The sequence below is a fragment of the Rhizobium sp. BK602 genome (assembly GCF_014195095.1).
Taxonomy (GTDB): Bacteria; Pseudomonadota; Alphaproteobacteria; order Rhizobiales; family Rhizobiaceae; genus Rhizobium.
The window spans coordinates 167951-616599 of sequence record NZ_JACIBC010000001.1; the positions used below are offsets into that span (position 1 = coordinate 167951).

439 protein-coding genes, 2 tRNA genes, 2 other RNA genes and 2 riboswitches (2 of these 445 running past the window's edge) are annotated in these 448649 nt (G+C 61.3%); of the genes, 261 read left to right on the forward strand and 182 right to left on the reverse strand.

Translation table 11 applies throughout. From position 1 onward, the window contains the following. The 6 genes from FHX11_RS00805 to lgt all read right to left on the reverse strand — a co-directional run. Positions 1-289 carry the start of a ribose-phosphate pyrophosphokinase gene (locus FHX11_RS00805; RefSeq protein WP_184354090.1) on the reverse strand. Its footprint begins 644 nt before the window's first position, so 289 of the gene's 933 nt are visible here — the first part of the coding sequence; the start codon lies at positions 287-289; its stop codon lies beyond the left edge, outside the window. 105 nt (positions 290-394) lie between these two features. After that, the gene (locus FHX11_RS00810) at positions 395-1261 is read right to left on the reverse strand and encodes a hypothetical protein (protein ID WP_184354092.1); all 867 of its coding nucleotides are present in this window, start codon (positions 1259-1261) and stop codon (positions 395-397) included. 56 nt (positions 1262-1317) lie between these two features. Beyond that, complete coding sequence (locus FHX11_RS00815) at positions 1318-2469, reverse strand: Xaa-Pro peptidase family protein (protein ID WP_184354094.1); 1152 nt, start codon at positions 2467-2469, stop codon at positions 1318-1320. Position 2470: 1 nt separating this feature from the next. After that, positions 2471-3253, reverse strand: a complete 783-nt coding sequence (pgeF, locus tag FHX11_RS00820) for a peptidoglycan editing factor PgeF (RefSeq protein WP_246780863.1) — start codon at positions 3251-3253, stop codon at positions 2471-2473. Between the two features lie 132 nt (positions 3254-3385). Further along, complete coding sequence (locus FHX11_RS00825; protein WP_184354097.1) at positions 3386-4483, reverse strand: class I SAM-dependent methyltransferase; 1098 nt, start codon at positions 4481-4483, stop codon at positions 3386-3388. A gap of 79 nt (positions 4484-4562) precedes the next feature. Next, positions 4563-5450 (reverse strand): prolipoprotein diacylglyceryl transferase, encoded by an 888-nt coding sequence (gene lgt, locus FHX11_RS00830; RefSeq protein WP_184354099.1) that lies wholly within the window; start codon positions 5448-5450, stop codon positions 4563-4565. 256 nt (positions 5451-5706) lie between these two features. Here lgt and FHX11_RS00835 point away from each other — a divergent pair, with 256 nt between their 5' ends. The 4 genes from FHX11_RS00835 to FHX11_RS00850 all read left to right on the forward strand — a co-directional run bounded on the left by FHX11_RS00835 (position 5707) and on the right by FHX11_RS00850 (position 8062). After that, on the forward strand, positions 5707-5967 hold the full coding sequence (locus tag FHX11_RS00835; RefSeq protein WP_184354101.1) for an accessory factor UbiK family protein: 261 nt from the start codon (positions 5707-5709) through the stop codon (positions 5965-5967). 391 nt (positions 5968-6358) lie between these two features. Further along, positions 6359-6859, forward strand: a complete 501-nt coding sequence (locus tag FHX11_RS00840; protein ID WP_184354103.1) for a YbjN domain-containing protein — start codon at positions 6359-6361, stop codon at positions 6857-6859. Between the two features lies 1 nt (position 6860). Then, on the forward strand, positions 6861-7697 hold the full coding sequence (proC, locus tag FHX11_RS00845; RefSeq protein ID WP_184354105.1) for a pyrroline-5-carboxylate reductase: 837 nt from the start codon (positions 6861-6863) through the stop codon (positions 7695-7697). A gap of 23 nt (positions 7698-7720) precedes the next feature. Then, positions 7721-8062, forward strand: coding sequence for a tRNA-binding protein (locus tag FHX11_RS00850; protein WP_184355739.1), 342 nt, complete (start codon positions 7721-7723; stop codon positions 8060-8062). Positions 8063-8097: 35 nt separating this feature from the next. Here the strand turns inward: FHX11_RS00850 and FHX11_RS00855 are convergent, their stop codons facing one another. From FHX11_RS00855 to FHX11_RS00880, 6 genes are all read right to left on the reverse strand, one after another. Further along, the gene (locus FHX11_RS00855; RefSeq protein WP_184354107.1) at positions 8098-8679 is read right to left on the reverse strand and encodes a DUF1349 domain-containing protein; all 582 of its coding nucleotides are present in this window, start codon (positions 8677-8679) and stop codon (positions 8098-8100) included. A 13-nt stretch (positions 8680-8692) separates the two neighbouring features. After that, positions 8693-10072, reverse strand: coding sequence for an ATP-binding protein (locus tag FHX11_RS00860; protein WP_184354109.1), 1380 nt, complete (start codon positions 10070-10072; stop codon positions 8693-8695). A gap of 25 nt (positions 10073-10097) precedes the next feature. Next, a complete protein-coding gene (locus FHX11_RS00865) occupies positions 10098-10799 on the reverse strand; it encodes a response regulator (RefSeq protein WP_184354111.1) in 702 nt (233 codons plus the stop codon). 88 nt (positions 10800-10887) lie between these two features. After that, positions 10888-11364, reverse strand: coding sequence for a MarR family transcriptional regulator (locus FHX11_RS00870; protein ID WP_184354113.1), 477 nt, complete (start codon positions 11362-11364; stop codon positions 10888-10890). A 497-nt stretch (positions 11365-11861) separates the two neighbouring features. After that, entirely contained in the window at positions 11862-12122 is a 261-nt protein-coding gene (locus FHX11_RS00875) for a hypothetical protein (RefSeq protein ID WP_184354115.1), read from the reverse strand. A 246-nt stretch (positions 12123-12368) separates the two neighbouring features. Continuing rightward, complete coding sequence (locus tag FHX11_RS00880; RefSeq protein WP_184354117.1) at positions 12369-13007, reverse strand: DUF1236 domain-containing protein; 639 nt, start codon at positions 13005-13007, stop codon at positions 12369-12371. Between the two features lie 281 nt (positions 13008-13288). Between FHX11_RS00880 and FHX11_RS00885 the strand changes: the two genes are divergently transcribed. Continuing rightward, a complete protein-coding gene (locus tag FHX11_RS00885; protein WP_184354119.1) occupies positions 13289-13933 on the forward strand; it encodes an MBL fold metallo-hydrolase in 645 nt (214 codons plus the stop codon). A gap of 59 nt (positions 13934-13992) precedes the next feature. Here FHX11_RS00885 and FHX11_RS00890 read toward each other — a convergent pair whose 3' ends face one another. From FHX11_RS00890 to FHX11_RS00915, 6 genes are all read right to left on the reverse strand, one after another. Then, a complete protein-coding gene (locus FHX11_RS00890; protein ID WP_184354121.1) occupies positions 13993-14418 on the reverse strand; it encodes a BA14K family protein in 426 nt (141 codons plus the stop codon). Positions 14419-14564: 146 nt separating this feature from the next. Beyond that, the gene (locus tag FHX11_RS00895; RefSeq protein WP_004116423.1) at positions 14565-14780 is read right to left on the reverse strand and encodes a cold-shock protein; all 216 of its coding nucleotides are present in this window, start codon (positions 14778-14780) and stop codon (positions 14565-14567) included. Between the two features lie 496 nt (positions 14781-15276). After that, positions 15277-16167, reverse strand: coding sequence for a DMT family transporter (locus FHX11_RS00900; RefSeq protein WP_184354123.1), 891 nt, complete (start codon positions 16165-16167; stop codon positions 15277-15279). Positions 16168-16266: 99 nt separating this feature from the next. Continuing rightward, on the reverse strand, positions 16267-17412 hold the full coding sequence (locus FHX11_RS00905; RefSeq protein ID WP_184354126.1) for a PQQ-dependent sugar dehydrogenase: 1146 nt from the start codon (positions 17410-17412) through the stop codon (positions 16267-16269). Positions 17413-17523: 111 nt separating this feature from the next. Beyond that, positions 17524-18165 carry a class GN sortase gene (locus FHX11_RS00910; RefSeq protein WP_184354127.1) on the reverse strand — a complete coding sequence of 214 codons (642 nt, stop codon included), beginning with the start codon at positions 18163-18165 and terminating at the stop codon, positions 17524-17526. 1 nt (position 18166) lies between these two features. Next, a complete protein-coding gene (locus FHX11_RS00915; RefSeq protein WP_184354130.1) occupies positions 18167-20551 on the reverse strand; it encodes a marine proteobacterial sortase target protein in 2385 nt (794 codons plus the stop codon). Positions 20552-21009: 458 nt separating this feature from the next. Here FHX11_RS00915 and FHX11_RS00920 point away from each other — a divergent pair, with 458 nt between their 5' ends. From FHX11_RS00920 to FHX11_RS00930, 3 genes are all read left to right on the forward strand, one after another. Continuing rightward, complete coding sequence (locus FHX11_RS00920; protein ID WP_184354132.1) at positions 21010-22212, forward strand: pyridoxal phosphate-dependent aminotransferase; 1203 nt, start codon at positions 21010-21012, stop codon at positions 22210-22212. An 85-nt stretch (positions 22213-22297) separates the two neighbouring features. After that, complete coding sequence (locus FHX11_RS00925; RefSeq protein ID WP_184354134.1) at positions 22298-22564, forward strand: type II toxin-antitoxin system prevent-host-death family antitoxin; 267 nt, start codon at positions 22298-22300, stop codon at positions 22562-22564. After that, positions 22561-22947 (forward strand): type II toxin-antitoxin system VapC family toxin, encoded by a 387-nt coding sequence (locus tag FHX11_RS00930; protein ID WP_184354136.1) that lies wholly within the window; start codon positions 22561-22563, stop codon positions 22945-22947. Before FHX11_RS00925 ends, FHX11_RS00930 begins: the two co-directional genes overlap by 4 nt. Positions 22948-23016: 69 nt before the next feature. Here the strand turns inward: FHX11_RS00930 and FHX11_RS00935 are convergent, their stop codons facing one another. Beyond that, entirely contained in the window at positions 23017-24114 is a 1098-nt protein-coding gene (locus FHX11_RS00935; RefSeq protein ID WP_184354138.1) for a calcium:proton antiporter, read from the reverse strand. Positions 24115-24344: 230 nt separating this feature from the next. Here FHX11_RS00935 and FHX11_RS00940 point away from each other — a divergent pair, with 230 nt between their 5' ends. Beyond that, complete coding sequence (locus FHX11_RS00940; protein WP_184354141.1) at positions 24345-24626, forward strand: DUF2188 domain-containing protein; 282 nt, start codon at positions 24345-24347, stop codon at positions 24624-24626. 99 nt (positions 24627-24725) lie between these two features. On the opposite strand, the gene FHX11_RS00945 is transcribed toward FHX11_RS00940, so the two are convergent. Then, positions 24726-25613 carry a LysR family transcriptional regulator gene (locus FHX11_RS00945; protein WP_184355741.1) on the reverse strand — a complete coding sequence of 296 codons (888 nt, stop codon included), beginning with the start codon at positions 25611-25613 and terminating at the stop codon, positions 24726-24728. A gap of 94 nt (positions 25614-25707) precedes the next feature. Between FHX11_RS00945 and FHX11_RS00950 the strand changes: the two genes are divergently transcribed. Beyond that, a complete protein-coding gene (locus tag FHX11_RS00950; RefSeq protein ID WP_184354143.1) occupies positions 25708-26682 on the forward strand; it encodes an SDR family oxidoreductase in 975 nt (324 codons plus the stop codon). A gap of 9 nt (positions 26683-26691) precedes the next feature. Here FHX11_RS00950 and FHX11_RS00955 read toward each other — a convergent pair whose 3' ends face one another. The 5 genes from FHX11_RS00955 to trxB all read right to left on the reverse strand — a co-directional run bounded on the left by FHX11_RS00955 (position 26692) and on the right by trxB (position 31847). Then, the gene (locus FHX11_RS00955) at positions 26692-27495 is read right to left on the reverse strand and encodes an aminoglycoside phosphotransferase family protein (protein WP_184355743.1); all 804 of its coding nucleotides are present in this window, start codon (positions 27493-27495) and stop codon (positions 26692-26694) included. A gap of 375 nt (positions 27496-27870) precedes the next feature. Further along, positions 27871-28983, reverse strand: a complete 1113-nt coding sequence (locus FHX11_RS00960) for an alkene reductase (protein ID WP_184354145.1) — start codon at positions 28981-28983, stop codon at positions 27871-27873. A 108-nt stretch (positions 28984-29091) separates the two neighbouring features. Next, positions 29092-29385: a metalloregulator ArsR/SmtB family transcription factor gene (locus FHX11_RS00965; protein ID WP_184354146.1), complete on the reverse strand. Its 294-nt coding sequence runs from the start codon at positions 29383-29385 to the stop codon at positions 29092-29094. A 567-nt stretch (positions 29386-29952) separates the two neighbouring features. Then, entirely contained in the window at positions 29953-30849 is an 897-nt protein-coding gene (locus FHX11_RS00970; RefSeq protein ID WP_184354148.1) for a LysR family transcriptional regulator VtlR, read from the reverse strand. A gap of 23 nt (positions 30850-30872) precedes the next feature. Beyond that, entirely contained in the window at positions 30873-31847 is a 975-nt protein-coding gene (gene trxB / locus FHX11_RS00975) for a thioredoxin-disulfide reductase (RefSeq protein WP_184354150.1), read from the reverse strand. Positions 31848-32087: 240 nt separating this feature from the next. Here trxB and FHX11_RS00980 point away from each other — a divergent pair, with 240 nt between their 5' ends. From FHX11_RS00980 to FHX11_RS00990, 3 genes are read left to right on the forward strand one after another with little or no spacing between them, the layout of a single operon-like run. Then, complete coding sequence (locus tag FHX11_RS00980) at positions 32088-32555, forward strand: Lrp/AsnC family transcriptional regulator (RefSeq protein ID WP_028751628.1); 468 nt, start codon at positions 32088-32090, stop codon at positions 32553-32555. Between the two features lie 4 nt (positions 32556-32559). After that, positions 32560-33468, forward strand: a complete 909-nt coding sequence (locus FHX11_RS00985) for a glycosyl transferase (protein ID WP_184354152.1) — start codon at positions 32560-32562, stop codon at positions 33466-33468. Between the two features lie 18 nt (positions 33469-33486). After that, complete coding sequence (locus FHX11_RS00990; protein ID WP_184354154.1) at positions 33487-34401, forward strand: glycosyltransferase family 92 protein; 915 nt, start codon at positions 33487-33489, stop codon at positions 34399-34401. Positions 34402-34410: 9 nt separating this feature from the next. On the opposite strand, the gene FHX11_RS00995 is transcribed toward FHX11_RS00990, so the two are convergent. The 3 genes from FHX11_RS00995 to carB all read right to left on the reverse strand — a co-directional run bounded on the left by FHX11_RS00995 (position 34411) and on the right by carB (position 39691). Then, positions 34411-35481 carry a glycosyltransferase family 4 protein gene (locus FHX11_RS00995; RefSeq protein WP_184354156.1) on the reverse strand — a complete coding sequence of 357 codons (1071 nt, stop codon included), beginning with the start codon at positions 35479-35481 and terminating at the stop codon, positions 34411-34413. A gap of 6 nt (positions 35482-35487) precedes the next feature. Further along, positions 35488-35964, reverse strand: a complete 477-nt coding sequence (gene greA, locus FHX11_RS01000; RefSeq protein WP_107108622.1) for a transcription elongation factor GreA — start codon at positions 35962-35964, stop codon at positions 35488-35490. Positions 35965-36205: 241 nt separating this feature from the next. Further along, positions 36206-39691, reverse strand: a complete 3486-nt coding sequence (gene carB, locus FHX11_RS01005; RefSeq protein WP_184354158.1) for a carbamoyl-phosphate synthase large subunit — start codon at positions 39689-39691, stop codon at positions 36206-36208. 399 nt (positions 39692-40090) lie between these two features. On the opposite strand from carB, the gene FHX11_RS01010 reads away from it, so the two are divergent. Further along, entirely contained in the window at positions 40091-41020 is a 930-nt protein-coding gene (locus FHX11_RS01010) for a neutral zinc metallopeptidase (protein ID WP_184354160.1), read from the forward strand. Positions 41021-41063: 43 nt separating this feature from the next. Here FHX11_RS01010 and FHX11_RS01015 read toward each other — a convergent pair whose 3' ends face one another. Continuing rightward, complete coding sequence (locus FHX11_RS01015; protein ID WP_184354162.1) at positions 41064-42059, reverse strand: aldo/keto reductase; 996 nt, start codon at positions 42057-42059, stop codon at positions 41064-41066. Between the two features lie 127 nt (positions 42060-42186). On the opposite strand from FHX11_RS01015, the gene FHX11_RS01020 reads away from it, so the two are divergent. From FHX11_RS01020 to FHX11_RS01035, 4 genes are all read left to right on the forward strand, one after another. After that, entirely contained in the window at positions 42187-43098 is a 912-nt protein-coding gene (locus FHX11_RS01020; protein ID WP_184354164.1) for a LysR family transcriptional regulator, read from the forward strand. 161 nt (positions 43099-43259) lie between these two features. Continuing rightward, entirely contained in the window at positions 43260-44516 is a 1257-nt protein-coding gene (locus FHX11_RS01025; protein WP_184354166.1) for a TCR/Tet family MFS transporter, read from the forward strand. A 149-nt stretch (positions 44517-44665) separates the two neighbouring features. Next, positions 44666-46063, forward strand: coding sequence for an MATE family efflux transporter (locus FHX11_RS01030; RefSeq protein WP_184354168.1), 1398 nt, complete (start codon positions 44666-44668; stop codon positions 46061-46063). A 99-nt stretch (positions 46064-46162) separates the two neighbouring features. Continuing rightward, on the forward strand, positions 46163-46735 hold the full coding sequence (locus FHX11_RS01035) for an EVE domain-containing protein (RefSeq protein ID WP_184354170.1): 573 nt from the start codon (positions 46163-46165) through the stop codon (positions 46733-46735). 93 nt (positions 46736-46828) lie between these two features. On the opposite strand, the gene carA is transcribed toward FHX11_RS01035, so the two are convergent. After that, positions 46829-48037, reverse strand: a complete 1209-nt coding sequence (gene carA / locus FHX11_RS01040; protein ID WP_184354172.1) for a glutamine-hydrolyzing carbamoyl-phosphate synthase small subunit — start codon at positions 48035-48037, stop codon at positions 46829-46831. A 309-nt stretch (positions 48038-48346) separates the two neighbouring features. On the opposite strand from carA, the gene FHX11_RS01045 reads away from it, so the two are divergent. Continuing rightward, entirely contained in the window at positions 48347-48799 is a 453-nt protein-coding gene (locus tag FHX11_RS01045) for a GatB/YqeY domain-containing protein (RefSeq protein ID WP_184354174.1), read from the forward strand. Between the two features lie 201 nt (positions 48800-49000). Here the strand turns inward: FHX11_RS01045 and FHX11_RS01050 are convergent, their stop codons facing one another. Continuing rightward, complete coding sequence (locus FHX11_RS01050; RefSeq protein ID WP_184354176.1) at positions 49001-49243, reverse strand: hypothetical protein; 243 nt, start codon at positions 49241-49243, stop codon at positions 49001-49003. A gap of 578 nt (positions 49244-49821) precedes the next feature. On the opposite strand from FHX11_RS01050, the gene dnaG reads away from it, so the two are divergent. Next, complete coding sequence (dnaG, locus tag FHX11_RS01055) at positions 49822-51813, forward strand: DNA primase (protein WP_184354178.1); 1992 nt, start codon at positions 49822-49824, stop codon at positions 51811-51813. Positions 51814-51819: 6 nt separating this feature from the next. Beyond that, positions 51820-53697 (forward strand): DNA helicase RecQ, encoded by a 1878-nt coding sequence (gene recQ / locus FHX11_RS01060; RefSeq protein ID WP_184354180.1) that lies wholly within the window; start codon positions 51820-51822, stop codon positions 53695-53697. Between the two features lie 18 nt (positions 53698-53715). Here recQ and FHX11_RS01065 read toward each other — a convergent pair whose 3' ends face one another. Beyond that, complete coding sequence (locus FHX11_RS01065; protein WP_184354182.1) at positions 53716-54486, reverse strand: SDR family oxidoreductase; 771 nt, start codon at positions 54484-54486, stop codon at positions 53716-53718. A gap of 262 nt (positions 54487-54748) precedes the next feature. Between FHX11_RS01065 and FHX11_RS01070 the strand changes: the two genes are divergently transcribed. The 10 genes from FHX11_RS01070 (at position 54749) to FHX11_RS01115 (ending at position 67475) form a co-directional block, all read left to right on the forward strand. Further along, positions 54749-55936 (forward strand): glycine C-acetyltransferase, encoded by a 1188-nt coding sequence (locus tag FHX11_RS01070; protein WP_184354184.1) that lies wholly within the window; start codon positions 54749-54751, stop codon positions 55934-55936. Positions 55937-55957: 21 nt separating this feature from the next. After that, complete coding sequence (tdh, locus tag FHX11_RS01075) at positions 55958-56995, forward strand: L-threonine 3-dehydrogenase (RefSeq protein WP_184354187.1); 1038 nt, start codon at positions 55958-55960, stop codon at positions 56993-56995. Positions 56996-57440: 445 nt separating this feature from the next. Beyond that, entirely contained in the window at positions 57441-59501 is a 2061-nt protein-coding gene (rpoD, locus tag FHX11_RS01080) for an RNA polymerase sigma factor RpoD (RefSeq protein ID WP_184354189.1), read from the forward strand. 90 nt (positions 59502-59591) lie between these two features. Continuing rightward, entirely contained in the window at positions 59592-60395 is an 804-nt protein-coding gene (locus FHX11_RS01085; protein ID WP_184355745.1) for an APH(3') family aminoglycoside O-phosphotransferase, read from the forward strand. A 237-nt stretch (positions 60396-60632) separates the two neighbouring features. Further along, positions 60633-62045, forward strand: coding sequence for a DUF930 domain-containing protein (locus FHX11_RS01090; RefSeq protein WP_184354191.1), 1413 nt, complete (start codon positions 60633-60635; stop codon positions 62043-62045). A 134-nt stretch (positions 62046-62179) separates the two neighbouring features. After that, a complete protein-coding gene (locus FHX11_RS01095) occupies positions 62180-63160 on the forward strand; it encodes a DMT family transporter (RefSeq protein WP_184354193.1) in 981 nt (326 codons plus the stop codon). Between the two features lie 102 nt (positions 63161-63262). Beyond that, a complete protein-coding gene (locus tag FHX11_RS01100) occupies positions 63263-64072 on the forward strand; it encodes an AraC family transcriptional regulator (RefSeq protein ID WP_184354195.1) in 810 nt (269 codons plus the stop codon). 81 nt (positions 64073-64153) lie between these two features. Continuing rightward, positions 64154-64852 carry a phenylalanine--tRNA ligase beta subunit-related protein gene (locus FHX11_RS01105; RefSeq protein ID WP_184354197.1) on the forward strand — a complete coding sequence of 233 codons (699 nt, stop codon included), beginning with the start codon at positions 64154-64156 and terminating at the stop codon, positions 64850-64852. 144 nt (positions 64853-64996) lie between these two features. After that, a complete protein-coding gene (locus FHX11_RS01110) occupies positions 64997-66226 on the forward strand; it encodes an MFS transporter (RefSeq protein ID WP_184354199.1) in 1230 nt (409 codons plus the stop codon). Between the two features lie 331 nt (positions 66227-66557). Further along, a complete protein-coding gene (locus FHX11_RS01115; protein WP_246780864.1) occupies positions 66558-67475 on the forward strand; it encodes a LysR substrate-binding domain-containing protein in 918 nt (305 codons plus the stop codon). Positions 67476-67481: 6 nt separating this feature from the next. Here the strand turns inward: FHX11_RS01115 and FHX11_RS01120 are convergent, their stop codons facing one another. Further along, on the reverse strand, positions 67482-67874 hold the full coding sequence (locus tag FHX11_RS01120; protein WP_184354202.1) for a GNAT family N-acetyltransferase: 393 nt from the start codon (positions 67872-67874) through the stop codon (positions 67482-67484). Between the two features lie 149 nt (positions 67875-68023). On the opposite strand from FHX11_RS01120, the gene FHX11_RS01125 reads away from it, so the two are divergent. The 4 genes from FHX11_RS01125 (at position 68024) to FHX11_RS01140 (ending at position 69997) form a co-directional block, all read left to right on the forward strand. Continuing rightward, a complete protein-coding gene (locus FHX11_RS01125; RefSeq protein ID WP_184354204.1) occupies positions 68024-68377 on the forward strand; it encodes a DUF1428 family protein in 354 nt (117 codons plus the stop codon). Between the two features lie 85 nt (positions 68378-68462). Beyond that, positions 68463-68894, forward strand: coding sequence for a secondary thiamine-phosphate synthase enzyme YjbQ (locus tag FHX11_RS01130; RefSeq protein WP_184354206.1), 432 nt, complete (start codon positions 68463-68465; stop codon positions 68892-68894). Positions 68895-69069: 175 nt separating this feature from the next. Continuing rightward, positions 69070-69375, forward strand: a complete 306-nt coding sequence (locus FHX11_RS01135; RefSeq protein WP_184354208.1) for a hypothetical protein — start codon at positions 69070-69072, stop codon at positions 69373-69375. A 280-nt stretch (positions 69376-69655) separates the two neighbouring features. After that, entirely contained in the window at positions 69656-69997 is a 342-nt protein-coding gene (locus FHX11_RS01140) for a hypothetical protein (RefSeq protein WP_184354210.1), read from the forward strand. Between the two features lie 218 nt (positions 69998-70215). On the opposite strand, the gene FHX11_RS01145 is transcribed toward FHX11_RS01140, so the two are convergent. Next, the gene (locus FHX11_RS01145) at positions 70216-70956 is read right to left on the reverse strand and encodes an SIMPL domain-containing protein (RefSeq protein WP_184354212.1); all 741 of its coding nucleotides are present in this window, start codon (positions 70954-70956) and stop codon (positions 70216-70218) included. 164 nt (positions 70957-71120) lie between these two features. On the opposite strand from FHX11_RS01145, the gene FHX11_RS01150 reads away from it, so the two are divergent. Both FHX11_RS01150 and FHX11_RS01155 read left to right on the forward strand, forming a co-directional pair. Beyond that, a tRNA-Ile gene (locus FHX11_RS01150) sits at positions 71121-71196 on the forward strand. A 113-nt stretch (positions 71197-71309) separates the two neighbouring features. After that, positions 71310-71780 carry an MEKHLA domain-containing protein gene (locus FHX11_RS01155; RefSeq protein ID WP_184354214.1) on the forward strand — a complete coding sequence of 157 codons (471 nt, stop codon included), beginning with the start codon at positions 71310-71312 and terminating at the stop codon, positions 71778-71780. A 218-nt stretch (positions 71781-71998) separates the two neighbouring features. Here the strand turns inward: FHX11_RS01155 and FHX11_RS01160 are convergent, their stop codons facing one another. From FHX11_RS01160 to FHX11_RS01170, 3 genes are all read right to left on the reverse strand, one after another. Then, positions 71999-72379 (reverse strand): hypothetical protein, encoded by a 381-nt coding sequence (locus FHX11_RS01160; RefSeq protein ID WP_184354216.1) that lies wholly within the window; start codon positions 72377-72379, stop codon positions 71999-72001. Between the two features lie 476 nt (positions 72380-72855). After that, entirely contained in the window at positions 72856-73644 is a 789-nt protein-coding gene (locus FHX11_RS01165; RefSeq protein WP_184354218.1) for a LexA family transcriptional regulator, read from the reverse strand. Then, the gene (locus FHX11_RS01170) at positions 73617-73934 is read right to left on the reverse strand and encodes a hypothetical protein (RefSeq protein WP_184355841.1); all 318 of its coding nucleotides are present in this window, start codon (positions 73932-73934) and stop codon (positions 73617-73619) included. The genes FHX11_RS01165 and FHX11_RS01170 overlap by 28 nt, the downstream gene beginning before the upstream one ends. A gap of 65 nt (positions 73935-73999) precedes the next feature. Here FHX11_RS01170 and FHX11_RS01175 point away from each other — a divergent pair, with 65 nt between their 5' ends. From FHX11_RS01175 to FHX11_RS01190, 4 genes are all read left to right on the forward strand, one after another. Next, positions 74000-74194 (forward strand): hypothetical protein, encoded by a 195-nt coding sequence (locus tag FHX11_RS01175; protein ID WP_184354220.1) that lies wholly within the window; start codon positions 74000-74002, stop codon positions 74192-74194. A 133-nt stretch (positions 74195-74327) separates the two neighbouring features. Continuing rightward, positions 74328-74618 carry a hypothetical protein gene (locus tag FHX11_RS01180; protein ID WP_184354222.1) on the forward strand — a complete coding sequence of 97 codons (291 nt, stop codon included), beginning with the start codon at positions 74328-74330 and terminating at the stop codon, positions 74616-74618. A 58-nt stretch (positions 74619-74676) separates the two neighbouring features. Continuing rightward, complete coding sequence (locus tag FHX11_RS01185; protein ID WP_184354224.1) at positions 74677-75093, forward strand: hypothetical protein; 417 nt, start codon at positions 74677-74679, stop codon at positions 75091-75093. Beyond that, the gene (locus FHX11_RS01190; RefSeq protein WP_184354226.1) at positions 75068-75733 is read left to right on the forward strand and encodes a DUF6362 family protein; all 666 of its coding nucleotides are present in this window, start codon (positions 75068-75070) and stop codon (positions 75731-75733) included. Before FHX11_RS01185 ends, FHX11_RS01190 begins: the two co-directional genes overlap by 26 nt. Positions 75734-75769: 36 nt before the next feature. Here the strand turns inward: FHX11_RS01190 and FHX11_RS01195 are convergent, their stop codons facing one another. Beyond that, a complete protein-coding gene (locus FHX11_RS01195) occupies positions 75770-76471 on the reverse strand; it encodes a 50S ribosomal protein L11 methyltransferase (RefSeq protein WP_184355747.1) in 702 nt (233 codons plus the stop codon). Positions 76472-77037: 566 nt separating this feature from the next. Between FHX11_RS01195 and FHX11_RS01200 the strand changes: the two genes are divergently transcribed. From FHX11_RS01200 to FHX11_RS29875, 14 genes are all read left to right on the forward strand, one after another. Continuing rightward, complete coding sequence (locus tag FHX11_RS01200; RefSeq protein ID WP_184354228.1) at positions 77038-77385, forward strand: hypothetical protein; 348 nt, start codon at positions 77038-77040, stop codon at positions 77383-77385. After that, a complete protein-coding gene (gene terL, locus FHX11_RS01205) occupies positions 77342-78826 on the forward strand; it encodes a phage terminase large subunit (RefSeq protein WP_184354230.1) in 1485 nt (494 codons plus the stop codon). Before FHX11_RS01200 ends, terL begins: the two co-directional genes overlap by 44 nt. Positions 78827-78872: 46 nt before the next feature. Further along, the gene (locus FHX11_RS01210) at positions 78873-80237 is read left to right on the forward strand and encodes a phage portal protein (RefSeq protein ID WP_184354232.1); all 1365 of its coding nucleotides are present in this window, start codon (positions 78873-78875) and stop codon (positions 80235-80237) included. A 51-nt stretch (positions 80238-80288) separates the two neighbouring features. Then, a complete protein-coding gene (locus tag FHX11_RS01215; protein WP_184354234.1) occupies positions 80289-81425 on the forward strand; it encodes a DUF2213 domain-containing protein in 1137 nt (378 codons plus the stop codon). A gap of 27 nt (positions 81426-81452) precedes the next feature. Further along, entirely contained in the window at positions 81453-81923 is a 471-nt protein-coding gene (locus tag FHX11_RS01220; RefSeq protein ID WP_184354236.1) for a DUF2190 family protein, read from the forward strand. Between the two features lie 3 nt (positions 81924-81926). Continuing rightward, a complete protein-coding gene (locus tag FHX11_RS01225) occupies positions 81927-82898 on the forward strand; it encodes a DUF2184 domain-containing protein (protein ID WP_184354239.1) in 972 nt (323 codons plus the stop codon). A 70-nt stretch (positions 82899-82968) separates the two neighbouring features. Then, complete coding sequence (locus FHX11_RS01230; protein WP_184354241.1) at positions 82969-83466, forward strand: DnaT-like ssDNA-binding protein; 498 nt, start codon at positions 82969-82971, stop codon at positions 83464-83466. Continuing rightward, positions 83466-83822 (forward strand): hypothetical protein, encoded by a 357-nt coding sequence (locus FHX11_RS01235; protein ID WP_184354243.1) that lies wholly within the window; start codon positions 83466-83468, stop codon positions 83820-83822. The genes FHX11_RS01230 and FHX11_RS01235 overlap by 1 nt, the downstream gene beginning before the upstream one ends. Further along, the gene (locus FHX11_RS01240) at positions 83798-84043 is read left to right on the forward strand and encodes a hypothetical protein (protein ID WP_246780865.1); all 246 of its coding nucleotides are present in this window, start codon (positions 83798-83800) and stop codon (positions 84041-84043) included. The genes FHX11_RS01235 and FHX11_RS01240 overlap by 25 nt, the downstream gene beginning before the upstream one ends. 11 nt (positions 84044-84054) lie before the next feature. Next, entirely contained in the window at positions 84055-84441 is a 387-nt protein-coding gene (locus tag FHX11_RS01245; protein WP_184354245.1) for an HK97 gp10 family phage protein, read from the forward strand. Positions 84442-84477: 36 nt separating this feature from the next. Beyond that, complete coding sequence (locus FHX11_RS01250; protein WP_184354247.1) at positions 84478-84909, forward strand: phage tail terminator-like protein; 432 nt, start codon at positions 84478-84480, stop codon at positions 84907-84909. A 3-nt stretch (positions 84910-84912) separates the two neighbouring features. Continuing rightward, positions 84913-85398, forward strand: coding sequence for a hypothetical protein (locus tag FHX11_RS01255; RefSeq protein WP_184354249.1), 486 nt, complete (start codon positions 84913-84915; stop codon positions 85396-85398). Positions 85399-85481: 83 nt separating this feature from the next. Then, complete coding sequence (locus FHX11_RS01260) at positions 85482-85883, forward strand: hypothetical protein (protein ID WP_184354251.1); 402 nt, start codon at positions 85482-85484, stop codon at positions 85881-85883. A gap of 23 nt (positions 85884-85906) precedes the next feature. Then, a complete protein-coding gene (locus FHX11_RS29875; protein WP_184354253.1) occupies positions 85907-86212 on the forward strand; it encodes a hypothetical protein in 306 nt (101 codons plus the stop codon). Here the strand turns inward: FHX11_RS29875 and FHX11_RS01270 are convergent. The 4 genes from FHX11_RS01270 to FHX11_RS01285 form a co-directional block, all read right to left on the reverse strand. Continuing rightward, positions 86155-86550 (reverse strand): transposase, encoded by a 396-nt coding sequence (locus tag FHX11_RS01270; protein WP_348649682.1) that lies wholly within the window; start codon positions 86548-86550, stop codon positions 86155-86157. The two genes, FHX11_RS29875 and FHX11_RS01270, sit on opposite strands and share 58 nt — an antisense overlap. 99 nt (positions 86551-86649) lie before the next feature. Next, positions 86650-87045, reverse strand: coding sequence for a hypothetical protein (locus FHX11_RS01275; protein WP_184354255.1), 396 nt, complete (start codon positions 87043-87045; stop codon positions 86650-86652). A 17-nt stretch (positions 87046-87062) separates the two neighbouring features. Then, complete coding sequence (locus FHX11_RS01280) at positions 87063-87479, reverse strand: hypothetical protein (protein WP_184354257.1); 417 nt, start codon at positions 87477-87479, stop codon at positions 87063-87065. A gap of 156 nt (positions 87480-87635) precedes the next feature. Beyond that, entirely contained in the window at positions 87636-88022 is a 387-nt protein-coding gene (locus FHX11_RS01285; protein ID WP_184354258.1) for a hypothetical protein, read from the reverse strand. A gap of 200 nt (positions 88023-88222) precedes the next feature. Between FHX11_RS01285 and FHX11_RS01290 the strand changes: the two genes are divergently transcribed. From FHX11_RS01290 to FHX11_RS01345, 12 genes are all read left to right on the forward strand, one after another. Further along, positions 88223-90601: a hypothetical protein gene (locus FHX11_RS01290; RefSeq protein WP_184354260.1), complete on the forward strand. Its 2379-nt coding sequence runs from the start codon at positions 88223-88225 to the stop codon at positions 90599-90601. Continuing rightward, entirely contained in the window at positions 90601-91245 is a 645-nt protein-coding gene (locus FHX11_RS01295) for a hypothetical protein (RefSeq protein ID WP_184354262.1), read from the forward strand. Before FHX11_RS01290 ends, FHX11_RS01295 begins: the two co-directional genes overlap by 1 nt. Before the next feature lie 3 nt (positions 91246-91248). Further along, positions 91249-91872, forward strand: a complete 624-nt coding sequence (locus FHX11_RS01300; protein WP_184354264.1) for a hypothetical protein — start codon at positions 91249-91251, stop codon at positions 91870-91872. Beyond that, the gene (locus FHX11_RS01305; RefSeq protein ID WP_184354265.1) at positions 91869-92294 is read left to right on the forward strand and encodes a hypothetical protein; all 426 of its coding nucleotides are present in this window, start codon (positions 91869-91871) and stop codon (positions 92292-92294) included. Before FHX11_RS01300 ends, FHX11_RS01305 begins: the two co-directional genes overlap by 4 nt. A gap of 150 nt (positions 92295-92444) precedes the next feature. Next, the gene (locus FHX11_RS01310) at positions 92445-97712 is read left to right on the forward strand and encodes a phage tail protein (RefSeq protein ID WP_246780866.1); all 5268 of its coding nucleotides are present in this window, start codon (positions 92445-92447) and stop codon (positions 97710-97712) included. Positions 97713-97721: 9 nt separating this feature from the next. Beyond that, positions 97722-98375, forward strand: coding sequence for a DUF4376 domain-containing protein (locus FHX11_RS01315; RefSeq protein WP_184354268.1), 654 nt, complete (start codon positions 97722-97724; stop codon positions 98373-98375). Positions 98376-98386: 11 nt separating this feature from the next. Continuing rightward, on the forward strand, positions 98387-98611 hold the full coding sequence (locus tag FHX11_RS01320) for a hypothetical protein (RefSeq protein WP_184354270.1): 225 nt from the start codon (positions 98387-98389) through the stop codon (positions 98609-98611). A 59-nt stretch (positions 98612-98670) separates the two neighbouring features. After that, positions 98671-99303, forward strand: coding sequence for a hypothetical protein (locus FHX11_RS01325; protein WP_184354271.1), 633 nt, complete (start codon positions 98671-98673; stop codon positions 99301-99303). A 248-nt stretch (positions 99304-99551) separates the two neighbouring features. Beyond that, positions 99552-99803, forward strand: coding sequence for a hypothetical protein (locus FHX11_RS01330; RefSeq protein ID WP_184354273.1), 252 nt, complete (start codon positions 99552-99554; stop codon positions 99801-99803). 72 nt (positions 99804-99875) lie between these two features. After that, the gene (locus tag FHX11_RS01335) at positions 99876-100205 is read left to right on the forward strand and encodes a hypothetical protein (RefSeq protein ID WP_184354275.1); all 330 of its coding nucleotides are present in this window, start codon (positions 99876-99878) and stop codon (positions 100203-100205) included. A 248-nt stretch (positions 100206-100453) separates the two neighbouring features. Next, positions 100454-101539, forward strand: a complete 1086-nt coding sequence (locus tag FHX11_RS01340; RefSeq protein ID WP_184354277.1) for a nitronate monooxygenase family protein — start codon at positions 100454-100456, stop codon at positions 101537-101539. Positions 101540-101616: 77 nt separating this feature from the next. Next, entirely contained in the window at positions 101617-102477 is an 861-nt protein-coding gene (locus FHX11_RS01345) for a TIM barrel protein (protein WP_184354279.1), read from the forward strand. A gap of 38 nt (positions 102478-102515) precedes the next feature. On the opposite strand, the gene FHX11_RS01350 is transcribed toward FHX11_RS01345, so the two are convergent. The 4 genes from FHX11_RS01350 to FHX11_RS01360 form a co-directional block, all read right to left on the reverse strand. Beyond that, positions 102516-102722 (reverse strand): hypothetical protein, encoded by a 207-nt coding sequence (locus tag FHX11_RS01350; RefSeq protein WP_184354281.1) that lies wholly within the window; start codon positions 102720-102722, stop codon positions 102516-102518. 156 nt (positions 102723-102878) lie between these two features. After that, the gene (locus FHX11_RS30025) at positions 102879-103001 is read right to left on the reverse strand and encodes a hypothetical protein (protein WP_281411577.1); all 123 of its coding nucleotides are present in this window, start codon (positions 102999-103001) and stop codon (positions 102879-102881) included. A gap of 20 nt (positions 103002-103021) precedes the next feature. Then, positions 103022-103318 carry a hypothetical protein gene (locus FHX11_RS01355; protein WP_184354283.1) on the reverse strand — a complete coding sequence of 99 codons (297 nt, stop codon included), beginning with the start codon at positions 103316-103318 and terminating at the stop codon, positions 103022-103024. A gap of 134 nt (positions 103319-103452) precedes the next feature. After that, entirely contained in the window at positions 103453-104424 is a 972-nt protein-coding gene (locus FHX11_RS01360) for a polysaccharide lyase (protein ID WP_184354291.1), read from the reverse strand. A 319-nt stretch (positions 104425-104743) separates the two neighbouring features. Between FHX11_RS01360 and FHX11_RS01365 the strand changes: the two genes are divergently transcribed. Continuing rightward, positions 104744-105907 (forward strand): polysaccharide biosynthesis protein GumK, encoded by a 1164-nt coding sequence (locus tag FHX11_RS01365; protein WP_246780867.1) that lies wholly within the window; start codon positions 104744-104746, stop codon positions 105905-105907. 4 nt (positions 105908-105911) lie between these two features. Here FHX11_RS01365 and FHX11_RS01370 read toward each other — a convergent pair whose 3' ends face one another. Further along, complete coding sequence (locus tag FHX11_RS01370) at positions 105912-107420, reverse strand: oligosaccharide flippase family protein (RefSeq protein WP_184354293.1); 1509 nt, start codon at positions 107418-107420, stop codon at positions 105912-105914. 189 nt (positions 107421-107609) lie between these two features. Between FHX11_RS01370 and FHX11_RS01375 the strand changes: the two genes are divergently transcribed. Next, positions 107610-108452 carry an ATP-grasp fold amidoligase family protein gene (locus FHX11_RS01375; protein WP_246780868.1) on the forward strand — a complete coding sequence of 281 codons (843 nt, stop codon included), beginning with the start codon at positions 107610-107612 and terminating at the stop codon, positions 108450-108452. A 57-nt stretch (positions 108453-108509) separates the two neighbouring features. Then, positions 108510-108998 (forward strand): heme-degrading domain-containing protein, encoded by a 489-nt coding sequence (locus FHX11_RS01380; protein ID WP_184354297.1) that lies wholly within the window; start codon positions 108510-108512, stop codon positions 108996-108998. Positions 108999-109043: 45 nt separating this feature from the next. On the opposite strand, the gene FHX11_RS01385 is transcribed toward FHX11_RS01380, so the two are convergent. After that, positions 109044-110300 carry an AGE family epimerase/isomerase gene (locus FHX11_RS01385; protein ID WP_184354299.1) on the reverse strand — a complete coding sequence of 419 codons (1257 nt, stop codon included), beginning with the start codon at positions 110298-110300 and terminating at the stop codon, positions 109044-109046. Between the two features lie 269 nt (positions 110301-110569). On the opposite strand from FHX11_RS01385, the gene metH reads away from it, so the two are divergent. Next, positions 110570-114346 (forward strand): methionine synthase, encoded by a 3777-nt coding sequence (gene metH / locus FHX11_RS01390; protein ID WP_184354308.1) that lies wholly within the window; start codon positions 110570-110572, stop codon positions 114344-114346. Between the two features lie 113 nt (positions 114347-114459). On the opposite strand, the gene FHX11_RS01395 is transcribed toward metH, so the two are convergent. Together FHX11_RS01395 and FHX11_RS01400 are read right to left on the reverse strand one after the other, a co-directional pair. Beyond that, positions 114460-115224, reverse strand: coding sequence for a GntR family transcriptional regulator (locus tag FHX11_RS01395; protein ID WP_184354310.1), 765 nt, complete (start codon positions 115222-115224; stop codon positions 114460-114462). Beyond that, positions 115221-116105, reverse strand: coding sequence for an N-acetylglucosamine kinase (locus FHX11_RS01400; protein ID WP_184354312.1), 885 nt, complete (start codon positions 116103-116105; stop codon positions 115221-115223). The genes FHX11_RS01395 and FHX11_RS01400 overlap by 4 nt, the downstream gene beginning before the upstream one ends. A gap of 540 nt (positions 116106-116645) precedes the next feature. Here FHX11_RS01400 and FHX11_RS01405 point away from each other — a divergent pair. The 6 genes from FHX11_RS01405 (at position 116646) to phnF (ending at position 122876) form a co-directional block, all read left to right on the forward strand. After that, positions 116646-117905 carry an ABC transporter substrate-binding protein gene (locus FHX11_RS01405; RefSeq protein WP_184354314.1) on the forward strand — a complete coding sequence of 420 codons (1260 nt, stop codon included), beginning with the start codon at positions 116646-116648 and terminating at the stop codon, positions 117903-117905. 204 nt (positions 117906-118109) lie between these two features. Continuing rightward, positions 118110-119063 carry a sugar ABC transporter permease gene (locus FHX11_RS01410; RefSeq protein ID WP_184354316.1) on the forward strand — a complete coding sequence of 318 codons (954 nt, stop codon included), beginning with the start codon at positions 118110-118112 and terminating at the stop codon, positions 119061-119063. A 12-nt stretch (positions 119064-119075) separates the two neighbouring features. Next, complete coding sequence (locus FHX11_RS01415; RefSeq protein WP_184354318.1) at positions 119076-119915, forward strand: carbohydrate ABC transporter permease; 840 nt, start codon at positions 119076-119078, stop codon at positions 119913-119915. Next, positions 119912-120976, forward strand: coding sequence for a Gfo/Idh/MocA family oxidoreductase (locus FHX11_RS01420; protein WP_184354320.1), 1065 nt, complete (start codon positions 119912-119914; stop codon positions 120974-120976). The genes FHX11_RS01415 and FHX11_RS01420 overlap by 4 nt, the downstream gene beginning before the upstream one ends. Positions 120977-120988: 12 nt before the next feature. Beyond that, on the forward strand, positions 120989-121993 hold the full coding sequence (locus FHX11_RS01425; RefSeq protein ID WP_184354322.1) for an ABC transporter ATP-binding protein: 1005 nt from the start codon (positions 120989-120991) through the stop codon (positions 121991-121993). A 154-nt stretch (positions 121994-122147) separates the two neighbouring features. Continuing rightward, a complete protein-coding gene (gene phnF, locus FHX11_RS01430; protein ID WP_184354324.1) occupies positions 122148-122876 on the forward strand; it encodes a phosphonate metabolism transcriptional regulator PhnF in 729 nt (242 codons plus the stop codon). 4 nt (positions 122877-122880) lie between these two features. Here the strand turns inward: phnF and FHX11_RS01435 are convergent, their stop codons facing one another. The 7 genes from FHX11_RS01435 to FHX11_RS01465 form a co-directional block, all read right to left on the reverse strand. Then, complete coding sequence (locus FHX11_RS01435) at positions 122881-123231, reverse strand: VOC family protein (RefSeq protein WP_184354326.1); 351 nt, start codon at positions 123229-123231, stop codon at positions 122881-122883. Positions 123232-123288: 57 nt separating this feature from the next. Continuing rightward, complete coding sequence (locus tag FHX11_RS01440; RefSeq protein ID WP_184354328.1) at positions 123289-123765, reverse strand: 6,7-dimethyl-8-ribityllumazine synthase; 477 nt, start codon at positions 123763-123765, stop codon at positions 123289-123291. Between the two features lie 87 nt (positions 123766-123852). Continuing rightward, positions 123853-123999: riboswitch (FMN riboswitch) on the reverse strand. 83 nt (positions 124000-124082) lie between these two features. Further along, positions 124083-125144 carry an ABC transporter ATP-binding protein gene (locus FHX11_RS01445; RefSeq protein WP_184354330.1) on the reverse strand — a complete coding sequence of 354 codons (1062 nt, stop codon included), beginning with the start codon at positions 125142-125144 and terminating at the stop codon, positions 124083-124085. Between the two features lie 11 nt (positions 125145-125155). After that, entirely contained in the window at positions 125156-125944 is a 789-nt protein-coding gene (locus FHX11_RS01450; RefSeq protein ID WP_184354332.1) for an ABC transporter permease, read from the reverse strand. Then, on the reverse strand, positions 125941-126834 hold the full coding sequence (locus FHX11_RS01455) for an ABC transporter permease subunit (protein WP_184354334.1): 894 nt from the start codon (positions 126832-126834) through the stop codon (positions 125941-125943). Before FHX11_RS01455 ends, FHX11_RS01450 begins: the two co-directional genes overlap by 4 nt. A 72-nt stretch (positions 126835-126906) precedes the next feature. Beyond that, a complete protein-coding gene (locus FHX11_RS01460) occupies positions 126907-128010 on the reverse strand; it encodes an ABC transporter substrate-binding protein (protein WP_184354336.1) in 1104 nt (367 codons plus the stop codon). Positions 128011-128198: 188 nt separating this feature from the next. Beyond that, complete coding sequence (locus FHX11_RS01465) at positions 128199-129071, reverse strand: MurR/RpiR family transcriptional regulator (RefSeq protein WP_184354338.1); 873 nt, start codon at positions 129069-129071, stop codon at positions 128199-128201. Between the two features lie 180 nt (positions 129072-129251). Between FHX11_RS01465 and FHX11_RS01470 the strand changes: the two genes are divergently transcribed. From FHX11_RS01470 to FHX11_RS01495, 6 genes are all read left to right on the forward strand, one after another. Beyond that, positions 129252-130019: an N-formylglutamate amidohydrolase gene (locus tag FHX11_RS01470; RefSeq protein ID WP_184354340.1), complete on the forward strand. Its 768-nt coding sequence runs from the start codon at positions 129252-129254 to the stop codon at positions 130017-130019. A 124-nt stretch (positions 130020-130143) separates the two neighbouring features. Further along, complete coding sequence (locus FHX11_RS01475) at positions 130144-131715, forward strand: amino acid permease (RefSeq protein ID WP_184354342.1); 1572 nt, start codon at positions 130144-130146, stop codon at positions 131713-131715. 143 nt (positions 131716-131858) lie between these two features. Continuing rightward, positions 131859-133229 carry a glutamine synthetase family protein gene (locus FHX11_RS01480; RefSeq protein ID WP_184354344.1) on the forward strand — a complete coding sequence of 457 codons (1371 nt, stop codon included), beginning with the start codon at positions 131859-131861 and terminating at the stop codon, positions 133227-133229. Positions 133230-133388: 159 nt separating this feature from the next. Continuing rightward, positions 133389-134774 carry an aldehyde dehydrogenase family protein gene (locus FHX11_RS01485; RefSeq protein ID WP_184354346.1) on the forward strand — a complete coding sequence of 462 codons (1386 nt, stop codon included), beginning with the start codon at positions 133389-133391 and terminating at the stop codon, positions 134772-134774. Then, positions 134771-135919, forward strand: coding sequence for an iron-containing alcohol dehydrogenase (locus FHX11_RS01490; protein ID WP_184354348.1), 1149 nt, complete (start codon positions 134771-134773; stop codon positions 135917-135919). The genes FHX11_RS01485 and FHX11_RS01490 overlap by 4 nt, the downstream gene beginning before the upstream one ends. Positions 135920-136044: 125 nt before the next feature. Continuing rightward, on the forward strand, positions 136045-136407 hold the full coding sequence (locus tag FHX11_RS01495; protein WP_184354350.1) for a hypothetical protein: 363 nt from the start codon (positions 136045-136047) through the stop codon (positions 136405-136407). A gap of 104 nt (positions 136408-136511) precedes the next feature. Here the strand turns inward: FHX11_RS01495 and FHX11_RS01500 are convergent, their stop codons facing one another. After that, the gene (locus FHX11_RS01500) at positions 136512-137963 is read right to left on the reverse strand and encodes a L,D-transpeptidase (protein ID WP_184354352.1); all 1452 of its coding nucleotides are present in this window, start codon (positions 137961-137963) and stop codon (positions 136512-136514) included. Between the two features lie 229 nt (positions 137964-138192). On the opposite strand from FHX11_RS01500, the gene FHX11_RS01505 reads away from it, so the two are divergent. The 3 genes from FHX11_RS01505 (at position 138193) to FHX11_RS01515 (ending at position 139884) form a co-directional block, all read left to right on the forward strand. After that, positions 138193-139032, forward strand: coding sequence for a DUF4432 family protein (locus FHX11_RS01505; RefSeq protein WP_184354354.1), 840 nt, complete (start codon positions 138193-138195; stop codon positions 139030-139032). Between the two features lie 73 nt (positions 139033-139105). Beyond that, on the forward strand, positions 139106-139444 hold the full coding sequence (locus tag FHX11_RS01510) for a TIGR01244 family sulfur transferase (protein ID WP_184354356.1): 339 nt from the start codon (positions 139106-139108) through the stop codon (positions 139442-139444). 95 nt (positions 139445-139539) lie between these two features. Further along, a complete protein-coding gene (locus tag FHX11_RS01515) occupies positions 139540-139884 on the forward strand; it encodes a RidA family protein (protein ID WP_184354358.1) in 345 nt (114 codons plus the stop codon). A gap of 39 nt (positions 139885-139923) precedes the next feature. Here FHX11_RS01515 and FHX11_RS01520 read toward each other — a convergent pair whose 3' ends face one another. From FHX11_RS01520 to FHX11_RS01535, 4 genes are read right to left on the reverse strand one after another with little or no spacing between them, the layout of a single operon-like run. Beyond that, positions 139924-141582, reverse strand: coding sequence for a thiamine pyrophosphate-binding protein (locus tag FHX11_RS01520; protein ID WP_184354360.1), 1659 nt, complete (start codon positions 141580-141582; stop codon positions 139924-139926). After that, on the reverse strand, positions 141579-142781 hold the full coding sequence (locus FHX11_RS01525) for a CaiB/BaiF CoA-transferase family protein (protein ID WP_184354362.1): 1203 nt from the start codon (positions 142779-142781) through the stop codon (positions 141579-141581). Before FHX11_RS01525 ends, FHX11_RS01520 begins: the two co-directional genes overlap by 4 nt. An 18-nt stretch (positions 142782-142799) precedes the next feature. Then, entirely contained in the window at positions 142800-143759 is a 960-nt protein-coding gene (locus FHX11_RS01530) for a DMT family transporter (protein ID WP_184354364.1), read from the reverse strand. A gap of 18 nt (positions 143760-143777) precedes the next feature. Further along, positions 143778-144710: an alpha/beta hydrolase gene (locus FHX11_RS01535; protein WP_184354366.1), complete on the reverse strand. Its 933-nt coding sequence runs from the start codon at positions 144708-144710 to the stop codon at positions 143778-143780. A 165-nt stretch (positions 144711-144875) separates the two neighbouring features. Between FHX11_RS01535 and FHX11_RS01540 the strand changes: the two genes are divergently transcribed. From FHX11_RS01540 to metF, 4 genes are all read left to right on the forward strand, one after another. Next, complete coding sequence (locus FHX11_RS01540) at positions 144876-145622, forward strand: ribonuclease (RefSeq protein ID WP_184355750.1); 747 nt, start codon at positions 144876-144878, stop codon at positions 145620-145622. 126 nt (positions 145623-145748) lie between these two features. Next, entirely contained in the window at positions 145749-147398 is a 1650-nt protein-coding gene (gene ettA, locus FHX11_RS01545) for an energy-dependent translational throttle protein EttA (RefSeq protein WP_184354368.1), read from the forward strand. A 224-nt stretch (positions 147399-147622) separates the two neighbouring features. Then, entirely contained in the window at positions 147623-148648 is a 1026-nt protein-coding gene (locus tag FHX11_RS01550; RefSeq protein WP_184354370.1) for a metalloregulator ArsR/SmtB family transcription factor, read from the forward strand. Position 148649: 1 nt separating this feature from the next. Then, entirely contained in the window at positions 148650-149552 is a 903-nt protein-coding gene (metF, locus tag FHX11_RS01555) for a methylenetetrahydrofolate reductase [NAD(P)H] (RefSeq protein ID WP_184354372.1), read from the forward strand. A gap of 452 nt (positions 149553-150004) precedes the next feature. Here metF and FHX11_RS01560 read toward each other — a convergent pair whose 3' ends face one another. The 5 genes from FHX11_RS01560 to FHX11_RS01580 all read right to left on the reverse strand — a co-directional run bounded on the left by FHX11_RS01560 (position 150005) and on the right by FHX11_RS01580 (position 155346). Further along, positions 150005-150934: a DMT family transporter gene (locus FHX11_RS01560; RefSeq protein ID WP_184354374.1), complete on the reverse strand. Its 930-nt coding sequence runs from the start codon at positions 150932-150934 to the stop codon at positions 150005-150007. Between the two features lie 162 nt (positions 150935-151096). Then, the gene (locus tag FHX11_RS01565; RefSeq protein ID WP_184354376.1) at positions 151097-152341 is read right to left on the reverse strand and encodes a lytic murein transglycosylase; all 1245 of its coding nucleotides are present in this window, start codon (positions 152339-152341) and stop codon (positions 151097-151099) included. A 79-nt stretch (positions 152342-152420) separates the two neighbouring features. Next, the gene (locus FHX11_RS01570; RefSeq protein ID WP_184354378.1) at positions 152421-153212 is read right to left on the reverse strand and encodes a GH25 family lysozyme; all 792 of its coding nucleotides are present in this window, start codon (positions 153210-153212) and stop codon (positions 152421-152423) included. Positions 153213-153427: 215 nt separating this feature from the next. Continuing rightward, complete coding sequence (locus FHX11_RS01575; protein ID WP_184355751.1) at positions 153428-154048, reverse strand: class I SAM-dependent methyltransferase; 621 nt, start codon at positions 154046-154048, stop codon at positions 153428-153430. 50 nt (positions 154049-154098) lie between these two features. Beyond that, positions 154099-155346: a DUF3419 family protein gene (locus FHX11_RS01580; RefSeq protein WP_184354380.1), complete on the reverse strand. Its 1248-nt coding sequence runs from the start codon at positions 155344-155346 to the stop codon at positions 154099-154101. A gap of 190 nt (positions 155347-155536) precedes the next feature. Here FHX11_RS01580 and FHX11_RS01585 point away from each other — a divergent pair, with 190 nt between their 5' ends. Continuing rightward, on the forward strand, positions 155537-156925 hold the full coding sequence (locus FHX11_RS01585) for a serine hydrolase (RefSeq protein WP_184354382.1): 1389 nt from the start codon (positions 155537-155539) through the stop codon (positions 156923-156925). A gap of 37 nt (positions 156926-156962) precedes the next feature. Here the strand turns inward: FHX11_RS01585 and FHX11_RS01590 are convergent, their stop codons facing one another. The 3 genes from FHX11_RS01590 to FHX11_RS01600 form a co-directional block, all read right to left on the reverse strand. Beyond that, on the reverse strand, positions 156963-158108 hold the full coding sequence (locus FHX11_RS01590) for a transglycosylase SLT domain-containing protein (protein ID WP_184354384.1): 1146 nt from the start codon (positions 158106-158108) through the stop codon (positions 156963-156965). A gap of 115 nt (positions 158109-158223) precedes the next feature. Next, positions 158224-158859: a LysE family translocator gene (locus tag FHX11_RS01595; protein ID WP_184354386.1), complete on the reverse strand. Its 636-nt coding sequence runs from the start codon at positions 158857-158859 to the stop codon at positions 158224-158226. 59 nt (positions 158860-158918) lie between these two features. Beyond that, on the reverse strand, positions 158919-160130 hold the full coding sequence (locus FHX11_RS01600; RefSeq protein ID WP_184354388.1) for a pyrophosphate--fructose-6-phosphate 1-phosphotransferase: 1212 nt from the start codon (positions 160128-160130) through the stop codon (positions 158919-158921). Positions 160131-160179: 49 nt separating this feature from the next. On the opposite strand from FHX11_RS01600, the gene FHX11_RS01605 reads away from it, so the two are divergent. From FHX11_RS01605 to murB, 18 genes are all read left to right on the forward strand, one after another. Beyond that, positions 160180-160356, forward strand: coding sequence for a hypothetical protein (locus tag FHX11_RS01605; RefSeq protein ID WP_184354390.1), 177 nt, complete (start codon positions 160180-160182; stop codon positions 160354-160356). A 95-nt stretch (positions 160357-160451) separates the two neighbouring features. Further along, positions 160452-161156: a DnaJ family molecular chaperone gene (locus FHX11_RS01610; protein WP_184354392.1), complete on the forward strand. Its 705-nt coding sequence runs from the start codon at positions 160452-160454 to the stop codon at positions 161154-161156. After that, positions 161153-161914 (forward strand): N-acetylmuramoyl-L-alanine amidase, encoded by a 762-nt coding sequence (locus FHX11_RS01615; RefSeq protein ID WP_184354394.1) that lies wholly within the window; start codon positions 161153-161155, stop codon positions 161912-161914. Before FHX11_RS01610 ends, FHX11_RS01615 begins: the two co-directional genes overlap by 4 nt. Positions 161915-162181: 267 nt before the next feature. Then, entirely contained in the window at positions 162182-162739 is a 558-nt protein-coding gene (locus FHX11_RS01620) for a transglycosylase SLT domain-containing protein (protein WP_184354396.1), read from the forward strand. An 82-nt stretch (positions 162740-162821) separates the two neighbouring features. Next, positions 162822-164015 carry an FAD-binding oxidoreductase gene (locus tag FHX11_RS01625; protein ID WP_184354398.1) on the forward strand — a complete coding sequence of 398 codons (1194 nt, stop codon included), beginning with the start codon at positions 162822-162824 and terminating at the stop codon, positions 164013-164015. 67 nt (positions 164016-164082) lie between these two features. After that, positions 164083-164482, forward strand: an RNA gene (gene rnpB, locus FHX11_RS01630) — RNase P RNA component class A. A gap of 428 nt (positions 164483-164910) precedes the next feature. After that, positions 164911-165351, forward strand: a complete 441-nt coding sequence (gene mraZ / locus FHX11_RS01635; RefSeq protein ID WP_184355752.1) for a division/cell wall cluster transcriptional repressor MraZ — start codon at positions 164911-164913, stop codon at positions 165349-165351. Positions 165352-165365: 14 nt separating this feature from the next. Beyond that, on the forward strand, positions 165366-166391 hold the full coding sequence (gene rsmH / locus FHX11_RS01640) for a 16S rRNA (cytosine(1402)-N(4))-methyltransferase RsmH (RefSeq protein ID WP_184354400.1): 1026 nt from the start codon (positions 165366-165368) through the stop codon (positions 166389-166391). 1 nt (position 166392) lies between these two features. Next, positions 166393-166941, forward strand: coding sequence for a hypothetical protein (locus FHX11_RS01645; RefSeq protein ID WP_184354402.1), 549 nt, complete (start codon positions 166393-166395; stop codon positions 166939-166941). Beyond that, entirely contained in the window at positions 166941-168689 is a 1749-nt protein-coding gene (locus tag FHX11_RS01650) for a penicillin-binding protein 2 (RefSeq protein ID WP_184354404.1), read from the forward strand. The genes FHX11_RS01645 and FHX11_RS01650 overlap by 1 nt, the downstream gene beginning before the upstream one ends. Positions 168690-168756: 67 nt before the next feature. Next, the gene (locus FHX11_RS01655; RefSeq protein ID WP_184354405.1) at positions 168757-170220 is read left to right on the forward strand and encodes a UDP-N-acetylmuramoyl-L-alanyl-D-glutamate--2,6-diaminopimelate ligase; all 1464 of its coding nucleotides are present in this window, start codon (positions 168757-168759) and stop codon (positions 170218-170220) included. Continuing rightward, positions 170217-171677 (forward strand): UDP-N-acetylmuramoylalanyl-D-glutamyl-2,6-diaminopimelate--D-alanyl-D-alanine ligase, encoded by a 1461-nt coding sequence (locus FHX11_RS01660; RefSeq protein ID WP_184354407.1) that lies wholly within the window; start codon positions 170217-170219, stop codon positions 171675-171677. Before FHX11_RS01655 ends, FHX11_RS01660 begins: the two co-directional genes overlap by 4 nt. An 11-nt stretch (positions 171678-171688) precedes the next feature. Next, a complete protein-coding gene (mraY, locus tag FHX11_RS01665; protein WP_184354409.1) occupies positions 171689-172810 on the forward strand; it encodes a phospho-N-acetylmuramoyl-pentapeptide-transferase in 1122 nt (373 codons plus the stop codon). 7 nt (positions 172811-172817) lie between these two features. Then, on the forward strand, positions 172818-174230 hold the full coding sequence (gene murD, locus FHX11_RS01670; RefSeq protein ID WP_184354411.1) for a UDP-N-acetylmuramoyl-L-alanine--D-glutamate ligase: 1413 nt from the start codon (positions 172818-172820) through the stop codon (positions 174228-174230). A gap of 1 nt (position 174231) precedes the next feature. After that, a complete protein-coding gene (ftsW, locus tag FHX11_RS01675) occupies positions 174232-175386 on the forward strand; it encodes a putative lipid II flippase FtsW (protein WP_184354413.1) in 1155 nt (384 codons plus the stop codon). Between the two features lie 178 nt (positions 175387-175564). Next, entirely contained in the window at positions 175565-176689 is a 1125-nt protein-coding gene (gene murG / locus FHX11_RS01680; protein WP_184354415.1) for an undecaprenyldiphospho-muramoylpentapeptide beta-N-acetylglucosaminyltransferase, read from the forward strand. Then, positions 176686-178101 carry a UDP-N-acetylmuramate--L-alanine ligase gene (gene murC / locus FHX11_RS01685; RefSeq protein ID WP_184354417.1) on the forward strand — a complete coding sequence of 472 codons (1416 nt, stop codon included), beginning with the start codon at positions 176686-176688 and terminating at the stop codon, positions 178099-178101. The genes murG and murC overlap by 4 nt, the downstream gene beginning before the upstream one ends. Further along, positions 178098-179072 (forward strand): UDP-N-acetylmuramate dehydrogenase, encoded by a 975-nt coding sequence (gene murB / locus FHX11_RS01690; RefSeq protein WP_184354419.1) that lies wholly within the window; start codon positions 178098-178100, stop codon positions 179070-179072. Before murC ends, murB begins: the two co-directional genes overlap by 4 nt. A gap of 90 nt (positions 179073-179162) precedes the next feature. On the opposite strand, the gene FHX11_RS01695 is transcribed toward murB, so the two are convergent. Beyond that, entirely contained in the window at positions 179163-180494 is a 1332-nt protein-coding gene (locus FHX11_RS01695; protein ID WP_184354421.1) for an MFS transporter, read from the reverse strand. Positions 180495-180756: 262 nt separating this feature from the next. On the opposite strand from FHX11_RS01695, the gene aqpZ reads away from it, so the two are divergent. From aqpZ to ligA, 9 genes are all read left to right on the forward strand, one after another. Further along, complete coding sequence (aqpZ, locus tag FHX11_RS01700) at positions 180757-181443, forward strand: aquaporin Z (protein WP_184354423.1); 687 nt, start codon at positions 180757-180759, stop codon at positions 181441-181443. A 300-nt stretch (positions 181444-181743) separates the two neighbouring features. Further along, entirely contained in the window at positions 181744-182670 is a 927-nt protein-coding gene (locus tag FHX11_RS01705) for a D-alanine--D-alanine ligase (protein ID WP_184354425.1), read from the forward strand. Positions 182671-182753: 83 nt separating this feature from the next. Further along, the gene (locus FHX11_RS01710) at positions 182754-183590 is read left to right on the forward strand and encodes a cell division protein FtsQ/DivIB (RefSeq protein ID WP_184355754.1); all 837 of its coding nucleotides are present in this window, start codon (positions 182754-182756) and stop codon (positions 183588-183590) included. Beyond that, a complete protein-coding gene (gene ftsA / locus FHX11_RS01715) occupies positions 183587-184918 on the forward strand; it encodes a cell division protein FtsA (protein WP_184354427.1) in 1332 nt (443 codons plus the stop codon). Before FHX11_RS01710 ends, ftsA begins: the two co-directional genes overlap by 4 nt. Before the next feature lie 110 nt (positions 184919-185028). Next, the gene (ftsZ, locus tag FHX11_RS01720; protein WP_184354429.1) at positions 185029-186792 is read left to right on the forward strand and encodes a cell division protein FtsZ; all 1764 of its coding nucleotides are present in this window, start codon (positions 185029-185031) and stop codon (positions 186790-186792) included. Between the two features lie 332 nt (positions 186793-187124). Further along, the gene (gene lpxC / locus FHX11_RS01725; protein ID WP_184354431.1) at positions 187125-188081 is read left to right on the forward strand and encodes a UDP-3-O-acyl-N-acetylglucosamine deacetylase; all 957 of its coding nucleotides are present in this window, start codon (positions 187125-187127) and stop codon (positions 188079-188081) included. Between the two features lie 288 nt (positions 188082-188369). Continuing rightward, positions 188370-189239, forward strand: a complete 870-nt coding sequence (locus FHX11_RS01730; RefSeq protein ID WP_184354433.1) for an outer membrane protein assembly factor BamD — start codon at positions 188370-188372, stop codon at positions 189237-189239. A 12-nt stretch (positions 189240-189251) separates the two neighbouring features. Beyond that, positions 189252-190925 (forward strand): DNA repair protein RecN, encoded by a 1674-nt coding sequence (gene recN / locus FHX11_RS01735; protein WP_184354435.1) that lies wholly within the window; start codon positions 189252-189254, stop codon positions 190923-190925. An 80-nt stretch (positions 190926-191005) separates the two neighbouring features. Beyond that, positions 191006-193159 (forward strand): NAD-dependent DNA ligase LigA, encoded by a 2154-nt coding sequence (gene ligA, locus FHX11_RS01740; RefSeq protein WP_184354437.1) that lies wholly within the window; start codon positions 191006-191008, stop codon positions 193157-193159. 40 nt (positions 193160-193199) lie between these two features. Here ligA and FHX11_RS01745 read toward each other — a convergent pair whose 3' ends face one another. Further along, a complete protein-coding gene (locus FHX11_RS01745) occupies positions 193200-193739 on the reverse strand; it encodes a GNAT family N-acetyltransferase (RefSeq protein WP_184354439.1) in 540 nt (179 codons plus the stop codon). Between the two features lie 358 nt (positions 193740-194097). On the opposite strand from FHX11_RS01745, the gene FHX11_RS01750 reads away from it, so the two are divergent. Beyond that, positions 194098-194589 (forward strand): CreA family protein, encoded by a 492-nt coding sequence (locus tag FHX11_RS01750; protein WP_184354441.1) that lies wholly within the window; start codon positions 194098-194100, stop codon positions 194587-194589. Between the two features lie 265 nt (positions 194590-194854). Here FHX11_RS01750 and FHX11_RS01755 read toward each other — a convergent pair whose 3' ends face one another. Next, entirely contained in the window at positions 194855-195319 is a 465-nt protein-coding gene (locus FHX11_RS01755; RefSeq protein WP_184354443.1) for a chemotaxis protein CheW, read from the reverse strand. A 376-nt stretch (positions 195320-195695) separates the two neighbouring features. Here FHX11_RS01755 and FHX11_RS01760 point away from each other — a divergent pair, with 376 nt between their 5' ends. Genes FHX11_RS01760 through FHX11_RS01770 form a run of 3 tightly spaced genes read left to right on the forward strand, consistent with a single transcriptional unit; the run spans position 195696 to position 198352 of the window. After that, positions 195696-196298: an SCO family protein gene (locus tag FHX11_RS01760; protein WP_184354445.1), complete on the forward strand. Its 603-nt coding sequence runs from the start codon at positions 195696-195698 to the stop codon at positions 196296-196298. A 7-nt stretch (positions 196299-196305) separates the two neighbouring features. Continuing rightward, positions 196306-197454, forward strand: coding sequence for an NAD(P)/FAD-dependent oxidoreductase (locus tag FHX11_RS01765; RefSeq protein WP_184354447.1), 1149 nt, complete (start codon positions 196306-196308; stop codon positions 197452-197454). Between the two features lie 19 nt (positions 197455-197473). Next, positions 197474-198352 carry a 50S ribosomal protein L11 methyltransferase gene (locus FHX11_RS01770; RefSeq protein ID WP_184354449.1) on the forward strand — a complete coding sequence of 293 codons (879 nt, stop codon included), beginning with the start codon at positions 197474-197476 and terminating at the stop codon, positions 198350-198352. 227 nt (positions 198353-198579) lie between these two features. Here FHX11_RS01770 and FHX11_RS01775 read toward each other — a convergent pair whose 3' ends face one another. Continuing rightward, the gene (locus tag FHX11_RS01775; RefSeq protein WP_184354451.1) at positions 198580-198720 is read right to left on the reverse strand and encodes a hypothetical protein; all 141 of its coding nucleotides are present in this window, start codon (positions 198718-198720) and stop codon (positions 198580-198582) included. 342 nt (positions 198721-199062) lie between these two features. Between FHX11_RS01775 and FHX11_RS01780 the strand changes: the two genes are divergently transcribed. Beyond that, positions 199063-200898, forward strand: coding sequence for an aminopeptidase P family protein (locus FHX11_RS01780; protein WP_184354453.1), 1836 nt, complete (start codon positions 199063-199065; stop codon positions 200896-200898). 60 nt (positions 200899-200958) lie between these two features. Here the strand turns inward: FHX11_RS01780 and FHX11_RS01785 are convergent, their stop codons facing one another. Both FHX11_RS01785 and FHX11_RS01790 read right to left on the reverse strand, forming a co-directional pair. Continuing rightward, positions 200959-201270 carry an AzlD family protein gene (locus tag FHX11_RS01785; RefSeq protein ID WP_184354455.1) on the reverse strand — a complete coding sequence of 104 codons (312 nt, stop codon included), beginning with the start codon at positions 201268-201270 and terminating at the stop codon, positions 200959-200961. A gap of 2 nt (positions 201271-201272) precedes the next feature. Beyond that, positions 201273-201995: an AzlC family ABC transporter permease gene (locus tag FHX11_RS01790; protein ID WP_184354457.1), complete on the reverse strand. Its 723-nt coding sequence runs from the start codon at positions 201993-201995 to the stop codon at positions 201273-201275. 237 nt (positions 201996-202232) lie between these two features. On the opposite strand from FHX11_RS01790, the gene FHX11_RS01795 reads away from it, so the two are divergent. Further along, on the forward strand, positions 202233-202484 hold the full coding sequence (locus FHX11_RS01795) for a DUF2164 domain-containing protein (protein WP_184354458.1): 252 nt from the start codon (positions 202233-202235) through the stop codon (positions 202482-202484). Positions 202485-202489: 5 nt separating this feature from the next. Here FHX11_RS01795 and panB read toward each other — a convergent pair whose 3' ends face one another. Together panB and panC are read right to left on the reverse strand one after the other, a co-directional pair. Further along, positions 202490-203311 (reverse strand): 3-methyl-2-oxobutanoate hydroxymethyltransferase, encoded by an 822-nt coding sequence (gene panB, locus FHX11_RS01800; RefSeq protein ID WP_184354461.1) that lies wholly within the window; start codon positions 203309-203311, stop codon positions 202490-202492. Between the two features lies 1 nt (position 203312). Then, the gene (gene panC, locus FHX11_RS01805; protein WP_184354463.1) at positions 203313-204188 is read right to left on the reverse strand and encodes a pantoate--beta-alanine ligase; all 876 of its coding nucleotides are present in this window, start codon (positions 204186-204188) and stop codon (positions 203313-203315) included. A 210-nt stretch (positions 204189-204398) separates the two neighbouring features. Here panC and FHX11_RS01810 point away from each other — a divergent pair, with 210 nt between their 5' ends. Next, a complete protein-coding gene (locus tag FHX11_RS01810) occupies positions 204399-205784 on the forward strand; it encodes a hypothetical protein (protein ID WP_348649683.1) in 1386 nt (461 codons plus the stop codon). 60 nt (positions 205785-205844) lie between these two features. Here FHX11_RS01810 and FHX11_RS01815 read toward each other — a convergent pair whose 3' ends face one another. From FHX11_RS01815 to FHX11_RS01825, 3 genes are all read right to left on the reverse strand, one after another. After that, positions 205845-206930, reverse strand: coding sequence for a glycosyltransferase family 1 protein (locus tag FHX11_RS01815; protein WP_184354467.1), 1086 nt, complete (start codon positions 206928-206930; stop codon positions 205845-205847). 79 nt (positions 206931-207009) lie between these two features. After that, entirely contained in the window at positions 207010-207633 is a 624-nt protein-coding gene (gene pncA, locus FHX11_RS01820; RefSeq protein WP_184354469.1) for a bifunctional nicotinamidase/pyrazinamidase, read from the reverse strand. Positions 207634-207744: 111 nt separating this feature from the next. Beyond that, entirely contained in the window at positions 207745-209028 is a 1284-nt protein-coding gene (locus FHX11_RS01825; RefSeq protein ID WP_210292301.1) for a sugar MFS transporter, read from the reverse strand. Between the two features lie 411 nt (positions 209029-209439). On the opposite strand from FHX11_RS01825, the gene FHX11_RS01830 reads away from it, so the two are divergent. Continuing rightward, positions 209440-209928 carry a hypothetical protein gene (locus FHX11_RS01830; RefSeq protein ID WP_184354471.1) on the forward strand — a complete coding sequence of 163 codons (489 nt, stop codon included), beginning with the start codon at positions 209440-209442 and terminating at the stop codon, positions 209926-209928. Between the two features lie 94 nt (positions 209929-210022). Here FHX11_RS01830 and FHX11_RS01835 read toward each other — a convergent pair whose 3' ends face one another. Then, positions 210023-211654, reverse strand: a complete 1632-nt coding sequence (locus FHX11_RS01835; RefSeq protein WP_184354473.1) for a DUF6119 family protein — start codon at positions 211652-211654, stop codon at positions 210023-210025. A gap of 135 nt (positions 211655-211789) precedes the next feature. After that, on the reverse strand, positions 211790-214255 hold the full coding sequence (locus FHX11_RS01840) for a UvrD-helicase domain-containing protein (protein ID WP_184354475.1): 2466 nt from the start codon (positions 214253-214255) through the stop codon (positions 211790-211792). Positions 214256-214603: 348 nt separating this feature from the next. On the opposite strand from FHX11_RS01840, the gene FHX11_RS01845 reads away from it, so the two are divergent. The 4 genes from FHX11_RS01845 to FHX11_RS01860 all read left to right on the forward strand — a co-directional run bounded on the left by FHX11_RS01845 (position 214604) and on the right by FHX11_RS01860 (position 221047). Continuing rightward, positions 214604-215761 (forward strand): efflux RND transporter periplasmic adaptor subunit, encoded by a 1158-nt coding sequence (locus FHX11_RS01845; RefSeq protein ID WP_184354478.1) that lies wholly within the window; start codon positions 214604-214606, stop codon positions 215759-215761. Between the two features lie 26 nt (positions 215762-215787). Next, positions 215788-218916, forward strand: coding sequence for an efflux RND transporter permease subunit (locus FHX11_RS01850; protein ID WP_184355758.1), 3129 nt, complete (start codon positions 215788-215790; stop codon positions 218914-218916). A 245-nt stretch (positions 218917-219161) separates the two neighbouring features. Beyond that, positions 219162-220175: a flagellin gene (locus FHX11_RS01855; protein WP_184354479.1), complete on the forward strand. Its 1014-nt coding sequence runs from the start codon at positions 219162-219164 to the stop codon at positions 220173-220175. 203 nt (positions 220176-220378) lie between these two features. After that, complete coding sequence (locus FHX11_RS01860; RefSeq protein ID WP_184354481.1) at positions 220379-221047, forward strand: OmpA family protein; 669 nt, start codon at positions 220379-220381, stop codon at positions 221045-221047. 68 nt (positions 221048-221115) lie between these two features. Here FHX11_RS01860 and FHX11_RS01865 read toward each other — a convergent pair whose 3' ends face one another. Next, complete coding sequence (locus tag FHX11_RS01865) at positions 221116-221523, reverse strand: DUF2000 family protein (protein ID WP_184354483.1); 408 nt, start codon at positions 221521-221523, stop codon at positions 221116-221118. A 35-nt stretch (positions 221524-221558) separates the two neighbouring features. Between FHX11_RS01865 and FHX11_RS01870 the strand changes: the two genes are divergently transcribed. Next, positions 221559-222443 carry an AraC family transcriptional regulator gene (locus FHX11_RS01870; RefSeq protein WP_184354485.1) on the forward strand — a complete coding sequence of 295 codons (885 nt, stop codon included), beginning with the start codon at positions 221559-221561 and terminating at the stop codon, positions 222441-222443. A 19-nt stretch (positions 222444-222462) separates the two neighbouring features. Here the strand turns inward: FHX11_RS01870 and FHX11_RS01875 are convergent, their stop codons facing one another. The 4 genes from FHX11_RS01875 to FHX11_RS01890 are packed head-to-tail and all read right to left on the reverse strand — an operon-like array spanning position 222463 to position 225324. Continuing rightward, entirely contained in the window at positions 222463-223188 is a 726-nt protein-coding gene (locus FHX11_RS01875) for an amino acid ABC transporter ATP-binding protein (protein WP_184354487.1), read from the reverse strand. Then, positions 223166-223825: an amino acid ABC transporter permease gene (locus tag FHX11_RS01880; protein WP_184354489.1), complete on the reverse strand. Its 660-nt coding sequence runs from the start codon at positions 223823-223825 to the stop codon at positions 223166-223168. Before FHX11_RS01880 ends, FHX11_RS01875 begins: the two co-directional genes overlap by 23 nt. After that, positions 223822-224493 (reverse strand): amino acid ABC transporter permease, encoded by a 672-nt coding sequence (locus FHX11_RS01885; protein WP_184354491.1) that lies wholly within the window; start codon positions 224491-224493, stop codon positions 223822-223824. The genes FHX11_RS01880 and FHX11_RS01885 overlap by 4 nt, the downstream gene beginning before the upstream one ends. A gap of 57 nt (positions 224494-224550) precedes the next feature. After that, positions 224551-225324, reverse strand: a complete 774-nt coding sequence (locus FHX11_RS01890; RefSeq protein ID WP_246780890.1) for a transporter substrate-binding domain-containing protein — start codon at positions 225322-225324, stop codon at positions 224551-224553. 334 nt (positions 225325-225658) lie between these two features. Between FHX11_RS01890 and FHX11_RS01895 the strand changes: the two genes are divergently transcribed. Both FHX11_RS01895 and FHX11_RS01900 read left to right on the forward strand, forming a co-directional pair. After that, positions 225659-227071, forward strand: a complete 1413-nt coding sequence (locus FHX11_RS01895; protein ID WP_184354495.1) for an FAD-linked oxidase C-terminal domain-containing protein — start codon at positions 225659-225661, stop codon at positions 227069-227071. A 234-nt stretch (positions 227072-227305) separates the two neighbouring features. Continuing rightward, complete coding sequence (locus tag FHX11_RS01900; protein ID WP_184354497.1) at positions 227306-231037, forward strand: AsmA family protein; 3732 nt, start codon at positions 227306-227308, stop codon at positions 231035-231037. Positions 231038-231112: 75 nt separating this feature from the next. Here the strand turns inward: FHX11_RS01900 and FHX11_RS01905 are convergent, their stop codons facing one another. From FHX11_RS01905 to ssrA, 4 genes are all read right to left on the reverse strand, one after another. After that, positions 231113-231325 carry a ribbon-helix-helix domain-containing protein gene (locus tag FHX11_RS01905; RefSeq protein WP_184354499.1) on the reverse strand — a complete coding sequence of 71 codons (213 nt, stop codon included), beginning with the start codon at positions 231323-231325 and terminating at the stop codon, positions 231113-231115. Between the two features lie 109 nt (positions 231326-231434). Then, a complete protein-coding gene (locus FHX11_RS01910) occupies positions 231435-231629 on the reverse strand; it encodes a DUF4169 family protein (RefSeq protein ID WP_184354501.1) in 195 nt (64 codons plus the stop codon). A gap of 51 nt (positions 231630-231680) precedes the next feature. Next, positions 231681-232190, reverse strand: a complete 510-nt coding sequence (locus FHX11_RS01915; RefSeq protein WP_184355760.1) for an SspB family protein — start codon at positions 232188-232190, stop codon at positions 231681-231683. A gap of 119 nt (positions 232191-232309) precedes the next feature. Continuing rightward, positions 232310-232680, reverse strand: a transfer-messenger RNA (tmRNA) gene (ssrA, locus tag FHX11_RS01920). Between the two features lie 183 nt (positions 232681-232863). On the opposite strand from ssrA, the gene FHX11_RS01925 reads away from it, so the two are divergent. Both FHX11_RS01925 and yghX read left to right on the forward strand, forming a co-directional pair. Then, the gene (locus tag FHX11_RS01925) at positions 232864-233787 is read left to right on the forward strand and encodes a thymidylate synthase (protein ID WP_184354503.1); all 924 of its coding nucleotides are present in this window, start codon (positions 232864-232866) and stop codon (positions 233785-233787) included. Positions 233788-233874: 87 nt separating this feature from the next. After that, a complete protein-coding gene (gene yghX, locus FHX11_RS01930) occupies positions 233875-234762 on the forward strand; it encodes a YghX family hydrolase (RefSeq protein ID WP_184354505.1) in 888 nt (295 codons plus the stop codon). A gap of 30 nt (positions 234763-234792) precedes the next feature. On the opposite strand, the gene FHX11_RS01935 is transcribed toward yghX, so the two are convergent. Both FHX11_RS01935 and FHX11_RS01940 read right to left on the reverse strand, forming a co-directional pair. Next, complete coding sequence (locus FHX11_RS01935; protein ID WP_184354507.1) at positions 234793-235245, reverse strand: DMT family transporter; 453 nt, start codon at positions 235243-235245, stop codon at positions 234793-234795. 10 nt (positions 235246-235255) lie between these two features. Further along, positions 235256-235783, reverse strand: coding sequence for a GNAT family N-acetyltransferase (locus tag FHX11_RS01940; protein ID WP_184354509.1), 528 nt, complete (start codon positions 235781-235783; stop codon positions 235256-235258). 315 nt (positions 235784-236098) lie between these two features. Between FHX11_RS01940 and FHX11_RS01945 the strand changes: the two genes are divergently transcribed. Further along, positions 236099-236665 (forward strand): XRE family transcriptional regulator, encoded by a 567-nt coding sequence (locus FHX11_RS01945; RefSeq protein WP_184355762.1) that lies wholly within the window; start codon positions 236099-236101, stop codon positions 236663-236665. 28 nt (positions 236666-236693) lie between these two features. Here the strand turns inward: FHX11_RS01945 and FHX11_RS01950 are convergent, their stop codons facing one another. From FHX11_RS01950 to FHX11_RS01980, 7 genes are all read right to left on the reverse strand, one after another. After that, the gene (locus FHX11_RS01950; protein ID WP_184354511.1) at positions 236694-237905 is read right to left on the reverse strand and encodes a LysR family transcriptional regulator; all 1212 of its coding nucleotides are present in this window, start codon (positions 237903-237905) and stop codon (positions 236694-236696) included. Continuing rightward, positions 237902-238786 (reverse strand): NAD(P)-dependent oxidoreductase, encoded by an 885-nt coding sequence (locus tag FHX11_RS01955; protein ID WP_184354513.1) that lies wholly within the window; start codon positions 238784-238786, stop codon positions 237902-237904. The genes FHX11_RS01950 and FHX11_RS01955 overlap by 4 nt, the downstream gene beginning before the upstream one ends. A gap of 103 nt (positions 238787-238889) precedes the next feature. Beyond that, entirely contained in the window at positions 238890-240056 is a 1167-nt protein-coding gene (locus tag FHX11_RS01960) for an ABC transporter substrate-binding protein (protein WP_184354515.1), read from the reverse strand. A gap of 75 nt (positions 240057-240131) precedes the next feature. Continuing rightward, positions 240132-240872, reverse strand: a complete 741-nt coding sequence (locus FHX11_RS01965) for an ABC transporter ATP-binding protein (protein WP_184354517.1) — start codon at positions 240870-240872, stop codon at positions 240132-240134. Then, on the reverse strand, positions 240865-241620 hold the full coding sequence (locus FHX11_RS01970; protein WP_184354519.1) for an ABC transporter ATP-binding protein: 756 nt from the start codon (positions 241618-241620) through the stop codon (positions 240865-240867). Before FHX11_RS01970 ends, FHX11_RS01965 begins: the two co-directional genes overlap by 8 nt. Beyond that, the gene (locus FHX11_RS01975) at positions 241617-242666 is read right to left on the reverse strand and encodes a branched-chain amino acid ABC transporter permease (RefSeq protein WP_184354521.1); all 1050 of its coding nucleotides are present in this window, start codon (positions 242664-242666) and stop codon (positions 241617-241619) included. Before FHX11_RS01975 ends, FHX11_RS01970 begins: the two co-directional genes overlap by 4 nt. Next, positions 242666-243520: a branched-chain amino acid ABC transporter permease gene (locus FHX11_RS01980; protein ID WP_184354523.1), complete on the reverse strand. Its 855-nt coding sequence runs from the start codon at positions 243518-243520 to the stop codon at positions 242666-242668. The genes FHX11_RS01975 and FHX11_RS01980 overlap by 1 nt, the downstream gene beginning before the upstream one ends. A gap of 295 nt (positions 243521-243815) precedes the next feature. On the opposite strand from FHX11_RS01980, the gene FHX11_RS01985 reads away from it, so the two are divergent. The 9 genes from FHX11_RS01985 to FHX11_RS02025 all read left to right on the forward strand — a co-directional run bounded on the left by FHX11_RS01985 (position 243816) and on the right by FHX11_RS02025 (position 253030). Next, complete coding sequence (locus FHX11_RS01985) at positions 243816-244550, forward strand: PIG-L deacetylase family protein (protein WP_184354525.1); 735 nt, start codon at positions 243816-243818, stop codon at positions 244548-244550. A gap of 23 nt (positions 244551-244573) precedes the next feature. Beyond that, positions 244574-245536, forward strand: coding sequence for a VOC family protein (locus tag FHX11_RS01990; protein ID WP_184354527.1), 963 nt, complete (start codon positions 244574-244576; stop codon positions 245534-245536). 2 nt (positions 245537-245538) lie between these two features. After that, positions 245539-246210, forward strand: coding sequence for a 4-carboxy-4-hydroxy-2-oxoadipate aldolase/oxaloacetate decarboxylase (locus FHX11_RS01995; RefSeq protein ID WP_184355764.1), 672 nt, complete (start codon positions 245539-245541; stop codon positions 246208-246210). After that, positions 246203-247258: a 4-oxalomesaconate tautomerase gene (locus tag FHX11_RS02000; RefSeq protein ID WP_184354529.1), complete on the forward strand. Its 1056-nt coding sequence runs from the start codon at positions 246203-246205 to the stop codon at positions 247256-247258. Before FHX11_RS01995 ends, FHX11_RS02000 begins: the two co-directional genes overlap by 8 nt. A gap of 104 nt (positions 247259-247362) precedes the next feature. Beyond that, positions 247363-248199, forward strand: coding sequence for an NAD(P)-dependent oxidoreductase (locus tag FHX11_RS02005; protein ID WP_184354532.1), 837 nt, complete (start codon positions 247363-247365; stop codon positions 248197-248199). 102 nt (positions 248200-248301) lie between these two features. Then, positions 248302-248832 (forward strand): dihydrofolate reductase, encoded by a 531-nt coding sequence (locus FHX11_RS02010; RefSeq protein WP_184354534.1) that lies wholly within the window; start codon positions 248302-248304, stop codon positions 248830-248832. A gap of 176 nt (positions 248833-249008) precedes the next feature. Beyond that, positions 249009-250133 carry an FtsH protease activity modulator HflK gene (gene hflK / locus FHX11_RS02015; protein ID WP_184354536.1) on the forward strand — a complete coding sequence of 375 codons (1125 nt, stop codon included), beginning with the start codon at positions 249009-249011 and terminating at the stop codon, positions 250131-250133. Further along, positions 250133-251053, forward strand: a complete 921-nt coding sequence (locus FHX11_RS02020; RefSeq protein ID WP_184354538.1) for a protease modulator HflC — start codon at positions 250133-250135, stop codon at positions 251051-251053. Before hflK ends, FHX11_RS02020 begins: the two co-directional genes overlap by 1 nt. Positions 251054-251251: 198 nt before the next feature. Then, positions 251252-253030: a DegQ family serine endoprotease gene (locus FHX11_RS02025; protein WP_184354540.1), complete on the forward strand. Its 1779-nt coding sequence runs from the start codon at positions 251252-251254 to the stop codon at positions 253028-253030. 9 nt (positions 253031-253039) lie between these two features. On the opposite strand, the gene FHX11_RS02030 is transcribed toward FHX11_RS02025, so the two are convergent. The 4 genes from FHX11_RS02030 to serB all read right to left on the reverse strand — a co-directional run bounded on the left by FHX11_RS02030 (position 253040) and on the right by serB (position 255254). After that, positions 253040-253609 (reverse strand): GNAT family N-acetyltransferase, encoded by a 570-nt coding sequence (locus FHX11_RS02030; protein ID WP_184354542.1) that lies wholly within the window; start codon positions 253607-253609, stop codon positions 253040-253042. A 41-nt stretch (positions 253610-253650) separates the two neighbouring features. Beyond that, the gene (locus FHX11_RS02035) at positions 253651-253959 is read right to left on the reverse strand and encodes a helix-turn-helix transcriptional regulator (RefSeq protein ID WP_184354544.1); all 309 of its coding nucleotides are present in this window, start codon (positions 253957-253959) and stop codon (positions 253651-253653) included. Further along, positions 253959-254114 (reverse strand): type II toxin-antitoxin system RelE/ParE family toxin, encoded by a 156-nt coding sequence (locus tag FHX11_RS29880; protein ID WP_281411578.1) that lies wholly within the window; start codon positions 254112-254114, stop codon positions 253959-253961. The genes FHX11_RS02035 and FHX11_RS29880 overlap by 1 nt, the downstream gene beginning before the upstream one ends. A 249-nt stretch (positions 254115-254363) precedes the next feature. Then, positions 254364-255254 carry a phosphoserine phosphatase SerB gene (gene serB, locus FHX11_RS02045; RefSeq protein ID WP_184354546.1) on the reverse strand — a complete coding sequence of 297 codons (891 nt, stop codon included), beginning with the start codon at positions 255252-255254 and terminating at the stop codon, positions 254364-254366. Here serB and miaA point away from each other — a divergent pair. After that, positions 255253-256149, forward strand: a complete 897-nt coding sequence (gene miaA / locus FHX11_RS02050) for a tRNA (adenosine(37)-N6)-dimethylallyltransferase MiaA (protein WP_184354548.1) — start codon at positions 255253-255255, stop codon at positions 256147-256149. The genes serB and miaA overlap by 2 nt on opposite strands. Here miaA and FHX11_RS02055 read toward each other — a convergent pair. Continuing rightward, positions 256146-258179: an ATP-binding protein gene (locus tag FHX11_RS02055; RefSeq protein ID WP_184354550.1), complete on the reverse strand. Its 2034-nt coding sequence runs from the start codon at positions 258177-258179 to the stop codon at positions 256146-256148. The genes miaA and FHX11_RS02055 overlap by 4 nt on opposite strands. Before the next feature lie 328 nt (positions 258180-258507). On the opposite strand from FHX11_RS02055, the gene FHX11_RS02060 reads away from it, so the two are divergent. From FHX11_RS02060 to FHX11_RS02080, 5 genes are all read left to right on the forward strand, one after another. Beyond that, positions 258508-260301 (forward strand): acetolactate synthase 3 large subunit, encoded by a 1794-nt coding sequence (locus FHX11_RS02060; RefSeq protein WP_184354552.1) that lies wholly within the window; start codon positions 258508-258510, stop codon positions 260299-260301. A 57-nt stretch (positions 260302-260358) separates the two neighbouring features. After that, positions 260359-260673 carry an AbrB/MazE/SpoVT family DNA-binding domain-containing protein gene (locus FHX11_RS02065; protein ID WP_184354554.1) on the forward strand — a complete coding sequence of 105 codons (315 nt, stop codon included), beginning with the start codon at positions 260359-260361 and terminating at the stop codon, positions 260671-260673. Then, complete coding sequence (locus FHX11_RS02070) at positions 260654-261055, forward strand: type II toxin-antitoxin system VapC family toxin (RefSeq protein ID WP_184354556.1); 402 nt, start codon at positions 260654-260656, stop codon at positions 261053-261055. The genes FHX11_RS02065 and FHX11_RS02070 overlap by 20 nt, the downstream gene beginning before the upstream one ends. 31 nt (positions 261056-261086) lie before the next feature. After that, positions 261087-261659, forward strand: coding sequence for an acetolactate synthase small subunit (ilvN, locus tag FHX11_RS02075; protein WP_184354565.1), 573 nt, complete (start codon positions 261087-261089; stop codon positions 261657-261659). 160 nt (positions 261660-261819) lie between these two features. After that, the gene (locus FHX11_RS02080; RefSeq protein WP_184355766.1) at positions 261820-262794 is read left to right on the forward strand and encodes a capsular biosynthesis protein; all 975 of its coding nucleotides are present in this window, start codon (positions 261820-261822) and stop codon (positions 262792-262794) included. 12 nt (positions 262795-262806) lie between these two features. On the opposite strand, the gene FHX11_RS02085 is transcribed toward FHX11_RS02080, so the two are convergent. Next, the gene (locus FHX11_RS02085; protein WP_184354566.1) at positions 262807-263652 is read right to left on the reverse strand and encodes an aldo/keto reductase; all 846 of its coding nucleotides are present in this window, start codon (positions 263650-263652) and stop codon (positions 262807-262809) included. A 201-nt stretch (positions 263653-263853) separates the two neighbouring features. Between FHX11_RS02085 and FHX11_RS02090 the strand changes: the two genes are divergently transcribed. Beyond that, positions 263854-264447 (forward strand): LysE family translocator, encoded by a 594-nt coding sequence (locus FHX11_RS02090; protein WP_184354568.1) that lies wholly within the window; start codon positions 263854-263856, stop codon positions 264445-264447. On the opposite strand, the gene FHX11_RS02095 is transcribed toward FHX11_RS02090, so the two are convergent. Next, positions 264439-264915: a DUF2269 domain-containing protein gene (locus tag FHX11_RS02095; protein WP_184355768.1), complete on the reverse strand. Its 477-nt coding sequence runs from the start codon at positions 264913-264915 to the stop codon at positions 264439-264441. The genes FHX11_RS02090 and FHX11_RS02095 overlap by 9 nt on opposite strands. Positions 264916-264917: 2 nt before the next feature. Further along, entirely contained in the window at positions 264918-266207 is a 1290-nt protein-coding gene (locus FHX11_RS02100; protein WP_184354570.1) for an SDR family oxidoreductase, read from the reverse strand. Between the two features lie 137 nt (positions 266208-266344). On the opposite strand from FHX11_RS02100, the gene nthA reads away from it, so the two are divergent. The 5 genes from nthA to FHX11_RS02125 all read left to right on the forward strand — a co-directional run bounded on the left by nthA (position 266345) and on the right by FHX11_RS02125 (position 270055). Then, positions 266345-266974 carry a nitrile hydratase subunit alpha gene (gene nthA, locus FHX11_RS02105; protein WP_184355770.1) on the forward strand — a complete coding sequence of 210 codons (630 nt, stop codon included), beginning with the start codon at positions 266345-266347 and terminating at the stop codon, positions 266972-266974. Next, positions 266971-267630, forward strand: coding sequence for a nitrile hydratase subunit beta (nthB, locus tag FHX11_RS02110; RefSeq protein ID WP_184354572.1), 660 nt, complete (start codon positions 266971-266973; stop codon positions 267628-267630). Before nthA ends, nthB begins: the two co-directional genes overlap by 4 nt. Then, positions 267617-267988 carry a nitrile hydratase accessory protein gene (locus FHX11_RS02115; protein WP_184354574.1) on the forward strand — a complete coding sequence of 124 codons (372 nt, stop codon included), beginning with the start codon at positions 267617-267619 and terminating at the stop codon, positions 267986-267988. The genes nthB and FHX11_RS02115 overlap by 14 nt, the downstream gene beginning before the upstream one ends. Before the next feature lie 48 nt (positions 267989-268036). Beyond that, entirely contained in the window at positions 268037-269164 is a 1128-nt protein-coding gene (locus FHX11_RS02120; RefSeq protein ID WP_184354575.1) for an ATP-dependent RecD-like DNA helicase, read from the forward strand. 138 nt (positions 269165-269302) lie between these two features. Next, entirely contained in the window at positions 269303-270055 is a 753-nt protein-coding gene (locus tag FHX11_RS02125; protein ID WP_184354576.1) for a pyridoxine 5'-phosphate synthase, read from the forward strand. Between the two features lie 250 nt (positions 270056-270305). Here the strand turns inward: FHX11_RS02125 and FHX11_RS02130 are convergent, their stop codons facing one another. Further along, positions 270306-271193, reverse strand: a complete 888-nt coding sequence (locus tag FHX11_RS02130; RefSeq protein ID WP_184354578.1) for an SDR family oxidoreductase — start codon at positions 271191-271193, stop codon at positions 270306-270308. Positions 271194-271330: 137 nt separating this feature from the next. Here FHX11_RS02130 and FHX11_RS02135 point away from each other — a divergent pair, with 137 nt between their 5' ends. Continuing rightward, on the forward strand, positions 271331-271747 hold the full coding sequence (locus FHX11_RS02135) for a helix-turn-helix domain-containing protein (protein WP_184354579.1): 417 nt from the start codon (positions 271331-271333) through the stop codon (positions 271745-271747). 10 nt (positions 271748-271757) lie between these two features. Beyond that, positions 271758-273005: an NAD(P)/FAD-dependent oxidoreductase gene (locus tag FHX11_RS02140; RefSeq protein WP_184354581.1), complete on the forward strand. Its 1248-nt coding sequence runs from the start codon at positions 271758-271760 to the stop codon at positions 273003-273005. Here FHX11_RS02140 and FHX11_RS02145 read toward each other — a convergent pair whose 3' ends face one another. The 4 genes from FHX11_RS02145 to FHX11_RS02160 form a co-directional block, all read right to left on the reverse strand. After that, a complete protein-coding gene (locus FHX11_RS02145; protein ID WP_184354583.1) occupies positions 273006-274220 on the reverse strand; it encodes an MFS transporter in 1215 nt (404 codons plus the stop codon). Between the two features lie 55 nt (positions 274221-274275). Next, complete coding sequence (locus FHX11_RS02150; protein ID WP_184354585.1) at positions 274276-274893, reverse strand: TetR/AcrR family transcriptional regulator; 618 nt, start codon at positions 274891-274893, stop codon at positions 274276-274278. A gap of 293 nt (positions 274894-275186) precedes the next feature. After that, the gene (locus tag FHX11_RS02155; RefSeq protein ID WP_184354587.1) at positions 275187-276122 is read right to left on the reverse strand and encodes a bifunctional helix-turn-helix transcriptional regulator/GNAT family N-acetyltransferase; all 936 of its coding nucleotides are present in this window, start codon (positions 276120-276122) and stop codon (positions 275187-275189) included. Between the two features lie 74 nt (positions 276123-276196). After that, positions 276197-276916 (reverse strand): aspartate/glutamate racemase family protein, encoded by a 720-nt coding sequence (locus FHX11_RS02160; protein WP_184354589.1) that lies wholly within the window; start codon positions 276914-276916, stop codon positions 276197-276199. Positions 276917-277076: 160 nt separating this feature from the next. Between FHX11_RS02160 and FHX11_RS02165 the strand changes: the two genes are divergently transcribed. From FHX11_RS02165 to FHX11_RS02175, 3 genes are all read left to right on the forward strand, one after another. Further along, positions 277077-277541 (forward strand): Lrp/AsnC family transcriptional regulator, encoded by a 465-nt coding sequence (locus FHX11_RS02165; RefSeq protein ID WP_184354591.1) that lies wholly within the window; start codon positions 277077-277079, stop codon positions 277539-277541. Positions 277542-277633: 92 nt separating this feature from the next. Next, positions 277634-278185, forward strand: coding sequence for a PH domain-containing protein (locus tag FHX11_RS02170; RefSeq protein WP_184354593.1), 552 nt, complete (start codon positions 277634-277636; stop codon positions 278183-278185). A gap of 120 nt (positions 278186-278305) precedes the next feature. Beyond that, positions 278306-279568 (forward strand): NAD(P)/FAD-dependent oxidoreductase, encoded by a 1263-nt coding sequence (locus FHX11_RS02175; protein WP_184355772.1) that lies wholly within the window; start codon positions 278306-278308, stop codon positions 279566-279568. 54 nt (positions 279569-279622) lie between these two features. Here FHX11_RS02175 and FHX11_RS02180 read toward each other — a convergent pair whose 3' ends face one another. Next, positions 279623-280666 carry an NAD(P)-dependent alcohol dehydrogenase gene (locus FHX11_RS02180; protein ID WP_184354595.1) on the reverse strand — a complete coding sequence of 348 codons (1044 nt, stop codon included), beginning with the start codon at positions 280664-280666 and terminating at the stop codon, positions 279623-279625. 204 nt (positions 280667-280870) lie between these two features. Here FHX11_RS02180 and FHX11_RS02185 point away from each other — a divergent pair, with 204 nt between their 5' ends. The 3 genes from FHX11_RS02185 to ilvC all read left to right on the forward strand — a co-directional run bounded on the left by FHX11_RS02185 (position 280871) and on the right by ilvC (position 283615). Next, complete coding sequence (locus FHX11_RS02185) at positions 280871-281779, forward strand: AraC family transcriptional regulator (RefSeq protein ID WP_184354597.1); 909 nt, start codon at positions 280871-280873, stop codon at positions 281777-281779. 115 nt (positions 281780-281894) lie between these two features. Next, the gene (locus tag FHX11_RS02190; protein WP_184354599.1) at positions 281895-282545 is read left to right on the forward strand and encodes a TetR/AcrR family transcriptional regulator C-terminal domain-containing protein; all 651 of its coding nucleotides are present in this window, start codon (positions 281895-281897) and stop codon (positions 282543-282545) included. A gap of 50 nt (positions 282546-282595) precedes the next feature. Continuing rightward, positions 282596-283615: a ketol-acid reductoisomerase gene (gene ilvC, locus FHX11_RS02195; RefSeq protein ID WP_184354601.1), complete on the forward strand. Its 1020-nt coding sequence runs from the start codon at positions 282596-282598 to the stop codon at positions 283613-283615. A gap of 53 nt (positions 283616-283668) precedes the next feature. Here the strand turns inward: ilvC and FHX11_RS02200 are convergent, their stop codons facing one another. Genes FHX11_RS02200 through FHX11_RS02210 form a run of 3 tightly spaced genes read right to left on the reverse strand, consistent with a single transcriptional unit; the run spans position 283669 to position 284847 of the window. Continuing rightward, the gene (locus FHX11_RS02200) at positions 283669-284256 is read right to left on the reverse strand and encodes a class I SAM-dependent methyltransferase (RefSeq protein ID WP_184354603.1); all 588 of its coding nucleotides are present in this window, start codon (positions 284254-284256) and stop codon (positions 283669-283671) included. Position 284257: 1 nt separating this feature from the next. After that, a complete protein-coding gene (locus FHX11_RS02205) occupies positions 284258-284638 on the reverse strand; it encodes a type II toxin-antitoxin system VapC family toxin (protein WP_184354605.1) in 381 nt (126 codons plus the stop codon). Next, complete coding sequence (locus tag FHX11_RS02210) at positions 284638-284847, reverse strand: AbrB/MazE/SpoVT family DNA-binding domain-containing protein (RefSeq protein WP_184354607.1); 210 nt, start codon at positions 284845-284847, stop codon at positions 284638-284640. Before FHX11_RS02210 ends, FHX11_RS02205 begins: the two co-directional genes overlap by 1 nt. A gap of 231 nt (positions 284848-285078) precedes the next feature. Here FHX11_RS02210 and FHX11_RS02215 point away from each other — a divergent pair, with 231 nt between their 5' ends. Next, entirely contained in the window at positions 285079-286308 is a 1230-nt protein-coding gene (locus tag FHX11_RS02215; RefSeq protein ID WP_184354609.1) for a PLP-dependent aminotransferase family protein, read from the forward strand. Between the two features lie 21 nt (positions 286309-286329). Here the strand turns inward: FHX11_RS02215 and FHX11_RS02220 are convergent, their stop codons facing one another. Then, positions 286330-287388 carry an aldo/keto reductase gene (locus FHX11_RS02220; protein ID WP_184354611.1) on the reverse strand — a complete coding sequence of 353 codons (1059 nt, stop codon included), beginning with the start codon at positions 287386-287388 and terminating at the stop codon, positions 286330-286332. Positions 287389-287559: 171 nt separating this feature from the next. Between FHX11_RS02220 and FHX11_RS02225 the strand changes: the two genes are divergently transcribed. The 8 genes from FHX11_RS02225 to FHX11_RS02260 all read left to right on the forward strand — a co-directional run bounded on the left by FHX11_RS02225 (position 287560) and on the right by FHX11_RS02260 (position 295459). Further along, entirely contained in the window at positions 287560-288540 is a 981-nt protein-coding gene (locus tag FHX11_RS02225; protein ID WP_184354613.1) for an ABC transporter substrate-binding protein, read from the forward strand. A 17-nt stretch (positions 288541-288557) separates the two neighbouring features. Next, complete coding sequence (locus FHX11_RS02230; protein WP_184354615.1) at positions 288558-290252, forward strand: iron ABC transporter permease; 1695 nt, start codon at positions 288558-288560, stop codon at positions 290250-290252. Further along, positions 290240-291271, forward strand: a complete 1032-nt coding sequence (locus FHX11_RS02235; protein ID WP_184354617.1) for an ABC transporter ATP-binding protein — start codon at positions 290240-290242, stop codon at positions 291269-291271. Before FHX11_RS02230 ends, FHX11_RS02235 begins: the two co-directional genes overlap by 13 nt. A gap of 85 nt (positions 291272-291356) precedes the next feature. Continuing rightward, positions 291357-292352, forward strand: coding sequence for an isopenicillin N synthase family oxygenase (locus FHX11_RS02240; RefSeq protein WP_184354619.1), 996 nt, complete (start codon positions 291357-291359; stop codon positions 292350-292352). Positions 292353-292399: 47 nt separating this feature from the next. Then, on the forward strand, positions 292400-293512 hold the full coding sequence (locus FHX11_RS02245) for an endonuclease/exonuclease/phosphatase family protein (RefSeq protein WP_184354621.1): 1113 nt from the start codon (positions 292400-292402) through the stop codon (positions 293510-293512). Further along, a complete protein-coding gene (locus FHX11_RS02250) occupies positions 293509-294255 on the forward strand; it encodes an NUDIX hydrolase (RefSeq protein WP_184354623.1) in 747 nt (248 codons plus the stop codon). The genes FHX11_RS02245 and FHX11_RS02250 overlap by 4 nt, the downstream gene beginning before the upstream one ends. 85 nt (positions 294256-294340) lie before the next feature. After that, a complete protein-coding gene (locus tag FHX11_RS02255) occupies positions 294341-295258 on the forward strand; it encodes a PhzF family phenazine biosynthesis protein (protein WP_184354624.1) in 918 nt (305 codons plus the stop codon). Positions 295259-295383: 125 nt separating this feature from the next. Then, positions 295384-295459: transfer RNA gene (locus tag FHX11_RS02260), tRNA-Lys, on the forward strand. A gap of 90 nt (positions 295460-295549) precedes the next feature. On the opposite strand, the gene FHX11_RS02265 is transcribed toward FHX11_RS02260, so the two are convergent. Both FHX11_RS02265 and FHX11_RS02270 read right to left on the reverse strand, forming a co-directional pair. Next, positions 295550-295903: a HepT-like ribonuclease domain-containing protein gene (locus FHX11_RS02265; protein WP_184354626.1), complete on the reverse strand. Its 354-nt coding sequence runs from the start codon at positions 295901-295903 to the stop codon at positions 295550-295552. Then, entirely contained in the window at positions 295903-296199 is a 297-nt protein-coding gene (locus tag FHX11_RS02270) for a nucleotidyltransferase domain-containing protein (protein ID WP_184354628.1), read from the reverse strand. The genes FHX11_RS02265 and FHX11_RS02270 overlap by 1 nt, the downstream gene beginning before the upstream one ends. 586 nt (positions 296200-296785) lie before the next feature. Between FHX11_RS02270 and FHX11_RS02275 the strand changes: the two genes are divergently transcribed. Continuing rightward, on the forward strand, positions 296786-298249 hold the full coding sequence (locus FHX11_RS02275; RefSeq protein ID WP_184354630.1) for an FAD/NAD(P)-binding protein: 1464 nt from the start codon (positions 296786-296788) through the stop codon (positions 298247-298249). A gap of 204 nt (positions 298250-298453) precedes the next feature. Then, the gene (locus tag FHX11_RS02280) at positions 298454-298924 is read left to right on the forward strand and encodes an Rrf2 family transcriptional regulator (RefSeq protein WP_184354632.1); all 471 of its coding nucleotides are present in this window, start codon (positions 298454-298456) and stop codon (positions 298922-298924) included. 68 nt (positions 298925-298992) lie between these two features. Here FHX11_RS02280 and FHX11_RS02285 read toward each other — a convergent pair whose 3' ends face one another. Next, positions 298993-300201, reverse strand: a complete 1209-nt coding sequence (locus tag FHX11_RS02285) for an SfnB family sulfur acquisition oxidoreductase (protein WP_184354634.1) — start codon at positions 300199-300201, stop codon at positions 298993-298995. Positions 300202-300394: 193 nt separating this feature from the next. On the opposite strand from FHX11_RS02285, the gene FHX11_RS02290 reads away from it, so the two are divergent. From FHX11_RS02290 to FHX11_RS02315, 6 genes are all read left to right on the forward strand, one after another. Beyond that, the gene (locus FHX11_RS02290) at positions 300395-300991 is read left to right on the forward strand and encodes an alpha/beta hydrolase (RefSeq protein WP_184354636.1); all 597 of its coding nucleotides are present in this window, start codon (positions 300395-300397) and stop codon (positions 300989-300991) included. A gap of 357 nt (positions 300992-301348) precedes the next feature. Next, positions 301349-302764 carry an FAD/NAD(P)-binding protein gene (locus FHX11_RS02295; RefSeq protein WP_184354638.1) on the forward strand — a complete coding sequence of 472 codons (1416 nt, stop codon included), beginning with the start codon at positions 301349-301351 and terminating at the stop codon, positions 302762-302764. A gap of 93 nt (positions 302765-302857) precedes the next feature. Beyond that, positions 302858-303418 carry a DUF924 family protein gene (locus tag FHX11_RS02300; protein WP_184354640.1) on the forward strand — a complete coding sequence of 187 codons (561 nt, stop codon included), beginning with the start codon at positions 302858-302860 and terminating at the stop codon, positions 303416-303418. Between the two features lie 238 nt (positions 303419-303656). Continuing rightward, positions 303657-306191: a mechanosensitive ion channel family protein gene (locus FHX11_RS02305; protein WP_184355774.1), complete on the forward strand. Its 2535-nt coding sequence runs from the start codon at positions 303657-303659 to the stop codon at positions 306189-306191. Positions 306192-306452: 261 nt separating this feature from the next. Further along, complete coding sequence (locus tag FHX11_RS02310; RefSeq protein WP_184354642.1) at positions 306453-307283, forward strand: response regulator; 831 nt, start codon at positions 306453-306455, stop codon at positions 307281-307283. 199 nt (positions 307284-307482) lie between these two features. Then, complete coding sequence (locus tag FHX11_RS02315; protein WP_184354644.1) at positions 307483-308814, forward strand: diguanylate cyclase; 1332 nt, start codon at positions 307483-307485, stop codon at positions 308812-308814. 138 nt (positions 308815-308952) lie between these two features. Here FHX11_RS02315 and FHX11_RS02320 read toward each other — a convergent pair whose 3' ends face one another. The 3 genes from FHX11_RS02320 to FHX11_RS02330 form a co-directional block, all read right to left on the reverse strand. After that, on the reverse strand, positions 308953-309972 hold the full coding sequence (locus tag FHX11_RS02320; RefSeq protein ID WP_184354646.1) for a GlxA family transcriptional regulator: 1020 nt from the start codon (positions 309970-309972) through the stop codon (positions 308953-308955). A 302-nt stretch (positions 309973-310274) separates the two neighbouring features. Continuing rightward, positions 310275-310481, reverse strand: a complete 207-nt coding sequence (locus tag FHX11_RS02325) for a hypothetical protein (protein ID WP_184354648.1) — start codon at positions 310479-310481, stop codon at positions 310275-310277. 74 nt (positions 310482-310555) lie between these two features. Further along, on the reverse strand, positions 310556-310801 hold the full coding sequence (locus FHX11_RS02330) for a hypothetical protein (protein ID WP_184354650.1): 246 nt from the start codon (positions 310799-310801) through the stop codon (positions 310556-310558). A 77-nt stretch (positions 310802-310878) separates the two neighbouring features. Here FHX11_RS02330 and FHX11_RS02335 point away from each other — a divergent pair, with 77 nt between their 5' ends. Together FHX11_RS02335 and FHX11_RS02340 are read left to right on the forward strand one after the other, a co-directional pair. Continuing rightward, entirely contained in the window at positions 310879-311817 is a 939-nt protein-coding gene (locus FHX11_RS02335; RefSeq protein WP_184354652.1) for a LysR family transcriptional regulator, read from the forward strand. A 64-nt stretch (positions 311818-311881) separates the two neighbouring features. Next, positions 311882-312343 (forward strand): cupin domain-containing protein, encoded by a 462-nt coding sequence (locus FHX11_RS02340; protein ID WP_184354654.1) that lies wholly within the window; start codon positions 311882-311884, stop codon positions 312341-312343. A gap of 15 nt (positions 312344-312358) precedes the next feature. Here FHX11_RS02340 and FHX11_RS02345 read toward each other — a convergent pair whose 3' ends face one another. The 6 genes from FHX11_RS02345 to FHX11_RS02370 all read right to left on the reverse strand — a co-directional run bounded on the left by FHX11_RS02345 (position 312359) and on the right by FHX11_RS02370 (position 318491). Continuing rightward, positions 312359-314392, reverse strand: coding sequence for an ASKHA domain-containing protein (locus FHX11_RS02345; RefSeq protein WP_184354656.1), 2034 nt, complete (start codon positions 314390-314392; stop codon positions 312359-312361). A 167-nt stretch (positions 314393-314559) separates the two neighbouring features. Next, a complete protein-coding gene (locus FHX11_RS02350) occupies positions 314560-315525 on the reverse strand; it encodes a methyltetrahydrofolate cobalamin methyltransferase (protein ID WP_184354657.1) in 966 nt (321 codons plus the stop codon). Positions 315526-315629: 104 nt separating this feature from the next. Next, the gene (locus tag FHX11_RS02355) at positions 315630-316736 is read right to left on the reverse strand and encodes a methylenetetrahydrofolate reductase (protein ID WP_184354659.1); all 1107 of its coding nucleotides are present in this window, start codon (positions 316734-316736) and stop codon (positions 315630-315632) included. 3 nt (positions 316737-316739) lie between these two features. Continuing rightward, positions 316740-317318: a methylenetetrahydrofolate reductase C-terminal domain-containing protein gene (locus FHX11_RS02360; protein ID WP_184354661.1), complete on the reverse strand. Its 579-nt coding sequence runs from the start codon at positions 317316-317318 to the stop codon at positions 316740-316742. Then, positions 317311-317613 carry a virulence factor gene (locus FHX11_RS02365; protein ID WP_184354663.1) on the reverse strand — a complete coding sequence of 101 codons (303 nt, stop codon included), beginning with the start codon at positions 317611-317613 and terminating at the stop codon, positions 317311-317313. The genes FHX11_RS02360 and FHX11_RS02365 overlap by 8 nt, the downstream gene beginning before the upstream one ends. Positions 317614-317852: 239 nt before the next feature. Then, positions 317853-318491 (reverse strand): DUF1638 domain-containing protein, encoded by a 639-nt coding sequence (locus FHX11_RS02370; protein WP_184354665.1) that lies wholly within the window; start codon positions 318489-318491, stop codon positions 317853-317855. Between the two features lie 20 nt (positions 318492-318511). Between FHX11_RS02370 and FHX11_RS02375 the strand changes: the two genes are divergently transcribed. Further along, entirely contained in the window at positions 318512-318673 is a 162-nt protein-coding gene (locus tag FHX11_RS02375; protein WP_184354667.1) for an entericidin, read from the forward strand. A gap of 63 nt (positions 318674-318736) precedes the next feature. Here the strand turns inward: FHX11_RS02375 and FHX11_RS02380 are convergent, their stop codons facing one another. After that, positions 318737-319438, reverse strand: coding sequence for a B12-binding domain-containing protein (locus FHX11_RS02380; RefSeq protein ID WP_184354669.1), 702 nt, complete (start codon positions 319436-319438; stop codon positions 318737-318739). 259 nt (positions 319439-319697) lie between these two features. Between FHX11_RS02380 and FHX11_RS02385 the strand changes: the two genes are divergently transcribed. The 5 genes from FHX11_RS02385 (at position 319698) to FHX11_RS02405 (ending at position 326373) form a co-directional block, all read left to right on the forward strand. After that, a complete protein-coding gene (locus FHX11_RS02385) occupies positions 319698-321278 on the forward strand; it encodes a trimethylamine methyltransferase family protein (protein WP_184354671.1) in 1581 nt (526 codons plus the stop codon). Between the two features lie 101 nt (positions 321279-321379). Further along, the gene (locus FHX11_RS02390) at positions 321380-322072 is read left to right on the forward strand and encodes a 4Fe-4S dicluster domain-containing protein (protein WP_184354673.1); all 693 of its coding nucleotides are present in this window, start codon (positions 321380-321382) and stop codon (positions 322070-322072) included. 69 nt (positions 322073-322141) lie between these two features. After that, positions 322142-322882 carry a phosphodiester glycosidase family protein gene (locus FHX11_RS02395; protein WP_184354675.1) on the forward strand — a complete coding sequence of 247 codons (741 nt, stop codon included), beginning with the start codon at positions 322142-322144 and terminating at the stop codon, positions 322880-322882. A gap of 61 nt (positions 322883-322943) precedes the next feature. Next, a complete protein-coding gene (locus FHX11_RS02400; RefSeq protein WP_246780870.1) occupies positions 322944-324458 on the forward strand; it encodes a glycosyltransferase family A protein in 1515 nt (504 codons plus the stop codon). A 61-nt stretch (positions 324459-324519) separates the two neighbouring features. Beyond that, positions 324520-326373 carry an FkbM family methyltransferase gene (locus FHX11_RS02405; protein WP_184354678.1) on the forward strand — a complete coding sequence of 618 codons (1854 nt, stop codon included), beginning with the start codon at positions 324520-324522 and terminating at the stop codon, positions 326371-326373. 177 nt (positions 326374-326550) lie between these two features. On the opposite strand, the gene bmt is transcribed toward FHX11_RS02405, so the two are convergent. Continuing rightward, positions 326551-327564, reverse strand: coding sequence for a betaine--homocysteine S-methyltransferase (gene bmt / locus FHX11_RS02410; protein ID WP_184354680.1), 1014 nt, complete (start codon positions 327562-327564; stop codon positions 326551-326553). Between the two features lie 572 nt (positions 327565-328136). Further along, complete coding sequence (locus FHX11_RS02415) at positions 328137-328280, reverse strand: hypothetical protein (RefSeq protein WP_184354682.1); 144 nt, start codon at positions 328278-328280, stop codon at positions 328137-328139. A gap of 236 nt (positions 328281-328516) precedes the next feature. Here FHX11_RS02415 and FHX11_RS02420 point away from each other — a divergent pair, with 236 nt between their 5' ends. Then, a complete protein-coding gene (locus FHX11_RS02420; RefSeq protein ID WP_184354685.1) occupies positions 328517-329971 on the forward strand; it encodes a cobyric acid synthase in 1455 nt (484 codons plus the stop codon). Here FHX11_RS02420 and FHX11_RS02425 read toward each other — a convergent pair. Continuing rightward, positions 329968-331764, reverse strand: coding sequence for a chloride channel protein (locus tag FHX11_RS02425; protein ID WP_184354687.1), 1797 nt, complete (start codon positions 331762-331764; stop codon positions 329968-329970). The genes FHX11_RS02420 and FHX11_RS02425 overlap by 4 nt on opposite strands. 177 nt (positions 331765-331941) lie before the next feature. After that, a riboswitch (cobalamin riboswitch) is annotated at positions 331942-332341 on the forward strand. 140 nt (positions 332342-332481) lie between these two features. Here FHX11_RS02425 and cobU point away from each other — a divergent pair. From cobU to cobO, 6 genes are read left to right on the forward strand one after another with little or no spacing between them, the layout of a single operon-like run. Beyond that, entirely contained in the window at positions 332482-333006 is a 525-nt protein-coding gene (gene cobU, locus FHX11_RS02430; RefSeq protein WP_184354689.1) for a bifunctional adenosylcobinamide kinase/adenosylcobinamide-phosphate guanylyltransferase, read from the forward strand. 5 nt (positions 333007-333011) lie between these two features. Next, positions 333012-334061, forward strand: a complete 1050-nt coding sequence (gene cobW / locus FHX11_RS02435; RefSeq protein ID WP_184354691.1) for a cobalamin biosynthesis protein CobW — start codon at positions 333012-333014, stop codon at positions 334059-334061. A gap of 52 nt (positions 334062-334113) precedes the next feature. Further along, positions 334114-334395 (forward strand): type II toxin-antitoxin system RelE/ParE family toxin, encoded by a 282-nt coding sequence (locus FHX11_RS02440; RefSeq protein WP_184355778.1) that lies wholly within the window; start codon positions 334114-334116, stop codon positions 334393-334395. An 11-nt stretch (positions 334396-334406) separates the two neighbouring features. Then, positions 334407-334706, forward strand: coding sequence for a HigA family addiction module antitoxin (locus FHX11_RS02445; RefSeq protein WP_184355780.1), 300 nt, complete (start codon positions 334407-334409; stop codon positions 334704-334706). Between the two features lie 23 nt (positions 334707-334729). Further along, the gene (gene cobN, locus FHX11_RS02450; RefSeq protein WP_184354693.1) at positions 334730-338497 is read left to right on the forward strand and encodes a cobaltochelatase subunit CobN; all 3768 of its coding nucleotides are present in this window, start codon (positions 334730-334732) and stop codon (positions 338495-338497) included. 58 nt (positions 338498-338555) lie between these two features. Beyond that, positions 338556-339200, forward strand: coding sequence for a cob(I)yrinic acid a,c-diamide adenosyltransferase (gene cobO / locus FHX11_RS02455; RefSeq protein ID WP_184354695.1), 645 nt, complete (start codon positions 338556-338558; stop codon positions 339198-339200). A 64-nt stretch (positions 339201-339264) separates the two neighbouring features. On the opposite strand, the gene FHX11_RS02460 is transcribed toward cobO, so the two are convergent. The 3 genes from FHX11_RS02460 to FHX11_RS02470 all read right to left on the reverse strand — a co-directional run bounded on the left by FHX11_RS02460 (position 339265) and on the right by FHX11_RS02470 (position 340694). After that, a complete protein-coding gene (locus tag FHX11_RS02460; RefSeq protein ID WP_184354697.1) occupies positions 339265-339564 on the reverse strand; it encodes a type II toxin-antitoxin system RelE/ParE family toxin in 300 nt (99 codons plus the stop codon). Then, a complete protein-coding gene (locus FHX11_RS02465) occupies positions 339561-339809 on the reverse strand; it encodes a type II toxin-antitoxin system ParD family antitoxin (protein ID WP_184354699.1) in 249 nt (82 codons plus the stop codon). Before FHX11_RS02465 ends, FHX11_RS02460 begins: the two co-directional genes overlap by 4 nt. 99 nt (positions 339810-339908) lie before the next feature. After that, positions 339909-340694 (reverse strand): TSUP family transporter, encoded by a 786-nt coding sequence (locus tag FHX11_RS02470; RefSeq protein WP_184354701.1) that lies wholly within the window; start codon positions 340692-340694, stop codon positions 339909-339911. A 155-nt stretch (positions 340695-340849) separates the two neighbouring features. Here FHX11_RS02470 and FHX11_RS02475 point away from each other — a divergent pair, with 155 nt between their 5' ends. The 14 genes from FHX11_RS02475 (at position 340850) to FHX11_RS02540 (ending at position 354087) form a co-directional block, all read left to right on the forward strand. Continuing rightward, positions 340850-341254: a cobalamin biosynthesis protein gene (locus tag FHX11_RS02475; RefSeq protein WP_184354703.1), complete on the forward strand. Its 405-nt coding sequence runs from the start codon at positions 340850-340852 to the stop codon at positions 341252-341254. A 163-nt stretch (positions 341255-341417) separates the two neighbouring features. Beyond that, a complete protein-coding gene (locus FHX11_RS02480; protein WP_184354705.1) occupies positions 341418-342377 on the forward strand; it encodes a nucleoside hydrolase in 960 nt (319 codons plus the stop codon). 306 nt (positions 342378-342683) lie between these two features. Further along, the gene (gene cobA / locus FHX11_RS02485) at positions 342684-343532 is read left to right on the forward strand and encodes a uroporphyrinogen-III C-methyltransferase (RefSeq protein WP_184354707.1); all 849 of its coding nucleotides are present in this window, start codon (positions 342684-342686) and stop codon (positions 343530-343532) included. After that, entirely contained in the window at positions 343529-344836 is a 1308-nt protein-coding gene (locus FHX11_RS02490) for a cobyrinate a,c-diamide synthase (RefSeq protein WP_184354709.1), read from the forward strand. Before cobA ends, FHX11_RS02490 begins: the two co-directional genes overlap by 4 nt. Then, a complete protein-coding gene (gene cobD / locus FHX11_RS02495; protein ID WP_184354711.1) occupies positions 344833-345831 on the forward strand; it encodes a threonine-phosphate decarboxylase CobD in 999 nt (332 codons plus the stop codon). Before FHX11_RS02490 ends, cobD begins: the two co-directional genes overlap by 4 nt. Further along, positions 345828-346808, forward strand: a complete 981-nt coding sequence (gene cbiB, locus FHX11_RS02500) for an adenosylcobinamide-phosphate synthase CbiB (RefSeq protein ID WP_184354713.1) — start codon at positions 345828-345830, stop codon at positions 346806-346808. The genes cobD and cbiB overlap by 4 nt, the downstream gene beginning before the upstream one ends. Before the next feature lie 122 nt (positions 346809-346930). Beyond that, positions 346931-347359 (forward strand): L,D-transpeptidase, encoded by a 429-nt coding sequence (locus FHX11_RS02505; protein WP_184354715.1) that lies wholly within the window; start codon positions 346931-346933, stop codon positions 347357-347359. Between the two features lie 212 nt (positions 347360-347571). Then, a complete protein-coding gene (locus FHX11_RS02510) occupies positions 347572-347856 on the forward strand; it encodes an acyl carrier protein (protein ID WP_003495848.1) in 285 nt (94 codons plus the stop codon). Between the two features lie 121 nt (positions 347857-347977). Continuing rightward, on the forward strand, positions 347978-348451 hold the full coding sequence (locus FHX11_RS02515; protein ID WP_184354716.1) for a 3-hydroxyacyl-ACP dehydratase FabZ family protein: 474 nt from the start codon (positions 347978-347980) through the stop codon (positions 348449-348451). Positions 348452-348555: 104 nt separating this feature from the next. Then, positions 348556-349761 carry a beta-ketoacyl-ACP synthase gene (locus FHX11_RS02520; protein WP_184354718.1) on the forward strand — a complete coding sequence of 402 codons (1206 nt, stop codon included), beginning with the start codon at positions 348556-348558 and terminating at the stop codon, positions 349759-349761. Positions 349762-349773: 12 nt separating this feature from the next. Continuing rightward, complete coding sequence (locus tag FHX11_RS02525; protein ID WP_184354720.1) at positions 349774-351060, forward strand: beta-ketoacyl-ACP synthase; 1287 nt, start codon at positions 349774-349776, stop codon at positions 351058-351060. 55 nt (positions 351061-351115) lie between these two features. Further along, positions 351116-352144 carry a zinc-binding dehydrogenase gene (locus FHX11_RS02530; RefSeq protein ID WP_092716154.1) on the forward strand — a complete coding sequence of 343 codons (1029 nt, stop codon included), beginning with the start codon at positions 351116-351118 and terminating at the stop codon, positions 352142-352144. A gap of 5 nt (positions 352145-352149) precedes the next feature. Next, positions 352150-353082 carry a lipid A biosynthesis lauroyl acyltransferase gene (locus FHX11_RS02535; protein WP_184354722.1) on the forward strand — a complete coding sequence of 311 codons (933 nt, stop codon included), beginning with the start codon at positions 352150-352152 and terminating at the stop codon, positions 353080-353082. A gap of 270 nt (positions 353083-353352) precedes the next feature. Then, positions 353353-354087, forward strand: coding sequence for a PAS domain-containing protein (locus FHX11_RS02540; protein WP_184354724.1), 735 nt, complete (start codon positions 353353-353355; stop codon positions 354085-354087). Here FHX11_RS02540 and FHX11_RS02545 read toward each other — a convergent pair whose 3' ends face one another. The 3 genes from FHX11_RS02545 to FHX11_RS02555 form a co-directional block, all read right to left on the reverse strand. Beyond that, positions 354088-354288, reverse strand: a complete 201-nt coding sequence (locus FHX11_RS02545) for a hypothetical protein (protein WP_184354726.1) — start codon at positions 354286-354288, stop codon at positions 354088-354090. Further along, complete coding sequence (zigA, locus tag FHX11_RS02550; RefSeq protein WP_184354728.1) at positions 354285-355490, reverse strand: zinc metallochaperone GTPase ZigA; 1206 nt, start codon at positions 355488-355490, stop codon at positions 354285-354287. Before zigA ends, FHX11_RS02545 begins: the two co-directional genes overlap by 4 nt. 92 nt (positions 355491-355582) lie before the next feature. Beyond that, positions 355583-356548 carry a zinc ABC transporter substrate-binding protein gene (locus FHX11_RS02555; RefSeq protein WP_184354730.1) on the reverse strand — a complete coding sequence of 322 codons (966 nt, stop codon included), beginning with the start codon at positions 356546-356548 and terminating at the stop codon, positions 355583-355585. Between the two features lie 99 nt (positions 356549-356647). On the opposite strand from FHX11_RS02555, the gene FHX11_RS02560 reads away from it, so the two are divergent. Genes FHX11_RS02560 through FHX11_RS02570 form a run of 3 tightly spaced genes read left to right on the forward strand, consistent with a single transcriptional unit; the run spans position 356648 to position 358759 of the window. Continuing rightward, entirely contained in the window at positions 356648-357544 is an 897-nt protein-coding gene (locus FHX11_RS02560; RefSeq protein WP_184354732.1) for a metal ABC transporter ATP-binding protein, read from the forward strand. Next, positions 357537-358364, forward strand: coding sequence for a zinc ABC transporter permease subunit ZnuB (gene znuB / locus FHX11_RS02565; RefSeq protein ID WP_184354734.1), 828 nt, complete (start codon positions 357537-357539; stop codon positions 358362-358364). The genes FHX11_RS02560 and znuB overlap by 8 nt, the downstream gene beginning before the upstream one ends. Further along, positions 358361-358759, forward strand: a complete 399-nt coding sequence (locus tag FHX11_RS02570) for a Fur family transcriptional regulator (RefSeq protein ID WP_184354736.1) — start codon at positions 358361-358363, stop codon at positions 358757-358759. Before znuB ends, FHX11_RS02570 begins: the two co-directional genes overlap by 4 nt. On the opposite strand, the gene FHX11_RS02575 is transcribed toward FHX11_RS02570, so the two are convergent. Beyond that, positions 358756-359286 carry a gamma carbonic anhydrase family protein gene (locus FHX11_RS02575; RefSeq protein WP_184354738.1) on the reverse strand — a complete coding sequence of 177 codons (531 nt, stop codon included), beginning with the start codon at positions 359284-359286 and terminating at the stop codon, positions 358756-358758. The genes FHX11_RS02570 and FHX11_RS02575 overlap by 4 nt on opposite strands. A gap of 15 nt (positions 359287-359301) precedes the next feature. Next, positions 359302-359997 (reverse strand): fumarylacetoacetate hydrolase family protein, encoded by a 696-nt coding sequence (locus tag FHX11_RS02580; protein ID WP_184354740.1) that lies wholly within the window; start codon positions 359995-359997, stop codon positions 359302-359304. A gap of 337 nt (positions 359998-360334) precedes the next feature. Here FHX11_RS02580 and FHX11_RS02585 point away from each other — a divergent pair, with 337 nt between their 5' ends. From FHX11_RS02585 to dusA, 4 genes are all read left to right on the forward strand, one after another. Beyond that, on the forward strand, positions 360335-360874 hold the full coding sequence (locus FHX11_RS02585) for a hypothetical protein (RefSeq protein WP_184354742.1): 540 nt from the start codon (positions 360335-360337) through the stop codon (positions 360872-360874). Positions 360875-360936: 62 nt separating this feature from the next. Next, a complete protein-coding gene (locus tag FHX11_RS02590) occupies positions 360937-362136 on the forward strand; it encodes a YcaO-like family protein (RefSeq protein ID WP_184354744.1) in 1200 nt (399 codons plus the stop codon). Next, positions 362133-362843, forward strand: coding sequence for a TfuA-like protein (locus FHX11_RS02595; protein WP_184354746.1), 711 nt, complete (start codon positions 362133-362135; stop codon positions 362841-362843). The genes FHX11_RS02590 and FHX11_RS02595 overlap by 4 nt, the downstream gene beginning before the upstream one ends. Positions 362844-363024: 181 nt before the next feature. Next, on the forward strand, positions 363025-364029 hold the full coding sequence (dusA, locus tag FHX11_RS02600; RefSeq protein ID WP_184354748.1) for a tRNA dihydrouridine(20/20a) synthase DusA: 1005 nt from the start codon (positions 363025-363027) through the stop codon (positions 364027-364029). Positions 364030-364225: 196 nt separating this feature from the next. On the opposite strand, the gene FHX11_RS02605 is transcribed toward dusA, so the two are convergent. Then, on the reverse strand, positions 364226-364438 hold the full coding sequence (locus FHX11_RS02605) for a cold-shock protein (protein ID WP_184354750.1): 213 nt from the start codon (positions 364436-364438) through the stop codon (positions 364226-364228). A gap of 410 nt (positions 364439-364848) precedes the next feature. On the opposite strand from FHX11_RS02605, the gene FHX11_RS02610 reads away from it, so the two are divergent. From FHX11_RS02610 to FHX11_RS02620, 3 genes are read left to right on the forward strand one after another with little or no spacing between them, the layout of a single operon-like run. Then, positions 364849-365304: a hypothetical protein gene (locus FHX11_RS02610; RefSeq protein WP_184354752.1), complete on the forward strand. Its 456-nt coding sequence runs from the start codon at positions 364849-364851 to the stop codon at positions 365302-365304. After that, the gene (locus tag FHX11_RS02615) at positions 365301-365798 is read left to right on the forward strand and encodes an ImmA/IrrE family metallo-endopeptidase (RefSeq protein WP_184354754.1); all 498 of its coding nucleotides are present in this window, start codon (positions 365301-365303) and stop codon (positions 365796-365798) included. The genes FHX11_RS02610 and FHX11_RS02615 overlap by 4 nt, the downstream gene beginning before the upstream one ends. Before the next feature lie 15 nt (positions 365799-365813). Beyond that, positions 365814-366905 (forward strand): hypothetical protein, encoded by a 1092-nt coding sequence (locus FHX11_RS02620; protein ID WP_184354756.1) that lies wholly within the window; start codon positions 365814-365816, stop codon positions 366903-366905. On the opposite strand, the gene FHX11_RS02625 is transcribed toward FHX11_RS02620, so the two are convergent. Beyond that, the gene (locus tag FHX11_RS02625; RefSeq protein WP_184354758.1) at positions 366865-367530 is read right to left on the reverse strand and encodes a sce7726 family protein; all 666 of its coding nucleotides are present in this window, start codon (positions 367528-367530) and stop codon (positions 366865-366867) included. The two genes, FHX11_RS02620 and FHX11_RS02625, sit on opposite strands and share 41 nt — an antisense overlap. Positions 367531-367607: 77 nt before the next feature. Then, positions 367608-370421 carry an excinuclease ABC subunit UvrB gene (gene uvrB, locus FHX11_RS02630; RefSeq protein ID WP_184354760.1) on the reverse strand — a complete coding sequence of 938 codons (2814 nt, stop codon included), beginning with the start codon at positions 370419-370421 and terminating at the stop codon, positions 367608-367610. Positions 370422-370705: 284 nt separating this feature from the next. Between uvrB and FHX11_RS02635 the strand changes: the two genes are divergently transcribed. Further along, positions 370706-371956, forward strand: a complete 1251-nt coding sequence (locus tag FHX11_RS02635) for an MFS transporter (protein WP_184355782.1) — start codon at positions 370706-370708, stop codon at positions 371954-371956. A 50-nt stretch (positions 371957-372006) separates the two neighbouring features. On the opposite strand, the gene FHX11_RS02640 is transcribed toward FHX11_RS02635, so the two are convergent. Together FHX11_RS02640 and FHX11_RS02645 are read right to left on the reverse strand one after the other, a co-directional pair. After that, positions 372007-372519 (reverse strand): hypothetical protein, encoded by a 513-nt coding sequence (locus tag FHX11_RS02640; RefSeq protein ID WP_348649684.1) that lies wholly within the window; start codon positions 372517-372519, stop codon positions 372007-372009. Positions 372520-372621: 102 nt separating this feature from the next. Beyond that, entirely contained in the window at positions 372622-373461 is an 840-nt protein-coding gene (locus FHX11_RS02645) for an RDD family protein (protein ID WP_184354761.1), read from the reverse strand. A 189-nt stretch (positions 373462-373650) separates the two neighbouring features. Here FHX11_RS02645 and FHX11_RS02650 point away from each other — a divergent pair, with 189 nt between their 5' ends. After that, positions 373651-374004, forward strand: coding sequence for a DMT family protein (locus FHX11_RS02650; RefSeq protein ID WP_184354763.1), 354 nt, complete (start codon positions 373651-373653; stop codon positions 374002-374004). A gap of 112 nt (positions 374005-374116) precedes the next feature. Next, positions 374117-375052 carry a phytanoyl-CoA dioxygenase family protein gene (locus FHX11_RS02655; RefSeq protein ID WP_184354765.1) on the forward strand — a complete coding sequence of 312 codons (936 nt, stop codon included), beginning with the start codon at positions 374117-374119 and terminating at the stop codon, positions 375050-375052. Positions 375053-375067: 15 nt separating this feature from the next. Here FHX11_RS02655 and FHX11_RS02660 read toward each other — a convergent pair whose 3' ends face one another. The 4 genes from FHX11_RS02660 to FHX11_RS02675 all read right to left on the reverse strand — a co-directional run bounded on the left by FHX11_RS02660 (position 375068) and on the right by FHX11_RS02675 (position 378015). Next, positions 375068-375469 (reverse strand): tetratricopeptide repeat protein, encoded by a 402-nt coding sequence (locus tag FHX11_RS02660; RefSeq protein WP_184354767.1) that lies wholly within the window; start codon positions 375467-375469, stop codon positions 375068-375070. An 81-nt stretch (positions 375470-375550) separates the two neighbouring features. Further along, entirely contained in the window at positions 375551-376732 is a 1182-nt protein-coding gene (locus FHX11_RS02665) for an SEL1-like repeat protein (protein ID WP_184354769.1), read from the reverse strand. Between the two features lie 298 nt (positions 376733-377030). Next, the gene (locus tag FHX11_RS02670) at positions 377031-377621 is read right to left on the reverse strand and encodes a hypothetical protein (RefSeq protein ID WP_184354771.1); all 591 of its coding nucleotides are present in this window, start codon (positions 377619-377621) and stop codon (positions 377031-377033) included. Between the two features lie 4 nt (positions 377622-377625). Further along, entirely contained in the window at positions 377626-378015 is a 390-nt protein-coding gene (locus FHX11_RS02675) for an acyl-CoA thioesterase (protein ID WP_184354773.1), read from the reverse strand. 251 nt (positions 378016-378266) lie between these two features. On the opposite strand from FHX11_RS02675, the gene FHX11_RS02680 reads away from it, so the two are divergent. The 6 genes from FHX11_RS02680 to FHX11_RS02705 all read left to right on the forward strand — a co-directional run bounded on the left by FHX11_RS02680 (position 378267) and on the right by FHX11_RS02705 (position 383866). After that, the gene (locus FHX11_RS02680; RefSeq protein ID WP_184354775.1) at positions 378267-379520 is read left to right on the forward strand and encodes an extensin family protein; all 1254 of its coding nucleotides are present in this window, start codon (positions 378267-378269) and stop codon (positions 379518-379520) included. A gap of 68 nt (positions 379521-379588) precedes the next feature. After that, a complete protein-coding gene (locus FHX11_RS02685) occupies positions 379589-379843 on the forward strand; it encodes a hypothetical protein (protein ID WP_184354777.1) in 255 nt (84 codons plus the stop codon). Positions 379844-380218: 375 nt separating this feature from the next. Beyond that, positions 380219-381145, forward strand: coding sequence for an ABC transporter ATP-binding protein (locus tag FHX11_RS02690; RefSeq protein WP_184354779.1), 927 nt, complete (start codon positions 380219-380221; stop codon positions 381143-381145). Beyond that, entirely contained in the window at positions 381142-381903 is a 762-nt protein-coding gene (locus tag FHX11_RS02695) for an ABC transporter permease (RefSeq protein WP_184354781.1), read from the forward strand. The genes FHX11_RS02690 and FHX11_RS02695 overlap by 4 nt, the downstream gene beginning before the upstream one ends. A 108-nt stretch (positions 381904-382011) precedes the next feature. Continuing rightward, complete coding sequence (locus tag FHX11_RS02700; RefSeq protein ID WP_246780873.1) at positions 382012-383340, forward strand: Mur ligase family protein; 1329 nt, start codon at positions 382012-382014, stop codon at positions 383338-383340. A 1-nt stretch (position 383341) separates the two neighbouring features. Further along, on the forward strand, positions 383342-383866 hold the full coding sequence (locus tag FHX11_RS02705) for a GNAT family N-acetyltransferase (RefSeq protein WP_184354783.1): 525 nt from the start codon (positions 383342-383344) through the stop codon (positions 383864-383866). A gap of 15 nt (positions 383867-383881) precedes the next feature. On the opposite strand, the gene FHX11_RS02710 is transcribed toward FHX11_RS02705, so the two are convergent. The 4 genes from FHX11_RS02710 to FHX11_RS02725 all read right to left on the reverse strand — a co-directional run bounded on the left by FHX11_RS02710 (position 383882) and on the right by FHX11_RS02725 (position 386706). Beyond that, the gene (locus FHX11_RS02710) at positions 383882-384787 is read right to left on the reverse strand and encodes an EamA family transporter (protein WP_184354785.1); all 906 of its coding nucleotides are present in this window, start codon (positions 384785-384787) and stop codon (positions 383882-383884) included. 197 nt (positions 384788-384984) lie between these two features. Beyond that, positions 384985-385686: a TIGR02281 family clan AA aspartic protease gene (locus tag FHX11_RS02715; protein WP_184354787.1), complete on the reverse strand. Its 702-nt coding sequence runs from the start codon at positions 385684-385686 to the stop codon at positions 384985-384987. Beyond that, complete coding sequence (locus tag FHX11_RS02720; RefSeq protein WP_184354789.1) at positions 385683-385904, reverse strand: DUF1289 domain-containing protein; 222 nt, start codon at positions 385902-385904, stop codon at positions 385683-385685. Before FHX11_RS02720 ends, FHX11_RS02715 begins: the two co-directional genes overlap by 4 nt. A 19-nt stretch (positions 385905-385923) precedes the next feature. Beyond that, complete coding sequence (locus tag FHX11_RS02725; protein ID WP_184354791.1) at positions 385924-386706, reverse strand: adenosylcobinamide-GDP ribazoletransferase; 783 nt, start codon at positions 386704-386706, stop codon at positions 385924-385926. Positions 386707-387010: 304 nt separating this feature from the next. Between FHX11_RS02725 and cobT the strand changes: the two genes are divergently transcribed. Beyond that, positions 387011-388027, forward strand: a complete 1017-nt coding sequence (gene cobT, locus FHX11_RS02730) for a nicotinate-nucleotide--dimethylbenzimidazole phosphoribosyltransferase (protein WP_184354794.1) — start codon at positions 387011-387013, stop codon at positions 388025-388027. A gap of 39 nt (positions 388028-388066) precedes the next feature. Here the strand turns inward: cobT and FHX11_RS02735 are convergent, their stop codons facing one another. After that, positions 388067-388963, reverse strand: coding sequence for a LysR substrate-binding domain-containing protein (locus FHX11_RS02735; protein ID WP_184354796.1), 897 nt, complete (start codon positions 388961-388963; stop codon positions 388067-388069). 163 nt (positions 388964-389126) lie between these two features. Between FHX11_RS02735 and FHX11_RS02740 the strand changes: the two genes are divergently transcribed. Both FHX11_RS02740 and FHX11_RS02745 read left to right on the forward strand, forming a co-directional pair. After that, positions 389127-390050: a DMT family transporter gene (locus tag FHX11_RS02740; protein ID WP_184355786.1), complete on the forward strand. Its 924-nt coding sequence runs from the start codon at positions 389127-389129 to the stop codon at positions 390048-390050. A gap of 198 nt (positions 390051-390248) precedes the next feature. Next, entirely contained in the window at positions 390249-390641 is a 393-nt protein-coding gene (locus FHX11_RS02745; RefSeq protein WP_184354798.1) for a diacylglycerol kinase, read from the forward strand. A gap of 16 nt (positions 390642-390657) precedes the next feature. On the opposite strand, the gene FHX11_RS02750 is transcribed toward FHX11_RS02745, so the two are convergent. Continuing rightward, positions 390658-392187 carry a HAMP domain-containing sensor histidine kinase gene (locus FHX11_RS02750; RefSeq protein ID WP_184354800.1) on the reverse strand — a complete coding sequence of 510 codons (1530 nt, stop codon included), beginning with the start codon at positions 392185-392187 and terminating at the stop codon, positions 390658-390660. Positions 392188-392309: 122 nt separating this feature from the next. Here FHX11_RS02750 and FHX11_RS02755 point away from each other — a divergent pair, with 122 nt between their 5' ends. The 3 genes from FHX11_RS02755 to FHX11_RS02765 all read left to right on the forward strand — a co-directional run bounded on the left by FHX11_RS02755 (position 392310) and on the right by FHX11_RS02765 (position 394069). Beyond that, a complete protein-coding gene (locus FHX11_RS02755; RefSeq protein ID WP_184354802.1) occupies positions 392310-392882 on the forward strand; it encodes a thermonuclease family protein in 573 nt (190 codons plus the stop codon). After that, the gene (locus tag FHX11_RS02760) at positions 392879-393514 is read left to right on the forward strand and encodes a uracil-DNA glycosylase family protein (RefSeq protein WP_184354804.1); all 636 of its coding nucleotides are present in this window, start codon (positions 392879-392881) and stop codon (positions 393512-393514) included. The genes FHX11_RS02755 and FHX11_RS02760 overlap by 4 nt, the downstream gene beginning before the upstream one ends. A 66-nt stretch (positions 393515-393580) precedes the next feature. Further along, complete coding sequence (locus tag FHX11_RS02765) at positions 393581-394069, forward strand: Lrp/AsnC family transcriptional regulator (protein WP_069613098.1); 489 nt, start codon at positions 393581-393583, stop codon at positions 394067-394069. Between the two features lie 129 nt (positions 394070-394198). Here the strand turns inward: FHX11_RS02765 and FHX11_RS02770 are convergent, their stop codons facing one another. The 3 genes from FHX11_RS02770 to FHX11_RS02780 all read right to left on the reverse strand — a co-directional run bounded on the left by FHX11_RS02770 (position 394199) and on the right by FHX11_RS02780 (position 396723). Beyond that, positions 394199-394744 carry a YbhB/YbcL family Raf kinase inhibitor-like protein gene (locus FHX11_RS02770; protein WP_184354806.1) on the reverse strand — a complete coding sequence of 182 codons (546 nt, stop codon included), beginning with the start codon at positions 394742-394744 and terminating at the stop codon, positions 394199-394201. Positions 394745-394795: 51 nt separating this feature from the next. After that, complete coding sequence (locus FHX11_RS30115; RefSeq protein ID WP_184354808.1) at positions 394796-395686, reverse strand: AraC family transcriptional regulator; 891 nt, start codon at positions 395684-395686, stop codon at positions 394796-394798. A gap of 164 nt (positions 395687-395850) precedes the next feature. Beyond that, positions 395851-396723 (reverse strand): NAD(P)-dependent oxidoreductase, encoded by an 873-nt coding sequence (locus tag FHX11_RS02780; RefSeq protein WP_184354810.1) that lies wholly within the window; start codon positions 396721-396723, stop codon positions 395851-395853. A gap of 271 nt (positions 396724-396994) precedes the next feature. Between FHX11_RS02780 and FHX11_RS02785 the strand changes: the two genes are divergently transcribed. The 4 genes from FHX11_RS02785 to FHX11_RS02800 all read left to right on the forward strand — a co-directional run bounded on the left by FHX11_RS02785 (position 396995) and on the right by FHX11_RS02800 (position 401017). Then, positions 396995-397963 carry an aliphatic sulfonate ABC transporter substrate-binding protein gene (locus FHX11_RS02785; protein ID WP_184354812.1) on the forward strand — a complete coding sequence of 323 codons (969 nt, stop codon included), beginning with the start codon at positions 396995-396997 and terminating at the stop codon, positions 397961-397963. Between the two features lie 203 nt (positions 397964-398166). Continuing rightward, the gene (gene ssuD, locus FHX11_RS02790; protein WP_184354814.1) at positions 398167-399342 is read left to right on the forward strand and encodes an FMNH2-dependent alkanesulfonate monooxygenase; all 1176 of its coding nucleotides are present in this window, start codon (positions 398167-398169) and stop codon (positions 399340-399342) included. A 24-nt stretch (positions 399343-399366) separates the two neighbouring features. Then, on the forward strand, positions 399367-400203 hold the full coding sequence (gene ssuC, locus FHX11_RS02795) for an aliphatic sulfonate ABC transporter permease SsuC (RefSeq protein WP_184354816.1): 837 nt from the start codon (positions 399367-399369) through the stop codon (positions 400201-400203). Positions 400204-400213: 10 nt separating this feature from the next. Beyond that, positions 400214-401017 carry an ATP-binding cassette domain-containing protein gene (locus FHX11_RS02800; protein ID WP_184354821.1) on the forward strand — a complete coding sequence of 268 codons (804 nt, stop codon included), beginning with the start codon at positions 400214-400216 and terminating at the stop codon, positions 401015-401017. Between the two features lie 51 nt (positions 401018-401068). On the opposite strand, the gene FHX11_RS02805 is transcribed toward FHX11_RS02800, so the two are convergent. Together FHX11_RS02805 and FHX11_RS02810 are read right to left on the reverse strand one after the other, a co-directional pair. After that, complete coding sequence (locus tag FHX11_RS02805) at positions 401069-401761, reverse strand: glutathione S-transferase family protein (protein WP_184354823.1); 693 nt, start codon at positions 401759-401761, stop codon at positions 401069-401071. A gap of 130 nt (positions 401762-401891) precedes the next feature. Beyond that, complete coding sequence (locus FHX11_RS02810) at positions 401892-402716, reverse strand: class I SAM-dependent methyltransferase (RefSeq protein ID WP_184354825.1); 825 nt, start codon at positions 402714-402716, stop codon at positions 401892-401894. A 210-nt stretch (positions 402717-402926) separates the two neighbouring features. Between FHX11_RS02810 and FHX11_RS02815 the strand changes: the two genes are divergently transcribed. After that, on the forward strand, positions 402927-403589 hold the full coding sequence (locus FHX11_RS02815) for a DUF2270 domain-containing protein (RefSeq protein WP_246780895.1): 663 nt from the start codon (positions 402927-402929) through the stop codon (positions 403587-403589). 18 nt (positions 403590-403607) lie between these two features. Here the strand turns inward: FHX11_RS02815 and FHX11_RS02820 are convergent, their stop codons facing one another. The 4 genes from FHX11_RS02820 to FHX11_RS02835 all read right to left on the reverse strand — a co-directional run bounded on the left by FHX11_RS02820 (position 403608) and on the right by FHX11_RS02835 (position 406599). Then, entirely contained in the window at positions 403608-403874 is a 267-nt protein-coding gene (locus tag FHX11_RS02820) for an aspartate-semialdehyde dehydrogenase (protein WP_184354830.1), read from the reverse strand. Between the two features lie 197 nt (positions 403875-404071). Then, complete coding sequence (locus FHX11_RS02825; protein WP_184354832.1) at positions 404072-404902, reverse strand: ABC transporter permease; 831 nt, start codon at positions 404900-404902, stop codon at positions 404072-404074. Then, positions 404899-405702 carry an ABC transporter permease gene (locus FHX11_RS02830; RefSeq protein WP_184354833.1) on the reverse strand — a complete coding sequence of 268 codons (804 nt, stop codon included), beginning with the start codon at positions 405700-405702 and terminating at the stop codon, positions 404899-404901. The genes FHX11_RS02825 and FHX11_RS02830 overlap by 4 nt, the downstream gene beginning before the upstream one ends. Positions 405703-405816: 114 nt before the next feature. Next, positions 405817-406599 carry a lysine/arginine/ornithine ABC transporter substrate-binding protein gene (locus tag FHX11_RS02835; protein ID WP_184354835.1) on the reverse strand — a complete coding sequence of 261 codons (783 nt, stop codon included), beginning with the start codon at positions 406597-406599 and terminating at the stop codon, positions 405817-405819. Between FHX11_RS02835 and FHX11_RS02840 the strand changes: the two genes are divergently transcribed. Beyond that, a complete protein-coding gene (locus tag FHX11_RS02840; RefSeq protein ID WP_184354837.1) occupies positions 406592-406813 on the forward strand; it encodes a hypothetical protein in 222 nt (73 codons plus the stop codon). The two genes, FHX11_RS02835 and FHX11_RS02840, sit on opposite strands and share 8 nt — an antisense overlap. Positions 406814-406970: 157 nt before the next feature. Further along, entirely contained in the window at positions 406971-409448 is a 2478-nt protein-coding gene (locus FHX11_RS02845; RefSeq protein ID WP_184354839.1) for an OmpA family protein, read from the forward strand. Positions 409449-409499: 51 nt separating this feature from the next. Here FHX11_RS02845 and mobB read toward each other — a convergent pair whose 3' ends face one another. The 3 genes from mobB to FHX11_RS02860 are packed head-to-tail and all read right to left on the reverse strand — an operon-like array spanning position 409500 to position 411599. Continuing rightward, complete coding sequence (mobB, locus tag FHX11_RS02850) at positions 409500-410030, reverse strand: molybdopterin-guanine dinucleotide biosynthesis protein B (protein ID WP_184354841.1); 531 nt, start codon at positions 410028-410030, stop codon at positions 409500-409502. Continuing rightward, positions 410027-410677, reverse strand: coding sequence for a molybdenum cofactor guanylyltransferase MobA (gene mobA, locus FHX11_RS02855; protein ID WP_184354843.1), 651 nt, complete (start codon positions 410675-410677; stop codon positions 410027-410029). Before mobA ends, mobB begins: the two co-directional genes overlap by 4 nt. Positions 410678-410687: 10 nt before the next feature. Next, positions 410688-411599 (reverse strand): DMT family transporter, encoded by a 912-nt coding sequence (locus tag FHX11_RS02860; RefSeq protein WP_184354845.1) that lies wholly within the window; start codon positions 411597-411599, stop codon positions 410688-410690. Positions 411600-411929: 330 nt separating this feature from the next. Here FHX11_RS02860 and FHX11_RS02865 point away from each other — a divergent pair, with 330 nt between their 5' ends. Further along, positions 411930-414479, forward strand: a complete 2550-nt coding sequence (locus FHX11_RS02865; RefSeq protein WP_184354847.1) for a methyl-accepting chemotaxis protein — start codon at positions 411930-411932, stop codon at positions 414477-414479. 68 nt (positions 414480-414547) lie between these two features. Here the strand turns inward: FHX11_RS02865 and FHX11_RS02870 are convergent, their stop codons facing one another. Further along, positions 414548-415255 carry a YafY family protein gene (locus FHX11_RS02870; protein ID WP_184354849.1) on the reverse strand — a complete coding sequence of 236 codons (708 nt, stop codon included), beginning with the start codon at positions 415253-415255 and terminating at the stop codon, positions 414548-414550. A gap of 100 nt (positions 415256-415355) precedes the next feature. On the opposite strand from FHX11_RS02870, the gene FHX11_RS02875 reads away from it, so the two are divergent. Further along, a complete protein-coding gene (locus FHX11_RS02875) occupies positions 415356-415754 on the forward strand; it encodes a VOC family protein (RefSeq protein ID WP_184354851.1) in 399 nt (132 codons plus the stop codon). A 146-nt stretch (positions 415755-415900) separates the two neighbouring features. On the opposite strand, the gene moaA is transcribed toward FHX11_RS02875, so the two are convergent. Continuing rightward, complete coding sequence (moaA, locus tag FHX11_RS02880; protein ID WP_184354853.1) at positions 415901-416950, reverse strand: GTP 3',8-cyclase MoaA; 1050 nt, start codon at positions 416948-416950, stop codon at positions 415901-415903. 134 nt (positions 416951-417084) lie between these two features. Between moaA and FHX11_RS02885 the strand changes: the two genes are divergently transcribed. Then, positions 417085-417459, forward strand: a complete 375-nt coding sequence (locus FHX11_RS02885) for a DUF971 domain-containing protein (protein WP_184354855.1) — start codon at positions 417085-417087, stop codon at positions 417457-417459. A 24-nt stretch (positions 417460-417483) separates the two neighbouring features. Beyond that, entirely contained in the window at positions 417484-418683 is a 1200-nt protein-coding gene (locus FHX11_RS02890) for a low temperature requirement protein A (protein WP_184354857.1), read from the forward strand. Here FHX11_RS02890 and FHX11_RS02895 read toward each other — a convergent pair. Continuing rightward, positions 418677-419162 (reverse strand): MarR family transcriptional regulator, encoded by a 486-nt coding sequence (locus tag FHX11_RS02895; protein WP_184354859.1) that lies wholly within the window; start codon positions 419160-419162, stop codon positions 418677-418679. The two genes, FHX11_RS02890 and FHX11_RS02895, sit on opposite strands and share 7 nt — an antisense overlap. 47 nt (positions 419163-419209) lie before the next feature. Between FHX11_RS02895 and FHX11_RS02900 the strand changes: the two genes are divergently transcribed. Together FHX11_RS02900 and FHX11_RS02905 are read left to right on the forward strand one after the other, a co-directional pair. Beyond that, positions 419210-420184: an alpha/beta fold hydrolase gene (locus tag FHX11_RS02900; protein ID WP_184354861.1), complete on the forward strand. Its 975-nt coding sequence runs from the start codon at positions 419210-419212 to the stop codon at positions 420182-420184. A 59-nt stretch (positions 420185-420243) separates the two neighbouring features. Next, positions 420244-420852 (forward strand): pyridoxamine 5'-phosphate oxidase family protein, encoded by a 609-nt coding sequence (locus FHX11_RS02905; RefSeq protein WP_184354863.1) that lies wholly within the window; start codon positions 420244-420246, stop codon positions 420850-420852. 45 nt (positions 420853-420897) lie between these two features. Here the strand turns inward: FHX11_RS02905 and FHX11_RS02910 are convergent, their stop codons facing one another. The 3 genes from FHX11_RS02910 to fumC form a co-directional block, all read right to left on the reverse strand. Next, complete coding sequence (locus tag FHX11_RS02910) at positions 420898-421965, reverse strand: GGDEF domain-containing protein (RefSeq protein ID WP_184354865.1); 1068 nt, start codon at positions 421963-421965, stop codon at positions 420898-420900. A 194-nt stretch (positions 421966-422159) separates the two neighbouring features. Beyond that, positions 422160-423767, reverse strand: coding sequence for a fumarate hydratase (locus FHX11_RS02915; RefSeq protein WP_184354867.1), 1608 nt, complete (start codon positions 423765-423767; stop codon positions 422160-422162). Between the two features lie 358 nt (positions 423768-424125). Beyond that, on the reverse strand, positions 424126-425517 hold the full coding sequence (fumC, locus tag FHX11_RS02920; protein ID WP_184354868.1) for a class II fumarate hydratase: 1392 nt from the start codon (positions 425515-425517) through the stop codon (positions 424126-424128). Positions 425518-425927: 410 nt separating this feature from the next. On the opposite strand from fumC, the gene FHX11_RS02925 reads away from it, so the two are divergent. Further along, positions 425928-427829 carry a L,D-transpeptidase family protein gene (locus FHX11_RS02925; RefSeq protein WP_184354870.1) on the forward strand — a complete coding sequence of 634 codons (1902 nt, stop codon included), beginning with the start codon at positions 425928-425930 and terminating at the stop codon, positions 427827-427829. A 91-nt stretch (positions 427830-427920) separates the two neighbouring features. Here FHX11_RS02925 and FHX11_RS02930 read toward each other — a convergent pair whose 3' ends face one another. Continuing rightward, a complete protein-coding gene (locus FHX11_RS02930; RefSeq protein ID WP_184354872.1) occupies positions 427921-429096 on the reverse strand; it encodes a TIGR02281 family clan AA aspartic protease in 1176 nt (391 codons plus the stop codon). 177 nt (positions 429097-429273) lie between these two features. Further along, on the reverse strand, positions 429274-429948 hold the full coding sequence (gene gph / locus FHX11_RS02935) for a phosphoglycolate phosphatase (protein ID WP_184354874.1): 675 nt from the start codon (positions 429946-429948) through the stop codon (positions 429274-429276). Positions 429949-430144: 196 nt separating this feature from the next. On the opposite strand from gph, the gene rpiA reads away from it, so the two are divergent. The 5 genes from rpiA (at position 430145) to FHX11_RS02960 (ending at position 435097) form a co-directional block, all read left to right on the forward strand. Further along, positions 430145-430846 carry a ribose-5-phosphate isomerase RpiA gene (gene rpiA / locus FHX11_RS02940; protein ID WP_184354876.1) on the forward strand — a complete coding sequence of 234 codons (702 nt, stop codon included), beginning with the start codon at positions 430145-430147 and terminating at the stop codon, positions 430844-430846. A 13-nt stretch (positions 430847-430859) separates the two neighbouring features. Then, positions 430860-431426 (forward strand): DUF2059 domain-containing protein, encoded by a 567-nt coding sequence (locus tag FHX11_RS02945; RefSeq protein WP_184354878.1) that lies wholly within the window; start codon positions 430860-430862, stop codon positions 431424-431426. A 182-nt stretch (positions 431427-431608) separates the two neighbouring features. Then, positions 431609-433000 carry a glutathione-disulfide reductase gene (gene gor, locus FHX11_RS02950; RefSeq protein WP_184354880.1) on the forward strand — a complete coding sequence of 464 codons (1392 nt, stop codon included), beginning with the start codon at positions 431609-431611 and terminating at the stop codon, positions 432998-433000. A gap of 149 nt (positions 433001-433149) precedes the next feature. Beyond that, entirely contained in the window at positions 433150-434523 is a 1374-nt protein-coding gene (locus tag FHX11_RS02955; RefSeq protein WP_184354882.1) for a 3-deoxy-7-phosphoheptulonate synthase class II, read from the forward strand. A gap of 148 nt (positions 434524-434671) precedes the next feature. Further along, positions 434672-435097, forward strand: a complete 426-nt coding sequence (locus FHX11_RS02960; RefSeq protein WP_184354884.1) for a GFA family protein — start codon at positions 434672-434674, stop codon at positions 435095-435097. Between the two features lie 4 nt (positions 435098-435101). Here the strand turns inward: FHX11_RS02960 and FHX11_RS02965 are convergent, their stop codons facing one another. Both FHX11_RS02965 and FHX11_RS02970 read right to left on the reverse strand, forming a co-directional pair. After that, positions 435102-435641, reverse strand: a complete 540-nt coding sequence (locus FHX11_RS02965) for a DUF1003 domain-containing protein (RefSeq protein WP_184354886.1) — start codon at positions 435639-435641, stop codon at positions 435102-435104. An 83-nt stretch (positions 435642-435724) separates the two neighbouring features. Beyond that, positions 435725-437653 (reverse strand): LTA synthase family protein, encoded by a 1929-nt coding sequence (locus FHX11_RS02970; protein WP_184354888.1) that lies wholly within the window; start codon positions 437651-437653, stop codon positions 435725-435727. A 190-nt stretch (positions 437654-437843) separates the two neighbouring features. Here FHX11_RS02970 and FHX11_RS02975 point away from each other — a divergent pair, with 190 nt between their 5' ends. From FHX11_RS02975 to FHX11_RS02985, 3 genes are all read left to right on the forward strand, one after another. Beyond that, positions 437844-439523 (forward strand): NAD+ synthase, encoded by a 1680-nt coding sequence (locus FHX11_RS02975; RefSeq protein ID WP_184354890.1) that lies wholly within the window; start codon positions 437844-437846, stop codon positions 439521-439523. Between the two features lie 30 nt (positions 439524-439553). Then, a complete protein-coding gene (locus FHX11_RS02980) occupies positions 439554-440381 on the forward strand; it encodes a PD40 domain-containing protein (RefSeq protein ID WP_184354892.1) in 828 nt (275 codons plus the stop codon). A 165-nt stretch (positions 440382-440546) separates the two neighbouring features. Next, positions 440547-442325, forward strand: coding sequence for an ankyrin repeat domain-containing protein (locus tag FHX11_RS02985; protein ID WP_184354894.1), 1779 nt, complete (start codon positions 440547-440549; stop codon positions 442323-442325). On the opposite strand, the gene FHX11_RS02990 is transcribed toward FHX11_RS02985, so the two are convergent. Further along, on the reverse strand, positions 442285-443187 hold the full coding sequence (locus tag FHX11_RS02990; RefSeq protein WP_246780874.1) for a hypothetical protein: 903 nt from the start codon (positions 443185-443187) through the stop codon (positions 442285-442287). The two genes, FHX11_RS02985 and FHX11_RS02990, sit on opposite strands and share 41 nt — an antisense overlap. A gap of 26 nt (positions 443188-443213) precedes the next feature. Continuing rightward, on the reverse strand, positions 443214-445526 hold the full coding sequence (locus FHX11_RS02995) for an NADP-dependent malic enzyme (RefSeq protein WP_184354896.1): 2313 nt from the start codon (positions 445524-445526) through the stop codon (positions 443214-443216). Positions 445527-445746: 220 nt separating this feature from the next. Here FHX11_RS02995 and FHX11_RS03000 point away from each other — a divergent pair, with 220 nt between their 5' ends. The 3 genes from FHX11_RS03000 to FHX11_RS03010 all read left to right on the forward strand — a co-directional run. Next, positions 445747-446502, forward strand: a complete 756-nt coding sequence (locus FHX11_RS03000; protein WP_184354898.1) for a glycerophosphodiester phosphodiesterase family protein — start codon at positions 445747-445749, stop codon at positions 446500-446502. A gap of 113 nt (positions 446503-446615) precedes the next feature. Then, on the forward strand, positions 446616-447422 hold the full coding sequence (locus FHX11_RS03005) for a UDP-2,3-diacylglucosamine diphosphatase (protein ID WP_184354900.1): 807 nt from the start codon (positions 446616-446618) through the stop codon (positions 447420-447422). Between the two features lie 168 nt (positions 447423-447590). Next, positions 447591-448649, forward strand: partial view of an MFS transporter gene (locus FHX11_RS03010; RefSeq protein ID WP_184354902.1) — the 5' portion only. The gene runs 162 nt beyond the window's last position; only the first 1059 of its 1221 coding nucleotides appear in the window; the start codon lies at positions 447591-447593; its stop codon lies beyond the right edge, outside the window.

Sequence of the window (448649 nt, forward strand, 5' to 3'; positions counted from 1 at the left end):
GTCGATCCTGGCGAGCGTAGCCGAAATAGGGAAGAACCGCCGTGATGCGCCGCGCCGAGGAGCGGCGCATGGCGTCGATCATGATCAACAGTTCCATGAGATGGTCATTGGTCGGAAACGACGTCGACTGAACGACGAATACGTCTTCGCCGCGTACGTTTTCCTGGATTTCCACAAAGATTTCCTGGTCCGCGAAACGCCGGACGCTGGCCTTGCCCAAGGGAACACCAAGATAATTGCAGATCGCTTCGGCAAGATGCCTGTTCGAATTCCCTGCGAAAACCTTCATTTTGGCCCGCCTATTACCAATCTGATAGCCGCGCTTTTAACCGCCTCGCTTCCGAATGCAAGGGGGAGACGCACGATAGTTCTTATATTTCTGAAAAGCTTGTGGCTATCCACCGCGAGAATCGCGCCAGGAATTGAATTCCGACATGGTCTTGCTGGCGATTTTCTGCATGACGGCCGGCGGGACGGCGGCCCAGGGATCGCCACGCTTCAGCGGTGCGCTTTCGGCACCCTGAATGCGATGCAGGCGGGCGCCGCTATTGTCGAGGACGTCCCAGACATAGGTGACGGAGATTTGCGGTCCGTCCTCGAAGGCGGAGAGATAGCCCTTGAGAATGTAGCTGGCGCTGGAATCGCCCGAACCCTTGATCGTCAGGCCGAGAGAACGGGCTTCGGCGCCGAGCTGGCGTGAAAGCGGCGTGACGGCTTCGACCGGGGCGCCAATGATCGGCAGGAAGCGGACGCTGTTGCCGCCGGTCGCGGCGGGGGAAAGCGATGCCTGCTGTTGATCGGGCTGCGGCTCCTCGCTCTGCTGGGTCATCTGCGGTTGCGGCTGCGAATCTTCGGCCAGACGGCGGTCGATTTCGCGCTGTTCGTCGGCCTGGGAGATCGGATTGTTGTCCGGCGGGATGGCAGCGGTCTGCGAGCCATCGAGCGGGCGCGACGCGTAAGGATTGGAGCCGCCGTTTCTGAGGGCGGCCGCCTGATCGTCCAGCGAGCCGCCGCCGGCGCTTTGCGGCTGATAGCCCTGTTGCTGATAGGTTTGCTGCTGGTAGCTATAGCTGTTCTGCGAGGTCTGGAAGCTCCGCTCCTGCCGCGAGTTGGCGGCCATGCGCTCGACATCGCGCTGGGTGACGGGGCTGGAACCGGCGTCACCGATGCTTTCGGGCGGCGTCAGGGCGTCTGTCGTGTTGCAGGCGGCGAGCGCAAGGCATAAGCCGACGGGAATCAACGCTGTCCTGACCAGTCCCATGCGCACGATCCTTTTCCTTCGAGGGCCTCCCCGTTCAGGATCGCTATTTTACGCCGCTAACGGTTAAGAAATTCGAGCGGATGCCGCGACAGGGCTCTCGGGGCCTGCGAGGTCGTCAGATAGGTCTGGCCGAGGGTCATTGCCGTCCCCGTATCGGAATCCATGATGATCATGTGCACGAAGAGCGACATGTCCTCGCCGATCTCCTGGGGATTGCCGGCATGGAACATCTGATGCTCCATCCAGGACGGGGCGAAGCGGGCGCCGAGCGAATAGCCGCAGGCATTCAGCCGGTGGCGGGCAAGGCCGCGCTCGTCCATGATCTTCGCATGCATGTCGAAGACGTCGCCGAAGGTGTGGCCGGGTGTCAGCACGGTCTCGACCGCCTGGATGGTTTCGAGGCAGGCGCTGAAGAGCTCGCGGTGGCGGTGGCTCGGATCGCCGATGACGACGGTGCGCATCATGGCGGCGTGGTAGTGGGCATAGGTACCGGCCCATTCGAGCGTAAGCTGGTCGGCTGCATCCAGCTTGCGGCGGCCGGATTTATAGCGGCAGAGCAGGGCCTCCGGGCCGGAGCCGATGATGAAACCATTGGCGGGATAATCGCCGCCGCCGGAGAAGATCGTGCCCTGCATCGCGGCGAGAATTTCGGCCTCGTCGGCGCCGGGTCCGATCAGGGCCAGAGCTGCGTCCAGCGCGTCGTCGGCAAGGGCGGCGGCGCGTTCGATATAGGCGATTTCGGCCGGACTCTTGATGAGGCGCAGGCCACCGACGAGATAGGATGCATCGACGATCTGGCCGAAGGTCGCGATCTGGTTGTCTAGCAGGCGGGCGGCGCGGCCGGTCATGCCGTGCGTATCGTACTCGACGCCGATGCGGGCGCCGAGCAGGTCGAGCTCGACCAGCAATTCCTTGAGGTCGAGCGCCGGATCGGCATTGGTGCGGTCGACCCAGACGCGGATGTCGGAAATGATCGAGGTCAGCTGCGCCTGGCGGAGGTCGGCCGAGCGGGTCAAAAGAACCATCGTGCCATCAGACTTGACCACCAGCGTCTGAAAGAAGCAGTAGCCGAAGGTGTCGTAACCCGTCAGCCAATACATGCTTTCCTGCGCGAACAGCAGCATCGCATCGAGTTTGTCTTCCTGCATTTTCGCAAGAAGGCGGGCCAGGCGGGCGTCGAATTCGCTGCGGTCAAAATGCAGGGCCATGTCAGGAGCTCTCCTCGATGGCGATGGCGGAAATCTGCCGGCCGTAATCGGCCTCCTTCGCATGCGTGGTGCGACGATAGGAGAAGAAGCGATCGGCATCGGGGTAGGTGCAGATATCGAGGCTTTCCGCGCTCACGCCCGCCTTGCGCAGACGGCCGATCGTCAGCGCCGGCAGGTCGAACATCGCGTGGCCTGGCCGTTCGGATGGGATGAAATATCGGGCGTAACCGGGATCGTAGGAGGTGAAACGGTCGACGAATTCGGGGCCGACTTCATAGCTTGCCTGGCTGATCGAGGGACCGAGGCAGGCGGTGATCGTCTCGCGCCTGGCGCCCAGCGCGACCATGGCTTCGATGGTGTTTTCCAGCACGCCGGTCAACGCGCCCTTCCAGCCGGCATGGGCGGCACCGATCACCCGGTTGTCGCGGTCGGCAAATAGAATCGGTCCGCAATCGGCGGCCAGCACGCCAAGCACGATCCCCGGCGTCGCCGTCACCATGGCGTCGGCCTGCGGCCGAGTGCCGTCATAGGTGGAATCGACGGTGACGACATCCGGCGAATGGATCTGATGCACCGTTGCAAGCCGTTCCAGCGGCAGGTCGAACCAGCCAGCGACACGACGGCGGTTTTCCTCGACATGGCCCCGGTCGTCATTCGATCCGAGACCGACATTCAGACCGCGATAGAGTCCCTGCGAAACGCCGCCTTCGCGGGTGAAATAGCCATGGCGGATGCCGGCGCTCTTGGCGGCGCTCAGCAGCGTGCTTTCGATCGGAGTCGGCAATGCTGCGTCCCTTGATGTCGTTTTTGGCGTGGAGCGTGATGAGTAACGCGTCTGTGGCGAAGCGGTTCGATTTGGTGGGGATGTTGGCCCAGCCATGCGCGCTCTGTCAATCCGCCGGCGTCCGTCCCTTGCTCAGCGCGCCGGGCGGAAGGGCATGAGATCGACCGCGGGGCTCGAGACCGCGAGCACCTTGAAAAGCTCTCCCATCTTGCCTTCGCCGGCGCCGGCAAGCCGTTCGACGGCGGTGCGAATTCCCTCCTGCGTGGTGGCATCGCGGTCGCGGCCGAGGCTCGCGGCGCGCTCCAGCAGGCCGAGGCCGAGCAGAAAATCGCCCTGATGGCAGCATCCGTTGATATGCAGGCCGGAGGCGAGCGCCGTTTCGGCCAGATGCTGGAAATCGACATGGCTGGTGAGGTCGGCCTCGCCGGGGTGATCGAGCGGCGGGTCGTATTCATGCATGCGCACGGCCTGCAATGTATCGCCGAAGCCGGTCGCCATATGTCCATAGTCGATGGCGAGCGCGGTGCCGCCATCGGCGGAGAGCCGGTCGCAGATCGTCGTCATCACCGCTTGCCGGGCAGGGGCAATCTCGAAGATCGTGCCGACCGGCGGCAGCGGCCCTTTGGGAAGCAGCTCCGGATCGAGGCTCGCGACGCCGGCGGCGAAGGTCAGCTCATCATCGGCGTCCAGTCCGACCATGCGCTCGCGGAAGCCGTTGGCGGTGCGGACGAATTGGCGGATGGGAATGGCGTCGAAGAGTTCGTTGGCGGCGAGCAGGGTAAAACCCGCCGGCACGTCGCCGAAATCCGAATGCCAGGAGATATTGTCGCCATGCTCGGCCAGCGTCTGGCGTTGAAAGCCCTGCAAGCGCTCGCTGGTTTCGACCAGATGCACGCTCATGCCGGCATGGAGGGCTGGCGCCAGCTTGGCGATGACGCGCAGCATGTCGGCCATCATCGTACCCCGTCCGGGACCGATTTCCACCAGGCGGACATCGGCGGGCGTCCCATGGCGCTGCCAAGCATGCACCATGAAGATGCCGATCATCTCGCCGAAGAGCTGGCTGATTTCGGGGGCGGTGACGAAATCACCGAGACGACCGAAGGGCTCGCGGGTCTTGTAGTAGCCATGCTGGGGATCGGCGAGGCAGAGCGAAAAATAATCGGTGATGCTGACCGGTCCGTTGTTGCGGATGATGGCTTTGATTTTTTCGCCGAGCGCGGTCGTCATTATTTGGTCTCGCTAATGCATGGTTCCGAAAAAGTATAAGGCGGTTTTCGGAATGACCATACGATATTTCATCCAGAGCTCAGGCCGTCGCGCCGGCAGCGGCATGGCGGGCGCGAAGCACGGCCCAGAGGCCGATCGCCACCATTGGCAGGGAGAGCACCATGCCCATGGTTAGCCAGTTCGTGCCGAGGAGATAGCCGAGCTGGCTGTCAGGCTGGCGGAAGAATTCGACAAAAATACGTGAGAGCGCGTAGCCGATGATGAAAACGCCGCTGACGGTGCCGGGCTTCTTCAGCGCCAGCGCCCAGCGGGTGAGGGCGAACAGGACGAGGAACAGCACGATGCCTTCTAGGCCGGCCTCATAGAACTGGCTCGGATGGCGGGGATCGAGGCCGGCAGGGCAGATGCCCTGGTTGGCGGCGGCTAGATGCGGGCTGCAGAACACCATGGCCCAGGGAACGTCGCTCACGCGGCCCCAAAGCTCGCCATTGACGAAATTGGCGATACGGCCGAAGAACAGGCCGATGGGCGCGACCGCGGCGACGATGTCGAACATGCTCCACATCGGAATCTTGTTGCGCCTGGCAAAGAAAGTCATGGCGATGGTCGTGCCGACCAGCCCGCCATGGAAGGACATGCCGCCCTTGTTGATCTGTATGGCCCGGATCGGATCGGCGATCACTTTGTCGAGATCGTAGAACAGGATGTAGCCGATGCGGCCGCCGAGGACGATGCCGATGGCGACCCAGAGAATGAAATCGTCCAGATGGACGCGCGTCATCGGCGCGGTGTCGTTCAGCCAGAGCTTGCCGTTGTCGACCAGACGGCGGGCATAGAGCCAGCCGAGCAGGATGCCCGCGACATAGGCGAGGCCGTACCAATGGATGGGCCACGGGCCGAGCCAAAAGGCGACCGGATCGATATCGGGGAAGGGCAGGATGGCGGCGAGGTTGGCGGAGGTCAGCAAGATTGTCGGGTCCGTTAGAGCATGAGTCCCAAAAAGCGGGTGAGGTTTCGGGATCGGAGCATGCTAGTCCAATGTGCGCGGAACATGGCGGTCGCTATCGAAACGGTCAAGTCGATATTCTCACGTCGCTCCTCGCGCGCCGGCTTGTCCCGGCCTATCTCAATTTGCTTGCATCGGCCCCTGGGAAATCCTACCTCATCCCTATCTGGCCCTTTATGATGCCGTCCCATGGGCCGACGGCCGCAAGGAGATCATTATGAGCACTGGACCGAACCGTATCATGGACGAATTCGCCAAGTTGATGACCGATGCCGCCGGTGCTGCCCAGGGCGTGCGGCGCGAGATCGAAACGGCCTTCAATGCCCATGCTGAGCGCTGGCTGAACAGCCTCGACATCGTCAAGCGCGAGGAATTCGAGGCCGTTCGCGAGATGGCGATCAAAGCGCGCGACGAGAACGAGGCGCTGCTGGCCAGAATCGAGGCGCTCGAAGCGCGTCTTTCCGCGAAAAGCAAGTAAGCGCGATTAATTTTGCTAGAAATCGGTGCGGCAGGGCCCTGCCGCGCACTTTTCCTCTAAAATTTTCGGTGGTTTTTCCACTTGTGGACACTGGCAAAAAAGCCAATCGCCAGAGTCATTTATGACTCCCTTCTGAATAGACGCCGGAAGAGCTTTCCACAGCACCCTTCTCCAAAATCTCCCTTGAGGGGCTGGCATGCCGGGCATGCCGTTATACACTGATTTTAAATGATGATTCGAAACGGACTTGGTAAGCTCCGGGCAGGGTGGATGCGTTAGTCTGGCAGCCGTTCAACATCATCCCGAAGATGTTTCCGGAGTAAAACTGTTTGCGTTCTTTCAGTGTTCGAGCACGGGAAAGCTGCATTCGTTCCGGTCAAGAAGGTGCTGCATGAGCCTTATGGAAATGGAAGTCGAACGACAGTCGAATCCGGTCGATATGATCGAATTCGTGGCCGCCAACAACGACTGGTCGTTCGAGCGGTCGGGCGAAGACGAAATCGCCATGACCGTCGAGGGGAAGTGGACGGATTATCATGTCTCCTTCTCCTGGATGGAGGAATTCGAGGCGCTGCACATAGCTTGCGCCTTCGACATCAAGGTTCCGGATATCCGCGTCAACGAGGTCATCAAGCTCCTGTCCTGCATCAACGGGCAGGTGCTGATGGGGCATTTCGACCTGTGGCGGCAGGAGGATATCGTGATCTTCCGGCAGTCGCTGCTGCTGTCGGGCGGCGCCGAGCCGACCAACCGGCAGGTGGAAGTGCTGCTCTCCAACGCCCTTGACACCTGCGAGGCTTACTATCAGGCTTTCCAATTCGTGGTGTGGTCCGGCCTCGACGCCAATCGCGCCATGGAGGCCGTGCTGTTCGAAACCGTGGGCGAATGCTGATATGACCGCCGCATCCTCAAGCCTTCTCGCATCGTCCGGTGCCATCATCCTGATCGGCGCCGGCAATATGGGCGGCGCGCTGCTGACGGGCTGGCTGAAGAACGGCGTGCCGGGTTCTTGTGTGATCGTGGTCGATCCGCAGCCTTCCGAGGCCATGTCGAAGCTGATCGGCGATGCCGGTGCCAGGCATGTGACGAGCGTGCCGGCCGATATCAAGGCCGGCGTCCTCTTCATCGCCGTCAAGCCGCAGGTTCTGGATGCGGTGCTGCCGCCGTTCAAGCAGGTGGTCGGCGCGGATACGGTGGTGGTATCGATCGCGGCGGGCAAGACGCTGGCATCCCTTGAGGCACATCTTGGGAAGGCGGCGATGGTGCGCGCCATGCCGAATACGCCGGCCATGGTCGGCCGTGGCGTCACCGGTGCCTTCGCCAATGCCGAGGTCGGCGAGCGCCAGCGGCAACTGGTGAACGATCTTCTGAAAGTGTCCGGCCCTGTCGAATGGGTGCCGGAAGAGGCCGATATCGATTCCGTGACGGCGGTGTCCGGCAGCGGGCCGGCCTATGTCTTTTATCTCGTCGAGTGCATGGCGGAGGCGGGGCGAAAGCTCGGTCTGCAGGCGGACCTCGCCATGCGGCTCGCACGGGAAACTGTCGCGGGGGCTGGTGAATTGTTGCATCAGTCCCCCGATGACGCTTCGCGCTTGCGCCAGAACGTGACCTCTCCCGGTGGAACGACAGCGGCGGCCCTTGCCGTCCTGATGGCGCAAGACGGCATGCAGCCGCTGTTCGATGAGGCGCTGGAAGCAGCGCGCAAGCGCGCGCAGGAACTGGCGGGCTGATTTCAGGATAAAAGGACATGCCCATGGCGGAAGAGATCACCTATGGCGATTTCGAGCGGGTGGATATCCGTGTCGGCACGATCATCGAGGCTGAAGCCTTTCCGGAAGCGCGCAAGCCGGCCTACAAATTGAAGATCGATTTCGGGCCGGAGATCGGCATCAAGCGTTCCTCGGCGCAGATCACCGTGCACTATACGCTGGAGAGCCTGATCGGCCGGCAGATCCTCGCCGTCGTCAACTTCCCGCCGCGCCAGATCGGCCCCGTCCGCTCCGAAGTGCTGACCCTCGGCTTCGAGGACGAGAATGGCGCGATCGTGCTGGCGGCGGTGACGCAGCCGGTGCCGAACGGCAGGAAAATGATGTGATCCTGGCCTTTTCCCGTTGGGGAGAAGGTCATCCGTCAATGGATATCCCGCGACAGCGGATCACTCAGTCTGAAATCCAGAAACTCCGCTTCAAAACCCTCGCGCTGCGGCGAGCAGAAGACGGGACCGACCGAGACGTCCTCCAAGGCCGGATCGAACCAGGCGAGCCGGGCCATGCGCCACTCGCTCATCTTATCGGTGCGGTACTGGATGAACAGCGCATCGCCGTTGCGAGTCACCCGCACGGAGATGGCGTCGAAATCGTGATCGAGGCGAAAGGCGGACCAATCGGAATTGCCGTTGGTGACGACGACGCTGAAATGTTTGGCGCCGTCGGTAAACTCGATCCCGCATTTCATCCAGCGCGTGGCGTCATGGCGGACCATCAGGCCGGCCTGGTCGTAGAGCTCGCGATACTGTCCGACAAAGGTGATCTCGGCGGTGAAGTCGCCGCGGCGCGCCTGGCCGAGGAAGTGGCCGTCGTCGTGATGGAAGCCGTAATAGGTTGCCTGCCAGAAATCGGTCTTGTCGCCGGAGCGGACGGACAGGCGGCCGTGGTTCATTTCCCAGACTGGCGGGGGATTGAGCCAATGCATGTCGTTGATATCGATCGGCATACGGCGCCTCTCCTCAGGCGGGAATGCGGATGGTGGCGCGCAGGCCGCCGAGTGGGCTGTCGCCGAGCGTGACATTGCCGCCATGGCTGCGGGCGATATCACGGGCGATGGCAAGGCCGAGGCCGGTGCCGGACTTGTCGAGATTGCGCGCCTCGTCCAGTCGGAAGAATGGCTTGAACACGTCCTCGCGGGCATTGGCGGGAATGCCGGGACCGTCATCGTCGAAAATGAGGGTCAGCCATTTCGCGCTGTGCTTGGCTTCGACATGCAGCGTCCTGGCATAGCGGCGGGCATTCGAGGCGAGGTTCGTCACCAGTCGCGTGAAGGCGTTCGGGCGGACGGAGATTTCGTCGTCGCCATCGATGGAATAGGTCATGGTCTGGCCGTGCAGCGAGAAATCCTGCTCGACCTTGTCGAGTATATCGCTCAGCCGCAGCTGGCCGACATCCTCTTCCGCCTCGCCGCGGGCGAAGGCCATATAGCCTTCGAGCATGCTCTGCATGTCCTCGACATCCTCGTTGAGGCCGATGAGATCCGGATTGTCGCCGACAAGGGCGAGCTGCAGCTTGAAGCGGGTGAGCACGGTGCGCAGATCGTGACTAACGCCGGAAAGCATGGCGGTGCGCTGCTCGATCTGCCGCTCGATGCGCTCGCGCATCAGGATGAAGGCAAGGCCGGCGCGGCGGACTTCATCGGCACCGCGTGGCGAATAATTCTCCAGCCGCTGGCCCTTGCCGAAGCTTTCGGCCGCCTGCGCCAGCGCCAGGATCGGCCGGATCTGGCCGCGCAGGAACAGCACGGCGATACCGATCAGCACCAGCGACGTGCCGACCATCCAGAGAATGAAGATATGCGTGTTGGACGCATAGGTCTGGCTGCGCTTGGCGAAGACGCGCAGCACCTTGTCCGGCAGCTTGATGCGGATTTCGACCAGGCTGGAATTGCCGACCGTATCGACCCAGTAGGGCAGGTTGATCTGTTCGCGGAGTTCGTCGCTCAGGATGCCATCCAGAATGGAGAAGAACGGTTTCTCCCGCGGCGGCGGCAGTTCTCCGCCCGACTCGATGGAAATGCTGAGGTCGAGCTTCTGCCGCGCCATCTGGGTGACTTCGGAATAATCCGGGTCCTGCGGATAGGTCTGGATGATCTCGATGATGGCGGCGATGTCGCGCACGGTGGCCATCGACAGGCGCTGCGTCACCATCTGCCAGTGACGTTCCATGAAAACGATGGTGACGACACCCTGCAGGATGATCATCGGCAGGATGAAGATCAGCAGCGATCGGGCATAGAGACCGGTCGGCAGCCGCCGGCGCAGCCAGCGCGACAGCGGGCGCAGGCCGTTCGAGGGCGTATGCTCCTGATCGCGCCTGATCGAGTCAAATGTCACCATCGCCGCGAACCCCAGGGAACTGACATCAATCTATGCTCAGGCGGTAGCCGATGCCGCGCACCGTCTGCAGCCAGATCGGATTGGCCGGGTCGTCCTCGATCTTGCGGCGCAGGCGGTTGATCTGCACGTCGATGGTGCGTTCGCCGACCTCGGCGTCGCTGCCGATTAGCTCATGGCGGGGAATGGTGTCGCCGGCGCGCTTGGCGAAGAGCAGCATGATCTCCTGTTCGCGGTCGGTCAGGCGGATGAGCTCCGAGGCCCGCTTCAGCTCCTTGCGGGTCAGCGAGAAAGTATAGGGGCCGAACATCACCTGTTCGATCTTCGGCGCATCGGCCGGTGTGTTGCGCCGGAGGATATTGCTGATGCGCAGCACAAGCTCGCGCGGATCGAAAGGCTTCGGCAGATAGTCGTCGGCACCCGCTTCCAGCCCCGCGATGCGTGCGTCGGCCTCGGCAAGGGCGGTCAGCATGATGATCGGGATGTTCTTGATGGCGCGCAGGCTCGATGTCAGCGATATGCCGGATTCGCCCGGCATCATCACATCCATGATGATCAGGTCGAAATCGAGACCCTCGAGCTTGCGGCGGGCCTCGGCGCCATCGGCGGCGGCCGTCACCCGGAAACCTTTTTCCATCAGATAGCGGTTGAGCAAGGCGCGGATGCGGGTATCGTCATCCACGACCAGGAGGTGAGCGGCATCGTCCGAAATTATTGTCTTTGTCGTCATTCAATCCGTCTCGTTCTTGTTCCGTCTATCCGATCGAGATGATCCCGTGCCAAATCCGTATGGGCATTTTCCGATACGAAATCACATCTCAGTCCTGCATTCCCCTCAGGAACCGTTTGACGCTTTCGCGCGTCGCCTCGGAGGCACCTTCGAATGCCCGTTCAATACGGCGCGATTGCGGCTCGGCCAGCGCCAGGGCCAGATCGCGGCCGGCCTGGGTCGGATAAAGCTTGCGCTGTCGACGATCCTCGGGCCCGGCCACCTGACGAATATAACCTGAATCGATCAATTGTTTGAGAACCCTGGCCAAACTCTGCTTGGTGATCTTCAATGTTTCCAAAAGGTCCGCAACCGTCATGCCGGGTTCGCGGTTAACGAAATGGACGACGCGGTGATGCGCGCGCCCGAAGCCGCTCTTGTCCAGGATCTGGTCCGGATCGGAGACGAAGTCGCGATAGGCAAAGAAAAGCAGCTCGATGATCTCGAAATCGATGATCCCGACATTCCCCATCGGCGTTGCCAGCAAGTCCGGTTTCGCCGCTTTATGGTTCATCTGTCGTGTCACCTTGGCATTTCCTTTCCTATTTTGGGCCAGTGGGAAACCCGTGCCGAGAATATGTCAGCCTCATTGACATATCCTGTGTCGTGACAAGTTTCCATCGATCCTGAATGGCCCCACGGATCGCCATCATCTGCAAATTAGGCCGGGCCTGGCGAAACTCCAGCGTGTTTCGAATTTTCCCCCCTGTTTTGTGGAGGAGGCGAAACAGCGACAATAAGCGACAATCGCAGCGTTGGGTATGATGGATTGGGTCTGCTTCATTGGTGGTCGAGCGACAGGGATATCGAATACCGGTGGCAAGCAAAGCTGCCCGGCGCCAGGTTGACGCCTGCGTCGTGGCGAGCACGCCACGAAAGCTCATGGTATCGTCCATCAGCAAAAGCGATGAACGCTTACGAAGGAACGTCCATCGGTTGTCATGTCCAGGAAGCAGTTTCCGGAATGAGCGACAAGGCCGGATGCGGACGGCACATCCGGCCTTGTCGGTCCATTGTCCTGTCTTACTTGCGGCCGAGCACCGCGCCGACGATGGCCGAGAGCACGCCGCCGGCGACCAGCGAGGAAAGGCCCTGCGCAATATAGCCGGTGAGAGCTTCGCTGCCGATCAGGTTGAGGAGGAGGCCGCCGCCGAGACCGCCGATCGCGCCGGCGATCGTTCTGGCGACAAGATTGATCCCTTCCTGCTTCAGGACGGCGCTGGCTCCGTTACCGCCGATAGCGCCAGCAACCAGCTGCGTGATGATAGGCCCCAAACTTTCCATGATTACCCTTCTCCCGTTGTTCCGGAAGCCATTTCCGGATGCCGTCGCGCCGCGTCCCGGATCAAGCCTCGGGAGTGGCGGTAATCCTCAGTCATATAAGAATTACATCATGCACCGGTCGGTGGAAATAGAAAGGCAACTCCAACGGGAGATTTCTTCGATAAATCAGGGGAAAAGCTGCCTGAGCGGGCAGGCGGCCACCCGGCCGCTTGCGATTTTGACCTATTGCTGCCGTTGAGGCGCGAATCACTGGTAGACATAGACGATGCGACGGGTCTCCGGATCGACCAGGACCGGCTGCCTATTCACCTCGACGTAGCTGTATCGATAGTCCGGTATGCGATGAACCGTCACACTCTGCGGAAGCGTGGCGCCGATCACGACATTGCCCCGCAGCCGAACGGTTTCGGCCGGGTTCTCGGCAATATAGGTCTGGACCTCGCTTGGCGGCGTGATCGCCACGACATTGCCGTTGTCCTGATCGACGGGGCCGATCAATTCGTCATCCGGGCCGGGCTGCGCCGTCTGGACGCTTCCGGTTTGTACGGGGTCGGTCTGCTGATAGGAGATCACGGGTATGCCGAGATCATCCCGGTGCTGTTCCACGACCAGCATATTGCCGTTCTGCTCGACATTCAGATATTGCGCGTAGACCCAGCCGCGCATGCCGTTGACGTCGACGCGGCACCAGCGGCTGCCTTCGATGCAGCCATCCAGGGTAGCTTCGGAGCCGCGGGTCGCCATGCCGATGGTCGGATATTCCTGGCCGGGGCCGGAGCGAACTTCCATGTCCGTGGCGGTGGTCGCGGACATTTCGGCCTGCGCCAATCCGGCGCTGCCGACGAGAACGAGGCTGGCCAGCAGCAGGTTTTTCTTCAAGGGCATAGGCTTTCTCCTTTGCAATGGGAGCTTGAATGTCAAACGCCCCGAATGCTTGAGTGTTCCGCTGGTGGCCGTGACCGCCCATGTGCCGTTGGAGGGAAATCTCGTAACAGGCTGTTTTATTGTCTCTTTTAGAAAAATTTGTGGAGTTTGGTCCGATCCGGACGATCGTCCGAATTGGCGACAAGCGTTCGCCGGCGGCGCCATTTTCCGGGCGAGGGGCTGTTTTACCGGGTGTTTGTGATTATACCGGCAGCACGGATATCAAACAGACGAGGCGCTTCATGGGCATGCTCCAGGCCGGCATCATTCCGGTGACACCTTTCGAACAGAACTGCACCATCCTGTTCGACCCGGAGACGAAGGAAGGAGTGGTGGTCGATCCTGGCGGCGATGTCGATATCATCCTGCAGACCGTGCGCGAGAACGGGATCACCCTGAAGGCGATCTGGCTGACGCATGGTCATATCGATCATGCCGGCGGCGCCGACGAATTGCGCGCCGCACTGGGGCTGGAGGTGATCGGGCCGCATGAGGATGATTTGCCGCTGCTGCAGGACATCGAAGGCAAGGCCAAGATGTTCGGCATAGAGGGCGTGCGCAACGTCGTGCCGGATCGCTTCCTGAAGGATGGCGACAAGGTTTCCTTCGGCGATCATGAATTCGAGGTTTTCCATTGCCCCGGTCATGCGCCGGGTCACGTCATCTATTTTAATAAGGCGCAGAAATTCGCGCATGTGGGCGACGTGCTGTTTCAGGGTTCGATCGGCCGTACCGATCTGCCGGGCGGCAATCATCAGCAATTGCTGGATTCGATCCGCGACAAGGTGTTCCCGCTGGGTGACGATGTCGGCTTCATCTGTGGGCATGGTCCGGGCGGCCAGATCGGCGAGGAGCGCCGGACAAACCCGTTCCTGCGCGGTCTCTGAAAACACAAAAAGCGCCGCGATTTCGCGGCGCTTTTTCATGATGTCAATCCGTTCGGCGATCAGTCGGCCGTGCAGAAGTGGCGCATGCCGTCATAGCCGACATAGGTGCCGCTGCGGCCGTCGAAGCTTCTGTAGCGATCGTAGCAGTAGCGCATCCACTGCGACGACCAGGGGCGCAGGCCGGCGGACGGCGGTGCATAATAGCTGACATCGCGCTCGACATAGACGCGGCGCGGCGGCGCGCGATAATAATAGGCCGGGGGCGGTGCATAGTCGGGATCGACATAGACCGGCTCTGGTTCGACATAGCGCGGCTGGTTGGCGATGGCGGAGCCGACGATCAGGCCGGTTGCGAGCCCTGCGGCGCCGAGCGCCCAGCCATCGCGGCGATGCCAGCGATCGTCGGCTGAAGCTGTGGAGATGGAGGTCAGCGTCAGAGCTGCCGCCATGGTGGACATCAGGAGGGTTTTGCCGAGCGCGTTCATTGGTCTATCCTCTGAGGGAATCGGGAAGATCATGTTCCCGATCTTGCGTTAGGGGTAGACTAGACACGGCAAGCTGAATGCAGACTGAATGACAAAACCCGGCATCTCTGCCGGGCCTCAACTCGAAAGATAGCCTCTAAGTGCTCTCAGCCGGCAATCTGCAGATTGACGGCCTTCGGTCCCTTGCCGCGGCGATCCGGTTCCGTGTCGAAGCTTACCTTCTGGTTTTCCGACAATCCTGCCAGACCAGAAGCCTGTACTGCGGAAATATGCACAAAGATGTCCGCGCCACCCTTGTCCGGTTTGATAAAACCGAAGCCCTTATCGGTATTGAAAAACTTTACAGTGCCAGTCTCGGCCATGCGTCAGGTCCTTTTCTCTCTGCCCACCATCCACAAGGGCAGCATTACGTGTATTGCCCTTGCGGGCGCTTGCAGGCAGTTGTCGCAATTTAAAGGAAAAGGTCCCTATACCTCGGCGTGGTCATGAAGTGATATCCGCGTATCGTTCCCCAACCAGGCTGACCGGAATATTAGCGTTCCCGGCGCGCAATTTCTTAGGACTTCCCATGCTCTAAAAATGCCCGAACACCGTTGAGAGTGCTGTGTTTATTGGGAATTGGCAAGCAAAAGTTTTCTAACGTCCAAAAAGGGGCTTATTGCCGTAATGCAACCCTGCTAAAGCGATTCGCAAATTTTCCCTCGCGGCCACGAATTTCTAAGGTTTTTGTATCGTTTGCGATATAAATTTGACGAGATTTTCCCAAATAGGATCTGAAAAATCCGTTTTTTCGAGCATTCGAAAAAATTTCAGCGATCGCCGTCTGAAACAGCCATAGCGAGTAATTTTACCGGTTTTTTACGCGGTGACGCTGCGCCGGCGCGTCAGTTCGGGCACCAGCTCCACAGCGAGCATGGCGGTGAACATCAGAGTGCAGCCGATATAGCCAAGCGGTCCCATGGTTTCACCGAGTAGCAACGCCCCGAGAGATGCACCGAACAGAGCCTCTGACGAGAGGAAGATCGCGGCTTGCGGCGCGGTCGTATAGCGCTGGCCGATCACCTGCAGCGCAAAGGCGAGGCCGGAGGAGAATATGCCGACATAGAGGATCTCGCCGAGCGCCGCGCGGATAGCGGCGATGCTGATCGGCTCGAAAATTACCGCGACGGCCAGAGTCAGAATGGCGGTAACCGCAAATTGCGTGGCGGAAATGCCGAGCGGCCGGCCGGTTTCACCGACCGACGCGCCGGCGAGCGTAATTTGAGCCGCCCAGAAGAGGGCGCAGACGACCGTCAGCATGTCGCCGATCGTCAAGTGCGCCAGCGAGCCGCCGGACAGAAGGTAGATGCCGCTCAGCGCCATCAGCGCCGCGGGCCAGATCACCCAATGCGGCTGGCGACGAAAGAAGACGACGGCGATCAGCGGTACGAAGACGACATAGAGGCCGGTGATGAAGCTCGAATTGGTGACGGTCGTCGTCAGGAGCCCGATCTGCTGCGTCGCCGCGCCGCCGAAGAGCGCCAGGCCGATGAGCAGAAAGGAGAGCCGGTTACGACGCGTCAGAGGCCTTTCGACCTTGCGGTTTTCCATCCAGACGAAGGGCAGGACGACGATGGTGGCGACGGTAAAGCGCAGGCCGATGAACCAGAATGGTGCGATCGCCTTCATCGCCGTCGATTGCGCGACGAAGCCGCCGCCCCAGATGGCGGCAGCCAGCAACAATACCAAATTCGCCTGTATGCGAGTCATCTGCATCCTGCGGGTGGGGGAGAAAAGGAGGGCGACCGTTAGCAGCTGCCTTTTGCCGGGGCAAGGGCGAAACCTGCTGTGAGGCGCCCGATCCCGCCGCTATCGCGTCGCCCTGGAGACCCGCAGCAAGGCACCATTGTCCTCGTCGGTGGTGATCAGCAGCGCGCCGTCCGGGGCGACGACGATATCGCGCAATCGGCCGAATTCGTCTTCGAACAGGCGCTCGCGTTCGACCACCTTGCCGCTGCCGTCGCGCTCGAGGCGCGAGAGCAGCTGGAATTTCAGCGCCGTGACCAGGAAGTCACCGTTCCACTCCGGAAACATCTTGCCGCGATAGATGGCGATGGCGCCGGGCGCGATCGAGGGGTCCCAGTAGAAGATCGGTTGTTCCATCCCCTTCTTCTCGGTGCCGATGCCGATCTTGGTGCCGGAGTAGTTGCGTCCATAGGAGATGACCGGCCAGCCATAATTCTTGCCGGCTTCCGGCGTGTTGATCTCGTCGCCGCCTCTGGCACCGTGTTCCGCCGTATAGAGCTTGCCATCGGCGGTGTCGAAGGCGATGCCCTGGGGATTGCGGTGCCCCTTGGACCAGATCTCGGGCAGGGCTTTGCCGCCGTCCTTGAACGGATTATCGGTGGGAATGCCGCCGTCGGCCTTGATATGGATGATCGAGCCGGCATCGTCCTCAAAATCCTGGGCGCGATCCTGTTCGCCGCGATCGCCGAGGCTGACGAACAGGCTGCCGTCCCCGGCAAAGGCGATACGTGCGCCATATTGGATATTGCCGCGCGACAGCCTGTTCATCAGAAAGATGCGCTTCACCTCGCTCAGGCGCGTCTCGTCGGGCGACAGGATGGCGCGGAAGACGGCGGTGCCGCTGCCGCCATCTCCTGAAACGGAGGCGGTGAAGAAGATGGTGCGGTTGCTGGCGAATTTCGGATCGAGAGCGACATCCAGCAACCCACCCTGGCCACGGGCATGCACCTCCGGCACGCCGGCGATGGGCTCTGATACCTTGCCGTCGCGGATGATGCGCATGCTTCCCGGCCGCTCCGTGACGAGATAGGCGCCATCCGGCAGTGCCTCGACGGACCAGAGATGATCGAGGCCGGTTGCGATCGTTTCCACCCTGACCGTGACCTTCTGTGTGTTGACGGTCTTGTCCTCGGCGGCCAAGGCGGCGTTTGCGGTCAGCACGGCAGCAGCAACAAGGGCAGCGGCAAATCTCGCTTCGTGAAGGCGCATCGATCCAATTCCTCCCTGGCGTGGTTGCCCCTGCAACGTGGGGTGGATGGATCGCGGTTCAAGGCGGGCCAGGGCGTCGATAACGTCTTTGTGTCCGCAGGCAGGGTCTGCTTACCCCTTGGACCCCGGCTCGACCCGCTCCGCGTCGAGGATATAGCGCAGCGGCCCGCGCGTGGCGGCGTCGAAAGGCCAGCAAGTGGCAAGCGCCAGGTGATGGCCGGGCGCGGCCGGGTCGATGCCGTTTTGATCCCATCGCGCGACGCGGCCGTGGCCGGCGCGGAAGGTGACCACCTTGCCGTCGCGGCGCGTGACCTCGATCAGATCGCCGGGCCTGACGTCCTTCAGCCAGCGAAAATGCGTGTCGCGATGAGCGGCGATGACGGCGGTGCCCTCGTCGCCTGGCTCAGGCGTATCGGTCAGCCAGCCCGGCCCGAAGGCCAACGCTTCACCGCTGGCGCCGGTGAGCACGATTGCTGCGGCACGGATCCGTGGCGCGCGCACCTCGGCCTCAGTGGTGAAGTCTGCCCAGGGCCAGGGTTTTGCATCTTCGCCGCGCAATTCGGCGGCGAAGGCGCGTTTCAGGAGGATTTGCGACAGCTCGGCCTTGGCCTTGATGTAGAGCCCATTGCCGAGAAAGCTCAGACCCACGAGGGCAAGGGCCGCAATGCAGGCGAAGACGAGCTTTTCGAGACGGCTGAGCCCGTTCTCCCCGAAGGGAGAAGGGGAAAGCGTGGTGCGTTCCCCTTCCGTCATGTCACGACCGCCCGAAGAAGCGGCGGCGCAGCTGCATCAGCCCGGCGGAGATTGACGCGAGCGCGATGAGGAGCAGGCCGATCATGATGTTGCGCTCGGCCGGCGTTGCGGTTTGCGGCAGGTTGACGTTGGAGGTCGCCTGGCGGGCGATCATCCCGGCGGTGGCCGGCGTCGGCGCGGCTGCTATCTGGCTTGCCAGCTCGACGCGCGCCCGCAGGTCCGGTGCGGATGTTCCGCCGGCTTCGTCACTATCGACGTCGTCGGGGCTGACGGGATCGACGGAGGCCTTGTGCTGGCCATTGGGTGCAATGACCGGGCTTTCGCCTTCGCCGAAGACCTTGCCGAAGTCCCAGCCGGCCGGCAGGTTCAGCGGCAATTTGGCCGAGCCAAGGGGCTGGTCGTCCGGACGCGAAGGCGTCACGTCGACGGCAACCAGGCTGGTGACCCGCGAGACGAGATGATGGGCAAGCGCCACCGCCTCGACCTGCTTGTCCAGCACGGCCCTATCCTGGATCTCGTAGGCGCGGGCTTCGATGTCGTCGATCTTGCGGCGGGCCCAGAGCTGCGAAATGCCCTTGCCGTCGGCGGCATTGGCGATATCCATCTCGACGCGCCAAGGCTGGTCGCCGGTCTTGCCGACGATCTGCAATTTGCCGACTGGTTGCGCGTCCGCAAGCTGCGCCGTCAGCACGACCGGCTCGCCGGCATAGAGGTCGGGCATCGGGTTCGGCGTGATATTCTCGGCCTTGGCGTCGGCGAAGGTCGCGGCGATGTCGGTCATGGCCGGATTTTCGAGCTTGTTGAATAGTTCGCCCATCCGCTCGGCCACCTGATCCTGCGAACCGATGGCGGTATAGGTGCCGCGGCCGACTTCCGCCGCCTTGGTCATGAAATAGGTATTGGGCGCCGACCCGATGCCGACGGTGAAGACGCGGGCGTCGGCGCGGTTCTGGCTGATCTCCTGAAAGAGCTGCTGTTCGTTGCCGATCGCGCCGTCCGTCAGGAAGACGACCTGCCGCAGGGCGCCATCGGCGACCGGCCCCTGATTGCGCAAGGCATCCGACAGGGCAGGTAGCATTTCCGTGCCACCATCGGCGGTCAGTCCCCTGACATAGGCGATGGCCTTTTCGCGATTGTCGGGCGTGGCGGTGACCAGGTTCCCGAAATAGTCGGTCATCGTGTCGTCGAAGCGGATGACGTTGAACCGGTCCTCGGGCTGCAGTTTGGAGATGGCGAGCGCCAGGCTGGTACGGGCCTGCTCGATAGAGGGGCCGGACATGGAGCCGGAATTGTCGATGACGAAGACCACCTCGCGTTTCGGCTGCTTGGCCGCCGCATCCGGCGCGGTCGGCGGCGTAACGAAGGCGAGGAGATAGGTCTTGCCGTCCTTGGTCTCGCGGAACAGGCCGGCGCTCGGCGTCTTGCCGGGAGCAGCCTTCCAGGTCAGCTCGAAATCGCGGTCGGCGGGAGCGGCCTCGCCCTTCAAGGAGATCGTGCGATCCTGCGGGCCGTTTTCGGCGATATTGATCTCATGAAAGGCGGACTTCACCTCGCCGAGCGGGAAGCCGGCCTTGAGATGGACCGTCAGCGCGACCGGATTGATCTTGGCGTTTGCGCGCGGATCGAGGACCGGCGCTTCGATCTTCTGGCGGTTGGGCACCGGGTCCTGCGGCACGGCGAAACCGGTGCCGTTGTTGAACTCGACGCTCTGGACGATCGGCTGCGGATTATAGCGCGGCGCGACGACCGTGGGGAAGCGAAGCGAGAATTCGCCCGATGATTGATGGACGGCCTGCTGATATTCGATCTGCACGACAATGGTTTCGCCGGGGCCGATATTGGCCACCTGGTTGGTGAAGATGTTCGGGCGCTGCTGCTCAAGCAGGGCGGTTTTCTTGCCCTGGGCCTTGGCGTCCTCATAGATCTGCCGCGCTTCCTCGCGCGGCTTGATCTGGCCTTCGATGAAGCGGTCGCCGATCTGTATCCGCAAGGTGTCGACCGCCGCGCTTTCCGGCAGCGGGAAGACATAGGTGCCTTCGACCCAGCCCTTGCTCGGGTTCTGGAAACGCTGCGTGACCTTGACGCGCGAGACGGGGCCGGTGACGTCGATCTCGACATCGGTCTTCAGGCGCGGTGCCTCGACATAATAGCCGGGCTCCTTGGATGGGAAGAGCAGCGAGCCGCTATTGACGTCGTTCGGACGGATGAGGCTGGCGAGCTGCTGACCGGATCGATCCGGCGGGGCCGCCGTCTCGGCGCGTGCCACCGTAACCAGGCTGAAGAGCATGGCCGTCAGGGCGGCCAGGGCTGTCATTGCGATGGAGAAGGAAGAAAAGAGATTGCGCGCTTTCAGGCGCGTGGTTGCGCATTCGTCATCCAGAAACATGATTACCCCCTACGTTACTGGCTGCGATTACACGATAAGAGTGTGGGAAGCGGGCCGCTTCAGGACCGAATTGCGGCGCCGTAAAGCATTTGTTAAGGTTAATTTGTGGCGGCGGAGGCGTCAGGCGATCCATCTGATTTTTTGGAGGAAATCGGCGCGACTTCAGAGATTGAATCAGGTCGTTGATGCAATGAATCAACTTTCGTGCAGAGCGTTCCGTGTCTGCCCGCCGTTTCGATGCCCCTTTCAGCCGGAGCGTGTAGAATGTCTTCGTCCTGGAAAATGGCGGGCGTATGGCGACCCAACGAAAACGTGTGGCGTGCAGTCTACGGCGCGCGAAATAACGTCGCCATGACGCCTTTGTGCTTGAAACGGCGGCCTACATTCGACATAGAGCTTAGCGCAGAAATCTGGTCCACAGGCTTTCTGCCCAGTTCAACCGATTAGGACCGATCATCATGGCCTTTCTTGCCGACGCTCTTTCCCGTGTTAAGCCTTCTGCCACCATCGCCGTTTCCCAGAAAGCGCGCGAGCTGAAAGCTAAAGGACGCGACGTGATCGGCCTCGGCGCCGGCGAGCCGGATTTCGATACGCCCGACAATATCAAGAAGGCCGCCATCGACGCGATCAACCGCGGCGAGACGAAGTACACGCCGGTCGCCGGCATCCCGGAACTGCGCAAGGCGATCGCCGCCAAGTTCAAGCGCGAGAACAACCTCGACTATGCTCCCGAGCAGACCATCGTCGGCACGGGCGGCAAGCAGATCCTGTTCAACGCGTTCATGGCGACATTGAACGCCGGCGATGAAGTCATCATCCCGACGCCCTACTGGGTATCCTACCCGGAGATGGTATCGCTATGCGGTGGCACGCCGGTTTTCGTCGAGACGACGCAGGCCAACGGCTTCAAGCTCCAGCCCGCCGATCTCGAAAAGGCGATCACGCCGAAAACCAAGTGGTTCATGTTCAACTCGCCGTCCAATCCGTCGGGCGCCGCCTATACGCATGCCGAGCTGAAGGCGCTGACGGACGTGCTGGTCAAGCATCCGCATGTCTGGATCCTGACCGACGACATGTACGAGCACCTGACCTATGGCGACTTCAAATTTGCCACGCCAGTCGAAGTCGAGCCGAGCCTCTATGACCGCACGCTGACGATGAATGGCGTTTCGAAGGCCTACGCGATGACCGGCTGGCGTATCGGCTATGCCGCTGGCCCATTGCAGCTCATCAAGGCCATGGACATGATCCAGGGTCAGCAGACCTCGGGTGCGACCTCGATTGCTCAGTGGGCAGCCGTCGAAGCGCTGAACGGCCCGCAGGACTTCATTCCGCGCAACAAGAAGATCTTCGAAGGCCGCCGCGATCTCGTCGTGTCGATGCTGAACCAGGCGAAGGGCATTTCGTGCCCGGTTCCGGAAGGCGCCTTCTACGTCTATCCGTCCTGCGCCGGTCTGATCGGCAAGACGGCGCCGAGCGGCAAGGTCATCGAGACGGATGAGGACTTCGTGTCGGAACTGCTGGAATCGGAAGGTGTGGCCGTTGTCCATGGCTCCGCCTTCGGCCTTGGTCCGAACTTCCGCATCTCCTACGCGACCTCGGAAGAGCTTCTCGAGGAGGCTTGCCGCCGCATCCAGCGTTTCTGCGGCGCTTGCAAGTAAGCGAATAGCTCACTCAAATTGAAGGAGGCCCGTCAGCGATGGCGGGCTTCTTGATTTTGTAGCTACATGTAGCTACTTTTAAGCCATGAAGACAGTTGCTATCCGGGATATGAAGAACAGGTTGACCGAACTTGTCCGCGAAGTCGAGGACGGAGAGGTTATCGTGGTCACCAGAAATGGCCAGCCGGTTGCAGATCTGGTGCCGCATAAGAAACGCGGTGGCCTGAATCTGGAGGCGGGCAGGGCGTCCCTCCGCGCGAAAGGGGTTCGCAATCCGATCCCGTTCATCGCAGATGATTTCGATGAGCAACTGCCGGAGGATTTTCTTTTGAGGCCGTTGCCGGAGATATGAGGGTCCTTTTCGATACTCATATTGTTTTAGCCCTCCTCGGGGATGTTCTTGAAAAGGAGTATCCTCGTATGGCGAGCCGGCTGCTAGACCCTGCTACCGTCAGTTTCGTCAGCGTCGCAACGCTCTGGGAGATGGCGATCAAAACCAGATTGGGGAAGCTAGATCCGGGAATGCCTTTGGAAGACATTTCCGGGCACCTGGAAGAGTTCGGAGTTACAATCCTTTCGATTGAACCTTCGCATGTCTTGACGGCAGCCGATCCCGAACCGGCGACGCGTGATCCGTTTGACCGATTGCTATTGGCCCAATGTCAAGTCGAGGGCCTTAAACTGGCAACGGTTGATCGCGCATTGGCTCACCACCATTTGGCTTTGAAAGCGTAGCGCTAAGATTTTGAATCAACGGTCTCTTATTTCGATTCCGCTCCTCGACATAACCTACTGAAATCAGACTCAAAGTCCCAATATTGTTAGCATGATGAAGGTGGCGAAGAGGATGAAATGGGTCATGCCTTCGATGGCGTTGGTTTCGCCGTCATTGAGGTTGATGGCGGCGGCGATGAGGGTGATCATGATCATCACCGTTTGCACCGGCGTCATCGCCATGATGAAGGGCTGGCCGGTATAGAGCGCGATTGCCTCCATCACCGGCACCGTCAGGATGACGGTCGAGAGCGAGGCGCCCATGGCGATGTTGATCGTCGCCTGCATGCGATTGCGCAGAGCGGAGCGCAGTGCCGTCAGGATTTCTGGCGCCGCGGAAATGGTGGCGACGACGATGGCTGCAATTGCGGGCGGCGCGCCGCTATTGTTGAGGCCGACATCCATGAAGGCGGACATGAATTCTGCGAGCACGCCGATCAGCACGACGCCGATCAGGATCGTGACGATGGAGGTCACCGTCGATTCCTCGCCGTGATGCTCTTCCTCGGCGCCGTGCTGCTTTTCGATGCGCGGATAGCTGTAGCTGAAGAAATAGCTGTGCTTGCCGACCTGCATGCGCAGGAAGAGAGCGTAAAGCGCGATCATCGCAACGATGGTGAAGGCGGAATAATAGTGCCATTTCGCCTCGGGGACGAATTCCGGCACGATCATCGAAATGCCCATGGCCGTCAGGATCATCACGCCGTAGGATCGGCTGGAGTCGTCATTATAGGGTTGCTCGCCATGCTTCAGCCCGCCGATCAGGGCGGCGAGGCCGATGATGCCGTTGATGTCGAGCATGACGGCGGAATAGATGGTGTCGCGCACGAGCGTCGGCGAGCTTTCTCCGCCCATCAGGATCGCCAGCATGATGACTTCGACGGCGACGGCCGACAGCGTCAGGATCATCGTGCCATAGGGGTCGCCGACCTTGACCGCCAGGATTTCGGCATGATGAGCGACGCGCATGGAGACAAGTATGATGGTGGCGATCAATGCCGCGGCTGCCAGGATCGATGCGGTTCGCCCCATCTCCAGCACGGAATGTTCGTAGAGATAGGCGATCATGCCCACCGCCAGGGCGACGATCAGGAATTTTTCCTGCTTCAGCCAGCTCGATATTGCCAAGATCCCCACCTCTCGCGCCGATTCACTTTTGCACTCTAAATCAATGGTTTCTCACATCAAGCATGTGTGTGGATGACAAAATTTGCAGTCGGCGCGGTTTAATGGAATACTGCGCCGATAGGTCTGCCCAACACATATCGCGGCATCCTCGATACTCGTCTCAGATGGACCGCGGTCCTGCCGGGTAGAGCCCGGACCAAAGGTCTTGGCGGACGGGAAGGAGGCTATGCATGGTCAAGGTCACTTACGAAATCGTGCCGCATGACGGCGGATGGGCGTATCGTTTCCGAGACGTCTATTCCGAGGCATTTCCCACCCATTCGGAAGCCGTGGAGGCAGCCAGGATCGTAGCGGCCGAGCAGCAGGTCGGCGGCGATTCCGCCGAGATCAGTTGGCAGGACGAGCGCGGCAAGTGGCATGAGGAATATGCCGATGGCGGCGACCGGCCGGAAACGGAAGTCGTCGATGGCCAGGTGCATTTCCCACCGGTCGATACGGCGCCTGGTGCCTAGAACGCATGGCGACTTTCAGATTCGCATCTCGCGCTTCAGGCTCTTGATGTTGCGCATGTCGTTGTCGCAAGACCGCTGCACATTTTTGCGCGACAGGCTCTAGCCGCGAATATAATCCAACAACCCGGCCACCAGAGCGTCGAATGTCACGCGGCAGCGTGGCGATGTCCGCAAATTTTCGTGCATGGCGACCCAGGTATCGAGCGAGAGCTCGATGTCGGGAAGCAGCCGGACAAGGTTTCCATCCCTCTTCGCAAGCGGCACCTGATAGAAGCCGATGCCGATGCCGGCGCGCAATGCGTTGTGCAGGACGATGCTGTGATCCGATTTGAAGGCGAAGGAGAGGCCGTCGAACTGGGGATAGCGCTTCATCATCGCGCGGATGAAGGCCGTCTGGCGATCGAAGCCGATGAGCCGGTGGTGATGCAGATCGCCGACGTTTCTGGGTTCGCCATGCCGGGCAAGATAGTGGCGATGGGCGAACAGGCCGAGCGTGATGGTGCCGACACGCCGGGCGAGTAACGCGTCCTGCGCTGGCTCGACCATTCGCACGGCGATGTCCGCTTCGCGCTGCAACAAATCCTCGACGGTATCGGAGGCGGAAAGCTCGATGGCAAGGCCGGGATGGTCTGCCTGCAGGCTGGCCAGGATCGGCGGCAACACTTCCGTGCCGATGACCTCGCTGGCGCTGATGCGCACTGTGCCGCTGACATCGTCACGCGAGCCGGAGGCCGCCCGCAGCAGGGCGGCGGCGGTGCTGGCAAGCGCCTGTGCATGGGGTTTGAGCGCAAGCGCTGCGTCGGTCGGGAGCAGGCCCTGCTGCGAGCGCGTGAAGAGCTGCGAGCCGACAGTCTCCTCCAGCGCGCCGATATGGCGACCGATGGTGGGCTGCGTCAAGCCGAGCTCCCGTGCGGCGGCCGAGAGCGAACCGTGCTCCAGCACGGCGAGGAAGGTGCGGTAGAAGTCCCAGCTCGGTTCCCGTATCATCATGCATTTTTGTATAGCATATGAAATATTTTCGGCAATTTCGTTTATTCATTCCCCGTCGCATAGTCATTTCATCGAACCGATGGAGACGACGATGACTGAGCAGATGGAGAATGGAAGAACAGCCCTCGTACTGGGTGCAACAGGCGGCATCGGCGGTGCCGTCGCACGCGGACTTGCCGCTCGCGGATGGCATGTCCGGGCGCTGAACCGGAATGCCGACGAAGCCGCCCGACTGGAGCCCGGTTTCGAATGGGTGCAGGGCGATGCGATGCGGGCGGGCGATGTCTTGAAGGCGGCGGAAGGCGCCGAGCTGATCGTGCATGCGGTCAATCCTCCGGGCTATCGCAACTGGGCGCAATTGGTCCTGCCGATGCTCGACAGCACAATCAAGGCGGCAAGGGCTGTCGGAGCAAGGATCGTCCTGCCAGGCACAGTCTATAATTTCGGGCCGGACGCCTTTCCCGAGGTGAACGAGGATAGCCCCCAGCGTCCCCGGACGCGAAAGGGCGCAATCCGCGTCGAAATGGAGCGCCGTCTCAAGATGGCGGCCGAAAGCGGTACGCCCGTCATCATTCTGCGCGCCGGAGATTTCTTCGGTCCGCAGGCCGCCAACAATTGGTTTTCGCAAGGGCTGGTGACATCCGGCAAGCCGGTGGGATCGATAAGCTATCCGGGTAAGGCGGGCATCGGCCATCAATGGGCCTATCTGCCCGATGTGGCGGAAACGATGATCCGGCTGATCGAGAAGGCCGATGCGCTTCCCACCTTCGCCGTCTATCACATGCGCGGCCATTGGGATGGTGACGGGCGGCAGATGACCGGCGCCATCGAACGCGCGATCGGACATAGGGTAAAAGTGAAGGCGTTTCCCTGGTGGATATTGCCGCTCGCCGCACCCTTCGTACCCTTGATGCGCGAGCTCAGCGAAATGCGCTATTTGTGGAGCGTGCCGCTGCGGATGGGCAATGACAAGCTGCTGGCCGTGCTCGGTGAAGAGCCGCACACCCCGATCGATGAGGCGGTCAGGGCGAGCCTGATGGCCATGGGTTGCCTGCCGGCGCGCTGATGGCAGCCGTCAGGCGTTGAGCTCATTGAGGGCAATTTCCGCAACCGTGAGGTCCGAATTCGCGTTCTTCGTGTCACCGTCGTCCAGAAACCAGGTGGCAGAAAGTCCGGCATAGGCAATGATCCATTGCAGCAGCCGTTTCGGCTCGAGGCCGGCTTCGGCGCAGACGATCGGCAATTGCCGCTGCAGGCGGCCCGGCTTGGTGACGGTGGGTAGCTCCGGATTGCAGAATATATTGGCGAAATCGAAGCCGCGTTCGCCATGAACGCGCTTCGGGTCGATGGCGAGCCAGCCGCGAGGGCCGAAATCCAGGATGTTCTCGTGGTGGATATCGCCGTGGAGCACGGTCAAATCCCGCTGATCCGCCAGCAGACCCTGCGCGACTTCCGCGCAGGTGGCGAGCATGCCGCCATGGATGAGCGCGGCTGGTTCCAACTCATGGAACCAGCGGTCGAGCGGCACCAGATCGGACGGCAATTCCGCCAGCCGTGGCGCATGCAGCTTCGCGGCTGTACGGCACATGATCCGGCTTGCCGCGTCATCGCCGCCGTCCATGGCCATCGTCAACAGCGAGCCTGGCCCTGTCGCCCGTTCCAGAAGTGCCGCGTCGTCGTCATGCTGGTAGACGTAAGCGGCTCCGTCACCCTCCCACCAGCGCAAGACCCGATTGCCGAACTTCTCGTCGATATTGAGCGCAACCTTCAGCATGGTCGGCTTCTCGCGCCAGATGACGGGGAGGAGATGGCTGGAATGGGTGATGATGGGCTTGCCATCGGGTGTCAGCGACCAACGGTCGACATAGGGTTTAAATATGGCCTGGTTTTGCAATGAGTTCACTGTCATCAAGCCGAGACGCCCTCTCTATCAAAAGGCGAGTGCTGCTCGCCGATCGCCGCAAAGTTAGATGGGGAGCGAAGACTGCATGGCCAAGCCGGAAATTGCTTTTATCAATCGTCGGCATCACGGATTTGGTGAAGGCAGCCTCGCTGCCGTTCCGATCCGTGAGAGGCGGGCTCATTTTCGTCGCAATCATGGGAAGGCGAGAATGTGCCCGTCTCCCAGGCGACACCGAAAAGAGCGTCATGCGAATAGAACTGCAGTTCCGCAGGGGGGGAGCGGCCTCCTGGCGGCGGATTTCGCGCTCCGCCGGTTGGCAAAGCGCGAAAAAGGTTTGGGCAAAAGCGAAGCCTACGCGACCTCGTCCAGAGTTGGGTAGTCGGAATAGCCCTTCGGGCCGCTGCCGCCGTATAGATTTGCCTGGTCGACGGGAGTGAGCGGAGCATCTTCCTTTAGCCGGCGTACGAGGTCCGGGTTGGAGATGAAGAGCTTGCCGAAGGCAACGACGTCGGCTTTGCCGCTGTCAACGGCCTCTTCCGCCAGCTCGCGGTTGTAGCCGTTGTTGAGCATCCAGCCGGCCTTGCCGCCGGCGGCCTTGTAGGCAGCATGAAGGGCGTCATAGTCGAAGGGCAGGAAGTCACGTGCGCCGCCGGTTGCGCCTTCGATGACATGAATATAGGCGAGGCCGTACTGGGCCAGGCGTTCCACGACATAGGTAAAGAGCGCTTCCGGGTTCGGATCGCTGGCATCATTGGCCGGCGTGACCGGCGAGAGGCGGATACCAGTGCGGCCGGCGCCGATTTCTTGCGTTATCGCGTCGACGACCTCGAAAAGGAAGCGGGCGCGGTTTTCAATGGCGCCGCCATATTGGTCGGTGCGGTCATTGATATCGCCGCGCAGGAACTGGTCGATCAGGTAACCGTTGGCGGCGTGGATTTCGACGCCGTCGAAGCCGGCTTCGATCGCGGCGCGGGCGGCCTTGCGATAGTCCTCGACGATGCCTGGGATCTCACCTGCATCGAGTGCGCGCGGTTCGGAGGTCTCAGTGAAGTTGCCGGTGCCGTCCTTGTTGACGAGATAGGTCTTGGCCTTGGCGGCCCTTGATGTGGAGGAGACCGGCTTGCCGTCGTTCGGCTGCAAGCTGGTATGGGAGATACGGCCGACATGCCACATCTGCACGACGATCTTGCCGCCATTGGCGTGCACGGCGTCGGTCACCTTCTTCCAGCCGTCGAGCGCTTCCTTGGTGTAGAGGCCGGGCACGTCGGCATAGCCTTGGCCCTGATGCGTGATGGCCGTTGCTTCGGTGATGATCAGGCCGGCGGTGGCACGCTGGGCGTAATATTTGACGTTCAGATCGTTCGGCACGGCATTCGGAGAACGGTTGCGCGTCAGCGGCGCCATGGCGATACGGTTTGCGATGGAAATATCGCCAAGGGTGGTTGGTTCGAAGAGTTTGGTCATGGGTGGTCCTTCTTGTGGTGATGGTTGGATGATGAGGGAGGATCGGCAAAGGTTATTCAGGCTGTGGCGGATGCACGCGGCGAGGGGGCCGGATGCTCGTTGGCATGCTCACAGCTCCCGCTGCAGGGTCGCGAGAAATTCGTTGATGGTTTCCTCGTTGCGCTTGTAGAAAATCCACTGACCGAGGCGTTTCGTGGTCACGAGGCCGGCCCGTTGCAGGGTGCCGAGATGAGCGGAGACCGTCGATTGCGACAGGCCGCAACGCTCGAACTGACTGGCGCAGACGCCAAGCTCGAGCGGGTGCTCCTGTGTGGCAAAATGGGCATGGGGATCCTTGAGATGGTTGAGGATCTCAAGCCTCGCCGGATGCGCCAACGCCTTCAATATCTCAGTTCTATCCATGGTGCTTACCCTATGAATATCGAAATCTGACGATTTATGTATCGTCGATTTTCGATATATCAAGATGCGACGCCGGATATTATTTGCGACGGATGGATTTTGTGCGTGCTTAGAAAATGAGCAAAAAAAGAGGGCCACCGGAATGAACCAGGGCCCTATAGGTGTGAAGGTCAAAAACCTCCAGAGGGGAACAGCTGCTGCGGTGGAACTGGGAGGAAAAGCCACCATGTGCATCAGCTGTGGGCGTTATGCTGCTAATTTGTGCAGTGCGCAATGCTTTTTTGTGCATGGCAGTTATGCATTTGCGATGCCAAGTGAAAAAAGGGCAAAAAAAAGGGCCGCCGGTAACAACCAGGGCCCTATAGGTATGAAGGTTATAAACCTCCAGAGGGGAACAGCCAATGCGGTGGAACTGGGAGGAAAAGCCACCGTGTGCATCAGCTATGTGCGATATGGTAGTTAAATGTGCATGCTTCAACTCTGTTTTGTGCATATCAGCTATGCATTATACGCTTAACTAACATACAAGATGTAAAATATGAATATTTTACAATGGTTTAAGCCGCGTTAGAAATTCCAGTTGCGCGCCTTTGCGACGATAAAATCTCGGAAAACCTTGAGTTTGGCCGAATTCTTCATCTCGTCGGCATAGCAGAAATACGTGTCGAAGGACGGCACATCGGCATTGATGGCAAGCTGAATCAGGCCCGGATCTCGGCCGACGATATAGTCGGGCAGTACCGCGATGCCGATGCCGAGCAGGCAGGCGCGCTTGATCGAAGTCTGGCTGTTGATCTGCAGATGCGGCACGCGCTTGTTGTCCGACGAGCGGCCGGCGACCTCCAGCCAGTTGACGTCGAGCAGGTAATTCGGCGCGGGCTCGCCAAAGCTGATGATGCGGTGCTCGTCCAGATCCTCCACCGACTGCGGCTCGCCGTAGCGGTTGATATAGGAGGGGGCAGCATAGACATGCATGTGCACGGTGAAGAGCTTGCGCTGGATGAGATCCGATTGTTGCGGCTGGCGCAGTCGGATGGCGCAGTCGGCGTGGCGCATGTTCACGTCCAGCTCCTCGTTGTCGAGGATGAGCTGGATCGACATGTCGGGATAAAGCTGCAGGAATTCCTGGATCTTGTCGGTCAGCCAGCCCTGGCCGAGGCCGACCGTCGTCGTCACGCGCAGCTTGCCGCTGGGCTTGTCGGTCGTTTCGGTCAATTGCATCTTGACCGTTTCGAGCTTCAGGAGAACATCATGCGCGGTGCGATAGAGCAATTCGCCCTGTTCGGTCAGGATCAGGCCGCGGGCATGGCGATGGAACAGCTTGATGCCGACATCCTGCTCCAGCGCGCTGACCTGTCGGCTGATGGCGGATTGGGACAAATGCAACTTGTCTGCCGCATGCGTGAACGAACCCGCTTCGGCAGCCGCGTGAAAGATACGCAGCTTGTCCCAATCCAATGGCATGCCGTTTCCCCTCATCGGCTGCATCACTCCGCAGCCACGGCGACGGGCAGGTGCCCGGTCAAGTAGCGTTCCGCCTCAAGCGCGGCCATGCAGCCCATCCCGGCGGCTGTGATCGCCTGTCGGAACGTATCGTCGGTCACGTCACCGGCGGCATAGATGCCTTCGACACTGGTCGCGGTCGAATCCGGCGCGGTCCAGAGATAGCCATTGTCCTTGAGCTTGAGCTTGCCCTTGAAGAGTTCCGTCGCCGGCGCATGGCCGATGGCGACGAAAACGCCGTCGATGGCAACGTCGGTGACGACACCCGAGCGCGTGTCACGCAGCCGCGCGCCGGAAACCGACGGCGGCATCGGCGGCTTGGCCGGCGTGCCGGTGATTTCGGCGATTTCGGTGTTCCAGAGAACCTTGACGTTTTCCTTGGCGAAGAGGCGCTCCTGCAGGATCTTCTCGGCGCGGAAGGAATCGCGGCGATGCACCACCGTCACCGACTTGGCGATGTTGGAAAGATAGAGCGCTTCCTCGACGGCGCTGTTGCCGCCGCCAACCACGATCACGTCCTTGTTGCGATAGAAGAAGCCGTCGCAGGTGGCGCAGGCGGAAACGCCGAAGCCCTGGAAATGCTGTTCGCTCTCGATGCCGAGCCACTTGGCCTTGGCGCCGGTCGCGATGATCAGCGTATCGGCGGTCCAGACCTGGCCACTGTCGGTGCGGGCGAGGAAGGGGCGCTTGGTGGTGTCGACTTCGGTGACGAGATCGTTGACGATCTCGGCGCCGACATGCTGAGCCTGCTGCAGCATCTGTTCCATCAGCCAGGGGCCCTGGATCGGATCGGCAAAGCCCGGATAGTTTTCGACATCCGTGGTGATCATCAGCTGGCCGCCCTGTTCGAGGCCGGCGATCAGAACCGGCTCCAGCATGGCGCGCGCGGCATAGACGGCGGCCGTGTAGCCGGCGGGGCCGGAACCGATGATGAGCACCTTGGTGTGGCGGGCGGGCATGGAAAATCCTTTCAATCTCAGCGCTTCGTCAATCGCGGCTTCAAAACGGGCAAAGCGGGCGATTTCACGATCCGCCCGCTCATTTATGATTGCCGCATGCATTTATTCAAGGGCAGCCTTGCATTACTAACAGAGCAAATCTGCTTTGTGTAAGATTCGGTTACGCGAGGGAAACTTTCTTGCGTATTTCCCCGCTTTATATAGAAGCTGGCGATGGGGAATTAAAGAAAGGCCATAAAAGTGCTGCGAGCCGAACTCGACGCCATCGATATCAAGATTCTGCGGGAACTCCAGCGCGATGGGCGGATGACCAATGTCGAGCTTGCCGATCGAGTCGGCATCTCCGCGCCGCCCTGTCTGCGCCGGGTGCGCAAGCTGGAAGAGGCGGGTGTCATCGAGGGCTACCACGCCATGCTGAACAGCCCCAAGCTCGGCTTCGATCTCGTCGCTTTCTGCATGGTCGGTCTCAAGCATCAATCGGAAGCCAATCTCAAGGCCTTCGCCAGCGTGACGGCGGAGTGGCCGCTGGTGCGCCAGGCATGGATGGTGTCGGGCGACAGCGATTTCCTGCTGCATTGCGTTGCCGAAAATCTCACCCGGTTCCAGGATTTCGTCATCGAGGTGCTCACGGCCAATGAGCATGTCGATACGGTTCGCACCATGCTGACCATCCGGCAGGTGAAGAAGCTCGGCCTGGTGGAGCTCTGAGACCATGGCGGATCGCCCCTGGCATCGATCGCTGATCAAGGCCGGCGCCCGGCTGCTGCTCGGCAGTTCCCGTGCGCATGCGCAGGACTGGTTTCCGGGGCTCACTATCATCCGCAGGAACGGCACGGGCGAAGTGTTCTATCATCGTGCCAAGGTGGCCGATCTCGAGAATAGCGATCGGCTGCGGCAGGATGCCGGTGCGATCATCCACATCGTCGGTTCCGGCCCGTCGATCCGCGACTGCGATCTTTCCGGGCTGGAGACGGGGAGCGCCATCCTGCTGAACGGCGCCATCGGCTTGATCGGCGAGCAGATCGCCACGCCGCTTGCGGTCGCCGTCGAGGATGAGCGTTTCGTCTGGCGGCATTCCGAGATGATGCGGCGCAGGATCAAGCCCGGCACCGTCTGCCTGTTCTCCGTCGCCGTCCTGCGGGCACTTGCCACGCTCGACAGCCGTTGGTTGTCGGACAAGACGGTCATTCTGATCGACAATGTCAGCAAGCCCTATGGTGCTCCGCGCCGGTCCCCAGACGATATCAGGCGGCTCGATTTCGTGCGGCTCAATACGGCCGGTACCGCCGGCTTTTCCTTCGCGCCGGATCGAGGCGTCTTTCAGGGCGGCTCCGTCGCGGTATCGGCGCTGCAATTTGCGCTTGCCTGTTCGCCGGAGACCATCGGTTTCCTCGGCATCGACATTTCCAATGCCGGCGAGCCTCGCTTCTACGAGACCGGCGATGAAAGCGCCTTTTCCGGTATCGCCCAGGCCGAGGACCGCATTATCGAGCATTTTGTTTTGGCCGGGGACATCGCGGCCGAACGAGGCGTGACCTTCGTGAATTATTCGCCGGTTTCGGCGCTGTTGAAGCATGGGTTCGGCTACGATGCCCGGTTCGCCGCCGCATCGACGATCTGAGTGGCAGGGAACGGACGCATGGGTTGGCTGAAGCCGAAAGTAGCGGATGCGAAGAAGCTGATCATCGATCCGCCCAGGCCGCAGGAGGGGCGTCACGGGATCGCCATCGCCGTCTGCGTCAAGGATGAAGCGAGCTATATCGAGGAATGGGTGCGGTTTCATCGGGCCGTCGGCATCCGGCATTTCTATATCTACGACAACGGCTCGACCGACAACACCCGCGTCATCCTTCGCGATCTTCTCGACGAGGATGCGCTGACGATCATTCCCTGGGCCGGGTGGATGAAGGACGCCGCTACGGATACGAGGCTGAACGGCCAGGTGATCGTCTTTGCGCACGCCATCCTTAATTTCGGCGGCGCCCACCGCTGGATGGCCTTCATCGATGTCGACGAATTCCTGCTGCCGAAGGAAGGGCATACGGTCGAACAGGCGCTGGCGGCGGTGGGAGATTTCCCGAATGTCTCGCTGCCCTGGCATATGTTTGCCACCAGCGGCCATGAGACCCGCCCTGATGGTCCTTTGACACTGAACTACACGATGCGCGGCGCCGATCCGATGACCCGCAAGGAAAATGTCAGCAACTTCAAATGCATCGTTGACCCCTGCGAGGTGACCGAGGTCAGCGTGCATCAGTTCAAGACCCGGGAATTCGGCGATCTCACGGCCAATGACGCCGGAAAGCGCTTCACGCGCCGGGCGCGGAAATCGCCGGATTTCTATTCGAACCGGTTCCTGCAGCTCAACCACTATTATACCAAGTCTCGCGAGGAACTGATGGCGAAGCTCGCGCGCGGCTGGGCCTACGATACCTCGCCGACCAAATATCGCGACAAGGTTCTGTCGATGGTGAGGAGTATCGAGGAGGATGTGGTCGAGGATCGGGCTATGGTCGATTTCATCGAGCGCAACGGCATCGACCTTGGTCGATAATCCGCCCGATCAGCCGAGCAGCCGCCGGTAGATATCGCCGATCGCCGTCGCTTCCTTTTCGAGCGCGAATTCGCTGCGGACGTGACGCACCGCGTTTTCACCCTGTTCAAGCGCCTGTTCCGGATTGGCCAGATAGACGGCGATCGCCTTGGTCAGGGCCTCGCCATCGCCAGCCGGCACGATCGCGCCGGTTTCCCCGGGTACGACCAGCTCCGCATAGGCGCCGGCGTCGGAGGCGACGACGGCGGTGCGCGAGGCCATGGCTTCCAATGGCGTCAGGCCGAAACCTTCATTGCGGGATGGGGCGACATAGAGCGTCGCGCGACGATACCAGGGTCTGACGTCATTGACTTCGCCCAGAAAGCGGATGCGGTCGGTGAGGCCGGCATCGGCTACCATCTTCACCAGTTCGTCGGCAAAGCTGCGATGCTCGGCCGTTACCCGGCCGCAGATGACGGCGGTCCAGTCCGGATAGCGCGGCAGAAGCTCGATCATCGCCTTGACGAAGAGATCGGTGCCCTTCTGGTGACGGACGCGTCCGAAGCAGCCGATCAGATAGGTGCCGGGCAATCCGGTTGCGGCCATTCGGTCATCAGGCACCTCCGGCGGATGGAACAGCTTGAGATCGACGCCATGCTGGATCACCGTATGCGGCACTTCGAGGAAACTGCCGGAACGTGCGTTCGTGGCGATGACAGCATCCATGCGGCGGATCAGCCAGCGCGTATAGCCGGTGTGGCGGCGCTGGGCGGCCGAGGTGAAGACCAGCTTCAGCGGCATGCGCAGCACCGAGCGCAAGAGCAGCCCAACCAGCATCTCATTGTTGCGGCGCGCATGCCAGACACGGACGCGATGGCGGCGGGGCTTCATCCAGAGGCCCGGAAGCCGCGCCCAGTCGAGTTTCGGCAAATCCTCCGGCAGGCCCGGACCGAGCGTGACGATGTGGCAGCCGAGCTCGATCTGCTTCGGTATCAACTGCACGATCGTGGAGGTAACGCCGGAGAGCCGGCGTTTGAAATTCGTCGCGATGACCTCGATCTCGCTGAGATCGGTCGCATGCGATGAGTCACGATCGCGCACGGGCGATCAGCCCCAGGATACCGAGAGGATTTCGTAGGCCTTGGCGCCGCCGGGGGCGTTGACCTCGATGGAATCGCCGACTTCCTTGCCAATCAGGGCGCGGGCGATGGGCGAGGAGATCGAAATGCGGCCGGCCTTCACATCGGCTTCCTGATCGCCGACGATCTGATAGATTTTCTCTTCCTCGGTGTCCTCGTCGACGAGCTTCACCTTGGCGCCGAACTTGATCTTCGAGCCGGACATCTTGGAGAGGTCGATGACCTCGGCGCGCGCCGTCAGGTCTTCGAGCTCGGTGATGCGGCCTTCATTGTGGCTCTGGGCTTCCTTGGCTGCATGGTACTCGGCGTTTTCGGAGAGATCGCCATGGGCACGGGCTTCCGAAATTGCTTCGATGATTCGCGGGCGTTCTTCCTGCTGCCGCCAGCGCAGTTCTTCCTGCAGCTTGACGAACCCGTTCTGCGTCATCGGTACCTTTTCAACCATTTTTCTTGTCCTTCACTCCCTGCGTTGCTCTGTCGCAGACACAAAAGAAAACAGGTCCCGAAGCGGTACTTCGGAACCATCCAGAGCCATTATTCTGTCATCTATAGCAGATTGCGGCGGGCGATTTCCAGAAAATTCGAAGACTTATGGCGAGGCTGATCTCGGTCAGCGCTCGCCAAAGTCAGTTTTACACAATCAACGACCGGTGGCTCGAAAGTAGCGGCCGCGGTCCTCAGCTACCTCAGAAATAGCTCTGCAGCGGCTGAACTTCCAGATTGCCGGCCTTCAGCGCCTTGATCGCCATGGCTGCGGCTTCCGCACCGGCCATGGTGGTGTAGTAGGGCACCTTCTGCATCAGCGTCGCGCGGCGCAGCGATTTCGAGTCCGAGATCGCCTTGTTGCTGTCGGTCGTGTTGATGACGAGCTGGACCTGGCGGTTGCGAATGGCATCCTCGATATGCGGACGTCCCTCGAGCACCTTGTTGATCTTGGTCGCCTCGATGCCGTTTTCGGCGAGGAAACGCTGGGTGCCGCCGGTGGCCAGCACCTTGAAGCCCTGTTCGGCCAGCATGCGAATGGCGGGCAGAACGCGCGGCTTGTCATCGTCGCGGACGGAGACGAAGACGGTTCCGTCACGCGGCAGTTCGACGCCGGCGCCGAGCTGAGACTTGGCAAAGGCCAGCGCGAAATCCGTATCCAGACCAATAACTTCGCCCGTCGAGCGCATTTCGGGTCCGAGCAGGATATCGACGCCGGGGAAGCGGGCGAAGGGGAAGACGGCCTCCTTGACGGCGATGTGCTTCAGCTTGCGCGGATCGGGCTTTTCGCCATAGGCGGCGAAGGTCGCATCCAGCTTCTCGCCGGCCATGACGCGGGCCGCGATCTTGGCGATCGGCGCGCCGATGGTCTTGGCGACGAAGGGCACGGTGCGCGAGGCACGCGGGTTGACTTCCAGCACGTAGACCGTGTCGTCCTTGATGGCGAACTGCACGTTCATCAGGCCGCCGACGTTCAGCGCCTTGGCCATGGCCTTCGCCTGGCGTTCCAGTTCGTCGATCATGGCAGGCGACAGCGTGCGCGGCGGCAGCGAGCAGGCGGAGTCGCCCGAGTGGATGCCGGCTTCCTCGATATGCTCCATGATGCCGGCGACGTAGACGTCCGTGCCGTCGGACAGGCAGTCGACGTCGACTTCGATGGCATTGGTCAGGTAGCTGTCGAACAGAAGCGGGTTCTTGCCGAGCAGCGTGTTGATCTGGCCGGTCTTGTCGTTGGGATAGCGCTGCTTGATGTCTTCCGGCACCAGTTCCGGCACCGTGTCGAGCAGGTAGCTCTGGAGCTGGCCTTCCGAATGGATGATCTGCATGGCGCGGCCGCCGAGGACATAGGACGGACGCACCACCAGCGGGAAGCCGATTTCGGTGGCGACAAGGCGCGCCTGCTCGACCGAATAGGCGATGCCGTTGTTCGGCTGGTCGAGGTCGAGCTTCATCAAGAGCTTCTGGAAGCGGTCGCGGTCTTCGGCAAGGTCGATTGCGTCAGGCGCGGTGCCGAGGATCGGAATGCCGTTCTTTTCAAGCGCTTCGGCGAGCTTCAGCGGCGTCTGGCCGCCGAACTGGACGATGACGCCGACGACTTCGCCCTTCTCCTGTTCGGCGCGCAGGATTTCGATCACGTCTTCGGCCGTCAGCGGCTCGAAATAGAGCCGGTCGGACGTGTCGTAGTCGGTCGAAACGGTTTCCGGATTGCAGTTGATCATGATCGCTTCATAGCCGGCATCCTTCAGCGCGAAGGCGGCATGGCAGCAGCAATAGTCGAACTCGATGCCCTGGCCGATGCGGTTCGGACCGCCGCCGAGGATGACGACCTTCTTGCGATCGGAGACCTGCGCTTCCGAACGGGTGGCGCCGACGAAGGGCATCTCGTAGGTCGAGTACATATAGGCGGTCGGTGAGGCGAATTCGGCGGCGCATGTGTCGATGCGCTTGAAGACCGGGCGAACGTTCAGGCTGTTGCGCAGCTCGGCGATTTCCTTCGGACGCTTGTCGGTGAGGGTCGCCAGACGCGCGTCGGAGAAGCCCATGGCCTTCAGCATGCGCAAGTTGGCCGCATCTTCCGGCAGGCCATGTTCGCGGATGCGGGCTTCCATGTCGACGATCGCCTTGAACTGGGCGATGAACCATGGGTCGATCTTGCAGCCTTCATGCACTTCTTCCGGGCTCATGCCGAGGCGCAGCGCCTGGGCGACCATGCGCAGGCGGTCGGGCGTCGGGGTGCCGATGGCGGCGCGGATGGCGTTGCGGCTGCCTTCGCCTTCCTCGGTGCCGGGGATTTCGATCTCGTCGAGGCCGGTGAGGCCGGTTTCGAGGCCGCGCAATGCCTTCTGCAGCGATTCCGCGAAGGTGCGGCCGATCGCCATGACTTCACCGACCGACTTCATGGCGGTGGTCAGCACCGGCGAGGCGCCGGGGAATTTTTCGAAGGCGAAGCGCGGGATCTTGGTGACGACATAGTCGATCGACGGTTCGAAGGAGGCAGGCGTCGCGCCGCCGGTGATGTCGTTTTCCAGCTCGTCGAGCGTATAGCCGATGGCGAGCTTTGCCGCGATCTTGGCGATCGGGAAGCCGGTGGCCTTCGAGGCGAGGGCGGAGGAACGCGACACGCGCGGGTTCATTTCGATGACGACGAGGCGGCCGTCCTTGGGATTGACGGCGAACTGCACGTTCGAGCCGCCGGTCTCGACACCGATCTCGCGCAGAACCGCGATCGAGGCGTTGCGCATGATCTGGTATTCTTTGTCCGTCAGCGTCAGCGCCGGAGCGACGGTGATCGAGTCACCGGTATGGACGCCCATCGGGTCGATATTTTCGATGGAGCAGATGATGATGCAATTGTCCGCCTTGTCGCGGACGACTTCCATCTCGAATTCCTTCCAGCCGAGCACCGATTCTTCGATCAGGACTTCCGTGGTCGGCGAGGCATCGAGGCCGCCGCCGACGATTTCGAAGAATTCCGAGCGGTTGTAGGCGATGCCGCCGCCGGTGCCGCCCAGCGTGAACGACGGACGGATGATGGCGGGCAGGCCGACATGGTCGAGTGCCTGGGCGGCGATCGCCATGGCATGGCTCATGTAGCGCTGCTTGCGGTCGCTCTCGCCGAGGTTCCACTGGTTTTCAAGCGCGTCGAGCGCCTTGTCGAGCTCTGCGCCGGACAGCGATGCCTTCAGCTTGCTGCGCTCGGCTTCATGGGTCTTGCGGTCGGCGTCCTTGATGTCGGTTGCGTTCGCCAGCATCGAGCGCGGGGTTTCAAGGCCGATGCGGGCCATGGCCTCGCGGAAGAGGGCGCGGTCCTCGGCCATGTCGATGGCGGCGGGCTTGGCGCCGATCATCTCGACATTATAGCGGTCGAGTACGCCCATGCGCTTCAGCGACAGCGCGGTGTTGAGCGCGGTCTGGCCGCCCATGGTCGGCAGCAGCGCGTCGGGGCGCTCCTTGGCGATGATCTTGGCGACCACTTCCGGCGTGATCGGCTCGACATAGGTCGCATCCGCCAGGCCCGGATCGGTCATGATCGTTGCCGGATTGGAGTTGACGAGGATGACGCGATAGCCTTCCTCCTTCAGCGCCTTGCAGGCCTGCGTGCCGGAATAGTCGAATTCGCAAGCCTGGCCGATAACAATCGGTCCTGCACCGATAATGAGGATCGATTTGATATCTTGGCGCTTCGGCATGGGCTCTCATCCGTTTTTTGGTTGCGCGAAAAACCGGCCAGGGTGGGAGATCACCGGCCGGGGCGCATGGGCAAGTCTTTTCAGGCTAGAAGCGGCTTATAGGCAAATGTATTTGCAAACGGAACCCCATAAATCGCGGAATCGACAGGAATCGGGAAGAGAGATGCGATCGAGGGAGGCAATTGGCCCCAATGGCGGTTTGGCGCCCATATTCGTTCGTCCCTCGCCACGCATGCGATCCAGCCATGGTTCTGGCGGGAAAGCCGGCGCCGGGTTTTCGGTCGATGGCGGCGTCGCGAAATTTTTCTTTGAGATTTTCATAATTTATGGTGACACAGTATATTTCAGAAAGAGCTATACTCTGTTGACTCAACGGGTTGTTTCGCCGGGAGGTGCATTATGGACTGGAAAGGACGTCGGCAATCCGACAATGTCGAGGATGAACGCGGCTCGTCGCCGATGGGTGGTGGCGGTTCCCTTGGCGGTGGCGGCATACGTTTTCCCGGTGGCGGCATAGGGGGCGGTGGTCTCAGCTTTCGCACCATCATTGTTCTCGTGGTCATCTTCCTGGTATTGCGGGCCATGGGCGTCGACGTCATCGGGCTGCTGCAGCAGAGCGGCATGCTGACCGGCGACTCAGGCTCCAGCTATCAGCAGAGCGATTCCGGCGGCGGCACTGCCACGCCGGCCAATGACGAGATGAAGCAGTTCGTCTCCACGGTGCTGGCCGATACCGAGGACACCTGGACCGGCATCTTCAAGTCGATGGGGCAGACCTATACCGATCCGAAACTGGTGCTGTTTTCCGGCCGTTTCCCGTCGGCTTGCGGCACGGCTTCGGCTGCAACCGGACCTTTCTATTGCCCGAGCGATCAGAAGGTCTATCTCGACATGGCCTTCTTCCAGCAGATGAAGGATCAGTTCGGCGCATCCGGCGATTTCGCGCAGGCCTATGTCATTGCGCATGAGGTCGGCCACCATGTCCAGGATCAGCTCGGCATCCTGCCGAAGTTCAACCAGGCCCGCCAGACCATGAGCGAGGTGGAGGCCAACAAGATGTCGGTGCGCATCGAGCTGCAGGCGGATTGTTTCGCCGGCATCTGGGGCAAGTTCACGCAGCAGAAAGGCATTCTGCAGCAGGGTGATCTCGAGGAGGCGCTGAATGCCGCGCAGCAGATCGGCGACGATACGCTGCAGAAGCGCAGCCAGGGCTATGTCGTGCCCGACAGCTTCAACCATGGCACCTCGGCGCAGCGCATGAAGTGGTTCAAGCAGGGCTTCGATTCCGGCAAGCTTAGCGATTGCGATACGCTGAACAATCCGGTCTAGCGCCTAAATGCCTCCCCCCGAAGTGCGGGGGAAGGCATGCCAATTATTTCTCGCTGTCCATATGTACCAGCTGTGCCTCGGGATAACGGCCGCCGGCGGCGGCATCCTTCGGAACAGCCCGTTCTATTGTGGCGAGATCCTCCGCCGACAGCTCGACGGACAGGGAGCCCAGTGCTTCCGCCAGCCGATCGCGGCGTCGGGCACCGACGACGGGAATGATGTCCTTGCCCTGGGCTGCGACCCAGGCAATGGCGATCTGGGCGACACTGACCCCTTTGGAGTCGGCAATCCGGCGCAGCGCCTCCACCAATTTGAGGTTCTTCTCGACATTGCCCGCCTGAAAGCGCGGGCTGATGACGCGGAAATCGCCCTTCTGCGCGGCGGCATCCTTCTGCCAATGGCCACTGATCAGGCCGCGCGACAGGACGCCGTAGGCGGTGATGCCGATCCCGAGTTCGCGGCAGGTGGGCAGGATCTGGTCCTCGATGCCGCGCGAGATCAGCGAATATTCGATCTGGAGATCGACGATCGGGTGAACGGCGGCGGCCCGGCGGATGGTGTCCGCACCAACTTCGGAAAGGCCGATATGCTTGATGTAGCCTTCCTTGACGAGGTCGGCCATGGCGCCGATCTGATCCTCGATCGGCACGTTCGGATCGAGGCGCGCCGGGCGATAGATATCGATATGATCGACGCCGAGGCGCTGCAGCGAATAGGCAAGGAAATTGCGGATGGCGGCGGGGCGGGCGTCGTAGCCCAGCCAGGCGCCGGCGGGATCTCGCAGGGCGCCGAACTTGACGCTCAGCAGGAAATCGTCGCGCTTCAGCCCTTTGATCGCCTCGCCGATCAGTATTTCATTGTGGCCCATGCCGTAGAAGTCGCCGGTATCGAGCAGGTTGACGCCGGCATCGAGTGCCGCGTGAATGGTGGCAATGCTCTCGGCGCGATCCGACGGCCCATACATGCCTGACATGCCCATGCAGCCGAGGCCGATGGCCGATACGTCCGGACCGGTCTTGCCCAATTGATGCATCTGCATTTCCGTTCTCCTTGGTCTGCGGCGCTGCTTTGTGTCGTCAGGCAGCGTCTTCGGGATTGGTTTTACCTCTTTCACGTTTGTGCGATAATCCTGGTATATCGAAACGGGTTGTTTGGAATTTCGTACAATGGATGAACTGCCACTCGCCGATCTCGATGCCTTTGCCGCCGTCGCCCGCGAACGGAATTTTCGCGAGGCCGCGCGCAAGCGCCGGGTTTCCGCATCGTCGTTGAGCGAGGCATTGCGGCGGCTGGAGGAGCGCCTCGGCGTGCGGCTGCTCAACCGCACTACCCGCAGCGTCACGCTCACCGAAGCCGGTGAACGGTTGATCGAGCGGCTCGGGCCGGCGATGGGCGAGATCGCGACCGCGCTCGATGACATCAACAGTTTCCGCGATACCGTCGGCGGGACGTTGCGCCTCAACGTGCCGACGGTGGCCGCCGTCGTCATCATGCCGGGGATCGTCAACCGTTTCCTGAAGGCCTATCCGGGCATTTCCGTGGAGATCATCGCCGAAGACAGCTTCATCGATGTGCTGGCGGCGGGCTTCGATGCCGGCATCCGCTATGACGAACGGCTGGAGCGGGACATGATCGCTGTGCCGATTGGCCCAAGGCGCCAGCGCTACGTCGCGGCCGCGTCGCCGGCTTACCTTGCCGCATATGGAACGCCGCTGCATCCGCGCGATATTCTCGATCATCGCTGTATTCGTCACCGTTTCCTGAGAAGTCCGGCCTTTCCCTGGGAATTCGAAAAGGCGGGTGAGGCGGTCGTCATTTCGCCACCGACGGTTCTCGCCAGCAATTCGATCGACATGGAGCGCAGTGCCGCGGTGGCGGGGCTTGGCATCATCTTTACCTTCGAGGAGTTCATTGCCCCGCAAATCGCAAGCGGCGAGCTGGTCGCCATTCTCGAAGATTGGAGCTCGGTTTTTCCTGGTCCGTTCCTTTATTATGCCAGCCGCCGTCATATGCCGGGGCCGCTTCGGGCCTTCGTGGATTTCCTGAAATCGGAGCAGCGACGCATGCCGCAGGATTGATGGCCTATCGTCTCATGGATCAAAAAAATCCGTCGATAAATCAGGAAGATTGAAGCGTTCACGGATTGTTTCGGCCAAAATCTTTCGGTAAGGGGTATTTTCCGATTTTTCGTTCACGTTCTGTCTCTTCATGGGGATAGGGCCGCCAAAAGGCAAACTCCATGATCGACCAGAAATTCGCGCGTCGCGGCCTGTTCCTCGTTTTCCTGATCCTCTTCCTCGACGTCATCGGCATCGCCATCATCATGCCGGTCATGCCGAAATATCTGGAGGAGCTGACGGGTGCGACGATCAGCGAAGCCGCGACCGAGGGCGGCTGGCTGCTATTGGCCTATGCCGGCATGCAGTTCCTGTTTTCGCCCTTGATCGGCAATCTGAGCGACCGCTTCGGGCGCCGGCCGCTCTTGCTCGCCTCGGTGCTGACCTTCGCGATCGACAATTTCATCTGTGCCATCGCGACATCCTATTGGATGCTGTTCGTCGGCCGCATTCTCGCGGGCATCAGCGGCGCGAGCTTCTCGACCTGTTCCGCCTATATCGCCGACATCAGCAACGACCAGAATCGCGCCAAGAATTTCGGCCTGATCGGCATGGCCTTCGGCGTCGGCTTCGTGCTCGGGCCGGTCATCGGCGGCTTCCTGGGGGAATTCGGTCCGCGCGTGCCCTTCTATGGAGCAGCTGCGGTCGCTTTTCTGAATTTCGTCTGCGCCTATTTCCTGCTGCCGGAAACGCTGGAGGCGAAGAACCGCCGTCGTTTCGAGCTCTGGCGCGCCAATCCGCTCGGTGCGCTTCGTCAGATGCGGCATTATCCCGGCGTCGGCTGGGTGTGCGTCGTCATGTTCCTCAATTGGCTGGCACACGGCGTCTATCCTGCAGTCTGGGCCTTCATCTCCTCCTATCGTTACGGTTGGAGCGAGGGGCAGATCGGCTTTTCGCTCGGCGTCTATGGCATCGGCGCGGCGATCACCATCGGTCTGGTCCTGCCGCGGCTCGTGCCGCTGCTGGGCGAATGGAAGACGGCGCTGCTGGGCATGACCTTCTCCGGCATCGGCCTGATGGGCTATGCCTCCGCCTGGCATGGTTGGATGGTCTATGCCGTCATCGTCGTCACCGTCATCGAGAACGTCGCGGACGCGCCGTTGCGCTCGATCGCCGCCGGCAAGGTGCCGCCGTCGGCGCAGGGCGAGCTGCAGGGCGCGCTTGGCAGCCTGACCAGCATTACCGCCATTATCGGGCCGGTGCTCTTTCCCTATCTCTTCCGCTATTTCACCGCTCCCGAGGCACCGGTCACCTTTGCCGGGGCACCCTTCATCATGGGGGTGATCCTGACTCTGGCCGCACTGACCGTCTTCGTCGTCAAGGTACGCAAGAGCGCGTCGAACGCAGTCGTGGAGCCGGTGGCTCAAGAGGTTGCCTGAATAATCATCAGATATTTTGATGTCCTGATGAATTCTTTAGCATCTTGGCACCGTCAGCTGGCTTTTCGGCTCAAGTTGAGGTAATCCGGCAGGCTCGCGCATCCCTGGGTGGGAGCAGTTTGCGCGTCTTTTACAAATCGAGCTTCAAAATGGACATGCCTGCAACTGCGCGCCCGTTCGCGCACGACAACAACAATTCGTGGTCCGCGCATTTCCGCGCTACACTGGCGCTCGGCATACCGCTGATCGGCGCGCAGCTGGCGCAGCTCGGCATCAACACCACGGATGTGATGATCGTCGGTCGTCTCGGCGCCGAGCAGCTCGCGGCCATGGTGCTTGCCGCTCAATTCCTGTTCACGATCCAGATCTTCGGCTCCGGCTTTTCCATTGCCGTCGTGCCGCTGGTGGCGCAAGCCTATGGGCAGGGCAACGTCATGGCGGTTCGCCGGGCGCTGCGCATGGGGCTCTGGGTCGTCACGGCCTATTGGCTGCTGGCGCAGCCTGCCTTTTTCTACTCGGAACAGATCCTGCTGGCCGCCGGTCAGAACCCCGAAGTGGCGCGGCTTGCCAGTGGTTATATCGATATCGGCCATTTCGCCGTGCTGCCGGGACTGCTTTACAATGTCATTCGCGCGCTCGTCAGCGCCATCGGCCGGGCCGGCGTCATCCTCCATGTCACCATCGCCATGCTGGTGATGAATGCGATCCTCGCCTATTGCCTGGTGCTCGGGCATTTCGGCATGCCGGCGCTTGGGCTGCATGGCGCGGCCATCGTCTCCGTTGCGGTGCAGACGGCCGGCTTCCTGTTCATCCTTGCCTATGTTCAGAGCCGCGAGGAGACGCGCCGCTATGAGATATTCGTCCGGCTCTGGCGACCGGACTGGCATGCCCTGTGGGAAGTGGTGCGTCTCGGCTTTCCGATCAGCATCACGGTTCTCGCCGAAGTCAGCCTCTTCACGGCCGCATCCTTGCTGATGGGGCAGATCGGCACGATCGAGCTCGCGGCGCATGGTATTGCGCTGCAATGGGCCTCTATCGCCTTCATGATCCCGCTCGGCCTCAGCCAGGCGGCGACCGTCAGGGTCGGCGTCGCGCATGGGCAGGGAGATCATCTCGGCCTGACGCGGGCTGCGATTGTCGTGCTGATCGTTTCGTGTTTCATCTCGCTGGGCGGCAGCATCCTGTTCGCGACGATGCCGGAATGGCTGGGAAGCTGGTTCCTGGACGTGGCCTCGGTCGATGCGCCGAAAGTGCTCGCCTATGCCGCTCCGCTCATCGTTGTCGCGGGTCTGTTCCAGCTCGTCGATGGCCTGCAGGCAATTGCCAGCGGCCTGTTGCGCGGCCTCAAGGATGCGCGGGTGCCGATGATCCTCGCTCTGATCGCCTATTGGCCGATCGGCTTCTTCCTGGCCTGGCTGCTGGCCTTCCCGCTCGGTTTCGGCGGAATCGGCATCTGGTTCGGCTTCCTCCTGGGGCTTGCCTCGGCCGCGACGATGCTCTGCGTGCGCTTCTATATCCTGCTCCGCTCGGAGAGGGCGGCCGGCTGAAGCTCGGCCGCTTTTCCGATCTTCAGCCGCAAGACTGCTGACAGATATTGGCAGTATGATCCCGTATATTGGTGCCATACCAATCGATGGGAGATGACCATGACATTCAAGGCAAGCGATCGTAGCGAGACCAATCTCTTCTCGCTGGAAGGACAAGTCAGCCATGGTGCCGTCGTGCGCATGCTCGCGCAGCCGGGCGCTTCTCGTCAGTATGAGCAACCGGCCGCCAAATCCTATTGGCTGGCCGTCGCATGCGCCGAGCATGTTCGCTATGGACGGGCGCATGGCTTCATGCAGGTCAATCACGGCAAGCAAGGGCCGCTGCGGCGCATCAGGCCGGGCGATGGCGTGGTCTACTATTCGCCGTCGGTGGTCATGGGCGGAAAGGACGGCTTCCAGAGCTTCACGGCGATCGGTCATGTCCGCGACGGAGAGCCCTATCAGGGCCAGATGGGATCGGGCACGGCCTATCGCCGCGATGTCGACTGGCTGGACACGCCGGACCAGCCGATCCGTCCTCTGCTGGACTGGCTGGATTTCACGCAGGACAAGAACTGGGGCTACAAGCTGAGATTCGGCCTTGTGTCCTTCGGCCAGTCCGATTTCGAGTTCCTGCAGGAAATCATGACCAGCGAACTCGAGGAAGTCAGGCGGCGGCGCATGATAGCGTGAGCGTGCTCGTGGCCGAATGCATTCCGCCGAAAGAAAAACCCCGGATTGGCGATCAATCCGGGGTTTTCCATTGATGTGAAACGACTTGACGCGTTAGGCGCGTTCGGCGAGCGCCGGTTCGCCCTTCTTCTCGCGCACCAGATTGACGAAGCGGCGGAAGAGATAGTGGCTGTCCTGCGGGCCGGGGGAGGCTTCCGGGTGATGCTGGACGGAGAAGACCGGCTTGCCGGCGACGCGCAGGCCGCAATTGCTGCCGTCGAAGAGGGAAACGTGAGTCTCCTCAACGCCTTCCGGCAGCGAGTTTGAGTCGATCGCGAAGCCATGGTTCATGGAGACGATCTCGACCTTGCCCGTCGTGTGGTCCTTGACCGGGTGGTTGGCGCCATGATGGCCCTGATGCATCTTGGCGGTCTTGGCGCCGAGGGCGAGGCCGAGCATCTGGTGGCCGAGGCAGATGCCGAACAGCGGGATGTCCGCCTTCAGCAGATCCCGGATGACCGGAACCGCATATTCGCCAGTGGCGGCCGGATCGCCGGGGCCGTTCGACAGGAAGATGCCGTCCGGCTGCAGCGCCAGCACGTCATCGGTGGAGGCGGTTGCCGGCAGCACCGTGACCTTGCAGTCGAGGCCGGTGAACAGACGCAGGATGTTGCGCTTGACGCCATAGTCGAGGCAAACGACGTGATACTTGGCATCGTCGGCCTTTAGTTCGCCATAGCCTTCGTTCCAGACCCAGGGTGTCTGTGACCATTGCGAGGACTGGCCCGATGAGGCGACCTTGGCGAGGTCGAGGCCTTCCAGGCCGCCCCAGGCCTTGGCATCCGCCTTCAGCTGGTCGATGTCGAAGACGCCGTTCGGATCATGGGCGATGACGCCGTTGGGCATGCCGTTTTCACGGATCCAGGCGGTCAGCGCGCGGGTATCGATGCCGCACATGCCGATGATGCCGCGCGCCGTCAGCCACTGATCGAGATGCTTGGCGGCGCGGTAGTTCGAGGGATCGGTGATATCGGCTTTGAAGATGACGCCGACGGCGCCATGGCGGGCGGCGGGCGTCAGATCCTCGATATCTTCCTCGTTGGTGCCGACATTGCCGATATGCGGGAAGGTGAAGGTGACGATCTGGCCGAGATAGGAGGGATCGGTGAGGATCTCCTCGTAACCTGTGAGCGCCGTGTTGAAGCAGACTTCGGCTTGGACCTTGCCGGTCGCGCCGATACCCTTGCCTTCGATCACGGTGCCGTCGGCGAGAACGAGCAGGGCACTCGGCTTTTCAGTTGTCCATGGGGCTGTGGCGGTCATTGTCATCCCGTTTCCGGCGTCGTGCGCAGCCTTGAAGAAGCCGTCGGCATCCGCCATGTTTGTAGCAAGGTACAGCCGGCGACGCGTGTCTCGGCTTGAGATCTTCATATCGATCTAATGTGCAGGTGATGGACATAGCCAAACAAGGCGTGCCGGTCAATGCGCGCCGTTCGTTTCCCGCCAGGGAATTCGTGGGTTTCGTGCCCGGCGGACGCAATTGCATTGATTGCCGCTCATGGTCTATGAGACTGGCAACATGAAATAAGAGGCCGGGCGATCCTCGCCGGCCTCATTACGGAGTTAAAAGACATGATCCGCGAAACGCTTTCCAACGCCCAGAAGGATGCCATGAGGGCCAAGGACGCGGCGAGGCTTTCGACCGTGCGCCTGATCCTTGCCGCCATCAAGGACAAGGACATCGCCAATCGCGGTCTCGGCAAGGAGCCGGCAAGCGACGACGAAATCCTGCAGCTGCTGGCCAAGATGATCAAGCAGCGCGAAGAATCGGTGAAGATCTATGTCGATGGCGGCCGCCCGGAGCTGGCCGACAAGGAGCGCGAGGAAATCGCCGTCATCCAGGGCTTCATGCCGGAACAGCTTTCCGAGGACAAGGTGCGGGAGATCTGCGCCGCCATCGTGGCCGAACTCGGTGCACAGGGCTTGAAGGACATGGGCAAGTGCGTTGCCGCCCTGCGCGAGCGCTATGCCGGGCAGATGGACTTCGCCAAGGCTTCGGCGATTCTCAAGGATCTGCTGAAGTAATTCCGCACGCCCGCAAGGGCCGAGGTCGATACCGGCTTAAAATAGAGAAGGCAGGAGCTGGGGGAGCTCCTGCCTTCTTGCGCTTTGCAGCCGTTTGATGACGCAGGGTGGGGCCCAAAAATCAAACGTCTATTGCAAAGGCACCCATGTGAGGCGGCGCCGGGGGTAGGGATGGTGCCTCACATGGGGATGGGTGAAACCTTATCTGGTGATCCTGATCTGCTGCGGCAAGTCCATGCCTTGCGCGTCGAGCCAGGACACCTGGACCTTGATGCCGGCCTTGAGAGCCGGAACCTTCATGTCGACCGGCAGTTGATAGCCGGCATTGGTCTGGAGCACGTTCGTGGCGATCGCGGGAGCCGCGCCATCCGTCGTCGTTGCCGAGCTGTAAGTCGCTGTGGCGAAGAGGGCGGCGGCGGCAAAGGGTGCCAGCAGAACGCGCATCTTTTATCTCCTAAACTGAAAACCCAGTGCTTGTCGGTTTCCGGTTCGTCGGGGACGTCTAGGCATGTCGCGTCGCGAAGCACATTTGTTCGCCGGCTTGTCTCGTCCCGTGAGAAGGAAGCTATTGCGCCGCACACCAACAATCAAATTACAAAAAAATAATGTTTGACTTACAAACCATGCCGCAAATGCGCCACCAAAAGGGATGAACGCGCGCCCTCCTGTTCGGGGTCGATGGCCGCGCGAGATTTTGTCGCGTCCTTTTCGAAGGGAGGCTTACAATCTGCAAGCCTTTGCTTTTCCACTGTTTTTCTTGCACGGCGAAGCTGCATTCATGGCCACTTCTCATACACATATAAGATGCAGAATGGGCGTGAAGATTCTGTTTTTCCCGATGACCGGATCGCTTTCCAGGACGGTTTGCGGACATTAACGGAGCCTATGCGTTCACGGTCTTGTGATCGGAAAGGTTGCGTTTCGCGGCTGTTCGGACGGGCTGTGAATAGCGGGCGTGTTGAAAGGCTTGCCGTGGCAATGCGTGGCGTTCCTGCTTATAAGGGGGCGAGCCAGAGGTAATCATGCGATTTTCCAATACGTTTCTCGACGAGATTCGCGACCGCGTTCCCATTTCGGACGTGATCGGTCGTCGTGTGACTTGGGATCGCCGCAAGACCAATGTGCCGCGTGGTGACTATTGGGCCTGCTGCCCGTTTCACGGCGAGAAATCGCCGAGTTTTCACTGCGAAGATCGCAAGGGCCGTTATCATTGCTTCGGCTGCGGCGTCACAGGCGACCATTTCCGTTTCCTGACGGAGCTGGAGGGCTTGAGCTTTCCGGAAGCCGTGCAGCAGATCGCCGATATGGCGGGCGTTGCCATGCCGGTTGCCGATCCGATGGAGGCGAAGCGCGAGAAGGAACGCACCTCGCTGCTCGACGTCATGGAGATGGCGACACAGTTCTTCCAGGATCAGCTCCAGACGGCGACCGGCGCCAAGGCGCGTGCCTATCTGCGCGACCGTGGCCTGACGGGCCGGACCATCGAGACCTTCCGCCTCGGTTATTCGCCGGACAGCCGCAACGCGCTGAAGGAGTTTCTGGCCGGCAAGGGCATTGCCAAGGAGCAGATCGAAGCCTGCGGCCTCGTGGTGTACGGCCCGGATATTCCGGTGTCCTACGACCGGTTCCGCGACCGCATCATGTTCCCGATCCTGTCGTCCCGGGAAAAGGTGATCGCTTTCGGCGGCCGCGCCATGTCGTCGGACGCGCCGGCGAAATATCTCAATTCCAACGAGACCGAGCTCTTTCACAAGGGCAATGTGCTTTATAATTTCACCCGCGCGCGCCGTGCCGCGCAGGGGAGCGATGGCGCCGGCACCATCATTGCTGTCGAAGGCTATATGGACGTCATCGCCCTCCATCAGGCTGGTGTCGAGAATGCCGTCGCGCCGCTTGGAACCGCGCTGACCGAGAACCAGCTCGAATTGCTCTGGAAGATGACGCCGCAGCCCGTGCTTTGCTTCGACGGCGACGGTGCCGGCATTCGGGCAGCCAATCGTGCCGCCGATCTGTCGCTGCCGCATATCAAGCCCGGCCGCACTGTCCGTTTCGCCCTCCTGCCGGATGGCAAGGATCCGGATGATCTCGTCCGCCACGATGGCCGCGCGCCCTTCGACAAGGTGCTGGCGCAGGCAAAGCCGCTGGCGGAGATGATCTGGACCCGCGAGGTCAACAGCGGCAAGTTCGACACGCCCGAGGCGCGCGCCGAGCTGGAGGCGCGGCTCAGGCAGATGGTGTCGGTCATCTCGGACGAAGATGTGCGTCGTCACTATCAGCAGGACATGCGCGACCGGTTGAACGGTCTCTTCCAGCCGCAGTTCCGGCGTGGCGGCAATCCGCAGGGGCGCGGCTTTTCCCGCGACGGCGGTGGCCGCTCCTTCGGCGGTCGTGGCGGGCAGGGGCAGGATGGGGCGGCGGGCAGCGTCAGGCCGTCGGATCGTCTGACGCGATCGGGCATGATCAAGGGGCATCTGGAGGTTCCGGGCCTTCGCGAAAGCGTGCTGGCGGTGACCATCGTCAATCATCCGTTGCTGTTGCAGGACGAATATGACGAGATCGCCGCGATCGACTATGAGAGCCGCGAGTTGCAGCGCCTCTGGTCCGCCCTGCTCGGCGCGGCGGCGACCATGACGGGACCGCAGCTCACGCGGGAGCGGCTGCTCGAGGTGCTGGAGGAGCAGGGTTTCGGGGCATTGCTGAAGGGCCTCGACCAGCAGGTGCGCAACGCCCGCCTCTGGACCGCGACCGAAGAGGCGGCCATGGAGGATGCGCGCGAGGGCTATCGTCAGGCGCTGGCGCTGCACAAGCGCTCGAAGGCGCTGCGCTGGCACAAGATCGAACTGGAGCGCGCCATCGCCGAGGCGACCGAGGACGGCGACGGGGAGCTCATCGAGCAACTGATGCGCGCTCTGCAGGAAGTGCAGCTCGAAGCATTGCGGCTGGAAAACCAGGAAGCGATCATCGACGGTTTCGGCGTGCTGTCCGGCCGTATCAAGGGACCCGCGGGGAAATAGGAATAGATGTCTCAGCCGGATAGACAGGAGCCGCGGTTTTCCGCCGACAACGCGCTGTTTGCGGATCGTGGCCCATCCGCGCCGCTCGACGTTCTCAAGCGCGTCTACGGCTATTCCGCCTTTCGCGGCAAGCAGCAGCAGGTAGTGGAGCATGTGGTCGGTGGCGGCGATGCGGTCGTGCTGTTTCCGACCGGGGCGGGCAAATCGCTGTGCTTCCAGATTCCGGCGCTTTGCCGCGACGGCGTCGGCATCGTCGTCTCGCCGCTGATCGCGCTGATGCGCGACCAGGTCGAGGCGATGAAGCAGCTTGGCATCCGGGCGGCGGCCTTGAATTCGTCGCTGTCGCGCGAGGAGGCGAGCGATGTCTATCGCGCCGTCTCCGGCGGTACGCTGGATATGCTCTATGTCACGCCGGAGCGCCTCCTGACCGATGGCTTCCAGCAGATGATCGCCAGGGCGAGGATTGCCCTGTTTGCGATTGACGAGGCCCATTGCGTCTCGCAATGGGGGCATGATTTTCGGCCGGAATATCGCGATCTCGGCAAGCTTGCGGAACTCTTTCCCGATGTGCCGCGCATCGCGCTGACGGCGACGGCCGATCCGCATACGCGCGACGATATTATCGAGCGGCTGGCGCTCGACAATGCCAAGGTCTTCACCACCAGCTTCGACCGGCCGAACATCGCCTATGAAATCGTCGAGCGCGATCAGCCACGCCAGCAATTGCTGCGCTTTCTCGATGGCCATCGCGGCGATAGCGGCATCGTCTATTGTCTGTCGCGGGCCAAGGTCGAGGAAACGGCTGAATGGCTGAATGGCCAAGGCATTCGCGCGCTTGCCTATCATGCCGGCATGGACCGTGCCGTCCGCGACGCCAATCAGGATGCCTTTCTCAAAGAGGAGGATCTCTGCCTGGTGGCGACGGTCGCCTTCGGCATGGGCATCGACAAGCCGAATGTGCGCTATGTCGCGCATCTCGACCTGCCGGGCTCGGTGGAGGCCTATTATCAGGAGACGGGCCGCGCCGGGCGCGACGGCCTGCCCTCCGAAGTCTGGATGGCCTACGGCATGGCCGATGTCATCCAGCGCGGGCGAATGATCGACGAGGGCAATGCGGCGCCGGAGATCAAGCGTGTCGAGCGTGCGAAGCTCAATGCGCTGCTTGCCATCTGCGAGACGGCCGGCTGCCGGCGGCAGGCCATTCTCGCGCATTTCGGCGAGGCGCATGGCGGCGGCTGCGGCAATTGCGATACCTGCCTGAAGCCTGTGGAGACCTGGGACGGCACGGAGGCGGCGATCAAGGCGCTCGCCGCCGTCTATCGCACCGGCGAGCGTTTCGGCACCGGCCATGTCATCGATGTGCTGATGGGCACGGTCAACGAGAAGACGGAACGTTTCGGCCATGTGAACATGCCAGTCTTCGGCGCCGGCAAGGATATTCCCGCCCGCACTTGGCAGTCGGTTTTCCGGCAGTTGCTGGCGAACGGTTTCATCAGCGTCGATCATGCGGCCTTTGGGGCGATGAAGCTCGAGCCGGAGGCGAAGGCGGTGTTCAAGCGCGAGCGTCAGGTTTTCTTCCGCAAGGATCGGCCGGAAGCAAGGCGCGGGGCGAAGAAGGCGGCGCGCATCGAAAAGCGGCAGTCGAGCCTGTCGGGCGAGGCCCAGCCCCTGTTCGAGGCACTGAGAAGCGAGCGCGCCAGGCTCGCCAAGGCGCTGGGCGTGCCGCCCTATGTGGTGTTCCCGGACACGACCCTGATCGCCTTTGCAACGGAACGGCCGACGAGCCGGGATGCGCTGCTCGGCATTTCCGGCGTCGGACAGGCGAAGCTGGAGCGCTACGGCGATGCATTTCTGAAGGTGATCGAAGAGTTCACCGATCGGTGACGCGCTTGCCGGATGTGCTCACATCCTCGCAGTCATGCCCCCATCGACGGTCAGGACATGGCCGTTGACGAAGGATGCGGCGTCGCTGGCGAGGAACAGCGCGGCGCCGGCGATCTCGTCCGGCCGTCCCCAGCGCTGGATCGGAATGCGCTGGCGCACCACCGGCATGAGTTCCGCATTCGCTACCATCGCGGCATTCGTTTCCGTCGCGAACCATCCCGGCGCGATGGCATTGCTGGTGATGCCGTGGGGACCGAACTCGACCGCCATGCCGCGCACGAGGCCGGTCAGTCCCTGTTTCGCCGCCGGATAGACGCAGTCGCCGGGCATGGTGACACGACCGCTGATCGAGGTAACGGAGATCAGCCGCCCATGATTGTGCCGTTTCATCAGGCGGGCTGCATCGCGCGAAAGCATGATCGAGGCGGCCAGATCCGTATTGAGCAAAGCGAGGATCGCCTCGTCCTCGAAGTCGGCCAGGGGGCGCCTGTCGCGGGCGCCGACGTTGTTGATCAGGATGTCCAGGCGGCCATGCCGTCTCTCGATATCAGCCATCGTCGCGCTCCGTGCCTCGCGATCGGCGACATCGAAGGCGGCGGCTTCGGCCGAGCCGTCTGCCGCGCGGATGGCATTCACGGCGCTGTCCAGTGTCGCGGCGGTCCGTCCATTGATGATGACGTGGGCTCCCGCCTCGGCAAGCGCCTTGGCCATTTCGAACCCCAGGCCGCGTCCACCGCCGGTAACGAGCGCCACCCGGCCCGCGAGGGAGAATCTGTGGACTATGTTCATGGTTCTCCCCTGTTCTGAGATCGAAATCGATCTGCAATCATTTAGTGGACTCAGTCAAGTAATTTTTGCAATGGCGACAAAGGGGCTGAGGTTGAAAACCTGCCTGCGGTCCACACGATTCGACAGATAATGTCAGGCGGTCCGCTGTATCGTGCCGCTGCCATGAGGTTACACATTTGCCGCGGCCGGATGCAGCAAGAGGCCGGAACCTGTGTTATTTCTTGGTTCGTTAGGGCTCCGTGATCAGCATCGGAATGTGACCATGACATCTGCATTCATATCCCATCTACGGACTGAGCTTGCCGGATTGAAGGAGGCGGGGCTCTATAAATCCGAGCGTGTCATCACCTCGAAGCAGGCCGGAGAGATCGCGGTTGCGAGCGGCGAACGCGTATTGAACTTCTGCGCCAACAATTATCTCGGGCTGGCTGATAACGAGGAACTGGCCGAGGCGGCGAAGACGGCACTCGATCGTTACGGCTATGGCATGGCCTCGGTGCGTTTCATCTGTGGCACCCAGGAGGAGCACAAGCAGCTCGAGGCGCGGATATCAGCCTTTCTCGGCATGGAGGACACCATCCTCTATTCCTCCTGCTTCGACGCCAATGGCGGGCTGTTCGAGACCCTGTTGTCGGAGGAGGACGCGATCATCTCCGATGCGCTGAACCATGCATCGATCATCGACGGCGTGCGTCTCTCCAAGGCCAAGCGCTTCCGCTATGCCAACAATGATATGGCGGCGTTGGAGGAGGAGCTGAAGAAGGCGGAAGGCAGCCGCTTCAAGCTCATCGCCACCGACGGCGTCTTCTCCATGGATGGCATCATCGCCAATCTCGGCGGCGTCTGCGATCTCGCCGAGAAATATGGTGCCATGGTCATGGTCGATGACAGCCATGCTGTCGGCTTCGTCGGCGATCACGGTCGCGGTTCGGCGGAACATTGCGGTGTCGAGGGCCGGGTCGACATCATCACCGGCACACTCGGCAAGGCGCTTGGCGGCGCGTCGGGTGGCTATACCTCCGCTAAAACCGAGATCGTCGATTGGCTGCGGCAGCGCTCGCGCCCCTATCTTTTCTCCAATACGCTGGCGCCGGTCATCGCGGCCGCATCGCTCAAGGTCTTCGATCTGATCGAGAACGGCGATGCCCTGCGCAACCGGCTTCGCGGCAATGCCGAGCTCTTCCGCAGCGAAATGACCAAGCTTGGCTTCACGCTTGCCGGCGCCGATCATCCAATCATCCCTGTCATGCTCGGCGATGCCAAGCTGGCGCAGGAAATGGCGGCGCTGATGCTGAAAAAGGGCGTCTACGTCATCGGCTTCTCCTTCCCGGTCGTGCCGAAGGGACAGGCGCGCATCCGCACGCAGATGTCGGCGGCCCATTCAAGGGCCGACGTCGAGCGGGCGATCAGCGCTTTCGCCGAAGCGGGACGGGAACTCGGAATCATTTGAATCGGATGGAGACGACGGCTCATGTCGAACATGATGAAGGCGCTGGTCAAATCGAAGCCGGAAGTCGGGCTCTGGATGGAAAACGTGCCGGTTCCCGAAGTCGGGCCGAACGATGTGCTGATCCGGGTCCGGAAATCGGCGATCTGCGGCACGGATGTGCATATCTGGAACTGGGATCAATGGGCGCAGAAGACCATTCCGGTGCCGATGGTCGTCGGCCATGAATTCTGCGGCGAGATCGCCGAAATCGGTTCGGCGGTGACGAAATATCATGTCGGCGAGCGTGTCTCCGGCGAGGGGCATATCGTTTGCGGCAAGTGTCGCAACTGCCGGGCGGGCAGGGGCCATCTCTGCCGCAACACGCTCGGCGTCGGTGTCAACCGCCCCGGCTCCTTCGGCGAATTCGTCTGCATTCCCGAATCCAACGTCGTGCCGATCCCCGACGATATTCCGGACGAGGTGGCGGCGATCTTCGATCCGTTCGGCAACGCGGTGCACACCGCGCTGTCCTTCGATCTGGTGGGCGAGGACGTGCTGGTCACCGGCGCCGGGCCGATCGGCATCATGGGCGCCATGGTCGCCAAGCGCTCCGGCGCGCGCAAGGTCGTCATCACCGATATCAATCCGAACCGGCTGGCGCTCGCCCGCAAGCTCGGCATCGAGCATGTCGTCGATGCCTCGAAGGAAAATCTCGCCGATGTCATGACGTCCATCGGGATGACGGAAGGCTTCGACGTCGGCCTTGAAATGTCGGGTGCGGCACCGGCCTTCCGCGATATGATCGACAAGATGAACAATGGCGGCAAGATCGCCATTCTCGGCATCGCGCCGGCGGGCTTCGAGATCGACTGGAACAAGGTGATCTTCAAGATGCTGAACCTGAAGGGCATCTATGGCCGCGAGATGTTCGAGACCTGGTACAAGATGATCGCCTTCGTCCAGGGCGGGCTCGACGTCTCGCCCGTCATCACGCACCGCATCGGCATCGACGATTTTCGCGACGGGTTCGAAGCGATGCGATCCGGCAATTCCGGCAAGGTGGTGATGGACTGGATGTGAGCCGGTTGTGGCTTAATCGCATCAAGAACGCTTGCAGATTGCGGAAATACAGCCGTTTCACGGAACTGCTCTTGTCAACGCAAAGGGACTTCCTATCTACGGGGAGCAATCGTTCACGGCGTCCAGAGCCTGTGGATAAGGCTTTTTCTGGAATTTAACGAGCTTTTTTGCTGGAAAAGCTTGACGAGAACAAAAATTGTAGGAATCACCGTTTGTCTTCGGAGAGAACGGTAAACTGGATCAGGCGGATCATATATACCATGGCCGGAAATCCAAACGCAATCCAGCTTTGCTGTCCGGTGCCGGTGATCGTGGTTAATCAGGCATTAAAGGTCAACCCGTTAGGTCTTTATCGGTGATTCGGGGCTGGCGCGCGGCGCGCCGGGCCAGAGCGGTCATTCACCGCGTGTAAGTTTTGAGCGTCAGGGAAAGCGACGATATAGAGATGGCAACCAAGGTCAAAGAGAACGAAGAAGCTGAAGTCGAACGCGACGGCACCTCGGACGGCCCGCTTCTCGATCTTTCCGACGACGCGGTCAAGAAGATGATCAAGGCCGCGAAGAAGCGCGGCTACGTGACGATGGACGAGCTCAATGCCGTTCTTCCGTCCGAAGAAGTGACGTCCGAGCAGATCGAAGACACGATGGCGATGCTCTCCGATATGGGCATCAACGTCATCGAGGACGAAGACGTCGAAGAGGCGGGCGCGGCAGGCGGCGGTGACGACGACGATGCCGGCGGCGACGAAGACGGCGAGGGTGGCGAGCTTGCGCCTTCCACCGGTTCGGCGCTTGCGACCGCCAAGAAGAAAGAACCGACCGACCGTACCGACGATCCGGTGCGCATGTATCTGCGCGAGATGGGTTCCGTCGAGCTTCTGTCGCGCGAAGGTGAAATCGCGATTGCCAAGCGCATTGAGGCTGGCCGCGAGACCATGATCGGCGGCCTCTGCGAAAGCCCGCTGACGTTCCAGGCGCTGATCATCTGGCGCGACGAACTCAACGAAGGCACGACGCTGCTGCGCGAGATCATCGATCTCGAAACCACCTATTCCGGCCCCGAGGCCAAGGCGGCGCCGCAGTTCCAGAGCCCGGAAAAGATCGAAGCGGACCGCAAGGCCGCCGAAGAGAAGGAAAAGGCCCGTCGCGGCCGTTCTTCCGGTGACGACGACATTACCGATGTCGGCGGCGAAGGCATGCCCATCGAGGAGGAAGAAGAGGACGAGGACGAATCCAGCCTCTCGCTCGCCGCGATGGAAGCCGAGCTTCGCCCGCAGGTGATGACGACACTCGATACCATCGCCGAGACCTACAAGAAGCTGCGCAAGCTGCAGGATCAGCAGGTCGAGCAGCGCCTGTCGGCATCCGGCACCCTGTCGTCGGCGCAGGAGCGCCGCTACAAGGAGCTGAAGGACGAGCTGGTCAAGTCGGTCAAGTCGCTGTCGCTGAACCAGAACCGCATCGACGCTCTCGTCGAGCAGCTCTACGACATCAACAAGCGCCTCGTGCAGAACGAGGGCCGGTTGCTGCGCCTTGCCGAATCCTACGGCGTCAAGCGCGATAGCTTCCTGGAACAGTATCAGGGCGCCGAGCTCGACCCGAACTGGATGAAGTCGATCGGCAATCTGGCCGCGCGCGGCTGGAAGGAATTCGCCAAGAGCGAAAACACCACGATCCGCGACATCCGCCAGGAAATTCAGAACCTTGCGACCGAAACCGGCATTTCGATCTCGGAATTCCGCCGCATCGTTCACATGGTGCAGAAGGGTGAGCGCGAAGCGCGCATCGCCAAGAAGGAAATGGTCGAAGCCAACCTGCGCCTCGTCATCTCCATCGCCAAGAAATACACCAATCGCGGTCTGCAGTTCCTCGACCTCATTCAGGAAGGCAATATCGGCCTGATGAAGGCGGTCGATAAGTTCGAATATCGCCGCGGCTACAAGTTCTCGACCTATGCGACCTGGTGGATCAGGCAGGCGATCACCCGCTCGATCGCCGATCAGGCCCGTACGATCCGTATCCCGGTTCACATGATCGAGACGATCAACAAGATCGTCCGCACGTCGCGCCAGATGCTGCACGAAATCGGCCGCGAGCCGACGCCGGAAGAGCTGGCCGAAAAGCTCGCCATGCCGCTCGAAAAGGTGCGCAAGGTGCTGAAGATCGCCAAGGAGCCGATCTCGCTTGAAACGCCTGTCGGTGACGAAGAAGATTCGCATCTCGGCGACTTCATCGAGGACAAGAACGCGCTTCTGCCGATCGACGCCGCTATCCAGGCGAACCTGCGCGAAACGACGACCCGCGTGCTGGCCTCGCTGACGCCGCGCGAAGAACGCGTGCTGCGCATGCGCTTCGGTATCGGCATGAACACGGACCACACGCTGGAAGAAGTCGGCCAGCAGTTCTCGGTTACCCGCGAGCGTATTCGCCAGATCGAAGCCAAGGCGCTGCGCAAGCTGAAGCATCCGAGCCGTAGCCGCAAGCTGCGCTCGTTCCTCGACAGCTAAGCGGCCCCTGCCGTTGTGCAATTAAAACCCGGTTCGCGAAAGCGAGCCGGGTTTTTCTATAGATGGCAGCTTGCCAGATAGGTCATGACCATGACGAATGCTCCGCCCGATCCCATCGAAACGCTGCTGTCGGCTCGATTGCGTGACCTGTTGGCCGGTTATCATTGGATATCCGATGTACTCGGCCGTTCCTCGGCAAGCGTTTTTCGCCTGGAAGCGGACGGTCGGCCGCCTCTCTATCTCAAGAGTGAAATCGTCAGTCCGTTCAGCGAGTTGGATGGCGAGGTTGAAAGGCTGCATTGGCTTGCTGCGCAAGGGTTTCTTTGTCCGAAGCTGATCGCGCATGAGATCGGCGGCGGCCGTGGATGGTTGCTGATGACGGCGCTCGAGGGAGTCGACCTTGCCAGTGCCGCCCCGCTTTTGCCTCTGGATCGCGTGCGCATGCTGGCGCAGGCACTGCGGACGCTGCACGGCATCGATATCGCGGCCTGCCCCTTCGATCATCGGCTGGAAGTCAGGATCGAGGCCGCGAAAGCTCGTGTGCTTGCTGGCCTTGTCGACGAGACCGATTTCGATGAGGCGCGCCTGGGACAGTCGGCGAGGACGCTTTTCAGGGAGCTCGTAGAGCGTAGGCCGGCGGGGGACGATGTCGTCGTCACCCATGGCGATGCATGCCTGCCGAACTTCATCGCCGCTGGCGATCGCTTCGCTGGCTATATCGATTGCGGCCGTCTGGGTGTCGCCGATCGTTATCAGGATATTGCACTGGCCTGCGGCAGCATTGGGTATAATTTTGGTGAAGCGCTGGTTCCGCCCTTTCTGGAGGCCTATGGGATCTCCGAGGTGGATGTGGAGAAAATGGACTATTATCAGCTGTTGGACGAGTTCTTTTAGCTGTAGGCGCATTGGCGCGGGTGCCAGGCGATCACGCAGGTGTGTTTTTGAACCATTGCGGATCGCATGGAGGCCTGACAAGTTCGATTCTGATGGCTGCCTCTTTCTTGACGCGCTGTCGGATACCATATGTCAGCGGGCTTGAAAGTCTTCTGATCTGTTTGCCGGTAAGGATCGAATGAATCGATGCGCGACTTCCTCTTGATTGCTTTCTCCTCGCGAGCCATCCGCTGAACGATGGAAAAGGTTGCGGAAAAACGGGATAAGGAAATGAGGCCGGGCTTTGTCCTTTCGATCCTCCTGCATGTCCTGTTTTTCGCTATTTTCCTGCTGCCGCTGCTGCCCGCACCGCCACAGGCAAAGCCCGAGCAGAGCGTCAATGTCGAGCTGGTGCCGCAGCAGGAGGAAAAGCAGGAGCTTGCGACGAAGGAGAACGAGAAGCCCGACCAGCCTCCGAAGCCCACGCCGAAGCCCGATGAGAAGCCGCAGCAGCAGACGGCCGAAGCACAGCAGCAGCCAGAGCAGCCTCAGGGGAAAAAGTCGGACGAACAACCGCCAAAGCAATCCGATCCCGACGGCAAGGAGCAGGCTGAAAAGCCTTCATCAAAACCTGCTGAGACTAAGGCCGATAAGCCCGAAGAACACGCGGAAAAGCCCGCATCCAAACCTGACGATGCCGGCGCCGACAAGCTTGACGACAAAGCGACGCAACAACTTTCCGCTACGGAGACACCACTCCCGGATATGAAAGGCGACGAGAAGGACCCGACGACCACGCAGCAGGCTGAGGCCTTGTCGCAGGCAAACGATACTCCGCAGACACCGCCGAACGATGCTGCCGCGGAAGCGGCAGAAGTCCAGGCTCAAGCGCAGCAAGCTCAACAGCAAGCCGATGCCCAAAGCCAGGAAGCGAATGCGGCCAAGCCGCCGGCAACCGATTCGACCGCCAAAACCTCCTCCTCGGCCCCGGATGTTCTGGCGACCAATGAACCTTCGGATTCGCAGGTGCAGCAGCCGCAGGCGCAATCGGCCGATCAGAATGATCTGCAGGCGCAAGCTGCCGTACAGGCGCCGCCATCCGATCCGCAGGAGCAAAATCCGGCTAACCGGACAAAGGATGAGGCAAAGGTTGAGCCGCAGATTGTCGTTCCGTTGGTCAAGCCATCTCCGACAGAGCAGGCTTCGCAAAGCCAGTCGGCTTCGAGCAGTCAGGGCGGTCAGACAGGCGGTACTGCCTTAGTCACCGAGCCGCAACCACCCAAATCACTTGTGCCGAAAAGAGCTATTGAAGCCAAGAAGCTCTATTCAGGTGCCGAGATGGCACGTCTTTCGAAGAGCGACTATGATGCTTGGAAGAAGCTGCCGCGACGTGATCGGGTGCGTTATCTTTGCAACTCTGAGGAGAAGTTGCAGTTTAGCCACGATCTTGGTGCAGTAGGCTTTAATAACTCTGCGCTATCGTCCGCTATGCTTTCTGATATCAGCTTGTTTGGGGATGGGGTTGCGGTTGATACGCCCAGCGGCTGGCAAAGGGTGGCATTCACCTGCCAAGTGGATAGCGACGCGCTGAAAGTTGTCGCCTTTTCCTATACCGTCAGAGGACATGTTGCCCCAAGCCAGATGGATAGATCACGTTTTCTCGGAAATTGACCTTGAATGGCCACATCCGGCATCCACCTGAAACAATAGTTTATTTCAGCCCAATCGAAATTCCGCCCATTTCATCATACAATTGCCTGCAAGCCTCCCGATTCATTTCTCCTCCCTTTGCAGCGCACATTCCGATGACGACGATCACAGCCGATTCCAATTCCTTGGCCGCTGGCCATTCCACGCTTCGCGGTGTCCTTGTGGCATTCGCCTCCTATGCCGTCTTCGCTTTCAGCGATGCGTCGATCAAGATGCTGCATGGGACGTTGCCGTCCTATCAGGTAGCCTTTATCGGTGCGCTGTTCGGCCTGGCGGCGATGCCTTTCCTGAAGAAGCGGGGTGATGATTGGCTGGATATGGTGCGGACGTCGAACCGGCCCCTGTGGATGCTGCGGTTTGCCTGTGGCGCCACCGGCGCGATCTGCTCCATCATCGCCTTCACCAAGCTGCCGATGGCGGAGGCCTTCGCGCTGCTGTTCCTGCTGCCGTCCTTCGTCACCATCCTGTCGGTCGTCTTTCTGAAGGAGGATGTTCGCTGGCAGCGCTGGACGGCGGTCATTCTCGGTTTCGTCGGCGTGCTCGTCGTGCTGCGGCCGGGTTTCCGCGAGCTTTCGATCGGTCATCTTTGTGCTGCGATCGGCGGCCTGGCCGCGGCGATCTCGATCGTCGTCAATCGCGGGCTCGGCTCCAAGGAAAAGCGTATTTCGCTTTATGGCGCCGGCCTGTTCGGCACGCTTACCATCAGCGGTCTTCTGATGCTGTCGGAAGCGACCATGCCGGCACAATGGCAATGGGTGTTCCTGGCGGGTTATGGGCTGCTCGGCGCCTGCGGCAGCGTGCTGCTGTTGCTTGCGGCGCAGATGGCGCCGGCCAATCTCGTCGCTCCGCCGCAATACAGCCAGATGATCTGGGCCATCGCGTTCGGCTATCTGCTGTTCAACGATAGTATCGACCTGCCGATGGCCTTCGGTATCGGCCTCATCATCTTCTCGGGTCTGCTGACGCTGGCGCGCGAGCGCAAGCGCGGCACGCCGCTGCCGGCCGCTGTCGCAGCCAGTCCGCAAGCGGCCCTTGCGACGGCAGAGGACGAGAAGGCTGCGGCATCAGGCAGGTGACGCGCAATCCTGGTCGGTCGCGATTGCCTGCCATGGCGCCGCCGCGCTAGTTTCTGGCGCAGCCTTCGGGCCGAGGCTCGATCCATAGGGGAAGCGACGGGTATGAGATCCGGTCAGTTCAGAATGTTCCGCTCCCGCGCCATCGGCATCGAGGCCGTGAGGGCTGAAACGGATTATAGCTTTCCCAAGCATACGCATGATCAATTCGGCATCGGCGTCATTGACGCCGGCGCGCAGGAATCGCTGAGTGGGCGTGGAATGGTGCGCGCCGAGGCTGGAGATGTCATCTGCTTCAACCCAAATGAAGTGCATGACGGCATGCCCATCGGCGAAAGCCGCGCCTGGACGATGCTCCATTTCGATCCGCCGGTGATCGGCGGTCTCTTGAACGATATCGGCGAAGGGAAAGTGGCCGGCGCCGAGTTTCCGTTGCCCGTCATCCGCAATGACCGGATGGCGGCGTGTTTCGCAATGCTGTTCCCGCTTGTAATCGACAATTCAACGCCATGGGATAGGCTGTTCCAGGAGGAACTGCTGTTGTCGCTCGTCGCGGCCGCGATGAGCGAGGGCGTGCCGCCGCCGCGCGATGTTGCCGTTCCCGCCGCCATCGGTCGCGCCCGCGAACTGATCGATGATGATCCCGCGGCATCTTTGACACTTGCCGAACTCGCGGCTGTATGCGGGCTGAGCCACTTCCAGTTCCTGCGTGGATTCAGCAAGGCGATGGGGCTTACGCCCCATGCCTATCTGCTGCAGCGCCGTATCCACGAAGCACGCCGCTTGATTGCGGCGGGCACGTCCCTGGCCGAGGTAGCCTTCGCCAGCGGCTTTGCCGATCAGAGCCACATGACGCGCCATTTCGTTCGCAATTTCGGCATTACGCCAGGCGTCTATGCGGCGGCAGTCTGTTAGACCTCTGCAATTTTGTTCAAGACCGGGACATGATGAAGGGTTTTTCTGCGCCGCCAAGCGTGGCGTACAGAAGGAGAGACCATGTATTTCCGCCATTCAGACGATATGTGGAGCGAATTCCCGGAGCTGGTTCCCGGCGTAGTCTTCGCCGAGGGGATCACGGCGGATATCGATGTCGTCGGCCGGCTCTCCGGTTTCCATGCCATCGCCGAAAAGCGGCTCGAGAAAAGCCCGGAAGGAGAGATGCCGGAAATCCAGGCATGGCGGCGTGTCTTTGCCAAAATGGGATTGAAACCGACGCAATATCGCTGTGCCTCGGAGGCACTGCTTCGCCGTTTCCGCCAGGAAAAATCGTTGCCGCAGCTGCATCCGCTGGTCGATCTTTGCAATGCCGTCTCGATTGCTTTCGCCACGCCGGTTGCCGTTTTCGATCTTGCAAAGATTTCCGGTGATCTGGAGGTTCGCCACGCGACGGGCCGCGAGTCCTATCTGACTTTCGCCGGCGAGACAGAGCATCCCGAGCCGGGCGAAGTCATCTTTGCCGATGGGGCAGGGCGGGCGCATGCGCGGCGCTGGACCAATCGGCAGAGCGGCGTTTCCGCAGTTCGCGGGGATACGCGCTCCGTGCTGATCGTGGCGGAGGCGATGCATCAGGGAGCTGGCGGTGATGTGCCCAGGCTGATCGAAACCATCGCAAGGGAACTTGCGGCGATATGGGCGATCAGCGCCAAAACCGCTTTACTCAGCCGCGCCTCACCACGATTTGATGTCCAGGGCTGAAGCTTTTGGCGGCAAAGTGCCGATGGCGGCAAAAACGCGGTTGACAAGCGCCGCATTCGGGCAGAGCAGGGAAGTCTACTCAATAGCTCATATTTCTCATGAGAATAGTTCCGGGCGCCGGCGCCCGGAATCGAAGAAAGACCCATGGATACCCTGCAAAGCCAAGGCCGAACCAGTGCGCTCGGCCACCCCGGATATCGTTCCTTCGCCGCCTCACGCGTCTTTTCCTCCATCGGTTTCCAGTCGGTCACCGTCGCCATGGGCTGGATGATCTACGATCAGACGCATAGCGCTTTCTATCTTGGTCTCGTCGGCTTCTGCCAGTTCGTGCCGATGGTGTTTCTGACCTTCATCGTCGGTCATGTGGCCGACCGGTTCGATCGCCGCCGCATCGGTCTTGCCTGCCAGCTCATCGAGGGTCTGACGGCGCTGCTGCTGGCTATTGCCGTCTGGCAGCATTGGATCGGTCCTCATGGCATTCTCGCCGCCGTCGCTATCATGGGTGCGGCGACCGCCTTCGAGCGTCCGACCATGGCGGCGCTGCTGCCGAACATCGTGCCGTCTTCGATGCTGCAGGTGGCGATCGCCACGTCCACCTCGATGATGCAGACCGCCTTCATCATCGGCCCGTCGCTCGGCGGCTTGCTTTATGGTCTGAGCCCGATCGCGCCTTTCATCGTCTCCGCGGTTCTCTATGTCATTGCCAGCGTCAACGTCATTTCGATCCGTGTGGAGCGGCAACAGCCTGCCTCGCGCGAACCGGTGACGCTGAGTTCGGTCTTTGCCGGCGTTTCCTTCATCAAGAGCCGGCCGGTAATGATGGGAACGATCTCGCTCGATCTCTTCGCCGTGCTGCTCGGCGGCGCTACGGCGCTGCTGCCCATGTTTGCCCGCGATATCCTGCATGCCGGTCCTTGGGGGCTTGGCCTCTTGCGCGCGGCGCCTGCGATCGGCGCCCTGGTCATGTCGATCTGGCTGGCACGGCACCCGCTGCAGAGCGGCGTCGGCAAGAAGATGCTGTTCGCCGTCTTCATATTCGGCGTGGCCACCATCGTCTTCGCGCTCTCGACCAACATCATCCTTTCGGTCGCGGCGCTGCTGATCATCGGCGCATCGGATACGGTCAGCGTGGTGGTGCGCAGCTCACTGGTGCAGCTCCTGACGCCCGACGCCATGCGCGGCCGCGTCAATGCGGTCAATTCGTTGTTCATCGGCACCTCCAACCAGCTCGGAGAATTCGAATCCGGCATGCTCGCCAGCGCTCTCGGTCCCGTGCTCACTGGCATCGTCGGGGGTGTCGGCACGATTGCGGTTGTGCTGCTCTGGACGCGGATTTTCCCCGATCTGACGAAGGTGAAGACGCTGAAGGGCTAGGGTCTGGCGCGCGACGTGAATGGCTTGATCCATTCACGAGGTATCCAACATGTTTTCCAAGCCGACATCGCGTCGGATATGGCTGCTGGCTCGGCCAATGTTCTGGCGCCGAGGCCGTGCCTGTAAACGGCACCGCGACATCGCCTGAAACAGGTGCCTTATACGATCGCCGAGGCGAAACGTCCGCGTGAACTCATGATAATTTCTCATCTGCCGCATTCCGTTTGATCCGATGATCAACAAGGAGTGCACTTGGAATCCTGTCGTGTATAATGAAGCTTTCGTCGCTCATGCATGAAAGACTTTCATGGGTAAGAGACCGCTTCCTCCGTTGAGTATCTTGCAAGCCTTTTGCGCCATCGTGGAGACGGGCGGTTTTGGACGTGCCGGCGAACGGATGGGATTGACGCAGACTGCGATCAGCCACCAGCTTTCCCAGCTTGAAGGCTGGATCGGCGGCAGGCTTTTCGAACGTGGCCGTTTTGGTGCCCGGCTGACGCCGCTTGGCGCTCGCCTCCATCCGGCTATCGTCGAGACGATCACGCAACTGGAGTCCGCGCTCCATCAGGCGCGAGCGAGCGTATCGGTTCGCGCGCTGACCTTGTCGGTGACGCCGGAATTTTCGAGCCAATGGCTGGCGTCGCGATTGCCGGATTTTTGCCGGCGCCATCCCGACATCGAGTTGAAGATGGCCGTCGGCTACCAACGCCCCGATTTCGGGCCGGCTGGTGTCGATCTTGCAATCTGGCTCGGGCGCGACGAGGCCGGGCTTGTGGTCGAGGAATTGCTGATCGACGAGGAGTTCGTCATCAGCTCGCCCGAACTTTCCCGGCAGCTGCCTGGGCGCAATGCGATCAGGGCGGCTCCTCTGCTGCGCTATGCCGGCATGCGGCATACGGTATTGGATTGGCAGCGCTGGTATGAGCAGGTGACCGTCGGCGGGGAGGACGATCGGGACGGCGACGGTTTCGATATTGGCCATGCGGTGGAAAACGGGCCGTTGTTCGAGACTTTTGCGGATATGCTCCAGGCGTGCCGGGAGGGGCAGGGCTTTGCGCTGGTTCGCAGTTCGCTCGTCAGCAAAGACATTGCGGATGGAAGTCTGCTCCGCTGCTTCATCGAGGTTCAGCCGGCAGCCACCAGCTACAATCTGCTCTATCCACCCAATGCACTGCAAAACCCATCGGCGGCGTTGTTTCGCAACTGGCTGCTATCCCAGGTCAAGGGCGGCCAAGGGCCCGATCGATGATTGCTGTCAATCGCGCAGCCTTATCAGGCCGGCTTCGGTCTCCCTGAAGCCGAGGCTCCGGTAGAAGCCGATAAGATGTGGTTCGAAATCGACATGCAGCCAGGTCGCGCCGCGTTCGCGCGCGATTGCCGTTGCCTGTTCGATCAGCTTCGTTGCTATTCCCCGTCTCTGGAAATCGCGTGCGACACAGGTATCGAGGATGAAAGCATGGATGCCGCCATCCCATGCCACGTTCACGAAGCCCACCAGCCGTTCTCCGGCATAGGCGCAGACATGGGCAAGGCTTCTCGAGAGGACCGGCGAGAAGTCGCGTGGCGTCGGTTCATTCCAGGCCGAGGCCCACAAGTCGTTGAGTGCTTCGTTTCCAGGATGGGGATCGATCCTGACATCGATCGTCATGGCCGTCTCCCGCCGCTTGCTCATCTTGCTGCAATATCAAGTCTAGCTGCATCATCCATCCGTTGCGAGCACCCAAAAGTGCATGATCTGTCGGATCGCGCTATCATCGATCGTCCTTTGCGCGTGCAACCGGAACAGAGGAGACCGATATGTCCTATGTCGATGGCTTTATTCTTGCCGTGCCCAAAGACAGGTTCGAAAGCTACAAGGAACTGGCGCGCAAAGCGGCCGAGGTCTGGAAGGATCACGGCGCGCTGAGCTATGTGGAGGCGATCGGGGACGACGTGCCCTATGGAGAGCTGACCTCCTTTCCCCGCGCCGTGCTGGCCAAGGACGACGAATTCGTGATCTTTTCCTGGATCACCTATGAAACCCGCCAGCATCGCGACGCCGTTCTGGAAAAGGTCATGGCCGATCCCCGCCTGAAGGACGACATGGAGAACATGCCCTTCGACGGAAAGCGCCTGATCTATGGCGGCTTCGAGATCTTCCTGCAGGCCTAGTCCGACGGCGGCCGGACTTGACTTTCCGACCGCCTCGGCTGACCTGATGCGCATCATCGCGCTGCTATTGTCCTAGGGAGCCATCATGCCTCAGACCGTCATCACGCTCTCCACCCATGGCCAGGGGCTCTACGAATTCACGAAGCAGGCGCAGGATTTCGTTCGGGCGGCGGTGGGATCGGGTGCGGGCGAGGGGCTTTTGACCGTCTTCGTCCGCCACACGTCCTGTTCCCTGCTCATCCAGGAGAATGCCGATCCGGATGTGAAAACCGATCTCAATGCGTTTTTCCGCCGCCTCGTGCCGCCGTCTTCCGATCCGTCGATGCGATGGATCGTGCACACGACCGAGGGGCCGGACGACATGCCGGCGCATATCAAGGCGGCGCTGACGCAGGTATCGATCGGCATTCCCGTCATGCGCGGTCGTCTAGCGCTTGGCACCTGGCAGGGCATCTATCTCTTCGAGCACCGCGACCGGCCGCACCGGCGCGATATCGTCCTGCATCTTTCCGCCTGAGCCTCCGCGAGCTTGGGCGAACTCCTGTTAACCGTCCTGAATACCTTGTGAATGGCTGGTTCGCGTCCGGTTCAGTTTGGCCGGCCTAACGTATCGCCAATCCCAAGGCGCCGGTTCGTTCGTCGAACCGCAGATCGGGATCGCTTACAATTCAAGGACTGAAGGAGAAACACCTATGATCAATCTTTTCGTGAAGGCAGGTATTGCCGCTCTGATCGCGCTTGGTGCCGTTTCCGCCACGGCTGCGACCGCATCGGCGAACGAATTCGCAGCCAATGTTCACCAGGTCCGCTACGATCATCATCGCGCCCGTGCATGCTCGCCGACCGGTGCCGTGCAGAAGGCGCGCGCCATGGGCCTGCGTCGCGCCCATATCGTCAATATCACGCCGCGCCGTGTCGTCGTCGACGGCCTTAGCCGTCGCGGCCCGGAGCGCATCGTTTTCGCCAATGTACCGGGTTGCCCGCTGATCCGTCGCTAAGGTCCAGGAGCGATGGATAGTCTCAGGTAGGAGGCGAAACGACGTCTCATCCGTGCAATTCCATGCCTGATGAAGTTGCCCTCGTGAAAGGGGCGATCTTTTATTTTCTGTTGCCCGTCGAAGCTGTCTCTGGCATCGGTTTTGCCGTCGTTGTACCTGAATGAGACGTGAACCGTTGATTCTGGACTTGTTCAGCGTCGCGCCGATACTTCTCTCGCACTCGCTCAGGAGATGCGGCAAGTCTATGAGAGAGATGCCTTTCACTTCTTGGAGGACACCAATGAGAAAAATGCTGGCAAAGTTGGGGGTTGCGGCCGCCATCGCTGTCACGGCCCTGTCGGGCACGGCGGATTACGCTTCCGCCCAGGGCGTGGATATCTATGTCGGTCCCGGCCGGCATCGGCCGCCACCGCCGGACTATTACGAGCCGCCGCCGCGCTTCGACCGCCGCCGCGGCTGCGATCCCCGGCAAGCCGTGGATGTCGCCCGCAGCTACGGCTTGCGCCGCGCCCGCGTGGTCGACGTGACGCCGCGCCGCGTTATCGTCGATGGCTTCGGCCGTCGTGGCCCGAACACGATGGTGTTCGCCAATGTTCGTGGTTGCCCGCTGCTGGGTCGCTGATAAAATCCATGGACGCAGGTTGCGTCCATGGTCGCTTTCGCTTATCGGCGGGGGCCGCGAAACCGCCCTTTGCTCGATCCTATCGGATCAGAGCGAAGGGCGGTTTTGTTTTGCGGCTAGAGCGGGTCAGTGTTTCACGACAGCATTGAACCACTCTATCTTTTTGTTTTGACGCAATTTCAGACGGAAAACCGCAGCGCAGTTTTCCTGGAATTGCTCTACTGCTGGATCGCGTAGGTGATGCTGACCGAGGCGTTATACGTGTTTTCGCCGCTTGCCACCGGAACGGCCTTGTCGGCGGCCATCGCCATGGATTGACGCGCATAAGGCTGCGGCGGCATGACGACGGCGCCGTCATGGATCGAAATGATGTGGCCGAGCTTGACGCCGGCGGCTTCGCTCAGCGTCTTCGCCTTGGCCGCGGCATCGGCGACCGCGTTCTTGCGGGCCTCCTGGAGCACGGTATCCGGCTTGTCATTGGTGAACTGGATATCGCCGCCCTGATTGATGCCGAGCTTGACCACCTGATCGAGCAGGCTGCCGAGCTTGGAAAGATCGCGAACGCGGACCGTAAGGCCATTCGTGACCTGATAGCCGGTCAATGTCGGCGGTTGCGGCTGGCCGCTCTTGTCGTTCGGATAGACATATTGCGGCTGGATCGAAAAGCCCGAGGTCTGCAGGTCACGCTCGGCAATGCCGCTGTCCTTCAGCGTCGCGAGCACCGCACCCATCGCCTTGTTGTTCTGGTCGAGCGCGTCCTGGGCGGCCTTTTCCTGCTTGACGACCGAGAGGGTCACGATCGCCATGTCCGGTGCGACTGATGAATGTCCCTCGCCAGTGACTGTGATGATCGCGTCCCGCGGCTTTGCTTCCTGGGCCAGAGCCGGGATGGCCGGAGCGAGGAGCGTCGTACCCAAAAGAGCGGCGAAAGCAAAATCTCTGGTTTTCATCAGCGGCATGGTTCGTTCCTTGGTTGGTATTTCCTCTATATTCGCTTTTGCGGATTGATTGTGAAGGTATTGCGGCAGTCCCTTGTGGGAAAAGACGAATTGGGCTAGAGCCAATTCGGCGCCAGGGGAGCCATTGCCCCGACGCCGCACGTGCGACGACCTGTCATCGTGCCGGGCCTGTAGCTCAATGGTTAGAGCCGGCGGCTCATAACCGCTTGGTTGGGGGTTCGAGTCCCTCCGGGCCCACCACATTATTTTTTCTCAATGACTTATAGAGCGGTTAGCCGCTAGGGTTAGCGGAAGATTTTGTTTCGGCCCTCGGGGCGCGGTGATGTCAATTAGAGACAATGGAAAGGGCGTCGATGGCCAGCGGTCTTGAACATGGTGGTTCGACTTTGTCGCTTGATGGGGCGTTCTTCGAGCTGCTTACCGATAGTTTTCGGCGGATCGTCGGGACGCCGCTTGTCGAGCCGGGGCAGGGGCCGGATTGGCTCTATCATGATGCCCCTTTCGTGGTGGTTGCGCATAATACGGATGCTGATCCGCGGTTCGTCTATTCCAACAGGGCCGGTCAGGCTTGTTTCGAATATCCGTGGGATGAATTTGTGACGCTACCGTCGCGTCTTTCGGCGGAGCTTCCCAATCGCGCGGAACGCCAGATATTGCTGGATGCGGTAACGCGGGACGGTTTTATCTCCGGCTATCGTGGGCTGCGGATCGCAAAGTCCGGGCGGCGCTTCTGGATCGAAGATGGTATCGTCTGGCAGCTCATCGACCGTGACGGAAATCGGCGTGGGCAGGCGGCGACGTTTTCGACGTGGCAAGACGTTTAAAGCGCGTCGCGATCTTTCAGATCGTTACCCGCGCTTTAGGTCTTTGATGTCGGGCATGCCGTGCTCGTAAAACCGCTGGACACTTTTGCGCGACATGCTTTCAACAGGCTGAGCGGGCGGAGGCTTCTTGTTCATCGGTCGGCTGGAGCTGCGACATGAGACCCAACCTCGCGGCTATTGGCATCTGACGCTGGTCAGAGGAAGCCGTCCGGGCCAGCTTATGCCATCAGCTCCAATCTGTCCTCTCGCTTGATCCGGCGCAATCTGTCGTAATCTCTCTCCTTGGATTGTTCGAGTTCATAGGCAAACAATTCCGCGGCATCACGGCCGGCCGTAGTCCGATCGTCTTCGATCACGGCGGCGATGCGACGGAACAGTTCGGCTTCGAAGCTTCCTGCCTGGGCAAGCGGGTTTGGTCTCGCCAGGCGGGCGCCGCCATCCAGCCGAATGGTGGAGACATAAAACTCGCCCTCGTAGTCGGCGCCTGCCGAGGTCAATTCGGCCCTGCCATAGAGCAGCAAACCGGTTTCCCAGCGGTCACAGAGATTGATGGTGAGTTCGTCGAACGAATAGTCGCAGGAGAAGGCGTCGTGGTCCATCGTCAGGCCGCCGTCCGTGGCGTTGAATCTGGCGACTGAATCGTGTCTTCGACGAACCCTGCCGCGAGAACGCGGGCGAACCGGCCTTGCCGATGTTCCGTTGTCGAGGGGAGGTGGGGCCGGACGTCGCGGCAATCACGGCTTCCGGCAATAGCCAAACTATCGCGCCTTGCAGGCATGAATTGCACGCTTCCTTTCCTTGCCCCTCGGGGCAAACTACAGTTTCCCGATCGTCGATCTGGTTTCGCTGACTTCGTGCAAGATCTCCACCTTGCGCGGGCTCATTCCATCTCGGCGATTGGCTCGCGAGAAATAAGGTCTCACATGACATGATATGTGTCAACATTAATTATGTTTATTGTCGCCAGAGCCAACACTGATAGTGTTTTCTTCCGTTGCGGCGTGCCGCGTCCCGTGTCCGGCACCGGCCGGCGAAGGCTTAGAATGTCGAGGTTCTGGAAGGTGGTAGCGGCGGGCTATTTCCGCGCAATATGTCCGCAGATGCGGCCTATGATGGTGAGTCGCTCCAGCTCCACCGTAAAGGTTTCGAGCGCCGGGTTGTCGGAAATGATCTTGACCTGGCTGGGCTGGGTGAAGGGAACGCGTTGCAGGCGCTTGATCTGCGGCTCGGAATAGCCGTCGCTGATGGCGTAGACCGTATCGGTCGACATCAGGTTCTGCGAGAGGTCGACGATGACGCGGTCGCCGGGCAGGTAGGTTGGCTGCATGGAATCGCCGATCACTTCCATGATAATGGTGTGGCTGGGCGATGCCTTCGCTTCATTGCGTAGATAGCCTGCGGGAATCAGCCATTCCGCGACGATCTTGTGTCCGGCGACATTGCCGGCGCCGACGGGGAGGTTAATGACTTCGCCGATAATGCCGCTGCCGGCCCCGAGCTTGACGTCGACTTCGGGCATCGCGCCTTCGATTTTCGGCTGCCAGTGTTCGCGGCTATAGCTGAGCTCCTCGTCCCCCTCGGCAAATCCGATGTTGTCCTGCTCGTCGGGATCGAAAGAGGTGACCATGCGCGATCCCGGACGCTCCACCTTGCGGGGGCCTTCGCCCGTCAGCAGGTAGCCGGCGGTGGTGCCGAACTTTTTGGCATAGCGATCGGCAATGTCCGGGCCGAATTCGTTCTGGCCGTTTTCGTGGGCTCGATAGGTCGAGAGCCCGATGCCGAGCGCCTCCGCTGCCTTCGTTGCCGAGGAATAGTTTGCGGCCTCGCGTGCCGCCTTCAGTCGTTCGCCCATGGATTTCCGCATGACCAGACACTCGCAAAATAATTAACATAAATCATGTTGACATCCGCATTAATAGCAACATAATTTGTGTTTATCAAGATGTCGATGATGGAGTTCATCACGACATGCCGAAGCGAAGAGCGTTCGGCAAAAATAGTTTGGGGAGTAATCGCATGACGTCGATGAGAAAAGGCAGGACAGCAGGGGGCGGATCGCTTCACTTCGATTTCTTTTGGGGATGCCCCGATTGTCGCCGAGCCTTGTCGATCGCCGAGGTGATCGAGCGGCATTGCGAAGCTTGCAGCAGTCATGTGGAGCCGGCGCAAATGCATGATCGCGCTTCGATCGAGGGCGAGCACGGCGGGGAAAAAGCGGCATGAGCGAGATCATTCAAGGCTTCCTCGCCTGCGTCGCGGCTGCATCGTTCTTCGCCTGTGTGCTTGCGGCCCTGCAGCGGATCGTTTCGCCGTTGACCTTCGATGACGACGATGAAATCGGCGGGGCGCCGGAAGGCGATCTGATCCATTTCCCGATGGTTCAGGACGGTTCTCGGCGAGAGAGCAAGCCATGATCGCATTGTTCATCTGATCGCGGAGCATGCATGCGGCTCCGCCTGGCGTCTTGCTCGGGCGAACCGGCACGCGTTTCAACCACTTACGACAATCAATCGAAAAAGCTGGCCGGGGTGGCCAGAGGAGGTTTCCATGAATGAATTTCAGATCGGAACGGAGCCGGTTGCCGGCGGTCATCTCGGATGGATACGCAAGGTTCACCGTTCTACCAACGAAGTCCTCAAGGACGCGCGTGGCGAGCCGATCGTCTTTTCCACGCAGGATGCAGCCAAGGCCGCCGCCGGCGAGGCGATGGTTGCTTATCTCAACACGCCGATGCTGCGCGACGGAGCCCGGGTGGAGGCGATATCGAAGGCGGAAGCGCTATTCAAGCCGAAGCACGCTTTTTCCGGCTCGGATCATAAGGGCGAGCGGGTCGCGTGATCGGAGCGATGTGGTTGATGGCGTTTGCTTTTTTCTCACTGAATAGAGGTTTAGGACGATGACCAAGGGCAGGCTCGATATTCTTCTTGACGGTCTCGGCATCAAGCTTGTGCCCGTCCATCGTCGGCGCGCTCCGGCGCAAAGTCATGCGCGGGGCACCATGCAGGAAATCCGTGGGCAATATGGCGACGGACATCTCGTCTTCGTTCTGCGCTGCATTCGCCAGACCGGCAACAACCGGGATGAGCTGTGGTCGGATACGATCGGCGCGGTCTCCGACATTCTGGTGCAGCGGCAGGATTGGGCACTGCAACGGCCTGGCGACGTGCTGACCGCTTTCGACGATGTTGCGCTCGCCAGCCTGCGCGCCGACGCGGTGGCAAGGCGGCCTTGGCCGGTGCGTGCAACCCTTCGGACCCTGATCTATCGCGAACTGGAGAAACGCCTCGATGTCCACCAACGTCTTGCAGGTTGACGATCTCTCGGAACGGGCGGCTGCAATCGCGGATATCAGCCTGATCGTCCGCGCTCGTTTCGTCGAGGCGGCCGACACGATGGTCCATCTCGACGTGCGCGGCGTGCGTCCGGATCGGATGCGAACTCTTTGGCCGGATGTTCTGCCGGAACCAGCGGATCATGGCGACATCCGTATTCGCTACCGTCCGAGTGCCGCCGCCATCAGCCGTGCCGAGGAAGTGTTGCAGGGTTGGCTGCTGACCCATGTCAAGGATCAGGAACGCCGCGTTCTGCTCTCCCGATGGTCCGTCTGCCTTGCAGCTCCCCATGTCGCCGGCTCTTTCCGCGATTTCTGCGCCAGAACGGGCCGGGTGAGGCGAACGGCGGAACGGCGAATTCAAGCGGAATTTCAGACTCTGGCCGGTGTGTTGCCGATTGCCATGCCAGCGCTTCAGGAGCCGGATTGGTCCCGCATATCGCCGATGATGCCGAATTCGCCCGGTGCATTTGAACGGACGAAAGCGCCCGTTACGAGGCATGAATCCTATTGGCTGCCAGAGGATGCAAGGCCGGTCTTCGACGCGGCCAGTCCGGAACTGACCGCATTGGCGAAGCGGTTGGAACGGGAAAACAGGCGCCGGGCAAAGATGAAGGCCTGATCCACTGGAAATCCTGGTCCGAACCCAGGCTTTTCTTCAAGATCGATCAGTGCCGCCGCGAGCCGGCTCCAGCGCAAACACCGCGCCCGGCCTTTCACGTTCAGCCGCGTCACCGAAATCCGCGACGGAATATTCCACCAATAGCCGCAGCCGCGAGTGCGGCAGATGGGCACGCCATGGATCGCCGATCAGAACCTTAATACCCTGTTGCAGGCAGCGATCGAGAAACGCCGTGACCCGTGCGGCGAGGTCGGCGTCATAGAAGAGATCGCCGACGCAGATAATATCGGTAAGGGGAGGCGCGCTGCCCGTTATGTCGGCAAGGACGGGTAGAATCGTCGCGCCGTTGATGGCGGCGTTCAGATCGATGGCGGCGATGGCGTAGGGATCCACGTCGGCGGCCACCACCTCCATCGCTCCCGCCTTTGCTGCGGCAATGCCGACAATGCCTGATCCGGCGCCCAAATCGAGTACGCGCTGGCCAACGACGGTCTCCGGTCGATCCAGAAGATAGCGTGCCAGAGCCAATCCTCCACCCCAGTAATGCGCCCAGTAGGGCGAGCCGAAGTCAGGGTCCTGTTCGGCGAGCCGTCGCAATCCGCTTTGCGGTCCGGCCTTGTGCAGTCGAATCTCCGGAATGGATGGAACGGCTTGCACGGGAAGGTTGGCGGCGATGAAGCCGCGGATGGTACTTGCTGGATCAGCGGGCCGGGTCTCCGCGGCACGTCGCAACGCCATCAGACGTTCGGTGGCATACGCGCAGCAAGCGTCGAGCATTTTTGAGCTCGACAGTCCCATTTGCTCTATCGCGATGTTGTGAAGCCGGTGCGCCATCGCATCTTTCGTCGCTTCCTCCAGCGTCAGTATCGCGTGGATCTCTGCAGCGTAGCTGTCATATTCATTGCGGGCGTCTGCTATTGCGCGGATGCCGATCGGGTCCCATTCATGCAGAAGAATCGCTCGGATCTGTGCGAGATATCGATTGAGATGATGTCGATCTTGCTTTGAGGGCATTTGCCTGCCTGGAAGTGGGGTCGCAACAAGGCGCTGGAGTGGTATTCAACCTTGATCGTCGGACTCGAGATATCGATATTATCATGAAATTTCAAATGCTTATTTGGTCATTCCATCAAGGTTCTACAATCCTTGCGGGTCCCACAACGATCAAGGGTGTCGCCAAGGGCGCCGTTTTGGGGTATTGATTTTGGCATGATGAGAACAGTTGCAGCGACGCACTGTTGACCGCAAGCGGTTTGTTTTCCGCCACCTGTTTCCTTTCAACGTTCCATCGGAAATTCCAAAGCATGTCCACTGCCGACAAGCCTGTCGCGCCGCGCAAGCCACGTGCCCGCCGGCGCAAGACCGCGTCCGTGGGTGATACCCCGCTCGACTATATGCTGAAAGTCATGCGTGACGATGAGGCGGACCAGAAGAGGCGGGATGAGATGGCGAAGATCGCCGCATCCTATGTCCACCAGAAGCCGAGCGAGCGCCAGGGGAGCGGCGCCAAAGCCGGCCACAGTTTCACGATCGACTTGAGCAACGCCACGGATGAACAGCTTGCGACACTCGAATCCCTCTTCGGCCCGCTTGCCGGAGCCGTCAGCGATGATGGCGGCGATCCGCGCGGAGAAAGCGAAGCGGAAGGCTGAGGCCGAACGGGCGGAGACCGTACGCCGGATCGCCGACGAGGCGGAGAAAATTCGGCAGCGTTGCCAGTCACTTGCCGGCTTCGTTCGCGAGGCCTGGCATGTGGTCGAGCCCGCCGTCGATTATGTGCATGGCTGGCATATCGATGCCATCTGCCGACATCTCGAGGCGGTGACATCCGGCGACATCACACGGCTATTGATCAATGTCCCGCCCGGAACGATGAAGTCGCTGCTTTGCGGCGTCTTCTGGCCGGCCTGGGAATGGGGACCGAAGAACAGGCCGGAACTGCGCTACCTCGGCTCCTCTTATTCGGAGCATTACGCCAAGCGTGACAACAGGCGAATGCGGGATCTCGTCGCTTCCGAATGGTATCAGACACTCTGGGGCGACCAGGTGAGATTGACGCGCGCGGGGGAAATGGCTTTCTCCAACACGCGCATGGGCTTTCGCCAGGGCGTGCCGTTTTCGAGACTGACCGGCGGGCGCGGTGATCGGGTGATCATCGACGATCCGCATTCGGTCGACGGCGCGGAATCCGAAGCCGAGCGCGCATCAACCGTGCGCACATTTCGGGAATCCGTGCCGACGCGGCTCAACGATCCTCAACATTCGGCAATCGTCGTCGTGATGCAGCGCCTGCATGAAGCCGATGTTTCCGGCACGATCCTCACGCTCGGGCTTGGCTACGAACACCTCATGCTGCCGATGGAATTCGAGCCGGAGCGCCGCTGCTGCACATCGATCGGCTTTGTCGACCCAAGGATGGACGAGGGCGAGCTGCTTTTTCCCGAGCGCTTCCCTCGAACGGTGGTGGAGCGGGACAAGGTGCCGCTCGGCTCCTATGCCGTCGCCGGCCAGTTTCAACAGCGCCCATCGCCGCGTTCCGGCGGCCTGTTCCAGCGCGGTGATTTCGAGATCGTCGATGCCGTGCCGGCGGCGGCCAAACGTTGCCGCGCCTGGGATTTCGCCGCCTCCAAGGCGCGCCCTGGCCGCCAGCCGGACTGGACGGTCGGGCTTCGTATGGCCGAAGTCGGCGGCATTTTCTATGTCGAGACGATCGCTCGCGGGCGCTGGTCGCCGGCGGAGGTCGAGCGCAACCTCAAGAATATGGCAACCCAGGACGGACCGATGGTGACGATCCGCATGCCGCAGGATCCGGGCGCGGCTGGTAAGGCCGACGCCGGGACGAAGATCAAGCTGCTTGCCGGCTTCCCGATAAAGGTCCTGCCGATTACCGGCGACAAAGCGACGCGTGCCAAGCCGGCTTCGGCACAGGCGGAGGCCGGAAATATCCGGTTGCTGCGCGGCGATTGGAACGAGGCATTTCTCGATGAAATCTGTGCGTTTCCGAATGCGCAGTTCGACGATCAGGTGGACGCCTTTGCCGATGCGCTGAATGAGCTCGCATTGGGCTCTTCCTTCAGTTTCAAGAACTTCTAGAGCCTTTCGAGGCGTCTCTCTTCAAAAATATGCCAAAGGATACTCCATGGGACATGTACTCTCGATGGTTCGCGATGGGCTGGTGAGCCTTGCGTCTCGCATGGGGACGGAACGCGACAAGGCCGCGTCGGTATTCTATGCCCAGCCGATCCTGACCGACGAACAGCTCGTCGCCGCCTATCGCAGCTCGTGGCTGCCGCGCAAGATCGTCGATATCCCGGCACTGGACAGCTGCCGCAAATGGCGCAACTGGCAGGCGGAAGGCGATCAGATCGGCTTGATCGAGGCGGAAGAGCGGCGGCTGAATCTGCGCGGCAAGGTGCTGGAGGCTGCCAAGAAAGCGCGGCTTTTCGGCGGCGCGGCGCTGTTTATCGGTTCCGGCGATGCCGATCCATTACGGCCGCTCGATGTCGAGAGCATCGGCAAAGGCGGGTTGAAACATCTGACGGTCCTGACGCGTCGCCAACTTGCCGCCGGAGAGCTTGAGCGAGATCCGACCTCGGAATGGTATGGTTGCCCGAAACTCTACACGCTGACCGGTGCCAATGGCGCACAAGTCGCCATCCATCCGTCGCGGCTGGTTATTTTCAATGGTGCCATGGTGCCGGAGGCGGATGCAGGCGGGCTGCTGGGGCAGGGCGGTCATGGTTGGGGAGAAAGTGTGCTTACGGCGACCTTCGACGCCATCAAGAACGCCGATAGCACAGCCGCCAACATTGCCAGCCTCATCTTCGAGGCGAAGATCGATATTATCAAGGTGCCGCAATTCTCGGCCAATATCGGCAACCAGGCCTACGAAGACGCCGTACTGCGCCGCTATAGCCTGGCGAACACCATCAAGGGCATCAACGGCACGCTGATCCTCGACGCGGAGGAGGACTATGACAGCAAGAGCGCGTCGCTGTCTGGCCTGACGGATATCCTGATGGCGTTCCTGCAGATCGTCTCAGGGGCGGCCGATATTCCGGTCACGCGACTGCTCGGCCAATCTCCCGCCGGCCTCAATGCGACGGGCAATGCGGACATGAAGAACTATCATGACCGTATCCAGGCGATCCAGGAGCTTGAGTTCACTCCAGCCATGTCCCGGCTCGATGAGTGCCTCATACGCTCGGCTACGGGTGCTCGCGATCCGGATATCTATGCCTCTTGGGCACCGCTGGAGCAGATGAGCGAAAAGGACAAGGCAGAGATATTCAAGACCAAGGCCGAGGCGGCGCGAACTCTGTTCGGTTCATCCTCCGGGCAGGAGATCATTCCGCGCCAGGCGTTGTCTGAAGCACTGGTGAACATGCTCATCGAAGATGGGTCGCTGCCGGGTCTGGAGGCGGCAATCCAGGCGCTGGATGCAGAAACTACGGAGACGGCCCCCGAAGTGGCTTCTACACCCGAACCATCCGTCTCGTCGTAGGGCACCAAGACAGTCTCAACCAAAGTCGATTTCGACCAGGGATATTTCATCATGAACTTCACAGACATTGTCACCGTCGCGGGAACGCGGCGGACCGGCGACGGCTATCTTGTCGCCGATGCCCGGATCGCCCGAACGGGCATCCAGAACTATCTCGGCGCCGAGATCGGCAGGGCGGAGATGCCGACCGTGCGGGTCTATCGTCCCGGTGCGGAGGTCTTCTCTGAGGATACCTTGAGGAGTGTCGCTCACCGGCCGGTGACAAACGAGCATCCGCCGGAAATGGTCACATCGGAAAACTGGAAGAAATATTCCGTCGGCCAGACCGGCGACGAGATCGCCGGCGAGGGCATCTTCATCCGTGTGCCGCTGATGGTCAGCGACGAGGCGGCCATTCAGGACATCGAGAGCGGCAAGCAGGAGCTGTCCGCCGGCTATGTCTGCGATCTCGATTTCACGGCCGGCGTAACGCCTGCGGGCGAGGCCTACGACGCCATCCAGAAGAACATTCGCATCAATCATATCGCCATCGTGCGCCGTGGCCGTGCGGGATCGAAAGTCTGCATCGGCGATGTGGCAGCACCGTGGGGCTGCGCTCCTCTCGCAGCCCCACGTTCCAATTCCGATTACCACGAGAACAAGGAAGGGATGATGCCCACAAAGACAATTGCGGTTGACGGCATCGGGGGCGAAGCCAGCGATCAGGTCTCGGAGCTTGTCGCGGCCCTGCAGAGACAGCTCGCGGATGCCAAGGCCCAGATCGTGGCGGCCGATGCCGCCTATCAAAAGGCAATCGCCGTCCGCGATGCCGAACTGGATGCCGTCAAGGCGAGCCTCGTGGGTGATGCCGAGATCGATCGCCGGGCCGAGATGCGCGCCGAGCTTATCGGGCTCGCCAGGGCAATCGTCGGCGATATGAAGACCACGGGCCTATCGGATGCGGCGATCCGCAAGGCGGTCGTCATCGCCAAGATCGGGGAAGGCGCTGTCGAAGGCAGATCCGAAGCCTACATCGACGCGCGCTTTGACATGCTGGCCGAAGCCGTCCGCGAACCTCCGGATCTTTTCGCCGCCGCTGTCAAGGACGGCATCACCACGCCGCAGGCGTCGATGTCGGCGGCTTTCAGCGCCTATGCCGCCATGGTGCGCGACCTGCAGTCCGCGCATCTGCCTGCCAATCCCGTTTAACCAGGTCAACGAAAAGGAGACGCTTCAATGGCGACTTATCAGACCACCTATGGAAACGCTCCTCAGAAGGGCCTGCACGGGCAGATCGCTTCCGAGGAAAAATCCAACAAGATCAGCCGCACGGTGGAAAGTGCCGCCGGCATCAAGTTCGGCCAGCCGGTCCAGCGCGGTCTCGCCGATCATGGCGTGGCACCCTATGCCGCCGGCGGCAAGTTTCTCGGCATCGCCGTGCTGACGCCGACGGTGCTGCCCGGCGCGACGCAGGTGGACGGCTATGCGCAGTTCGTCACCGGCGCCTTCCTGACCTCCGGCCAGATGTATGTACGGGCGGGCAGCGCGGTCGCTGACGGCGACGCCGTCTACTACAACCCGACCACCAACGCCTACGTCAACGCCGCCGGCACCGGCATCGTCGGTCCCATTCCCGATTGTTTCTTCGACACGAGCGGCGGCAACGGCGACATCGTCGAAATCTCGCTCAAGCACAGGAGCGCCTAATCCATGAACCAGTTCGTTCGACAGCATTTCGCCGATGCCCAGGCGGCCTATTCCTTCGTCATCGCGCAGGGCCGCAATATCGAGACGCGCATCTACCAGCGCCGCTATCCGACCTTCAACTATGGCCTCCATGTGCCTGTTGTCACCGAGGGCAATGAATGGGCCGCCGGCACGACTTTCTTTACCGTCGACAGCGCGGGCGAGGCGAAGTTCCTTTCCGGCGCCGGTACGGACATGCCGTTCAACCAGTCGACCCGCGACAGCGCCAGCCATGATTTCGCGATGGTCGGCTCGGGTTGGGAGTGGAATCTGGAGGAGGTCAACCAGGCCGCGCTCTACAATCTCGATCTCAATGCCTCCAACGCTATTTTCGCCGCCGATAAGATCGAGCGCCTGCTGAATTCCGTCGCCATGGTCGGTTCTACGGAAAAGGGCTGGACCGGTTTCGTCAACGATCCGAACGTGTCGCGTGTCGATGTTGCCGCTGATGGCGCCGGCTCCTCGACGTTCTGGTCGGCCAAAACAGCCGATCAGATCCTGCGGGATGTCAACGATCTTATCGGCGGCGTGCGTGAGAGCACCGGCGAAGTCGAGTGGATCGACAGCCTGCGCCTGCCGCCGGAAGCCTTCCGCCTGATCGCCACCAAGCGTCTTGCCGATGGCGACGGCTACATCACCGTGCTGGAATTCCTGCGGCGCGGCAATGTCTACACGGCCGAGACCGGCCAGCCGCTGGACATCCAGCCGCTGCGCGAGCTTGCGACAGCTTCGCAGGATGGCGGTGGCCGCATGGTGGTCTATCGCCGCGATCCGGAAGTGCTGCGCTTCCATCTGCCGATGCCGCGCCGGGTGCTGCAGCCGCGCCAGAAGTCGATCATGAGCTTCGAGACCGGCATCATCGCCCGCACCGGCGGCACGGAAGTGCGCCTGCCGGCGGCCATGGCCTATGGCGACGAGATCACTGCCGCGGCGTGACGATCGTCTTCCTCCCTCCGTTCCGGCGGAGGGAGGAGCATCCCCTTTTCGCTGATCGACGGGAACTCTCATGTCCGCAGCTTTCTACGGCACGCTCGATGCCGCCGACATCTATTTTGCCGATCGGGGCAATGCCGCCTGGGCCGCGGCCGGCGATGATGACCGCCAGGCGGCGCTGGTGCGCGGATCGCAGGCTCTCGACGGCCTTTACGAGCCGCGCTTTCCCGGTCTTCGCGCCGGCGGATACGATCAGGCGCTGTCCTGGCCGCGCAAGGCAGCCGTCACGGCCAATGGCGAGGCGATCCCCGATGATATCGTGCCGCTGCCGGTGACCTATGCCGCCTATGAGGCGGCGGCCGTCGAGCTTGCCGAGCCGGGCAGCCTGACGCCAGTGATCGTTGCCGCCCGGACCGTCAAGCGCGAGCAGGTCGGGCCGCTGGAGATGGAATATGCGGTTGCCGGCTCGGGTGCCGACATGATTGCGGCCGCACGGCCGGTGCTGACCGTGCTGGACGGCCTTCTCTATCCCTTCCTGCGTCCGGTCCTGCCGGGCATTCTGGTGGTGTGATGGCAGCTTTCGACTATGACAGAACGCGGATGACGGCCGAGCGGCTGATCGCGACATTCGGCCAGAAGGGCAGCCTGCGGCGCATCGTCAATGCCGGCCCCGACTACGATCCGGTTCAGACGAGCGAGGCGTTTGCCTGTTCGCTCGTCGATCTCGATCATAACGAGGCGCATGTCGCCGATGCGCTCATCCAGCGTGGGGATCGCATGGTCTATCTCTCGACCGAGGGACTATCGATCACGCCAACGCTGGCCGACCGGCTTGTGATCGGCGACATCGAGCATGCGATTGTCGATATCCGGCCGCTATCGCCGGGCGGGACGATCGTGTTTTGGCAGTTGCAGGTGCGGCGATGACGGCGCTGGCGCGCTTCAGGGCGGTCCTGACGCTCTGGTTGCTGGTTCGCTCGATCCTGCTGCTCAACCGGCTTTCGGCAAGGAGAGATGGCGTGGCGCATGCCGCGCGCCGCAGCCCGAAATCGACGATCCGCGCCCGCTATGGCGGCCGAACCTTCCTGAATTTCGAACCGCGTGCGTCCCCGACGGAAGACCCTCGGCGGTCGCGCGGCATTCCATAGGGGCATTCGACATGGCGTCTTCCAATTTCTCCGCCGAGATCGCCGCCTGGGCCGAGCGGACCAAGAAGCGCATGGAGGAGGTGGTGAACCTCTCCGCGCAGCGGCTGGCCGAGGCGATCGTCGAGGCAACGCCGGCTTCCGGCGAGCTTGCCAACTCCTTCCAGATCTCCGCCTCGCCGCTGCAAAGCGGGGACGCCGGGCGATCTGATGGTCAGCCGGTCAATCTGGCCGGCCTCGGCGTGCCGCTGGGCGGCATGATCTACATGGGCTTTACCGCGCCTGAGGCTGCCGAAGTCGAGTATGGCAAGGATGGCCGGGCGGGGCAGGGCATGGTGCGGCTCGCCGCGCAGCAATGGCCCGATATCGTCGAGCGCGCCGTGCGCGACACGACGGCCTGATCCTTCGAAATCTCAACAGTCTAGACAAGGTGACGCATGGCGACGGCAACGGACGCTCTCATTCTGGCTGCGCTGCTGGATCATCTGGCCGCGCTCGAATTCCAGCCGGTATTGCCGGTGGCGCAGCCGGGGATTGCCTTTCCGCCGGCGGGGCAAGAAAAGCCGGATCATTATCTGGCTGTCAGCTTCCTGCCCAATCGGACGCGACAGGTGACGCTCGGCGACGATCCGCAGCAGAAGCGCGGGCTCCTGCAGGTTTCCGTCTATTGGAAGGCCGGCGGCGGGCTGATCAAGCCGCTCGATGCCGCCGGCCTGGTGATCGACCATTTCAACAACAAGACGCTGTTTGCCTCTGGCGTGAAGATCACGATCAGCGGCGAGCCGTGGGCCGCAGGCCCGATCCAAGAGGATGACCGCGTGCAGATACCGGTCACCATTCCCTACACCGCCTTTGAACCGGAGACATGATCCATGGCGAATAAAAGCACGAAAAAGGGCTCCAAGGTCTACGTATGCGAGACCGCCCAGAATAGCGACCTGACGGCCAGCGCCTATGCCGCGCTGACCTGGGTGCAGGTCGGCAAGGTCGGCAATATCGGCGATTTTGGCTCCGATTCCACCATCAACAACTACAACACGCTCGACGAGCCGGTGCAGCAGAAGCAGAAGGGCGTCTCCAATGCCGGCGACCCGGAGCTTGAAGTCGCCTCCATCGCCGACGATCCCGGCCAGGACATCCTGCGCGTCTTCGGCGATCCCCTGAACATCAACAACATGGCGATCAAGGTCGAGCGCAACGACGCGCCGCAGGGCAAGACCAACACGATCTTCTATTCGCGCGGCGTCGTTTCCGGCCCGCTCTATCCCGGCGGCGGCTCCGACGATTTCGATCTGGAGAAGTTCAAGATCGGCCTCAACCAGCTGCCGATCCGCATCGATCCCGTCACCACGCCGTAAGCGCGATCTTTCGGAACCTTGCGCGCGTCGCTCTCCTGCGGCGCGCGGCCACTCGAATATGTCCCAACCGATAAGGTGTTTCCTTGGATATCTCCAGTCTCGTCAATTCCGAAGATCTCTTCGAGCTGCAGCTCCTGCATCCGGCCACCGAGGAGCCGCTCGGCATCTCCTTCATGGTCCGCTCGGCCGAGAGCAACGAGGTGAAGAAGATCGTTCGCCAGCATAGCGACCGCTTCCTCGCCAGCCGCAAGAAGAAGCTGACGACCAGCAAGGTCGAGGCCGAATATCTCGACAAGGCCGCCGCCGCCATCGCTTCCTGGAACTGGGGCGAGCAGCAGTGGAAGGGCGAGCAGCCGGTGCTCTCCTTCGAGAAGGCTCGCGAAGTCGTCGAGGACGCCGGCTGGATCTACGATCAGGTGGCCGGCGCCTCGGAGGACCGCGCAAATTTTATGAAGAGCTTGCCGAAGGGCTTTCAGAAGCCGTAAGGATCGTCGCACGCTACGATTGCGTGCGCGATACTAACGGCGAGACCCGGCGCGAACGCAACGAGGCCTTCGAGCTTATCAGCCCGGAGGCCGAGGTGCCAGAGGCCGGCCATGCGCTCTGGGACTGGTTCTGGGATCTGCGTTCAGCGCAGGCCCCCGGCTTTTCCGGTCCGGCGCCGCTTTCCCACCTGGAAATGCTGGCCTGGCTGCACCTGACCGGCAATCTCCTGCGCCGCGAGGACATCGCCGTGCTGAAGGCGATGGACGGGCGCTATTGCCAGGCGGTGGAGGAGGAGACGGAGGCGATCAGGGCGCGGGAGGCGGGGTAAGGGGCGCGCACCGGATTGAGGGCGACGTAGCGGAGCGCTGCTGCCAGATGTTCTTCATCCATGGCGACACAACCGAAGCGGCCCTGCCAGAAATGGCCGGTCCGGCGCAGCCTCGCATGGATGTGGCCGGCATAGGTGCGATGAACGCGAGATAGTGCGCGGCGAATACCGTCAGCATCCGTCGGAACGAGGATGAGGTGAACATGATTGGGCATCAACACCCAGTCCCAGACTTCTACGCCGGCGGCACGACAATGATGGGCCAGGAGATCGCGATAGAGCGCATAGTCATCATCGCAGAAGAAGGTTTGCGCCCGCCCGTTGCCGCGTTGGGTCACGTGATGTGGAATATCAGGGATGATGATACGAGCAAGACGGGCCATCGATTGCGTTGGTCAGATCTGAAAGCTTATTGAGTGCACTGTCACCGTAATTCCTTATGGATTTTTAGGGTGCGTAAAGTCGATATAGTTCTTTTGTGCGGTCTGCAGGTCGTGGTTTACGGTTGAAATATTCCATACGCATCCCTCGATATCCTCCTTCCGGCCGGGTTTGTTTTCGCTCTCGATAAACTTTTCAAGTCTGTTGACTCGTTGTGCCGCCATTTCCGGTGACAAGCCGATTTGCTGAAAAGCCTTCTCGGCATACGTCCGAATTGCGTTGTAATATGTCGTGCCAAGCACATCTCGGCATTGATAAGCAATCACGAAACTCACGTTCACATCATCGATGACTTTACCGGTCAGCTGAAGACGCTTGTGCTCGTCGTCGGCTAAAACTTGCGTGAAGATTGTGCACGCGAAGAATGCAGTCAGAAGTAGTTGAGGCTTCATTGTCGCTACCGCTCTTATTAACGCTGTGTCTCTAACCAGTCCGCGTTCGTTTTGCCGTCAATCATTACGTAGAGACGGTCCGCTCTGGAGGTGTCTTCATTGTCAGTTGGATATTGACATCTGGAGGTGCCGCGAATTGGTGTGCCATAAGCGTTAGGAGCATCGTAAGTTATAAGAACCTCAAACATCAGAGGTTTTACCCGGCCTTGGTCAAAATCCTTCATCCTGGCTCCCTGGATGAGCGGCCCATATTCGTCTCCCGCCAAATAGCGTTTATAGTCGGCGCGGTTGAGAGGCTCGTTGGATTCTTTGATTTCGACCCGCTTGTATCCTGCTGGCGCTAAAAGTCTCAGTTTCAAAACCTCTTCGCACACGGTCACCAATTTCGATTCAGAAGAGCTACAGCCGCCAATGGCTGGCAGCAAAAGAGCCACGCTGACCAATCTCCACAATCTAATCACGAAATCCCCCATTCAAAGCGCAGGGTTGTATTTCGCATGTTTTGAAAAGGTATGCCAGTGACAGATATTGCAAATTCTGCCGGCTTGATAGCCTTTGGCTATTGCACTTTTTAGGTGTCAATCAAAGTATTAGCGATCACCACGAATGTCTAACATGGCATTAAGAGCAGCGTCGAGCTTGCGATCTCTGTCGCTAAGTGCGTCCGTACATTCTTTTTCTGTAACGCCAGGATTCTTATAGTCTCGATTTTTCTGCAGTAGCGTTTCCCAAGAGCCAATCGTTTCGCGCACCAAGCCAGCATCCGAGCTTAGTCTAGCCATTACCGCTTCGACCTTTTGGCGCACCTTTAGGTAGGTATCAATGCCAGCGACATTCCGGCAAATATAGGCTGTGGTTAGGCTGGAGTAGGTGGCGTTGTTGACCTGAATCGCTAAATTATGGATCTCTTCGCGATAATCCGCATGAGCGTTGCCGCTTATTACACATGCAAAAGTTGCTAAAATTATTCGGCGCATGATGCCCTCATAGGTTGATCTAGGCAATCTTAGAGGGAAAAGGTCGTTCGCGCAAGAAACGCGATAATGCAGCTCTGAATTTTAAACGCTTACTTGTTTCTCTCGCATAGCGACCGCTGAAACAATGACAAACAGCCGTTGTGCCGTTTGCTTTGGCCTGAAACGCTGCCTCTCACGTCTGATTCTCGAAAGGAGTACCGGTGCAAGATATTACAAAATTGGGAATTCAGATTTCGACCTCGGGTGTCGATGCTGCTACTACGAGCTTGGATGATTTCAGCTCAGCAGCGACGCGGACGCAAAAAGCAGCTGGCGCTACTTCCCGAGCGTTTGATGTCGTAAGTGCGCGGGCAAATATCACGAGTGGCGCTATCGGAAAGGCAAATGCGCAAGTTTTAAATCTCACTGACAGCTATGGTGCCGCCGCAAGTAATTCCGGTAAAGCAAAAAGCCTTTTAGTTGCTATGAATGCTGACGCGAGCGCAATCACATCATCTGTTCAATCAGTTGACAATAAAGCACAAAATGGTGGCACGACATCCGACAACCGAGGCGGAAGCACATTAACGCAAAGTCGAGCTGTGAACGCCATTGCTCAGCCAGGTTTTAAGTTTAGCGAGCCGCCGCAGATTGATTGGAAGGATGTTGGTCTGGGCGTGGCCGCTTTTCTGCTTATACAAGGAGGGGGGCGAATTAAGGATCTCAGGGGTGAGGCGGCAGCGGCAGTAGGAAATGGAGTGAATTATATCCGTCCTTCTGCAGTCAGAGAAAGGGCGGAAGGAAGCCTTGATGCTCAAGACGCGGACGCCCGGTATCTAGCAGACCATTTCGGTGATGAGATCCCAGCTGCAAAAGAATACGCGGCTCAAACCAAGCAGGCGAAAGACATTAGTGATCTTGTTACTAAAGTATCTGCTGTCTTGAAGGTAAATCGGGAATCAATTGTCGACACAATAAGAAATATCAATGCTGACAATGAGAATATGGCGGTAAGGCTTGATTATGCCGCCGTACATGCAGACTCCAACCTACATGCCCTGGGAGTCGCTCGTGCGAAGTTTCAGACAAATGCCGATAATGGTAAACTGACGATAGAAGATATCCAGACGGTAGTTGATCTTGCCAAGAAAGCATATGCGGAAAGCGGTGATCAAGAACTTGGTCAAATGGCGTCGTCGTTGAGCGAAGCTCGTGGGCCGCTGATAAGGACGGTCAGTCTAATACAGAATTACGGAGAACAAGCGCAGCGTGCTTATGAGAAGCGTCTTTCGGGCTTGCCTGAGACGGCGCAAGCGGCGGGCAAAGCAGTGACCACGCAGCAAACTTCTATTGAAAACAACGCGGCGAAAACGCAGAGCGACCTTCAGAATTTGTCGACGGCGGCAGCATATGTGCCAGTCGGCAACGGCAAGGCGAAGTCTCTCGTGGATGCCAGTTCGAATAAGGTCATACGGGCTCAGAAAGACGCGGTGGATGGTCTTACGAAGTCCTCACAAACTTACACCGAACAGACCAAACTTGGCAGCCAGGCCTCTACCCAATCCGCTGTCGCGACGGACAATGTGAAATCGAAGGTTGTCACGCTGAAGCAAAGTCAGGACGAGCTTCAGAAAAGCTGTGCAGTGCAGTTGGCGCAAATGCCGCAATTGACCAAGGCGGCCAACGACCAGGCTGATGCCTATCGGCGTGTTGCCGACGCGCAGGCGCTGCAGAAGCTCGCGGGCGATATCCAGTTCCAGCAGGATCAAATGGGCCGCTCGACCGTCGACCAGACTGTTGCTTCGACACAGAAGCAATATGGTCTGCCGGTCGACATGAATTCGGCCTCTGCCAATATCATCCGCTACAATGAACAGCTGAAATATGCCCGCGAGCTTGCCGGCGATTTTGCCTCGACGCTGGTCAGCGGCTTGCGCAATGGCGAGGGCCTTTGGAAATCCTTGGGGAAGGCGGCGATTTCCGTGCTCACCAAGATTTCCGACCGGTTGCTGAACGATGTGCTCAACAGCCTGTTCAAGGTCAACAGCGCCGGTAGTGGGTTGTTTGGTGGCCTCTTCGGTGGAGGCGGGCTGGATCTCGGCATTTTGGCGCGGTCGCCGCAGGCGGCGAGCGTTATCGCGAGCGGCGCCAACGGCTTGTTCGCCGATGGCGGCTATACAGGCCCCGGCGGCAAGCACGAGCCGGCCGGCATCGTTCACGCCGGCGAGGTCGTCTGGAGCCAGAAGGATATCGCCCGGGCGGGCGGCGTCGGCATCGTTGAGGCGATGCGGCTTGGTCGGCGTGGTTATGCCGATGGCGGCGTGGTCGGCGAGGGCGGGCCGCAACTGGTGCGGGCGCCGGATGTTGCCGTTCCCGTCCGTCGCCTCAGGGCCGATAACCAGAACGATGCCTCCGGCTCCGCTTCCGGCGTGCATGTCACGGTCGGCGTTTCCGTCGATGAGGACGGCAATCTCAAGGCCTATGTGAAGAATGTCGCGCAATCGGAAGCGCAGAGTTCGACGCGGCAGGGGCTGAATGATTTCAATCAGCAGCTTCCCGATCGCGTCGCGCAGATCAACCGCAATCCCCGGAGGCGCTGATGGCCGTTTCCTATCCCTACAGCCTGCCGGCCTTTGCCGATCTCCTGAAGATCTCCAGCATCGTCTGGGACATTCAGCGCAATGACGAGCTTTCCGGCTCCGGCGATGGCCGGGTCTGGCAGGCGGAGCTGGCGCCGCCGCTCTGGACCGGCACGGTGACGCTCTCCGACATGTACAATGCGGAGGCGAAACAGATCGCCGCCCGCATCCGCAAACTACACGGCGCCCAGGAGGCGCTTTTTCTTTATGATCCGCTGTCGAAATATCCACAGGCCGACCCCGACGGGACGAAGCTCGGGAGCGCGAGCGTCAGCATCGCCGCGCTCGGAGCCGACAACGCTTCGCTCAGCCTCACGGGCCTGCCGGCGGGGTATCGGCTGACTGTCGGCGACAAGATGCAGATCGGCTATGGCGGCCGCTATGCCTTTCTCGAAGTCTCGGAAACGGTGACGGCATCGGGGGCGGGCACGACGCCGGTCTTCGGCGTCTTCCCGCATCTGCCGGCCGGCTTTGCCGCCGGTCTCGGCGTAATCCTGCTGCTGCCGGCCTGCAAATGCCTGGTCATGCCGGGCAGCCACAATCCCGGCACCGCGAGCGGCCCCATCACCTCCGGCGCCACCTTCAAGATCATCCAGAAGAAATAGACGATGAAGAACATCACCTCCGCCTTCCTCGCGGCGCTGACCGGCGCGCGCGACAAGGGGCTCGTGCCCCGCCGCTTCGTCTGGATCACCGGCAAAGATATCGCCTCCGGCGCACCGGCCTCGATCGGTCTGTGGACCGGCGATGACGATATCAATATCACCGTCACCTCTGGGGTGACCGGACTGCCGGAGGCAAGAGCCTATTATGGCGGCCTCAATCTGCAGGTAAGCCCGATCCCGCGCACCGCCGACCTGACGATCCAGACTGTGACGATCACCATCGGCCAGATCGCGCCGGTGGCGCAGCAGCTTGTCCGCGGTTACGATCTGCGGCTGGCGCCGGTGGAGATCCACGACATGGCGTTCGATACCGCGACGCGTCAGCCGAGCGCGGCCCCCGAGATCGCCTTTCTCGGCATCGTCGACGGCGCGCCGATCAAGACGCCTTCGGTGGGACAGGACGGCGATGTCGAGATATCGGCGATTTCGGCGGCCATCGCCATGCTGGAGCGCACCAATCCGGCCAAATCCTCCTATGAAGGCCAGAAGCGTCGCAGCGGCGACGAGTTCGGCCTTTATTCCAGCACCGTCGCCAACTGGCAAATTCCATGGGGGCAGAAGGGATGAGCGAACTCGTCAGGGTCAAGAACTGGCGCGCCTGTTTCGTCGCCGAGATCGACCGGCTGAAGCGCACGCCCTTTGCCTGGGGCAGCCATGATTGCGGGCCGGGCCTTGCCGGCAATCTGGTGCTGGCCATCACCGGCGTCGATTGCGCCGACCAGTTTCGCGGCGAATATTCGACCGCCGCCGGCGCGCTGAAGACGATGAAGGCGGCCGGCTTCGACAATCTCGCCGATCTCGTCGCCACCATGCTGCCGGAGATCCACCCGAGCCAGGCCCATATCGGCGATATCGCCGCCATCCCGCACGACGGCCCCTTCGGCTATGCGCTCGGCGTCGTCAATGGCGAACGCATCTTCGTGTTGCGCGAAACCGGTCTCGGCACGGTCGATCTGCTCGACGCCGCACGCGCCTTCAAGGTCGGTTGATACGGCGATACGCCGCCAAGCTCCATTATCCCAGGCCGGTGACATGTCGGCGCGGCCTCGACCGCGGCGACCCTTTCCCATGCGCCAATCGAGGTCGCCCGATCCATGAAATATCTCATCCTGCTCCTGAACGTCCTCGGCTTCTGGCTGATGGCGGATGCCGCGCACGCCGAACCGATCAGCTTGGCGATCAGCGCGATTTCAGGCTTCCTCACCTCGATCGGCGCCATCGGCAAGCTGGTGCTGACCGTTGCCCTGAATGTCGGTCTGTCCCTGATTGAAAAGGCATTGGCAAAGAAGGAGCAGCCCCGGCAGGCTGGCACCAAGCTCGAGATCAGCATGGGCGACGATCACCCCATGTCCTTCGTCATGGGCAGTTATGCCACCGCCGGCCGGCGCAAATATGCCGGCACATGGGGCGAGGACGGCAAGACGCCGAATGCCTATTTCACCGACGTCATCGAGATCGGCAGCCTGCCGAACCACGCCGGCGAGCGCGGTCTCACCAGCGTCTGGATCGACGATCAGGAAGTCGGCGTGCTCTGGGAGGAGCCGCATCCGGACGGGCGCGGTTTCCCGGTGGCGCAGTATCGCGTCGGCAGCAAGGACTATCTCTGGATCAGGTTTCTGGATGGCACGCAATCGGCACCCGACGCCTTCCTGACCGCGAAGTTTGGCTCCGAGCCGGACCGGCCGTGGAAATCGACCATGATCGGCCTCGGCTGCCAGATCGTCATCCTCACCGCCCGGTACAACACCGATCTCTTCTCCGGCGTCCCCGCCGGCCTTTATCAACCGCACCCCGTGCGGCTCTACGATCTCCGCAAGGATTCGTCGGTCGGCGGCAGTGGCGTGCACAGATGGACCGATCCGTCGACATGGGAGGCCTCCAGCAATCCAGCCGTCATGATCTACAATCTGGCGCGTGGCGTCTATTATGGATCGGAATGGGTTTACGGCGGCCAGAACATAGCCGCCTTCTGTCTGCCGGCGGCAAGCTGGATGGCGGCGGCCAATGCCTGCGACGCTCCCGTAACGCTCGACGGCGGCGCCAGCGAGCCCGCCTTCCGTGCCGGCTACGACATCCAGTGCGACCAACAGCCGCTTGACGTGATCTCCGAGCTTCTCAAGGGCTGCAACGGCCGCATGGCCGAGGTCGGCGGCATCTTCAAGATGCTGGTCGGTGCGCCCGGCGGCGCCGTCTATTCCTTCTCCGATGACGATATCATCGTCACCGAAGAGCAGGATTACCAGCCCTTTCCGACGCTCTCCGATACCTATAACGCCATCGAGGCAACCTATCCCGAGCCCACTGAGAAATGGGCGACGAAGGATGCGCCCGGTCGCTATAATACCGATCTGGAGACGGAAGACGGCAACCGCCGCCTGCCGGCACAGATCGAGCTGCCGGCCGTGCCCTTCGCCAACCAGGTGCAGCGCGTCGGCCTGGCGATGATCCAGGACTATCGCCGCTTCCGCGTGCACCAGATCTCGCTGCCGCCGGATGCCTATCCGCTGGAGCCCAACGATGTCGTCTCATGGTCTTCGGCACGCAATGGCTATGCGGAAAAGAAGTTCCTCGTCGTCAAGGTCGAGCCGCAGCCGAATTTCCTTGTTGTCGTTACACTGAAGGAAGTCGATCCGGCAGACTACGATTGGCATAGCGGTCTGCAGCTGCCGACCGCGACAGGATGGATCGGCCCGATCACGCCGCCGTCGCAGCCGATGACGGGTTGGGCTGTCGAGCCCGCGACGGTCAAGGATGCGGGAGGCATCGATCGTCGCCCGGCGATCAAGATCAGCTGCGCGGCGGACATGGACGACGTTGAGCGCGTCTGGGTGCAGGTTCGGCTGAAGGAGACCAGCGATGTCGTATTTGACAGCGACAGCACGCGCTACCAGTCGCCATTCTCGTGGATCATATCCGGCCAATGGATGCTTCCGGACACCGACTATGAGGTGCGCGGGCGATATATTCCGAAGTCGACCCGCGCTACGGACTGGTCCACATGGCTGACGGTCAAGACGCCGAATATCCTGATATCGACGGCAGATGTCTTGGATAACTCCATCACGGCGAACAAGATCGCCGACGCGGCCGTGATCGCTTCCAAGATCATGGACGAGGCTGTCACCAACCTGAAGCTGGCCGACGCCGCTGTCTCGACGGCGAAGCTGCAGGTCTCGGCGGTGACGGCGGAGGTGCTGGCGAACAGCGCCGTGATTTCCTCCAAGCTGGCGGATGGTGCGGTGACGGCGGCAAAGCTTGCCGACGCTATGATCGAAGCGACTAAGTTCGCATCAACCATTAAGCCGGTCGAGATCGTCTCCGCGCTGCCGGCAACCGGCAATGTCGAGGGACGCACGGTCTATCTGACCACGGATGACAAGCTCTATCGCTACACCGGCAGCGCCTGGACGGCGGCTGTCGCTGCGGTCGATGTCAGCGGCACGTTAGTTTCCTCACAGATTGCCGATGGCGCGATTACCAACTCGAAGCTGGCGGCGCTGGCGATCGATGCAACCAAGTTCGCGTCCACCATCAAGCCAGTTGAGATTGTCTCCACGCTACCGACCAGCGACAACGTCGAAGGCCGCACGGTCTATCTGACCACGGACGACAAGCTCTACCGCTACACCGGCAGCGCCTGGACGGCGGCAACGGCGGCGACCGACATTGCGGGGCAGATCGTCGGCACTCAGATTTCCGATGGTGCGATCTCGACGCCCAAGCTTGCGGCGGGTTCCGTCACCGCCAACGCGCTTGCGGCTGGAGCGGTCACCGCCGACAAGATTGCCGCCAACACGATCACGGCCGGCCAAATCGCTGCCGGCGCGATCGGCGCGACTCAGATCGCCGCTAACGCTGTCACGGCGAAGAGCCTTGTCCTGCAGGATTGGGAAAACCTCATTCCTGATAACCAGATGCAGTCTTCTGCATCGTGGCCAGTGTTGACCAATAGTGTCGTAAATCCTGCGACATCTCAGGCTTTCACCTCAAAAGGTGCGATTGACTACGGCTATGTGAGCGGCAGCAGCTATGTGCAAATCCTGCAAAGCCAGCCGTTTGCAATCGTAGCCGGTCAGCCATATCTGGCATCGGTGCAGGCAATCAGAACGTCTGGCACCAAGTTCGGATTGTGGATACGGGTTCATTGGCTGGGTGCAGACGGTAATCTTCTCAGCCCTGATACCTACGTCACAATCTGTTCCTATGGCACGGCTGATGGGGGAACGGCGGACGGGGTTCAGACCTTTACCGCTAACATCACGCCGCCAGCGACGGCTTATGGAGCCGTCATCAAAGGGTACATCCATCGCACCTATACTGACGGCAATGTCTCGATCGGCGGTCTAAGCTGGCTGCGCCGGCAAACCGCATCCCTGATCGTTGACGGCTCTGTCATCGCGTCGAAGATCGCCGCCGACGCGGTGACAGCCACAGCAATCGCAACCGGCGCAGTCACGGCCGATGCCATTGCGGCTAATGCAGTGACCGCCGGCAAGATCGCTGCGAACGCCGTCACGGCGGGTACGATCGCGGCCGGGGCTGTCTCAGCCTCACAGATTGCTGCAGACGCAATCACCTCGGATAAGCTTGCTTCCAATTCCGTCACTACGGATGCTCTGGCGGTCGGCTCCGGCAAGAACCTTCTGCAGAATGCGAGCTTCTCTGCCGGTATGGACTGCTGGACTTATGGATCAAGCGGGACTGTCCCCAGCCTGTCCGTTAGAATTCGGACCACCTCAGAGACCTATGCGGGAAAGAACAACCCCACCTTGATGGTGTTTCAGAACAGCGGCCCGACCTCAGGCAGCTATTATACCGACGTACGCTGGCTGCGCTCGGATGCTGACACGCTGGCTGTCGACAACCTCAAATACGGCGTGTCCTGCACGGCAGGTGAAACGCTGGAGGCGACCGCCTACGTTTCGGCCCATCGTTGCATCGTCGACCTTCGCATCGAGTGGCGCACTTCCGATGGTTCGGTGGTGAGCTATGCCGGCCCTTCATCTAACAGCGCGAACTCATCTAGCTCGACTGACCCTGATACCTGGCCGCGTCTTCGTGTAGCAGGAGTTGCGCCTACCGGGAGTGTGTGCGCGGGCGTCCATATCCGCAAGCGTGACACGAACAGCGGCTCGACGGACAGCTACATGTTTGTAAACAAACCGATGCTGTGCCGCATCCCGGCCGGGGCTACGGAGGCGACGCCCTGGAGCAACGGGGATAGTGTCCTCATCACCGCTGGTGGCATCGTCGCCAGCGCCGTCACCGCCAATGCGATCGCCGCCAATGCAGTGACGGCTGGGAAGATTGCCGCAAATGCCGTCACGGCGGGCACCATTGCGGCTGGCGCTGTGACCGCCGCCACTATCGCTGCCGGCACGATCACCGGCGACAAGCTCGCTGCCAATACCATCGGTGCGGCACAAATCGCGGCCAATTCGATCACCGCCAAGTCGCTCATTCTGACCGACTTCAGCAATATTGTCGATAATGGCTGGTCTCAGGGCGATCTCACGAGCTGGACGGTTACGGGGCAGTTATCCTATGCGAATGATGCGAGTCAGGGGGACGCGTCGGGCTGGATACTCGGCGCGAATGGCGTGTTCTGCGCGGTCTCCCAGTTCTACCCGGTCGTGCCTGGCCAACAATACGCGTTTGAAGTCTGGGTGAAGAATTCTGACGGGACCTACGCCGCCGTCGTCTACGCCTGCACCAAGGGGGCATCCTCTGAAACGATCACGTATACCCAAGCCGCAGCGACCTCGACGATGGGGTCATGGGTATTGCTTCGGGGAAAGGTGACGATACCCAGCGGCCAAACGCGCTGCGCCATGGGTCTCCAGATCGGCCGTCCCTCTACCGGCGGGGCTGGAGCGCTTTGGTCGCGTCCGATGATGCGCAAAGCCATCAATGCCGAGTTGATCGTTGACGGTGCCGTCACCGCCAATGCGATCGCCGCGAATGCCATCAGCGCAGGGATGATACAGGCCGGCGCGATCAGTACCGACAAGCTCGTGGTGGGCGGCGTCGACTACACCCGCATCGCCAAAAATAGCATTGGTCAGCGGCGAACTCAGGGAATTAGCGCCGGCCCATGGGGGGACGGCACGCTGCGCACGATCTATACCTGGTCGATCAATAACGACAATCCGAGCGCAGTTCTGACGGGCTTCACAGTCACCCTCTATACGAACGCCAGCTCAGGCACCGGTCATATGTATCTGATCAACACGACGACTGGTACGCAATTGCTGGACCTGACTGTGAGTGCACCGGGCACGAACACCTATGCCTACAACATGATCATGGAAGATGTCGCGTCGGCCGGCGTGCATAGCTATGCCATTCAGGTCGCGGCTCTGACCACGGTCTCAGGCATCCTCTATCAATCCTGGACACTTAGATAGGAGACCGCGATGTATCGCATCGACACCATGTATGACCCGATGGTCGAGGCGCTGTTGGCGGCCCGATCGGAGGGCAAGACCGAGCGCTGGATGGCCGCCGCAGCCTTCTGGCTCGGCCGGCAGCAGATCTACAACGTCGCGGATTTCTGGCTTGCGCTTGCCGCCAAGATCACTTCCGGCTTAGTCGAAGCCGACAAGGATGCGATCCTCGACCAACTCAGCAACAAGGAAGCAGCCTTGGTCAGCGCGGCCGGCGATTGGCCGGAGACGCCGGAAACCCTGCTCGCCATCGTCGCAGGCTGGTCTCCGGAGCCGATCGCTGTCGATCTCTACGCCTATGCCGCAACGAAGCGCTATGCCGTCGAAACGGGCGGTATCGTCCTCAATGGCATGTCGATTATGACAGATCGTGCCAGCCAGGCGCTGATTACCGGCGCCTATAACTATGTGACGGCCAATCCGGACGTGGCCGTGCAGTTCAAGACGAGCGGCGGCAGCTTCGTCGAGTTGACGGCCGCGCAGATGACGGCTGTCGCCAATGCGGTCGCCGCGCATGTACAGGCGAGTTTCGCGGCTGAAGGCGAGGTTGATCGGCAGACTGTCGCCGGAGCGATTACCAAGGCGGCGGAGATCGACGCCTTCGCGTGGCCGTCGAATTCGTAAGGAGAGCCGTGATGTCCAGCCTCACAGCGTCCCTCAAGAAACAGAACGAGTTTCTGCAAGGCGAGGTCGAGCGCTTCGCCAATGCCGTCGATAGCCTCGCCGCCCAGCTTGCCGAAGCGCAAAATCGGATCAAGGCGCTCGAGGTACCGGGATCGGAAGTGGTTCCGGCCGAACCTGATGTGACCGCCGAAGATAAACCTGCCGCCTTCGCCAGGCCTGCACGTCACCGGCGCTAGACCAGCCGTTCAAACGCACCCGCCATGGGCGGGCTTCTCTTCATCAAGGATCAGAATCAATGAACCACGCGAAGTTCTTCGCGGCGGTACGCTTGTCGTTGTTCGCCGGGCGCCTGTCGCAAAACAAGGTCAATGGCATGGAGACCATCCTTGACGTATGGGAGGCCTTGCCCTTCGATGCGCGATGGCTGGCCTATATGCTGGCGACTGCCCTTCACGAGACGGATGCGACCATGTGCGCCGTCTCGGAAAATCTGAACTATTCGGCGGCTGGCCTTCGCACCACATTCCCGAAATACTTCACGGCGGCTCAGGCGACTGCTTACGCGCGACAACCGGAGCGTATCGCCAATCGCGCCTATGGAAGCCGCATGGGCAATGGCAACGAGGCCAGCGGCGATGGCTGGCGCTATCGTGGTCGTGGTCTGGTGCAGATCACTGGCCGCGACAACTATGAAAAATACGGGATCGCGAATGATCCTGACAAAGCGCTTGATCCGGTCAAGACGGTCGAGATCCTGTTCGATGGCATGATCAATGGCCGATTTACCGGCAAGAGGCTCGCCGATTTCTTTTCCGCGACAACGGCCGATTGGTATGGCGCGCGCAAAGTCATCAACGGCACGGACCGTGCCGATGAAATCGCCGGCTACGCCAGGAAGTTCGCTGCTGCGCTCGAGAGCGCTCGCTAAACCACGACGCGCCATTCTCGATTTTACCTTCCTCCAGACGGGCTTCGCATCACCGGTGCAAATGTTGCGTCTTCTCGCCTGCACGAAGCATGAGCCAGACGACAAGATCTTTCGGCGCTTCGCTCTGCATATCGCATTCACCGCTATCGACGCTTTAGCCTGCATGTTCGACCCCGGTCGTCATATCGGCGTGTTCTATGCTTGACGGCGGAAAACGGAATTCATTCCGAAATGAAAGGGATCAATAAGTGCTCAATACCAACACCATTCATAACGTGCTGAATATTCTTATCAGCCTGTCTGCGCTCTTCGTTGCCGTCCTGCTTGCCACTGGCTGCTCTCAATTTAGCGACGGCATGCTGGAATGCTCGCAGTCCTTCCTCAGCCCGCAGATCACTGCTTTCGTAATTGCGGGACTCTCCGCATTGAAGGTGGCCATCAACGTCGTTCGGGATGGACTGTCGGGTCTGGTGAAACCCCAGCCACCGGTCAGCAAATAAGTTTGCTCGTTCGGCCAGCCGGGGGCCGGCGATGGTTCTTTTGACGACATGTTGAGTATGAAGAGGCGATTGATGGCGATTAACGAGTTTCTCGATGCCTTGGGCATCAAGGCGGGTGTCGTTATTGCCGGTCTCTCCGGTGGTATTTTGCGAGGACTGTCACGACGTCGATATACCACCCGCGAAATGGTTGCGTCGCCGATTTGTGGGGCCCTTGCCGCCGCCTATCTGACGGAGCCGGCATTATATTATTTGCGAGTTATCAACTGGCCGCTGCCTCAGAAAGATGTTGCTGCGATGAATGCCACGGCCTTCGTGGTCGGCGTCTGTGCCATGTGGATCGCCGATCTGCTCTTCGATACGATCTCGCGTTGGATCAGAGGCGGTCGGGCTCTTCCATAGCTCGCGTCCATATCGGTTTGCGATCGACTGTTGCCCGCCCTCTCCTGTACAGGAGAGGGCGTTTTTTGCGTTTTCTGTCTCGAGAATCATCCTGTCCGGTCGAGCCAATCGTGAAAATTTGCAGGCTAAGTCACCGCTTCCCATCGCCAAGTGTGATGACTTCATCTGAACTAATCATTTTCGTCGCAGATTGTGGACTGATAATAGTCATGCCGATACTAGGACATGGATGATGGAAGGTGCCTGCGATGAAACATTGGCCCGATACCCGAATTCTTGATCTCTTCGGTATCGATCTACCCGTCATTCAAGCACCCATGGCTGGAGCAACGACGCCTGAGATGGTGATCGCGGTTAGCGAGGCGGGTGGCCTTGGGTCCTTGCCGAGTGCGCAGTACAGTGTCGAGCAACTACGGGCGGCATTGGATGAAATACGAGCCGCGACGAAGCGGCCGATCAATGTGAATTTTTTCACCCACGTTGCACCGCAGCCCGATCCCGTACGGCTAATGGCATGGCGAGCACGGCTTGCGCCCTATTATGTCGAGGCCGGGCTCGACCCGTCTACGCCGGCTCCTGCAGGTGCAAGAGCTCCATTCGACCGCTTATTCTGTGAGGTTGTGGAAGCCTATCGGCCTGAAGTCGTCAGTTTTCATTTCGGGCTACCGGACCCGGAATTGATGAAACGGGTGGGGGCCACTGGGGCGAAGATCATTTCGTCGGCGACTACCGTGGCGGAGGCTCGCTGGCTCTCTGAGCGCGGCGTCGATGCCGTCATTGCCATGGGGTTCGAGGCGGGCGGTCACCGCGGCAGTTTCCTGACGGAAGATATGGCGACGCAGGTCGGCACGATGGCGCTGGTGCCACAGATTGTCGATGCGGTTGATGTTCCGGTTATCGCTGCGGGTGGTATTGCTGATGGGCGTGGCATTGCGGCTGCTTTTGCGCTCGGTGCCGCGGGCGTCCAGATAGGAACGAGCTATCTTTTCACGCCGGAGGCTAGAATTCCGCCGGTTCATCGTGCTGCGCTAGAACGTGCCGGCGATGACAGCACGGCATTGACCAATGTCTTTACCGGGCGGCCGGCAAGAGGTGTGCTGAATCGCATCATGCGTGAGGTTGGGCCGCTCTCGGATCTGGCGCCTGCTTTTCCGACGGCGGGCGGCACATTGGCACCTCTCCGTGCCAAGGCAGAATCTTTCGGATCTGATGACTTCACCAATCTCTGGTCTGGCCAGGCGGCGAGGTTGGCGCAGCCTCTGCCATCGAGAAAGCTTACCGTCGCATTGGCGAATGACGCGCTCGCACGCATCAAACGATTGACGAATTGCTGATAGACCAAGTCTCATCTTTCTATTGACCGGGAGGTGGATTGGTGGAGAGCCGTGGAGGCGAAACAGGAGGAGATTTCATGATTTCGGCGATGGATTTGACGGACCGTTTTGCCGTTTCCACATGGTCGCTGCATCGCGCGCTCGGCGGCACCTATCCCTATAGACCTGGTGGCACCCAAACGCCGGAGCGTCAGGCTACCTATGGGAACGGCTCGGTCGAACTGATCGATCTCCCCCGACAATTAGCCGAACATGGAATCTTCCGCATGGAAATCTGTTCGTTCCATCTGCCGAGCAGCTCGCCGGCTTATATTGCAAACTTGCGGCATGCCCTGGATGATGCGGGCGTTAAGGTGCAGACGCTGCTGATTGAAGATGGTGATCTCAGCAAACCGGAAACGGCCGAGCGCGATGCAGAATGGATGGCGGGCTGGATCGATATCGCCGTTGCCCTTGGAGCGAAAAATATGCGCGTGATCGCGGGCAAGGAGTCTCCGACCGAGGAGGCTTTGAGCCGGGCGGAAATGCATCTCGGCCGTCTGGCCGACAGGATGAGCGGTTCCGGTGTGCGCCTCGTCGTCGAAAACTGGTTCGTATTGCTGCCGGGGCCAACTGAAGTCAATCGCGTGCTCGATAATCTCAATGGCAGGCTTGGCCTCAACGGCGATTTCGGCAATTGGAGCGGCGAGGGCAAATATGCCGATTTGGCCAAAATCATGGGGCGTGCCGAACTTTGTCATGCCAAGGCGCATTATTCGGCAGCTGGTCTTGACGCTGAGGATTATGTTCGTTGCGTCGAACTTTCCAATGCCGCCGGTTACAAAGGCCCGTTCACGCTGATCTATGACTCTTCATTCCATGAAAATGAATGGTCGGGCATCTTGGAAGAACGGGATTGCATCGCCGCAGTATTGGGGAAGACCGCGACTATAGGATAGCGTCTTCACAGACGTCGATTGCGGCCGTGCGCCTTGCCTCAATGAAATTCATGTTTATGCAGGGCGCCAAGCAACTGATCTTGAGTCTGATAGCCAGCGTCATAGAGGCTGATCGCGATATTGGCTGCCGATAAGCCTTCTTGACTCTGCAGTTTGATGCTGCGTTCCGCGCACCAAGCGTAGAGTGCGCCGGCAAGAATATCGACATCGTCGGGATAAAGGGGCGAGTTGACCATCATAGACATTCGCTGGACCAAGGGTAAAGGCTCGAACTCGAGCGGGATGCTGCAGAGACTGCTTTGATTCCGGAAGTTTGCAATCAACATCGTGTGCCGGCGTTAACGCCCGCCTGATTTGATACAGCGCCGGTATCGTATTGGTACAAATATCCAGTCGAAGGGCTATTGTGGCCGCTGATCCGGCGCATGTAGTGCCGGGTTTTTGATTGCGTCCTTTTCACCATGCGGCTCGGCGAACAGCAGGGCGCCCAGCACGAGCGTGAGCGCCACCAGGATCAGCAACATGAACTTTGGCCTCGACGGCATCATTGATGGACTGGATTGGACGCCTCGACTGCTGCTTCGATCAATTCCTCCGCATAGGATAGAGCCGAGGCGGTGTCTTCACCGTCGAGTTTCAATTCCCGGCATTTTCTATGCATGGCTTTGCGGATGTCAGCCAGCAAGGTCGCGTCGAGATCGACTTGGCCATCGTCAAAAACATGTGTCAGGGCGGACTGAGCGACAATTTCAAGGACTGCGACACGACCCTCGATTTCTCCCATGGAGGGAATCGCATTCTTTTTCACGTGACGCTTGCAGTCGCGATGCGTGGTGAGCATTTTCGTAGGTCTCCTCTGCTGAGGCAGATAACCAGCGAGAGGCAAAAAGGTTCAATCGAACTCAAGGAAAAACTGAATTAATACTGGAATGGCCGCTCCAGCGATATTGAGACCAACGAAATTTGCGGGGTGCCTCACTTCATCGGGCAAAGATTGGGGTCCGATAATACGTCCGCGCAGCGGGGAGAGCGGCGGAAATCGTCATAATAAAGCGTCCATTCCGTTGTGTCGGCAGCGCGATAGGGACCAAATTTAAAATATTGGTTCTTGCCCAGTCCTTTGTCGGCATGACCAATATGTCCCTTGACGGTGACGATCCATTTGTCATTCGCGAAAATCTCGATATGCCCCGTGCCGTCCGGGCCTGGCTTTGTATAGATGGCAAAGTCGATCCAGCCGGAATCCGGCGTCGGCAATTTGTTGCCGTGGTCGGTTATGGTGATGGCGCTCGTGCAGCCGGTGAATTCTTTGCCATCCGCTGTTCCCCAGTTGCCATCCGTGGCGACCAGCGCGCGCATCTGGTTGGTGTCCGACCGGAACCAGACAGGTGTCTGATCGCCGTCGCAAGCTTTTGCTCCGTCATGGGAATAGGTCTTCGGTGGAGCGACATAGTTGGTCTCCACCGTTGCAAATAGCTTGCCGTTATTCAGTCGCAGGGCCAGAAACGGACTGAAATCGCCCTCGGCTTTCGGCCCGATCTCGCGTTTCCATTGAGCGATGAGATAGCGATGATCGCCTGTCGGGATAGGGTCGGCGAATTTAACCGCAAAGCCATACCAGACGCCTTGGTCATAGGGGACGCGATATTTCGTGCGCTCCCAAATCTCTGCTCTTTCGCTGCAGTTTGCCTTGCCAGGTGAGCAGAGCGGCTTGACGCTCAGTTTCAGCGCGCCGCTGCCCGTGCGCTTCACTTCCGATTGAAATTCGACCTTTCCAGCCTTTTGTTCGGCATTATCGCGGTAGTAGAGGTGACCATCCGGTGCGAAATCGCTGCCGTCGAAACCATCCCGGAGTACTAATTGAGCGGGTTCTTCGGCGAAGGCCGGTGTCATGGCACAGGTGCACGTGCAGGCCAGTATGGCAGGCAATGCATATTTTGCGTTCATGACGAGCGGCTCCTTTGGTGGACATTTATGGAATGCTATCAATGACCTGTTCGCCTGCCGTGGGCAAGGGCGGTCATATGCGGAATGCGTCAGGCTGCATATTGTCATGGCATGGCGCCACAACCATTGGCTGATAATTTTTGAATTTTCTATTCCACTTTAACCGCCTGTTAGACGCTTTCCAGTTCTTATGACTGCAAGTTGGGCTTGCCTGCGGATATCAATGCCCCGGACATGAAGGTTCGCCGCCGCAGCTTGAGGCAAGGATTCGATGTCGGTCATGATTAAAACCGGCTGAGAATTGCAGTTGGGGTTACCCGTGAGCAATGGAAACGCAGCCGGAGCGGCGGAGGGAGATCTCGCGCCGCGGCGAAAGATTGTCATTCTGACGTCGCATGTCTTTCTGCGAGGTTATCGCAAGGCGTCGGTCCATTTTGTCGCGTCCTGCTGGGCGGAGCAGGGGCACGATGTGCATTTCCTGACCTTGGGCCATAGCTGGCTGACTTGGTTGAAGGATCGCCGTCGGTTTCGGGCGTTGTCGCAATCCCAGGCGAACAGGTTTGAAACCGTTGCGCCGAACCTGCATGCGGGTGCCTATCTACCGCCATTGCATGCTTTCAGCTCCGGCAATCGAGCTTTGAATGCGGCAAATGCCCTATTCTTTCGCCTCTACGGCAAGTATCTCCCCACCTTTGCTCGCCGAGTCGTTGCCGCCGCGGATCTGGTGGTGATCGAAAGCGGCTCGGCTCTTTCCTTCTTTGACTATGCAAAGACGCTGAACTCCCGCGCGTGTACTCTCTATTTTTGTCGCGATCTGCTCCGTAGCGTTGGGGCGGCGCCGATATTACAGGACATGCAGGCGGCCGTGATTGGCCGCTTCGATACGGTGTGCGTACCGTCGGAGCGGCTTGGTGCCTTGCTGCCGTCGGGTGGCCGCCTGAGGGTCATTCCGCAGGGTGTCGATGCTCGCCTTTTCGACCGGCTGTATCCTTCTCCCTATTCCCCCGGCACTCACAATGCGGTCTCTGTCGGCAATATGTTGTTCGACGAGACGACGGTCGCTGCCATGGCGGCAGCCGCGCCGGATGTGAATTTCCATGTTTTTGGAGCCGGCTGGCGCGGTGTTGTGCCCGCGAATGTCGCTGCCTATGGCGAGCGTGATTTCGAAAGCATCGTGCCTTATCTGCAGCATGCTGATTTCGGTCTTGCGCCCTATCGCCTGACGGCGGATGAGATTTATCTGGCGGAATCAAGCCTCAAGCTAGCGCAATACAGCTATTGTGGTTTGCCGGTCCTTTTGCCCGATCTCATCCCTTTTCATCGTCCCAATGCCATTGCTTATCGCTTGAATGGGGAGACCGCTTGGCGTGAAAAGATCGATGCGGCGCTGGCCATGCGGCGCTCACCAGCTTTTCGCGAGGGGATTTTGACCTGGGATGATGTCGCTCGGCAAACACTGCACGCGGCCTTTGAGCCGACCTGAGACCTCACGCTGGCGAGAGGAAGGCCATTAGACCATTAACCAGCGAGCGGGCGGGCCTGGGTAATCTGTCGCCGATTGCATCCAACAGCAACTGACCATCGCCAGGTGCCACGACGCGCAACATGCGCAGCACCAGCAAATAAGTGATCGCTCCGACTGGGATAGCCGTCGCGACGGCCGGTATTCCCTCCAGATAGTAGATGGCGATACCCGATGCCGCCGCGCAAATGACGGCGGCGGCCATTGTCTTTATCAGAGCGCCAAACGGAATGACGACTTGTGAGCTCTTCCGAGCTGCCCAGGCGAGAAGGATGAAGGTCAGTATGCCGATCGTCGCGCGGGCGATTGCCGCACCTTCCAAGCCTGCCAGCGGCACCATCACGGCAAGCAGCAGCATGGTCGAAAGACCGCTCGTGATTTGTACGCGCAGCAACAGGATACTGCGTCCGGACGCCCCGATCATGCCCCACGCGATGACGGAGAGACCGGCCAGCCAGACGGAAGCGAGCAATATGGCCGCCGAAAGGACTGCCGGTTTGAAGTCATCGCCGAAGATGAGCGGCATCAGATCGGGCATGATTGCCGCGCCGCCGAGGCTGACGGGCAGCATGACGAGCGCCACGATGCGGATGACGCGCTGATAGACGAGTTGCAGCGCCGGGCGGTCTCCCTTTGCATGCCCGTCGGCGAAGTTGACGATCAAGGCCGGAGAGATTTGCAGCATGATCTGCTCGATCAATCCTGCAAGGCCGAGGCCAGCGGCGAAATAACCGACGGCGCTCGATGACAGGAAAAAGCCGAGAAACAGGAATTCGATGCGCGACAAGACGAGAATTTCGATGAGATCGCTCAACCACATATAGCGGCCATAGCGATGCATTTCCGGTGTCAATGCGTTGCCGGAGGCTGTGATGCTGCGGTCGACATAGTCGCGCAGCCGCAATGCTTGCGGCAGGTAGCGCGCGATATAGCCGGCCAGCGCGCCCGTCGGGCCGAGCAGCCAAGCTCCAATGAAAACGAGCGGTATTTGCATCATGCCGCCGATTACGGTGGTACGCGCGGTCTCTGCGAAACGATTGCGGCTGCGGGCGACGGCCGTCGAAAAGACATGAAAGGCGTAGCTCAGGAAGAGCAGGGCCGTCATCACCCAGAACCAGGCATGGCGGGCATCGCGATGGACGTAGGTAATGGCGACGAAGATGATAATGCCAACGCCCACCATGAGAACCGAGATCATGAAACTGCGTAGTGCCGCACGCACCAATGCTTTCCATGCGTTTCCTTCGCCTGAAAGGCTGCCTGCGTTTCGCAGCAGCGTTTGCGGCAGTCCCATATCCGCCAGCGCGGCGGCGGATGTCGCAATCCAGAGCGCATAGGCAACCTTGCCGGAACCTGCCGGGCCCAGCAGGCGAGCGGCAATGACGCTGCTGGCGAAGCCGGCCGCGAGCGAAATCAGCGTCGCCGCCAAACTGATCAGCGAGCTTTTGAGAAGGTTGGACTCGGAGGCGCTCATGATAATCAATCATGAGGATAGTCTCATAACCTTGTGTTAAAGGCAGACTGATACTTCTCGCCAGTGTTCCAATCGATATTTGAGACGACCGCCGTGACGGATAAGGCTGCCGATCGAGATGGATTTCTCATTCCCGGATATTTGCAGAAGGGATTGGGCGAGCGTGCGCGCAACCTGCTTTGGCGATTGATGTCTCCGTTGCCGGACAAACCCTATTGTGCGCTCAAATATCTCGTCATTCGCGGCAGGCTTCCCAACCTGTCATCACCGCAGACGTTCACAGAGAAGATCCAGGCTCGGAAGCTATACGACCGCAATCCACTATTTCCGCGCTTTGTCGACAAGGCTGGCGCCAAGGCGCTGATCGCCGAGCGGGTCGGCGATCAATATGTCATTCCGACGCAATGGGTCGGCACGGATCTTGCCGGCGTGGATTGGTCGAAGATCATCCTGCCTGTTGTCGTCAAGCCGACGCATGCAAGCGGTGTGGGTCGGTTTCTCTATGAGCGGAGCGACATCGATCGACTGCTTCATAGCAATCCTTCGGCGGAGTGGCTGGCGATCGATCATGCCGCCTACAACAGGGAGTGGGCCTATCGTCAGGTCGAGCGCCGCATCCTGGTCGAAACCATGTTGCTGGCAAACGGGCGTGTTCCCTGGGATTATCGGCTTTTCACGTTCAACGGCAAGGTCTCGCATATCGAAGTGGACATCCGGGAGAGTGGACAGGGTTATTCCTGCAATTATACGCCGGACTGGCGTAAACTAGAGTTTTATGACCCAGACTATCTTGGTCTCTATCCGGGAGAGGTGCCACGGCCGGCACGGCTGGATGAGATGATTCACGTTGCCGAAACGATCGCTCACGATATCGATTTTGTCCGTGTCGACCTCTATGCGTCGGCCGATTGGGTTTATGTCGGTGAGTTGACATTCTATCCCGGCGGCGGTTTCGAGGCCTTCGAGCCGAACGATTATGATTTGGTGTTGGGCGAGAAATGGCGGGTCGATTTTGAGATACCGAAGAGATAGGTAGACAAATCACTTGGCCGCTTCCTGGCCAGCCGCTGAACTGAGAGGAATGATTTCATGACGATCGAGGAAGACCTCAGCCGTATCGCGCTGCAGGAGGAGACGCTGCGTTTCGATGCTTTCGATCTCTCGACCGCCTGGGTGCTCGGCAAGTTGCTGCATGATCTTGCCAGCGAGCGCAATCTTGGGGTGGCGATCGATATCACGCTGCACTCGATGCCTGTCTTCTACAGTGCGTTGCCGGGGTCGACTCCCGACAATTCCGGCTGGATTCGGCGGAAGCGGAATATGGTATTGCGCTATTTCCGCAGCAGCTATGCCAGTACGCTCCATCTGCAAAAGCAGGGAAAGACGATCGAGGACAACGGGCTTTCAAGCGCCGATTTTGCGGCATCGGGCGGCAGCTTCCCGATCCTCGTCAATGGTACGGGATGTATCGGAGCCGTGACCGTATCCGGCCTGCCGCAGCGCGAAGACCATAACCTCGTGGTCGAGGCTTTGGCGCTTACGCTCGGCCACGAGCTGCACAATCTCAGCCTGTCGTAAAAGGCAGTCGCGGCGCCCGGCCTGAAACGGGCGCCGCGACTGTTATCAGATCTTTCCGCCGGCTTCGGCGATGACTTTGGTCAGACTGCCGGTTGCCGGGAAGAGCGGGATCAGGCAGGCCTGCAAGGCATGGTAAATATCACCCTTGCCCGGAAAAAGCGTGTGGGCAGGAACAAGCGTCTCCGTCAGCTCCTCATGCCAGCCGCCATTCTCATGGTCGATGAAGTGGCGCGCGACGACGCCCCAAATCTTGCGGTAGCTGGCCTCGTGGAAGTCACTCGGCAGATGTTCATTGAGGTAGTGCGCGGCGCCGGCGCCTTCGGATGCGGGCCACCATAGCTTGTTGCGCTTTGCCGGTGCGTCGGACCAATCGAGCGTATAAAAGAATCCGCTCCTATCGTTGTCCCATCCGAGCGACATGGATTGGGAAAAGAGGCCCTTCGCCGCATCCGGCATCCAGTCGTGGCGCCGACCGCCAAGCGACCAGAGCTGCAGGATAAGGCGTGCCCATTCCAGCCAATGCCCCGGCGTCGTGCCTGACGGACGGAACATCTCGTTGCCGCGGTAATCCTTGTCGAGTTCCCAGTCGGCGTTGAAATGCTCGGCGACGCGCCAGCCGACGGAACCGGCGGAACGGCGGATGACGAGATCGGCGATGCTCTCGGCCTTATCGAGATAGCTCTTGTCGCCAGTCGCTTCGAAAGCGGCCATAAGCGCCTCGGTCAGATGCATGTTGGAATTCTGGCCGCGATAGCTGCCGCCATCGATCGGCGACCAATCCCGATTGAACTCCTCGGCGATGGCGCCGTGCTTGTCTTCCCAGAATTTCGTGTTCAGGATCTCGGTGACATCGGCGAGCATGCCGTCGGCGAGGGGATGGCCGATCGTCTTCGCCGACGAGGCTGCGAGCAGCACGAAAGCGTGGCCATAGCCCTGTTTGCTGGCGTCGACCGGGCCGTCGTTGTTGAGCGACCAGACATAACCGCCATGCTCGGCATCACGATGATGCTTCCAGAGATACTCCATGCCGTGATCGACGATGTCTTCCGAGCCGGGTCGGCCAAGCAGCGAGCCGATCGAGAAGCAATGGATCATGCGCGCGGTCGAATGGATGCCGCGTACGGGATTGATTGCATCCAGCGGTTTGCCGGCGTCATCCATATCGTAAAATCCGCCCTTCGGATTGACGGCACGATATTGGAAGAAATCAAAAAGCGCGCTCGCCTGGTCGAGCAGCCAGCGCCGATGGTAGGCACGCGTGCTCCAATTTCCAAGAGCGGCGGTTTCACGCTGTATGCTCATGTCATTCTCCTGAGGTTTCATTGCCATAAGCCCTATAGCGCCGCCTCAAAGCGCTGTCATGACATAATGAAATGAAACGCTGTTGGTTGCCTCCCGTTATTCCCCATCTGTCGAAATTTTGGACTGTCTGCTCCGGCATTCTTCAAGAGGGGACGGGCCTGGAAGCATTGTTCTTGCCCTGGCGATGTATGAGGTGTAGATATGTTGACATAAACATATCTTTATGTGATCTGGATGCGAAGTCGCAATCAGGCCAGAGGAATTCGCTTATGTTTGACAATCTTTTTGGTTCGGAAACGGCGAAGCGGGATGGCAGCGAGGTCTTCGAAGCCTTGCGAAAGGCTGCGAGCGAGCGGATCCTCGTGCTTGATGGCGCCATGGGCACGCAGATCCAGGGGCTGGGCTTTGATGAAGATCAGTTTCGCGGCCACCGTTTCATCGGGTGTGCCTGTCACCAGAAGGGCAATAACGACCTTCTTATCCTGACCCAGCCGGACGCTATCGAAGACATCCATTATCGCTATGCCAAGGCCGGTGCCGATATCCTCGAGACCAACACCTTTTCCTCGACCCGCATCGCCCAGGCCGATTATCAGATGGAAGGCGCGGTCTACGACCTGAATAAGGAAGGTGCGGAGATCGTCCGCCGCGCGGCGAACCGCGCTGAACGCGAGGACGGCAAGCGCCGGTTCGTTGCCGGCGCCATTGGTCCGACCAACCGCACGGCTTCCATTTCCCCCGATGTCAACAATCCCGGTTATCGCGCCGTATCCTTCGACGATCTGCGCTTGGCTTATGGCGAGCAGATTGATGGGCTGATCGACGGCGGAGCCGACATTATCCTGATCGAAACCATCTTCGACACGTTGAACGCCAAGGCGGCGATTTTTGCCTGCGAGGAGCGGTTCGAAGCCAAGGGTATTCGCCTACCGGTCATGATTTCCGGCACCATCACCGATCTTTCCGGCCGCACGCTTTCCGGCCAGACGCCGTCCGCCTTCTGGAATTCCGTGCGTCATGCAAGCCCGTTTACGATCGGCCTCAACTGCGCGCTCGGCGCCAGCGCCATGCGTCCGCATCTGCAGGAACTGTCGGCGGTCGCCGATACCTTTGTCTGCGCCTATCCCAATGCGGGCCTGCCGAATGAATTCGGCCAATATGACGAAACGCCTGACATGATGGCGGCGCAGGTGGAGGAGTTTGCCCGCGAAGGTCTGGTCAACATCGTTGGCGGTTGCTGCGGCTCGACGCCGGAGCATATCGCCGCGATCGCTCGGGCGGTTTCCAAATACCCGCCGCGCCCGCTTGCGGCGCACCGTCCCTTCATGGCGCTCTCGGGGCTGGAGCCCTTCGAACTGACGAAGGATATTCCCTTCGTCAACGTCGGTGAGCGCACGAACGTCACGGGCTCGGCAAAGTTCCGCAAGCTGATCACCAATGCCGACTATACGGCCGCGCTGGCGGTCGCTCGCGACCAGGTCGAGAACGGCGCGCAGGTGATCGACATCAATATGGACGAGGGCCTGATCGATTCCGAGAAGGCGATGGTCGAATTCCTCAACCTGATCGCGGCCGAGCCGGATATCGCCCGCGTGCCGGTCATGATCGATAGCTCGAAATTCTCGATCATCGAGGCTGGCCTCAAATGCGTTCAGGGCAAGCCGATCGTCAACTCGATCTCGCTGAAGGAAGGCGAGGAGAATTTCCTCAGGCAGGCGCGATTGCTGCGCAATTATGGCGCGGCCGTCGTGGTCATGGCGTTCGACGAGCAGGGGCAGGCCGATAGCTATCAGCGCAAGGTCGAGATCTGTACCCGCGCCTATAAGCTTCTGACCGAAGTGGCGGGGTTGCCGCCGGAGGATATCATCTTCGATCCGAATATTTTCGCTGTCGCGACCGGCATCGAGGAGCATAACAATTACGGCGCCGACTTTATCGAGGCGACGCGGACGATCCGCCAAACCATGCCCTTGGTGCACATTTCCGGCGGCGTGTCGAACCTCTCCTTCTCCTTCCGTGGCAATGAGCCCGTACGCGAGGCGATGCATGCCGTGTTCCTCTACCATGCCATTCAGGCGGGTATGGACATGGGCATCGTCAATGCCGGCCAGCTGGCCGTTTACGACAACATCGATCCGGAGCTGCGCGAAGCCTGCGAGGACGTTGTCCTCAATCGTCGATCCGATGGCACCGAGCGGCTGCTGGAGGTTGCCGAGCGGTTTCGCGGTGCCGGCAGCCGGGAAGCCAAGCTGCAGGATCTCGCCTGGCGTGAATGGCCGGTCGAGAAGCGGCTGGAGCATGCGCTGGTCAACGGCATCACCGATTATATCGATGTCGATACCGAAGAGGCGCGGCAAAAGGCCGAGCGACCGCTGCACGTCATCGAAGGGCCGCTGATGGCCGGGATGAACGTCGTCGGCGATCTGTTCGGTTCGGGCAAGATGTTCCTGCCGCAAGTGGTGAAATCGGCCCGCGTCATGAAGCAGGCAGTCGCCGTGCTGTTGCCTTACATGGAGGCGGAAAAGCTTGCCAATGGTGGCAGCGGCGAGCGTCAGGCAGCCGGCAAGGTGCTGATGGCGACCGTCAAGGGCGATGTGCATGATATCGGCAAGAACATCGTCGGCGTCGTGCTCGCCTGCAACAATTACGAGATCATCGATCTCGGCGTCATGGTGCCGGCGACGAAAATCCTCGAGACGGCTATTGCTGAGAAGGTCGATATCATCGGCCTGTCCGGTTTGATCACGCCTTCCTTGGATGAAATGGTGCATGTCGCTTCGGAGATGGAGCGCCAGGGCTTCGATATTCCGCTGTTGATCGGTGGAGCGACGACCAGCCGCGTGCATACCGCCGTGAAGATCCACCCGGGCTACGAGAAGGGGCAGACGGTCTATGTCACCGATGCCAGCCGTGCCGTTGGCGTCGTCTCGGCGCTGCTGTCGCCGGACGCTCGACAGGGCTATATCGATACGGTCAGGGCCGAATATGCCAAGGTCGCGGCGGCGCATGCCCGCAGCGAGGCGGAAAAGGTAAGGCTGCCGATCGCCCGCGCTCGCGAGAATGGCCAGAAGATCGATTGGAGCTCGTACCGGCCGGTCGCGCCGCAATTCTTCGGCACCAAGATCTTTGAAACCTATGATCTTGAGGAGCTTACGAAATACATCGACTGGACGCCGTTCTTCCAGACGTGGGAGCTGAAGGGCCGTTTCCCGGCAATCCTCGAGGACGAGAAGCAGGGCGAAGCAGCACGGCAGCTTTATGCCGACGCGCAGGCCATGCTCAAGAAGATCATCGCGGAGAAGTGGTTCCGGCCGCGCGCCGTCATCGGCTTCTGGCCGGCTGGTTCCGTCGGCGATGATATCCGCCTCTTTGCTGATGCGGAACGTTCCAAGGAACTCGCGACCCTCTATACGCTGCGCCAGCAATTGTCGAAGCGGGACGGTCGCCCGAATGTGGCCTTGTCTGATTTCGTTGCGCCGGTTGCGAGCGGCGTGGGTGACTATGTCGGTGGTTTCGTCGTCACGGCTGGCATCGAGGAGATAGCCATTGCCGAGCGCTTCGAGCGCGCCAATGACGATTATTCCTCGATCCTCGTCAAGGCGCTGGCCGACCGCTTTGCCGAGGCTTTCGCGGAGCGGATGCATGAACGGGTGCGCCGCGAGTTCTGGGGCTACGCAAAGGACGAGAAGCTGAGCGGCGACGATCTCCTGGCGGAGGCCTATGCCGGCATCCGTCCGGCTCCGGGCTATCCCGCGCAGCCGGATCATACCGAGAAGGAAACCCTGTTCCGCCTGCTCGATGCCGAGGCGGCAACCGGCGTGAAGCTCACCGAAAGCTATGCCATGTGGCCCGGCTCCTCGGTCTCCGGCCTCTATATCGGCCATCCCGATTCCTATTATTTCGGTGTCGCCAAGGTCGAACGCGATCAGGTCGAGGACTATGCCGCCCGTAAGGGAATGACGATTGCCGAGGTCGAGCGCTGGCTCGGACCGGTGCTCAACTATGTGCCGGAAAAGCGCGATGCGGCGGTAGACGACGCAGCGTAATTGCGAGTCGTTTCGGCGGGTTGGGCCGACAGGCTGATAATCTGATTCAGGTCGTTCATGCGGTCGAGAGGTGATTCACCTTTCGACCGCACTTTTTTGATTCTGAACGCATTTTACGTCGCGCCGATCGTCAGTTCCGCGACGAAGTCATAGGCGTCCCCACGATAAAGCGAGCGGGTGAATTCCACGGCGCGGCCCGAGCCGAGATAGGAAATGCGTTCGATCGATAGGCCCGCGGCGCCGATTGGAACGCCGAGTAAGCCGGCATCCGCTTCCTTCATGTTGGTCGCCGATATGCGCTGCACGGCGCGTACCGGGCGGACCTGGCGCTTTTCCAGTTCGGCATAGAGCGAGGATGTGACGATCGACGGATCGGGCAGGAACTCGCCGGAAACGCTGGCATGTTCGATGGCGAGCGGCTGATCGTCGGCGATGCGCAGGCGGCTGAGCCGGGACACCTTGGTATCGGCGGCGAGGCCGAGGATCATCATCTCGTCAGGCGAGGGCGTATGCACGCCTTTATGCAGCCATTCGGATCGGGCCGTCATGCCGCGTCGCGCCATGTCTTCCGTGAAGGAGGTGAGCTGCGACAGTCGCTGTTCGACCTTGGAAACAGGCTTGGCGACGAAGGTGCCGGACCCGTGGCGGCGTACGAGGATGCCCTCCGCGACGAGATCATCGATCGCCTTTCGCACCGTGACGCGGCTGACGGCCGCATATTCGGCGATATCGCGCTCCGGCGGCAGGGCGTCACCCTGTTTCAGCGTGCCGAGCTTGACGGCATCCTCAAGCGTCCGGCGCAGCTTGACATAAAGCGGACCGGTGCCACCCGCGAGCAGGCGTCCTGGCGAGAAGATCGCACTCAAGTCCTCGCTCATCGCGCGATCTCCTTCCTGCCTTGCAATGCCTTTGCGGCCAGCTCCACGGCGCCGCGCAGGGCGTCGCCTTTCGGCTCCGCGAGCAGCGCCCTATGACGGGCTTCGAGCCATGGGTGGTAGGCTTTCGAGAGGCCGCCGAGGAGGCAGATCGACGGGCATTCCGGCCAAAGGAGTGCGTCGAGGCTCCGGGCGATCGCATTTGTCGCTGTTTTCACAATCTCGACGGCGATAGCATCCCCTCTTTCGGCATATTCAAAGACGATCGGCGCATAGCGCGCGAAGTCCTTGGGCTTGGAGGCGTGGGCGAATTCGACCACGCGTTCCGGATCACTGCCGAATTCGGCGACGATTTTTTCGGTCAGCGGCGAGGGGGGCAATATCCTGTCATGCGCCAGAAGCACGCGCTCGAGCAGGTCGCGGCCAAGGCGCGCGCCGCTTGCCTGGTCCCCGATGACAAAGCCCCAGCCGCCGATGCCCCAGCTCTTGCCATCGCGCCGAGCATTGTAGACGGAGCCGGTGCCGAAGGCGCCGATGATTCCGTCGGCGTCGCCGAGCGCTCCCTGAAGCGCGATCGTCGCATCCGTAACGACCCTGCCTCCCGCAAAGGGTAAAAGCTCTTCCAATCGTTTGCCGTAATTGCCGACATTGGCACCGGCCGTACCGACGACCGCTGGCAATCTGTCGATCGATCCGGGGTCCAGGCCCGCATTGTCGAGTGCCTGTCGGGCCGATGCGATGATGTGGGTCAGCGAGTTCTCAAGATCGGACAGGATATTGGCAGCACCTGCCTTGCCGGTGCCTAAGACATTGCCGCTTCTGTCCGTCACGGCAGCGCGGCAGTTTGTTCCGCCGCCGTCGATGCCGATCGCAAACTCCGTCATCCTATCCTCCGGATATGGCCCATTCCCCATTTTCTCTACAATACCAAAAAAATACCATTTACCAAGAGGGGATCTGTCGCTTTTTTCGATCAAATATCATATTGAAAAACAATGATAAAAAATTTTAATCCATTGCAAGTTGGTCGAAAAGTTAAAATCGACTGGACAATTGGTATTTTTTTGGCCTTAATTCCTGCCAAGGGAACAGTTCGAGCCGACAGGAGCGGAGCCGGCAAAACAACAATGGCCGGAAAGTCCAGCGAAGGGTGGCGGACCTTCATCATTGTCGGTAGCCGCGTGGGCCGGAAGGGTCAGTGCGGCGGTGTTCGTCATGTTTCTCCCTTGTAGCGAGTGCGTGGTGCTTCCTGCGGTTTCAGGTGCGTCACGATGGGGTTGAGCAGGCGTAGTGCCTTGAGCACCCTTTGCTTTCAGGGCCGGCAAGTCTTGGCGGCTCTCAGGAGCGTTGGCGATCTTCGAATATGCCAGCGGATTTCAGATCGAAAACAGTGCCTCACCAGGCGCTTAAAACAGGAGAGGGAAATGAAAAACAATGTTCTGAAGGGCTTCCTCCTCGCATCCAGCCTGCTGACTTCGGTCGGCTTCGCGCATGCGGCGGATGTAACGCTGACGGTTGAAAGCTGGCGTAACGACGACCTGCAGATCTGGCAGGAAAAGATCATCCCCGCTTTCGAAGCCAAGAACCCCGGCATCAAGATCGTTTTCTCGCCGACGGCTCCCACCGAATATAATGCATCGCTGAATGCCAAGCTCGATGCCGGCTCCGCGGGCGATATCATCACCTGCCGTCCCTTCGACGCTTCGCTGGATCTTTTCAACAAGAAGCATCTCGTCGATCTGACGTCGCTGTCGGGCATCGAGAACTTCTCGCCGGTCGCCAAGGCTGCCTGGTCCACGGACGACGGCAAATCGACCTTCTGCGTGCCGATGGCCTCGGTCATCCACGGCTTCATCTACAACAAGGACGCCTTCGACAAGCTCGGTCTCAAGGTTCCGACGACGCGCGACGAATTCTTCGCCGCCCTCGACAAGATCAAGGCCGACGGCACCTATATTCCGATGGCCATGGGCACGAAGGATCTGTGGGAAGCCGCGACCATGGGCTACCAGAACATCGGCCCGAACTACTGGAAGGGCGAAGAGGGCCGTCTGGCGCTGGTCGCCGGCAAGGAAAAGCTCACGGATGCGCCGTGGGTCGATCCCTACAAGGAACTTGCCAAGTGGAAGCCCTATCTCGGTGATGGCTTCGAAGCGCAGAGCTATCCGGACAGCCAGAACCTCTTCACGCTTGGAAAGGCCGCCATCTATCCCGCCGGTTCGTGGGAAATCTCGCTGTTCAACACGCAGGCTCAGTTCAAGATGGGCGCCTTCCCGCCGCCGGTCGAAAAGGCTGGCGACACGGCCTACATTTCCGACCATCCGGATATCGGTGTCGGCCTGAATGCCAAGAGCGCGCATCAGGAAGAAGCCAAGAAATTCCTGAGCTGGGTCGCTTCCGACGAATTCGCCGACATCTATGCCAATGCGCTGCCGGGCTTCTTCAGCCTGAACTCGCATCCGGTCAAGATGAGCGATCCGCTGGCGCAGGAATTCGTGTCCTGGCGCGGCAATCACAAGTCCACCATTCGCTCGACCTATCAGATCCTGTCGCGCGGCACGCCGAACCTGGAAAACGAAACCTGGACGGAATCCGCCAACGTCATCAACGGCACGGATACGCCGGACGTGGCCGCCAAGAAGCTGCAGGACGGTCTCGACAAGTGGTACAAGCCGGGCAAGTGAGCCGCTAATCCACGGGGTAAGGGACTTCGGCCCCTTACCCTCCTTTTTATGTCGGCGAGCCGTCCGTTGGCTGGCATCGCGACATCAGCATCGTACCGTGCCGAGATCGCTCCTTCAGGCTTCGCCGAAGAGCGGTGATGGTGGTCGGATTTGACCCTTTGTGCTGCCGCCTCGATCGCAGCGAATAACAATAGGCAGAAAGCCATGAGCGACGCCGAGACATCAGCCGCCTTCGATGCGGCGCCGATCAAGCGCCCCAGGCGCTGGCACATTCTCGTTTTTCTTCTTCCGGCCTTCCTCGTCTATACGGCGGTCATGATCCTGCCGCTGATCGAGACGCTTCGGCTATCGCTTTACAATGTCGTCGACAATCAGTCTGTCTTCGTCGGCCTCAACAATTTCAAGGTGTTGTTCGGCGATGATCGCTGGGCGCATGATTTCTGGAATGCACTGCGCAACAACCTGATCTTCTTCGCCATTCACATGTGCGTGCAGAATCCGATCGGGATCGCGCTTGCGGCCCTCCTGTCGCTCTCGAAGTTGCGCTTCGTCGCCTTCTACCGCACGGCCATTTTCCTGCCGACGCTGCTGTCCTTCGTCGTGGTCGGCTTCATCTGGAAACTGATCCTGTCGCCGCTCTGGGGCGTTGCGCCCGAGCTGATGAGCATGATCGGTCTCAAATCCTTCTTCGCGCCCTGGCTCGGCAAGCCGGGCACGGCATTGATCACGGTGGCGCTGATCTCCGTCTGGCAATATGTCGGCATTCCGATGATGCTGATCTACGCGGCGCTGCTGAATATCCCCGAAGAGGTCATCGAGGCGGCCGAATGCGATGGCATCACCGGCTGGAGCCAGTTCTGGAAGATCAAGCTGCCGCTGGTGCTGCCGGCGATCGGCATCATCTCGATCCTGACTTTCGTCGGCAATTTCAATGCGTTCGATCTGGTCTATACCGTGCAGGGTGCGCTTGCGGGGCCTGACGGCTCCACCGATATTCTCGGTACGCTGCTCTATCGCGTCTTCTTCGGCTTCCAGCTACAGCTCGGCGACCGCTCGATGGGCGCGACCATCGCGACGGTGATGTTCCTGATCATCCTTGCCGGCGTCTCGCTCTATCTTTTCGTCATCCAGCGGCGCATCCGCCGCTACCAGTTCTGAGGAGCGGCGACCATGTCGAAGGCACGCACTTCACCCATCCGCACCGGCTTCGTTCACCTGGCGCTCATCGCCTATACGCTCGTCGCCGTCTTTCCGGTGTTCCTGACGATCATCAATTCGTTCAAGGATCGCGCCTCGATCTTTCGTGCGCCGCTTAGTGTTCCGACGCCGTCCAGTTTCAGCCTCATCGGGTATCAGACCGTGCTCGGGCAGGGGAACTTCGTCAGCTATTTCCAGAACAGTTTCGTCGTGACGATCGTCTCGATCGCCTTCACGCTGCTGTTCGGGGCGATGGCGGCGTTCGCGCTGTCGGAATATCGCTTCCGCGGCAATACGATGATGGGGCTCTATCTTGCGATTGGCATCATGATCCCGATCCGCCTCGGCACGGTCGCCATCCTCCAGGGGATGGTCGCGACCGGGCTGGTCAATACGCTGACGGCGCTGATCCTTGTCTATACTGCGCAGGGACTGCCGCTGGCGATTTTCATCCTCTCGGAATTCATGCGGACTGTGTCCGATGACCTGAAGAATGCCGGCCGCATCGATGGCCTCAGCGAATATGCGATCTTCTTCCGCCTCGTGCTGCCGCTCATCCGTCCGGCCATGGCGACCGTCGCGGTCTTCACGATGATCCCGATCTGGAACGACCTGTGGTTCCCGCTGATCCTGGCGCCGAGTGAGGCGACCAAGACGGTGACGCTCGGCTCGCAGGTTTTCATCGGCCAGTTCGTCACCAACTGGAATGCCGTGCTGGCGGCGCTGTCGCTCGCTATCCTGCCGATCCTCGTGCTGTACGTCATCTTCTCCCGCCAGCTCATTCGCGGCATTACCTCCGGAGCAGTCAAGTGAGCGCATCCGCAAAGCCGATCCGCGTTCTCGTCGCCGGCCTTGGCAATATGGGCCGGAGCCATGCGCTCGCCTATCACAACAATCCCGGTTTCGAGATCGTCGGTCTCGTCAACCGGTCGAGACCGGCGCTACCGGAAGAGCTGCAGGGATATGCGATCCATCCGGATTTCGAGACGGCATTGAAGGAGCTGAAACCGGACCTCTGCTCGATCAGCACCTATTCCGACAGTCATGCCGATTTTGCCGTCAAGGCTTTCGAAGCCGGCTGCCATGTCTTCGTGGAAAAGCCGCTGGCAACCACGGTTGCGGATGCCGAACGGGTCGTTGCGGCTGCGGAAAAGGCGGGAAGGAAGCTGGTCATCGGCTATATCCTGCGCCATCACCCGTCCTGGACGCGGCTGATCGCCGAGGCGCGCAAGCTCGGCGGTCCCTATGTCTTCCGCATGAACCTGAACCAGCAGTCGAGCGGACCGACCTGGGAAACCCACAAGGCATTGATGCGCACGACGTCGCCGATCGTCGATTGCGGCGTGCACTATGTCGACGTCATGTGCCAGATCACCGACGCCAGACCGATCGAGGTGCGCGGCATGGGTCTGCGCATGTCGAACGAGATCGCGCCGGACATGTATAATTACGGCCATCTGCAGGTGATTTTCGAGGACGGGTCCGTCGGCTGGTATGAAGCCGGCTGGGGGCCGATGATGTCCGAGACGGCCTTCTTCGTGAAGGATGTGATGTCGCCGAACGGTGCGGTGTCGATCGTCATGGACCCCGGTGCCAGATCCGACGACATCGACGCCCATACCAAGACATCAATCATCCGGCTGCACAGCGCCGAAACCGGGCCGAATGGCCGGTTCATCCGGCCGGACGAGGATCTCCGCATGGATGGCGAGCCGGGGCATCAGGAGCTGTGCGACCGGGAGCAAGCCTTCATGCTTAAAGCCATCCGCGAGGATATCGACCTCAGCCGCCATATGACCGATGCCGTTCAATCGCTACGCATCTGCCTCGCCGCCGACGAGAGCGTGCGCTCCGGCAAGCCCGTTTACCTGTAAGGATAAGAGACTGTGGGATCGCTTCAACTGAAATCCATCCGCAAGGCCTATGGTACCCATGATGTGCTGAAGGGCATCGATCTCGACGTCGAGGATGGCGAGTTCGTCATCTTCGTCGGCCCGTCCGGTTGCGGCAAGTCGACCCTGCTGCGCAGCATCGCCGGCCTCGAAGACGTGACCTCCGGCGCGGTACTCATCAACGGCAGGGACGTGACCGTGACGCCGCCCGCCAAGCGTGGCATTTCCATGGTGTTCCAGTCTTACGCGCTCTATCCGCACCTGACGGTGAAGGACAATATGGGGCTCGGCCTGAAGCAGGCCGGCACCGCCAAGGAGGAAATCGAGGGCCGCGTCGCGAAGGCATCCGGCATGCTGTCGCTCGAGCCCTATCTCGCTCGCCGTCCGGCCGAGCTGTCCGGCGGCCAGCGCCAGCGCGTCGCCATCGGCCGCGCCATCGTGCGCGAGCCAGAGCTCTTCCTGTTCGACGAGCCGTTGTCGAATCTCGACGCGGCGCTGCGCGTCCAGACCCGCCTTGAAATCGCCCGGCTGCACCGCAGCCTGAAGGCGACGATGATCTATGTCACCCATGATCAGGTCGAGGCCATGACGCTGGCCGACAAGATCGTGGTGATGAACGCCGGCGCCATCGAGCAGATCGGTTCGCCGATGGAGCTTTACAATCGCCCGGCCAATGTTTTCGTCGCCGGCTTCATCGGTTCGCCGCAGATGAATTTCATCTCCGCGGAAAAGCTCGGGGAAACCAGTGCGAAGACCATCGGCATCCGTCCGGAGCATATCACGCTGTCGCGCGAGCAGGGGACGTGGGCGGCCAAGGTCATCCATGTCGAGCATCTCGGCGCCGATACGATCATCTATCTCGAATCCGACCAGACCGGCCTTCTGACCGCACGCCTGTTCGGCGAGCATCAATATGAACCGGACGAGATGGTCTACGCGACCCCGGATGCGGGGCACATGCACCGCTTCGACGAGAACGACCGGGCAATTCGCGCTTAAGCGGCTGTTTTGCGTATCCAGGGGCTCCGCTTCGGCGGAGCCTTTTTTATTTGCCTTGTGACAGGCCGCAATATTCCGGTCGTCCGGATGAACTCACATGACTGTCATGAGGCGGGATTATGTTGCATTCGAAAGACTTTAACGGGAGCCATGCATGGAGACGATCGATCGCAAGAGTGGCAGCGCTCTCTGGCATCAGATCGGTGAAATCCTGGCGGCGGATATCGCCGCCGGGACGTTTGCCGCGGGTGCAAGGCTGCCGACGGAGCCGGAGCTGATGGACCGCTTCGGCGTCAGCCGCTTCACCGTCCGTCAGGCGCTTGCCCATCTGGAACAGCGCGGATTGGTGCGTGCCGAGCAGGGACGGGGGACTTTCGTGCACAAGGGCGTGCTGGACTATACGCTCTCGAAGAAGACGCGGTTTTCGAAAAACCTCATCGAGCAGGGCTTTGAACCTGGCGGCGAACTCCTGGTCCATGAGATCGTTCCGGCGTCGGAGCATGTCGCCGCTCGGCTGAAGCTTGACGAAGGTGTTCCGGTCATCCGCCGCCGTGGCGTGATGACGGCGGATGGCGTTCCGGTCGAGCTCGGTGAGACCTATTATCCGGCGGTGCGCTTTCCGGACTTCGATAGAGCGAGATTGCAATATCCGACGATCACGGCGACACTCGCCAGCTATGGCATTCGCGACTACGAGCGCCTGTCGACCGAAATCGAGGCGCGCATGCCCAGCGCCGAAGAGGCGCGGCTGCTGCGGCAGCCGAAATCGGTGCCTGTCCTGGTGATCCTCAAGGTGGATGCCGATAGCGACGGCGTGCCGATTGCCTATGCCGAAACGGTATGGTCGTCCGAGCGGGTGACCTTCAAGGTCGATATGGGATAGGTATCTATCGGTGGGATAGAATATTCACGACCTTGCCGAGGGGATCGCGGACATAGAAGCGGCGAACGCCCCAGGGTTCGTCGGTCAGTTCGTAGACGATTTCGAAATCCATCGACTTGGCGCGCTCATAAAGCTGGTCGACATCATCGGTCTCAATCGAGAGATCGGGAACGAGGGTGTCGGAACCGCCTTCGCTGGCTATGCTGATCTGCGGCGTGGCCGTCGCATCGGACGCGAAGGTCAGTATCCAGCCGTGGTCCATTGCTATGTCGGGGCCCAGCAGATCGCCGTAGAAAAGGCGGGCGCTATTGGGATCGGCGGCGTGAAGATTGGGAACGATGCGCAGAACGGTCATGACGCTCCTCGACGGAGAAATGGAGGCGGGCCTTTGCCGCGCCTCCATCGTCTTACCTCAGACAGTGACGGAAGGCAGCAGCTTGGCGCGTTCGGCCAGAATCTGCCGGCAGGAGCTGGCGACCTCGCGGCCCTTGAGGACAAAATGTTCCTTGAAGAACTGGATATGCGCTTCCGATTCCTGGAAGTGATGCGGCGTGAGGACAGCCGAAAGGATCGGTACGCCCGTATCGAGCTGGACGCGCATCATTGCGTCGAGGACGGTATTGGCAACGAATTCATGGCGATAGATGCCGCCATCGACGACGAAGGCGGTGGCGATGATGGCCGAGTAGCGGCCGTTGCGGGCGAGCGTCTGGGCATGCAGCGGGATTTCCAGGGCGCCGGGCACATCGAAGATATCGATGGGAGAGGCGCCTTCCGTCGTCTGCCATTCGGCAACGAAGGAATCGACGCACCGATCGACGATGTCGGCATGCCAACGGGCCCGGATCAATGCTATGCGGCCCGGTTGCGTGGAAATGGATATGGTCATGAACTTGCCTTTCAAGGGTTGTTGTCAATATCCCTTGGGCGAACACGCGGGACCGCCGAGTCCCTCCTGCGAGGGGCTACCGATCCAGCTTGCTCTCTTCCATCCGGACTATACCGTCGGCTCCGGCATCTCACCGGATCTGCTGACCCTTCCGGCGACCGGAAGGCGCTCGCGGGCTCGAAGATTTCTCTCCATACCGCCGGTGGGGAATTGCACCCCGCCCTGAGAACGGTTTGGACTATAAATGCGCTGCAACAGAAATCAAAGAAAAACGCCGGGCAATTTACCCGGCGCTCGCGAAAAATCTGTTCTGTCCGTCAGTCCTGAATGACCAGAAGATCGGAAGCGGCAAAGCGCAACGTCACCCTCTCGCCGACGCTGGGCGGCATCATGCCGGGGCTGTTGAACATGTCGAAGGAAATCGTGTTGCCGCCGACATTCATGCGCGTGCGGATGACCGAGCCCAGGAAATGCGCCGAGGAGACTTCGCCGGTCAGCGCGGTGTCGCCCTTGGCCGATTCGGCAAGCGAGCCCGCCTCGGGACGCAGCGCCAGCGATACGGTGTCGCCAGGTTTGTAGGCCGTGACCGATTGCTTCAGCGTCACGCCCTGGTCGCCGATCATGATGCGGTTGCTGTCGGGGTCGACGACCTTGCCTTCGATCAGGTTCAGGGTGCCGACGAAGGAGGCGACGAAGCGGGTGGCCGGCGTGTTGTAGATCTCGAAGGGCGTGCCGATCTGGTCGGCGCGGCCGGCATTCATGACGACGATGCGGTCGGAGATCGACAGGGCCTCTTCCTGGTCGTGCGTCACGAAGACGGTGGTAATGCCGAGCTGCTGCTGGATGGCGCGGATTTCCTCGCGCAGCGACACACGGATCTTGGCGTCGAGCGCCGAGAGCGGCTCGTCGAGCAGCAGCACCTGCGGTTTCACGGCAATGGCGCGGGCGAGCGCCACGCGCTGCTGCTGGCCGCCGGACATCTGGTAGGGGTAGCGGTTGGCAAGATGATCGAGCTTGATCAGGCCGAGCATTTCCTTGACGCGTTTGTCGATGTCGGGCTTGGCCATGCCGGCGACCTTGAGGCCGAAGGCGACATTGTCGTGCACGGTCATGTTCGGAAACAGTGCATAGGCCTGAAACACCATGCCGATATTGCGCTGGTTCGGCTTCAGCGGCCGCTGATCCTTGCCGTTGATCGTGAGGGTTCCGGCGGTCGGGCTTTCAAAGCCTGCGATCATGCGCAGAACCGTCGTCTTGCCACAGCCTGATGGTCCGAGGAAGGAGATGAACTCTCCCTTCTCGATATGCATGGTGAAGTCGTGAACGACCTGGACCTCGCCGAAGGATTTTTTGAGATGGGTAAGTTCGAGAAAAGCCATGGTGAGGAGCCTTACGCCTTAATCGGAGCGGATTTGGAGAAACGGGAGACGAGCTGCAGGAGGCCCATGCTGAGCCAGGTCACGGCGAGCGCGATGATCGCCAGCGCGGACGACTGATAGGCCTGGTTGGCGCCGACAAGCTGCATGTAGGGGCCGAATGCCGGGCGATTGAGCAGCGATGCCATGGTGAATTCGCCCATGACGATCGCGAGCGTGATGAAAGCGCCTGATAGTACGCCGCTCATGACATTGGGAAAGATGCATTTGAACATGATCGTCGTCCATGTGGCACCTAGGCTTTCCGCCGCCTCCGTCAGCGTCCCCACATCGATCGTCCGCATCGCCGTGTCGACAGACCGATACATATAGGGCAGCGACAGCACGATGTAGGAGCAGACGAGCAGGATATTCGTGGTTCCATTATAGCCCGTCAGCGGCAGGATCGACGACGAATTATAGAGGCGCAGATAGCCGAAGACGATGACGATCGCCGGAATGACCAGCGGCATCAGCGTGATGAATTCCACGATCGGGCGTATTTGCGGCAGGCGCAGGCGAACCCAGTAAGCCGTCGGCACGACAAGCAGCATGCCGAAGACGATGGTCAGCAGCGCCATCAGCATGGAATAGCCGAAGGCATACAGGAATTGCGAATCGGAAAAGACCGATGCGTAGGCGTCGAAACTATAGGCATTGCGGCGCATGCGCAGCGAGAATTCCAGCGTGCCGATCAGCGGCACGATGAAATAGATGGCACCGATGATAACCGCGATCCAGGCAAAGAATTTCTGTAATTTCATTTTTGCCACCGTTCGGCGCGGATGCGCATCAGAATATAGATGACGTTGGAGATGCCGGTGATGACGATCATGCCGAGCGCCATGGCATATCCGAGGTTGGCGTTATGCAGCACATCGCCCCGAATTTGCGCATAGAGCTGGATCGGAACGATGTTGAGCGAGCTGCCGGTGAGCGCAATCGCGGTCGCGATGGCGCCGAACGCATTGGCAAACAGCAGCAGCGTCGTGCCGAGCAGGCTTGGCCACAGGATGGGGAGCGCCACCATCATCCAATATTGTCCGTTTGTGGCGCCGAGGATGGAGGCGGCTTCGCGCCACTCTTTCTTCATGCCGTCCAATGCCGGCGTGATGATCAGGACCATCAGCGGGATCTGGAAATACATATAGGTGATGGTGAGGCCGAGGAAACTATAGAGATTGAAGCCGGTCGAATAGAGACTGAAGCCGAACCAGTTCATCATCAGCACGGTGACGAGACCAAGGCGTCCGATCGTGGCGATGAAGGCGAAGGCCAGCGGCACGCCGGCGAAATTGGAGGCGACGCCCGAAAAGGTGAGGAATACGTGGCGTATCCAGGCCGGCAATCCGCCCATCACCAGTGCCCAGGCCAGATAGAAGCCGATCAGCGCGCCGCCCAGCGCGGAGGCGACCGACACTTTGATGCTGATCCAGTAGGAGTCCATGATGGACTTCGTGAACAAGTCCGCGATGTTCTTGAGCGTGAGGCTGCCGTCGGGCGTCAGGAACGCGCCGGCGACCAGATAGATGGTCGGGAGGATCAGGAACAGCAGCGCGAAGATCAGAAAGGGCGCGATACCCAGCCAGTCGACTACGGCGCGTTTGCTGATCAGGGGAGCGGAGCTGATCGTTGATGTTGTGACGGTGCTCATGAAAGGCCCAGTTTGCAGCATCGAAAAACGGAAAACCTCCCCGCCGGGGCGGGGAGGTCATGTCTGGTCTGATTACTGTACGTTCGAACCGACGACAGAGTCCCAGTTGGTGGTGATTGCGGTCTTGCCGGCGGCCTGTTCGTCGAGCGTCGGGAAGACAGCCTTTTCATAGGCGGCGGCCGGCGGCAGCTTGTCGAGAAGCTCCTGCGGGACCTTCTTGTTCTTTGCCAGGTCGTTGAAGCGGATCGGGTGGCAATAGCCCTTCAGCCAGCCGATCTGGCCTTCGTCGGAATAGAGGAACTCCATCCAGAGCTTGGCGGCGTTCGGATGCGGAGCGAAAGCCGAGATCGCCTGCACGTAGACGCCTGCGACGACGCCGGAAGCCGGAACGGTGACTTCGACCGGCGGGTTGCCGTTCAGGCTGTCGCGCCATGCGAGGCCGTTATAGTCCCATGCGACGACGATCGGGGTGGCGCCCTGAGCGAGCGAAGCGGACTTGCCGATGACCGGAACGAAGTTGCCAGCCTTGTTGAGCTGGGCGAAGTACTTCAGGCCGGCTTCGCCGATCTTGGTGGCATCCTTTTCGCCAGCGGCGAGGCCGGCGGCGTAGGCGGCCTGGACGGCCTGGTTGGAGGTGCGCGGGTCGCCGGCGAGCGAGACGGTGTTGGCATATTCCGGCTTCAGCAGGTCAGCCCAATCCTTCGGCGGGTTCTTCACGACATCCTTGTTGGTGACGAAGGACAGAACGCCGTAATAGTCGCCATACCAGTAGCCGTCGGCATCCTTGGCGCTGTCTGGAATGGAGTCCCAGGTCGAGACCTTGTAAGGCTGGATCAGACCGTCTTTCTTGGCGGAGGGGCCGAAGGAGAGACCGACGTCGATCACGTCCGGAGCCTGCGGGCCGGTGTTGCCCTTGTTGGCGCGGATGGCTTCGACTTCGTCGCCCGAACCGGCATCCGGATTGAGCTCATTGACCTCGATACCGTACTTGGCCTTGAAAGCAGCGATCAGGTCGCCGTAACCGCACCAGTTGTGGGGCAGGGCAATCGTGGTCAGCGTGCCTTCCTTCTTGGCGGCGGCGATGAGGTCGGCGCTCGGTTCGGCGGCGGCGATGGCGCTCGAGGCGACAAGCATCGCGGTGGAAAGCGTCAGAAGTCGATGAATTTTCGAGATCACTGGTATTCCTCCTTTTGGGTTTTCAGTGTCTGGCGTTGCCATTAATGACGTTGCATGAATGTTGTGTGACGGCTTGAAGGCGTTGTGTTTCCCGAAAACTCCGAGGATTTACTTTTATTCGGGAACCGTGACAGCTACTGTTTTGTCCGTCGGCCCGGAGGCCATAATTTTATACTTCCCCTTCTTTATTAGCTTAGTTTCCGGAACAGCCTCGTTTGCTCGAAAAGGCCCTCCAGGGTCTTCATGCGTTCGCTCGTCTCATCCCAGGTCGAACTCTGCACCGCTTCGATCAGGGCTTCGACGATGAAAAGGGTGACGACGGAGGAATCCCAGGCCGATGGCGCCTCGATCTGCACGCGAAACGTGTATTTCGCGTGCTTGCCAGCCGGCGTTGCCCATTGGTCGGTGAAGACGATGATCTCCGCGCCGCGGCGGCGTGCCGCTGCGGCCAGATTGACCATTTCCTGCTCGTAGCGGCGGATGTCGAAGATCACCAGCAGATCGCCGGGATTCATGTTCAGGACATATTGCGGCCAGGCGCTGGAGTTGGAGGAGAGCAGCGTCGTGTTCGGGCGGATGACCTGCATGTGGGTGAAGAAATATTCCGCAAGCGCGCCGGTGATGCGCCCGCCGACGAAATACAGCCCGCGTTTGCGTTCCGACAGCAGCGCGGCGACATTGTCGAAGGTTGCGGCGTCGATATCGGTCAGCGTCTGGCGCAGATTGCCCATGATGGCATCGGCGAAACGGTTCAGGATATGGGTGCCGGGAGCGTTGGACGCCCAGCGGTCGTGCTTGGTCAGCGGATTGGAGATGGTCGCCTCGACCTCCTGATGGAGGCGCGACTGGAAATCAGGATAGCCCTTGAAGCCGAGCTTCTGCACCATGCGTGCAACGGTCGGCGTTGACACGCGCGCATTTTCGGCGACCGTCGTAATGCTGCCCAGCCCCGACACAGGGTAGTTGTCGAGCAGACTCTTTGCGAGCTGCTTTTCGGCGCGCGTCAGCGCGTCGAATTGGGCATGAATCACGTCTGAAACTGTCTTCGACGCATTGCTCAATCTGTTTTTGCTCCCCGGGACGGTCTTATGCCAGTCTCCTGAGGACGATATAACAACGCTGTCACATTTCGAGTCAATGTCACAAATGAAGAAATAATTTCAGTTTACGGTTGACAGTCGCCAAAACCTGAAGAATTCTTTTCTTATAAGAATTTTATCAAGAGCGATGGGGCGCCTTCAATGCTTGCTCAGCAAGGCATCTTGACGGAAGCGGATGGCGAATGCGTCGCGGTCGAACGACCGGATGGCAAGAGCCCGATTTTCATCGTTTGCGAACATGCGTCCCGCACGTTGCCGGAGCATTTCGGTGATCTCGGCCTGTCCGAGGAGGCGCTTTCCAGCCATATCGCCTGGGACCCCGGCGCGCTCGCCGTTGCCCGCAAGATGTCCGCCAGCCTCGACGCAACGCTGGTGCATCAGCGATTCTCCCGGTTGATCTATGATTGCAATCGCCCGCCGGAAAGCCCCGGTGCCATGCCGGAAACCAGCGAGATCTATACGATCCCAGGTAACCAGCACCTTCGGCCTGCTGATCGGCAAGCCCGCACCCAGTCGCTCTATCTTCCGTTCCATGGACGCATCGAGACCCTTCTCAAGGACCGGGTGGCGAAGGGGCGGGAAACGGTGATCGTCACGGTCCACAGTTTCACGCCGGTCTATAATGGCAAGCCGCGCGCCGTGGAGCTTGGCATATTGCACGATGACGACCGCTGGATGGCCGATCGCATGCTTGCCGCGGCCGCCGAAGCACCGCTTTACCGGACCGAGCGCAATCAGCCCTACGGGCCTGAGGATGGCGTCACCCATACGCTGAAGCTGCATGGGATCGCCAATGGTTTGCATAATGTAATGATCGAGGTCCGTAACGACCTCATCGTGGATGACGTCGGCCAAGGGGTCATGGCCGATTATCTGACAGGGCTTATCCAGAACAGCCTGGACGCCTGATAAAAGAAGAAAAGACCCCGGGGAGCAGTTTCACTGCGATCGGGCCGTACGGCAAGAGCCGGCGGCCCACATGACATATGGTCGCCCGCAATTCCGCGAGCGATCGGGCTTTAGGGGGAATGACATGTCTGATTACTCAGAGTTGGACAAAAAGCAGGACATCCACATCCTCCACTCCATGGGCTATGCTCAGGAGCTGGAGCGGCGCATGAGTTCGTTCTCGAATTTCGCTGTATCCTTCTCGATTATTTGCATTCTTTCAGGTGGCATCAATTCGCTCGCCCAGGCGACGTCGGGCGCGGGCGGTGCCGCAATCGGTATCGGCTGGCCGCTTGGCTGCTTCATTTCGCTGGTTTTCGCCGTGGCGATGGCGCAGATCAGCTCGGCCTATCCGACCGCGGGCGGGCTCTATCACTGGGGCTCGATCCTCGGCAACCGCTTCACCGGCTGGCTGACGGCCTGGTTCAATCTCCTCGGCCTCGTCACTGTTCTCGGCGCCATCAACGTCGGCACCTACTATTTCTTCCTCGGTGCCTTCGGCGGCTATTTCGGCCTGGTCGACACCACGGTGGTGCGCATCATCTTCCTCGTGGTGATCACCGGCCTTCAGGCATTGGTGAACCATATGGGTATCGGTCTGACGGCGAAGCTGACCGACTTTTCCGGTTATCTGATCTTTGCGACCTCGATCGCATTGGCGGTCGTGTGCCTGGTGGCCGCGCCATCCTATGATTTTGCGCGGTTGTTCACCTTCACCAACTATTCCGGCATCGCCACCATCGCCGCCGACGGTTCGGCTACGGGCGCGCCTGTCTGGCCGCAGGTGTCGACGTTCTGGGTCTTCGCCCTCGGTCTCCTGCTGCCGATCTATACGATCACCGGCTACGACGCCTCGGCGCATACCTCGGAAGAGACCGTGAAGGCCGCTCATTCGGTTCCGCGCGGCATGGTCTCTTCGGTCCTCTGGTCGGCTCTGTTCGGCTATATCATGCTGTGCTCCTTCGTCCTGATGCTGCCGAACATGGACGACGCCGCCAAGCAGGGCTGGAACGTCTTCTTCTGGGCGATGGACGCTCAGGTGAACCCGATCGTCAAGGATATCCTCTATTTCCTGATCTTCATCAGCCAATGGCTGTGCGGCCTTGCAACGGTGACGTCGGTCTCGCGCATGATCTTCGCCTTCTCGCGTGACGGCGGCTTGCCGGCATCGAAGGCGCTCTCCAAGGTCAGCCCGCAATACCGCACGCCGGTTGCCGCGATCTGGACCGGTTCCATCCTGTCCGTGCTGTTCGTCTGGGGCTCGTCACTGGTCTCCATCGGCGATACGCCGGTCTACACCATCGTCGTTTCGTGCACCGTCATCTTCCTGTTCTTCTCCTTCGCGATCCCGATCACGCTCGGCCTTTTCGCCTGGGGAACGGCGAAATGGGACAAGATGGGTCCGTGGAACCTGGGCGAAGGCCTGTTCAAGCTCTTCGCGGTGCTGACCATCATTTCGATGATCGTGATCTTCGTTCTCGGCATCCAGCCGCCGAATGACTGGGCCGGCATCATCACGGTCGGCTTCCTCATCCTGACGGCGGTCGTCTGGTTCGGTTTCGAACGCCGCCGCTTCAAGGGGCCGCCGATCGGCGACGCGATTGCCAAGCGCAAGGCCGACATCGCGGCGGCCGAAGCGGCAGTCGGCGAAAGCTGAGCGCAGGTCATCTATCCCGAAATCACGGAGCCGCGGCGGTGCGGCTCCGTTCACCGGTCAACGCAGCGCAGCCGCGGTTTGCTCCTGCAGAAAACGACGCTTTGTTGGCCGATGTCACAATCTAACGTCCAGGCGGATCAATCATGAGCACTAGCTATACGTTCGACGACCTCAAAAAGGATGTGGCCGAGGGGCGCATCGACACGGTTCTGGCATGCCAGGTGGATATGCAGGGCCGCTTGATGGGCAAGCGCTTCCAGGCGGAGTTCTTCGTCGAAAGCGCCTGGAAGGAAACGCATAGCTGCAACTATCTCCAGGCAACCGATATCGAGATGGAGACCGTGTCCGGCTACAAGGCGACCAGCTGGGAAAAAGGCTATGGCGACTATACGATGAAGCCGGATCTCGCGACGCTGCGCCGGATTCCCTGGCTCGAGGGCACGGCGCTGGTGCTTTGCGACGTTCTCGACCATCACACCCACGAGGAGGTGGCGCATTCGCCGCGCGCGATCCTCAAGAAGCAGGTCAAGCGCCTCGAAGCATTGGGTCTGAAGGCCTACATGGCCTCGGAGCTCGAATTCTTCCTCTTCGATCAAAGCTATGACAGCGCGCGTGAGTCCGGCTATCGGGATCTGAAGCTCGCCAGCGGCTACAACGAGGATTATCACATCTTCCAGACCACCAAGGAAGAAGAGGTCATGCGGGCGATCCGCACCGGCCTGCAGGGCGCCGGCATCCCCGTCGAAAATTCCAAGGGCGAGGCTTCCGCCGGCCAGGAAGAGATCAATGTTCGCTACGCCGATGCCCTGACCATGGCGGACCGCCATGCGATCATCAAGAACGGCTGCAAGGAGATCGCCTGGTCGAAGGGCAAGGCCATCACCTTCCTGGCGAAATGGAACTATGGCGCCGCCGGCAGCTCCTCGCATATCCATCAGTCGCTATGGAGCGCCGATGGCAAGAACTCCATCTTCTTCGAAGAGGGGGCGAAATATGGCATGTCGCCGACGATGAAGCATTATGTCGCGGGGCTTCTGGCTCATGCCAGCGAGATCACCTATTTCCTGGCGCCCTATATCAATTCCTACAAGCGTTTCATGGCCGGCACCTTCGCACCGACCAAGGCGATCTGGAGCAAGGACAACCGCACCGCGGGCTATCGCCTCTGCGGCGAGGAAACCAAGGCGATCCGCATCGAATGCCGTGTTGGCGGTTCCGATCTCAATCCCTATCTGGCGTTCGCGGCGCTGATCGCTGCCGGTCTCGACGGTATCGAGAACAAGCTCGAGCTGGAAGCGCCGTTCGTGGGGGACGCCTATGGTGCCCGCGAGGTGCGTGAAATCCCGCGCACGCTGCGCGATGCGACGGTTGCCTTGAGCAATTCGAAGATGCTGCGCGCCGCTTTCGGCGACGATGTCGTCGATCACTATGCCCGCGCTGCGGAATGGGAACAGGAAGAGTATGATCGTCGCATCACCGATTGGGAGGTGGCGCGCGGATTCGAAAGGGCGTAAGCCTGCCGTCGTTGTCGGTCCTGCCTGATTTTCGTCGCCAGGCGAGGGTAGGGAGATGGCTGCGGTAAAGCGCTTCTTTCGGCGGCGCAGGGGCTGCGGGGCGACATCCCCGGAGCCCGCCGATAATATGTTCGTGACTACAAAAACAGGATTTCGATCATGACCATGATCACATGCGTATCGCCGGTGAACGGCGAGGTTTATGCGGAGCGCCCCGCCTTGTCGCTGGAGGCCGCCAAGGATGTGGTAGCCCGCGCTCGCAAGGCGCAGAAGGATTGGGCGCGCCGCCCGCTGGAAGATCGCGTTCAGCTCGTGCTGAAAGGCGTCGCGCGCCTCAACGAGATGGCTGATGTCGTCGTGCCGGAACTTTCGTGGCAGATGGGCCGCCCGATCAAGTATGGCGGCGAATATCGCGGCTTCAACGAGCGCTCCAACTATGTCGCCTCGATCGCCGCCGATGCGATGGCGCCTCTGGTCGTAGAGGACAGCGCCAATTTCGCGCGTCGCATCGAGCGCGAGCCGCATGGCGTTGTCTTCGTCATAGCGCCATGGAATTACCCTTACATGACGGCGATCAACACGGTTGCTCCGGCGCTGATGGCCGGCAATACGGTGATCCTCAAGCATGCCAGCCAGACGCTTCTGGTGGGCGAGCGGCTGGTGCAGGCTTTCGTGGAAGCCGGCGTTCCCGCCGACGTCTTCCAGAATGTCTTCCTGGATCATGAAACCACCTCGGCGCTGATCGCCGCCGGTAGCTTCAATTTCGTCAACTTCACCGGCTCCGTCGAAGGTGGCCGCTCGATCGAGCGTGCCGCCGCCGGTACCTTCACCAGCCTCGGCCTCGAGCTGGGCGGCAAGGATCCGGGCTATGTCATGGAAGACGCGGATCTGGATGCTGCCGTCGATACGCTGATGGACGGCGCGACCTTCAACTCCGGCCAGTGCTGCTGCGGCATCGAGCGCATCTATGTGCATGAATCGCTCTACGATGCCTTTGTCGAGAAGTCGGTCGCCTGGGTGTCGAATTACAAGCTCGGCAACCCGCTCGATCCGGAAACCACGCTCGGCCCGATGGCGCACAAGCGTTTCGCCAAGGTGGTGCGCGAGCAGATTGCCGATGCGGTCGCCAAGGGCGCCAAGGCACTAGTCGATCCCAAGCTGTTCCCGGCCGATGACGGCGGCGCCTATCTTGCGCCGCAGATCCTCGTCAATGTCGATCATTCCATGGCTTTCATGCGCGAAGAAACCTTCGGTCCCGCCGTCGGGATCATGAAGGTGAAGAGCGATGCGGAAGCGCTGGAGCTGATGAATGACAGCCCCTATGGCCTGACGGCGTCGCTCTGGACCAAGGATGTCGAGCGCGCCTCGCGCATCGGCCGCGACATCGAAACCGGCACCGTCTTCATGAACCGCGCCGACTATCTCGATCCGGCATTGTGCTGGACCGGCGTCAAGGAAACCGGCCGCGGCGGTTCGCTGTCGATCATCGGCTTCCACAATCTGACGCGTCCGAAATCCTACCATCTGAAGAAAGTAACAGCATGAGCACTATCTCAGCCAATTGGAGCTATCCCACCGCCGTCAAGCTCGGCCGGGGCCGGATCAAGGAACTGGCGGACGCCTGCAAGAGCCTCGGCATCAAGAAGCCGCTGCTGATCACCGACCGGGGACTTGCCTCGATGGCGATCACCCAGACGGCGCTGGATATTCTCGAAGAGGCCGGTCTCGGCCGCGCCATCTTCGCCGATGTCGATCCCAATCCGAACGAGAAGAACCTCGACGCCGGCGTCAAGGCTTTCAAGGATGGTGGTCATGACGGCGTCGTTGCCTTTGGCGGCGGCTCGGGCCTCGACCTCGGCAAGTGCGTCGCCTTCATGGCCGGCCAGACGCGTCCGGTCTGGGATTTCGAGGATATCGGCGACTGGTGGACCCGCGCCAATGTCGAGGGCATCGCGCCGATCGTTGCCGTGCCGACGACGGCCGGCACCGGCTCGGAAGTCGGGCGCGCCAGCGTCATCACCAATTCCGAAACCCATGTGAAGAAGATCATCTTCCACCCGAAGTTCCTGCCGGGCGTCGTCATCGCCGATCCGGAACTGACTGTGGGCATGCCGAAGATCATCACCGCCGGCACGGGCATGGACGCTTTCGCGCATTGCCTGGAAGCCTATTCCTCGCCCTTCTATCATCCGATGTCGGCCGGTATCGCGCTGGAAGGCATGCGGCTCGTGAAGGAATTCCTGCCGCGCGCATATAAGGAAGGCACCGACCTCGAAGCCCGCGCCAACATGATGAGCGCCGCCGCCATGGGCGCCGTTGCCTTCCAGAAGGGCCTTGGCGCCATTCATGCGCTGTCGCATCCGATCGGCGCCGTCTACAACACGCATCACGGCATGACCAATGCCGTCGTCATGCCGGCCGTCCTGCGCTTCAACCGCAAGGCCATCGAGGACAAGATCGCCCGCGCCGCCGCCTATCTCGGCATTTCCGGCGGTTTCGACGGCTTTTATGACTATGTGCTGCAGTTGCGTGCGGAGCTTGGCGTGCCGGAAAGCCTCTCGGCCATGGGCATCGCGCCGGATCGCATCGACGAGCTCTCGGCCATGGCGATCGAAGACCCGAGCGCCGGCGGCAATCCGGTGCCGATGACGCTGGAAAACACCAAGGCGCTGTTCCGCGATTGCTTCTAAGTTGATGTGCCTGACTATTGATCGTGCCACGCGATTTCGCGTGGCACTTTTTGTTTGCTTGGTGAGCTGATTGCCGTAGTTTCCCGAACCGTATGGAGATCGTTCATTCGGAGAGAGGGCTATCGATGGAAGCTGCTGGATTGACGGACGCGCCGTCGCTTGTGATCCTTGTCGCCGGCGCAGTCGGAGGGGCTTGCGGCGGCGCTCTTGGCGCCCGATTGGCACAAGCCAGCTTCTGGAAAGGCCCCGTAATTCTCGCATTGGCATGGCTGATCAGCAGCATCGTCGTCTCGCTGCTTGCAGTTCTGTTTGCCATATCGGATACGGTCGCCAGCATTGTCGGTACGGTATCGTTCATACTTGTCGCCGGCCTGTGCGGCCGCTTGCTGAAGATAAGCGGAAGGGCAATCGCCAATATTATCCTCGGCGGATTTCTGGGCGCGATGTTGTTCGCATTTATCCTGGTCTATGCGCTCTATCGGCATTGAATTCAGCCGCCCGCATCAACAGCTTCCTTTGACGAAATCAATCAAAACAGAAAGGCCGGCGGATGGTTGATCCGCCGGCCTTTCTGTTTGTGATGCGTCCGCAATCAGTCGACGAATTCGACGACCACGCCGGGCTTGACCATCTTGGCGAGTTCGGTCGCGTCCCAGTTGGTGAGACGGACGCAGCCATGGCTCTGAGTCTTGCCGATTCTCGAGGGATCCGGCGTGCCGTGGATGCCGTAGGTCGGCTTCGAAAGGGCCATCCAGACCGTACCAACCGGACCGTTCGGGCCGGGCGGGATGTTGAGAACCTTGTCGTTCCCGGCCTGTTGAAAGTTGATCTTCGGATTGTAGGTATAGCCCGGATTGAAGGCGACGCGCTCGACGGTGACCGTGCCGGACGGCGAAGGCGTGTCGGCCGAGCCGATGCTGGCGGGATAGGCGGCAATCAGCGTGCCGTTTGCATCATAGGCGAAGACCTGCTTGCGGCCCTTATCGGCCAGGATCTTGGCGACGGTGCCGGTCTTCGGCTTGCCGGTATTGACGACCTTGATGGTGGTGCCGGGAACGGTGAAATCGACGCCTGGATTGAGCTCCTTCAGATAGCCCTCGTCCATGTGGAAGCGTTCGGCCAGCATTTCCGTGGTCGAGGTATAGCCGAGCGACGGCATTTGCGACTTTTCGGCATAGTCTTCCGGGATCGATGCAACATAGGGGCCGGCGGCATCGGCGGACGTGATCGTATAATTGACGATCGGCATGCCGCCCGAGAGGCGCAATTGCTCGAGGATCGAATCCGTATCCTTCGGATCGAGCGTCTGGCCGGTCATCTGCTGATAGGCGTAGATGGCCTTGGTGACATTGCCGCCCATATGCCCGTCGATGGCACCAGGAGAAACGCCCTGGCGGGCAAGGAAGACCTGGAGCGCGGTGATCTCCATCTTCGATTTGCCCTTCAGCGTGATCACCGGCTCGGCCGGCTGCTTGCGCGGGACGTCGGGAGAGGCCTGCTGCGGATCGATTGAGGCATAGTCGTTGCCGGTCGGCTGCTGCGATTCGGCGTTTGCGTTCGGCAGCGGCTGACTGTCGAGCGGTTGACGCTGGATCTCGCTGTCGTTCGGAATACCGCCGGTAACCAAGCTGCGATCCTGCTGGCCGTAGCCGTCATCGTTGTAGCTATCAGTGCGATACTGACGGTAATCACGGTAGCCGCCATTGTTGGAGAGCTGCGTGTCGCCATAGCGGCCGCCCTCGGCATAACCGTCATTGTTGTTTGGGTCGGAGGCTGGGGCCTGAGGATAATAGGTGCTGGCCCGCATCGCGGTGGCGATGACATTGCCGTAACGGTCAACCAGAACGCGCCGTCCGCGTCCGTCGCGGGCATAGGTCAGGCCGTTCTGATCCGGATATTGGTCGAGAATGCGACCGTCGGGGGTTACGAAGACGATGTCATTGTTCCTACCGCCGTAGGTTTGCGCCTGCGCATCGGTCAATGCGAGCGCCGACACGGTGGCAGCCAGGGCTGCGGCAAGGCTGAATTTCAGGAACCGGTTCACGTCTATCGAATCCTCGGGGTACTAGCTGAGCCGACACACACATGGCAATTTTGACGCCAGTATGGAATTTTAGATTATCATGCTGAATAAAATATAAAAATTTGTGTGATCAAGACGTCAAGTTAACCTTCGGTAAGCGAAATCACCATTTATTCTCGCCGCGCCCCGTTTCGGGACTATCTTCGGAAGGGGTCACAGGGCGCGTGCCGATCAGGGAGAATTGCCAGACATGATGGACTTTGCCGCGGCCAAGGGGCCGAAACTCACGCTGGATGAAAGCTCCGTGCTCGATATTGGCGCTTGTGTCGTCGATGGCAGCGATCTCGCGCCCGGACGCGCCATTCCCGATGACGGCGATCCGCGTATCGATCATTCCCTGGAGGGGTTTCTCTTCACCTGCGGGCCGGATCATATCCGCCATCCGCAGCCGATGTCGGGTGCGTTCGAAGGAAAGCGCTATCCGCTGCACGGCTCCTTTTCCTCGCATCCAGCCAGGATTCTCTGGACGCGCTTCGAGGATGGCAATGCCGAATGCCGTGCCGATATCGACGTCGTTACCGCCGAGGGGCTGACGGCGCGGCTGGAGCGCCACTGGCGGATAGACGGTGTGATGGGCGAGGTTTTCCTCGCGGATCGCATCGTCAACACCAGCTCCGAGGCGATGCCGGTCTTCCTGATGTATCATATGAATATCGGCGGCAAATGGTTCGACGACGGCGTGCGCCTTGCCGGTCAGATGCTGGAAAATGGTGGCTTTCCCTGGACGTTCGGCGAGGAGCTGGGCGGCATTTTCTGCGTGCAGGCGACGGCGAAAGGAGAGGATTGGGCCGAGCTCCGTCTCGGACCGATCGCGGCCATCGGCGGCAAGTCGCTGAGGGTACGTTTCGGCACGGACACGCTGCCGTTCCTGCAGGTCTGGCGCAACCAGCGCGCGCCTGCCGACGTCCTCGGCATCGAGCCGGTTTCGCATCGCTGGGTGTCGCGCGCCGAACTCGAAGAGGCGGGTGAGTTCGATATTCTCCAGCCCGGGGAAGCCAGGAATTTCATGCTCAACTTTGCCTTCGTTTGAGGTGTCTGTGCGGTTGACGCTCGCCCTGCCGCGGCGTAGACCAAGGCCCTCGGTTTCAAAGAGGAAATAAACCATGGATATCCGTCCGATCGATGACGAATACTCGGTGTCCGGCCAGATCACCGTGGAGGATCTCGACGAGATCAAGGCCTTGGGATTCAAATCGATCGTCTGCCATCGCCCGGATCAGGAAAGCCCGGATCAGACGCCGTTTGCCGCCGTCGCGGCGCGCGCCAAGGAGCTTGGGCTTGAGATTACCCATGTGCCCGTCGGGCCTATGGGCGTGACCGAAGAGGCCGTGCAGGGCATGGTCGACGCGCTCGACGAATTCCCGCGGCCTATGCTCGGCTATTGCCGCTCCGGCGCGCGTTCGACCGCGATCTATCAGAAGACGCATCACATTCGCGGCTGAGCGGCCGTTTCACTGAATATATAGGATATTTTGGGCGTTGCCGGCGAGCAGCGCCCAGTTTGTGACCCGTCACCGGACAACATCAGGAGAGAAGTATGAGCATCAAGCGTATCGACGTCGGAGTCCGCATGAGCGGCGCCGTCATTCACGGCAACACCGTTTACCTCGCCGGCCAGGTTGGCGAAGGCGCAAGCGTCACGGATCAGTGCAAGTCGGCTCTGGCCGAAGTGGATCGCCTGCTGGCCGCTTCCGGTTCCAGCAAGTCGAAGATCCTGCAGACGCTGATCTATCTCGCCGATATCGCCGACTTCGCCGAAATGAACGCCGCCTGGGAAGCCTGGGTCGATCCGGCAAACACGCCGGCTCGCGCCACCAGCGAAGCCAAGCTCGCCGCGCCGAAGTACAAGGTCGAGTTCATCGTCACCGCCGCGATCGACTAACTCGATCAGACACGTTCCAAAAAGCCGGTGGGCTCGCGTTCACCGGCTTTTTGTTTGCGAAATTTCCGTCAAGGTGCGGGAAGGGGTGATGGCCTCGGGATCGAGCTGGATCTCGATGATCGCCGGCTTGCCGCTGGCGCGCGCCCGCTCGAAGGCCGGTGCGAATTCCTCCGTCGTCCTCACGGTTTCACCGTGGCCGCCATAGGCGCGGGCCAGGGCTGCGAAATCCGGGTTTTCCAGTGCCGTGGCGCTGACGCGTCCGGGATATTCGCGTTCCTGATGCATGCGGATGGTGCCATACATGCCGTTATTGATGACGAGCGCGATCAGCGGCAGGCGGTATTGCATGGCGGTCGCAAATTCCTGGCCATGCATCATGAAGCAGCCGTCTCCGGCAAAGCAGATCACCTCGCGCTCCGGAAAGAGCTGCTTGGCGGCAACCGCCGCCGGCAATCCATAACCCATCGAACCGGAGGCCGGGGCGGCCTGGGTGTTGAAGCGGCGGAAACGGTGGAAGCGGTGCAGCCAGGTAGCATAATTGCCGGCGCCGTTGGTGAAGATCGTGTCGGCGGCCGTATTGGCCTCGATCCAGTCCATGATCCGGCCCATATGCACCGCGCCGGGGCTCTTTTCCGGCGTCGTCGACCAGGCGAGGTAGGCGGAATGCATGCGCTCCGTTCGCTCCGCCCAACGCGGTTCTACCGGCGCTGGGAGATCGGCGAGTGCCGTCACGAAATCGGCGGGGCTGGCGCAGATTGCGAGATCCGGGCGGTAGACGCGGCCGATCTCGGATGGATCGGGATGAATATGGATGAGCTGCTGCTGCGGGTAGGGGATGTCCATCAGCGTATAGCCGGAGGACGGCATTTCGGAGAAGCGTCCGCCGAGCAGGATCAGCAGGTCGGCCTGCCTGATCTCCTTTGCCAGCGCCGGATTGATGCCGATGCCGACATCGCCGGCGTAGCTTGGATGGAGATGGTCGAACAGCATCTGCCGGCGGAAGGAGCAGCCGACCGGCAGCTTGAAGCGTTCGGCAAAGCTTCTGATGCCGGCAACCGCACTCTCATCCCAGCGCGTGCCCCCGAGGATGACCATTGGCCGCTCGGCTGCGCTTAGGCGCCGGTGCAGGTCGTCGATCTGGGCGCGGCCAGGATGGGCTGATACCGGCGTGTAGGGCTTGGCCGGCGGCGCCTCGACCTCGTCGCGCAGCATGTCCTCGGGCAGCGTCAGCACGACGGGACCGGGCCGTCCCGATGTTGCCACCGAGAAGGCGCGGGTGACGAATTCCGGAATGCGGGCGGCATCGTCGATCTCGCCGACCCATTTTGCGAATTCCGTGAAAGCGCGGCGGAACTCCACCTCCTGAAACGCCTCGCGCTCGCGGGCGTCGCGCTGCACCTGGCCGATGAAGAGGATCATCGGGATCGAATCCTGGCGAGCGATATGCAGGCCGGCGGAGGCGTTGGTGGCACCCGGTCCGCGGGTGACCATGCAGATGCCCGGTTCGCCGGTGAGCCGGCCCCAGGCGTCCGCCATCATCGCGGCACCACCCTCCTGGCGGCAGACGAGCACCTCGATGTCGCTGTCACGCAACGCATCGAGCACGGCGAGAAAGCTCTCGCCGGGAACGCAGGAAATGCGCTGTACCCCATTTGCCTTCAGGGCTTCGACGATGAGCTGGCCGCCAGTTCGCTTCATGTTTTTGCCTTCCTCTCCAGTTCCGCCAATTCGGCCAGAACTTCCTCCTGATGCTCGCCGAGACGCGGGCTCGGCCGGGTATAGGTCAGCGGCGTCTCCGACAGAACCACCGGCGTGCGCACGCTCGGGATCATGGTGCCGGCGGCATCCTCCAGATCGATCCGCAAGCCGCGCGCCTCGATCTGTGGGTCCGCGAACATATCCTCGATCGTATTGATGGCGCCGGCCGGTACGGCATTGTCCTCGCAGGCCTTCAGCAGTTCCGCCTTGTTCCATGTCAGCGTTTTCGCCGAGACGAAGGCGCGGACCTCATGGCGATGGGCGACGCGGGCCTTGTTGGTGGCGTATCGCTCGTCGTCCGCATGCGTCTCGATGCCGAGGATGGTGCAGAGGCGGCGGAACTGCCCGTCATTGCCGACGGCAAGGATCAGATGGCCGTCAGCCGTCGGCACGACCTCGTAGGGCGAGATATTCGGATGAGCATTGCCGAGGCGCACGGGAGCCTTGCTGGAAATCAGATAGTTCATGTTCTGATTGGCCAGCACGGCGGATTGCACATCGAGCAAGGCCATGTCGACCAGCTGGCCTTCGCCGGTCTTCAGCGCATGGATCAATGCCGCCTCGATGGCGGAGACAGCGTAAATCCCCGTGAAGATATCGGCGATCGCCACGCCCGCCTTCATCGGCTGTCCATCCGGCTCGCCAGTGATCGACATGAAGCCGGACATGCCCTGCACGATATAATCATAGCCCGCAAGCCCGGCATAGGGCCCGGTCTGGCCGAAGCCGGTGATCGAGCAATAGACGAGCTTGGGGTTGATTTTCTTCAGGCTCTCATAGTCGAGGCGATATTTCACCAGGCCGCCGAGCTTGAAATTCTCGATCACCACATCCGCGGTCTTGATCAGCCGGCGGACGATATCCTGGCCCTCTTCGGTTCTGAGGTCGACAGTGATGGAGCGCTTGCCGCGATTGGTCGAGTGATAGTAGGCGGCCGAGAGATTTTCCCCGTCCTTGCTCTCGACGAAGGGAGGCCCCCATTGGCGGGTGTCGTCGCCGCCGTCGGGGTTCTCCACCTTGATGACATCGGCTCCGAGATCGGCCAGCATCTGCCCTGCCCAGGGGCCGGCGAGAACGCGGGCTAGCTCGATGACGCGGATGCCGGAAAGCGGCGGTTTCTTCGTGATGTTGGCTGTCATGTCGATCCGGATGAGCGGCTAAGGTGTGAAGGCATCTCCAGATGTATCGGATACGGGCTTGGAAGCAAAGCGCCGCTCGCGCCAGAGAATATAGAGGCCGGAGGCGATGATGATGACAATGCCGAGCCATTTGATCGTGTCGGGGAAATCGCCGAAGATCAGCCAGCCAAGTATCGTCGCCGAGACGATCTCGAAATATTGCAAGGGTGCCAGTGTCGAGGCCGGGGCGGCGCGATAGGCATGGACACTGAGAATACCCGTAATTGCCGCGCTGACGCCGACGCCGAGAAGATGGATCATGGCAACGAGATCCGGCGCGACCGGATCGAGGATCGGCGATCCGGTGCCGTGGCCGAGGGTCAGAAGCATCAGGCAGAGCAGCGTGCCCCAGATACCGGTCTGGAACTGCATCGACCAGGCCCCCTCGCTATGGGAGACGACGCGGGTGATCATCGCGTAGACGGCGATGCAGAATGCCGTGACGACGGGCAGCAGCGCGACAGGGCCGACCTCGGTGAAGCTTGGCTGGATGATCAGCATCGCGCCGAAGAAGCCGACGGCGCAAGCCGTATAGCGGCGCCAGCCGATGGTCTCCTTCAGAAAGATACTGCTGAGGATGGTCAGCATCATCGGTTCGACGAAGAAGATGGCGATGGCGTCGGCGACTTCCATGACCTGCAGCGTGGTGACGAAGGAGATCATCGACAGAGTCAGCACGCCGGCGCGAATGGCATGCACGCCGCTTCGGCGCAGCGACCATGAGCCCCATTGGCTTTTCAGCGCCATGAATGGCAGCGCGAACAGCGATTGGAGAATGAAGCGGGCGGCCGTGACTTCCGCCGGCGGAACGGTGGCGGCGGCGAGCTTGGAAAAAATGTCGATGACTGGCGACAGGATGACCGACAGAAACATCATCGACAGCCCGAAGGTCATCTCCGACTGGGAAAAACGGGACGAGGGGCCAGCGCTGGCATTCATTCGAAAATTCCTGTGCAATCAGGATTTTGCGGTCACCCGCTGGCACCAGTCGGCAAAATCCGCAATCGCCGCGCCCGCGCCGATCTCGTTCAGCGTCTCGTGGCGCATGTCCTGATGGATGGTCAGGCTAATATGCGAGAAGCCAGACCGTTTCAAATGATTCGACAACCAGGCGATTGCCTTTCCATTGTTTGTTGCCGGGTCGTGGCCGCCGCCGACCAGATGGATCGGCATGTCGCGTCGGAGCCGATCGAGATAGGTCTTTTGCGGCGCGCGGAAGGTCAGCTCGAAAAGATCCAGCCACAGCGACACCGAGGCATTAAAGCCGCAGAGCGGATCGGCGATATATTTGTCGACTTCCTCGGGGATGCGCGTCAGCCAGTCGAATTCGGTGCGGCGGTTTTCGACCGACCGTCCCCAGACACCGAAGGTCAATTTCGGCAACAACTCGCTCGGCACATCCGATCCCTTGAACATGCGCTCCGTTTTCAGAATGACCTGGGCGGCGCGGCCGGCAGGGCCGGGATTGAAATTCGAGTTCCAGACCGTGACGGCATCGAATTTGTCGGGATGCGTGACCGCGACGTTCAGGCTGATCAACCCGCCCATGGAATGGCCGAAGAGAATGATCGGCAGGCCGGGATGCGCCGTAGCGGCAAGCTCGCGCATCGCCAGCACGTCGGCAATGACGGCATCGACGCCGTTGCGGCGGGCAAAGCGGCCGAGCGGTGCGTCGGCGGCCACCGTTTCGCCGTGGCCGCGATGGTCATGGGCGTAGATGTGATAGCCGCGCGCGGCCATGGCCCTGGCGAAGCCTTCGTAGCGGCGGGAGTGTTCGGCAAGGCCATGGCTTATGAGAAGCACGCCCCGCGCTTCGGCCTGCGCCGGTAGATGATGATAGGCGAGCGTCGCGCCCGTCGGGCTGTCCAGGTGCCTGGTTTCGGCAAACATGTGCGTGTCCTCCCAACGCTGACGAAAGGTGATCGTCTTTGCGATTGCAATGGAGGACGGCCGAAGCTCACAGAAATAATCTCGGCTGTGGCCACGAAGGAGGGTTGCTTCCGGTCGATCAACCTGCTTATTTGTTCTCATATTGTTCCAGTTGGAGGCATGGGAATGAGGCTTTTGCTTCAAGGATTTATGGTTGCGGTTCTGTCCGCGATGGTGGCGGCGAGCGCGATGGCGCAGGACGGTAGCCGGGGCCGGACGCGGTTCATTCTGGCGGCGAGCTGGGAGCCGGCGTTCTGCCAGGGCAACCAGAAAAAGGCCGAGTGCCGCAACCAGTCGCCGAATAATTTCGACGCCAAGAACTTCTCGCTACATGGGCTTTGGCCGATGCGGCAGGAATATTGCGGTGTTTCGGATGACTTGAAGCAGGCCGATCGCAGCAGCGATTGGAAGGATCTGCCCGCCGTGCAGCTGTCGGGAGAGGTGAAAGCGAAGCTGGACAAGGCCATGCCGGGCACGCAATCCGGGCTGGAGCGGCATGAATGGATCAAGCATGGCACCTGCACGAAGCTCAGCGCCGATGATTATTTCTCAATCGCGACGGGTTTGATCGGTGAGCTCAATGGCTCCGCCGTGCGTGACCTTTTCGCTGAGAATATCGGCAAGGAACTCGATGCCGAGGCGATCAAGGCTGCCTTCGACCAGAGCTTCGGTGAAGGCGCCAATGCCCGCATCAAGATGAGCTGCCGCCGCGTTGGCGACGTCCGCGTGATCTCGGAGCTGACGATCGGCCTGTCCGAGGACGCGCTCGATTCATCGCAAGCGAGCGAGCCGCGGCTTGCGCAGCTGATACAGGGTGCCGGCAGGACGTCGTTCGGCTGCGACCGCGGCGTGGTGGATGCGGCCGGATTCTGAGAGAGCTGCCGCCCTCTCATACGGATAAATGCCCTCGGACAAGGTTTCGCCGTTGCCCGAGGGCGGGGTTTCGCCTACATAGCGGCACAATTCGCACTGTTATCCGCCCGTGGAGTAACCCAAGCTATGGCACGTCAGTTTATTTATCATATGGCCGGACTGAATAAGTCCTATGGCGCCAAGAAGATCCTGGAGAATATTCATCTCTCCTTCTACCCCGACGCCAAGATCGGTATTCTCGGTCCGAACGGCGCCGGTAAGTCGACCGTGCTGCGCATCATGGCCGGCCTCGACAAGGAATATACCGGCGAGGCATGGCTCGCCGAAGGCGCGACCATCGGCTACCTGGCGCAGGAGCCGCAGCTCGATCCCAACAAGACGGTGTTCGAAAACGTCATGGAAGGCGTTGCCAAGAAGACCGAAATCCTCAATCGCTACAACGAATTGATGATGAACTATTCCGACGAGACCGCGGAAGAGGCCGCCAAGCTCCAGGACATCATCGACAGCCAGAATCTCTGGGATCTGGAAAGCCAGGTCGAGATGGCGATGGAAGCATTGTGCTGCCCGCCGCGCGATGCCGACGTCAACAGCCTTTCCGGTGGTGAGCGCCGCCGTATCGCGCTTTGCCGCCTGCTTCTCTCGCAGCCGGACCTGCTGCTGCTCGACGAACCGACCAACCATCTGGACGCCGAGACCATCGCCTGGCTGGAAAAGCACCTGCGCGACTATCCGGGTGCCGTGATGATGATCACCCACGACCGCTACTTCCTCGACAATGTTACCGGCTGGATTCTCGAACTCGACCGCGGCCGTGGCATTCCCTACGAAGGCAACTATTCCGCCTATCTGCAGGCCAAGGCCAAGCGCATGCTGCAGGAAGCCCGCGAAGAAGCCGGCCGTCAGAAGGCAATCAGCCGCGAACAGGAATGGATCGCCTCCAGCCCCAAGGCCCGTCAGGCCAAGTCCAAGGCGCGTATCAACGCTTACGAACAGCTGGTCGATGCTGCCGAAAATCAGCGTCCCGGCGATGCGCAGATCATCATTCCGGTCAGCGAGCGTCTCGGCCAAGTGGTGATCGAGATGGAGGGCATCACCAAGGGCTTCGAAGGCCGCACGCTGGTCAACGATCTGTCGATCAAGCTGCCGCCGGGCGGCATCGTCGGCATCATCGGCCCGAACGGTGCCGGCAAGACGACCCTGTTCAAGATGATCACCGGGCAGGAAAAGCCGGATTCCGGCTCGGTCCGCATCGGCGAGACGGTGCATCTCAGCTATGTCGACCAGAGCCGTGACGCGCTCGACGGCAATAAGACCGTATGGGAGGAAATCTCCGGCGGCGCCGAAGTCATCAAGCTCGGCAAGTTCGACATGAACTCGCGCGCTTATTGCGGCGCCTTCAACTTCAAGGGCGGCGACCAGCAGCAGAAGGTCGGTAATCTCTCCGGCGGTCAGCGCAACCGCGTTCACCTGGCCAAGATGCTGAAGGCTGGCGGTAATGTGCTTCTGCTCGACGAACCGACCAACGACCTCGATACGGAAACACTGGGGGCGCTGGAAAGCGCGCTCGAAAACTTCGCCGGCTGCGCCATCATCATCAGCCATGATCGCATGTTCCTCGACCGCCTGGCCACGCATATCCTGGCCTTTGAAGGCGAAGGTCATGTCGAATGGTTCGAAGGCAATTTCGAAGATTACGAGCAGGACAAGATCCGCCGCCTCGGCCCCGATGCTCTCAATCCGGGCAGCCAGGCGCACAAGCGGCTGACACGATAGGTTTGCCGTCTTTCTGTCATCGAAAGCCCCGGCATTGAACTGACCCCCGAAAGTTGGACGACAATTTTCGGGGGTTTTTCTTTGCCGTAGAACAAGAGGTCCGTATTCCCCAGCCGACAAAAACTAATGGATTTCCGACGCCGAATTCATGTCGCGAGCGATTGGCTCTTGCAGACTCCATCCAAATCACATAAAGATATCTTTATATCTTGATTGGGTGTGGAATGACGGACTTGGTGAAATTGGGGCTGGATGATCTGGTGGACGTGCTGAAGGCGGCCGGCGAGCCGACGCGCCTGCGCCTGCTGGCGCTGCTCGCCGCGGGCGACCTGACCGTAACCGATCTTACGGAAATTCTCGGCCAATCCCAGCCGCGCATTTCGCGCCATCTGAAGCTGCTCGGCGAGGCCGGTCTGATCGACCGCTATCAGGAGGGTGCCTGGGCCTATTTCCGGCTGAAGCAGGAGGGTAAGGCCGTTGCCCTGACCCGCACGCTGCTACGGCATACGGCGGAGAACGACGCCGTGCTGCTGCGCGACGGTGAGCGGCTTTCCGCCGTCAAGCGCGTCCGCGCGGAGCGGGCTCAGGCCTATTTCAGCCGCAACGCCGCCGAATGGGACGAGCTGCGTCGCCTGCACGTCGCCGATGAGGATGTCGACAAGGCGCTGATCGAGCTGATCGGCCCGCAACAGATCGATACGTTTCTCGATCTCGGCACCGGCACGGGACGGATGCTGCAGTTGCTGGCCGGCCACTATCGCCGGGCGGTCGGCATCGATGCCAGCCGTGACATGCTGGCCGTTGCCCGCGCCAACCTCGATCGGTCCAACATTACCGCCGCCTCGGTGCGCCATGGCGACATTTTCAACTTGCCGCTGGAAGCCCAGGATTTCGATCTCATCACCATCCATCAGGTGCTGCACTTCCTGGATCAGCCGGAAATCGCCATCAACGAGGCCGCGCGAATGCTGAGGCCCGGCGGCCGTCTTGTCATCATCGACCTTGCGCCGCACGGGCTGGAATATCTGCGCGAGGACCATGCGCATCTGAGGCTGGGCTTCTCCCATCAGACCATGTCGGAATGGCTGAAGCTGGCCGGCCTCGATGTCGAGCAGGTTCAGGATCTTCATTCGGGGAAGGAAGGCGGTCCGGCATTGACGGTGACGATCTGGCTGGCCCGCGACCCGCGGCTGCTGATTGCCGCCGAACAGGACCAACGGTCGTCCCCCATTCTTGCCGGGAGAGTTTGATATGTCTTCAAGGACTGAAAACGGCCAGGGTAATATCCGTATTTCCTTCGAGTTCTTTCCGCCGAAATCGGAAGAGGCCGAGGTGCAATTGTGGAATACGGTCGCCGATCTCAGCGACTGGCAGCCGGAATTCGTATCCGTCACCTACGGTGCCGGCGGCTCGACCAAGGCACCGACCTTGGCGGCGGTGCGCCGGATGATCCACGAGACGCCGTTCACGACCGCCTCGCATCTGACATGCGTCGGCGCCACGCGCGAGGATACGCATCGGGTCATCGATGATTTTCTCGCCGCCGGCGTCCGCCGTTTCGTCGCTCTGCGTGGCGATCCGCCGGGCGGGGTCGGCTCTGCCTATCAGCCGCATCCCGGCGGCTATGCCAATGCCGCCGAACTGGTGGCGGCATTGCGCGAGCGCGGCGATTTCGACATTTCCGTATCGGCCTATCCGGAAAAACATCCGGAAAGCCGCGATACCGCCGCCGACATCGATATGCTGAAGCGCAAGGCCGACAATGGCGCCGACAGGGCGCTCACCCAGTTCTTCTTCGACAATGATGCCTTCGAGCGTTATCACGACCGCGTGCGCGCCACTGGCATCAAGATCCCCGTCGTTCCCGGCATCATGCCGATCCAGAACCTGACGCAGCTGAAGCGCTTTGCCGGTGCCTGTGGCACCAGCATTCCGACATGGCTGGATGAACGCTTCGACGGTATCGACGACAATTCCGAGGCGAGGGCAGAGGTCGCCGCCGATGTCGCCGCCGAGCAGATCCAGGATCTGGTGCGCCGGGGCATCCATGAATTTCATCTTTATACGATGAACCGCTCGCCGCTGGTCTCCGCGGTCCTGGAGCGGCTGGGCATTCAGCGCAGGACCGACGCGCCGGCCGGTGCCGCCGCCTGAGACAAAGACGATGAGATGAAAAAGCGCATGTCGGTCTTCGACATGCGCTTTTTAAATGAATAGGCCGTTTTGTTAGCTCTCAGGAGTTCAGTCGGTTATGGTGTTCGTCATGCGTCAGATGAAAAGCATCGTGAGCACGAAGACGAACGCTGCACTGACCACTAGGACGTTGATGGATCGCGTCAATCCCATGTCTTCCTCCTTAGTCAACCGTTAGACTCTATGTCGGAAATGTGTCGCTTGGAAAGCAAATTCGATGCTGCGGCGCGGTATGGCGCTTCGATTCTGATTCATGAATTTTAGATAATTGATTGTTTTATATAGAAAAAATTGGTTTCTGAGTTGTTCACGAAATTTAATGCGCCGTTAATTTGGCTGTGAACAAAGTTAAGGTGATATTCGCCATCGAGCCGCGTAGCGCCGGTTTGCGGCATGGCGTGCGCCCGTTTGAGTTACGCGTTGCTTGCTCCTGCATCGCGCCGCAGCCGTGCGTAAATCCGTCCGTCGAGAATGAGTAGGCCGGCGCCGATCAGCAGCATGCCGGCGACCTCAGCCCAACCCAGCCGCTCCCCGAGAAATAGAAAGCCGAGCAGGATGGCGCTTGGCGGCACGAGCAGGGTGACCAGCGAGGCATTGGTTGCGCCGGCGAGCGCCAGGATGCGGAAATAGAGGATATAGGCGAAAGCGGTCGACAGCAGCGCCAGGCCGAGAATGGCGGCGAGCGTGCCGGCCGCTGGCATCGGAAGCGTCCAGGGCTGGTCCAGCAACAGGGCCACCGGCAGCATGATGGCCGACGACGCCGTCAATTGGCCTGTTGCCACAACCGGCGACGCCATGCCCTTGAAACGTTTGGCATAGATGGCAGCAAAGCCATAGGAGATAGCGGCCAGGATCGGCAGCAGCAGTGCCCAGAGCGGCACGCCGGCACTGCTCGTCAGGCTGGGGCTGAGCAGCAGGATCGTGCCGAGAAACCCCGTCACGCAGCCGGCGATCTTGGCCGAGGTCAAGCGCTCGTCGGTGGTCAGCTGATTGCCGATCAACACCGTCCAGATCGGCGTCGTCGCATTCAGGATGGAGGCGAGCCCGGCGCCCATCTGTGTCTGGCCGATGAAGATCAAAGCATGCGGCACGGCGTTGTTGATGAGGCCGAGCAGCAGGAATTGCCGCCAGTGTTTTCGCAGCAGTTCATAGATCTGGAGGCGACCGCCGATGTAGATATGCAGCGCCAGTGCTGCCAGCGACAGGCGCAGGAAGACCAGCGTGAACGGCGGGACGGAATGAACGGCGATACGGGCAAAGAAGAACGAGCCGCCCCAGATCAGCCCGAGCGCGAGCAGCAGGCCCCAGGTCATCGCGCTCATGCCGCTCTTGTTGGTGTTCATCGATGTTTGCCTCCATGCTCGCGATATCTAGGACGAAGCGAGGGCTGGCCGCCACCCGTTTCTTGCTGCGTGCCATCGCCTTTGAAGGACACCGATCGAGACGGGATATCGCAACAAAAAAGGCGGCACATGGCCGCCTTTCGAGGGAGAGGAGCGGGGCGCTCAGAGCGCGTTCAGCAGCGCCTGCGTTGCCCAGCCATCGGCGGGAAGGCCGAGGCGGAACTGTTCCTTCTGGATGGCGACGCGCGTGCCGGAACCGAGAATGCCGTCGATCTTGCCGACATCGTAGCCGCGAGCCGTAAGCTTGGTCTGCAGCGCCTTCATGTCGACATCGTTCAAGCCGGATTCTGGCGTGCCTTTGTTATAGGTCGGTGCGCCAGCGAATCTGGTGGCGAAATAGGCAGCCGACGTCGTGTAGATGAAGGACTGGTTCCATTCGAGAAAGGCGTTGTAATTCGGATAGGTCAGGAAAGCCGGGCCTTTGCGACCCTGCGGCAGGATGAGGGCAGCCGGCAGCGAGCCGAAACTGGTGTTGCCGTCGCGCGGCTCGACGCCGAGCTTGAACCAGTCGGCGGCCGTGAGCGTCCCGCCAAGCCCCGACTTTTCCCAGGGCAGATTGTCGGGCACACTAACCTCCTGCAGCCAGGGCTGGCCGCGCTGGAAGCCCAGGCTTTGGAAGAACCGCGCCGTCGTGAGAATGACGTCGGCCGCGCTTGTCTTCATATTGACATGGCCGTCGCCATCGCCATCGACACCGTAAGAGATGATCGAGGGGGGTAGCATCTGGGTCTGGCCGATTTCCCCGGCCCAGGCACCCGTCATGGTATCGGGGTCGGCATCGCCATGTTGCACCATTTCGATGAAGCCGATCAGACGCGGGCGGAAAAACTCAGGCCGGCGGCAGTCGTGCGAGAGGGTGACCAGCGCATTGCGGGTATTGAAATTGCCCTGAACGGCGCCGAAATCGGTTTCCATCGCCCAATACGTGGTGATGATACCCGGGGGTACGCCATAGTCCTTTTCAGCCTTGGCGAAGACATCGGCATATTGCTTCAATTTCTGGCGGCCGATATCGAGGCGTCCCTGACTGACGGTGCGCTGCGAGAATTCGAGGAAGGTCTGGCGGAAGACGCCCTGGCTCCGGTCCATGGCGAGAACCTTGGGGTCGATCTGCGCGCCGGCCAAGGCCTTGTCGGCGGATGCCGCATCCGCGCCGGCGGCGATCGCGTCGGCCTTGACGCCCGCCAGGAAAGTGGAGAGATCGCCACCGCAGGCTGCTTTGGGAGCGTTGTTGCCATCCGTGCCGGATGCGGCGGCGGGGGCCGCGCTCTGGGCCATCGCCACGCCGGTCATGGCTGAAGCGAAGAACAACGCAAGCGCGCTGCGTCGAATGGTGTGGCGGTCCATGAGCGATCCTCTTTTCCGATAGAATAGGGTCGCTTTCACAGAAGATTGTGACAGAAGCAAGAGAGAAGTTAGGGCAGTCTCAAGAATTTCCTTCCTTCTGTACTGCCGCTACCCAATTGTGCCAGTTCTGTTCGGAGCCGGCGAAAACATTGATGTCCGTCGGCCCCTTGATGCCGGGGATGACGCCGGTGGACGTGTACTGCCAGAAAGCCCAGGAGCGGTCGCTGTAGGTCGCGGTGGGATGCTTGGCGACCGAGCGGACCCAGAAGTGATAATCCTTGAAGTAACCCGCAAGATTCTCGCGATGGAAATCGACCGAGGTGTAGATGATCGGGCGCTTGCCATAATAGGCTTGCAGGCGATCCATGAAGCGCTTCATTTCCGTCCGCACCGTTTGCGGATCCGGTCTGGTACGGCAGGTCGGAGAGCCAGGGTTCCATTCGACATCGACGACCGGCGGCAGCATCATGGCGTCCTTCGGCACATTGCGGATGAACCAGTCGGCCTGTTCGTCCGCGGTCGAGCAGAAATAGTAGAAATGATAGGGCGCATGCGCGAGGCCGGCCGTGCTGGCTTCCTGCCAATATTCGCTGAAGCGCGGGTCGATCCGATCCTTGCCTTCGGTCGCCTTGATGAAGACGAAGGCGACGCCGGAATTCTTGACCGTCCGCCAATCGATATCGCCCTGCCATTTGGAGACGTCTATGCCGTGAATCGGATGGCGCTCGGGGTGATCGCGGCCGAAATCCTGCGGCTTCGTGTCCTGAAAACGGGTTTTGGGGATGGCGGCCGTCTGCAAGGCGTCATAGCCCGTCGTGCAGCTATTCAGGAGAAGGGCAAGCGGCATTAAGCACAACAGAAGCCGGCGCATGGATATCCCGTTATGGCGCGAGTGATCTTGCTGCCCCAAGGCTTGGCTTCCGTGATAGATGGTCCCCGAAAATCCAAAGAGGCAAGGGCAGAGCTGTTGTCAGCCGCCTTACCACTTTATTCACCATATCAACGTAAAAAATCCGTTATCTTCAAGCAAAATCTTATACTTGAAGCGTCTCTTGGCCGTATTTTGCCCGGAAATCCGCTTTTGGTCTAGGCCTGCGCCTTGGTGATCACGGCTCTCCAGGCATAGCCTCGCCCGATTTCCTCGAAGACAAGTCTTGCGCCATGGCTGCGGGCGCTTTCCTCCAGCACGGCGCGCAGATCGGCCCGCGGCGTCACATGGAATTTCGTCAACCACCCCTTCAGCAGGGTCCGGAACCAGGCGGGAAGGCGCTCCTGCTGGCCGAAATCGACGACATGCAGCTCGCCGCCGGGCACCACCGCAGCGAGCGATGCGGAGACCGCGCTTTTCCAATCGGGGATCATCGACAGCGCATAGGAGACCATGACGCGGTCGAAACCCTCGACGCCGAAATCGCTCGAGGAAAAGGCGGTGGCGTCGGCGACCCGGAAGTCCGGCATCTGCTTCAGGCCGCGGAAATTACGGCGGGCGGAGATCAGCATCTCCTGGGAGATATCGAGGCCGTAAAGCTTGGCGGAGGGGAAGCGGCGGTGAGCCAGCAGCATGTTGCGACCCGTGCCGCAGCCCACTTCCAGCAGGGAGCCGCCAAAGGGCACGTCGAGATAGGCGATGGTGCGGTCGCGGCCGAAAAGATAATATTTGCGGGTCAGGTCGTAGATGTGCCGCTGGTAGCGATACATCCCGTCCATCAGACCGGCATGGCTCTTGGAGGCTGCCTCGAGGCCTGTTTCCGCCTGGCTCACGCTTTCTTCCCGTAAATATGGAAGCCGCCGTAGATCGCGGAACGGTCGCGGAGGTTGAGATCCTGCGAGCGTGCCTCGTCATAGACCCATTGATCTCGGATCGCCGGCGAAAGACGGCCCTCGATGATGCTCTTTTCGGCGGCGGTGCGGAAAATCACGCGGGCGCCGTCGCGGGCGGTGCGGGTGATCTCGGCCCAGAGCGCATTGAGCTGTTCGTCGGTCATCCAGTCCTGCGCGTCGAGCAGGATGTAGCGGTCGCGCGAGGCGGCGGGCTTGGAGGCGAGTAGCTCGGTGAAGTTGGCATGATGCACGCTGACGCGATCGGCGTTGGCGCGAATGGCCTCATAATGCTCCGGCTTCAGATAGGTCGGCAGCGGCCCCTGATGCGGCGCGGCGTAGCGACGCGCAAAGGCCTGCCAGGCGAAATAGTTCTCCCGCATCGGGAAGTGACAGGTGAGCTTTTCCAGGCGATGCTTGAGGACGCCGGCAATCGAATCGTCGCCGGCAAGGCTGGCGAGCTCATCATATTGCTGCGGCGGGATGCCGAGGCCGAAAAGCGAGCTCTTGCGGCCGAGCAGCCAGCGCACCATCGGCCGGTCGAAGATCGGCGCGATTTCATTGTCGAAGAACTGCCGTTGTTCGCGCAGCGTGCGGGCTTCGGTCAGCTTGGCGAGGCGAACGCCGTGCAGGCGGGCCAATATATGGGCGGCGCCGATGAAGCGGCCGAGCAGGCCTGTCTTGTAGATATTGCGGTTGAATACGGTCACGCGGCGGCGGCCATAGAGATCCCGGCCATCCCAATAGGCGGCGGTTGCCGGATCGAGCCGGGGCGCGATGAATTCCTCATAGGCCTGGCTGTTGGCGCTGACGCCCGGCGTGCCGAAGAAGCGCACGAGGTCGGCATGAGCGGGCAGCAGCCGGAAGGCGGCGAGCTTCAGCTTGTTCAGCGCGATATGGTGCCGGTTGAGGTCGACGACGTCGATCGAGGCCGGGCTCTGCGAGAGATAGGCGAGCATGTTGCAGCCGCCGGAACCGATGGTGACGATGCGATGATGCGGCTGAAGCTCCATCGCCTCCATGTCGACATCCGGATCTTCCCAGATCTGCGGATAGACAAGGCCGGAGAACAGCATGCCGAACAGACGTTCGGAAAAGCCGGCCTTGGACAGAGCCTTGTGTTGCAGCAGAGCGTCCTTGAGTTTCCGGTTCTTGTGGAGACCGGCTTCCGGGGCGAATTCCGTCATCTGAGTCTTGTCACCGATTTGTCAGGTTCAGCGCGTGTAACCCGGCAATGCTACAGTCTGATGACGTGGGCTGTTGGTAGGCGGGACTATAGGGCGGCCGCACGGATATTTGCGGAAGAGTGACGATGATAGCTCTTTCATATTGCTGCGTTTCCTGATTGTCTCCGCCTACCTTTGGAGGGCGTGCGGCATGCGTTGGATATCGAGAGCGATCCTGGCTCTTGTCTTTTTGTTGGTGATCATTGTCGTTGGCGGTGCCGTCTGGCTTTCCATCTCGCCACCTGAGTTGCTTCGGGTCGGTGACGGTTATGCCGCCAAGATCGTTTGTTCGAACACGTTTATCGCCAAGCGCGATCCCGACCAGGTCCTGGCGGACGATGTGCAGGCGCCGGGCAATCCGGCGCTGAGGCTGGTCCGGGTTTCGGTCAATCGGGAGGAGGGGCTGGTGACGGCTCGCATCCTCGGCATGTTCGCGCCCAATTATGCACTCTATCGCGGCGCGCTCGGTTGCGCGACGGTGCCGGATGGTGACCTGCAGGCGGCGCGCAGCGCGGTCTTCCTCAACAAGGTGAAGGCGCCGAAACGCGATTCGGTTTGGCCGGACGGCGACAGGGTCGCTGTCGATGCGGACGGGACGGGTGCCGCGCTCTCCAAATTGATCGCCGATCCCGATCTTGCCGGCCAGGCCATGCGCGCCATCGTCGTCGTCAAGGATGGCCGCATCGTCGCGGAGAATTATGGCGAGGGTTTCGACAAGGCTACGCCACTGATCGGCTGGTCGATGACGAAGACGGTCAACGCCGCCATCATCGGCCGCCTGATGCTGACCGGCAAGATGTCCTTCGACGATCAGAACCTGCTGGCGCAATGGAGCGCCGACGCGCGCAAGACCATCAAGCTCAGCGATCTCCTCGGCATGGAGAGCGGGCTGGCCTTCAATGAGAGTTATGGTGCCGTCTCGGACGTGACGCGGATGCTCTATCTCGATGCGGATACGACCAGCATTGCGACCAATGCCCGACAGGAGGCGCTGGCCGGCGAGCGCTTCAGCTATTCCAGCGGAACCGCAACCCTGCTTTCACGGATCTGGATGAACAGGCTCCCCAACCTGAGTGCCGCGATCGGCTATCCGCGCGAGGCGCTGTTTTCGCCCCTCGGCATGGCGAGTGCGGTACTGGAGGCGGATGAGCGCGGCACCTATGTCGGCAGTTCTTATCTCTATGCGACCGCGCGGGACTGGGCTCGCTTCGGGCAATTCCTGCTGCAGGACGGCGTGTGGAAGGGCCAGCGCCTGCTGCCGGAAGGCTTTGTCGGAGCCATGCGTACGCCGACCAAGGCGTCCGGCGGCACCTATTCGCAGGTTCAGGCCTGGCTCGCGGGGCCGGGTGGTTCAGATGGGCAATTCGGCCTGCCTTCGGATACGTTCTGGATGCTCGGTCATGACGGCCAGAGCGTCGCCATCGTGCCGTCGGCCAATCTCGTCTTCGTGCGTCTCGGACTGACACCAAGCTGGGTCGGCTACAAGCCGCAGATCTTGCTGAAGAAGATCCTGGATGCGACGACGCCGGCCAAGACGTGAGGTCCGGGCCGGCGTCTTCGAAATGAGATCAGCTTGATCAGTAGTTGCCGTGGGCGACGTCCGTCAGCCCCTTGCGCTTGGCATCGTAATAATAGCCACGCGCATAGAGCTGAACAGCATTGACTTCCTTGTTATCAGTCTTGCTGTCGGCAACCATCCATGCGCCGCGCAGATATTTGGCGGCATATTTGATGTTGGTTTCGGCGTCGAGCAGACCCGACGGCGGACCTTGATAGCCCATGGACTTGGCCGTGTTGTACTTGATCTGCATCAGGCCGAAATAGCCGGCCTTGTTGTAGGCCTTGGAATTATAGCGGCTCTCGCGGTGTACGACGCGATGAATCAGCGATTCCGGGATTTCGTAAAGCTTGGCGTATTTCTGGATGAGCTTCGACACGTAGCCCTTTTCCGCCGGCGGCACATCGGAATCGTAGTTCGGAGCGATGGGTGCCGCGGAAACGACCGTGGGGCCGCTGGTATCGAAGTTGAAGTCGTAATGCATGCGGTTGTCCGCATAGCGGCGCAGGCCGATCTGCTCGGGCGCCGCATAGGCGACTTCGGCCGGCGCCATGGTGGGCGCGTCGCTGCCGGGCCGTGGCGTCGGGACGACGGACTGGATGGCCACGACGTCGGAGGTCATCGGGATGGTCGCCTGGGCGGTCGATGCCGAAACCGGAAGGAGCGCATTGTCACCGGGGCGTGCCGGATTCGGCATTGGAATGGCGACGACGGAAGGGATGACCGGCTCGTCGGAGGCGGCATAGGCCGCAGCCGGCGATGGATTCGTCGGGGCTGCGCCCGTTGCGGCGGCAATGGCGACCGTGCCCTGGTTCGGTGGCGTCACGACCGGACCGCCCATGCGGTCCTGCGCGGCCTGGATCTGGCCCTGGGCAACCGGAGAGCCGGTGCCGACACGATCGGACTTGGTCAATGCCGCTTGTTGCATCGGCTGGCCTTGCTGGCCCGTCGCAGGGGCTGCAGCAGCCACGGCTGCGCCACTCGTGGACGGTGCGACACCTGTCGTCATCGGGCCAATAGTCGGATTCGGCACGTTGGTCCGAGCCGACGGGAGTTCTGCCTGGGACGTCTGTTGCTGAGTGCTTGCACACCCCGCAAGGGCGCCGCACACCATCGCCGAAAAGGCAACGCTGCGCTTCAGGCCGGGAAATCCGATCGCTACCATTCTGTCACTTTCGAAAAAACCACCCCATGTCCTGCGATGCAAATCCGTCACAGGATCGGTAAATTTATGAATCCCCATTAACCTATCCGTGATCGCGCCGCAACCCTGGCCGGCGTCACGCGGCCATGCGGCGGTAGCCGGCGGTCACCGCGCCGGCGGCGATCAACAGGGTTCCGCCGGTGCGATTCACGGCGCGTTGCACGCTGGCCTTGCGGATAAAGCCTCGCGCCATGTCGGCGACGAAGACATAAATCAGCGAGTTCAGTGCGGCCAGGGTGAGGAAAGTCGCCTCCAGAATAAGGGTTTGCGGAAGGAACGGCTTCGACATGTCGAGGAATTGCGGCACGAAGGCAATGAAGAAGATGATGCTCTTCGGGTTCAGGGCCGTTACAACATAGGCGTGCATCATGATCTTCAGCGGCTTTTCCTCAGGAAGATTGTCGTTGTCGCCCAACGGACCGGTGACGATCGGGGCGCGCCAGAGCTTGATTCCGAGGAACATCAGATAGGCGGCACCGATCAGCTTCAGGACCGTGAACAGCGCTGCCGAGGTGGCGAGAAGGGCGCCGAGACCGGCAAGCGAGGCGGTCATCGCCGTGAAGTCACCAAGCGTCACGCCGGTGACGGTTGCCAATGCGGTCTTGCGGCCATGACCGAGTGCGTAGGAGATCACGAGGAGGATCGTCGGGCCGGGAATTGCCAGCATGATGCAGGATGCGGCGGCGAAAGCGAGCCAGGTTTCAATCGACATGGAATCCTCCTCTATTCCTTTTCGCCGCCAGCAAAGACATTGGATTTGCGATCCGTCAATTAGGACTGCGTGTATTTTTGCCCGATGTGATCCATGACTTCGGCAAACCATGGTGTCGACAGATCGAAGGCCTTGCCGCCCTTGATGCGCGGGAATTCGATGGTGCGTAGCTTGCCGTTCTGGCCTTCGTCATGGCCGGTGACGCCGGACACCTTGTTCAGCGCGCTTTCGACCGCAAGATCGACCATGCCCTGGATCAGGCGCAGATCATCGCCGTTGGCCGGTGCTGAGCGGGCGAAATAGCCCGACTTCTGTACCATGGAGCGCTCGGCGCCGAGCAGTGAGGCGAACTGCTTCTGGAACCAGTTGCCGACATTGACGGTGTCGATCTTCACATGGCCGAAAGCGTCGCGCTTGATGGTTTCGCCGGCGGCCTCGCGTTCGGCGACGATGGCGTCGAGCCCGGCGCCTTCGGAAACGAACAGCGTCACCTGGCCGGTCTTGTCCATGAGGGCCTTGAGGCGATCGGCTTCCGCTTCGATATCGAAGGCCATCTCCGGCAGATAGAGGCCGTCGATGCCCTTCATCTCGGCGTTTATCATGAAGCCTTCGACATATTCATTGCCGTTGGTCTTCTGAATATACGCACGGGCGGTTGCCGCCGTCAGCCAGCCGCAGTGGCGTCCCATGACCTCGTGGATGACCAGGGTGCGCGGGGCGGCGGTCTGTTCGTTGCTGACATTGTCGAAGAAATACGCGCCGACTTCGGCTGCCGTCCAGGCGCCGAGAGACTGGCGGATCGGCACGACGTCGTTGTCGACCGTCTTCGGCAGGCCGACCACGGTCAGGTCGTAGCCATTGGCGCCGAGATAGGCGGCGAGATCGGCCGCCGTGGTGTTGGTATCGTCGCCGCCGATCGTATGAAGGATGGTGACACCGTCGGAGGCGAGGCGTTCCGCCGCGACGCGCAGCGGATTTTCGCCTTCCTTGACCAGGCCGCGCTTGACGCAATCGGCGGCGTTGGTGAGCTTGACTCGGCTGTTGCCGATCGGCGAACCGCCATAGCGGTGCAGCAGGTACGCACGCTCGCGCATGTCGGGCGTAATTTCGATGCGGTCACCCAGCAGAACGCCCTGATAACCGGAGCGATAGGCGATGAGCTCGAGATCGGGTGCTACGTCGGTATAGCGCTGGATCAGGCCGCCGACAGCGGACGACAGGCAGGGAGCCAATCCGCCGGCGGTGAGCATTGCGACTTTCTGTTTGGCCATGGGGAACCTCCTTGCAGCCGTACTGCGTTATTGCGGTGAGTGCCGTCGAATGGATGCGACAGGCGGGCATGGCTGTAAAGTAAAGAATTTAAGAAAACAGCGCTTTGTTGTTTCTCGCTATGGCGATTATGGCCGGTCAGCCATCGGGATCATCCCCAGCGGCATGGGTTCGAAAAATGGGTTCGAAAAAGATGTGGTCGAACACGGCATCATTACCGAATTGTGAAAACTGTTTTCGAGCCTGCGGCCAATGGGCAGCTTGCAATCGCAACCATTATTTGATCAACGTGTTTCTTCTTTGAAAGGGTAGTTGAGGCCGTGTTGTCGTTCTGGGAAAAATTGCTGAATGCTGTTGGTAGCACCGCTGGCAATGCCCTGTCGGCGGTGGTCGAGGCGATCCGTACGCTGTTCGAGGGCGACCCGGAAACACGCCGCAAGGTCGCCTTTTCTGTCGCGATAATCGCTCTTTCCGCCAAGATGGCGAAGGCCGACGGCATCGTGACCGAAAACGAGGTCAACGCCTTTCGCGAAATCTTCGAATTTCCGCCGGACCAGGCCAAGAACGTCGCGCGTCTCTATAATCTGGCGCGTCAGGACGTCGCCGGCTACGAGGCTTATGCCGAGCGGCTGTCGTCGCTCTGCGTCACCTGCGCCAATGATTGCCCGGTGCTGGAAGACGTGCTTGATGGTCTTTTCCATATCGCCAAGGCGGACGGTCTCATCCATGAGAAGGAAATAGCCTTCCTTCAGAGCGTCGCGCAGATCTTCCAGATGAGCGAAGAGCGCTTCGAGCAGATCATGGCGCGCCATGTCAGTGGCCGCGATCCCTATAAGGTGCTCGGCGTTTCACCGCAGGACGATTTCCCGACCATTCGCCGCCGCTATCACGGGCTGGTCTATGAGAACCATCCCGATCGTCTCGTCTCGCGCGGCCTGCCGGAGGAGTTCCACCAGATCGCCAACGAGCGGATGGCGGCTCTCAACGCAGCCTATGCCGAGATCGAGAAAGAACGCCGCGCCGCATGACATCCTTTCCGGCAGATTTCGCAGGCGCCAGCGTGCAGGCGTCGCCGAACCATGGCGAGCGGAAAGACGGGCGCAAGCCGGATATGATCCTTCTGCATTATACCGGCATGGGCACCGCCGAGGGCGCGCTCGACTGGCTCTGTCGCGACGAAAGCCAGGTATCGAGCCATTACTTCGTCTTCGAGGATGGACGCGTGATCCAGCTCGTGCCGGAAGAGCGCCGTGCATGGCATGCTGGCAAGAGCCTGTGGCAGGGCGAGGCGGATATCAATTCGCTATCGATCGGCATCGAGATCGCCAATGCGGGTCATCCCGGTGGCCTGCCGGAATTCCCCGATGCGCAGATCGAAGCAGTGATCGAACTGTGTCGTGATTGCGGCCAACGCTGGGCAATCGCGCCCGAAAGGGTACTCGGACACTCCGATGTCGCCCCCGTGCGCAAGGTCGATCCGGGCGAGAAATTCCCCTGGGCGCGGCTGGCTGCGGCGGGGATCGGTCACTGGGTCGAACCGACCCCGATCACGGGTGGGCGCTTCTTCCAGAAGGGCGATGTCGGGCAGCCGATCGAAGCCTTGCAGTCGATGCTCTCGCTCTATGGCTATGATACGGAAATAACGGGCGAATTCTCCTCAAAACTGGAAGGCGATGTTCAAGCTTTCCAGCGCCATTTCCGCCAAGAGAGGGTCGACGGCATCGCTGATTTTTCGACCATCGACACGCTGCATCGTCTGCTCTCTTCCTTGCCCCGTTTTTCCTGACGCTGCTTGGGTGTTGTTTGCGCCGGAGCACCCACTCCCGCGCGAAAAATGCGTAACGTGCTGCAACGCCACATCATTTCCCTATTATCTCCGCATTGCACTGGTCTAACGACGCTCGCTGAACGGCGGTCGCGCAGGTCGAGTTTGTGTGTAGCGCGGCCGTAAACGAATAAACGGGGACCGTGCCCTCCGGCGGCTCTTTTTGCCTCCAGCCGGATTGATGGATTTGCGCCATCCGCGTTCCCACGCCTGGAGACAAAAGACTACATGAAAAACTTGATTATTGCGGCAGCGGCATGCGCGAGCGTGCTGTTGACAGGGTATGATTCTGCCTTTGCCGGCCCGCGCGGCGAGAAAACCGAGACTGTTCCCCTGCGCATCGCCAAGCGTACGACCGGTTATCCGATGCCGAACGTTCCCGCCGAATTGCGCGATGCTGAAACCTCTTTTGCACAGCAGAACCGTTATTCCGTCCTGATTGCCAAATACGCCAAGCAGAATGGCGTGCCGGTTCAATTGGCAACTGCCGTTATCAAGATCGAGAGTAACTTCAATCCGAGAACGACCGGCAGCGCCGGCGAAGTCGGTCTGATGCAGATCAAGCCGGCGACGGCGCGGATGATGGGCTATTCCGGCAAGACCAAGGGTCTTTACGATCCCGAGACGAACATCAAGTTCGGCATGAAGTACCTGGCCATGGCGCAGGATCTTGGCGGCGGTCCGACCTGCAACACCATTCTCAAATACAATGCCGGCCATGGCGCGACCCGGATGAACCCGATCTCGAAGAGATATTGCGGCAAGGTGCTGGCGCTGCTCGATTAAGACCGGTTTACGGTGGGATTGCGGGTAGGGCGGAATCGCTTTCCATGCTATCGAACTTGCGCTCATTCGCGAGGGATATGACATGGCAGCGGATTTCAGGTTCATCGTTGTCGGCCGGGGAATGATGGGGGCGGCCGCCGCCCGCCATCTGGCCAGGCGGACGGATGGCATTGCGGTCATCGGTCCGGATGAACCGGAGGACCGCGCCAGCCATCAGGGCGTCTTCGGCAGCCATTACGATGAAGGCCGTATCACCCGCACTATCGACCCCGATGCCGACTGGGCGCTGCTCGCCAATCGCTCGATCGCGCGTTATGCCGAGATCGAGCGCGACAGCGGCATCCCGTTCTATGCGCCGGTCGGCTGCCTCGTGGTCGGGCCGAAGCGAGGCGGCGCCGATGCCTATGTCGGCGATATCATCGATGCGGCGTCCCGGCTGGGCGTCCGGACTGCGCTTCTCGACGATGCCGGGCTGAAGGCGAAATTTCCCTTCTTTTCCTTCGCGGAAGGCAGTGAGGGTGTCCACGAGCCGCGGGGCGCCGGCCATATCAGTCCGCGGAAGCTCGTGAAGGCGCAGTCGCTGCTGGCGGAAAAGGCGGGGGCCAAGGTCATCAAACAGACCGCCGTGTCGATCCGCGACGAGGACGGTCTGGCGGTCGTCACCACGGCGGAAGGCGAGACGTTCCGCGCCGAGAAAGTCCTGCTTGCCGCTGGCGGTTTCTCCATTGCCGAGAATCTGTTGCCGCGACCTGTTGAGATGAAGGTTTATGGCCGCACAGTGACTTTCTTTGAGCTCGGCGAGGACGAAGCCGAGGCGATGTCGGCGATGCCGTCGCTGATATCCAAGACGCCCGACGATGCCGACAGCATCTATATGCTGCCGCCGATCCGCTATCCCGACGGCAAATATTACATGAAGATCGGTGGCGATCCCGACGACCTCCAGTTCGATAGCGAGCCGGCGCTGCGTGCATGGTTCCGCACGGCCGGTCGCGACAAGGCGCGCGATCATCTCTCGCGGATTTTCCACGGGCTGGTTCCCGGCGTAACGCGGCCGTCCTCATTCACCAATTCCTGCGCCGTCTCCCATTCGCCGACCGGCTATCCCATGATCGGCTACACGTCTTCGCCGCGCGTGGCGGTTCTGACTGGTGGCTGCGGCACCGCGGCCAAGAGCTCGGACGAGATCGGCAGGCTCGGTGCGGAGCTGCTGCTCGAAGGTCGAATCAAGGACGACGGCTACCGCACGGATTTCTCAGCACATTTCCGCGCCTAGGAAGCGGCTGGAATAAAGCTGCATATTTCAGTGGCAATTGCCGGCGGTCTCGGTTAATGAGCCCCTGCCAGTTGGCCGGGCAGCCGCGCTTTACCAATGCCGAAAGGCGGTAGAGTGAGGAAAGTCCGGGCTCCACGGAAACACGGTGCCGGATAACGTCCGGCGAGGGCAACCTCAGGGAAAGTGCCACAGAAAGCAAACCGCCCGGTCCTCGGATCGGGTAAGGGTGAAAGGGTGGGGTAAGAGCCCACCGCGTCTCTGGCAACAGCGACGGCACGGTAAACCCCACCGGGAGCAAAACCGAATAGGGATGACGCGGAGCGCGAAAGCGTTCCAGCCCGTTTCCGGGCCGGTCATCCGGGTGGGTTGCAAGAGGCGGCGCGCAAGCGACGTCCCAGATGAATGGCTGCCACGTTCCGGTCTCGGCCGGAGCCATACAGAACCCGGCTTACAGGCCAACTGGCAAATCATTCCCGCCTTGCCGGGACATTCCGTCCGTATGGCGAAAACAATTTTTCGAACCGCTAACAAGCCTTGTTTTCCAGCTTGTCCCGAGGTCGGCGCGCAAGCCTTTTGCTTGTGAAAACAATCTGTTTCGAGGCCTTCCGCGAGGGGCATCCTAACCTTTCGTTAAACTTAACGCCTTATGAATATTTAGGCTGTGGCCACGTCTCTGTGGTCTCATCCCATTGACGCCCATATGGTCCCATGGTATCCCAAAAGCACATTGCACAAGGGCAAATCAGTGCCCATTCATCGCAAAGCCATGATCCCTCCTTTCAGGGAGGCGTCGGAAGGGCGTTCGTTCTTTCGGCTTGCGAAGCTGTGTCCGATTTTGGCTATGTCTGTGGGCGAGTAGTTGCCCGTAGGTCATGGGGAACGGGTGTTTCGCGTCATGAACCGCTTCCTGTCGAATGCGACCAACAGGATCGATGCCAAGGGCCGGGTATCCGTGCCGGCGGTGTTTCGGTCCGTGCTGGCGGAGCGCAATATCCAGGAGCTGTATTGTTTCCAGGATTTTGTGTTTCCGGCGATCAGCGTCGGCGGTCTCGATCTGCTCGACCGGTTCGAGCGGCAGATCGCGGCGGACGATCCGTTTTCGCCGGCGGCGAACCAGATGTCGCTCCTCATTCACGGGGGCGGGGTCTTCATGAAGCTCGATGCGGAAGGGCGGTTGATGGTCACGGATTTTATCCGCGGCTTCACCGGTATCACCAGCGAGGTGACCTTTGTCGGTCGGGCGGATCATTTTCAACTGTGGCAGCCGGAGGCTTTTCAGGCCTTGCAGGCGCAGGCACGAGAGGAGCGCAAGCTGGCGGGGCGGCGCTCGGAATAGAACGGGGAAACGGAATGGTGGCGAATTCAGGCGGAGGTTTGACTGATGCCGATGGCGGACCGGTTCGCCACATTCCGGTTCTTCTCAAGGAAGTGCTCGAGGCGCTGGCGCCGGCTCCCGGCAAGCTCATTCTCGACGGCACGTTCGGTGCCGGCGGCTATACGTCGGCCATCCTGGCGGCTGGCGCCGATGTGATCGCGCTTGATCGCGATCCCACCGCCATTGCGGCGGGGCAGGCGATGGTTGCGACCCATTCGGGTCATCTTACTCTTGTTCAATCGCAGTTTTCGCAGCTTGCCGATCAGGCGCCAGCGGGCGGGCTTGACGGCGTGGTGCTGGATATCGGCGTCTCCTCCATGCAGCTCGACGAGGCCGAGCGCGGCTTTTCGTTCAGCAAGACTGGTCCGCTCGATATGCGCATGTCGGCCAGTGGCGTATCCGCTGCCGACGTCGTCAATCGCGCCAAGCTTGCCGATCTCATCCGCATTTTCGTTCTTCTCGGCGAGGAAAAGCAGGCGCCGCGCATCGCGCATGCGATTGAAAAGCGCCGGGCTGAGGCGCCCTTCGTCACGACCCGCGATCTTGCCGGCCTGATCGAGGTTGTCACGCCGCGGAAGGCCAAGGACAAGATCCATCCGGCCACCCGCGTCTTTCAGGCGCTGCGCATCTTCGTCAATGACGAGCTGGGCGAGCTGGCGCAGGCGCTGTTTGCCGCCGAGCGGGCTTTGAAGCCGGGCGGACGCCTGGTGGTCGTCACCTTCCATTCCCTGGAAGACCGCATCGTCAAGAAGTTCTTTTCCGACCGCTCCGGCCGTGCCGCCGGTTCCCGTCATATGCCCATGGTGCAGGAGCGCGCGGCGACTTTCGACGCGATCGGCAAGGCGGTGATTTCGGCAAGCGATGCCGAGGCGGAGATCAATCCGCGGGCGCGCTCGGCCAAGCTGCGCGCGGGTCTTCGCACCAGCGCACCGGCGGAGGCCGCCGACCTCTCGATCTTCGATCTGCCCAATCTCGCCAGTCTCGGAAAGCTCGGAGGTTGATATGCTGAGAACTTTTGACATCGTTCTGATTGGCGTCATGACGGCGATGGCCAGCGTCACCTACACGATCAAGCATCGTGCCGAGCTGAAGCTCGAGGAGGTTCGTCGCCTCGAATCCGAGATCAAGCTGGAGAAGGATACGATCGAACTTCTGAAGGCGGACTGGGCACTGGTCGTTCAGCCGACCCGCCTTGAGCGCCTCGTCAACAACTACAATAGCGAACTCAAGCTGCAGCCGACGCTTTCGACCGCCATCGTGCAGCCGAGCGAGCTGCCGATGCTGCGCTCGCAGCTTCCGCCGCCGATCGTTGCGGACGCCAAGGACGATGCGAAGGCCGGCAATGCCAAGGCAAGCGGCGTAAAGCCCAGCAGCGCCAAGACCAGCACGGCTTCGGCATCGAGAAACGCCGACACGACGGATGCCGAGATCAGGAAGGCGATCGCCGATGTGGCCAATGCGCCGGCGCCGCGACCGGTCGCCAAGGCGCCGCCGATCAAGCGCAAGAAACAAGAAGTCGACAATATCGCAACTGGATCGGTGGACGAGTAATGTCTTTTCTTTCTCGCATCATGGTCTTGAAGAGCAAGGCACATTTCTCCACCGACGGTAACAATCGCCCCAGCGGCTTCGGCAATTCGGCCTTCGAGGGCGTTCGCAAGCGCAAGTCCAACCAGGCCAAGAGCCGCGTCGTCCTTCTGGTCGCGAGCTTCACCGTCGTATACGCGATTATCGGTGGCCGCCTCGTGCAATTTGCAACGACCGCGCCGGACACCACGTCAAGCATCCTGCCGCCGGACCGGCTGATGGCCTCGCGTCCGGATATCGTCGACCGCAATGGCGCGCTGCTGGCAACCGATATCCGTACCGTTTCGCTGTTCGCAGAACCGAACAAGATCATCGATCCGGATGAGGCAGTCGAGCAGTTGCGGACCGTCCTGCCCGATCTCGATACCAAGGGCACCTACAAGAAGCTTGCGGTGAAGACCTCGCATTTTGCCTGGCTTCGCCGCCAGTTGACGCCGAAGCAGCAGAACCAGATCCTGGCGCTCGGCATTCCCGGCATCGGCTTCCGCCCCGAGAAGCGCCGCTTCTATCCGGGCGGCTCGACCGCGGCCCATATTCTCGGCTACGTCAATATCGACAATCGCGGCGTTGCCGGGATGGAGAAATATATCGACGACCAGGGGCTTGCCGATCTCGCCGCCGCCGGAATGACCAACGACCAGCCGCTGCAGCCGGTCAAGCTTTCGATCGATCTGCGCGTGCAGGACATCGTTCACGACGCGGTGGTCAACGCGGTCAAGAATTTCCAGTCGAAGGGCGCCGGTGCCGCCGTGCTCGACGTTCACACCGGCGAAGTGCTGGCCATGGCCTCGGCGCCGGATTTCGATCCGAACTACCCGAACGAGGGCGCCTCCGAAGGCTGGCTCAACCGCATGACGAACGGCACGTTCGAAATGGGTTCCACCTTCAAGACCTTCACCATGGCGATGGCCTTCGATGCGGGCAAGATTACCCTGCGCGACGCCTTCGACGCCACCAATCCGATCCGTATCGGCGGGTTCACCATCAAGGACTTCCACGGCCAGCGTCGCGTGCTGACCGTTCCGGAAATCTTCCAGTATTCCTCCAACATCGGCACGGCAAAGATCGCCGACATCGTCGGTATCGATGGCCATAAGGAGTTCCTCACCCGCATCGGCCTGCTCAGCAAGATGCAGACCGAGCTGCCGGAAGTGAAGATGCCGACCCAGCCGCGCGTGTGGAAGAAGATCAACTCGATCACCATCTCCTTCGGTCACGGGGTCTCCACGACCCCATTGCAGACGGCTGTCGCCGGTGCGGCGCTCGTCAATGGCGGCAAGCTGATCGAGCCGACTTTCCTGCCGCGCACGCGCGATCAGGCCGATCTGATCGCCAAGACCGTGGTCAAGAAGAGCACCAGCGACAATGTCCGCTTCCTGCTCGACTTCAACGGCTCGAAGGGCTCGGGTCGTGCCGCCCGCGTGCCGGGCTATGATGTCGGCAGCAAGACCGGGACGGCCGACAAGGTCGTTCACGGCCGCTATTCGAGCACGCTCAACTTCAACACCTTCATGGCTGTGTTCCCGATCGATAATCCGAAATACATCATCATGACCTTCTGCGACGAGCCGAAGACCGGTGAGCATGGCGGTACGATCTCGGCCTATACGGCCGCGCCGATCGCCCGCGACATCATTGCGCGGGCCGCGCCGATCCTCGGAATCCAGCCGAGTTTCGGAAGCGATAACTCGGCCTTGCTGGTGTCTTATTAAGCGTGAAAGAATACACGGGTCGATTCGCGAGGGGCGGACAGATCAGAAAAGGCGAAAAGTACATTCAATGAACTTGCGGGATATTGCCGGAAATGTATTTCCGGAGCTCAACGGACAGGTCGGCGGAACGCTTGGCGATCTTGAGATAACCGGCCTTTCGGCCGATAGCCGCAAGATTGCGCCGGGCATGGCTTTCGTCGCGGTCTCCGGCACCAAGGCGGATGGCGCGAGCTTCATCGCCGATGCCGTTGCGCGCGGTGCATCCGTCATCATCGCCGGCCCCGGAGCATCCGCTGCCGGCGTGCCAGTCCTGACGGTTGCCGAGCCACGCCGGTTTCTGGCCGTTGCCGCCTCACACTTCTATGGCAGGCAGCCGGAAACGATGGTCGCGGTGACCGGGACCGCCGGCAAGACCTCGGTCGCGTCGTTCACGCGGCAGATCTGGGCACATGCGGGCCATGCGGCCGCGATGATCGGCACGACCGGTGTCGTCTCTCCCACGCGTAATGATTACGGCTCGCTGACGACCCCCGACCCGGTGTCGCTGCACCAGCTGCTGGCCGAACTCGCCGGCGAAGGCGTCACCCACGCGGCGATGGAAGCCTCGAGCCATGGCCTGGATCAGTTCCGCCTCGATGGTGTCCGGCTGGCCGCCGCCGCCTTCACCAATCTCGGCCGCGACCATATGGATTACCATCCGACGGTCGAGGACTACATGGCCGCCAAGATGCGGCTGTTCCGGGATCTCTTGCCGAAAGGCTCGCCGGCCGTCATCTTTGCCGACGACCAATGGTCGCCGCAGGCCATCAGTGCCGCGCGTGACGCCGGGCAGGAGATCCGCACCGTCGGCCGCAAGGGCGATTTCCTGACGCTGAAGCGCGTCGAGCACTTCCGCCACAAGCAGATCGCCGAAGTCCATTTCGGCGACGATATATTCGAAGTCCATATTCCGCTCGCCGGCGACTTCCAGATCGCCAATGCGCTCGTCGCGACCGGTCTTGCCATATCCACGGGCGTTGCCGCCCCAGTCGCCATGGCGGCGCTGGAGAGGCTCGTCGGCGCTTCCGGCCGGCTGGAGCTTGTCGGCCATACCCACGACGGCGCGCTCGCCTACGTCGATTATGCCCACAAGCCGGATGCATTGGAAAACGTGTTGAATTCCGTGCGGCCGTTCACCACCGGCCGCATCATCGTCGTCTTCGGCTGCGGTGGCGACCGCGACCGCGGCAAGCGGCCGATCATGGGGGAAATTGCCTGCCGCCTGGCCGATGTGGTCATCGTCACCGACGACAATCCGCGTTCGGAAGAGCCGGCATCGATCCGCGCGGAGATCATGGCGGCGGCGCCCGGCGCCACCGAAATCGGCGATCGCGCCCAGGCGATCCGCGCAGCCGTGGGCATGTTGACATCCGGCGACACGTTGATCGTCGCCGGCAAGGGGCATGAGGAAGGTCAGACGATCGGCAGCGTCACGCTGCCCTTCTCGGACCATGCCGAATTGCGCAAAGCACTGGAGGAGGTAAAGTCTTGAGCTGGCTTTGGACAACTGAAGACATGATCGCCGCCATTGTGGGCCGTTCCTTCGGAGCGTTGCCTGAAGGCATTACGGGGATTTCCATCGATAGCCGTTCGATCAAGCCCGGCGAAGCGTTCTTCGCCATCAAGGGCGATCGTGTCGATGGCCATGATTACGCCAATCTGGCGATGGCGAACGGCGCGGCGCTGATCGTCATCAGCGAGGCGCGGCTGCCGGCGATGGGGCGGCTGACCGTGCCGAAGATCGTCGTCGATGATGTGCTGGCGGCACTCGGACGGCTGGGCGTTGCCGCCCGCGAGCGCACGCAGGCCAAGATCATCGCCGTCACCGGCTCGGTCGGCAAGACCACCACCAAGGAAATGCTGCGCCGGACGCTGTCGCCGTCGGGCAAGGTGCACGCCTCGGTCGCCTCCTTCAACAATCACTGGGGCGTGCCGCTGACATTGGCACGGATGCCGCAGGATACGGATTTCGGAATTTTCGAGATCGGCATGAACCATCCCGAAGAGATCCGGCCGCTTGTCAAGATGGTGCGCCCGGACGTGGCGATCGTCACGACGATCGCGCCGGCCCATCTCGGCAATTTCCGCAACATCACCGAGATCGCCGCCGCCAAGGCCGAGATTTTCGACGGCGTCGTGCCGGGCGGCCACGCCGTCCTCAATCGTGACAACGATCAGTTCGAACTGCTGGAGCACGCCGCCTTGGACGCCGGGGTCGAGCATATCCACAGCTTCGGCCAGCATGCCAAGGCGGATGTTCGTCTGGCCGAATTCAATGCGTCGGAGGAAAATTCGACGCTGTGGCTGACCATCGGCGGCGAGACGATGGAAGTGGCAATCGGCGCGCCCGGCCGGCACATCGCGGAGAACGCGCTGGCCGTGCTCGGCACGGTCATGCTCGTCGACGCCGATCTCGACAAGGCGGTCGAGGCGCTCGCGACGCTGCAGGCGGAAAAGGGCAGGGGCCAGCGCCACAAGCGCGCGATCGGCAACGGCTATTTCACGCTGATCGACGAAAGCTACAACGCCAATCCCGCATCCATGCGCGCGGCCATCGCGCTGCTGGCAACGACATCGCCCGATGCCAATGTCGGGAGCAGGGCGGGCAGGCGGATCGCCGTTCTCGGCGACATGCTGGAAATGGGGGACTATGCCCAGAGGGTGCATGCAAATCTTGCCGGACCGCTGCTCGCGGCCGGCATCGAGCATGTCTGGCTGGCGGGTCCGGAGATGGCGGCGCTGAGGGATGCGCTGCCGGAAAGCGTTTATGTCGAATACCGCGAGAAGACGGAGGAGCTCTCGGAATTCGTGCTCAATTCGGTCGCCCCAGGCGACGTCTTGATGGTGAAATCGTCGTTGGGGATGGGTTTCGGGAAGATCGTGGCAGCTTTGCTTGACAAGTTTCCAGCATTCTCCGACACGGGGCCACACTCCCATCAGGGGCTTTAGAAAGGGCTCTTATGCTGATCTGGCTTGCCGAACTGTCGGACCACGTTCATTTTTTCGCTACTCACTTCAGATTTCTCAATCTGTTCAGATACATCACGTTCCGTACCGGCGGCGCCTTGTTCACCTCGGCATTGTTCGTCTTCCTCTTCGGACCGCGAATCATCTCCTCCCTGCGCGTGCGCCAGGGCAAAGGACAGCCGATTCGCGCCGACGGACCGCAGACCCACTTCAAGAAAGCCGGCACGCCGACCATGGGCGGGCTGATGATTCTCGCCGGCATCGTCGTGTCGGCGCTGCTGTGGGCGGATCTCGCCAATGTCTATGTGGTCGCGACGCTGCTCGTGACCCTGGGCTTCGGCGCCATCGGCTTTTATGACGACTATCTCAAGGTGACGAAGCAGAGCGACAAGGGCTTTTCCGGCCGCGCCCGCCTTGGCATCGAGTTCATCATCGCCGCCATCGCCGTCTATTTCATGATGAACACGGCGCTGACCTCCGGTCCCGCCGGCTCGACCTTCGGTTCCTCCGTCGCCTTCCCGTTCTTCAAGAGCTTCATGATCAATCTCGGCATGTTCTTCGTGCTGTTCGGCGCCTTCGTCATCGTATCCGCCGGCAATGCGGTGAACCTGACGGATGGTCTCGACGGGCTTGCCATCGTGCCGGTCATGATCGCCGCGGCTTCCTTCGGCGTCATCTCCTACCTTGCGGGCAACTTCGTCTTCGCCGATTATCTGGCGATCAACTTCGTGCCTGGCACCGGTGAATTGGCCGTGGTCCTCGGCGCCGTCATCGGCGCCGGTCTCGGCTTCCTTTGGTTCAACGCGCCGCCGGCGGCAATCTTCATGGGCGATACCGGCTCCCTGGCGCTCGGCGGCCTGATCGGCTCGGTCGCCGTCGCCACCAAGCATGAGATCGTCATGGCAATCATCGGCGGCCTGTTCGTGCTCGAGGCGCTGTCCGTCATCATCCAGGTCGGCTTCTTCAAGATGACCAAGCGTCGCGTCTTCCTGATGGCGCCGATCCATCACCACTTCGAGAAGAAGGGCTGGACGGAGAGCCAGGTTGTCGTGCGCTTCTGGATCGTTGCGGTCATCCTGGCGATGATCGGCCTCTCCACCCTGAAGCTGCGGTGAGGCGACGATGATCCCTGTCACCACGCTCAAGGGAAAGAAGGTCGCGCTCTTCGGCCTCGGCGGTTCCGGTTTTGCCACCGCGCGGGCGCTTGTCGCCGGCGGCGCGGAAGTGACCGCATGGGACGACAATCCCGACAGCGTGGGGAAGGCGGCGGCGGAGGGAATTCCGGTTGCCGACCTCAGGGGGATCGACTGGAGCGGGCTGTCGGCTTTCGTGCTGGCGCCCGGCGTGCCGCTGACGCATCCGAGGCCGCATTGGACCGTCGATCTTGCTCATGCCGCAGGTGTCGAGATCATCGGCGACGTCGAGCTCTTCGTCCGCGAGCGGCGGGCGCACGCGCCGGATTGCCCTTTCATCGCCATTACCGGCACCAACGGCAAATCCACCACGACGGCGCTGATCGCCCATATCCTGCAATCGAGCGGACGTGACACGCAGCTCGGCGGCAATATTGGCACGGCGATCCTGACGCTGGAACCGCCGAAGACGGAGCGGTATTTCGTCGTCGAATGCTCCTCCTACCAGATCGATCTTGCGCCGACGCTCGATCCTTCCGCCGGCATCCTGCTCAATCTGACTCCGGATCATCTCGACCGGCACGGCACGATGCAGCACTACGCCGATATCAAGGAGCGGCTGGTAGCCGGCAGCGGCGTTGCCGTCGTCGGCGTCGATGACAGCTATTCCGCTGTGATCGCCGATCGTATCGAGCGGGCGGGCGGCAAGGTGGTCCGCATCTCGCGCCGGCATGAGCTGATCGATGGGCTCTATGCCAAGGGCAGCCGCATCATCCAGGCGTCGACCTGCGCGATAGCGGAGATCGCCGATCTCGACGGCATCCAGACCTTGCGCGGCAGCCACAATGCACAGAATGCGGCGGCGGCCATCGCCGCCTGCCTTGCGGTTGGCGTTTCCGGCGAGGAAATTCGCGCCGGGCTGAAATCCTTCCCCGGCCTGAAGCATCGGATGCAGCCGGTCGGGCGGCGGGGCCGCGTCGTCTTCGTCAATGATTCCAAGGCGACCAATGCCGATGCCGCCGCGCCGGCTCTTTCCAGCTACGACCATATCTACTGGATCGCCGGCGGCCTGCCGAAAGAGGGCGGCATCACGACGCTGGCGCCGCTCTTTCCGCGTATCGCCAAGGCCTATCTGATCGGTGAGGCGGCGCCCGCTTTCGCGGCGACGCTTGGCGAACAGGTGCCCTACGAGATTTCCGGCACGCTGGAGCGGGCGGTCGCCCATGCGGCAGCCGAGGCGGAGAAAGACGGGCACGAGACGGTGGCGGTGATGCTGTCACCGGCTTGCGCAAGCTTCGATCAGTACAAGAATTTCGAGGTCAGGGGTGACGCTTTCGTCAGCCATGTGGCTGCGATCGAGGGTGTCACCATGCTGATCGGTTCAGCAACAGGAGGCAAATGATATGGTAAGCCGCGTTGAGCGTGGGGCCTTGGCCGATTGGTTCTGGACCATCGACCGTGTGTTCCTGGCATTGTTCGTCCTGCTGATCGGTATCGGTTTCATGCTCTCCTTCGCGGCCTCACCCGCGGTTGCCGAGCGCATCGGGCTCGAACCCTTCCACTTCGTCAAGCGTCATGCCCTGTTTCTCGTTCCGGCCATCGCGACGATGATCGGCATTTCCTTCATGACGCCGCGGCAGGTGCGGCGGACGGCGGTCATTCTGCTGATCGTGTCGCTGGCGATGATGCTGTTCGCCTTGTTCTTCGGCATCGAGGTCAAGGGCTCAAGGCGCTGGGTCAACATCGCCTCGCTGTCCGTCCAGCCCTCGGAATTCATGAAGCCGGCCTTCGTCGTCGTCTGTGCCTGGCTGTTTGCCGAACATGCGCGCCAGCCGGAAATTCCGGGCAATCTCTTCGCCATCATCCTGTTCGGCATCGTCGCAGCGCTGCTCGTCGCCCAGCCCGACCTTGGCCAGACCATTCTGACGACGGCGGTCTGGGGCGGCATGTTCTTCATGGCCGGCATGCCCTGGCTGTGGATTTCGGTGCTCGGCGGCCTCGGTGCCGGCGGGTTCGTGGCGGCCTATTACGTCTTTCCCCACGTGGCGCTCCGCGTCGACAAGTTCCTGACCGGCGAGGGCGACACATTCCAGGTCGATACCGCCAAGGAAGCGATCATCCATGGCAACTGGTTCGGCGTCGGTCCGGGCGAGGGGATCGTCAAGCGCATCATTCCGGACGCCCATACCGACTTCATCTTCTCCGTGGCGGCCGAGGAATTCGGTGCCGTCTTCTGCATGGTGCTGGTCCTGATCTTCGCTTTCCTCGTGCTGCGCGGCCTGTCGCATGCCTATAAGGAAAAGAACGATTTCAACCGTTTTGCCGTTGCGGGCCTGGTGCTGCAGATCGGTATCCAGTCGATCATCAATGTCGGCGTGAACCTGCAGCTTCTTCCGGCGAAAGGCATGACGCTGCCGCTCATTTCCTATGGCGGCTCGTCTATGACCGCCATCTGCGTGACCGCTGGCTTTATCCTGGCACTGACGCGCCATCGGCCGGAAAAGCGGGCGCAGGACCGCAGCCTCTTCCGCGTGACGCATGGACTGCCGGCGGAGTGATCACTTTGGGCCCGACTATTCCTCGTTTCCAGTCTCCGGCTTTCAGCCATTCTCCATTCGCTTTCGCGAAGGTGGCGGTCTATGAAGGAAGCATGACGGGCTTCGATGACGCAGCCGCGGCGGCTTCCTATATTAGGGAGATGCCCCGCGTAGAGGGGTATTCGCGGGAGCGAAGATTATGAGTAAAGGCATTATCCTGCTTGCCGCCGGCGGAACCGGCGGCCATGTATTTCCGGCGGAGGCACTGGCCTACAAGCTGAAGGAGCGCGGCTATTCCGTGCACCTCGTCACCGACAGCCGCGCCGAGCGTTATGCGGGCAAGTTTCCGGCCGACGAGATCCATGTGGTGCCGTCGGCAACGATCGGCTCGAAGAACCCGCTCAAGGTCGCGAAGTCGTTGTGGACCTTGTGGACCGGTATCCGCGCCGCGCGCCGGCTGATCCGCACCATCAAGCCGCTCTGCGTCGTCGGCTTCGGCGGTTATCCGACCGTGCCGCCGCTGCTGGCCGCCACCCGCATGGGTGTACCGGCGATGATCCACGAGCAGAATGCCGTGATGGGCCGCGCCAACAAGGCGCTCGCCGCGCGTGTGCAGGCGATTGCAGGCGGCTTCCTGCCGGAAAAGGGCGGAGCCTTTCCCGAGAAGACGGTGACGACCGGCAATCCGGTGCGTCCGGCGGTCATCGAGGCTGCCAGGCAGCCTTATGTTCCCTCGGTTCCGGATGATCCCTTCAATCTGGTCGTCTTCGGCGGCAGCCAGGGTGCGCAATATTTCTCGAAGGCGGTGCCGACGGCGGTCAGCCTTCTGGAGGAGCCGCTGCGCAAGCGTCTGCGGATCACGCAGCAGGTGCGTCCTGAGGATATGGAAACCGTCAATAGCTGCACGAGGAAGCTGGACATGGGGGCGGAGATCGCGCCTTTCTTCAGCGACATGGCGGAGCGTATCGGCGCGGCCCATCTGGTGCTCTGCCGTTCCGGTGCGTCGACGGTATCCGAACTGGCCGTCATCGGCCGCCCGGCAATCCTCGTGCCCTATCCCTATGCTCTCGATCACGACCAGGCGGCCAATGCGGCGGCGCTCGCCGCCACCGGTGGCGTCAAGGTCATTCCGCAGGCCGAGCTCACGCCGGAGAAGCTTTCGACCATTCTTCGCGGCGCGATGACGATGCCGGAGAAGCTGGCGAAGATGGCGGCAGCCGCCAAACAGGCCGGCAAGCCGGACGCTGCAAGCTTGCTTGCCGATATGGTTGAGGCTATTGCCGCAAAACGTTCAATTCAAGACTTCAAGGGGGCAGGCGTATGAAGCTGCCGAAGGCCATCGGCCTTGTGCATTTTATCGGGATCGGCGGGATCGGCATGAGCGGCATCGCCGAGGTGCTGCATAATCTCGGTCATCGCGTCCAGGGGTCCGACCAGTCGGAGAGCGCCAATGTCCAGCGGCTGCGCGACAAGGGTATTCCCGTCCATATCGGTCACAAGGCGGAAAATCTCGGCGACGCCGAGGTCGTGGTTGTTTCCACAGCCATCAAGAAGAGCAATCCGGAGCTCGTGGCCGCGCGCGAAAAGCTGCTGCCGGTGGTGCGCCGCGCCGAGATGCTCGCCGAGCTGATGCGCTTCCGCAATGCCATCGCCATCGGCGGTACGCATGGCAAGACGACGACCACCTCGCTGGTGGCGACGCTGCTCGAAGCCGGTGGTCTTGATCCCACGGTCATCAATGGCGGCATCATCAATGCCTACGGCACCAATGCCCGCATGGGCGAGGGCGAGTGGATGGTGGTCGAGGCGGATGAATCCGACGGCACCTTCCTGAAGCTGCCCGCCGATGTCGCCGTCGTCACCAATATCGATCCGGAGCATCTCGACCACTACGGCAATTTCGATGCCGTGCGCGCCGCGTTCCGGCAGTTTGTCGAGAACGTGCCCTTCTACGGTTTCGGCGTCATGTGCATCGATCATCCGGAGGTGCAGTCGCTCGTGGGACGCATCGAGGATCGCAAGATCGTCACCTATGGCGAGAACCCGCAGGCCGATGTGCGTTTCTCCAATGTCCGCATCGACGGCACGCGTTCGCTGTTCGATATAGAAATCCGCAGACGTCGCACCGGCAAGGTGATCCAGATCAAGGATCTCGTCATGCCGATGCCCGGCCGCCACAATATTTCCAACGCCACGGCCGCGATCGCCGTCGCCAACCGGCTTGGCATTTCCAATGAGGCCATCGCCAAGGGGCTTGCCTCCTTCGGCGGCGTCAAGCGTCGCTTCACGCTGACCGGCGAATGGAACGAGGTCAAGGTCTTCGACGATTACGGCCATCATCCCGTCGAGATCAAGGCGGTCTTGAAGGCGGCGCGCGAGGCATGCAAGGGGCGGATCATCGCCGTCCATCAGCCGCATCGCTATACGCGCCTGGCGAGCCTGTTCGAGGAATTCGCGGCCTGCTTCAACGATGCCGACAGTATTTTGCTGGCGCCGGTATACGCCGCCGGCGAGGATCCCATCGAAGGTGCGGATTCGCAGACACTGGTGTCGCGCATCAAGGCTGGCGGTCATCGCGATGCGCGCTATATGCCGTCTCAGGAAGCGCTCGCCCCCATGATTGGGGAGATTGCGCGACCGGGTGATTTTGTGGTTTTGTTGGGGGCTGGCAGTATCACATATTGGGCAGCGTCATTGCCAAAGGAATTGGAAGGCCTCTCGGGTAAGTCCGCATGAAACAGGTAAATGGGGAAAAGCTTCTGGCGTCGCTCGGCGACGGTGTAAAAAATATCAGAGGCCGGCTGACGCCGGATGCTCCGATGGATCGCGTAACGTGGTTCCGCGCCGGCGGATTGGCGGAGCTGATGTTCCAGCCGCATGATACGGACGATCTGATCGAATTTCTGAAGATCTTGCCGCAAGAGGTACCGCTGACCGTGGTCGGCGTGGGATCGAACATCCTGGTGCGCGATGGCGGGATTCCCGGCGTGGTCCTCAGGCTCTCGGCCAAGGGTTTCGGCTCGGTCGAGCTTGCCGGCGAGAACCGCATCCTGGCCGGAGCCATCTGCCCGGACAAGCATGTTGCAGCCATGGCCATGGACAACGGCATCGGCGGCTTTCACTTCTACTACGGCATTCCGGGCGGTATCGGCGGTGCGGCCCGTATGAATGCCGGCGCCAACGGCGCGGAGACACGCGATCGAGTCGTCGAGGTGCATGCGGTCGACCGCAAGGGCGTCAAGCATGTGCTGACCAACGAGCAGATGGGGTATACCTATCGCCATTCGGCGGCGGCGGACGACCTGATCTTCACCCATGTCCTGTTCGAGGGCTATCCCGAGGATCGAGCCAAGATTCGGGCTGAAATGGATGCGGTGCGCGCCCATCGCGAAACGGTGCAGCCGATCCGCGAAAAGACCGGTGGTTCGACCTTCAAGAATCCGGATGGCCTGTCCGCCTGGAAGCTGATCGACGAAGCGGGCTGCCGCGGTCTCGTCATCGGTGGGGCGCAGATGTCGTCGCTGCATTGCAACTTCATGATCAACATGGAGCAGGCGACGGGCTACGACCTCGAATATCTCGGCGAGCAGGTTCGCCGCGAGGTGTTCGAGAAGTCCGGCGTCAAGCTGGAATGGGAGATCAAGCGTCTTGGCGTCTTCATGCCCGGCCGCGAGGTTCGTCCCTTCCAGGGCGTGACCACGGAATAGAATTGCTCCGCAGTCTTCCAAGCTCATGTTTTGATTCAAGAAAAAAGGCCGGGTTTTGCTCGGCCTTTTCAATTGCTTATGACGAGATTCTCAGACTTCCTCGTTGCCCGACAGCAGGATGCCGATGAGCGAGAGTGCCGCCGCTGCCGCCAGATAGTAGCCGACATAGACCAGGCCATAGGTCGATGCGAGCCAGGTGGCGATGTAGGGAGCGAGCGAAGCGCCGACGATGCCGCCGAGATTGAAGGTCATCGAGGCGCCGGTGTAGCGCACCGCCGTCGGGAAGGGGGCGGCAAGCGCTGCTCCGATCGGGCCGTAGGTGAAGCCCATCAATGCCAGGCCGATGATCGAGCAAGCGAAGGCACCAGCAAGGCCGGCACTCAGCAGCGACGCATAGAAGAAGCCGAAGACCAGGATGCCGACGGTCGTCAGGATCAGGATCAACCGGCGTGAATAGCGATCCGACAACAGACCCGAGATCGGGATCGTCAAGCCGAAGAAGACCACGCCGACGAGCTGGACGACCAGGAACTGGCCCTGCGAATAGCCGAGACCCAGCGGCAGGGGGCCGTTGCCGGGGGCACGGGTGCCCCAGCTCAGCGTAAATGCCGTCATCAGATAGAAGAGCACGAAGGTCGAGACTGCGATGATGGTGCCGAGTATCAGGCTGCGGAAATGCGAGCGGAAAATCTCGACGATCGGGACGGAGACGCGCTCCGCCTTTTCGATGGCGCGACGGAATTCCGGCGTTTCGGTGATCTTCAGGCGGACATAGAGGCCGACGACGACCAGCAGCAGGCTGAGCACGAAGGGAACGCGCCAGCCATGGTTGAGGAAAGCTTCGTCCGACATGCTTTCGCGCAGGATCAGGAAAAGGCCGGCAGACAGGATGAAGCCGATGGGTGCGCCGAGCTGCGGGAACATCGCATACCAGGTGCGCTTGCCCTCCGGCGCGTTCTCCGTGGCGAGCAGCACCGCGCCGCCCCATTCGCCGCCGAGACCGAGGCCCTGGCCGAGGCGGCAAAACGCCAGCAGGATGGGCGCGAGCACGCCGATCGACTCATAGGTCGGCAGGAGGCCGATCACGACCGTCGAGAGCCCCATGGTCATCAGCGCCGCCACCAGCGTTGCCTTGCGTCCGACCTTGTCGCCGAAATGGCCGAAGATCATGGCCCCGATGGGGCGGGCAAAGAAGGCGATGGAAAAGGTCGCGAAGGACTGCAGCGTTGCCGAGGTCGGATCGCTGGCGGGGAAGAACAGCTTCGGGAAGACGAGAACCGCCGCCGTTGCATAAACATAGAAGTCGAAAAATTCGATTGTCGTGCCGATCAGGCTCGCGATCAGAACGCGCGCCGGGGAATTCGCAACAACGCTGTTCGATGACGAGGGGGTCGGCGATGAGGGGGATATCGCGTCAGTCATGGGCCTACCAATTTAGATGATGCTAAGGTTCGCTTAGCGGATAGCGTGTGTCCCCTAGCGTAATTTTTGTTCGACGCAAACGTTTAAAAAGCAAGGAATCAATAAATGCGTGTTATTATTTAGGCGTACTCGTTGAGTCGCGAGCAATTAAGTGAGTGTTTGCCGTTTTTGTAGGCATCCAACCGGCGGGTTGGGCAAGACTCTGATTTTTTCGTAAATGGCTGACTTTCGCTTTTGGTTGAGGGCAAAGGAGAAGGGGTTCATGCAGAAGAAGCTTATTGCGGAGTTTCTTGGGACGTTCTGGCTTGTATTCGGCGGCTGCGGAAGTGCGATCTTTGCCGCCGCGTTTCCAAGCCTCGGTATCGGTTTTCTCGGCGTAGCTTTCGCATTCGGGCTGACCGTGCTCACCATGGCCTATGCGGTCGGCGGTGTGTCGGGCGGTCATTTCAATCCGGCGGTTTCCGTCGGACTTACGGTTGCCGGCCGCTTGCCGGCTTCGCAGCTTATACCCTACATTGTCGCCCAGGTGGTCGGCGCCATTGCGGCGGCGGCGGTGCTTTACCTGATCGCAAGCGGCAAGGCTGATTTCCAGCTTGGCGGTTTTGCTGCGAATGGTTACGGCGAGCATTCGCCGGGCGGCTATCCCCTGGTTTCGGCGCTGGTGGCCGAGATCGTGCTGACATTGTTCTTCCTGGTGGTGATTCTCGGTTCGACCAGCAGCAAGGTGCCGGCGGGTTTCGCGCCGATCGCCATCGGTCTCGCGCTGACGCTGATCCATCTGATCTCGATCCCGATCACCAATACGTCGGTCAATCCGGCCCGTTCGACGGGTCAGGCCTTGTTCGTCGGCGGCTGGGCTCTGCAGCAGCTTTGGCTGTTCTGGGTTGCTCCGATCGTCGGTGGAGCGATCGGCGGACTCGTCTGGAAACTGGTTGACGATCAGGACTAAAACAGGGGTTCCAAACCCTTGAAAAGGCCCGCGCCGGCAAGCCCGGCGCGGGCCTATTTGTTTAAAAAAATCTAAAGGCGGATATTTCCGTCGTAGCAACTCTATGATTCTAATGGCAGAATTCTTTAGGTCGATTTGATTCGAACCAATGGATCGTGACGGGACCGACAGGAAGTTAACGAAAGTAAACGCTTCATTAACCTTAATGTCGTTCTAATCGGGTCAGAGAAGACGGTGCGAGAATCGCTGTCAGGCGAGTCGAGCGAGCGTCGAGAGAAGATGGTGAGTTTGGGGGTATTGATGGGTGCCAAGCATGTGGCTGTCCTTATGGGCGGATTTTCCTCGGAAAGGCCGGTCAGCCTTTCCTCGGGAAAAGCATGTGCTGATGCCCTCGAGGCTGAAGGCTATCGGGTCACGCGCGTCGATGTCGAGCGCGACGTGTCCGCGCGCCTTGCCGAACTGAAGCCCGATGTCGTTTTCAATGCCTTGCATGGGCCTTTCGGTGAAGACGGCACCATTCAGGGCATTCTCGAGTATCTGCAGATTCCCTACACCCATTCCGGCGTGCTTGCCTCGGCGCTTGCGATGGATAAGGCGCGTGCCAAGACGGTTGCCGCTGCGGCCGACATCCCTGTCGCTGCTTCGCGCGTTCTCGATCGCTTTGCAATTGCCGGCGAGCATCCGATGAAGCCGCCCTATGTCGTCAAGCCCGTGCGGGAAGGGTCGAGCTTCGGCGTCGTCATCGTCAAGGAAGATCAGGCGCATCCGCCGCAGATCGTCGCGTCGTCGGAGTGGCGTTACGGCGACGAGGTCATGGTCGAGCGTTACGTCCATGGTCGCGAGCTGACCTGCGGTGTCATGGGCGACGTGGCGCTTGGCGTCACGGAGATCGTGCCGCTGGGTCACAGCTTCTACGACTATGATTCCAAATATGCCAAGGGTGGTTCAAAACACGTCATCCCGGCGGAAATTTCACCGAATCTTTACCAAAAGATACAAATATTAGCGTTAAGGGCGCATCAAGCTATCGGCTGCCGTGGTGTCAGTCGGTCTGACTTTCGTTATGACGATCGCTTCTCCGAAGAGGGTGAACTTATCTGGTTGGAAATCAACACTCAGCCGGGCATGACGCCTACCTCGCTGTTGCCTGAAATGGCCGCTCATGCCGGCTACTCTTTTGGTGAATTTCTCCGGTGGATGGTGGAGGACGCGTCTTGTTCTCGCTGACGATCAAAAATTTCAGGCGATCCCGCCACCGTGTCCCGCTCGCGATCGATGATGTCGAGGATGCATTCGTATTGCCGCGTCCGATGCGTCGTGTCGTGCGTTTTCTGGTGAGTCTCGGCTCCGGTCGCGTCAATATCCCTGCGCATACGGGCACGATTTCGACCGTTGCGCTGTTTGCGGCGACTGGCCTTTACGGCATGTCGATCGGCGGTCATACGCAGGATGTCGCGCAGGCGACAACCTCGGCTGCGGGCTTCGCCATCGAGGATGTGAAGGTCTCCGGCAACGATCAGACGTCGGAAATCGAAATCCTGCAGCTTCTCGGCCTTGACGGCACGACCTCGCTCGTGGCGTTGGACGCCGATGCGGCGCGCCAGAAGATCTCGAATTTGCCCTGGGTCGAGAATGTCGAGGTCCGCAAGGTCTATCCGAAGGCCATCGAGGTGAAGCTCACCGAGCGCAAGGCCTATGCGATCTGGCAGCACGGTTCTGAGCTGTCGCTGATCCAGAAGGATGGCAGCGTGATCGCGCCGTTGCGCGACAACAAGTTCGCCAAGCTGCCGCTTTTCGTCGGCCGCGATGCCGAGGCGGCTGCCGCGTCGATCGATGACGAATTCGCCAAATGGCCGGATGTTCGCAGCCATGTGAAGGCCTTCGTGCGTGTCGCCGGCCGTCGCTGGGATCTCTATCTCGACAATGGCGTGATCATCAAATTGCCGGAAGACAACATCGATGGCGCGCTGGCGCGCCTGACCAAGCTCGATCGGGATCAGAGCCTGCTGCAGCGCGATATCGCCGCAGTGGATCTTCGTCTCGACGATCGCACGGCCATTGAATTGACCCCGGACGCAGTGGTTCGCCGTCAGGCGGCGCTGGATGCAAGAACCAAGGCTTTGAAGAAGGCAGGGCAGGATACATGAGCTTGTTCAGTTCGTCCCATTTCGGTCTGCCGCGTCTGAAGCCGCTGTCTTCCAAGCGGTCGCATATCGTATCGGTCCTCGATATCGGCTCGACGAAGGTCGTCTGCATGATCGGACGCCTGACGCCACGCGAGGAAAGCCAGGTGCTTCCGAACCGCACGCACAATATCGAGATCATCGGCATCGGCCATCAGCGCTCCCGCGGCATCAAGACCGGCGTGATCGCCGATCTCGACGCGCTGGAAAACGTCGTTCGTCTCTCGGTCGATGCGGCCGAGCGCATGGCCGGCCTCACCGTCGACAGCCTGATCGTCAATGTTTCCGCCGGCCGTCTCGGCAGCGATATCTATACGGCCACCGTCGATCTCGGCGGTCAGGAGGTCGAGGCCAACGACCTGAAGAAGGTGCTGGCTGCTGCGTGCCAGCAGTCGCTCCGCCAGGAACGGGCCATTCTGCATTCGCTGGCCACCGGCTATTCGCTCGATGGCGAACGCGGCATTCGCGATCCGCTGGCGATGTTCGGCGATGAGCTGGGCGTCGACATGCACGTCGTCACCGCCGAGCGCGCTGCGCTCCGCAATCTCGAACTTTGCATCAACCGTGCGCATCTTTCGGTCGAGGGCATGGTGGCGACGCCCTATGCCAGCGGTCTTGCGGCTCTCGTCGACGACGAAGTCGAGCTCGGCTGCGCCGCCATCGACATGGGCGGTGGCACGACGACGATCTCGGTCTTTGCCGAAGGCAAGCTGGTGCACACCGATGCCGTCAGCCTTGGCGGTCATCACGTCACCACCGACCTTGCCCGCGGTCTTTCGACCCGCATCGAGGACGCCGAGCGGCTGAAGGTGGTGCATGCCTCCGCGCTCGCCAATTCCTCGGAAGAGCGCGAACTGATTGCCATTCCGCCGATTGGCGAGGATGAGCGCGACCAGCCGACGCAGGTGCCGAAGGCACTGGTGTCGCGCATCGTCAGAGCCCGCATCGAAGAGACGCTGGAGCTGATCCGCGATCGCATCCAGCGTTCGGGCTTCAGCCCGATCGTCGGCAAGCGCGTCGTGCTCACCGGCGGCGCCAGCCAGCTGACCGGCCTGCCGGATGTCGCGCGGCGTATCCTTGCCCGTAACGTCCGCATCGGCCGCCCGATGGGCGTATCCGGCCTGCCGACGGCGGCCAAGGGCCCGGCCTTTTCGACGGCCGTGGGATTGATGATCTATCCGCAGGTCGCGGACATGGAGACACATGCGGCGGGCAGCGGTCTGCTCTCGTCGCTTGGAGGTAACAACAGCCGCATCGGCCGCGTCGGCCAGTGGCTGAAGGAGAGTTTCTGAGTGCCTGATCCCGGATCGCGACAAGCGCTTTCCGGGCAGGGGTCAGGCGAGTGAAATATAGTGAATTGGCCGGCGTGGCGATGCGGCCATAAAGAGAAGGAACGGGTACAATGACTATCAAGCTGCATAAGCCAGATATCACCGAGCTGAAGCCGCGGATCACCGTGTTCGGTGTCGGTGGTGGTGGCGGCAATGCCGTCAACAACATGATCACGGCAGGCTTGCAGGGCGTCGATTTCGTCGTCGCCAACACGGATGCGCAGGCGTTGACGATGACGAAGGCGGAGCGGATCATCCAGCTCGGCGTCAACGTCACCGAGGGCCTCGGCGCCGGTTCGCAGCCGGAAGTCGGCCGCGCCGCCGCTGAAGAGTGCATCGACGAGATCATCGATCACCTGAACGGCACGCATATGTGCTTCGTCACCGCCGGCATGGGCGGCGGCACGGGCACGGGTGCAGCGCCGGTCGTCGCACAGGCCGCCCGCAACAAGGGCATCCTGACCGTCGGCGTGGTCACCAAGCCGTTCCATTTCGAAGGCGGTCGCCGCATGCGTCTCGCCGAGATGGGCATCCAGGAACTGCAGAAGTCGGTCGATACGCTGATCGTCATTCCGAACCAGAACCTGTTCCGTATCGCCAACGACAAGACGACCTTCGCAGATGCCTTCTCGATGGCTGACCAGGTTCTCTATTCGGGCGTTGCCTGCATCACCGACCTGATGGTGAAGGAAGGTCTCATCAACCTCGACTTCGCCGACGTCCGTTCGGTCATGCGCGAAATGGGCCGCGCCATGATGGGCACGGGCGAAGCCTCCGGCCAGGGCCGCGCCATGCAGGCCGCCGAGGCCGCCATTGCCAACCCGCTGCTCGACGAAACCTCGATGAAGGGTGCGCAGGGCCTGCTGATCTCGATCACCGGCGGCCGTGACCTTACCCTGTTCGAAGTCGACGAAGCTGCGACCCGCATCCGCGAGGAAGTCGATCCGGACGCCAACATCATCCTCGGCGCCACCTTCGACGAATCGCTGGAAGGCATCATCCGCGTCTCCGTCGTCGCAACGGGTATCGACCGCGCGCTCAACGAAGCCGCCGACAAGACGATGGAATTCCGTCCGGTCGCGAAGCCGGCTATCCGTCCTTCCGCGGCCGCCGCTCCGGCAGCGGCCGCAGCTCAGCCTGCCCATGTCGCGCAGGCCCATATCGCCCAGGCTCCTGTGGCGCAGGCTCCCCGAGCCGTCGATCCGATCGCCCAGACCATCCGCATGGCGGAAGCCGACATGGAGCGCGAGCTGGAAATCCAGATGGGTGCCCGCCAGGCTCCGGTTCAGCAGCCGGTCGCCCAGCAGGCCGCCGCTCAGGAGGATATTTTCCGTCCTCAGAGCCGCATCTTTGCTGCCGCACCGGAAGCTCAGCCGGTCCGTCAGGCTCCGGTTCAGCCGGCGCCCGTCATGCATCAGCAGCCCGTGATGCAGCAGCCGGTTCGTCAGGAACCCGTCGTCCGTCAGGCTCCGGAGCAGGTCCGCATGCCGAAGGTCGAGGATTTCCCGCCGGTCGTTCAGGCCGAAATGGAACATCGCGCTCAGCCGGTTGCCGCTCAGGCTGCCGAAGAGCGTGGTCCGATGGGGCTGCTCAAGCGGATCACCAATTCGCTCGGCCGCCGCGACGAGGACCCGGCCTTCAACGACATGACGGCTGCGGCACCGGCCGCTGCTCCGCAGCAGCAGCGCCGCGCACCGTCGCCGGAGGCCAGCCTCTACGCACCGCGTCGTGGCCAGCTCGACGATCAGGGCCGTCAGGTTCCGCAGGCCCGCATGGCAAGCCAGGAAGACGATCAGCTCGAAATCCCGGCCTTCCTGCGTCGTCAGTCGAACTGATCCGCAATAGGGCGGCCTTTTAATAGGTTGCTAACCATATTTGGTGAATCCGGGGCATTCGTGCCCCGGATTTTGTTATTTCGGTGCTGTCTTTAATTCTAAAATTACCTAGCAAAATCAAACATCTGCTTTCGTAACAAAGCGAAAGAAACAGTGATTTGGAATGCGATGTTCCGGCGCGTATGTAGGTAGCAAGCGAGCCTGCGGAATCGCACCCGGCAATAAATTGCATGTGGCTTTCCGTGGCGTAGACAACAGACTGAACCGGCAATGAGGGCAGGGTCCAAAGCAGGCCGCCCGATCTGGGTCAGATAGACGAAGGCAGAATTTATATGGCAATTGGATTGCTGGGTTTTCAGACCACCATTGCAAATCCCGTGACACTTTCGGGCATCGGCGTTCATTCCGGCGCTGACGTATCGATCACCTTCTATCCGGCCGAAGCCGGCACGGGCGTCATCTTCCAGCGCATGCACGACAATGGCGACGTGACCGAGCTGCGCGCCGTGTCCTCGCAGGTCGGCAACACCGATCTCTGCACCGTCCTCGGCTTTTCCCCGGCGCGCTCCGTCGCGACGGTCGAGCATGTCATGGCGGCGATCTACGCGATGGGCCTGGACAACGTCATCGTCGAGGTTTCCGGCGCGGAAATGCCGATCATGGACGGCAGCTCCTATCCCTTCATCGAGGCGATCGAGCAGGTCGGCATCGTTTCCCTCGGCGTCAAGCGCCGCTATATCCGCGTTACCAAGCCGGTTCGCATCGAAGCCGGCGGCTCCTGGTGCGAGTTCCGTCCCTATGACGGCACGCGCTTCGAAGTCGAGATCGATTTCGACTGCCCGCTGATCGGCCGCCAGAAGTGGGAAGGCGACCTGACCGCCGAGACCTTCAAGCGGGAGCTGTCGCGCGCCCGTACCTTCGGTTTCATGCGTGATGTCGAGCGCCTCTGGGCGTCCGGTCATGCGCTCGGTTCCTCGCTCGAGAACTCGGTCGTCATCTCCGACGACAACACGGTGATCAATGTCGAAGGCCTGCGCTATGCCAAGGACGAATTCGTCCGTCATAAGACGCTGGATGCTGTCGGCGATCTGGCGCTGGCTGGCGCCCAGTTCATCGGTTGCTACCGCTCCTATCGCGGTGGTCACCGCATGAATGCGAATGCGCTGAAGGCGTTGCTGAGCGATCCCACCGCCTATGACGTCGTCGAGACTTCCGCGCCGCGCCAGCGTGCGCACAGCCGTGATTTCGTCACGGTCAATGCTCCTGAATTCGCTCCCTGGTCGGCGTGACCTCCAGAAATCCAGAGAGCAAAGTTGCCGCTCCCGAAAGGGGGCGGCTCTTTTTTTGAGAGGAGATTCGCGGTCGGGGCCGCAGAGCCAGCCGCGATATGGCGTTCAGACGCTTGCGAGGAGAAATCTCTTGTCAATACAGAGGTTAAAGCCTGCGATCAGGCGGTCTTTGCCACAAAAATGCGTTAATGCATCATCATTGCGTTGCCCTGATGGTGTTTTTACGGCTAGAAACGCCAGCGAGAAGAACGCCGTATCCGCAACAACGGCTAGTGGGACAGTCATCCGATGGGTTTTGCAAGGTCTGAAAGCATGAAGATTACAGCACGGGCGTTGCTCGTATCGCTTCTCCTGGCCGGTACCGGTGCGGTGGTAACGGGATGCAATACGGACAAGGATATCGACATCACCAAGTTGGGCGTCGAAACCGATCCGCCGGAAACCCTCTATAATCAGGGCCTTGCCAACATCAAGGCCGGAAACATGGCGGAAGCCGGACGCAAGTTCGACGCCATCAACCAGCAGCAGCCCTTCTCCGAATGGGCGCGCAAGGCGCTGGTCATGAGCACCTTCGTCAAATACCGCACTGGCCGCTATGACGAGGCCGTGCAGTCGGGCAATAGCTACCTCAAGCAATATCCCGGCTCGGCGGATGCCGATTACGTCCAGTATCTCGTCGGTTCGTCCTATGCCAAGCAGATCATGGACGTGACGCAGGATCAGCGTGCCGCGCAGCAGACGATCGAGGCGATGAACAAGGTCGTCACCAACTATCCGAGCTCGCAATACGTCAGCGACGCGCAGGCCAAGATTCGCTTTGCCCGCGATCAGCTGGCCGGCAAGGAAATGCAGGTCGGCCGCTATTATCTCGAACGCAAGGATTACCTCGCGGCCATCGCGCGCTTCCGTGTCGTTGTCGAGCAATACCCGACGACGAATCAGATCGAAGAGGCTTTGGCGCGTCTGGTCGAGGCCTATTATGCCATGGGCATCGTCCAGGAAGCCCAGACGGCCGCGGCCGTGCTCGGCCACAATTATCCGGATAGCCGCTGGTATGCCGACTCATATAAGCTCCTGAAGACCGGCGGTGTCGAACCCAGCGAAAATGCAGGCTCCTGGATTTCGAAGGCAGGTAAGAAACTTCTTCTTGGGACGTGAGATTGAGCGCGCATGCTGACCCAGCTTTCGATCCGCGATATCGTTCTGATCGAGCGGCTGGATCTTGCCTTTGAGACCGGTCTGTCGGTTCTGACTGGCGAAACGGGTGCGGGTAAATCCATCTTGCTCGACAGCCTGTCGCTGGCCCTTGGTGGGCGCGGCGACGGCGGTCTCGTGCGTCATGGCGAGGATCGCGGCCAGGTAACGGCCGTGTTCGATGTCGACATGAAGCATGCCGCCCGCAAGCTTCTGCGCGAGAACGGCATAGACGATGACGGCGATCTGATTTTTCGCCGCACGCAGTCCGCCGACGGGCGCACCAAGGCTTTCGTCAACGATCAACCCCTCAGCGTTCAACTGATGCGCCAGGTCGGCCAGCTGCTGGTCGAAATCCACGGACAGCATGACGACCGTGCCCTGGTTGATACGGATGCGCATCGCATGCTGCTCGACGCCTTCGCCGGCATTGGCGAGGAAACGCAGGCGCTCGGACGTCTTCATAAGGTCTGGCGCGATACGGAGCGGACGCTCAGGAAGCAGCGGGACCAAGTGGAAAATGCGGCCCGCGAGGCCGATTATCTGCGCGCCGCCGTCGAGGAATTGGAAAAACTGTCGCCGCAGGATGGCGAAGAGGACGAGCTGGCCGAGAAACGCTCGCGGATGATGAAGGCTGAGCGGATTGCGGGCGATATTGCTGAGGCGTCCGAATTCCTGAACGGCAATGCCTCTCCCGTGCCGCATATCGCCTCGCTGGTGCGCCGCCTGGAGCGCAAGAGCCATGAGGCGCCGGGTCTGCTCGAAGACACGGTGGCCTTGCTCGATGCGGCGCTGGACCAGCTTTCCAATGCGCAGATGGAAGTGGAAGCGGCGCTACGAAAGACCGAATACGATCCGCGCGAACTGGAGCGCGTCGAAGAGCGGCTTTTCGCGCTGCGTGCCGCCTCGCGCAAATATTCCGTGCCGGTCACCGAACTGCCGGCGCTGGCCGAGAAAATGGTCGCCGATCTCGCCGATCTCGATGCCGGCGAGGAGCGGCTGGCGCGACTGGATGCCGAGTTGGCGGTTGCCAAGGCCGCCTATGACGCCGCAGCGCGCAGCCTTTCCGAGAAACGCCATCATGCCGGCGAAGCGCTTGCCGCCGCCGTCATGGCCGAGCTGCCGGCGCTGAAGCTGGAGCGGGCGCGCTTCATGGTGGAAATTACGACGGACGCCGAAGAGGCAACCGCCGACGGGATCGACACGATCGAGTTCCATGTGCAAACGAACCCCGGCACCCGGCCCGGTCCGATCACCAAGGTCGCTTCCGGCGGCGAGCTGTCGCGCTTTCTGCTGGCGCTCAAGGTGGCGTTGGCCGATCGCGGCTCCGCTCCGACCCTGGTCTTCGATGAAATCGACACCGGTGTGGGCGGCGCTGTGGCCGACGCCATCGGCCAGCGGCTGAAGCGGCTTTCGGAGCGGGTGCAGGTGCTTTCCGTCACGCATGCGCCGCAGGTCGCCGCGCGCGCCGCGACGCATCTTCTGATTTCCAAGGGTCCAATCGCCGCCGGCTCGGAGAAGATCTCCACCCGCGTCGCCACCATGGCGCCGACCGACCGCACCGAGGAAATCGCCCGCATGCTCGCCGGCGCATCGGTCACCGAGGAGGCGAGGGCGGCCGCCAAGCGGCTGTTGGCGGGCAACGGCTGAAAAGCTTAGGTCTCACCCTCTCCACTTCCCATTCCCCGATTTTTCACTAAAACATCTCGGAAATCCGGGAGTGCGAATCCATGAGCAGCGAACAGAAGCCTGTCGATGATCTGACCGAGGAAGAGGCGGCCGCGGCGCTTGCCTATCTGGCCGCCGAGATTGCGCGCAATGATGCGCTTTATCACGGGCAGGACGCGCCGGAAATTTCGGATGCGGACTATGATGCGCTGAAGCGGCGCAACGACGCGATCGAGGCCCGCTTCCCGGCGCTCGTTCGCGCTGACAGCCCGTCGCGACGGGTTGGCGCAGCGCCGTCGGAAACCTTCGCGCCGGTCGTGCATGCGCGGCCGATGCTGTCGCTCGACAATACCTTCTCGCAGGAGGACGTGCAGGATTTTGTCGCCAGCGTCTATCGCTTCCTTGGCCGGCTGCCCGATCAATCGATCGCCTTTACCGCTGAGCCGAAAATCGATGGGCTGTCCATGTCTATCCGTTACGAGAACGGCCGCATGGTGAATGCGGCAACGCGTGGCGACGGGACGACCGGCGAGAATGTCACCGCCAATATCCGTACCATCAAGGAGATCCCGCAGACTTTGCCGCCAGGCGCGCCAGCGGTCGTCGAGGTGCGCGGCGAGGTCTATATGGCCAAGAGCGATTTCCTGGCGCTGAACGCGCAGATGGAGGCGGAGGGCAAGCAGACCTATGTCAATCCGCGCAACACCGCGGCCGGCTCGCTGCGTCAGCTCGACGCGAAGGTCACGGCCAGCCGCAAGCTCAAATTCTTCGCCTATGCCTGGGGTGAGATGTCCGACATGCCGGCGGATACGCAGTTCGGCATGGTGCAGACGTTCGGGGAATGGGGTTTCCCGGTCAACCCGCTGATGAAGCGGCTGAATTCTGTTGCCGATATTCTCGCCCATTACGACGAGATCGGTCTGCAGCGCCCGGACCTCGATTATGACATCGACGGCGTCGTCTACAAGGTCGACAGTCTGGAATTACGGGCGCGTCTCGGCTTCCGGTCGCGCTCGCCGCGCTGGGCGACGGCGCATAAGTTTCCCGCCGAGCAGGCATTCACGCGACTTGTCGATATCGACATCCAGGTTGGCCGCACTGGCGCGCTGACGCCGGTGGCGCGGCTCGAGCCGATCACTGTCGGCGGTGTGGTGGTGACCAATGCGACGCTGCACAATGCCGATTACATCAAGGGGATCGGCAACAAGGGCGAACCGATCCGCGACGGCCGCGATATCCGCGTCGGCGACATGGTGATCGTGCAGCGCGCCGGCGACGTCATTCCGCAGATCGTCGATGTCGTGCTCGAGAAGCGCGACGCTTCGAGCGTCGCCTATGAATTTCCGAAAACCTGCCCGGTTTGCGGCAGCCATGCGGTGCGCGATATCAATGAGAAGACCGGCAAGGTCGATGCGGTGACGCGCTGCACCGGCGGCTTCATCTGCCGGGCGCAGGCGACCGAGCATCTGAAGCATTTCGTGTCGCGCAATGCTTTCGATATCGAGGGGCTTGGTTCCAAGCAGATCGATTTCTTCTTCGAAAGCGAAGATCCGGCGCTGCAGGTGCGCACCGCGCCGGACATATTCACCCTGGAGAAGCGCCAGCAATCCTCGCTGACGAAGCTCGAAAACATCGATGGTTTCGGCAAGGTCAGCGTTTCCAAGCTCTATGCCGCCATCAACGAACGTCGCGACATCGCGTTGCACCGCTTCATCTTTGCGCTCGGCATTCGTCATGTCGGCGAGACCACGGCGAAGCTTCTGGCGCGCTCCTACGGCACTTACGATGCTTTCGAGACGGCGATGAAGGAAGCTGCCCCGCTGGCCGGTGATGCCTGGAACGATCTCAACAATATCGAGGGCATCGGCGAAGTGGTCGCCCGCGCCGTCGTCGAATTCTACAAGGAGCCGCGCAATGTCGAGGTGATCTCGCGGCTCCTCGAAGAGGTGCGTCCGCAGGAGGCGGAACAGCCGGCAACCTCGGACAGCCCCGTCGTCGGCAAGACCGTGGTCTTCACCGGTTCGCTGGAGAAATTCACCCGCGACGAGGCCAAGGCCAGGGCCGAAAGCCTTGGTGCCAAGGTCTCCGGTTCGGTCTCGAAAAAGACCGATATCGTTGTGGCCGGGCCGGGGGCTGGTTCGAAGCTTGACAAGGCTCGGGAGTTCAACGTGCAGGTCATGACCGAGGACGAGTGGCTGGCATTGATCGGGGGATAATGCGGCGGCGGCAAATCGATGAATTTGCCGCCTGTTGCGTTCATATCCTCAGCCGGGCCATCGCGAAGGCATCGACATATTCGCCGTTGCGAAAGGCAAAGGCCTTGTGTCTTCCTTCGGTCTCGAAGCCGAATTTTTCGTAGAGCCGGATTGCGGGCGCGTTGTCGACATAGACGGTCAGTTCCAGCCGCTTGATCGCCAGCCAGTTGTCGGCGGCATCCACGAGGGCGCCAAGCAGCGCCGAGCCGACGCCACGGCCGGTGAAATCGTCATGAACGCCCATGCCGAGATGGCCGGTATGGATCTGCCGGCCGGAATGGCGGCGCAGGCCGGCATTGCCGATGATCCGGCCGTCGAGAACGGCAACGAGGTTGATGGCATCGGGGTTGGGTTTTTCCAGCCATTGCCGGGTATCCTCGATGCTTTGAAAAGGCAGGCGTAGCGTGCCGGCGCGAAAGCCGGGCAGGTTGGCGATCGTCGCGATCCCTTCGGCATCGGCGGGGCGCGCGGCACGGATCTCTACCGTTCCGGCACTGCTGCCGGATCGTCGCTCATTCGGATCTTCCTGTTCGGAATTCATAGGCTCTCCTTGATGTTGGGGAGGAGAGCGAAGGTTCAACCCTGCTCGCCTCGGCAGGGTTGAAGGGGATCGCAGTCAGCTTAACGCAATGCCGCTCCCACTCGCCCTGCAAGGGGTGAGGTGGTGAGAATATGCATCGTGGTGGCGCGGTTTGCGATCATGCGGACAGCTTCCCGTGCTTTTGCTGCGAAGTCAACAGGCTTGCGGTGCCGCGCCAGACGTCGGCTTCAGCCTATCCCGGCGAGCCGCGCGTAAGGCGTGGGGATTCAAGCATTCTCCTCTCTTGCATCCCTCCGGCGCCATCTTACTTTAGCGGTGCCGCCCGAACTTAGGGGTGGCGGATGTCGGAGGATGATTGATGAGGTCTTTGAAGTTGCATGCCGCGCTTGCCGCGTTCCTGGCGCTGGCGCCCGTTACCGCATCCGCCGAGGTCGTCGGCAAGGTGGGGGTGGACTGGACCGGCAATGATATTCTGGTCGATGCCGTGCCCGACCCCGGCGTGTCGGGTGTCACCTGCCACGTCACCTATTTCGACCGCAGCGTCATCGATCGGCTGCGAAAGGGCAACTGGTTCGAGGACCCGTCCAACAATTCCATCGCCTGCCGCCAGACCGGGCCGATCAGCATCGGCGATATCAATCTCTCGCAGAGCGGCGAGGAGGTGTTTCGCGCCGGGCTGTCGCTGATCTGGAAGAAGCTCGTGGTCACCCGGATCTATGACAAGAAGAACGATACGCTCATCTATCTCATTCATTCGCGCGAATTGACCGACGGCTCGGCAAAGATGGCGATTTCCACCATTCCGCTGTTCGGCCAGGCCGTCAATTGGAAGAACGGCAAGCCGAATTGAGATTGCGGATATAGGCCCTGGACAACCACTGAGCGGCTTGTACCAAAAAAAGTTTATCCTTTTGGTTGCCCAATCCCTCGTGGCAGCTTTCCCATTGCGTCGTTTTGGTGCAGTTTTATGGGCGAACGTGGGAGTGCCACTCCTATCTGTTCACGGCCTGCCTGGTCGGCGCACCGGCTACACCCCTGCCGACGCCGATTTTAGAAATACGATCGCCCTGAAGTTGACGCTTCAGGGCGATTTCGATTTGGGTGATTTTTCGCGGTCAGGCTGCTTGCGCCAACTGCTCGGCGATAACGGTATCGAGGTTGAGGAAGCAGACCATGGTCTTTTCCAGCGCAACGATGCCGCGGCAGAAGGCGCGCTGTGTTTCCGGGATGATCTCCGGCGCCGGCTGCAGGTCCTCGCTCTTGATGCTCATCATGTCGGAGACCTGCTCGACCAGCAGGCCGACGAGCTTGCCGGCGATATCCGTGACGATGATGGCGGAGCGCTCCGATGGTTCCGTCATCTTCATGCCGAGGCGGCAGGCCATGTCGATGACCGGAATCACCGCGCCGCGCAGGTTGATGAGGCCGAGCACATAGGGTGGCGTATGCGGCATCGGCGTCACCGGTGCCCAACCGCGGATTTCGCGGATGGCCATGATGTCGATGCAGAATTCCTGGTCGCCGAGATGGAAGGAGACGATTTCCAGGTAGGAGCCCGATTGTTTGATGGCATTCGTCATGATGAGAACGTCCCATTGGCGCCGGCAGCAGGCGGCGGTCACGATGAAAGAGGATCGGCTGGAGCGGCTCGGCGAGGCTTCAGCGTCCGGAGGCTGTTGCGCCAAAGGCGTCTTGCGGCTCCGGCGGGCGTCATGCCCTTGTAAGCAAGATTTATCCGCCGCGGCTTTCCGCGGCGGGCGAGTCCGATCTCGCCCATATGCTGCAGATGTTGGCGCGGAGTGGTTAGGATTGCTTTAACGAGAGCCTTCCGGCGCGGGTTTTTCGGAAAACATCTTCTTGAATTGCGTCTCCCGGCTCGACCCGCTACATCCGGACAATGATTGCCCGCCCTCTCGGATATCGAGTTGCAGCCGGGCGAGGTGAGGAAATGCAGCGATGAAGACCGTGCGGATAGTTGTCTGGGTGGCCGTGTTGATCGTGGCCGGGATATTGGGGTGGTTGACGGTCGGGGGACCGAAATCGCCGCAGGCGGTGGCGGAAGGGCCTTATGGCGTGCCGTTCACGCTGGTCGCACAGAACGGTCAGCCGATCAGCGAACAGGCGTTTCGCGGCAGGCCGGCGGCGCTGTTCTTCGGCTACACGCATTGCCCCGACGTCTGCCCGACGACGTTGTTCGAAATGAACGGCTGGCTGCAGAAGGTCGATCCGGATGGCACGAAGCTCAACGCCTATTTCGTCACGGTCGATCCGGAGCGCGATACGCCGGAGATCATGAACCAGTACGTCTCCAATGTCTCCAGCCGCATCACCGGCATTTCCGGCGATCCCGGCAAGGTGATGGACATGATCAAGGGATTCCGGGTCTACGCCAAGAAAGTTCCGCTCGACGAGAAGGAGCCGAACGGTGATTATACCATGGATCACACTGCCTCGGTTTTCCTGCTCGATTCCGCCGGCCGTTTCGCCGGAACGATCGCCTATCAGGAAGATCCCGATACCGCAGTCAAGAAGCTGGAGAATCTGATCAAGAAAGGGTAGGGCGCCGATGGGGGATGGTGCCGGAGGAGAGAGGAAGTCCAAATTCATCCTGATTGCGGGCGCGGGGCCGGCCGGATTGGCGGCGGCACTGGAACTGGCCCGGCGCGGCTTTGCGCCGCGCATCGTCGATGACGGCGACGGGCCGGTGCCGCCGGAGGAAAGCCGCGCGCTCGGCGTCAATGCCCGCACGCTGACGCTGCTTTCTCCGTCCGGTGTGGCCGAGCGCATTGTCACCGCCGCGCAGCCGATCGCTCATTTCCGCATCCGCTCGGGCAGCAAAACCTTGGCCGATGTCGATACGCGGCAGGTGCGGGGCCGTTTCGGCGCCATGCATGCCTTGGCGCAGGGGGTGACGGAGCGGCTGTTGATTGAGGCACTGGCGTCTTATGGCATCGCGCCGGAATGGCGGACCGCGATCGCGGCGGAGCCGATCGCCGATGTTCTGGCGCCGGTGGTGACGCTGCGGCGCGCGGACGGGGCGACGGAAACGCTGCGCCCGGATATAGTGATCGGCGCCGACGGCGCGCATTCGGCGGTCCGCAAGGCGCTGGGCGCCGGTTTCCCCGGCGAGGCGCTTGAAGCCTATTTCCATATTGCCGATTTTCGCTATGTCAAACCGGTGGATGCGCAATTCGCCGAGATCACCCTCTTCGATCCCGGCATGATCGGACGGTTGCCGGTCTCCGGAGACGTCCTTCGCTACATCTCGACGCGGCAGGATTTCGAAGACCGTATCGTCCATCCGGAGGTCGTCGCCGAAAAAGTCTGGGTCTCGCAGTTCCGTATCCATTTCCGCCATGTCGAGCCGATGGCCAAGGGCAACGTCTTCCTGGTGGGCGATGCGGCGCATATTCACTCGCCGGCGGGCGCGCGCGGGATGAATCTTGGCATGGAGGATGGGTGCTGGCTCGCCTGGCTCATTGCGGAGGGCCGCGAACAAGAGTATTCGGCACTGAGAATTCCAGCCGTGAAGCAGGTGCTGAAGCAGACCTATGGTCTCACGCGCCTGATCACCATGGAAAATCCGCTGGCGATTGCGACGCGCAATCTGGTCGCGCCGCTGCTTCTGCGTTTCGGGCCGGCGCGGCGCAGGCTGCTTCATAATATCGCCGGTTATGATACGCCGAAGCCGCCGTGGATCGACTGGGCCGAATGAAATTAGAGAGACCGAAGAATTGAGCGAAATCCGCCTGTATGTGACGACGACCGAGAGACAAGCCGAACAGATTCTCGATCTGATGACGCCCGTTTTCGAAGACGAGGAATTGCCGATCGCGACCACCGAGATCGACGAGAAAAAGGATATCTGGGAAGCCTCGATCTATCTCTATGCCGATGAAGAGGAAGGTGTGCGCGCCCGGTTCGAGGCGCTGCTGAAGCCCGCCTTTCCGGGGCTTGCCATCGAAAAGGAGGTCATTCCCGACGTCGACTGGATCGCCAAGTCGCTGGAGGGGCTGAAGCCGGTCCGTGCGGGCCGTTTCCTGGTGCATGGATCGCATGACCGCGACAAGGTGCGGCCGAGCGATATCGCCATCGAGATCGATGCCGGCCAGGCTTTCGGAACCGGTCATCACGGTACGACGGCGGGTTGCCTGGAGATGATCGAGACGGTGCTCGCTGCCCGCAAGGTGCGCAATGCCCTCGATCTCGGTACCGGCAGCGGCGTGTTGGCGCTCGGCGTGCGAAAGCTGCGCAATATTCCGGTTCTGGCCACGGACATCGATCCCATCGCCGTGCGCGTCGCCCGCGAGAATGTTCGCCGCAACGGCATCGCGTCCGGCATCTCGCTGGAAACCGCGCCGGGGTTCCATTCCACGGCCTTTTCACGCCATGGGCCGTTCGACCTGATCATCGCCAATATTCTTGCCCGGCCGCTGATCAAGATGGCGCCGCAACTGGTCGCTCATCTGGCGCCCGGCGGCTCCGTCGTGCTTTCGGGCATTCTTGCCGAGCAGCGCTGGAAGGTGCTGGCGGCCTATAATGGCGCCAGGATGCGGCATGTGCGCACCATCTGGCGCAACGGCTGGGTCACCATCCATCTCGACCGGCCTTAAACTCCTTTCCCCGCCTTGGAGCTTGTCGAAGAGGCGGGAGGGGACTTCAGTCTGAGCCTGAAACGCAAAAGGCGGTGCCGAAGCACCGCCTTGCAGATCGGTATTTGACCGATCTTGCCCGCGAGCGTGTGGAGGAGTGCTCAAGCGGGCTCTACCGTTCTGGTCCGATACAGGGTGGGAGGAGGAGTCCCTGTCCGATCCGATGTGAACGCTAGCTTTTGTAACTGTTAGTGGCGACCGCCACGGCTGACGCCGATCGCCTTCGAGGTCTCGACTTCCAGCTGACGAAGCGAGCCGACGGAGTGGCGTACGGTGCGACGCTCGCCGGCCAGCGCGGGGCTAACATATGCGGAGCGGGTGATAGGCATTGTCTTTGGTCCTTTTCGAGCGGGTTCATCGTGAACCCCGTTTGTTGCGCTCCATATAGCGACTCGCCCTCTTGCGCGGCAGGGGGTGTGCTTCATGGGAGCTATGCAGTAGATGCATGTTTCGTGCCGTGAAGATGTCACAATCGAATCCGGATGCTCATCAAATGGGCGAATTCGTTAACGTCCGGCATTCGCATCCTGGCGCGCAGCGGCCGTCAGTTCCGGCCCGTGCATCGCTTGTGCGATCTAGCCGGAAAATCGTTTCCCACTTGCCCGGATCATGTTCTAACATGCTGTCGCCGCTTGCTTTCGCGGTTTCCAGGGTCATTTTCGGATTAAGCCATGTTCCAGTCTTTCGACGTCACGTCCACCCCGCAATTCGGCCGCGAACGCGTTGCCGGCCTGCGATCCGCCTTCGGCGATCTCGACATTGACGGCTTTCTCGTCCCCCGCGCGGACGAATATCAGGGCGAATACGTGCCTAAATGTTCCGAGCGTCTTGCCTGGCTCACGGGATTCACCGGATCGGCCGGTGTTGCATTGATAACACGGTCGCAAGCCGTTGTTTTCGTCGACGGCCGCTATGTGACGCAGCTTGCCGAGCAGGTGGACCGGTCCGTCTTCACCGGCGGCGATCTGGTCGGCGAGCCGCCGCATGTCTGGCTACCGCGCCATGCACCAAAGGGGTTCAGGCTCGGCATCGATCCATGGCTGCATACCGGCGCCGAGGTGCGGCGGTTGGAAAAGGCCCTGGCGGAGATCGACGGCAAGCTCGTCTTCCTGCCGCATAATCCGCTCGACAAACTCTGGAGCGATCGGCCGGCCGAGCCGCTTGGCGGTGTCATCATCCAGGACATCGGGCAGGCCGGTGTTTTGGCGCGGGACAAGCTCGCGACCATCGCAGCCGATCTGAAGGAAAAGAACCTCAAGGCGGCGCTGATCACCGATCCCTCCTCGGTCGCCTGGATCTTCAATATTCGCGGCAACGACGTGCCGCATACGCCGCATCCCCTGGCGCGCGCCATCATCTATGCGCAAGGCGAGGCCGAACTCTTTCTCGACAAGCGCAAGACCAAGGTCGAGGCGGAAGCCTATCTTGCGCAGATCTGCAAGCAGCTTCCGCCGTCCGATCTTGTCAAGCGGCTTGCCGCGGTTTCCGCAAATGGCGGGCGCATTCTCGTGGACCCGGACCTTGCGTCCTATGCGTTGACCGATCTCATCCGCCGCGAGGGCGGCGAGGTGGTGGAGGGGAACGATCCCGCCAAATTGCCTCGTGCCCGCAAGAATGCCGCCGAGATCAACGGTTCGGCCGCCGCCCATCTGCAGGACGGGGCCGCGATGGTCGAATTTCTCTATTGGCTTGAGACCAGCAAGCCCGGCACGGTGACGGAAATCGCCGCCGCCGAACGGCTGGAGGCTTGCCGCGCGCGCGTCGGCCAGAGCATGCAAAACCCGCTGAAGGACATTTCCTTCGACACGATCTCAGGCGCCGGCGAACATGCGGCGATCATGCATTATCGCGTGACGACGGAGAGCGACCGGCTGATCCAGGCCGGCGAACTCTTCCTGATCGATTCCGGGGCGCAATATATCAACGGCACCACGGACATCACCCGCACGGTGGGCATCGGCGCCGTCTCCGAGGAGCAGAAGCGGCTGTTCACACTGGTTCTGAAGGGCATGATCGCCATCAGCACGGCGCGCTTTCCCAAGGGAACGCGCGGCTGCGACCTCGATCCGCTGGCGCGCATCTCGCTGTGGAAGGCCGGCGTCGATTTCGCCCATGGCACCGGCCATGGCGTCGGTTCCTATCTCTCGGTGCATGAGGGGCCGCAGCGTATTGCGCGGCTATCGACGCAGGAACTCTTGCCGGGCATGATCCTTTCGAACGAGCCGGGCTATTATCGTCCGGGCCATTTCGGCATCCGCATCGAGAACCTGATCTATATTCGCGATCCGGAGGAGATCGAGGGCGGTGATATCGCCATGCTCGGTTTCGAGACGCTGACCTTCTGCCCGATCGACCGCAGCCTCGTCATCCCGCAACTCCTGACGCATGACGAGCTGCATTGGCTGAACGATTATCACGCCAGAACGCGGGAAGCGTTGATGCCGCTGATCCACGATGCGGATATCCGGGCATGGCTGGAAAATGCGACGCTGGAGCTCAGCCACTGAGGCATCCGCCTCGTAGCCCTTCCGCGACATGCGGGAGGGCGGATTGATGTTCACGAGACCTCAAACGCCTGCGAAATGTCTCCAGGCGATCACGATGACCCATCCGGCAATCAACATATAGGTCGAGGAGAAGCGCAGGCCGACGAGCAGGGCGGCGACCATCGCCACCTTGGTGTCCCAGCCGCCATTGAAGAAGGCGGGGGCGACGAGGGTGGTCAGAACGGCGGCGGGAACGGCATTCAGGGCCGCTTCGACGCGCGGCGGGATGCGGGTCATCTTGACGATGAGGATATAGCCGCCGATGCGCGTCAGGAAGGTGACGACGGCCGCCGTGAGGATCAGCAGGACCATGTGCAGGTTGAAATCGAGCATGGTCAGACCTCGTGATGCTCGTGGGCGAGATCGGGCTTCCGGTTCGCCTTGACCGGCGGCAGGATGGCGGCAAGCGCCACGCCGGCGAGCGCGCCGATGCTGACATGCCAGGGCGAGCCGACGTAGCGATAGGCGACGGCCGAAGCGGCAGCGCTGGCGATGACGACAGGCAGGAAGTTGTCGCGCCGGCGGAAGCCGATGACGATGCCGAGGAAATAGACCGGCAGCAGGATATCGAGGCCGATCGCCTTGGGGTCGCCGATCATGCTGCCGAGCAGGCCGCCGATGAGGCTGAGCGTGATCCAGGTGACATAGATGACCGCAGCGAAGCCGAAATACCATGCGAAGGTAACGGGCTTGCCGCTCTCATGACGCTTGACCGTCTCGGCGAATTGCGGATCGACCAGCAGGAAGAAGGTGAAGAATTTTTCGACGGGCGAAAAATGCCGGATATAGCGGGCGATCGCAGCGGAATAGAGCACATGGCGGAAATTGACAGCCAGGATCGACAGCACGATCAGCCAGGCCTGGACATTGTGGCTGAAGAGATCGATGCCGACCATCTGGCTGGCGCCGGCATAGACGGTGCCGCTCATCAGGGTGAGCTCGCCGAGCGACATGCCCTGATCGCGCGCCAGGGCACCGAACAATGCGCCGAACGGCGCTGCCGCCAGAGCGACGGGAGCACCACCCTTCAAGCCGTCAAGAAAATCCGCGCGACTCATCGTCCGCTCCATCCTTCGTGGAAAGCCCAGCGCCTTTGCCCTTCGGACCCGCATGGATCAAAGGTACAGGTGCGAAGCAGGAATGCTGTTGCGATTTTGCGCATTCGTTCGTTTGCGCGGCGCAATCGGAGCTGTAAGCTGCGCAGGCAATGTCGGCAATTCAATTTCCTTGATGGGTCAATTGATTTCTTTGATCCAGCCCATTGGATTTGCGCGGAAAACCCCTGGGTGTCACAGATGAAGAAGATCACGTTCCCGAAAGAAGAGAAGGCCGCGATCGTGGCCCGCCTGCAGCAGTATTTCAGCGACGAGCTCGACCAGACGATCGGCACGCTGCCGGCGGAATTTTTGCTCGATTTCTTCGCGACCGAAATCGGTCCGCATTTCTACAATCAGGGCCTGCGCGACGCCCACGCGGCTCTGATGGCCAAGATGGAGGATTTCGGCGAGGCGATCTATGTGTTGGAGAGGGAAGCGGAGAAGCGCTGACCGGTTTACGTCTTCGGTTGGAACGTATGTTCCGGCCCCGGGAATCTCCGGGCCTTCACGTCCTGCGCATAGGCTTCCACCGCCTGGGAGATGGTTGGCGCCAGCTCGGCGAAATGCTTGACGAAGCGGGGCTTGAAGTCACTGAAGAGGCCGAGCATGTCATCGGAGACCAGCACCTGGCCATCGCAGGCGGGCGAGGCACCGATGCCGATCGTCGGGATGTCGACCGAGGCGGTGATTTCGCGGGCGAGCGGCTCCACCGTGCCCTCGATCAGAAGCGCGAAGGCGCCGGCGTCGGTAATCGCCCTGGCGTCGCGCCGGATCTTGTCTGCTTCCTCGTTCGAACGGCCGAGCGAACGATAGCCGCCGGTCGTGTTGACCTTTTGCGGCATCAGCCCGACATGGCCGAAGACCGGGATGCCGCGGCTCACCAGGAAGGCGACGGTCTCGGCCATCTCTTCGCCGCCCTCCAGCTTGACGCCGTCGGAGCCGGTTTCCTTCAGCACGCGGGCGGCATTGCGGAAGGCCTGTTCCTTCGATTCCTGATAGGAGCCGAAGGGCAAGTCGACGATGACGCAGGCGCTCTCGACGCCGCGCATCACCGCCTGGCCATGGGCGATCATCATCTCCATGGTCACGCCGACCGTCGATTCCAGGCCATAAAGCACCATGCCGAGGGAATCGCCGACCAGAAGCAGGTCGCAATGCGGATCGAGCAGGCGGGCGATCGGCGTCGTATAGGCCGTCAGGCTGACGATGGGGCGCGTGCCCTTCATGGCCTCGATTGCGGAAGGGGTGATGCGTTTGGTGCGTCCGGCAGCGCTCATGTCAGGCAGCCTCGTTGTTGGCGATCAGTCCATGGCCGATCACGCGGTTGTCGAGCAGGCGGGTGGTGCCGATACGGACGAAGAGAGCGACGAGGATCGGCTGTCCCTGCAGCGAGGCCAGAGGCTCCAGCGTATCCGGATGGCGGACGGCGACGACTTCGGCGTTCGCCAGCGGCTCCCCGGCGATGAAGGCTTGCAATCCGGCCTCGAGAGCGGCTGGATCGTCGATGCCCTTGCGATAGAGCCGTTCCGCCTCCGCGAGCGCCTTCGGCACGATGACGGCAGCGGCGCGTTCGTCTTTCGACAGGTAGACGTTGCGGGAGGATAGCGCCAGTCCGTCGGCATCGCGGACGGTCGGCACCGGCACGACGCGGACCGGCTGGGCGAGATCCTCCACCATGCGGCGGATGATCGCCACCTGCTGGTAGTCCTTCTCGCCGAAATAGGCGCTATCGGGCTGGACGATGTTGAAAAGCTTGGTGACGACCGTGGCAACGCCGGCAAAGTGGCCGGGGCGGACGGCGCCTTCCAGCTCCATGCCGAGCTTCGGCACGTCGACGACCGTCTCCATCGGTCGGGGGTACATGTCGCCGACGCCGGGCGCGAAGATGAAATCGACCTTGCCGCCGCACAGCATGGCGCTGTCCCGTTCGAGATCGCGCGGATATTTCGCCAGATCCTCATTGGCGCCGAATTGCAGCGGATTGACGAAGATGGAGACGACCACAATATCGTTTTCCGCCGTGGCGCGGGAGACCAGCTCCATATGGCCGGCGTGCAGATAGCCCATGGTCGGCACCAGGCCGATGCTCTTGCCCGCCCTGCGGTGAGCGGCAAGCCGCTCGCGCAATGCGGCTATGGTGCTGACAGTCTCCATGATGCTCCTCCACGGACGCGCCGCCCGGCGCTTGCCCGCCTCCCGTCTTTTATTTGGCGGCTCTTCTAACGTGTGCAGTGCAAAAAGGCAATTCAAGGAGGGCGGTCACTGGCCCTGGTGGTTCGAGCCGACCCCGATCTATCAAACCTTCTCATATAGCTTAGCGCTTTCCTCAATCTTTTGCGTTTATCTGCCGTCATGGCGAAGATCGTGGCATTGGCGGCGTATTTTTATCAGGCGGCGGTGGCTTTCGGGCTGCTGATCGCGGTGGCACATCTGCTGACGCCGGCGGATTACGCGGCCTATTCGCTGTTCATCTCGATCAGCCAGTTCACGGCCATCTTCTGTTTCGAATGGATTCGCTTCGCCTGCAGCCGTTTCTATCCCGGCCAGGAGCCCGGAAGCGAGGCGGCGGAGCGGATGGCGCTACGCATGGAATTCGCTGCCTGCGCGGTGCTCTGCATTCTGGCCGCCTGCGCCTCGATCTTTTTCGCCGTGCCGGGGGAGATCGCCGTGCTCGGCGGTCTGGTGGCGATTTTTCAAGGCGCTAGCGACCTGCATCTGACCATGCTGCGCTTCCGACAGGAGTTCCGTGCCTTTTCGCGGCTTCAGGGTTCGCGCGCCACTATTCTCGCCGCCGGCACGCTGGTCGGCGCGGCGATTGCGCCGACTTTCACTTGCACCGTGGCCGGCCTGCTCGGCGGTTATGTCGCCTACAGCCTGCTGGCGATGGTGCTGACCCGCAACAGCTTGCACGAAGCGGCAAGCCTGGAGCCGTCGCTGGTGCGCAAGCATTTCGTCTATGGCAGCGTCGCGGCCGGCGCTTCCGTCATCGGTCTTCTGGCGCCGCTGGGTCTGAAATCGATCCTGACAGCGGCTCTCGGAGCAGGGGGCGCGGCCGGCGCATTGCTGGCGCTCGACCTGCTGCAACGGCCATTCATTCTGATCGTTTCCGCCCTGCAGGCGATCCAGTATCCGGATGTGGTCGCCACCTATGACCGCGAGGGCACCACGCCGGCATTCAGGCGGCAGCTCGGTGGCTATTATTCGTTGCTCTCGGGCTTCACGCTGATGACGGCGGCGGGCCTTTTCGCGCTTCTGCAGCCCATTGGGCATATCGTCATCGCGCCCGGCCTGCGCGAGGGATTTCTGGCCGCAGCACCGTTCGTCACCGGTCTTGCCGCCTGCCGCGCCCTGACCTTCAACATGCTGCCGACGCCGGCGCATCTGCGCCATCGGCTGCTGGCGATTTTCCTGCTGGCGGCGGCGGACTGCGTGCTGCTCAATGCGGGAGCCTTTGCGGCCGGCCATCTCGTTGGCTTCAGCGATGGTGCGCTGATGGCAGGCGGCATGGCCGGCGCGCTTGTCGCGATGGGATTCGGCGTGAAGGTGCTGATGTCGCTGCCCTTCGATTTCGTCCGGCAGCCGGTCGTCCTGTCGGCGATAGCGCTGGCGCTGCCGGTGCTGGCGACCGCCGGCTTCGATTATTCGCTATGGGTTTCTGTCGGCGCTGGCATCGTCGGCGGTGCTGCCTTCTGCCTGTTCGGGCTCTATAGCTATTTCGTCACGATGTTTCGCCCGCAGGCGCAGTCCTAGAGCAATTCCAGGAAAAGTGCGCAGCGGTTTTCCGTCCGGAATTGCTTAAAAAACAATGAGCTAGAGCGCTTCCAGCATCGCCAATATGCGATCAGCGCTGCGGTCCCAGGAAAATCGGGCGACATTCCGTCGGCCCTTTTGGCGCAATTCCTCGCGCAATTCCTCGTCGCCGGCGATCCGCCGCATGGCCTCGACCAGCTCATCCTCTTGTGACGGATCGAAATAGAGCGCGGCATCGCCGGACGCCTCGCGCACGGCCGGGATATCTGCCGACAGGACCGGGCAGCCCTGCGTCATCGCTTCCAGCGGCGGAATGCCGAAGCCCTCGTAGAGGCTTGGAAAGACGAAGGCGGTGGCGTGGCGTTCCAGCGCGGCGATTTCGGCATCGCTGAGCCTGCCGGGAAAGAGCAGGCGGTCGTTCGATTTTGGCCCGTTCGATTTAAACACGGTCGGCGCGGTGCCGCCGACCACCACCAGCTTTTGATTGGGATCTCCAAGCGCCTCGAAGGCGCGAATGGCGAAATCGAGGTTCTTGTTCGGCTTCATCGTGCCGACCAGCAGGAAGAAGGAATTGCGCTTGAGGCCCAGCCGCTCGATGACGCTGTCGTCCGGTTCGATGGCGGCGAAGTGATCGACGGCATTATAGACGACATCGATATTCTGGGCGGGGACGCGGAAGACGGCGGCGAGCTCTTCGCGCGAGAATTCCGAGACCGTGCCGATCTTCGCCGTGCGTGTCAGCACCGTGCCGAGTGCGCCGTGCAGCAGGCGGTAGCTGCGCTTGAAGGATCGCGGATGCCGGAAGATCGTCACGTCATGGATGATCACGGCTTGACGGCGGTGCAGGAGGGGACCGCTGCCGCCGAAGCCGATCAGCCGGCCGCGACGGGCGCGGGCGAGCAGCGACGTCTGTTCCCAGAGATGGCCCGGACCGGAGCCGAAGGCATCGACCGATATGGCCGAGAGCTCTATGTCGATCGGCGTGCCGCGAGGAATGGCCAGCCGCCAGCTTGCACCCTTCAACGTGGCGGGCACGGCGCCGGCGGCGATCTTGCGGTCGAGCGCCAGCGTCAGTTCGCGCGCGAAACGCTGCACGCCCGACAGAGGCTGGCCGAGAAAACGCCCGTTGATGGTGATCGACTGCACAGATACATCCATATTATCTAATATATGGAATAGTTTGCGCCATTTTCTTTAGAGAAGCCTTAGCTTGCGCCAAGAGATTTTAGGCAAGCGCCTCTTCGCTGCTGATAATGGCGACGCCGCGGGTGCGCATCTCGCCGATCGCCGCCTGAACGCCGGCCGGATCGATGCCGCGGCTGGCGTCCTCGATGAAACGGACGGTGACGCCCGGCAGCATCTCGACCGCATCGAGCGCGGAGAATTTCACGCAATAGTCTGTCGCAAGGCCACAGAGGTCGAGCGCGGTCACGCCTTCGGCGCGCAGATGCGCGGCAAGGCCGGTCAGGGCCGCCTGGTCATTGTCGCGGAAGGCGGAATAGCTGTCGACATCGGGGTTCTGGCCCTTCTGCTGGATGAAATCGATGCCGTCGGCGTGGAGATGGGGATGCAGCCTGGCATCGTCGGTATTCTGGACGCAATGGTCGGGCCACATCATCTGCGGCTTGCCGGAGAGCATGCCCATTTCGAAGGGCTTCTTGCCGGGGTGGGCGGAGGCGAAGCTGCCGTGGGCGGCCGGGTGCCAATCCTGCGAGGCGAGGACAAGATCGTATTTGCCACTGTCGATGAGCGCATTGGCGACGGGTACGACCTGATCGCCCTCCGGTACGGGAAGATTACCGCCGGGGCAGAAACCGTTCTGGATGTCGATCAGCAGCAAAGCTTTCATGAGGCCTGTCCTTCGTTTCTGTTGCACTGCACGATGCCAAGCGTTGCGCTGCGGATCAAGCCTTTTGCGGCCCGCCCGATGACGTGGCGGGACGCAATGCTTCTCAAGCGGTCAGGAGGGCTTGTGGCCCTTGATGCCGTAGAAGGCGATGTAGAGGTAGCAGATGACCGGCATCAGGAAGGCGAGGTGGATGCCGATCGTGTCGGCAAGGCCGCCTTGAATCACCGGCAGGATGGCGCCGCCGACGATAGCGAGGCACAGGATGCCCGAGCCCTGGCTGGTATATTTGCCGAGGCCGTGCAGCGCCAGGCTGAAGATCGTCGGGAACATGATCGAGTTGAAAAGCCCGATCGCCAGCACCGACCACATGGCGACATGGCCGGTGGTCAGCACGGTCGTCAGCAACAGCAGGATGACGATGGTGGCGTTGAAGGCCAGCGCCTTGCCGTCATCGACATGGCGCATCACCAGCGAGCCGATGAACCGGCCGATCATGGCGCCGCCCCAGAAATAGGAGACGTAGTGCGCCGCATCCGCTTCCGAGAAGCCGGCGATGTCCGGCTGGCTCAGGAAGTTGACCAGGAAGCTGCCGATGCTGACCTCGGCGCCGACATAGAGGAAGATGCCGACGGCGCCGAGCACGAGATGGCGATACTGCCAGGCGGAGCCGGCGCCGCGCATGGGCTCGATGGTTTCCTCGTCTTCGACCTGAGGCAGCTTCAGCGCCGCGAAAACCGCGGCCAGCAGCAGGAAGGCGGCGGCGAGCATCAGGTAGGGCAGCTTCACCGCGCCGGCCTCGGCGAGCCGGATGGCGTCGAGCTGTTCCGGCGTCGCATTGGCGGCCGCAACGGTTGCGGCCGACAGGATCAGCATGGCGCCGAAGATCGGGGCGATGGTGGTACCGAGCGAGTTGAAGGCCTGGGTCAGGTTCAGGCGGCTGGCGGCGGTATCGGGAGGTCCGAGAACCGTGACATAGGGGTTGGCCGCGACCTGCAGGACCGTGACGCCGGCGGCGAGCACGAAAAGAGCGCCGAGAAAGAGGGCGTAGATGCGATAGCTGGCGGCCGGGATGAACAGGGCGCAGCCGATCGCGGCGATGACGAGGCCGACGACGATGCCCCATTTATAGGTGATGCGCTTCACCAGCGCCCCTGCCGGCAGCGATACGATGAAATAGGCGCCGAAGAAGCAGAACTGGATCAGCATCGACTGCGTATAGTTGAGCTGGAAGACGCTCTTCAGATGCGGCACCAGAATGTCGTTGAGGCAGGTGATGAAGCCCCACATGAAAAAGAGTGAGGTGAGTGCGATAAGCGCGAATTGATAATTACCCTGGCCCTGGTGCGCGGAAACGCGACCGCCGGCGGGCGCAGAGCTTGTTGCTATGCCAGCCATTTTTATCCTCGATTTTTGCTCTTGCCAGCCCTCGATTGTCGATCGGGTGGGGGACCCTGAATGCGCCGAACGGCAGGCTGGCTACGGCTTGCCGGGAGATCGCGGAAGGCACGATCACTCGAAGCCGTCAGATCGATATAATCGATTAGCCTCTGATTGGTAGCATGCTAGCGATACGGATTTTGCAATGCAGCAATGCGGGAGGTGGGAGGCTGGAATAAGCCCGATTGCATCGCCCAAGTCATTTCTTGGTTTTGTCAGCAAATTCCGCTTGTCGCCCCATAAAATAACTTGATGTCGACTTGGTGTCGTAGGGAACGCTGTTGCTTTCTGTGAGTAATTTCTAGATGTTCTTGACTTGTTCCTTTTGTGCGGATCAAATTCGCTATCTGAAATTTGCGGAGAAATACAATGAGTAATTTGGATTTAAAGGAGTTTCATTCCTTCCTTGAAGAATTGATCGAAGAATTTTCAGACGACAGGCGGTTCTCCGTCGACAAGACAGTGAGCGCGATCCTAACCCGGCACCCTCAGCGCCTGGCTAAGATCCAAGATCACGTCAACGATCTGGGTCTCAGGGCGCTAATCCGCAACAACTGCCGCGCCAAGAATAGCGCAGCCAGCAACGGTCCAGACATGTTTGGCCACTATCGTCTCGGTAAGCGCGTTTCCGTGCCATACCGAGATGAGCAGGGCAAGCTGCGCTGGCACAGGAAACGGCGTAGCGAACTGTCCTTCACCGACCTTGATGGAATCCGAGCACGCTTGAGCGATCGTCCGACCCGGCAGTCGCAGGAGCGCCAGGATTTCGACGATATCGCCAGAAGGACCGAACCGTACCGCGACAAGGCGGGTAATGTTAGCGAAGCCCTTGAGATGGCGCGGCGGGACGGCCGATAGACTGGTATTCCGCTTCAAGCAGCGGCCTATTTTTATTAGAACTGGTCAGCCTGCCAGATGCTGGATTTATGCGGGTTCGACGACAGGTTCTGGGTTATGCAGCCTTTTTCTTGCGCTTCTTTTTCTTTCCTTCCTCGTCGACAGAGTTGTCCGCCACGAAGGTGTAGCTGCGCGCGATACCTCGGACATGAAGGGCTTTCATAGTTCTCATCAGGCTTATCCGCGAGAAAAGAGGCAGGTTAAGTGACCGGTTGGCTGGATTCTTCCGGGTAATGATGACGAACTGAATGTGGCACTTGCCATCGGTCAAGAGCATCATCGCTTTTCCCATGTTCTCGGTGCCAAATGCGGCCTCAAGAAGTACTGCTAGCCTCTCAACTGATTCATCCTCAAGACGAAGGAGCTCGATCGCGTTGATCCCTTGATTGAAAAGATGGCTGAGCTGGTTAGAAAGCGTCGAAACCTTGACATGGTAAAAAATAATATTCCCGTTTCGAACGGCCAACAGATCACACGGTTCTACTTGTGTTTGCCCTACCGGAGCGATGCTCGACTTGTCGAGGCACGCAACCCCGTCCTGTGTCTGGGCAACAGCTAAATTGTACGCGCCTTCGTTCGACTGCGTGTAGGGGGGAAGATCGGTGGCGACACAGAGTGGGTCAAGAGAGGCAGTCAGGCGGGCAATGTAGTTGTTGTCAACGCGGTACCACTGTCCCTCCGAGAGGTGGAACGTTGAGCCCCCCGCGATCGCGAGCGTTGTATCGAACACGAGGCTCTTGAGAATACTGTACCTGTCCCTCGGTGTTCCCTCCTCATCGGCAAGGACGAGGCTGTGGCGAGATAGGGTTTCAATATCCACATCTCCGATCTCAATGTCCCTGCTGGCGAGGTAGTCGTAGTAACGGCGGATGTACACGTCATCATACACAAGGCTGGCACCGGCGCCAGAAAACGTGACGAACACATTGTCGCTGTAGTTGATAATTTCCGGGACCGTGAGGTTCAGGTCGGCCTCTTTGGCGTGGAGTGCCACCAGCAATTGTTCGTTTAAAGCGTTGAGTATCACTGGGTCCTTCACCGGAACTATGTTCTGTATATCTGGAAACGATATCTTAAACTGCTCGGCGGCGTACAATTCCAGAAGCTTTTCACAGAGTGAAGCAAGACCGTCAACGGGCGTGTCGGTGCTTATGCGCAGGTTGCCGGCGCCCGTTGCATGGCGGAACAGGTCTTTGTGTTCGTCTCGCACTTTTCCGGTAAGGCTTCGCAGGATGGTGCTATCACGATCGAAATCGAAAAAGGTCAACTCTGACTCGATCGGCAACTGCGTACGCTGACGCTTTGCAGCGCTTGGCTCGACTGTGTCCGTGCTTTTTAGCTTTTTCGGATCGAGGCTGTTGAGCGTGACACGCAGGCCAAAGTCATACTCGTAGCTGGTGTCCTTGAGATTGTGTGCCACGTGCCCGAAGGATAGAGCGAAGCACCTACCGCCCGTCGGGAGAAACACAAGTGCGCCCATGCCTACTTGGCTGAGGTTCTTTTGTACGCCAAAATAGCTCCTCCACCACGGTGGCCGCGGTTCACTGTCGAGTACGAAAAGTGCGGCGCCGTCGGGCAAAAAATCAGCTTGAACCTCTGCGTTCAGCGGATGGCCTTCGACAAGTGCATTTGCTTGGTCGAACCCTAGCTTGAGCAGATAGATTGAAAAAGATCGACTCTTGGACATGCATCTCCCCCAACATCTCCAGTAGAGATAGGTATAATGCGGTGGGAGATGAAATACAACTATTGCGCGGACTAGCTGGTTTCGGAATTCGCGTAATGTAACTTCGTGGTCGCTAGACAGAAGGCGGGAAAATCCTCACACCCGCTCCACAAACCCATCCAACACCCTTTTCTGCCCCGCCCGATCAAACTCAATCGTCAGCTTGTTGCCCTCGACGCCGGAGACATTGCCGTTGCCGAACTTGATGTGGAAGACGCGGTCGCCGACCATGAATTTCGAGGGTTCGGAGGAGGTGGATTTGGCGACGAGTTCGCCGTCGATGGTGCGCACTTTCGGGCCGCTTTCGCCGTAGCCGATGCGTTCGACGGCGTGGCCGGAGCGGGAGCCCCAGTTGTCGCGGGTGGCGTCGGTCTTGTTGGCCTGGGCGCGTTTCCAGCCGGGAGTGGAATAGGAATTGGCGAAGGGATCGGCCTTGTCGAAGCGCGACTGGCCGTAGCCGCCGCGGCCGTAACCGCCGTAGGATTGTTCCATCTCGGCGACTTCGACATGGCTTTCCGGCAGTTCGTCGAGGAATCGGGAGGGGATGGTCGATTGCCAGAGGCCGTGGATGCGGCGGTTGGAGACGAACCAGATGTGGCAGCGGCGCTTGGCGCGGGTGATGCCGACATAGGCGAGGCGGCGTTCTTCCTCCAGGCCAGCGCGGCCGCTTTCGTCGAGCGAGCGCTGGTGCGGGAACAGGCCTTCCTCCCAGCCGGGCAGGAAGACGGTGTCGAATTCCAGCCCCTTGGCGGAGTGTAGCGTCATGATCGAGACGGCGTCGAGATTTTCGTTCTGCTCGGCGTCCATGACAAGGGCCACGTGCTCCAGGAAGCCGCGCATGGATTCGAAGCTGTCCATGGAACGAATGAGTTCTTTGAGGTTTTCCAGCCGCCCCGGCGCTTCCGCCGATTTGTCGTTCTTCCACATGTCCGTATAGCCGGACTCTTCGAGGATCTGCTCGGCAAGCTCGGTATGCGGCGTGTTTTCAAGCAGGCCCTGCCAGCGGCGGAAGGACTGTACGACGTCGAACAGCGCCTTGCGCGCCTTCGGCTTCATCTCGTCGGTCTCGATGATATCGGCGGCTGCCGCCAGCATCGGGATATTGCGCGCGCGGGCATAATCATGCAGGGCGCGGACGGTGGTATCGCCGAGGCCGCGCTTCGGCGTGTTGACGATGCGCTCGAAGGCAAGATCGTCGGCCGGCTGGCAGACGAGGCGGAAATAGGCCATGGCATCGCGGATTTCGAGGCGCTCATAGAAGCGTGGACCGCCGACGACGCGGTAGTTGAGGCCGAGCGTGACGAAGCGATCTTCGAATTCGCGCATCTGGAAGGAGGCGCGCACCAGGATCGCCATGTCGTTGAGATTGTGCTTGTTGCGCTGGAGCTGCTCGATCTCCTCGCCGATGGCGCGGGCTTCTTCCTCGGAATCCCAGGAGGCGTGTACCTGCACCTTGATGTCATCGGGATCGGAGCGCTCGGTGAACAGCGTCTTGCCGAGCCGGCCCTCATTATGCGCGATCAGATGCGCGGCGGCGCCGAGAATATGTTCGGTGGAGCGGTAGTTGCGCTCCAGCTTGATCACCTTGGCGCCGGGGAAATCCTTTTCGAAGCGCAGGATGTTGTCCACCTCCGCGCCGCGCCAGCCATAGATCGACTGGTCGTCGTCGCCGACGCAGCAGACGTTCTGCGGTTCGCCCTTCTGTCGCTGTGCCAAGAGGCGCAGCCACATATATTGCGCGGTGTTGGTGTCCTGATACTCGTCGACGAGGATGTAACGGAAGCGCTGGTGATAGTCCTTCAATATATCCGGATTTTGCCGGAACATGTTGATCGGATGCAGCAAAAGATCGCCGAAGTCGCAGGCGTTCAATGTCTTCAGGCGGGCCTGATAGGCGAAATAGAGATCGCGGCCCTTGCCGTTTGCGAAAGCGCGGGCGTCGCCCTCCGGGATATCGGCAGGGCCGAGGCCCTTGTTTTTCCAGGCGTCGATCATGCCGGCGAATTGCTTGGCCGGCCAGCGCTTGTCGTCCAGACCTTCGGCCTGGATGAGCTGCTTGATCAGCCGGATGACGTCGTCGGTATCGAGAATGGTGAAGCTGGAGGAGAGGCCCACCAGCTCGGAATGACGGCGCAGCAGCTTGACGCCGATCGAGTGGAAGGTCCCGAGCCAGGGCATGCCCTCGACGGCGCCGCCGACGAGCAGCGCGATGCGCTCCTTCATCTCGCGCGCCGCCTTGTTGGTGAAGGTGACGGCGAGGATTTGGCTCGGGAAGGCGCGGTTGGTAGAGAGGATGTGCGCGATGCGGGTCGTCAGCACCCGCGTCTTGCCGGTGCCGGCGCCGGCGAGCACGAGGACAGGCCCGTCCAGCGTTTCCACGGCTTCGGCCTGCTCCGGGTTGAGGCCTGAGAGATAGTCGGGCCGGCGGCCGCTGTCGCGTGCTGCCATGGCGCGCGCCGCAATGCCGCCGCCGGTGCTTGCAGGGGCGGGCGTGGGGCGGCGCGGAACCAGGTGTTCCGGCTCCTCGTCGAAGAAGGGAATGTCGTCATGTCCGATGGTCATGCGGCTCAATGTAATGATTCTGCCCTGAAAGGCAAAAGAAACGGGCTAAAAATAGAACAAAAAGTGCACATTCACAGGTGTCCGGAGGGCTGTTTCCGCGCCTGGGCGAGGATCCGAGGATGCGAATGAAATGCCTCGTTGTCCCCGTCAAGATTACAACTTCGTCATAATCTGCGGCAAAGCTTGCCGCCCATGGTCAAAAAAACGATATTGCAGCAAATCGGGCACAATCCTGCGTTATATCGCCGTTTGCCCGAGGGGTGGCCTCATCAAGTGCGCCTGACGTGACGAGGCCAGATAGATTGACGACGCGATTTCATCGCCTCTGACAACGAGCCGGAGACGTGCATGACCGCCTGGAAGCAGCTTTCCTTGTCTTTTCTGTTGCTGGCGGCTGGCATCGCCGCTGTCCTGGCCTTCGTGCCCGGTGCAGCCGACGTGTTGCGGGGAGCGGGTGTCCCCGAGGCCGTCGTGGCGACCGTTGCGCCTGGCGAGGGCGCCAAGGGTGACAAGGCAGCGAATGGTGGCGCGCGGCGCGGCCCGGATGTGCCGCTGGTGGTAGCTGAGCCCGTCATCGGCGGCGTGGTCAACGATCGCCTGAGCGCCATCGGCACCGGCGATGCCATCCGCTCGGTCGTCGTCATGCCGCAGGCGGCGGGCACGATCCGCGAAATCCTGATCAAGTCCGGTGATCGGGTGAAGCAGGGGCAGGTGCTGGCCCGCCTCGACAATGACGAGCAGATCATCGCGCGCGGCCAGGCGCAGGTGGCGTTGAGAAGCGCCGCCGAGAAATCGCAGCTCTATCGCAACATCAAGTCCAGCGTCTCGCGCATGGACGTCTTCGACGCCGAGATCGTCGAGCAGGGCGCGAAGCTCGCGCTGCAGGCGGCGGAACTGGCGCTGACGCGGCGCGACATCGTGGCGCCGATCGACGGCATCGTCGGTATCGTGCCCGTCGTCATCGGCGACAATGTCACCACCGCCACCAGCATCGTCACGCTGGACGACCGTTCGGAGATCCTGGTGGATTATTGGGTGCCGGAGCGGTTTGCCAATACGGTCAAGGTGGATCAGCCGGTCGAGGCGACATCGGTGGCGCTGCCTGGACGCCAGTTCTCCGGCGTGGTCGAGGCGGTGGACAACCGCGTCGATGGTGCCAGCCGGACATTGCGCATCCGCGCCCGCATCGACAATGCCGCCGACGAGCTGCGGGCCGGCATGTCCTTCAGTGTCGGCATGCGCTTTGCCGGCGAAACCCATCCGTCCGTCGACCCTCTGTCGGTGCAATGGGACGGTGAGGGCTCCTATGTCTGGCGCATCGCCGACGGCAAATCGTCCAAGGTTCGCGTCAGCGTCGTGCAGCGCAATCCGGATGCGGTGCTGGTTCGCGGCGATCTCAAGGATGGCGATCTGATCGTCACCGAAGGTTTGCAGCGCGTGAGCGAGGGTGGGGCCGTGCGCTTTGCCCGCGAGGTCGCCGAGGCCGCGGAGGTCCTCACGCAATGACGGGGCACCATGACGGTCCGGCGGATATGTCCGACGCGGGGGGCGGCAAGCAGGCTTTTACCGCGCTTTTCGTGCGCCGGCCGATCCTTGCGCTGGTCTTCAACACGCTGATGGTCGTGGCCGGCCTCGCCGCCTATTTCGGCGTCGAGGTGCGCGAACTGCCCGATGTCGACCGTCCGGTGGTCACCGTGCGGACCATGTTCGACGGCGCGTCGCCGCAGACGGTGGATCAGGAACTGACCAAGGTCATCGAAGGCGCGGTTGCCCGCGTCAGCGGCCTGAAGTCGCTCTCCTCCAGCTCTTCCTTCGGGCAGAGCCGGGTGACGCTCGAATTCTCCGACGCCACCGATCTGTCGGTTGCCGCAAACGACGTCCGCGATGCCATCGGCCGTATTGCCGAACAGCTTCCGGACGAGGCGGATGCGCCGCAGATCGTCAAGGCGGATTCGGACTCGCAGCCGATCATGCGCCTTGCCGTCACCTCCGGCACCATGACCATGGACGACCTGACGCAGCTGGTCGACAAGGAGATCACCGACCGGCTGGCCGCCGTCGACGGCGTTGCCGATGTCGAGCTCTATGGCGATCAGGAGAAGGTCTTCCGCATCGATGTCGATCAGGCAGCCCTTGCCGGGCGCGGACTGACCATCGGCGATCTGACAACGGCGCTGGAAACGGCGGCGCTCGACGTCCCGGCCGGATCGCTGAAAAGCAACCGGCAGGACATCGTCGTGCGCGCCACGGCCGCGCTGCAGACGCCCGAGGATTTCGCGCGGCTGATCATCAAGGACAGGATCAGGCTCTCGGATGTCGCGACCGTGACGCTTGGCCCGCGCGACGGAACGACGGCGCTGCGGTCGAACGGCGTGCAGGGCGTCGGCCTCGGCATCATCCGTCAGGCGCAGTCGAATACGCTCAACATTTCCAATGGCGTGAAGGCCGTGGTGGCACAATTGTCGAAATCGCTGCCGGAAGGCACGCGCATCACCATCACCAGCGACGATGCCGTGTTCATCCAGGGTGCGATCCATGAGGTGGTGCTGGCACTGGTGCTGTCGGCGCTGATCGTCACCATCGTCATCTATCTCTTCCTGCGCGACTGGCGCGCGACGCTCATCCCGGCCGTCACCATGCCGGTGGCGCTCACGGGAACGCTGGCCGCGCTCTATATGGTCGGTTTCTCGATCAACATTCTGACGCTACTGGCGATCGTGCTTGCGACCGGTCTCGTGGTGGATGACGCCATCGTCGTTCTGGAAAACATCGTGCGGCGCAGATCGGAGAAGATGGGGCCACGCGCGGCGGCGGTGCTTGGCACGCGTGAGGTCTTCTTTGCGGTCATCGCGACCACGGCGACGCTTGCGGCCGTCTTCATTCCGCTGTCCTTCCTGCCGGGGCAAGTGGGCGGCCTATTCCGCGAATTCGGCTTCGTGCTCGCCTTCTCCGTCGGTCTGTCGTCGCTCGTGGCGCTGACGCTTTGCCCGATGCTGGCCTCGCGCATGCTGACCAGGGAGATGCGTGAGGATCACGGCATGCTCGGCCGTTTCGGCGCGCTGTTTTCTGGTGTCTATCGCCGCACGCTCCGGGCCTGCCTCAATGCACCGCTGGTGGTCATCGTCTTCTGCGCGATCTTTTCGGCGGCCGCCGTCTTTGCCTTTCTTGGCGTGAAGAGCGAGCTGACGCCGAACGAGGATCGCGCCCTGGTAATGCTGAGGCTGACCACGCCGCAGGGCGCCAGCCTCGATTACACCAAGGATCAGCTGCAGCGGGTGGAAGAGAAGCTGCAGCCGTTGATGGATAGCGGCGACATTCGCAACGTCTATGCCATCTCCGGCCAGAACGGGCAGATGAACACCGGCTTCATGGTGTTGACGCTCGCGCCCTGGAGCGAGCGCCATCGCACGCAATCCGAGATCGTTGCCGATATCAACCGGGCGATGGCGCAGGTGCCGGCGCTGCGTGGCAATGTCTTCCAGTCGAACAGCCTGCGCATTCGCGGCGCCGGCAGTGGTGTGCAGATGGCGCTGACCGGCAACGATCACGAAGCCTTGACGCAGGCGGCGCTGAAGCTGGTGCAGGCGCTGGATGCGACCGGCCGATTCGACACGCCGCGTCTCAACAACGAGCCGACGCAGGCGCAGGTCTCCGTCGCGATCGACCGCGAGCGCGCCTCCGATCTCGGCGTCGACATCACCGGCCTGTCGACGGCGCTGCAATCGCTGCTCGAAGGCCGTTCCGTCGTCGATGTCTTCGTCAAGGGCGAGGCCTATCCGGTGCTCCTGACCTCGACCATGCGGCCGATCGACGATCCCACAGATCTCGAAAACGTCTTCCTGAAGACCGGCGACGGCAAGATCGTGCCGATGTCGGTCATCGCCAGCCTGAAGGAAGGGGCGGTCGCGCCGCAGCTCACCCGCGAGCAGCAACTGGCGTCGGTGGCGATCACCGCCGGCCTCAAGAACAACATGTCGCTCGGCCAGGCCGTCGAGGAGGTGACGCGAATCGCCGCGCCGCTCCTGCCGCCCGGCGCGCGGCTGATCCCGCTCGCGGAAGCGGCGACGCTGGAGGAGAATTCCAGCGGCATGGCGCTCACCTTCGGCTTCGCCATCGTCATCATCTTCCTGGTGCTGGCGGCGCAGTTCGAAAGCGTGCTGTCGTCGCTGATCATCATGTCGACGGTGCCGCTCGGCCTTGCCTGCGCCGTCTTCGCGCTGGTCATCACCGGCTCGAGCCTCAATATCTACAGCCAGATCGGCCTGGTGCTGCTTGTCGGCGTCATGGCCAAGAACGGCATCCTGATCGTCGAGTTCGCCAACCAGCTGCGCGACGACGGCGCAAGCGTGCGCGAGGCGATCGAGAGGGCCTGCGCGCTGCGCCTGCGGCCGGTGATGATGACGATGATCGCCACCATTCTCGGCGGCGTGCCGCTGGTCTTCGCCGATGGAGCGGGAGCTGAAGCACGCATCGCGCTCGGCTGGGTGATTGTCGGCGGCCTCGGCTTCGCGACCCTGGTGACGCTTTACGTCACGCCCGTCGCCTATCTTCTGATTGCCCGTTTCGCCAAGCCCCAGGCGCATGAGGAGCAGCGGCTGCACGAGGAAATGTCGGAAGCCGTGCTGAGGGCGAAGCTGATGAAGCTCAGGGCGGCGGAGTAGCTGCCCGTATTTTCCGCCTGGGCGGGTGCAACCGAAGATTTATGGTAAATCACCCGTTTCGATTAGCTGTTTATTAAGCATGAATGCTAATCATAGCGCCTGTAACCGCTCGAGTTCAGGCGCTGTTTTTTTGCCGGACTCATCGTCTGCCGACGCGTGTCGGCCCGCGCGCATGAGCGCCCGCGGCATGGTTCGAATGTCTCCTTGTGCTTGTTGTCTATTGTTGCGTCCGGAGTCCGTGTGTCGTGAGTATTTTTTCGACCTTCATCAGGGTTAGTCCCTCTGTCAACACAGCCCTTGAAGTCCTCAGAAACACCCAGTCGAACCTGAATGTCGCGCAGCGGCAGATGTCGTCGGGCCTGCGCGTGCAGACGGCCAAGGATGACGCCACCTATTGGACGATCTCGACATTGACGCGCACCGACATCAGCGGCATTTCCTCGGTGCAGGACGCACTCGGGCTTGCCGCCGCGACCGTCAGCACGGCATCCGAAGGCGTCACCAGCGCCATCGACATCGTGACGAAGATCCGATCGAAGCTGGTCAGCGCCTATGAGGACAGCGTCGACAAGACGAAACTCAATGACGAGATCAGCCAGCTCAAGGAGCAGCTCCGCAGCGTCGGCCAGTCGGCGAGTTTCAACGGCGTCAACTGGATCGTGCTGCAGGACGGTGACGACCCGACCGAACCACACCGGATTCCGGGATCCCTGATCCGCCATACCGACGGCACGATCGCAATCGGGATGCTGGACTATGAGGGCGCCACGTCGACCAGCGGCACCATCCCATCGACGGATGCACGCTATCTCATCGATGACCAGTCCAGCGGCAGCGGCGGCTATGGCGTGCTCACCTCCACGGCCTTTGCGACGGAGGCCGGTGCCGCCCAGAACTATGTGCTGATCGGCAGCAAGAATGGCGACACCACCGGGCAGGTGGAAATCTCGCTCGATGCGACCACGACGAAGGGCGCGCTGACAGACATGGTGAATACCGTCACCGCCATGCTGCATCAGCTGAGTACCATCGGGTCGGCCTTCGGCTCGCTGGAAACGCGCGTCAGCCTGCAGAGCCAGTTCGCGACGAATCTCAGTGATTCGCTCACCAGCGGCGTCGGCAAGCTTGTCGATGCGGATATGGAGCAGCAGTCGAGCAGGGTGCTGGCATTGCAAACCCAGCAGCAATTGGGCCTGCAATCGCTGTCCATCGCCAATGCGAGCTACAACACGGTGACACAGCTTTTCCAGAATCTTTGAGCGGACAAGCGACTGATTCCGAAGAGAAATGACGGAATTTCCACCAAGTCGTGCCGGTCTTTGGCGCGGCCGTCGGCATTCGGATCAGCGCATGTGGATGCGGAGCTGGGGCGTTCTCGGTCGTACACGAAGATTTCGCTTCATCATATTGCCGCAATGCTCCATATCTGCTTCGGACCATCGAACCGGAGAGCGACGATTCCATGATCAAAAAAATTGCCATTCTTGCCGTCTCGGCGGCCTTTCTCAACGCGTGCACGACGACCGATCCCTATACGGGCGAACAGAAAGTATCCAACACAGCGGGCGGTGCCGCGATCGGCGCCGGCGTCGGCGCTGTCGCCGGTCTTCTGATCGGGCATTCGCCGGCCTCGCGCCGCAATGCCGCGCTGATCGGCGCTGGCGTTGGTGCCTTGGCTGGTGCCGGCATCGGCAATTACATGGACCAGCAGGAATCCGAGCTGCGCGCGCAGTTGCAGGGCACGGGTGTCTCCGTTACCCGCGTCGGCGACCGCATCATCCTGAACATGCCGTCCGCCATCACCTTCGATATCGACCAGGACGCCATCAAGCCGGAATTCTTCGCAACGCTGAATTCGGTCGCCATCGTGCTGCGCAAGTTCAACCGCACGCTGATCGACGTCAACGGCCATACGGATTCGACCGGCAGCCTGCAGCATAACCAGGATCTGTCCGAACGCCGTGCCGGCTCGGTCGCCTCCTATCTCGGCAGCCAGGGCATCGACCAGCGCCGCATGTCCGCCATCGGCTTCGGCCCGAGCCAGCCGGTTGCGTCCAATGCCACCGAAGCCGGCCGCGCCCAGAACCGCCGCGTCGAAATCCAGATCGCGCCGATCACACAGAACGGCTGATCCGGCATCGACATTCCGACAAGGACGGCCGGGTTGTGAAACCCGGCCGTTCTGTTTTGACGTTTCCGTCAGGAATGCATCTTTGCGCCTTTGGTGATCTTGTCGACGATCTTCTTGTCGGCGCGCAGCGCGATGCCGACGACTTTGGCGTCTTCGGGCGCAAATTCGGAAAAGACCGCGCGGTTAGCCGTATCGTGGCCCGTCGAGAACATTTCCTCGATGAAGATCGAGGCGGTGATGTCGCGCTCCAGCGAGCGGCGATGGATGGTCGACATCGTCTCTTCGTCGGCCGATAATACGATCATCGGCTGGATCGACATCGCGTTGTAGAGATTGCCGGCCCGGTCGCGATAGGGTTCGCCGATGATCTCGGGACATTGCCCGGCGATCCCGGTCGACAGGAAAGCGGTCACATTCAGCTTCTGCCAGGATTGAAGATTGTTTCGCAGGACGATTGCGATTTTGGTATCAAACATCGGTAGCCACTTTCATGCCGTTTGGAAACGAATTGTTGCGCCAGGATCTAGCCAGCTCGATCTTCGAAGGTCTTGAACGTTTGTGCGCCGTTCCGGACGGGAACAGCATCGTGTCGGCGCCCGCCTATCCCGGTATCGAGAGAATTCAGGCGCAGTTTCGCGGCGATGCCTTCGAGCCGCACCGGCACGACACCTATGCTCTCGGCGTCACCATTCGCGGCGTGCAGGCTTTCAGCTATCGTGGCGAGCGGCGCTACAGCCTGCCGGGCCAGGTGATCGTCCTGCATCCGGACGAAGTGCACGACGGCGGTGCCGCGACCGACGACGGGCTGGTCTACCGCATGCTCTATCTGGAGCCGTCCATGTTGGCGCAATGTCTCGAAACGGCCCGTATCGGCTTGCCTTTCGTGAACGAGCCCCTGGTGGAGGATCGGCGTCTCGCCGGCCTGCTGCTGGCGGCACTTGGCGAGCTCGACAGCGAACTGGACGCGCTTTTCGTTGATGATTTCATATCGCGGGTGGCGAGCGGATTGGCCTCGCATGCGCGGCTGCCGCAGAAATCGCTGGGCAATATCGCCTGGGGGCAGGTCAAGACGGCGCGGGATTATCTTGAGGCCCATGCCATGCGCGGCGTCCGCTCGGAGGAGCTGGAACGCATCACCGGCCTCGACCGCTTTGCGCTTTCGCGCCATTTCCGCGCGGCCTTTGCCACCAGCCCGCACCGCTTTCTGCTGATGCGGCGTCTGCAGCTGGCCAAGGCGCTGATCGGCGATGGCGAGCCGATCGCCGAAGTCGCGGCGGCCACCGGCTTTGCCGACCAGAGCCATCTGACCCGGCATTTCAAGAAGGCTTTCGGCATGGCGCCGGGCGCTTGGAGTGGGATGATCGGCGTCGCGCGGCTATCGTCGCAGCGCCGATGAGTGCATCCCTGAGCAATGCCTAGTGCATGCCGAGGAACTGTTTCAGCTCCGGCGTCTTCGGATCGGCGAAGACTTCGCTCGGCGGGCCGATTTCATGGACGCGGCCCTGATGCATGAAGACGACGCGCGAGCAAACGTCGCGGGCGAATTTCATTTCATGCGTCACCATCAGCAGCGTCATGCCTTCGCTGGCCAGTTCGCGCACGACGGCCAGGACTTCCGACACCAGTTCTGGATCGAGCGCCGAGGTGATTTCGTCGCAGAGAAGGGCGATCGGCTGCATGGCAAGCGCTCTCGCGATCGCGACGCGCTGCTGCTGTCCGCCCGAGAGCTCGTCGGGAAAGGCGTCGAATTTGTGCCCAAGGCCGACGCGGTCGAGCATGCGCCGCGCCATTGCCTCGGCATCGGCCTTGGAAGCCTTCTTGACGACCATCTGCGACAGCATGACGTTGCGGCCGGCGCTCAAATGCGGGAAGAGATTGAACTGCTGGAAGATCATGCCGACCTTCAGCCGCAGCGCCTTGAGATGCAGATCGTCGGGCAGAAGCTGGGCGCCGGCCACCGAGATCGAGCCGTCGTTGATCGTCTCCAGCCCGTTGATGCAGCGAAGCAGTGTCGATTTGCCCGAGCCGCTCTTGCCGATGATGGCGATGACCTCGCCGGGTTCGACATCGAGGTTGATGCCTTTCAGTACCTCGTTCTCGCCAAAGCTTTTGCGGACTTCAGTGACCTCGATGAGCGACATTCAGCTTCCTTTCCAGGATCTGGCTGCTTTTCGACAGCGGCCAGCACAGGGCGAAATAGATAAGGGCGACGAAGCCGTAGACGGTGAACGGCTGGAAGGTCGCGTTGGTGATGACGGTGCCGGCCTTCGACAGTTCGACGAAGCCGATGATGGAGGTGAGGGCGGTGCCCTTGACCACCTGCACGGAGAAGCCAACCGTCGGCGGCACGGCGATGCGCAGCGCCTGCGGCAGGATGACGTAGCGCATCTGCTGGAGATAGCCCATGCCAAGGCTGGCGGAGGCCTCCCACTGGCCTCTTGCGACGGCCTCGACGCAGCCGCGCCAGATCTCGGTCAGGAAGGCGGCCGACCACAGCGTCAGCGCGACGCCGGCGGCAAGCCAGGCCGGCACGTCGATGCCGAAGAGCCCAAGGCCGAAAAAGGCGAGGAAGAGCTGCATCAATAACGGCGTGCCCTGGAAGAGCTCGACGAAATATTTGACGGCAAGGCGCGCGACCTTGCGCTTGCCGATCCGCATGAACAGCAGGATCGCGCCAACCGTGCCGCCGCCGATGAAGGAGACGAGCGAGAGCAGGATGGTCCAGCGCGTGGCGAGCAGCAGGCCACGCAGGATGTCCCAGGTGGTGAAATCAGTCATCGGCGAACCCTGCGCGGGAAGATGAGGTTACCGGCGACCGCAAGCAGTTGCCGCAGGACGATCGCCAGAAGCAGATAGATCGCCGTAGAGACGAAATAGGCTTCGAAGGCGCGGAAGGAGCGGGACTGGATGAAGTTTGCCGCAAATGTCAGGTCCTCGGCGGCAATCTGCGAGACGACCGAGGAGCCGAGCATGACGATGACCACCTGGGACGACAGGGCCGGCCAGATGCGTTGCAGCGAGGGAACGAGAATGACATGGCGGAACGTCTCGAACCGGGTCATGGCAAGGCTGGCGCCCGCCTCGAACTGGCCGCGCGGCGTCGCCTGGATGCCGGCGCGGATAATCTCGCAGCTATAGGCGCCGAGATTGACGATCATGGCCAGGTTGGCGGCGGTCATTTCGTTCATCTGGACGCCGATGCCGGGCAGGCCGAAGAAGATGAAGAAAAGCTGGATCAGGAACGGCGTGTTGCGGATCAGCTCGACATAGGTGGCGACAATCGGCTTGAGCCAGCGCGGACCGAGCGCGCGCGCCCAGGCACAGGCGATGCCGAGTGCGATGCCCGCCACCGCGCCGACCAGGGTCAGTTCTATGGTAACCAGGATGCCCTTGATCAGCACCGGATAATAATCGGCGATCCAGCCGAAATCGAAGTGATAGCGCATGAGACGGTGCCTTGCTCGGTCCTGCCGCGCCGGGTGGCGCGGCAGGGCCTGCGTTGATCAGAAGCCGGCAGGAAGGTCGGCGCCCAGCCATTTCTGCGATATCTTGTTCAGCGTGCCATCGGCCTTGGCGGCGGCAATGATGTCGTTGACCTTTTTCTGCAGGTCGCCCTCGTTCTTGTTCAGGCCGATGTAGCAGGGGGAGTTGGTGATGAGGAATTTCATCTCCGGCTTCTTCGGCGGGTTCTTGGCGAGGATGGCGGCGGCAACGACGTTGCCGGTGGCGACCAGTTCGACCTGGCCGGAGAGGAAGGCCGAGATGGTGCCGTTATTGTCCTCGTAGCGCTTGATCGTCGCGTCCTGCGGCGCGATCTTCGTCAGCGCCAGGTCCTCGATGGCGCCGCGCGTGACGCCGATCGTCTTGCCCGACAAATCCTCGGCCTTGGCGGCGGCAACGCTGGCCGGTCCGAAGACGCCGTTGAAGAAGGGCGCATAAGGAGCGCTGAAATCGATGACCGCTTCGCGCTCGGCGTTCTTGCCGAGGCTGGAGATCACCAGGTCGACCTTGTTGGTCTGCAGATAGGGAATGCGGTTAGCGCTGGTGACGGGCACCAGTTCGGTCTTCACGCCGAGCTTTTCGCCGATCAGGTTCGCCACGTCGATGTCGTAGCCCTTGGGCGCCATGTCGACGCCGACGCTGCCGAAGGGCGGGAAATCCTGGGGAACGGCGACACGGATCGTGCCACGCGCGGTGATATCGCTCAAGGCGTCCGCCCGGGCTGCATGCGGGTCGGAAAGTGAACCCATCGCCAGCATCGCCATACCGAGTGCCATGAGCAATTGTCTGCGCTTCATCGAATATCCTTCCAATCGTGGGCTATGTAAAAGTTGCAGGACAGAACGCAAAACATATGCCAGTCGCTTCTGGGGCGTTTGTTGTCGCTGGCCGCGCGCCTCTTTTTGGCGGGAAATTTACGGCAAATGCACATTTCAGCGGACATATGATTAAAGAATGAGCAGAAAATGAAGGTGCTCGTTTTACGCGATGCCTGTCAGCGAGCGTCCTTGCGGGTGCTATTTTCATGACTGGACAGCGTCGTTGCTATGTCCCATAGAACCGCAAAAGGTTAACGTCCTTCCATGTGCTTTTTGATGGAGATTCGAGAAGATGGCTCTGGCTGACGCGAAGGCGGGAATACGCAACGAAGAAGGGATCGCAGCCGTTATCGGCGTCCTGAAACAAGTCTTCGGCGAGCGCTTCCAGACCGGTGAGAGCTTCCGCGCCCAGCATGCGCACACGACGACCTATATTCCCTCCCAGCTTCCCGATGGCGTGGTGTTCGCCGAGAGCCGGGATGACGTGCAGGCCGTGGTCAGGGCATGCGCCGAGCACAAGGTGCCGGTCGTGGCTTTCGGTACGGGCTCGTCGCTGGAGGGGCAGGTGAATGCGCCGCAGGGCGGTATCTCCATCGATTTCAGCCGGATGAACCGCGTGCTTGAGGTGAATGCCGAGGATCTCGATTGCACCGTCGAGCCCGGCGTCACCCGCGAGCAGCTCAATACCTATCTGCGCGACACCGGCCTGTTCTTCCCGATCGATCCCGGCGCCAATGCCTCCATCGGCGGCATGACGGCGACGCGCGCCTCCGGCACCAATGCCGTGCGCTACGGCACGATGAAGGACAATGTCCTGGCGGTGACCGTGGTTGCCGCCAATGGCGAGGAGATCCGCACGGCGCGGCGCGCCAGGAAATCGTCCGCCGGTTACGACCTGACCCGGCTCTTCGTCGGTTCCGAGGGCACGCTCGGCGTGCTGACCTCGGTGACGCTGCGCCTGCAGGGCATTCCGCAGAAGATCGCCGGCGGCGCCTGCTCGTTTCCGGATGTGAAGGCGGCCTGCGATGCCGTCATCATGACGATCCAGATGGGCGTGCCGGTTGCCCGTATCGAACTGCTCGACGCCGTGCAGATGCGGGCGTGCAATCTCTATTCCGGCCTGGCCTACGAGGAGCGCCCGACGTTGTTCCTCGAATTCCACGGCACCGAAGAGACCGTCGCGCTGCAATCGGAACAGTTCGCCGAGATCGCCGCCGAGTGCGGTGGCGGAGAATTCCTCTGGACCAGCAATCTCGAGGAGCGCAACAAGCTCTGGAAGGCGCGCCACGATGCCTATTGGGCAGCCCGCGCGCTGGCACCGGAGCTGTCGGCGCTGTCGACGGATGTCTGCGTGCCGATTTCGAGGCTTGCCGAATGCGTCGCCGAAACCCAGGCCGATATCGAGAAGCATGGATTGCTGGCGCCGATCGTCGGCCATGCCGGAGATGGCAATTTCCATGTGCTGGTGCTGTTCGACGACAAGACGCCGGAGGGCATCGCCGTGGTCGAAGCTTTCGTCGCCCGGCTGAATGCGCGCGCGTTGGCGATGGACGGAACCTGCACCGGCGAACATGGGGTGGGGCAGGGCAAGATGTCGTTCCTCGAACAGGAGCTTGGCGGCGCAGTCGATCTGATGCGTCAGGTCAAGCAGGCTCTGGATCCGGACGCGATTTTCAATCCCGGCAAGATCTTTCATGGTCATTGAAAAACCGAAGATCGCCGTCATGCCGGCTTGTTCCCCGCGTGAATGACGCTAGGCTATGGTGTTCCGTTTTCGGATAGAGCACGAAAGCGGGCGAAATGCCCTGGATGTGGAACAGGTTTCCGGCGATCGCGATGCGGTTTGGGACGGAACGCGGATCAAGGGTGCCCATTGCCTGTGGGTCGGATATAGGCGCCTTGGTGTTGTAGTTGGCATGCAGAACGGAGACGGTGCGCATTGTTAGGTAGGGTCCTGGTTTTTCTGGGGGGAGTGTTCGTGGTGGTGCTGTTCGTGGCACTGCTTGCGCCGCTCTTCATAGACTGGACCGATTTCCGCAAGAATTTCGAAGATCAGGCGAGCCGCATCATCGGCAAGAAGGTGACGGTTCACGGCACCGTCGATGCTCGTTTTCTGCCGTTTCCGTCCGTCACCCTGCATGATGTTCGCGTCGGCCAGGAGGCGGATGGGACGCCGCTGGTGCAGATCGCCGAATTCTCCATGGATGCCGAGCTGGCGCCGTTCCTGTCCGGCGAAGCGCTGATCTTCGACATGCGCGTCTCGGAGCCGAAGGTGCGTTTGCGGCTGCTCAAGGATGGCACGCTCGACTGGATGCGCGGCAGCCAGCCGGAAATGCCTGCCAAGTCGGTCGTGCTGGAAAGCGTGCATGTCGATGGCGGCGATATCCAGTTCATCGACGAGCAATCCGGACGCACGCGGCATATCACCGGCTTCAATGCCGAAATGTCGGCGAAATCGCTGGCTGGTCCCTGGCGGATCGAAGGCAATGCGGCGCTCGACGGCGAACACGGCAATTTCACCATCTCCAGCAGCCAGCCGGACGACAGCGGCGTGTTGCGGGTCCGCACGCGGCTGGTGCCGGACAGGCATCCCGTCAATGTCGATCTCGACGGCGAGTTGAAGCTGGTGAACAGCAAGCCGGACTATATCGGCCTTTTCACCGCCGGGATCGAGGACAAGCAGGCACGCAAATCCGCCGATGAGCCGATCCAGCCCCGCGTCAAGGGCCGCTTCGAACTGACCAACGAGCGCATCCGGATTTCCGAATATCGTCTCGAGGTCGGTGCGGCGGACGATCCCTATGTCGTGACGGGAGAGGCGACGCTGGATACGGGCAAGAAGCCGGAGTTCCTGCTGACCGCGGATGGCCAGCAGATCGACGTCAATCGCCTTGGCAACAACCAGGGCGCCAGCGGCAAGACCAACCGCAATCCCGCCATCTCGGCGCGACAGCGCCTGAACAACCTGATTGCGGTGGCTGCGGAGATCCCCATCCCGCAGGTGCCCGGCAAGGCGACGTTCCGCCTGCCGGCGATCGTGGCCGGCGATACGACGATCCGCGACGTCCAGCTCGATCTCCAGCCCGCCGGAACCGGCTGGAAGATCGACCATGCGATCGGCACGCTGCCGGGGCGCACGCAGGTCGAGGCCAGCGGCAGGCTGATGCTGCAGGGCGAACCGAATTTCGTCGGCAATCTCGTCGTCGCCTCCAACCAGCCCTCGGGCCTGGCGTCCTGGCTGGTGGGATCGGTCGATCCGGCGATCCGGCAGTTGAAACAGGCCGGCTTCTCCGCCGATGTCAGCCTGCGGCATGACGAACAGCGCTTTGAAAATCTCGAAATCGCCATCGGTTCGGCGACGCTGAAGGGGCAGCTTGTCCGGCAGGGGCAGGCCGACAAGCAGGCCGCGAAACTTGCCGTGGATCTCAGCGGCGACGCCCTCGATCTGGATGCATTGCGGGCATTGACCGGATTGTTCACCGGCCAGGATGCCGGCGCCAATCTGCTTGATCATCAGATCACCGCGCATCTGAAGGCGGATAAATTCACGGCGTTCGGGGTGCAGGCCGACAATGTGGAGACCTCGTTCTCGGTCGCCGGCGGCGCGCTGACGCTGGACAAGCTCGCCGTGCGCGATGTTGCCGGCGCCGAGATCACCGCGACAGGCCGCGGCGACGGTCCGCTGCAGGAGCATAAGGGGTCGGGCGAGATTACCTTCAAGGCGGCCGATCCCGGCCCCTTCTTCGAGATGCTGAGCCAGCACCTGCCGCATCATCCGATCATGGATCGGCTGGTGCGCAATGCCGCATGGTATGGCAATACCGCGCTGCGCGGTGCCCTGACCCTCGGCGGCGAGGAAGGCGACGGGCTGGTCGTGACGCTGGCCGGCGTTTCCAACGGCAGCCGCGTCAATCTCGACTACCGCATGTCCGACCTCCTGGCGCTGGCCGGCAAGGGAACGACGACGCTGGAAGCGACGCTGGAGAATTCGGTGACCTCGATCCTCTTCGGACAGGCGGGTCTCGATCCGCTGCCCGTCGAGGCCGACGCCAATGGTCGCATGACGCTGAAGGTGACGGCCGACGGCACGGAGCCCGCGGACGCGGCGCTGACCTTCGCCACCGACAAGACCTCGTTCACCGCCAACGGCAAGGTCGACGTGCGCCCCAACAATTTCCTCAACGGCACTATCGCATTGTCGCTCGAAAGCGCCGATCTCGATCCGTATTTCGTCATGAACGGCATCGGCGTGCCGCAGATGGGAACGGGCCTGCCGGTCAAGTTCCAGGCGAATGCCGCGATCGATGCCGACAAGATCGTTGTCTCCGATATGAAGGGGGTGCTTGCGGACAATAATGTCTCGGGCAAGCTGACCGTCGACCGCAAGGCGCCCACCATCAAGGCGACCGGCGAACTGACGCTCGACAGGGCCGATCTCGGCTGGCTGAGCGAAGCGATCTATGGCCCGATGACGGATGCCGCGACGGGCAACTTGACCAAGGCCAAGCTTGGCCTGCCGATGTTCAGCGGGCTTGACCTCAACGTCAAGCTTTCCGCCAAGCAGCTTTGGCCGGGGATATTCGGCCCGATTGCCGATTTCAGCACCAATGCGGCCTATAAGGGCGAGGAGCTGCGGCTGAACGATATAGCGGGCGGTTGGAACGGCGGCACCATTGGCGGCAATCTCATGCTTGCCAATTCCGACGGCACCGGCCTGCTGCAGACGAAGCTTTCTCTTGCGAATGGAGATCTGGCGGCTGTCGCCTGGCAGCGCGACGGTGCGCCGCTAGCCAATGGTCGCTTCGGGCTGGGGCTGAGCGTCGAGGCCAGCGGCAAGAGCGTGGGCGAACTTGCGGTCAATGCCAGCGGCTCGGGCGAGATGAAGCTTGGCGATACGCATGTCCGCGGCCTCAACCTCTCCGTCCTGCCGCCGCTATTGTCGGCAACCGACCAGATTCAGGGCGATATCACCGCCGACAAGGTGCTGCCGATCCTGCAGACGCTGCTGAACAATGGCGAAGCGGCGCTGCCGGCCACGAGCATTCCGTTCAACGTCTCGGGCGGCGTCATTCGCGCCACCAATATCAGCGTCGGCAATGAGCTGGCGAAGCTGTCCGGCAATGCGGAGATCAGCCTGCCGGACGAGCGCATGAAAGGTTCGCTTGGCATCGCTTTCGCGGCCGGCAACGAATCGCTGAGCGGTGCCGAACCGGCGCTGCGTCTCGATTTCGCAGGGCAGCTTGCAAGCCCGGGCCGAACGATTGACGTCACCGATATCACCAGTTTCCTGTCGCTGCGGGCCTTCGAGCGCGAGCGCCGCCGCGTCGAGCGGCTTCAGGCGAGCGTATTGGAAAAGCAGCGGCTGCGGCGCGAGGTGGCGCTCTACAAGTATGATGCGGGCGTGCGCGAAGCCCAACGCCAGCGCGACGCGGCCATCGAGCAGCAGCGGCTCCTTGAGGAGCAGCGCCTGAGAGAGCTCGCCCGCGAGGCGGCGGCCCAAAAGCAGGCGGAAGCGGCGACCAAGGCGAAAGCCGACGCGGATGCCCGCGAGAAGGCGGAGGCAGCGGCGCGCGCAAAGGCCGAAGCGCAGCAATTGCCGGTGCTGAACGGCCAGGTGCCGCAAAAGATAGCGCCGCTGAATTTCAACGGCCTGCCGGGGATTGCGCGGTAAGCGCTCGCTGGCGATAGCCAGTGCGCGCGCTCGTCGAGAGCAGGGGCGTTACGGGACAGTTTGGCGCAGGGATAGCTACGCCCGTTCCTTCAGCCATTTCAAGACATAGAGCCGAAGGGCGGAGGAGAGGTTGCTCGCCGAATCACGTCCGTCGTCGATTTCGGAAATCAGAGCCGCCAGAGAGGTGCCGCGTATTTTCGCGATCGCCTTCAGTTCGCTCCAGAAGGCGTCTTCAAGGGAAAAGCTCGTGCGATGGCCGTGCAGCGTCGCGGAATGTTTGCGGATCATCGGTGGATCGATCAAAAAGTTAGGAAATGGGAGAGGTAATTCTTAAAAAGAGTCAAAAAGCTAGAGCAAGATACTGATTTCAAGAGAATTTCGATTGAGGCCGAGCGGCCTAGTCATCTGTTTTGGGCTGGTCGATACGGCCGGATTCATGCGCCTTGGCGGCCTTGTCGTTGAGCGCCTTGGTCAGGTTCTTTTCCGTCTTGGTGCGGCCGAAGCTGATGCGGTTCTGTTCCGCCTGCTTTTCTTTTTCCGACCGGGCCTGCTTCTTGCGGAACTGGCGCAGATTGACGATTTCGGCACTCATCGTTGTCCCCACTGCCGATGAAAAAAGGGGAGCGCAAGCTCCCCCCGGATATTATTGCTTCTTGCGGAATGCGTCGAGAGACACGACCGAGCCCGGTTTCTTCTCCTCGCCATCCTTGGCGGCGGCCGTTGGCTCTTCGCCACCTTCGGCCGGCGCCGGATAGGCGGTGATCTCGCTGGAGGGAAGTTCCTCGTCGTCGGCGAGCGGCACGTCGAATTCCAGCTCGAAATTCACGGACGGGTCGTAGAAACCGCGAATGGCATTGAAGGGGATGACCAGCTTTTCAGGAACGTCGGAGAAGGAAAGGCCGATTTCGAACTGGCTTTCGGTGATCTTCAGATCCCAGAACTGGTGCTGGATGACGATGGTCATCTGCTCGGGATATTTCGACTTCAGGTGCTGCGAAATGCGCACACCGGCCGCGCCCGTCAGGAAGGTAATGAAGAAATGATGGTCACCCGGCAGGCGGCCGGTGGCGGCGACTTCGGTCAACACCTTACGGATGACCCCACGCAGGGCGTCCTGTGCCAAAATGTCGTAGCGGATATGATCCTGCCCCATGCTTTCCTGTCTTTCGTTGGCCATGTTTTTTCTAAGGCTTATGCCACGGCGAGCGCCGACGGGAAAGCCCCGTGCGCGAGTCATCATCTGATCATACATAATATAGCAGAGAGGGAGAAGGTGAAGGCTTCTGTTGCCAGGTGCCTTCGGACCCCGCCTAAGAGTGCGACCCCTTAGGACTTTATTTGAAGTGTCACACCGCGATTAAGCAGCGAGACGAGCTTCCGCATAGTTGTCGTTTGCAACTACAATTTTAGCCCGATAACGGTGGTACAATGCCGAGCGAAAAGTCGATCTTTACACCCTTGTCGATCCTGTTTCGCCCCCATCAAAAGCCGGCCTGAAGCAAGTTCGTCCGGTCGGTTTTTGGTGGAGGCGCCGGGTACCGCCCCCGGGTCCAATAGGTTTATTACACCGCTCATTTATCGCCATAGCCGGCCCGAAGACCGGCATGGCTGATATAGTGTTTTCCGCGGGCGAAGGGAAGGGCAATTGTCACAAATGCGTCGTCGGAGGCATACGGTTGTCCCGATCCCATGCGACAAACGGCGAGAATTGCCGGGATTATGCCCTGCTGCGGTTGGTTTCGCGCCGACTTGCTATTAAATTAGCAGCGAATGGAATCGGCAGGCGCCGCTCTTGCTGGCGTCTTACCGAAATGTCGGAGCTCAGAATGGTTCGCCACCCGGAATATCAATATCTCGATCTGATGGCGCATCTGCTCGAAAACGGCGACCGCCGCATCGACAGGACCGGTGTGGGCACGCTGAGCGGGCTTGGCGCCATGATGCGCTTCGACCTTTCCAAGGGCCAGATTCCGATCTTCACCACCAAGCGGGTCTATTGGAAGCTCGCCGTGAAGGAGATGCTGTGGTTCCTGACCGGGGATACCAATATCCGCAACCTCTTGAAGCAGAATGTGCGGATCTGGACTGACTGGCCTCTGGCTGCCTATCGCAAGGCGACGGGCGAGACGATCAGCCAGGAGGATTTCGAGGCGCGGATACTGGCCGACGAAGCTTTTGCCGAGAGATGGGGCGATCTCGGCCCTGTCTATGGCAAGCAGTGGCGGCTCTGGCGCGATGCCGACGGCAAGGTGCACGACCAGATCGCGACCGTCATCGACCAGCTGAAACACAATCCAAGCAGCCGCCGGATGATTTTCCATGCCTGGAATGTCGGTGAGCTCGCCGGCATGGCGCTGCCGCCATGCCACATGGTCTATCAGTTCCATGTGTCGAATCTGCCCGCTCCGGGCGAGACGCGCCGGCCGCGGCTGAGCCTGATGGTCTTCCAGCGCTCATGCGATCTCTTCCTCGGAAATCCCTTCAATATCTGCCAGCAAGCCGTCTTGTTGGCCATGGTCGCCCAGCAAGTGGACATGGATGTGGGCGAGTTGGTCTGGGCCGGCGGCGATGTTCACATCTATCTCACTCATCTCGATGCGATCCGGGAGCAGATCAGCCGTGAGCCGCGTCCGTTCCCGACCCTGCGGCTGCTGCGCCGGCCCGAGAGCATCGACGATTACCGTATCGAGGATTTCGATGTGCGCGATTATGAGCCGCATGCGGCCATTGCGGCGGAGGTCGCCGTCTGACGGCAGATTCCGGCGATAGCGGAAAAGTGAATTCAGGAATTGATATAAGCGTTTAGGCTCATCTCCGGAGAAGAGAGGAGCGCGCCAATGTCACGTCTGACCGCCAAGGATTTTCATCCGGAACTGCTGGAACTCTACGATTATTATGCGCATGGGAAAATCACGAAGCGTGAGTTTCTCGACCGGGCCGGCAAGTATGCCGTGGGCGGCCTGACGGCTGCCGCGATCCTCGGGTTGATGAGCCCGAACTATGCGCTCGCGCAACAGGTCGAATTCACCGATCCGGACATTCTGCCCGAATACATCACCTATCCGTCGCCGAATGGGAATGGAACCGTTCGGGGCTATTTCGTTCGGCCGGTCGCCGCCAAGGGCAAGGTGCCGGCGGTTGTTGTCGTGCATGAGAACCGGGGACTGAACCCCTATATCGAGGATGTCGCCCGGCGTGTGGCAAAGGCCGGGTTCATTGCGCTCGCACCCGATGGTCTGACGTCGGTCGGTGGTTATCCGGGCAATGACGAGAAGGGGCGGGAGCTGCAGCAGCAGGTCGATCCGCAAAAGCTGATGAATGATTTCTTCGCCGCGATCGAGTTCCTGATGAAACATGATGCGACGACCGGCAAGGTCGGCATTACCGGCTTCTGCTATGGCGGCGGTGTGGCGAATGCAGCCGCGGTCGCCTATCCCGAGCTGGCGGCGGCCGTGCCCTTTTACGGACGTCAGCCGCGCGGGGAGGACGTGCCGCGTATCCAGGCGCCGCTGTTGCTGCATTATGCCGGGCTGGACAAGGGGATCAACGAGGGCTGGCCGGCCTATGAGGCGGCGCTGAAGGCATCGAACAAGGTCTATGAGGCCTATATCTATCCCGACGTCAATCACGGCTTCCATAATGATTCGACGCCCCGCTATGACGAGGCGGCGGCCAAGTTGGCCTGGGACAGAACGATAGGCTGGTTCAAGCGCTATCTGGCCTGATCCACACCATGGTGCGGAGATGTCTTCGGGTCAGGCGGCGTGCCGGCTGGCGACGAGGACGGCGCCGATAACAAGCAATATGGCGCCGGCGATCTGCCAGGCATTGTCCGACAGCGTCATCCTTCCGGATCGCGCCGCGTCGAATATCAGGCCCGTGAGCAACTGGCTGGCCACCAGCATCGCGATGGTCGGTGCCGCGCCCAGGCGCTGATAGCCCCAGATCCCGGCGAAGACGACGAAGGAGCCGAGCAGGCCGGGCAAAAGCGCCCACGGCCGGATTGTGCCGACGGCTTCGGCAATGCCGGCCGTACCCTTGCGGGCAAGGAGCAGCAGCAGAAGTGCCGTTAGTCCCACTGACGAATTGACGACGAGTGTAATCAAAACCGTGGAGGCGGACTGGGTGATCCGCACCATCAGAATGTTCTGCAGCACCAGCGATATGCCGGCGGCGGCGAGGGTCGTCAGGATGATGTAGCTCGACATGCTTTGGCCCTCAGGTCTTTTGCATGGCGTCCGGTTCGGTCCTTTGGTCCAGCAACAATTGCAGGAAGGCGAGATCGAGCCAGCGCCCGAACTTGGTGCCGACTTCCGGAAGGAGGCCGACCTGCCGGAAGCCGAGCTTTTCATGCAGTCGGATCGAGCCGATGTTCCCGGCCTCGATGCCGGCGACCATCGCGTGTTTTCCGATCCCGCGCGCGCGGGCGATCAATTCGATCATCAGTGCTTTGCCGACGCCGTTCCGGCGCTGGTCGCCCCGGACATAGACGGAATGTTCGACCGTGTGGCGGTAGCCGTCGAAGGCGCGCCAGTCGCCGAAGGACGCGTAACCGACGACATCGTCCCGATCGTCGATGGCAACCAGTACCGGATAGCCGAGCTTTAGCCGATCGCGCAGCCAATCCCTTCGATTGTCCGCGTCGACCTGTTTCTCGTTCCAGATCGCGGCTGTATTGGCGACAGCATCGTTATAGATCGCCGTGATGCCTTCGATATCTGCTGCTATCGCATCGCGAATACGCATGGTCTTTCCCTCGGTCATCTCGTGAGATGGATATGGACTGTCGGAATGCCTGGTTTCATATATCGGATTCCAAGCGGAGTCTACTATATTATTATAAAAGTCTACTAAGATGTCATTAGGATGGAGCAATGATCGGGAAAGGGCGTGGAGATCGGATTAAAAATTGAGAAATATCAGTGGATAGTCCTTCAGCTTGATTGCGCCATCGGAGTTTCCGTCCTGGCCACATGGATCTGCGCAAAACGATACTATGAGCAGTCATGGCGGTGGTTCTTCGGGTTGCGGGAGTGGAATTCGTCCACTATATTGCTACGTATGTCCCAACTCGACGATATAGACAGACGCATCGGCACACGCATCCGCATCGAACGCGAAAGCCGCGGCTGGTCGCTGACGGAACTTGCGGAACGTTCCAATGTCTCCCGTGCCATGATCCATAAGGTCGAGCGTGGCGAAAGCAGCCCGACGGCCACCTTGCTTGCCAAGCTTTCCGGCGCGTTCAGCCTCAGCATGTCGGCGCTGATGGCGCGCGCGGAAATGCATCAGGGCCGCTTTCTGAAACGGGGGGACCAGCCTGTCTGGATCGATCCGCAGACCGGCTACGAGCGGCGGCATGTTTCGCCGAAGTCGGATTTGCCCTTGGATCTTGTCCGCGTCGAACTGCCGGCCGGAACGGAGGTGCCGATGCCGGCTTCGGCTTTTGCCTTCATGCGGCAGCTGATCTGGGTCCTCGAAGGAGAGTTGGTGTTCTTCGAGGGGGATACCAGCCACGGAATGTCCGCTGGCGATTGCCTTGAACTCGGTCCGCCGACGGATTGTGTTTTCAGGAACGAAAGCGAGCGCCCCTGCATCTATGCCGTGATTCTTCTGCGCAATTCATAGGCAGGGGATCCAGCCTCATAAGCAGAGGCTATAATGGTTCGCCTTGCGCACTGACCCTTTCCCGCACGAGGTCGAGGAACTGTCCCTGCGCCGCTGTCGGCATCCAGCCGGATCGCAGCGTCAGGCCGATCGGCCGCGCCGTGTGGGCGAGATTATAGGGCAGGGCCTTGATGAGGCCGCGTTTCAGCTCGGCTTCCGCCTGCAGGTAGGAAATGCAGCCGAGATGGTCGGTCCTGTCCAGAAGCTCGCGCATCAGGATGAGAGAGCCGGATTCGACAATGCTCGACGGCCGTCGTCCGATGCTGTCGAACATGGCGTCGAAATGCTTGCGGATCGGCGTTCCATGCAGGCCCACCACCCAGGGGTAGGAGGCAAGCTCCTCCAATCCTATGTCCCGTCTTCCGACAAGCGGATGATCGCGGCCGGCGACCAGCACCAGGGTATCGGTGAAGAGCACGCGTTGCTCCACGTCCCCGATCGGGGCGGGATCGCGCAGGGCGCCGATCAGAAAGTCGATCTCGCCGCGTCTCAAGCCGGCCAGGAGATCGGCATAGGGTCCTTCCAGCACCTGGATCGGTGTTTTCGGGCGAAGTGCCCGGAAATTGGCGATGGCCTGCGGCAGGACATAGGATCGCGACAGCGGCATGGCGCCGATGACGATGCGTCCGGCTTCCTCGGACATTGTTTCGGCAAGATCGGCCTCCGCCTGGGCGAGTTCCGCGAAGGCGAGCCTTGCGGCCTGGGCGAGCGCCTGCGCCGTGCGCGTCGCAACGATGCCGTAGGATGTGCGCTCGAAAAGGGGGCGGGCCGCTTCCTGCTCGAGCTGTGTCACGGCGCGGTGCACCGTCGGCTGGGCAAGGCCGAGGCGGCGGGCGGCGAGCGTGAAGTTCTCCATTTCGCGCACGGCGATCAGCGCCTGGAGCTGCGCCGTGGTCGCGGTGATGCGGAGCCGGGGGCTGAGATCGGACAAGGCCGGATCGAGATAGCCGAAAGCGCGCCGAACGCGCCTTGCGAGCACTTCGCCCTGTTTGTTGACGAACAGGCCCTGAGCGGTGCGGGTGAAAAGCGCCATGCCGACGCCGCGTTCGATTTTCGAGAGCGCCTGCGTCACGGCCGGCTGCGACACATGGCATAGCTCCGCGGCCTTGGTGACCGAGGCCGTATCGACGACCATCAGGAAGACCCGCAGGTGGCGGAGATTGTGCTGAAGCTCGGGTTCGGACGGCGCGGCGGAATTCAAGACGGGAGACGCTCCAATATGCGGTCTATACGCTGGCTCAGCGAAAGATCGGCGCCGCTGAGGCCGAGATTTCCGATCCGGCGCTGCCAGTCGACGGCGGCGGATGCCATGCCGTCCGGAAGGCCGAGATCGCGCAGCGTGACGGCCACTTCCTCCATCTCCGCCGCGCGCCGGGTTCCGTGCACCATCATTCGTTCGAGGTTGTAGGACGAGCGGGCCACCCAGTCGATCCCCGGATCGGAGGCCTGCAACGATGCCAGAACCGCCTCTTCGACACCGGCGCGGCGTGCCGCCAGAACACATTCGGCGGTGAGCGCTTCGAACCCCTTGATCATGACCGAGCGCAGCATCTTGATCGAGGAGGCCTGTCCGACCTTGTCGCCGGCGATGTGGGCATCCATCCCGAGGCCGGTCAGGAGCACCTCGGCGGCCGCCGCGCTGCTGCCCGCAAGCAGGAGCGGGGTCCGGTGGCGGGCGGGGTAGACGGGCGCCATCACCGCGACGTCGACATAGCGTGCGCCGGCCTCCTCGACGATCTTGGCGGCCGCGACCTTCGTCGCCGGGGAGCAGGAATTGCAGTCGAGGTAGAGCGCGCCCGCGTCGAGATGGGGGGCCGCCATGCCGGCGGCTTCAAGGGCGCGGTCGGCGGTCACCAGGCTGAAGACCGCGCTCTTGCCGCCTGTCGCCTCGCGTGGCGTTTCGCCGTATTGGACGTCCAGCCGCGTGCAGGCGTCGAGAAGGGCTGGTCGATCATCCATGCTGTTGATCTTGACGTCGAAGGTGGCGAGAGGGGCTTGGATCGGGCTGTTTTCGACCGTTTTCCAGCCGGCGGCAAAGGCCTGTGCCGCTTCCCCGAATCCAATGAGTGCAATCGTCGACATGCCGTCGGTTCCTCGTGCGAAGATTCAGCCAAGCAATCTTATAGCAAAAACTTATCACCGGGGATCGCGGTGGCGCCACGATCCCCGGCTGAACGGCCAATGCTCAGTGAGCCGGGTCCTTGACGTTGTCGTAAGTCTTGAACTCGACGTTGTACAATTCGCCATCGACCTTCTCGACCTTGCGCATGTAGATATCCTGGACGATGTCGCGGGTTGCGGGATCGATGGAGATCGGGCCACGCGGGCTCTGCAGCTGCATCCCCTTTGCCGCATCGACGAAGGTGTCGCCGCTCGCATCGCCCTTGGTCTTGTCGAGGGTCTTGTAGATCAGGTCGAGCGCATCCCAGGCGGCGGCAGCGACCATGTTGGGGCGCATGCCGTCATTGGCCTTCTTGAAAGCCTCCACGAAAGCCTTGTTCTCGGGCGAGTCATGGTTTGCGGAGTAGGGGCCGCCGGTGATGACGCCGATGGTCGGGTCGCCCATATTGTTGAGCAGATCGTCGTCGGTGACGTCGGCCATGGCGATGACCTTGATGCCCGACTTGTCGAGACCACGCTCCACGAACTGCTTCATGAAGGCGGCACCCGCACCGGTGGGAACGAAGACGAACAGCGCTTCCGGCTTCTCGTCGGCGGCGCGCTGCAGGAAGGGCGCGAAGTCCGGATTGGCAAGCGGCACCTTCAGCTTGGAGATCACGGTGCCACCATTGGCCTCGATGGTCTGCTGGAACCATTTCTCCGCGTCGGCGCCGGGACCGTAGTCGGAGACGATGCTGACGAATTTCTTCGCGCCGTTTTCCGGCGCCCATTTGCCGATGACGCTGGCCACTTGCGGAATGGTCCAGGAGGTTCTGAGCGTATAGGGCGAGGCATTCATGATCGACGATGTCGCCGCCACCATGATCACCTGCGGAATCTTGGCGCGCTTGGACAGTTGCGCCACCGAGAGCGCCGCCGGCGTGTTTCCGAAGCCGGTCAGGATGGATACCTTGTCGTTCGTCACCAGCTCCTGCGACAGGCGCAGCGCGTTGTCGGCGACGCTGCCGTCGTCCTTGACGATCAGCTCGACTTTCTTGCCACCGGCCGTATCGCCCTTGGTCGCGACGTAGGTCTTGATCGCGGCGCTGATCTGCCGGCCGTTGGACTGGAAGCCGCCGGTGAGCGGGATGACGACGCCGACCTTGACGGTATCCTCGGCAAAACTCATTGCCGGTGCGCTCATCACGCCGATGGCGGTGACGGCACTCAATGCCAGTTTCCTGATATTCATGTTTCTCCTCCTGGTGACATTATCGGTTGTGGATGTGGTTTTCGACCGGCCCTCTTCCGGCGGAATGCGGATCATTCAGTGTCTTTGCTGCTTCGGGGCGGAGGTTGCCGCACCGGCGCCGACGCCGAGGAATTTCCCGAGCGTTGCGCCGTCCTGCGCCAGCGCGGCGCTGCTACCGGAATAGGCGACGGTGCCACGCTCCAGGATCACGGCCTTGTCGGTGATCGCCAGGATTTGCTGCGCGTGCTGCTCGACGATGATGGCGGCCAGGCCCTCGTCCCGGACGATGCGGCGGATCGCGGCAAGCAATTCCTCGACGATGATCGGCGCCAATCCCTCGGTCGGCTCGTCCAGCAGCAGGATCTTCGGATTGAGGACGAGCGCGCGGGCGATCGATAGCATCTGCTGCTCGCCGCCGGAGAGCTGGTTGCCGTAGTTGCTCCGGCGCTCCTTCAGCCTCGGGAAGAGCTGGTAGACGGCTGCAAGGTCCCATCGGCCGGGGCGGGCGACGGCGGTGATGTTTTCCTCGACCGTCAGCGATCGGAAGATGCCGCGTTCCTGCGGCACCCAGCCGACGCCCGCTTCGACGCGTCGTTCCGGCGTCAGGCGTTCGATGTTCTGGCCGCCGACCGCGACCTTGCCACCGTGATAGCGCGTCAGGCCGACGATGCTGTTCAGCGTCGTCGTCTTGCCGACGCCGTTGCGGCCGAGCAGGGCCACGGCCTCGCCCTGACCGACGGAGAGGCTGACGCCGTGCAGAACCACGGCCTTGCCATAACCGGCCTTCAGACCGTCCAGCGTCAAGAGCTCAGTCATGATGCGCCCCTCCCAGATAGACTTCCTTGACGCGGGGATCTGATGAAATCTCCTCGACGGTGCCTTCCGCGAAGAGTGCGCCTGCGACGAGAACCGAGATCCGGTCGGCGAAGTTGAAGACCAGGTCCATGTCGTGTTCGATCAGCAGGATCGAGACATCGGCGGGAAGCGCCGCCAGCCTTGCCAGAACCTCGTGCCGGTCGGCTTCCGGCACGCCGGCCGCCGGTTCGTCGAGCAGCAGCACCTTCGGCTTGCAGGCGATCGCCATGGCGATTTCGAGAAGGCGCTGCTTGCCGTAAGGCAGGCCGGAGCAGGGCTGGTCGAGGACCGTATCCAGGCCGAAATCCCGAACCAGGCCGGCAATCTCGTCCTCGATGCCCGGCAATGTGCCGGCATAGCGGAACCAGTCCTTGCCGTGCCCGCGCCGCTCGCTGATGACGAGACCCAGGCTTTCGACGACACTCAGATCTCCGAAAAGCTGGTTGATCTGAAATGTCCGGACGAGACCGCGCTGCACGCGCTTTTCGCGCTTGAGCGACGAGACGTCTTCGCCGTTCAGCAGGATCTGGCCGCTGGAAGGCGCGAGCACGCCGGTCAGAAGATTGATCAGCGTCGTCTTGCCCGCGCCGTTCGGCCCGATCAGCGCATGGCGCGCGCCGCTTTCCAGGCGAAACGACACATCGGTCGTGGCCTTGAGGGCGCCGAATGTCTTGTTGAGATTTCTGGTTTCAAGAACGGCGGCGGTCATGGTGCCCTCCGTGTGGACGCGCGATCCCTGACGAGGTTGCCGCGAATGGTGGTGAGGTGGGCGGTAATGGATCGGACCAGTTGGCGGGGGCGGTCGCGGCCGATCAGGACGAAGGCGACGAGCAGCATGCCGAGCCAGAATTGCCAATATTGCGGCGTCAGCGACGACAACCCGTCCTGGATCAGCTCGTAGACCAGGGCACCGATAAGGCCGCCGTAGAGATAGCCCGTGCCGCCGATGACCAGCACCATCAGGCCATCCGCCGACTTTTGGAAGGACAGCGCGTCCAGCGAGATGAACTGCTGCGTCTGGGTGAAGAGCGCGCCGGCGATGCCGGCATAGGCGCCGGACAGCGTATAGATGGCCACGAGCCGCGCATTGACGGGAACGCCGACGGCCGAAGCGCGCAATGGATTGTCGCGGATCGCCTTCAGCGAGTAGCCGAAGGGCGAGGAGACGATGAGACGGGCGAGGAGGAACAGCACGAACAGGACGGCGAGGCTATAGGCATAGCCGGTATGTCCGTAGATATCGAAATCGAAGACGCCGAAGAGCGGTTCGATGGTGATGCCCTGCAGGCCGTCGGCACCGCCGGTCAGCCAGCTCGCCTGATTGGCGATCTCGGCAAAGACGGCGGCAACGCCGAGCGTCACCATCAGCCGTGTCAGGTCGCCGCCGCGCAGCAGCAGGAAGCTTGTGAGGAAGGCGACGACCGCGCCCGAGAGCGCGCCGACGATCAGCCCGGTCAGCGGCTCGCCGGTGACGTGGATCGAGAAGAGGCCGCTCGCATAGGCGCCGACGCCGTACATGGCCGCCTGTCCGAGGGAGACGATGCCGGCATAGCCGAGGATCAGGTCGATCGACAGCGCGAGGATGGCGAAGCCGACGATCTCGGTGAGGATCAGATGCTGGTTCGGGAACAGGAACCAGGAGACGATCGCGAGAGCCCAGAATGCCAGTTCGAGGATGCTCCAGCGAGCCGATTTCCTCATGACGTCCGATACCCGCTGCTCCAGGGCAGGAAGTGTGGAATGGGATGTCCGCATCAGCCGGCCCTCGCGAAAAGGCCCTGGGGCCGGACGACCAGCACCGCGACGAGCACGATATAGATGATGAAGCCGCCGAGCGAGGGGACGTAATATTTGCCGAGCACGTCGGCGATCCCGAGCAGGAGCGACGCGCAGAGCGGACCGTACATGCTCGACGTTCCGCCAACGGAGACGACGATCAGGAAATAGACCATGAACTTCAGCGGAAATGTCGGGTCGAGGCCCAGTATCTCGGCCCCGAGCGCGCCGCCGAGGCCGGCAAGCCCCGAGCCGACGGCAAAGGTGGCCGCAAAAATAGTGTTGACATGGATGCCGACGCCACGGGCGACGCGCCGATCGTCCACGGATGCGCGCAGCCGGCTGCCGAAGCGCGTGCGGGCAAGGATCAATTGCAGTGCGACGGCGAGCGCGCCGCAAACAAGGATGAGGAAGGCGCGATAGACGCCGATGCCCATGCCCAGCACATCGACACGGCCGCGCAGGAAATCAGGCAGGTTCAGGATCTGCTGCTGCGATCCCATCACATAGTCGATCCCGGCAACCGCCATGAAGACGATGCCGATGGAAAACAGAACCTGGTCCAGCGGTGTCTTGTCATAGAGGCGGGCGTAGAGCGTCTTTTCGAGGACGATCCCGGCAAGGGCCGTGGCAAGGAAGGCGATCGGCAGCGTCAGCAGAAAGGGGACGCCCCATCTGTTTGTCAGAATGACGGTGACATAGCCGCCTGCCATCGCGAATGCGCCATGCGCCAGATTGATGAAATTCATCAATCCGAGGGTCACCGCCAGTCCGCAGGAAAGCACGAACAGCAGCATGCCATAGGCGAGGCCGTCAAATAAAAGGGTCAGCATTGTTCCTCCCTGTCCTGCTCGCTGCTGCTGCGAGGCAATCGGCTCGGCTACCTCTCCCGGACGCATGTTCGGCAGGACCTGTTGGGTCTTGAATGGTGATTAGCCATGACGGGAAGAGGGGCGCTTGCCCATTTCAAAATGGTCGCCGCCCTATAAGAAAAAGCTATAGGCACCCGATCCGGAGGCGCTCCAAAGTGGTGGCGCTATAGCCAAAACTTATTGGCGAGGCATCAAATCCAAATTGGCAAAGCGGGCTCTCGGGCGTGAAATCACGCGCAATTCGGAAGGAGATCCCATGTCGGAACAAAAGACTGCACTTGTCATCAGCGCACACGCCGCTGACTTCGTATGGCGCTGCGGCGGCGCGATCGCGCTGCATGCCGAGCTTGGTTATAAGGTGACCGTGGTTTGCCTGTCCTTCGGCGAACGGGGCGAATCCGCCAAGCTGTGGAAGCAGCCGGGCATGACGCTCGAGCGCGTGAAGGCGGCGCGGCGGGCAGAGTCGGAAGAGGCGGCGAAGGCGCTTGGCGTCCACGATCTTGTCAGCTTCGATCTCGGCGATTATCCGCTGCGCCTGACGGACGAGGACAAGTATCGTCTGGTCGACGTGATCAGGCGCGTGCAGCCGGCCTTCATGCTCAGCCATTCGCAGTACGACCCCTATAACACCGACCATATGTATGCGACGCAGGTTGCGCTCGAGACCCGGATGATCGCGCAGGCCTGGGGGCATGAGCCGGGCCAGAAGGTGCTCGGCGCGCCGCAGCTCTATCTGTTCGAGCCACACCAGACCGAGCAGATGGGATGGAAGCCGGATGTCTTCCTCGATATCACCTCCGTCTGGGACAAGAAGCGCGCCGCCATCGAATGCATGGAAGGGCAGGAGCATCTCTGGGAGTTCTACACCCGCGTCGCCCAGAACCGCGCCAATCATTTCCAGCGCAATTCCGGCGGCCAGTCAGGCGGACGTGCGGCGCAATATGCGGAAGGCTTCCAGTCCGTCTTCCCACGCACGGTCGATGAGCTTTAATGCGCTCTCGGGAGGAGCATGAGATGGAACCCTGTTTCGATATCGCCCATCTGGCGCATGTGGAGATGTATTCCGACAAGTTCGAGGAAAGCCTGGATTTCTTCGTGAATGTCTATGGGCTGACGGTGACTGCTCAGGACGAGCGGTCGGCCTATCTGCGGGCGTGGGATGACTACGAGTTCCATACGCTGAAACTGACCCGGCATCACACCACGGGTGTCGGGCATATCGCTTACCGGACCTCGTCGGCCGCGGCCCTGGAGAGGCGCGTCAAGGCGATCGAGGCGAGCGGTTATAAGGTTCTCGGCTGGGTCGACGGTGATCCCGGCCATGGCCGGGCTTTCCGCTTCGAGGACCCGTTCGGCCATGTGTTCGAGATCTATTGGGATACGGTGCGCTATACGCCGCCCGAACAGGAAAAGCCGGCGCTGAAGAATCTCGCGCAGCGATATCATGCGCGCGGCTGCCATCCGCGCCGTCTCGACCATCTCAATCTACTGGCTTCTGACGTCGCCGAATTCCGGCGCTTCATGGAGACCTGCCTCGGTTCTCGCGTGACGGAGATGATCCAGCTCGACAATGGCAGGCTTGGCGGTTGCTGGTTCACCGTCAACAACAAGACTTACGATCTGGCCTGCACCGAGGAGCATGGCGGCGGGGGCGGACGTCTCCACCACGTGACATATGCCACCGACAGTCGCGAGGAGATCCTGCGCGCCGCCGACATTTTTCTGGAAAACGGCGTGCATATCGAGACCGGCCCGCACAAGCACGCCATTCAGGGCACCTTCTTTCTCTATGTCTGGGAGCCCGCCGGTAACCGGGTGGAGCTTGCCAATTCCGGCGCTCGCCTGATCCTGGCGCCGGACTGGCAGCCCGTCGTCTGGACGGAGACGGAGCGCAAGAAGGGGCAGGCCTGGGGGCTGAAGACGATCGAGACCTTCCACACGCACGGCACGCCGCCGGTGGACAAGAAAGGAGTTTGATGATGGCTATCGTTGTGCAGGAGATCGCCCGGGTTTCACAGGATGTGATCGACCGCCTGGCGCATGCGGGCGTCGCGACCGTGCATGAGGCGCAGGGGCGCAAGGGCATGCTCGCCAGCTACATGAGGCCGATCTATGCCGGCGCGCAGGTTGCCGGCTCGGCGGTGACCATCTCGGCTCCTCCCGGCGACAACTGGATGCTGCATGTGGCGATCGAACAGCTGAAGCAGGGCGATATCCTTGTTCTCGCGCCGACTTCGCCCTGCGATAACGGCTATTTCGGCGACCTGCTGGCGACGTCGGCCATGGCGAGGGGATGCAGGGGCCTGATCATCGATGCCGGCGTGCGCGATGTCCGCGATCTCACGCAGATGGGCTTTCCGGTCTGGTCCAAGGCGATATCGGCGCAGGGCACGGTCAAGGAGACGCTCGGCTCCGTCAACGTGCCGGTCGTCTGCGCCGGTGCCTATGTCGAAGCCGGCGATGTCATCATTGCGGATGATGACGGCGTCTGCGTCGTCAAGCGGGAGGAGGCGGAGGCCGTTCTCGTCGCCGCCGAGAAGCGCCTCGCCAACGAGGACGCCAAGCGCAAGCGGCTCGCCGCCGGAGAACTGGGGCTGGATATTTACGAGATGCGCCCGACCCTTCTCGCCAAGGGGCTGAAATATGTATGAGGAGGGCATTGCCTGCCTGTGGATGCGAGGCGGCACCTCGAAGGGCGCCTATTTCCTCGCCGACCATCTTCCGGCGGAGCCCGCAGCGAGGGATGCGCTGCTGCTGAAGATCATGGGGTCGCCCGATCCCCGGCAGATCGACGGGATCGGCGGCGCCGATCCGCTGACATCCAAGGTGGCGATACTCTCGGCATCGAGCCGTCCCGACGCCGATGTGGACTATCTGTTCCTCCAAGTCTTCGTGGATCAGGCCGTCGTCAGCGATGCGCAGGGATGCGGCAATATTCTCGCCGGCGTCGGCCCGGCGGCGATCGAGCGCGGTCTCGTCGCGGCGAGCGACGGTGTGACCGAAGTCCGTATCCACATGCTGAATTCCGGCGAGGTAGCAGTGGCGCGCGTCGAGACGCCCGGCGGCCGCGTCAATTATTCGGGCATGACCGAGATCGCCGGCGTTCCGGGTAGCCATGCCGCCATTCCGCTGCTGTTCGAGAACATAGCCGGCTCGATGTGCGGCGCTCTGCTGCCGACGGGCCGCGAGGTCGACGTCATCGACGGGATAGAGGCGACCTTGATCGACAACGGCATGCCTTGCGTTATCATGCGTGCTGCCGACTTCGGGCTGACGGGGGAGGAGAACCGCGAGGCGCTGGAGGCCGATGCCGCGTTGAAGGCGAGGCTGGAGGTCATCCGCCTGAAGGCGGGGCCTATGATGAATCTTGGCGATGTGCAGGCCGCTTCCGTTCCGAAAATGACGCTGGTATCGCCGCCAAGGCGTGGCGGCGCGATCTCGACGCGGAGCTTCATTCCGCACCGCGTCCATGCCTCCGTCGGCGTTCTGGCGGCGGTCACGGTCGCGACCGCAACGCGCCTTGCCGAAAGCCCCGCCGCGCATTTGGCGAGCGTACCGTCGGACGGGCGCTACCAGATCGAGCATCCCACCGGGTCGATGGAGGTTTTCCTCGATATCGGCGAGGACGGCTCGATCAGGGGGGCCGGGACGGTGAGGACCGCGCGCAAACTCTTCGATGGCCGGGTATTCGCCGGATAGAGCCCGCGAGCTGTCGGGCGATCGCCCCCTTTTCCCGTTTCGCTTGCTGGCATTCCCTGCGGTTGAGGATAGTCTTCGCCTCAAACGATGGAAGGAGATCGGCAATGGATATCGCAGTGATTGGAGCCGGCGCGATGGGAAGCGCCATTGCGCGGCGATTGGTCGAAGGCGGCGCCGGGGTGCTGACCTATCTCGAAGGCCGTTCGGCGGCGACTGTCGAGCGGGCAAAGGCGGCCGGCATGCAGCCTGTGGAACTGGACAGGCTTGTCGAGGCCGATATCATCCTCTCCATCGTGCCGCCCGCCGAAGCTGTCGGCGCGGCGGAGCTGATTTCCTCGGCCTTGCGGCGTCGCTCCAGGACGACGACATTCATGGACTGCAATGCGATCTCGCCCGGAACGATGCAGCAGGTTGCGGCCGTTTTCGGCCGCGATTGCGGCGATATTCTCGACGGGTCGATCATCGGCGCGCCGCCGAAGCCGGGGCAGGCGGGACCGAGACTCTATGTCAGCGGCGATGCCGGCGACAGGAGCAGCGTGCTGGCGGATCACGGGCTGCAGGTGCGCCGGATCGAGGGCGGGATCGGCGCCGCGTCGGCATTGAAGATGTGCTATGCCGGCATCAACAAGGGCGTCACCGGCCTCGGCACCGCCATGCTCCTGGCGGCGATCCGGTCCGGCGCGGATCAGGGGCTGAAGCGGGAGCTGCGCGAAAGCCTGCCCGATCTCGACCGCAAATTTGTCCAGGGCATTCCAGACATGTATCCGAAGGCCTATCGCTGGGTCGCGGAAATGGAAGAGATCGCCGAATTCCTGGGGAAGGACGATCCGGCGGCGCTGATCTTCAAGGGCATGGCCGGCCTCTATCGGAAAATGGCGGAGGACCGGGCCGCCGGCGGCGCGCTTGCGAGTGCGCTCGATGCGCTCAATGACGAAGCCTGACGCCGGCCGGCGTCTGCCCCCAGCTTTTCGACGGTATGATCTTGCAAGGAGCTGCGCCCGGCGGGCATATGAAGGCGTCGATCGCCGCGTGAGGGGAGAAGCATGTCCGGATCAATCAAGACCCCAGCCAAAACCATTGTCGTCGCGGTATCGCGCAATGGCATCATTGGCCGTGATAGCGATATGCCATGGCGGCTGTCGTCCGATCTCAAGCGCTTCAAGGCCATGACGCTCGGCAAACCGGTGATCATGGGGCGCAAGACCTTCCAGTCGATCGGCAAGCCGCTGCCGGGCCGGCCGAATGTCGTGATCACCCGCGACACCGGCTTTTCGGCCGATGGCATAACGGTCGTGCACAGTCTGGACGAGGCCATCGCGCTTGCGGATCGTCTGGCGACGGCAAGTGGCGCGGACGAGATCTGCATCGGCGGCGGCGGCGAGATCTACCGGCAGGCGATCGGTCTGGCGGACCGGTTGCTGGTGACGCATGTCGAGGCCGATGTGGAGGGCGATACCGCCTTTCCGGCAATCGATCCGGCCATCTGGCAGGTCGACAGCGAGCTTGCCGTGCCGGCGGGCGAGAAGGACAATTATCCGACCCGCTTCGTCATTTACTCCAGGCGCAAACGCTAAATCCTGTTCGCGGAATTCAACTATTTTCCAATAAATCCGCCGAACTTCCTGAAGTTGCGTTGAAAGCAGGTGCGTCGATACCTATAACGGGAACAATCGCCGCCGTCCGCGAATTTCGCGCAGCGAATGAGAAGGTTTGGCGCGATCACTGGGAGTCAACAAACAAAGAGGTTTTGATGCCTTGGAGCAATCAGAATGGCGGCGGCGGTGGCCCATGGGGCGGCGGTGGCGGCGGAAATAATCAGGGACCCTGGGGGCAGGGACCGAACCGGCCGCGGGGAAGCGGCAGCGGCGGCCCACCGGATCTCGAAGACATTATCCGTCGTGGCCAGGACCGGCTGAAGGGCTTCGTTCCCGGCGGCTTCAATGGCGGCGCCTTTCTCATCATAGCCGCGGTCATCGGTGTTTTCTGGCTCATTCAATGCGTTTACACGGTGCAGCCGGATGAGCGCGGTGTCGAGCTGCGGTTCGGCAAGCCGCGCGCCGAAGTCTCCATGCCCGGCCTGCATTTCCATTTCTGGCCGATGGATCGCGTCGAAATCGCCAAGGTCACCGAACAGCAGCGCAATATCGGCGGGCGTTCCGGCTCCGGTTCCAATGCCGGTCTGATGCTGACGGGCGATCAGAATATCGTCAACGTCCAGTTCTCGGTGCTTTACACCGTCACCAATCCGCAAGCCTATCTCTTCGAGGTCGAAAGCCCCGACGAGACGTTGCAGCAGGTTGCCGAAAGCGCCATGCGTGAGGTGGTCGGTCGCCGTCCCGCCCAGGATATCTATCGTGACAATCGCCAGCAGGTCGCTGTCGAGGTGAGAAACATCATTCAGGACACGATGGACCGCTACAACGCCGGCATTTCCATCAATGCCGTGCCGATCGAGGACGTGTCGCCGCCGCGCGAAGTGGCCGATGCCTTCGACGAGGTGCAGCGCGCCGAACAGAATGAAGACCAGCAGGTGCAGGAGGCGAACCAATACGCCAACCAGAAGCTGGGTCAGGCGCGCGGTCGCGCAGCGCAGATTCGCGAAGACGCTGCCGCCTACAAGGATCGCGTCGTCAAGGAAGCCCAGGGTGAGGCGCAGCGCTTCATCTCCATCTACGATGAATACGTCAAGGCGCCGGAAGTGACCCGCAAGCGGTTGTTCCTCGAAACCATGGAGTCCGTCATCGGCAATTCCAATAGCATCATCATCGACGACAAGCAGAGCGTCCTGCCCTACTTGCCGCTGAATGATCTCGGCAAGTCCTCGACGCAGACGGGCAACGCGCCCGCTGCCGCAGCTCAGCCGGAGGCCAAATAATGACGTCCAGCCGTTTGCCAGCCATTCTCATCGCGCTCGCGGTGCTGCTGCTGATCGTTTATTCCTCGGTTTTCGTGGTCAATGCCCGTGAACAGGCGATTGTCCTGCGCTTCGGCCAGATCCGCGACGTCAAGACCGAGCCGGGTCTCTATTTCAAGCTGCCCTTCGCCTTCATGGATGCCGACCGCGTGCAATATGTCCAGGATCAGGAGCTGCGCTTCGATCTCGACAATATCCGCGTGCAGGTCTCGGGCGGCAAGTTCTATGAGGTCGATGCTTTCGTGGTCTACAAGATCACCGATGCGCGCAAGTTCCGCGAAACGGTATCGGGTGATCGCGATGCGGCGGAATCGCGCCTCAGAACCCGTCTCGACGCGTCGCTGCGCCGGGTCTACGGTCTGCGCGGTTTCGAAGCCGCTCTTTCCGAAGAGCGCGCATCAATGATGACGGAAGTGCGCGACGACCTGCATCGTGACGCCGAAACGCTCGGCCTCAACATCGAGGACGTCCGCATCCGCCGCACCGACCTGACCCAGGAAGTGTCGCAGCAGACCTACGACCGCATGAAGGCCGAGCGCCTGGCGGAAGCCGAGCTGATCCGCGCCCGCGGTAACGAAGAGGGCCAGCGCCGCCGCGCCATCGCCGACCGTCAGGTCGTCGAGATCGTCGCGGATGCGCAGAAGGATTCGGAAATCCTGCGTGGTCAGGGCGAAGCCGAGCGCAACGGCATCTTCGCCGATGCATCGCAGCGCGATCCGAGCTTCTATGAGTTCTATCGTTCGATGGCCGCCTATCGCTCGTCGTTCGGCTCGGGCGGCAAGACGCTCGTGCTGCCGCCGAACCAGTCGGAATTCTTCAAGTATTTCGACAGTTCAGCCGGCTCCGCTGCCGCGCCGGCGACGGCAAAGCCCGCGAACTGACGCGCGAAAACTCCTGGAAATTAGAGGGGGCTGCCTGTTGGCGGCCCCTTGCTTTTGAGGAGCGGCCCGGCAATTTTACCATGATTTCAAAGGCGCAACGGCCACACGGGGATTTCGCAAAAAGGTGATTTCACGCTTCATCATTCCGCCTTATGTTGATGCTTATACAAGACTTCCCTTTATCGATGAGGATGCCTGATGGCCTTGACCAATCGCCTGCCTTTCAGACGTTCGTTCGCTCTTCTGGCCAGTGTCGCGCTGATCGCCGGCCCTGTCCTGGGTAGTGTCGGACAGGCACGCGCGCAGACGGCGCCGGCACCCTCGGCCTCCGGCAATCAGGCACCCGCCGCCGCGACCAATCCGGCCCAGGCGCCGGCCGTCAGCCCGCCGGTCACAGATCCGGGCGCGGCACCGACGACGATGCCGGCGGTTCCCGGAAATCCCAAGGCGAATGCCGGCCCGGCTTCCGTTGCCGATCTGGCATCGGGACTGCTCGACGCGGTGGTCAATATTTCGACCTCCCAGAAGGTCAAGAACGAGGGCGATGGCCCGGCGACACCCAAGGTGCCCGACAATTCGCCGTTCCAGGATTTCTTCAACGACTTCTTCAAGAACCGGAACAACGACAACAGCAACCGCAAGGTCAGCTCGCTCGGTTCCGGCTTCGTCATCGATCCCTCGGGCTACATCGTCACCAACAACCACGTTATCGAAGGCGCCGACGATATCGAGGTGATCTTCCCGAACGGCACCAAGCTGAAGGCGAAGCTGATCGGCACGGATACGAAGACCGATCTTTCGGTGCTGAAGGTCGAGCCGAAGCGCCCGCTGGTGGCGGTGAAGTTCGGCGATTCCTCGAAGATGCGGATCGGCGACTGGGTTATGGCGATCGGCAATCCCTTCGGCCTCGGCGGCTCGGTGACGGTCGGCATCGTTTCGGCGCGCGGGCGCAACATCAATGCCGGCCCCTATGACAATTTCATCCAGACGGACGCCGCGATCAACAAGGGCAATTCCGGCGGCCCGCTCTTCAATATGAAGGGCGAGGTGATCGGTATCAACACGGCCATCATTTCGCCGAGCGGCGGCTCGATCGGCATCGGTTTCGCCGTTCCGTCGGAATTGGCCGAGGGCGTCGTCAAGCAGCTCATGGACTTCGGCGAGACCCGCCGTGGCTGGCTCGGCGTGCGCATCCAGCCAGTGACCGACGATGTGGCCAACAGCCTCGGCCTCGACAGCGCCAAGGGCGCTCTGGTGGCCGGCGTCATCAAGGGCGGTCCGGTCGACAACGGCACGATCAAGGCCGGCGACGTCATCCTGAAATTCGACGGCAAGGATGTGGACGAAATGCGCGACCTGCCGCGCGTCGTTGCCGAAAGCCCGGTCGGCAAGGAAGTCGACGTGGTCATCCTGCGCGACGGCAAGCAACAGACCATCAAGGTTACGCTCGGTCGCCTGGAGGATGGCGATCAGGCGGCGGCCGCGACCGGCGACAAAGGTAGCGACAGGGGCAGCGACGGCGACAAGAGCAAGCCGCCGCAGCTCGCACCGGATGGCAATGGCGGCGGCAATGACGGCGTCATCAATCCCGACGACGGTGACGATGGCGACGACGGCATGGACGGTCAGGACCAGGGCGACGACCAGCAGCAACAGACGCCTTCGCAGCCCCAGGCGGCCCAGAATGTGCTCGGCATGAAGCTTGCGACGCTGAACGCCGAGAACCGCAAGAGCTTCGGCATTGCCGACAGTGTCGACGGTGTCGTCATTACCGAGGTCGCGCCGGGTTCGGCCGCGGCCGAGAAGGGCCTGAAGCCCGGCGATGTCGTCGTGGAAGTGGCGCAGGAATTCGTTCAGACGCCGACCGCGGCGTCGGAGAAAGTGGCCTCGCTGAAACGGGAAGGCCGGCGCAACGCCCAGATGATGATAGCGTCTCCAGCCGGTGACCTGCGCTTCATCGCCGTGCCGCTGGAATAGGCGTCAAACCTACACCGTCCGAGCTGAGCGCCATTCTGTGGCGGCCAGCCGGTAGAGCACATGGCGTTGCAGGTGAGGGTGGCTATCCGGTACGCCCGGATGATTGAAGTCCCCACCATCGACACGCTGCATGCCGATCCGCTCCATGACGGCGGTCGAGCGGATATTGTTGTGGACGGCGAAGGACACGATCTCGTCGAGACCGAGCGTTTCGAACCCGTGGACGAGCAGCGCCCGGGCAGATTCGCTGGCAAATCCCTTGCCCCAGAAACGGGCCGAGAGCCTCCAGCCGATCTCGACCGTGCCCTTTTTCACGAAGGGCTCCAGATGATCGGTGCGCGCCAGCCCGCAAAAGCCGATCGCTGCGCCGGTCGCCTTGTCCTCCAGTGCATAGAAGCCAAGGCCGGTTTCGGCGATCATGGATCGGACCCGCTCCAGGAATGCATCCGCTTCGGCACGATTGCGACGAAATGGAAAGAATTCCATCACCCTCTCATCCGAATTGATTTCGAAGGCGAGATCACGGTCTTCGTCGCGCCAGTTGCGGATAAGGAGGCGTTCTGTTTCGGCAATGATCATGACGCGGGGGACCGTTTATGGCTGGAAAAGTCGATTTTGGATTAGGAGGCCGACCGCGTGGATTTTGGTTTCTCGAAATGAATACGAAGCTTCGTACCGGTTGCCTCGGCGTAGCGCTGCAACGTGCGGGTGGACGGCATGGAGCGACCGCTCTCCAGCCTGGCGATGGCGGCTTGCGTCGTTCCCATTGCCTTGGCGACATCCTCTTGGGTCATGGCAGCGTCGGCACGAGCCTTGATGAGAGCTTCGGCAAGGGCAAATTCTTCTTCGAGCGCATTGTAGGCTTCGGCAATTTTCGGATTCTTGAGCCACTCTTTTGCAGCATCAGCAACCAAAAGACTCTTCGGCATTATTTGACCTCCCTTGCGCGCTTCAACGCTATTTCGATTTCTCGGCGAGGTGTCTTTTGAGTCTTTTTTCGGAAGACGTGAACGACAACCACCCTGCGCTCATGAGCTGTGACATAAGCTGCGCGAGCGATGCCATCTTTGCCCCGCATGCGCATTTCCCAGATCGGGCCTTAGAGATGCTTCACATAGGGTTCGTGGACATTCTGAGGGCCGGCAATTTCGATCAACCGAGCAATACGCAGAAAACTAGCAATGATATCCTCAGGAAAGGCGTCCAATTGAGCGTGAACATTTTCGTTGAGAAACTCGACTGACCATACCATGAATATATACCATTTTTGCAATGATTTTTCAATGTGGATGGTCACTGCCTAGGCTGATCTGTCAATATCTATCGTTGTATTTCAGGCTTTGACGAAATCCGTCTTCCGGTAGCCCTGGATGTAGAGCAGGGCGGTCAGGTCGCCATGGTCGATGCGCATCTTCGCCTGCGCGGCCACGGCGGGCTTGGCGTGAAGGGCGACGCCGGAGCCGGCGAGCTGCAGCATGCCAAGATCGTTGGCGCCGTCGCCGACGGCCATTGCCTCATCCGTGGCGATGCCGAGTTCTTCGGCGATTTCATTGAGCGCATCGATCTTGGCCTGCTTGCCGAGGATCGGTTCGGCGACGAGGCCGGTCAGCACGCCATTGTCCTCGAGCAGGATGTTGGCACGGTCCTGATCGAAGCCAAGCGTTGCGGCGATGCGGCTCGTGAAGACGGTAAAGCCGCCGGAGACCAAGGCGGAGTAATAGCCCTTGGCCCTCATCGTCGCGATGAGTTCGCGGCCGCCGGGCGTCAGCGTGATCCGCTTGGCGATAACATCGTCGACAACCGAAATCGGCAGCCCCTTCAGCAGGGCGACGCGTTCGCGCAGGGCGGGCTCGAAGTCGATCTCGCCATTCATGGCGCGGGCGGTGATGGCGGCGACCTCATCCTTGAGGCCGATTTCTGCCGCGAGCTCGTCGATACATTCCTGGCCGATCATGGTGGAATCCATGTCGGCGATCAGCAGCTTCTTGCGGCGGGTCTCCGCGTCCTGGATGACGAGATCGATCGGCGCGCCACCGATGATAGCGGCAATATTGGCTTGCGCGGCCTTCAGGTCGACATCGTCGCGCAGGGCGATATCGCAGGCGATGCCATCGGCCAGCCAATAGAGCCCGGACGCCTTGACGGCGTCCGCCGCCCGTTCGGCGATGACCGGAACGAGAACGGGGTTTGACGGATTGGCAATAAGCGTGGCAACGAAGGCCATGATCAAAATTCCTGTAAGCGATATCGAAGCGATCCTGATAACCGGGCCGACCGCCAGCGGCAAGTCCGCGCTTGCGGTGGAGTTGGCGCGGGCGCATGGCGGCGTCGTGGTGAATGCCGACAGCATGCAGGTCTATGACACGCTCCGCATACTGACGGCACGGCCGTCGGAAGCGGATATGGAAGGCATCCCCCATCATCTTTACGGTCATGTGCCCGCGGGGCAAGCCTATTCCACCGGTATCTGGCTGCGGGAGACGGCCGCGCTGTTGGAACGCCTGCGCCGCGAAGGACGCATGCCGGTCTTCGTCGGCGGCACAGGGCTTTATTTCAAGGCACTGACCGGTGGTCTTTCGGACATGCCCGATATTCCCCCGGAGATCCGCAACCGGCTGCGGGAGCGGCTATTGGTCGAGGGGGCGGAGGCATTGCATCGCGCGCTTGCCGATCGTGATCCCGCCGTGGCCGAGAGCCTCAATCCGCAGGATGGTCATCGCATCGTGCGGGCGCTGGAAGTGATCGAGGCCACCGGACAGTCCATTGCCACGCTGCAGGGCCGCACCGGGCCCGTCATCATTGATCCCGCTCGCGCCCGGAAAATCGTCGTGCTGCCGGAGCGCGCCGTTCTGCATCAGCGTATCAACGGCCGTTTCGAGACGATGCTCGCCATGGGCGCGGAGGAAGAGGTCCGCGCGCTGTTGGCTCTGGACCTGCCTCCGGAAAAGCCGGTGATGAAGGCGATTGGGGTTTCGCAGATCGCCGCGATGCTGCGCGGCGAAATCTCGCGCGCGGAGCTTGTCGAGACCGGCGCCGCCGCGACGCGCCAATATGCCAAGCGGCAAATGACCTGGTTTCGCAACCAGATGGACGAAAGCTGGGAGCGTATCAGCCCTTAGTCTTTGCTGTAGAGGCTGCTGAGCGGCTTCTTCAGGATACTGTCGCGCAGTGACAGGCCGGGCTCTCGGCGCGCAGACGGAGCGGCATCCCTGCTTGAGGCCGGCAGGTTGCCGGCATTGTCGTCGCCGCGATAGTCACGGCGCAGTTCCGCGAGACGGCTGTCGATCGATGTCTGAGGCGCCGTGGTCGAGGAGGGAGGGGCCGCCGGGCGCGGCAGCATGTCGGGGCGGTAGGGCTCCACGGGCGCGGCGGCGCTTGCCGCCGGCTGTGGTGACGGCGCGGGCTCATCGAGGAAGTCGTCGTCGATATCGTCCATCGCGTCGTTCGAGGAAGCCCCGTAGCTTTGCTGGAATGCGGAGATATCGGGGCCTGTGATCGAGCGCATGCGGCTGATGATGGTACGCAGATCGACGGTATCGGGCGTTTCCTCGCTCGTTCTGGCAATGCTGCCATTCGCCTTCGGCAGCAGATGATCCTCGACGCGGGAGAAGCGCATGCGCATCGGCACGGCGATGGCTTCGCCGAATGCGATGGCCTCGCCGTTGCCGATGGAAGAGAGGAAGCTCGTCGTCGAGATCGAGGAATTCGGTATGGCCGAACGGATGATATCCTGGTCGCGATCGTTGGCGAGGCGCATGGCGAACAGCGTCGAGCATTGCGACAGGATCGTCTGGTCGAGTTCTCCCGGCCGCTGGGTGATGATGCCGAGCGACACGCCATATTTGCGGCCTTCCTTGGCGATGCGGGCGATTGCCTGCCGGGTCGGAAAGAAGCCGAGGGTCGGGTCGGCGGGAATATAGCGGTGCGCCTCCTCGCAGACGACAAGCATATGGATCGCACCATCGCTCCAGAGCGCCAGTTCGAAGGCCATGCGGCAGAGGACGGAGGCGACGGAATTGACGACTTCGGAGGGAATGCCGGCGAGCTGGAAGGTGCAGATCGGCTTGTCGTCGCCGGGAATGCGGAAGATCTGCGCGATCGTCTCCACGATTGTGTCGCTGATCGTATTGTTGGAGAACATGAAGTGATAGCGCGGGTCGTTGATCGCCGAGATGATGCGCATCTTCAGGGAGCGCAGGTGCGGCTTTTCCTGGCGGCCCTCGAGACGGCCGATGCGTTCGTCGATGAGGGCAAGCAGATCGGCCATGCGATAGGGGACGGGCGTGTCGGCGGTGACCGAGCTCTTCTCCGTCTGGCGGCGCATCAGCGAGGAGTCGCCGCCGCGAAACGCACGCTTGGCCTCCGGAATGACATCGCGCAGAATGTCGAGTTCATCGGGAATGGGCGGGCGGCCGCGAAACACGACTTCGGCGAATTCGTCGAGCCGCATCAGCCAGAAGGGCAGGTCGAGCGTTTCGGTGTCGATGACCACGGAATGTTTCGGAAAGGCGGCCGCGAATTCATTGTGCGGATCGAGGATCAGGACGCGCAGTTTCGGATCGGCAACGATCGCCTTGTGCAGGAGCAGCGAGACGGCGGTGGATTTGCCGACGCCGGTGGAGCCGACCACGGCAAAATGCTTCGCAAGCATGGAGGGAATATGGATGGCGGCATCGATGCTTTCGTCCTGCGTCAGCTTGCCGATGACGCAGCTGCTGTCCTTGCCGGCATCGAAGATGCGCATCAGGTCGGCGGCGCGGATGCGGTGCGCGATGGCGCCGAGATAGGGATAGGCGGAGATGCCGCTCGAGAATTCCTCGCGGCCGTTCAGCCCGACGCGGACTTCGCCGAGCAGCTCCACCTCGATGCGGAACAGATTGTCCTGGTCTTCGCCCCAGCCGGTATTGCCGGTGTTCATGGAGTAGACGAGGGCGGCGACGCGGTTGTTGCCGACGCTGATGGAGATCAGCTTGCCGACGGACCAGAGCTCGGTGAGGTCGGTTCCACCGTCCTCCGCGACCGCGGCGATGGTTGCCTTCGAACCGCTGCATGCGACGACACGGCCAAGGAAACGGTTTCCCGGCTTGAGCTTGTCGCGGCGATCGAGATCGCCGGCTTTGCCTGACGTCTGCAGGTCGTTGTTGAGCAAAAGGCTACTCCCAGCGTTAAGGTCTGGAGCATAGGCAGGGCGGCTTAATAAAACCCTTTCGGGCCGGCGCGCTTTTTATGGGCATCGGCAGGCGCCGCGATTTTTTATTGCGGAATGCGTTGACGCTCGGAAATTTTCTGTCTATCACTTCGGCCCATGAAAAACTCGATCGTTCTTATCGTGGTGGGAAGGCGCATGGGCAGGATGGTGTAACCATCCGGCGACAGCCACCCATGCGCTAGATGACAGGCTCCCCAAGGGGCCTTTTTTTATGCCCGAAATCGAGATTTCATTCTTCCAAACCTCCAGCAGACAGCGGAACAAACGTATGACCGGCACAGATAATCAGGCGAACGGCAATCAGATGACAGGCGCGGAGATCGTGCTGCGGGCGCTCAAGGACAATGGCGTCGAGCACATCTTCGGTTATCCGGGCGGTGCGGTTCTTCCGATCTACGACGAGATTTTCCAGCAGGATGACATCCAGCATATCCTCGTGCGTCACGAGCAGGGCGCGGGCCACGCGGCCGAAGGCTATGCCCGCTCGACCGGCAAGGTCGGCGTGATGCTGGTCACTTCCGGTCCCGGCGCGACGAATGCCGTCACCCCGCTGCAGGATGCCTTGATGGATTCCATTCCGCTCGTCTGCCTGAGCGGCCAGGTTCCGACGACGCTGATCGGCTCGGACGCATTCCAGGAATGCGATACGGTCGGCATCACGCGGCCCTGCACCAAGCACAACTGGCTGGTCAAGGACGTCAACAAGCTCGCCGCCACCATTCACGAAGCCTTCCGCATCGCCCAGTCGGGTCGTCCGGGTCCGGTCGTCGTCGATATTCCGAAGGATATCCAGTTCGCCACCGGCACCTATACGCCGCCGGAAACGCATGATGTCCAGAAGAGCTACCAGCCGAAGATCCAGGGCGATCTCAACAGGATCAAGCAGGCTGTCGAACTGATGGCGAAGGCACGCCGGCCGGTCATCTATTCCGGCGGCGGCGTCGTCAATTCCGGCCCGGAGGCTTCCAAGCTGCTGCGCGAACTCGTGGAGTTGACCGGCTTCCCGATCACCTCGACCCTGATGGGGCTCGGCGCCTATCCCGCATCCGGCAAGAGCTGGCTCGGCATGCTCGGCATGCACGGCTCATACGAAGCGAACATGGCGATGCATGATTGCGACGTCATGGTCTGCATCGGCGCGCGCTTCGACGACCGCATTACCGGCCGCCTGAACGCCTTCTCGCCGAATTCGAAGAAGATCCATATCGACATCGATCCGTCCTCGATCAACAAGAACGTTCACGTCGATATCGGCATTCTCGGTGATGTCGGCAATGTTCTGGAAGATATGGTCCGGCTGTGGCGCGCGCTGCCGCAGAAGCCGGCGGCGGAACGTCTCGGCGACTGGTGGGCGGACATTGCCCGCTGGCGTGCGCGCAACTCCTTCGCCTACAAAGCGAGCGACGACGTCATCATGCCGCAATATGCCATCCAGCGTCTCTACGAGCTGACCAAGCATCGCGATACCTACATCACCACCGAAGTCGGCCAGCATCAGATGTGGGCGGCGCAGTTCTATGGTTTCGAACAGCCGAACCGCTGGATGACCTCGGGCGGCCTCGGCACCATGGGCTACGGCCTGCCGGCTGCACTTGGCGTGCAGATCGCCCATCCGGAAAGCCTGGTCATCGACATCGCCGGCGATGCGTCGATCCAGATGTGCATTCAGGAAATGTCGGCGGCGATCCAATACAGCGCGCCGATCAAGATCTTCATCCTGAACAACCAGTATATGGGCATGGTGCGCCAGTGGCAGCAGCTGTTGCACGGCAACCGCCTGTCGAACTCCTATACGGAAGCCATGCCGGATTTCGTCAAGCTGGCGGAAGCCTATGGCGCCGTCGGCCTGCGCTGCGAAAAGCCGGGTGATCTCGATGCCGCCATCCAGGAGATGATCGACGTCAAGAAGCCGGTCATTTTCGATTGCCGCGTCGCCAATCTCGCCAACTGCTTCCCGATGATCCCCTCGGGCAAGGCGCATAACGAGATGCTGCTGCCGGACGAAGCCACCGACGAGGCCGTTGCCAACGCCATCGACGCCAAGGGTCGGCAGCTGGTTTGATCGGAACGCGGGGACACGGTAGACTTGCCGTGTCCCACTTCTTGAGGAGTCAGAAGCATGACCAGAGCAAAGATGTCCGACAACGGCAGGATTACATTCACACTGCCCAAGTCGGTTCGTGATGCCCATGGTTATGAGGCTGGCACTGAATTTGAAGTGACCGAGCATGACAACGTCATCACGCTGGAGCCGGTGAAGCAGGAACAAAGGCTTGTTGAGAAGAAGCTGACGATAGATGAGTTCTTGTCGCTTATCCCCCGGTATGACGGACCGCCGATTACGGATGAGATGATTGATAAGGCTATTGTATCGGAAGCGAACCGTAGGTGGGACAAAGTGAATCGGCAGTGGGATGAAGACAAGAACGATTGATACCAACATTCTTGTCCGTGTCCTTGCCAGAGATGACAGCAAGCAATGGCAGGTCGCGGCAGAGATTTTACGAACCTCCAATGTCGTCATTCTCTCGACCGTTCTGCTGGAGACGGAGTGGGTTCTTCGCAAAAGTATCGGAATGACTTCGCGGCAAATCTCCGGATTGTTTCGATCACTGCTCGCATCGGACACGATCATATTCCGTGAACGCGAGAGGGTGATTTCAGCTCTGGACGCTTTTGAAGCCGGCCTCGATTTCGCGGATGCTTTTCATGTCTCCAGTCTCGACGCAGGTGAAACCTTCGTCACGTTCGATCGCGATCTCGTCAAGCTCGCGCAACAATACATGGATCATGTCAGCATCGAGCTGGCATCCTGACTAAAAGAACCGAGGAAACGGAACAAGGATCATGAACGCACACCTTCAACCCACGGGCTCCGCCTATTTTATTTCGCCGGAAACCGCGGCGATCGAGAGCCATACGCTATCGGTTCTCGTCGACAACGAGCCCGGCGTGCTTGCCCGCGTCATCGGCCTTTTCTCCGGTCGCGGCTACAACATCGAAAGCCTGACCGTCTCCGAGACGGAGCATCAGGCGCATCTGTCGCGCATCACCGTCGTCACCCGCGGCACACCGCAGGTGCTGGAGCAGATCAAGGCGCAGCTTGAGCGCATCGTTCCGGTTCACCGCGTCGTCGACCTGACGGTGCGCGCCCGCGAACTCGGCCAGGAACGGCCGATCGAGCGCGAAGTGGCGCTGCTGAAGGTTGCAGGCAGCGGCGAGACCCGTGCCGAGACCTTGCGTCTGGCCGACGCCTTCCATGCCAAGGTGGTGGATGCCACCGTCGAGCATTTCATCTTCGAGATTACCGGCAAGTCCTCGAAGATCGACCAGTTCATCGCCATCATCAAGCCGCTCGGTCTGATCGAGGTCTGCCGCACCGGCATCGCGGCGATGAACCGCGGCTCGCAGGGAATGTAACGGGCCTCACGTCGTTGACCGGCTTTCGAGTGTCGCGTAGGTTCGCGGCGCTTGGGGCCGGCAGGACGGACCCCATCTCAGGCGGGTGAGATCATTGGGGTTTGCGATCGGGGAAAAGTTGCCTGAAATCGGCGAGAAGAGTTGGCATCCGCCTGATGGTATGCGTCTCGGCGCCACCTTCTATGTGCGCAGTGCCTTTCCCTGGCTAGGGCAGTATTTCGGGGCGCAGACGATTGCGACCACATTGTCGCCGGACATCGGCGGCGTGTTGTCCTGGGGCGGGCGCATACCGGCAAAGACGGCGGCGGCGATCGCGCGGATGCGCGGGCTGCCGCGCTGGAATCTCGAAGACGGTTTCTTGCGTTCGGTCGGCCTGGGGAAGGCCGGGGCCATCCCTCTTTCCATCGTGGTCGACGATCTTGGGCTGCCCGTGGATGCAAGCCGGCCCTCGCGCCTCGAACGCCTGATTGCCGGTGCGGAGGATGTCGGGGAGCTGGGCAAGGCCATCCGCGAGCAGATCGTCCGTAACAGGCTTTCCAAATATAATCACCTGCCGCACAAGCCGCCGGCAATCGAGCGCACGACCAAGCGTCGTATCCTGCTTGTCGATCAGGTGGTCGGCGATATCTCCGTCGGCAAGGCGCTCGGATCTCGCGCCTCGTTCGAGCGGATGCTGGCTGATGCGCTGGCAAGCGATGTCCAATGCCTGATCCGGACGCATCCGGATGTCATGGCCGGCCATGCCAAGGGATATCTGGCGACCGATGCCGCCGCGAAGGGCGGAGCGATCTTCGTCGACGATGCCGTATCGGCGGCGTCGATCCTTGAGGTCGTGGATGAGGTCTGGACCGTGTCCAGCCAGTTCGGTTTCGATGCGCTGCTGCGGGGCATCCCCGTGCGTTGTTACGCCGCTCCCTTCTATGCCGGCTGGGGGGTGACGGAAGATCATTTCGGCGTCTACGTGAAGGCCACGCTTGCCGGCAACCGAACGAGACGCAGGACGGTCGATCAGATTGCCGCGGCAGCCTTCTCGCTCTATCCGACCTATCGCGATCCCGCCGACTGGCGGCTGCTGGATGTCTTCCAGGCGATGGATCTGATCGTGGCGCAGCAGCGCGCCGATGCCGGATCCTGACAGGGCGCGTCGTTAAAGCATTTCCAGCGACTTCTTTCGCGACGGTGGTGGGAAGGCGGTGTCGAGGGTGGCCCAGTCTTCGTCGCTGATATCGAGCGAGACGGCATCGCGGTTTTCGGCGATGCGCTGCGGATTGGAGGTCTTGGGAATAGCGATGACACCATCGCGTTCCAGCAGAAAGGCGAGCGCGACCTGGGCCGGCGTCGCCTGATAGGTCTTGGCGATATGGATCAGGTCGGGATGATGCAAGAGCCGGCCCTGCTCGATCGGCGAATAGGCCATGATCGGAATGTTGCGCGCCTGGCACCAGGGCAGCAGATCATATTCGATGCCGCGCCGCGCGAGGTTATAGAGCACCTGGTTGACGGCGACGTTGCCGCCGTCGGGAACGGCCAGCAATTCCCCCATATCGTCGACATCGAAATTCGAGACGCCCCAGGCGCCGATCTTTCCGGCAGCCTTCAGGCTTTCGAAAGCCGCGACCGTTTCGGCCAGCGGATGTCCGCCGCGCCAATGCAGCAGATAAAGGTCGATGCGATCGGTCTGCATCCGTTTCAGGCTGCGCTCGCAAGCCTCGATCGTGCCCCTGCGGCTGGCGTTATGCGGATAGACCTTGCTGACCAGAAATACCTCGTCGCGCCGCCCCTCGACGGCCTTGCCGACGATTTGCTCCGAGCCGCCATCGGCGTACATCTCGGCGGTGTCAAGCAGCGTCATGCCCAGGTCGATGCCGGCCTTCAGGCTGGCGATCTCGTCCTTGGCGCGGGCGGCATTTTCTCCCATATTCCACGTGCCTTGGCCGAGCACCGGCACGGTGACGCCGGAGGGGAGGGTGACGGCGGGAATGGGGTCGTGCATGGCCTGTCCTCATTGTGAACAAGGGCAAGGATAAGGCCGTTCATCCGGATTTCAATCAAGACATTCATGTCACTGTGACAATCGTCCCATGGCGTTCGAATCCAAGGCGAATTAGGGATGTGCCAGACATGCGCCTCGATACCCGGCGCATCATACTGAATGAATGGCGCCGCCGATCGGAACGGCGTCCAAGGAGGCTTTATGGCGCTGGATACGTTTCTGGCTCTTCTTCTGTTTGCGTTCACGACCTCGATCACACCGGGGCCGAACAACATGATGCTGTTCGCATCGGGTGTGAATTTCGGCTTCCGCCGCACGATCCCGCATATGCTGGGCATCGGTGTCGGCTTCTTGTCGCTGCTGCTCGGTGTCGGGCTGGGGCTTGGCGCGCTGCTGCACACCGTGCCGCTGCTTTACACGGTCCTGAAATTTGCCGGTGGAGCCTATCTCGTCTGGATCGCCTGGAAGATCGCCACCTCGCGCAGCATCAGCGAGAGGGAGAGCGGCGCGCAGCCGATGAGCTTCATGAGTGCCGCCGTCTTTCAGTGGGTCAATCCCAAGGCGTGGGTGATGGCGGTTACCGCGATGGCGACCTACACCAATCCGCAGCTCTACCTGATCAGCGTCCTGCTCGTCGGCTTCGCTTTCGCGGCAGTCAACGTTCCCAGCGTCTCCACCTGGGCCGGCTTCGGCTCGGCCTTGCGCGACTGGCTTTCCGATCCGGTTCGTCTCAAATGGTTCAACATCACCATGGCGGTTCTTCTGGTTCTCAGCCTCTGGCCGATGCTAAAATAACGTTATGTTCGGCTTGTTGAGCATGAGCCAGATGATGCCGATGACAGCGAAAAAGGCGGGAAAGCCGCAGGCAAACCAGATGCGGTAAAGCCGGTGATAGGCTGGAGGCAGCGGCAATCCCGCGGCCGACGCCGCTCGCGCGAGATTGCGCAGCCGGATTTGTATCCAGACCACCGGCAGCCAGAAAATGCCTGTCAGGACGTAGAGCAAGAGGGAAACGGCGATCCATCCCTCGTGAAGCGACCAGCCGATCGACTGTGCCAGATAATAACCGGTTATTGGCTGGAAAATCACGGCAGTCGCGGTGAACACCGTGTCGGCGATGACGACTGTGCCTGCGACATGCGCGATCAGCTTGGGATCGCCGGTGCGGTGCGCCATGACCATGAAGAAGGCGATGCCCGCGCCAGTGCCGAACAACACGGTGGCGCCGATGACGTGGGCGAGGCGAAGAAGCTCCTCCAACAGCATCAGCGTTCCTCCAATATCGCAAGCGTGACGGCCGTCAGCAGGATCGATGGCAGGACCTTGACGAGCGGTCCGAGCGGATCGAGCCAGAGGGATGGTTCCAATATCGTTCCGCCAGCGAGATAGGCGAGGGTGACCAGCAGCATTCCGTAGAGTGCGGCGCGCGCCGAGGGCCGCAGGAGAACGAGCGCGCCAAGGGCGATGTCGAGAAGGCTTGTGGCGATCGTCAAGGCGTTTGCCAGACCCTGCGACATGAAGGGCAGAAAATGCCGGCTCGCGGCAAGCGGACTCAGCATCGGGATGATGCCGGACATGATCCAGAACAATGCAAGACTGAGGATCATCAATGGCTTCAGGAGATAGAGACGGGCAAACCATACGTCCTGAATGCCGGCGGGGTTGGCGTCGAATATCTCGGCCGCCGTTGCCAGACGCCAGTCGGGGCGGTGTTGCTTATCCTGACGGCTAAGAACGCCTTCCGGCATCACGGCCATCGCGGTCGAGCGAAGCGGCGAGCGCCAGCCGAGCTTGCCGGCGATATCCGCCGCCCAGGTGATTGGTCGTGCCAGACCGGCCGGCATCGTCACCATCCGTGCCGGCGGCAGGCCGAGCCAGCTTCGATGAAGGGCCACAAGGTCGCGAAGCGTCCAGACGTCATTGCCGGCAAGATCGATGTCGGCACCGTGCGGGAGCTGGCCGGCGACCGCTTTCGAAACGGCCATCGCGACATCGCCGACGGAGACGATCTCGATCGGGCTGCGTGCATGGATCAGCGGCAGGATGCAGGGCATGGCGGCAAGGGCGCGCAGCAGCGCCGTACCGCCATGGGCGTTGCGGCCGATAACGAGCGCCGGCCTCAGGATCACATAATGGAGTCCGCTTGCCGCCAGAGCCTCGTCCGCGTGGCGTTTCGTCGCCAGGAACGGGCGTTTCTTGGCTCCGCCGTCCGTGCGCGCGGAAATCTGGACGATAAGCTCGGTTCCCGATGTTTCCGCTGCGGCATAGAGGGCGAGCATCGCCTTTTCCTGCGTGGCGGCGAGATTGTCCGAAAGCCCGTCCTGAAGCGCGCCGGCACAGTTGACGACGGCTTGCTGGCCGATCAGCAGCGCCTGCCAGTCGGCTGGGTCGGTCAGTGTTGCCAGGTCGGCTTTGATCCAGTTGATCGACGGATATTTGATGCGTGCCCGGTCCGGGTTGCGGGCAAGGCCGGTGACACTATGCCCGTCCGCGGGCAACCGTGCCGCGACCACGGAGCCGATAAAACCAGTTGCGCCGAGAATCAGAATGTTCATGGCCGGTAGACTAGCCAAAAGCGCCAGCAAAGGCAGTGGGTTGCTTCATCCGAGCGTGGTCGAAACACTGAAGAAGGTGCTTGGCGATGCCATGGCCAAGGCTTAGACTTGAGTCTCATTCGACAGGGAGAACCATGATGCACGATCATGACGACCACCATCACCATGATCACGACAAGCATTATTCCGACATGCAGGCTCGGGTGAGGGCGCTGGAGACGCTGCTGACGGAAAAGGGGTTGATCGATCCCTCGGCGATCGATGCCATCGTGGAGACTTATGAGACGAAGGTCGGGCCGCGCAATGGGGCACAGGTGGTGGCCAAGGCCTGGAGCGATCCGGCGTTTGCCGACTGGTTGCGGCGCGATGCGACGGCGGCGATCGCCAGCCTCGGTTTCACCGGCCGGCAGGGCGAGCATATGCGTGCGGTCTTCAATACGCCGGAGACGCATAATCTCGTCGTCTGCACCCTTTGCTCCTGCTATCCCTGGGCGGTGCTCGGCTTGCCGCCGGTCTGGTACAAGGCGCCGGCCTATCGGTCCCGCGCCGTCATCGATCCGCGCGGCGTGCTGGCGGAATTCGGCCTGACTTTACCGGAGGGGCAGAAAATTCGCGTGTGGGACTCGACGGCCGAGCTGCGTTATCTCGTCATTCCCGAGCGTCCCGCCGGCACGGATAGCTTCAGCGAGGCGGCGCTGGCCGATCTCGTCAGCCGCGACGCGATGATCGGCACGGCGATCGCCAGGGCACCGGAGGCGGCACAATGAACGGCCCCCACGATCTCGGCGGCCAGATGGGCTTCGGTCCGGTCGCGCCTGAACCGAATGAACCCTATTTCCATGCCGAATGGGAGAAACGGGCGCTCGGCATCACACTGTCCTGCGGCGCGTTCGGCGCTTGGACGATCGATGAAAGCCGGCATGCGCGGGAAAGCATTCCGCCCGCAAAATACCTCACCGCCAGCTACTACGAGATCTGGACGCGCGGTATCGAGATGCTGTTGGAACGGCATGGTTTCGCGACGCGCGAGGAATTGCGGGCCGGCCATTCGTCCCGGCAAGGCACGGTGCCGAAGCGTGTGCTGAAGGCGGACATGGTCGCCGGCGTTCTCGCCAAGGGCGGGCCTTGCGACCGGCCGGTCGAGACCGCGGCGCTTTTTGCGGTCGGCGATCGCGTGCGCACGAAGAATTTCAATCCGACGGGCCATACGCGCCTGCCGCGCTATGCCCGCGCCAAGACCGGCGTCGTGGAAGCCGTGCAGGGCTCCTTCGTCTTCCCCGACGACAATGCCCATGGCAAGGGCGAGAACCCGCAATGGGTCTATACGGTCGTCTTCGACGCGCCGGAGATCTGGGGCGAGGGCGCCGATCCCTCGCTGACTGTTTCCATCGATGCCTGGGAGAGCTATCTTGAGCGCGTGTGAGACGAGCTCGCCCCTGGCGCAATCGCCACAACTGCCGACATCCGCCGATGGCGAGCCGGTTTTTCCCGAGCCCTGGGCGGCGGAGGCCTTCGCCATGACCGTGCATCTACACGAGAAGGGGCTGTTCAGCTGGAGCGAGTGGGCCGAGGTGCTTTCGGCCGAGCTGCACAAGCCGGGCCGGGCCGAAGACGGCAGCGATTATTTCGATTGCTGGGTGGCGGCGTTGTCCGGACTGCTGGTCAGCCGGGGTATTGCCGATGCCAACCTCATCCTCGACCTGCAGAGGAGCTGGCAGCGTGCGGCGGAAGCAACGCCGCATGGCAAGCCGATCCTGCTGCAAAACGATCCGCAGCGTTGAGCGGTTTTACCGCTTGCGTCCGTCCGCCGAATCCTGCCAAGTCGCTGCATGCAATTTGCGCCACAACAAGATGAAGCGCTGAAGGCCGTTGCCAAATGGCTGAAGGAGGGGCGCTCACCGCTGTTCCGTCTGTTCGGCTATGCCGGCACGGGCAAGACGACGCTTGCGCGGCATTTCGCCGAGCATGTCGATGGCGATGTGCTGTTTGCGGCTTTCACCGGCAAGGCGGCGCAGGTGTTGCGTTCGCGCGGCGCCAGCAATGCCAAGACCATCCATTCGCTGATCTATCGCCCGCGCGGCGAGGAGGCCGTCGAGGACGAGGAAACCGGCAAGACCTCGATCGCGCCGATGTTCACCATCAACCGCCAGAGCCCGGTCGCCAAGGCGGCGCTGATCATCGTCGACGAATGTTCGATGGTGGACGAAGCACTCGGCCGGGACCTGATGAGCTTCGGCACGCCGATCCTGGTGCTCGGCGATCCCGGCCAGTTGCCGCCGGTCTCGGGCGGCGGCTTCTTCACCAATGAGGAGCCGGACTATCTGCTGACCGATATTCACCGTCAGGCTCGCGACAATCCGATCATCCAGCTCGCCATGCATGTGCGCGAGGGCAAGGAGATCATGCATGGCGACTACGGTACGGCGCAGGTGATTTCGAAAAACGAAGTGACGCAGCCGCTGGTGATGGAGGCGGATCAGGTGCTGGTCGGCACCAATCGCACCCGCCGGCGCTACAATCAGCGCCTGCGCGAGCTCAAGGGCTTCACGACGGAATATCCGCAGTCTGGCGACAAGCTCGTCTGCCTGCGCAACGATCCCGCCAAGGGTTTGCTCAACGGCTCGCTCTGGCAGGTGATGACCTCCTCCAAGGAAACGACGAAGCCCGGCATCAATCTGCTGGTGCGGCCGGAAGACGACGACATGGATCGGGGCGCGGCGAAGATCAAGCTCTTGAAGCAGGCCTTCGAGGAGGTCGAGGGTGAAATCCCCTGGTCGACGCGCAAGCGCTATGACGAGTTCGATTACGGCTATGCGCTGACGGTGCACAAGGCGCAGGGTTCGCAATGGAACAATGTCGTGCTGTTCGACGAGAGCTGGGCCTTCCGCGACACGCGCGAGCGCTGGCTCTATACGGCGATTACGCGTGCCGCCGAGACGCTGACGATCGTTCGCTGAGGCCGCAGGTTAAGTAGCGTTGCGTCTAGCGAAAGATCATCAATCTTTTGCATGGATCGATGTTCGAATCTCGTTGGTCTTGCGGCCCGCAATGGCATAAAAGGGCGCCAATATCCTCTATAATCATGGATTTCGATCATGCCCGCCAAGCTCTCCGTGAATCTCAACGCCATCGCAATGCTGCGCAACCGGCGCGATCTGCCCTGGCCGAGCGTGACCGGTCTCGGACGCATCGCACTGGCGGCGGGCGCGAGCGGCCTGACCGTGCATCCCAGGCCTGATCAGCGGCACATCCGCTTCTCCGACCTGCCGGACATTCGCGCGCTGATCGACGATGAGTTTCCGCAAGCCGAGTTCAACATCGAGGGCTATCCGAGCCAGGAATTCTTCGATCTCTGCGCCTCCGTCGAGCCCGAGCAGGTGACGCTGGTGCCCGACGATCCCGCGCAGGCGACCTCGGATCATGGCTGGGATTTCGCCAAGAACCGTGATCTGCTGGCAGATGTCGTGGCCCAGTACAAGACGATCGGCTGCCGCGTCTCGCTGTTTGCAGATGGCGACGGCGATGCGGAAGCCGTCAAGATCGCGAGGGAAGTCGGCGCCGACCGCATCGAGCTTTATACCGGCCCTTACGGCGGCTGCTACGACGCGCCGGAACGGGCCGCGGTCATTCTCGAAGCGCTGGGCAAGACGGCCGATGCGGCATTTGCGCAGGGCCTTGCCGTCAATGCCGGTCACGATTTGACGGTCGCGAATTTGCCGGCGCTGCTGAAACGCATTCCGGCACTTGCCGAAGCGTCGATCGGTCACGGGCTGACGGCGGATGCGCTGGAATATGGCATGGCGGAAACGGTTCGGCGGTTCTGCCGGGCTTGTGGTCAGGTGGTTTGATAAGCGGGATTTGCTGCTGGACAGGCATATTTCGCTTTGCCGCGCTTTCCTGCCTGGCCCCTCATCCTAGCCTTCTCCCCGCATTGCGGGGAGAAGGGACGACAGAGCGAGATTGGGAGCCCGCACAGTTCGATCAGGGCTTGCGCACGCGGCAGCTAACCCCCTCTCGCCGCAATGCGGGGAGAAGGTCGGGGTGAGGGGTCAGGCACAAAGGTGCGGCAGTCGCGGACCTGCCTGACCATCCAAAAACTCAACCCAGCAACGCCGCCTTGTGTGCTTCGAAGAAGGCGCGCACCGTTTGCGGTTCCTTGCCGGTCAGCTTGTTGAAATCATTCGTGAGGATGTCGAATTTGCCGGCGCGGGTGTTGTCGTCGGCGGAGACGAGCATGTCGGCCACGAATTTCGGCATGCCGGCGGCGATGATCCCGGCGGCAAGCTGTTCGTCGCTGACCTGCACGACTTCCAGCGGTCGGCCGGTAACGGCCGTGACGACGGTCGCCACGTCCTGGGTGGTGAGGGCGGTCGAGCCGGTCAGCGTGTAGGTTGCGCTTTCGGCTGTGTCGGAGGCAAGCGCTGCGGCGATGGCCAGTGCGCAATCGTCGCGGCTGATGTTGCTGACGCGGCCGTTGCCGGTCGCGGTGTACCATTTGCCGGTTTCGAGATTGTGCGGCAGGGCCCAGAGGAAATTGTCGAAATACCAGGCGTCGCGCAGGATCGTGTAGCCGATGCCGCTCGCCTTGATGGCGTTTTCGGTGCCGAGATGATCGGGCGCGAAGCTGACGAGGGAATTCTCCGGCGCCGGCATCGAGGTATAGAGGAGATGCTTGACGCCGGCCTTCTTTGCCGCCTCGACGGCAGCCGTGTGCTGCTTCAGGCGCTGGCCGGGAACGGCGAGCGCGTCCGTGCTGATGATCAGCAGGCGATCGACGCCGGCAAAGGCCGCGGGCAGGGTGGAGGCATCGTCGAAATCGGCCTTGCGGGTAACGACGCCCTTGGCGGCGAGATCGGCGAGCTTCTCGGGGTTGCGGGTGGCGGCGATGATGCGGCCGGGCGCGACCTTGTAGGTCTCCAGCAGGTGATGAATGACGCGCTGGCCGAGCTGGCCGGCGGCGCCGGTAACGAGAAGGGTGCTGCTCATGTTCTTATCCTTTTTTGACCGCCGCGAACTCGCAGGGGCTGGTTGCTCTCAAAAAGAGACCAGCACTAGATTGGGGTTTGACTTCGACCTGTAAAGGAGGCAGTTTTTCAGCCCTACGTTACCAAAAAGGAACCGCCTTGAGTACCAGCGCCGTCGTCAATCTGCGCAGCACGCAAGCACCGTTGCGCGCCGTCGATATCAGCAAGGTCACGTTTACCGATTGTCCGGTGCGGGACTTGGTGTCACAGATCGGCGGCAAGTGGTCGGTGCTGCTCTTGGAGGCGCTGGCGCAGCGGCCCTATCGTTTTGGCGAGCTGCGCCGCATGGTGCCCGATATTTCGCAGCGCATGCTCACACAGACCCTGCGCGAGCTGCAGCGCGACGGCTATGTCGGCCGCGAGGTTTTCCCGACCAAGCCGCCGAGCGTCGAATACCGCATGACCGATCTCGGCTATTCGCTCTATGAGCCGCTGGCACATCTTTTGAACTGGGCCGAGGCCAATCAAGAGGCCGTGCGCGCCGCGCGCGCTCGTTTCGATCAATCCCCGGACTGAGCGCCACGCCGTGAAATCCCTGAAAATTGCCATAGTTGGCGCCGGACCTGCCGGGCTTGCCGCCGCCCTGTTTCTCGCGCGCGCGGGCCATGCGACCGAGATCATCGAACGTTTCGACAATCCGGCGCCGGTCGGGTCTGCCTTGATGCTGCAGCCGACCGGCCTCACTGTTCTGGAATCTCTGGGGCTCGGCCCCGCCATCCACACGGCTGGCAATCGCATCGACAGGCTGTACGGCACGGAGACCAGGCATGGCCGTATCGTGCTCGATGTGCGCTATGACGCACTGGCCGGCGGCCGCTATGGGCTTGCGGTTCATCGTGCCGCCTTGTTCGATACGCTATATGACGAAGTCTCCGCACGGAGACACTTCGTATTCACCGGGCGGCGAGTGGTTTCCACGCTGGAAGAGGATGGCCAGACCTATCTGGTGATCGAGGGCGGCGAGCGGCTGGGGCCTTATGATCTCGTTGTCGACGCCAGCGGCGCGCGGTCGGAACTGGTCGCTGCTTCGCCCGTCGCGCCGCCCACGCGCAATCTCACCTATGGTGCCTTCTGGGCGACGCTGGATTGTCCGGACGGATTGGTGGACGAGAGGGCGCTGACGCAGCGTTACGATCAGGCGAAGGTGATGATCGGCGTACTGCCGATCGGACGGCGCAGACCGGATCTGCCAAAGCAGGCGGCCTTGTTCTGGAGCCTGAAGGTTGCGGATGCCGATGAGGTGCGCCGGCAGGGGCTCGATCGCTGGAAGGCGGCGGTTCGTGGCTATTGGCCGGAATGCCAGCCCTTGCTCGACCAGATCCGCGATTGGGATCAGCTGACGCTGGCGCGCTATGCGCATCGGACGGTCGCCACTTCCTATAGTGGCCGCACCGTCTTTGTCGGCGACGCCGCCCATTCCACCAGCCCGCAGCTCGGGCAGGGCGCCAATATGGCGCTGCTGGACGTCGCCTCCCTTGCGCATGCGCTGGCCGGCAGCGGCGATATCGAGACGGCGCTCGCAGCCTATGCAAAAGCACGACGGCTGCATATGCGGCTGTTCCAATTGCTGTCGCTGGCCTTCACGCCGTTCTACCAGTCGGATTCGGCAGCACTTGCCTGGATCCGCGACCGGCTGGTCGCCGTCATCGCCAAGATACCGCCGGGGCCGCAAATATTGGCGTCGATCGTCTCCGGCACCCTGGTCGATCCTTTTGCTGCGGCTGGCCTCAGTGAATGCAACTGGCTGCAGAACACTGTTCCGCAGCCGTCCTGATCATTTTCCACGTTCGGTCAGGAAGATAAGCAACGCCACGACCGGGAAAGCGACGCCGATCCACGAGGCAAGGTTCCAGCCGCCAGTGGCATAGGCCCAGCCGCCGAGCGCCGAACCGATCGCACCGCCGGCGAAGAATGTCGCCATGTAGAGACCATTCAGGCGGCTGCGGTGTTCGGCGCTGAGCGCGAAGATGGCGCGCTGACCGAGCACGAGATTTGTCTGAACGCCGAAGTCGAGCAGGATGCCGGCGAGCGTCAGGGTGAGGAGCGCCAGCAGGGAACCGCCGCCGGAAAAATGACCGATCAGGAAGGCGACGATCGCAATCACCAGGGCGAAGGCGGTGGCAAGCTTCGTCCAGCCGCGATCAGCGACACGTCCAGCAATTGGCGAGGCGATGGCACCTGCCGCACCGGCCAGCGCGAAGAGGGCGATGCCGTTTTGCGTCAGGCCGAAAGCGGGGCTTGCCAGCAGCAGCGGCGTCGTCGTCCAGAACAGGCTGAAGGCGCCGAACATGCAGGCCTGATAAAGCGCGCGGCGCTGCAGTACCGGCGTATGCAAAGCGAGATGTCCCATGGAGGACAGCAGCTGCCCGTAATGCAGCTTCGTGTGTGGCACACGGGTCGGCAGAACGAGGCGCAGGATGACGATCAATCCGATCATGAGGCCGGCCGAGATGAGGTAGACCGCATGCCAGGACAGGAGCTCGGACAGAAAGCTTGCGGCAGGGCGGGCCAGCATGATGCCGACGAGCAGGCCGCTCATGACATTGCCGACGACCGCGCCGCGGCTGGCATCGGGTGCCATATGGGCTGCGAAAGGCACCAGAACCTGCACCGCGACCGACGCAAGGCCGATACAGAGCGAGGCGAGCAGGAAGAGCGACGGCGACCAAGCGAAGGCAGCGCCGACCAGGGCCACGGCTGCGAGCGCAACGAGCGTCAGCACCAGACGGCGGTTTTCCAGGAGATCGCCGAGCGGCACGATCAGCAGCAGGCCGAGGCCATAACCGATCTGCGTCAGGGTCACGATCAGGCCGGTTGCCGCCGGTGTGAAGCCGAGCGCCTGGCTGATCGGGCCGGCCAGCGGCTGGCCGTAATAGAGATTGGCGGCGACCAGTCCGCAGGCGGCGGCGAACATGAAGGTCATCAATGGCGAAATGGTCTTTTGGGAGAGCGGCGTGCTCTCCCGCGTGGCAGCGGCTGTCGCGGGCATGTCTTGATCCTTGATGCGGGCAAGGGGAGCGTGCTCCCCGAAATTTCGATGAAAATCAGTCCAGTAATTTCATGGTGGCTTCGGCGACGGCGAGCATCTGCTCGTATCCCCGGCCGGTTTTTCCGATCACGCGCATGCCTTTGGTGAGACAGAGCAGCGTGCAGGCGATGCTTTCGGCATCGATATGCTTGGGTACAGAGCTATCGGCCTGTCCGAGGCGGATCAGATCCAGGATGCGGCGCTCGTCGAAATCGAAAGCCACGCCGACGCGGCCGGCGACTTCCTCGTCGAAAAGCGCGAGTTCCGTCGCGCTGCCGACGACGAGGCAACCCCTTCGGCCGACCTCGCCACAGGATGCCTCGGCAAAAAACCTCACCAATGCGTGCAGCTTGTTGCGGCCGCTGGAAGCGCGGTCGAGACACTCGTCGATCAATTGCTGCCGTACATGGCGATAACGGCCGAAGGCGGCGAGGAATATGCCGCGCTTGTCGCCGAACGCCTTGTAGACGCTGCCGGCCGTCAGCCCCATGGCTTCAGTCAATTCGCTGATCGAAGCGGCATAGTAGCCGCGCTCGGAAAAGACCCGCAGCGCCTCGTCAAGGGCGGCGTCCATGTCGAATTCCCGCGGGCGGCCGCGATGTCTGGGCGAAATGTCGAGCGTATCGGTTGTCATGCCCGCAATTTAGGAAATGATCGTTTCCAAATCAAGCGGAATTTTGCGCCGCAATAAAATAGGGATGCTGGATGAAGATTTCCGAGGCCGCCCTCGTGGTTCGAGGCCTTGTCGCCGGCGCTGACGCTTCGGCAACAGGGCACCTCACAATGAGGGCGGGTCTAGCGCCGGCTTGTAACTTGCTCTGCGCTCACAGCGAAGCGCGCAATCCGTACCTCGCTCCATCCTCATGGTGAGGCACGCAGCCCGGAGGGCGGAGCTTCGAACCAGGAGGATGGCCCGGAGGCCGGCGATCACAAATCCAGCACCCAGGTCTGACCGTTCAGTTCCGGGCCGAACATGCGGTGCTTCTCCTCCGAGACCAGGCGGAAACCCGCCTTGATATAGATGGCGCGCGCGGCATCGAGGATGTCGTTGGTCCAGAGGGAGAGCTGCCGGTAGCCGGCGTCGCGAGAAAAGCGGATGCATTCGTCGACCAGCCGTTTGCCGAGGCCCAGGCCGCGCGCCGTCTTGTCGACATAAAGCAGCCGGAGCTTGGCAATACCGTCGCCGCCGTCGGCGACCATGATGGAGCCGATATTCAGGCCGCCGCGTTCGGCGATCCAGCAGCGCTCCTTCGCGGGGTCGAAATTGGAAAGGAACTTGCCCGCGACTTCGGCGACCAGGCCCTCGAAACGCTGATCCCAGCCATATTCCTCCGTATAGGCGCGGGCTTGGCTCTGGACGATCCAGCCGATATCGCCCGGCCTAGGGGAACGGATAACCACCGGCGGCTTGATTGCCGGCTCGCTTTCGAGTGTCGTCTGGATCGCCTGCATGGCCCCGACGATACGCTCGGGGCCGCCGATGGCCAGCCTGTCGAAATGCGCGGCGATCTCGGCGCGCGAACGGCGGACGAATTCGAGGACCTGCTCCCGTCCCTTGTCGGTGACTGTGATGGTCTGGCTGCGCAGGTCATTCGGATCGGGCTTGCTCTCGATCAAGCCATCCTCGCGATAACGTTTCAGGATCCGGCTGAGATAGGCGGGGTCGAGATGGAGATCGCGCGTAAGCGTCGCGGCGGCGATGCCGCCATGCGATCCGATTTCGAACAGCACGCGGACTTCGGTCAGCGTGTAGGGGCTGCCGAGATAGGCCCTGTTCAGCAGGCCGAGGAAATTGGTGTAGAAGCGGTTGAAATGGCGGACCGCGTCGATGGCCGCGAATTCTGTTGTGATAGAGTCAGGCATGGATATCGCCTCCCTGGGATATGGGAGACGATGTCCGTTATTTGTTTGACTGAGTCAAGTAGTTGATGGCCTCGCTATGCAGCCCGTCTGCCTGCGGCCTTCTCCGCGCCGAGGGCGAAATCAACAGCACTACCGGCATGGATGGTCGTGGTGTCGAAGCCCGGCAGGGTCAATGCATTGGGGTCGAGGATCAGGCAGATCTCGGTGCAGCCGAGGATGACGCTGTCGGCGCCGTCGGCCTTGGCGCGCTCGATGATGCCGGTCAGCTTCCGGCGGGAAACGTCGCTTACGATGCCGGCACAGAGTTCGTTGAAGATGATGTCGTGGACGGTGGTGCGGTCGTCGGCGTCGGGAACCATGATGGAAACGCCGTTGCTGGCCATGCGGTCGGCATAGAAACCGTGTTCCATCGTGTAGCGCGTTGCCAGAAGCAGCGGCTTGACGCGGCCGGCAGCCTTCAGCGCGGCGGCCGTCTCATCGATGATGTGGATCAGCGGGACGGATATGCGCGCGGCCACTTGCGGCGCGATCAGGTGCATGGTGTTGGTGCAGATCAGCACGCATTCGGCACCGGCTTCCTGCAGGCGGTGCGCGGCATTGCCGAGACGGGCGGCGGCTTCGTCCCAGCGTCCGGCCTTCTGGAGCGCGACGATTTCTTCGAAATTGACGGAATACATCAGCAGTTCGGCGGAGGCGAGGCCGCCCAGGCGGTCGCGAACCATTTCGTTGATCAGGCGATAATAGACTGCCGAACTCTCGAAACTCATGCCGCCGATCAGGCCGATGATACGCATTGTGCTGTTCTCCGTTGTTCTTTCTGAGTGACGCAATAGTGCGTCATATCGGCCGCCGGATGTTTGCAACTTTTGTCTTATTTGGTCTGTTTTTTGCGGATATTTGCGCAAATGTGATATAATGCGCAAAAATACAGCGTCACTATGGAGATTGCCGCGCATGCTAGACGAACGCGACCGAAAGATTCTCGATCTCCTTCAGGCCGATGCCGGCATCTCGGTGACCGATCTTGCCGACCGCGTGGCGCTGTCGGTTTCCGCCTGCTCGCGGCGTATCCAGAAGCTGGAGGAAAGCGGCCATATCGCCCGGCGCATCGTCGTGCTCGATCGTGAGAAAATGGGCGTGCCGACCACGGTCTATGCCCTGATCAAAACAGCACATCACGCCGATGAGTGGATCGAAAGGTTTCGCAAGGCGATCGGCGATATTCCCGAGATCGTTGAGGCGCATCGGCTGACAGGCAATCACGATTACATCCTGAAGATCGTGCTGCCGCGTGTGGAACAGTACGACGTCATCTACAAGAAGATCGTGCGCAAGGTGGAGCTGTTCGATGTGTCCGCCTCGATCTCCATGGAGGAGCTGAAAAGCGGCGCCTCCATTCCCGTCGGCTATGCGCAATAGGTCCATAGAGTCGCAGGCGGAGTTTGCATATTATCCCGGCTCGTCGTCTCCGCTAAGATGCTTTCGAGCGCGTGCTTTGGAGGCAGTTTGTCATGAGTGATGCCGACATTCAAAATTACGCTCTAGCCGGCGAAAAACTATTGTGGCAGGGCAGGCCGAAACAGGGCCTTATGTTTAGCAGGAAGGATCTGTTTCTGGTGCCGTTTTCTCTGATGTGGGGCGGCTTCGCGATCTTCTGGGAAAGTATGGCCGTACGCCAGGCCAATGCACCGTTGTTTTTCAGGCTATGGGGACTGCCCTTCATCCTGATCGGCCTGTATCTCGTCGTCGGCCGTTTCGCGCTGGATGCGTTCATTCGTGCCAGAACCCAGTATGCCGTCAGCGATCAGCGTATCATCGTCTTGCGCGAAGGCTGGTTTTCCAAGCTCATGGCCATACCGCTGGAGCGGTTGCAGACCCTGGATCTGGATCAGAGTGGCAATGGAACGGGGACGATCAGCTTCGGAAACGATATCCAGACCGGCTATGGCCGCCGTGGCGGTATCGGTCTTTGGACACCCGCGCTTTCGAATATTCCCCAATTTCTCGGCATAGCCGATGCGCGCGAGACATTCGATCTGATCCAGCGCGCCAGAAATCGATGACGGTATTCAAGGTTTCCCCGCATGAATCATGGCCGCACGGGTGCCATGCATAAAAGGCGGTTGCTGACCGCCGCCCTCAACTCTACGTTTGCTGGGATGTGGTAGATGCGGGGTGTCGTCATGCAGGATCATCATATCGTCGTCGTCGGGGGCGGTTTCGGCGGATTGCAGCTCGCCAACGATCTGAAGGGGGCGCCGGTTCGCATCACGCTGATCGACCGGCGCAACCATCATCTGTTCCAGCCGCTGCTTTATCAGGTCGCGACCACCTTGCTCGCCACGTCCGAGATTGCCTGGCCGATCCGCAACTTTTTCCGGGACCGGCCGGAGGTGACGACCCTCCTGGCGGAAGTCGTCGGTGTCGACACCCAGGCGCATACGGTGAAATTGAAGAATGGCGAGACGATCGGCTACGATACGCTGGTGTTGGCGACAGGTGCGACGCATGCCTATTTCGGTCGTGACGAATGGGAGCCGGTGGCGCCGGGGCTGAAGACGCTGGAGGATGCGACGACGATCCGCCGCCGCGTGCTTCTGGCTTTCGAACAGGCTGAGATGGAGAAAGATCCAGCCGTTCGCGAGGCGCTGCTGACCTTCGTCATCGTTGGCGCCGGGCCGACCGGCGTCGAGCTTGCCGGCATCATTGCCGAGCTCGCCCGCAAGACGCTGCCGAAGGAGTTCCGCAACATCGATACCACCAAGGCGAGGATCATTCTCGTGGAGGCGGGCCCGCGCGTCCTCACGAGCTTCGTCGAGGAGTTGTCGGACTATGCTCAAAAGGCATTGGAGAAGCTCGGCGTCGAACTCCGTTTCGGCAAGCCGGTCACGTCCTGCACCGCCGAGGGCGTCACCATCGGCGATGCTTTCGTACCCTGCCGCACCATCGTCTGGGCCGCGGGCGTTCAAGCCTCGCCGGCGGCGAAGTGGCTCGATATTCCGGCTGATCGAGCTGGGCGCGCCATTGTCGACAAGGATTTGCGGGCGCCGGGCCTGCCGGACGTTTTCGTCATCGGGGATACGGCGGCGGTGACGCGGGACGATGGTAGCCCCGTGCCGGGCATCGCGCCGGCCGCCAAGCAGCAGGGCGCCTATGTCGCCAAGGTGATCAGGGCGAAACTATCAGGTCAACCGGCACCGGGGCCGTTTCACTATCGTCATCAGGGCAGTCTCGCCACCATCGGCAAGAGCGCCGCGATCATCGATTTCGGCTGGCTCAAGCTCAAGGGCTGGCTCGCCTGGTGGGTCTGGGGCCTCGCCCATATCTACTTCCTGATCGGCACCCGCTGGCGCATCGCCGTCGCCTGGAGCTGGCTGTGGATCTATATCAGCCGCCAGCACAGCGCCCGGCTGATCACGCAGCGGGAAACCATGCGCGAGGAATGAAAAAAGGGCAGCCAGGCGGCTGCCCTTTTCCTGTCGGTCTTCACATGCTGACGTTTAGGCCAGCGAGGCGATGTCGATGACGAAGCGGTAGCGGACGTCGCTCTTCAGAACGCGCTCGTAGGCTTCGTTGATGTCCTGGATGTTGATCTTCTCGATCTCGGCCACGATGTTGTGCGCGCCGCAGAAGTCGAGCATTTCCTGGGTTTCCTTGATCGAGCCGATCATGGAGCCGGAAAGGCTGCGGCGGCCGGGGATCAGCGAGAAGGCATGGACGGGAACCGCATGTTCGGGAACGCCGACCAGCACCATGCTGCCGTCATACTTCAACAGGTTCAGATAGGCATTCCAATCGATGGCGGTGCCGACCGTGTTGATGATCAGGTCGAAACTGCCGGCGAGCTTGGTGAAGGTTTCGGCGTCGCTGGTGGCGTAGTAGTGATCGGCACCCAGCTTGAAACCATCTTCCTTCTTCGAAAGCGTCTGGCTGAGAACCGTTACTTCGGCGCCCATGGCATGCGCCAGCTTGACGCCCATATGGCCGAGGCCGCCCATGCCGACGATGGCAACCTTTTTGCCGGGGCCGGCCTTCCAATGGCGCAGCGGCGAGTAGAGGGTGATGCCGGCGCAAAGCAGCGGCGCCCCCGAATCCAGCGGGATATTGTCGGGGAAGGAGAGGACGTAGCCTTCCTTGACGACGATCGAGTCGGAATAGCCGCCATAGGTCGGCGTCTTGCCGTCTGCTTCGACGTCGTTGTAGGTCTGGACGAGGCCGGGCAGGAAGTGCTCGTAGTCCAGATCGCGCGTGGCGCAGGTGGTGCAGGAATCGACGAAGCAGCCGACGCCGACGCGGTCGCCGACCTTGAACTTGCTGACCTTCGAGCCGACGGCGGTGACGATGCCGGCGACTTCATGGCCCGGAACCATCGGATATTTCGAGCCGCCCCATTCGTTGCGGGCCTGGTGGATGTCGGAATGGCAGACGCCGCAATATTGGACGGAGATGACGACATCATCGTCGTTCGGCTCGCGGCGCTCGAAGGTGAAGGGAGTGAGCGGCTTGGACGCGTCGGTGGCGGCGTAGCCCTTTGCAATAGCCATGGGATATTCCTCTTGTGTCGGATTGGCTTTGGGTGAGGGGGAAATCGGAATGGCCGACTATGCATCGGAAGCGGGCTGCAGCGTTAGAGCGATCCTGCAAGCTTTATGTACGATTCTCCAAATCTGGAGGGTGGCTGCTCTTTCGAAATGCCAGCCGCAGACCTAGATAGGTCTCTATAAATTCTCGAGAACATTTGGCCGCGCATGACCCTGCCTTTCAATCCCAACCAGGAACTCGCTTCCATCATCGACCGCTTTACCCCCGCGGACGGGGAGTATCGCACGCCGATCGACGGCCTCAATCTTTACCGGCAGGCGGCTGCGACCGTCTGGCAGCATGGGGCCTATCGACCGTGCTATGCCGTCGTGGTGCAGGGACGCAAGACCCTGACCGTCGGTGCCGATACCTATCATTACGGCGCCGGCGAATATATTTTGACCGCTCTCGATCTTCCGGTCTCGACGCAGGTCACCAATGCCGGCAGCGACACGCCCTATCTCTGCTTCGGCATGGCGCTCGACAGCGAACGGCTCAACGAGCTGCTGGCGCGCGTCGATATCCCGCGCCAGGCGGTGACGGCGGAACCGATGCGCGGGCTGGCCGTCAATGCGGCATCGCCGGAACTGCTGGACGCCTCGCTGCGGCTGCTCCGGCTGCTCGACCGGCCGGAGGATATTCCCGCCATGGCGCCGCTGATCGAGCAGGAAATCCTCTATCGCCTGCTGACCGGCCCAAATGGCCCCCGATTGCTGCAGGTCGCCATGGCGGAGAGCCAGAGCAACAGGGTGGCTCGCGCCGTCGCCTGGATTCGCGGCAATTTCGTCCAGCCGCTGCGCATCGAGGAGCTGGCCGAGCGCGTGGGCATGAGCGTTTCCTCGCTGCATCATCATTTCAAGGCCGTTACGGCCCTAACGCCGATCCAGTACCAGAAGCAACTGCGCCTGCATGAGGCGCGGCGGCTGATGATCGTGGAGCAGCTCGACGTCGGCTCCGCCGGCCATCGCGTCGGCTATCAGAGTCCGTCGCAGTTCAGCCGCGAATATAGCCGCCTTTACGGCTTGTCGCCGCTCAGGGATATCGAGGGCAAGCGCGGTCCGGTCGCGGCGGAATAGTTTCGCGTGCTTTATTGATGCGGTGCAGCGACGATTTTCGCTTGACGCTTGCCTGGCTCTACGCCATAACGCGCCACGAACCGTACCGTACGGTACTCATGTGGGAGTAGCCATCGTGCTCAGCGAAGCAGGACAGTCGAGCGAGTTTTCGCCGCGCCAGAACGCCGTTCTGGAGCAGGCGTTGCGTTTGCTCGTCGATGGCGGCGAAAAGGCGCTGACGACCTCGGGCGTCGCGCGTGCCGCCAATTGCTCCAAGGAAAGTCTCTATAAGTGGTTCGGCGATCGCGACGGCCTGCTGTCGGCAATGATCACCTATCAGGCCAGCAAGGTGCGCACTTTCGAACGCAACGGCGAGCGGCTGACGGCGGTGAGCCTGCACGATCACCTCGTGGTCTTCGCGCGCGATCTGCTGGAGGTTCTGGCGGGCGACGTGTCGCTGGCCCTGAACCGCCTGGCGATCGGCCAGTCGAACCGCGACGGCTCGAAGCTCGGCAAGCTGCTGCTCGAGCGCGGCCGCCGTCAGATCGATCGCCGCGCCAGCGGGCTCATCGATGCCGGAAAGCGGGCAGGGCTGCTGCGCTTCATGGATGCCGATGAGGCTTATCATACGCTTTACGGGCTCGTCGTTTCCGATCTGCATGTCCGCATGCTGCTCGGCGAGCCCGGTTTGAAGGATACGAGCCGTCAGGCGGAGAGGGCGGTCACCGCTTTTCTCAAGCTTTACGGCACGGAAAAGGTTTTGGCGGAAGCAGCAGCAACCGTCTGAGAAGTTTCGATTTACGCCTTACACCAGACAAGCAAAGGGAAGGAAAAACAATGCGCGTCTATTACGATCGTGATGCCGATCTCAATCTCATCAAGTCGAAGAAGGTTGCCATCATCGGCTATGGCTCGCAGGGTCGCGCTCACGCGCTGAACCTGAAGGACAGCGGCGCACAGAACGTCGTGATCGCACTCAAGGCCGGTTCGCCGACGGTCAAGAAGGCCGAAGCCGATGGCTTCAAGGTTATGACGGTTGCCGAAGCTGCCGGCTGGGCCGACCTGATGATGATGGCCACCCCGGACGAACTCCAGGCCGACATCTACAAGGCCGACATCGCTCCGAACATCCGCGACGGCGCCGCGATCGCTTTCGCACACGGCCTCAACGTTCACTTCGGCCTCATCGAGCCGAAGGCTTCGGTCGATGTCGTCATGATCGCGCCGAAGGGCCCGGGCCACACGGTTCGCGGCGAATACCAGAAGGGCGGCGGCGTTCCCTGCCTCGTTGCCGTTCACCAGAACGCTTCCGGCAATGCGCTTGAACTCGCTCTCTCCTACGCCTGCGGCGTCGGCGGCGGCCGTTCGGGCATCATCGAAACCAACTTCCGCGAAGAGTGCGAAACCGACCTCTTCGGCGAACAGGTCGTTCTCTGCGGCGGTCTCGTCGAGCTGATCCGCGCCGGTTTCGAAACGCTGGTCGAAGCCGGCTACGCACCGGAAATGGCCTATTTCGAGTGCCTGCACGAAGTGAAGCTGATCGTCGACCTGATTTATGAAGGCGGCATCGCCAACATGAACTACTCGATCTCCAACACCGCCGAGTGGGGCGAATACGTCACCGGCCCGCGTATCATCACCGACGAAACCAAGGCCGAGATGAAGCGCGTCCTGAAGGACATCCAGACCGGCAAGTTCACCTCGGAATGGATGCAGGAATACCGCTCGGGCGCTGCCCGCTTCAAGGGTATCCGCCGCAACAACGACAGCCACCAGATCGAAGAAGTCGGCGCCAAGCTGCGCGGCATGATGCCCTGGATCGGCAAGAACAAGCTGGTCGACAAGAGCGTCAACTAAGCTTTTCGGCTACTGCTGGAATGGGAAGGGCCGGGGCGAAAGCTCCGGCCCTCCTATTTCCGCGTTTTGATTTGCAGGTATTTCGTGGGCTTGCCGTCGAAACCGCCGCCGTCGGCTTCTGTCATCGCCATATCTCTCCAGCCGTTTTCGCCGAGCAGAGCCGTCAGCCATGTGGCTGAGGGGTAGTTATAATAACGGCCGAACATGTCATGTCCTTCCGCATCGCCGGCCTTGAAGGTGGCGTGGAAGATGCCGCCATCCTTCAATGCGCGGTGGACGCGACCGAGAACATCCGCGAGGGCGGCGCGGGGTACATGCAGCAGGCTGGCTTCCGCCCACACGCCGTCGAACATCGCCTCGGCATCGAGCGCTTCGAACCTCATGATCTGAACGGCTCTGCCGATCAGGGCTTCCGCCTGTTTGGCAAGTTCGGTCGAACCATCGGTCGGCGTCACGTCGAAGCCGCGTGAGATCATATAGGCCGCATCCTGGCCGCCACCGCAGCCAAGTTCGAGGATGGATGCGCCGGCGGGCAGGGCCGCGAGAAAGGCATCGAGCCGGCGTTGCGGCAGGTTGCGCTTGCGGCCGGCATAGAGGGCGGCGTTGTCGTCGTAGAAGGAGGAGGTCGGATCGTTTGTCATGTCAATCGGCTGCCTTCGGTAGAAGGATCACATTCTCCAACCCCTTGAAATGAGCATCGCAGGTCAGAACATCGGCGTCATGCTGAAGGGCAGTTGCATAGATGATCGCATCGGCGGTAGCGAGCTTATGTTGCATGCAGATTTCCGCGGCACGGCGAGCGATTGCCGTGTCCAGTGGTACGATCTTGCACAGCATCGTATAGGCAATGAAATTGTTCAGGGCGTCTTCATCTTGTTCGCGAAGAAGCCATTTGGAAAGTTCAAGCTGGACGATCGTCGGGACGATGCTGTCGCCAGGAGCTGGAATTTGGTCGGATAGCTGGCGTCCGGTCGGGCTATCCAGAATCCATTCGATCCAGGCGGAACTATCGATGACGCGCATCAGAAGCGGTCGTCCCGATCCCGATACCGATCCGGATTTGCGCCGCGCGCCATACCCTTGAGATCTTCCAAAGTCGGGACAGGCATAAGGAGCACGCCTTTGCCTTTTGGAATGAACACGAACTCCTGGCCCGCGCTCCAATGCTGCTCGTCGCGCACTTCCTTCGGGATCGATATCTGAAATTTCGACGAGAGGGTCGCGGTCGCCATTCTTACATTTTTCCTATCGATTGGGTTAGCGTAAGAATATCACTTGGAGAGAGGAATGTGTAGGTCCTTTGGGAAGCACGAAATGGGCGTGCCGAGTTGGCAGAAAGACCTCACTACACCGATCAACTCCGATTCCTTGTCACCCTGACAAACAAAATAGGTCAGTATTGTTGACTTATCTTTTATTGCGTGATTTTGTGGTGCAAAGACCAAAAATTACGAGGAAGCCCCATGTTGAATTGGGAAAATATCTTTGCGACGCGTTCCAGCCGTATGCGCGCCTCTGAAATCCGCGAATTGCTGAAGCTCCTGGAGCGGCCAGACATCATCTCTTTTGCCGGCGGCATTCCCGATCCAGCGCTATTTCCGGACGAGGAATTCAAGCAGGCCTATGCGGACATTTTTTCCGGTCCGGCGGTCAACGCGGCGCTGCAATATTCGGTCAGCGAAGGCTATGGGCCGCTGCGCGAGTGGCTTGTGGGGCAGATGGCGGCGCTCGGTATTCCCTGCGAGCTTGACAATGTCTTCATCGTCTCCGGTTCGCAGCAGGGATTGGACTATCTCGGCAAGCTCTTCCTGTCGCCCAAGGATACCGCGCTGGTCACCGCGCCGACCTATCTCGGTGCCTTGCAGGCTTTCAATGCCTATGAGCCGACCTATGATCAGCTGACCCCCGGTGGCAATCGCACGCCGGATTCCTATCGTGCCGCGGCCGCGCAGGCGGGTGGACGGGTCAAGTTCGCCTATCTTTCCGTCGATTTCGCCAATCCGACCGGCGAGACCGTCGATCTCGCCGCCCGTGAAAAGCTGATCGATCTCGGCGACGAGCTGGATATCGCCATCATCGAAGACGCCGCCTATCAATCGCTGCGTTACGATGGCGAGCCGATCCCGCCGATCCTGGCATTGGAAATCGCCCGCAAGGGCAATATCAACGATACGCGCACGATCTATTGCGGCAGCTTTTCCAAGACTTTGGCGCCGGGTCTTCGCGTCGGCTTCGTCGTCGCGAATGCGCCCGTTATCCGCAAGCTGGTGCTGATGAAGCAGGCGGCCGATCTGCATTCCTCGACCATTAACCAGATCGCCATCCATCAGGTTGCCGAGCGCGGTTTCGATGCGCAGGTCGCCAAGATCCGTAAGACCTACAGCCACCGCCGCGACTGCATGCTGGCGGTACTTGCCAAATACATGCCTGAAGGTACGAGCTGGACCAAGCCGGAAGGCGGCATGTTCATCTGGGTCACACTACCGAAGGGCATGGACGGCGCCAAGCTGCTGGCGAAGTCGCTGGAGACCGCCAAGGTGGCATTCGTCCCCGGTCAGGCCTTCTTCGCCGATGGCTCTGGCGCGAATACGTTCCGCATCAGCTTCTCCCGTGCGGATGAGGCCATGATCGAGGAGGGGATTTCCCGGCTCGGGACATTGATTGCGAGTGAGATCGGGGCGATGGCGGCGTAAGCCGCCACGCCATTTGCATGTTTACTTGGCCAAATGCGGCGCGATCAGCGACAGGTCGGCGTCGCTCAGCCGGTCGCTGGCGGTGTTGCGCTGGTGCCAATAGGGATAGAGCAGGGGGAGCTGGCTGACGTCGTCGAGACGCTTGCGCTCTTCTTCGGTCAGCTTCAGTTCGGCGCTGGCGATATTGTCCCTGAATTGCGCCTCGGTGCGGCCGCCGATGATGACCGAGGTCACGCCCTTGCGGCCGATCAGCCAGGCGAGTGCCACCTGCGCCGCCGAGACGCCGCGGCCGTCGGCGATCTCGACCAGCGCGTCGACGATGTTCCACAGCCGGTTCTCGTCGCGGATCGGCGGTTCGGTCCAGCCGGCGAATTGACGCGTGCCTTCCGGCGTTGCCTGGTTGCGGCGATGCTTGCCCGAGAGCAGGCCGCCGGCGATCGGGCTCCAGACGAGAATACCGAGACCCTGGTCGATACTAACAGGCACAAGCTCGTATTCGGCCTCGCGGGCCTCGAGCGTATAGTGAATCTGCTGGCTGACGAAACGCTGGTATTTCTCGCGCTCACTGACGCCGAGCGCCTTCATGATGTGCCAGGCGGAGAAATTCGAGCAGCCGATATAGCGCACCTTGCCATGGCGCACGAGCGTGTCCAGCGCTTCCAATGTCTCTTCGAGCGGCGTCTGGCCGTCCCATTGATGCAGCTGGTAGAGATCGATGACATCGGTCTTCAGGCGCCTGAGGCTGGCCTCGCAGGCTTCAATCAGATGCTGGCGCGAGGAGCCGGCATCATTGACGCCCGGCCCCATGGGAAAGCGCGCCTTCGTGGCGATGAGCACGCCGTTCTTGCGTGGGCCGCCGATGATTTCGCCAAGGATTTCCTCCGAGACGCCCTGTGAATAGACATCGGCCGTGTCGATCAGGTTGACGCCGGCGTCGATGCATATGTCGACAAGTTTTTGGGCTTCCTTGACACCGAGATCACCGACGGTTTTTGCCCAGCCCACGCCGCCGAAGGTCATGGTGCCCATGGTGATGGTGGAAACTTTGAGGCCGGAGCGGCCAAGCAGGCGATATTCCATAGATCAGTCCTCCTCGATCTCATCTGAAATACGTGCGTCAGAAAATAGCGCGAGGCGGCAATGGTCAAGATTCAATCATCATACGAACGGCGATCTATTCAAATTCAACTGTCACAATCATGTTAAGCCGTGCGTCTAGACAACCTCCTACACCCTAGCCGAGGATGTTTCATGAAGACGCTTGTTTCCGCTTTTGCCGGCCTGCTGGCCGTAGCCCTTTTCTCCGGCGCTGCCGCTGCTGCCGATCTCGTCCTTTATACCAGCCAGCCAAATGCCGATGCGCAGGCGACAGTCGATGGCTTCATGGCCGCCAATCCCGGCGTCAAGGTCGACTGGGTCCGTGACGGCACGCCGCAGGTCATCGCCAAGCTGCAGGCGGAAATTCAGGCCGGCGCGCCCGTCGCGGACGTTCTGCTGATTGCCGACACGGTGACGCTGGAACGCTTGAAGGAAGCCGGCAAGCTCATGGCCTACAAGTCGCCGGAAGCTGCAAATTACGATCCGTCGCTCTACGACGCCGACGGCTATTACTACTCCACCAAGCTGATCACGACAGGCATCGTCTACAACACCGCCGCTACGATGAAGCCGGCAAGCTGGCAGGATCTGGCCAAGCCGGAAGCCAAGGGTCTCGTCGCCATGCCGAGCCCGCTCGCTTCAGGGGCCGCCCTTATTCACGCGCAGACGCTGGCCGGCGTCGGCAGCCTCGGCTGGGACTATTACAAGAACCTCGCCGACAACGGCGCGATTGCCGCGGGCGGTAACGGCGCCGTGCTGAAGGCCGTCGCCTCCGGCGAAAAGGCCTATGGCATGATCGTCGATTACATGCCGATCCGCGAGAAGGCCAAGGGTGCGCCGCTGGAGTTCGTTTTCCCGACCGAGGGCGTTTCGGCCGTGACCGAGCCGGTCGGCATCCTCGCCAGCACGCAGCATGCCGACGCCGCCAAGAAGTTCGTCGATTACGTCCTCTCCGAAAAGGGCCAGGACGGTTTCCTGAAGCTCGGCTATATCCCGGCCCGCAACGGCCTGGCGCTCCCCGCCGGCTTCCCCGCGCGTGACAGTATCAAGCTTTTGCCGTTGAATGCGGCCGAAGCCCTGAAGAACACGGATCAGGACCTGAAGACATTCTCCACCTACTTCAAGTCGAAGTAATCCGAACCGGAATGTGAATGTACGGATATGTGCGTAAGGGAAACAGCCAGCCGGCCTGGCTGTTTCCTTTTGTTGTTGCCGTCGTCCTGTTGCTCAGCGTTCTGCCGCTGGCGCGGCTGGTGCTCGTCGGCATCGGGGCGCTCCTGCGCGGCGGTGCTTACGAACTGGTCACCGATCCCGCTCTCTGGCATGCCGGCTGGTACACGGTCGAGACGGCCCTGCTCGGCACGATCATCTCCGTGCTGCTCGGTTGCCTCTTCGCCTTTCTGCTGACCCTGACGGACCTGCCGGGCAGGGGAGCGTTGAGCTTCCTGTTCGTGCTGCCGATGATGATCCCGCCGCAGGTGACGGCGCTTGCCTGGGTGCAGATGTCCGGCCCGTCGAGCCCCTTGCTGAAGGCATTGCATATCGCCCCGCCGCTCGGCTCGCCGCAGCCGCTCTATTCGGTCGGCGGCATCGCGCTTCTCTATGGCGTCCAGCATGCGCCGCTGGTCTATCTGGCGCTGCGGGCCGGGCTGATGGCGCTGCCGCGCGATGGCGTCGAGGCCGCAAGGCTTTCCGGAGCCTCTGGTCTGCGTGTTTTCCGCGATATCATTCTGCGCTTGTCGCTGCCCGGTATCATCGCCGGCGCGGCCATTGCCTTCGTCTCCTCGGTCGGCAATTTCGGCATTCCGGCAATCCTCGGAATTCCTGCCTCGATCTATACGCTGTCGACGCTGATCTTCACGAAATTCTCCACATTCGGTCCGCGCACCTTCGGCGACATCGCCGTGCTGTCGACGATGATCGCGTTGATTTCGGTTGCGGGACTTGCCGTACAGGGCAGGGCGCTGCGAGGCCGGGACTATCGGGTGATCGGCCTTTCCGGCGCATCGGCCGCCTTTGCGCTCGGCCGCTGGCGTTATCTTGCTCTACCGGTGCTTTGCGCGATCCTGTTCGTAATGCTGGTCGCGCCTTTCCTCGCGCTCGTCGCCGGTGCATTGGTGCCGGCCTATGGCGTGCCGCTGACCTTCAAGACGGCCTCCCTGAATGCCTTCGCCGAGATAGTGTTTCGCCAGACGGTCACGCGAACGGCCTTTGCCAATTCGCTGTTCCTTTCGACGGCGACGGCTCTTGGTCTCCTAGTGGTGACAATTCTGTCCGCCTATGTGCTGACCCGTCGGAAAGACAGGCTGAGCGGGATCGTCGCCGGGCTGATCGAGATACCCTATGCCCTGCCGGGCATCATCATCGCCGTCTGCTTCATCCTGGTGTTTGCGGCACCGCTGCCGATCCTGAACGTCACGCTCTACGGTACGATCTGGATCATCCTGCTTGCCTATTTCTCCGCCTATTTCGCGGTCAGCCTCAAGCCGGTCATGAGTGCCTTCCTGCAGCTCGATCCTGCGCTGGAGGAGGCGGCGCGTCTTTCCGGCGCGGGCTTCCTGCGGCGCCTGACCGATATCATCGTGCCGCTGATCGCGCCGGCGGCGGGGGCGTCGGTGATCCTGGTCTTCCTGATCGCCTGCAATGAATTGACGGTTTCGGCGCTGCTCTGGTCGGCGGGCACGCAGACGCTCGGCGTGGTGATCTACAATCTCGACGATGGCGGCAGCGCCGATCTGGCCTCGGCCATGTCCGTCCTCGTCGTCGCCATGGTGGTTGCCATGATGCTGCTCTTGGAAATTCTCGCCAAGCGCCTGCCGAAGGGAGTCGTGCCATGGCGAAGCTGATCCTCAATCATGTCAGCAAGGATTTCGGCACGGGCGGTCGCGCGGCGGTTCATGCCCTGTCGCTTGACGTTCGCGAGGGCGGATTCCTGGCGCTGCTCGGGCCATCCGGCTGCGGCAAGACCACCGTTCTCAGAATGATCGCCGGCTTCGAGCAGCCGACGGATGGGTCTATCCATCTCGGCGAGCGGCTGCTCGCTGATGCCGCGAACATGCTGCCGCCGGAGCGGCGCAACATGGCGATGGTGTTTCAGTCCTATGCGCTATGGCCGCATATGAACGTATCAGACAATGTCGGCTATCCCCTCAAAGTGCGTGGCATTTCCGGCGAGCGTTACCGCCTGAAGGTGCGCGAGGCGCTGTCGACGGTGCGGCTGGAAGATTATGCCGAACGTCGGCCCGCCGATCTCTCCGGCGGCCAGCGGCAGCGTGTCGCGCTGGCGCGCTGCCTGGTGACATCGCCCGATGTCGTGCTGCTGGATGAGCCGCTTGCCAATCTCGACCGGCATCTGAAGAAGGAGATGGAAGAGACCTTCCGCGAATTCCATCAGCGCTCGGGTGCCACCATGATCTATGTCACGCATGACCAGAGCGAGGCCATGGCGCTGGCAAGTGATGTCGCCGTCATGTCCGAGGGCCGAGTGCTGCAGGTCGCGCCGCCGGCGGAGATCTATGCGCGGCCTGAGGGCCGGCTCGTCGGCGGTTTGGTGGGGCAGGGCGCCATCCTGTCGCTTGCCATCCCAGAGGGGGGACCACGCTTGATGGATTGGCCGGTGCTGCGGGCAATCTGGGACCAGCAGACGGGCAATGCGCCGCGCGCCGACATCCTCGTCCGGCCCGAGGATGTGGTTGCCGATGCCGGGGGGCTTTCCTGTCGTGTGGAGTCCATTCTTTATGAAGGCGAGCGCTATGCCTTGCGGCTTTCGTTGCCGGACGGTCAGCTGTTGCGGGCGTATAGCCGAGAGGCCATGAAGCCCGGCGATGTCCGTGCCGTCGCCATCCGCTCGGCATGGCGGCTATGAGCGGGGACGGGGTTAAGGACAAGATGGTTGTCCGCTGCCTTCACCTGTGCTTGATTTGCCCGATGTCACGAATGGGAGTCGCGTCATGTCCGATCAAAGCTTCCCGACCTTCGATCTCGGTGTCTTCGAGGCGGCTGGCGACGCGGAGAAGCGGCGGCTCGGCACCGAGGTGGACGGAATTTGCCGGGCGACCGGCTTCCTGGCGATTGCCAATCATGGCGTCGATACGGCCGTAATCGACGGCATATGGGCAAAGACCCGCGCGTTTTTCGACCGGCCCGCCGACGTCAAGCAACGGGCCAAGGCGCCTTATCCCGGTTATCCCTATGGTTATCTCGGTCCCGGCGCGGAGGCTTTGGCGAAGTCGCGCAATGTCGATACGCCCCCGGATCTGAAGGAAAGTTTCAACGGCGGTCCGCTTGCGGTGCCCGTGGGCATGACCGATCCCGAGGCGCTCGGCTTTTGCTATGCGGCGACCATCTGGCCTGAGGGGCCCGAGGGGTTCGTGGAAGCCTGGAAGGCTTATTATCGCTCCATGGAGGATCTCGCGGCGCGGATCATGCGGGTCTTTGCCACTGCCCTCGGCCTCGGCGAAGATTTCTTCGACGCTTACGTCGACGCGCCGATCAGTGCGCTCCGGGCTTTGAACTATCCCGAACAGCGCGTTGCGCCGCAGCCTGGGCAATTGCGCGCGGGAGCGCATACCGATTATGGCAGCCTGACGATCCTGCTGCCGCAGCCAGGCTCCAAGGGGCTGGAAATCATCGCGCCGGACGGCCGCTGGACACCGGTCCCTGCCGTCGAAGGCGCCTTCATCATCAATATCGGCGATCTCATGGCGCTCTGGACCAATGATCGCTGGGTCTCGACCGTACACCGCGTCGTCAATCCGCCGCCGGAGGAGGGCGGCATGCAGCGGCGGCAGTCGCTCGCTTTCTTCCATCAGCCGAACTGGTCTGCCGAGATCGCCTGCCTTCCATCCTGTATGCCGGCAAGCGGGGAGCCCAAATATGCTCCGGTTCTCTCCGGCCCCTATCTCATGGGCAAGTTCAAATCGACCGTCACCCCCAGGGCCGGCTGATATGAGCGAAAAGAGCCAATCGCAATTTCCATAAACCGGAACGCTTCATGTCCCTTCGCCTTGCCACCTTCAATGTCGAAAATCTTCTGACCCGTTTCGATTACACCGGCTTTCGCAACCAGTTGCGGCAGGACCGCGTGCTCAAGCTGTTCGACGTGAAGAACGAGAACATCTACCAGCAGCTGGAAGCGGCACGCGTGGTGGCCGCGACGGACGACACCAGGCAGATGACGGCGCTCGCCATCGCCGATGCGGATGCCGACATCATCTGCCTGCAGGAGGTCGACAGCATGGCGGCGCTGCAGGCTTTCGAATATGGCTATCTCTATCGCATGGTCGGCAACGGCTATCGGCAGAAATTCCTGATCGAAGGCAATGACAGCCGCGGTATCGACGTGGCCGTGATGATGCGCGAGGAGACACGCGACGGGCAGCCGATCGTGCTCAACGACATCAAGAGTCACGCCATGGTGACATATCAGGACTTCGGGCTTTTCAACGAAGATCTTGCCGCGCTCGGCCTCAATCCGACCGACAAGCTCTTCAAACGCGATTGCCTGGAGCTGGACCTGACAATCGGCGGCGTGCCGTTTTCGCTCTACGTGGTGCATCTGAAGTCGATGGGGCCGGCGCGGGAGGGTATCGACGGCCGCCAGTCGACCATGCCGGTGCGCCGCGCCGAGACGCTCGCCGTGCGCCGGATCATCGAGAACCGTTTCGGCACTGGCCATACGGACAAAAAGAATTTCGCCATTTGCGGCGACATGAACGATTATCAGGAGCGCGTCGATGTCATCGGCACGCGCCACAGCGGCTATCGTTTCGAGCACCGGGACGAGGAGATCAGCGCACTCGACGTCTTCAGCCGGGATGGCTTTGCCGAGAATGTCATGCGCCGTCGCGACGAACTCGACCGCTGGACGCTCTATCATGCGCGCGGGCCGCAGGAGCAATGGCTCTGCCAGCTCGATTACATCTGGCTGTCACCGGCGCTGGCGCGGGCCAACAGTGCGCGGCTGCCCGATGTCGTGCGCTCCGGCCAGCCTTTTCGCACCATCTTTCCGCCTGGGCAGGAGATGGAACGCTATCCTCGCACGGGCTGGGACAGGCCGAAGGCCTCCGATCACTGCCCCGTCGTCATGACATTGGATCTCCTATGAACTCCGCTTTCAAATTCCACGACGATACGGCCGGCTGGCCGCCCGAGAAAACGGTCTTTCCGGTGAAGCGCATCGAGCTCAGCGTCAAGCCCGGCGATCATCCCTTCCACCTTGGCGAAGCGGAGGCGGCGCAGGAGAACTGGAAGAGGGAGATTGCCGCCAATCCCGCGCTCTATGATGGCCGCATGATCTTCCAGCATCGTCTCTCGGTCAGCGAAAGCGCCATTGCGGGCGAGGCCTATGTGACGCCGTTTTCCACCTTCCTCTGGTGGCGCAAGCAGAAGGAGAGGACCGGGGGTTTTCACGTCTTCGCCTTCCCGGTCGCGGTTTCCTCCGATGGTGCGATCATCGCCATTCGCATGGCGCAGCATACGGCCAATCCGGGGCAGATCTACTGCGCGGCGGGTTCGCTGGATGAAAACGATATCGTCGACGGCCATTGCGACATCGACGGCAACATGCGCCGCGAGGTCATGGAGGAAACCGGTCTCGATCTCGGCGCGGCTGTCGCTGAGCCTGGCTACTACGCCACTCACGCCAATCGCTCGGTCACTCTGTTTCGCGTCTTTCGCTTTCCCTGGACGGCCAGGGAGATGCTCGAGAAGATCGAGGCGCATATGCTGGTGGACGAGGAAAAGGAGATCGACGGCGCGGTCGCCATTCGCTCGGCCGATCCCGCGGCACATCATTACAGTCCGGCGATGCTGCCGATCCTCGCCTGGTTCTTCGAGCGCGAGACATAGCTTTAGCTTGCGCTCCAACAGGTTGCCGTTATGAATTGATGCCTGGGGTGGCCGGACAATCGAATGTCATGTGATGGAGGCAAGCTTGGCCCGCAGCTACAGTGTCTATGACGTATTCACCGACAGCCGATTGGCGGGCAATCCACTGGCGGTCATTTTCGATGCCGAGGGTCTGAGCGACGAGGCGATGCAGGCGATCGCCAAGGAGATGAACCTCTCCGAGACGGTCTTCGTTCTGCCGCCGCAAAATCCTACCCATACCGCGGCCTTGCGCATTTTCACTCCAGGCCGCGAACTGCCTTTTGCCGGTCATCCAACCGTCGGAACGGCCATTGCCCTGGCTGAACGCGCCCATGCCATGCATGGCGGCGATGTCGATCTCGTCTCGGTGCTGGACGAGCGGGTGGGGCCGGTGCGCTGTGCGATCCGGCTCAGGCAGAAAAGGGCAAGTTTCGCCGAGTTCGATCTGCCGCGAAAGTCGCAGCAGATCGTGCTGCCGCTCGACAAGGCTGATCTTGCCAATGCGCTCAGCCTGAAGATCACCGAGGTCGGTTTCGAGAATCACGTTCCCTCGATCTGGAGTGCCGGCGTGCCGTTCCTGCTGGTTCCGGTGCACGATCTTGGGGCGGCCGAGCGGCTGGAGTTCGATCCGCAGCTCTGGGAAAAGACGGCGCCCTTCGTGGATGGCGCGCTGGCCTCTGCTTTCGTCTACTGCCGTGGGGGAATCAATCACACGGCGAAATTCCATGCCCGGGTATTTCCGATCGGCATGGGCATTACCGAGGACCCGGCAACAGGGTCGGCCGTGGCCGCCTTTTCCGGCGCGATCAACCACTTCGATCGGCTGACCGATGGCCATCATCCCTTGATCGTCGAACAGGGTATCGAGATGGGCCGCCCATCCTTTATCCACCTCCATATCGACGTCGATGGCGGCGAGATTGCCAATGCACGGATCGGCGGTCAGGCGGTTCGTATCGCAAGCGGAATCATTGAGCTTTGATTTTTCAGGGTTTTTCCCGGTCTTCGAAATTTTTTTGACAAATAATCAAAGAAAATTCGTCTGGCCGCTGGACAATCAAACCGATCCTATTTATATGCCCGGTCACGCCGCCAGCAAGCGGCTACGGGTGATTAGCTCAGTTGGTAGAGCAGCTGACTCTTAATCAGCGGGTCGTAGGTTCGAGCCCTACATCACCCACCAAATTCTCTCAGAATATCATTGCGATAGTGGCGCCAGTTAAAGCTGGCCGCCGGCGGCGGAAGCGCGAATTCGGGCTATTTGCCGTTACGATTAACTCTCGTCATCGACGGATTGCTGGATGATCTTGATAGCGGCTTTCAGTGGCCGAAGATTTTCCGTCACCACCACCCAAATCACATCGTCCGCGATTTTATGGTATTCATGGCGCAGGACATTGCCAATGCCGCGTATCCTCTTCCATGGAACATCGGGAGCAAGGTTCAACAGCTCGTCGGGAATGTGACGGCAGGCTTCCGAAATGATTTCCAACGCCCGCTGTGTACCGAGGCGGAGCAGCCAATCACGCTCGAACTCCGCAAGGGACTTTCCGGCTGTATGGACTTCGACGCCCTCGATGGTTTCCAGAATTTCAGCCAGAACCGGCCCGACCCTGCGCTTGACCATCAGAAAATACGGATGGCGGATTGTTCGATGTCGGTTCGCAGCATCGGGTGCAGACTGTTGCGGGTCGTAACGTCAACATCCACGGAAAGCTCTTCCTCCAGAAGCTGCTTAATCCCGACCAGATCGAGGAGCGAGAACCGCTTGGCCGGATCGTAATCAATGAACAGGTCAAGGTCACTGGACGCACGCGCTTCATCACGGACGGTCGAGCCGAAAAGATACAGGGCCGTAGCGCCCATATCCTTGATGGCATCGGCGTGCTGTTGAAGCTTCTGAATGGCATCGGTTCGGTTCATGGCGATAGCTTATAGCAATTCGCGCAAGGCATCCACCTTCATCGTTTTGACGGGTTGCCGGTTTCGTTCTTCGGAAACCTCATCGCAAAGGCTCCCCTAGGAACGGGTGACGATAGGCGTCGACATTCGATCGATGTCGTAGCCTTCCTTCGCTATCTGACATTGCGTCAGCGCCCGCCTAATGCCTCTTGTGGCCGCCTTCCATCATGCTGAAGACGAAGATGACTGCCAGAAGCAGCAGCAGCATATAGTCGAAAGGGGTCAGCAGGTGCAGCAGTTCCATGATGTTTCTCCTCCCAGAGAACATGAACCAGAACAATTATTAGTATGTTCTTTTATTTGGTGTATGCCAAGATTTTTACATCCTGCGGTGCAATAACCTTGTTGTGCGTGGCACAAACAACTGTTTGATTGCAAAGGCAATATTGCCGTCAAGGCCATCGCATTCGCCCTTAGGAACCATTGGGCGGCTCACGGCCTTCTATTGTCAATAAATTTTATGGAGTATATTGCTGTGCTCCGGAGCATGCGCGGTTGGCGGCGATGCGTTCATCGGCGTGATCGGTCGGTTTGGAAGGATTTGGCGATGACCACTTATTCTCACGATCCATCGCATGGTCAGCCCGTGATTGCCATTATCGGCGGCGGCGTCTCGGGCGCGGCGGTCGCTTTTCATCTGCTGCGGGGCCAGCGGCTGCGGCCCGGCCAGCTCTTCATCTTCGAACCGCGCGAGAGGCTGGGAGCCGGGCTTGCCTACGACTCACAGGACCCCGCCCATCGCATCAATGTGCCGGCGGCGAAGATGAGCCTGCTTCCCGACGATATCGAGCATTTCCAGCGCTGGCTGAAGGAGCGCGATGCGCTTGCCGGCGACGAGACGGCCGTTGCGGCGAATGGCAACCTGTTTCCGCGACGCGCATTGTTCGGCCGCTACATCAACAGCATGCTGCAGCCTTACATCGATGACGGAAGCGTCACCCATGTCGCGGACAGGGCCACCGACGTTCGGCGCTCCGGCGAGCGCTGGGTGATCCGGGGCGAGGGCGGAAGGCGCGTGGAGGCCGATCTCCTGATCATCGCCACCAGCCACCCGTCGCCGCTGCCGCCCCAGGTCCTGTCGCGCGCGCTCGATGGCCATCCACGTTTCATTGCCGATCCGACGCGGCCGGATGTGCTCGCCGCCATTCGCGCCGACGACCGCGTGCTCGTGGTCGGCAACGGGCTGACCTCTGCCGACGTGATCGCATCGCTTGATCTGCGTGGTCACAAGGGGCCGGTGACGGCGATATCGAGGCATGGCTTGCGGTCTCGCGGTCATGCCGCGGCAAAGCAGGAGCCTTTCGGCGATTTCGTCAGCCGCCCATCCAGAACGGCGCTTGAATTGCTGCGCCGGGTGCGCGCCACGATCCGTGAAGCCGAAGGCCAGGGATGGAGCTGGCATGCGGTCATCGATCAGGTGCGCGCGCAAGGACAGGATCTGTGGCGGGCAATGCCACTTCAGGAGCGCCGGCGCGTCGTGCGACATTTGCGGCCCTTCTGGGATGTGCATCGTTTCCGGGTCGCGCCGCAGGTGGAGGCCGTCAGCGAGGGGGCTATCCGGTCGGGCCGGCTGGAGGTTCTCGCCGCTTCCGTCGAGGCCGTTACCACGAGCGGCGGCGCGATCGACTGCACACTGCGCCTCGGCCGTTCGGCGGGCAGCGTCGATCGCCAATTCGATGCGGTGGTGGTGACCACCGGGCCGGGCCATCGCGGCATTCTGGAGACGCAAGGCTGGATCGGCGCGCTCGCGGAAGCGGGCTATCTCGCCATCGACGCGACGCGCCTCGGCCTTGCCTGCAATACCGCGTCGCAGGCGCTGGGCGCCGACGGAGCGCTCGCGCCGTCCTTGTTCATCTCCGGGCCGTTAGCGCGGGGCACGTTCGGCGAGTTGATGGGCCTTCCTGAAGTGGTGGAGCATGCGGTCTTCGTCGCGGGGCAGGTGGCGGCGGCGCTCGCCGACCATGAAAAGCGCCGGCAAGGCCGGACTGAAATCGGCATCAGCGCCGCGTAAAGGCAAGAAAAACTGCAAAAACGTTGCTTAGGCGATACATTTGCCTAAATTTACGCATATAAACTATACAATTTGTGAGTTATCGTCTTGTTCGTCAAAGACCGTGGTATTACTTCCATGGCCAATGATGACAGGATCGGCGGCTGAGTCTCGATCGATCATGCCGGGCTCCCAACAATCGAACTTGCAGTAAAGCGGATAGCTATGCTCACGAAAAAAGGAAAATACGGGTTGAAGGCGCTGGTGGATCTGGCGCGCCTCGCACCGGGCGAAACTGCGTTCATCAACGACATAGCTTCGCGCAACAATATCCCGAAGAAATTCCTCGACACGATCCTGCTGGAATTGCGCAATGCCGGCGTGCTGCGCTCTAAGAAGGGGCCAGGCGGCGGCTATTCGCTGTCGCGCCCCGCCACCGACATTCGCATCGGCCATGTCATCCGCACGCTCGACGGCCCGCTCGCGCCGATCCGCTGTGCTAGCCGCACGGCCTACGAGGCCTGCGACGATTGCGCCGATCCGGAACGCTGTCATGTCAGGCGCTCCATGACGGAAGTCCGTGATGCGATCGCCGACATTCTCGACAATATGACGCTGGAACAGTTCGTCGCCGGCGGTGGCGCCGGCATCGAGGTCGAAGAGCGGGAAGACTATCGCGCTTCGAACATCGGGTAACCGCCTGCCACACCACGTTTGATTTGACCGCCGGTCTCCAGGGCCGGCGGTTTGCGTTTGGGCTGGCCTCATCCCCCTGGTGGCGTGACGCCGTTCAGATGATAGTTGCCGACGAGATGATGTTTCCAGCGCACGGGCTCCTGCAGCGTGTGGGCGCGGGCGTTGCGCCAATGGCGGTCCAGATTGAGGCCGATGCGTGTGGAAGACGTGCCGGCGAGTTCGAACAATGTGTTCGATGCCTCCATGGCGATTTCCGCGGTCAATGTTTTCGCGGCGGCGGCTGCGAGCGCGGCATCGATCACATGATCCTCGCTCGGATTGATCTGGGCGATGTCGATCTTTCGGCCGGCCCGGTCGAGCGTAGCGGCGGCGGCCTCGATGCGGATGGCGATCTCGCCGATCCGGGCGATGGTCAACGGATCGTCGGCGGCGCGCTCGACGCCGCTGTTCATCCAGGGGCGGGCGCTGTTCTTCACGAACTCCACGGTTTCGGCGAAGGCTGCCCGCGCAATGCCGAGATCGATGGCGGCATGGATGATCTGTCCCAGCAGGCTTATGGTCGTGGGCGTCTCCATGCTCTTCGGATACGGAATGACGGCATCCGCGCTGACATGGACATTGTGCAGCATGGTCGTTCCGCCGCCTGCCGTACGCTGGCCGAAGCCGTCCCAATCGTCGATGATCTGCACGCCTTCGGTGCCGCGCGGCACCAGCGATATGCTGAGATTGTCGCTGTTATCGAGCGCCAGGATCGCCAGCCAGTCGGCAAACAGCGCTCCGGCGGCGCAGAGCTTGCGGCCGTTGATGCGATGGCCCAGGCCATCGGATGCCAGCCGGGTTCCATATTGACCGGCCGTCCTGATGCCCGGCTCGCAAAGCGCGCTGCCGAAACGATCGCCGGCCAGCGCCCGGGCGAAGAAGGCGCTCTGTTGTGCCTCGCTGCCGTTGCTGCGCAAAACCTCGAGAACATGGAGATGGTTCTGCGCGATCTCGGCGATCGAGGGATCGGCTTCGGCGAGAATGGCAATGACTTCGGCCAGAACGGAATTGGAGATGTCGAGCCCGTCATAGTCCGAGGGCGTGGTGATGCCGAGCAGGCCGGATTGGGACAGAGCGTCCACTTCCTCATAGGGCAGCACGCGGTTGATGTCGCGTTCGCTTGCCTGCTGCAGGTAGCGCGCGGCGAGCGACCGGGCGATCTGCAAGGCTTCCTCTTCGCTTTGAATACGGTGCGCGGGCGGCCTGACGTGCTCGTGCAACTGCGAAACAGTTCCCATCCATCACTCCATCGGCCGGTGGCATATCAGTGACTTAACGGTTCTAGCTCGATAAGCGCCTAATTTCTATAGAACTACTTTACATTAGATTTTCTTTGCTTATCCGGATTTTCTTAGCTGGTCATAATAGGCGCCGAATGGAGAAATTGTAAGCGCGGCCGATAGGCCGTGAATTGCCATCCAGGAGAGCGCCATGGTCGCGACACTGATCGTTCCCGGTTTGAACGGCTCCGCCGAGGGTCACTGGCAGCGCCATTGGGCGCGCGATCGCGCCGCAACCATCGTTCGTCAGGCATCCTGGTCGAGGCCGGTGCTGAAGGATTGGCTGGCGGCCCTGGAAAGCGAGCTGGAGCGGGTGGGCGAAGCCTGGCTCGTCACCCATAGTCTCGGTTGCCTGCTTGCCGCAAATCTGGCGGGCCGGCCGGCCGCGCGCCGCGTGAAGGGGGCCTTTCTCGTGGCTCCCTGCGATCTCGAGCGGACGGAGAGACTGCATCCCGCTGTCGTCGATTTCGGAACCTTGCCGGCTATGGCCTTGCCGTTCCCCAACCTCGTCGTCGGCAGCCATGACGACCCCTACATGGATTTCGCCGAGCTTCGCCAGCGCGCTACGTGCTGGGGCAGCGAGTTGCACGATCTCGGTGATGCTGGACATGTCAATATTGCCAGCGGTTTCGGGCGTTGGCCGCAGGGCTACCAATTGTTCGACGCCTTCACCAGGCGGGTCGAAAATCGGGTGAAGGAGCGGGCGAGCCGGCCGTTGCACGACGTCTTGTGTCCGGCCATGTCGTAGGCGCTGTTCCCTGCCGAAAACCGCCGGTCGCAAGAAACCGCTTGCTACCGGCGCATTTTCGCGCTTTCATATACGACTAAATAAGTAGACAATAACAACAACCACATTCCGTCGAGCGATGCGCTCGAGCATGCAGGTTGACGAAGGGATCAGGTTTCCGTGTTTGGGCGGGAACCCGCCGGAAGCCCCCGGAGAGGGCGCTTTCGGGGTTTGAGGACGTAAGCGACCCTTGTGTGTTTGCGGGCGCGGTGCTCTGGCGGCCCATGTCGGCCGGTTGCGGGCACCAGATTCATCGGCAAAGTTTCAGTATGCCCTTAGAAAAGCATGATCGACCACCTTTCGCCCCCAGGAGTTGATATGACGGTTCAGGGATTGTTTTCCGCCAGGGCAAATGCCTCGGCATCGACCTACGCAATACCGCGCATTGCCGTTATCGGCCGCGGCTTTTCCGGCATGATGACGGCGATCGCACTGATGAAGACCATGCGGACGCCGTTTCACCTGCAGCTCTTCGATCCCAATTCCAGCGTCAGCGGCGGTCAGGCCCTGGCCTCCGGCCATAGCAGCGAAATTCTCAACAGCCGCGTGCGCGATCTCTCGGTATCTGCCGGCGATCCCGACGATTTCAACGACTGGCTCTGCAGCAATGCCGCCTTTCGCAGCGCCGTGCCAGCGGCGATCCCCGGCTTTCTGCAAATCTTCGTGCCGAAGAGCATTTTCAGCGATTACGTCTATCAGCGCTTCTCCGAAGCCTTGTCCTCCCGCCGCGACATCACCGTGCAGGTCAGCAGCGAGACGGTGACCGGTATCCGCCGGGGCCGGGGAGACCGTTTCCTGGTGGAGAGTGCCAGCGCCCCCAATCCCCTGTTCGACATGGTGATGCTGGCGACCGGCTATGGCGTTTCGGCTGACGAACCGCAGAGTGGTGAGCCGGTGGCGATGCCGACAGCGGTGCGGGCGCGCCGCCTCGTATCGCGTCCGCATACGGTCTTGCTGGGCAGCGGGCTGCGCGTCGTCGACCGGCTGCTGCAGATGCGCGACAATGGTTATGCGGGCCAGATCACCATCGTTTCCCGGCGTGGTTTCCTGCCGCAGAGCCACACCCGCAGCAATGCCGATCCGGTGTTTCCCGCCGAGGCGATGCCCGGCAATCTCAGTGACATCATCCGTTTCATCCGCGGCGCCTGCCAGGAGGCGGAGGCAAGCGGACAGAGCTGGCAATCCGTCATGAACGGCCTGCGCAAGCATGCGCGGTCGCTCTGGCGTTCCTTGCCGGCCGGGCAGAAGCAGCAATTCAACCGCCATCTTCGCGCGCTTTACGACAGTCACCGCAATCGCTTGCCCGAGGCGTTGCATGTCCGACTGCAGCAGGAGCTGGCCGAAGGCAACACAGTGCTGCGTCGCGGGCATTTCCAACGGCGCACGCCGACCGGCCTGACGATGCGGCCCGCCGGCCAGCAGGAGATCGAGCAGATCTACGCCGACGAGGTGATCGACTGCCGCTGCCAGGAGCCCGACCTCGATGCGCCGTTGATGCGCAGCCTGATCGATGCCGGTCTCGCCATGCCGGACGAGCTGGGTCTCGGTCTGGCCGTGGAGGCCACGGGGGCTCTTTCCGTGGATGGCCGGACCATCGATGGGCTATTTGCCATCGGGCCGCTCGGCCTGGGCAGCCTGCCGGATATCGACCTGGTGCCGGAGATCGTCTCGCAGGCCTATGCCGCCGCCGAAGGCGTGGCGACCCGGTTCTATCCGCAGTGCAAGGCTGTGTGATTAATCTTGTCCCCGCACCAATGACGAACTTCGCCATTGCCGCCGCGCGCTAAGGGACCTATCTCCCCGCGAGTATTGTTGGGGAGACGGGATATGGCGGGAAAGCCGATCGTGTGCACGCCGGAAGAGGTGTTGAGCTTCTGGTTTGAGGAATGCACCAGCGAGGACTGGTTCGGCTCGACCGTCGATCTCGATGACGAGATCGGCCGTCGGTTTCGCCATACGCATCTGGCTCTGGCCGCGGGCGTGACCGATCCCTGGCGAGCAACGCCGGCAAATCGGCTGGCCGCGATCATCGTCCTCGATCAATTCCCCCGCAATGTCTATCGCGGCACTCCGCTCGCTTTCGCCACCGATGGCTTGGCATTGCAGGAGGCGAAAGCTGCCCTGGAAGCTGGCGCGGACCGGGAAATGCCGGCGGAATGGCGAATATTCCTCTATTTGCCATTCGAACATGCCGAGAGCCTTGCCGAGCAGGATCGGGCCGTTGCGCTTTTTCAAGCGCTCGGCCTGGATGAGCAGATCGATTATGCGCTCCGGCACCGTGCCGTCATTGCCGCCTACGGTCGGTTTCCGCATCGCAATGCCATGCTGGGGCGCGTATCGACCGAGGCTGAGAAAGCGTATCTCGCCCAGCCGGGAGCGGGTTTCTGAGGGGATAAAGGCGGCAGATGCCTTTCTGTCGCCTTTCTTTGCCTTACAAGGCTTACGCGAGGGGCTATGAAATGCGCAATCGCAGTATAGGTGGATTTCGTTCTTTCATTTCTTCCGCGCGGCGAATCCGTTTACTCAAGCCGCCAGCGATTTTATCCGCGACGAGGAGCTTTGCTTGCGCCTGCTGAAACACCGCCTTCGTTTTTTGTTTGCACTGCTGCTGGGGCTGAACCTTGCCATGGGGACAGGCCCCTTGGTGGCAAGCCATGCCTTTGCGCAGGATCAACAGTCGGGGCAGCCGGCTCCACAGGCGGAGCAATCGCCGCAGCTTGCCAATGGCCTGTTGGATGCCACGGTCGCAGATATCGACAAGGCGAAGAAGGAATATGGTTCACTCGAGGAGGCCTCGAAGGCCGACGGCGCCGATGACGAGGCCCTGGTCGCGCTGTCCGGCCGGGCCGACGAACTCAACCGCACCATCGCGGCGATCTCCGCGCGCCTGAAGCCGCGTTTCGCCGAGATCGATGCGCGCCTGGGGCAGCTCGGAGCAGCGCCGAAGGAAGGTCAGCCGCCGGAAGCGCCGATCGTCACGCAGGAGCGCGATCGGCTGAATGCCGAGCGGTCGCAGATCAGCGCCCTGACCCTCGATGCCGAGAATCTGCTGACGGCGACCAACCGCATTACCATGCAGTTCATGGAAATGCGCCGTAAGCTGTTCGCCGAAACGCTGTTCAAGCGCACCGGTATTTCCGCCGACACGTTCGAGGATGCCGGAACGGCCTTCGTCGACGAGGGCGTCCGGTTCAGCGCTGCCGTGACGAGCTGGATGGGCTTCGTCCTAAAGGCGAAGTTCGGCTCATTCCTTGCCGCCGTTCTGTTGTCGCTCTGCGCGGCCCTGATTTTCCTTCTGGGCGGCTACCGGCTGTTCCGCCGCTACTATGTGCGCGACGAGAGCATCGAGAACCCGTCCTATATCAGCCGGTTGTCGGTCGCTTTCTGGTCGACGCTGATCCGCACGCTGTCGCTGGTGGCGTTCCTCGTGACGTCTTTCCTGAGCCTCTCCAACTTCAACGTGCTGCGGCCGGATATCGCGCCGGTGCTGGGGGCCTTCTTCGGCTTCATCTGGCTCGTCTACTTCGTCGGCCGCCTGACCAATGCGGTTTTCGCGCCTTTTCGGCCGCATTGGCGGCTCGTCAAGCTGTCGAACAAGGGTGCGAGGTCGCTGAGCTGGTGCCTGCAGGCCATGGCCGTCGTCAACGGCCTCGATTATGTCTTCGACCGCATCAGCGAATCCATGGGCTCGCCGGTCGTCGTCACCGTCGCGAAGAGCTTCTTCGCCGCGCTGCTGATCGGTCTCATCCTGATTGCCTCTTCCTTCGGCCGGCCGATCCTCGCCAAGAGCGGCGATCCGGACGATCCAGGCCGCCGCTGGCCGCATGGGATGGCGATCATCCTGCGGGTGCTGGGCACGCTGCTGATCTTCACCGCCGTCATCGGCTATGTCGGCCTCGCGCGCTTCATCGCGACGCAGTTGATCATGATCAGCGCCGTTGTGGCGACGATGTATCTCGGCTTCCAGTTGGGCAAGGCCGTGTCCCGGCAGGGGGTTTTCGCCGAGACGATCATTGGCCGTTTCCTCGAGAACCGCTTCAAGCTCGGCGAGGTGGCGTTGGATCAGGCCGGGCTTGTCGCTGGACTTTCGACCTATGCGATCGCGCTTCTGACTGGTATCCCGCTGATCCTTCTGTCCTGGGGTTTCCACATCCAGGATCTGGAGCTGATCGCCTATCGCCTGTTCACCGAGATCCGCATCGGCAACATGTCGATTTCGCTGGTGGGCATCTTCGCGGGCATCATGCTGTTTGCCGGCGGCTATCTGGTGACGCGCTGGGTTCAGCGCTGGCTGGACAGCAATGTCATGGCGCGCGGCCAGATGGACCTGGGGGTACGCAACTCGGTCAAGACCGGCATCGGCTATCTCGGCATCGCGCTTGCCGCCATCATCTCGATTTCGGCGGCCGGCATCGATCTGTCCAGCCTGGCGCTGGTTGCCAGTGCGCTTTCGGTCGGCATCGGTTTCGGCCTGCAGAATATCGTGTCGAACTTCGTTTCCGGCCTGATCCTGCTGGTCGAACGGCCCTTCAAGGTCGGCGACTGGATCGTCTCGGGAACGTCGGAAGGCATCGTCAAGCGCATCTCGGTGCGTGCCACGGAAATCGAGACGTTCCGCAAACAATCGATCATCGTGCCGAATTCGGAGCTGATCAATGCGTCCCTCGGTAACTGGACGCATCGCAATCGTCTGGCACGCTCGGAAATCCCGGTTTCCGTCAGCTTCGAATCCGATCCGAAGAGGGTGATGGAAATCCTGCTGGAGCTGGTGCGCGGCGTACCGAAAATCCTGCGAAACCCGGAGCCGCATGTCGAGTTCCTGCGTTTCGGTCCTTCGTCCCTCGATTTCGAGATACGCTTTTATCTCTCCGACCTCTCCGACGGCATGGAGATCCGCAACAATCTGCGCATCGATATCCTCAGGCGTTTTCGCGAGGAGGGGATTTCCATTCCCTATCCGCATCAGGAGCTGCATATCGTCCGCGATGGCAAGCGCGGCAGGCAGAGCGAGCTTCTGGCGAGCAGCGCGCTCGCCGAGGCCGCGGATGGGCCGGAGGGTGAGGGCGAGATTGTCGCAAGGCATATAGCGTCGCCGGCCGAGGAGCCGCAGCCGGAGAGCAAGAGCACGGGGCGCCGGCGCGGCCGGGCGTCCGCCGATTGATGGTCCCGATACCGGTCTTGGCCGGATCGCTCGATCCGCGCGAGACGGCTCTGGGCGGCTAATATTCGAACAGTTCGAAGTATAGGGAGGGGATGTTCCGGTCTTGAAAGACTAGAGCGTCCCTTTCGCATTCTTGCGGCGAGTCCATGGCTTTGACGGCCAATTTTTCACTTATGGGAAACCAGTCGACTTAACAAAGGCTCAAATGCTTTGCTGTAGAAACTCCGGACGAGGTGGGGTTTTTATTAGCGGGTTTTTAGCATGTCATTTTTGGGTATTTCGGGAATGCAATATTCCGGCGGTTCGCTGGCGGGGGCGCGCATCATTCTTGCCGAGGATTCGAATGTCTTTACGTCGATGATCAGCGCGAAGTTGAAGAACCTCTTCGACATAGACATCGAAATCTGCCGGAACTTCGAGGAATTGCAGTTGGCTTACGACAAATCGTCGGAGCCGATCCGCCTGGCGATCTCCAACATCAACCTGCCCGGGGCGGAAAAGGGCGAGGCGCTGGAATATCTCATCGATCTCAGCATTCCGACGATCGCCTTCACCGGCACCTTTCTCGCCGGCATGCGCGACGAGCTGATCGCCAAGGATGTCGTCGACTATATCCTCAAGGACAATGTCTTTGCCGTCGATCTGCTGGCGGAATCGATCTGCCGCTTCCTGACCAATCATCGTCATCATGTGCTGATCGTCGACGATAGCGCCACGGCGCGGGCGCTGCTGTCCAGCCGCCTGAAGCGCTATAATTTCCGCGTCAGCGTGGCCGAGAACGGCGCCAAGGCGCTGGAAATCCTGAAGACCAACCGCGATATCGGCCTGATGGTCACCGATTACAACATGCCCGACATCGACGGGTTCGAGCTGACGCGGCGCATTCGCGCCACGATCGGCTCGCACGAACTGCGCATCATCGGCGTGTCGTCCTCGACCAACAGGCTGTTGTCGGCCCGCTTCTTGAAGGCGGGTGGTAACGATTTCATCCTGCGTCCTTTCATCGATGAAGAATTCTACTGCCGCGTGAACCAGAATCTCGACACGCTGCTGCAGATTCAGTCGGTCAGACAGGTGCAATTGAGCGCATGATGCTCTAAACAAGGAAACGAGGGGACTAGGAGGGGATATAAATATGAATATAATTCATGTTTTGCGGAGATTTGTACAATCTCTGGTTCCAATTTCTTCACGAATCCTGTTCACGATGGTACGCGCGGTGGTGGTGTTTCAGCCGCACTAGGCCGAGACGATCGGAGCGCTCCGCGCGGTTCTGGAGGATGTGAAGGGAATGGTTTTCAGCGTGGATTTCCTCAGCGACGGTCAAGGCCATCGCCGTGGTAGCCAGAAGATACTTCTGGTGGAGGATTCGCGCATGTTTTCCGCCGTTCTTTCGCATCGTTTTCAGACGGAACTGGGGCTGAGCGTCGTCCACTGCGCCTCGCTGAAACAATTGAACGAGGTGCTTGCGACTGGTGAGGCGGGCTTCACCATGGCGGTCGTCGATCTCAACCTGCCGGATTCCCCGCATGGCGAGGCGCTGGATGTCGCCATTGTCCACCAAATCCCCTCCATCGTCTTCACCGCGTCCTTCGACGTCGCCATGCGCAACCGCATCATGGAGCGCAGCATTGTCGACTATGTGCTGAAGGACAATGAATTCGCGCTCGACAACCTTGTTGCCGCCGTGAGGCGCGGCATCTCCAACCGCAGCACCCGCGTGCTGGTGGTGGATGATGTCCCGTCAGCGCGGCGCGTGCTGGTCGATCTCCTGGAGGCGCAGCAGTTCAAGGTCGTTGAAGCCGGCTCCGGCGACGAAGCCCTGGCTGCGCTCGAGGAATATAGCGACATCGAGATGGTCCTGACCGACTATCACATGCCCGATATGAACGGTCAGGAGCTGACGCGGCGCATCCGCCATCATTACAGTTCGGACCGGATGCGGATCATTGGCATCTCGTCGTCGAACGACCGATTGCTGTCGGCAACCTTCCTGAAGGCCGGCGCCAGCGATTTCATCTATCGCCCCTTCGTTGCCGAGGAGCTGCAATGCCGCATTGCGCTCAATGTCGAGACGCTGATGCAGCTCAAGCAATTGCGTGCGGCCGCGGCGAGCGACTATCTGACCGGACTCTATAACCGGCGCTATTTTTACGATCAGGGACCGAGGATCGTGAATGAATGCCTGCGCCATCAGCGCCCGAGTGCCGTCGCAATCCTCGACATCGATCGCTTCAAGCATCTGAACGACACCTATGGCCACGAGATCGGCGATCAGGTGCTGAAAGCCGTTGCCGGCCGGCTGCAGTCGCTGTTTGAGGGCAGTGGCAATCTTCTGTCCCGGCTGGGCGGCGAGGAATTCGCCATTCTCTTCACGGGAATGGATTCACGCGCCGCGACCGCTCTTTGCGACGAGGTGCGCGTCAATCTTTCGACGCTGAAGGTCAATGCCGACGATGAGGAACTGTCGGTGACGGTATCGATCGGTGTGGCGGAAATCGCCGGCTACGAGGCATTCGAGAACTATCTCAATGCCGCCGATCAATTCCTCTACATGGCCAAGCACAATGGCCGCAACCAAGTCTATTCCGACATCAAGATGGCAGGACAGGCAGCCGAATAGGCGGCCTGTGGCCGTTTGGGCGTGGCGCGTGTTGTCCTAGAGCGCTTCATCGCTTCATGGAATCGTTGAACCGCTCTATGCCATTGCTTTTGCGCAATTCCGGACGGAAAAACGCTACGCACTTTTCCTGGAATTGCCCTAGACGACGACGCCGGTGCGGCTGCTCGACATGGTGAGCTTGCGTTCGGCGCGCTCCTGCTGGGGCGAGCGATTGTAGAGTTCGCGATAACACTTGGAAAAGTGCGAGGCGGAGACGAAGCCGCAGGCAACCGCCACTTCCACGACTGGCATGGAGGACTGCACCAGCAGGTGGCGGGCGCGGTCCAGGCGGATTTCGAGATAGTAGCGGGCGGGCGAACGGCCCATTTCCTGGCGGAACAGGCGCTCGATCTGACGGCGCGAGAGGCCGGCGTCGTCGGCGATCTCGAGCAGCGATAGCGGCTCGGCGAGATTGCTCTCCATCAGTTCGATGATCGACAGAACCTTGGCGTTCTGGACGCCGAGGCGTGCACGCAGCGGCAGGCGCTGGCGGTCATGCGGGCTGCGGACGCGGTCGGTCAGCTGCTGCTCGCAGACGCGGTTGACGAGGTTCTCGCCAAAGTCCTGGCCGATCAGGTTCAGCATCATGTCGAGCGAGGCGGTGCCGCCGGCGCAGGTGTAGAGATTGCTGTCGACCTCGTAGAGGTCGGCATAGACTTCCGCCTGCGGGAAGGTCTCGGAGAAGCCGGGGAGGTTCTCCCAATGGATCGCGCAGCGCTTGCCGTTCAGGAGACCTGCCTGGGCAAGCACATGCGCGCCCGTACAGAGGCTGCCGACGGCGACGCCGCGATTGTAGGTTTCGCGCAGCCAGGCATTGACCGACTTGTTATGGAATTCCTCGACATAGATGCCGGAACAGACGAGCACCATGTTCGGCCGATTTTCGCCGCCGAGATAGCGCCGTTCGTCGGCGAGCGACGAATTGACCTCAAGGCCGATGCCGCTGGAGGAATAGACCTTCTGTCCGTCTACGGATGCGAGCCGCCAGGTGTAGGCGGGATAGCCCAGCATGCGGTTGGCGATCCGCAGCGTTTCGACCGCGGCGGAAAACGGCAGCATGGTGAAATGCGGAACGAGGAAGAAAACCAGGGAACGCGTCTTATGCGGGGGCTTGCTCATATCAGGAAATCCATGCTCCACGACCACTGCGTATAACTTGCGTCAATTGCGCCGGTTCGTTGGTCTATTAGCGACATTGGCATGGAAATTAGCGGCCGCAAAGAGATATTTGGGCCGGCTCGTTAAAATCGCCACGGGAAAGAATGGAGGCCGGGCAGTCAAGCAATTCCCGTCAGATGATCAAATATATATGCGGATTATTATCAAGATAAAGAAAAGGCGGGATCGCATGCGCTAGATGTTCGAAAGGCGACACTCGTTGCAGTTGAGCATCGCCTTTCGGAATTCAGGACTTGTTGCAGTCATCGCGCCGCCTTGGAATTCTTGGTTTCGTCGATGGCGGGCCAACCCAGATCCTTGCGCATGTCGTCGGAGAGGGATTCGAGCTCGCGCTCGGAACGCCACTGCTGCCAGCGATCGGCGATACGGGCGATGAAGGGTACAAAACTGCCGCCCTGCGGGAACGGGCCCCGCGATCTGCCGGTGTCTCTATAGGTAATCGTCGTCATTTCCAGGTTCCTTCCGGTTTGAGATGCCCGAAAGGTCGCGACCTTTACGAGCTAATATGGGACTGGTTCATTCATCAATCAAGCGAATAGATCTTATAGCTGCTATTAGTATTCTTGAAGGATCGCGGCTTGCCGGGCTTACGTTCAAGGACCGACAGCGTACGATCCGGCGGCAAGCCGCGGGCGTTGACGTCGTCGATCAGATGCGCGGGGAAGCGTGTGGCGATTTCATCGAGCGTATTCTGGGCCGTTCGCTGGACTTCCCGGACACGCATCAGATTGAACAGGCGAGTGGCTTCGCTAAGGACCGTGCCAGCCATGGTCGTTGCTCCTTTCGGCTGCTGCACCAATTTCACTGCAACGAATATGATGCTTCGTTGACATTCAGACAAATGAAATGATATGGTGTTTAAGATCAGAAAAATTGAAAGTAACCGATATGACCGTACCCTTCCGCCGGCCCATACCGCTGCTCGACAATGAAGTTCTGCGCACCTTTGTCGCCATCGCGGAAACGGGCAATTTCTCCACCGCCGCCGACGCTGTCTTCCGCACGCCATCGGCCGTTTCGATGCAGATCAAGAAGCTGGAAGAGCAGCTTGGCGTCACGCTGTTTCTGCGCGATGCGCGATCGGTAAGCCTGACCCAGCACGGCGAAATGCTGCTTTCCTATGCCCGCAACATCCTGGCGCTCTCCAACGAGGCCGTATCGCGCTTCATCATGCCGGAACTCAGCGGCGTGGTGCGGCTCGGCGCGCCCGACGATATCGGCGAGCGCCTGCTGCCGAGTATCCTCAAGAGTTTTTCCAAGAGTTATCCGGGCATCATGGTCGATGTGACCGTGGATATGAGCATCCAGCTGAAGAAGCGCATCGAGGAGCAAAGGCTGGATCTGGCGCTGATCAATTGCGCGACGCGGCCGTTCCCGACCGAAGGCGAGGTGATCTATACCGAGCGTCTCGTCTGGGCGGGCGCCAAGTGCGGCACTGCCTATCGGCAGGACCCACTACCCATCTCGATCTGGGAAGACGGGTGTATCTGGCGCTCGGAGGCCCTGGCGCAGCTCGAACGGCAGAAGCGGGCCTACCGCGTTTCCTACTTGAGCGCCCATACCATGGCCCAGCGCGCCGCCATCGTTTCGGATCTCGCCGTGGCGCCGTTCCCGCGTTCCTACGTGACCGAGGACATGACCATTCTCGGCCCGAACGAGGGGCTGCCGGAACTGACCTCCTTCGACATCCGCCTGCTGACGGCCGCGCAGATGACCGGTCCGATGCAGGCGGTCGCCGATAGTATTCGGGAAGCTTTCGTCGAGATCGCGCGCGCCGCCGCTTGAGGAGGGCAAGTCAAATCCGGCCGTAAGGCCGTATTTGAGCCGAACGATCCTAGGGAGAATTGCCATGCCCAAGATCGACATCGCCGCGGTGCCGGAGCGCAGGGGCACGGGGTATCCGCCGCAGTTCAATGCGCTTTCCGCCGAACGTATCCGCCAGCGGCTGGGTGACGCTGGCGGGCTTATGGATTTCGGGGTCAATCTCACGCGTCTGCCGCCGGGGAACTGGTCGAGCCAGCGTCACTGGCATTCGCATGAGGATGAATGCGTCTATGTGCTTGAAGGCGAGCTGACGCTCATTGAAGATGACGGTGAGACGGTGCTGCGCGCCGGCGACTGCGCCGCCTTTCCGAAGGGGACCGGCAACGGCCATCACATGATCAACAGATCGAAGGCGATGGCCGTCTATCTCGAAATTGGCTCACGCCAGCCCGCCGACGTCACCACCTGCTCGGACATCGACATGATGAGCACGAACGCCGACGGCCGGTTCGTGCACAAGGACGGCACGGCCTATTCCGAGCCTTGAAGCGCGGACCTGCAACTATTCCCGGCTGCGTCGCCGTCTGCGGCCACCGCCTTCTCCCCCGGCATCGTCCGCCGGCAGCTTCCGTTCCGGCAGAGTGACGACTTTCGACAGTTCCGGGAAGGCGTCGACCTTGTTCGGCAGGGCCATCGCATAGACGAAATGCTCCTGAAACTTTGATTCAAGCGCCGTCTCTATCTTCTCGATTTTGCTCACGGTTTCCTCGATCTCGCGGCGATGGCCGCGATTGAGGAGCGCCATGCGTGCGCCGGTGCCGGCGGCATTGCCGACGGCTTTCACCTTGTCGAGCACACAATCCGGGATCAGGCCGAGCACCATCGCGTATTTCGGATCGATGAAGGTGCCGAAGGCGCCGGCGAGGCCGATGCGGTCGACATGGCTAATCCCCTGCTTGTCCATCAAGAGCTTGACGCCGGCGTAGAGCGCGGCCTTGGCAAGCTGGATGGCGCGGACGTCGTTCTGCGTCACCGTGATGCGCGGCTCGCCGTCGCGCAGCAGGTAGGAATAGGTGCGGCCGTTCTGCAGGATACGCGGCGAGCGCGCCATCATCGCGCCATCGACGACGCCGTCCTCGGAGATGATGCCGGTCAGGAACATCTCGGCGATGACCTCGATGATCGCCGAGCCGCAGATGCCGGTAACGCCGACGGTCGCGGCGGCCTCCTCGAAGCCGGGCTCGTCCGACCAGGGCTCGATGCCGATGACACGGTAGCGCGGCTCGAGCGTCACGGGATCGATGCGTACGCGCTCGATGGCGCCCGGAGCGGCGCGCTGGCCGCTGGAGATTTCCGCGCCCTCGAACGCGGGGCCGGTGGGCGAGGAGGCGGCAACGACGCGGTGACGATTGCCGAGCACGATTTCGGCATTGGTGCCGATATCGACCAGCAGCATCATCTCGTCCTGCCGGTGCGGCCCTTCGGCCAGCGTCGCGGCGGCGGCATCGGCGCCGACATGGCCGGCGATGCAGGGCAGCATATAGATGCGCGTGCCCGCATTCATCGGCAGGCCGATCTCGGCGGAAGTGAGGTGAACGGCGCCGGAAACGGCGAGCGCGAAGGGCGCGCCGCCAAGCTCGGTCGGGTCGATGCCGAGGAAGAGGTGATGCATGATCGGATTGCCGACGAAGACGGCGTCGAGAATGTCCTGGCGCGACACGCCGCCATCGGCGCAGACCTTGTCGATCAGCCCGTTCAGCGCCTCGCGCACGGCATTGGTCATGGCGCCGCGGCCGTCCGGGTTCATCATCACGTAGGAGACGCGGCTCATCAGATCCTCGCCGAAGCGGATCTGCGGGTTGGAGGCGCCCGCCGACGCCACCGTGCGGCCCGACAGCAGCGAGGAAAGATGCATGGCGATCGTGGTCGAGCCGATATCGCAGGCGATGCCGTAGGCTTCGTTCTTCAGGCCGGGATAAAGCGCGATCAGGCGCGGGGGATCGCTTTCATGATCCCGGTGGATCGCGGCGGTGACTTTCCATTCGCCCTTGCGCAGGATCGATTGCACCTGCGGGATGATATGGAAATCGATTTCGAGATTGTCGTATTTCCAATCCGTGGCGATTGCCGCCTTCAGCCGGTCGAGATCGCCCGACGGCTTGTGCATGTCCGGCTCCTCGACCTCGACATAGCACATGTGCACGGCGGTATCGCGGGCGATGACCCGTTCGTCGGCGGCCTTGCGCACCACCTGCGCGTTGATGACCGTATCCTGCGGCACGTCGATGACCAGGTCGCCCTGGATCAGCGCGGAGCAGGAGAGGCGACGGCCCTCCGGCAGGTCGCGCACTTCGGCATAGCGCTTTTCCTTCGGGCCGATCGGCGAAAGATGGTCGTTGGCCGAAACGATCTTGTGCTTGGCGAAATTGCCCTCCTGCACGGACACCTGGCAGCGCCCGCAGGTCGCGCGGCCGCCACAGACGCTCTCGACATAGACGCCGAGCTGTCTTGCCGCCTCCAGCACCGGTGTTCCCACGGCAAAGCGGCCACGCTTGCCGGAGGGCATGAAGAGGACGAGGGGGTCTTGGTTGGTCATTACAGGTCTTTCGGTTACCCCTTCTCCCCTTGGGGAGAAGGTGCCCGATAGGGCGGATGAGCGGGTGAGGAGCCGCGGTAGCAAAGGTTATAAAGGGGCAGAAACCTCTCCTTGCAACACCTTTCGCCAGCTCTTTGGGCGTCCTTCTCCCAACGGGAGAAGGTGTTTTATTCCCTTACAGCCCCCGCGCCAGCGCGTGCCGCGCGCCCGCCGCGACGTCCGCCGCCAGCGGCCGGTGCCGCCGAAGCGGGAGCGCTCGCGCCGCCTTCGGCCGGCTTGTAGTCGCGGTAGGTCATGATCCAGTTGGTGCAATTGGCGTCCGTACCGTTCAGCACGTTGGCGGCGCGCACGGCTTCCATTTCCTGTGGGCGGCAGGGGTTCATGATCGCCGAGGTCATGCCGGCGCCGATGACCATGGGGATGAAGCCGGCATTGATGCCATGGCGGTGCGGCAGGCCGAAGGAGATGTTGGAGAGGCCGCAGGTGGTGTTGACCTTCAACTCGTTGCGCAGGCGGTGCAGCAGCGCGAAGACCTGGCGGCCGGCGTCGCCCAGCGCGCCGATCGGCATGACCAGCGGATCGACGACGATGTCATGCGGCTTGATGCCGTGATCCATGGCACGCTCGACGATCTTCTTGGCGACGGCGAAGCGCACGTCCGGATCCATGGAGATGCCGGTCTCGTCGTTGGAGATGGCGACCACGGGCACATCGTATTTCTTCACCAGCGGCAGGATGGCTTCGAGCTTTTCCTCCTCGCCGGTGACGGAGTTGACCAGCGGCCGGCCCTTGGCGACCTTCAGCGCCGCTTCGATGGCGGCCGTCACCGAGCTGTCGATCGACAGCGGCACGTCGACGAGGCCCTGAACGATTTCCAGCGTCTGCACCAGCAGGCCCGGCTCGGTCTCGTTCGGGTTGACCGAGGTGACGCCGGCATTGACGTCAAGCATGGTGGCGCCGGCGGCTACCTGTTCCAGCGCATCCTTGATGACGGTATCGAAATTGCCTTCGATCATCTCGGCGGCCAGCTTCTTGCGTCCCGTCGGATTGATGCGTTCGCCGATCACGCAAAAGGGCTGGTCGAAACCGATGATGATTTCGCGAGTGGCGGAGGCAACGATGGTGCGCGTCATGTCTGATCCTCTGGTCAGTTGGCCCGATAAATCTGGTCTATCGTGCGGTGATTTGGGTTACAAGCCGGCCGGGCTCCTCCGCCCGCCGGTTATGAACAATCCGGTCAATGCGTCTGCGGCGGCGGATGATGCGCGGCGGCCTCGGCCATCTCCTGCTGGTTCTCTTCCTTGCCCTCGCGGATATGCTCCAGGCGCTCGGCGACCAGTGCATCGGTGCGGCTGGCCTCGTGCTTCCATGGCCGGCGGCCCTTCAGCACGCCGGAATCATGCACCATCTCCGCGACATATTCTTCCTGGCGATAGGCCATCACATGGATGCCGGACACGCCTTCGATGTCCTTCACCTCGTTGATGATGTCGATGCAGAGCTGCTTGCCTTCCTTCTTCTGATCCTCGGCGCCCTCGATGCGCTTGATGATATCGTCCGGTATATGCACGCCCGGCACGTTGGAGCGCATCCAGCGGGCCGTCCTGGCCGAGGCCAGTGGGCCGACGCCGACGAGGATGAAGCATTTCTCGTGCAGGCCGAGATCGCGAACCTTCTTCATGTATTCGCGGAACATCGGCACGTCGTAGCAATACTGGCTCTGGACGAACTGTGCGCCGGCCTCGATCTTCTTGGCCAGACGATAAGGCCGGAAATCATAGGGCGGGGCGAAGGGGTTGATGGCGGCGCCGAGAAAGACCCTCGGCGGCGAGGTCAGCTTGCGTCCCGACAGGAATTTCGAATTGTCGCGCATGATGCGCACGGTTTCGAGCAGCGACATGCAGTCGAGATCGAACACCGGCTTGGCGCCGGGCTGGTCGCCAGCCTGCACGCCGTCACCGGTCAGGCACATGATGTTCTGCACGCCCATGGCCGAAGCGCCGAGCACGTCGCCCTGGATGGCGATGCGGTTCTTGTCGCGGCAGGCGATCTGCATGATCGGCGCGTAGCCCATGCGCGTCAGCAGCGCGCAGATGCCGACCGACGACATGTGGCAATTGGCGCCGGAGGCATCGACGGCGTTGATGCCGTCGACCCAGCCGTCGAAGATGGCGGCGCGCTCGTAGACATCTTCCGGATTGGCGCTGTCGGGCGGGTTCAGTTCGGCGGTGACGGCGAACTCGCCGCGCCGCAGCACGCGCTCCAGCCGTCCGAGCGAGGAGTGGCCGGGCAGGGGATCGAGCGGCAGATGCGCGCCGAGCGGATTTTCATCGATATGCGCCATCGATCAGGATTCCTTGCTTGCCGCTTCGCGAGCCGCGGCGGCTTCCGCCGTGACGCGCAGCCAGGAGGAGGTTTCGCGCAGCGACTGGTTCACCGGCTTCTGCACGTTCAGGATCGCATCGCCATAGGCCATGTTGCGCGAGCCGTTCCATGCCTGGACCCAGACGCAGGGCATGTCCGGTTCGACCTCGCAATTGCCATTGGCGCGCACGCCGCCGCAAGGGCCGTTGCGCAGCTGCTTCGGACAGTTCATCGGGCAGGACATGCCGGTGGACGACAGCGCGCACTGGCCGCACATGCGACAGTCGAACAGAAAACCCTTCACATTGCGCTCGACGAAGGTGATGGGACGTTCGACGCGCTCATAGCCGAGCTTTTTCCACAGCGGATGCAGCAGCAGGAAGGCATCGGCGAAACGGCGGTAGAACCATTCGAGGAAGCGCGAGTGACGCACCGCCCAGAGGCGGACGGTATATTTGCGCCGGGCACGACGGTTCGGCGAGACGCCGGCGGGCGTGTAGGCGCCGCTCGCGGCCTTGGCGGCCGGGGCGGCATTGCCGGGTTTCTGGACGGCGTCAGCCATTGTCGCGGCCTCCGGCCTTCACCAGCGCCACCAGACGTTCCCGGTCATAGGCGGTCTCCAGCTCGCTTGCCGCCTTGTCGGCCTCGGCTTCGAGATCGTCGGAAACGGGCACGGGATCGGCCTTGCGCCATTCGGCGAGATAGTCGTCAGTCTCGGCGGCGCCGGTGCGCATGGCGCACATGTCGATCGCTTCGGTGAAGCGCAGCGAGAGCTCGCGCTTGGCCGTCTGCCTGCCTTTCTTAATGATGACCTGGGCCGGAATGTCCCGCCAATAGACGACAATGCGATCTGCCATGCAGAATTTCTCCTCTTTGATCAAGAATGCACGTCCGCCGATCCGGGGACTGCGCTTGCGGCGACGCGGCGCATGCTGAAAAGCGACGCGGCGCGGAAAGCTTCTCCATCAGCGGCAACCAACTGTATCATTCTTGAAAATGATCGGCTTTTCCGGCGCGATTCCACGTTCCCGACGCAGGCCAGCATGGCGACAACAGCGGTGCGCCGCAAGCGGGGATGTGGAGCGGGATGTCGTAATCAGACGGCCAGAAGTTCACGGGCGAGATCGCCGTAGCCGGTGTGGCGATACTCATAGTCCAGCCCGAGATAGGCGGCGGCGGCCTTCGCCTTTTCCTGCAGTGCCGGGTCTTCTTCCTGCGAGAGATAGACGACCTTGCGGTAATTGCCGAAATACATGTCCTTCAGCTCCGGATGGCGGTCGAGGCCGAGCGGCACGATGACGAAGGCTTCGAACTGCCGGGCGAGGAAATCGGTCAGGAAGAAGGAGGTGATGTCGTCGTCGCGGGCGGCGAAAGCCTCGTTGCCGCTGAAGAAGGAATAGCAATGCGGGCCGGACAGGCGCTCGATGCCCTCGCTCTCGCAGATCCTGTCGATCTCGCCGCCGGTGCCGCAATCGGCATAGCCGATGAAAATCGTTTCGAAACCGCGCGCACGCGCATTCGCGATCGCTTCCCGGAGAGCCGGCGCGATCTTCTGTGGATAGGAGTGGTAGATTGCCGGAAGACAGTGCAGGTCGATGTGATCGAGGCTATTGATTCTGGTGATCGCCAATATTTCGCGCGCGATTGCGCCGCACGCGATCACATGAACTTTTCGAGCCGTTGTGCGTTTATCGCGCGGAGAATTCGTCTCCGTTTTCTGCCGATCAATATCCATTCCGAGGAGGGCTCCAGATCATGACCGCATCGACACTCACCAAAATCGCAGCCGCCTGCGCAGTCCTTATGGTACTCGCTTCCTGTGCCAACACAATTCGCGGCGTCGGCAGGGACACGGCCAACGCCGTCAATGCGACGGAGGATGCCGGTCACAAGGTCAAGAGGGCGGTTGTCAACTGATTTGGGGTGCTGATCGGCCGGCGGCAACCCTTGTCGGTGCCGCCGGTATGATGTCGGCGCCGATCAGGCGCCGGCGGCCAGGCTGTTGTGCTTGCGCTTCATGAATTCCTTGGCCGTTTCGACGGCCACGGCGGCATCGCGGCAGTAGGCGTCGGCGCCGACGGCCTTGCCGAATTCCTCGTTCAGCGGCGCGCCGCCAACCAGAACGACGTAGTCGTCGCGCAGGCCCTTTTCCTTCAGCGTATCGATGACGACCTTCATATAGGGCATGGTCGTTGTCAGCAGTGCCGACATGCCGAGAATATCGGGCTGTTCGCGCTCGATGGCGTCGAGATAGTTTTCGACCGGGTTGTTGATGCCGAGGTCAATGACGTCGAAGCCGGCGCCTTCCATCATCATGCCGACAAGGTTCTTGCCGATGTCGTGGATGTCGCCCTTGACGGTGCCGATGACCAGCTTGCCGAGCTTCGGCGCGCCGGTCTGTGCCAGCAGCGGCCGCAGGATCGCCATGCCGGCCTTCATCGCATTGGCGGAAAGCAGCACTTCGGGAACGAAGAGAATGCCGTCGCGGAAGTCGATGCCGACGATGCGCATGCCCTCGACGAGCGCCTGCGTCAGGACGTCGTAGGGTGTCCAGCCGCGATCGAGAAGGATCTGCGTCGCTTCCTCGATTTCTTCCTTCAATCCGTCATAGAGGTCGTCATGCATCTGCTGCACAAGTTCCTCGTCCGAAAGTTCCGCGAGAATGATTTCGTCGTCAGACATGCGCTCCATCCCGTTTTCGTGCAATGCATCAGAGGCTTGTATAAATCACTGGCGCTATTACGGATAGACCTGAAGCATGACAAAACCCTTTTCGAAAGCGACGTGTCGAGGATCAATCGCGACGGATGAAAATGAGAGATTTCACCGGTCCGATGTCTGTCCTATGCTAGTCGCTGGCGCATAAAGGAATGTCCGCGCGAAGGAATAGGATAGCATGGAGCCCGATAGACGCATTCATGCGCAGGAGTGAGGAAACATCATGGACGATATGATTGAGCAACCGGCTGCAGGCGGCGATGGCGGCGGACGGCGTTCGCGTGGCGAGGGCAGAGGTGCTGCTGCAAGGCGCGCATCGCGCAGTGGCGGCGGACCCGGTCCCTCGCTTCCGTATATTCAGCGCAAGATCGGTGTCTACGAGGTGCTGGACGAGGAGGGCTTGCAACTCATCGAGCGCAATGCCGATACCGTGCTCGAGGAGATCGGCATCGAGTTTCGCGACGACGCGGAAGCATTGGAGCTGTGGAAAGAGGCCGGCGCCGACGTCAAGGGGCAGCGCGTGCATTTCCCGAAGGGGCTTTGCCGCGAACTCTTGAAGACCGCGCCGAAGGAATTCACCTGGCATGCGCGCAACAGCGCCCGCAACGCCCATGTCGGTGGCAAGGCGACGATCTTCGCGCCGGTCTATGGGCCGCCCTTCGTGCGCGATCTCGACGGCAACCGCCGCTATGCGACGATCGAGGATTTCCGCAATTTCGTGAAGCTCGCCTATATGGCGCCGTCGATGCATTCGTCCGGCGGCACGGTCTGCGAGCCCGTGGACATTCCGGTCAACAAGCGCCATCTGGATATGGTCTACAGCCATATCAAATATTCCGACAAGCCATTCATGGGCTCGGTGACCGCGCCGGAACGCGCCGAGGACACGATCGCCATGGCGAAGATCGTCTTCGGCGACGATTTCGTCGAAAACAATTGCGTGACGCTGAACCTCATCAACGCCAACTCGCCGATGGTGTTCGACGAGACCATGCTCGGCGCATTGAAGGTGTATGCGCGGCATAATCAGGCATCGGTGGTGTCTCCCTTCATCCTCTCCGGCGCGATGAGTCCGGTGACGGTGGCGGGCACGCTGACGCAGATTTTGGCGGAAGTGCTGGCCGGTGCCTCCTTCACGCAGTTGATCCGCAAGGGATCGCCGGTGCTTTACGGCACCTTCGCCGCCTCGATCTCGATGCAGTCGGGTGCGCCGACCTTCGGCACGCCGGAGCCGTCGCTGGTGTCCTACGGTTCGGCCCAGCTTGCCCGTCGCCTCGGACTGCCGTTCCGTACCGGCGGTTCGCTCTGCGCCTCCAAGGTGCCGGATGCGCAGGCCGCGCATGAATCGGCCAATACGCTGAACATGACGCTGCTGGCGGGCACGAACTTCGTGCTGCATGCCGCCGGCTGGCTCGAAGGCGGTCTTGTCTCCTCTTATGAGAAGTTCATGATCGACCAGGATCAGCTCGGCATGATGCAGAAGATGGCCGAGGGCATCGATCTCTCCGAAAACGGCCAGGCGCTGGACGCGATCCGCGAAGTCGGCCCCGGCAGCCACTATCTCGGCTGCGGTCATACGCAGGCCAATTTCCAGACGGCGTTCTATCGCTCGGCGCTTGCCGACAACAACTCTTTCGAGCAGTGGGAAATCGAAGGCCAGAAGCGGGTCGAGGAGCGCGCCAACGCGCTTTGCCGCTCCTGGCTCGATCATTACGAAGCCCCGCCGCTCGATCCGGCCATCGACGAAGCGCTGCTGGCCTATATCCAGAAGCGTAAGGATTCCATGCCGGACGCCTTCACCTGAAGAGAGCCCGAAGCCGCCAGGGAGCAAGGCGGTGCAGTCCGCGTCGCAGACCTGATCCAGAAGGAAGTCTGGCGGCCGCACTATCAATATAAGGGGCCGCGGTGAGCGGCGGCTCCACCATTCTGAGGAAACTCCGTGCGGCGCTCGGCGCCCACGGAGTTTTCGTTCGAGGCGTCGTATCCTTCGGTGAAGGCGAGGGGCCGTTGCTGGCCGACGGGACGGCGGCGCGAAGCGTCATCCTGCTCGGCAATATCGGCGGCTCGCTCTGGGAGCCGTTTTCGCGCTGGCGGCAATTGCCCGAAAATACCGGCCGCGCCGATCCGCTCGACGATTGGTCGAAAGCGCTGATTCTGCCGCTTGCCGCGGCCTTGGGCGCGAGTGCCTATTTCCCCTCCGATCCGCCCTGGCAGCCCTTTCAGCGATGGGCGATGCAGGCGGAGGGGCTGAAGGCTTCGCCGCTCGGCATTCTCATCCATCCGCAATATGGCCTGTGGCATGGCTATCGCGGTGCCCTGGGTTTTGCCAATGCCGTCGACGCGGATGCCGCGACGGCGCATGCCGGCCATCCCTGCGATCATTGCGTCGAAAAGCCGTGTCTCTCGGCCTGTCCCGTCGATGCGGTCACATCCGCCGGCTTCGACGTCGCAGGCTGTCGGTCGCATCTGGCAACGGCGCAGGGAAGGGCTGGCTGCGGGGCCGGCGGGTGCCTTGCCCGCAACGCCTGTCCCATCGGCGCGGCCTATTGTTATCCGAAGGCGCAGCTTGCCTTTCACATGGCGGCGCTTCACCTGTAGCGAGAGCGTTCCTTCTTTCGCCGCATTTTCCATGCGCCTTGATGTTCGTGAAATCCTTCGGAGTCGCGCTTGATTCGATTGTTGACCGTGCTTGCCGTTCTCGGCCTTGCCACAGCCGCCTCCGCCGACGAGGCGTGCCGCAAGGTTACGCATCTGGGCGACGATTACACGATCTGTACCTTCGATCCCGCAGCCGACAGCATCCGGCTCTATGAATATGGCCGTGACGGCAAGCCCTACGGTTCGTTCCAGGCGCTGGAGGACGGGCTACGCGAGGATCGCATCCGCATCCGTTTCGCCATGAACGGCGGCATGTATCAGGACGATCAGTCGCCGGTCGGCCTCTATATCGAGCAGGGCAGGCAGTTGAAGGCGATCAATACCAACAGGGGATGGGGCAATTTCCATCTCCTGCCGAACGGCGTCTTCTACATCCAGCCGGATCGCGCCGGCGTCATGGAGAGCAAGGCCTTCGTCGCCTCAGGCATCAAACCCGCCTATGCGACGCAATCCGGGCCGATGCTGGTCATCGACGGCAAACTGCATCCGTCCTTCCTCGTCGACAGCACCAGCTTCAAGATTCGCAACGGCGTCGGCATCGCTTCGGACGGAAAAGTGATCTTTGCCGCTTCGGACGGCGCGGTTCGCTTCCACGATTTCGCGACCTTGTTTCGCGACGACCTCGATTGCGCCAACGCGCTTTTCCTCGACGGCAGCATCTCCAGTCTCGACATACCGGAATGGCAGAGGCGGGACGGGCTCTTTCCGCTTGGGCCGATCATCGCGGTGACGGAACCGCTGCCGCAGTGAGCGCGGCGGCGCGCAAGGTTGGAGCCAGCCACATTCGCTAATCGAGGTAACGGAGGATCGCATGTCCTCCGGATATGCATTGGCGGATTGGGGCTTCGAAATATCGATGACGGAAATTGCAAATGGGGCAAAGGCGCTGGTCTTCATGACGGCGCGCGATTGCGAAATGTATGTCAGGCAATCGCTGGCGAGCCTTTCGCGGCAGACGCTCGACGACCTGCATGTCCTTTTCATCGACGACTGTTCCGAGGACGATACCGGTGTCATCGCCGAAGCGCTGCTCAAGGATCTTTTTCCGAACCGGCACACTTTCATCCGCAACGAGACGCGATGGGGCAAGTCGCGCAATGTCTGGGAGCATCTGAAGCCGCGCACTAAGATGGCCGAGTTCATCGCCGTCCTCGATGGCGATGACCAGCTGATCATCCCCAATATTCTGGAGCGGATGTCTGAGAGCTATGCCGGCGGGCAGGACGTCGTCTGGACGAACTTCATCACCGATGGCGGCGGGGTCGGCGGCAACGGTCCGCTCGATCCCAATCTGTCGCCGCGCCGGCAGGGCTGGAAGACCAGCCATCTCTTCAGTTTCCGCGCGTCCTTGCTGGACAATGTTCCCGAGGGGTATCTGCGCGACGATGCCGGGCAATGGTTCATGGCGGCCTGCGACATTGCTCTTGCGCTGCCCATCCTCGACCAGACCCGGCGCTATGAGTTCATTCCGGTCAATGCCCATCGTTATACGGCGACCAATCCCTATTCGCATCACAATCTCGATCCGCAGTCGCGCGGGCTGAACTCCACCGCCCAGCAGCGTTCGGCGCAGCAGGTGTTCAACAAGCCGCCGCTGCCGCTTATCCGGCCGGCAGATGGTATGGCTCCCGAGCCCGCCGCCGTTCCTGATTTCGTCGAAAGCCGCGCACCCGTGGTGGTTGCTACGGCCGGAGCGACGGATGCCTGGCAGGAGACCGCGAGCGGTATTCTTGTCGCCGGCTATCCGACCTTGCTCGACGCCCAATCGGTCGCGGGCCGCAATCCGCTGACGCCGATGCAGATCTGGGCGCTTCGTCGCGCCGCGCTCAGCCGAGGTGACACGCCGAATATCCTGCATATCGGCGCTCCACGCTCCGCCTTGGCGCTGGCATCCATTCTCTCCGGCCTCGATGCCGGGCTGAACTGCCTGTGTCTTTCGCCGGAACAGGTTGGCGATATGGAAGCGCGCTTCGTTGCCAGCGGCCTGACCGAGGGCATTTCCATCATCGAATCCGAGGCGGCCAACATAAGTTTCGAAGAATTTTCCGCCGTCTTTCCGGATACCAGGCAGATCGCCGAGGACATCAAGTTCGATCTGGTGGTCGTGGACCTGATGAATACGTCCTATCCGGCCGAGAGCGCGCTGGTCGCGCTGCCGGCGCTGGCGGGCAACCTGTCGCCGCGCGGCTTCGGATTGTGCCTTTTCGCGCAGGACAGCGCTACCGAAGTGATGGCGGCCAAGCGTTGGGCCAGCGTCAGCACCGGCCTGAAATTCTGCCTCAATGCCATCGGCGGCAGCGGGTTGATGGTCATCGGCGGCCGCTGATGATGCTCCCGAATCCGCCGATCCATTTTCGATAAACCTCTGCACGTTGGAAAGAACCGCGATGACTCTGCAAGCCACGGTCGCCTGCGAAGTGAACAGCTACCGGACCCCGGTCCGATTTCACCTTCCCAATCCGAACGATCATATCCAGAGGATCATCCTGCAGAGCCGCGCCTTCTATGAGCGGGCTATGCTGGAAGACATCGGATCATCCTTGCCGGAAGATGCCTTCGTCATCGACGTCGGCGCCAATATCGGCAATCACACCCTGTTTTTCAGTGCCGTCGCCGGTGCCAGGATATTGGCGATCGAGCCGAACGGCGAAGCGCTGCATATTCTGCGGGCGAACGTCAACCTGAACGGCTTGCAGGATCGTGTCGATATCAAGCCGATCGCCTTGGGTGCCGAGGCGGGCATGGGAAATATCATCGAGGAGGATTCCTCCAGGCTGGGGATGGCCCGCGTCATGGTTACGGCCGAGGGGCAGGTTCCCGTGGCCCGTCTCGACGATATCGTCCGGGGGCAGCATGTGCACCTGATCAAGATCGATGTCGAGGGCATGGAGGTGGAGGTGTTGCGCGGTGCCGTCGGCACGATAGAGCGATGCAGCCCGCGGCTGCTCGTCGAAGCTGCGACGGCGCAGTCATTGCGGGATGTCGAAGCCATCTTGCGGCCGCTCGGCTATCGCAAGATCAAGGTCTACAACGAAACGCCGACCTATCTGTTCGAAGCGAAGTTTGCCGAAGCCTATCCGGAACGGCGCATTCAGGCGATCGACCCCGCGCATGTCGCCGCCCTGCCGCCGACGGAAGAGATCGTTGCCGGCATGGCGACGGTTGCCGGCAACGAGGTTGCGCTGCGCGCGACCGTCATGTCGCTGCTGCCGCAGGTCGATCGGCTCTATGTCTATCTCAATGGCTTCACGGAGGCGCCGCGCTTCATCGCCGAGCATCCGAAGATCCGGCATTACATCGATACCGATGGCACGCGCTATGGCGATGCCGGCAAGTTCTGGGGGCTGGAGCAGGTCAAGGACGCCATCTATATCAGCTGCGACGACGACATTCTCTATCCCGATGATTTCGTCGCCCGCATGGTCGGCGAGCTGGCGCAATTGCGTGGCCAGGCCGTGGTCAGCGTGCATGGCTCGATCATCCTGCAGCCGAGTCTTGGCTACTATAAGGATCGCAGCCGCGCCGTCTTCCACTACGAGCGCGCCCTGATGCGGCGCCGGCGGGTCCATGTGGCGGCGACCGGTACCAGCGCCTTCCATTCCAGCGTCGTGCAGGTGACGCTCGCCGATTTCCGTCACCGCAATATGGCGGACATCTGGCTGACGGAACATCTGCACCGCAAGGGCATTCCTGCCTACGTCGTGCCGCGCAAGGACGGGTGGCTGAAGTCGATAGAGGTGCCGCGCGCAACGATCTACGCGCAATCGGCGGCGGCTACGGGGTCGGCCTATGACAGTTCGCGGCCACAGGACGAAGTCCTCTCGACGATGTATCCGATCTCGCTCCTGAGCTCGGATGCCGCGGATGCCTCCTCGATCATCTATCTCGTGGATGCCGATCGTCCCGACGGATTGGTGGAATTCATCCTCGCTGTTGCGGCGCGCGAGCGCGATGCGATCGTTTTCGTGACCTGCGATCACGAAAACGAAGCGATGCGCAACGTGACGCTCCATCCGGAGTTTCTCTGCGAGGTGCATCTCGTCGCCCGCAGCGGCGGCAATCCGTCCGCCTATTTCGACTTGCTGTCGAAGCATGCGGAGCGGGTCAAAGCCTGGACCCTTCGCGGCGGCAACGAGCTGAAAATGGTGGGGGCAGGCGAATGGAAGAAATGGTTCGCGCCGAGCCAGCCGGTTGCGAATGACGATCGGCCGGACCTGGAAGCCACGGCGGTTCGCCAATGACATGGCGTGCCGGCGGCCGGATTGAAGGCTGTTCCGGTGCATCGATATTCGCTGCAAGCATCCGCTGACTATGAGCGGTAGGTCTCCCGCTCAGCCGATAGGGGATGCGATCAGGAACCAAAATCCTGAAGGAAGCCGGCCGTCACCGTTTTCGGCCGGCTTCGATATTGGCGATGCTTAGCCGCGGCGACGGCGCTCGCGGGCCGGAGCTGCTCCACCTTCATTGGCGGTCTTGTTGCGCAGCGGACCGATCCGCTCGACGATGACCTCCAGTGTCGGGCGCGGGCCGGGCGTGTAGCTATCGAGCGCTTGGCGCATGGCGGCGAGATGGCCGCAGGAGGTGCCGCAGCAGCCGCCGATGATCTTGGCGCCGGCGTCGCGGGCAAGGCGCGCATAATCGGCCATCAGCGGCGGCGTGCCGGAATAATGGATCTCGGCGCCACGATATTCGGGAATGCCGCAATTGCCCTTGACGATCACGGTCGCTTCCGGATCGGCATCCGTCATGTCGAGCAGGCTGGAGAGGATATCCGAGGCGCCGACGCCGCAATTGGCGCCGACGGCGAGCGGGCCTTCGCCGACATCCTTGGCGACGCCGTGAATATCCTTCGGATGCAGGCCCATCATGGTCTTGCCGGCGGTATCGAAGGAGCCGGTATAGGTATAGGGCAGGCCGACCTTGACGGCGGCTTCGGCGGCGGCGCGAATTTCCTCGGGCGAGGACATGGTCTCGATCCAGGCGACGTCGGCGCCGCCGGCTTGCAGACCCTCGATCTGCTCCACGAAGGCGCTGACGGCATCTTCGTAAGTCAGGGCGCCGAGCGGCACCAGCAACTCGCCGGTCGGGCCGACCGAACCGCCAACGATCACCTTGCGGGTGGCCTTGTCGGCCACCGAACGGGCGATTTCCGCGGCCGTCTTGTTCAGGCTGTGAACACGATCCTGGGCATGATGCAGCTTCAGGCGATGGCGCGTGCCGCCGAACGTATTGGTAAGAATGATATCAGCGCCGGCATCGACGAAATCCTGATGCAGTTTGGTGATCCGCTCCGGATGCTGTTCGTTCCAGAGTTCCGGCGCTTCGCCGGCCTCCAGGCCCATGGCGAAAAGATTGGTGCCCGTCGCTCCGTCTGCAAGCAGCACGCCCTTTTCGGCAAGAAGTTCGGTCAAGGGATTGGCTGTGACGGTCATCGCGGCTCCTCGGGATCTCTGGATTGAAATGCAGATATAAACATTTCTTTATATGGCTGCAATGGCTGGATGAAGGCAATGATTGCTCAGCCAGGCGATGGCGCGGGAAAAAATGTTTGCTCGATGTTTTTTCGTCCATCCACATGCCGCGATCCATGCTGGTTTCTGCATTTTCCGGAAGAGCTTCAGTTTTCCTGCAAGTCAAAGCAGAAAATTTTCAAAAAATTTTCGGATTCATCCTTATTTAAGCACTTGATAACCCTCCGGTAACGATGTGCCGTTATCAATCAAGCCGTGGCGGGGGACACCGCCTCCTCTCCGGATCAGGTAGTGCGTACCGGAGAAGCGAGCCTTGCAGTGTTTGATGCAAGCGAGCCGGCGTTTTTTGGCAAACCGCGTCGATCTTCGGATCGCGCGGTTTTCGCGTTTCGGTGCCTGGTCATCGTCTCATTGAAAACGATAGCGGCGCGATCTCATGCATGTGGATAGCCATGCTCATAGCGCGACAAGACAAGCAAAAGCCGCCGATGCGGGTGCATGGCGGCCTATCCATGTGCAGGCTTGACGGCCGGTCAGCCGACGCTGTAGGTCCGGATGAAGCGCACGAGGCTGGAGCGGGTATCCAGTTCCTGCAGGCGGCTGTCCGGGCGGCGCGAGGGCAGTTTCGAATTCCAGGCGATCTGAATGGAATTCTTGTTGTTGAAGATGAAGAGCATCTGGGTATCCTCCGAGCCGGATCGACCGGCTTTTGTTGTTTGATTTGGCGGTGGAAATATTCCTCTTCGATACGGCGGGCAATGGATGGAGTCGTCATCCGATGTCGCAAATAGAGTAAGTTATGAAGCGTGGTTCGCTCGCCTCGGATTTCCGGTTTCCGGCCGCCTGCAATGGTGGCGAAAACAAGGCAAACTCCAGATTTTACAGCGGCTACACCAGATTGAGGCAGTGACGGATGACGAAAGCGATCATGCTGCAGGGAACCGGTTCCGATGTCGGAAAAACGGTATTGGTCGCCGGCCTTTGCCGCCTGTTCGCCAATAGGGGCGTCCGGGTTCGTCCGTTCAAGCCGCAGAACATGTCGAACAATGCGGCGGTCGCCGAGGACGGCGGCGAGATCGGACGGGCGCAATGGCTGCAATCGCTGGCGGCGCGCGTGCCCTCGTCGGTGCATATGAACCCGGTGCTGCTGAAGCCGCAATCGGAGACCGGCAGCCAGATCATCGTGCAGGGCAAGGTCTGGGGACAGGCGAAGGGCAGGGACTATCAGGCGCTGAAGCCGCAACTGCTCGGCGCGGTGCTGGAAAGCTTTGCGACCATGCGGGCCGGAACCGATCTGGTGATCGTCGAGGGCGCCGGCTCACCCGCCGAGATCAATCTCAGGCAGGGCGACATTGCCAATATGGGCTTTGCCACCCGCGCCAACGTGCCCGTGGTACTGGTCGGCGATATCGATCGCGGCGGGGTCATCGCCTCGCTGGTCGGCACCTATCATATCCTACCGGAGGATGACCGGCGGATGATCCGCGGCTATCTGATCAACAAGTTTCGCGGCGACGTCTCGCTGTTCGGCGAGGGGATCAAGGCCATCGGTAGTTTCACGGGCTGGCCCTGCCACGGCGTCGTGCCATGGCTCAGGGCTGCCGGGCGATTGCCGCCGGAGGACTCGGTCGTTCTGGAGCGGCTGGTACGAGGGTCGGGCGGCGCATTGAAGATCGCCGTGCCGGTTCTGTCACGCATCGCCAATTTCGACGATCTGGACCCGCTGCGCGCCGAGCCGGATGTCGATCTGGTCTTCGTCCGCGCCGGCGAGCGCTTGCCCGCCGATGCGGCGCTCGTGGTGCTGCCGGGCTCGAAGTCCACCATCGGTGACTTGATGGACCTGCGGGCCGAGGGATGGGATCGGGATATCGCCGCCCATGTCCGGCGCGGCGGACGCGTCATCGGCATTTGCGGCGGCTACCAGATGCTCGGCCACACGGTCCGTGATCCGCTCGGCGTCGAGGGATCGGTGAGGGAGACGCCGGGGCTAGGCCTGCTCGACATCGAGACGGAAATGGCGCCGGAAAAGACCGTGCGCAACAGCTCGGCATTCTCGACGGAATATGATGCGCCGCTCTCGGGGTATGAAATCCACCTTGGCGTGACGCGCGGCAAGGATTGCGACCGGCCTTCGACCATCATCGATGGCCGGCCGGATGGCGCGATCTCCGGCGACGGCCGCATCATGGGCACCTATCTGCACGGACTTTTCACCAGCGATGCCTATCGCTCGAAGCTGTTGGCCAGCTTCGGTCTGACGGAGGAGCGGCAAAGCTACCGCGCCGGCGTCGATACCGCGCTGGACGAGATCGCCGGAGAACTGGAAGCGGTGCTCGATCCGGCCTGGCTCGATAGTCTCATGGGCTAAAGCTCGCCGGAAACCTCGCGCCGCCGGCGGTCGAGTTCCTCGCTGTAGCGGCGCAAGGTGTAGCTCTCGGTGAGCAGGCCGATCACGCGACGCTCGATGAGGTCGTTGACGACGACCAGCGCTTCGCTTTCGGTCTGGTCGAACAGGGCGGCGGCCTGCTTGGCGTTCATCTGCGGCTGCAGGAAATCGTTGCGGTGGCGGATGAAATCGGCGAGGCCGTGCTCCTCGTCATCCTTCTCCACCGGGCTCGCATAGACATCCGGCATCAATACCATGCCGGCATATTTTTCGTCCTTGTCGAGCAGAATGACCCGCTGGGCCGAGCCGATCGGGAAATTGCGGCGAAATTCCTCGATGCTCATGTCGACGCGCGCCGTATGCACGTCCGGACGCATCATGCGGGCGACGGTCAGATTGCGTATCCAGCCGACGTCATGGGCGCTACGGATGCTTTCGCCGCGCAGGTGGAAGCGCCATGTGGCGAAGGAGTAGCCGAAGGTGGTGCGCACCACCAGCGATGAGGTGATGACGGCGGCGAGCACCAGCGCCGTGATCGGGAAATCGCCGGTGATTTCCAGCGCCAGGAAGGTCATGGTCAGCGGCCCGCCGATGATGGCGACGGCAAGCGAGCTCATGCCGACGACGGCATAGATGACCGGCGTCAGCGTGGCGTGATCGAAATAGGGAGCGCAATAGGCGAAGATCTTGCCGAGCAGGGCGCCCATGAACAGCGAGGCGAAGAAGAGGCCACCCCTGAAACCGGAGCCGATCGACACCGCCGAAGCAAGCGATTTCAACAGGAAAAGACTGGCTAGTCCCCACAGGGTGACTTCGCTGCCAACATTCAGATGCAGGGCGCCATGGCCGGCGGAAAGAACCTGCGGCGAGATCAGCGCCAGAAGGCCGACGACAAGGCCGCCCAACGCCGGACGGAAGGGCGGCGCGATCGAGCTCTTGCGCGCCAGTTCCTCGACGAAGGCGACGCCCTGCATGATCAGGATGCCGATGCCGGCGCAGAAGGCACCGAGCAGAACGGCCGGCAGATAGTCGGCGGGGACGACGGCGCCGAACCGGCCGACATCGATGGCGAAATCATCACCGGCGAGTATGCGGGCGATGAAGGTCGAGATCAGTGCGGAGACAACGACCGGGGTCAGCGTCAGGATGGAATAGGTGCCGATGATCAGCTCGAAAGCGTAGAAGGCGCCGGTGAGCGGCGCATTGAAGGCGGCGGCGATGGCGCCGGCAGCACCGCAGCCGACCAGCATGCGAAGATCGGCCCGGCGGAACTGCATCTTGTAGCCGAATTTCGAGGCGATGCCGGCGGCGAGCTGCGTATAGCCGGCTTCCAGCCCGACGGAGGCGCCGAAACCGTTGGAGATCAGGTTCTGCACGGCGACGAGGATGCTGTCGGTCAGCGACAGCCGGCCGCCATGCAGCGCATTGGCCTCGATCGGGTCGACCATCGGCTTCTTGCGGGTGCGCGACAGGATGAAGATCATCAGGCCGAGCAGAATGCCGCCGGCGATCGGCGCGATCAGCAGCAGGGATTTGTCGGTGATCTGGATGGCGGCGGAGCTCAGCCGGTCGTCGTCGGGGATACCGTAGACGAGGCTGTGCAGTTGCCGCGAGATCAGGCTCATTGCCGTGACGACGCAGCCGGAGGTGATGCCGACGAAGACGCCGGCAATGACGAGGCCGAGCTCTCCCCGACGGAAAAGCGCCCTTAGCCGGCTGGCGCTGAAAAAGACGGAAAGCAGGCCGAGATGGCGCGGTTGAAATTTCTGCAGCATTGGAGACAGACGATAGTTTTGTGCTCAGGTCCTTGTGCCTGGCTTCCATAAACTTCTAACATCAAATAATTACGGCAAAAAGATCGCTTAGTCAGCGGTTTTTAGATCGATTTCGCGGCTGGAACAGCTGGTGTCGCATCCCCCACCTTGATTGACTTGCCCAGGCCGAGAGCCTAATCATGGCGCATAACGAATGGTTCCCGGGCGGCGATCTGCCGCATGGGATGAAAAGGGAATGTGAAGGGGCGGACCCAATCCGGGCGCTCTCATCACAGCCGACCCCGCGACTGTAGAGCGGTCAGGGTCTTCTGGCCGGTTTGAGGCAATTGCGTTGACGATCCGCATGGTGCGGGCCGGGCGTAACGGTCTTTCTCCGGAAAAGCCACTGGCATGGCATCATGATCAACCGGGGCTGGACGCCTCTAAGTCTACGAATCGTCCGCCTTTTCATGATGATCCGCCGGGAAGGCGAGAAGATCCGCCGGCGCATGAGCGGGGGTGACCGGTCCTCGGTTCGCCCCCGCTTGCCGCGCCTTATCCGCGAGCCAGGAGACCTGCCATGCGTGCCGGGCACTAAGCCCATTCTTGGGACGGATGTCCCGCTGCCAGCACGGAGGTTGTCATGGCGCAAAACGAGTTTCAGGCGCGGAAGTGCCCGGTTTCTTATTCTGTCAGCAATGCGCTGGTTTGCGCCCTGATCCGGGGCGGCTATCAATCATGACCTCCTCGCCATCCGGCGCCGTCTTCGTTCTTGGCGGTGCGCGTTCCGGCAAATCCCGATTCGCCGAATCATTGATCTCCGATACCGGCCTGGCACGTCACTACATCGCGACCGGGCAGGCGTGGGACGATGAAATGCGCGATCGCATCGCGCAGCATCGCGCCGATCGCGGCGAGCTGTGGACGACGCATGAGGAGCCGCTGGACCTCGTCGCGCGGCTGGCGGCGATCGATGGCCAGGGGAAGGCCATCTTGGTCGATTGCCTGACGCTCTGGGTCACCAACCTGATGATGGCCGAGCGCGCTATGGCGGCGGAATTTTCCGCTCTCACCGAATTCCTGCCGAAGGCAAAGTCGCGGCTCGTCCTCGTGTCCAACGAGGTCGGGCTCGGCATCGTGCCTGAAAACCGCATGGCGCGCGAGTTTCGCGACCATGCCGGCCGGCTGCACCAGATGATCGCGGCGGCAAGCGCCGAAGTCTATTTTGTCGCGGCGGGACTGCCGCTGAAAATGAAGGGTTGATCCGCATGAACCAGGAAAAGATTCCCGCCACCGTCATCACCGGCTTTCTCGGCGCCGGCAAGACCACGATGATCCGCAATCTGTTGCAGAACACCGGCGGCAAGAAGATCGCCCTGATCATCAACGAATTCGGCGATCTTGGCGTCGACGGCGAGGTGCTGAAGGGCTGCGGCGCGGAGAACTGCACGGAGGACGACATCATCGAGCTGACCAACGGCTGCATCTGCTGCACCGTCGCCGACGATTTCATCCCGACCATGACCAAGCTTCTGGAGCGGGATGCGCGCCCGGATCATATCGTCATCGAGACATCCGGCCTGGCGCTGCCGCAGCCGCTGGTCGCCGCCTTCAACTGGCCGGATATCCGCACCCAGGTTACCGTCGATGGCGTCATCACCGTGGTCGATAGCGCCGCCGTCGCCGCCGGCCGCTTTGCGGATGACCATGACGAGGTGGAAGCGCGCCGGGTCGAGGACGATTCACTCGATCACGAAAGCCCGATCGAGGAACTGTTCGAGGATCAGTTGACCTGCGCGGATCTGATCGTCCTCAATAAGACCGACTTGATCGATGTCGATGGTCTCGGCCGCGTGCGCGCCGAAGTCGCCTCGCGCACGGTTCGCAAGCCGACGATCATCGAGGCGAAGAACGGTGACGTCCCGGCCGCCGTGCTGCTCGGCCTCGGCATCGGCACGGAAGGCGATATTGCCAATCGCAAGTCGCATCACGAGCTGGAACACGAGGACGGAGCACCGCATGACCACGACGAATTCGACAGCTTCGTCGTCGAGCTCGGCCCGATCGCCGATCCCGCCTCGTTCATCGAAAGGCTGAAGGACGTGATTTCGGACCATGACGTCCTGCGTCTCAAGGGCTTTGTCGATGTTCCGGGCAAGCCGATGCGCCTGCAGATCCAGGCCGTCGGCAGCCGCATCGATCACTATTTCGACCGCGCCTGGACGCCGGGCGAAACGCGGGCGACGCGGCTGGTGGTGATCGGGCTGCACGAGATGGATGAAGGGATCGTGCGCGCGGCGATCGAGGCTTTGGCTTGATTATGTATCGTCAAATGATACATTGTTGACGGATTAAGGCATCGGGTTCGTGGTGATCGTTTCATACAAGGGGAAGTTCGCTGAAGCTGTTGCTCTCGGCAATGTACCAAAAGGCTTTCCGGCCGATCTCGTTCGTTCGGCGCAACGCAAGTTGACGATGTTGAACTATGCGGCTGCGCTGGATGATCTGCGATCGCCGCCCGGCAACCGTCTGGAGCGGTTGCACGGCGATCGTTCAGGTCAGCATTCGATCAGAATCAACGACCAATGGCGCATCTGCTTCCTATGGACCGAGGCAGGGCCGCGTGATGTCGAGATCGTGGACTATCACTGATGGAGCGTAACATGACCGAGTCCAGACTTCCGCCGATCCATCCGGGCGAAATTTTGCGGGAGGAATATCTGAAGCCGCTGACGATGAGCGCCGGTGCTCTGGCGAAGCATCTTAATGTGCCGCGAACGCGCATTGAAAGACTGGTTTCGGAAGAGACCGGCGTCACCCCGGATACGGCGCTGCGGCTTGCACGATTTTTCAGCACGACACCGGATTTTTGGATGGCAATGCAAACCGGCTATGATCTCGCGCTCGCTCAGGCAGAGAAAAGCGATGTTCTAGCCGCCATCAAGCCGCTCCAAGCTGCCTGATCAATGAAACGAGTTAACGCGGCATGCATCTCCTCCTAGCGCAAAAGGGAACGATCAGCGACGGCGAGGAGGCGATCGATCTCGGCCAGTCCCCCGGCGATATTCTCTTCCTGTCCGCCGCCGACACCGAGTTGGCGGCGATCGCCGCTGCGCATGGGGAGGCTGGCTATTCGCTGCGGCTCGCCAGCCTGATGAGCCTCAAGCATCCGATGTCGGTCGATACCTATATCGAGCGGACGGCGCGGCATGCGAAGCTGATCATCGTGCGGGCGCTCGGTGGGGCCAGCTATTTTCACTATGCGCTGGAGGCGCTGCATGCCTGTGCCGCGCGCAGCGGTGCGTCGATTGCGGTCCTGCCGGGGGATTCCAAGGCCGATCCCGGGCTGACGCCATTTTCCAATGTCGCGCTCGAGGACCTCAATGCGCTGTGGTCCTACTTGATCGAAGGCGGCGATGCCAATTCGCGGGCCTTTCTCGGCTATGCCGAGGCGATGCTGTCGGGGGCGGACAAGCCGGCTCCGGCGGCGCCGCTGATGAAGGCCGGGATCTGGTGGCCGGGCAGGGGTGTGATCGGGGTTGAGGAGTGGAGAGGAATCTCGGCGTCCTTGATGGTAGCCGGGGAGGGATTTGCCCCCCCGACCGTCGCGATTTCCTTTTACCGTGCCCTCGTTCAGAGCGGCGAAACCAAGCCCGTCGAAGCGATGATCGAAGCCCTCGTCGCCGAGGGCATGCGGCCGTTGCCGGTATTTGCCTATAGTCTCAAGGACCCTGTTTCCGTCGGCATTCTGGAAAGTGTCTTTGCCGAATTGAAGCCGGATGTCGTCGTCAATACCACGGGATTTGCCGTCTCGGCGCCGGGTGCGGATCGGCAGGCGACCGTATTGGAGGCAAGCGACGCCGTCGTGCTGCAGGCGATCTTCTCGGCGTCTTCCCGGGAGGCGTGGGAGGCATCGTCGCAAGGGCTTTCGGCGCGCGATCTCGGCATGAACGTGGCTTTGCCGGAAGTGGACGGACGTGTGCTTGCCCGCGCCGTCTCGTTCAAGGCGGCCGCCCGCTATGACGAGCGCGTCGAGGCCAATATCGTTGCCAGTGAGCCGGCCGAAGACCGGATGCGCTACACGGTGCGGCTTGCCGGCAACTGGGCGCGGCTGCGCCGGACGCCATCTGCGGAGCGGCGTGTGGCGTTGGTCATGGCGAACTATCCAAACCGCGATGGGCGACTTGGAAACGGGGTCGGATTGGATACGCCGGCGGGCACGATCGAAGTGCTGAAGGCGATGGCGGCGGCGGGCTATCCCGTTGCTGATCTGCCTGGTGACGGCGATGCGCTGATGCGGCACCTGATGGACGGTCCGACCAATTCAGGACATGATGGAAAGATCGTCCGCGAGACGCTTTCCATCAGCGAATACAAATATTTCCTCTCGTCTCTTCCGATCCAGATTCAAGAGGAGATACAGACACGCTGGGGCGAGCCTGAGGCTGATCCTTATGCCCGTGACGATATGTTCGCCTTGCCCTTTGCCCGTTTCGGCACGGTGCTGGTCGGCATCCAGCCGGCGCGCGGCTATAATATCGATCCCAAGGAAAGCTATCATTCGCCGGACCTCGTGCCGCCGCACGGGTATCTCGCCTTCTATGCCTTCCTGCGCCAATCCTTCGGCGCGCATGCCGTCATCCATATGGGCAAGCACGGCAATCTCGAATGGCTGCCGGGCAAGGCGCTGGCGTTGTCGGAGGCGTGCTATCCCGAAGCGATCCTCGGGCCGCTGCCGCATCTCTATCCTTTCATCGTCAATGATCCCGGCGAGGGCACGCAGGCCAAGCGCCGCACGAGTGCCGTCATCATCGACCACCTGACGCCGCCTTTGACCCGTGCGGAGAGCTATGGCCCGCTGAAGGATCTCGAAGCGCTGGTGGACGAATATTACGAGGCTTCGGGCGGCGATCCCCGCCGCATCCGGCTGCTGCGCAAGCAGATCCTCGATCTCGTCGCCGACATCGGCCTCGATCAGGACGCCGGCATTGCCAAAGGGGAGGGCGAGGACGAGGCGCTGCGGAAGCTCGACGCCTATCTTTGTGATCTCAAGGAAATGCAGATCCGCGATGGGCTGCATGTCTTCGGCGTCTTGCCGGAAGGCCGGCTGCTCACGGATTTGACCGTGGCGCTGGCGCGCGTGCCGCGTGGTTTGGGCGAGGGCGGCGATCAGAGCCTGCAGCGGGCGATCGCGCGGGATGCTTTGACCCCGGATGCGGATTTCGATCCTCTGGATTGCGATATGGCTGCCGAATGGACCGGCCAACGCCCCGAGATCCTTGTCAATATTTCCGACGATCCCTGGCGCACCCAGGGCGATACCGTCGAGCGTATCGAACGTCTGGCTGCGAAACTCGTCGCTGGCGATATCACATGCCCTGAAAGCTGGCCGCACACGCGCGCTGTCGTCGCGGAAATCGAAGCCCGGCTGAAGCCCTCGATCCTCGCCTGCGGCGAAGCGGAAATCTCGTCCTTGATGAAAGGTCTCGACGGCCGGTTCGTACCGCCCGGCCCCTCGGGCGCACCAACGCGTGGTAGGCCTGACGTCCTGCCGACCGGACGGAATTTCTATTCGGTCGACAGCCGCGCCGTGCCGACGCCGGCGGCTTACGAGCTTGGCAGGAAGTCGGCGGAGCTCCTGATCCGCCGCTATGTGCAGGATCACGGCGAGTGGCCGGTTTCCTTTGGGCTGACGGCCTGGGGCACGTCGAACATGCGCACCGGCGGCGACGATATCGCCCAAGCGCTGGCGCTGATCGGCGTCAAGCCGGTCTGGGACATGACCTCGCGCCGCGTCACCGGTTACGAGATCATTCCGCCGGCACTGCTCGGCCGGCCGCGCGTCGACGTCACGCTGCGTATTTCCGGCTTCTTCCGTGACGCCTTTCCGGAGCAGATCGCGCTGTTCGACAAGGCGATCCGGGCGGTCGGCGGCCTGGAGGAGGATGCGTCGGACAATCCGATCGCGGCGCGCATGCGCGGCGAAATCGCGCGGCTGCGGGCGGCCGGACTGGATGAGGCCGCGGCGGACCGACGCGCCGGCTATCGTATTTTCGGTTCCAAACCCGGTGCTTACGGCGCGGGCTTGCAGGCGCTGATCGATGAGAAGGGCTGGGAGCGGCGTGCCGATCTGGCCGAAGCCTATCTCGTCTGGGGCAGCTATGCCTATGGCGCCGGCGAGGAAGGCCGGGCAGAACGCGGCGTGTTCGAGGAGCGGCTGCGGTCGATCCAGGCTGTCGTGCAGAATCAGGACAATCGCGAACACGACCTGCTCGACAGCGACGATTATTATCAATTCGAGGGCGGCATGGCGGCGGCGGCGGAACAGCTCGCCGGCGCGCGCCCGTCGATCTATCACAACGACCATTCCCGGCCGGAAAAGCCGGTGATCCGTTCGCTGGAGGAGGAGATCGGCCGGGTGGTGCGCGGCCGCGTCGTCAATCCGAAATGGATCGCCGGCGTCATGCGCCATGGCTACAAGGGCGCTTTCGAGATCGCCGCCACCGTCGATTATCTCTTTGCCTTCGCCGCGACCACGGGTGCGGTGCGCGATCATCATTTCGAAGCCGTCTATCAGGCGTTTATCATCGATCAGAACGTGCGCGACTTCATGGCGAACAAGAATCCGGCCGCGCTGCGCGAGATGAGCGAGCGCTTGCTCGAAGCCATCGACCGCAGGCTCTGGTCGCCGCGCAGCAATTCCGCGCGCTTCGATCTGGAGGCTCTGGCAAGGAACAAGGACGCGGTCGCATGAGCGCAGTCGTCGAATTCGGGCCGGCGGCGCGGAAATCCATCATTTCAGGGAGAAGACAATGAGCGAAGAAACGGTCGAAACGGGGAGCGAGGCGCCAAAGAGCGACGATGCCCGCCACTCCGAAAAGATGGCCAAGAAGAAGGTCGCCCGCGACAAGATCATGGCGACGAAGACCGATGAGAAGGGGCTGATCATCGTCCATACCGGCAAGGGCAAGGGCAAGTCGTCTTCGGCCTTCGGCATGATCTTCCGCCATATCGCCCATAAGAAGCCCTGCGCCGTCGTGCAGTTCATCAAGGGGGCGATGTGGACCGGCGAGCGGGATCTGATCGAGACGCATTTCTCCGATATCTGCCAGTTCCACACGATGGGCGAGGGTTTTACCTGGGAAACGCAGGATCGCGCCCGCGATGTGGCAGCGGCGACGGCCGCCTGGGAGAAAGCCAAGGAGTTGATCCGCGACGAGCGCAACTCCATGGTCTTGCTGGACGAGATCAATATCGCCCTGCGCTACGATTATCTCGATATCAACGAGGTTCTGGAATTCCTGAAGACCGAGAAGCCCTACATGACCCATGTCGTGCTGACCGGTCGCAACGCCAAGGATGAGCTGATCGAGATCGCCGATCTGGTCACCGAAATGGAGCTGATCAAGCATCCGTTCCGTTCCGGCATCAAGGGGCAGGCGGGAGTCGAGTTTTAGTGGGAGGAACGGCCGGCGCTTCGGTCTGCGATGGCTGGAATTAGACCGAAGTGTTCGCGTTGGGTCAGCTATTGAAAAACTTGCCGATGCCCATGCTTTGATGCGGGATGCCGATGATATGAATTTCGTCTGCTGCGATCAGATAGAAAATCAGATGTTGGCCTTCGGGAAAGCAGTAGTAGCCTGCGCGAATATCGCTTCGATTCCTGCCCAATTTCGGATTTTCGGCAAGAAATGCGCATCGCTGATCGAGTCTGCGGAGGTACTCGTTGCGCTTGGCTTTGCCCCGCGTCGATTCCGTATAGCGGCCAATACCAGCGAGATCCTGCTTGGCGCGAAGGGTCAAACGGTAGCGACGCTTCATTGTCCGTTGTCGAGTTCTCCGATCAGGGAGTCGATAGAGAAGTCATCGACGAATTCGCCTCTTTCCGCTTGGGCTGCTCCCTCCGCGAGATGCGCGCGCAGTGCGGCCAATCGTTCCATCCGTTCTTCCATACCGCGCAGGGCGTCTCGCACGACCTCACTGGCGGAGCCGTAGCGTCCGCTGGAGATCTGCTCGCGGATGAAGCTTTCCCAATGCTCGCCGAGACTGAGGCTGGTCGTTGCCATGGCATCCTCGATATTCATTTAGAATAAATATGAATATAGTCTGGGTTGCGGGGAAATAGAAGCGTTGCAGCGGATCTCAGCTTTTTTGGCCGGATGATATCAGATCCCCAGCCACACACGGACGGGATTGCTGGGATCCGCCAGCAGCTTGACCGCGAAAGCGATGCAGACGATGACCAGCAGCGGCTTGATCAGTCTCGCGCCGATGCGCATGGCGAGGCGCGAACCGATTTGCGCGCCGAGAAACTGACCGAAGCCCATGATGAGGCCGACTTTCCAGAGGATGGCGCCGGAGACGCTGAAGACGATCAGTCCGCCGAGGTTGGAGCCGAAATTCAGCAGCTTGGTGTGCGCCGTCGCCTTCAGCAGGCCGAATCCGGCGAGTGTCACGAAGGCCAGCATCAGGAAAGAGCCCGTTCCAGGCCCGAAGGCGCCGTCGTAGAAGCCGATGAGCGGCACCAGGGTGATGCCGAAGAGGCCGGCGGTCATGCGACGATGCTTTTCAACATCGTTGAGATTGGGCTTGAAGGCGAAATAGAGCGCAATCGCGATCAGGAGGAAGGGCAGGATGATCCGCAGCACGTCGCCCGGCATGATCGTCGCCAGCGCCGCGCCCAGCATGCCGCCGATCATCGCCATCAATGCCATTGGCAGTTGCTCGCGCAGGTGCACATGGCCCTGCCGGGCATAGGCAATGGTGGCGGAGGCCGCGCCGCAGATCGACTGCACCTTGTTGGTGCCGAGCGTCTGCAGCGGCGGAATGCCGGCCAGCAGCATGGCCGGCACGGTGATCAATCCGCCGCCGCCGGCGATCGAATCGACGAAGCCGGCAAACAGGGCGGCGAGGAAAAGCAGAAGCAGCAGATGAAGGGTAATGTCGTGCAAGGCGGGGGACTCGGGAATTCGAAGGCATGAAATCGAGGCGCCTTCTTGCATCCCTGAGGTGACAAGACAATTGCCGTCAAGACACACAGGGCGAATTTGACGGGTGAGGGATGGGTGGGTACATGTGTGACCATCGCCGTCGCCAGGGAGTGAACATGACGACCTATGCCGATTCCCCCCGCCGCTATGTTCTGGGTCTCGGTTGCGAACGTGGCACCGACTGGAACGATGTGCGCCAGCTCGCCGAAAGGGCGTTGCAGGAGGCGGGCATCGAGGCTGGTCAGCTTCTGGCGGTCGTTTCGATCGATACGCGGATGAACGAACCGGCAATGCTCGAGGTGGCCACCCATTTCCGCCTGCCGCTGCGCTGCTTCAACGTCGCCGCACTTGAGCGCGAGACGCCGCGCCTCAAGAACCCGTCGGACCTCGTCTTTGCCCGTGTCGGCTGCCATGGCGTTGCCGAAGCGGCGGCCTTGGCCGCGGCCGGTCCCGATGCGGCGCTCGTGCTTCCGAAAATCAAATCCAGTTTTGCCACGGCCGCGATCGCCAGGATCGGCTGAGCATCGAATCTCCCCCATCGAACAATCGTCATGTGGGGCATGCGTGGGGCATTTCGCCGGCGATATTTCTCATGTATTCCCATAAATCCAGAGCGGGATCTTCGGACGTGTGGCGCCGTTGGGGCGAGGTCGCGCTTGGTCAGAATGTTCGTAAGGAAAAATCATGCATAAGGTCATCTACGATACGGACCCGGGCGTCGACGACGCCATGGCGCTGCTCTTCCTGCATCGTCATCCGGATATCGATCTTCTCGGCATCACCACCGTCTTCGGCAATGCCTCCGTCGACACCACGACCCGCAACGCGCTGTTTCTGAAGCGCGAATGGGATATTCCGTGCCCGGTCGCCCGCGGTGCCAGCGTCACTTTCGACCCCACCCGGCAGGAGCGGGCCTGGCCGACCATGGTGCATGGCGAAAACGGTCTCGGCGACATCGAGGTGCCGGCGACGATCGATCTGCCGACCGATCCGCGTCCGGCCTATCAGTTCATCATCGACACCGTGCGCGCCCATCCGGGCGAGGTGAGGCTGGTCGCCGTCGGCCGCATGACCAATCTGGCCCTGGCGCTGAAGCACGATCCGGAGATTGCCGGGCTGGTCAAGGATGTCGTCATCATGGGCGGCAATTTTTATGTGCCGGGCAATGTGACGCCGGTGGCGGAAGCCAACATCCATGGCGATCCGGAAGCTGCCGATGCCGTCCTGACGGCACCATGGAAGGTTGTCGTCGTCGGCCTGGACGTGACGTCGGTGACGACGATGAGCCGCTCCTATCTCGCCGATATGGCGAGGGACGGCGGTTCGGCGGTTCGGCTGCTGTCGGACCTGTCGCAATCCTATATCGATTTCTACGGGCACATCGTAGACGACGGCATGATGGTGCATGACAGCTGCGCCAGCGTCTATGTCGTGGCGCCGGAGCTTTTCGATACGATCGAGGGCGCGGTGCGCGTCGTCTGCGGCGGCATTGCCGATGGCCAGACGATCGTCAAGCCGGACGGCCGGCATTTCCCGCCGAACGAATGGGACAATCTGCCGAGCCAAACGGTGTGCACCGGTATCCGCTCGCAGGCCGTCATCGACCTGATCCGTGACGCGATTCTCGGTCAGGCAAAGCGCTGACATCGACGGGAGAGGGCGGAGATTTCGCTCTCTCCCGATCCGCCCGTCGCGGGTTGGCGTCTGTTTCGTAATGTTCTCAGATGTTTATGCTGCGAGATTTGATAATTTGAGTCAGGCGCTTGATGTGATGATTCAGCTTTTCCTCGGGCGTTCCGGGTCGCCTTCGGGAAAGTTTTTAGCGTAGCGCCGCTGCCGCGCGGGCTTGGTCTGGCCTATCATTCGATGATCGGACAAGAGGTGGGCCGCGGCCGGCTCATCCCGTTCTCAAGATTGCAATTTTAGCCGTCGGGGCATAGGACAGATGGCATGAACGATACCGCATTTTCCAATCTGCCGGCGCTGGAGCCGGGCTCCGTCTGGCTTGTTGGCGCGGGCCCCGGCGATCCCGGTTTGCTGACCCTGTTGGCGGCCAAGGGACTGGCCGAAGCGGATATCATCGTGCACGACGCTCTCGTCAACGAAGATTGCCTGAAGCTCGCCCGCCCCGGCGCGATACTCGAATATGCCGGCAAGCGTGGCGGAAAGCCGTCCGCCAGGCAGCGGGATATTTCGCTACGCCTGGTCGAGTTGGCACGGGCGGGAAAGCGCGTGCTGCGGCTCAAGGGCGGCGATCCCTTCGTCTTCGGGCGGGGCGGCGAGGAAGCGCTGATGCTGGTGGAGCACGGCATCCCCTTCCGCATCGTGCCGGGCATTACCGCCGGTATCGGCGGTCTTGCCTATGCCGGCATTCCGGTCACCCATCGGGACGTCAATCATGCCGTCACCTTCCTGACTGGCCATGATTCCTCCGGCCTGGTGCCGGATGCGATCAATTGGGAGGCGATCGGCAGGGGCTCGCCCGTCATCGTCATGTATATGGCGATGAAGCATATCGCCCAGATCAGCACCAATCTCATCGCCGCCGGCCGTTCCGCCGACGAGCCGGTTGCCTTCGTCTGCAATGCCGCGACTTCGGCGCAGCAGGTGCTGGAAACGACGCTCGGCCGCGCCGAGGCGGATGTCGCCGCCTCCGGCCTGGAGCCGCCGGCGATCGTCGTGGTCGGCGATGTCGTGCGGCTGCGTCCCTCGCTCGATTGGCTCGGCGCTCTTTCCGGCCGTACGCTCGTGCCCGCAGCGGACATAAGGACCGGCCTCGGCCACAAGGTGCCGGCATGAGCGGCCTATTGATCGCCGCGCCTGCTTCCGGCTCGGGCAAGACGACGATCACGCTTGGATTGCTGAGGGCGCTGCGAAAGAGGGGCGTTGCGATCGCGCCCGGCAAGGCCGGACCCGATTATATCGATCCCGCCTTTCTTGCTGCCGCAAGCGGTTCCGCCTGCCTCAATTTCGATCCCTGGGCCATGCGTCGCGAGCTGATCTCCGCCAATTCGGCGCTGCATCGCTCCGGCGGCCGCATGCTGATCATCGAAGCCATGATGGGCCTGTTCGACGGTGCGGCCGATGGTTCCGGCACGCCGGCCGATCTTGCCGCCTTTCTCAGCCTTTCCGTGGTGCTGGTGGTCGATGCCTCACGCATGTCGCAATCGGTTGCCGCCCTGGTCAGCGGCTATGCCAATTTCCGTGCCGATGTCCGCATTGCCGGCGTGATCCTCAACAAGGTCGGCAGCGACCGGCACGAAGCGATGCTGCGGCAGGCGCTGGAGGCCGTGCGCATCCCCGTCGTCGCCGTCATCCGTGCAGACAAGGGGCTGACTTTGCCGGAGCGGCATCTCGGCCTGGTGCAGGCCGGCGAACATACGGGTCTGGAAAGCTTTATCGAGCACGCGGCGGAAACGCTGTCCGAGGCCTGCGATTTCGGGCTGCTACTGCGCGCCGCGCAACAGAATGTCGTTCGGCCCTCGGTCGCCAATATCGCGCGGCTGATGCCGTTCGGGCAGCGCATCGCAGTGGCCCGCGACATCGCTTTCGCCTTCTGCTACGAGCACATGCTGCTCGGCTGGCGTCGGCGCGGGGCCGAGATTTCGTTTTTCTCGCCGCTTGCCGATGAGGCTCCGGCTGACGATGCGGATGCCATCTATCTGCCGGGTGGCTATCCCGAGCTGCATGCGGGCAAGCTCGCGGCGGCGGGGCGTTTTCACGAGGGAATCAAGGCTGCGGCCGCACGGGGTGCGCGGATCTATGGCGAATGCGGCGGCTATATGGTGCTGGGCGAGGGTCTGGTGGATGCGGGCGGCGCCCGCCATGGCATGCTTGGTCTGCTTCCCGTCGTCACCAGCTATGAGAAGCGCCAGCGCCATCTCGGCTACCGGCGGGTGATGCCGCTCGCCGGCTCCTTCTTCACCGGGCCGATGACCGCGCATGAGTTTCATTATTCGACCATCGTCTCGGAAGGGGCGGCGGACCGGCTGTTTTCGGTCACGGATGCGCTCGGAACCGATTTGGGTGAGGCTGGTCTGCGGCGCGGCAACGTCGCCGGGTCCTACATGCACCTGATCGATCTTGCCGGTGACGCGGCGTGACGGGCAGGATCGTGCATGGCGGCGGGATCACCGCGGCGGCGCGGCTCCATGGCGGTCGGCCCGAGGATTGGCTCGATCTGTCGACGGGCATCAATCCCAATCCCGTTGCCGTGCCAGACATTCCCGTTTCAGCCTGGCATCGTCTGCCGGATCAGCATCTGGCGGATCGGGCGAGAGAGGCGGCGCGCGCCTATTATCGCAGCGGCGCCATCCTGCCGCTGCCGGTTCCCGGCACGCAATCGGTGATCCAGCTTCTGCCGCGGCTTGTGTCCGGCGGCGGTGCCGCGATCCTGTCGCCGACCTATGGCGAATATGCGCGTGCTTTCAGGCTCGCCGGCCTGTCCGTAACGGATGTTGCCGGGGTCGACGAGGTTGCGGCCGGCACCGAGCTGATCGTTGCGGTCAATCCCAACAATCCCGACGGCCGCCGGCTGACCGTCGATCGCCTGCGGGAATTGCATGACCGGCAGCGGGCACATGGCGGGATACTGGTGGTCGACGAGGCATTCGGCGACATGGAGCCGGAGGCGAGCCTGGCGCCCTATGCGTCTTCCATGCCGAACCTCATCCTCTTCCGTTCCTTCGGCAAGTTCTTCGGCCTGGCCGGTCTGCGCCTCGGTTTTGTCATCGCGGAAGCGTCCATCCTCGCACGCTTCGAGGACTGGCTCGGTCCCTGGGCGGTGTCCGGGCCGGCGCTGTCGCTGGCGGCGTCCCTGATGGCGGGCGACACAACCGCCGTCCGAAACCGCATTCTCGACCGCCGCGCGGCGCTCGACGCCGTTCTTCGCGGAGCCAAGCTCAATATCGCCGGTGGGACGGGGCTGTTCGCCCTCGTTGCCGATGGCCGTGCAAACGACCTATATTCGCATCTCTGCCGCCATCATATTCTTGTCCGCAAGTTCGATTATGCGCCGGATTGGCTGCGTTTCGGTCTTGCTCCGGACGAGGAGGCGGATCGCAGACTGGCCGGGGTGCTAGAGGACTATTCGACATGACGATCGACGAACATTTGCTCATCCTCATCCTGGCATTGCTGCTGGATCGCATCATCGGCGATCCGGAATGGCTGTGGCAGCGCCTACCGCACCCTGTCGTGCTGTTCGGCAAGGCAATCTCCGTCTTCGACCGCCATTTCAACGCGCGGCATCTGCCGGATCTGACGCGCCGCCGCAACGGAGTGATGTCGATCGCCGCACTGCTCTTTGGTGCCGCTATTGCTGGCTGGCTCATTCATGGGCTGCTCGGCTTCTTCGGCTGGTTCGGCATTCTGGTCGAGGCTGGTCTGGTGGCGATATTCCTGGCGCAGAAGAGCCTGGCCGATCATGTCGGTGAGGTGTCGAATGCGCTGCGCAGCGAAGGGCTGGAGGGCGCGCGCCGCGCCGTGTCGCGTATTGTCGGACGCGATCCGGAAACGCTGGACGAACCGGGCATCTGCCGTGCTGCGATCGAAAGCCTTGCCGAGAATTTTTCCGACGGCGTCGTGGCGCCGGCGCTCTGGTATGCGGTCTTCGGGCTGCCGGGCCTGTTTGCCTACAAGATGCTGAACACTGCCGATTCGATGATCGGCCACAAGACCGAGGCCTATATCGATTTCGGCTGGGCCTCGGCACGGCTGGACGACCTCGCCAACTGGCCGGCGGCGCGGCTGTCGATCCTGCTGATCGCTGTGGGTGCGATGGTCAAGAAGGGGATGTCGGGGCTTGGCAATACGATCCGCGTCGCGGTGCGCGACGGCGGCCTGCACCGTTCACCCAATTCCGGCAGGCCGGAAGCGGCGATGGCCGGCGCTCTCGATATTCAGCTTGCCGGGCCGCGCGTCTATGCCGGCGAGGTCGTGCGCGAGCCGATGATCAATGGTGCCGGACGTGACACGGCAACCGTCAACGATGTCGAGACCGGCATTTCCATCTTCTATTCGGCCTGCTCGGTTCTGACGCTTCTTGCCTTCCTGGCCTTCCTCTTGCTGCTCTGACAGGCCTCATCCACGTTAACGAATTGTTCGCCATACGTATTAATTTAGTATAATCGGATATATAATAGTCTCCTCTTCATCGGAATTGTTTCGAAAAGAAGCAAACGATGGAAGGGGACAAGATGAAAAGGGTCGTGATAGCCGCATCCGTATGTCTATGCCTGCAATTTCATGTCGCTTCGGCTCAGGCCGAGAGCGTTCTCGCCAGAATTGACCTTCGCTCGCAGACGATGACCGTTTCCGAAGACGGCGTGTTGAAGTATCGCTGGAAAGTATCGACCGCGCGCAAGGGCTATGTGACGCCGATCGGTTCCTATACGGCCAAATGGCTGTCCCGCGATCACCGCTCCAAAAAATATGATGATGCGCCGATGCCTTACGCGGTATTCTTCAACGGCGGCTATGCCATCCACGGCACCTATGAGCTGAAGCGCCTGGGGCGGCCGGCATCGCATGGCTGCGTGCGCCTGGAGCCGCGCAATGCCGCGACCTTCTTTTCGATGACCTCGGAAGTCGGGCTCAAGAATACACGTATCATCATCACCGACTGATCTTTGTTTGGCGGGATGCTCATAGCGCGTGGTGCAGCCGCAATGCTGCCGTATCTTGGCGGCATGCCGGCGTCTCGGGCAATCGCGCGCCAGAAGCCGCGTTGCTGTTTCCGCAACAGTCCTTCGGCAAATTGCCGGGGTCTCCGGTGGAAACCATTGGCTTTTGGAATGGATTTCCCTATGAGGGGGATTGAATTATCATTTCAAGAGGTATGGGCGTGACTGCTACATTCGACAAAGTTGCCGACATCATCGCTGAGACAAGCGAAATCGACCGTGAGACGATCACTCCAGAGAGCCACACGATCGACGACCTCGGCATCGACAGCCTCGACTTCCTGGACATCGTTTTTGCCATCGACAAGGAATTCGGCATCAAGATTCCGCTGGAACAGTGGACCCAGGAAGTCAACGAAGGCAAGGTTTCGACCGAGGAATATTTCGTCCTCAAGAATCTCTGCGCCAAGATCGACGAACTGCGCGCCGCCAAGGGCTGAGCAACGTCTTCACTTTTTTGACGCCCAGCCGCTCCTGACTATAGCGGCCGGGCGGTTTTATTCTTAACTATCGTATCCTGCCCGGACCGCCATGGATCGGCGGGTGGGATCGGAGGCGTTCATGCTGCTGGAATATTTCCAGATGATCGACCGGGTCGAATCCGTCGATCTGTCCAAGGGCCTTTTGAAGGCGCATTCGGTCGTTCCGGCCAAAAGCCCGGTTTTCGAAGGCCATTTTCCCGGCATGCCGCTCGTTCCCGGCGTTCTCCTGATCGAAACCATGGCGCAGGCCTCGGGCATGCTGGTGCTGGCGGCGACCAACTTCGCCTATATGCCGTTCCTCATGTCGGTCGATGGCGCCAAGATGCGCACCTTCGTCGAGCCCGAGGCGGAACTCGACATCGAGGCCGAACTGGAGCATGACGGTTCCGGTTTCGCGGTGACCAAGGCGCGGATCACCATTGCCGGCAAGAAGATCTGCGATGCGCAGTTGAAGCTGCGCACCATGCCGTTTAATGAGGTGCCGCTCGCCGACATCGTGCGCAAGCGGGCCGGCGAGGTCGGGCTCCTCGACGCTATCGCCGCCAATGGCTGACGCCACCGGCTTGCATGGCGCCGCATTCTTAGAGTTGTTTTGACGCAATTCCGGACGGAAAACCGCTACGCACTTTTCCTGGAATTGCTCTAGAGGATTGATGAATGAGCAAGGCTCAGAATGATGTGGTGATCACGGGTATCGGCATCGTCACCTGTCAGGGTGTCGGCAAGGACGCGCATGTCGCCCTGCTGACCGCCGACAAGACGCCGGCAACCATCGTCGAAACCGAGAAGTTCAAGCCCTATCCGGTGCATCCGTTGCCGGAAATCGACTGGTCGCAGCAGATTCCGAAGCGTGGCGATCAGCGGCAGATGGAAAACTGGCAGCGCATCGGCGTCTTTACCGCCGGTCTGGCGCTTGATGATGCCGGCTTGAAGGACGATCTTGAGGCCTGCGGCAGTATGGACATGATCGTCGCGGCCGGCGGCGGCGAGCGCGATCTCAATGTCGATACGTTGATCGTCGATGAAGGCCTGAAGCGCAACGATCGCGAGCTGCTGCTGAACGAGAAGCTGACGACCGAACTGCGCCCGACGCTGTTCCTCGCCCAGCTCTCCAATCTGCTCGCCGGCAACATCTCCATCGTTCATAAGGTGACGGGTTCGTCGCGCACCTTCATGGGCGAGGAGGCCGCCGGTATTTCGGCCGTCGAAACCGCGTTCCATCGTATCAAGTCCGGCGAATCGAGCCATGCCTTGGTTGGCGGCGCGTTTTCGGCCGAGCGGCAGGACATGATGCTGCTGATCGAATCGGTGAACGCGCATGCGATTGGCGACTGGCATCCGCTCTGGTCCCGCAAGCCGGAAAACGGCGGCGGCATGATCATGGGTTCGCTCGGTGCCTTCCTCGTGCTGGAATCGCGCGCCTATGCGGAAGCGCGGGGCGCGCGCATCTATGCGACGATCGACGCGATCGAAGGTGATCGCGGCAGCCGCGATGGCGGCAAGTTCGAGGCGCGACTGGAGCGCCTGCTGGCGCCCGCCAAGGACACACAGGATGACGACACGGTGATCTTCTGCGGCACGACGGCGATCACCGATCTGGCAACACGAGAAAAGGCCGTGCTGGAAGCGCAGCTCCCGGCGTCCGCCATTCGCGCCTATGCCGGCGTTTCCGGCCATGGGCTGGAAAGCCAGTTCCCGCTCGGGCTTGCTTTCGCGGCGCTTGCGGTTGCCAACAAGGCCAAGGTGCCGGCTTTCGACGCCAGCCATGAAAAGCCGATGAAGGCAGGCGCCCGCAAGGCGATCGTGACGACCGTCGGCCATGCGCGCGGCGAGGGTGTCGCCGTCCTGTCCGGCGAAGCGTGAGGAGTTAGGATCATGACCGCATCCGCCTACAAGGATCATCTCGGCCGCCCGATCGTCGCCGTTACCGGCATGGGCATCATCACCTCGCTCGGCCAGGGGCTGCAGGACAATTGGAACGCGCTGTCTTCCGGCACGTCGGGTATTCACGGCATTACCCGCTTTCCGACCGACGGGCTTTCGACGCGCATTGCCGGCACCGTGGATTTCATCGATATCCCCGCGCCGAACGCCGTCGAGCGCTCCTATGCCTTTGCCCGCGAGACGACGATCGAGGCGCTGGCCCAGGCCGGGATTTCCGGCGATTTCAATGCGCCGCTCTTCCTGGCGGCACCGCCGATCGAGCCGGAGTGGAGCGCGCGCTTCGAACTTGCCGACCGTTCGCCGCCGGCCGATCATGCCGGCGATGCCTATGAGCGCTTCCTGGCCGCCATGCGCCAGCGCCCCGATCCGGCCTTCCATGAGGCGGCCCTGTTCGGTGCCATCTCCGAGCGTCTTGCCGATCGTTTCGGCACGCGCGGCCTGCCGGTCACGTTGTCGACGGCCTGTGCGTCGGGCGTCACCGCGATCCAGCTCGGCATCGAAGCGATCCGCCAGGGCCGCACAAACCGGGCGCTGACGGTTGCGACCGACGGTTCGCTGAGTGCCGAGGCCCTGATCCGTTTCTCGCTGCTGTCGGCTCTTTCGACCCAGAACGATCCACCGACCAAGGCCTCCAAGCCCTTCAGCAAGGACCGCGACGGCTTTGTCATCGCTGAAGGCGCTGCGACGCTGGTGCTGGAATCGCTCGAGGCGGCGGTTGCCCGCGGCGCGAAGATCCTCGGCATCATGAAGGGCGCCGGCGACAAGGCCGATTCCTTCCATCGCACCCGGTCTTCGCCCGATGGCGGCCCGGCGATCGCGACGATCCGGGCAGCGCTTGCCGATGCCGGCATGGCCGAGACCGATATCGGCTATATCAATGCCCATGGCACCTCGACGCCGGAAAACGACAAGATGGAATATGGTGCCATGTCCGCCGTCTTCGGCGAGCGGCTGCCGACCATTCCGGTCTCGTCGAACAAGTCGATGATCGGCCATACGCTGACGGCGGCCGGCGCGGTCGAGGCGGTGTTCTCGCTGCAGACGATGCTCACCGGCACGCTGCCGCCGACCATCAACTACAACAATCCCGATCCGTCGATCATCCTCGACGTCGTGCCGAACGAGAAGCGCGAGAAGCAGGTGAATGCCATCCTTTCGAACTCCTTCGGGTTCGGCGGGCAGAACGCCAGCCTTGTCATGGCGCTCGAACCGGCCTAATCGGGCTTTTGAAGAACAAGACATAACTGCGCCCAAGGGGCGAAGGATTTTTGACATGCGTGCTTTGCAACTGATCGACGACCGCAAACTGGAGATCACCGATCTGCCGGAGCCGGAGGCACCTGGCGCCGGTGAAGTGACCTTGCGGGTCAAGGCCGTCGCTCTCAACCACATCGACGTCTGGGGCTGGCGCGGCATGGCCTTTGCCAAGCGCAAGATGCCGCTGGTGATCGGTGCCGAAGCGGCCGGTGTCGTCGAGGCGATCGGGCCGGGCGTCGCCAATGTGCTGCCGGGCCAGCTCGTGTCGATCTATGGCGCGCGCACCTGCGGTCTCTGCCGCCATTGCCGCGAGGGCCGAGACAATCTCTGCGAACATGTCGGCGGCGTGCATGGCTTCCATCTCGACGGTTTCGCGCAGGAGAAGGTCAATCTGCCGGCGCGCCTGCTGGTTCCGGCTCCTCCCGGTGTCGATGCCATCGGCGCGGCGCTGGCGCCCGTTACCTTCGGCACGGTGGAGCACATGCTGTTCGACAATGCCAAGCTGGAGCCGGGCGAGACGATCCTCGTTCATGCCGGTGGCTCGGGCATCGGTACGGCCGCCATCCAGCTCGCCAAGAAGATCGGCTGCACGGTCATCACCACCGTCGGCTCCGACGACAAGATCGAGAAGGCGAAGGCACTCGGCGCCGATCACGTCATCAATTATCGCACCGACCGTTTTGAGGGCGTGGTGCGCAAGCTGACCAAGAAGAAGGGCGTCGACGTCGTCTTCGAACATGTCGGCAAGGATACCTGGGCCGGCTCCATGCTGTGCATGAAGCGCGGCGGCCGTCTCGTGACCTGCGGCTCCACGTCGGGCGTCTCCACCGAGATGAACCTGATGATGCTGTTCCAGCAGCAGCTGAAGCTGCTCGGCTCCTTCGGCTGCCGCATGGAGAACATGGCCAATGCCATGCAGAAGATGGCGCGGGGCCTGGTGCATCCGGTCATCGATACCGAAGTCGGCTTCGACGATATCGACCGGGCGCTGGAGCGGATGGAATCGCGCCAGATCTTCGGCAAGATCATTCTCAAGATGGACTGATCGGCGTGAAGCTCTTCATTACCCGGATCGTGCTTGCGCTGAGAAACTTCCAGCAATGGCTGGTGGCGCAGGTCATCTTCGGATTCCTGAATTTCCTGAAGCTGTTTCCAGCCGATGGCGGCATCAATTTCGCCGACTGGCTGACCCGGAAGATCGGTCCGCGCACGCGCCGGCATCAACTGATGCTGACCAATCTGCGCAACGCCTTTCCCGACAAGAGCGAGACGGAAATCGGCGAGATCGCGCTGGCGAGCTGGGGCAATATGGGACGGCTGGCGGCGGAATATGTCTTCCTCGACCGGCTATTCGATTTCGATCCAGCGCGTGAGGAGCCCGGCCGCGTCGAGGTCTCCGGCATACCGATCTTTCTCGACCTGAGGGAGAATCGCCGTCCGTTCATCGTCTTTACCGGGCATACTGGCAACTTTGAGTTGTTGCCGGTGGCCGGTGCGGCGTTCGGACTGAAGGTTACGGTGCTTTTTCGGCCGCCGAACAATCCCTATGTGGCACAGAAGGTCTTCGACTTCCGCGCCAAGCGCATGGGTAATCTCGTGCCTTCGCATGCGGGATCGTCCTTCACGCTGGCGCGGCAGCTGGAGAATGGCGGTGGGGTCGGCGTGCTGGTCGATCAAAAGTTTCGCAAGGGGCTGAAGACGCTGTTTTTCGGCCGCGACGTCAAGACGAACCCGCTGCTGCCCAAGCTTGTAAGGCAGTTCAATTGCGAGGTTTACCCGGCTCGCTGCATCCGTTTGCCCGGAAATCGCTATCGTCTGGAGATAGAGCCGAAGCTTGAGATGCCGCGCGACGAGCGTGGAAATCTGGATTTGCCGGCGACGGCGCAGCTTCTCAACGACAAGGTCGAAAGCTGGGTCCGGGAGCATCCGGAGCAGTGGCTGTGGTATCACGACCGCTGGAATATCAAGAAAACTGTTTTCTGAAATATTGCTGAGATTCAGGCAATTGTACCGCAATGGAGCAGTTTTGACGCCATTGGCGCAGAGCCTTTGGTGTTGAGTAAGCCTGTGCTTTCGAAAAATTCGCCTTTCCCGTGAACTTCCCTGCGCCAGCATTGAAAGTGAGGGTAAGTCATGTTATTTGCATTCGAAGAAAGTTTGGTGAGATTGCGGACACCAAGCTGATATCCTTGTTCATGACAGTTTCGGGAATGAGGCCCGAGGCTCAATCATGTGCGAGGGCAGGAGGGCAATTTGCTGGCACTCTTTCATGCCTTCTCCACGAAATGTGCCCAGATACAACGTGCGATCAAGCTGGGTGATGATGAACTGGTTGGTTCTCTGGATCGCGAATTGGAACCGCTCATTGCGGCGATCATGGCCTACAAGGCCAGTAGTCTCCTTGAAATGTACATGCAGCTCCAATTCATGAGCAATCTCATTCGCGAGGAATCGGACGATCGCTCGCGGGTGCTGCGTAATTCTGCATCGTTGTCCTTGTTGATCGACCGCTATTTCGGCGGTGCCAGCGAGGCGGCCGCGGAAGTGTTGATGGCCTTCTCCACGGAGAAGAGCGAACACGAGAGCGAAATGCCGAGCTTCGACGAGGACAATGTTCTCAACGATGTCATTCTCGACAGCCTGCCGGATCGCGTTGCCGTCATCACGCGCGACTATCGCTATCTCTACAGCAATGCGGCCAATTCCTCCTTTCTGAAGTCGAAGCCGATCGAGCTCGTTGGCCGGCATCTCGCGGAATTCATTGGCGCCGAATGCTTCGAGACCAGCTTCCGAAGCAAGCTCGATGCCTGCTTTGCCGGTGAGACGGTGGATTGCCTCTACCCGGCTACACGCCCGGCGGATGCCGGCAAGCCGCTGCATTGCCGCATGACGCCACTGCGCGCCACCAAGCCAAGAGGCGAGGTAATCGGTGCACTGCTGGTGGTGCATGAGGTCAGCGTCGTGCCGGCGAATATGCTGGTGGCCTGATCAGCCATTTCGGCTGCCGAACAGCAAGCGCTCGATAGCGCCCGCAATCCTGCGGACGCCTCCTTTGTTGCCCTCTTCATCGTCGTATTCGCGGGCTGGCGAGCTGGTCTCTTCGCCGGCCTGAATGGGTTCGCCCTTACCGTCTATTGTTTCGCATTCGAAGCAGAAGCAGCGAAATCGAATGGTTTTTGCCTTCGTCATGCTGCCGGTCTGTTCCAGCTCGCAAAGGGATCGGGCAGGTTTCTCCAACGCTCGGGCGTGAATGTGTCGGCTGTGACCAGACAGGCGTCCAGTTCGGCGGTGATCCTTTGCCGATCCATCGGTGCTGCGCCGATGAAAACGAGTTCCTGGCGGCGATCGCCCCAGATCGGGTCGAGATAGGGGGCAAGTGCGCGCTTGAAGGCGGGGTCGCGGGGCCATTGCTCCTGCGGCACGGCGGCCCACCAGAGGCCCATCTTGCCGGTGCGGACCAGCGCGCCAGCCTGGCTCATTTCACCCACGTAATGCGGACGGGTGGCGAGCCAGAAGAAGCCCTTGGCACGCACGACACCAGGCCAGGGGCGATTGAGAAAGGCCTGGAATTTCGTTGGGTCGAACGGTTTCTTCGCGCGATAGACGAAGGAGCTGATCCCATATTCCTCGGTTTCCGGGACATGATCCCTGAAGCCGTGCAGCTCCTTGTACCAGAGCGGATGCGTCTCGGCGCGGTCGATGTCGAAGCGACCCGTCCCCAGCACCTCCGCCGGCTCCACCGCGCCGAAATCGGTCTCGATCAGCCGTGCGTCGGGATTGAGGCCGACGATGATCTTGCGGGCGGCGTCACGTTCATCGGCGCTCGCAGCGCCGACCTTGTTGAGGATCACGACGTCGGCGAATTCGATCTGTTCGACAAGCAGGTCCACAAGGGTCCTGTTATCGCCGTCTCCGGCGGTCTCGCCGCGATCGGCGAGGAAATCGGTCGAGCCGTAGTCGGCGAGCAGATTGGCGGCATCGACGACGGTGACCATGGTATCGAGCTTGGCGATGTCGGAAAGGCTGTTGCCGTCCTCGTCGCGGAATTCGAAAGTGGTGGCGACCGGCAGCGGTTCGGCGATGCCGGTGGATTCGATCAGCAAATAGTCGAAGCGGTCCTGTTCGGCGAGCTGGCGCACCTCCTTCAGGAGGTCGTCGCGCAGCGTGCAGCAGATGCAGCCATTGGTCATTTCGACCAGTTGCTCCTGTGTGCGCGAGAGATTGGCGCCGCCGTCGCGCACCAGCGCGGCATCGATATTCACCTCGCTCATATCGTTGACGATGACCGCGACCCGCAGGCCCTGGCGGTTGTTGAGGATATGATTGAGCAGTGTCGTCTTGCCGGCGCCGAGAAAGCCGGAGAGGACGGTGACCGGGAGTTTTCTGTTCATGACAACCTCTTTTGTAATGTAATATCATCACATATCGGGATCTGAAAAAAGCGAGCGGAAAGCTCGCTCCTTTCGGCGATATGACGCCTGTCTCAGGAGAGGCAGGTCTTCAGGGAACTGGCGATGCCGCGCATCAGGTCGAAATAGAGGTCCGGGCCTTGCGGCAGGGTCGCCGCTTCCGGATCGAGAACGCCGGATTTCGCCGAAGTGCCCTCGATCACGACATTGACCAGCTTGGGCTCGAATTGCGGTTCGGCGAAGACGCAGGTGGCGCCGAGGTCTGCGAGCTTGCCGTGGATTTCCGAGACCCGTTCCGCGCCGGGAATGGTTTCCGGGCTGACCGTGATGGAGCCAGCGACGTGCACGCCATAGCGGCGTTCGAAATATTGATAGGCGTCGTGGAAGACGATGAATGGCTTGTCTTTGACCGGGGCGACGGTTGCGACGATCTCGGCGTCGAGCGCATCCAGCCGGTCGTCCAGCGCCTTTTGGTTGGCTTCGTAGGTCAGGGCATTGGCAGGGTCGGCCGCGACCAATGTCGTGGTGATCTCCGCAGCCATTGCCTTGGCATTGTGCGGGTCGAGCCAGAGATGCGTGTCGAATTCCTCATGGCCGTGGTCATGATCATCGTGATCGTGTCCGGCGCTTTCGGCGTGCTCGTCGCCATCGTCATGTGCTTCGAAGGGGCCGCCTTCGCGGAATTTCAGCTTGGCGATGCCGGGCGCCTTGTCGAGCTCGACGACAAGCGCATTCGCGCCGAGGGCGGATAGCGGTTTTTCGAGGAAGGCTTCCATGCCGGGGCCGACCCAGAAAACCACCTTGGCCCCCTGGAGAGCTCGCGCATTCGAAGGCTTCAATGCGTAGGTGTGCGGTGAGGCGGCGCCATCGACGATCAGATCGGGCGTACCGACGCCCTCCATGATCGCGGCGACGAGCGAATGGATCGGCTTGATCGACACCACCACGTTTGGAGGATCGGCGGCCAGCGCGGTGCCGGAAAAAAGTCCGGAGAACAGCAGCGAGGCGGCGAGGGGGAGGATGGTTTTTACCATGGTCATAGAGGATCGCCCTTGAATGGGTCTGTTATGTTATTACATCAATTGCGTTATGCTATAACGTGTGCGATAGCAGGGCGCAACAGCGCAAGTGGAAATTTCATGCTTTCTTCCGTGGACAATCAGAGCCGGCCACTGGTGTCGCTCCAGGATGTCGGCGTCCGCCGCGACGGACGCTGGCTGGTGCGCGGCGTCGACTTTTCGGTGAGCCGCGGCGAGATCGTCACGCTGATCGGCCCGAACGGCTCTGGCAAATCCACCAGCGCCAAGGCGGCGATTGGCGTGCTGAAGCCGGACGAAGGCCGCGTCGAGCGCGTGACCGGTCTCAAGGTCGGTTATGTCCCGCAGAAGCTTGCAGTCGATTGGACGTTGCCACTCAGCGTCCACCGCCTGATGACACTAACCGGGCCGTTATCCCAATCTGAATTGACGGCGGCGCTGGAGGCGGTGGGGATTGCCCATCTTGCCAAGGCCGAGGTACAGCACCTGTCCGGCGGCGAATTCCAGCGGGCGCTGCTGGCGCGCGCCATCGCCCGCAAGCCGGATCTGCTGGTGCTGGACGAGCCGGTGCAAGGCGTCGATTTCAACGGCGAGATCGCCCTTTACGACCTCATCAAGTCGATCCGCAATTCTGAGGGCTGCGGCATCCTGCTGATCTCGCACGATCTGCATGTCGTCATGGCGGCGACGGATACGGTCGTTTGCCTGAACGGTCATGTCTGCTGCCGTGGCACGCCGCAGACCGTCAGCCAGAGTCCGGAATATGTCCGGCTGTTCGGCACGCGGGCGGCGCAGTCGCTGGCGATCTACAGCCACCATCACGACCATACGCATCTGCCTGACGGGCGCGTGCAGCATGCCGACGGCACGATCACGGATCACTGCCATTCGGGCGACGGTCATCACGAGCACGATCATCAAGATCATGACCATGCGGACCATGAGCATGATCACCACGATCACGGCCACCATCATGCGGAGGGGACGCGCCATGTTTGACGATTTCTTCCTGCGCGCCATCCTGGCCGGCGTCGGACTGGCCTTGACCACCGGACCGCTCGGCTGCTTCATCATCTGGCGGCGCATGGCCTATTTCGGCGACACCATCTCGCATTCGGCACTGCTCGGCGTGGCGTTGTCGCTGCTGTTCCAGCTTAACCTGACGCTCTCCGTCTTCGCGGTGGCGGCACTCGTCTCGATCCTGCTTCTGTTCCTGCAGCGCAGGCAGGCGCTGTCGGCCGATGCGCTGCTCGGCATTCTCTCGCATGCGACGCTGGCGATCGGCCTTGTCATCGTCGCCTTCATGAGCTGGGTCAGGATCGATCTCATCGCCTTCCTGTTCGGCGATATTCTTGCGGTCAGCCGTTCGGATGTCGCGATGATCTGGGGCGGGGGCATCCTCGTCTTGGCGGCGATCGCCTGGCTTTGGCGGTCGCTGCTGGCATCGACCGTCAACCCCGAACTGGCGGAGGCCGAGGGGCTGAACCCCGAGCGAGCCAAGCTGTTCTTCATGCTGCTGATGGCGGTCGTCATCGCCATCGCCATGAAGATCGTCGGCATTTTGCTGATCACGGCGCTGCTGATCATTCCCGCCGCCACCGCCCGCCGCTTCGCGGCGACGCCGGAGATGATGGCGGTCTTCGCCTCGCTGGTCGGCGCGGTCGCCGTCGTCGGCGGGCTGTTCGGCTCGCTGCATTATGACACGCCATCCGGCCCGTCGATCGTCGTCGCGGCGCTCGGTCTGTTTATCATCAGCCTGCTGCCCCTTGCCCGCAGGGGTAGCGCGCCGGCGGCGCAACAGAGAGGACAGGAATCATGACCACTCCGATGCTCACCAAGAACCAGTCGCTCGTCTTCGACGTGCTGACCAAGGCGGAGGGGCCGCTCAGCGCCTATACCATCCTCGACAAGCTGCGCGACCACGGTTTTCGCGCGCCGCTGCAGGTCTATCGTGCTTTGGACAAGCTCTTGGAATATGGCGTGGTGCACCGGCTGGAGAGCATCAATTCCTTCGTCGTCTGCGCCCATCCGAACGAGGATTGCCACAGCCACGGCCTCGTCGCCTTCGCCATCTGCGAAAGCTGCGGCCAGGTGATCGAATTCCACGACCATGAGGTTGACCACCGGCTGATGGACTGGCTGAAATCGCAGAAATTCAAGGCCGAGAAGTCGACCATCGAAATCCGCGGTCATTGCGCTGGATGCGCGGCCTAATCGAGCCTTTTCAAGTCGCGGGCGAAACGCTGCCAGTTGGCGACATAGTTGCGAGCCGAGCGGCGCAGGCCCTCGATGGCGGCCTCGTCCAAGGTGCGGATGGCTCTTGCCGGGGCGCCGACGATCAGCGAGCCGTCGGGAAATTCCTTGCCCTCGGTCACCAGCGCATTGGCGCCGACAAGGCAGTTGTTGCCGATCTTCGCGCCATTCAGCACGGTGGCGCCCATGCCGATCAGTGAATTATTGCCGATGGTGCAGCCATGGATGATGGCGTGATGGCCGATGGTGCAGCCTTCGCCGATCGTCGTGGGGTAGGCGGGGTCGGTGTGCACCATCACGCCTTCCTGGATATTCGTGTCCTTGCCGACGGTGATCGGTTCATTGTCGCCGCGCAGCACCGCGCCGAACCAGATGCCGACATTCTCGCCGAGTTCGACCTTGCCGATGACGGTGGCATCCGGCGCGATCCAGTAGAGACCGGCTTCCGGCGTCTTCGGAACAAGACCGGACAGGGCGTAGAGCGGCATTGCTGTTCTCCTCGGTCAAACCACCTTCAATACCAGCGTCGCCACGCCGTCGACGGCGCAGGTGATCCGGTCGCCGCGCGCGACCGGGCCGACGCCGGCTGGTGTGCCGGTCATGATGATGTCGCCCGGCGCCAGCGTGAAGAGCTTCGACAGTTCGGCGATGATTTCCGGCACCTTCCAGATCATTTGCTGAAGGTCGCCGCGCTGCGCCGTCTCACCATTGCGCATCAGCCAGATGCCGCCCTTGTCCGGATGGCCGACTCGGGTTGCCGGCATCAGCGCCGAGATCGGGGCGGAATGTTCAAAAGCCTTGGCGATCTCCCAGGGGCGGCCGAGCTTCTTGGCCTCGCCCTGCAGGTCGCGGCGGGTGAAGTCGATGCCGACGCCGTAGCCGTAGACGCAGTCCAGCGCCCGCTCGGCGGGAATATCGGCGCCGCCGCTTCGAAGCGCGATCACCAGCTCGACCTCGTGATGCACGTCCGACGACAGCGGCGGGTAGGGGAAGTCGTCGCCAACCAGCAGATTGTCCGGATTCTTCTGGAAGAAGAAGGGCGGCTCGCGGCTGGGGTCGTGGCCCATCTCGATCGCATGGTCGGCATAGTTGCGGCCGACGCAATAGACCCGGCGCACGGGAAAGGACTCGGCTTCACCGTCGATCGGCAGCAGGACGGGGGCGGGCTGGGGAATGACGGTGGCAAGCGATGCGGTCATGGCAACTCTTCAAATGTTCAATCTGTATCTGGAAGACCTATGGCCCTCCGACTCCGTTGATCAACCTAGCATCATTGTTGCCGCCGGGAAAACCGGTCTTGGAGAAGGTTTTGATGTGGAGCACGGATAGAAAGGTTTCCCGTCCAGGCCGATGAACCGCTCTCGGTTTTTCCGCATCGCCGTATCGCACTATCGTCGCCCAAGAGATCCCATAGTCATCGAGAGAAGCTTTTGTCATCGCGTATCGCGGATGCTATGGTGGGCCGTTAGTACGGCAATACCATGTTAGCTGACCTATTCTCGTTTATCTGATTTCACACCCGCAGAGGAGAATTGCATGTCTAAAATGATGATTCTAGGCGTAAAGGGTGAAGCCGGTCTATGGCTCGTTGACTTTGATGCAGGCACCGTCACCGCGATGGACGGCAGTCGTGAAGACTTTATCTCTGGTGACGACAGCGACGATAAATTCGAAACCGACCTTGATGTTGCGGTCGGCTTCGAGACGAAGGAAGTAGCATTCTCTGGTCAGTTCTTTCAGTCCAAGGCAGCGGATGTCGCCGTTGGCTTCGAACCGAAAGAGGCAGCTTTTTCCGGTCACGTCTTCAGAAGCCCGGGGGCAGATGTTGCCGTTGCCTTTGAGCCGAAGGAAGCGGCGTTCTCCGGGTTGCTCTTTCAGTCCAAGGCAGCGGATGTCGCGGTTGGCTTCGAACCGAAGGAATCAGCTTTTTCCGGTTTGTACTTTCAGTCCAAGGCAGCAGACATTGCGGTTGCCTTCGAACCGAAGGAAACAGCCTTCTCTGGTCACTACTACAAAACCCCGGACACAGACGTCGACGTTGCGGTCAAGGCCAAGGAGGCGGCGTTCTCCGAATGATCGACCGATAGCCGGTTGCGAAATGTTCGGAGTTCCGTCCGCTCTGCTCTCGGTCGAATAGCATGATTTCCGACGCGCCATTGACTTCTTATTCCGATCGCAGTTGCTCTCCGAATGAGACAATGGCGCGTATCATGCCATCGCTGAGAAAGCATGGAATAACCCGGCTTGCCCGATTGACCGATCTGGACAGGATCGGCATTCCCGTCTGGAATGCCATCACGCCCAATTCACGCTCCATCGTCATCAACCAGGGCAAGGGGATCGAAGACATAGACGCGAAGGTGTCGGCGGCGATGGAAGCGCTGGAGCGCTCTGTTGCCGGAAATCCACAAATCGAGAGCCGGCTGACAAGCTTCCGACAGCTGGAATCCGAAGGGTCTTTCGGCGATCCGCTGCATTGTCTGATTTCGGTCGGGCGAAGCGAAATACAGGCCGAGGAAGCGGTAGCCTGGACGCTGGGACATGACATTATTGCCGAACGCGATGTGTGGGTCCCTCGTGACGCCGTCCTGCTCGACGACACACAAGCGAACAGATTCTGGCAATCTTCGGATGGTCTTGCGTCCGGCAACACGCTCCTCGAAGCGACGTTTCATGGCTTGCTGGAACGCATCGAACGCGATGCGGAAGTGATCTCGCAGTTCGGTTCCACGGAAGAGAGAAGACGACGCTGTATCGACGTGGCTTCGTTGTGCGACCCTGTTCTCAGCGGTCTCGCGCAGCGGGTTTGGGATGCGGGGTTTCGACTGCAGATGTTCGACACGACAAGCGACGTCGGCATTCCTTGCTTCGAAGCCTTCATGGCGCCGGTCGTGCCGTCCGAAATTGCGTTGCGCTACATTGAGGTGACCTACGGCGCCGGGGCTCATCCGAATCCGGTTCGTGCCGCGATCAGGGCCGTTACCGAAGCAGCCCAGTCAAGACTGACATATATCAGCGGTGCCCGTGACGACATCCATCCCGACACCTTCGCGCGGCCGCTTCCAGACCACTTGCGTGATGCACTGTTCATGCAGCCGAATAATTATGCTCCGCTACCGAATACGGTCATGCGAGCGACGCTCGGTGACATGCTCCAGGGCGTTGTCGGCAAGCTCAAGGCGGTGGGAGTGAAGTCCGCAATCGTCGTGCACCTAAACCCGGCAGAGGATGATTTCAGCGTGGCGAAGGTTCTTGTCCCCGAATTGGAAAACCCGGATGGGAAACGAAAGCGAAGGTTTGGGTCTCGTGCGCTGAAGAGGATCATGAAGTCGAGATGAAGGTGATTTTCGCAGGCCCCACGCTTTACGGTGCAAATTTGCCGTCAAACGCCGGCTACCAGCTGCGCCCGCCCGCCAGACAGGGAGATTTCCACAAAGCCATTCAGGACGGTGCCACGGTCATCGGGCTCATTGACGGGGTTTATGAGTATGTCCCCGCCATCTGGCACAAGGAGATTCTGTTCGGACTTGCGCAAGGGGTTCATATCTTCGGGGCTGCGAGCATGGGCGCCCTGAGAGCCGCGGAATGTGCCGCATTCGGTATGATGGGGATTGGCGAAATCTTTGACGGCTACATGAGCGGTGCATTGGAAGACGATTCCGATGTTGCGCAATCTCATGCCCCCACCGAGGTGGGCTTCCTTCCTCTCAGCGAGCCCCTCGTCAATGTCCGCGCGACGATTTCGAGATGCTTGCAACTTTCGTACATCACAGCTGCCGAGCATGATCAACTCTTGGCGGCCGCGAAAGCGATTTTCTTCAAGGAGCGTACCTATAAGCGCCTGGTGCTGTCAGCTATTCCGGATGGAACCCGAGCATCCGAGGTGTTGGCGATATTGCGTGCAAATAGTGTCAATCAGAAGCTTCATGACGCGCAACTCCTTGTCGAAGCGGTCATGAGAACACCCGATCGACGCGTTGCTCCTCAAATCAATTGGACATTTGAGGCAACAAATTTTTGGAAAGCCACGTTTCCGGTCTGCTAGTCGACATCATACCGGATCTCGTAAAGACATGGCTTGAGCATTGAGTGCAACGGGCCAAAGCAGGGCTGACAGGTCGCGAAAGCGTTCAGGCTTCATTTTTATACGTGAAAGTGTTATCTCGGCGCGAACAGACACTTTTGGCTTGACGAGTATCGATTGAGCACTGATTGGATGGAATGAAGTGCTAAGTCACTATAAAAACAAGGTTTTTTCCGTTGCCCCAATGATCGACTGGACCGATCGCCATTGCAGGTATCTGCACCGGCAGATCAGCCGGCATGCGCTGCTCTATACCGAGATGGTGGTGGCGGATGCGATCATTCATGGGCCGCGTGACCGGCTGCTGGGGCATGATGCGAGCGAGCATCCCGTCGCCCTGCAGCTCGGCGGCTCCGATCCGGCCAAGCTTGCCGAGGCGCTGCGGATCGCCGAAGCCTATGATTACGACGAGATCAATCTCAATGTCGGCTGCCCCTCCGACCGCGTGCAGTCCGGCACGTTTGGCGCCTGCCTGATGCTGACGCCGGAGACGGTGGCGGCCTGTATTGCGGCGATGAAGGCTGTCTCGAAGGCGCCGGTGACGGTGAAATGTCGGATCGGCGTCGACGAGCAGGAGCCGGAACAGGCGCTGCCGGAGTTGATCAGCCGCGTGCTCGACGCCGGCGCGGACGCCATCTGGATTCACGCCCGCAAGGCTTGGCTGAAGGGCCTGTCGCCAAAGGAGAACCGCGAAATCCCGCCGCTGGACTACGATATCGTCTACCGGATGAAGAGTCGCTGGCCGGATGTCTTCATCGGCATCAATGGCGGCATCCAGACGCTGGATCAGGCAGAGGCGCATCTCGCCCATGTCGACGGTGTCATGCTCGGCCGCACCGCCTATCAGAATGCCGCCATCCTCGCCGATGTCGACCATCGTTTCTTCGGCGAAGCGGCGGTCGAGCCGGACTGGAACGGGCTGCGCGACCGGATGATGGCCTATGCCGAACGCCACATCGCCAATGGCGGCCGCCTGCAGCATATCGCCCGCCACATGGTTGGCCTGTTCACCGGCGTGGCCGGCTCGCGCCGCTACCGGCAAATCCTGTCGACCGATGCCAACAAGCCGGGGGCAGGGCCGGAGGTGATCGCGGCGGCGTTTGCGGCCGTAGAATTTGGCGCGGATGCGGAACGGGTCAGCGCGTAAAACCCTCGCCCGAGCGGGGAGAGGGGGCGTTACCGGGATATTGCCTTTCGCTTACCGCTCAAGGCCTGCATCGCTACGCTCCGCACCCCTCATCCGCCCTTTGGGCACCGTCTACCCGCTGGGGAGAAGGAGATAAGAAAAACGGCGCGGTTTGCACCGCGCCGTTCGAAACCTTGATCGGTCCGTCAGCAGAGGCTTAGTTAGCCTGGATGTTGACAGCCTTCGGGCCCTTGCCCATGCGATCCGGCTCGGTGTCGAAGGTGACCTGCTGGCCTTCGCGCAGCGACTGGATGCCGGAAGCCTGGAGAGCGGAGATGTGGACGAACACGTCCTTAGCGCCGCCTTCCGGGGTGATGAAACCAAAACCCTTGTCCTGGTTGAAGAATTTTACAGTGCCCTTGGTGGCCATCGGGATAGTCCTTTTCCCATCAGTCTAAGTTTGTCCGGAAACCCGAACGGTTTCGCCTCCGCGCCATGCGAAAGCAGTCGAGAAGTTCACGTACGGGGAAAGAACGTCTGCGCAGGTCGGGGCGAAACCCGGCCGCGCTGCCTCACGCAGGCGGCATTGCCAAATCAGTCCAGTCACCGGCATGCAAATGCCCGAGCGGTTGTATGGGTGACAGGGTTCGAGGGAAAAGGCAAGGGGTAATATTAGGGCGGACCGAGAAAAGGGGGCGATAGGGAGGGAGAATCAAGGGGTTGGAGGTAATGCTCTGCTCAATGCGTTCCGTCTTGATTGTATATACGATCCGCTTTTCAACCTTGTGGTTACGATGTAGCATTTAAATAGAGTCGCGCACCAACTATCGAACTTTCGCAATGAAGATGCCCAGCCGCAAACATACTGAAATAAGAAGGGTTGCTATATTGAGCGATAGTGGTGATATTTTCGGTTCATTTGCCTGCGGAATGTTACTAGGTTCGATATTGTCGCTTTTTATTTTTGCTGAGCAAGTTAGAGGTAACGTACTTACAGAAGGTACACCCATGCAGTATGCGGATGTAGTCACAATAGTCTTAACATGTGTGACCGTTGTTATTACCTGTGTCAGTATTGTTCTTGCGATATTGGGTGTCTTCGGCTTCCAACAATTAAAACAAAATGCGGTCGAAGCCGCCATTCGGCATGTCGAAAAAGAGCTTTCTACCGGAGGTAACTTAAGGTCGCTTCTGGAAAATAGGGTTGATGCGATGGTCGCAAGCTATGCCAAGCAAGAAGTCAAGTCAGACGACTGGGGCGATGAAAACGATGAGTACGGTGAGGCAGCATCATGAGCGCGGAATGGCAAAGACTAGCGCCTGAGATACGTGTGCTATTAGAGAAATACCATCAGACTATACCGGTTAAACTAGGTGAACTCGCCAAAGAGTTGGGGCTTGCCGTAAAAGCTGCAACGTTGGACGTTGGCATCTCGGGCGAGATTGCTCCTGATCCTGATATTGTCGGAGCTTTCAAAATTCGCATAAATAGACATGAAGTTAAGACCAGGCAGAGATTCACCCTAGCTCACGAGATTGCGCATTTTTTGCTGCATAAGGATCGCATAGGTAACGGAATCGTTGACAATATTCTCTATCGTTCAACGCTCTCGGACAAATACGAAGCGGAGGCGAATAGACTTGCGGCTGATATCTTGATGCCGGAAGCCGTGATTTTAGATTGGCGGAAGCAAAGAAAAGGGCTGGCTAAAAGAGAGTGTGTTCATCCTTTGGCTGAGCTTTTTGGTGTTTCCGAAGATGCGATGTCGATTAGGCTAGGGCTTAAATAAATGCTTAGAAGTCCTGTGGAACTCACGTACATTCCTATTCTAACCGTACGTCCCGCCGAGATGGTGGCTTTGCGCGAGCTTCCTGATCTAGCCAAAGATCGCATGCTCCCTCATATTATCCTGCGACCATGGCTCAATTCAAATGAGCTGAGAAAATCTATCGATAAGATTCAACATGCGTATGGCAAACGACCATGGATTGTCGAACTAGATGATGACATCGACTACGCAAGCGAGAGCCCAGCGTGGCAACAGATGCAATCGCTTCAAAATCCGGAAAAGGGATTCGCGAACTGGATCAATTTTGTTGCGCGCATAGACTATGCCATTCCGGTTTTACAGATAAGTGAAGACAGTGAAGCAGTCGAGAAACAGATTGCTGCTGTGAAGGAGCTTGGTCGCGGAGCAGTGGTTCGGTTCCCAGCGCAAGTATTTCATGTGGTGCCGAAGTTCGTGGATTTCCTACAGCGGTCAAATTACAATGATGTGCTGTTTATACTTGATTTTGGCCAAGCGGATCAGCGGATATTGACGCGGTACATAACGGCTAAGGCCCAATGCGATGCTATTATTTCACGTTTCCCAGATGCAAGCATAGCTATATCAGCGACGACGTTTCCTTTCGAATTCTCTGAAATCAACAAGCAGGCGATTTTTGAGCGCGAGTTCTATTTGGAATTGGCCAATCAGAATCCTCAACTAAAGCTAATTTACAGTGACCGTGGGAGTGCTCGCGCCGAGAGGTTGGGCGGGGGAGGAACTCCTATGCCGAGAATAGACCTTCCTGGCTCAACGGTTTGGCGCTTTTTTCGCGAAGAGGTTGGACAAATTGTTTTTGGAAAACGTGTGATCACGGCAGAAGAGAGAGAAAGCGGCTATCGATCGGCAGCGGCGAGGGCTATCAATGATCCGGCATGGGATCATAATTTGAATATCTGGGGTACCCAGTTGATTAAGCTAACGCAGATCGGTGCAGACTACTCAATCAACGCCCCGGTTAGAGCAACTGCCGCCAGAATAAACATCCACTTATTTCGGCAATCCACCTTTGGTTACGCCGGTGATATTAGTAATCTAACTGAAGATGATTGGTCTGACGATTTGTAATATCCTGGGCAAATAGGTTCCACTTATTTTCTCTAATTTCAGACAGCTTTTTTCTTTCTTCTCTGTTTGCAAAATGAGGATTTAGATACAGTAGCTCTTCGCGAGTTATTTCCTTTCTTTCGAAAGCTCTTGCTGTCAATTCGATGTTTTGGTGGTATTTTTTATTAATAATTTTATTGAGTATAATTCTTGCGCTATTTCCATTATTCTTAATATTTTCTCTCTCAGATATCATATATCTTTCGATGAAGCTGTTAGGTATTCTTTTTGTTCTGCCTTTTATTTCTGTTGTGATCCTTCTTTTTTGATATCGTAGTAGAGTTACCTCATTCATTTTGCATATTTCTGCCGCATTATTAATGTGTATCTCATCTGCAACAATGACGACGTGATCAAAATAACTCTTGTATATCTCTATTTGTTTATCTAGGCGACGGAGCGAGTCTTTTGCACTTTTAACTTCGAAGGCATACAATAAGTTGTTGCTACGCAAAGCTATATCTGCACGCGCTCCGCATTTTCCATTACTGAACTCGTGTATGAGAATTGTATCGTGGAGAAAGTGATACTTTCTCACGATATGGTTGATAGTGGAAATTTTAAGTTCAAATTCAGCAGATACCATCTGGCCCATCACGATAGAGTCGACGCTATGATGAGGGAATTATTCTAAGGATTCCTTGGCGGCAAACGAAAATTTGCCTACCTCCCAGGCCGCCCCGTCTTCCCCTTCGTCCGGCCCTTCCTCTGCTTCTCATCCACCGCATCCTCATAGGACCCCACGCCCGGCTTGGCGCGGATGATCGGCTTGTCCGGTATTTTGCCGGTGACCGGCTTTTCCGTCCTGCCGACGGTCATCTCGTCCAGCGTGTTCCTGCGGAAGAGGGGCGTGCCGGCATCGCTGCCGGGGCCCATTTCGTCGAGGTTGGGTTTGGCGAAATAGGAAGACTGTGCTCCGTCCTCATCCTGAGGTGCGGAGGTCGAAGACCGGAGCCTCGAAGGATTGGGGCGGCCCCCCTTGCTCTCGATGGATTTTGCCTCTTCCCGCGCCATCGGATCGTCCATGACGGCGAGTTCGGCGGCCTTGAGGCGCTTGATCTCGTCGCGCAGGCGGGCGGCCTTTTCGAAGTCGAGGTCGGCGGCGGCGTCGCGCATGGCTTTTTCCAGCGCGTTGAGATGGGCCTGCAGATTGTTGCCGACGAGGTGGCCGCCATCGGCGAAGCCCTTGCCGGCGGCGCCGCCGATATCGGCGCGGACATGGTCCTTCTCGTAGACCGAATCGAGGATATCGGAAATCTTCGCCTTCACCGATTCCGGCGTGATGCCGTTTTCCTCGTTATAGGCCATCTGCTTTTCGCGGCGGCGGCTGGTCTCGTCCATCGCCCGCTGCATCGAGCCGGTGACGGTGTCGGCATAGAGGATGACCTTGCCGTCGACGTTACGGGCGGCGCGGCCGATGGTCTGGATCAGCGACGTCTCCGAGCGCAGGAAGCCTTCCTTGTCGGCGTCGAGGATGGCGACGAAGCCGCATTCGGGAATGTCGAGACCCTCGCGCAGCAGGTTGATGCCGACGAGGACGTCGAAGGCGCCGAGACGCAGGTCGCGGATGATCTCGATGCGCTCCAGCGTGTCGATGTCGGAGTGCATGTAGCGCACGCGCACACCCTGTTCATGCAGATATTCCGTCAGGTCCTCGGCCATGCGCTTGGTCAAGACGGTGCAGAGGGTGCGGTAGCCCTTGGCGGCGGTCTCGCGGATCTCGCCGAGCACGTCGTCGACCTGGGTGCGGGCGGAGCGCACTTCGACCGGCGGATCGATCAGGCCGGTCGGACGGATGACCTGTTCGGCGAAGACGCCGCCGGACTGCTCCATTTCCCAGCCGCCCGGCGTCGCCGACACGGCGATCGTATCCGGGCGCATGGCGTCCCATTCCTCGAAGCGCAAGGGACGATTGTCCATGCAGGAGGGCAGGCGGAAGCCGTATTCGGCCAGCGTCGCCTTGCGGCGGAAGTCGCCGCGATACATGCCGCCGATCTGCGGCACGGTGACGTGGCTTTCGTCGATGAAGATGATGGCGTTGTCGGGGATATATTCGAACAGGGTCGGCGGCGGCTCGCCGGGGTTGCGGCCAGTGAGATAGCGCGAATAGTTTTCGATGCCGGCGCAGGAGCCGGTGGCCTCCAGCATCTCGACGTCGTAGCGGGTGCGCTGCTCCAGGCGCTGCGCCTCCAGCAGGCGGCCGGCCTTTTCCAGCTCGGCGAGGCGGAGTTTCAATTCCTCCTTGATCGCCTTGATGGCGCCGTTCAGCGTCGGGCGGGGCGTGACATAGTGCGAATTGGCGTAGATCTTCACCGATTTCAGGTCGCCGGTCTTCTGGCCGGTCAGCGGGTCGAATTCGGTGATGGCGTCGATCTCGTCGCCGAACATGGAGATGCGCCAGGCGGCATCTTCCAGGTGCGCCGGGAAGATTTCGATGGTGTCGCCGCGCACGCGGAAGGAGCCGCGGATGAAATCCATGTCGCGGCGCTTATATTGCTGCGCCACGAGGTCGGCCAGCAGCTGGCGCTGATCCAGCCGGTCGCCGACATTCATCTGGAAGGTCATGGCCGTATAGGTCTCGACCGAGCCGATACCATAGATGCAGGAGACCGAGGCGACGATGATGCAGTCGTCGCGCTCCAGCAGCGAGCGGGTGGCCGAGTGGCGCATGCGGTCGATCTGTTCGTTGATCGAGCTCTCCTTCTCGATGAAGGTATCCGAGCGCGGCACATAGGCTTCCGGCTGGTAATAATCGTAATAGGAGACGAAATACTCGACCGCATTGTCCGGGAAGAAGTTCTTGAACTCGGAATAAAGCTGCGCGGCCAGCGTCTTGTTCGGCGCGAGGATGACGGCGGGGCGCTGGGTCGCCTCGATCACCTTGGCCATGGTGAAGGTCTTGCCGGAGCCGGTGACGCCGAGCAGCACCTGGTTGCGGTCGCCGTTGCCCAATCCTTCCACGAGATCGCGGATCGCCGTCGGCTGGTCGCCGGCGGGCTGGTATTCCGAGGCCATGCGGATCTCGATGCCGCCTTCGGATTTGTTCGGGCGGGCGGGGCGGTGCGGCGTCCAGAGCTTGCCGTCCTTGAAGAGCGGATTGCCGCTTTCGATCAGCTTCGACAGCGCCTCGACCGTCGCGGTGACGCCACCGGGCGCAATCTTGTCGGCATCCTCAAGCGCGATATCGAGACCGGAAACCGGATTGAGGCCGGCGGCGGCGCGCGTCTTCGGGTCGGTCGAGCCGCCCATGGAGACGCCGCGGGCGGTCTTGCCGGCGGTGATCTCCACCTTCTTGCGGTGCTTGCCGGCCTTGGAGGCGATCTCGCGCTGGCTTTCGATGCTGCCGGCCTCGGCTTCGGCCTCGAGCTGCTTCACCCAATCGGCGACGCTGCCGCTCAGCGGCGCACCTTCAAACGGCGCCTGTGGCGCCTCTTCGAAACCGGTCGGGGCGGGAGATTTCTTCGGTGATTTTGCCATGGGCGGAATATGGCGAGAGTCAATGCCGATGTGAAGAGGCAAAGAGTACAAAAGGGAAACAGGTGGCGGTTTTTTTAGTTCGGCGACCTTATCGAATATGCTACAACCCACATGCGACTGGTGCGTTGCGCGGACTCGAAAGCCCGCCCGGCGCGATCCTCATAAGGCGCCAGGGGAGGAACCGGCCGCGACGTCGACATGCCCGGCCAAGGCCGGGTTCCCCCCAGCTTCGACGGCATCCGGACTTGCCCGCCTCGCCGCCGCCATCCGGTCGGAGGATCATGATGACCGCATTGGATAGCTTACGTTCTCTGTCCCCCCAGCAGCGAAACACCGTCATAGCCGCCTATCTCGGCTGGACGCTCGATGCTTTCGATTTCTTCATATTGGTCTTTGTTCTCAAGCATATAGCCGAGGAATTTCACACCGATGTTCCGGCGGTTGCCGTAGCGATCTTCCTGACGCTGGCCATGCGGCCGCTCGGCGCGCTGATCTTCGGGCTCGCGGCCGACCGTTTCGGCCGACGGGTGACGCTGATGGCGGACGTGTTGCTTTATTCGCTGTTCGAATTTCTTACCGGCTTCTCGACCGGGCTGACGATGTTCCTGGTTCTGCGGGCGCTTTACGGCATCGCCATGGGCGGCGAATGGGGCGTCGGCGCCTCGCTGACGATGGAAACCGTGCCTGAGGAGTCACGCGGCATCGTGTCCGGCATTCTGCAGGCGGGCTATCCCTCCGGCTATCTGCTGGCCTCGATCGTATTCTTCCTGCTCTTCCCGGCTATCGGCTGGCGCGGCATGTTCTTCGTCGGGGCGCTGCCGGCGCTGCTGGTGCTCTATATCCGGCGCAACGTGCAGGAGTCACCGGCTTTCGTGCAGCGCCAGGCGAAGCCGCAGCGGCCGTTTCTGACGGTATTGCGCGAGAATATCCCGCTGTTCCTGTGGGCGGTGCTGCTGATGACCGCGTTCAATTTCTTCAGCCACGGCACGCAGGATCTTTACCCGACCTTCCTCGAAACCCAGCGGCAATATGACAACCACACCGTCGGGGCCATCGCTATCGCCTATAATATCGGCGCGATGATCGGCGGCCTGACCTTCGGGGCACTGTCGCAGCGCATCGGCCGGCGGCGCGGGATCGTCATCGCCGCCTTGCTGGCAATCCCGGTGGCGCCGCTCTGGGTCTATGCGCACGGGCCCGTCATGCTCGCCGTCGGCGCTTTCCTCATGCAATTCTTCGTGCAGGGTGCCTGGGGCATCGTGCCGGTGCATCTCAACGAGCTGTCGCCGGAGGAGGTGCGCGGCACATTCCCGGGCTTTGCCTATCAGCTCGGCAACCTGCTTGCCTCCGGCAATGCATCGATCCAGGCGGGCCTCGCGGCACACTGGAACGGCGATTATGCCTTCGCGCTGCTGATCGTTGCGGCCATCGTCGCGCTCCTGGTGGCGCTGCTGGCCGGCTTCGGTTTCGAGAAGAAGGATGTCCGTTTCGGCAGGGAAAATGTGGAGGAGGCGAGCGGCGCGCTGCCGTCCTAGCCGCGTTCTCGCAAGGAGGAACCGGCGGCAGCACGTCGTCGGCTTTCCGCCTATTTACCGCAAATCTCTGAGATCTTCGCCTGCGCGAAACCGCGGGCGAGTTCCTGCATGCCGCCGACCGAGGATATTAGCTCGCCGATCGGGCCGCTGACGCCGACATGAGAATCGGTGATGCGGCAAGCGCCGACATCGACCGTTACCGACGCCTCCAACTGCCCTTTCACCGTTGCCTGCAGTACGCCATGCGATTTGCAGGCGAGATCGGCGTGGGCATTGATCTGCACGCCGCCCGGCGCGCTGCAGACATCGAGCGATTTGACTTCGAACTTTTCCTTGTGATCGACGCCCGGCAGCTTCTTGCACGGGTCGGCTTCGTTCACCGACTTTTCGATCTGCGGTCCAAATTTGCTCTGCAGTAGCGACCAGCAGGAGCCAGGTGCCGCCTGCGCCTGCGTCGCGGCTATGGGCAATGGCGACAGCGGCAGGACGACGGCGGCTGCCAGCAATCCCATGCGGAGCGGCGCAAGAAGCGAGAAGGACAGTGCGGCGGAGATTTTGGTCACGGAGATCGATCCCTTGGCAAGTGGGAGGATGTTTGCGGTATTCTTCATGGCTTGAGTGAATGTAGCAAGGCCGCATCTGAGGCAAAGATGAGGCGCTCAGTGTCAAGCCTTGAGAACTTTGCAGTTGCTAAAGCGGTCGTAGAAGGTTTGTCCACGCCAAATGATCAGTGGGTATATCCACCAGATTAGGCCAAGAGTGAGGACAATTGGGGGTAATAAAATAGAAGTTGTAGCGCTATCGGTTGAGAGGAGGTTGCCGTCCCGTGCCGTTTGAATTCCCCGCTCGATGAGGAGATCAAAATCGAGGCCTCCGGGCTTTGTCACGAAGAAATTGATGAAGCTGAGGAGGGAAAGGATAATCAACGGCAGGAATTTCAACGCTTCGCGTTTAAGTTCTGTCCTAAATCCTGGCGGACTATCTTCAACCGTAGCGACATGGAGCGACAGTAGCCGTTTTCCAGGCGTGCGGCGGCCATTCGCCGACCCATAAGCGAGGGCTAGCGGTATGATGAGGAGTACGACGTCGGACATCAGCGCGTTGCTGTTTGTACCTGGATCGATGGGGTTACCGTTTTTGTCGACTGCGGCCGAAAACGATCGCGCGTAGGTCGTTGCGCCGTCTTTCGACGAGACGGATGAAAGGAACAGATAGTAGCCGTCGCTGCCAAGCCATGACACATGGCAGAGTTCATTGACACGTGTTTCCCCCGGTTTGAGCGGCCATTGGGCTTCGATCTTTTCGATGAGAGGACCGGATGCTGTTGGCGAGCATTGACTGCTTTGAAAGAGCGGGACGCTCAGGTTCCACGATGTCACTATCGACAGGATCAGAAAGAAGAGAATCAGCGCGACTTCAATGATGATGAGGTCGATGAGATACGCAGCCACACGTCGCCAGAAATACCGTGGCGGCAAGCTACTTAATTGTTGGATCGTACTCATGAGGCCCTCGATTCTGATCTAGCTGCTAGCGTACGCCGCTCCAGCAGCCGATCAACCTTTGAGCGTGACTGTCCCGTGATCAATTCGCTTTATATTGGTGGAGCAATTCAGCGCGGCACTCCACCCTTGAAATTCCGGAGATTTGCGGGGCATGGTGCGGACGATTCTCGACAAATATAGGATTTCATCATGCCCTTTTCACTCAGCCCGGCCGCCATCTGGCCGGTGATCATGCTGTTTGCCTCCAACATTTTCATGACCTTCGCCTGGTATGGGCATCTGAAGCATAAGGGCAGCGCCATCTTCATCGCCATTATCGCGAGTTGGGGCATTGCCTTCTTCGAATATTGCCTGGCCGTGCCGGCCAATCGCCTGGGGTCGGCCGTTTATACGACGGCGCAGTTGAAGACCATGCAGGAAGTCATCACGTTGATCGTCTTTTCCGGCTTCTCGGTCTTCTGGCTCGGCGAGAACCTGACCTGGAACCATGCCATCGGCTTTGCCCTGATCGCCATCGGCGCATCCTTCATTTTCCGGGGATGAGGCGAGGGCGAGCTGCTAGGCAGCGGCGGTCGTTCGTCCTATGATTCGAAGGTAAGGTCGGCAAAGCTTTTGAGGAAAAGCTGCCGGCGGATCGGTATTACGGGAGGATGGCATGGCGGGGTTGTTGCAGCCGGCATCGCATGCGGCGGTCGCGGGGCTAGCGCCGCTCGAGGCGAACGGCAAGAACCTGTCGATGGCACCGCATCGTTTCGGCTACCTCGAACCCACGGACGCGGCAACCGGTATCGCCGCCTTGCGCGGGCGATACGAGGAGCACGGCTATCTCTGGCTCAAGGGCTTTCTCAAGCGCCAGGATGTGCTCGATTTCCGCGCCTGGGTGTTTTCGCACCTGATGGAGACCGGGCTTCTGAAGCCCGGTTCCGATCCGATGATCGGGCTAGCCGGCCAAGGCGAGTTCGACAAGGTGCTGGCCGACCGGCGGCTGATGTCGCTGGTGCGCTCGGTCGCCTATGAGGGCTTTTGCGCGCAGCCGCGGCTTGCCGCCTTCATGGACGAATTCCTGCAGGGCATTTCCTATCTTCACAAGCGCAAGATCATGCGTTTCACCCGGCCGAACACCAATGCGGTTACACCGGCGCATTACGATCTCGTCTATCTGCGCGGCGGTACCAGCCGCATCGTCACGGCGTGGATTCCGATCGGTGACATTCCTGCTGACATGGGCGGTCTGGTCTATCTCGAGGGATCGCATCGGATCGGCGCCGACATGGAGCGTGAGTTTGCGGCCAAGAGCGTGTCGCTGACGCCGGAGGAGCGTATCAGCGCCTTCAACAAAAACATGACGGAGGGAGGCTGGGTCTCCAAGGACCTGCCCGACATGGCCGAGCGCTTCGATACGCGCTGGCTGGCTGCCGATTACGAGGCCGGCGATGTCGTGCTGCACAGCCCCTATATGATTCATGCCTCGACGACCAACCGCGATCCGCTCGGCCGCCTGCGTCTGTCGACCGATATTCGCTACCAGAATGTCGAGGACGAGATCGATGTCCGATGGAACAACCATTGGAGCCTCGGAGACATGCTCTGAGAGCAGCCTTCCCGCTCAATTCATCTGGTCGAGAATCTGCTGTGCCGGCGCGTAGCCTTGGGCGGCGGCCTTTTTGAACCAGATGATCGCCGTGTTGCGATCCCTAGCGACGCCGTCGCCGCGCAGATAGGCAAAGCCGAGATGGAATTGTGCCTTGGGCAGGCCCTGATCGGCCGCCTTGATGAACCAGGAAACGGCCTGGCCGTAATCCTGCGGCACGCCTTTGCCGAGTGCGTAGAGGCTGCCGACGCCGTCCTGCGCGGCAGGCTCGCCTTTGTCGGCGAGCGGCTGCCAATGGACGAGGGCGCCGGCATAATCGCCCTTGTCATAGGCGGCCTGTCCATCATCGGCGGCATGTGCCTGGAAGGCAACCGCAAGCGCCAGCTTCAGTCCGAAGCCCATCTGCTTGAGCCGCATCGGCATACTCCTTGTCCCTGGTTCCCGTCCGGCCGGAGTTCGGCGCGGTGGGATATTGGTGCAAACCTGAAAGCGCCCGCCTCAGATCGGAATGGTCTTGCGCTGCAGCGGCTTGTTCTCGTCCATGCCCGGTTCATTGTCGTTGCCGCTCAATGCCTTGGCTCTCTGGAACCATTGGAAGGACTTCGCCCAATCCGCGGGCACGCCGTCGCCATCGCGATACATCACGCCGAGATTGATGGCCGCGTCGACATAGTCCTGCGCCGCCGCTTTTTCGAACCACTCGACCGCCTCGGGTCCGTTCTTCGCAACACCTTCGCCGTCGCGGTACATCACGCCGAGATTATAGGCGGATTCGACATCGCCCTGATCCGCCGCCTTGCGGAACCATGAGATGGCGGCGGTGTCGTCTTCGGCAATGCCGTCGCCGTCGGCATACATGGTGCCGAGATTATACTGGGCGTCCGCGTCGCCCTGTTCGGCAGCCTTGAGGAACCAGAAAAGGGCCTGCTTGCCATCCTTGGCCACGCCCTGGCCGTCGCGATACAGGATGGCCAGGTTGTATTGCGCCTCGATCTTGCCCTGGTCGGCGGCCTTTCGATACCAGTCAAGCGCCTGGCCATCGTCCTTCGGCACGCCTTCGCCCTCGCTGTACATGATGGCGAGATTATATTGCGCGTCGGCGTTTCCCTGGTCGGCAGCCTTGCGATACCAGATGGCGGCCGCGCTCTTGTCCTGTTTCACGCCGTCGCCATTGTCATACATGACAGCGACGTTGAACTGGGCGTCGGCATTGTCCTGTGCCGCGGCCTTGCTGTACCAGGCAAAGGCCTGCGCCCTGTCCTTGGGGACGCCGTCGCCCTCGTCATACATGGCGCCGAGATTGTATTGCGCATCGGCATAGCCTTGCTCGGCCGCCTTGCGATACCAGGCGGCCGCCTGGGCGTAGTCCTTGGCGATGCCTTCGCCCTTGTCGTACATGCTGCCGACGTTGAATTCGCCTTCGGCATTCCCCTGGCCGGCGGCCTTGCGATACCAATTCAGCGCCTGGACGAGGTTCTTTTTGACGCCATTGCCGGCTTCGTACATCGCCCCAAGCTTCAGCTGCGCCTGGACATCGCCCTTGTCCGCAAGCGGCCGCCAATAGTCCAGCGCCGTCCTGTAGTCGCCCCGGTCATAGGCATTCTGCCCGGTGTCGGCATGCGCAACGCCATTGAACGCCAGTGCGAAAAGCAGTCCGATGGCCGCTCGCTTGAAATGCACGATATCTTCCTCAATTCACGGTTTGTGGGACGACTAGACAATGGGCGGGGTGGGGACGCAAGGCGCCTTTCGCACCTGGGTCAACATCGTCAACAGCCTGCGAATACCCCGCCGGCGCATCCGTCGCGGGCGCGAGGGTTCGCGTTGAAGCAGATACCGGTCTTCCAATGTCCAAGCTGTCTCTCCCCGCCCGCAAGCTGAAGGGCTATCGATCCGAACAATATGGCGATGTCTTGGCCGACGACTGCGGCAGCTGTGGATGACGTCGGTTTTCCGCCATCCGGCGGCGATATCGCCTTCACCCCGGCAATACGTCATAAAGCCGGAAGATCCAGGTGATCTGATAGATCAGGCCGATGGTCACGAAAGCGGCCTGGAACCGGCGATTGGCGGTGATGGCGGCGATGATGCAGAGCACGATATAGATCACGTTGCGCATCGGGTATTCCCAGCCGAGCGAGCGGAAATAGGTTTCGCCCTTCAGCAGCGTGTCGATGAGGTCGACGGCATAGGTAACGGCGAGAAGGCCGAAAAACCAGCGTCGTCGGGAAATGAAATATTCCTCGAAGCCGCCATAGTCCTCGATCGATGGAGGATTGAGCAGCACGCAGAGAAAATAGAACAGGCAGCAGAAGCAGATGAGGAAGAGATAGACGCCGAAACTGATCTCGGCGACGGATTGCAGCCGATATTCCCACCACCAGAAATGGATGATGAACAGGAACATCGACAATACCCAGCCGAGATGTACGAAATAGACGCGATGCTTGCCCGGCGCTTGTACGAAGCCGGCCAATCGGGTCAGGAGCTGGGCCAGCGAAAGGCCGATGACCATACTCATGACCGTCCTGATATAGACGTAGACTTCCGGCGACCGTGCGGCTTCCATCCCGTCAGCTCTCCGTGGGGACCGCCTTCGGCGCGCCGTTCTCGTCGAGCGCGACCATGATGAACGTCCCGGCCGTCACCTTCTCCATCTTGTTGTAGCGCGAGCGGTGCGCCCAGGCTTCGACGATGAGGGTGATCGAGGTGCGGCCGACGCGTTCGATATCGGTGAAGACGCTCAGCGTATCACCAATCTTCACGGGCAGTTCGAACGCCATTTCCTTGACGGCGGCGGTGACGACGCGGCCGCGCGCGCGCTCGGCGGCGCGAATGCCGCTTGCCAAGTCCATCTGCGCCATGACCCAGCCGCCGAAGATGTCGCCGGCGGGATTGGCGTCGGCGGGCATGGCCAGCGTGCGCAGGGTCAGTTCGCCTCGCGGCTTGGGGCTGTCGTTCATTCATCGGCTCCTATCGAACAGGCATGATTCCGGCCTTCAGCCTACGCAATCAGGCCCGAATGGGAAAGGTATCGCTTGTGTGCCGTCACCAGGCATTTGCAATCGGCGGTGGATCGTTCCGACCTGCGCTCGGAGCGCTGTCCGTTTCGATAGAGGACAGCCGGCAGGCGGTAAGCATTCATTCACCGTTTCTGTTTAGCATTTGTAACCGTTGTCGACCGGGGCCGGGACAGCAAGAGCGGATCTGGAGTATGGCGTATTTATCCCTTCTGCGGCGGGCGGCGCTGCCATTGCTGCTGTCGTCGGCGCTGGTCGCCTGCACGGCCGATAGCCTCGTGCCGCCATCGAACATCGACAACAGTGCCCGCGTGAGCTCGATCAAGCCGCATCGCAGCGTGCCGTCTAGGCAGTTCAGCTACCAGGGCAGCCAGGCGCCGTTGAACTCGGCTTCCGCCAATTACGCCAATGGCGACGGTTCCTTCGTCAATCGGCAAAGTGCGGCGGCGCTGCCGCCTTCCGCCGCCGCAAAGCAGGGCCGCCTTCCGATGAACGGCGGTGACGAGGCCGTGACGACGACGGACGTCGAACAGGGGCTGGCGCCGCAATCGAGCATACCCTCCGAAGGCGTCAACATGGATGCCGAACTCGGCGTCGGGCCGAGCGAGGAGGCGCAGTCCGGCTCGGTGGTCGGGCTGGCGCAGGAGGAAGAGCAGAATATCGCCGAGGGCCAGACGGATCAGCCGGTTGTCGATGGCATCGGCTCCGATACGCCAATGCAGACCAACCGCTCGATCATCCAGCGTCCCGCCGCGCAGGCCGAGCTCAACCAGTCGCCGATCCGGCGGCAACAGGGAACGCAGGTGGCGATGCTTCCCCGCGTCGACAATCCGATGCCGCGCATCGACCAGGAGCCCGAGGTGCCGCAGTCGGCGCCGGGCGCCATGCCGGCATCGGAAATCGCCTGCCGGCAGGAATTGCAGCGGATGGGCGTCGTCTATGTCGACAAGCCCGCGATTTCCAACGGTCCGTCCTGCCAGGTTCCCTATCCGATCTCGCTCAGCGGCCTTTCCGGCAACATCGCCGTCCGGCCGGCAGTGACGCTGAATTGCCAGGTGACGCTGGCCTTCGCGAAATGGGTGAAGAATGAATTGGCGCCGGCGGCGCGCACGCGCTACTGGTCGGGCATCGGGACCATCGTGCCGATGGGCGGCTATTCCTGCCGCCGGATGAACAATAGCCGGCAGCGCTACAATCCGATGTCGGAGCACGCGCATGGCAACGCCATCGATATCGGTACTTTCGTGCTGAAGAACGGCCATGTCATCGACGTGCGCAAGAAGGGGCTGTTCTCCTTCCGCGAGGGGCGTCTGCTGAAGGCGGTGCGCAGCGACAGCTGCCGCTATTTCGATACCGTGCTCGGTCCCGGCAGCAATCCCGAACATTGGAATCATTTCCATTTCGACCTCAGGGACCGCAAGGGCGGGCGGCGATACTGCAGCCTCTGATATCGATCGCCGGGGTTTACCCGCGATCGGAATCGCGGTTAACTGCGCTGGGATTGAGGAGCCGTTCAATGGAAAATCCGCCGAGAAGGAAAGGCAGCCTGGGAAAGGCCGTCGCCGCTGCGCTCGTTGCGATCATTCTCGTGATCGGCGGTCGCTGGTATGCCTATGTCGCCTATGCCGAGGATCCTTTCGATGAGGTCGGCATCGGTCTCAACACGATGATGCCAGGCCCGATCCGTGAAAAGGGCTGCGACATGTTGAAGGCTCGCTTCGAGAACAGGACGCTGCCGCCGGCCGGTTGCGGCGTCAACGGCAACTGGTGATCACAAGCCCTTAGCCGGCAAAAAAGAAAAAGCCGGCGAGGGGCCGGCTTGAGTGGTGCTCAGCAATGACAGGGGATCTTTGCTGGCTCCGAAAAAGAACTTTATGGCACAATGACGCATGAATAATGGATGCGAAGGCAATCAGTCTTCGAATATTCAGGCGCTGACGTTGTCGCCAAGAGGCGTTGGGCGGAGTTGCGACAAACCGTTGCTCACCTAAGGAGCTATATGCCCGACGAAGGTCACGATTTAATGACAGCTTGTTCCTTTTGGCGAACGCACTGTTCTGCTAGCGCGGGATGGTAAAAGCCATTTGCCGATTATATAGCGGGCAAACGCCGCGAAATTAATCATCGAACCGGACTTGCCTGCATCATGGCCCCGATCATTTCCATCCGTAATCTTACCAAGACCTATGCGAACGGGTTCCAGGCGCTGAAAGGCATCGATCTCGATATCGACAAAGGCGAGATCCTGGCCCTGCTGGGCCCGAACGGCGCCGGCAAGACGACGATGATCTCCATCGTCTGCGGCATCGCCAATCCAAGCGGCGGCACGGTGACGGTCGGCGGGCATGACGTGGTGAAGGAGTTTCGCGCGACGCGCACAATGATCGGTCTGGTGCCGCAGGAGCTGACCACCGATCAGTTCGAAACCGTATGGAACACGGTAAGCTTTTCACGCGGATTGCATGGCAAGAAGCCCGATCCGGCCCATATCGAGCGTGTGCTGCGCGATTTGTCGCTCTGGGACAAGAAGGACAACATGCTCCGCCAGCTTTCCGGCGGCATGAAGCGGCGCGTGCTGATCGCGAAGGCCCTGTCGCACGAACCGCAGATCCTTTTCCTCGACGAACCGACGGCGGGCGTGGATGTGACGCTGCGCAAGGATATGTGGCACGTCGTCGAGCGGCTGCGCGCTTCCGGCGTCACCATCATCCTGACGACCCACTATATCGAAGAGGCCGAGGAAATCGCCGACCGCGTCGGCGTCATCAATGGCGGCAAGCTGCTGCTGGTGGAGGAAAAGAACACGCTGATGGCCAAGCTCGGCCGCAAGCAGCTCATCCTCGACCTGGCGGAGCCTCTGGACGCCGTTCCGCGTTCTCTCGACGGCAACGGCCTGTCGCTTGGACCGAACGGCATGACGCTGATCTACGATTTCGATGCCGAGCATGAGCAATCGAGCATTGCCGTGCTGCTGTCGCGGCTGGCAACCGAGGGCATTCACTTCAAGGACCTCTCGACACGGCAAAGCTCGCTTGAGGACATTTTCGTATCGCTGGTGGGAGAAGGCCAATGAACTTCGAGGCGGTCAAATCCATCTATGCCTTCGAGATGGCGCGCACGCGCCGCACGCTGCTGCAGAGCGTCGTCTCGCCGGTCATTTCCACCTCGCTCTATTTCATCGTCTTCGGGGCCGCGATCGGCTCGCGCATCCAGCTGGTGGAAGGGGTCTCCTATGGCGCCTTCATCACACCGGGGCTGATCATGCTGACGCTGCTCGGCCAGTGCATCAGCAACGGTTCCTTCGGCATCTATTTCCCGAAGTTCACCGGCACGATCTACGAGGTTCTGTCGGCGCCAGTCGCCATGACCGAGATCGTCCTCGGCTATGTCGGCGCGGCGGCGACCAAGGGCATGCTGATCGGGCTGATCATCCTGCTGACGGCGAATTTCTTCGTCGATATCACCATCCAGCACCCGGTCATGATGGTGCTGTTCTTCGTGCTGACAGCGATGACCTTCAGCCTGTTCGGCTTCATGATCGGTATCTGGGCCGGGAATTTCGAGCAGTTGAACCTGATCCCCATGCTGGTCGTGCCGCCGCTGACCTTCCTTGGCGGCAGCTTCTACTCCATCAACATGCTGCCGCCCTTCTGGCAGGCGGTCAGTCACCTCAATCCGGTACTCTACCTCGTCAGCGGTTTCCGCTGGAGCTTCTACGGCATCGCCGACGTCAATCCGGTGCTGAGCCTTGCGATGATCACGCTGTTTCTCTTCCTCTGCCTTGCGACCCTCTGGTGGATCTTCAGGACAGGGTATCGGCTGCGGAACTGATCGCGGGGAGGCGCGCCGAACAATCGGTTGCCAGCGAAAGCTTCGCGGTCCATACATCCGATGCTGATGCCGGTCGCGAGGCCGGCGCAAATCCTATCGTAGGCAACCATGTCGCAAATTCCCCACGCCTCTTCATTGCCCGATGTTCTCTCGCGTCTCGACCGGCTGACCAACTGGGAGAAAAAGCCACGAAACGAGATGCGCGTCGGGCTCGAGCCGATGTTCGACCTGATGCAACGGCTGGGCGATCCTCACCGGAGTTTCCGCGCCATCCATGTCGCCGGCACCAAGGGCAAGGGCTCCGTTTGCGCGCTCATTGAAGCGAGCCTGTTGCGGGCGGGATTGCGGGTTGGGCGCTATGCCTCGCCGCATGTGGACCATGTCAACGAGCGCATCAACGTGGCCGGCCGTCCGGTTGAGGATGCGCGGCTGGCACGCGCCATCGAACGCGTGCTGGATTGCTATGAAGCGGCGAAGCGCGAGGCGACGGCTGGCGAGGATGCCACCTGGTTCGACGTCATCACGGCTGCCGGCTTTCTGATCTTCAAGGAAGAAGGACTGGAGTGGGCCGTCGTCGAGGTCGGGCTTGGCGGTCGGCTGGATTCCACCAATGTGGTGTTCGGCGAAGTCGCTGTCGTGACCAATATCGAGCTGGAGCACACGGAAATCCTCGGCAATACGCGCGAGGCGATCGCCGGCGAGAAGGTCGGTATCTTGAAACCCGGCGCGGTCCTTGCCACGACGCTCGCTGTCACCGATGCCGCGGGACGCATCCTGCAACGGCGCGCCGATGAGCTTGGTTGCCGTGTATTGCGCACGGATTTTTCCGAGGATGCGACGATCGCCGACAGGAATGCCGTTCTGGTCGGCCTCGTTCTCGACCATCTGGGGGAGGTGGGCGAGCAGGTGCGCGGGACAGCCGGAACGAGCAGGCCGATCGGCGCGTGGTTGCTCGATCGGACCGTCAGGGACAGTGCGCGTCTGCCGGGGCGAATGGAGCGGGTGAGTTTCCGGCCGCAGCCTGCTGGACCAGCCGCGCAGCCGGTGCCGATTATCATGGACGGCGCGCATGTTCCCTTCAATATCGAAGCGGTGCTGCGCGATATCACCCGTTCTAGCGAAGTCTCGGGCGATTGCGTGGCGGTCGTGGCTCTGGCCTCCGACAAGGATGCACGCGGGTTTCTGACTGTCCTGTCCCGATATGTTGCCTATGCCGTCTTCACGGAGGCCTCGGGAACCGGCCGCGCCCATCCGGCCGGTGAACTGGAGGCGCTGGCCAGGTCCATGGGAATGGCCTGTATCTCCGAACCCGATCCGCACAGGGCCTTCGGCCGTGCGGTGGCGGCGGTCTCGGAGCGCGGCGGCTGGATGCTCGTCACCGGCTCGCTCTATCTCGTCGGTGCCGTGAGACGCATCGTGTTGAAAGGGGCCGATTGAGATGGACATCAGTATTCGGCCGGCACGTCCCGGCGACGCGGCAGCCATAGCCCGCCTGCATCTTGCGGTCTGGCGGCAGACCTATCGGGATCTGGCTTCCGACGAAGCATTTCGCATCATGGACGAACCCTTCCGCGCGGCGCGCTGGACGAAGACCTTGGCCGAGCCCGGCCGCGATCAGCTCGTGCTTCTTGCCGAGCAGGGCGAGCGCCTGGTCGGGATCGGTGCGGCTGGCGCGCCGTCCCTGCCTCTTTTCGAGGGGCGAGGCGAAATCAGGTCGCTCTACATCGATCCCACCATAAAACGCCAGGGTATCGGTCGCCGGCTGATGCGGGAGCTGGCGTTGCATCTGGCGGCTCGAGATTATCCGGGGGCCGGGCTCGGTGTCGTCGTCGGCAACGATCCGGCGATAGCCTTCTATCGGTCGTTGGGCGGACGAGTGGCCGGAGACTATATCGATCCCGGCCCGATCTGGCGTTCCGACAACATCCTCATCCTCTGGGATGATTTCTCGTCGCTGATATAGTCCGACCGGACGTCTCTATCCGTTGGCCGTCTTCCTCCGCGGCGCCATCGTCATGGCTATCACGCCGATGATGACGCAGACGAGACCGGTTCCCGCCGTCGGGGTCAGGGGCTCGCCGAGGAACATGACGCCGATCGCGACGCCGATGGGGACGCGCAGATAAGCTTGCGCGGTGGTTCCGACGGAGCCGAGGGTCTGGATCAGCCGGAAATAGATCGTAAAGGCGAGGGCCGTCGAGAGGATTGCCAGCGCGAGAAGCGCAAGCATCGATGCCGCCGAGGGCACAAGCGTCCATGGTCTATCGACGACGAGGCTGACGGGGATGAGGATGGCCGCACCGCAGAGCAGGGAGCCGACGGCCGGCATCATCGGATCGAGACCTTTGAAATTGCGGCCGAACAGGGCAGCTCCAGCATAGCAGATCGAGGCTGCAACGACGGCAAGCTGTGCGGGCAATTGCCGGCCGAAGCCGTTTAATGCGTCGAGGCCGATGATCAGGCATATGCCGGCCAGGCCGATGGCGATGCCGAAGAGCTTGCGTGCCGTTAGCGCCTCGTTGCGCAGCACCACGGCGGCCAGAAGGAAGGTGAAAATTGGCGTCGTCGAGTTCAAGATGGTTGCGAGGCCAGCATCCACCGTCTGCTCGGCCCAGGCGATCAGCGTGAAGGGGATGACGCTGTTCAGGCCTGCCTGAATAAGGAAGCGGCGCCATACCGCCGGATCCTTCGGCAGCGAGAGACGGCGCCAGCGGACGATTGCGAAGAGCAATCCGCCAGCGATCAGTGTGCGCGCCGCAATCAGGGTGATCGGCGGGATCGTCTCCACGCCAACCCGGATGAAGCTATAGGAGGCGCCCCACAGGGTTGCGAGCACCAGCAGGAGCATCAGCTCCGTCAGCGTGTTGGGGGCTTTTGTCGGCATGATGGCTGAACTTTCAAAATCGATGAGCGGTGTCCGCCTGCTTTTCTATGCCGGTCCGGCACATGATGCTTCGGGTCTCATCGAAGTATGCTAAGCATGTCGCGCAAAAGTGTGCATCGGTTTTGCGAGACCGACATGCGCAACATCAAAGATCTAAAGCGCGGGAAGCGGATCTGAAGGATCGCGATGCGCTTTAGTCAGTCTCTCAGCCTCAATTCGTCCGTCTGCATCTGCATCGAGCCCAGCGTTTCCAGGAAGCTCATGCCGAGCAGGCTCTGATCGAGCTTGCCGTCTTCGGCAACGGTGGCGTCGATGTCGCGGCGCTTGATCGGGCCGATGGCGACGGTGCCGAGCTCGACGGGGGCGGCTCTCGCCCGTCCGTTCGCGGTGATCATCGTTAGGGAATAGGTGAGGTTTTCCGGAATGATGCCGACGCGTTCGGCGTCCTCCCGCGACAGCGCGATGGTGCTGGCGCCGGTATCGACCAGCATGTCGATCGGCTGGCCGTTGATCATCACCTCCGCCTCGAAATGGCCGTTGGAAAGCTTGTGAAGGATGACCTCCTGTCCGCCCTCGCTCGTCGTCACGACGACGGCATGCCCCGGCACCAGGCCGGCGAACAGCCGGTTGCCGACCGCCTCGGCGTCGCGGCGGTAGATATAGACGGTCGACAGGGCCAGGATGATCACCAGCCAAATCAGCAGGTTGCGCAGCGACTGGCTGACGGTCTGGCGGCTCGCCCAGATGCCGGCGGCCATCATCAAGGCAAGTGGCAGGAGATAGACGACGCGCGCGAAATCGTCGTTGGGCATACCCAGCGTCGTGCCGTTACTGTTGTTGAACAGCAGGAGCGCGAGACCGATGCCAATGATGGCGAGGGCGATGTTCAGGCGGTTCATACGGTGCTGCGCTCCCGCGCCAGCCGTTGGCGGCGGGTTTCCCGGCGCGGCTTGCGCTCGACGGTTGCCAGGCGTTCCGGCAGCACCTGCATGATGTCGCGGCGCTCCTCGTCGCTATAGCTCATCCATGCGCCGATTTCCTCGCGCGTGCGTCCGCAGCCGAAGCAATAGCCGGTGTTCATGTCGATGGAGCAAACGAGGATGCAGGGTGTTAGCATAAGAGCATATATCAACGCTTCAAAGGTACATGGCAAGGGCGCAGAAAGCGGCGATTTCGCAAATCTGCTGCGTCGCGCCGATGGTGTCGCCAGTATGGCCGGAGAGCCGCTGGCGCACGCGGCCGGTAAAGAGAAATGCCGCCGCCGCGGTGATGAAAAGACAGAGGATGAAGGGCATGAGCCTGAGGCTCGGCCAGAGCAGAAACGCCGACAGCACCAACGCCGAAATCAGCGCGATCTGCGTGGCGCCGTAGTCCGGCTTGCCGGCCGAGGCGGCGACCCCGTCGGGCTTGGCCGGCGGCAGGGCATACCAGTGCCAGACCATGGCGCCACGGCTGAGAACGGCGGCGGCCGGCAGTGTCAGGGCGGCGTCGAGGGGCGGAAGCCCGCGGCCGATGGCGGCAATGGCGGCGGCGCGCAGCCCGAAGGAGAGGATCAGCGCCACGGCACCATACGTACCGATCCGGCTGTCCTTCATGATGGCAAGCGCCCGGTCGCGATCCTTGCCGCCACCGAGGCCATCGGCGGTGTCGCTGAGACCATCCTCATGCAGCGCGCCCGTCGTCACCGTCTGGATAGCGAGCGCCAGCAGCGCTGCCATCAACGGATCGCTCCCCAAAGCGAGCAATGCGCCGAAGACAATGGCCGCGGGCAGGGCGATCAGCAGGCCGGCGACGGGAAAGGCGCGCGCGGTATCGCCAAGCTTGCCGTCGTGGCCCTCGAAAAAGGAAGAGGGAACGGGAATGCGGCTCAGGAAGGCAAGGGAGCGCGCGATGTCGCCGCTATAGTCGCGAATATCCATCCTCGTCCCGTCATTCCTTCCAGAGCAGTTCAATGTTCCACGGAATCGCTGAACTGCTCCATCTTTTGTTTTGACGCAATTCCCGACGGAAAACCGCTCCGCGCTTTTCCTGGAAGTGCTCTACTTCTTTGATTCTAGAGCGGATTCAGATTTTAGGTCGAACAGACCTAAAATCATCCGGCTCCAGAGCATGGGCCTGCGACAGCATAGGGCGCTTTTTGCTGTTGTTCGCGCCTTTGCCGGCGACTAATAGAGTCGCACGCAAAGAACCTGATTTGACACCAAAAGACAAGGAACGGCTTTCATGAGCGTTACCGGCCTGCCATTCGACGATTTCCGCACGCTGCTGCGCGACCTTCCGGGTCCGGATTCCCGGGCGCTGGTTGCGGCGCGTGAGCGCGACGCGCAGCTCACCAAGCCGCCGGGCGCGCTTGGCCGCCTCGAGGAAATCGCCTTCTGGCTCGCGGCCTGGACCGGACGACCGCCGGCCGTCACCCGGCCGCTCGTTGCGATTTTCGCCGGCAATCACGGTGTCGCCAAGCAGGGCATCACGCCGTTTCCGCCATCGGTGACACAGCAGATGGTGGAGAATTTTGCCGCCGGTGGCGCGGCCATCAACCAGATCTGTGTCGCCTATGATCTCGGTCTCAAGGTGTTCGATCTGGCGCTCGATTTCCCGACCGGCGACATCACCGAGGAGCCGGCGCTGTCCGAGCGGGATTGCGCCGCGACCATGGCCTTCGGCATGGAAGCGATCGCCGGTGGCACGGACCTGCTTTGCATCGGCGAAATGGGGATCGGCAACACCACGATCGCCGCCGCCATCCATTATGCGCTTTATGGCGGCACCGCCGAGGAATGGGTCGGTCCGGGCACGGGGTCGGAGGGCGAGATGCTGAAGCGCAAGATCGCCGCCGTCGAAAAGGCCGTGGCGCTGCATCGCGATCATCTGTCCGATCCGCTGGAAGTGCTGCGCCGGCTCGGCGGCCGCGAGATCGCCGCCATGGCGGGTGCCATCCTCGCGGCGCGCATGGAGCGAATCCCGGTCATCATCGACGGCTATGTCGCAACCGCGGCCGCCTCGATCCTGAAGGCTGCCAATCCCGCCGCCCTCGATCACTGCCTGATCGGCCATGTCTCGGCGGAGCCCGGTCACCTGAAGGCGATCGACAAGCTCGGCAAGACACCGCTTTTGGCGCTTGGCATGCGGCTTGGCGAAGGCACGGGCGCAGCCCTTGCTGCCGGTATCGTCAAGGCCGCCGCCGCCTGCCATTCCGGCATGGCGACATTCGCAAGCGCCGGCGTCAGCAACAAGGATTGACGGAGCAAACCACGGGTCCCGATCGCCTCCTGTGCGCCGTCAGGCGTCTGCTTTGCGGAAACCGGGCACTTCAAGGCGCAGTTGATGCCTGATCCAGCGTGAAACCGTGACGATCGCCTGGTCGTCGCGCGTTCTCTTGGGGACGACGAGGTAGTATCCCAGGTCCGTCTTCACCACGTCGTTCACCACCTGCACCAGTCGGCCGGTCTTCAATGCGTCGGCCAGAAAGATAGGGTTCGCCATAGCGAGCCCCTGGCCGGACGCAGCGGCGTCGATCGCAAGTGCAGCCTGGTTGATATGAAGTTCCGCGCGTGCGGCATGTCCACCAAGCAGCGGTGCCCAATTGGCCTGGCCGTCGTTGAGCAAGCTGAACCGGGCAATGTCCTCGGCCGCAAGCGGCAGCGAAAAATTCGTGACTAGGTCGGGGCTGGCCACCACGATCATGTCCGAGAACAGAAACTCCGTCGCTAATCCCAACGGAAAAGGCGGCCTGGTGAGCCTTACGGCCAAATCGACGCCATCCCGATCAAAGTCGGAGATTGCATCGGTCGCCATCACACGCAGTTCGATATCGGGATGTTCGGTAGCGAAGCGGGGAAGGTTCGGAATCAAGCATTTAGACGCGAAGGTTGGGGTAACGCTGACCGTTACGACCCGCTTGCGCGATAATGCTACGTCGGTTGCTTCTATCAGCTGCACGAAGGCACGATGAACCTCCGCGAAGTAGGCATGGCCACGATCGGTCAACAGTACGCCGCGCCGCTGACGCAAGAACAGCGCAAAACCAAGCCTGTCTTCCAATGCGCGCACCTGCTGGGCGACGGCACCTTGCGTCACACCGAGCTCATCCGCCGCTGCCTTGAAACTCAACCGCCGTCCCGCGGCCTCGAAGGCGCGCAGGGCATTCAGCGGAGGGAGGGTTCGATTGGCGAGCATTGGAATAAGACTGTAGATTTTCTAATGTCACGTTTCAATCGATCTGATGCCAGAGCCGCGAAGAATTGCGATAAAGATTATTTTGCAGAAAGGGTTAGCGTTGCTCTGGAAGAGCTGAATTTAACCCTTGGATGATATTCTTGCTTGTGCGAGGGCCTGGCTCATGCGGCTGACGTATCTGGTGTTCGGGTTGCTCGGTCTCTTCTGGGGATCAAACTTCATCTACATGAAATGGTCGGCGGAACTGATCACGCCGGCGCAAATCACGCTCCTGCGGGTGTTCTTCGGTTTCCTGCCATTGGCCATCGTCGCGTGGCGAAAAGGCGTGATCGACCGTGAACAAGTGCGCCATCTGCCGCATTTCCTCGTCATGGCAGTTCTCGCGACGGCCTTCTACTACTTCGCCATCGCAGAGGGCACCGCATTGCTGCCCTCTGGAATTGCCGGGATTTTGGGTGGTTCGATTTCACTCTTCACGACCATCGCAACCGTTCTGTTTCTCCGCTCGGAGAAGCCCAACGCCCTGATGGTCGCCGGGGTGCTCGTGGGCTTTGCCGGCATCATCCTGATCGCGCGCCCTTGGGAGGGATCTGGCAGAACAATCGATATCCACGGCGTTTTCTGGATGTTGGCCGCCACTGCGGTCCTCGGCCTTTCCTATGTCTATGTTCGTCGCTTCCTGTCGCCCTTCAACCTGCCGCCACTGGCTCTGGCCACCTGGCAGACCGGGCTTGCGTTGCTGGTGCTTCTGGTGCTTGTCGACCGGACGGGGATGGCAAACATCCTGCACGATTGGCATGCCGCCGCCGGCGCTGCGATCGGGCTCGGCGTTCTGGGAACCGGAATGGCGTTCCTGATCTATTACTACCTGCTGCAAGAGCTGGGCGCGGTCGCCGCCTCGGGTGCAACCTATATTACGCCCAACGTCGCACTGCTGATCGGCTGGTTCGTTGGCGAAGAAATCGGCATATTGGAAATCTCGGCGATCATCCTCGTGCTTGCTGGCATTGCAATGTTGCAGATCGGTCGTCAACGCGTCGTACGGCAGGTGGAGCAACTCAATCCCGTAACGACCAAATCACAGTAGCTCGATGGATCATTCTTGGAGCCGCGGAGCGCGTGACAATCGCGCGTTCCATGTCCAAAATTTCGGCCGACTTTCGATTTACGTCATAAAGCTGTAACAAGCTCCCGCGCGACTCAGCCGTCGGCTTGCCTTGAGAGAGGCAAGACGGTATTCGCAGAGCAGCTAAAGTGCAGCCGGGACATCGCAAGCGGGGCAGGAATGGCCGAATTTTCGAAATCGACGGTAACCAAGGAAACGGGCATCCGGCATTTCTTTGCCGCGGCCGGTTATTCCTGGGGCGGCTTTCAGCGTCTGTTGCGGGAATCGGCGTTCCGGCAGGAGCTTCTGTTCGCCGCCGTTGCCCTGATCCTGCTCATTGCGGTTGGTGCGACGCTTGGCGAAATCGTCATTGCCCTCGTGCTGTTTCTCGGCGTTTTTGCGATCGAGGCGATGAATACTGCGGTTGAGGAGGTCATCGACCGGATTTCACCGGAGATCTCCAACGTCGGCAAGCATGCCAAGGATCTCGGCTCCTTTGCCGTTCTGTGCATGCTGGCCGCGTCCGGCCTTTATCTTCTCTATATTATCGGCAGCCACCTGTTCTTCTCCTGAGCGACGGCGCCGGACGTCAGGCGAAGCTCTTCTTGCGGCGCTCGACAAGCGGCGCATCTTCGATGGCCGGCAGGCTTTGCAGGACGCGTCTGGCTGGCAGGATGGCGATGACTTCGGTGCCTTCGCGCAGTTTGGATTTCAGCAGGAACTGACCGTCATGCTTGGCGAGGATCGCCTGAACGATCGGCAATCCGAGGCCGGTGCCCTGTTCGGCGCTCTTGATGGCGATGGACCCCTGGCCGAAGGCGGAGAGAACCACGGGAATTTCCTCTTCGGGAATACCCGGACCATTGTCCTTGATCGCCACATATTGACCGCCGCCGGAGGTCCAGCCGACCTTGACGGTGATCTCGCCGCCCTGCGGCGTGAATTTCACGGCATTGGAAAGCAGGTTGAGGATGACCTGCCGGATGGATTTCTCGTCGGCCCAGACGGAGGGAAGCTGTGGCTCGAATTGCGGCGCAATGGAAATGTTCTTGCCGCGGGCGCGCAGCTGCACCATGCCGATGCAATCCTCGGCCACATCCAGCAGCGAGATCGCTTCCTCGTTCAGCTCGTATTTGCCGGCCTCGATACGCGAGAGATCGAGGATCTCGTTGATCAGATTGAGCAGATGCTGGCCGGAACGGTGGATATCCGTGGTGTATTCGCGATAGGTGGCATTGTTGAGCGGCCCCATGACCTCCGCCGACATGACTTCGGAGAAGCCGAGAATGGCATTGAGCGGCGTTCTCAGCTCATGCGACATCGAGGCGAGGAAGCGCGACTTGGCGAGGTTCGCCTCCTCGGCGCGGCGGCGCGCCTCATCCGACATCGACTTGGCGACCTCGAGTTCGGCGATGAGATCGTCCTTTTCCGACTGGAAGGACAGGATCTTCAGGTTGGATTGAAACATCCGGTTGGTGATGAAGCTGAAGAAGACCACGGCGACAGCGATGGCAGCGGCAAGCGTGATGTCGTACGGGTTGCGGGTCAGCGCCGCCGTGACGGCAAGGACGACCATGGCAGGCGCAAAGGCAAAGGCCACGGCGCGGGGCAGCATGAAATTCGCCATCGTGGTGATGCAGATGGCCACCAGCAGCGTCGCGCCCTTATAGAGGGCAAAGCCGTCCCCGCCGCAGGTCGAACAGTTCTGCATCGCGAAGAAGGCCCAGCAGAATCCGATGAGCAACTGGCCGAGCAGCAGGATATTGCGCCATTTCCTGGCGCGCTCGGCAGTCATTTCCGATTTCCTCGCACGGCGGCCGAGCAGCATGTTGACGGCATGTGCCGTCAGGGTCGGGATAGCCCAGACGAAGATTTGCACGTCGCGCGTCAGATAGACGCCGAGCGCCGCAACGATGATGGCGAAGATCGGCATGATCGACGCGCCCTGCAGCAGCGTGTCGATATGCATCATCATCAGTTCACGGTCGAAATTGCGGCTATGGCCGGATTGCAGGCGCTCACGCGTCTGCCGCACGGCCTTCGACACAGCCCGGTTACGGTGACTGCGCGATCGGTCGACGATGATCTTATCTGTCGATGTGCTGACGCCGGTACTCATGGTTGCGTTGAAACTTAGCTTTCAGAGAGCTACAGACTAGCGGCCAAACCTTAAGAAGATGCTGCTCGCAATGTTTTGTTTGCCATCTTTGCCAAGGGTTTGTTGTTGAAGGAGGCAAAAGCGTGACGCGGTTCGGCCGCCTGTTTCGTGACGGCGTGACCACATTCGCGCTGCTGGCGCTGATCGGCTTGCTGGCGATGAAGTTGAACAATCGTTCGGAACTTGTTCAAACAGGACGATTTTATGTTGTCGATGGCGACACGCTTGCCCAGGGTGGCGAGCGTTTTCGGCTGCGTGGCATCGATGCGCCGGAATTTCGGCAGCAATGCCGGCACGATAACGCGGATTGGGCATGCGGCCAGGAGGCGCGCAAGGCGCTCGACCGTCTGGTGAAGGTCGGTTCACCCGAATGCCGGGGCAGCGACAAGGATCGCTATGGCCGTTTGCTGGTGATCTGCAGGACGGGCGACCTCGACATCAATGCCGAGATGGTGCGCAGCGGCATGGCCCTGTCTTATGGAGACTATGAAGACGAGGAGGGTTTGGCGCGGCGGAACAGGGCGGGCCTATGGGCCGGCGATTTCGAAAGGCCGCGCGACTATCGGCGCGAGGAGCAGATGGAACATGTGGCCAATGGTGGTTCGTTCGGCGGATTGATCGATCATCTGCGGCAATGGATGGGGTGGGACCGATGAGCGTGTCGCTACAGGAGATGCAGGCTCTGCGGAACGCGATTGCCGGTTGTCGGGTCTGCCGCGACGCGCCGATGCGCGGCGAGGCGGACCGGCTGCCGCATGAGCCGAGGCCGGTGGCGGTCCTGTCGGCGACGGCGCGCATCCTGATTGCGGGACAGGCGCCGGGACTGCGGGTGCATGAAAGCGGCCTGCCGTTCAACGATGCCTCCGGCGACCGGTTGCGGCAATGGCTGGGTGTCGACCGCGACAGTTTCTACAATCCCGACCATTTCGCCATCGTGCCGATGGGCTTCTGCTTTCCCGGCTATGACGCTGCGGGCAGCGATTTGCCGCCGCGTAAGGAATGCGCGCCGCTCTGGCGGCAGAAAGCCATGGCGGCCATGCCGCAGATCGAGCTGATCCTGACCATCGGACAATATGCGCAGGCCTGGCATCTCGGTGCGGCGCGCATGGGGTCGATGACGGAAACCGTCGCGGAATGGCGGCGCTATCTCCTGACCAACCGCTCGCCCGCCGTGCTGCCATTGCCGCATCCGAGCTGGCGCAACAGCGGCTGGCTGAAGCGCAATCCCTGGTTCGAAGCCGAATTGCTGCCGGTGTTGCGAGATCGTGTGAAAAACCTTGTTTCGTGAAACAAATTTCTTTTCTTTCGATAAAAACGCGCTATAGAGGGAATATAATTCGAAAGGGTAGCCGAAATGGACCGTCTTGACCGCAAAATCCTGCGTCTGTTGCAGGAGGATTCCACTCTGGCCGTGGCCGATCTTGCCAAAAAGGTCGGGCTGTCGACGACACCATGCTGGCGCCGTATCCAGAAGATGGAAGAGGATGGCGTCATCCGTCGCCGCGTGGCGCTTCTCGATCCGGAGAAGGTCAACACCAAGGTCACCGTCTTCGTCTCGATCCGCACCAACAGCCATTCGATCGAATGGCTGAAGCGCTTCTCGGAAGTGATCGCCGATTTTCCGGAAGTGGTGGAATTCTATCGCATGAGCGGCGATGTCGACTATCTGCTGCGCGTCGTCGTTCCCGATATCGCGGCCTATGACGCCTTCTACAAGCGCATGATCGCCAAGATCGAAATCCGCGACGTTTCCTCGGCCTTCGCGATGGAGCAGATCAAGTATTCGACGGAACTGCCGCTGGATTACATGCTGCTGGAGAATGCGAAGTCGAACGAGGATTGATGTTCGATCGGCTGACATGCCGATGAGCATTCTCCAACATTTTTCGAGAAAGCAACGCCAGGGCTGCGGTCGGGTTTGAGCCCGAACATCGCCCTGGCGTTGTTGTTTCAGGGCGCCGTGCCTCTGCGATCACTGGCCGTAGGTTGCGGTGATGGAGGCGGAGGCAAGCGCATTGGCACGCGTCATATAGCCGACCAACGCGCCGCTGGCGTTGCTGTCCAGGCCGAGCTTGTCGACCTTGAGCGCGGTAACGGTCAGGACATAGCGGTGCGCGGGACCGGGCGGCGGGCAGGCGCCGCCGAAGGACGAGGTGCCGAAGTCGGTTCTGCCCTGGATGGCGCCGGCAGGAAGGCCGGCGCCCTTGGCCGATCCGGCGCCGGAGGGCAGCGAATTGGCGGATGCGGGGATATCGAACACGGTCCAATGCCACCAGCCGGAGCCTGTCGGCGCATCCGGATCGTAGAGCGAGACCACGAAGCTCTTGGTTTCCTTCGGCGCATCTTTCCAGCTGACCGCCGGCGATACATTGCCGCCCTTGCAGCCGAAGACATTGGCAACCTGTTCGGTCTTCAGCGTGCCGCCATCCTTCATGTCGGGGCTGGTGAGTTCAAAGGCCGAAACCTGGCTCGACGACAGCAGCGCGGCGGCCAGAGCCATGGCGATAGGATATTTCATGACAATCTCCAACAAGACGACGCCGCTCGTGGCGTCGATGGCGGGAGATTGTCATTCCGCTGGAACGAGCGCTGCGCTGTTTCGATCAGTCTTTGCGCCGTTTCGATCAACTTCGCGGCGATGGTTGCGGATTTCGCTCGGCGCGAATTCGAAACGCGCGCGGAAGCGGGCGGTGAAGCGGGACGCCGAGTCGTAACCGACGTCGAGGGCGATCTGTGTCACGGATTTGTCGGTGGTCTGCAGCAGGGTGAGCGCCGTCGTCATGCGGATATCGGCCAGAAGCTCGGAAAAGCTCGTTCCCGACGCCGCCAGCTTGCGCCGCAGACTGGCTTCGCTCATGCCGATCGCCTTCGCCAGATCCGGCGCGCGCCAGGAATGGGACGGATCGGAGGTTATGATCCGGCGCAGGCGTTCGATCGGTCCGGGGTTCGCGATCGGCGCAAAGCGGTGGCCGAGCGCGCCGAGCCATAACAGGACCTCGTTGACGCGGGATGCGGCGATGCTGTCCGGCAGCAAGGGGCCGCTGCGTATCGCTTCGACTGCCTTGCTATAGGCTTCCTCGAAGGCCGGCGGCATATTGCGGAGAACCTTGACGTCCTGTACCGGCCTGGCGCCGCTGACGGCGGCCTCGGTGATCAGGTTCGGCGCGAATTGCAGGGCGAGCGCTTGGTAGCCGTTGAGCCCATCGGGCTCGTTGATGATATCGGATGTGAGGCCTTCGGGAATCAGGACGAGATCGCCGACGCGTGCCTTTGTCTGCATGCCCCCGTCGAGAATGATCTTCTGGCCCTTCTGAACGAGCACGACGCCCGGCGCCGGCGATGCCAGACGTTTGCAGAGCAGACGGGTACTTTGCATGATGCATGCCGTCGTTCCCGCCCCGTCGCGCCGGGCGATATCGCGATCGGGCAGAATGGAGAAGTTATCCGAGATTTGAAACACCGTGCCTCCGCAACTCTTTCGCCGGCTGTCCCGTCAGCGGGGGAGCAAACGCCGTCTAGCGTAGCGGAGGACGTTGGTTCGCGAAACTGCCTTTTGCGTATCGCTTGGCAGAGGGCGGACGCCGCCGGGGTCGAGGGATCGGCGGCGTCTGTCGATAATGCCGGTTACTTTCGTTCCAGTCGGGCCAGCAGCGACGAGGTATCCCAGCGATTGCCGCCCATGGCCTGGACGTCGCCGTAGAACTGGTCGACGAGGGCCGTCAGCGGCAGCTTGGCCTCGTTGCGGCGGGCTTCCGCCAGCACGATGCCGAGATCCTTGCGCATCCAGTCGACGGCGAAGCCGAAGTCGTATTTGCCGGCATTCATGGTCTTGTGGCGGTTTTCCATCTGCCAGGAGCCGGCCGCACCTTTCGAAATGACATCCACGACCTTTTCGATGTCGAGGCCGGCCTGCTTGCCGAAATGGATGCCCTCGGCGAGGCCCTGGACGATGCCGGCGATGCAGATCTGGTTGATCATCTTGGTGAGCTGGCCGGCGCCGACCGTGCCCATCAGTCCGACCATGCGGGCATAGGCATCGATGACGGGCCGTGCCTTCTCGAATACGGCCTCATCGCCGCCGCACATGACGGTCAGCACGCCGTTTTCCGCGCCGGCCTGGCCGCCGGAGACGGGGGCGTCGATGAACTCAACGCCTTTTTCCTTGGCTGCCGCATGGAGTTCGCGGGCGACTTCCGCGCTCGCCGTCGTGTTGTCGATCAGGATCGCGCCCGCCTTCATGCCGGAGAGTACGCCGTCCTTGCCGATCGTCACCGAGCGCAGGTCGTCATCGTTGCCGACGCAGGTGAAAACGAAATCGGCGCCTTCGGCGGCAGCGGCTGGGGTGGTGGTAAACTTGCCGTCGAACTGCTTGGCCCAGGCTTCCGCCTTGGCGATGGTGCGGTTGTAGACGGTCACGTCGTGACCACCCTTGACCTTCAAATGTCCTGCCATGGGATAGCCCATGACGCCCATGCCGATGAAAGCGACCTTTGCCATTCGCGAAACTCCCTTACGAATTTTGACTGAAGGCTTAGCGGAAAGGTGAGGGGGACGGAAGACCGGTTTGTCGGCGAACTTGTCTCGGTATCATCCGGTTTGAAAGATAATTCCGCTTATTGCCTGTTTGTCGAAATCGAATTTCGATGCAATCGCGGAAATTCACAATATCAGATGTCGATATAATCCATGGATTTGCAATTCTTAGGGCATCAATAGCAATGCCGGTGGCAACGGGACCAGTCCCGATCCGGTGGGGAAAGGACTTTTCATGATCTCGCGCAGACAGACACTCAGCCTCCTTGGCGCCACGGCCGCAGCACTTGCGCTGCCTTCCATCCGGCCGGCGCGCGCCGCCGCCGCAACCACTTTTCGCATAGGCTGGCAGAAGAACGGCGTGCTGGCGCTGGCCAAGCGCAAGGGCTCGCTGGAGAAGCGTCTCGCCGATCGCGGCATCTCCGTCGAATGGTCCGAATTCACCTCCGGCCCGCCACTCCTGGAGGCGCTCGGCGCCGGCGCTCTCGATTTCGGCGGGACGGGTGACGTGCCGCCATTGTTCGCGCAGGCCGCCAACGGCAATCTGCTTTATGTGGGCCAGTACTCGGGAAGCCCGGAGGGGTCTGCAATTCTGGTGCGCAAGGATTCGCCGATCCAGACGCTCGCCGACCTCAAGGGCAAGAAACTGGCTTTCAAGCGCGGGTCGAGTGCTCACAATGTTGCCGTCAAAGCTCTGCGCAAAGGCGGCCTGACGGTGGACGATGTGCAGGCGCTCGATCTCGCGCCGCCGGATGCTTCTGCGGCATTCAAGACGGGCGCAATCGACGCCTGGTCTATCTGGGACCCCTATCTCGCCATCGCGGAGGCCGATCCGGATACGCGTATTCTCGCGACGGCGCGTGGCCTGCTCGATTCCTACAGCTATTTCCTGGGAAATGCCGATTTCACCAAGGATAATGCGCAGGTTATCGTGGATGTGCTCGATGAACTCGCCAAGGTCGGCACCGCGGCGCAGGCCAATCTCGACGATACGGTCGCGGCGCTTTCGGAGATTACCGGCGTGCCGGCCGACATTACGCGCGTGACGTTGACGCGTCCCGATTTCAATCTCGGTCGCGTCTCGACGATCACCGACGCAGCCATCGCCTATCAACAAGGATTGGCGGACGAGTTTTATGGCCTCGGGATCGTTCCGAAGAAGCTCGCCATCACGGATATCGTCTGGCGGCCGAAAGCAAGCTGAAGACCGACAGCCTATTCGCTACGACCGACATGGTCCCGCTCGAAACACGGCGGGCGCAGGCCATCGCGTGGAAAAATATTCCGCGAGATGGCAAACAATAGAAATTCTGCATTGTCGATATAATCAGTAGTCTATGCCACTATCCCAGAAAGCCCCAAGGGACATGCTCCCGACGACACGCGCCTAGAAGACAGGAAAACACCATGACCGCGACTGCCAAACCCATCGACTTCCTGTGGTTCATTCCGACCTCCGGCGACGGCACCTATCTGGGGTCGACCGATCTCAACCGCGGGCCGGAAATCGGCTATCTCACGCAGATCGCCCAGGCGGTCGACCGGCTTGGTTATTCCGGCGTGCTGCTGCCGACCGGCGTCTCCTGCGAGGAGTCCTTCATCACGGCGGCGGCTCTGTCGGCGCATACCGAAAAGCTGAAATTCCTGGTGGCCATCCGCCCCGGCACGGCATCGCCGGCCTATTATGCCCGTCTCGCCTCGACGCTCGATCGCGTGTCGAACGGCCGCGTGCTGCTCAATATCGTGGTTGGCGGCAGCCCCGCCGAACTGGCGGGTGACGGCATTCATCTCGAGCATGACGAGCGCTATGCCCATGCCGACGAGTTCTTCACCGTCTGGGAAGAGCTTATGGAGAAGGGCTCTTCGACATTCCAGGGCAAGTACATCACGGCGACCAATGCAAGGCTCGGCCTGCCGCCGGTGCAGTCGCCGCGCCCGCCGCTCTATTTCGGCGGCTCCTCGGATGCCGGCATCGATTTCTCGGTCGGCCGTGTCGACAAGTATCTGACCTGGGGCGAGCCGCCGGCACAGGTGGCCGAAAAGGTCGAGAAGGTCCGCGCCGCCGCTGCCAAAAAGGGCCGCGAGGTCAGCTTCGGCATCCGCCTGCATTTCATCGTTCGCGAGACGGACGAGGAGGCATGGGCGGCCGCCGACCGGCTGATCTCCAAGCTCGATGACGAGACGATCCGCGAGGCGCAGGAGCAGTTCGTCAACCAGTCCGATTCCGTTGGCCAGAAGCGCATGGCTGCCCTTCATGGCGGCCGCCGTGACAAGCTGGAAGTATCGCCGAATCTCTGGGCAGGCGTCGGCCTCGTCCGCGCCGGCGCCGGGACGGCGCTGGTCGGCTCGCCGAAGACGGTTGCGGCACGGCTGCGCGAATATCAGGAGATCGGCATCGAAACGGTGATCGGCTCCGGCTATCCGCATCTGGAAGAAGCCTATCGCGTTTCGGAACTGCTGTTCCCCGAACTCGGGCTGACCCGCGAACAGCAGCGGGCCGGATTCCGCAACGAGTTCGGTGCCAAGCAGATCTTCGCCGGCGGCAGCCATGGCGGCAATCTGAAGGTCGTTTCCGGCTCGTAACGCGAACAGATCAGGGAGATCCTCATGTCGGCATTCGACACGTCCTTCGTCCGCGTTGCCGCGCAAAGCCGGGTCCGCCCGGCAAAGCCAGCGCGGCCGGCCATCTCCCTGGAGCGGTTTCTGCCCTTCCTGCTGCCGATCGTCATCATAGCGGTCTGGCAGCTCGGCTCGTCGATCGGATGGATCTCCACGCGAATCATGCCTTCGCCGGCAGCGGTCGTCGTCGCCTTCTGGCAGACGACGGTTTCGGGGCAATTGCCGCATAATATCCTCGTCAGCGCCGGCCGTGCCTTCAGCGGCCTTCTGGTCGGCGGCTCGATCGGCTTCCTGCTCGGCATCGCCAATGGCGTGTCGCGGCTGTCGGAAAAGCTGACCGACACGAGCCTGCAGATGCTGCGCACCATACCGCATCTGGCCATGGTGCCGCTGGTCATTCTCTGGTTCGGGATCGGCGAGGAATCGAAACTGTTCCTGACGGCGCTCGGCGTCATGTTCCCGATCTATCTCAACACCTATCATGGCGTTCGCAATGTCGATCGCGGCCTGATCGAGATGGGCCGGGTCTATGGCATGAGCAATTGGACGCTGTTCAAGAAGGTGATCTTCCCCGGTGCGCTGCCGTCGATCCTCGTCGGCCTGCGCTTTGCGCTCGGCATCATGTGGCTGACGCTGATCGTGGCGGAATCGATCGCTGCATCCTCGGGCATCGGCTACATGGCCAACAATGCCCGCGAGTTCGGCATGACCGATGTCGTGGTGCTGACGCTGGTGATCTATGCCGTGCTCGGCAAGCTTGCCGATGTCGTCGCCCGCGCGCTCGAGCGCCGGGCACTGCGCTGGAACCCGGCCTATCAGAATTGAGGAGCCTCCCATGACCGCCGCTGCATTGGAACGCCTTCATTCGGAGGCATCGGGGCTAGGGCTGTTGCCGGCAGGCGCAGCCGCCATCCGCATCAAGGGGCTGGAAAAGAGCTTCGGCAACAATCGCGTTCTGCGCGGTATCGATCTCGATATCCCCGCCGGCCAGTTCGTCGCCGTCATCGGCAAGAGCGGCTGCGGCAAGAGCACCCTGCTGCGCATCCTGATGGGGCTCGATGAGCCGACCGCCGGCAACCTGCGTTTCGAAGCCGGCAATGGTGCGGAATCCGCCCCGAATGCCCGCATCGTCTTTCAGGAGCCGCGCCTGCTGCCCTGGTTTTCCGTGGCCGACAATGTCGCCGTCGGCCTCGGCGAGGGCGTACCGCAGGACGTGGTCCGTGCGGAGACGGCGGCCGTTCTCTCCGAGGTGCAGCTTGCCGAAAAGGCGGACGAATGGCCGTCGCGGCTTTCCGGCGGCCAGCGGCAGCGCGTGGCGCTCGCCCGCGCATTGGTGAGCAAACCCGGCGTGCTGGCGTTGGACGAACCGCTTGGGGCCCTGGATGCGCTTACCCGCATCAGCATGCAGGAATTGTTGAACCGCGTCTGGCGCGAACTGGGCTTTACCGCCGTGCTGGTGACGCATGATGTGAGCGAGGCCGTGCATCTGGCCGACCGCGTCGTTGTGCTGGACGAAGGGCGCATCGTGCTCGATCTCGCCGTTCCCCATCCGCATCCCCGCCGCCATGGCAATCCGGCGCTGGCCGAACTCGAGGGCCAGTTGCTGGCCGCGATCCTCGGAGATGCGCGGGCAGGCTGATCATGCCGCGACGGTTCTGATCGGACCGGGCGCCGAGCGTCCGTGAAGGCGTCAGCTCGTCGGGCTGTCCGGGCGGAACTGGGCGGGCAGCCTGTCGTGGTAGGGATAATACTGGAAATAGGGCATCGCCTCTTCCAGCACGCGCGAGAAGGATGGTCGCTCGAGCAGGCGCTGGTAATAGCTTTTCAGCCGGACGTGCTGCTCGCCGAAAGGCACGAGCGTCTCGGCGTAGAACAGCGCGGGAGCGGCGGCGCAATCCGCCATCGTGAAGGCGTCACCGACGATCCAGAGCTTTTCGCCCAGTTGCTGCTCGATCATCCCATAGGCGGTGCCCAGCAATGCCTGCGCTTCCGCCACGGATCGAGGATCGCGTTCATCGTCCGGCCGCCGTTTATCGGCGACCATCCTCTGCATCGGTTCCTGCACATAGTGATCGAAGAAGCGGTCCCAGAGGCGGACGCAGAGCGCATCGGTCGGATCGGGCGGCAGAAGCGGCGTCGGACCGGGATAATGCCGGTCGAGATATTCGATGATGATGCTCGTCTCGGGAACGGTGCTGTCGAGCGTCTCGTCGCGCAGGACGGGAAACTTGCCGATCGGCCAGAGGCGCAGCAGCGAGGCGCGGGAGTCTTCGTTGCCGAGATCGATGATCCGGCTTTCGAAGGGGGTATCGTTTTCATAAAGCGCGACCAGCACCTTATGGCAGAACGAGGCGAGGGGATGCTGATAGAGGATGAGCGACATGCGGTAGCCTTTCCTGCATCGAGGTCTCGCGAAGCATTACCCGCCGGATGGCGAAATAACGGATCGCTTGCCCTTGCGGAGGCATATTTATCCGATTGGATCGCTATTCCAACCCCCATGCCGCCTCATCTCATTCCGCGATGAGGCGCGCTATGATCAGATGGCCCGGCGTCGGGTGTCCGTCTTCCATGCGAACATTGATGTCGGTGATTTCGACGAGTTCGAAGCCGGTCGCCGTCAGGCGCTCGCGCACATAGGTTTCCGCATGGGCAAAGCGCTGGTGCGGCCCGACCATATAGGGGCGCCCGGCCAGCGTTGCCTCGGGCAGGGTCTCCGAGGAAAAGATGAAAAGCCCGCCCGGCGTCATGTTTTCGGCGGCGCCGAAGAACAGCGGCTCCAGCGCACCGAGATAGGGCAGGACGTCGGTCGCGGTGATCAGGTCGAAGGGCTCCTCGTCGTTGTCGTCGAGGAAGTCCTCGACCTCGGCGACGAACAGCGTTTCGTAAATGTCCTTCTCATGGGCGACTTCGACCATGTTTTCGGAAATATCGATGCCGGTGATGTCCTCGACGATATCGCGTAGCGTGCCGCCGGTGAGCCCGGTGCCGCAGCCGAGGTCGAGCATGCGCTTGAACGGACCAAGGCCGAGCGCCTGCAGACGCTGGCGCACGAGGACCGGGACATGATAGCCGAGCTGCTCGACGAGCACGTCCTCGAAGACTTCGGCATGCTGGTCGAATAGCGTCTCGACATAGGCGTCCGGTGCCTTTACCGGCGTCTCGCCGCGTCCCATGGAGGCGATGCGCACGGCCGCGCCGCCGTGATCCTCCGGGTCGATCGCCAGCACTTCCTCATAGGCCTTGACAGCGGCGTCGACATCGCCGGCTTTTTCCAGGGCCAGCGCGCGATTGTAAGCTTCCGCCAGCGCCTCTTCGTCGATTTTCTTCTTTGCCATGAGTGATCAGTCCTTCGTTCGTCAGGGAGGCATTAAGGCGCTTGAAAGGCTTTTGCAATGGCTGCGATGAAGGAGCAAAATATTCGCTCGCAGCAGGGTCAGGCCATAAGACCTTTGCGCGAAAGAAGAAAAAGGGAGGAAAAAATCATGGCCACTGAGCTCACCACGTCCCATCTCCTGGGTAGCGCCGCAGATCGAAAGCCGCCGCCCATGCCGGCGACGACGGGGGAGGTCACCAATACGTTGAACCATTATTACCGCGGCGAGCTTGGTCGAATGACCAGTTGGCGCGATCGCATCGACCGGACCTCGAACTGGGCGATCACCGTCGTCGCGGCATTGCTTTCCGTGTCGCTGTCGACGCCGACGTCGCATCACGGCGTGTTGCTGTTCGGCATGATGCTGATCACATTGCTGCTGACGATCGAGGCGCGGCGCTATCGCTTCTTCGATGTCTATCGTGCGCGGATACGGCAATTGGAACGCAGCTATTTCGCACAGATTCTGGCACCTGAAGCCGATCTCAATCCTGATTGGGCAGTATCGATCGCCAAAAGCCTGCGCGCACCGCGGTTTCTGCTCAACTATTTCGAAGCGATGCAGCGGCGTCTGCGGCGGAATTATTGCTGGATGTATGCGATCCTGCTGTTGGCGTGGATCTTGAAGATCTCGACGCCGAAGCTGCAAACGGAGGGCGTGCCGCAAGAGCTGGCGCAGTCGTGGAGCTATATTGTCGACAACGCCGCGCTCGGACCGATCCCCGGTTGGCCGGTGATTGCAATGGTGGCTGCGTTCTACGCCGTCATTCTTTATGGCACCCTACGTCGCGGGCCGGATGACGGCGATTTTACCCATGGCGAGGCGCATGTCTGATCCTGCTGGTAAGCCAGACTAATGCAGGATGAGTTCTCCCTTCAGAGCCCGCCATTCCGTTGCCGAGATCAGCTTGCGGTGAACATAGCGCACCGAATGGAGGGGGCCGTCCAGCTTCTCCTGCCAGAATTTGAGAAAGCCGCGCATCTCCGGGAAGTTCGGAGCGAGATCATAGTCCTGCCAGATATAGGTCTGTAGAAATTGAGGATGATCGGGCAGACGGTAGAAGATCTGCGCCGTGGTCAGCCCATAGCCCTGCAACTGCTTCTGCATGTCGTCGTGCATGAGGTCTCTCTTTCTGTTGCCACTGCTTTCCATGACGGATGGTCACGGAAAAATGGAAGCAGCTCAAGGTAAACCTATGCTTTATAAAAGTGTCGCAAAAGAAAATTTATTCACAAAAATCAATATGATAGCAGCATGGTCAGGCGAGTGCTGCCAAAGGGCTGGGCGGCATGGTCGGATGCCGCCCCGGTTTCCGGTCAACGTTTCAGGTGCCGTGTCAGATAGGCTTCCATGCGCGCCCAGCCATTGCGCATGATCTCGACGATGGAAAGATAGAAGATCGCCGCCCAGAGATAGGTCTGGTAGTCGTAGGTCTGCGAGAAGGCGTAGCGCGTTTCACCCATCAAGTCGTAGACGGTGATGATGGAGACGGTGGCGGAGCTCTTGATCAGAAGAATGATCTCGTTGCCATAGGGGCGTAGTGCCACGATCAGGGCCTGAGGCAGGATGATCTTGTAGAAGGTGACGAGCTTGTGGAGGCCGAGCGATGCTGCCGCCTCGCTCTGGCCGCGATGGACGCTCTGGATCGCGCCGCGGACGATTTCGGTCTGATAGGCGGCAGTATTCAGCGTCATGGCAAACAGGCCGCAATTGAAGGGATCGCGGAAGAACCACCAGAGGCCGATATAATCGAGAAAGCCGCGAGCTTGCGGAAAGCCATAATAGACGATGAAAATCTGCGCCAGCAGCGGTGTGCCGCGGAACAGATAGACGTAGCAATAGGTCAGGCCGTTCAGGATCTTGTTCTTCGACATTCTGGCAAGAGCAAGCGGGATCGAAAGTATCGCGCCGAGAATGAAGGACGATCCCACCAGCTTCACGGTGATCCAGAGACCGTGCAGGAAGCGCGGGCCGAACTTGAAGAACTTGGCATTGTCCCAGTTGGTGATCATCATCGTGATCAGCGCAATGCCGAGCAGCGCCCAAAGGGCCAGGAAGAAATAGCCGGCGATGCGGGCCTTGGAGAAGCGCCGCATGGTTTCCGGCGGCGCCGGCTGTGCCGGGATCAGGGCTTCAGCGTAACTCATCGGCGAAACTCCGCACGTTTTGCCCAGCGGTCGAGATAGGACAAACCTGCCGAGGAAATGATGGCAAGCACCAGATAGAGGGCGCAGGCGATCATGTAGAAGAAGAACGGCTCTTTCGTCGAGCGCACGGCAAGGCCCGTCTGGCGAACGACATCGGTCAGCCCGATGATGGAAACATAGGATGTATCCTTCAGGAGGTTCATCCAGAGGTTCCCGAGATTCGGCAGGGAGATGCGGATCAGCTGCGGCAGGATGATCAGGCGCATCGTGCGGGCGCGGTGAAAGCCGAGCGCGTCGCCGGCCTCGTATTGGCCCTTGGGGATCGCCCTGAAGGCCGACAGCAGCACTTCCGAGCAATAGGCCGAGAACACGATCGAAAGCGCGATCATGCCGGCGATGAAGGCATTGATCTCGATCTGACCGGTATAGCCCACATAGGCCAGCGCCGTTTGCAGCAGGATCTGCATGCCGTAATAGATGATGAAGAGGGTCAGGAGCTCTGGCAGGCCGCGGAAGATGGTGGTGAAGACGCCGGCCGCCAGCCGCAACGATCGTTCCTCCGACTGCTGCGCCAGGGAGACCAGGAAACCGATCACCAGGCCGAGCGGCAGGGTCAGAACGGCTACCGTGATCGTGACCTTGAGGCCGCCGGCGATCTCGTCGCCCCAGCCGGTATCGCCGCAGGCGATGACCGTGTTCTGGCCGAACAGTGTGAAAAGTCCGACCGGGCCGCATAGCGGGTCGAAAATATTATTCAGCCAGGCCCATAAGGAGCCGAGCGCGGAAAACAATCCGCCCATACCGTATTTCCCCTCACGGCTTATGCCGTGTTGCTCTTATATAGCCCTTGTCAAACAAAAACGGCGGAAGGGCAAGCTTCCGCCGTCGTCTTTTCCCAAGGAATCGACGGCCGATCAATCGCCGTAGACGTCGAAATCGAAATACTTGTCCTGGATCTTCTTGTAGGTGCCGTCGGCACGGATCGCTGCGATCGCCGCGTTGAACTTGTCCTTGAGCGCGGTTTCGCCCTTGCGGATGCCGATACCGGCGCCGATACCGTTGATTTCGGGATCGATCTTCAGCGTGCCGAGCATCTTGCAGCAGCTGCCGGCATCCGACTTGACCCATTCGGAGAGAACGACGACGTCGTCGATGACGGCATCGATACGGCCGTTGGAGAGGTCGAGCTTGTATTCGTCCGGTGACGGATAGAGCTTCAGTTCGGCGTCCTTCAGATGCGCGGTCGCGTAGTTGGCGTGCGTGGTCGAGGATTGCGCGCCGATCGTCTTGCCCTTCAGGGCTTCATCGCTCGTATCGGTAATCTTGGAATCCTTCGGCACGGCGATGGCCGGCGGCGTGTTGTAGTACTTGTTGGTGAAGTCGATGGACTTTTCACGCTCGGGCGTGATCGACATGGACGAGACGATGGCGTCGAACTTCTTGGCCTGCAGGGCCGGGATGATGCCGTCGAAATCCTGGTTCACGAAGGTGCACTTGACCTTCATCTGATCGCAAAGCGCATTTGCTATGTCGATGTCGAAGCCGACGATCTTGCCGGAGGCGTCGAGCGATTCGTAGGGCGGGTAGGTTGCGTCCGTACCGATGACGATCGAATCGCCGTCAGCAAGTGCTGCGCCGGCGAAAAGCGACATCGCTGCAAGCGATGCAGCAGCGAGAAGGCGAGTGGAGATGCGCATTTTGATCCTCTCTGTTGGCGACCGGCGGCTCTTATTCTTCATGGGCGGCCGGTCGGAATGCAGCGGGCCAGCGGCCTGCCTTGGCGCGATATTCGTACTTTTTTTCCGCAAATTGCAACTGGAATTAAAAAGTCATTTCGCATCGCACACCGTCTTCAAAACGTTCGGAGCGATTTCAAAAACTGAACAAAAGCCGTCTGGCGCATTCAGGTAGGGTTAATTCACGCCTTCTAATAGTGCCGGAACAATGTGACCACCTGCCGCGATTCAACCCCAAGAATATCGAAAATCGGCCGGGATCATCAGGCATCACCTCCGCGGGCTTGGTTCCGCAACCTGGCGGAGAAAAATGATAAAGAGGAGACCCATTGATGGGAAAGCGATCCAGACTATTTGCCAGCGCTGCATTTCCGCTGCTGTCATTGTCGATAGCGTTCGAGCCGGCCGCCGCTGCCGCATTGCGTGAGCAGGTCATCGCTCCGTTGAGCAGTGCGGTTGCCGGTTCGGTCGCTGTCGATGGCGGCGCGAGCTTCGAAGTTGCCCAGGAACAACCGCAGGGCGGCGAATCCGAAGAGGAGTTGCGCAAGCACAAGAAGCCGGGTGAAGCCGAGCAGGGTCAGAAGCACGAGGCCGCGCCCGAACCCGAGCAGCCAAAGCCGCATAAGCAGCAGGAGGCTCCGCAGCCAAAGGCTGTCGAGAAGCCGGCTGCGCCGGAGGCACAACCGCCAGAGCCGCCGGCACCGAAGAAGCCACATGCGCAAAATGCCGAGCAGCCTGGCGCGCAGCCAGAGGTTCAGCCTCGTCCCAAGGCCGCAGCACCTGCCGCCGTTGCGCCGGAGACGCAACAGGGCCAGCCGGAGCAGAAAAAACACAAGCAGAATGCCGATCAGCAGCCTGCCGCGCAGCCGGAGATAGCGCCGCAGCCGAAGCAGGCTGCTCCCGCCGAAGCGCCGCAAGGCGAGCCCGCGCAGAAGCCGCACCAGAAGCCGCAGGCCGAGCCGGCCGAACCGGCACAACAGAAGGCTCCCGCCCAGCAGGAGGCTCCGGCTGCTCATCAGCAGAACCAGAAGCCGCCGGCTCAGTCCGCCGAACCGACCCAGCAAAAGGCTCCGACACAGCAGGGCCAGCAAGCGAAGCCGGAAGGCCAGGCTCAGCCCGAGCAGAAATCACAGCCGAAGCCTCAGGGCCAGACCGCTGCACCCGCACAGCAGGAAGCCCCGGCCGTCCAGCCGTCCCAGGCTCAGCAGGGAACGGCGGCCCAGCCGGAAACCCCGGTGGCGCCGGGCAGCCAGCAGGGTCAGAAGCCTGGCGGCAATAAGGCGCAGGGCAAGCCGCAGCAGGGTGAGCAGCCACCGGCTGCCAATCCGCAGCAGCCCGCGCTAAAGGCCGAGCCTCAGCAAAATCAGGCCGCACCGCAGCCCGGCAAGCCGCAGCCGAGCACCGAAGCCGGTGCTCCCGCGCAAGGCAATGCCAAGCAGCCGGCGGCCAATGGTGCTCCGCAACAGCAGGGCGCCGAGACGGCCGTTCCGCCCAGCGCTCCGGTCTCGCCCGAGGAACTGGAACGTCGCAAGAAGATCGCGGAAAACCCGGCCGAGAGCAAAGGTCCCGTCATTCTGCCGGTCCAGAACGGCGCCGCCGTGCTGGATAGCGACAAGGATGCGGCCCGGCGTGGCCATCGCCAGGGTGGACAGAACCCCGGCGGACAGCCCGGTACGCAGGCAGGGCAGCCGGGGCAGGCCGTGCCCGCTCAGGGAGGCCAAGGCCAGGCACGTCAAGGTCAGGCAGCGCAGGGCCAGCCGGCACAAGGGCAGACGACGCCTGTGCCGCCACCGGCCGCCTATGCCAAGCCGCCGACATCCGATGCGGAGGCACAACGCGCCGCAGCAGGCGGCCAGCCGCAGCCGCCCGTGAAAATGGAGGCCGTCACCAGCGAACAGGGCCGTCGCCTCGACCGCCGTCCCAATTTTGCGGCGCCGGCCGGTGCTGCGGTTCAGACGATCATCAATCAGGACAATCGTACCATCGTGAATGTCGATAACAATTATGTCGTCCGCAACGATGATACCGATCGTTTCGTTCGCGCCGGCGAGCGTCCGACCTATGAGCAGCTTGCGCGCGATCGCTATCGCGAAACCATCGATCAGCCGGATGGCGATCGCATCATCACCGTGCGCAACCGCTATGGCGACATCATCCAGCGCTCGCGCGTCGATGCGGATGGCCGCGAGTATGTGCTGTTCTATTCGCCGGAACTCGAGCAGCGTCCGGATGACGACGACTATTTCCGCGACCCCGGTGATGACCTGCCGCCGATGCGCCTCAGCATTCCGGTCAGCCAGTACATCATCGACACGGGAACGGACCGGGATGCCGATTACTACGACTTCCTGCGCGAGCCGCCGGTCGAGCCGGTGGAGCGGATCTATTCGGTGAACGAGGTTCGCTATTCCGCCCGTATTCGCGACAAGGTGCGCCGTATCGATCTCGATACGATCACCTTCGCGACCGGCAGCGCGGAAATCCCGATGTCGCAGGCCAGCACGCTACGCAACGTTGCCGACGCGATGGGCAAGATCATCAAGCGTGACCCGACGGAAAGCTTCCTCATCGAAGGCCACACCGATGCCGTCGGTTCTCCGGAAAGCAACCTCATTCTCTCGGACCAGCGGGCGGAATCGGTCGCCAAGGTGCTGAGCGACGTTTATGGCATTCCGGCCGAAAATCTTGTGACCCAGGGATATGGCGAGCAATATCTGAAGGTGAACACGCAGGGACCGGAGCAGGAAAACCGCCGCGTCACCATCCGCCGCATCACGGCGCTGGTGCGTCCGGTCGTTTCGAACCGGTAAGCCTATCCGATCTGATCGATGCAAAGGCCGTCGGGAAACCGGCGGCCTTTGTCATGTCGACGGCTTGCCAAGCCCGACCGTGGCGGCGATGAAATCGGCAATGGCAATGGTGTCGTCGAGATCGAAAACGGTGAGCGCGGCGGCATCCTCCACCGGATGATCGGCGGCAATGGCGACGATGTGCCGATCCTGCGGCGCCAGCGGCTCGCACTTGGCGGCCTCCAGCCGACGCGCCTCGATCTTCGGGATCGGCTCGCGCTTGTAGCCCTCGATGAGCACGAGGTCGCAGGGGGCTATCCGGGCGAGGATTTCCTCGAAACTCGGCTCGGGCGCACCGCGCAGCTCGTGCATGATGGCATAGCGCGTGCCGGAGACGATGGTGACTTCATGCGCGCCGGCCTCGCGATGGCGAAAGCTGTCGGCGCCGACCTTGTCGATGTCGAAATCGTGGTGCGCATGCTTGATGGTCGAAATCTTGTAGCCGCGCCGGGTGAATTCGGACACCAGGCGAACGGCGAGGCCGGTCTTGCCGGAGTTCTTCCAGCCGGCAATGCCGAAGATCTTGGGTCGGGCGGCGGTCATGGCTGTGTCTCCAATGCCGCAAGCCATCTTTCCGCGGCAGCCAGCTCGTCGGGCGTGTTGATGTTGAAGAAGGGGTCGAGCGCGCCGATCGGCGTGTCCATGACGGGAAAGTCGACCGTTCGGAGCGGGTGGCGCGCAAGAAAATCCCGAACGCGTCGTTTTTCATCCGCGCGAATCCAGGTCTCGAGGTCGTCGGCGATGGAGATGGGCCAAAGGCCGAATACCGGATGTTCGCGCCCGAGCGAGGCGGCAATCGCGATCTCGTCGCGGCCCTCGATGGCTTCCGCGAGGCGGGTGACCAGATCGAGCGGAAAAAACGGGCTGTCGATCGGCACGGTGACGATATGGGTTGCTAGCGGATGATGTGCCGTTGCCTGCCGCATGGCGGCGAGCACACCGGCAAGCGGGCCGAGCTTGCCGGGAAGCGTATCCGGGATCAGCGGCAGCCCGGCCGGGTCCGGAAAATCGGCGTCGGCATTCAGGGCGACAGGCGCCTTTTGCCGCTGACCGATCCGCTCCGCGACACGCGTCAGCAGCCTTCGACCACCGAGCGGGACGAGCGCCTTGTTCAGGCCCATGCGGCTGGAGCGGCCGCCGGCGAGCAGGAAGGGCGGGATTTCGGCGGGATCGGAGATGAAGCCTGGCATGCTGGCGACCTCAGGCGGGCACGCGCGGCTCTGATTCCTGGGCGATAGGCTGGGCCGCTTGCCGCTTTCTCTCCCGATAGAATGTATAGATGCCCGACGCGATGACAATAGCGGCGCCAATGAAGGTCCAGGCATCCGGCACTTCACCGAAGAAGAGCAGGCCGAGTAGCGCCGACCAGATCAGGCTCACATAGCGAAAGGGCGCGACGAAGGAGATTTCACCCGTGCGCATCGCGAGGATGGTTGCCTGATACCCGATGAGTACCAGGATCGACGCGAGCAGGATATGCGAGAACGAGGTGAGGCTGACCGGCTGCCAGCCGCCGAGCGGTTCCGTCAACAGGGCGCCGAAGATCGAAATCGAAATCGCGGTGCACACCGTCACCATCAGCGACGGGACGTCCTTGTCGATGCAACGGGTGGCCAGGTCGCGGGCGACGGTGACGAACATGCAGGCAATGGAGAGCAGGGCAGCCGTCGTAAAGCCGCTGGGGTCGGGGCGGACGATGATCAATACGCCGACGAAACCGATGATGATCGCCGCGCAGCGTCGCCAGCCGATGGGCTCCTTGAGAAACAGCGCCGCTCCGAGCGTAACGGCGAGCGGCACCGCCTGCTGAATGGCCGAGGCATTGGCGATCGGCATCATTCCAAGCGCGGTGATGTAGGTTCCCGCCGCAATTGCCTCACAGGCGATGCGCAGGGCGATCATCGGCTGGAGAATGACCTTCCACGAGCGCAGGGCACCCATATGCCGGGCGAGCAGGTAGACGATGATGCTGGTGAAAAGCCCGCGGATAAAAATGATCTCGCCGGCATTCATCACCGAGATGACGGATTTGGACAGGGCATCGCTACAAGCGAAACCTGCCATTGATGCGGCCATGTAAAGGGCACCCTGCGTATTCTTGGTCCGCGGCATGAAACGATTCCCTGGATATATCAGTTTGACCTACTGCTCTTTTCGTCAAATTGGAATCGCTCATAGTTCATTGGCGGCGGAATTCGATTGTGCGTTGCAGCGAAAGCCAGGGTTGATGGGGGTCCTGGTTACACCGAGCGTGCAAAATGGGACGCCATTTCCGATTTTTCGTAGATTGTAGAAGCTTTTATGTCGGCGATTAATGCTTATTCAATCTTATTTCCCGAGGCTCCCACTCGGTTTTGCATGAGGCAGAAGCATCCACCGCAGCGCAGCAGGAATGACGATCCCGCCGTCGCCGGATACCTACCAATCTGATTGGGGCGTGGCATGTTCTTCATTGATCGTCTTCTGCAAAGTCGCCGGATCGTGACAAAGGTTCTCATCTTCGTCGTGCCGCTGGTGGCGCTGATCGCCGGCGTTGGTCTTCTCGGCTACCATACGGCCAATATCCTCAACGGGCATATGACCGTTACGCGGGCGACGATCGAGAATATCAGCGACTTCGAGAATCTGCAGGCTGCGCTGCAGGAGTTCACCACATCGCCTTCCGATGAGACGCGCCAGGCGCTGAGTGACAAGATCGATGCGCAAGCCGCCGGCGTTCAGCGTCTGAACGGCCTGCTCAGCGACGATCAGGGTGCCAAGATCTCCGCCGTGAAGGCGCTTGCCGACAAGATGCGCGCCCAGGCGGCCACGCTCTGGAACATCCGGCAAAAGCAGGACGCCGATATCGAGGCGATCCGCAAGGCGGTGCAGGCCATCGAGGCGAGCGGGGCGGCCGCGGCCAAGCAGATCGACATCATTCGCAAGGATTTCGGCGACAAGGAGACTTTCGCGAAGGAATTGCTCTACGACGCCGCCGCCTACAAGGGTCTGTCGGAAAAGATGAGCAACTTGCGCATTCAGGTGCAGATGGCGACCGATGCCGACGAGGAAATTTCGGACGCGCGCACCTATACGGATGCGATCCTGAAGCAATTGGCGACATCGCAGGCGCTGGTTTCGAAGCGCGGCGCCGGTCTCGTCAACAATGCCGCCGACGCGGCGGGCAAGCTCGATGCCGTCCTGAAGGGGAGCGCTACGTCCGACCAGAAGGTCGAGGCCATGGGACCGATCCTGCAAAGCTTCGTGAAGATCGAGGGCGACATGACCCTGCAATCGGCGAAGAACAGCGATACCGCCGCCGATCGCTTCGTCGGCCTCGACAAGATCATCGACGGTCAAAAGGAGCTGCTGGATCGCGTCGATGCGGCGCTCAGCGTCATCGACCGGCTGACCTTGCATGCGGCGCGCATGGAAAATGTCCGTGACGCCGCCTCGCGCGATGCCGTGATGGCCGATCTGGCCGAACTGCAGGATGCCGCCGCCAGGATTTCGGCGCTCGGCCAGACGAATGCGACGATGCGGGATCTCGCCGCCCGCACCAAGCCACTGATCGACAGCGTCACCAAGGGCTCGGCGGATCTGTTGCAGACGGCCGCGGATTGGAAGACCGGACGGGTCGAGGCGAACGGTATTTTGGCGGATGCGATGACATCGCTGCGCGGTTTCGTGGCCCAGGCGCAGGAAATCGGCAAGGAAGACAGCGAGCGCTCGGCCAATGTCTCCGTCATCGCGATGATCCTCGGCACGCTGCTGGCGATTGTGGGCGGTCTGATGCTGGTGGAGACGCTGCGCGGGCCTTTGAAGCGGGTGACCGAGATCATGACCCGTCTTGCCAGCGGCGATCTGGATGTGGCGATCGACGGCCGCAATCGTGGCGACGAGATCGGCGACATGGTGCGCTCCGTCACGGTATTCCGGGATGCGGCACTGGAGAACGTCCGGCTGGAGCGGGAGGCGGAGAGCGCCCGCGCACTGTCGGAAGAAGAGGCTGCGGGCCGCGCCGCCGAGCGCGCCCGGATAGAGGCCGAGCAGAAGCAGGCGCTGAATGCGCTGGCCGATGTGCTCGCCAAGCTCGCCGACGGCAATCTCGAAGACGGCATGCGGGAAGACCTTTCCGCCGATTTCGTCGAGATGGCCTTCACCTATAATCACGCGGTGGAAGCGCTGCGCGAGACCCTGACGGATGTCCGTTACACCGCCGAGGAAATCAAGGGCGGCACGGGCAATCTCGCCACCTCCGCCGACGATCTGGCGCGCCGCACCGAGCAGCAGGCGGCCGCCCTGGAGGAAAGCTCGCGGGCGCTGCATCGCCTGAGCGAGGTCGTGCGTTCGACGGCCGATCGCGCCAAGCAGACCGCCGCCTCGGTGAACGAGACCCAGGCCTATGCGACCCAATCCGGCGAGGTCGTTGCCAAGGCTGTGGGGGCGATGGGCGAGATCAATCGCTCGTCGGAAAAGATCGCCACCATCATCGGCGTCATCGACGAGATTGCCTTCCAGACCAATCTTCTGGCGCTGAATGCCGGCGTCGAAGCGGCTCGCGCCGGTGAGGCGGGACGTGGGTTTGCGGTTGTCGCCCAGGAGGTGCGCGAGCTCGCGCAGCGCTGCGCCAATGCCGCCAAGGAGATCAAGGGGCTGATTTCGGCGAGTTCGGCGCAGGTACGGAGCGGCGTGCATCTGGTCGAACAGACCGGTGCGGCGCTGAGCGAAATCATCGACCATGTCACTGGCGTCCAGAGGCTCGTCGCCGATATTTCGTCCGCGACCGCCGAGCAGTCGACGGGCATCGAGGAAGTGACGCGGGCAGTCGGCGAAGTCGAGCTGATCACGCAGAGAAATGCGGCGATGGTCGAGGAGAACAATGCCGAGATCCACGGGCTGCGCCAGCGCGTCGATATGCTCTCCGAGAAGATCGACCGTTTCCGGACCGGCGAGGGCGATACGGAATACCAAGGCCATAACGGCGCTGAAACACGGTATCGCGCTGCTTAAATCTGTATATTAGAGAAAATATATAATCCATTGAAAATGCCGGCCAATGGGCCGGCATTTTCCGTTGATCACGACAGGTCTGGAGATAGGCGAACCTGGTCTTCGCGCCAGTGCTGCCAGCGGCGGCGCAATTCGCCCGGCCGCAAGCCGACGGGCTCATCGAGTAGCTCAGCCGCGACGATGCGGTCGGTGCGGAAATGGCGGAAGCCCTGTCGCAGCTCGCACCAGGCGACCAGCAGGCTGCTCGTTTCGGCATAGCCGAGGAGCACCGGCCAGACTGTGCGTTCGGTCTCTTCGCTGGCTTCCGAGTTGTAGCGTAGCCGCAGTTTCATGCCGTTGCGGATTGCCGATCTGAGCAGCGATGCATCGACACGTTCTTCGGGCTTGCCGCTGGTCGGCTTTGCGCCCACGCTCGGCTCGATGACGAAAAGGCGAAGGCGCTCGGGGACGACGGCGGCGATCTTTGCCACGACATCGCGTGCCGCGTTGGCGAGCACCTTGTCCGAATGGGCGGAGACCCATTGTGTGCCCAAGACTACCGCCTCCAGTTCGTCAGGCGCCAGCATCAGTGGCGGCATGTCGTAGCCGGCGGCGAGCAGGTAGCCCAATCCAGCCTCTCCCTCGATCGGCACTCGCTGGCCGATCAGGTCCGCCACGTCGCGATAAACGGTGCGCTTCGAGACCTCCAGTTCCGCGGCCAGCGCGCTCGCCGTCACCGGTCGGGTCGTTCGGCGCAGAATCTGGATGATTTGAAACAGTCGGTCGGCACGGCGCATCGCATACTTACTCCTGCTGACAGTATGCTGGCAGCAGGAGCGTGCGACAAGGAGTTCTGCGAGGCCGCGAAGGCTTTGCGGTCAATCGAGAGGACTAGTTATGAAGTTGGCTTCCACCCGTCTCATCGCAGGCGATATCAAGGCCATGGTTGCCTTTTATGAGATGGTAACCGGGGTCCAAGCCCAGTGGCTCGCTCCGGTCTTTGCCGAGATCGAGACCCCGGCGGCAACCCTGGCCATCGGCTCTGTCGAGACCGTCGCGCTTTGGAAAGAGGGTAGCGCCGAGCCCGGCGCCAATCGCACCGCCTGCCTGGAATTCCAGGTCGAGGACATCGATGTGGAATATGAGCGCCTGAAGAACAAGGTTCCTCTGCTCCACGCGCTGAAGATGATGCCCTGGGGCAACAAGACCTTCCAGTTCCGTGACCCGGAGGGAACGGCCGTTTTGCTCTATATGCCGGCGACCGACGAGGCGAAGAAGCGTTTCGCGTCGCGCTAGGTTGCGGGAGCGCATCGTCATGCTGTCACCTCGATCCCGACCGGAATCAGGCTGGCCGGCACGAGGATCAATAAACAGCGCACGGATTAGCCGATCGCTATCGTACGTGCCGCGCTCTGATCAGATCATCGGGCGAAATCGAGCGTCTAGCCGCCGGTGACGCTCATGTGGCGTGCGACCGCGGGCCGGTTGTGGGTGCGGTCGATGATGAAGTCATGGCCCTTCGGCTTGCGGGTGATGGCTTCGTCAATCGCGGCATAGAGGAAAGCGTCGTCCTCGGTGGCGCGCAGCGCCATGCGCAGGTCGGCGGCGTCGTTCTGGCCGAGGCACATATAGAGCGTGCCGGTGCAGGTCAGGCGCACGCGGTTGCAGCTCTCGCAGAAATTATGGGTCAACGGCGTGATGAAGCCGAGCCGGCCGCCGGTCTCCTTGACCTCGACATAACGCGCCGGGCCGCCGGTCTTGTAGGGAATATCGGTCAGCGTGAATTGCCGTTCGAGATCGGCCCGCAGCTTGGACAGCGGCAGATACCGGTCGGTGCGATCTTCCTCTATCTCGCCCATCGGCATCGTTTCGATGACCGTCAGGTCCATGCCGCGGCCATGGGCGAAACGCAGCAGTTCGGGTATCTCCGCCTCGTTGAAATCTTTCAGCGCCACGGCATTGAGCTTGATCTTCAAGCCGGCCTTCTGAGCGGCGTCGATGCCCTCCATCACCTTGGCGAAATCGCCCCAGCGGGTGATGGCGCGGAACTTGTCGGGATCGAGCGTGTCGAGGGAGACGTTGATGCGGCGCACGCCGCTATCATAGAGTTCGGCGGCATGGCGGGAGAGCTGCGAACCATTGGTGGTCAGCGTCAGCTCCTCGAGTTCGCCGCTTTCGATGCGCTTGCCGAGTTCGCGCACCAGAAACATGATGTTCTTGCGCACCAGCGGCTCGCCGCCGGTGAGCCTGATCTTGCGCACGCCCTTGGCGATGAAGGCGGAACAGAGCCGGTTCAGCTCTTCCAGCGTCAGCAGGTCCTTCTTCGGCAGGAAGGTCATGTTTTCCGCCATGCAATAGCTGCAGCGGAAATCGCAGCGATCGGTCACGGAGACGCGCAGATAGGTGACGGCCCGACCGAAAGGGTCGACCATTGGAGATGCATCCGCCACAAGCGGCGCCCCGCTGCCTATCGTACCGACAATGCTGTTCACGAAAACCTCCGTTATCATGCTAATGTGTGCATAGGCGATTGTTGCGTCAAGGGAAATGCATTTCGAATGCACTTGCGCGCGAACGTGTCGCGGCCTACTTCTCGCCATAGCTATTGAAACGCATGGGAAGATCGATGAGCGACGTCTGGCCAACCGAATTGCGGGTCTCGAAGGATCGCAAGCACCTCGTGGTGAGCTTCAATGACGGCAAGAGCTTCGATCTGTCGGCGGAGATGTTGCGCGTGCTGTCGCCTTCGGCCGAAGTGCAGGGGCACGGGCCGGGGCAGAAGATCACCGTTCCGGGCAAGCGCAATGTCGGCATCATGTCGATGACGCCGACGGGCAACTACGCCGTTCGCATCGGCTTCGACGACATGCACGATACCGGCATCTTCACCTGGACCTATCTGCGCGAACTCGGCGAGAAAGGCCCGGAGCTCTTTGCGGCCTATGAGGCGGAGCTGACGGAAAAGGGTCTGAGCCGCGATGCCGCGGGCAAGTCGCATTAATATCGTTTGTAGCAGGGGGCAGGCATGACGGGCAGGGGTAGGGAAAGCTGGCAGCGGACCAAGGGCGGCAAGAACGAGAGCAAGGTCTCTTTCGTCGAACTGTTTTTCGATCTCGTCTTCGTCTTCTCGATTTCGCAGCTGTCCCATGCGCTTGCCGGCCATTTCACGCCGCTCGGCGCGCTGGAGGCCATCATGCTGGTCTTCGCGGTCTGGTGGGTATGGGTGTTCACGGCCTGGGTGACGAACTGGCTCGATCCCGAGCGCATGCCGGTGCGCATCATGCTGCTCGTGCTGATGTTTGCCGGGCTGGTGCTCTCGGCCTCGATTCCCGAAGCCTTCGGCGAGAAGGCGATCTTCTTTGCCGGCGCCTATGTCTTCATGCAGGTGGGGCGTTCGCTGTTCACCGCCTATGCGCTGAGAGGCGTCAATGCCGGCAATTATCGCAATTTCCTGCGCATATCGAGCTGGCTGATCCTGTCGGGCATCTTCTGGATTGCCGGCGCGATCTTCGGAGGCGAGACACAGGTGCTGCTATGGCTCGCGGCGCTGGTGATCGAATATGCGGCGCCGGCTCTTGGGTTCCGCACGCCAGGTCTCGGCAAATCGACCATCGAGGATTGGGATGTCTCCGGAGCGCATCTCGCCGAGCGTTGCGCGCTCTTCATCATCATCTGCCTCGGCGAAGCCGTGCTGCTGGCGGGGAGAACCTTCGCGGAGGAGCCGCTTTCGCTGCTGATGATCGCCGTGTTCATCATTGCCTTCGTCGGCACGGTCGTCATGTGGTGGATCTATTTCCAGTTCGGCCATGAGCGTGCCGCGCATCGCATCGAGCATGACGACACACCCGGCAGCCTGGCGCGGCAGGCCTTCACCTATGCGCATATTCTCATCCTCGCCGGCATCATCCTGAGCGTCGTCGGCGATGAATTCCTGTTCTCGCATGCCCGCGACCAGGCCGATTTGCACACGGCGGCCGCCATTCTCGGCGGCCCGGCGGTGTTCCTCATCGGCAATCTCTGGTTCAAGGGCGCGACAACCGGGAGGCCGCCGCTGTCGCATCTCGCCGGCCTTGTGGGGTTGGCGCTGTTGCTTCTGACCTTGCCGATGGTGGTGGTCTATCAACTCGGCGTTCTCGCGACGGCCGTGCTGATCGTCGTGGCGATCTGGGAATATGCGTCGCTGTCGCGCGCCGTCCCGCTGGCGCGGCCACCCGGCAATCACTGATCGCCGACGGCCTCCAGAGGGTCGCGCTCGTCCTGCAGCAGCAGGCCGATGATGCGCTCCATATGCTTCGTCATGATCTCGCATTCCTCCACCGGCGCGTCCGAGAGCATGCGGTTTATCAGATCGTTCTGGATGACGATGGCTTCTTCCGTCACCCGCCGGCCCTCGTCTGTGAGGTAGAGCCTGAGGACGCGCTTGTCGTTCTTGTCGCCGCGCCGCTCAAGCAGGCCGCGCTTTTCCATTTGCGGCAGGAGCATGCTCATGTTGGAGCGTCCGACCAGCAGCTTGCGCGCCAGTTCCTGCTGCGAAATGCCCTCGAAACGGAAGAGATTGATGAGGATATCGAGATGCGGCGTCTTGATGTTGAGATGTCCGAGCGCCCGGCTGAGAGATTGCTGCATCAGCTGGCAGGCGCGGGCGACGGCGATCCAGCTGTGAAAACGCGGATGATCCCAAGGTAGGGATTGATTTTTGTTCATCGTTGTACTTTATTGTTCATAGTTGAACATATTTTGAGAGTCCCACTATGCCACCCTTTGCGCTCAAGGTCACCCGGCTGGGATTGTCCAGCCTCAGTCGTGTTTCGCCAAGGCTTGCCGGGCGGGCCGCCTTCAAGCTCTTCTGCCTCACGCCATCGCGGAAGCCGCAGGGCGCCAAGGCCAAGGCCGCCCATGCCGAGGGCAGGGCGCGGCTTGCCGCCGCCGAGGCGATCATGCTGTCCTTCCGGGGCGGCCAGGCGATGTCCTATCGCTTCAATGGTGGCGCCAAGGGCAGGCGTCCGCGTTACCTGATCGTCCATGGATGGGGTTCCGGCAGCGAATATATGTCGGAACTGGCCGTTTTTCTTGCCGATACGGGCGCGGAGGTGATCACGCTCGATCTGCCGGGCCATGGCCGCTCGCCGGGACGTTTCCTCAACCTGCGCCTTGCCGTCTCCGCAATCGCCGCTGCGGCGCAGCGGTTCGGTGCCTTCGACGCGACCATTGGCCATTCCTTCGGCGGAGCCTCGATTGCGCTGGCCGCGGCCGGGTTCCTGCCAGGCGTCGAGCCGGTCCGGCCGGAGCGGCTGGTGCTGATCGGCGCTCCGAGCGCGATGGGCTGGCTGTTTACCGATTTTGGCGGGCTAATGCGGCTCGATCCCGCGACGCAGGCGGCGCTCGAAGAGGAAGTCGGCCGTGTCACCGGCAGGTCACTCGAGGATTACGACACCGGTCGCGGAGCGCGTGATCTCGGCAGGCCGATGCTGGTCGTTCACGCCGAAGACGACAAGGAAGTGAGCGCCGATCATGCCCGCGCCTATGAGAGGGCGGGTGGCGAGGTGCGCGTGCTGTGGGCGAATGGTTTCGGCCATCGCCGCATCGTCAGCGCCGCCCCGGTGCTGGCGGCCATCGGCGAATTCCTGGCGGAAGGGCAAATCTCCGAAACGGATGAAAATACGCTCGAAACCGACGATGAAACGGTGATATCGTTTGCCCGGACTCAGGCGCAGCGTGTGTCATAGCGACGTCATGCCTCGTGTCTAACTCGTCGGCATCCGACTTTGAAAAGACGCGAGGCAAAATGCGGATCATTACGTCCGTCGAAGAATTGAATGAGCTTTACGGTGGAGCCGGCGAGGCGGCGACTGCCAAGGTGACGAGTGTGCTGACGCCGCTTTATCGCCGGATGATCGAAGCGTCGCCCTTTATGGCGCTGGCAACGGTCGGTCCGGAAGGGCTCGATTGCTCGCCGCGCGGCGATCTTGGCGGTGTCGTGCGCGTGGAGGATGCCAAGACGCTGCTGCTGCCGGACTGGCGCGGCAACAATCGTGTCGATTCGCTCGCCAACATCGTGCGTGATCCGCGTATTGCGCTGATGTTCCTCATCCCCGGTTCGAATAACACGATGCGGCTCAACGGCCGCGCCGTCGTTTCCATCGAGCAGAGCCTGCTTGATAGTTTCGAGATGGACGGCAAGCATCCGCGCAGCGTCGTGGTGATCACCATCGACGAGGTCTATTTCCAATGCGCGCGGGCGGTCATGCGTGCCGAGCTGTGGAATACCGAACGGTTTGTCGATCCGTCCAGCCTGCCAACGCCCGGCATGCTGCTGAAGGCGGCAAAGGACGATTTCGATCAGGAAACCTATGATCGCGAATGGCCGGCGCGGGCCGCCAAGAGCATGTGGTGATCGGGCAGCCGTCGATGATGCGCCGGCAGCTCGCTCAGATGCACCTCAGTTCCGGTAAATGAGCCAGTTCTTGCTGAAGTCTTTCTGCATGCCGTCCTGATAGGCGGAGCTGCAATTGCGGCCGGCATTCTTTGCACAATAGAGCGCAATGTCCGCCTTGCCATAGAGCTCGCCGGGGTCGGCGGCCTCGGACGCCATGCAGAGGCCGAGCGAGATGGTGACCGGCCCGTAATTCACCCTGGTGCGCGAGTTCTTGAACGGGGTGGTTTCCAGCGCATGACGAATGCGCTCGCAGGTCGCCATGGCTTCTTCCGGCGTGTAGCCTTCCAGCAGCAAGGCGAACTCCTCGCCGCCGGTTCGGGCGACGAAGGTCTCGCGGCGCACATTGGCGCGGATGACCGAGGCAACGGTGGCCAGGATCTTGTCGCCGACCGGATGGCCGAAACTGTCGTTGATCCGCTTGAAATGATCGATGTCGGCCAGTATCAGCGCTGTGACGGGCCGGGCCATCGGATTGTCGAAGACGCTGGCGAGGCGATCGTCGAAGGCGCGGCGATTAGACAGGCGCGTCAGGGCGTCGGTGTTGGCGATGCGCTTGTATTCATCCAGCTCCTTGCGGACCTGATCCATTTCCTGGCTGCGCTGGCTGACGCTCTCGACGGTCCTCTCGCCATGCGCCATGGTATCGCCGGTGGCTTCCGCCAGAAGGCTGATGGCGCCGCGCAGCAATTCGGCGCTGTTGTGGTTCTTCGACATGATGCGCTGGCAGGTCTCGCCGAGCAGCCGGTTATAGCTTTCGAGCGAGGTCTGTTCCTGTTGCAGCGCGCGCAGGACGCCATCCAGTTCGACGATGATGCGCGCATGCGCCTGGTCGAAAACGCGGTTGGCATGGTGGGCGAAGTATCTGGCGCCGATGGCATCCAGCTCCTCTTGCGTGGCGTTGCTGCCGAGGGCGGCGAGTTCGCGGGTCAGCACGGGGTTGGAGCCGATATAGGCTTCGTAGAACAGCTCGTAATTGCGCGGAATGGGAGCGACCCCCATGGATCGCATGGCATAGGTGATCTGTCCTGCCACGTCGGGAACTTGCGCTTTGGGCGCAACCACCGTACTCATCGGCAAACTCCATAATATCGATTTATGAAAGCACTAACTTTACTTAGCCTAAGAATCTTAGAAAAGGAATAAGTCAATTAAAATCAAATTTTATCTGTAATCTAAGAGTCAAAACTAATTGCTTTCATATATAGATATACTTAGCAAGAAGGCGCCTTGCGGCGCCTTCCTTTAACTTCTTCCGGTAGAAGCGATCAGCCCAGATTGAGCTCCTGGAAGAAATCATTGCCCTTGTCGTCGATGACGATAAAGGCGGGGAAATCCTCCACTTCGATCTTCCAGACCGCTTCCATGCCGAGTTCCGGGTATTCCAATACCTCGACCTTCTTGATGCAGTCCTGGGCGAGGCGCGCGGCCGGCCCGCCGATGGAGCCCAGATAGAAGCCCTTATGCGTCTTGCAGGCCTCGCGCACGGCACGCGAGCGGTTGCCCTTGGCGAGCATCACCATCGAGCCGCCGAAGGACTGGAACTGGTCGACATAGCTGTCCATGCGGCCGGCCGTCGTCGGGCCGAAGGAGCCGGAAGCGTAGCCTGCCGGTGTCTTGGCCGGGCCGGCATAGTAGACCGGGTGATTCTTCATGTAGTCGGGCATGCCTTCGCCCTTTTCCAGGCGTTCACGGATTTTCGCATGCGCGAGGTCGCGGGCCACGATGATGGTGCCGGTCAGCGATAGCCGGGTCTTGACCGGATGGCATGACAGTTCCGCGAGAATATCGGCCATCGGCCGGTTGAGGTCGATACGGACCATCGATTCCGAGAGCTTCGCCTCGTCGATCTCGGGCATGTATTTCGACGGATCGGTCTCGAGTTGTTCGATGAAGATGCCGTCACGGGTGATCTTGCCCTTGGCCTGGCGGTCGGCGGAACAGGAGACGCCGAGGCCGATCGGCAGGGAGGCGCCGTGGCGGGGCAGACGGATGACGCGGACGTCATGACAGAAATACTTGCCGCCGAACTGCGCGCCGACGCCGAGGCTCTGCGTCAGCTTGTGGATTTCCTTTTCCATCTCGATATCCCGGAAGGCGTGCCCGCTTTCGGAGCCTTCCGTGGGGAGACAGTCCAGATATCGCGTCGAGGCGAGCTTGACCGTCTTGAGGTTCATCTCGGCCGACGTGCCGCCGATGACGATCGCCAGATGGTAGGGGGGACAGGCTGCCGTGCCGAGTGTCAGGATCTTCTCTTTCAGGAAATCCAGCATGCGGTCGTGGGTCAGCAGCGACGGCGTGCCTTGATAAAGGAAGGTCTTGTTGGCGGAGCCGCCGCCCTTGGCGACGAAGAGGAATTCGTAGGCGTCGGTGCCTTCCTCGTAGATATCGATCTGCGCCGGAAGATTGTTCTTGGTGTTCTTTTCCTCGAACATCTTGATGGGCGCGAGCTGCGAATAGCGCAGGTTCTTCTTCTCGTAGGCGTCGAGCACGCCCTTGGCGAGTGCCGCGCTGTCGCCGCCCTCGGTCCAGACGCGACGGCCCTTCTTGCCCATGATGATCGCCGTGCCGGTGTCCTGGCACATCGGCAGCACGCCGCCGGCGGCAATATTGGCGTTCTTCAAGAGATCGTAGGCGACGAAACGGTCATTATCGGTCGCTTCCGGGTCTTCGAGAATGGAGGCGAGCTGCTGCAGATGACCGGGGCGCAGGAGATGGTTGATATCGGCAAAGGCCGTTTCGGCGAGCAGTCGGATGCCCTCGGGATCGACGGTCAGGATATCCTGTCCCTTGAAGCTATCGACCGAGACGTAATCGCTGGAAATCTTGCGGTAGGGGGTGGCGTCGGCGCCGAGAGGAAAGAGATCATCAGCCATGCGTGGACCTTTCAATGCCTTGAAGTGGCGGGTTTGGAAACGGTCTAAATCCGGCTGGGTGCAAATGCAATTGCTTGGCTGTCAGGTCGACATTTCAAAAACGGGAGATTGTCGATGGGGGATGTGCAGGACGGGTGAGTCTTTTGATGTTGAAGCCTTGTGCCCGGCCCCTCACCCTAGCCCTCTCCCCGCCTGCGGGGAGAGGGGACTTGTTCTGTGTTTGCTGCGTCTACTGAAGCTGCTGATCTTGCGCAATAAACTCCCTCTCCCCGCATGAGCGGGGAGAGGGTTGGGGTGAGGGGCCATGCACATGGTTGCGGCATCGCAGGACATGCCTGACAATCCCTGAAGGAGGAACTTACCTCGGCCCGATCATCGTCTCCGGCCGGACGATCGCATCGTAGTCCTCTGCCGAAACCAGCCCGCTCGCCAGGGCTTCTTCCTTCAGCGTCGTGCCGTTCTTGTGCGCCGTCTTGGCGATCTTGGCGGCGTTGTCGTAGCCGATCTTCGGGGCGAGCGCCGTTACCAGCATCAGCGAGCGTTCGAGGCCAGCCTTGATATTGTCCTCACGCGCCTCGATGCCAACGACGCAATTGTCGGTGAAGGAGACGGCGGCGTCGCCGAGCAGCTGCACCGATTGCAGGAAGTTGTAGGCCATCATCGGATTGTAGACGTTGAGCTCGAAATGTCCCTGGCTGTCGGCGAAGGTGAGGGCGGCGTTGTTGCCGAAAATGTGGATGCAGACCTGCGTCAGCGCCTCGCATTGTGTCGGATTGACCTTGCCGGGCATGATCGACGAACCCGGCTCGTTTTCCGGCAATGCCAGCTCGCCGAGGCCGGCGCGCGGGCCGGAGCCGAGCAGGCGGATGTCGTTGGCGATCTTGAAGAGGGCGGCGGCGGCGGCATTGATGGCACCATGGCTGAAGACCATCGAATCATGGGCGGCCAGCGCCTCGAATTTGTTCGGCGCGGTGACGAAGGGTAGGCCGGTGATCCTGGCGATCTCGTCCGCGACCTTCTCGGCGAAGCCGACCGGCGCATTGAGGCCGGTTCCGACCGCTGTGCCGCCCTGCGCCAGTTCGCAAAGGCCCGGCAGCGTCAGTTCGATGCGCTTGATCGACGAGGCCACCTGCGCGGCGTAGCCGGAAAACTCCTGCCCCAGCGTCAACGGCGTCGCGTCCTGCGTGTGGGTGCGGCCGATCTTGATGATATGGGCGAAATCGGCAACCTTCTTTTCCAGCGCCGCATGCAGATGCCGCAGGCTCGGCAGCAGGTGATGGGCGATCTGTTCGGCGCAGGCGATGTGCATGGCCGTCGGATAGGTGTCGTTCGACGACTGGCTCATGTTGACGTGGTCGTTCGGATGCACCGGCTTCTTCGAGCCCATGACGCCGCCGAGCATCTCGATCGCGCGATTGGAGATCACTTCATTGGCGTTCATGTTCGATTGCGTGCCGGAGCCCGTTTGCCAGACGACCAGCGGAAAATGCGCATCGAGCTTGCCGTCGATGACTTCCTGCGCCGCTTCGACGATCACTTTGCCGAGAGCGGGGTCCAGTTGGCCGAGCTCCATATTGGCGCGGGCCGCCGCCTGCTTGACGATGCCCAGGGCACGGACGATCGACAAGGGCTGCTTTTCCCAACCGATCTTGAAGTTGCCGAGCGAGCGTTGCGCCTGGGCGCCCCAATAGCGGTCGCTTGCCACATCGATCGGGCCAAACGTGTCGGTTTCGGTGCGGGTGGAGGTCATGATCCCTGATCCTGCTTTTCCGTTGCAAAAGATAGCAGTGATATAGGTCCGAACGGCCTTCAAGAAAACAGCGGGGCATCATATTTCATGACTTATTTTATCATGTTTTTATCGTGCCCAAAATGCGTGCTCTTTTTAACACGCTTGCCGGATATTCTTTGTGGCGTCTTCCGGTGCGCGCGAAAATTGCAGGAAAATTCAATGAAAAATTAACCAATAATTTCATAATTTTGTATGAATTAAATCGCGAAGCCTGCTTCTGCTTTGACACACAAAGTTGAGGCGCTGAACGAATGACGGGTCTGGCCGTTTTCATTATGATGGTTAAACGATGTTGCTAACATCGCGCCGATTTGAAAACAGCACCGTCTGTCTCGACGCTACCGCACGACACGGGGACTGATTACAGAATGAAACTTGTCACCAAAGCCGCAGCATCTGTCCTGGCTCTATCCTGCTGCATCTCCGCCGTTGGCGCGACCTCGGCGAACGCGATGACCCTCATGGACTTCATTCGCGGAGGACAGGGGCGTCAGGAGAGCACGCAAGTCTCCGCTCCGCTCACCGCCAATCCGCCGCAGGCTATGCCGAGCGCCAACGCAGCGCCGCAGACCCGCCAGCCGCTGCCGACGGTCAGTGCTCCGAAATATTATACCTACAAGCCAGAGGCCATGCGGCTGATCGCCTCGAGCCGATTCGCCGATCCGGTCGTGACCGGCGCTGTCGCCGACGCTTCCGCGTCGCCTGTCGTCGTCGATCACGGTGCTTCCCAGCGGCATCACCTGACCGAAGTTCGCGTGATGGCGACCAATGACGTCGCCAAGGCGGTCGAGGCCTATTATGCCGACCAGAGCAAGCCGCTTCTCTGGGTCTCCGACAATGGCATCAACGACAAGGCAAAGGCCGCCATGGCGGTTCTCGCCGATGCGGGTGCCGTTGGTCTCGACCCCGCCGACTACGCCGTGACGCCGCCGAGCTTCGACGCCGCCAGTGTCGAGCCGGAAATGCGCGACCGCGCGCTGATGCAGTTCGAGCTGACACTGTCCAGCAAGGCGCTGATGTTCATCCAGGATACGATCCGTGGCCGGCTCGATCCGAACAAGCTCTCCGGCTATCACGACTTCAAGCGCAAGGACGTCAACCTGATGCCGGTGCTTGCGCTGCTGCAGGCCAGCCCGGACGTTGCCGCCTATCTCAACAGCCGCAGCCCCTCGAACCAGCAGTTCGCTCAGCTGAAGGCCGAGCTTGCCAAGCTCAAAAGCGAAAGCGGCTCCGATGGCAGCCATATTTCCATCTCGCTCAGCGGCATTCTCAAGCCGGGCGGAAGCACGCCGGAGATGGCCAATATCGTCAAGGCGATCCAGCATCGCGGCTCCGAGGCGCTGAAGACGGCGCATGCCGCGACACTCGCCGCCTATCAGGGCACGCCGGACTACACGCCGGATCTCGTGGCGCTGGTCGAGGGCTTCCAGAAGGAGAAGGGGCTGACCTCCGACGGCGTGATCGGCCAGTCTTCGGTTCGTGCCATGGTCGGCGAGAACAACGATGTGAAGATCCAGAAGCTGGTCATCGCGATGGAGCAGCTGCGCTGGCTGCCGAGCGAGCTCGGGTCGCGCTATGTCTTCATCAACCAGCCGGCCTTCATGGTCTATTACCACAACAACAACCAGGAACAGCTGTCGATGCGCGTCGTCGTCGGCAGCAAGCAGCACCAGACGTTCTTCTTCGAGGATCAGGTTCAGACGGTCGAGTTCAATCCGTTCTGGGGCGTCCCGCAGTCGATCATCATCAACGAGATGCTGCCGAAGCTGCGCGCCGATCCGAACTATCTCGATCGCATGGGTTATCAGGTCGAGGTCGGCGGCCGCGCCGTCGCGTCCTCCAGCGTCGATTGGTACGGCTCGACCAAGAACCTTTCCGTTCGCCAGCCGCCGAGCAGCGATAATGCCCTGGGTGAGCTGAAGATCCTCTTCCCGAATTCGCATGCGATCTACATGCATGACACGCCGCAGAAGAGCTTCTTCAAGAAGGATATGCGCGCGCTCAGCCACGGCTGCGTCCGTCTCGCCGATCCGCGCGCCATGGCTGCAGCCGTGCTCAGCACCACGGTCGATGACGTCGCCAAGCAGATTGCCACTGGCCAGAACAAGGCCGTCGCCGTGCCGCAGAAGTTCCCGATCTATATCGCTTATTTCACGGCCTGGCCGAACAAGGATGGCGTCGTGCAGTATTTCAATGATGTCTATGATCGCGATGCGGCCACGCAGAAGGCGCTCGATGCGACCTCGAAGGCACGCACCGCTCAGATCTGAGTTTGGTTCGATCAGCAAATATGCAAAGGGCGGCCCATTGGCCGCCCTTTTTGTTGTCTGTCGTATGAAATGACACCGGGTGGCGGGCAGTTCAGTTCTTCGCTTCGATCCGCCACTCCCGGCTGCCAAAAGTGACGTCGAAACGCGAGAGGAAGGAGCGGCCGAGCAGCCCGTCCACTTCGCTCCCCAGCGCTGTTTCGTCAGCGAGAACCACGGCTGTGATATCGCTGGCCTGGACATGCCCGACCTTTACGGTGGTGGCTGTGGTGTGCGTGGCTTGAGAAACGCCGTTCGCCGTCTGAAGCGATATTCCATTGTTGCCGTCGACCGGCAGTTTGGCTCGCGCGGCGAAGGCTTTGCTGACCGCCACGAAGCTTGCGCCGGTGTCGACGATGAATACGCCCTCCGTGCCGTTGACTGAGACCTTGGCGAGGATGACGTTCTTGCCCTGCGTCGGGAACCGATCGCTGCCGGTGGCATAGGTCGAGGCGCATTTTCCCATGGTTTCATAGAGTTTGATGATCCCACGCACGACCGCTGTGTCGTTGCGATCGGGATTAGTGGAAACCCAAAGCTGAAGCGGTCCGATCGCCTCGCAATATTCACCGAGTTCGCGATAGCTGGCGGAGATTCCCTCGAATATCGCGCTGTTCAGCATCGCGATATTGTCGGTAAGGCCGATGACCGAATAGTAATCATCGATGGCGTCGCGATATTTCTTGGCATTTTGGCGAATTCGCGCCCGCTGGAAATAGAAGTCGGGCATTCCCGGCGACATCGCTATTACATCGTTCGAAACCTTAAGCGCTTCGTCGAAGTCGCTGAGATCGTCCAGAATTTGGGCGGCTGAGCTCAGGGCGATATTCGAAGGCTTACACTTGCTGGAGAAGGCGATGAAGACTTTGGCAGCTTCGCGGCGATAGCCCTGCTTCACGAGCTCGTCTGCGAATTTATAGACTGCATTCCAATCGCAATGCTCTCGCCGCAACATATCGAGGTCGGCCGCCATCACAGGCCTGCCTGCGACAATGTTCGGCAGAGGGGCGATGTCGAAATGCTCATAGACTGCCGTGAGAGCCGGATCGGGTTTGGCGCCGGCTCCGGTTTCCGTCTCGACATATCCGACAATACGGTCGCCGTAGATGTAGAACCAAATACCGGCGCATAGTGCCGCGCAGATAAGCAGCGTACGGACAATGGGAGCAAACCACCCTCGGCGGCTTGGCAATCTACCGGCGTTCCGGTCTTCGGGATCTGCTACGAGCAAGGGGGAGCGCTCCGCTATCGAGTTATCGTCCCGCCTCGGCGACACCGTGCGCGGAGGGCTTCCCTCGGACGGTCGCGTTGCCGATGGCAGGACGTCGATAGGTTGTGGCGGATCCGCGTGAATCGCGCAAGGCCCGTTGCAACCGCGCCATTCGAACCAACAGAGATTTCGGCGATCTCAGGCCGCCAGCAGTCCCTCGACCAGTTCCGGCGTCAGCTCGTCATAGTGATAGATGATGCGGTTGGGGCCGAGCGTTTCCACGCCGACATCGGAATAGCCGAAGGGGACCGCGACCGAAGGCACGCCGGCGTTGCGGGCGACGAGGATGTCGTTGACGCTGTCGCCGATCATGATCGTACGGCTGAGGTCGCCGCCGGCTCGTTCGATGGTGCCGATCAGATGTTCGGCATGTGGCTTGCGCACTGTGAAGGTGTCGCCGCCGGTGATGGCTTCGAAATAATGGGTGAGGCCAAGGCGTTCGAGCAGGGTCCGCGCCAGGCCTTCCATCTTGTTGGTGCAGACGGCGAGTTTATAGCCCTGACCTTTCAAGGCATCCATGGCTGCCAGGAGGCCCGGATAGGGTTGGGTGGCGCCCGGCATCGTCTCGGTGTAATGCGCGATGAAGCGCTGCAGCAGCGCCGGCAGTTCTTCCGGGCTCAGCGTATAACCATGCAGCTTGCAGGCGCGTTCGATCATCACCTGCGCGCCATTGCCGACAAGATGCGTCACGTCGTCGTAGCTGACCGGGGGCAGATCGAGGGCGGCGATCGTGTGATTGAGGCTGGCGACGAGATCGGCATGGGTGTCGAGCAGCGTGCCGTCGAGGTCGAATACGACAAGGGGAGATTTCACGAGGAATCAGCCTTTGGTAACGGAAAAAAGCAAGTCTTCCGGAGTTAGAAGATCAGGCAGCCAAATGCAACAGAAGGCGCGTTGGGGGCCGTCGAAAGAGCCCGTTGATTTCTATGCAGGACCGTTATTTTGGCTTTCGTTTGCTGGGAGAGCCGTGTAAACAGCACCCAACGTAACAATCGGGAGCAGGTGGCGCATGGACGCCCGCCAAATGAAGATCGAAGCTGCGAGAGCGGCCCTGGCCTATGTCGAGAGCGGCATGCGGCTCGGGATCGGTACGGGCAGCACGGCGGAGGAATTCGTCCGGCTGCTGGCCGAGAAGGTCGCTGCCGGCCTGACGATCGAAGGCGTTCCGACATCCGAGCGCACGGCCAGGCTCTGCGTCGAACTCGGTGTACCGTTGAAGTCCCTGGATGAACTTCCCGAACTCGATCTGACGATCGATGGCGCTGACGAGGTCGACGGCGCCTTGCGGCTCGTCAAGGGCGGCGGCGGTGCGCTGCTGCGGGAGAAAATCGTCGCATCTTCCTCGGCGCGGATGATCGTGATTGCCGATGAGAGCAAGGTCGTGCCGACCCTTGGCGCCTTTCCGCTGCCGATCGAGGTCAATCCGTTCGGCCTCGTTTCCACCCGTATCCAGATCGAAAAAGCCGCGTCCCGCCTCGGTCTTTCCGGCGCGCTGAAGTTGCGCCAGTCGGAAGACGGCAACTTCATGACCGATGGCGGGCACTTCATCATCGACGCATCTTTTGGCCGCATTCCTGATGCAGAGGCGCTGTCGATTGCACTGAATTCGATTCCCGGTGTTGTCGAACACGGGCTCTTTATCAACATGGCGACACTTGCGATTATTGCCGGCCCTGCTGGCGCACGCACGTTGCAGGCGAACAATACATAGGAGCACTGAACTCATGATCAAAATTGCGGGTCTTGGCCGTCTTGCCGCTGCGACCATCGTTCTTTCTGGTATCGCGCTCGGTTCCGTCAGTGCGCAGGAAGTCTCGGAAGAGCAGATCAAGGCCGCTCGCGCCGCGATCAGCGCACTCGGCATCACGAACCAGTTCGACAACATCCTGCCGAATCTCGCCGAGCAGCTGAAGAGCACGATGATCCAGGCAAACCCGAATTTCGGCGATGCCATCAACTCGACCGTCGATGCAACGGCCCTGGCGCTCGCGCCGCGCCGCGCCGACCTCGAGCGCGAAGCAGCCGTGACCTATGCCAAGGCTTTCAGCACGGATGAGCTGAAGGCGATCGCCGACTTCTATAATTCGCCCGCCGGCAAGAAGCTCCTGAAGGATGGCCCGATCGCCACCCGCGAGCTGTACAAGGCCGCCGACATCTGGGGCCAGGGCATTTCCCGCGACCTCGCCAACCAGAGCAACGACGCCCTGCAGAAGGTCGTGAAGGCGCCCGTTATTGCTCCGGCGACCGATGCCCCCGCGACTACCCAGCCGGCACCGACGCAGAAGAAGTAAGTTTCTTTCCGCGATCCCACCCGACATGGCGTCGGGATGTTTGAGGATCGCCGAATGCAAGTTTTTACAATTCGAAAGCCCGGATATCGTTCCGGGCTTTTCTTTTGGCATGGTGAGATCCTATATCAGTGCCAACCCTCACGGGCGCCTCATGCGCCGTCAAAATCTCGCAGGAGTATCCGATGTCTTCCTATGATTTCGATCTTTTCGTCATTGGCGGCGGTTCGGGCGGCGTGCGCAGCGCGCGCGTTGCCGCCTCGCTCGGCAAGAAGGTCGGTATTGCCGAGGAATATCGTTATGGCGGCACCTGCGTCATTCGCGGCTGCGTGCCGAAGAAGCTTTTCGTCTATGCCTCGCAATATAGCGAGCATTTCGAGGATGCGGCCGGTTTCGGCTGGACGGTCGGCGAGACCAGCTTTGACTGGAAGAAGCTGATCGAGGCAAAGGACAAGGAGATCGCTCGCCTGGAAGGCCTCTATCGCAAGGGGCTCGACAATGCCAAGGCAGAGATATTCGATACGCGCGCCGAGCTGGTCGATGCCGATACGATCCGTCTCCTGAAGACCGGCAAGACCGTCACTGCGGAAACGATCGTCATCGCCACCGGCGGCACGCCGAACCTGCATTCGGCGCTGCCCGGCCACGAATTCTGTATTTCCTCCAACGAGGCGTTTCATCTGGAGGAGCTGCCGAAGTCGATCCTGATTGCCGGCGGCGGCTATATCGCCGTCGAGTTCGCCAATATCTTCCACGGTCTCGGTGTCGACACGACGCTGATCTATCGCGGTGCCGAGATCCTGTCGCGCTTCGATCAGGACCTGCGCAAGGGGCTGCACGAGGCGATGGACGCCAAGGGCATCAAGATTCTCTGCCACGACATCATCGAGAGCGTCGAAAAGACGGAGCGGGGCCTGAGCGTCCGCACGAAGAACGACAAGTCGCTGGCCGTGGATACGGTGATGCTGGCGCTTGGCCGCACCCCGAACACCAGCAAGCTCGGGCTGGAAGCGGCCGGCGTGGCGATCAACGGGCAGGGCGCCATCGTCGTCGATGAATATTCGCGCACCTCTGTGCCGAACATCTATGCGCTTGGCGATGTCACCGATCGGGTACAGCTGACGCCGGTGGCGATCCACGAAGCCATGTGCTTCATCGAGACCGTCTACAAGAACAATCCGACCCGTCCGGATCACGAATTGATTGCGACCGCCGTCTTCTCGCAGCCGGAAATCGGCACGGTCGGCCTGACGGAAGAGGAGGCGTCCAAGCGTTATCCGGAGCTCGAAGTTTATCGCGCCCAATTCCGGCCGATGAAGGCGACATTGTCCGGGTCCGGCCGCAACGAGAAGATGATCATGAAGCTGATCGTCAATGCCGCCGACCGCAAGGTGATCGGCGCGCATATCCTCGGTCACGACGCCGGCGAGATGGCGCAATTGCTCGGCATTCCCCTGAAGGCCGGCTGCACCAAGGAGGATTTCGACCGCACCATGGCCGTTCATCCGACGGCGGCGGAAGAACTGGTGACGATGTATACGCCAAGCTATCGCATTCGTAACGGCGAACGTCTCTGAAGAATAAGGGCAGTCTTTCGACCATTCATAAAAGGCTCCCTGAATAGTTGCTCCGCCTTTGCAAGCGGCCGGCAAAGGTTTATAAGCGCGCAAAATTTACGGCGACGGGCACTTGGCGAAGAGACCAAGGGTAAGAACAGGTGATGGACATGGCACAGAATTGGACACCGAACAGTTGGCGGCAGAAACCGATCCAGCAGGTGCCGGAATATCCGGATGAGGCAGCGCTGGCCGCCACGGAGGCGCAGCTTGCAACCTATCCGCCGCTGGTCTTCGCCGGTGAAGCGCGCCGCCTGAAGGCGCATCTCGCCAACGTCGCCGAAGGCAACGGCTTCCTGCTGCAGGGCGGCGACTGTGCCGAAAGCTTTGCAGAGCATGGAGCGGACACGATCCGCGACTTCTTCCGCGCCTTCCTGCAGATGGCCGTCGTTCTGACCTTCGGTGCGCAGTTGCCGGTCGTCAAGGTCGGGCGCATTGCCGGCCAGTTCGCCAAGCCGCGCTCCTCGAACATCGAAACGCAGAATGGCGTTTCGCTGCCGAGCTATCGCGGCGATATCATCAACGGTATCGAGTTCACCGAGGAAGCGCGCATTCCCAATCCGGAACGCCAGATGATGGCGTATCGCCAGTCTGCCGCGACGCTGAACCTGCTGCGTGCCTTCGCGATGGGTGGCTACGCCAACCTCGAAAACGTGCAGAAGTGGATGCTCGGCTTCGTCAAGGACAGCCCGCAGGGCGAGCGCTACCGCAAGCTTGCCGATCGCATCGGCGAGACCATGGATTTCATGCGCGCTATCGGCATCACTGCCGAGAGCAATGCGAGCCTGCGCGAAACCGATTTCTTCACCAGCCACGAAGCGCTGCTGCTCGGCTATGAAGAGGCCTTCACCCGCGTCGACTCCACGACCGGCGACTGGTATGCGACCTCGGGACACATGCTGTGGATCGGCGACCGCACGCGCCAGGCCGACCATGCCCATGTCGAATATTTCCGCGGCATCAAGAACCCGATCGGCCTGAAGTGCGGTCCGTCGCTGCAGGCGGACGACCTGCTCAACCTCATCGACATCCTGAACCCGCAGAACGAAGCCGGCCGCCTGACGCTGATCTGCCGTTTCGGCCACGACAAGGTTGCCGAAAACCTGCCGCGCCTCATCCGCGCCGTCGAGCGCGAGGGCCGCAAGGTCGTCTGGTCCTGCGATCCGATGCACGGCAACACGATCACGCTCAACAACTACAAGACGCGTCCGTTCGAGCGCATCCTGTCGGAAGTCGAAAGCTTCTTCCAGATCCATCGCGCCGAAGGTACGCATCCGGGCGGCATCCACATCGAGATGACCGGCAAGGACGTGACCGAATGCACGGGCGGCGCCCGCGCCGTCGGCGCCGAGGACCTGCAGGATCGCTATCACACCCATTGCGACCCGCGCCTCAATGCCGACCAGGCGCTGGAACTTGCCTTCCTGCTCGCCGAGCGCATGAAGGGCGGCCGCGACGAGAAGCGCCTGCGCGCGCACGGCTGAACTGCGACAACACGACCATCGCCTCACGGGCCGGCCAAAAGCCGGCCCGTTTGCGTTGGATCAACGGCGCTGAACATCGCTTCATTTCTTTCCAATTGACGGAGCGGACCTTCTCGGGAAGGCTGCGGCAAAAAGGGAGAAAGCCAGCATGAATGACGAACATAGCGGCAGTTGCCTGTGCGGCGCCGTACGCTTCAGGACGCGCGGCAAGCTGCGGGAGGTGGTCGCCTGCCATTGCTCGCAATGCCGCAAGCAGACCGGGCTCTATTACGCCGCCACCAACGTGCCCCGTGACAACATCACCATCGAGGGCGAGGAGGCGATCACCTGGTATCGCGCCAGCTCCTTCGCCCGGCGTGGCTTCTGCCGCACTTGCGGCTCGGCGCTTTTCTGGCTGGCGGACGTGGCCGACGAGATTTCGATCATGGCCGGTCTGTTCGATCAGCCGAGCGATTTGCAGATCGCCTATCATATCTATTGCGCCGACAAGGGCGATTTTTATGAGATCGGCGATGGACTGCCGCAATACAGGCAGGGCCGGCCGGGGCTGGCGACGGCGGGACCTTCGGACTAGCCCATCAATAATTCCCGCCCTTCTCGGATACGACCTTACTCAATCTCGCGATCTCTTCGCGGACTGCCGAAAGCTCCGTCAGCACCTGCAGGTCGATCTTCTGGTGCAGCGACAGCACTTCGAGTTCGGCCTTGAGATTGACCTCGTAGTCCTTGGCCGCCTCGAAGCGGTCGCGTTCGGCCTGGCGGTTCTGCGACATCATGATGATCGGGGCCTGGATGGCGGCGAGCATGGAGAGGACGAGGTTGAGGAAGATGAAGGGGTAGGGATCGAAGGCGCGGGTCATGAGGATAATGGTGTTGACCACGCACCAGAAGACCAGGAACAGCAGAAAGCCGATGATGAAGAACCAGGAACCGCCGACGCGGGCAATGCCGTCCGCCAGACGCGCGCCGAAGGATGACTCGGCCGAGAAGGCGGCATTGACGTCGGTGGACACGATCTTTCGCTCGTGTGCCTTCTTCAGGACGCGTTTTTCGATCTCGCCGAGTTCCTCGGCGGTCTTGTCGAAATGCTGATGGATGAAATTGGGCAGATGGGACATGGGGTGCTCCGAAGACTCGATCGCCTTTGGCGCCAGTATTCGGTCGCACCCCGTGCAAATGCAATGCAAAAAGCCTAGCTGATCTAGCTGCCCTGGCTGACCAGCTGGGCGTGCGACGGGAAGAAGCGCTCAAGCCCGTAGTCGCGCCCGAACATCGCATCATGCTGCAGATAGCGATAGTCGCGCATCAGGGGGTCGAGGGTCTGCTCATTGCGCGACCAGTCCGGAAAGGCCTGGTTGTCGCGCGTGGCGAGCTGGTAGCGGTCGACGATGGTGTATTTCTTCTGCACCCGGCCGAGGAAGCCGGTGTAGAAGGGGTGCTCGTAGCCGGCGCTCTTGAGGAGATGATAGGGGAGCTGCGAGGGGCTGATGGTGCCGATATCCTTGCGCACGCCCTTTTTGCTCGACCAGACGACCAGCGGCGTCTCGTGTTCGCGCTTCATGACGTCGAGCGGCGCCTTGCGGGTCGCGACCTGTTCCGGCATGTAGCCGGTGTTCGGATAGACGCTGCCGAGCGGCGGCAGGTGATCGCCCCAGAGGACGATAATCGTCTCGCGGTCGCGCTTCGAGGCCCAGTCCATCAGCATCTTCAGGCTCTGGTCGGATTCTCGCACGCCCTGCGCATAGGTCTCGAGCGTGTCGCGGTCGGCATCGCCGAGATCGCCCCTGATGCCGATGGTATTGTCGACATAGCGATGCGGTTCGTAGGGGCCATGGCCCTGTAGCGTCACGGCGAAGAAGAAGAAGGGCCGCTCCATCTCGTCGCCCTCGCGCATGATCTCCTTCATCAGCGAGTCGTCCGAGGCGAAGATGCCGCGCTTTTCCATCGGTGGCATGGTGTCCTCCGTATGGAACTCCTCGAAGCCGAAGGCCTTGTAGACCTCGTTGCGGTTCCAGAACCAGCCGCTGAAGGGATGGAGTGAGCGGGCGGCGTAACCCTCGCCCCTGAAGAAGGTGGCGAGCGACGGGATCGGCCGGCGGATATATTGCTGATAGGGGATGCTGCCGTACGGCAGGAAAGCATTGGAGAAGCCGGTCAGCGCCTCGAACTCGACATTGGCGGTCATGCCGCCGAATTCCGGCGAGAAGACATTGCCGGACTGCGCCGCGCGGATGGTCGGCATCGGGTCGGGCTTGAAGGATATGTTGGAGAGCCGGGTCGGATCCCAGAGGGACTCGCTCATCAGCATGATGACATCGGGCTTTTCGCGCGGCCCGGAGAGATAGGCGTAGTTGCGCGCCGGGATGGCGTCGATCGCGTTCTGTCCGTAGCCCGCCGGCATCTTCACGTCGGCCATCGGCATGTTCAGCGAGAAAGCGATGATGAAGCCGTTGTAGCTATAGTTCTCCTGCTGGTCCCAGACGATCGGGATGATGCCGAGCTTTTCGCGGATGAAGGAATATTGCGTCGGGTCCATCTGCGAGACGAAAAGGGCGGCCAGTGGCAGGCCGATGGAGAGACGCCCGACGCGGGCAGCTTGCGAAAGTCTTGTGGCGTTGCGCCAGGCATGGCGCCAAAGGAGCGCGAGGGCCGCGATCGAGACGACGATGCCGACGGCAAGAGCAATAGCGGTCAAGGGCCGCTCGCGCACCATCACCGGCATGAGTTCCATGATCTGGCGCCCGAACAGGAAGTCGGACGGGTAGAGCGGATCGGAGAGATAATGCTGCTTCTGGTTGGACAGGAAGGCCGGAATGAGCACCAGCGGCGCGACCACCAGGATCGACTGATGCGCGCGGCCGAAGACCGCATCCAGTAGAAGCATCAGCAGCATGACGATGCCGACGGTTGCGAGCGCGGGATGGGTCGGCGAGACGAAATAGGTCGGAATATCCGCCAGTTCGCCGCGCGCAACCCATTCCACCAAAGCGACGATCAGCGACGCAAGCAGGAAGGTGGAGCCGAGGCCAAGGAGCTGGCGGACAGCTCTCGACTGCAGTCTCGCCTGGCCAAGCTTTTGAAGTATGGCGGGCTTGCCTGCCAATGCGGAACTGGATACCGGGGCGATCACCGATCTCTCCGTATGTTGTCAAATCTTCATATAATTGTCATCCCTTTGTCATGAACCCTGGGTGAACCGCAAGGCTGGCTTAGTATTTTTCCGATCATCAAATCGTGTAGGTGGGAGCGCTGCCGTCTTTCGATCGCGACGGCCGCCAAAGGCTGTTGCGGAACAGGGGGCGCGTCGCTAAATATATGGCATGACACAGCAAAGCCCCATCACCCAGACCATCCGCATTGCCGTCGCCCAACTCAATCCGACGCTCGGCGACGTCTCCGGCAACCTTGCCAAGGCGCGGGAAGCGCGGGCCGAGGCGGCGCGTGAAGGCGCGGATCTTTTGCTGCTGACGGAGCTGTTCATTTCCGGCTACCCGCCGGAGGATCTGGTGTTGAAGCCGGCTTTCCTGCGCGCCTGCCAGAAGGCTGTGGAGAGCCTTGCGGCTGATACCGCCGATGGCGGCCCGGGCGTGATCGTCGGTTTTCCGCGGCAGGACGAGACCGGGCGTTACAACTCCGCTGCCGTGCTCGACGGCGGCAAGGTCATCTTCATCAGGGACAAGGTCGATCTGCCGAACTACGGCGAATTCGACGAGAAGCGCGTCTTCGATGAGGGCACGATATCCGGCCCGGTCAATTTCCGAGGGGTGCGCATCGGCATCCCCATTTGCGAGGAGATCTGGAACGATCTCGGCATCTGCGAGACGCTGGCGGAAAGCGGCGCGGAAATCCTTCTGGTGCTGAACGGTTCGCCCTATTATCGCGGTAAGGTCGACGTTCGTCATCAGGTCGCCCTCCGTCAGGTGATCGAATCCGGCTTGCCGCTGATTTTCGCGGCTCAGGTGGGCGGCCAGGATGAGCTTGTTTTTGACGGCGCGAGTTTCGCCTTCAATGCCGACAAGACGCTGGCCTTCCAGATGAGCCAGTTCGAAACCGCGCTGGCGGTGACGACATGGAAGAAGAACGGCGACGGCTGGCACTGCACCGAAGGCCCGATGGTGCATATTCCCGAAGGCGAAGAGGCGGACTATCGCGCCTGCCTGCTGGGTTTCCGCGACTATGTGAATAAGAACGGTTTCAAGTCGGTCGTGCTTGGCCTGTCCGGCGGCATCGACTCGGCGATCTGCGCGGCGATTGCCGTCGATGCGCTCGGCGAGGAGCGGGTGCGCACGGTCATGCTGCCGTACCGCTATACCTCCGAGGATTCGCTGAAGGATGCCGCCGATTGCGCCAGGGCGCTCGGCTGCCGTTACGACATCGTCCCGATCGAGGAGCCGGTGACCGGCTTTACCTCGGCACTGGCCGATCTCTTCGAAGGCACGGAAAGCGGCATTACCGAAGAGAACCTGCAGAGCCGCGCACGCGGCACGATCCTGATGGCGATCTCCAACAAGTTCGGGTCGATGGTCGTGACGACGGGCAACAAGTCGGAAATGTCTGTTGGATACGCCACGCTTTACGGCGACATGAACGGCGGTTTCAATCCGATCAAGGATCTCTACAAGATGCAGGTCTATGCGCTGTCGCGCTGGCGCAACCTGCATGTGCCGCCGGGGGCGCTTGGCCCGTCCGGCGAAGTCATCCCCTCGAACATCATCGATAAGGCGCCGTCCGCCGAACTCCGGCCGAACCAGACGGACCAGGATTCGCTGCCGCCCTATCCGGTGCTCGACGATATTCTGGAATGCCTGGTGGAAAAGGAAATGGCGGTCGAGGAGATCGTCGCGCGCGGCCACGATATCGCCACCGTTCACCGCATCGAGCACCTGCTTTATCTCGCCGAATACAAGCGCCGCCAGTCGGCGCCGGGCGTGAAGATCACCAAGAAGAATTTCGGTCGCGACCGGCGTTATCCGATCACCAATCGGTTCCGCGATCGTTGATCGCAACGCCATCCGGCAAGTGGAGACGCTATGCGCAGCTCGGTCGAGATCTACAATATCCGCACCGGTGAGAACCGGATCGTCTGGCAGACGGACAGGTTGATCGAAGCGCCGAATTTCGCGCCGGATGGGCGGTATCTGCTGCTGAATGGCGATGGGCTGCTCTATCGGCTTGCCGTCGACGGCAAGAGCGAACCCGTCCAGGTCGATACTGGCTTTGCGAGGCTCTGCAACAACGACCATGGCATTTCGCCGAATGGTTCGCTGATCGCCATTTCCGACAAGACCGAACATGGCAAGTCCTGCATCTATGTCCTGTCGGCCGAAGGCGGTACGCCGCGGCAGGTGACGACCAACCTGCCGTCCTACTGGCATGGCTGGTCGCCCGATGGGCAGCGCTTCTCCTATTGCGGTATCCGCAACGACGTCTTCGATATCTATACGATCTCGGTCGAGGGCGGCGAGGAAACACGGCTGACGCATGGCGAGGGCCGCAACGACGGGCCGGACTATTCCGCCGACGGGCAATGGATCTACTTCAATTCCAGCCGCACCGGCCTGATGCAGATCTGGCGCATTCATCCCGACGGCACCGGTCTCCAGCAGGTGACACACGACAACTACGGCAACTGGTTTGCCCATCCGTCACCGAAGAACGACAAGGTCGTGCTGATCTCCTACGACCCCGATGTCTTCGATCATCCCCGCGATTTGAACGTTCGCATGCGGCTGATGGACATGGATGGCGGCAACCTCGTGACGCTATTCGAGCTTTTCGGCGGGCAGGGCAGCATCAACGTGCCGAACTGGTCGCCCGATGGCGATGAATTCGCCTATGTCCGCTACGAGCCGGCGTGAGTGCTCTGGACAGGCCGCGCGCTCCGCTATAGTTTTCGATCGTTCTCAGGGCGCATCCGATCCGCGGGAAGGGCAAAGCCCACCTGATGCATGGAATATGAGACTGCCACACCTCTTTTCAGTCTGTGGGCGCGGATACCGGACGTGAATGAAAGGAGGTCTTTCATGACCACGCGCTCCCTGGCGGGCAATGTTACCGTCGATTCCCTCAAGAAGCAGGCCAAGGCCTTGCTAAAGGCCGTCCGTTCCGGCGATCCGTCGGCGCGCAGCCGTGTCGCACCGTATTTTCCAGATGTCGCCGAAGTGGGACTTCAGGATATCCAGCTCGTCCTTGCCCGCGAACACGATTTTTCGAGCTGGACGAGATTGAAGGCACATCTGGAGAGCGCCGACCGCCAATCGGCGCCTCAGGATCAGTTGGCCAATCAGTTTCTATCTCTCGCGACGGTTTCTTATTTCTCCAGCATTCCCGCCGACCCCGCGCGTTTCGACGAGGCGCTCAGGCTGCTGGAGGCGCATCCGGAAATTGCCGGGGATAGCATCCATGTCGCGGCCGTGCTCGGCGATGCGGCCGGCATAAGCCGCTGGCTCGATCGGCAGCCGCAGCTTCTCGACCGCAAGGGCGGGCCGCATGATCTCACGCCGCTGATGTCTGCCGCCTATGCCCGGCTGCCAGGCCGTTCCAGCTTGCCGGCGGCCAGAGAGCTTGTCAGGCGCGGCGCCGACGTCAACGCTTTCTTCCTCGATGGCGGCCAATACCGCTTTACCGTGTTGACGGGTGTTTTCGGCGAGGGCGAGGCCGGGAAAGTGCGCCAGCCGCCGCATCCGGAATGCGAAGCCTTCGCACGTCTGCTGCTCGATGCCGGCGCGGAAGCCAACGACAGCCAGGCGCTCTATAACCGCATGTTCGAGCCCGACAACGCCTGCCTGAATCTGCTTCTGGAATACGGGCTTTCCGCGAGAGACAGGAACAATTGGCTGGTGCGAGAGGACGGCAAGCTGGTGGCGAATTCACAGACCGTCTTCGACTATCAACTGGCGTGGGCTTGTGAGAAGCGCATGGGCGAGCGCGTGAGATTGCTGGTCGAGCATGGCGCTGACGTCAACAAACCTGTGAATGGCCGAACGCCATATGAGTGGGCGCGGTTGGGTGATGACAAGGATTTGGTGCTGTATCTTGTGCAAAAGGGAGCTGTGGCGGTCCGTCTAAAGCAAGAGGATTGGGTCTATATTCAGCTTCGGCGAGCGGATAGCGATATTGCAGCCGATCATGCGCAACTCGCCGATCACATAAGGACAGTTGCGCGCGATATCGACATCGTGGAGGCGATGCATCGGGCGCATCCGGCCATGCTGCATGAGGCAGCTGGTGACAACGCCATCAAGTCCGTTCGCTGCATGCTGGCGCTTGGCTTCGACGTCAATACCATGACCAGCCGCACGCCGCTGCACGAAGCTGCTTTGCATGGTCACATCGAGATGGCGAGGCTACTGATCGAGCATGGTGCCGACACCACCATCCGCGATCCTTACTACTATGCCCCGCCGATCGGCTGGGCCGCGTACAATGGCGAGCCGGAGATGGTCGAGTTTCTGAAGACCCAGCCGCTCGATATTTTTGCCGCCGCCGCTTTCGGCCAGATGGCGCAGTTGAAGGATAATCTGGAAAGGCGGCCAGAGCAGGTGGATATCCGTTTCGGGGATTTTCGCCCGGAAGGGCAACCCTACGAACGAGACTGGATGACCCCGCTTGGTTTTGCCATCGCAAACAAGCGTGCGGAAGCGGTGCGCCTGCTGGTGGAGCATGGCGCGGATCGCTCGGTCAGGGATGCTTCCGGCCGTTCGTACCGGGATCTGGCGGTAGAGGAGGGCGACGAGACTATCATCGCCCTGCTGCGGCGGCCTATTGTGTCGGTTGCGGCCCGGCAGCCTTCGGATGCTTGAGATCGAGGCTGCCCTGGTCGGTCGCGAGGAATTGCGGGCCGACCTGACGCACCTTGCGGGCTGAAGGATCATAAGGGCGATCCGGTTGCACCGGTTTTGGCTCGGCCTGCGTGACCGTGGGCGCAGGTGCGGCCGGCGTCGGTTTCGGCTGCAAGGCGGTATCGGCCTTGGGCTTTTCGGTCTCGATCGTGGTGATCGAGCTTTCCGGCTGGGCGAGCGATTGACGCTGTTCGCGGGCCGGAGGGGGAGCCTCGGGCGCCCTTCGAGTCTCGATGACGGTATTCGGGGCGGCCGAGGAAGGAATGCTGCAGCCGTTCTGCTGCATCTCATCCAGCAATTCCCGCCGCTCCACACCGGCGTCATCGATACGGGACACGCTGAGCTCGCGTTCATCCATCAGCGAAGCGAGATCATCCCGCATGCGCTGCATCGCGTCGTGCATGTCGTCGCAGACGGCTTCATTATCGTCGCCGAGCACCGTCAGGCTGCTGTCGGGTGAGCAACCCTGATTGCGCATGTCGCTTTTCAGCCGCCGGATCATCATGTTCTGCTGGACGATGGCGCGCGAAAGTTCGCGCGTCTTGGCGTTGGCGCCGATGATTTCCGTGGTGTCGGCGTACTGTCCGCGCAGGTCCTCACAGATGGGGCTTACTTGGGCAAAGGCCGGCGTCGTCGCCAGCAGGGACAGCAACAGGCAGGGCGAGAGGAGTTGTTTGCCGCGGCTCACTTTATGCTCTTCGAAAAGCGGATGAATTTTCAGGCAATATATACCGCGGAGCTTAACAGCGTATCCATCAAAACTCGCTGATTTCGAAAAGTTTTTGAGTAGCCAGCCATGGCCGGCTTTTCGAACGGCCGCCATGGCGCGGCCGTTCGCAGGGCATTGTCTCAGCCCGGCTGCGATGCCTCGACGACGGCGAGGGCCGCCATGTTGACGACGCCGCGCGAGGTGACCGAGGGCGAAAGGATGTGAGCCGGCATTGCCGTACCGAGCAGGATCGGGCCGACATGCAGGCCGTCGGTCATGGTCTTGACCACGCCGAGCGTGATGTTGGCGGCATCGAGGTTGGGGAAGACCAGCAGGTTGGCTTCGCCGGAGAGGGTGCTGTTCGGCATGACATGCCGGCGCAGGCTCTCGGAGATGGCGCTGTCGCCATGCATTTCGCCGTCGACTTCCAGATCCGGCGCGGCTTCGCGCACCAGCGCCAGGGCCTCGCGCATCTTGGTCGCGCTCTCCGATTCCCGCGAGCCGAAGTTCGAATGGGAGACGAGGGCCGCGCGCGGCTGGATGCCGAAGCGCTTGATCTCCTCTGCCGCCAGAACGGCCGACTCGGCGATCTCTTCGGCGCTCGGATTAAAGGTGACGTAGGTGTCGGTGTAGAAGGTCGCGCCGCGCTGCGAGATCAGCAGGCTGAGTGCGGAGAAGTCGCGCACATCGGGGCGCTTGCCGATGATCTGGCGGACGATACGCAGGTGGCGCTCGTAGCGGCCTTCGAGACCGCAGATCAGCGCATCGGCTTCGCCGCGCTTCAGCGCCAGCGCGCCGATGACGGTGGTGTTGGTGCGCACGATGGTGCGCGCGGCTTCCGGAATGACGCCGCTGCGGCCGACCAGCGAGAAATAGAGCTCGACATATTCGCGGAAGCGCGGATCGTCTTCCGGGTTGATGACGGCGAAGTCGGTGTTCGGCCGGATCTTCAGGCCGTAGCGCTTCAGGCGGGTCTCGATCACCGAGGGACGGCCGATCAGGATCGGAGCCGCCGTGCCTTCCTCAAGCAGGACCTGGGCGGCGCGGAGCACACGCTCGTCCTCGCCTTCGGAAAAGACCACGCGCTTGCGCTCGGCGATCTTCGCGGCGGCGAAGATCGGCTTCATGACGAAGCCGGAGCGGAAGACGAAGCGGTTGAGTTCGTCCATATAGGCATCGAAATCGGTGATCGGGCGCAAGGCCACGCCGCTTTCCGCCGCCGCTCTGGCGACTGCCGGCGCGATGCGCAGGATCAGGCGGGGATCGAAGGGCGAGGGGATCAGATAGTTCGGGCCGAAGACCGGCGTCTCGCCGGTATAGGCGCGGGCGGCGACGTCGGAGGGTTCCTCGCGGGCGAGCGAGGCGATGGCGCGCACGGCGGCCATCTTCATTTCCTCGTTGATCGTCTTGGCGCCGCAATCGAGCGCGCCACGGAAGATATAGGGGAAGCAGAGGACGTTGTTGACCTGGTTCGGAAAGTCCGAACGGCCGGTGCAGATCATCGCGTCCGGGCGGGCGGCGCGGGCAAGATCCGGCATGATTTCCGGCGTCGGGTTGGCGAGCGCCATGATCAGCGGCTTTTCCGCCATCTTTTCGAGGAGCTCGGGCTTCAGCACGCCGGCGGCGGACAGGCCAAGGAAAACGTCGGCGCCGGGGATCGACTCGGCAAGCTCGCGCTTGTCGCTCTTCTGGGCGTAGACGGCCTTCCACTCGTCCATCAGGACGTTGCGGTCTTCATAGACCAGGCCCTCGATGTCATGGACCCAGATGTTTTCGCGCCTGGCGCCGAGAGTGACCAGCAGGTTGAGGCAGGCAAGCGCCGCGGCACCCGCGCCGGAGGCGACGATCTTCACCTCTTCGATCTTCTTGCCGGCCAGTTCCAGGCCGTTGAGGATGGCGGCGGCGACGATGATGGCGGTGCCGTGCTGGTCGTCGTGGAAGACCGGGATTTCCATCTTCTCGCGCAGCCGGCGCTCGACGTCGAAACATTCCGGCGCCTTGATGTCCTCGAGGTTGATGCCGCCAAAGGTCGGCTCCAGCGCGGAAATCGTGCTGACCATCTCATCGACGGTCGGCGCCTGCACTTCGATATCGAAGACATCGATGCCGGCGAATTTCTTGAACAGCACGGCCTTGCCTTCCATGACCGGCTTGGAGGCGAGCGGACCGATATTGCCGAGGCCGAGCACGGCGGAGCCGTTGGAAATCACGGCAACGAGATTGGCGCGGGACGTGTAGTCGGCGGCGGTTTCCGGATTGTCGCGGATGGCGAGGCAGGGCGCGGCAACGCCCGGAGAATAGGCGAGCGCCAGGTCGCGCTGGTTGCCGAGCGGCTTCGTCGCCTGGATTTCCAGCTTGCCGGGGCGTGGATAGCGGTGAAAGAAGAGCGCCTGTTCGTCGAAATTGCCGCTCGCCATGTTCTTGGCTGACTTCGATGTGTCGTGCGTATCCATCACGCTTCTCCATTCCTGCTGTCGCGCTCGCGCCTGAGTCCCCCTCCTTACATCAATCGCTTCGGCTGCACAGTATGCAATTGACGCATCCGGAGGGTTTTTTGTCGCGGCAAACGCATAAAATTTTCCGCCCGCGAAAACCATGACTTTGTCGCGGCCGGCGGCGTCACATGGGGTTCATGGCAGGCAATTATGACGGCGGGAAATGGAGAAAGCACGCATGACCCTCATTGCCTCTCATCGCGGCGGCAAGCATCTCTGGCCCGAAAACACCCGGCTCGCCTTCTCGCAGACGGCCAGGCTCGACGTCGATCTCGTCGAGTTCGACGTCCATCAGACCCGTGATGGCCGGCTCGTGGTTCATCACGATGCGCTGATCGACCGAATGACGGACGGGACGGGCGCGATCGCGGATTTCAGCTATGACGACCTGATGGGCCATATCGTCATCGGCAGCGGCGGCGAGACCATCCCCACACTTGGCGAAACCATCGATATCTTCCGGTCGTCCTCGGTCGATCTGCGGCTGGAAATCAAGACCAGGCAGGACGGCAGCGCCTATGACGGCATGGAGGGCCGGATCATCGAGGCGCTGCTGGCCGCCGGCATGCTCGGACGTACAATGGTGACCAGCTTTTCGCTGCCGTGCCTCGAAGCCTTCGCTACCGCGCTCGGCAAGCGCGGTCTGAATGCCGGCGACCTGCTTGGCGTGACCTTCCTCTGCTCGCCGCAAACGACGGCGCAGATCGGCTGGAGCGGAATTCTTGCAGCACTCGCGCGGCTTGGCGTCCGCGAGATCGGTCTGCGTGCCGACACGATCGATGCCGAGACGATGGCATTGCTCCGTAAAAACGGCATTACGGTCCACGGCTGGGCCGCCCACACGGTCGATGCCGCACGGACGATGTTCCGCCTCGGCGTGGCCAGTTTCACCACCGACCGTCCAGATCTCGCCATTGCCGCAAAACATGGGTGATTTCCGCTTGGCGGCCGCTGCACACAGTATTTGTCATCATCCTGAAACACGAGTCTGGTTTTGGAATAGCCAACGTAGGATAGGGCACGGACACTGAGTTCGTGAATGAAAACATGGACACTCGGCGATTTCGGACGCTGTTCATTTCTGACGTGCACCTCGGCTCGAAAGCGGCCAAGGCGGACTATCTTCTCGATTTTCTGCGCTATCACGAGGCCGACACGATCTTCCTCGTCGGCGATATCGTCGATGGCTGGCGGCTGAAGCGCAGCTGGTACTGGCCGCAGGATTGCAACGATGTCGTCCAGAAGCTGCTGCGCAAGGCACGCAAGGGCACGCGGATCGTCTATATCCCCGGCAATCACGATGAATTCCTGCGTGATTTTCCCGGCATGCATTTCGGCGGCATCGAAGTGGCCGAGCGTGCGATGCACGAAGCGGCCGACGGAAAGAAATATCTCGTGCTGCATGGTGACGAATTCGACGTCGTCGTGCGCAATGCCCGGTTGCTCGCCTATCTCGGCGATTGGGCCTATGACATGGCGATCAAGATCAATATCGGCCTCGCCGCGGTCCGTCGCCACCTGAACATGCCTTACTGGTCGTTCTCGGCCTGGGCGAAGCTGCAGGTCAAGCACGCGGTCAATTTCATCGGCGAGTTCCAGCATGTCGTCGTCGAAGAGGCGAGACGCAACAATGCCGATGGCGTCATCTGCGGCCACATCCACCATGCCGTTATCGAGGATCTCGGCGGCATCCGCTATATCAATACCGGCGATTGGGTCGAAAGCTGCACGGCGATCGCCGAGCACGAGGACGGCACGTTCGAGCTGATCACCTGGCAGTCGATCACCGAAGCTCAACCGGTTGGCGTCGCCGTCGAGGAACTGCCGAAGGCGCTTGGCGCGCAGGCGGCGTAGCAATCGCGCCGCCTCACGCATCGGATAACGACCATTCACAATTATTGATCGTCGCAAACCCGACAGCCACGCCGTTTTCGTCCGAAACGGCTGGGTGAGGTTATCTCCCGCCATGGTCGTCACCCCAATAGGATGATAGGGACATCTTAGTTCCCCTTCAGGTCTGTCATGATTCCCGCGACAAACTCTCTGCAGGGCGAGGATGCGCCTTCCTATTTTCGTCTGCGCACCGCTCTGTCCTATTGCGCGCCGTTGTTCGTCAACGGCATTGCCCTGCCGTTCTTTCCGATCTGGCTGGCGGGCTTGAATTTCAGCGACCGGGAGATCGGTCTTATCCTCGCCGTGCCGATGGTGGTGAAGGTTCTCGTCATACCGATCGTCGGCATGCTGGCCGATCGTGTCGACGAGCGGGCCGATGTGCTGTTGTGGTCGGGCGGGTTGTCGCTGTTGACGGCGATCGCGCTATACTGGACCAGCGATTTCTGGCCCGTGCTGCTGGTCTATTCCATCCAGGGCGCGACCTACGCGCCCTATGTGCCGATCGTCGAATCGATCGCCATTTCCGGTGTCCGGCGCTGGGGTTTCGATTACGGCTCGATGCGCGTCTGGGGGTCGATCATCTTTATCGTTTCGACCCTGCTTGGCGGCGCGATGATCGGCAGATGGGGCAGCACGATGGTTCTGCCGACCATGGTCGCGGGCTTCGTGCTGACCACGCTGGTGGCTTTCCTGTGTCCGCGTATCGGCCCGACGCGCCGGCGCCGCGATCCGATGAGCCTGCCGTCGCCGACCGGCGGTTCGCTCCGCTCGCCGCAATTGCTGATCACGATGATCGGTGTGTCCGTGCAGCAGTCGAGCCACGCCATGCTCTACGCCTTCGCATCGATCTATTGGCGCGAGCTGGGTTTCTCGGGCACCAAGGTCGCCATCCTCTGGAGCATCGGTGTTGCGGCCGAGGTCATGGTGTTCTTCCTGTCGAAGATGCTGAGTCGCCGCTTCAGCGCCTGGACGCTGATCCTCTTTGGCTCTGTCGTGTGTGTCGGACGCTGGCTCCTGTTTCCGATCAATCTCGGCTTTGCTGGCTATTTCGCGCTGCAATGTCTGCACGCCTTCACCTTCGCCTGTGTTCACACCGGCATCCAGCGCCGCATCGTCGCTTCCGTGCAGGAGACGCAGGAGGCATCGGCACAAGGGGCCTACTTCTTCTACAACGGCATGTGCCTCGGG

What these genes read in the sequence shown, in the direction of transcription:
- FHX11_RS00810 (WP_184354092.1), bottom strand. Translation starts at nt 1,261, where the DNA reads ATGGGACTGGTCAGGACAGCGTTGATTCCCGTCGGCTTATGCCTTGCG.
- FHX11_RS00815 (WP_184354094.1), bottom strand. Translation starts at nt 2,469, where the DNA reads ATGGCCCTGCATTTTGACCGCAGCGAATTCGACGCCCGCCTGGCCCGC.
- FHX11_RS00825 (WP_184354097.1), bottom strand. Translation starts at nt 4,483, where the DNA reads ATGACGACCGCGCTCGGCGAAAAAATCAAAGCCATCATCCGCAACAAC.
- FHX11_RS00835 (WP_184354101.1), top strand. Translation starts at nt 5,707, where the DNA reads ATGAGCACTGGACCGAACCGTATCATGGACGAATTCGCCAAGTTGATG.
- FHX11_RS00840 (WP_184354103.1), top strand. Translation starts at nt 6,359, where the DNA reads ATGAGCCTTATGGAAATGGAAGTCGAACGACAGTCGAATCCGGTCGAT.
- proC (WP_184354105.1), top strand. Translation starts at nt 6,861, where the DNA reads ATGACCGCCGCATCCTCAAGCCTTCTCGCATCGTCCGGTGCCATCATC.
- FHX11_RS00850 (WP_184355739.1), top strand. Translation starts at nt 7,721, where the DNA reads ATGGCGGAAGAGATCACCTATGGCGATTTCGAGCGGGTGGATATCCGT.
- FHX11_RS00855 (WP_184354107.1), bottom strand. Translation starts at nt 8,679, where the DNA reads ATGCCGATCGATATCAACGACATGCATTGGCTCAATCCCCCGCCAGTC.
- FHX11_RS00860 (WP_184354109.1), bottom strand. Translation starts at nt 10,072, where the DNA reads ATGGTGACATTTGACTCGATCAGGCGCGATCAGGAGCATACGCCCTCG.
- FHX11_RS00865 (WP_184354111.1), bottom strand. Translation starts at nt 10,799, where the DNA reads ATGACGACAAAGACAATAATTTCGGACGATGCCGCTCACCTCCTGGTC.
- FHX11_RS00875 (WP_184354115.1), bottom strand. Translation starts at nt 12,122, where the DNA reads ATGGAAAGTTTGGGGCCTATCATCACGCAGCTGGTTGCTGGCGCTATC.
- FHX11_RS00880 (WP_184354117.1), bottom strand. Translation starts at nt 13,007, where the DNA reads ATGCCCTTGAAGAAAAACCTGCTGCTGGCCAGCCTCGTTCTCGTCGGC.
- FHX11_RS00885 (WP_184354119.1), top strand. Translation starts at nt 13,289, where the DNA reads ATGGGCATGCTCCAGGCCGGCATCATTCCGGTGACACCTTTCGAACAG.
- FHX11_RS00890 (WP_184354121.1), bottom strand. Translation starts at nt 14,418, where the DNA reads ATGAACGCGCTCGGCAAAACCCTCCTGATGTCCACCATGGCGGCAGCT.
- FHX11_RS00895 (WP_004116423.1), bottom strand. Translation starts at nt 14,780, where the DNA reads ATGGCCGAGACTGGCACTGTAAAGTTTTTCAATACCGATAAGGGCTTC.
- FHX11_RS00900 (WP_184354123.1), bottom strand. Translation starts at nt 16,167, where the DNA reads ATGACTCGCATACAGGCGAATTTGGTATTGTTGCTGGCTGCCGCCATC.
- FHX11_RS00905 (WP_184354126.1), bottom strand. Translation starts at nt 17,412, where the DNA reads ATGCGCCTTCACGAAGCGAGATTTGCCGCTGCCCTTGTTGCTGCTGCC.
- FHX11_RS00910 (WP_184354127.1), bottom strand. Translation starts at nt 18,165, where the DNA reads ATGACGGAAGGGGAACGCACCACGCTTTCCCCTTCTCCCTTCGGGGAG.
- FHX11_RS00915 (WP_184354130.1), bottom strand. Translation starts at nt 20,551, where the DNA reads ATGTTTCTGGATGACGAATGCGCAACCACGCGCCTGAAAGCGCGCAAT.
- FHX11_RS00920 (WP_184354132.1), top strand. Translation starts at nt 21,010, where the DNA reads ATGGCCTTTCTTGCCGACGCTCTTTCCCGTGTTAAGCCTTCTGCCACC.
- FHX11_RS00925 (WP_184354134.1), top strand. Translation starts at nt 22,298, where the DNA reads ATGAAGACAGTTGCTATCCGGGATATGAAGAACAGGTTGACCGAACTT.
- FHX11_RS00930 (WP_184354136.1), top strand. Translation starts at nt 22,561, where the DNA reads ATGAGGGTCCTTTTCGATACTCATATTGTTTTAGCCCTCCTCGGGGAT.
- FHX11_RS00940 (WP_184354141.1), top strand. Translation starts at nt 24,345, where the DNA reads ATGGTCAAGGTCACTTACGAAATCGTGCCGCATGACGGCGGATGGGCG.
- FHX11_RS00945 (WP_184355741.1), bottom strand. Translation starts at nt 25,613, where the DNA reads ATGATACGGGAACCGAGCTGGGACTTCTACCGCACCTTCCTCGCCGTG.
- FHX11_RS00950 (WP_184354143.1), top strand. Translation starts at nt 25,708, where the DNA reads ATGACTGAGCAGATGGAGAATGGAAGAACAGCCCTCGTACTGGGTGCA.
- FHX11_RS00960 (WP_184354145.1), bottom strand. Translation starts at nt 28,983, where the DNA reads ATGACCAAACTCTTCGAACCAACCACCCTTGGCGATATTTCCATCGCA.
- FHX11_RS00965 (WP_184354146.1), bottom strand. Translation starts at nt 29,385, where the DNA reads ATGGATAGAACTGAGATATTGAAGGCGTTGGCGCATCCGGCGAGGCTT.
- FHX11_RS00970 (WP_184354148.1), bottom strand. Translation starts at nt 30,849, where the DNA reads ATGCCATTGGATTGGGACAAGCTGCGTATCTTTCACGCGGCTGCCGAA.
- trxB (WP_184354150.1), bottom strand. Translation starts at nt 31,847, where the DNA reads ATGCCCGCCCGCCACACCAAGGTGCTCATCATCGGTTCCGGCCCCGCC.
- FHX11_RS00985 (WP_184354152.1), top strand. Translation starts at nt 32,560, where the DNA reads ATGGCGGATCGCCCCTGGCATCGATCGCTGATCAAGGCCGGCGCCCGG.
- FHX11_RS00990 (WP_184354154.1), top strand. Translation starts at nt 33,487, where the DNA reads ATGGGTTGGCTGAAGCCGAAAGTAGCGGATGCGAAGAAGCTGATCATC.
- greA (WP_107108622.1), bottom strand. Translation starts at nt 35,964, where the DNA reads ATGGTTGAAAAGGTACCGATGACGCAGAACGGGTTCGTCAAGCTGCAG.
- carB (WP_184354158.1), bottom strand. Translation starts at nt 39,691, where the DNA reads ATGCCGAAGCGCCAAGATATCAAATCGATCCTCATTATCGGTGCAGGA.
- FHX11_RS01010 (WP_184354160.1), top strand. Translation starts at nt 40,091, where the DNA reads ATGGACTGGAAAGGACGTCGGCAATCCGACAATGTCGAGGATGAACGC.
- FHX11_RS01015 (WP_184354162.1), bottom strand. Translation starts at nt 42,059, where the DNA reads ATGCAGATGCATCAATTGGGCAAGACCGGTCCGGACGTATCGGCCATC.
- FHX11_RS01020 (WP_184354164.1), top strand. Translation starts at nt 42,187, where the DNA reads ATGGATGAACTGCCACTCGCCGATCTCGATGCCTTTGCCGCCGTCGCC.
- FHX11_RS01025 (WP_184354166.1), top strand. Translation starts at nt 43,260, where the DNA reads ATGATCGACCAGAAATTCGCGCGTCGCGGCCTGTTCCTCGTTTTCCTG.
- FHX11_RS01030 (WP_184354168.1), top strand. Translation starts at nt 44,666, where the DNA reads ATGGACATGCCTGCAACTGCGCGCCCGTTCGCGCACGACAACAACAAT.
- FHX11_RS01035 (WP_184354170.1), top strand. Translation starts at nt 46,163, where the DNA reads ATGACATTCAAGGCAAGCGATCGTAGCGAGACCAATCTCTTCTCGCTG.
- carA (WP_184354172.1), bottom strand. Translation starts at nt 48,037, where the DNA reads ATGACCGCCACAGCCCCATGGACAACTGAAAAGCCGAGTGCCCTGCTC.
- FHX11_RS01045 (WP_184354174.1), top strand. Translation starts at nt 48,347, where the DNA reads ATGATCCGCGAAACGCTTTCCAACGCCCAGAAGGATGCCATGAGGGCC.
- FHX11_RS01050 (WP_184354176.1), bottom strand. Translation starts at nt 49,243, where the DNA reads ATGCGCGTTCTGCTGGCACCCTTTGCCGCCGCCGCCCTCTTCGCCACA.
- dnaG (WP_184354178.1), top strand. Translation starts at nt 49,822, where the DNA reads ATGCGATTTTCCAATACGTTTCTCGACGAGATTCGCGACCGCGTTCCC.
- recQ (WP_184354180.1), top strand. Translation starts at nt 51,820, where the DNA reads ATGTCTCAGCCGGATAGACAGGAGCCGCGGTTTTCCGCCGACAACGCG.
- FHX11_RS01065 (WP_184354182.1), bottom strand. Translation starts at nt 54,486, where the DNA reads ATGAACATAGTCCACAGATTCTCCCTCGCGGGCCGGGTGGCGCTCGTT.
- FHX11_RS01070 (WP_184354184.1), top strand. Translation starts at nt 54,749, where the DNA reads ATGACATCTGCATTCATATCCCATCTACGGACTGAGCTTGCCGGATTG.
- tdh (WP_184354187.1), top strand. Translation starts at nt 55,958, where the DNA reads ATGTCGAACATGATGAAGGCGCTGGTCAAATCGAAGCCGGAAGTCGGG.
- rpoD (WP_184354189.1), top strand. Translation starts at nt 57,441, where the DNA reads ATGGCAACCAAGGTCAAAGAGAACGAAGAAGCTGAAGTCGAACGCGAC.
- FHX11_RS01085 (WP_184355745.1), top strand. Translation starts at nt 59,592, where the DNA reads ATGACGAATGCTCCGCCCGATCCCATCGAAACGCTGCTGTCGGCTCGA.
- FHX11_RS01090 (WP_184354191.1), top strand. Translation starts at nt 60,633, where the DNA reads ATGGAAAAGGTTGCGGAAAAACGGGATAAGGAAATGAGGCCGGGCTTT.
- FHX11_RS01095 (WP_184354193.1), top strand. Translation starts at nt 62,180, where the DNA reads ATGACGACGATCACAGCCGATTCCAATTCCTTGGCCGCTGGCCATTCC.
- FHX11_RS01100 (WP_184354195.1), top strand. Translation starts at nt 63,263, where the DNA reads ATGAGATCCGGTCAGTTCAGAATGTTCCGCTCCCGCGCCATCGGCATC.
- FHX11_RS01105 (WP_184354197.1), top strand. Translation starts at nt 64,154, where the DNA reads ATGTATTTCCGCCATTCAGACGATATGTGGAGCGAATTCCCGGAGCTG.
- FHX11_RS01110 (WP_184354199.1), top strand. Translation starts at nt 64,997, where the DNA reads ATGGATACCCTGCAAAGCCAAGGCCGAACCAGTGCGCTCGGCCACCCC.
- FHX11_RS01120 (WP_184354202.1), bottom strand. Translation starts at nt 67,874, where the DNA reads ATGACGATCGATGTCAGGATCGATCCCCATCCTGGAAACGAAGCACTC.
- FHX11_RS01125 (WP_184354204.1), top strand. Translation starts at nt 68,024, where the DNA reads ATGTCCTATGTCGATGGCTTTATTCTTGCCGTGCCCAAAGACAGGTTC.
- FHX11_RS01130 (WP_184354206.1), top strand. Translation starts at nt 68,463, where the DNA reads ATGCCTCAGACCGTCATCACGCTCTCCACCCATGGCCAGGGGCTCTAC.
- FHX11_RS01135 (WP_184354208.1), top strand. Translation starts at nt 69,070, where the DNA reads ATGATCAATCTTTTCGTGAAGGCAGGTATTGCCGCTCTGATCGCGCTT.
- FHX11_RS01140 (WP_184354210.1), top strand. Translation starts at nt 69,656, where the DNA reads ATGAGAAAAATGCTGGCAAAGTTGGGGGTTGCGGCCGCCATCGCTGTC.
- FHX11_RS01145 (WP_184354212.1), bottom strand. Translation starts at nt 70,956, where the DNA reads ATGCCGCTGATGAAAACCAGAGATTTTGCTTTCGCCGCTCTTTTGGGT.
- FHX11_RS01155 (WP_184354214.1), top strand. Translation starts at nt 71,310, where the DNA reads ATGGCCAGCGGTCTTGAACATGGTGGTTCGACTTTGTCGCTTGATGGG.
- FHX11_RS01160 (WP_184354216.1), bottom strand. Translation starts at nt 72,379, where the DNA reads ATGGACCACGACGCCTTCTCCTGCGACTATTCGTTCGACGAACTCACC.
- FHX11_RS01165 (WP_184354218.1), bottom strand. Translation starts at nt 73,644, where the DNA reads ATGCGGAAATCCATGGGCGAACGACTGAAGGCGGCACGCGAGGCCGCA.
- FHX11_RS01170 (WP_184355841.1), bottom strand. Translation starts at nt 73,934, where the DNA reads ATGACTGCTGCAAGCTTCGCAATGCCGCTCGATCACCTCGGCGATCGA.
- FHX11_RS01175 (WP_184354220.1), top strand. Translation starts at nt 74,000, where the DNA reads ATGAGCGAGATCATTCAAGGCTTCCTCGCCTGCGTCGCGGCTGCATCG.
- FHX11_RS01180 (WP_184354222.1), top strand. Translation starts at nt 74,328, where the DNA reads ATGAATGAATTTCAGATCGGAACGGAGCCGGTTGCCGGCGGTCATCTC.
- FHX11_RS01185 (WP_184354224.1), top strand. Translation starts at nt 74,677, where the DNA reads ATGACCAAGGGCAGGCTCGATATTCTTCTTGACGGTCTCGGCATCAAG.
- FHX11_RS01190 (WP_184354226.1), top strand. Translation starts at nt 75,068, where the DNA reads ATGTCCACCAACGTCTTGCAGGTTGACGATCTCTCGGAACGGGCGGCT.
- FHX11_RS01195 (WP_184355747.1), bottom strand. Translation starts at nt 76,471, where the DNA reads ATGGCGTTGCGACGTGCCGCGGAGACCCGGCCCGCTGATCCAGCAAGT.
- FHX11_RS01200 (WP_184354228.1), top strand. Translation starts at nt 77,038, where the DNA reads ATGTCCACTGCCGACAAGCCTGTCGCGCCGCGCAAGCCACGTGCCCGC.
- terL (WP_184354230.1), top strand. Translation starts at nt 77,342, where the DNA reads ATGATGGCGGCGATCCGCGCGGAGAAAGCGAAGCGGAAGGCTGAGGCC.
- FHX11_RS01210 (WP_184354232.1), top strand. Translation starts at nt 78,873, where the DNA reads ATGGGACATGTACTCTCGATGGTTCGCGATGGGCTGGTGAGCCTTGCG.
- FHX11_RS01215 (WP_184354234.1), top strand. Translation starts at nt 80,289, where the DNA reads ATGAACTTCACAGACATTGTCACCGTCGCGGGAACGCGGCGGACCGGC.
- FHX11_RS01220 (WP_184354236.1), top strand. Translation starts at nt 81,453, where the DNA reads ATGGCGACTTATCAGACCACCTATGGAAACGCTCCTCAGAAGGGCCTG.
- FHX11_RS01225 (WP_184354239.1), top strand. Translation starts at nt 81,927, where the DNA reads ATGAACCAGTTCGTTCGACAGCATTTCGCCGATGCCCAGGCGGCCTAT.
- FHX11_RS01230 (WP_184354241.1), top strand. Translation starts at nt 82,969, where the DNA reads ATGTCCGCAGCTTTCTACGGCACGCTCGATGCCGCCGACATCTATTTT.
- FHX11_RS01235 (WP_184354243.1), top strand. Translation starts at nt 83,466, where the DNA reads ATGGCAGCTTTCGACTATGACAGAACGCGGATGACGGCCGAGCGGCTG.
- FHX11_RS01245 (WP_184354245.1), top strand. Translation starts at nt 84,055, where the DNA reads ATGGCGTCTTCCAATTTCTCCGCCGAGATCGCCGCCTGGGCCGAGCGG.
- FHX11_RS01250 (WP_184354247.1), top strand. Translation starts at nt 84,478, where the DNA reads ATGGCGACGGCAACGGACGCTCTCATTCTGGCTGCGCTGCTGGATCAT.
- FHX11_RS01255 (WP_184354249.1), top strand. Translation starts at nt 84,913, where the DNA reads ATGGCGAATAAAAGCACGAAAAAGGGCTCCAAGGTCTACGTATGCGAG.
- FHX11_RS01275 (WP_184354255.1), bottom strand. Translation starts at nt 87,045, where the DNA reads ATGAAGCCTCAACTACTTCTGACTGCATTCTTCGCGTGCACAATCTTC.
- FHX11_RS01285 (WP_184354258.1), bottom strand. Translation starts at nt 88,022, where the DNA reads ATGCGCCGAATAATTTTAGCAACTTTTGCATGTGTAATAAGCGGCAAC.
- FHX11_RS01295 (WP_184354262.1), top strand. Translation starts at nt 90,601, where the DNA reads ATGGCCGTTTCCTATCCCTACAGCCTGCCGGCCTTTGCCGATCTCCTG.
- FHX11_RS01300 (WP_184354264.1), top strand. Translation starts at nt 91,249, where the DNA reads ATGAAGAACATCACCTCCGCCTTCCTCGCGGCGCTGACCGGCGCGCGC.
- FHX11_RS01305 (WP_184354265.1), top strand. Translation starts at nt 91,869, where the DNA reads ATGAGCGAACTCGTCAGGGTCAAGAACTGGCGCGCCTGTTTCGTCGCC.
- FHX11_RS01310 (WP_246780866.1), top strand. Translation starts at nt 92,445, where the DNA reads ATGGCGGATGCCGCGCACGCCGAACCGATCAGCTTGGCGATCAGCGCG.
- FHX11_RS01315 (WP_184354268.1), top strand. Translation starts at nt 97,722, where the DNA reads ATGTATCGCATCGACACCATGTATGACCCGATGGTCGAGGCGCTGTTG.
- FHX11_RS01320 (WP_184354270.1), top strand. Translation starts at nt 98,387, where the DNA reads ATGTCCAGCCTCACAGCGTCCCTCAAGAAACAGAACGAGTTTCTGCAA.
- FHX11_RS01325 (WP_184354271.1), top strand. Translation starts at nt 98,671, where the DNA reads ATGAACCACGCGAAGTTCTTCGCGGCGGTACGCTTGTCGTTGTTCGCC.
- FHX11_RS01335 (WP_184354275.1), top strand. Translation starts at nt 99,876, where the DNA reads ATGGCGATTAACGAGTTTCTCGATGCCTTGGGCATCAAGGCGGGTGTC.
- FHX11_RS01340 (WP_184354277.1), top strand. Translation starts at nt 100,454, where the DNA reads ATGAAACATTGGCCCGATACCCGAATTCTTGATCTCTTCGGTATCGAT.
- FHX11_RS01345 (WP_184354279.1), top strand. Translation starts at nt 101,617, where the DNA reads ATGATTTCGGCGATGGATTTGACGGACCGTTTTGCCGTTTCCACATGG.
- FHX11_RS01350 (WP_184354281.1), bottom strand. Translation starts at nt 102,722, where the DNA reads ATGTCTATGATGGTCAACTCGCCCCTTTATCCCGACGATGTCGATATT.
- FHX11_RS30025 (WP_281411577.1), bottom strand. Translation starts at nt 103,001, where the DNA reads ATGTTGCTGATCCTGGTGGCGCTCACGCTCGTGCTGGGCGCCCTGCTG.
- FHX11_RS01355 (WP_184354283.1), bottom strand. Translation starts at nt 103,318, where the DNA reads ATGCTCACCACGCATCGCGACTGCAAGCGTCACGTGAAAAAGAATGCG.
- FHX11_RS01360 (WP_184354291.1), bottom strand. Translation starts at nt 104,424, where the DNA reads ATGAACGCAAAATATGCATTGCCTGCCATACTGGCCTGCACGTGCACC.
- FHX11_RS01370 (WP_184354293.1), bottom strand. Translation starts at nt 107,420, where the DNA reads ATGAGCGCCTCCGAGTCCAACCTTCTCAAAAGCTCGCTGATCAGTTTG.
- FHX11_RS01375 (WP_246780868.1), top strand. Translation starts at nt 107,610, where the DNA reads ATGTCTCCGTTGCCGGACAAACCCTATTGTGCGCTCAAATATCTCGTC.
- FHX11_RS01380 (WP_184354297.1), top strand. Translation starts at nt 108,510, where the DNA reads ATGACGATCGAGGAAGACCTCAGCCGTATCGCGCTGCAGGAGGAGACG.
- FHX11_RS01385 (WP_184354299.1), bottom strand. Translation starts at nt 110,300, where the DNA reads ATGAGCATACAGCGTGAAACCGCCGCTCTTGGAAATTGGAGCACGCGT.
- metH (WP_184354308.1), top strand. Translation starts at nt 110,570, where the DNA reads ATGTTTGACAATCTTTTTGGTTCGGAAACGGCGAAGCGGGATGGCAGC.
- FHX11_RS01395 (WP_184354310.1), bottom strand. Translation starts at nt 115,224, where the DNA reads ATGAGCGAGGACTTGAGTGCGATCTTCTCGCCAGGACGCCTGCTCGCG.
- FHX11_RS01400 (WP_184354312.1), bottom strand. Translation starts at nt 116,105, where the DNA reads ATGACGGAGTTTGCGATCGGCATCGACGGCGGCGGAACAAACTGCCGC.
- FHX11_RS01405 (WP_184354314.1), top strand. Translation starts at nt 116,646, where the DNA reads ATGAAAAACAATGTTCTGAAGGGCTTCCTCCTCGCATCCAGCCTGCTG.
- FHX11_RS01410 (WP_184354316.1), top strand. Translation starts at nt 118,110, where the DNA reads ATGAGCGACGCCGAGACATCAGCCGCCTTCGATGCGGCGCCGATCAAG.
- FHX11_RS01415 (WP_184354318.1), top strand. Translation starts at nt 119,076, where the DNA reads ATGTCGAAGGCACGCACTTCACCCATCCGCACCGGCTTCGTTCACCTG.
- phnF (WP_184354324.1), top strand. Translation starts at nt 122,148, where the DNA reads ATGGAGACGATCGATCGCAAGAGTGGCAGCGCTCTCTGGCATCAGATC.
- FHX11_RS01435 (WP_184354326.1), bottom strand. Translation starts at nt 123,231, where the DNA reads ATGACCGTTCTGCGCATCGTTCCCAATCTTCACGCCGCCGATCCCAAT.
- FHX11_RS01440 (WP_184354328.1), bottom strand. Translation starts at nt 123,765, where the DNA reads ATGACCATATCCATTTCCACGCAACCGGGCCGCATAGCATTGATCCGG.
- FHX11_RS01445 (WP_184354330.1), bottom strand. Translation starts at nt 125,144, where the DNA reads ATGGCTTTTCTCGAACTTACCCATCTCAAAAAATCCTTCGGCGAGGTC.
- FHX11_RS01450 (WP_184354332.1), bottom strand. Translation starts at nt 125,944, where the DNA reads ATGAAATTACAGAAATTCTTTGCCTGGATCGCGGTTATCATCGGTGCC.
- FHX11_RS01455 (WP_184354334.1), bottom strand. Translation starts at nt 126,834, where the DNA reads ATGAGCACCGTCACAACATCAACGATCAGCTCCGCTCCCCTGATCAGC.
- FHX11_RS01470 (WP_184354340.1), top strand. Translation starts at nt 129,252, where the DNA reads ATGCTTGCTCAGCAAGGCATCTTGACGGAAGCGGATGGCGAATGCGTC.
- FHX11_RS01475 (WP_184354342.1), top strand. Translation starts at nt 130,144, where the DNA reads ATGTCTGATTACTCAGAGTTGGACAAAAAGCAGGACATCCACATCCTC.
- FHX11_RS01480 (WP_184354344.1), top strand. Translation starts at nt 131,859, where the DNA reads ATGAGCACTAGCTATACGTTCGACGACCTCAAAAAGGATGTGGCCGAG.
- FHX11_RS01485 (WP_184354346.1), top strand. Translation starts at nt 133,389, where the DNA reads ATGACCATGATCACATGCGTATCGCCGGTGAACGGCGAGGTTTATGCG.
- FHX11_RS01490 (WP_184354348.1), top strand. Translation starts at nt 134,771, where the DNA reads ATGAGCACTATCTCAGCCAATTGGAGCTATCCCACCGCCGTCAAGCTC.
- FHX11_RS01495 (WP_184354350.1), top strand. Translation starts at nt 136,045, where the DNA reads ATGGAAGCTGCTGGATTGACGGACGCGCCGTCGCTTGTGATCCTTGTC.
- FHX11_RS01505 (WP_184354354.1), top strand. Translation starts at nt 138,193, where the DNA reads ATGATGGACTTTGCCGCGGCCAAGGGGCCGAAACTCACGCTGGATGAA.
- FHX11_RS01510 (WP_184354356.1), top strand. Translation starts at nt 139,106, where the DNA reads ATGGATATCCGTCCGATCGATGACGAATACTCGGTGTCCGGCCAGATC.
- FHX11_RS01515 (WP_184354358.1), top strand. Translation starts at nt 139,540, where the DNA reads ATGAGCATCAAGCGTATCGACGTCGGAGTCCGCATGAGCGGCGCCGTC.
- FHX11_RS01520 (WP_184354360.1), bottom strand. Translation starts at nt 141,582, where the DNA reads ATGAAGCGAACTGGCGGCCAGCTCATCGTCGAAGCCCTGAAGGCAAAT.
- FHX11_RS01525 (WP_184354362.1), bottom strand. Translation starts at nt 142,781, where the DNA reads ATGACAGCCAACATCACGAAGAAACCGCCGCTTTCCGGCATCCGCGTC.
- FHX11_RS01530 (WP_184354364.1), bottom strand. Translation starts at nt 143,759, where the DNA reads ATGAATGCCAGCGCTGGCCCCTCGTCCCGTTTTTCCCAGTCGGAGATG.
- FHX11_RS01535 (WP_184354366.1), bottom strand. Translation starts at nt 144,710, where the DNA reads ATGTTTGCCGAAACCAGGCACCTGGACAGCCCGACGGGCGCGACGCTC.
- FHX11_RS01540 (WP_184355750.1), top strand. Translation starts at nt 144,876, where the DNA reads ATGAGGCTTTTGCTTCAAGGATTTATGGTTGCGGTTCTGTCCGCGATG.
- ettA (WP_184354368.1), top strand. Translation starts at nt 145,749, where the DNA reads ATGGCACGTCAGTTTATTTATCATATGGCCGGACTGAATAAGTCCTAT.
- FHX11_RS01550 (WP_184354370.1), top strand. Translation starts at nt 147,623, where the DNA reads ATGACGGACTTGGTGAAATTGGGGCTGGATGATCTGGTGGACGTGCTG.
- metF (WP_184354372.1), top strand. Translation starts at nt 148,650, where the DNA reads ATGTCTTCAAGGACTGAAAACGGCCAGGGTAATATCCGTATTTCCTTC.
- FHX11_RS01560 (WP_184354374.1), bottom strand. Translation starts at nt 150,934, where the DNA reads ATGAACACCAACAAGAGCGGCATGAGCGCGATGACCTGGGGCCTGCTG.
- FHX11_RS01565 (WP_184354376.1), bottom strand. Translation starts at nt 152,341, where the DNA reads ATGGACCGCCACACCATTCGACGCAGCGCGCTTGCGTTGTTCTTCGCT.
- FHX11_RS01570 (WP_184354378.1), bottom strand. Translation starts at nt 153,212, where the DNA reads ATGCGCCGGCTTCTGTTGTGCTTAATGCCGCTTGCCCTTCTCCTGAAT.
- FHX11_RS01575 (WP_184355751.1), bottom strand. Translation starts at nt 154,048, where the DNA reads ATGGACGGGATGTATCGCTACCAGCGGCACATCTACGACCTGACCCGC.
- FHX11_RS01580 (WP_184354380.1), bottom strand. Translation starts at nt 155,346, where the DNA reads ATGACGGAATTCGCCCCGGAAGCCGGTCTCCACAAGAACCGGAAACTC.
- FHX11_RS01585 (WP_184354382.1), top strand. Translation starts at nt 155,537, where the DNA reads ATGCGTTGGATATCGAGAGCGATCCTGGCTCTTGTCTTTTTGTTGGTG.
- FHX11_RS01590 (WP_184354384.1), bottom strand. Translation starts at nt 158,108, where the DNA reads ATGGTAGCGATCGGATTTCCCGGCCTGAAGCGCAGCGTTGCCTTTTCG.
- FHX11_RS01595 (WP_184354386.1), bottom strand. Translation starts at nt 158,859, where the DNA reads ATGTCGATTGAAACCTGGCTCGCTTTCGCCGCCGCATCCTGCATCATG.
- FHX11_RS01600 (WP_184354388.1), bottom strand. Translation starts at nt 160,130, where the DNA reads ATGGCCAAACAGAAAGTCGCAATGCTCACCGCCGGCGGATTGGCTCCC.
- FHX11_RS01605 (WP_184354390.1), top strand. Translation starts at nt 160,180, where the DNA reads ATGGATGCGACAGGCGGGCATGGCTGTAAAGTAAAGAATTTAAGAAAA.
- FHX11_RS01615 (WP_184354394.1), top strand. Translation starts at nt 161,153, where the DNA reads ATGACATCCTTTCCGGCAGATTTCGCAGGCGCCAGCGTGCAGGCGTCG.
- FHX11_RS01620 (WP_184354396.1), top strand. Translation starts at nt 162,182, where the DNA reads ATGAAAAACTTGATTATTGCGGCAGCGGCATGCGCGAGCGTGCTGTTG.
- FHX11_RS01625 (WP_184354398.1), top strand. Translation starts at nt 162,822, where the DNA reads ATGGCAGCGGATTTCAGGTTCATCGTTGTCGGCCGGGGAATGATGGGG.
- mraZ (WP_184355752.1), top strand. Translation starts at nt 164,911, where the DNA reads ATGAACCGCTTCCTGTCGAATGCGACCAACAGGATCGATGCCAAGGGC.
- rsmH (WP_184354400.1), top strand. Translation starts at nt 165,366, where the DNA reads ATGGTGGCGAATTCAGGCGGAGGTTTGACTGATGCCGATGGCGGACCG.
- FHX11_RS01645 (WP_184354402.1), top strand. Translation starts at nt 166,393, where the DNA reads ATGCTGAGAACTTTTGACATCGTTCTGATTGGCGTCATGACGGCGATG.
- FHX11_RS01650 (WP_184354404.1), top strand. Translation starts at nt 166,941, where the DNA reads ATGTCTTTTCTTTCTCGCATCATGGTCTTGAAGAGCAAGGCACATTTC.
- FHX11_RS01655 (WP_184354405.1), top strand. Translation starts at nt 168,757, where the DNA reads ATGAACTTGCGGGATATTGCCGGAAATGTATTTCCGGAGCTCAACGGA.
- mraY (WP_184354409.1), top strand. Translation starts at nt 171,689, where the DNA reads ATGCTGATCTGGCTTGCCGAACTGTCGGACCACGTTCATTTTTTCGCT.
- murD (WP_184354411.1), top strand. Translation starts at nt 172,818, where the DNA reads ATGATCCCTGTCACCACGCTCAAGGGAAAGAAGGTCGCGCTCTTCGGC.
- ftsW (WP_184354413.1), top strand. Translation starts at nt 174,232, where the DNA reads ATGGTAAGCCGCGTTGAGCGTGGGGCCTTGGCCGATTGGTTCTGGACC.
- murG (WP_184354415.1), top strand. Translation starts at nt 175,565, where the DNA reads ATGAGTAAAGGCATTATCCTGCTTGCCGCCGGCGGAACCGGCGGCCAT.
- murC (WP_184354417.1), top strand. Translation starts at nt 176,686, where the DNA reads ATGAAGCTGCCGAAGGCCATCGGCCTTGTGCATTTTATCGGGATCGGC.
- murB (WP_184354419.1), top strand. Translation starts at nt 178,098, where the DNA reads ATGAAACAGGTAAATGGGGAAAAGCTTCTGGCGTCGCTCGGCGACGGT.
- FHX11_RS01695 (WP_184354421.1), bottom strand. Translation starts at nt 180,494, where the DNA reads ATGACTGACGCGATATCCCCCTCATCGCCGACCCCCTCGTCATCGAAC.
- aqpZ (WP_184354423.1), top strand. Translation starts at nt 180,757, where the DNA reads ATGCAGAAGAAGCTTATTGCGGAGTTTCTTGGGACGTTCTGGCTTGTA.
- FHX11_RS01705 (WP_184354425.1), top strand. Translation starts at nt 181,744, where the DNA reads ATGGGTGCCAAGCATGTGGCTGTCCTTATGGGCGGATTTTCCTCGGAA.
- FHX11_RS01710 (WP_184355754.1), top strand. Translation starts at nt 182,754, where the DNA reads ATGCGTCGTGTCGTGCGTTTTCTGGTGAGTCTCGGCTCCGGTCGCGTC.
- ftsA (WP_184354427.1), top strand. Translation starts at nt 183,587, where the DNA reads ATGAGCTTGTTCAGTTCGTCCCATTTCGGTCTGCCGCGTCTGAAGCCG.
- ftsZ (WP_184354429.1), top strand. Translation starts at nt 185,029, where the DNA reads ATGACTATCAAGCTGCATAAGCCAGATATCACCGAGCTGAAGCCGCGG.
- lpxC (WP_184354431.1), top strand. Translation starts at nt 187,125, where the DNA reads ATGGCAATTGGATTGCTGGGTTTTCAGACCACCATTGCAAATCCCGTG.
- FHX11_RS01730 (WP_184354433.1), top strand. Translation starts at nt 188,370, where the DNA reads ATGGGTTTTGCAAGGTCTGAAAGCATGAAGATTACAGCACGGGCGTTG.
- recN (WP_184354435.1), top strand. Translation starts at nt 189,252, where the DNA reads ATGCTGACCCAGCTTTCGATCCGCGATATCGTTCTGATCGAGCGGCTG.
- ligA (WP_184354437.1), top strand. Translation starts at nt 191,006, where the DNA reads ATGAGCAGCGAACAGAAGCCTGTCGATGATCTGACCGAGGAAGAGGCG.
- FHX11_RS01745 (WP_184354439.1), bottom strand. Translation starts at nt 193,739, where the DNA reads ATGAATTCCGAACAGGAAGATCCGAATGAGCGACGATCCGGCAGCAGT.
- FHX11_RS01750 (WP_184354441.1), top strand. Translation starts at nt 194,098, where the DNA reads ATGAGGTCTTTGAAGTTGCATGCCGCGCTTGCCGCGTTCCTGGCGCTG.
- FHX11_RS01755 (WP_184354443.1), bottom strand. Translation starts at nt 195,319, where the DNA reads ATGACGAATGCCATCAAACAATCGGGCTCCTACCTGGAAATCGTCTCC.
- FHX11_RS01760 (WP_184354445.1), top strand. Translation starts at nt 195,696, where the DNA reads ATGAAGACCGTGCGGATAGTTGTCTGGGTGGCCGTGTTGATCGTGGCC.
- FHX11_RS01765 (WP_184354447.1), top strand. Translation starts at nt 196,306, where the DNA reads ATGGGGGATGGTGCCGGAGGAGAGAGGAAGTCCAAATTCATCCTGATT.
- FHX11_RS01775 (WP_184354451.1), bottom strand. Translation starts at nt 198,720, where the DNA reads ATGCCTATCACCCGCTCCGCATATGTTAGCCCCGCGCTGGCCGGCGAG.
- FHX11_RS01780 (WP_184354453.1), top strand. Translation starts at nt 199,063, where the DNA reads ATGTTCCAGTCTTTCGACGTCACGTCCACCCCGCAATTCGGCCGCGAA.
- FHX11_RS01785 (WP_184354455.1), bottom strand. Translation starts at nt 201,270, where the DNA reads ATGCTCGATTTCAACCTGCACATGGTCCTGCTGATCCTCACGGCGGCC.
- FHX11_RS01790 (WP_184354457.1), bottom strand. Translation starts at nt 201,995, where the DNA reads ATGAGTCGCGCGGATTTTCTTGACGGCTTGAAGGGTGGTGCTCCCGTC.
- FHX11_RS01795 (WP_184354458.1), top strand. Translation starts at nt 202,233, where the DNA reads ATGAAGAAGATCACGTTCCCGAAAGAAGAGAAGGCCGCGATCGTGGCC.
- panB (WP_184354461.1), bottom strand. Translation starts at nt 203,311, where the DNA reads ATGAGCGCTGCCGGACGCACCAAACGCATCACCCCTTCCGCAATCGAG.
- panC (WP_184354463.1), bottom strand. Translation starts at nt 204,188, where the DNA reads ATGGAGACTGTCAGCACCATAGCCGCATTGCGCGAGCGGCTTGCCGCT.
- pncA (WP_184354469.1), bottom strand. Translation starts at nt 207,633, where the DNA reads ATGAAAGCTTTGCTGCTGATCGACATCCAGAACGGTTTCTGCCCCGGC.
- FHX11_RS01825 (WP_210292301.1), bottom strand. Translation starts at nt 209,028, where the DNA reads ATGGCTGGCATAGCAACAAGCTCTGCGCCCGCCGGCGGTCGCGTTTCC.
- FHX11_RS01830 (WP_184354471.1), top strand. Translation starts at nt 209,440, where the DNA reads ATGAGTAATTTGGATTTAAAGGAGTTTCATTCCTTCCTTGAAGAATTG.
- FHX11_RS01835 (WP_184354473.1), bottom strand. Translation starts at nt 211,654, where the DNA reads ATGTCCAAGAGTCGATCTTTTTCAATCTATCTGCTCAAGCTAGGGTTC.
- FHX11_RS01840 (WP_184354475.1), bottom strand. Translation starts at nt 214,255, where the DNA reads ATGACCATCGGACATGACGACATTCCCTTCTTCGACGAGGAGCCGGAA.
- FHX11_RS01845 (WP_184354478.1), top strand. Translation starts at nt 214,604, where the DNA reads ATGACCGCCTGGAAGCAGCTTTCCTTGTCTTTTCTGTTGCTGGCGGCT.
- FHX11_RS01850 (WP_184355758.1), top strand. Translation starts at nt 215,788, where the DNA reads ATGTCCGACGCGGGGGGCGGCAAGCAGGCTTTTACCGCGCTTTTCGTG.
- FHX11_RS01860 (WP_184354481.1), top strand. Translation starts at nt 220,379, where the DNA reads ATGATCAAAAAAATTGCCATTCTTGCCGTCTCGGCGGCCTTTCTCAAC.
- FHX11_RS01865 (WP_184354483.1), bottom strand. Translation starts at nt 221,523, where the DNA reads ATGTTTGATACCAAAATCGCAATCGTCCTGCGAAACAATCTTCAATCC.
- FHX11_RS01875 (WP_184354487.1), bottom strand. Translation starts at nt 223,188, where the DNA reads ATGTCGCTCATCGAGGTCACTGAAGTCCGCAAAAGCTTTGGCGAGAAC.
- FHX11_RS01880 (WP_184354489.1), bottom strand. Translation starts at nt 223,825, where the DNA reads ATGACTGATTTCACCACCTGGGACATCCTGCGTGGCCTGCTGCTCGCC.
- FHX11_RS01885 (WP_184354491.1), bottom strand. Translation starts at nt 224,493, where the DNA reads ATGCGCTATCACTTCGATTTCGGCTGGATCGCCGATTATTATCCGGTG.
- FHX11_RS01890 (WP_246780890.1), bottom strand. Translation starts at nt 225,324, where the DNA reads ATGGCACTCGGTATGGCGATGCTGGCGATGGGTTCACTTTCCGACCCG.
- FHX11_RS01895 (WP_184354495.1), top strand. Translation starts at nt 225,659, where the DNA reads ATGGCTCTGGCTGACGCGAAGGCGGGAATACGCAACGAAGAAGGGATC.
- FHX11_RS01905 (WP_184354499.1), bottom strand. Translation starts at nt 231,325, where the DNA reads ATGATCCGCAAACATTCCGCGACGCTGCACGGCCATCGCACGAGCTTT.
- FHX11_RS01910 (WP_184354501.1), bottom strand. Translation starts at nt 231,629, where the DNA reads ATGAGTGCCGAAATCGTCAATCTGCGCCAGTTCCGCAAGAAGCAGGCC.
- FHX11_RS01915 (WP_184355760.1), bottom strand. Translation starts at nt 232,190, where the DNA reads ATGGGGCAGGATCATATCCGCTACGACATTTTGGCACAGGACGCCCTG.
- FHX11_RS01925 (WP_184354503.1), top strand. Translation starts at nt 232,864, where the DNA reads ATGGTTCGCCACCCGGAATATCAATATCTCGATCTGATGGCGCATCTG.
- yghX (WP_184354505.1), top strand. Translation starts at nt 233,875, where the DNA reads ATGTCACGTCTGACCGCCAAGGATTTTCATCCGGAACTGCTGGAACTC.
- FHX11_RS01935 (WP_184354507.1), bottom strand. Translation starts at nt 235,245, where the DNA reads ATGTCGAGCTACATCATCCTGACGACCCTCGCCGCCGCCGGCATATCG.
- FHX11_RS01940 (WP_184354509.1), bottom strand. Translation starts at nt 235,783, where the DNA reads ATGCGTATTCGCGATGCGATAGCAGCAGATATCGAAGGCATCACGGCG.
- FHX11_RS01945 (WP_184355762.1), top strand. Translation starts at nt 236,099, where the DNA reads ATGTCCCAACTCGACGATATAGACAGACGCATCGGCACACGCATCCGC.
- FHX11_RS01955 (WP_184354513.1), bottom strand. Translation starts at nt 238,786, where the DNA reads ATGTCGACGATTGCACTCATTGGATTCGGGGAAGCGGCACAGGCCTTT.
- FHX11_RS01960 (WP_184354515.1), bottom strand. Translation starts at nt 240,056, where the DNA reads ATGAATATCAGGAAACTGGCATTGAGTGCCGTCACCGCCATCGGCGTG.
- FHX11_RS01965 (WP_184354517.1), bottom strand. Translation starts at nt 240,872, where the DNA reads ATGACTGAGCTCTTGACGCTGGACGGTCTGAAGGCCGGTTATGGCAAG.
- FHX11_RS01970 (WP_184354519.1), bottom strand. Translation starts at nt 241,620, where the DNA reads ATGACCGCCGCCGTTCTTGAAACCAGAAATCTCAACAAGACATTCGGC.
- FHX11_RS01975 (WP_184354521.1), bottom strand. Translation starts at nt 242,666, where the DNA reads ATGCGGACATCCCATTCCACACTTCCTGCCCTGGAGCAGCGGGTATCG.
- FHX11_RS01980 (WP_184354523.1), bottom strand. Translation starts at nt 243,520, where the DNA reads ATGCTGACCCTTTTATTTGACGGCCTCGCCTATGGCATGCTGCTGTTC.
- FHX11_RS01985 (WP_184354525.1), top strand. Translation starts at nt 243,816, where the DNA reads ATGTCGGAACAAAAGACTGCACTTGTCATCAGCGCACACGCCGCTGAC.
- FHX11_RS01990 (WP_184354527.1), top strand. Translation starts at nt 244,574, where the DNA reads ATGGAACCCTGTTTCGATATCGCCCATCTGGCGCATGTGGAGATGTAT.
- FHX11_RS01995 (WP_184355764.1), top strand. Translation starts at nt 245,539, where the DNA reads ATGGCTATCGTTGTGCAGGAGATCGCCCGGGTTTCACAGGATGTGATC.
- FHX11_RS02000 (WP_184354529.1), top strand. Translation starts at nt 246,203, where the DNA reads ATGTATGAGGAGGGCATTGCCTGCCTGTGGATGCGAGGCGGCACCTCG.
- FHX11_RS02005 (WP_184354532.1), top strand. Translation starts at nt 247,363, where the DNA reads ATGGATATCGCAGTGATTGGAGCCGGCGCGATGGGAAGCGCCATTGCG.
- FHX11_RS02010 (WP_184354534.1), top strand. Translation starts at nt 248,302, where the DNA reads ATGTCCGGATCAATCAAGACCCCAGCCAAAACCATTGTCGTCGCGGTA.
- hflK (WP_184354536.1), top strand. Translation starts at nt 249,009, where the DNA reads ATGCCTTGGAGCAATCAGAATGGCGGCGGCGGTGGCCCATGGGGCGGC.
- FHX11_RS02020 (WP_184354538.1), top strand. Translation starts at nt 250,133, where the DNA reads ATGACGTCCAGCCGTTTGCCAGCCATTCTCATCGCGCTCGCGGTGCTG.
- FHX11_RS02025 (WP_184354540.1), top strand. Translation starts at nt 251,252, where the DNA reads ATGGCCTTGACCAATCGCCTGCCTTTCAGACGTTCGTTCGCTCTTCTG.
- FHX11_RS02030 (WP_184354542.1), bottom strand. Translation starts at nt 253,609, where the DNA reads ATGATCATTGCCGAAACAGAACGCCTCCTTATCCGCAACTGGCGCGAC.
- FHX11_RS02035 (WP_184354544.1), bottom strand. Translation starts at nt 253,959, where the DNA reads ATGCCGAAGAGTCTTTTGGTTGCTGATGCTGCAAAAGAGTGGCTCAAG.
- FHX11_RS29880 (WP_281411578.1), bottom strand. Translation starts at nt 254,114, where the DNA reads ATGCGCATGCGGGGCAAAGATGGCATCGCTCGCGCAGCTTATGTCACA.
- miaA (WP_184354548.1), top strand. Translation starts at nt 255,253, where the DNA reads ATGATCAAAATTCCTGTAAGCGATATCGAAGCGATCCTGATAACCGGG.
- serB (WP_184354546.1), bottom strand. Translation starts at nt 255,254, where the DNA reads ATGGCCTTCGTTGCCACGCTTATTGCCAATCCGTCAAACCCCGTTCTC.
- FHX11_RS02060 (WP_184354552.1), top strand. Translation starts at nt 258,508, where the DNA reads ATGACCGGCACAGATAATCAGGCGAACGGCAATCAGATGACAGGCGCG.
- FHX11_RS02065 (WP_184354554.1), top strand. Translation starts at nt 260,359, where the DNA reads ATGACCAGAGCAAAGATGTCCGACAACGGCAGGATTACATTCACACTG.
- FHX11_RS02070 (WP_184354556.1), top strand. Translation starts at nt 260,654, where the DNA reads ATGAAGACAAGAACGATTGATACCAACATTCTTGTCCGTGTCCTTGCC.
- ilvN (WP_184354565.1), top strand. Translation starts at nt 261,087, where the DNA reads ATGAACGCACACCTTCAACCCACGGGCTCCGCCTATTTTATTTCGCCG.
- FHX11_RS02080 (WP_184355766.1), top strand. Translation starts at nt 261,820, where the DNA reads ATGCGTCTCGGCGCCACCTTCTATGTGCGCAGTGCCTTTCCCTGGCTA.
- FHX11_RS02085 (WP_184354566.1), bottom strand. Translation starts at nt 263,652, where the DNA reads ATGCACGACCCCATTCCCGCCGTCACCCTCCCCTCCGGCGTCACCGTG.
- FHX11_RS02090 (WP_184354568.1), top strand. Translation starts at nt 263,854, where the DNA reads ATGGCGCTGGATACGTTTCTGGCTCTTCTTCTGTTTGCGTTCACGACC.
- FHX11_RS02100 (WP_184354570.1), bottom strand. Translation starts at nt 266,207, where the DNA reads ATGAACATTCTGATTCTCGGCGCAACTGGTTTTATCGGCTCCGTGGTC.
- nthA (WP_184355770.1), top strand. Translation starts at nt 266,345, where the DNA reads ATGCACGATCATGACGACCACCATCACCATGATCACGACAAGCATTAT.
- nthB (WP_184354572.1), top strand. Translation starts at nt 266,971, where the DNA reads ATGAACGGCCCCCACGATCTCGGCGGCCAGATGGGCTTCGGTCCGGTC.
- FHX11_RS02120 (WP_184354575.1), top strand. Translation starts at nt 268,037, where the DNA reads ATGCAATTTGCGCCACAACAAGATGAAGCGCTGAAGGCCGTTGCCAAA.
- FHX11_RS02125 (WP_184354576.1), top strand. Translation starts at nt 269,303, where the DNA reads ATGCCCGCCAAGCTCTCCGTGAATCTCAACGCCATCGCAATGCTGCGC.
- FHX11_RS02130 (WP_184354578.1), bottom strand. Translation starts at nt 271,193, where the DNA reads ATGAGCAGCACCCTTCTCGTTACCGGCGCCGCCGGCCAGCTCGGCCAG.
- FHX11_RS02145 (WP_184354583.1), bottom strand. Translation starts at nt 274,220, where the DNA reads ATGCCCGCGACAGCCGCTGCCACGCGGGAGAGCACGCCGCTCTCCCAA.
- FHX11_RS02150 (WP_184354585.1), bottom strand. Translation starts at nt 274,893, where the DNA reads ATGACAACCGATACGCTCGACATTTCGCCCAGACATCGCGGCCGCCCG.
- FHX11_RS02155 (WP_184354587.1), bottom strand. Translation starts at nt 276,122, where the DNA reads ATGCCTGACTCTATCACAACAGAATTCGCGGCCATCGACGCGGTCCGC.
- FHX11_RS02160 (WP_184354589.1), bottom strand. Translation starts at nt 276,916, where the DNA reads ATGCGTATCATCGGCCTGATCGGCGGCATGAGTTTCGAGAGTTCGGCA.
- FHX11_RS02165 (WP_184354591.1), top strand. Translation starts at nt 277,077, where the DNA reads ATGCTAGACGAACGCGACCGAAAGATTCTCGATCTCCTTCAGGCCGAT.
- FHX11_RS02170 (WP_184354593.1), top strand. Translation starts at nt 277,634, where the DNA reads ATGAGTGATGCCGACATTCAAAATTACGCTCTAGCCGGCGAAAAACTA.
- FHX11_RS02175 (WP_184355772.1), top strand. Translation starts at nt 278,306, where the DNA reads ATGCAGGATCATCATATCGTCGTCGTCGGGGGCGGTTTCGGCGGATTG.
- FHX11_RS02180 (WP_184354595.1), bottom strand. Translation starts at nt 280,666, where the DNA reads ATGGCTATTGCAAAGGGCTACGCCGCCACCGACGCGTCCAAGCCGCTC.
- FHX11_RS02185 (WP_184354597.1), top strand. Translation starts at nt 280,871, where the DNA reads ATGACCCTGCCTTTCAATCCCAACCAGGAACTCGCTTCCATCATCGAC.
- ilvC (WP_184354601.1), top strand. Translation starts at nt 282,596, where the DNA reads ATGCGCGTCTATTACGATCGTGATGCCGATCTCAATCTCATCAAGTCG.
- FHX11_RS02200 (WP_184354603.1), bottom strand. Translation starts at nt 284,256, where the DNA reads ATGACAAACGATCCGACCTCCTCCTTCTACGACGACAACGCCGCCCTC.
- FHX11_RS02205 (WP_184354605.1), bottom strand. Translation starts at nt 284,638, where the DNA reads ATGCGCGTCATCGATAGTTCCGCCTGGATCGAATGGATTCTGGATAGC.
- FHX11_RS02210 (WP_184354607.1), bottom strand. Translation starts at nt 284,847, where the DNA reads ATGGCGACCGCGACCCTCTCGTCGAAATTTCAGATATCGATCCCGAAG.
- FHX11_RS02215 (WP_184354609.1), top strand. Translation starts at nt 285,079, where the DNA reads ATGTTGAATTGGGAAAATATCTTTGCGACGCGTTCCAGCCGTATGCGC.
- FHX11_RS02220 (WP_184354611.1), bottom strand. Translation starts at nt 287,388, where the DNA reads ATGGAATATCGCCTGCTTGGCCGCTCCGGCCTCAAAGTTTCCACCATC.
- FHX11_RS02225 (WP_184354613.1), top strand. Translation starts at nt 287,560, where the DNA reads ATGAAGACGCTTGTTTCCGCTTTTGCCGGCCTGCTGGCCGTAGCCCTT.
- FHX11_RS02230 (WP_184354615.1), top strand. Translation starts at nt 288,558, where the DNA reads ATGTACGGATATGTGCGTAAGGGAAACAGCCAGCCGGCCTGGCTGTTT.
- FHX11_RS02235 (WP_184354617.1), top strand. Translation starts at nt 290,240, where the DNA reads ATGGCGAAGCTGATCCTCAATCATGTCAGCAAGGATTTCGGCACGGGC.
- FHX11_RS02240 (WP_184354619.1), top strand. Translation starts at nt 291,357, where the DNA reads ATGTCCGATCAAAGCTTCCCGACCTTCGATCTCGGTGTCTTCGAGGCG.
- FHX11_RS02245 (WP_184354621.1), top strand. Translation starts at nt 292,400, where the DNA reads ATGTCCCTTCGCCTTGCCACCTTCAATGTCGAAAATCTTCTGACCCGT.
- FHX11_RS02250 (WP_184354623.1), top strand. Translation starts at nt 293,509, where the DNA reads ATGAACTCCGCTTTCAAATTCCACGACGATACGGCCGGCTGGCCGCCC.
- FHX11_RS02265 (WP_184354626.1), bottom strand. Translation starts at nt 295,903, where the DNA reads ATGGTCAAGCGCAGGGTCGGGCCGGTTCTGGCTGAAATTCTGGAAACC.
- FHX11_RS02270 (WP_184354628.1), bottom strand. Translation starts at nt 296,199, where the DNA reads ATGAACCGAACCGATGCCATTCAGAAGCTTCAACAGCACGCCGATGCC.
- FHX11_RS02275 (WP_184354630.1), top strand. Translation starts at nt 296,786, where the DNA reads ATGACCACTTATTCTCACGATCCATCGCATGGTCAGCCCGTGATTGCC.
- FHX11_RS02280 (WP_184354632.1), top strand. Translation starts at nt 298,454, where the DNA reads ATGCTCACGAAAAAAGGAAAATACGGGTTGAAGGCGCTGGTGGATCTG.
- FHX11_RS02285 (WP_184354634.1), bottom strand. Translation starts at nt 300,201, where the DNA reads ATGGGAACTGTTTCGCAGTTGCACGAGCACGTCAGGCCGCCCGCGCAC.
- FHX11_RS02290 (WP_184354636.1), top strand. Translation starts at nt 300,395, where the DNA reads ATGGTCGCGACACTGATCGTTCCCGGTTTGAACGGCTCCGCCGAGGGT.
- FHX11_RS02295 (WP_184354638.1), top strand. Translation starts at nt 301,349, where the DNA reads ATGACGGTTCAGGGATTGTTTTCCGCCAGGGCAAATGCCTCGGCATCG.
- FHX11_RS02300 (WP_184354640.1), top strand. Translation starts at nt 302,858, where the DNA reads ATGGCGGGAAAGCCGATCGTGTGCACGCCGGAAGAGGTGTTGAGCTTC.
- FHX11_RS02305 (WP_184355774.1), top strand. Translation starts at nt 303,657, where the DNA reads ATGGGGACAGGCCCCTTGGTGGCAAGCCATGCCTTTGCGCAGGATCAA.
- FHX11_RS02310 (WP_184354642.1), top strand. Translation starts at nt 306,453, where the DNA reads ATGTCATTTTTGGGTATTTCGGGAATGCAATATTCCGGCGGTTCGCTG.
- FHX11_RS02315 (WP_184354644.1), top strand. Translation starts at nt 307,483, where the DNA reads ATGGTTTTCAGCGTGGATTTCCTCAGCGACGGTCAAGGCCATCGCCGT.
- FHX11_RS02320 (WP_184354646.1), bottom strand. Translation starts at nt 309,972, where the DNA reads ATGAGCAAGCCCCCGCATAAGACGCGTTCCCTGGTTTTCTTCCTCGTT.
- FHX11_RS02325 (WP_184354648.1), bottom strand. Translation starts at nt 310,481, where the DNA reads ATGACGACGATTACCTATAGAGACACCGGCAGATCGCGGGGCCCGTTC.
- FHX11_RS02330 (WP_184354650.1), bottom strand. Translation starts at nt 310,801, where the DNA reads ATGGCTGGCACGGTCCTTAGCGAAGCCACTCGCCTGTTCAATCTGATG.
- FHX11_RS02335 (WP_184354652.1), top strand. Translation starts at nt 310,879, where the DNA reads ATGATATGGTGTTTAAGATCAGAAAAATTGAAAGTAACCGATATGACC.
- FHX11_RS02340 (WP_184354654.1), top strand. Translation starts at nt 311,882, where the DNA reads ATGCCCAAGATCGACATCGCCGCGGTGCCGGAGCGCAGGGGCACGGGG.
- FHX11_RS02345 (WP_184354656.1), bottom strand. Translation starts at nt 314,392, where the DNA reads ATGACCAACCAAGACCCCCTCGTCCTCTTCATGCCCTCCGGCAAGCGT.
- FHX11_RS02350 (WP_184354657.1), bottom strand. Translation starts at nt 315,525, where the DNA reads ATGACGCGCACCATCGTTGCCTCCGCCACTCGCGAAATCATCATCGGT.
- FHX11_RS02355 (WP_184354659.1), bottom strand. Translation starts at nt 316,736, where the DNA reads ATGGCGCATATCGATGAAAATCCGCTCGGCGCGCATCTGCCGCTCGAT.
- FHX11_RS02360 (WP_184354661.1), bottom strand. Translation starts at nt 317,318, where the DNA reads ATGGCTGACGCCGTCCAGAAACCCGGCAATGCCGCCCCGGCCGCCAAG.
- FHX11_RS02365 (WP_184354663.1), bottom strand. Translation starts at nt 317,613, where the DNA reads ATGGCAGATCGCATTGTCGTCTATTGGCGGGACATTCCGGCCCAGGTC.
- FHX11_RS02370 (WP_184354665.1), bottom strand. Translation starts at nt 318,491, where the DNA reads ATGGATATTGATCGGCAGAAAACGGAGACGAATTCTCCGCGCGATAAA.
- FHX11_RS02375 (WP_184354667.1), top strand. Translation starts at nt 318,512, where the DNA reads ATGACCGCATCGACACTCACCAAAATCGCAGCCGCCTGCGCAGTCCTT.
- FHX11_RS02380 (WP_184354669.1), bottom strand. Translation starts at nt 319,438, where the DNA reads ATGTCTGACGACGAAATCATTCTCGCGGAACTTTCGGACGAGGAACTT.
- FHX11_RS02385 (WP_184354671.1), top strand. Translation starts at nt 319,698, where the DNA reads ATGGACGATATGATTGAGCAACCGGCTGCAGGCGGCGATGGCGGCGGA.
- FHX11_RS02400 (WP_246780870.1), top strand. Translation starts at nt 322,944, where the DNA reads ATGTCCTCCGGATATGCATTGGCGGATTGGGGCTTCGAAATATCGATG.
- FHX11_RS02405 (WP_184354678.1), top strand. Translation starts at nt 324,520, where the DNA reads ATGACTCTGCAAGCCACGGTCGCCTGCGAAGTGAACAGCTACCGGACC.
- bmt (WP_184354680.1), bottom strand. Translation starts at nt 327,564, where the DNA reads ATGACCGTCACAGCCAATCCCTTGACCGAACTTCTTGCCGAAAAGGGC.
- FHX11_RS02415 (WP_184354682.1), bottom strand. Translation starts at nt 328,280, where the DNA reads ATGCTCTTCATCTTCAACAACAAGAATTCCATTCAGATCGCCTGGAAT.
- FHX11_RS02420 (WP_184354685.1), top strand. Translation starts at nt 328,517, where the DNA reads ATGACGAAAGCGATCATGCTGCAGGGAACCGGTTCCGATGTCGGAAAA.
- FHX11_RS02425 (WP_184354687.1), bottom strand. Translation starts at nt 331,764, where the DNA reads ATGCTGCAGAAATTTCAACCGCGCCATCTCGGCCTGCTTTCCGTCTTT.
- cobU (WP_184354689.1), top strand. Translation starts at nt 332,482, where the DNA reads ATGACCTCCTCGCCATCCGGCGCCGTCTTCGTTCTTGGCGGTGCGCGT.
- cobW (WP_184354691.1), top strand. Translation starts at nt 333,012, where the DNA reads ATGAACCAGGAAAAGATTCCCGCCACCGTCATCACCGGCTTTCTCGGC.
- FHX11_RS02445 (WP_184355780.1), top strand. Translation starts at nt 334,407, where the DNA reads ATGACCGAGTCCAGACTTCCGCCGATCCATCCGGGCGAAATTTTGCGG.
- cobN (WP_184354693.1), top strand. Translation starts at nt 334,730, where the DNA reads ATGCATCTCCTCCTAGCGCAAAAGGGAACGATCAGCGACGGCGAGGAG.
- cobO (WP_184354695.1), top strand. Translation starts at nt 338,556, where the DNA reads ATGAGCGAAGAAACGGTCGAAACGGGGAGCGAGGCGCCAAAGAGCGAC.
- FHX11_RS02460 (WP_184354697.1), bottom strand. Translation starts at nt 339,564, where the DNA reads ATGAAGCGTCGCTACCGTTTGACCCTTCGCGCCAAGCAGGATCTCGCT.
- FHX11_RS02465 (WP_184354699.1), bottom strand. Translation starts at nt 339,809, where the DNA reads ATGGCAACGACCAGCCTCAGTCTCGGCGAGCATTGGGAAAGCTTCATC.
- FHX11_RS02475 (WP_184354703.1), top strand. Translation starts at nt 340,850, where the DNA reads ATGACGACCTATGCCGATTCCCCCCGCCGCTATGTTCTGGGTCTCGGT.
- FHX11_RS02480 (WP_184354705.1), top strand. Translation starts at nt 341,418, where the DNA reads ATGCATAAGGTCATCTACGATACGGACCCGGGCGTCGACGACGCCATG.
- cobA (WP_184354707.1), top strand. Translation starts at nt 342,684, where the DNA reads ATGAACGATACCGCATTTTCCAATCTGCCGGCGCTGGAGCCGGGCTCC.
- FHX11_RS02490 (WP_184354709.1), top strand. Translation starts at nt 343,529, where the DNA reads ATGAGCGGCCTATTGATCGCCGCGCCTGCTTCCGGCTCGGGCAAGACG.
- cbiB (WP_184354713.1), top strand. Translation starts at nt 345,828, where the DNA reads ATGACGATCGACGAACATTTGCTCATCCTCATCCTGGCATTGCTGCTG.
- FHX11_RS02505 (WP_184354715.1), top strand. Translation starts at nt 346,931, where the DNA reads ATGAAAAGGGTCGTGATAGCCGCATCCGTATGTCTATGCCTGCAATTT.
- FHX11_RS02510 (WP_003495848.1), top strand. Translation starts at nt 347,572, where the DNA reads ATGGGCGTGACTGCTACATTCGACAAAGTTGCCGACATCATCGCTGAG.
- FHX11_RS02515 (WP_184354716.1), top strand. Translation starts at nt 347,978, where the DNA reads ATGCTGCTGGAATATTTCCAGATGATCGACCGGGTCGAATCCGTCGAT.
- FHX11_RS02520 (WP_184354718.1), top strand. Translation starts at nt 348,556, where the DNA reads ATGAGCAAGGCTCAGAATGATGTGGTGATCACGGGTATCGGCATCGTC.
- FHX11_RS02525 (WP_184354720.1), top strand. Translation starts at nt 349,774, where the DNA reads ATGACCGCATCCGCCTACAAGGATCATCTCGGCCGCCCGATCGTCGCC.
- FHX11_RS02530 (WP_092716154.1), top strand. Translation starts at nt 351,116, where the DNA reads ATGCGTGCTTTGCAACTGATCGACGACCGCAAACTGGAGATCACCGAT.
- FHX11_RS02545 (WP_184354726.1), bottom strand. Translation starts at nt 354,288, where the DNA reads ATGACGAAGGCAAAAACCATTCGATTTCGCTGCTTCTGCTTCGAATGC.
- zigA (WP_184354728.1), bottom strand. Translation starts at nt 355,490, where the DNA reads ATGAACAGAAAACTCCCGGTCACCGTCCTCTCCGGCTTTCTCGGCGCC.
- FHX11_RS02555 (WP_184354730.1), bottom strand. Translation starts at nt 356,548, where the DNA reads ATGACCATGGTAAAAACCATCCTCCCCCTCGCCGCCTCGCTGCTGTTC.
- FHX11_RS02560 (WP_184354732.1), top strand. Translation starts at nt 356,648, where the DNA reads ATGCTTTCTTCCGTGGACAATCAGAGCCGGCCACTGGTGTCGCTCCAG.
- znuB (WP_184354734.1), top strand. Translation starts at nt 357,537, where the DNA reads ATGTTTGACGATTTCTTCCTGCGCGCCATCCTGGCCGGCGTCGGACTG.
- FHX11_RS02570 (WP_184354736.1), top strand. Translation starts at nt 358,361, where the DNA reads ATGACCACTCCGATGCTCACCAAGAACCAGTCGCTCGTCTTCGACGTG.
- FHX11_RS02575 (WP_184354738.1), bottom strand. Translation starts at nt 359,286, where the DNA reads ATGCCGCTCTACGCCCTGTCCGGTCTTGTTCCGAAGACGCCGGAAGCC.
- FHX11_RS02580 (WP_184354740.1), bottom strand. Translation starts at nt 359,997, where the DNA reads ATGACCGCATCGCTTGCCACCGTCATTCCCCAGCCCGCCCCCGTCCTG.
- FHX11_RS02585 (WP_184354742.1), top strand. Translation starts at nt 360,335, where the DNA reads ATGTCTAAAATGATGATTCTAGGCGTAAAGGGTGAAGCCGGTCTATGG.
- FHX11_RS02590 (WP_184354744.1), top strand. Translation starts at nt 360,937, where the DNA reads ATGATTTCCGACGCGCCATTGACTTCTTATTCCGATCGCAGTTGCTCT.
- FHX11_RS02595 (WP_184354746.1), top strand. Translation starts at nt 362,133, where the DNA reads ATGAAGGTGATTTTCGCAGGCCCCACGCTTTACGGTGCAAATTTGCCG.
- FHX11_RS02605 (WP_184354750.1), bottom strand. Translation starts at nt 364,438, where the DNA reads ATGGCCACCAAGGGCACTGTAAAATTCTTCAACCAGGACAAGGGTTTT.
- FHX11_RS02610 (WP_184354752.1), top strand. Translation starts at nt 364,849, where the DNA reads ATGAAGATGCCCAGCCGCAAACATACTGAAATAAGAAGGGTTGCTATA.
- FHX11_RS02615 (WP_184354754.1), top strand. Translation starts at nt 365,301, where the DNA reads ATGAGCGCGGAATGGCAAAGACTAGCGCCTGAGATACGTGTGCTATTA.
- FHX11_RS02625 (WP_184354758.1), bottom strand. Translation starts at nt 367,530, where the DNA reads ATGGTATCTGCTGAATTTGAACTTAAAATTTCCACTATCAACCATATC.
- uvrB (WP_184354760.1), bottom strand. Translation starts at nt 370,421, where the DNA reads ATGGCAAAATCACCGAAGAAATCTCCCGCCCCGACCGGTTTCGAAGAG.
- FHX11_RS02635 (WP_184355782.1), top strand. Translation starts at nt 370,706, where the DNA reads ATGACCGCATTGGATAGCTTACGTTCTCTGTCCCCCCAGCAGCGAAAC.
- FHX11_RS02645 (WP_184354761.1), bottom strand. Translation starts at nt 373,461, where the DNA reads ATGAGTACGATCCAACAATTAAGTAGCTTGCCGCCACGGTATTTCTGG.
- FHX11_RS02650 (WP_184354763.1), top strand. Translation starts at nt 373,651, where the DNA reads ATGCCCTTTTCACTCAGCCCGGCCGCCATCTGGCCGGTGATCATGCTG.
- FHX11_RS02655 (WP_184354765.1), top strand. Translation starts at nt 374,117, where the DNA reads ATGGCGGGGTTGTTGCAGCCGGCATCGCATGCGGCGGTCGCGGGGCTA.
- FHX11_RS02660 (WP_184354767.1), bottom strand. Translation starts at nt 375,469, where the DNA reads ATGCGGCTCAAGCAGATGGGCTTCGGACTGAAGCTGGCGCTTGCGGTT.
- FHX11_RS02670 (WP_184354771.1), bottom strand. Translation starts at nt 377,621, where the DNA reads ATGGAAGCCGCACGGTCGCCGGAAGTCTACGTCTATATCAGGACGGTC.
- FHX11_RS02675 (WP_184354773.1), bottom strand. Translation starts at nt 378,015, where the DNA reads ATGAACGACAGCCCCAAGCCGCGAGGCGAACTGACCCTGCGCACGCTG.
- FHX11_RS02680 (WP_184354775.1), top strand. Translation starts at nt 378,267, where the DNA reads ATGGCGTATTTATCCCTTCTGCGGCGGGCGGCGCTGCCATTGCTGCTG.
- FHX11_RS02685 (WP_184354777.1), top strand. Translation starts at nt 379,589, where the DNA reads ATGGAAAATCCGCCGAGAAGGAAAGGCAGCCTGGGAAAGGCCGTCGCC.
- FHX11_RS02690 (WP_184354779.1), top strand. Translation starts at nt 380,219, where the DNA reads ATGGCCCCGATCATTTCCATCCGTAATCTTACCAAGACCTATGCGAAC.
- FHX11_RS02695 (WP_184354781.1), top strand. Translation starts at nt 381,142, where the DNA reads ATGAACTTCGAGGCGGTCAAATCCATCTATGCCTTCGAGATGGCGCGC.
- FHX11_RS02700 (WP_246780873.1), top strand. Translation starts at nt 382,012, where the DNA reads ATGTCGCAAATTCCCCACGCCTCTTCATTGCCCGATGTTCTCTCGCGT.
- FHX11_RS02705 (WP_184354783.1), top strand. Translation starts at nt 383,342, where the DNA reads ATGGACATCAGTATTCGGCCGGCACGTCCCGGCGACGCGGCAGCCATA.
- FHX11_RS02710 (WP_184354785.1), bottom strand. Translation starts at nt 384,787, where the DNA reads ATGCCGACAAAAGCCCCCAACACGCTGACGGAGCTGATGCTCCTGCTG.
- FHX11_RS02715 (WP_184354787.1), bottom strand. Translation starts at nt 385,686, where the DNA reads ATGAACCGCCTGAACATCGCCCTCGCCATCATTGGCATCGGTCTCGCG.
- FHX11_RS02720 (WP_184354789.1), bottom strand. Translation starts at nt 385,904, where the DNA reads ATGCTAACACCCTGCATCCTCGTTTGCTCCATCGACATGAACACCGGC.
- FHX11_RS02725 (WP_184354791.1), bottom strand. Translation starts at nt 386,706, where the DNA reads ATGGATATTCGCGACTATAGCGGCGACATCGCGCGCTCCCTTGCCTTC.
- cobT (WP_184354794.1), top strand. Translation starts at nt 387,011, where the DNA reads ATGAGCGTTACCGGCCTGCCATTCGACGATTTCCGCACGCTGCTGCGC.
- FHX11_RS02735 (WP_184354796.1), bottom strand. Translation starts at nt 388,963, where the DNA reads ATGCTCGCCAATCGAACCCTCCCTCCGCTGAATGCCCTGCGCGCCTTC.
- FHX11_RS02740 (WP_184355786.1), top strand. Translation starts at nt 389,127, where the DNA reads ATGCGGCTGACGTATCTGGTGTTCGGGTTGCTCGGTCTCTTCTGGGGA.
- FHX11_RS02745 (WP_184354798.1), top strand. Translation starts at nt 390,249, where the DNA reads ATGGCCGAATTTTCGAAATCGACGGTAACCAAGGAAACGGGCATCCGG.
- FHX11_RS02750 (WP_184354800.1), bottom strand. Translation starts at nt 392,187, where the DNA reads ATGAGTACCGGCGTCAGCACATCGACAGATAAGATCATCGTCGACCGA.
- FHX11_RS02760 (WP_184354804.1), top strand. Translation starts at nt 392,879, where the DNA reads ATGAGCGTGTCGCTACAGGAGATGCAGGCTCTGCGGAACGCGATTGCC.
- FHX11_RS02765 (WP_069613098.1), top strand. Translation starts at nt 393,581, where the DNA reads ATGGACCGTCTTGACCGCAAAATCCTGCGTCTGTTGCAGGAGGATTCC.
- FHX11_RS02770 (WP_184354806.1), bottom strand. Translation starts at nt 394,744, where the DNA reads ATGAAATATCCTATCGCCATGGCTCTGGCCGCCGCGCTGCTGTCGTCG.
- FHX11_RS02780 (WP_184354810.1), bottom strand. Translation starts at nt 396,723, where the DNA reads ATGGCAAAGGTCGCTTTCATCGGCATGGGCGTCATGGGCTATCCCATG.
- FHX11_RS02785 (WP_184354812.1), top strand. Translation starts at nt 396,995, where the DNA reads ATGATCTCGCGCAGACAGACACTCAGCCTCCTTGGCGCCACGGCCGCA.
- ssuD (WP_184354814.1), top strand. Translation starts at nt 398,167, where the DNA reads ATGACCGCGACTGCCAAACCCATCGACTTCCTGTGGTTCATTCCGACC.
- ssuC (WP_184354816.1), top strand. Translation starts at nt 399,367, where the DNA reads ATGTCGGCATTCGACACGTCCTTCGTCCGCGTTGCCGCGCAAAGCCGG.
- FHX11_RS02800 (WP_184354821.1), top strand. Translation starts at nt 400,214, where the DNA reads ATGACCGCCGCTGCATTGGAACGCCTTCATTCGGAGGCATCGGGGCTA.
- FHX11_RS02805 (WP_184354823.1), bottom strand. Translation starts at nt 401,761, where the DNA reads ATGTCGCTCATCCTCTATCAGCATCCCCTCGCCTCGTTCTGCCATAAG.
- FHX11_RS02810 (WP_184354825.1), bottom strand. Translation starts at nt 402,716, where the DNA reads ATGGCAAAGAAGAAAATCGACGAAGAGGCGCTGGCGGAAGCTTACAAT.
- FHX11_RS02815 (WP_246780895.1), top strand. Translation starts at nt 402,927, where the DNA reads ATGCCGGCGACGACGGGGGAGGTCACCAATACGTTGAACCATTATTAC.
- FHX11_RS02820 (WP_184354830.1), bottom strand. Translation starts at nt 403,874, where the DNA reads ATGCACGACGACATGCAGAAGCAGTTGCAGGGCTATGGGCTGACCACG.
- FHX11_RS02825 (WP_184354832.1), bottom strand. Translation starts at nt 404,902, where the DNA reads ATGAGTTACGCTGAAGCCCTGATCCCGGCACAGCCGGCGCCGCCGGAA.
- FHX11_RS02830 (WP_184354833.1), bottom strand. Translation starts at nt 405,702, where the DNA reads ATGGGCGGATTGTTTTCCGCGCTCGGCTCCTTATGGGCCTGGCTGAAT.
- FHX11_RS02840 (WP_184354837.1), top strand. Translation starts at nt 406,592, where the DNA reads ATGCGCATTTTGATCCTCTCTGTTGGCGACCGGCGGCTCTTATTCTTC.
- FHX11_RS02835 (WP_184354835.1), bottom strand. Translation starts at nt 406,599, where the DNA reads ATGCGCATCTCCACTCGCCTTCTCGCTGCTGCATCGCTTGCAGCGATG.
- FHX11_RS02845 (WP_184354839.1), top strand. Translation starts at nt 406,971, where the DNA reads ATGGGAAAGCGATCCAGACTATTTGCCAGCGCTGCATTTCCGCTGCTG.
- mobB (WP_184354841.1), bottom strand. Translation starts at nt 410,030, where the DNA reads ATGACCGCCGCCCGACCCAAGATCTTCGGCATTGCCGGCTGGAAGAAC.
- mobA (WP_184354843.1), bottom strand. Translation starts at nt 410,677, where the DNA reads ATGCCAGGCTTCATCTCCGATCCCGCCGAAATCCCGCCCTTCCTGCTC.
- FHX11_RS02860 (WP_184354845.1), bottom strand. Translation starts at nt 411,599, where the DNA reads ATGCCGCGGACCAAGAATACGCAGGGTGCCCTTTACATGGCCGCATCA.
- FHX11_RS02865 (WP_184354847.1), top strand. Translation starts at nt 411,930, where the DNA reads ATGTTCTTCATTGATCGTCTTCTGCAAAGTCGCCGGATCGTGACAAAG.
- FHX11_RS02870 (WP_184354849.1), bottom strand. Translation starts at nt 415,255, where the DNA reads ATGCGCCGTGCCGACCGACTGTTTCAAATCATCCAGATTCTGCGCCGA.
- FHX11_RS02875 (WP_184354851.1), top strand. Translation starts at nt 415,356, where the DNA reads ATGAAGTTGGCTTCCACCCGTCTCATCGCAGGCGATATCAAGGCCATG.
- FHX11_RS02885 (WP_184354855.1), top strand. Translation starts at nt 417,085, where the DNA reads ATGAGCGACGTCTGGCCAACCGAATTGCGGGTCTCGAAGGATCGCAAG.
- FHX11_RS02890 (WP_184354857.1), top strand. Translation starts at nt 417,484, where the DNA reads ATGACGGGCAGGGGTAGGGAAAGCTGGCAGCGGACCAAGGGCGGCAAG.
- FHX11_RS02895 (WP_184354859.1), bottom strand. Translation starts at nt 419,162, where the DNA reads ATGAACAAAAATCAATCCCTACCTTGGGATCATCCGCGTTTTCACAGC.
- FHX11_RS02900 (WP_184354861.1), top strand. Translation starts at nt 419,210, where the DNA reads ATGCCACCCTTTGCGCTCAAGGTCACCCGGCTGGGATTGTCCAGCCTC.
- FHX11_RS02905 (WP_184354863.1), top strand. Translation starts at nt 420,244, where the DNA reads ATGCGGATCATTACGTCCGTCGAAGAATTGAATGAGCTTTACGGTGGA.
- FHX11_RS02910 (WP_184354865.1), bottom strand. Translation starts at nt 421,965, where the DNA reads ATGAGTACGGTGGTTGCGCCCAAAGCGCAAGTTCCCGACGTGGCAGGA.
- FHX11_RS02915 (WP_184354867.1), bottom strand. Translation starts at nt 423,767, where the DNA reads ATGGCTGATGATCTCTTTCCTCTCGGCGCCGACGCCACCCCCTACCGC.
- fumC (WP_184354868.1), bottom strand. Translation starts at nt 425,517, where the DNA reads ATGACCTCCACCCGCACCGAAACCGACACGTTTGGCCCGATCGATGTG.
- FHX11_RS02925 (WP_184354870.1), top strand. Translation starts at nt 425,928, where the DNA reads ATGAAACTTGTCACCAAAGCCGCAGCATCTGTCCTGGCTCTATCCTGC.
- rpiA (WP_184354876.1), top strand. Translation starts at nt 430,145, where the DNA reads ATGGACGCCCGCCAAATGAAGATCGAAGCTGCGAGAGCGGCCCTGGCC.
- FHX11_RS02945 (WP_184354878.1), top strand. Translation starts at nt 430,860, where the DNA reads ATGATCAAAATTGCGGGTCTTGGCCGTCTTGCCGCTGCGACCATCGTT.
- gor (WP_184354880.1), top strand. Translation starts at nt 431,609, where the DNA reads ATGTCTTCCTATGATTTCGATCTTTTCGTCATTGGCGGCGGTTCGGGC.
- FHX11_RS02955 (WP_184354882.1), top strand. Translation starts at nt 433,150, where the DNA reads ATGGCACAGAATTGGACACCGAACAGTTGGCGGCAGAAACCGATCCAG.
- FHX11_RS02960 (WP_184354884.1), top strand. Translation starts at nt 434,672, where the DNA reads ATGAATGACGAACATAGCGGCAGTTGCCTGTGCGGCGCCGTACGCTTC.
- FHX11_RS02965 (WP_184354886.1), bottom strand. Translation starts at nt 435,641, where the DNA reads ATGTCCCATCTGCCCAATTTCATCCATCAGCATTTCGACAAGACCGCC.
- FHX11_RS02975 (WP_184354890.1), top strand. Translation starts at nt 437,844, where the DNA reads ATGACACAGCAAAGCCCCATCACCCAGACCATCCGCATTGCCGTCGCC.
- FHX11_RS02980 (WP_184354892.1), top strand. Translation starts at nt 439,554, where the DNA reads ATGCGCAGCTCGGTCGAGATCTACAATATCCGCACCGGTGAGAACCGG.
- FHX11_RS02985 (WP_184354894.1), top strand. Translation starts at nt 440,547, where the DNA reads ATGACCACGCGCTCCCTGGCGGGCAATGTTACCGTCGATTCCCTCAAG.
- FHX11_RS02990 (WP_246780874.1), bottom strand. Translation starts at nt 443,187, where the DNA reads ATGGCGGCCGTTCGAAAAGCCGGCCATGGCTGGCTACTCAAAAACTTT.
- FHX11_RS02995 (WP_184354896.1), bottom strand. Translation starts at nt 445,526, where the DNA reads ATGGATACGCACGACACATCGAAGTCAGCCAAGAACATGGCGAGCGGC.
- FHX11_RS03000 (WP_184354898.1), top strand. Translation starts at nt 445,747, where the DNA reads ATGACCCTCATTGCCTCTCATCGCGGCGGCAAGCATCTCTGGCCCGAA.
- FHX11_RS03005 (WP_184354900.1), top strand. Translation starts at nt 446,616, where the DNA reads ATGGACACTCGGCGATTTCGGACGCTGTTCATTTCTGACGTGCACCTC.